The sequence below is a fragment of the Alkalihalobacterium alkalinitrilicum genome, assembly GCF_002019605.1.
In the GTDB taxonomy this organism is placed as follows: domain Bacteria; phylum Bacillota; class Bacilli; order Bacillales; family Bacillaceae_F; genus Alkalihalobacterium; species Alkalihalobacterium alkalinitrilicum.
Genome location: NZ_KV917368.1, coordinates 2887213 through 3348585 on the forward strand (window position 1 = coordinate 2887213; position 461373 = coordinate 3348585).

The following is a 461373-nucleotide window of genomic DNA, read 5'->3' on the forward strand; positions in this document are numbered from 1 at the left end:
CAACAAAATGTACGAGTAGCGGTGTATGATGGACAAAACCCAGTTCACACTGCTCCTCGTATTCTTTTTGCAGTTCTTGACATAATAACAGTACTTGCTCAACTTCGAGTTCTGATAAGTCATTTTCAAGTGCTAATGCATAGAACGGATAAGCCTCTCTATCGACCATTTTTAATAACAACCTATGTTGAAATTGCAACCTTTTTAAATACTCCTCATCATACACCTTCACCACCTACTCCCTCACCTTCCCAATTGTCAATAAAGAAAGAATATTTAATATTTTTGTCATACCTATTGATTTTCTAGCAAAATCGTCGTAAATTATTCAAATAGATTAAGGAGGTGCAATTCACCTTGTTTTGCTGGAAATCTGTTAATATTACTCGTGAATTTGGTAACACTCGATTAAAAATCGTATCCATTACTTCTGCTATTTTATTTTTTCTTATTTATTATTTGTTTTTAAGTTCATTTATTGACGTCACTAACGTTAATCAATACGGGGTGCTCTCATTTATCATTGGACTATTTTTAGTTCCTCTGATACATAAGCTGTTACATTGTGTACCGATTTGGCTTTGTGGTAAAAAGGCTAAATTAACTATAAAAAAGAGAAAGTTCATGCCGATTTTATTTTGCTTCATTCCTAATACTATTTCAAAAAGACTTTGTATTACAGCATCTTTATTTCCTTTAATCATGATCACGACGATCACAACGATTGGTTCGATTGTATCACCAGAACATCTTCCTTATTTTGTTATTTATTCGGCAATTAACTTTGGACTAAGTATTTATGATATTATTTATGTAAATTACTTAATCAGAGCTCCCAAATCATCTTTTATTGAAGACCACTATGATGAGTTTCACATATTACTGAACAGAGCAAGCTAAGTTGTTTGAGGCTGACTCGTAAGATTGTTTACATCCTTTATTGAGTCAGCCTATAGTTTAGTGTACTTTCATTCGTAGTTCAATCTCATTATTAAGTAAATCAAATCGTTCAAAGTAGAATGAAAGATTTTCATCTTCTATAATCTCTGACATAATGACATGTACAATTTGTTCGGCAGAATATACATTTACATACGGTGGAAAAGAAAGATAATCATTTAACAATTGAAGTACGATATGCTGTGGCAATTGAAATTGTCCCATCGATATTGTCGAAATGTGTAACAATAAATCCCCGTTAGGAGCAACTTCAGGAACCATGTTCACTTGAACTCCCATATTCGTAGATAGTACCGGAATCGTAGTTTCAAATTCAATTTGTTCATCTGTTAACACAACACCGTAATTAACAACTTGGTTTGGATTTTCATTAAGCTTTAGCGCGAGAAGTTGATTTAATTCATCCCTTGTTGTTTTAATTGTAAAATGAGCTTCAGGTTTGAAATCATCAATCAATAAGCTTTCTTCGTTATCTCTTGGTTGAAATAATGTGAAGAGTGAAATTAGAGCAGTAATAATAATAATACCATTAATACTTGCCAAAACAAAAAAACTTACTTTCCAATTAATTACTTTTTTCTTCAAACTACACCACCCTACCTTCGTGGAACTATAGAACTTCAAGCTAACAACTATCTTTTTCACTCATCTTTTGTTAAAGTAATTTTATAAGAATATGCTATCTTACGTCTATCTTATTTTTACTAAATATATTGGAGGCTCATTCATGCTTTTTATATTTGCTATATTTGCCTTATTTATCCTTTTTATTTTTAATTCTATGACGAATGCTTTATGTATGCAAAAAGAAATTCCCGAAGAAAGACAACCTATTGTCTTTCGTACGATAAATGTATTAATTACCATTTTATTAACATCAACATATGTAAAGATACTGTTTACCTAAATAGAAAAGTGATAGGCGTTTGCTTAGCCCCGATCAGTAAATGTTCTGGAAGAGAAAGCCGCCTGAAACAAAAGAATAGAAAGTGAAAAGGATGAGGCTGGTCGCCTCATCCTTTTTTGTTTACTTATTAGTAACCGCCGTATCCCCAGCTAGCTCCGATGATTACTAACAAGATGAATAAAACAACAAGTAACGCAAATCCACCAGTGTGTCCGTGTGACATAATACATCCTCCTTTAAATGATTTTAGGATTTAAATAGGCTTTCTTATTCAACTAAAGATGCACCTGTTGATCCAATTAACTAGAAGTTAATGACTGAGGGTTGTTAACGGCATTCTTCTTAGTACCAAGATGCACCAACGATGATTAATAAGATGAACAACACCACAATTAACGCGAAGCCACCGTAATATGCGTGAGACATCTATAACACCTCCTCATTGCTTCGTTACCTTATCCTATGCATAAATCGTCTGAATGTACTGGGCAAATGCCCCAATTGTGTTAAACGATGAAGGCGACCTAATCATTTTTTCATTTCAATAAAGTTTATGTTATAGTAGAGAATGTGCATGAAAATGGTGAAAACTTATTCGGTTGAGGAGTGGACAGGTATATGAAAAAAAGCATTATCGCGCTTAGTTTAACTGGTGCGTTATTATTAGGAGCTTGTGCTAATAACGATACACAAGGTGGAGCGATCGTTGAAGGAACAAATGTTACAGTAACGGAGGAAGAATTCCTTCAAGAATTAAAAGCTAGACATGGTGATGATTTATTAAAAGAAATGGTTGAAAGACAAATTTTGAATCATGTTATTACCGCTGCAGACATTGATTCAGCTAAAGTGGAAGAAGAAGTAAATACCTTTAAGGCAGAATTCGGAGTCGAAACAGATGAAGAATTACTTCAAATCCTTCAAATGCAATTTGGATTACCTGTTGAATCTATTGAGGAATTTAAAGATCAATATATAATCTCGAATCTTGCCATTCAAAGTTTAATGACACAAGATATCGATGAAGCTGATATGGAAAATATCGATGAATCCCAAATTGAAGTCGAGGCTAGTCATATTCTAGTTGAAGATGAGGAAACAGCTAACGAAGTTCTTGACAAAATTAATGCTGGTGAAGATTTTGAGGAACTTGCAACTGAATATTCAACTGATACAGGTTCGGCTCAAAGAGGTGGTCAACTGGGCTACTTTGGACAAGGAAGAATGGTTCCTGAATTTGAAGAAACTGCCTTCAACCTAGAAATTGGTGAAGTTAGTGATCTTGTTGAATCCGAATTCGGTTACCATATTATAAAAGTTACGAATAAGCGTGTCATTGTTAAATCGTATGAGGAAGTAATGGACGAGTTATACAATGAAGCAAGTATAAAAGTAAATGATCCACAATTTAAAGACCTATTTTAAATATCCTACAGGTGAAACGATTGTTTCACCTGTTTTTTTATTTCCACATTCGCCTAGAACAACTTCGAATATATTGCATAGGTTATTGTATAGATATTAAAAAAGTCAGTGAAAGGATGATATAAATGTCTAAAGTTCCAACTCCAAAGCCAGCATTTGGAGGGTTCACATTAATCGTTGTATTGTTCATTTTATTAGTGATTGTCGGTGCGACATACTGCTAATCGCTACAGATTAGAATAAAAAAGAGAGCCATAGGTGAAATCACTTATGGCTCTTCTCTCAATCTTTTTCTTTTTTCACGGTCTTCTTCGATGCGTTCCATAAACACTTGACCTTCTTTTTCAATAAATTCTTCATCAATTTTTTTATCTTCTACGGAATGTTTCATAAAATAATAGGCACTAACAAAAATTCCTAACACGACAAAATACATCCACCACGGGTCCACATTCAATAGCACAACTGAATTAAAGTCAAGTCCAGATACAAAGAAAAGTAAAAGACCGATACATAAGAGGACTATCATTTGTATTTGCTTATTTTTCATGTAAATCTCCCTTCCTAAAACAGTTCTTTCTACTAATCTATGCTTGTCTTTTTTTTGTATGTCTAATTTACTGTTTGGAAAAGAGATTTTATTTATGATATTTTTACCAGTCTTAAAGGAAGTAATACGACTATTTATATCTATATTTTGTTTTCTACCAGTTCATGTACAATAAAAAACTATATATCTAATGGTTTTTCATGAAATGAAGGCTTATAAAGGGAACGATTTTCAAGTGCTTGGATACGATCTGAAAATTCTCCTGGTTGAACTCGTTCAAGTGCTCGATCCATCATATTCATTTTTGCATCAATATTATCAATTTGGTGAAGAATTTCAGCTTCACGAATAAGTGGTGGTTTCGGACTACCCCATTCTCCTTTTCCATGATGACTAAGAACAAGGTGTTGTAGAACTAATACTTCTTCTCCTTCTATATTCAGCTCTTTAGCCGCTTCACCAATTTCATTGACCATGATTGAAATGTGTCCAAGAAGTTTACCTTCAATTGTATACACTGTATCTATCGGCCCAGAAAGTTCCCGAACTTTACCTAAATCATGAAGAATAATACCAGCATAGAGTAAATCTGTATCTATACTAGGGTAAAGCGTCGCAATCGATTTAGCTAAATCTAACATTGACACAACGTGATAGGCTAAACCAGAAACAAACTCATGATGATTTTTCGTTGCTGCAGGCGATTCAAGGAATGCTTCTTGATGTTTTTTTACCAGATGTCTTGTAATCCTTTGAATGTTTGCATTCGTCATTTCAAACACATATTGAGTCACTTTCTCTAGCATTTCCTCTGGTGACACTGGAGCAGATCTAATAAAGTCTGCAATTTTCACATTATCCATTGCCGTTGTAGGTCGGATACTATTTATCTTTAATTGGTTTCTCCCTCGAAACTCGGAAACTTCTCCAATGACATGAATAATTTCTTTACTAATAAATGTTGCTTCATCTTCAGGCGAGCAAGACCAAAGCTTGGCCTCAATCTCTCCAGTATTGTCACTTAATATTAACGTTAGAAATGGCTTCCCATTACTAGCCACTCCTTTTGTAGCTGTTTTAATTAGAAAGTAACTATCTAAAGAATCCCCTGTTCGATAGTGGACAATTCCTTTACCCATACTTCCACCACTTTCAACAATTTTATCTCCTCTAGTATATCACATTGTTCCTTTAAGTTAGATAACGATCATTCGTTAACCAGCTTTCTATTAGTCCTCTTTTTTTACTTTAATTTTTCTTTTCTTCGTATCTTCATATGGTAGTACAACAAAAAAGCAGACACCTGTCTCTTTATTTTCGACGCCAGGATAGCCACCATGCAGTTCAGCAATTCGCTTTACTATGGCTAAACCTAAACCAAACTGTCCTTTATTTCCTTTATGGAATGGCGTAAAAATATTAGGAACATCATTCGCTGGGATCTGTTCACCATCATTTTTAACGGTCAATTTAACAGATTGATCCAATTTTTCAGCTTTAATATATATTTTTTCGTTTGCATAACGCAGCGCATTCTCAATGAAATTTTCTAGCAACACTTGAATCTGTTCCTTATCTCCATTGAACTTAACATCGGCACCCGTAATAATAAAGGCTACATCTTCACGTTGAACACGAAATCGTTCTTCTAAGTGAAACGCAATTGCACCAAATATGATTTCTTCACGAATAGGATCTTCATCTTTTAATGCGTCTAGTTTCGTAAAATACAACATATCCTTTACGCGTCGTTCCATTCGATCCGCTTCTTCAAGAATGACGTTCATCGTACTTTCCATATTCTCTTTCGGCAAGATACCATCCTTGACGCTTTGAGCATAACTTTTTATAACCATAATTGGGGTCTTAAGTTCATGCGATGCATGTTGAATAAATGTCTTTTGTGCCCTGTCATAACGCATCAAGTTTTGTCTCATCCGTTCAAACTGATAGGACAACTTTTGAAAGTCTTTATCTCCATTCCAAATAAACGATTCCTGCCAGTTTCTTTTCGCTATTTGTTCAAAGTGATTACCTAGTACCGTTAAAGGCTGTCTTAAATAGTGATTTAAATAAATAGCAGGCAATAAACTTAGTGCACTCGTAAGTAACAAAATATACAGCAGTCTTTCCCATAACCGATTAACCATTCGATCACGGTACGTATCCCACATATAAGATATTTGGTACGCTTCCTCATTTGTCGTTTTTATTTTCGTAATAACATAAAATAAAGTTGCTCCGCCGTAAGTTAATTCGTATCGACCTCTTGTCGTTTCTTGTGCAAATGCGTTTTCTCCCATTTCTTGGAGTACTTCGTTCGGTACAGAATCTCCTCGACGAGTTCCATATTGATTAATGACAAATAAATGTCCAACCGATCGTTCTGCTTCCCGACGTTCAATAAAATCGACTTCCGATTGTGGTGGTGTGAAATACTCACTATACGGATTGGCAAATCGAGCTTGTTCTTGTTCAATAATTCGATACGTTTCATCAGTAAGTGTTCCTTTAATAGAAATGGGATAAATAATAATAATCGATAGACCTACCAAGACAATTATTGAGATAAATGAAAGCCAAATTCTCTGGGTTAAATTTACTCTAATCATGAGGATAAAACACGGTACCCATAACCATATAATGTTTCTAAATGAACACGAGGCATCTTTTTACGAACGCGTCTTACTACATCATCAACTGCGCGTTCAGATCCATAATAGTTCTCTCCCCATACATACTCAATAATTTCTTCACGTGAAAAGGCTTTTCCAACTTGACCTGTTAGAAGTAAAATTAGATCCATTTCTTTCGTCGTTAAATCTACTGGATCAGTTGGTCCATGCCTATCGATTACAGTTCTTCCAACGGGATCGATAAGATAATCATTTAACTCTATTTTCCGTTGTTCAACTTGACCTGTTCCATAAACTCGCGCTAATAATTTTTTTGTTCGAATAATTAATTCTTGTGGTAAAAATGGTTTTGCTAAATAATCATCACTACCCATTTCCAGGCCTAATACACGGTCTAAGTCTTGATCACGAGCCGAAATAAAAATAACAGGGGTGTCCCCATGCTCTTTAATAGCCTTTAAAACTTGATAACCATCCGTTCCAGGTAACATTATATCAAGTATCCATAAATGTGGCTTCTCTTCTATTGCTTGAACCGCATCATCTCCGTTGTTAAAGGTTTTTACAATCCAGCCTTCTTTCTCTAAATAAGCTTTTAATACTTGAGAAAGATTTTCTTCATCCTCTACTAAATGTACAATATATTGACTCATCCTCTAATCCCTCCTAGGATTTACAAGTTGTCCATTATTAAGCTAGCTTTGATATGAAAAAATCCCACTATTCTTAAGTAGGATTTCCTTGATACCTTTCTAACAGATGTATCACGATAATACATTGATATTTTATCAAATCTATTCTCTTTAATAAAGAAACATGACTACGACAATACCATCGTTGCCTCGAGGTCAAAAAGATCTTTGATCTGTTCGTGACAGGTGAAAAATAATACTTGATGCTTCTTTGCGACCTCTTTGATCACCCGAATTGCACTTACTTTCCTTCCATCATCAAAATTCACCATAATATCATCTAATATGATTGGCATTGGAGAAGGTGCTTGGTACGCTAACGCAAGTGCAAGTCGAAGTGATAAATACAATTGTTCACCTGTTCCTTGACTCAACTCATCTGGTGTAAAGCGCATACCGTCAGATCGCTCAACAATAAAAGAACTTTCCGATACAGGTGCAAATAAATTAACGTATTCTCGATTGGTCATTATTGAAAATAGTTCTTTCGCTTTTTGAATAACAACAGGCTGCCTTTCTGTTTCGTAGATTGATTTCGCTTTATTTAAAATCAAATGACTTATACGGAATGTTGCCCATTCCTTAGCAACTGATTGAAACTCTTCCTTCTTTATTTCATATGTCTGTCTTAATTGAGAATGGTTATTCCCTGTTTCTAGCTGTTCTATTTCTTGTTCAATCCGCCCAATTTGGTTTTCGAGCAATGACTGTTCTGCTTCTGCTTGCTTTAATTGCTTAGTTAATGTTTGAAGTTCTTCTTCAATGCTGACGCTAGCCTGATCTAAATAAATTTTTACCTGCTCTTTGGTTAATGGTTCTAGTGTAAATTGTGCTTGTTGAGAACGGAGGATTAACAACTCCTTTTCAAGTGTTTGCCTTTCAGTTGCTACATCTGCAAAATAGAAAAACTCTTCTTCGTCTTTGGCATGAGCTTTCAATATCCAATTCGATCGTTCCTCTTGCAAATATTGAATTTTTCTTTTTAGTGTCTCAACTTCCGATGCAACCATCTTTATGTTCTTTTGAACTTCATTGAACTGAATCTTCTTTTGTTGTTCTCTCTCGACTGTTTCTGTAATTTTATGAACAAGAACAGATAAACTTCCAATCTGATCAATTTTCAGCTTAGCCGCTAATTGCTGTCCAATCTCATTAATCAGTTCCATTCGTTCATGAATTTCTTCTCGTCTCTTTTTATAGTAATTTTTATTATTCATATTTTGCTTCACTTCAACTAAAACATCAAACAATTCTAGTTGATGTTCACAGCTTCCATAATGCACAAACTGGTGTTTATCACACCACAAAACTAATTGATTAACTATAAGTTGGATTTCATTTTCACATGTTTCAATTTCTCCTACTAATAAATTATATTCCCTTTCCTCTTGCGTCCACTGTTTATTCCATACTTCTAGCTGATGTTCTGTTGCCATATTCTCTTTGAGGTCTCGCTCTATCAAACCTATTTCTCTTTCAAGATCATCTGTTGTTTTTATCCCTTCTAGTTCTTTTTCATATTCTACTAGTTGCTGGTGGTGTTGCTTATTCTCTCTGCCTTTAGGTCTACCACTCACGTACATCATGATAATTGCAAATACAAACGTAAGTATGGAAGGAATCCACTGTTGTATATACAACAACCACCCACTAATTACGAGTAAAGCGATGGCTATAATTTTAAAAACTCTTGTGTTTCCATAATCGAGTGCGTCTTTTGACTGTCCATTGAGCCATTGGATTTTTTGTTCAAGTTCTTGTCTTCTAGACCGATCCGCTTTTGCCTGGTCGATTTGTTGTTGTAATTTCAGTTGATATTCACTAGATAAACATTCTGAAGTTATGTCTTTAAGCGTTTGTTTAGTTTGCTCTAGTTTTAATAATTTAGTTTTAAGCTCAATCTCTATTTGCTCTCTTTCATAGTCTGATTTTCTTTCTCTTTGAGTTAATTTTTTTAACTCTTCCTTTGCCGTTAAACTCGTTTGTGTTTGTAGGATTAAATCGTCATTCCACTCCTTACCTAACCTTCCTTTTTGGTCGATTATCAATTGCTCTAGTTTACGTAACTCCAGTTGTAAACTCGTTAATTCCTCTTTTAACCGTTCATATTCATATAACATTTCTTTTATTAATACAGCTTGCTCTTTTATTTTTCCAAAATCAGGTCTCAATGTCAGTTCCTTTAACTGTTTCTTTAGCTCTGTCATTTTGACCTCTAAATCATTAAACTGTTCTTTAAGGGCTCGTTCTTTAGTAATACTATCTTTTACTTGATCAATCCCATGCAATGGAAAATGGTTTACTGACGGAAGTTGCTCTAATTGAGAAAGAACGCTTTTCTCTTTTCTATATAAAGGGTCCATAAGTATTAGTTTTTCTTGAATTTTCAGTTTATCTTTTAGGCCTGTAACGGTGTTATTCACACCTTGTTGTTGCTTTCTTAAGTTTATTCGTTGCGATAACAACTCATCATATTGTTTTAGTTGTCCTTCCATTTCCTTTAACTCATATCGAGTGACCTCTAACTGTTGAAGTTTTTCATTAAGTATTGGTTTTTTCCCACTTGGCTTAAATAGATCCTGTTGCCCTTTTTCTATCTTTTTTTCAAGTTCATTTAATGATCCTTTTCCCCAAATACTTGCTCCATGTAAATAGCGGTTCAATTCATCTGTTTTCAGCTGCTCCATTTTTTGAAGGTCACTAGCGCTGAAGGAAAAAACACCTGTAAATAAACCTTTATCCATTCCTCCTAACAATTGATTTAATGCCTCTTCTCCCCCTATCGTTCCATCCTCATAATAAATAATTGCTTTTCCACCGTTTTTTCCTTTTTGTCTTTCAATTGTAATTTCACTTAAACCGTTTATGTCTATAATTATCTGCCCACCATACTTCGTTCCTTGCTTCGGTTCATAGTGTGCACCAGCTTGAGCTCTTGTTGGAAATCCAAATAGGATCGTAGTAATAAACGTTTTTATTGTTGACTTTCCTTTTTCATTCTCACCAAAAATAACTTGTAAATTTGAAGAGAGGAGGTCAATTTGAATATCGTAAAATTTTCCGAAACCATAAATATGTAGTTTTTTTATATTCAAGAACCCCACTCCTTTAACAATTCTTTTAAGATCAAATCTCTTCCGTCTTGAAGTAGTTTTTCATACTCATCATCATTCAATGGCTGTAAAAATTGCTTAGCTTTGCGATGTCCATATAATTCCTTTAAGACCTCTTTTATATCTTCTGGAGAACTTTCGGCCAAGTGTTCAGTCACTCTTGTAATATCACCTAAGAAGTCTTCCTGCTGTAATAATTGCTGTATATCCCATTTCTTTTTTGTGTTATTTTCATATGAACTAATCCAAACGAACGTATTATTATAACCTTGATCGCTATTAACGTGTTCAATCCACTCATCCATTTGGACTTTTTCTTCTAATACTTCTGCAGCTGGTCCTTCACCAGAAAAATTCAGATGTAACATGTAGCTACCGTTTTTCATTCGTATTTCGTCGATGCGTTGGTCACAATATGTAAAAAACTGTTCTGCTGATGTAATTTTATTAATAGAAAGTTCAATTGTTTCCCAAATTAACGGTGCTGTCTCAATAAATTCGGTAGAAACTTCTTTTGTATCATTTAATTCAACTAGCAAACACCCTTTTTTTCCTGTTTCTTTTCGATGTCTGCCTAGAATATTTCCAGAATAAAAAATGGTTGGTTTCAGTTTAGTCAACTTGTGAATATGTCCTAATGCCCAATAATCAAACTCTTTTTCTTCCAACTCCGACCAATGAAACGGTGCATATGGATTGTGACCTGTAATGTTCTGTTCTTGGCCATGAAGCAATCCAATATGATAGTCTGCTCCATCGACTTTTTTATAATGATCGATTTTTCGTTCTAATACTTCTCTTTCCTGATAACTAAATCCGTATAAATGAACTGAAGTTCCGTTACGATTCACCCATCGCTTACACTCCAATTCATTTGAAAAAACGTGGACGTTTTTCGGCCAAGTAATAGTCACCCAATCCCCACTAAGGTGATCATGATTCCCGTGAATGATAAACACAGGGATATCTCGTTGATCAAGTCGAGCAAATTCTTTTCGTAAAAAAAGTTGAGCTTTGAGACTTCGGTTTTCATTATCATACAAATCCCCAGAAATAATAATAAAATCAACGTTATGTTCCAAAGCTATATCAATCATTTTTCGAAATGAGTTGAAAGAACTTTCATGTATTTGTTTTAATAACGACTCAGGCAAATGAGCCAAGCCTTTAAATGGACTATCTAGATGTAAATCTGCAGTATGAATAAAAAGCAAGGGTTTCATCCTCTCACCACCTATTACAAATAATGGTTAACATATTAATTATAACAAAAAGTGAACATGTGTTCTATCCATTATTATAAAAGATATACTATTAATATGAAATGACGATCAATTTTTAATATTTCTCCAATAAAAACACCCCAATTTTTAAATGATGTCTAACAATTGGAGTGCATGTATTGTTTATTATTCAAAGTGACGTTCTCCCTCTCATTAACCTTTTCATCGAATTCAGTTATTGGGAGAACGTTTACAAAACAAAAGAGGATGACGTTTTCATGTCACCCTCTTTCATTTACTTTATGCTTTTAATTCGATTGACTTTTCTTTTCCGTATATAAAATAACTTTGTACAATCATAAAGACATTACCAACAACCCAATATAACGATAAAGCTGATGGCATAGCAATTGCAGCCATTAAAATCATGGCAGGCATTATATAAATTGTGACTTGCATATTCTCTGGCAAATTACGCATCGTTAATTTACCTTGTATCCAAGTAGTAAGGGCCGCAACAATCGGTAAGATATAAAGCGGGTCTGGACTACCAAGGTTAAACCATAAAAATGTATGTTTTGAAATTTCTTCTGTTCTCATGATGGCAAAGTAAAAGGCCATCAATACTGGCATTTGGATAAAGAGTGGCAAACATCCTGCCATAGGATTAACACCGTATTTCTTATAAACACTTAACATTTCCTTTTGAAACTTTTGTTGTTCTTTTGGATCCTTCATATTATAGCTACTTTTCAATGCGTCCATTTCAGGTTTAATGACTTGCATCGCTTTACTACTTCGACTTTGTTTTATCGTTAATGGTAAAATACTTAACCGAATAAAGAGTGTAACAAAAATAATGGATAGTCCGAAACTGCCATTAAATAAAGTCGCAACAAAGGTAATTAACCACGATAATGGATACACGAAATAATGATTCCATATTCCTGTAGATTCAACTGTGATTGGTTGCGTTGTCTGTGCTCCACAACTAGAAAGTAGCAACGCACACCCAATTACTAACAGGATGATACTATATTTATACATGATTGTTTTCAATGAACACCCTCCTTATTATTGAACGTATTAGATCAATAATAAGAAAGAGGCTGCCTCATCATCGCACTTTGAATTCCTATCACGAAAGTTCGGTATGTTTCTCTTAATAAAAATAAATGATTGGACGATGAGAAATGGTGAAAAAAAGTTGATCTTGTTTACATCTGGATCATGTTCGTTACCATAATACTTTTGCTGAAACTGCAAATACACTATTTTTTTCGATAATGCTGCTGTTATATAAACCATCGAAAGTCCAAGTAATAACCAAAGAATTGGTATATCAAACGTTATTTCAAACACTCCCATCGCCTCCTTTCACTCTAGTTATATTGTAAAATTATAGCACTTAATGATTTAACTTCAAAATTGTAAGTTGTAATTTAAATGGCTAAACAAACTATTTTACTGCTTTTCCTTTTTGGACAACTGCAATGCTCGTTTAAAGTCTTTTAACGAAGATGACTTTCCGTACATTAAAACTCCTCCTCGGTATACACGGGCACCAGCCCAAGCCATTAAAACAATCGTTGCAAGGAGAATTCCTACACCGAGTAGCACTTCCCATAAAGGAAGAGACAACATACCTACACGTAAAAACATAATCATTGGTGCAAAAAATGGAATAAACGATGTAATCGTAACAATCTTTGCTTCAGGATTAGTTAATCCAAACATCGCAATAAAAAATGCAGCTACGATTAATAAGATCATCGGTGCAACCATCTGATTAACGTCTTCAATTCGACTAACAAGGGAACCTAACATAGCCGAAATCGTTGCATATAGAAAATAACCAAGAATAAAAAATAAAAATGCATAGCCAATTAAATGAAGTGGAAGACCTTGCCCGATTATCATTTCTCCTAGTTCAGGACCAAACGCATCTGTAGACAGCCGTTGCCTTAGAGAAAGGACACCTACTAAGAAAATAAGAGCATACTGAGTGAGACCAAGTAATGCAATTCCAAAAATCTTCCCGAACATTTGTTGAATTGGAGAAGAACTCGAGATTAAGATTTCCATTACTCTTGATGACTTTTCAATGGCGATTTCCGTAGCAATCATATTCCCAAACATGAGGACTGAAAAATAAATGATAAATAGTAAAATATAGACAAAAATTCTCGCTTGATTGAGTTCTGTTTCGGTCTTCGCTGTTTCTGCAATTGCAATTCTTTCAAATTCAATTGGTGCATAAATACTGGCCACTTCTTCTGGTTGTAAATTCAGATTTGATGTAACCCTTTCCTCTTTCACTTGTTGAAGAGCCTGCTCTAATTGCCAAGGAAGCATTTGCTCAACTACTGTCATCGCTTGATATGTTCCTTGTGGTAACCCTGAAGCACTTAAGGAAAGTTCTATCATACCTTCTACTTCCCCATCTTTTATTAACGAAATAGCTTCAGCTGCTGCATCCTGAAACTCTCTTAGCTCAATTGTTGGATTTATAATCGTCATATTAGATTCTAACGCTTCATAGAGTTCCCCTGTTTCATCCAAAACTAAAACAACACTAGTTTCACTTTGTTCCTGGTCAAAAACTGATATAATTCGGTCAAAGTTCATAAACCCTAAAATAAAAAGTAAAGTGATTGCTGTTGAAATTAGAAATGATTTCGACTTTAGTTTCGATAAATATGTATGTACTAAAACGATAAAAAACTTATTCATAATGTGCCCCCACCTTTTCTAGGAAAATATCATGTAAGGATGGGTCTTCAATTTCAAACTTTCGAACAAAACCTTTAGTAGCTAACACTTGAAACAACTGGTGTGCCGTATCTTCATTAGCAATTTGAACTACTGCCCCTTCTTTTGTATGTTTCACCTTAAGAACCCCTGCAAATTGGTCAAGAAAATCTAAAGGAAAATCAGCTCGTATTACGACATTCATTTTGCCGAAAGATTTTTTCACATCCCTCAAACGTCCTTCCACTACTGGAGTACCGTGATGCAAAATACAAAGTTGTTCACATAATTCTTCTACATGCTCCATTCGATGACTTGAAAAAACAATTGTTGTTCCTGATTTATTAAGGTCTAGTACTGCTTCTTTTAATAATTCTACATTTACAGGGTCAAGCCCACTAAAAGGTTCGTCTAGAATAAGAAGTTCGGGTCGGTGTATGACTGAGGCAATAAACTGAATCTTTTGTTGATTACCTTTTGATAATTCTTCTATTAGCTTGTTTGCATTTTCTGGCACTTTAAAACGTTCTAGCCACTCGTGCATCTCTGTTAAAATATCTTTTTTTTCCATACCTCTTAATCTACCTAGATAGACTAATTGCTCAGCCACTTTCAATTTTGGATATAGCCCTCTCTCTTCTGGCAAATACCCTATTAATTGGCTTGTTTTATAGTTAATTTTTTCATTACTCCATGTAATACACCCAGACGTTGGTTCTAGTAGACTTAGTATCATCCGAAATGTTGTTGTTTTACCAGCTCCATTCGCTCCTAACATACCAAACATTTGTCCTTTTTCAATATTTAAGTTTAATTGATTGACAGCTTTAGTTTTTCCAAATTTTTTTGTTAAATTCTCTATGTTTAAACTCATTCTAAACCTCCAATAATACTGATTTATTTTATATACGTTCCAATAAGCGTTTTGTTTCAAATTTTGGGAATTCCGTTCGTTAAATCATGATATTTAATATAAAACTTCTAGTTTATCAAAACAACTTAGCGCTAATAAAGTCAAACAATCCTAAAAAGCACTATTCTCTAGTATGTTACACTTGAATATGTAAGCGTTTGAATTTAAAATATTATTACAAGTCTAATAACGTGTTAGAGGTGGATAACGATGGCAGATTACTATTTAACGGTCTATGACCAGTCAGGTGAACAGTTATTAAATGAAACAATTCAAGCAGCTAATGATGAAGAAGCCAAAAAAGTCGGAGAACAAAAGCTTGCAGAAGGAAATTATAGTGAGCACACACACCGATTAACAAGAGCTGGAAAACTAATTCTATTTCACCGCTAGACCTAAAAAGGCGGAAGGCTCTCGTACAGCCCCGACTAGCAAATGTTCTGGTAGGTAAAAGTTCGCTTTTTGACTTTTGTCCTACCAGGTTATTTGACCTTGAGGGGCTAGAGCCTGTAGCTAGACCTGAAAAGCGGAAGGCTCTCGTACAGCCCCGACTAGCAAATGTTCTGGTAGGTAAAAGTTCGCTTTTTGACTTTTGTCCTACCAGAACATTTGACCTTGAGGGGCTAGAGCCTGTAGCTAGACCACGTAAAAATGAGGCTGATAAATGATCAGCCTCATTTTGCTTTAATTCAAATATATTATTTTTCTAGTTTCAACTGTTTTCGAAACACTTCACGAACCATATACGCTACTCCATGCATATTATTTGAACGGGTCACCCAATCAGCTATTTGTTGAACCGATTTAGGCGCATTTCCCATCGCTACCCCTAAACCTACTTGTGTAATAACATCAATATCCTCTTCAGTTGATCCAATCGCTACCATTTCATCCAACCCAATACCAAGTTCACGTCCTAATCGTTGCAATCCTCTAACCCTTGAAACCCCTTCAGGTACTATACTAATCCGTCCATCTTGAGACTGAATAACATTAATATTAGAAACTTGTTTTTCAATTTCTTCTACCGCCTCAAGCTGCTGTTCTTTATCCAAAAACTGAATTTGGATCTTAGGAGGTGCAATCGGGTTATCTAAGATGTAATCACAAATGGAGTCAACAAAAGTAACTGGATAAAATAACGGATCGCCAATTCCAATTGTCATTTTTGCCATGAGCTGACTTTTATTTCGTAATTTATTACCTATTCCATAACGTTCATGAAGGAGTCGGATATGACAAGTATAGTTTTCCAATATTTCTCCAATTTGAAATACCTTATCCTCATGAATACGTTTTTCAAAAATAGGTTCATCAAGTTCCGAAGCTAAATAAGCGCCGTCATGGGTAATTAAACATGTATCTAACTTTAAAGCTTTTGCAACTCTCTTAGCAGCTGGAAACGGTCGATCAGTTGCTAATGTTATATATACACCTTTACTTTTGACATATTCGATTGCATCTTTAGTTTGTCGGCTAAGTCGAGCGTTGGAACGTAAAAGAACCCCATCAATATTTAGAGCTAATAGACGATAAGCCACAAAAATCCCCCTTCTCATTGTTCTACTACGAACGTGACATACGTTATAGTAAAGACTATGAAAACGGGGGCTAGAATAGAACATCATTAGTTGTTCTTATTGTTCAGGTTTTCCGTACAATTCCTCTAATGGCTCCGTAATAATACGGTTAATATCTGTAATGATGACGCTTAAGCGCTGCTCTGCTTCCATCATCTTTGAAATGATTGGTTGTTGTTGCACTAACTCAAATAACTGTTGGGCCTTTTGAGCTTCCTCTTCAGTTATTTGCATTCCTTGCATTTGTTTTTGTTGAAGATCCATTTGCATGTGACGGAAGTTTTCGAGCATTTGATTAGCTGCTGGATCCTTTTCAATTTCCTCGTGTAACTGCTTTAATACCTTAAACTCATCACTTTCTTTAATCGTATTACCAAGTTCATGTGCTATATCATAAATATTAGCCATAATAACTCCTCCTTCTGTGTAGTCTTCACCGACTCTACCACAATATGAGTTGGATTTCACCTCTTAAGGTATTTATTTAAAAATTAACCAATGAGTTGCTAAAAAAATGAACAAAACTCTTAAATAAAGATAACGATCATACCTTGAATAAAGCCAATCATTCCCCCAAGAAGAGCACCCAAGTATGTTATCATTTTAAATTCCCTTCTTGAGATAGAAAGCACCATTTCTTCTAGACGTTCAACTGCAAAGCCTTCAACTTGTCCTTTTACAACATCCTCTAAATTGAGTTTTTTCATCAATCCTTCAAGTCGTGAAACTAAGGCTTGTCCACCAAACTCTACCATCTTAGGAATCCAACTTTCAACTACTGTGTCGGAATACGATTTTGTCCATTCGTTCATTGGTTGGTCTACCCAGTCGAAGATTGGCACTCGTTTTACTATCATTTTTTTAAGAATAGAGATGACTTCTTCTTTATCTACTTTATTTAAATAGTAAGAAAGTGATTTTTCTTTTAACTTATTCCACTCTTTTCTTAAGACCGATTCAATCATTTTTTCAGAACTTGCATCATTTAAAAACTTAATAATTTCAGGCTGTACTTTATCAACTAAACGTTCATTCCCTAAAAACATCGATACCATATTTCCAAGAGTTCCTTTTCCCATTAAGAAGCGGTCGATCATATGGCTTAGTCGATCTTTCCCCTCTTCACTTTGGAAGTAATCACGACCTCTTTCTAAAATAAACTGAGTCACCATCGGAATCGTTTCGTCTAACTTGCTTGTCCAATTTGAAGGAAGCACTTGCTCGATTGGACGGTGTCCATTTTGAACACGAAACGTTTCAAAACCATTTCTAATCCAATCTTCTGTTTTCCCTTCCAAAGTTTCTCTGACATCTTCGACTCCAAATCGTTCATGCAATAAATCACTTAATGTCGTTTCACTTTCTAAAAAGGACCTTGTTTCTCTTTGCGCCCATGCCTGCATTTCTTGTGTGAACTTTTCGTCTAAAAGCTTTCGTTGAATTCCTTCAGGTGTTAAAAGATGTTGTACAACCATCCTTCCTAATTGTTCAGCTAACTCTCCTCTTCTTTTCGGAATTAACCCAGGTGTAAAAGGGACTCTCTTTTTCGCAATATAAATCGGCTTATAAGGCCTGAATAACATCTTAATAGCTAAAGAGTTCGTGACCCCTCCAATTATCGCACCAATGACGACCATGACTAAAACTAATATGACTTCCTTCACGTTAACCTCCTACTGCACATCTATTCACGAAAATTTGGTTTTCAACATACAATACGCTATCAACAAATGCCTATACTTACACTATTATCCATCATACAGAAAAAATAAAAAAAAGGAAATGGTTGCCTCTATTCTGTTTCTCTAAACTTGATTTTTGCCCATGACGACGAAAGTCGAGGTCTTTCTTATCGTTTCATCTTTTAGTGTGGTTAATTATTATTTTATTAAGTATAAAAGGAGTGCTCCTAATGAAACCAACTTTTCAATTAAAAAGAAGGTTCGAAGATGATAATATAATTCACGTACCCTACTCATTTCTTCGACAAAAGTCACTCATTCCTAATACTTTAGTTGAATTATCATTTGGAAGTAAAGCCGTGGAATGTCATATCAAAATAAACGAGGATTGCGACAAAACAGTCCAACTTTCAGAAAACATTTACAAACAATTTAACATTCCTTTTGAAAGTCCAATTCATCTTTTTTATTCCAATGGATGTTTATCAATCGGCCCTCTGATTGGCATCTTTACAGCTGGTTTTACTTCTTCAACTCAAAATCCATTAGGTCAGCGAACTTCTCAGTATACGAAATTGTTATTCTCCCAAGAAGAAATAGGTGGGTTTTATTTTGTATTTGGTCATCATCATATAGATTGGGAAAATGGTGTAATTGATGGATACTTCTTAAAAGATGGAAACTGGAAATTAGTAACTGTTCCGTTTCCGAATGTAATATATAACCGCATTCCTAATCGACGAACAGAAAATTTAGAAACCATCCAATCCGCAAAAATGAAGTTTGAAACAGAATACGCTATACCTTATTTCAATCCGAGTTTCTTTAACAAATGGGAAATATATAGCCGTTTATCGAAGATAAAGAGTGTGCAAACCTATTTACCAGTTAGTTTAATCGAACCACAATACGATGATATTCAATCCCTTTTAAAGCAGTATAAACATCTCTACCTTAAACCAATTGAAGGAAGTCACGGTGAAGAAATCAAACAATTAATTAAGCTCCCCGACGAACCATACTATTATTGTCGCTTCCATGATGAAAACCAAATTCGTTTAAGAAGATATTCTATTTTAAAAAGACTCCTAAAAGATGAATATCCTTTAGGAGTAAATGACATTATTGTTCAGCAAGGAATCCATCTTTTAAAAATCGGGAAACATCCGACCGACTTTCGAATCCACACGAATAAAAATATCGAAGGACAGTGGGAAGTAAGTGCGATTGCAGCTAAAAAAGCAGGGTGGCAAAGTGTCACTACCCATATTCATCGCGGGGGTGAAGTAATATCTGTTGAAGAACTTTGCAAAAATGGACTTTTTTCTAAGGAACAAGTTGAAAGTTTAAACCAGGCAGCTCTTACCTTAAGTAAGGTCTTAGAACAACAATTAGAAGGCTGCATTGGAGAAATTGGTTTTGATCTTGGTATAGATGAAAATAGTCATGTATGGTTATTTGAAGCCAACTCAAAACCAGGACGTTTAATATTTGAACAAGGAAAACTTAAACGAGAAGATATTATTTCTAGAGAACTTCCATTGGAATACGCTATTTATCTTAGTAGAAAGGCTTTTGAAGAGCCACACCAATTTATGAATAAACTAGTGACACAGTATTAGCTTTCAATATCATAGATACAGACGGGTTCCCTAGCTTTCTTTCGGTCAATACGCTAAAATGAAAGAAAAATGACCGTTGCGCAAGCAATAATTGTAAACAAGTACGTATATCTAGTTAGATTCTTATAATAACGCTGTCATTTTACTTCCTACTCAACGTGCAAAAGAAAGAGGAGAAGCCGATGATTTCACATTTTCAATGGAAAGAACTTCGCAATAACTTAGTCCGTCAAGAATGGGAGTTTTCCTTTTTCTATAAAGGAAACTATTTTCGCGGTATGTATTTTAAGGAAGGTACGATCGAATGGGGTGAACCCACTCCATCAGAAGAAGAAAAAAAACAATTAGAACTACACGTTCATGACTTATTCCTTTACCATGTCTACGAAGAACATTAAGCGTTCTTTAGTATCAGTAAACTTACTTCACTGGAGGCTATTGCAGTAGAGTGACATTCAAAAGATATAGTGCGTTTCAACGTAGCACTATATCCCCGAAGTCGTCTATTTGTTAGCCTCTTTTTTATTATTGGAAATCTCTATAACAAAACCACCAATCATAACAATTTAAATCCTCTTTTTTTGCTTGTTCTATTCTCTTCTGTGCTTGAATTACAGTGGATGGTGGCGCCAAGATTACCTTATCATGTATAATTTCATTTTGTGGCCAGTTAGCAGGCGTTGATACCTTTTGTTTATCGGCAACTTGCAACGCTTTTAAAACTCTAAGGATTTCATGTGTATTTCTCCCAACTTCAGGTGGATATATAATCTTTAATCTAATTTTCCCTCTTGGATCGACAATATAAACCGATCTCACCGTTCGAGTTCCTACCCCTTTAGCTAACATTCCTAGTTGTGAGGCAACTACACCTAATTCATCTGCTATTATTGGAAACGTAATTGGCACCTCTAAGGTTTCATTAATCCATTCGATCCACTTCATATGCGCAAATACCGTATCAATTGATAATCCAATGAGTTCGGTATTTAAGTCTGCAAACTCATTTTGATGAAGAGCATAAGACACAAATTCGGTAGTGCAAACAGGCGTAAAGTCGCCTGGATGACTAAAAAATACAAACCATTTCCCTTCGTAGTCTTGTGGTATTTGCTTTTTTCCAAAAGTCGTATGAACCGTCAAGTTAGGAAAATTGTCTCCAATCGTCGGTACATAGGTTGTTGTAGGTTGATGATCCAAAATGGGTACCTCCTTTTACTTCTTACTAACCAATCCGTTAGTTAGCTAGCGTTTGCAATCTTGCATTTCCTTTTATGTATATTCTCCTTTGTGTAAAAAGATTTGGAAAAATGAATAACCAACTAAGAAACTTCAAAAGTTAAAGCTAAAGGAGGGAAAGCAGATGAGTAAAGACCAAAACAAAGATAAATTCGAAAATGCCAATGAAGATCGTGCAAACTTCTTTATGGATGTGGATCGAATGATTAACGAAGGGCTCGGTGGGGGTACCGTCAGTATGAATTATAATTCAGGTGAAATTGAAGAAGCACGTGACCTTGTCGAAGAGGAACCACCACATCAAACTGAAAATAAGAAATAAAGAGAAAAGTTTTGCCCTTGTTGGGTTGAAAACAAAGAAAAAACATTAAAGAACATATCACTTTGAGGCTAGAATCGTTTCGATTTTTGTCTCTTTTTTATTGATATCACGTATTTGAGATTTCAGAGTGTGAGTATTAACGTTACAGTTTGCAATATTTTTATATTTGAATCAATTTCATAAAGCCTTATCTCAAAAATTACACAAGGACCCAATTTTCATTTTGGTGTTTTTAAAATTGGATTAAACAGCCTGATTTAACTCCTTTTGAGAGAGTGACTTAGCGATACGATCACACGCGAGCTTCGCTCCGTTATAAACTAATTGTGTCAAATCAAAATGCACTTTTGCTCGTTTACCTGTACGAAAACGAACATTGTTTAATTGGAAGAATTCTTTGAGATAAGCAATCACCCGCTCAACTGCACTTCGTTGCTTGTAGATGGTTTTCCACGCTTTTCAACCGCGGGCTGGAGCTGTGTAACGACGTAAATCAGTCGTGATTTTCACTTTATACACCTTTTGACATAACGTATCTTGCGCTAACGGACAGCCTTTACACTCTTTAGGTCGCGTGTATTTTAGCGTCTCGTAAGTAGAGTCATAACTATCGTAGCGATATGAATGTTCTCGAACACAGGTAGGGGCAAAATGCTGATCAAACCCTACTAACTCTGATTCGTTTTTCTTGTTGTAAGCAATGATGGATTGGGCACCCATTCGATAGATTTGTTCGTAAATCGCTGGATAGTCATACCCTGCATCCAGTGTGCTGAAAGTAATCGGAAGCATAGAGAGTCGCTCTTGAATTCCCTTTAATAAAGGGATTGCGGCTTTTCCGACATTTAAGTTTCCAGAGGTAAAGAGCGATTGAAGGATATACTGACTTTTGGTTCCAACCGCAAAGTGGCCTTTGTAACCAAACCAAAATACGTTCTTTCCTTCACTATTTTTCTTGATCCCCCACTTAGGATCTAGAGGAACAGCTGCACGTAATTCAACTAAAGGTGAACCAAGTTGAGTTTCAATCTTTTTCTCGTAAAGTGGCAGTGCCGCTTCGTGTTCAGCCTTTTCTTGAAGCCATTTCTCTTGTTTTTCTTTTGATTTACGCCCACGTTTCTTGGGCTCAATTTTAGGTTTCTCTTCTTTCGCTGGTGCTTGGTCACGTGCTTCAATGTGAGTTGCGTCAAGAGCGACTGTATCATCTGTGATGAAACCTTCTAGAATAGCTTGAGGGATTTGTGTTTCTTGCACACGTTCAAGAATGTCTGATTCAGCTAATTTCGTGAGCATTCTCGAATAAGATGCTTCGGATGGGATAGCATCAGATAAAAGGAATCCACAATCTAGACGGAACATATAGTCGTGTTTAAGTCGTTTGATTAGGTCTTTTATCGTTGGAATACGTTCAAGAATTCTAGCGACAAGAGAATAAATCATCGCAGCGTAGTTGAGCTGAACTGGCGCACCAATAAGGGCTTTTTTCGAAACTACAGCTAGAATAGGATAGATGTCAATGGTCGAAAATACTGCTTCAAAACGGTGGCTAGGTTCTAAATCGTATAAATCTTGCAGGTCAAATAGGCTTCCTTGTCGTATAATAGTCATAAAGGGAGTCTTCCTCCAGTCTGAGAGTTTGTTTGGTCACTTACTCATTCGACTTTTGGGGAGGTACTCCTTTTTTCATGTCTTGAAAACCTTGCCTGACTTGGGATTGAAATTATGAAATTTACTCATTTAATATAATAATCAAAAATCGCATTGGAAGTTGATATCCAACACGATTTTATATTTATTATTTGGAATTAGACCTTTATGCTTTTCTTATTACCACTCACCCACGAGCATGATGGAGTTTGAGCCACAATTTGGACAAGTGAGAGTATGTGGACATTGATTATTACTTATATCAGTATTGAAACCATCAACTTTCTTCGTACCATCAATTTCTAAGTAAGCACTATAATCATCAAAGTAATCCATAAGACGTCCTTTGTCTTCTAATGTACATCCACAACGATCACAAGCCACTCTTATTTCTTCTAAACCATTACAAATGGGGCAGATGTGGTCCATATTTATAGCTCCTTAGAAGTTGTATCGTCTTACTTAAAAAGAAGAGATGGTTTAACCACCTCTTCTTAAGCCAAATATATTATTGTTGTTGAAAACCACTCATTTGTTGCTCAGCCATTTGAACTAAACGTTTTGTAATTTCGCCACCTACTGAACCATTTGCACGTGACGTAGCATCAGGACCAAGTTGAACACCAAACTCTTGAGCAATCTCATACTTCATTTGGTCTAGCGCTTGTTGTACACCAGGTACTACTAGTTGATTTGAGTTGTTGCTTCTGTTTGTTGGCATGTGTGTTCACCTCCTTTTTGTAAGCATAGTATGTTTCAAAAGGACAAGTCTATGTACATTTTTATATTAGAAATTTTAGGTAATTAAATACAAATAAAGCTACCCTAGAATGAGTAGCTTCGTCACTTTAAGCTTCTTTTCCTAACTGACTAATTTCTTTCAATACTTGCGGGTTTTCAAGAGATGAAAGATCACCTGCATCATTGTTTAAATACGCAGCTTTAATTGCTCTTCGCATAACTTTTGCATTTCTCGTCTTCGGTAGGTCATTTACAAAATAAATGGCCTTCGGCTTTAAGGCCTTGCCCATTTTCTCAGCGACCAGTTGTAGCAATTCTTTTTTTAATGTTAACGATTCAACTTCATCTACCTTTTTGTTAAGGACTGCAAAACAAACCGCAGCTTCACCTTTCACTTCATCAGGAACACCAATTGTTCCTGCCTCAACCACATTGGGGTGCTCCACCAAAACTGATTCAATTTCAGCTGGACCTAAACGTTTTCCTGCCACATTTAAAATATCATCAGATCGACCCGTAATAGTCCAGAATCCCTCACTATCTTTTATGACCCAGTCTCCATGGACCCAAACGTCCTGCCACCTACTCCAATATGCCTCTTCAAATCGGCTTGGTTCTTTCCAAAAACCTTTTGTCATTCCAACCCAAGGTTGTTTAATTACGAGTTCACCTACTTGATTTAAAACAGATTTTCCACCTTCATTAAAAACGTCTACATCCATCCCAGGAAGTGGGGAGTTAAATGTGATGGGGCCAATTGGTCTTACTAGAACATTTCCTAATATGCCACCTGAAATTTCCGTTCCGCCAGAATAATTAAAAATAGGAATTCGCGACTGTCCAACTTTTTCGAATAACCATAACCACGGCTCAGGGTTCCATGGTTCACCTGTTGATGCTATAACACGTAACGTCTTTAAGTCGTGTTTTAGCGACCATTCTGTTCCATGCTTCATCATCGAACGGATCAGTGTTGGGGAGATACCTAAATGGGTCACTTGGTGCTTTGCAACCACTTCCCATAAGCGGTCTGGATTAGGGAAATCAGGGGTTCCTTCATATAAAAGGATTGTAGCTCCATTCATTAATCCACCAAAGACTAAAAATGGTCCCATCATCCAGCCCATATCGGTGAACCAAAAAAGTGTATCACCTTTTTTTACGTCCATCCCAATTCCAGCATCAAAAGCAGCTTTAATCGGAAACCCAGCATGAGTATGTACTGCGCCTTTAGGACGTCCTGTCGTTCCTGATGTATAAATAAGCATTAACGGTTCAGCGCTATCCATAGGTACTGTTTCATTTAATGGTTCCTGTTTGATTAAATCATTCCAATCGAGATCTCTTGATTTATTCCATGGAATTTCACGTTCCAGACGCTTGAATACAATGACCTTTTCAATGGAAGGTGACTTTTCAACAGCACGATCTGCTTCTTCTTTCATAGCGACAGGACGTCCTCTTCTTAAAAAGCCATCCGAAGTTACGATCATTTTTGCCTCAGCAGCATTTAATCGAGTAGAAACCGCATCTGTACCATATCCAGAAAAAATTGGCGAATAAATCGCACCGATTTTAGCAGCAGCCATCATTGCGATTACTGTTTCAGGTACCATTGGCATATAAATGGCAAGAACGTCACCTTTTTTTAACCCTTGTTGCTTAAAACCGTTAGCCACTCGAGCTACTTCATCTTTCAATTGGCCGTAAGTATATGTTTGTACAATGCCATCCTCACTTTCCCAAACGATTGCCTTCGCATTAGCTGTTTCCTCTTTTTCGGCCCAAGTTTCAACCGTATTATAGACAGTGTTCAACTTTCCTTCAACATACCACTTTGGCCATTTAACCCCTTCATCAAGGTTTAACGTTTCTTTATAAGGCTCGTACCAGTCGATATTTAATACTTGTTCTGCTTCTTTCCAAAACCATGCAATATCTTTTGTTGAAGCTTTGAGAAACTCTTCATAATTTGAAAACCCAAGCTGTTTCATCCACTGATAAAGACGTGTTGACTTGACCATTTCATCTGTCGGATTCCACGCTACATTCATGCAAACTCCTCCTTTGTATGTAATCGTAATCATTGCAAGAACTGGCCCAAGTGCCAGGCAACGTAGACACAATATAGTCTAGGAATTGAGCCAGGCACTTATGAGAAACAGTATTTTTCTTTTACACTGGGTATACTGGATGTTTACGGTGAGTGAACACTACGTATTTCGACATATACGCTTCAAAACGTCGCGATAATTCATCTCGTAACGAATTGGCAGGTACAATCCCATCAATTACCATTTCTGAAGCTAATCGATAAATATCAATATCTTCTTTATACTCTTCACGTTTTTTCGCCACAAAATCTGGTCTTTCTTCTTCTGGTAGCTGTGCAATTTTATTTGCGTAAACAGCATTTACTGCTGCTTCTGGACCCATAACAGCAATTTGAGCATTCGGAAGTGCTAAGCAACAGTCAGGTTCAAAAGCTGGACCAGCCATAGCATACAATCCGGCTCCATATGCTTTACGGACAATGATTGAAATCTTCGGTACCGTCGCTTCACTCATCGCAGAAATCATTTTTGCCCCATGGCGAATAATTCCTGCACGCTCTACCTTTGTACCAATCATAAATCCTGGAATATCAGCTAAGAATAGTAAAGGAATGTTATATGCATCGCATAAGTTAATAAACTTAGCTGCTTTATCAGCAGAATCGTGGAATAGGACCCCACCCTTCATCCTTGGCTGATTAGCAATGATCCCTACAGGTTGACCGTTTATTCTTGCTAATCCTGTAATCAATTCTTGAGCAAACAGTTTTTTGATTTCAAAAAACGTTCCTTCATCAATCACACGATTGATAAGATCATGCATATTGAATGGCGCGTTTTGGTTTTGTGGAATAATCTCCTCTAATGTTTTATCAAAAGTTTTTGGTGCAACAGGTTCTGTGACAGGCGCGTCTTCACCAAAATTGGCTGGAAAATAAGACAAATACTGTCTAGTCATCTCGATAGCTTCTTGTTCAGTTTTCGCTAAAATATCACCGCAACCAGATACAGAGCAGTGCATTCTCGCTCCACCCATTTCTTCTAATGTCACTTTTTCACCGATTACCATTTCCGCCATACGTGGTGACCCTAAGTACATAGATGCGTTCCCGTCAACCATGATTACAATATCGCAAAAAGCAGGTATATACGCTCCACCTGCTGCGGATGGACCAAATAGTAAACATACTTGAGGAACTCGTCCAGATAGCTTTACTTGATTGTAAAATATTCTTCCAGCTCCACGACGTCCTGGAAACATTTCAACTTGATCGGTAATACGCGCCCCAGCAGAATCTACTAGATATAACATCGGTACATTTAACTTCTCGGCCGTTTCTTGAATGCGAATGATTTTTTCAACCGTTCTTGCTCCCCAAGAACCCGCTTTGATTGTCGAATCATTCGCCATTACACAAACTGTTTCCCCATTAATCTTCCCTATTCCTGTTACAACGCCATCGGCTGGTAGCCCTTCTGCTGTACAGTTAGCAAAAAAACCATCTTCTAGATCTAAACCATCATCAAACAAAAGTTCAAGTCGTTCACGAACGAATAACTTGCCTTTTTCTGCATTACTTTGATGATATTTTTCACCGCCACCTTTTTTTATCGTTTCTATTCGTTCTTGCAACTCTTTTTCAAATGACATTAAAAATTGCCTCCTTTAGTCCTTTATTATTCTCCAGTGTATTTAGGGGTACGTTTTTCTTTAAAAGCAGTTAGCCCCTCTATTCGGTCTTTTGTTGGAATAGTTACCTCATATGCTTTTCGTTCTATCGCTAATCCTGTTTGTAGATCGACCTCTAACCCTTTATCAATGGCATATTTTGCTTGCTGCAAGGCAACAGGTCCGTTTTTTGCAATAAGTGTAGTTATTTCATTCACTTTTTCGTCTAGGTTTTCTAAAGAAACGACATATTCAACTAAGCCAATTTTTTCAGCTTCATACGCATCAACCCGTCTAGCTGTATAGATGAGCTCTTTTGCTTTTCCTTTTCCAATGAGGCGAGGCAGACGCTGTGTTCCTCCAGCCCCTGGGATGATGGCAAGTGAAGTTTCTGTTAGTCCAACCTTAATGTGGTCAGCTGCAATTCGAATATCGCATGCCAAGGCAAGTTCTAGCCCACCACCAAATGCACTTCCATTTAATGCACAAATAACAGGTTGTGGAAGAGCTTCAATATCATTTATATTTCCTTGGATGAGCGATACCGTTCGTTTTACTTGAACAGGTTCCATTCCAGCACGCTCTTTAAGATCAGCTCCAGCACAAAAAACTTTTTCTCCTGAAGCTTTTATGACAACACATCGAACTTCAGGGTTAAATTTCACTTCTTGAATGGCTTCATGTAACTCATATAACATTTGCAGGGAAAGAGCATTTGCTGCTTCAGGACGATCAAGAGTAATGTGAGCTACACCAGTCTCGTCAATCACCAGCACTACTTTTTTTTCCAATGTTAAATCCCCCTTACGATTATGTTCTTGCTCAACAGCTTCCTTTTACAACTTGTAAGTTTCGACTTGGTAACGTTCGCCCCACTTTTTTCTCGATCCACTGTGCGGCTTGAATTAAATGGTCTGGATTTACACCTGACTTTATATTCATTTCATTGAGCATATACAGTAAATCCTCTGTGGCAACATTACCAGATGCACCTGGAGCATAGGGACAACCACCAAGCCCAGCTACGGCTGCATCAAATTTCGTAATACCCATATCTAGTGAAGCTAAAATATTAGCTAATGCCGTTCCTCTCGTATCGTGAAAGTGCATGGCTAGCTGATCAGGATGAAATCGCTTTAACAATTCGTCTAATACTCGTTGGACTTGGACAGGATTACCAACCCCAATCGTATCTCCTAATGACAACTCATCAATGCCCATTTCGAATAAGTGCTCCGATACTTTAATAACTTGTTCAATGGAAACCCTTTGCTCATATGGACAACCAAAGACTGTCGATACATACCCTCTCGTCGTTTTTCCATTTTCTTTCGCTTCTTGCACAACTGGCTTGAGAACCTTAAATGTATCTTCTATGGATTTATTAATATTTTTTTGATTATGTGTTTCGCTTGCAGACATAAATATGGATACCTCATCGATATTGGCCTCTAACGCACGCTGTAACCCTTTTTCATTCGGAACAAGAGCCGCATAGGTGACTCCTTGTTTCCGATTGATTTTTTTTGCAACTTCAACAGCGTCAGCAAGTGCAGGAATCCACTTTGGATGAACAAAGGAAGTAATTTCAATATAGGAAAGACCTGTTTCAGACAACATATTAATCCATTCCACTTTATCTTCTGTAGAAATAAAAGACTTCTCATTCTGGAGTCCATCTCGTGGTCCAACTTCCTTCAAGGTTACATTTTTAGGGAATTTCACGAATTTGCCTCCTTATTAGAAAAACACGATTTATCGCCAATTATGACGATAATTGATATTCAGCCCGCATAAAGTGAAACTTCCATCAGTAAGGGGTTTTCCTCTTCTCTAACTGATGGTTAGTTGAGGCCCACACGATGTGGGTCACACAGACGTTGCCACAGGACGTAGCGCATTTAGTCTGTGTTCATTTATTTATTACTGGCAGTTTATCCCACACTTATCCTTCTTTAATGCCTCGAAGTCTTGACGTGGGTGTATTACTGCCAATTGTTGCGGGATAAATGATCTTATTCAAGAACAATTAGAACTTCACCTTCATCAACAAAGTCACCTTCTTGTTTTAACACTTCTGTAACTGTTCCAGTTACTTCAGCTGCGACTGGAATTTCCATTTTCATCGACTCTAAAATAGCGACGTCCTGCCCTTCTTCCACTTGATCTCCCACTGAAACTAAAAGTTTCCAAAGATTACCTGCCATATTTGTAGTTACTTGACTCATATTAATTCCTCCTAGGGTTATTTATTTATTGGTTTATTTTGTAATTTTTCAGCCACAAAGTTTGTTGTCACATCTCCTACAATAAAAGAAGGATGTTCTACGACTTGTTGTAGCATTGGTATATTTGTTTTAATTCCTTCAACTACGTAACTTTTTAAAGCTTGTTGCAAGTATTCAATCGCTTCTTCACGATCGTCACCTTTTACGATTAACTTTGCAATCATCGGATCGTAAAATGGAGTGACAACTGAGTGTTCGCTCACTGCACATTCATTCCTTACAAATGGCTGATTTGGTAATTGAAAAGCCGTAATTTTCCCTGGAGAAGGAAAAAATGTTTTGGGATCTTCAGCATAAATTCGTACTTCGATCGCATGCCCCTGTTTTTGTACATCTTCTTGCTTCAATTTGAGTAATTGTCCACAAGCAATTTTTAGTTGTTGCTCGACGAGATCTAGTCCTGTAATTTCCTCTGTAACGGGGTGTTCAACTTGTAATCTAGTATTCATTTCAAGAAAGTAGAAGTTTTTATTTTCATCAACTAAAAACTCAATTGTTCCCGCATTTTCGTACCCAATCGCTTTCGCCGCACGAACCGCAGTTTCCCCCATTTTTTTACGTGTTTCTTCATCTAGAAACGGTGAAGGTGCTTCCTCCACTACTTTTTGATGACGCCTTTGAACCGAGCAATCTCTTTCCCATAAATACAAAGTATGTCCAGATTGATCTGCTAAAATTTGAATTTCGATATGGCGCGGATTTTCTACAAACTTCTCAATGTACATTGCTCCATCACCAAAAAAGTCTGTAGCACGTTTTTGATTACCTTCGTATGCTTTCTTAATTTCTTCATCACTTCTAACCACTTGCATTCCAATTCCACCACCACCAGCAGAGGCCTTTAACATAACTGGATAGCCAATTTCATTAGCGATTTGTACAGCTTCTTCTACATCAGCAAGTGGTCTAGTGATCCCAGGTACAACGGGGACTTCTGCTTTTTCCATTGCTTTTCTTGCTTCAATTTTACTTCCCATACTTGCAATCACTTCAGGTGAAGGACCAATAAACGTAATTCCTTCTTCCTCACATCGACGTGCAAACTGACTATTCTCAGATAGCAAACCATAACCAGGATGAATGGCATCTGCTCCAGTTGCTTTTGCTTTTTCAATAATAATTTCCATATTTAAATAACTTTCATTTACTCTCGGTTTTCCAATTAAATACGCTTCATCTGCTTGTTTCACATGTAATGACTCTGCATCTGCTTCAGAATAAACGGCTACAGTTTTAATTCCTAAACGTTGACAAGTACGAATAACTCGTAAAGCAATTTCTCCACGGTTTGCAATTAATACTTTTTGAAACAATCATTTCACCTCTTTTAATTAAATTAGTTTCCGAGAAAAGGAGATTATACTGAAGAACCTAGTTTCGACAAGGTTCTCCAGTATTTGATACCGCTTACAAAACTAAACTTCTGCTGATCCAGATAAATTAAAGCGTTCGACTGCAATTTCACGAAGTTTGAATTTTTGGATTTTTCCAGACGCAGTCATAGGGTACTCTGAAACAAATTCAATGTAGCGTGGAATTTTGTACTTAGAGATTTTCCCTTCGCAATAATTACGTATTTCGTCAGAAGTTGCTATTTCTCCTTCTTTTAATATAATCCAAGCTGAAACTTCTTCTCCATATTTTGGATCAGGTACACCTACTACCTGTACATCTAACACTTTCGGGTGTTGATATAAAAATTCTTCAATTTCCCGCGGATAAACATTTTCTCCTCCACGGATGATCATGTCTTTAAGACGTCCAGTAATTCGACAGTATCCTTCTTCATCCATAACGGCCAAATCACCTGTATGAAGCCAACCATCCTCTGTAATCACAGTAGAAGTAGCTTCTGGATTTTTATAATATCCCTTCATCACATGGTACCCACGTGTACAAAGTTCACCTTGAACACCACGAGGAACTTCTTGATCTGAACCAGGTTGAACAATCTTGACTTCCACATTCGGTAAAGCACGCCCTACCGTTTCAACTCGCCGTTCTAAAGAATCGTTAACACGAGTTTGAGTAATAACAGGAGAAGATTCCGTTTGACCGTAGGCAATTGTAATTTCAGAAGCGCCCATACGATCAATCACAGCTTTCATTACTTCAATAGGGCAATTTGACCCTGCCATGATCCCCGTTCGTAATGAAGATAGATTATATTTTTCAAAATCTTTATCGTTTAATTCTGCAATAAACATCGTCGGTACACCGTGCAATGCCGTACATTTCTCATCCTGAACCGCTTGAAGTACTAGCTTCGGATCGAATTCCTGAACAGGTACCATTGTAGCTCCAACCGTCACACAAGCCATTGTCCCTAGAACACAACCAAAACAATGAAAAAATGGAACTGGGATGCACATTCGGTCTCTTGCTGTTAAATTCATACACTCCGCAATATTAATGGCATTATTAACCAAGTTATTATGAGAGAGCATTACTCCTTTTGGAAACCCCGTCGTCCCTGATGTGTATTGCATATTAATGACATCATCTGGCTCAAGTGAACTCATTCTTTCATTCAGTTCTGTATCCGTTACTTGATCTCCCATCGCTAAAATATCAGACCATATAAACATGCCTGGTTTGCGGTCTTCACCTAGAAAAATTATATTTTTTAAGTGTGGTAACTTTTTAGTTTGTAATTTTCCTGGCTCAGAAGTTGCTAGCTCTGGAATAATTTCATATAACATATCCGTATAAGAAGCTCCACGATAGGATTCCATCAGGATTAAAGTTGTAGAGTCTGATTGCTTCAACAAATACTCAAGTTCAGCCGTTCGATAATTCGTATTAACAGTAACTAAAACAGCTCCCATTTTTCCTGTTGCAAATTGAGAAGTTAACCACTCAGGTTTGTTCGTTGACCAAATGGCAACACTCTCCCCACGTTCAACACCGAGTTTCATTAATCCTTTAGCAACTTGCCTGCATAAATCATCGAACTGTTTATAGGTGTAACGCAAACCTCGATCAGGATAAACGACAGCCTCATGATTAGGTTGTTTTTCTGCTACCTCTTCTAGCAATCTACCAACCGTTACATTCATTAACTCCGCCAATACGAATGCCTCCTTAAAATAAAAATAACTCTTTCTCGAATGGTCTTTCTTATGCTTTCACTCTTGCTTTTTCACCACACCCTAAATAGCGAGCGATGACCATACGCTGTATTTCAGATGTTCCCTCACCAATCTCCATTAATTTTGCATCTCTAAGCATTCTCTCTACCTCATATTCACGCATGTAACCATACCCACCATGAATTTGAAGCGCTTGATTACATACTCGCGTTGCCATTTCAGAAGCAAACAGTTTGGCATAGGCCGCTTCTTTAGCAAATGGTTTTTCTTGATCTTTTAACCATGCTGCTTTCAGAACAATATTTCTCGCAAGTTCAATTTCCATTGCCATATCAGCAAGTTTGAATTGTATCGCTTGGAAGTTAGAAATGGATTGACCGAATTGTTTTCTCTCTTTTGAGTATTTTAACGCCTTATCAAATGCACCTTGCGCAATACCTAAAGCTAATGCTGCAATTGAAATACGTCCACCATCAAGTGTATATAAAAATTGGGAAAAACCAGCTTGTGGATCACCTAAAAGATTTTCTGTTGGTACTCGAACGTCTTCTAAAATTAACTCTGATGTATTAGAGCCACGAACCCCCATCTTTTCATAATTACTATTAATTGTGAAACCTGGAGTTCCTGTTGGTACAATAATTGCTGAGATAATATTTTTGCCTTTTGCATCTTTGCCAGTCACGGCTGTTACAATGACCGTTCTAGCATAACCAGCGTTAGTAATCCAACATTTTTCTCCATTAATAACATATTCGTTTCCTTCTATCACAGCACGCGTTTGTGTACCACCTGCATCTGACCCAGCATTCGGCTCTGTTAACCCAAAGGAACCTAATGCTTCCCCTGAAGCAAGCGGAACAAGATGGTCTTGTTTTTGTTTTTCTGTACCGAAATAATAAATTGGGCTTGCCCCTAAAGAAACAGCTGCTGCATAACTTAACCCTGTACTTCCGCATACACGCCCGATTTCTTCTACAGCTAAAGCATAAGAAATTGTGTCACCACCAGATCCACCGTATTGTTCTGGGAATGGAATACCAAGCATCCCTAATGCCCCCATCTTTTTAAACGTCTCAATAGGGAATTCAGCAGTCTTGTCTACATGCTCAGCCTTTGGAGCTACTTCATTTTGTGCAAAATCTCTCACCATGTCACGGATCATTTGTTGTTCTTTCGTTAATTCAAAATTCATACTATTTCCTCCTTGGTTTTATACATCTATTTTTTTAGAATTATTACTTTGGCTGATTAATTGTTCACAATCTTCCAAAAATTATTATTACAAGTTGTTTCTACTATCAATGTTCCTCATTTGTTTATCACTCTTTTAAGATTTAATACCTCTTAACAATCGTAGTCTCTCTTTGATAAAACGACCTATTATACCCACCGTTTTACTTTTTTATAAGACTTCACTTCTCGAAAGCTTTTCTTTCCTTCTTTGTTCATTCCTAAATAGGATTCGCGAACTCCTTCATTGGAAAGTAATTGATCTACAGCACCTTCCATTACAATCCTTCCATTTTCCATAATGTATCCAAAATCAGCGATTGAAAGAGCTACATTTGCATTTTGTTCGACAACGAGTATTGAAGTTCCTTCTTCTTGATTAATTTGCTTGATGTTTTGAAAAATTTCTTTCACTAGAAGTGGTGCAATACCTAGAGATGGTTCATCAAGCAATAATATTTTTGGCTTTGCCATAATCCCCCTGCCAATAGCTAGCATTTGTTGCTCCCCTCCAGACAATAATCCTGAAGCCCTGCTTCTTAGTGTTTTTAATTTCGGAAAATAATGATAGACCCTATCTAAATCTCCTTGAATATTTTTTCGATCTTTCCTAGTGTAAGCACCTGCTAATAAGTTTTCTTCAACTGTTAAATGTTTAAATACTCTTCTCCCTTCAATGCACTGAAAAACACCCTTTTTCACAATCTTGTCTGGATCAATCCCACTAATCTTTTCCCCTTCAAACTCTATGTAGCCGTCCGTTACTTGACCGCCCTCATTTTTTAATAAACCTGAGACTGCTTTAAGAGTTGTTGATTTACCTGCACCATTACTCCCTAATAAAGCAACGATCTTCCCATCAGGTACTTCAAGTGACATCCCTTTGATCGCTAAAATAATCTTGTTATAGACTACCTCTATATTATTTAGACGGAGCATCGTTTACCCTCCTATATTTCTAATAAAGAAATAAATATTTTTATTGAAGAGGGTACTAAGCGGCAAGTACCCTCTCGAACTCTCAATTAACGAATATCGCTTACACCAAAATAGTCTGTAATGATCTCCCAATTACCATTATTAAGTTGACCTAAGCGGATTTGATCCGTTCCTGCATGGTTGTCAGGAGCGAACGATACATTGGCTCCTAAACCACCTAAATCAAAATTATCAATTGATTCAATAGCTGCACGAATGTCTGGTCCTGTAACATCTCCGTCAGTTTCAGCGATAGCTATTTTTACAGCTTCTGCCATGATGGACGCAGTTGCCCATCCTTGAACAAATTTTTGGTTAATATCTTCAACTGTTCTGCCTTTTGATTCAAGATACTCAATAATAGGCTCCATACCTGGTAGATCTTCAGTCGGGAAGGCATGTGTTACGACACCAATAAACCCATCTAATGCATCAACCCACTGTTGGTTATCACTTCCTGAAGGAACTAACCCTTCTCCCGCTGTCCAGTTAAGACCCATAAATTGTGTATCCCAACCAAGCTGTCTTCCATCACGGACAACATTTCTCGTTTGATTCCATGTATAATTGATAATCGCATAATCTGGAACTTCATTGCTTCTTGCCCAAGATTGAAGTGTTGTTTGTGGATCTGTATCTCCAAGTTCAATTTGAATATCTGGAACAATTTCCACTTCACCTGATAAGTGCTCAGCTGCGTAGTTTTTCATATCTTGAATAGGAGACTCACTAAACGGATGTCCTTCATGATAAACTAAAGCAACTGTTGCTGGTTTTGAACCTTCATGGTTTTCTTGTATCCATTCAAGCATCGCGCGTCCTTGGTCTGAATAACTTGCCGCAACGAGGAAGTTAAACCCACTCTCACTTCCTGTATCTTTTAAATTTTCAGAATATGAAGCCGAAAAAAATGGAATTTCATCGTTAATAATTTGCTGACGTAACGCTTCTGTATCCGCTGTACCCCAACCTAGAACTGCTGCAACTTCATGGCGGTCTCTTAATGATTGGTATACTTGTTGCGCTCGACTCGTATCATAAGCGTAATCTTCACCTACAAAATCAATTTTGTAACCATCGACACCACCTTTTGAATTAAGGTATTCAAAAAATGCCCTTTCTCCTTCGGCATAAGGAGCTCCTACATCCCCAGTAGCGCCTGACTCATCAAAAATTCCTCCTAATTTTATCACTTTCCCTGAATCATTTACGTCGTCATTTGATGTATCACTTGATGCTTCATTTCCCCCACATCCTGCAAGTAAACCTAATGCAAGTACAGAAGTCGCAACGGTTGCCATCGTCTTTCTCCAATGACTCTTTTTCATTTCATTTCCCCCTTTAAATTGATACACCATTTATTGGATGAAGATCTCCTTTTATGTAAGAGACTTCGAAATCCCTTGAGCGGTAGTCAAATAGTTCGAAAAAAACTAGCGATCGGTAGTAAACCTTCGACTTAGGTTCTCACATCTTGTCGAAATAGCAAAGTCACCATATCCTGTTCAAGTACGGTCCGCTAAAACCTCATCTTAATAAGAAAATGGCCATAACCTAAAATAACTTTTTATGTTATTCCAAATGTGAACTAAACCACCAGGTTCAAAGATTAGGAACAAAATAATGACTAGCCCGAAGACAAATTCACGAAACGATGATAGCAAGTGATAGGCATTAGGCAGATATATTGTTAAAAATTCAACCATATATCCTAATCCAACTGGGAGTAATGTAATAAAGATGGCCCCTAAGATAGCTCCAAATACGCTACCTAACCCTCCTACTAAAATCATCGCTAAGTACTGTATAGATACTTGAATACTATAAAGTTCTACTGTTACGACCATTGTGTAATGAGCAAGCAACGCTCCTGCAATCCCCACGATAAATGAACTAATGGCAAACGACATGACTTTGTAACTAAATAAATTAATACCCATAATTTGTGCGGCAACATCTCTATCGCGTACAGCTAAAAACGCACGACCTGTTCGTGTACGAAATAGATTAAGAGCATAGATCGTCGTTAAAACTGCAATCGTTAAACATAAGAAGTAATAACTGTTATGGCTAGAGAATGTATATCCTCCAATTGATGGTCGATTTAGTACCATCCCAGCTCCTCCACCCGTTAAACTACTCCAACGACCAATGATCCAAAGAATAACAACTTGAGCGGCTAATGTAGCAATAGCCAAATACAACCCTTTTAACCTTAAAGAAGGAATTCCGAACAAACCGCCAATGACTGCAGTTACTAATCCAGCAAGAGGTAGTGAAATCCAAAAGCTCCATCCTAATGTCATTGTTAATATCGCTGAAGTGTACCCTCCTACTGCTAAGAATGCGCCAACTCCTACTGATATTTGTCCAGTAAATCCAGTTAAAATATTTAACCCTATTGCACCAATTACAGCGATGGCACATAGTGTAGCTAAACCAACTACATAATTGGAAGCAACAAGTGGAAACAAAAATAGTAATATGACGATGATTAACATTCTCAACTTCACTTGGGGAGTCCGAAACAAATCCATATCCTTACTATAACTCGTCTTGTAGTTTCCACATTCCATAACGAATGGATTTTTCATTTATTCACACCCTTTCTATTCCGCCTTTACCAAAGAGGCCGTTTGGTTTAATCATTAATATTATTGTTACAATGATGAACGGAATGACTTCCTTTAATCCCCCGCCAAAGATCGGCTGTAAATAACCTGCTGCTAGATTTTGTACAACTCCAATAATAAATCCTCCAATGATAGCACCTGGAATACTATCTAATCCCCCTAAAATAACGACAGGGAGTACAGCGAGACCAATCGTGGCCATGGAAGCGTTTACACCATTGATATTACCTAACAGAACACCACCTACTGCAGCAACTAATGCGGCAATCCCCCAAGTGATTGCATATACGGACTTCACACTAATTCCCATTGAAAGTGCAGCCATTTGGTCATCAGCAACTGCTCGCATTGCGAGTCCCATCCTTGAATATTTGAAAAAAAGTGTAAAAATTACAAGTAAAACCATTACAATTATGAACGACCATAAGTATACAGGAGCGATAATGATTTCCCCGATTCGAATAGGTTCTGATGGGAAAATAGGTGGATAAGATTTTGTTTGGTGTCCCCAAATCATATGAACTAATCCAGCTAGTAAACTAGCTAAACCAATTGTTGCCATAATTATTGAGATAACTGGAGCATTTATTAGAGGTCTTAGTACGACTCGTTCAATCGCCATTCCTAGGAGGGCATTGAACACTAGTGTAATAATGAGTGCAATGATAAATGGAATTTTATATACTGCAACAAGAGTAAGGCAAATATAAGAGCCAATTAAGACGAGTTCACCATTTGCTAGATTCAGTGCATCACTTGCTTTATAAATTAGAACAAATCCTAAAGCTACAAGTGCATAAATACTTCCAACAACAACACCAGTGATAAGTAGTTGCAAGAAGAAGCTCATGAATTATGCCACCTCCTTATTCGTATCTAAATCAATAACTTCTAAGTTTGTATTCACATCACTTTGATTTCCGTTATTGTATGTTAGAGTGACTTGACCATTTGATGAGTATAATCCTTCGAGAAGAGATTGATACTTTTCTTCTAAGAAACTACGACGTATTCTTTGTGTTCGTGTTAACTCACCATCATCTGCATCAAGTTCTTTATTGAAGATGACTATTTTTTTAATCTTTGTTTCACATTGGATATCTTTCATAATATGAGCAACTTCTTTTTCAATTAGTTGGAGTACTTCTTTTTTCGTTGATAAATCTGCGTATGTTGTATAAACAATTTGATTTTTTTCTGCCCAACGTCCTACATTAGCCATATCAATGTTGATCATTGAAACTAAATATGGCTTATCTTTTCCATAGACGAGTGCTTCTTTAATAAAGCGACTATTTTTTAGTTTATTTTCATAATAACTTGGTGCTATTGTTTCACCAGTCATTGTAGTAAAAATACTACTTCCTTGGTCTTTAATATATAAATGCCCATCGTCGCTCAACATTCCTTGATCACCTAATGATACCCACCCATCTGAAAGTAGATTTTGTTCAATGGTTTCTTTATAATAGCCGACAAATTGACCTGGACTCTTAATTAAAACTTCATTTTCATCTGAGATTTTCACTTCTGTGTTTGGCAAAGGTAATCCTACACTCGTTTGGTTAATATCGTTATCTCTTTGTACAAACGAAATGCCGCATACTTCTGTAGCCCCGTAGCTCTGCTTCAAGTTAACTCCAATGGAGTGGAAGAAATGTAATGCCTCTTCTCCTAGAGGAGCCCCATTATTATAAGCGCGCTTTATTCTTGATAAGCCTAGATGATCTCGAATGGCACTAAATACAAGAAAATCACCTAAAAAGTACATAAATTTTGTAGAAAGTGAAATCGCTTTATTATTTAAGTTGGCATCCGCCATTTTGTTTCCAAAAGGTTTGAAGAAATTATAGACTTTTCTTTTGAACCAAGTCGTTCCATTAATTCTTAGCATAAATCTAGAAATGATATTTTCATACGTCCTTGGTGGTGCAAATAGGGAATGCGGACCAATCTCTCTCAAGTCGGTGAGTACCGTCGTCGGTTGTTCTGGGAAGTTAATCGCTACTCCTTTACAAAGAGACATTGTTACACTCATCACTTGTTCCCCTATCCAAGCAAGCGGTAAAAATGATAAATAATCATCTTTTTCCTCGATACGATCTACTTCTGCTAAACTAAGAGCAGTTGAAATTAAGTTACTATGACTTAACATCACTCCTTTAGGGTCACTAGTCGAACCAGCTGTATACGATATAAGCGCAACGTCATTTCCGGTCAACCGCTCAGTTTTTTGGCCAAAAAAATTCGGCTCCCTTTCGTCAAATGATTTTCCAACAATTTGTAGATCCTCCATATAGAGCAGTTTCTTGTTCTCGTATTTCCTCATACTTTTATCGTTGTAATAAATAATCTTTTCTACATGAGGGATCAACTCTTCAATTGCAAGTAATTTATCAACTTGTTCTTGATCTTCTGCAACTACAAATCTAGCGTCACAGTGATTTAAGTAATATATTAATTCATCATCAGCTGCCTCTTGATAAATTCCCACTGCAATACCACCTAAACATTGCGCGGACAATTGTGAATAAAGCCAATGAGGTCGATTATCACCTAAGATTGCTAACTTATCACCTTTTTTAAAATTTAATTCAGCGGCAAGTCCTAGACTTAATGTACGGACATTCTCCAAATAATCAGCCCATGTAATTTCATTCCATATACCGAGTTTCTTTTGTCTCAATGCTACCTGATTGCCCATTTTTGTTCCTCGCTCTATTAAAAGATGAGGTAATGTTTTTTCTGACATAGCTTTAAATGCCTCCTTCCTTAAATAGCTTCCTCACCAATATAAGCTTTAATGACATCAGGGTTATTTTGAATTTCTGCAGGTGTACCAAATCCTATTTGTTTCCCAAAATCTAGTACAGCGATCGAATCGGATAAGTCCATAACAACCCCTAAATCATGCTCAATTAACACGACTGTCATATTTTTTAATTCATGCATATCAAGTATAAATCTCGACATGTCTTCTTTTTCGGAGGAGTTCATGCCAGCCATAGGCTCATCTAATAGAATTAATTCGGGTTCTAAGGCCAATGCTCTTCCTACCTCAACTCTTTTTTGTAATCCATAAGAAAGAGTGCCAACAGGTGTATGACGATAATCTTGCAATTGTAAGAAATCAATGACTTCTTCTACCGCTCTTCGGTGCTCTACTTCCTCCTTTTGTGCAGAACCCCAATATAGTCCACCCTTCAATAGACCTGATTTCATTAAAGTGTGCCGTCCTAACTTTAGATTATCAAGTACTGACATATGAGCAAAAAGGGCAATATTTTGGAAGGCTCGAGCAATTCCTAATGTCGTTCTTTTATAAGGCTTCATATTTAGAATTTCTTTACCTTTAAAACGAATTGAACCGTACGAAGGACGGTATAAGCCACTAATGCAATTCAACATACTCGTTTTACCTGCACCATTAGGTCCTATAAGTGAAAATATTTCACCTTCTTTAATATGGTAACTAACATCATTCAGTGCCTTAACACCACCAAATTGGAGTGAGACATTTTCTACCTCCAATATAGCTCCCATGCAGTTTCCCCCTTTTTCTCATTATTTTGGTAATTTGTAAGCGCTATCATGATTATAAAGATGAGCATATGTTCATGTCAACAAAAAATTATAATTTTATGAATATTCAAAATTAGTCAATTTACTACAAATTTCAACGGTTATTCATCCATAATTTTCAACTAATATATATTGTTAGACAATAAATGCTAAGATTGAAAACTCCATACAAACAAAAAAAAGTAAATATATGTAATATACATATTTACTATATTATTCTTTTTTAGAATTATTACTTTGATAAAATTTTGAAACCAATAAATAGGTTCCTTCGTAGTTATAATAAGATACATCGTTAATATTTACTTAGAAATAGACTAGAAAATCTATAAGGAGGAAGCAAAATGGGATTTATAATTTTTGTTGGATTTATTGTTTTACTAGCTTTTTTTTGGATTACAAGTTACAACTCACTAGTAAAGTATCGAAATTGGGTAGAAGAGTCATGGGCCCAGATTGACGTACAATTAAAAAGAAGATTTGATTTAATTCCAAACTTAGTCGAAACTGTGAAGGGTTATGCAAAACATGAACAAGAAACACTTGCAAAAGTTGTAGAACTTCGTAATAAAATTGTCGCACCAGCTAATTCAAGACAAGAGCAAATGGATGCAAATAACCAGTTAACAGGTGCATTAAAAAACCTATTTGCTCTTAGAGAAGCATACCCTGATTTGAAAGCAAACCAAAATTTTATGATGTTGCAAGAAGAACTTACAGGAACGGAAAACAAAATAGCGTATGCAAGACAACTCTATAACAATACAGTCATGAAATATAATACAAAAATACAGTCGATTCCTACTAATTTTGTGGCTTCTGTTCATAACTTCGAAAAAAGAGACATGCTAGAAACACCTACCGAAGAAAGAGAAAACGTGAAAGTATCATTTTAATTAAAGAGGGGATTACTATGCTTCTCTATGAACAAATTGAAAAAAATAAACGAAAAACGATTTTTATTGTAGCTGGTTTTATTTTGTTTGTCATGATGATTGGAGCTGCATTAACTTACATTTCATATGGTGAATTGTATAGCGGGATCATCATGGCGACCGTCATTGGTGGATTATATGCCACCTTTATGGTACTTTCGAGTACAAATGTCGTGATGAGAATGAATCATGCAAAAGAAGTTAGATCTAAGAATGATCATCCATTTTTATGGAACTCAGTAGAAAATTTAGCCATGGTAGCTAGAATTCCTCAACCTAAAATTTATATTATCAATGATCCAAGTCCAAATGCGTTTGCTACTGGTATTACTCCGAAAAAAGGAGCTGTTGCTGTAACCACTGGCTTAATGAACACCTTAAATCGAGAAGAAATTGAAGGTGTATTAGCTCATGAAGTTGCCCACATCCGCAACTACGATATCCGTCTTTCCACCATCGCGATCGCACTTGTTTCAGCCGTTGCTTTATTAAGTGATATTGGAGCGCGTATGATATTTTTTTCTAGACGTGGCAATAATCAAAAGCAACATCCCGCTGTTTTAATAATTGCAATGTTGTTACTCATGCTTTCTCCAGTCATTGCAACTATGATAAAACTCGCAATTTCACGTAATCGTGAATACCTTGCAGATGCTAGCGCTGTTGAATTAACAAGGAACCCAAATGCTTTAGCCTCAGCTTTACAAAAAATAACAGGAGTTCAAACCCCTGTCGAAGAAGCTTCAAGTACTTCAGCTCCACTCTATTTTGCCGATCCCTTAAAGAAGAAAGCGGCTAGTCTTTTTTCTACTCACCCTCCTGCAACTGAACGAATTCGAAGATTACAATCGATGTAAGCCTCCTATATCTGACTCAAAAGTAAGTATGAATTCCCCTTACAATTAAGGTACTTACTTTGAGTTTTCTTTATTTTCTAATAATAATTTCCCTGAAAAAACCTGTCAAACCGTGTCGAATTTTTCTAAATTCTATGTTATATTAGTAAGACTGATTTTTGATCTTTAGCGGTTTAAAGGAGGAAATTTTTTTGAAGAGTCATTTAGGAAATCAACCTAGAGAGCAGTGGACATCACGACTTGGATTTATATTAGCAGCAATGGGATCTGCTGTAGGTTTAGGGAATATTTGGAGGTTCTCTTATGTTACTGGTGAAAATGGCGGGGCTGCATTTTTAATTATTTATTTTCTTTGTATAATATTAATTGGTATTCCAATTATGATGGCTGAATTTACGATTGGGCGACGAGCACAAAGTGATGTTGTTGGTTCATTTCAAACGCTAGCTCCCAATAAACCATGGTTCATTGGTGGATTTTTAGGGGTTGCTTCAGCTTTTATTATTCTTTCCTTTTATGGAGTTATCGCTGGGTGGACCTTATTTTATTTTATAAACTATTTAACGGGCACACTTTGGAGTGCTCCACCTGAAGGATACGGTGCTTATTTTGATAACTTTATCACCCATTCAACACACCCTATCCTATGGCAATTTGCGTTTATGGTACTTACAATCGGGGTTGTATTAGTCGGTGTTAAAAATGGTATTGAAAAAACAAATAAGATCTTAATGCCTATTCTAGCAGTGCTCTTAATTGTGTTAGCTGGCTACAGTTTAACATTAGGGGGCGCTAAAGAAGGACTTGCATTCTTATTTTCACCAGACTGGTCAGCATTTAGACAACCTGAAGTGTATTTAGCTGGACTTGGTCAAGCTTTTTTCTCCCTTAGTCTCGGAATGGGTGCACTTATTACGTATGGTAGTTATTTATCGAAAGAAGAGAAATTACCAGGGGCCGCCTATAGTGTCGCATCACTAGATACGTTATTTGCAGTCATATCTGGAATTATGATATTCCCAGCCGTGTTTGCCTTTGGAATTGAACCTGGTTTCGGAGCTGGCCTTGCCTTTGTTACACTTCCTGACATTTTCGACAGTATTGCATACGGTGGAATTGTTGGATTAGCCTTTTTCTTCTTATTAGCAGCTGCTGGACTTTCATCTGCTGTTTCATTGCTAGAAGTTGCTGTTGCTTACTTTATTAGAAAATTCGGATGGAGCCGAAAGTTTACTGCAATTGTCATCGGTAGTATTATCTTCTTACTTGGCATTCCTTCTTCTTTAGGTTTAGGTGCATGGTCACATATTACCATCTTCGGAAGAGACATTTTAGACAGTATGGATTTTCTTGCCTCCAATATTTTCTTGCCAGTAGGAGGTTTAATCATTGCATTATTCGTAGGATGGGGATGGAGTAAATCCGAAGCTATGAAAGAATCTGACTTCGGTAATACATTCATTGGTCACCTTTGGATATTCATCCTGCGTTTTATTGCTCCAATTGCGATAATCATTATATTCCTAAGTGCTATCGGGGTATTTGATTAGACTCAAAAGAGCGTGTGTGTTACTGAACTGACATACACGCTTTTTGATCTATTCAAGATGTAATGTGACAGTAAATGTCGTGATCTCATCATTAGAAAAGCAGGTAATCTTCCCGTTATGTTTTTCAATAATTTTTTTACTCACATATAACCCAATGCCTGTTCCTAGTTCTTTAGTTGTAAAAAAGGGTTCAAAAATGGTTTTTTGAACATGGTTAGGAATCGCTGGACCATTGTTTGAAACCGTAATGTCTATTTCCTTTTCTGATGCCACATTTGTTTTAATCGTAATTTGTTTTTTTCCTTCATTAGTTCTTAACGCGTCAATAGAATTCATAATTAGATTAATAAATACTTGTCGAATTTCTTCACGATATCCTTTCACTGTTTTACGATCTCCTATTTCCGTCACAACAACGACATCACCATCAGCAATACTTGGATAAACAAATTCAATGATTTCATCAATAAGGACTTTTATATCAAAATCTTCTTTTTGTTGATGTGAATTCGTATCTCTTCTGGAGGCTAGTAAAAATTGTGAGATCCTGAAGTTTAATTGTTCTAATTCATGTGAAATGATGTCTATGTATTTTACCTCTTGATCGTCTTCTTTTAATAATTTTACAAAGCCCATAACAGCTGTTAGCGGGTTTCGAAATTCATGTACAAAACTGGATGACATTTGGCCCAAAAGTGTAAGTCTGTCTTTATGAGATTGTTCTATAAATAAGCTCTTATCCTGTATTTGTAAAGTTGTTAGTTCAGTATACTTAAATACTGCGTAGTAAATAAATTGATCAAAATAAAAATTAATTTTATTAATGATCGGTTGCAAACTTTTCACCGATAAATCTATTTCTTCTAGCGTCTGAAAGATGATGCTTCTCCCTAAGTTCACATTATATATAAATTCACTAATATTAACTTCAGCAGTTGCTCTTTCAATTGCGACTTTATAGGCCAAACTTTTTACTTGCTCATCCTGATAAGGGTTTTTTAAACTACGTACGATGAGTTCAAACATTGCTTTACCATTATCATCTACACTATCGTTATACGGGTCAGAATCAGATATGCGGATATTCTTCCTCCAGTAGGCAAGAAACCGTGCTTCATTTTTCTCTAAGTGATGACAAAATTTATCTTCTACTTCTACCATCTTTAATTCCCCTTCATTCCTATTTAACAACTATCCTACTCTCTACTATACAAAAGAATTTATAATACGACAATTATTTTCAAAATAGTTTGTTATTTTTGTACAAACTTATGTCCAATACTTCCCCATTTTCAACTTCTTCATCCAACAATAACTGTTCAATGACTTTAGCTACCGTTTCTGCTGATCGAAGTTGTCCTGTTTCCTTATAACCAACAAACTTTTCAACCATTGAAAAATCTTCGGCAGATGCTGAGCGGATATTTATTTGCATATTTGTATCAACAACTCCTGGTGCAAATGAAATCATTTTTACAGGAAACTCTACACTTTCCTGTTCTTTTGCAATCGTTTTTGTAAATAAATCAATACCCGCTTTAGAAGCACAATAAATACTCCAACTCGGAACAGGATTTTTCCCAGCACCAGAAGAAATATTAACTATTGTCTTCTTTCCCTTAATTTCCGATGTTGCATGAATAAATGCTTTCGTTAAAATGATCGGTGCTACTAAGTTGACATGGACATTATGAATAATAGCATCATCTTCACATCGTTCTATAGGCTTAATTGGATTTATTACGCCAGCGTTATTAATCAGTGTAATTTCACTTACCTCTTCGGTTTGAATTTGTTCAAACACTTGCATAATATGCTCTGTAACTTCTTCTACGTTTCCTAAATCTATCTCATAATAATAAAGGGAAACTCCAACTTTTTGAGCCTCTTCTATTAATTCCGTATTTTTCGAACGAGATAAACAATACAAGATATTACCTTTCTGCATCAATTGTTGTGCAATTGCTTTGCCTAACCCTGTAGATGTACCTGTAATAATATAATGTTTCAATTTTAGTCCTCCTTATTGAATGAAATAAGGCAGGAGCAAGACTCCCACCTGTGTTTTCTATTATATATATCATAGTTGTCCAATACACTAGAATATAAAAACCGTCAAATTAGGAATGAATAATAATACCTAATATCACCTATTATTCTATAGCACTACTTCCTGTGATGGAGTATGTTCTTTAATCACTTCAGTTAAAATTTTCATACCTTTTTCTAATTTCTCTGGTGTTGAATGTGTATAGTTTAATCGTAGTGTATTTTGCTGACCTTTTCCAACATAAAATGGAGCTCCTGGAACGTAAGCAACGCCTCTTTCAACGGCTAAGTTCAACAACTCTGTTGTGTTAATACCTTTATCTAACTCAATCCAGAAAAACATCCCACCTTTAGGAACAACATAAGACATGTTAGGAAGGTTTGCCTTTTCTAATTCATGCAACATAATGTTCATTCTTGATCGATAAACATCTATTAAATTATGAATATGTCCATCTAGATCAAAATTGCTACATAAATGAAATAAAGATTGTTGTGATAAGGAATTTGAGTGTAAGTCATTTGCCTGCTTTGCTTGAGACATCATTCTTATGATTTGGTGTGGTCCAGCAATCCATCCCGTCCTTAATGCTGGAACCGCTGTTTTAGAAAACGTACTCGTATACAACACGTGAGCCCCTTCTTTATCAAAAGAAGCAATAGGTGAATATGTCTCGTTTTGATCGAATTGAATATCACCATATGGGTCATCTTCAAAAATAACGACATGGTATTTTTGAGCAAGCTGCAACAGCATTTTTCGCCGTTCATTTGACCACACTTTGCCCGCAGGATTTGAAAAAGTAGGGACAACATAAATACACTTAGGTTTATACTTTTTGATTTTGTTAACTAAATCTTCCTCAATCATCCCATGGGTATCAGACTCTACTGGAATGACTTTCGCTTCATACGATTCAAATACTTGTAGTGCTGCTAAGTAAGTTGGGTTTTCTGTTAAAATAAAATCTCCTGGGTTAAAAGTAACCCTAGAAAATAAGTCAATTGCTTGTTGCGACCCTGTTGTTAACAGGATTTCCTCGGAATTGTAGCTCGTAATATCTTTTCGCTTCATACGCTCAATTAATAACTCACGTAATGGGAGAAACCCTTCTGTTTCTATATATTGCAATGATTTTTTACCAGATCTAAACGTCTCCTCAAAAGCTTCTTTTATACCTTCAAGCGGAAATAAATCATCATCAGGAAGTCCTCCTGCAAATGAAATTACATTCCCTTTCGCTACTACTTTTAAAATATCACGAACAGCAGAAGATTGAAGATGACGTACTCGTTTGGCAAAAGCATATTTCATGATTTACACCCCTGGTTTTTTTCCGAATTTTTAATAAATATACCTTATTACGATAGAAAGTCAATAAGTATAAGAAAAATTCAAAAAACTTTTATAAACTTTAAAATGTCTTTAGGATAACTTTTTTTGTATTCTATATGTTTCTTTTAGTTGTAATAACGACTTGGTTGAATATTCTTCTCACTTTGTGATATCCTTTTTCCACAAAAAAACAGTCAAAATCGTAAGTTATGTATCTCATCATAATTGAGGGAGCATAGACTTATTGTTTTGGACTGTTTTTGTAATCTTTGATATTTAAATTGAAGGTAATGTAACTGTAAATGTAGTACCTTTATTTTCTTTACTCGTCACTGTAATTTTCCCGTTATGATTTTCTATAATTCCAAATGAGGTCATTAATCCTAATCCAGTACCATTTTCTTTCAAAGAAAAAAACGGTTGTCCGATCGCATCAAGCTTGTCTTCTGGAATTCCAATGCCTTGGTCCTTTACCGAAATGAACACTTGATCACCATCTCGCCTAACCGCAAGGATAATTCCCCCCCCGTTTGGCATTGCATCAATTGCATTTTTAATGAGGTTAATAAATACTTGTTTTAATTGATTTTCATCACAATTAACAAAGATATTTTCACTTTTATAGTCACATTTAACTTGCACATTTTGAATATTACATTGTGGTTGAAGTATGGCAACAACTTGATCTAAAATAGAAATTATATCATTCTTACATAATGAAGTTGCCTTTGGTTTGGCAAGTAATAACAACTCATTAAGAATTAATTCAATGCGATTAAATTCTTCATTCATAATCTTATAGTATAGTTGTTTCTCAGATTCTCCAGATTTAATCAATTGCAAAAAACCTTTTAATGCAGTTAAGGGGTTCCTTATTTCATGAGCAATCCCCGCTGCCATCTGACCGACTAATGAGAGTTTTTCTGATTTTTGAAGAAATTCCTTTGTCCTTTTGATTTCTGTAATATCTCTAAATGTAACTACTGATCCAATATACTGATCATTCTCTATTATTGGACTCGTTTGATATTCCACATCAAAACTTGACCCATCTTTTCTCCAAAATATATCATCGGAGACATGTATCATTTCACCGCTTATTAACGCTTTATAAATAGGGCAGTTAGAAATGGAAAAACTTTCACCTTCTCTAGTAGTATGGTGTATTAATCCATGTAAGTCATTTTTCATTAAATCTTCCTGACTATAACCAACCATTTCTTCTGCTGCTTTATTTGAGAATATAACCTTTGTACTTAAGTCTATTCCAAAAATACCATCTGAAATTGAATCTAAGATCAATTGATGAATTTGATGGAGTTTTTTTATTTCTTTTTCTTTTTCGATTTGCCTACTAATGTCATAAATATCTACGAGATAATAAGATGTTGATTTGTTTTCTTGAGTCATGTTGAGTAGCGAGAAATGCAGTGCGACCCATAGCTCGTTACCATTTTTATGTATAAACCTTTGATCAATAATTAACTTACCTTCTATGTTAGGAAGAGTACCGTTAAATAGGGATTTTATTTTAATAATATCCTCACAATGAGTGAGTTCCAGCAAACAAAGATTTTGTAATTCCGTTTTAGAATAACCTAAAATGTTACTTAATGTGTTATTAACCATATACAAGCTTCCATCTAACGTAACGATTGCTTTACCATTAGAGGCATACTCAAAGGCATTTTTATATAAAGCCTCTTCTATTTGACTATTAGAAAGTTTAAACACATTAGTATCCTCCGTACTTAGAGTTTTTCCAAGTCTCCTTAGACAATCTTATTATATATTTTACATTAGATTATTAATTTAAGTAACAATTTTCCTTTAATTTGTTAATTTGCTCTAATAAAAACCCAAAAAAAGTATAACCACTACCTGATAGCAAGTGGTTATACTTTTTTTTATTAATTATAAGGTTATCTACAAACGAACCATGCATACTTTTTGTTTATTTTAAACTGCTTATGAGAGAGCCTTGCTTTTCCTTTATAAATACTTTCGATGCATCTTCTTACCATCATACGTAAATACGATTTTCTTTTCATTAATCATTGTTTCCATATGGGTTGATCGTCCCCATAGTTGGTATATATACGGCATAACTTTTTCTAAATACCCTACATCAAGTTCTGTACCTTCATATTGATGGGTGATGTATAATTCACCGTTTTTTAAATAGTCCCCGTCCGTTATCGTTAAATATGGAAATCCTCCATTCACTCTTGATAGGACAAGCTGATCACGAATATGCTCCCATTCCTTATCCACAATTTTATAATCAGAACCTTGTTTTTGGAATAAAAACAAGTCTTCTCGATTAACTAGATCCTTATTTAAATAATTTCTAATAAATGATATGTCTGATTCAATTTCGCGTACCTCATAAATTTTTTCTCTTCCACTTCCTGGTTTAACACCTTGTCGTTCTTGCATTTCCTTTGTTGGATTATTGTACCTTTCCTCAATATCCTCAAAGATTTTGAGACCAAGATAATATGGATTAATGCTCGTCTTTGAGGGTTGAACAACCCCAGAATTAAGTTTTGCATATTCAATTGCTTCATCAGTTGTCAATGATAGTTCACGCATAATTCGAATATGCCAATACGATGCCCAACCTTCATTCATAATCTTTGTTTCTAGTTGCGGCCAAAAATAAAGCATTTCTTCACGCATCATCGTTAAAATATCTCGTTGCCACGGTTCGAGTTCGCGACTATATTCTTCGATAAATAACAGAATGTCTTTTTCTGGTTTAGGCGGAAACTTCTTTTTCTTCTTTTTCCTTTCAACTGGTTTACCATCTTCTAGTTCCCATAAATCATCGTAAGGTGAATTTTTTTTTGGTGCTACATCATCCTCTTCCTCTTCTTCGTCCATAGACCAAGCAAGTTTAGAACGTAAGAGACTTGGATCAATATGTTCTTGAATGGATAAAATAGCGTCTAAGAATTTCTCAACCTCTTCTCTACCGTGAACCATTTCATAACGAGAGATCCGTTCCGCTGTCGCACTCATACTTTCAACCATATCTCTCCTCGTATTCGAGAAGCGGACATTATTTTTAAAGAAATCACAATGTGCCAAGACATGAGCGACGATTAGTTTGTTTTGGACAAGTGTATTGGAATTAAGTAAAAAAGCATAACATGGATCTGAATTAATGACCAACTCATAAATTTTACTTAATCCAAGATCATATTGAAGCTTCATCTTATGAAACTGCTTACCAAAGCTCCAATGTGAAAACCGGGTCGGCATGCCATATGCACCAAACGTATAAATGATATCCGCTGGGCAAATTTCATATCTCATCGGAAAAAAGTCTAATCCAAAGCCTTGAGCGATTTCGGTAATTTCATCAATTGCATATTCTAACTTCTTTTGTTCATGCGGTAACATAGTAGACCCTCCTCTAGTCATCCGTTATTACAATTTATGAAAAAAAGAGACAAATGATGAGAAGGAATTTTATATTATATATTTATTACTATATTTGGATTGTTTTTTATGCTTCCTGCAACTTTCAAAAACTACCCAAATTTGCTTTCATCTATCGAACGTTCCTATTGTTTAAATCAATTTTGTAAGCGTTATGTGGTTCGCACTCTAAACGGCTGGACAACAATTTGTTTTACAACAAGGTAGTTTGGTTGCTGGTCCCTTTTTCTTTGGTAAAAGACTAACTAATAACTTTCTCAATATAAACTCCTCTTTCTGTTGAACTTTACTTTTACGATTTACCTCTTGATACACTTTCTTTATTCTTTCTTGTTTATATTGTACATGAGCTCTATATCCTAATTCGTTCATCACTCATACCCCTCTCAATTTAGTGTTTAATTATAATGATTAAAAGTTCTGTGTAATTTTTCCATTTACTTAATAAAGCTATTTAAATTCGATCATTTCCACCACCAAATATTTAATCAATTTCTATTGATATTTAAATCAAAAAAAATTGATTAATAATCCACCAAAGACAGACGTCAACCTATGATGTCAGCCTCGGAATAAACAACATAATTGTTCAGAAAGGAGATGGTTTACTTGTTGATCATTTAGCGTATAATAACTCCAAGTTCCCTTCGTTTCTTTCGTAATTAAACCTGCATTTAAAAGTATTTTTAAATGGTATGACACTTTCGATTGTGGCATTTGAAAAATTTCACATAAGTCACAAACACAAACCTTTCCTCGCTGTGTTAACTCATACATAATTTCAAGCCTCTTCTTGTCAGCCAACGCCTTAAACTTTGCTTCATACTCTTCAAAGGTTTTTTCCATGTTAAGGTCTAATAATGGAATTTCCTTCATTTTCTCACCACCAATTATTGTAAATCCTTACTTACTATTGTATACCCATATTTTTCTTATTTCAACTGAAAAATCAATTTTTTTTGATGTAACTTTTCGACATAATCTTATAAAAATCGCTCAAGAAAAATAGCTTCCTTCTGAAATAAGTTAAGACCGTAAAGAAAAGGAATGTTGATAGCAACATCCCTTTTTCAATATATTATTATTTTATAACGAATTGATTTATTTTGTTCATTAACTCCTGTTTTAAATTGGCTAGCCATATTTGACTTTCTTCCAGCGTTGTCCTTTTCACACTAAAATAAAATTTAATCTTCGGTTCTGTTCCAGACGGGCGCATGCAAATCCATGATCCGTCCTCTAGTGTATACTTTAATACGTTAGATACGGGTAGCGTAAGCTTTTCTTTACGATTTTCGATTAAATAAGCTCTTTCTTGTGTATGATAGTCTTCTGCTATCGTTACTTTCTTTCCAGCAAGTTCGTGAAGTCGATTTTGACGAAAATGGGAAAGGATCGATTGAATTTGTTCTAGGCCTGCCTTTCCTTTCAATGTTAAAGATTCTAATCCTTCTTGAAAGTAGCCGTATTTAGAAAATACTTCAATAAGTCCATCATATAAGGTCATTCCTCTTGATTTATAGTATGTAGCCATTTCAGCCGCTAATAAACAAGCTTGGACAGCATCTTTATCCCGTACAAAGTCACCAATTAAATAACCATAACTTTCCTCATAACCGAATAAAAATGTTTTAGCGCCTGTTTCTTCATATTCTTTCATTTTCTCACCAATAAACTTAAATCCAGTCAGCGTATCTACTGCTTCAAGCCCATATTGCTCCGCAATCTTTCTACCTAATTCAGAAGTAACAATAGTTTTTAAAACTACACCATTTTTGGGTATTTTCCCTTGTTCACTCTTTTGTGAAAGAATATATTCGAGCATGAGTGCTCCAGTTTGGTTCCCTGTTAAAACCACATATTCTCCTTGTTTATCTCTTGCTGCGATTCCAACACGATCTGCATCTGGATCCGTTGCAATTAACACATCGGCATTATGTTTATTTCCATATTGTATGGCAATTTCAAATGCAGCGTGTTCTTCTGGATTTGGTGATTTTACAGTAGAAAAATTCGGATCTGGTAACTCTTGTTCTTTAACGACAATTACATTTTTAAACCCACTTGTTTCAAGTATACGTCGTACAGGAACATTAGCTGTTCCGTGGAGTGGGGTAAATACAATATTTACTTCACTTCCTTTTTCTAAAACCATTTCTCGATTAACAATAATCGTCTGAAGTTCATTATTATACGCTAAGTCGATTTCTTCACCAATCACCTTTAGCAGTTGTGAAGCTTGTAACTCATTTTCATTACCGACTTCAATTAGCAACTCATCTTCAACTTCATTGACTTTTTTAATCAGTGCATTTGCAGGCCCTGGTGGTAATTGACATCCATCTGGACCGTATACTTTAAAACCGTTGTATTCAGGAGGATTATGACTTGCTGTAATAACGATTCCCCCAAATGCATTTAAGTAGCGAACCGCGAAAGAAAGTTCTGGAGTTGGACGTAGATCACGAAATAGATAGGTTTGAATACCATGCATTCCTAATGTTAAAGCGGCCTCCTTTGCAAACTCAGGAGACTTATGTCTGCAATCATAAGCAATCACGACACCACGTTTTTTTGCTTCTTCCCCAAACTCTGATATATAGCGAGCAAAACCTTCAGATGCTTTACGAATTGTATATGTATTCATACGATTAGGACCAGGCCCAATTTCTCCCCGCATTCCACCTGTTCCAAACTCTAATCCTTTATAGAAACAATCTTCTAAACGGACTTCATCATCCTTTAAATTCTGAAGTATTTCTTTTAATTCTGTTTCTAAACCGCCAAAATTTACCCACCTACTATATGCTTGTTTCCAGACCATAGTACCCTCCTTGTTTCTCTACATGTTCATAACAACTTAACATTTCTAAAATTTGTTAAACTCATATTTTTATTTCCCTAAATACTTTAACATTCCTGCCATTAACTTTCTATTTTTATGTTAAATTTAAGGTCCCTTTTTATATTACTGAGCATCAACTGGTAGAAATGTTATTCTAAATGCTGCTGAACTGCAGGGGGAAGTGGTTGGTCCAGATTAAAATAATCTTTCGGATCGCGAAAATCACTTGACATCACACCCCCGTCAGCACGGAGTAAAAATTGGTTGATATATGTCTCACTGCCTCGATTAGCTTCAATCCACCCTATCCAGGTTCCACCCATCGAAAGAAGTACTTCTGTTTCATATAATCCGTTTTCCACATGATTCATCGGTTTCTTAATATAGTGGACCATTTCTGGCATATCAAGGATTACATTTACATTCGCATCTGTAATAGGGTTCCCTTCTTCGTCATAAAGGAAAATATGGAGATCATTCGTTGTACCTGCTGTAAACATATTGTCATTTCCCACAACCTCCATATACCAGTTGGTTACAAGGTTTTCGCGAATAAAGAGTGCATAACATAGTAGCACAGTAATAAATATAAAAGATACAGTTATAAAAATCGTCATTACAGGTCGCTTCACAACCACTTTTTCTAAATTCACTATTGCTCATCCTTTCTCTCATCACAGCTTTTCCAACGAAAGAATGACTTAAACTAATAATTACAAATCATTAGCTTTCTTAAAGCGTTTATACAGGACATGATTCTTATTTAACTCATGTTGGCCCTTTTATAGAGCCTTATACAAAGCAGAAGGCTGCCATAAGGGAGTTAATCCCTTATGGCAGCCTCACTAATTAAATATAGTTTAAATGATTAATAGTGGAATCAACCATTATTGTTTACAAATACGAATACGATAAAAGTGAAACTTCCATCAGTGAGGGGTTTTCCTCTTCCCCCACTGATGCTTAGTTGAGGCCCACACGATGTGGGTTACATTGCCACAGGACGTGGCGCATTTAGTCCGTGTTCATTTAGTTACTAGCAGTTTATCTCCCACTTATCCTCTTTGATTTCTCGAAGTCTTGAAGTGGGGGTAATACTGCCAGTTGTTGCGGGATAAACACAAAAGCTCCTAAAGTATTAGCTTTGATTGGTTTCGCCGTGCTTATAAATAATTTCGTAAATATCTTTTCTTCGGTCACGCAATTGATTAACACTACCACTGCGACGATGACGACGAAGAATTTCAAGGTCAACATCTCCAACAACAACCGTATCGATATTAGGATGACATTCTCCAACGATACCATCACGTGGAAATTCGAAATCTGAAGGAGTAAATATACCCGATTGTGCATACTGAATATCCATATTTTCTACTTGAGAAAGATTACCTACCGTTCCAGAAATGACTGTATATACTTCATTCTCTACAGCTCTTGCCTGAGCACAATATCGAACTCTTAAATACCCTTGACGTTCATCTGTACAAAATGGGGTAAAAATAATATTTGCTCCCTTATCAACAGCAATCCTTCCTAGTTCTGGGAATTCAAGGTCATAACAAATTTGGATAGCAATTTTGCCACAGTCTGTGTCAAATACCTTAATTTCATTTCCTGGACTTATTCCCCACCATTTTCGTTCATTCGGTGTAATATGGAGTTTGTACTGCTTCTCTATCGTTCCATCTCTTCGAAATAAGTACGCTATATTATATATTTTATTTTCCTCTTCAACAAAGTGGGAGCCACCAATGATATTCACATTGTATTTAACAGCTAAATTAGTAAACAGTTTAATATAGTCTTCTGTATACTCTGTTAAGCGCCGGATTGCCTGACTAGGACTTTTTTCTGGTAAAAATGATAGTAATTGAGTGGTAAAAATCTCTGGAAAAACGGCAAAGTCTGAACCATACCCCGCTGCTACATCTGTATAATATTCACATTGCGTAGCAAACTCCTCAAAAGAATTTATTTTTTTCATCATATATTGTATCGTTGTTATCCGAACAGGAAATGCTGTTCGAAAATGACGTTTACTCTTTGGTTGGAAATCAATATTATTCCACTCCATTAACGTAGCATACTTCATCGAAGCTTTATCATCTTTTAAATAGTTAGGATTAATCCTTTTTAATGAAAAACCATTCAACACTTGAAATGTTAAAACAGGATCATATATATTATGTAGCATAACTTGCTCTACATATTCACGAGGTGTATACTGCATCGCGTGTTTGTAATAATTTGGAATTCTGCCGCCAATTATCATACTTTTCAAATTTAAAGTTCTAACTAACTCTTTTCTTGCTTCATACAATCTCTTGCCGATCTTCATTCTTCGGTAATCTGGATGAACCATCACTTCAATTCCATATAAATTATAACCATCTGGATTATGATTTGTGATATATCCTCTATCTGTAATTTCATCCCATGTATGTTGATCATCATATTCATCAAAGTTGATTATTAAACTTGAACACGATCCTATGATTTTACCATCATATTCTACAACAAACTGACCTTCTGGAAATATTCGAATATGGCTTTCAAGATGCTCTATTTTCCATGGCTCCATATTTGGAAAACAAAATTTTTGTAGAGCAATAATTTCATTAAAATCTTTTTCTGTTATATTTCTAATTTCAATTTTTTTTTCAAATTTTGATACATCAATTCTTGTCATGATTCCACTCCTTTTTAACCTACATTACCTATACTCAATTGTACCCTTTCTTTTTCCATTTCAACAATTTATAGCATACTTTCCCTACCACTAGTATACTTAAACAATTTACCGATTTATGTTTTAATCCAATAAAAAAAGCAGAGAACCATTCCCCTGCCGATTCAAACTATTTACTTATCACTTACAGAAATATGAACTTCAATTAAACCAATTTGACTATCTAGCGGTATCGTTACAAACGTTTTATTAGAATGGTATTTTGAAGCACCTTCATTTACGATTGGAGTCGTAACATCAATAATACATTCTTCTTTAGAAAACTCAGTAGCTGTTGTTCCCGCCACCCAGTTCCCAAATTCTTGTACAGCACTCCATCCTAGGTCATCTAAGGTCTCAATTTCCATTCCCCCCATCATGACACCAACAATACGTTTAGCTGTATCACCAGAAAACGAACAAATAATTTGTCCATTTAATTGTCCACTAATACCTAATATGACTGATACATAATTTGAAGGAACTGGACCTTTTCCTGCAGATGGTTTTAAAGGTGTAATTTCAATTCCAAAGTGACTCTGCAAAATGGTTTGTGTTGCACGACAAACAGCATTGATATGATTTACATTCATTATAGCCCCCACAAACTTTTTAATAGTTTTATTTTAAAATCTATATTAATAGAAATAATTTATAAAAATATAGGATCTAAGAAATTGAGCAGCAAAGTTAAATGAAACTATACTCATATGTAAATTGTATCATATACATAATTATGAAACACTATAATTTCTGTACAGTTTCTTCTGGTTTCCTTATTAAGTACCATTGCTCTCGTGCCATTTCTAGTACTTTTTTCTCCTGATCTTTTTCACGGTGTTGAATCACTCTAGAAAAATACTTGATTGCATTTGCATTCAAACCTATCCTCCTATTTAATTCCCCCAACAAATAAATGATTCTTATTTCAGTTAATTGTGTTCCAATAAAATCAGATTGTTGATATGAATTCTCGTATTCATCTATAGCTAAACGCAGAAAACGTTTTTCTTGCTCGTTATTTTCTTTTATCCGGTATAACCAACCTAGCCTGAGATAAAGTCCTGCCAAAACAATATGTTTCTCTTTTTTCAATATCCCAGAAAACACTGCTAATTTATAGGTTACAATAGCTTCGTTAAGCGATCGTTCCCTTCCAAAGTTTCTCGGTATCCAATGCGCTGACAATTCATTCATCACTTTGTCTTTAGCCCCTGGTGAAAAATAATTAGAGAATTGGTCTGTAGCGGAAAAACCACAGTCAGGACAAACGTGGACCTCATATAAGTACGGATTGTGTTCAAGGTCTTTATACACTGTAAAAAAGTCACTTTCTGTTTTGATTGCTCTAATATACCTAGTCCGTAGTCGTTTAGTAGAATACTTCTTTTCACAACATAAACAAATAATTTCCTTATCGTATAAGGGATCTATTCCATTAATCAATGATTTCACCCGCTCATCTTTTTGCATTCTTCTTTTATTTTAGTATAAAACCACCAAAACTTTCTACCTGGTAAATGTCTTTTTATAAATCTTTCGGACTATATATTCAACTTATTATGACAAATTGATTTGTTTTTCGTTCTTCTGGTGTTTCCGTCCTTCTTTCTTTCGTCAACACAAATAGAATTTTGTTAGATTTTGTAACATAGTCTTTGAAAATTTACATAATTTCAAAAAGGGTTTCTTTTTATTTTGTAGAAAACGTAAATTAAAGAATTTATTTCTAGAAAGGTTGTAGGTGCCACTTGCAAACAGAAAAGCTTAGTGAATACGATCTCTACTTATTTCAACAAGGCAACCTATTTTATAGCTACAAAACACTTGGAGCTCACCTTTGTAAAAAAGATGAGGTAGAAGGGGTACGTTTTGCAATTTGGGCCCCTAATGCTGAAGCCGTATATATTGTAGGCGATTTTAATAATTGGAATGGATTAAACCACTCGATGCATAAAATAAATGAGTCAGGTATTTGGTGGGGCTTTATTCCAAACCTTTCAGAGGGAACGGTCTATAAATACGAAATTCATTCCAAGCAAGGGAAAGTTGTTCTAAAGTCAGACCCCTATGCCTTCTACTCCGAACTCCGTCCACAAACGGCCTCCATTGTAACTGATTTAAACCACTATAGTTGGGGAGATGAAGTATGGCAAAAAGAAAAACAAGCTAGAAATTTATTAAATGAACCGTTGCTCATCTATGAAGTTCACCTTGGATCATGGAAACTTAAAGAAAATGGTGAACTTTATACATATCGAGAATTAGCAACTACACTAATTGATTATGTTAAAGAGATGGGGTATACCCATATTGAAATACTACCTATTACAGAACATCCTTATGATCGTTCTTGGGGATACCAAACAACAGGCTTTTTTTCAGTAACAAGCCGATATGGGACTCCTGAAGATTTCATGTACTTCGTGGATCAATGTCATCAAAACGGAATTGGAGTTTTATTAGATTGGGTTCCAAGCCACTTTTGTAAAGACGATCACGGACTTCGTTTATTCGATGGTGAACCACTCTACGAGTATGCGGATGAACGAAAAGCAGAAAAAAAAGGTTGGGGGACTTTGTCCTTTGATTTTGGTCGTTCTGAAGTACAAAGCTTTTTAATTTCCAATGCATTTTTCTGGCTAGATATGTTCCATATTGATGGTCTTCGAGTAGATGCAGTTTCCAGTATGCTCTATTTAAATTTCGGCAGAGAAGATGAAGAAAAAATTTACAATCAATATGGTGGCGAAGAAAATATAGAAGCTATTCAATTTCTAAGAAAACTAAACGAGTCAATTTTTCAAGTTTTTCCTAACACATACATGATGGCAGAAGAATCTTCCTCTTGGCCATTAGTGAGTGCACCAACATATGTTGGTGGATTAGGGTTTAACTACAAATGGAATATGGGCTGGATGAACGATATGCTCCGCTATATGGAGATCGAACCAGTCCACCGAAAATGGCATCACCAATTAATCACCTTTTCATTTTTTTATGCTTTCTCAGAAAATTTTATCCTTCCCCTATCACATGATGAAGTTGTTCACGGAAAAAAATCGTTACTAAATAAAATGCCAGGAGACTATTGGCAAAAGTTTGCTAACTTACGTACTTTTCTTGGTTATACGATGACACACCCTGGAAAAAAGCTTCTTTTTATGGGTAGTGAATTTGGCCAATTTGATGAATGGAAAGACCTAGAAGATTTAGATTGGGAACTACTAAACTATCCATCTCACCAAGACTTTTCAAACTACACAAAATCACTTCATAATTTTTATAAAACTGAAAGATCGCTATGGGAATTAGACCATCATTCCGATGGATTTGAGTGGATTGATCCGCACGATTATGAACAAAGTATTGTTAGTTTCATGAGAAAAAGTAAAGACTCAAATAATTTTGTTATCGTTGTTTGTAATTTTACTCCTACTGTTCGTTATGACTATCATATCGGCGTCCCTCGTATGGGGTCATACATTGAAATATTCAATAGTGATAGAAAAGAATTTGGTGGCTCTAATCAAGTCTTAGACGAACCACTAATTAGCGAAACAGAATCTTGGCACAACCAACCTTATCGTTTAACGATTAAAGTTCCTCCACTAGCTATGCTAGTTTTAAAGTTATCGGATAGTGAATTAGAAAGAGAGCGAGGCGATCATAATGAAACAAAAGAAAGAATGCGTAGGAATGTTGTTAGCAGGCGGTGAAGGAAAGAGATTAGGTCTCTTAACAAAAAAAATTGCTAAGCCAGCTGTCTACTTCGGTGGAAAATATCGAATTATCGACTTTACGTTAAGTAACTGCACAAATTCAGGGATTGATACAGTTGGTGTTTTAACCCAGTATGAACCACTAGCCTTAAACACACATTTAGGAATTGGTAGCCCGTGGGATCTTGATAGAAGAAATGGTGGCCTTTCTGCTCTCCCTCCTTTTATCGAAAAGAGTGGTGGTTCTTGGTATAAAGGAACAGCAGATGCAATTTTTCAAAATATAAATTTCATTGAACAATACGACCCTGAATATGTTCTTATCATTTCTGGGGATCACATTTATAAAATGAATTATGCTGCTATGTTAGACTTCCACAAGAAAAATAATGCAGATGCAACAATTTCTGTTATTGAAGTTCCATGGGATGAAGCGAGTCGTTTTGGCATTATGAACACTGGTGAAAACTATGCGATCAATGAGTTTGAAGAAAAACCAGAAAATCCGAAAAATAACTTAGCATCAATGGGGATTTACATCTTTAATTGGAAAGTTCTTAAGTCTTATTTAATAGAAGACTCAAATCAACCTTATTCTAGTAACGATTTTGGAAAAGACATTATTCCGAAAATGCTCGATGACGGTAAAAACTTAGTAGCATTCCCGTTTAGAGGTTATTGGAAAGATGTAGGGACCGTTATTAGTTTTTGGGAAGCGAATATGGATTTATTAAAAGATTCTCCATCCTTGCAATTAAATGATCCAAATTGGAAGATTTATTCTGTAAATCCTAATCAACCTCCTCAGTACATAGCGCCTACTGGTTTGGTTGAATGCTCAATGATCAATGAAGGTTGTCTAATATACGGCACTGTTAAACGCTCCATCTTATTTTATGGAGTAGAAATTCAACAAAATAGTCATATCATTGATTCTGTCATTATGCCAAATGTTACAGTTGGCCAAAATGTAATAATAGAAAAAGCGATTATAAATGAAGGAACAGTTATACCAGATAACATGGTAATAAAACCAAGTACACCAAAAGACATCGTCGTAATAGATAAAGATACTATCTTAACTGATATTGCAGTAGTAAACGGATAATGGATGTTTGTAGGAGGGGATTATAAATGGATTCTATGATGGGTGTTATTAATTTAGATAGTGAATTAGATTTACTAAACGAATTAACTTATTTTCGTTGTGGTGCAGCTGTACCATTTGGGGGAAGGTATCGTTTAATTGATTTTGTTTTATCTAACATGACAAATGCTAAGGTCGGTGATATCGCCGTCTTTACTAGAAGAAAATATCGATCGCTAATGGACCATCTTGGTACAGGAGCAGCCTGGGACTTAGACCGAAAACGTGGTGGTTTATTTATCCTTCCACCTGATTGGAATGATCCTTCCGACATATCCCAAGGCGATCTTCAACATTTTCATAATAACCGAGATTTCTTTGATCGAGCCATTTCCCAATATGTATTAATTACAGGTAGTCAAAATGTAGCCAACATTGATTATAACCAAGCTTTTAAATATCATATTGAAACAGGCGCAGATGTAACCGTCATTTACAAGCCTGTTCCAAACCTAGCAGAAGAACATAAACAATGTCACAAGATTGAAATGGATAACACAGGAAGAATAACTGCCATTACAAACGATCATTCTAATCATTATGTATCGTTAGACACGATAATTATCCATAAAAAACTATTAATGGATATCGTTGACCATTGTATTGCTCGTCGAATGGATAATTTCTTTAGAGATGGCATTATCCAAAACTTAGACCAACTCAAAGTGATGGGTTACTCTTATCACGGCTATTTAGCTGTCATTAACTCTATTGAAAGTTATTATAAACATAGTATGTCATTACTTGATCCGAAAATTTATCGTAACTTATTCTTTAAAGAAAACCTCATTTATACGAAAGTAAAAGATGAACCACCAGCAAAGTATTTAAAAAACTCTTCTGTAAAAAATTCATTAATTGCTAATGGATGCGTTATTGAAGGGACAGTCGAAAACAGCATATTATTCCGTGGGGTTCACGTTGAGAAAGGAACAACCATAAGAAACTCCATTGTGATGCAACGTTGTGATATTAAAGAAAATAGCTTACTCGAAAATGTTATTTTAGATAAAGATGTGGTTTTATCCGTTGATCGAACACTCGTCGGTTGTAGCGAACAACCATATGTAGTTGCAAAACGTAAAGTAATATAATTTACATGCGGTACAAAAGAAATTTTAATGTCCTATAAGGAGATGGAAAAATTGAACGTACTCTTCATTGCATCAGAATGCACACCATTTATTAAGACGGGTGGATTAGCCGATGTTATCGGTTCTCTACCCTCCTCCTTAAAAAAAACTGGTGTCAATGTATCCATTATGTTACCCAACTACAGTGATATCCCAGAAGAATATAAGGAACGAATGACACTAGTAAAAACATTAACCGTCCATGTTGGCTGGAGAAAACAATATTGTGGGTTAATGAAAATCGTTCATCAAGATATGACGTATTATTTTATTGATAATGAGTATTATTTTAAGCGCAAAGGTCTTTATGGACATTATGACGACGGTGAACGCTTTGCATTTTTTAATCATGCGGTTATCGATGTGCTTCCTTATTTAGACGAAAAACCACAAGTTATTCATTGTCATGATTGGCAAACAGGTCTAATACCTGCATACATTAAAACTATGTATACATACCAACCGTTTTATCGTGATATAAAGACAGTGTTTACAATTCATAACCTTATGTATCAAGGGATTTATCCTGCAACCATCTTTCAAGATCTTCTTAATTTTTCAGATGAGCACTATTTTGGAATTGAATTCAATGGCTGTATTAATTTTATGAAAGCCGCCCTTTTTCACGCCGATATATTAACAACGGTGAGTGAAACATACTCAAAAGAAATTCAGTATCCTTATTTTGGTGAGAATTTAGATAATATCCTTGGTCATCGAAAAGAAGATTTACACGGAATTGTGAATGGGTTAGATTACGATGAGTATAATCCCCAAACCGACCCGTATATCTTTAAGAATTTCAAACATTCACCCATTGAAAAGTTGGTAAATAAGCTTCTCTTGCAAGAAGAGTTAGGGCTTCCAAAAGCAGAAGACATTCCAATGATTGCGATTGTAAGTCGGTTTGTTGAGCAAAAAGGGTTTCCACTTATTACTCATGTTTTAGAAGAGCTCCTTTCCCTAGATATTCAGTTAGTCATTTTAGGAACGGGAGATGCAGAATTTGAGCATGCATTTAAGGATGCCGCATATCGTTATCCCGAGAAAGTTTCAACACGTGTTACCTTTAGCGAACCTCTAGCTAGGAAAATTTATGCAGCATCTGATTTGTTTTTAATGCCTTCACGCTTTGAACCATGTGGAATTGGTCAGCTGATCGCCTTAAGATATGAAAGTGTTCCAATTGTAAGAGAAACTGGTGGATTGAAAGACACAATTGTACCTTATGATGAGTTTACTAGTAGCGGAAACGGATTTAGCTTTACCCATTACAATGCACACGACATGCTATATACGATTAAACGAGCAATTGAATTTTATCATGACAAAGACCATTGGTTTACATTACTCGAAAATGTTTATCAAGCTAATTATTCATGGGAACATTCGGCCAAACGTTATACAGATCTGTATATGAAAACCTTAAAGGGTTAAGGAGTGGAGAGTATGTTTTCAAGCAAAGAGTCATTTAAACTCGCTTTTATCGATAATTTGGAAACAAAGTTTGGAAAAGTACTAGAAGAAGCCACCCCTATGGAAATTTACCAAACGATTGGAACGCTCGTGAAAGAAAAAATGAATAGAAGTTGGATGGCAACGAATAAACGGTATTTAAAAAATGAAGAAAAACAAGTTTATTATTTTTCAATGGAGTTTTTGTTAGGAAGACTACTAGAAAGTAATTTACTTAATACAGGTACATTAAATATTGTTAAGGAAGCACTATTAGAATTAGGAATTAATCCAGAACATATTTTTGAACAAGAGCATGATGCTGGTTTAGGTAATGGTGGTTTAGGTCGGCTCGCTGCTTGTTTTTTAGATTCCTTAGCTTCTCTCGGACTTCCAGGCCACGGAGTTGGAATTCGATATAAATACGGACTATTTCAACAAAAGTTGATAGACGGACATCAAGTAGAACTACCAGATTATTGGTTAGAAGAAGACTATGTTTGGGAAGTACGTCGCTCTGATAAAGCAATTGGGGTTCGTTTTGGTGGAGAAGTACACCCTGAGGTTGTCGATGGCAAATTGATATTCCATCATACCGATTTCGAAACTGTTATGGCTGTTCCATATGATGTTCCTATTGTTGGTTACGAAAACCAAACCGTTAATACGTTACGTTTATGGAGTGCCGAGTCAACGACTAACGATTTCAACTTCCATTCTTCTAATAGAAATGACTATTATAAATATCTAGAATACAAACGTTCAATTGAATCCATTTCCGAATTTCTTTATCCCGATGATTCATTTTACGAGGGGAAACTACTTCGCCTTAAGCAACAATATTTTCTTGTTTCAGCTGGGATTCAAAGCATCATTAAAATGTTTAAACACAAATATAACAATGACTTAAAAAAGTTGCCCGATAAAATTACATTACAAATTAATGATACTCATCCAAGCTTAGTCGTCCCAGAGTTAATGAGAATCTTAATTGATGAAGAAGGCTTAGGTTGGGATGAAGCCTGGCAGATTACTACTCAAACAGTCGCATATACAAACCATACAACATTGAGTGAAGCACTTGAGAAGTGGCCCGTTTCTTTAGTTCAACAGCTTATTCCACGAATTTATATGATTATTGAAGAAATTAATGAACGGTTCTGTCAAATGCTATGGTTCGATTTCCCTGAATTACGTGATAAAATTCCGCAAATGGCTATCATTGCCTATGATCAAGTTCATATGGCTCATTTAGCCATCGTTGGGAGTTTCAGTGTTAACGGCGTAGCAAAAATTCATACAGATATTTTAAAAGCAAAAGAAATGAAAGACTTCTATACTGTTTATCCAAATAAATATAATAATAAAACAAATGGAATTACTCATAGGCGTTGGCTCATGAATGCGAATCCAAAATTAGCCGATTTAATTAGTGAAACTATCGGTAATAAGTGGATCAGCCAACCAAAAGAACTAATTGGTTTACTAAAGTATGCTTCTGATCCAGCGTTTCAGCAAAAAGTGAGTATGGTCAAACAAGAGAATAAAAGAACACTCGCCAAATTAATTAAAGAGCAATGTAATATTATAGTTGATGAACAGTCCATTTTCGATGTTCAAATTAAACGACTACATGGATATAAACGCCAACTAATGAATATTTTCCATATTATTCATTTATATAATGTACTAAGAGAAAATCCAAACCTAGATATAACACCGCGTACTTTTATTTTTGGTGCCAAAGCAGCACCTAGTTATTACTTTGCAAAAGAGGTCATCAATCTTATTGTCACAGCGGCCAATCTAATTAATAATGACCCGATTGTTAACAATAAACTAAAAATCGTTTTCCTTGAAAACTACAGTGTTTCTCTTGCTGAACAAATTATTCCAGCAGCCGATGTTAGCCAACAAATTTCAACAGCGAGTAAAGAAGCCTCTGGAACAGGTAATATGAAACTCATGATGAATGGTGCACTAACACTCGGAACGTTAGATGGAGCTAATCTAGAGATTAAAGAAATGGTTGGAGACGATAATATTTTCATATTTGGTTTAACAGCTGAAGAAGTGTTAAATTATTATCAATATGGTGGCTATAATGCTAGATATATCTACAATACTGATCATCGTATTCGAACTATACTCGATCAATTAGTCAATGGATTTTTCAATAAAGATGAATATGAATTTAAGGATATTTATTACAATATACTTTCAAACAACGATGAGTTTTTTGTTTTAAAAGACTTCGATAGTTATATTGAAGCTCAAGAAATGGTCGATCAAAATTATCGAAATCAAAAAAATTGGTTAAAGAAAAGTATTACCAACATTGCTCATTCAGGTAAGTTCTCCAGTGACCGTACGATTTCCGAGTATGCTAGTGAAATATGGCAACTAAGCCCTGTTCAAGTTTAATAGATAAACACCTTACGACAAAAAGGCTTTGAGGTAACCTCAAAGCCTTTTTGTTATTTATCCTATTCCTTATTTATAATTAGATAGTTCCTCTCTAATTTTTAGAGCGATATGTGGGTAATCTGTAAATATTCCTTTAACACCCAATTGGTACGAATATTTCATCATTTCTACATCATTGATCGTATAAGGTCTAACTTGGATGCCAGCTCGAAGTAAGGCCTTCGTTTCTTCGTTTAACATCATAGGATAATAATAGTGAAAACCTTCTGTACCAATCGATCGAATATAGGATAACGGCTGGTACATACTTGATGTAACGATAATTGCCGTTTCAATAGTTGGTCCTTCTTTTAATATGTTTGCTATTAACACATGGTCAAAGGAAGATATTAAAACTTGTGTACTCATTTTATATTGATCGATAAGCATTTTTACTTTTTCCCACAAATCTTCACGGTCACAAGCTACCCCTTTCAACTCTAGATTTACTTTCAATGGGTAGTTCCTCGCCCATATTAAAACTTCCTCTAACGTCGGAACTCGCTCCTTACGATATTCCTCACTAAACCAAGCACCTGCACTATACGTTCGTATTTGTTGAAAAGTATGATCACGAACCAATCCTTGCCCTTCTGTCGTACGATCCAACGCTAAATCGTGAATAATAACTGGTACTTTATCTTTTGTTAACTGTACATCCATTTCAATTGCTTCAATCGGTAGCTTTGCCGCTTCTTTAAATGCGAGCATTGTATTTTCAGGATATAGTGCAGATAATCCTCGATGTGCAATAACCTCAGTATGTATATTATTCATTTTTATCACCTACTCTTTTATTTTAGTGTTACGCATGTATTATTGGTTTGAAGCTGAAGAAAGGATAACAATGTATTATTTTATGTATATTAATTGCAACTAATTTATATATTTAGTTTTCACCTTAAAAAAGGAAAAACCCACATGGTTTTTCCTTTTACTTCTATATTAACATTCTAGGGATAACAAATTTAATTAAGCGGTTACTTCAGTGATTACCTCTTCAACAGGGACATATGCCATATCTAATGCTGTTGCAACTGCTTCATACGTAATCGCACCATTTGCAACATTGACTCCTAGTTTCAGTGGACCATTTTCAGAAAGCGCTTTTTGAACACCTTTGTTTGCGATTTGTAACGCATAAGGAACAGTAACATTTGTCAAAGCAATAGTAGATGTACGTGGAACTGCACCTGGCATATTCGCAACTGCATAATGAACAACGCCATGCTTTACATATGTCGGATTATCATGTGTTGTAATTTGGTCGACGGTTTCGATAATTCCGCCTTGATCAATGGCGACATCGACTACTACTGAACCGGGTGACATCGATTGGATCATTTCCTCGGTAACAAGCTTTGGTGCTTTTGCTCCAGGAATTAGAACAGCTCCAATAATGAGATCGCTTTCCTTTACAGCTTCAGCAATATTAAATGGATTTGAAATTAACGTTTGAATTGAATTTCCGAAAATATCATCAAGCTGTCGTAGTCGCTCAGGATTTAAGTCGATAATCGTTACTTCTGCGCCTAAGCCAATTGCAATTTTCGCTGCATTTGTACCAACCACGCCTCCACCAATAATTGTAACTTTACCTCTTTTCACACCTGGAACACCCGAAAGTAGTATTCCTTTACCACCTTTAGGCTTTTCAAGGAACTGTGCACCAATTTGTGCTGCCATTCGTCCTGCTACTTCACTCATTGGAGTAAGTAATGGTAAAGTACGGTTAACTTCAACTGTCTCATAAGCTATTGCAGTTACTTCATTTTCTACTAAAGCTTTTGCTAAGTTAGGTTCAGCTGCTAAATGTAAGTAAGTAAATAAGATTAGTCCTTTACGAAAGTATTCGTATTCTGATGGTAATGGTTCTTTTACCTTCATCACCATTTCCGCTTGAAGCCAAACTTCTTTGGCAGAAGCAACCATTTGCGCTCCAGCTGCTATATAATCTTCGTTAGTAAACCCGCTTCCCACTCCTGCTTTGTCTTCAATTAATACTTTATGACCTGCATTTGTTAATGTAACAACTCCAGCTGGAGTCAAAGCGACACGGTTTTCATTATTTTTTATCTCTGTAGGAACGCCTATAATCATTGGACATGCCTCCCATAATCTAGATACTTTACTAAATTATATAAGGTATACACGATTTTGGCTTTGTGTATTTTTTAAAAAAAGAGCAAGCTTTTTTGTGTAATTTTACAAAGTTACTTTCCCATCCATTTTCTTATTTTAAATTCTAAATATAAGTCGATCTTTACTTTAGGATCTTTATACTTAATACCCGTTAATTCTACAATTCTTTTCATTCGATAATTTAATGTATTTGGATGAACATGTAATTCCTTCGAAGCTTCATTTACATTACCATCCGTATTCAAAAAAACTTCTAGTGTTTCCAACAAATTGGTTTGGTTTTTCTCATCGTAATCTGTTAAAAACCTAATCGGAAAACAATCCATACTTTCTTCTTCCGTTTTTCTATCAATCAAGATATCAAGATACTTAAACACTCCCAACTCCCAATACCCATTCACTGACGTTAACTCACTAGCATATGTTTCTTTTAAATCCACTACAGTTAAAGCTTCATGATAAGCTTTATCAATACGTTCAATTTTCGTAAACAAATGACTACAACCACCGATCACTTTAATAGGCTTTTTTTCTTTTTCACTAAAAGAATGTACGATGTCTTCAATCAAATGTGGTAGCTTTTGTAACGTAATCTGGGAATGTTTCGGTGAAAGTAATAATGTAAAATCATATTGATCGATATGGTAAAATACCATCTCTATGTCATGATTGGCATGAAGATATGTTATAAATTGTTGTTCTTGTCTAGCTGTTATTCTTGTAGAAAAGCGGAAAATCGCAATCGAAAAACGTTCCGGAATGTCAACTTGAAGTTTGTTAAATCCTGAAATAATATCTTCTTTCTTTTGATTACTTTTGTTAAGTAATCGCCAAAAGAAACGCTGTTGACCTTCTGTTTCTTTTCTTTGTTGGAGACGGTGCTTCAGTAAAAACATTCGAAGAGTTTGAGCCGCTTCCGTAAGAATTTCAAAACCAACAGTATCTAACGTATTTTCCATTTCTATGACCCAAATGTATCCTAATACATCATCTTTTTGGCGAATCGAAATGGCCACTCGATTTCCTAAACCAATATCTTGGATCGCTTTTATCCTTATCGGTTGACTACTTTCATTTAACTTTTGAATAATTCCTTGCTTCCACAAACGTTGAGTTACTTTAAACGGAACTTGCCGACTAATAATGGTCTCTAGTCTAGCGGGGTCTGTATGAATATCATGCTTACTATACGTGATTAATCGATGGGTCTCATCTTCTAGCGTAACAGGGCAATGAAGTAGCTCACTTATTTTATCTACTACTTCTTGTAAATTACTGAATGCTACCTTTAATTCATCTTTTTTTGAGTTATATTCACTCATTTTCTATCCCCTTGTTCGTTCGTCATCTCTACCTCTATTGTACCGAATTATTAATCTACTAACTAGGAGTATGTTGGAAACTTTAGGATCAGAGAACATAAAAAAAACGTTCAGTACAATTCAGAACGTTGGTCCATATTGGGAGTATTGTGGGTGAAAGTGAAACTTCCACCAGTGAGGTTTTCCTCTTCCCCCACTGATGGTTAGTTGAGGCTCACACAGACGTTGCCACAGGACGTGGCTCATTTAATCTTGGTTCAATTAGTTGTTACTAGCAGTTTATCCCCTACTATTTATTCCTTCCACATCATACTTTCAGTCTAAGATTTTGAAAGCAATCCTTTCAAAGCAAATGACACGTTTTGAGGACGTTCTGCTAGCCTTCTCATGAAGTACCCAAACCAATCATTTCCATATGGTACATAGACCCTCATCTTATATCCTTCTTTTGCGATTTGTTCTTGTAATTCCGTTCTAAAACCAAATAGCATTTGAAATTCAAATTGGTCCTTACTAATTTTTTCTTCCTTACAAAAACCTTTCACCTTATCTATAATATGATGATCATGAGTTGCAACCGCTGTATAACTTCCACTTCGTAAATGTTGCTTTATCATCACTAAATAATTGGCGTCAATTTCTTCCTTTTTTTGATAAGCAATCTCTGGTGGTTCTTTATACGCCCCTTTGACAAGACGAAGATTTAAACCTTTTAAGTGTTTTACATCATCTAACGCCCGGTACAAATAAGCTTGAATAGCTGTTCCAACTAAACCAACATATTCATTTCTTAATTTTTCTAACAAGTCAATCGTTTGTTGACAATGAGAATAGTCTTCCATATCAATCCGAACGAAAATACGATGTTTTTTTGCACACGACAATATTTTTTTCATATTTTCATAACATAAACGCGAATCGACATCTAGGCCAAGCTGAGTAAGTTTTAAGGAAAGATTACAATTCACACCCGTTTTGGCTATCGCATTCAATGTACGAATACAATAGTCTGCGGATTGTATAGCCTCTTCTTTTGTTGTGACAAACTCACCTAAATGATCAACTGTACAAACTAACCCTTTTTGATTAAGCTGACGAACGACCTTCATGGCTTGAGAGATCGTTTCACCAGCCACAACTTGAGAAGCTCCTAATTTTAAACCCCATTTTCTTGCGCTTTGATTTAATAGTTGGTTTTTTGATAAGAACAAAAAGAAGTTTCTAAGAATTACATGGACCATATGCAAAACCCCTCACTTCTAATGTTCAGTAATGTCACCTCCCTCATACTTATTGCATAATAATTGTCAATATGTATAATTGGTTAAAATCAAACTGATTTTTACTGCATTTTTATTTTTTTATAAGTTGGCTCATCACAGATAACATATAACTTTGCACCATCTGGTACTTCATCGTGCAGTCGACGAATAATGCTAAAATCATTACCATGAGATAATAAATTAGCCCCCATCTGTCTTAGTGCATCAAACGCATCATTGTATGTTTTCCAATCTTGTTTTTTCTCAATTTCCCATACGTTATCAGCATATTCTCTACTCAATAAATGCATAAATACCTTCGTTGAACCTTTATGTAATGCAGACTTCGCCATTAAATCAGAAAACGCCTCGCTAGATAAAACAAATTCATCTACTCGTGCATGTTTAAAAGTGGGAATGTGACTTTCCCGAACAATTTCAACGATCGTATATATCTCTTTTTTCTTCTCACTAGCTAAATGTTCAATAGAAGAAGCAATTAATAATGACCTTCCATCAACAAATAACGGATCATCGACAGTGTCTGGTGCAAAAATAAGCACCGCATCTGCTTGTGTAATGTTTGCTTTTTCAAGAACTGTAGGGTCAGTAGCATCACCTTGAATATAATGAATTTGTTCTTTTGCATAAGGCGTTACTTGGTGAAGGTCAATAATAAGGACATGAGCTGTTTCTTTGGCTAACAAAAGCTCATCAATTGTTTTTTTCGCCTTTTGGGACCATCCGATGATAACATAATGATCCCTTCCTTTATATCGCAATTTCCCTTCCTCCTTGAGTTTTCGGTAAACACCTACTCCTTCAACCATTTTTCCAATAAAAACTCCAATTAACGTAATACCAAAAAGATACAAAAAAAGGGCAAACCATTTTCCAGCAATTGTTTGCGGTACAAAATCACCATATCCTGTCGTTGTAATCGTCGTCATGACATACCAAAAACCTATAAAAAGCGTAGGAAATGTTTCAGGTTCCAAGTAATGAATGATAAAAGAGCTAACGATAATGAAAAGAGTTGTTCCAATAAGTAAAGTAATATTTTTTACTTTCACTACGATCTTCATTAAGTCGAAGATGAATAACACAACTTCTCACTCCTCAACTTACATAGATGCCAAGCACCTTTAAGATGATCAATGTACTCCCTATAAGTTTTCATTTTGTTGTTTAATTTCTTCTCCTGCAATGCCTTCATTAGCTTCTTCTTGCTCTTTATGTTTATTTACCGAGTCACCAGCATAATATGCATTCGTGTTATTTGGTGCATAGCTACTCATATCAGAACGAATCGTATATTCTTCCTTTTGTGGTGTATTGGTTAAGGTTGGGTTATCTTGAGCATAATTTTTCTTTTTCATCTAAGAGCATCTCCTCTAATTTGTAGTGTAGTAATCACTTTAATGCGATATTACTTAGGGTTTCTAACATAGGAAATAATTATGTATCATCTACTTGATCAATAAGAATGATTGCTGAAACAGACTGTAATATCTTCACCTACGATTAGTATCTTGCAACCTTAATAATTGGACATTTCTCAGAATGGCAACTCCTATAGTCCTTCTATTTAAAAAATCACCAGGTTTGCTACCTAGTGATTTTAGATGTAATGTTAGTCCCCTGCACTATAATGCGACTCATTTCAACAGGCTTATGCTATTTGATTAACATTGGAATGTAGGTGAGATGTTCTAATCAGGTTGAGTCGAGACTCCATCTGATTCCCCAATGTTCCAGTTTGCTGAAACGAGCTCGCTTGATCATCTACATCCTTCTACTCATCGTATTTTTCTTAGTAATAGCGTATACTGAGAAGATGAAATGTTTTCTCGAAAGGGTGTAATATTTGGCTAAGACTCATACATTTACGAAGAAAGAAGAAGTTGTTAATGCGATCACTCATGGAATTGGAGTAGTTCTGAGCATTACTGCGCTTGTTTTCCTAATAATATTTTCTGTGAAACACGGAACCGCTTGGCATACCGTCAGCTTTACAATATATGGTGCCACAATGATCCTACTTTATGTTTCATCAACGCTTGTTCATAGTTTTCCTCCAGGAAAAGTAAAAAACTTATTTGAAATATTTGACCACTCAGCAATTTATTTATTTATCGCTGGCACATACACACCATTTACTTTAGTTGTCTTAAATGGTGCTCTCGGATGGACCTTACTTTCAATTGTTTGGGGGATTGCTATCATTGGGGTGGTTTTTAAATCATTTTTCACGAAACGCTTTTTATATTTATCGACGATCCTGTATATTGCCATGGGTTGGATAATCGTTATTGCGTGGAAACCACTTGTAGATACACTTCCATTTGAAGGAATGGTGTTGTTAGTATTAGGCGGTATTTTTTATACTGTAGGCACTATTTTTTATGTGTGGCGAGGCTTTCAATTTCACCATGCAGTTTGGCATTTATTCGTATTAGCAGGCACGGTTGCTCATTTTTTTGCAGTCATTAAATATGTCCTACCCATAAGTATATAAAACTTAGAAGAGGTTGATGAAGTCAACCTCTTTTTTATGTGGACGAAATACATTTCTTCCAATCAAGTCACTCCTTGCTAGCCATCCATGCGCGATTTTAATTAGGCTAATTAGAGTTCCAACTTAATTGTTAACTTTACTATTTTTCCCTCTCATGAAAAAACTGCTGCTTGCTCATAATAGCTTTGTACCAAAAAGAAGGAGGGGATTAAATGGGAATTTTAAGTGGAAATCAAAAAAATGAACCTTTACATTATGGAGAAATATCTAGCTTATGGGCTTATTTATCAGGAGTAAATGCTCACATAGCAGAATATCAAACACTTTTTAACCATACGGGTGATGATGATCTTCGGAAGTTTATTGAAGATAAAATTAACAATGCCATGAAGCCTCAAGCCCAAGAAATTGAAACGATATTAAAAGAGAATGGAATCGCTATTCCTCCAGCTCCGCCTGAGCGAGCAAATGCAAATATTGAAGAAATCCCTGCAGGTGCAAGATTTAATGATCCTGAAATTGCTAATGCAATTAGTATGAATATTGCTACAGGTCTCGTTTCTTTAAGTCAGATTATGGGGCAAAGTACACGAGAAGACATTGCTATGATGGCAGGCAAATTCCACGTTGAAAAAGCTCAATATGGCTTACGCCTTTTGAAAATGCAAAAGGAAAAAGGTTGGTTAATTGTACCACCTTTACACACGAAAATACCTGAGCTTGTTTAACTAAAAATACCCTCTAGTGCAAATGATTTTGACACTAGAGGGTATTCATTATTTTCATTTACCGACTTTATTCACTATTTGCTTTAGTACAATCGATTGCAACGAAAAAGAAGCTACATTATCGGCAGCTCCTTTTAATATCTATTAATGCTGTATTCCTTTACTCATTTCCTCGAACACCTCATCAAGCGATGAAAAACCTCTCAAATCGCCTTCATCTGTTTCAATTACCCACTCTTTTTTTTCTGGTCTCAAAAGCCCTTCCTCATTTCTTACATATGGAGTATGCGTCATAAAAACTGCGCCAGCTTTTCTTATGGTATATCCAATAAAATAATGATTTCCTTCGCCTTGTTCTTCAAATACTCCAATATCATCGACATTGTACTTTTCCATAATTGTTCGTAACGAATGGTTCATTTCGTCTAATATTTCTTCTCGAGATAAATACTCCATCGCTAAACTCCTTTATCGTATCATTTTTATCTTTAATATGTTTCCACCTTCGTCATTTTATTATTTAGCTTCTTTCTTTAAGGGTGTGGCTATTTACTTTTGAGACCATTAGACTCTAATCGTTAGCCAAACGGGTAAAATTATTAGTGGAATACTTAATAAAATTAAGAAAATGATAAACCCTTTTTCTTTTTTGTTTTGTAAAAGAGAATGTGCATACATTAATGTATAATAAGCACAAAAAAAAGAAATTGGTATCATGATCCACTCCATCGTATCAGTCCTTAATTAGTTCTATATTTGGTGGGCGTAATTGCTTACCGTATTCTGTAACCTCTACGTTTACCTTCAAATTCACTTGTGCATCAGGGTACTTTTTCATCCAATCGTACTCCCAGTATTCTTGCAGAGTAAGAAAGTTTTTTCTTGCCATAAGTCCCCAACGGAAGGGATCTCCTTGAAATTGTTGTTGTGTCTTTCTTATAAAATTCCCAGCTACTTCTTTATACTTTTCTTCTATATGACGCTTTAGCTGAGCTTGTTTTTCTAAATCTTCTATATAATCAATATGACTTGTGATTGCCAAAATTTCGAGCATTACAGGTACTTCTACATCAATGATCGGATAGTCTTGATTGGTATTTACATTCACCCTCGTCCTTTTTTCATTTAATACTCTAGCCGTTATATGTTTCCCTTTGGCTATTGGATCTTCATAAGTTACGATCATTTGACTCGCTTCAATATGTGGCCGCAGTAATAGCGCCATTCGAGTTTCTTCTCCATCCATTGTTCCAATCATCGTTCCTTCTTTTATCACTGCAGATCCTATCGTTTGAACTGGATTTCCACCTTCTTTTTCAATCTCACCTGCAACATATCGATCTTCCATTCCTTCTTTTTCCGTAGTTACTTCTTCGGTTGTACTATACGTTGCTAAAAACACACCCGTATCTTCTTCTAATGTATGTAAAAATTCTTGTAAGGTCGAATCGGGGATTAACCCTGTTTCTTCCCAGCGATCCTTCATCAACTCAAAAAACTTATGTGGTCTCGTTTCTAGTGTTGGTTTGTTATTCCGCAAATAATCGGCTGCTTTTTCACGACACACAATGAAAGTAAGTCTACGGTCAAATTCACGTTCTCTTACAGCAGGTTTAATATAATCGATAAACCGCTCTTCTCTTGCTATATCCTCACTAACAATGAGTACTTTCATATGCGTAAAAACAACCTCCCTAGATACAAAGGATACGAGCATATCTCTAGCCGAAAGAAAATCTGGAGCATTTATAGTGATAATATCTGAAGCAGCCTCGTCTGTCCCTCCTTTGGGCTCCCCTGCTTCAGGGTTTGCGATTTGGTACGTGATACTCATGCCATACCCTTCGCTTTGATCTATGCCTATTGCAATAACATATGCTAATTCTTCTAAATCATGGCGATCCCAACACCCCATTAAAGTAATGCAGCTTAAGACTATGAAGAAAAATACGACCCACTTAGCCATTGACTCGCTCCTTCACTTTTATAATCAACCACAATATTAAAGGGAGTACGGTTACAAAGTACCAACTCGTTTGAATGAAGATATCGCGCATTAAAACATTCGTTTCTGTTTGATTTTCAGGAAATAACCCAATTAACAGCGTAATACAAGCTAATGGTAGTAATAGCGGTTTAAACTCATTTACTTGAAACATAGATTGTATAATGAAAACGGAAAACAGAAGGTAAATAGCAAACCGAACGACTGAGGCCATTATCCAAAAAGATAAATAAAACCCTTCATAGCTCTCGACAATCGTACCTAATTCCAACATCTTTGTTAATTGTTGAAATGGAAAAGCGATGTGTTTGACTTGAGGGTAGTCAAACAACATTACAAAGTATGCCATTGTAATTGTCATCTCTGCTACGATAAATCCAAGAGCGATTAAAGTACCTGTCTTATAACTTTTATGATCTCGAACAAAAGGAAAAAATAAAGCAAATAGAATAAACTCAAAAAAAATCGTATGAAAAGACAGCGACTTTTGTACTAAAACGTCTAAACCTGGGCCTGCTATCGGAAAAAGATAATCAAAACGAATTTCAAATAGAATAAACAAAAACAAGAATAACAAAACACCTTTTAAATAAGGAAGAACAATCCAAGCGGTTCTTGCAACTGCTTCTAAACCAAGCCTTGCAATCGCAAAACTTCCCCCCATTAACAAAATGAAAATAATAACAACCGGTGTTGTCGGAAAAAACATCGTACTAATAATGTTTACGGTTGTTCGTTGGTTTAGTGCATTTGCAAAAATGATGGCTAAAAGGATAATCAAACAGAATATAAATCCTATGTATTTACCCGTTACATTAAAAATAAGGTCAACTAAATTTTTATCTTCGTATTTCTTCAAAAGCGATAAAATAATCAAAGTAGGTAATAAAATAAATACACCAGCTAAAATAGGGATAACCCATGTCGCATTTTTTCCAGCTTCTAAAAGGAGCATAGGTGTTCCGTCCGATAATTTAATGCCCACCGTTATGGCAAGTATGGCAAACAATTCTCTCGTTCCTACTTTTCCATCAGCTGGTTGTAGCATGTTATCTCCCCCTTGGTTCACTTCCTCTAACTTTTTCTTTTGGAAATACATAAAAAGGTCGTAACCATAATTTCCACACAGGTGGACGAACGAGCATATCTTTAGAAGAACGCGTATGTGGTGCCATTGGTGAAAAAAATGGAACTCCAAACGACTTAGCGTGATTTGCGTACGTAATGGCAAAGACTAAAAAAATACTAATGCCAAAAAAGCCCAGTGTTGCTGCAAAAAATAAACAAATAAAACGAGAGATTCGGACCGTAAAGTTCATACTCATATCAGGAATCGCAAAAGAGGCTAAACCAGTAATAGCGACGATAATAACAAGGATCGGACTAATAATGCCGGCTTCTACCGCTGCTTGTCCTAATATTAATGCACCCACAATCCCAATTGTTGGCCCTATTGGTGTTGGTATACGAACCCCTGCTTCTCGAATTAACTCAAAGGAAAGTTCCATCATAATTACTTCTACAATTGCAGGAAACGGTACTCGTTCTCTCGTTGCCGATATGGCTAACAATAAATCAGTTGGAAACATTTCAATATGAAAATTTGAAATCGCTATATAAAGCGAAGGTGTCAGTAAAGCAATAAAAAATGAAAGCAAGCGAATTATTCGAATAAAATTACCAAAAGCCCAACGGTGGTAATAATCTTCGGCTGTATGAAAGAGTCCCCAAAATGTAATCGGTACAACTAAACATGCTGGAGAATTATCCATTAATATCACGATATGTCCTTCATTCAAAAAAGCAGTTCCTCGGTCTGGCCGCTCTGTATATAAAGTGGTCGGCAGTAGAGAATATGGGCGCTCCTCAATATATTGTTCAAGTATAGCTAATCCTTGAACAGCATCAACTTCAATTTGTTCTATTCGATCACGAACATTCTCTAACAATTCTTCATTGACGAGAGATTTAATATACATAACGGATACTCTACTAATAGCCTTCTTCCCTACCGTTATTTCTTCTGTCACAAGGTCTTCACTTTTCAACTGCTTTCTAATAAGAGAGCGGTTAACAGAAGCTGATTCTGTAAAACCTTCCATCGGCCCTTTAATAACATTTTCCGTTTGTGGATGTTCAATCCCTCGATGTTCAAATGAAGTAGTCGCAATCGCAATTCCACAATTCATATCCTCAACGAACATCAATGTTTGGCCATTAATTAATACCTCTACTAACTCTTTTGGCTCTGTAACCATTTGAGCTTCTTTTACAGATAATACATTTTTTATTAAATACTGATGGAGATCTTCCCCTTCATACCTTTCTTTATCCATTTGTTGCAAAGCTTTAATGATGTATTGTTGTACTTCATCGTAGTTCACCATTCCATTAACAAAAAACAACGTTGCGGTTTTATTTATTCCTTTTAAACTAACATTTCGAGAGATCAAATCTTTATTCTTAGGATAAGTAAAAACGTCTTTAATATAATCAGCGGCTTCAGCATAGAAATTTTCTTCTTTAAAATGGTTATTTGGATCTTGTCTTGGTCGAATAATCTTTCTCTTCACGAGAAATACCTCCAGTGTAACGCTATATTTAGTAATATTTCCAAAAGGAGGATTATCATGTATTCTTATGTTTAGGTCATAGTTACTTTGCAACTGTAAATTATTTTTTTTACGGACCGCGAAGCCTAATCTCAAAGAAAAAATCACTTTTTGAAACTTTGAAGAATTTGGGTTCCCTTATGTTCTGAATTTTATTATTAAATGTCCTAACCTAAACAACACTAATAGAACTGAATTCCGTTAGCCTCCTAAACTCAAAGCTTATTAACAAAATAGAAGCTCTCTATTGCACTTCAGCTAACAATATCCTTTATAAAAATTGAAAAACACGATATCGCCATGAAAATACACTGGAGAAATCGTGTTTTTTATATTTTATTCACTTACTTGGTACTAGAACATTAAGAATTTCTGAGAATGATCGGATGTAATCATCGGCTAATTGAACCCACTTTTGTTCACTAGGTGACAAGTGATCTTTTACAAAATAAGCATGATCTTGTAGGATCTCTAACCAAAAGAGATGGACTTCTTAAACACAAAACTCGGTTTATCGTATCCCATCTTTTCTTCATAAAACCGATGTGCATCTGTACGTTGTATACCTGATGAAAGTGCAATATTTGAGCAATTCTTTTCTATTGCCCACCTTTCAACAAATTCAAGAAGTATTTTACCGTATCCTTTCGACCTTTCAGTAGCTGTAGACACTAAATCATTGACCCACACATGCTTTCCAGAGTAAAGGTTCGTTAAGACAATAAATCCTGTTACAGCAACAATTTTTTCTGAATCACATAAAGCATATAGCTTGTATCCTTGTGATTGCATTTCTTCCCGCAACTGGAGAAATTCCACTTCACTTAATTCCGTACGTAGTTCTTTCATAATTTCGAAAGCTTCTCTCCATTCATTTTCTGTTGTCAACTCTCTAATCACCGTATCAATCAAGTTTTATTCCCCCTTCATTATTTAAGCGTCCCAACGTGAACTCCCCCCACTTATCATCCTTACGGGTTGCTTAAAGAGCGAGATTTCTTTCGGAAAAGCGTTAAATAAACGTAAATTCCGTATCCTCTTTCATTGATAAGATAAACTCTTTTAATAAACCTTTGGTTGCCTCTAAATCAGCCATATCAATGACTTCTACAGGAGAATGAGCATAACGAGATGGAATAGACAACACACCTGTTGGTATTCCTTTATTCGCTAAACTAACAGCTCCACCATCGGTTCCGATTCCTGGAAACACTTCATATTGAAAATTAATGCTTGTTCTTTTTGCTAGTTCAAGTAATTTTTCTTTTACCATTGGATGAGAAATTAAACTAAAATCAATCACCTTTACCCCTGTACCTCGTCCTAAATGTAGTGTTTGATCCATTGTATCCTCTGGAGTATCGCTGACCGCCGTAGTATCAATCGCTATAGCTACGTCCGCTTCTACATTTCTTGCAGCTACTTGTGCACCACGAAGACCGACCTCCTCTTGGACAGTAAAAATTGCAATTACCTCTCCAGCAAAATGAACTCCTTGAAGGTCTCGTAATGTTTGAATAATTACCGCACAACCTGCTCGATCATCAAACCCTTTACCTACTACCCTTCCTGTTTGTTCGTTTCCTAAAAAGTCCATCGATGGCCACCAAGTAATGAGGTTGCCAATCTCAACTCCCAATGCCACTGCGTTTTCTTTTGATGTTGCACCGATATCTATGTATAACTGCCTATGGTTACGTACTTTGTTAGGATCATCAAATTTAGCAAAATGAGCTGAAATCGTACCGATAACCCCTGCTAATAGCCCTGTCTTTGTTCGAACTTGAACTTTTTGTGCAAGCAATATTCGATCATCATGCCCCCCTAGCTTTTCAAACCGAATTAACCCATTATTTTCAATTTTTTTTACGATAAAACCGATCTCATCCATATGAGCAGTTATAATGGTTTTAGGTCCAGGAGATGTGCCTTTTTTATGAGCAATGACATTTCCTAAACTATCAACCGTTAGTTCGTCTACCAATCCTTCAATCGTATGTTTTATCCAACTTGTTACTGGTTGCTCGTACCCACAAGGACCGTGTAATGATGTTAATGTTTTTAATAGTTCGTACATATCAAACCCTCACTTCAAAAATATTATTTAGCAAATCGAACAAAGTTAAATTATATCATAATGTCTATTTCATTTTTCTGAATAATGTGTATAATATAATTTACATAATGGTTGTTATATTATACTCTTCTAGGTTGGTGTTAAATATGAAAGGTATTTTGATCGGAATATTGGCGGCTTTCTTTTTCTCTTTCACTTTTATTTTTAATCGCTCAATGGAACTTACGGGTGGGAGTTGGCTTTGGAGTGCGTCATTACGTTTTCTCTTCATGATTCCGTTCTTTTTATTGATCGTCTTTTTTAGAAACAATTTAAAAGAATTATTTTTAGAAATGAAACAAAATTTAGGTGCTTGGGTGTTGTGGAGTTTTGTAGGTTTTGTCCTCTTTTATGCACCTATTACATTTGCAGCAGCTTATGGTCCTAGTTGGCTTACTGCAGGAACTTGGCAATTTACGATTATCTCAGGGTTGCTTCTAACTCCTTTGTTTTCTACAATGGTTCAAACAGATAACGGACTAAGAAAAGTAAGGAATACTATCCCAAAAAAGGCCCTTATAATCTCTTCGATTATATTTATAGGTATATTATTCATTCAAAGCACACAGTTTCAACATTCTAACTTACACGTTTTTTTATTAGGATTTCTCCCTGTTATTATTTCAACCTTCGCTTATCCATTAGGTAACCGAAAAATGATGGAATTGTGCGATGGACGATTAGACACATTTCAACGAATACTTGGTATGACGATCGCAAGTACACCTTTCTGGATACTAATGGCTGGTTATGGCTTAGTTACGGTTGGACCTCCTAGTGTAATTCAAGTACAACAAACGTTACTTGTGGCCATTTGTTCTGGTGTAATAGCAACGTCATTATTTTTTTATGCAACTGAGTTAACGAGGCATTCACCAGAGAAATTAGGTGCTGTTGAAGCAACCCAATCTACTCAAATTGTTTTTGTTATGTTAGGAGACGTTTTATGGTTAGCTTCTCCCCTTCCAAACTCGATTGCTTTAGTAGGTGTATTTATTATTATGCTTGGTATACTATCACATAGTCTATTATCAAATATACCGTATCAAAAATTTAAAAAAGCTGTTTAAAACAAACTTCCCTACTAAAACAGGCCTCTCTCCTAATACACTTAGATATAGTGAACCTTCCATCAGTGAGGGGGGTTCCTCTTGGGCGACTGATGGTTAGTTGAGGCCACATGGTGTGGGTCACACATACGTTGCCACAGGATGTGGCGCATTTAGTCTGTGTTCATTTAGTTGTTACTGGCAGTTTATCCACATATCCTTCTTTAATTACTCGAAGTCTTGAAGTGAGGGTATTACTGCCAGTTGTTGCGGGGTAAAGGGAGGGACCTGTTTATGTTTACACCTTTAAAACAGCTTGTGACATTACCTTTCCAATTAGTAAGTTTAGCCTCAAACCAACTCCAAAAGTACAAATATCAATCCAACACCTCTTTCGTTTGGAAGGAAATTGAAATACCTACCACTACTACCGAAACCTTAAAACAGATGTTACAGGAACACTCTTCTTCCATTCTCAAACCTACTATTTTTACTAAAGAACGTCTTATCATAAAAAAAATTCAACAAAGAACAAAACAATTCAATCAAAACAATATCACGCGTACCAAAGCCTACCTGAACTTTTACAAGGACCATCCTGAGGTCCATTGGGCTTTTCTTGCACATCTCGTATCTCGTAATGGTGGCTGGAATATGACCGATTTGAAAGGAAACTTATTAAGCAATTTGCTGTCTAATCAACAGCAAAACGATTATTGTATGTTCTTAGAAACAGCTAATGCACTTATTTTTCATGATGCTTATCCACAACTTTTATTATATGAAGAAAGTAAACGGCAGAACAAAAGTTTATTTCACTTATTACACCATTTCAATATTTCATCATTCATGTACCCAGTATGGGAGCTTTTCTTCAACGAGAAAAACTCGCAGTTCCTTACTATCGCTCTAATTATTAATGAACAACATTACATTGAAAAACGTGTGATACAAAACCACTACTTTCAGGAGACAGTCCTTCACTCTTTTTTATTTCAAGCTCAAGAACTATTACAGTTTACTCAAGTCCAACTACCTTACATTTACCAAAATCAGAAAGTAAGATTAGCAGGGGTTGCCGTGCAAAATTTTTCCTCAATTAACGAAAGAATTGACATCGGAAAACGACTTTACTCGATTTTATTTGGAATCGAACCACTTATTAAAGACATATCAAAATTTGCTCTCACTACCAATCATACTGGATCAAGAAGCGATTATTGGAAGCATATTTTCTCAATAAAAAATAGCCCTAAAATACCGATTTCTACCAAAAATATTTGTAATAGCAAAAACCCTTTTATTTATAGCCCACCTTTAGTAAACGTTTGGGATAACGTTCCTCATTCTTTTTCAGACTTGAGCGATTGGTATAAGGGGCCAAATGTTTTAAACAATTTTTCAACCATACGTACACCAAAAGAATTTGACATTACACATACTTATTGTTTAAAGCTTCAAAAAACACTATTCGCATCTTCCATTCTATAAGTGAAACCTCCACCTGTGAGGGTTAGTTACAGCCCACACGATATGGGGTCACACAGATGGGGTCACAGGACTTGGCGCTGTCTGTGTTCATTTAGTGGTTACTGGCCGTTGATCCTCAACTTAAGCTTCTTTGATTTCTCTATAGTGGGGGTCTTAACATCTGTTAAACAGGATAAAAATAAAAAAAATAGACAAGTTCCCCCCTCTATCATGCATATAGTGTATTAAGCATATTTTTAAGGGGGCAAATTTCATGTTAATCGTTATTAAAAAGAAGTGGTTTTTTCTCGCCATTGCAGTACTATTCATTGGATTTAGTTGGTATATTTTCAACGCAAGAGCGGTAACTGAAGCAGGATCACAGTCAGTCGAAGAGGGATTTGAAATTCATATGGTGACTAGCGAATTAAAGTCAAAAACAGATGATGGCAGAGAAATTGAATCTTACCGGTGGGACCCAGGTACAATTTATTTACCTAAGGACAAAAATGTAAAGTTGACTATTTATGGGGTTAATGGAAAAGAGCATCCTTTTATTATTGAAGGTACTGACATCAAAGGAACTGTAAAAAAAGGTGAGGAAACCGTACTTAATCTTCATTTTACTGAAAAAGGGATTTATCGTCTCATCTGTACGACCCATTCCCATATTGATCATAATGGACCTATGATCGCTTATATTATTGTCGACTAAAATTTAAATCCCACTCATTGGCTGACTCATACTAGTCGAGCTTGTCCGTTTCATGCAAGAGCTATGATACTGAGTCAGCCTTTCTTTTGCTTGATCGTTTAGAAGATTTTATTTTCAATATATATAAGAATATAATTCTTCTACATTTTGATCATTACCGTAATGGGTTATAAAATATAATATGCCGTCTGCTGCATTTCCGTTGAGATAATAATCTAAATCATGCATAATTCGATGAGCTAAAATAACACCTTCAACGTCATGGTCATTTATTGCTTTTTCTATACAAGCGACAACGTTCATAATATCCTGTTCTAAACTAGATTCAGAAACGTTTTCTAATATAGAATTTGTTTTTGCTAAAAGAGATTTTAATTCTTCTTGTCTATTTGTCCATGAAAAGTTTTGATGCCCTTGCCATCCTACAGCTACATTGAGCGTTTTATGAGAGCTAGAAATCACTTGTTTTACTTCTTCTATTTCACTAACGTCTATATTTTCGTTTTTTTCTTCTTCATTTGATACCTCTTCAACTCCTTCAATGGATGGTATAATTTCTTCACTTTCTTCATTTACCTGTACGGTACTATCTTTACTTTGTTGATAAATAACCCCTGTTAGGGCTCCAATGAAAATTAGTAGAACTACAGCAATGCCCCCATAACCCAAGGTTTTTCTAGTCATGAAACCCCTCCTAATAGAATACTTACTTTCCACTATAAGGGAATATAGAATTAGTAACAAGAAAAGAAAATCGTAGTTTACTGGTCATTTCTAACAATATGTCACAAAGTTTCCTTTATTTATTTTTGTTATGACAAATCTTATAACTTTTTTCATTATAATTATTGCTTTTATGCTATTATTTTCTAAAAAGTGTCGAAAAATTTCACCAAATCACCTCCCTTCTTTTTACATTTTTTGTTATTATTTTTATTTATAATTTTTATAACTTTTAAATCTATTAAGAGTTGATGTAAAATCAAAGATAACCATAAAGAAGTCGAATATTCACTTGAAAAGGAGTTTATGGTAACCGAATAATAAGACCATGCATGCCTTGCACTAGCTAATCCTGGTGCAAGGCATCTGTTTCGTATTACAATGAGAGATATATTGTGTTACTTTTTCTCTTATTATGTTTTTAAACCTAGTATTCCTCTTAATTTTACAATAATAGTACTTTTAATTCATTGACTACAACAAAATTAAGGTGTTATATTCAATTTGTGGAATAATTCCAAAAAAACAGATCAAAAGGGCTGATAGAAATGGATGATAATAATCAAGACATCTTAGAATATCTTTCTTCAGCAGATGATATTAAACAAACGATAATTAGTTTAAATCCTGCCACTGCTCTAGCACGAACAGCACTAGAATATGTCATAAACAATAATATGACTGATGTACTAGACCACTTAATAGAGAATTTATCAGCTTCTGAAAATGAAGAAAGTCAGATCTGGGCAGAAGTTTATCGAATTGATCGCGAAGTCGTAAAAGGTCAGTTAAGTTTAATAGAGGCAACTAGTACATTAACATACATACAAACGAACTCCAAAGAAATCAATGCTTTGAGAAAAGTCCTTCAATTATATAATTACTATGACTTAAAAAGTTTCGAAATGATTTCTAGTATGAGTGAGTTAGTACGTGCCGAAATTGAGCATTTAGAAGATGGCTATATGAAAAATTCTTTACTAACAAGATTTGGGTTAATTATGCAGTCAGTTTATGTACACTTAAATCAGTTAGAATTATCAAGAAACTACGGAAACTTTATTTGCAAAAATGAAGTTAATGAACTTGCTATAGGAATAGCTTTTAAGAATTTAGGCAACTCTTTTATTCAATCTAATTTAGATTTTGCTGTTGCCGCTTTTAACAAATCAAAAGAAGTATTTAAAAAATTAGGCCACCATGTTGAACTAACCAATGCACAGAGTAGCCTTAATTTTGCCTATTGTTTCTGGAACAGACCTGAAAAGTATAGTAGAACATCACCTTACAGCGCTCTTGAAGAAAAACAGGGATACGCTTTTTACTTAATCAAAACTAAGAACTTTGAAGAAGCAAAAAAGCTCTTAGATGAAGTAAAACCAAAAATTACAAATAATTTCCAACTAGGCTTCCATTACTATTACAGAGGAATATTAGAAAATAATGAAGATCGATTTTATGAGTCAGTTACACACTTTAAAAAAGCAGGTGATTACTACTATAGAAATTTACCTCTAATCGAGTTAAAAAAACTCGGGGTAAATAACGCAGTACTCGATGCTTTGCGTGTATAACTATAAATATTTCAAAGATAAGGAGAAATTATTGATGAAAAAGTTTCTTTGTGGATTGTTATTAATCTCTGCTTTAGTAATTAGTTCACCATTTGCAGAAACAGCTGACCCTAATGGGAGTCCAAGAATTCAAAGCACACCAATCGAATTAGCTGATCCTAATGGAAGTCCAAGAATTCAAAGTGGAGACCTAATATAAAAAACAGTGGGAAAATCCCACTGTTTTTTATTTTACCTTAAACATATGCATTGAAATTATCGTATAACAATTAAAGAACTTCACAGACTACGCACCGAGTTACTTTAACTCGAAACGTTTCAATCTTATTCTTTGACCTCATACAAATGTTCAGATAACGTTTTTTTAATTTCATTAGGTATGGGTTCTGGTTTTTGCGTTTCAAAGTTAAAATTCACATACGTAGAGTTCCCTTTTGCACAAACTATCCCATCTTGATGAATCTCTTCGTACACTTCAAAACTTGAATTTCCAACTCTTGCAATCCACGTATGAACAGTCACTGGACGTCCGTAGTAAATTTGACTTACATAATCAACATTCATTTTTATGATGACACATCGCCAATTCGAAAACGATAAATCAGGTGTAAACAAGCGAAAGATCTCATCTCTTCCTGACTCAAACCAAATAGGTATTGTTGTATTATTAATATGGCCCGCGCCGTCTGTTTCTGAGACGCGTGGTTCTATAATTTTATGAAACATTTAAAACACCTCGTCCGTCTAATCTCTTTTACCCTATAACGTTTTTCCCTCATAGGCTGAAGAATAAATTTGATAAATATCTTCCCACTGTAACTCAACTGGACTTCGTGCTAGCAGTCTTGTTTGTTTTACTGCATCATCGGATAACATTTTAATATGTTGTTTTTCAATACCATAATCTTTCAAACTCGTTGGTAAATTGAGATTTTGGTTGAGCTTGAAAAGAGTATTGACACAGTCCTTAGACATTTGCTCAACGCTTCCTATTTGTTGAACTTGTTGATTTAATTTTAAATTAACTTCGGCTAACTTATCTTGGCATCCACCCCGAATGTAATCCATAACATAAGGAAGTAGGACAGCATTTGACTCACCATGCGGTAACTTAAACCTATTGCCTAGAGGATACGCAAGTGCGTGAACACCACCAACTCCAGCATTATAGAAGGCCAGTCCTGCCATATAACTTGCCGTACTCATTTGTTCTCTAGCTTCTTCATTATTCCCGTTTGAATAAGCAATTTCCAATGACTTTCCTACGAGTTCAATTGCCTTTACTGCGATACCATCAGTTACATCGTTTGCATTCACTGAAATATAAGCTTCAATTGCATGAGTTAAAGCATCAATACCAGTAGCTGCGGTTATTCTTGGAGGTACTGACATCGTCAACAATGGATCAACAATAGCAATATCAGATAACAAGTACGGATGTGTTACGACATCTTTTGTGCCATCTAAAGAGAGAACAGCAATATCTGTCACTTCTGAACCTGTTCCAGAAGTCGTTGGAATCATAATCTTCGGCAAACCCTTCTGCATGATCTGTTTTGACCCCGTTAAATTTAAGTAATCCTTCACATCACCGTCATTTTTTGCAAGGACTGCACCTAATTTTGCTAAATCGAGAGCGCTTCCACCACCAACACCAATAACCAAATCAAACTTTCCATTTCTTATATGTTGAACTAGTTTCTCAGCCGTATGGAGGGGTGGTTCTGGAACAACATCCGTATAAAGTTCAATCGAGTAGGCAGACATAATCGATTTTAATGCTTTTGAACAAATTCCAAGGTCGACTAGGTTCTTTTCCGTAATTACAATAATTCTACTAACTTTAAGTTTCTTTACCTCATTATAAAGATTATCAATAGCTCCTAAACCGACATAGCTAAGTTCAGGAAAAATTAGCTTTGATTGCATCCGTTCGTTCCTCCTAACCTACTCTAAAATAGTAAGTAATACACTCATTCTCGCTTCCATTTTAAAAATCCTCCTTAACCTATAAAAAACTTCTTTCATTTCATGATTAAAAATACGTCCGTCACCTACCAAAATTATGGATTTACAAAACAGCAAAAAAACATCCGTTATCGCATTGAAGCTAATAATTGATGTTTTTTATACATTTCACTACGTATGGAGAAACAAAACTACGACAACTATGTTCAGTTATGATTGAATAAATAAAAAGCTATCTCATATAATCACTAAGTGCATCTTTTGAGACTGTCTTATTGGGAGTATTCATTGGTTTTCTATTTTGTATTCCCTTTTATATTCACAGTAGAGCAAGTACCATTGCAACCCCCGTGTTCTTTCAAGAGCTAGATTTGCATAGTGAGTTGCGGCAGGTTGATCGCCCTTCTTATTTTGTAATTCAGCTTGCAACGAATATTTTACCCAACCTTCTTTTAACTTGTCGATTTCGATAGCAGCTTTTTCTAACGAACCTGTTTCCATTTCAACACCTATTTTATAATACTCTTTTATTTTTTCAGGTTTTATTCCTTCAAGAGATTCTTTTGCAGCTATGTAATTCTGATTATAAAAATGCAGGATAGTCTGATACAGTGCACGATGATGCTCTGCCTTATTTTTTTCTAGCAATTCAGTAATCGTATCCTTTACATCTTCGTCAAGCTTGTTTGCTAACGCAAAAAATAAATAAACTTGAGGATTTTGTTTGTTTTTTAATATAAACCTCTCAACCCTTTTTTCATTTTTAGATACATAGGCTGGTAAAAGATGCGGAATATATAATACTATAAACAATATAACTAGTATAATGATGAAATAGATAATGATAGGGTTTAATCGTAAAGCTGATAGTAAAACGGTTAGAATTATTCCTAAAACAAATGCAATGATAATTTTTTTAATCATGCAAATTTCCTCTTCCACTTTTAATAGTCTAATACCTGATTATCAATTGGTCCCATGGTCACCTAATTTATTTTCTCTTTGTTTTGAAAAAAGACTGCCTCATTTTTACTGAGTCAGCCTCTTTTTCCTGTATCTAAAATAAGTTGAGATACTTTATTATGCTTTAATTTTATTTAATGTTGTCGTAAGAATTGGCACGATTTGTTTTTTACGTGAGACTACACCTTTTAACGTTGCTGTATTATTCGTTAATTTAACGTTGAAGGCTTGCTCTACAGCATCTGTAGCTTCACCAATTGCTACACCGACCGAGTCGTTATTTAAAATATCTGTTACGACAAACAGGAATAAATCTAACTTTTTGTCAGCTACTACTTGTTTCAAAGCTGCTTCTAGTTCATCTTGGCGAGCTAGTACGTCATTCGTATCGACTACATTGACTTGAGCTATTTCAACTTTCTTAGAGCCCATATCGAACTCTTTTGCATCTAAAGAAATCAGTTCAGCGATTGTTTTTCCACTTAAATCTGCACCCGCTTTTAACATCTCTAAACCGTAACTTTCTAATTCCACCCCAGCAATTGTAGCTAATTCACGTGCTGCAGCAACATCTTGCTCTGTGCATGTCGGTGATTTTAACAATAGCGTGTCTGAAATAATTGCAGACAACATTAATCCAGCCATTTCTTTCGTTACTTCTACTCCGTGTTCTTTATGTAATTTATTTAAAATTGTTGTTGTACATCCAACTGGCTCTGCACGATAATACAAAGGATCACTTGTTTCAAAATTAGCAATTCGATGATGATCAATAACTTCTAATACTCGTACTTCATTAATATCATCTGCACTTTGTTGACGCTCATTATGATCCACTAAGATAACACTTTCTACCTCTTTTGAAACATTTTCGACTAAACGAGGGACCGCTACTTGAAAATGGTCTAACACATATTGTGTTTCACCATTCAGTTGACCTAAACGAATAGGCTCAGCGTTCATTCCAAGTTTATTTTTTAAATTAGCGTAAACAATAGCAGAACAAATCGAATCAGTATCTGGATTCTTATGTCCCAAAACAAAAACTTTCTCCATTTTTACTCCTCCTAGCCGTTAGTAGAAATTGATGGAAATCAACTTTAATATATATCTTTATGATTACCCAAATTATAGTTTATCATATACTTGCTATCTTTCACTCACAAATTTTAAATAAACATATATGGGTTTTACCATTTTTTTATACTTGCCTCCATTTTAATAATTACAATAGTCCCCTTGTCGTTTTTTAGAGGAACATGAAGAATTCCGTCTTATTTTGTAGTATTTTTATATGATCAAAAGATAATTCTATGTTCTTCTTCATAATAGGTCAATTTACCACGATATCCATGAGTATCGTTTTTTTATAATTTACTAGCTTGTGATTAAATAGTATAAGGTATGGATTTTTTCCTTATCAATGACATAGAAACCAAAGGAAGTGTACGATTTGGATAGTAGTGATAGGTCGATTTTTAAAATTTCTGTAGGGATAGCTGCCATTTTTGTATTAATTGGTGTGCTTATACCTAACCAACTAAATACCGCAATGGGAGTAGCTCAAAGCTTTGTACTTGAATCCTTCGGGTGGTTCTACCAGTTAGTAGCCACGTTTTTCCTTGGCTTCACGATTTATATGATCTTTAGTAAATACGGAAAAATCAAGTTAGGAAAGCCAGATTCAAAACCAGAATACAGTCGTCCAACTTGGTTTGCAATGTTATTTTCAGCGGGTATGGGAATTGGACTCTTATTCTACGGAGTTTCAGAACCTATTGCCCACTTTACAAACCCGCCATTCGGTGACGGAAGTACAGAACAATCAGCTATTTTAGGTATGCGATACACATGGCTTCACTGGGGCTTACATGCATGGGCTATTTATGCCATTGTAGCGTTAGCACTTGCTTATCAAAAATTTAACAAAGGTGCACCTGGATTAATGAGTGCCACTCTTTACCCTGTGCTTGGTGAAAAGGTGAAAGGTCCGATCGGTCAAACGGTTGATGTCGTAGCCGTTTTTGCAACATTGTTTGGGGTAGCTGCCTCGCTTGGATTAGGCTCACAACAAATCAATGCTGGCTTAGAATACTTAATTGGTATTCCTAACAACTTCATGGTTCAAATGGTGATTATGGGGATCATCACTGTTCTTTTCATCATCTCAGCAAACACAGGAATTTCACGTGGAATTAAATATTTAAGTAACGCAAATATGTCGATTGCCACGCTATTATTTTTTGCCATGTTAATTCTGGGTCCTACTTTGTTCTTACTTAATATGTTTACTACAAGCTTAGGAGCATACATCCAAAATGTTGCTCTAATGGGATTACGTATTTCTCCATTTGATGCGAATGAAGCAGCATGGACTCAAGGCTGGACGATTTTCTATTGGGCTTGGTGGATTTCATGGACACCGTTTGTCGGTATGTTCATTGCTCGTGTATCAAAAGGGAGAACCATCCGTGAGTTTACAATAGCCGTACTTCTTGTCCCATCTCTCGTATGTGGTCTATGGTTTACTGTCTTTGGCGGAACTGGAATATACTTAGAACTTGTTCAAGGATTAAATGTTTCTAGCCAAGGTCTTGAAACGGCTTTATTCTATGTATATCAACAATTAACATTTGGAATTTTACTTTCAATCTTAACTGTCGCATTAATTACTACGTTTTTCGTTACTTCCGCTGACTCTGCTACTTTCGTCTTAGGGATGCTAACGACAGGAGGAAAGTTAAACCCTTCAAGTCGTGTCAAAGTAACGTGGGGAATTATTTTAGTTTCTGCTACACTTGTATTAATGGCATCTGGTGGTTTAGCTGGATTGCAGACAGCAATTATCGTAAGTGCCCTTCCGTTAACTTTTATTGTTTTGGTCATGTGTTATGGTTTAATTAAAGCACTTAATCAAGAACTTAATGATGATCAGTTAGTTAAACAAAAGAAAAAAGAGAAGCTGTTTTCTAAAAAGACAGCAAGTTAGTAAGTTTAGAGACTCAACCCAAATTTTGGGTTGAGTCTCTTTTGTCATATAATAAATAAACGATTAACCTATATAATCAATTAAAGAGGTGAAATAATGAAAAACAATCCAACTAATACAATTTTTGATTTACATACTCATCACGAGCGTTGTGGACATGCGAAAGGAAAAATAGAAGATTATATTGAATCCGCCATTACAAATGGCTTACATGTGATTGGAATTGCAGATCATGCTCCTTACTTCCATATGAAAGAAGATCACCCTAGCCCAGGTATTACAATGGCCAAAAGTGATTTTTCCAATTATGTAAATGAAGTTTTAACTTTAAAAGAAAAATACCAAGACAAAATTCAAGTATTACTAGGGGTAGAGGCTGATTTTTTCCCTGGAGAAATGGACCATTATGAAAAACAACTTAAAAAGTATCCATTTGATTATATTATCGGCTCCGTTCATTTTGTAGAGAGCTTAAGTATTTTTAAAAAAGGACGCTGGGAAGGATTAACCAAGGAACAAAAACAAAAAACAAAAGAGGAATATTACCGACTCATTGAATTATCGGCTCGCAGTGGAATGTTTCAAGTCCTCGGACATATTGATGCCATGAAAGGCTTTTATCCTGAGTTTTCACAGATTGAAACGGATGTAATCGAAAAAACCCTTCCCATTATTGCAGAACATGGCCTAGCTATTGAAATTAATACCTCTGGAAAAACAAAAGATTCTGGTGGCTGGTATCCATCTGATGAAATATTAGAAAGAGCCCTTTACTACAACTTGTCGGTTACTTTCGGTTCTGATGCTCACGTACCTGATCGTGTAGGCGATGAATTCAATCTTGTACAACAACACTTAAAGGAAATTGGCTTCAAAGAATGGGTATACTTCGATGACAAAAAGAGAATTAGTGTACAATTAGGTAGCAAGGCATAATAAAACGTGTGAAAAGTATGGATTATATGTCAGTTTGCTTTCTCAAAAACAATGCCCGATACCTATACTCTACGGTATAGGTATTGGGCTCTTTTACGCAAAAAACATTAACTAGCTTTGTCTTCTTCGGATGTAGTTTCCTCTTCTTTGTTTGACTTAGGTTTAAACAAGCTTGTTTTTTCAATTAAAAAGTATAAAACGACCCCTGCAATTAAACCATATGTCGCACCATGTATAGCTAGCACAACAGCCATAATACCTGCTACACCACGTTCTGTAGTCGTATGAACTTGTTCTACACCGACACTAATACATACGTATGCTGTAATAATTAATGTCAATGATAAAGCAATCGGTAAAACTGGCTGGAACAAGCTTACCAACGGTAAAATAAATAGAGCAATAAATCCAGCAATCCAAAATGTCCCCATTCCACTATGAATGGAATCCATTGCTTTACGTCCGTGCATATAACGTTCAACCATTGTTGCTTGAACAGGTGTCCACATCGGTCCAGCTAACCCTGGATACGGCGCAAAGAATGCATGAATGAAGTTTCGAATAGCTGTCACAAGATGAACTCTATTAACATTTGTATCGATTAATTCGTCTTTACGAATATGATCCGCACGTTGTAAGAGTGTTTTCCCGACAATAATATCACCAAAAGCAATAATATAAGCAATAACCGCTGTTGGAACTGCCATTAAAAAGATATCGATACCTGGAAAACCAACGGCAAAAGGAAGATAGCTCCACATTTCTACAAATGCTGGTTGTGTAATTCCCCACTCTACATTTGCCAACGGATATTCACTTACAATCCAACCAATGACCATTGCAATTATCATTGCAGGAACTAGTCCAAAGTCGGCAATCGATTTAGCCAACTTGTTTTTTTCTACTAATTTTTTAAATGACAATGAAAATAAGATATAGAAAGCAACTAAACTCCCAATGATAAGTGAAATCGGTGTATTCATTAAACGTCCACCATGTTGAATTTCTCCCATTAAAGCAGCAAGACCTGCCCCAATCAAAATTCCTGCTTTTAATGAATTCGGAACCAGTTCGACTAACTTGCCCCCTAATTTCGTAATTCCCATTATAAAAAAGATAGCAAATACAATAAACTGTAGTGCAAACAATGCTTGAATTGCTTCTGGTCCAGGTTCAAAATTCCCTAAAAATAACAAGACTACAGGAATCGCAGGGGTAATCCAACCTGGTACCATTGCTACCCCTAATAATGTAGGAAGCATAAAGCCAATACCCCCAACAACGACATAAGCTAACGCTACTTGATAAGGTAACCCAAGATATTCTGTCAATAATGGAATCATTCCAAGACTAACAACAAACATGATAAGTGCTTGAATAAATTCGGCTTTCTCCCATCGGTAATGAACAAACGGTAACCTGACTTTAAATGGTCCAACTGGCCAATATGGATGTTCTTGTCCTTCTTTACGTTCATAAATTGGCATACTATTCCCCCCACTGTTTGATCTTACTTCCTACCCTTTTTTAAAACGCTTTCAATTTTGTTTCTTATTCTATTACTTCGAATAAGAAGCTTTAAGTCATTTTTATTTTATAATTTATAATTTTAAGAAAAATTAAGTTGGTATTGTTATAGATTTTTGGGATAATCACTTTCAAATTTTTGCTTGTTTCACTTATTCACGTAATCTCAAAAACATATTACGATATTCACTCGGAGTTAAACCTTCTATCTTTTTAAATGTCGTTGAAAAATAAGCCGCACTTGAAAAACCGTTATTACTGGCAATAACTTCAATTGGTAGCATCGACATTTTCAGTTGAAGTTTAGATTGGTCAACTCGGAATTTCATTAAATACTCTACAAAGTTTAAACCTGTCACTTCTTTAAACAGACGACTAAAGTGAGACGGACTTAAATAAACGAGGTTTGAAACATCTTTTAATGTTATGGCTTCAAAATAATTACCTTCGATAAATTTTATCGCTGTATCAATGGGGTTAGCAAGATCTGTTTCAAAAATACGATTAGCCATTTGTTTATTTTCTATAAATTGTTCCTCTTTACGGATATTTTTTTCTGTTAAAATGCGACCAACAACAGCCAAAAAATCACCTTTCGCAACTGGTTTTAGGAGATACCCCGAAAAACCTGCATTTATACATTTTTGTACTATTTCAAACATCTTTAAATGAGTGAGAACAACAACAGGTAACTGCGGGTACATGTCTAATGCCTTTATCCCAAACTCTAGGCCATCTTCGTCAGGAAGGGAAAGGTCTAATAACAAAATGGTCGGTTGTTTTTGTCTTAATAAATGCATTCCTTTTGTAGCAGTCTCTACTGCATTAATTGTAAAATAGTCATAATGACTGTCTACGAGAATTGCTTCGACTGATTGCCTACTCTCTAGATCATCTACTATTAAAATCTCGGCCATATAGCATCCACCCTTTTGTTATGCATTTCGACTATACCCTCTTTTTTATGAATAAAAGTAAAAATCTAGATAACTATTTCGAATTCAACTAATAACTCATCCTTACTGTATAGTAGGTTAACCCTATTAACAGTTGTGTAATTCTTTTCTTAAAATTTTTCCAGTTGCACTTCTTGGAAGCATTTCTATAAATACATATCTTCGTGGTCGTTGATTACTAGATAAATGATTATGATACTTGCAAAACCGATCCAACTCTTGAAAGCTGAGCGACTGATCGGTTGGTACAATATAAGCTACGACACTCTGCCCCCAGCGTTCATCGTCCTCTCCAACGATAACAGCTTCCTCCACTTTTGGATGCTCAACTAAAATTTTTTCAATCAGTTCAGGATAAATATTCTCCCCACCAGAAATAATCATATCATCTGCTCGTCCTATAACGGTTAAATCTCCATCTTCATCAATAAAACCTAAATCTCCTGTGTAATACCAATCTTCAAATATAATCTCCTTTGTTATTTCAGGACGATTCCAATAGCCTTTAAAAGCTTCAGGAGACTTCATATTTACAATGACTTCACCAACTTCACCTTGAGCAACAACCTTGGTAGATGATCTACTTTTATGATCTGGATTAATGAGCCTTATACTTTGATGAATTCCAGGTTTTCCCGCGCTACCTGGCTTTTTCCGTACATCAGGACAATACGTAAAAGTATAAATTTCGGTACTTCCATATTGATTAACAATCCGTTCAGGTTGTATGAGTTCGTCACATTTCTTAATTAACTCTTTAGACATCGACGCCCCAGAATAAGCGAGCGTATGAAGACTCGAAAAATCGACTTCTTTTGCATAGGGGTGAAAAACTAAATCATGATACATCGTGGGCGTAAGAAATAAACAGCTCACATTTTCTCTATCAATCAGTTGTAATGATTCATAACTATCAAAATCATGCATAGCAATATAAGTACCGTTTAACGCAGTTACAGCCTGTAATGAGCGTAAACCAATTACATGATATAAAGGAGCAACCCCTAATGTTCGATCCAAAATTTGATATTGACATTGGACAATATGAGCCAAAGCTGAAGCATACTCATTGCGATGCGAACGAGGAACTCCTTTTGGTACCCCAGTTGTTCCTGAAGTGTAGTAAATAATTGCAATATCATGTTCTCGAATTTGGACAGGTTTATACGAATTTGTGCTTTGTTCCTCTAATTCTAATAAACTTATATCTGCAAGTTGACTATGCGTATGAATACTAATAAAAATGGGTCTTTCTTTAAACATATCCTTCATAATTAAGTATTCACTTGCATCTTCAAAAATAACGAGTTTAGGTTCGATATCTTGAATACAAAACATGATATCTTCGCGAGACAACCGAAAATTGATGGGCGTAAAAATCGCACCAAGCTTTTGGATAGCCCAAAATAAAACAACCGTTTCAATTCTATTCTTTAATAATACCATGACTCGTTCTTGCTTTCCTAACCCTAATTTTTGTAATGACGATGCAACTCGATTGGCTTTTTCATTAAGTTCATAATAATTTAATCTACTTTTTCGATCAATTACTGCAGTTTGGTTAAGATTTCTCTCCACTGAAAATTCAAAAAAATTTTGTAAGTTCAATTTCTTTCCCTCCTGTTAAAATGTACGTTTTAGTCATCTGTTGTTTCAAGCAACAACTCATACACTTTACGTGGACGTCCGCGATTCCCAACCTGTTCTTCCCTTAATATTTTAGCTAGTCCTAGTTTATCTAGTTCTGTTAAGATCCGCCTAGCATTACGTTCTGTACGATTTAACCATTGAGCAAGTTCACTAGCTGTTACAATGTTGTTCTTATATCGTTGCACAACTGATTCGATTTTTGATACAACTTTAGGACTAAGTTGGGCTGCCTTAAACTTCTGTTCCCAATCCTTTCCCCACTTTTGTTCTGAATAGGAAATTAATTCTAGGTCCTCATTTTTAAAATGTTCTTCTATTTTCTTTTCTTCGTTTACACTCACGATCGTTGGTTCATTGTATTCACGAGCCTGCCTCAAGGCAATACGAACGTTTTGTTCCGCATGATAAGCCGTTAATCCATAACCAATTCCCATTCTAATATGAAGATTACTATGCAAAAACACGTCATCTAACATAGCAAAACGCAAACGCTCACTAAACCGAATATCAACTTCGCCTCTCGTCGTATATATAAAAAATAAACCATCACCAATTTGTACAAATGAACCATGAACATTTTTTGCATGTCGTAACAATATATGTTTTAAATCTAGCTCCTTGTGTTTCATTTCATACGAATAATAATGCTCCTCTAGACTTAAATCAGAATGAATAACTTCAATACCTAAAATTGCAATCTGGGACTGACGATACCGACTAGATTGGCCTCTTTCCTTTAATAAAGTCAATACTCTTTTAACCGATAATTCTGAAGGGATAACTCGATAACATGGGATTCCTAACTTTTTAAGTTGATAGTGTACTTCCTTAATACAAGTAACGGCGACTTGACTACGACCTTGTTCAAATAACTGTTGATGAAATTTTATAATGTCTTCAGCTGGTTCATAACCAGAATAGGAATAAGAATATATGTTTAACGAATTTAATGCATGAGCCTTTTGCACTTGAGCTATTTCTTCTTTTTGTATTGTATCTAAACTTAATTCCTTTACACTATTTCCTTCATGAATTACAATTTCAAGAAATGTCCCTAATAAACTTGATCCGTTTAACGTCAAAAAAGTTGCTTCTTGTGCTTGAATTAACCCTTTGTTTAGCGCGTAATAATAGGGAGCCTGTCCTGAAAACAACCATTGATCAATTTGACCTACATTATCTCGGATAATCTGTTCAGTCTCCTCTGTTTTATCATAAGAAAATGGAAGGAGCTTCACTTTTTCATGCTTTGAGAACTCTTCAGCAAAACTTAAAATTTGTTGCACTGAATCCTCTGGTCCTACGATCGCAATTCGTACTTTCATTTTTTCACCTACTCTACCTAGACAGTCTATTCCATATTAACTAAATTATAATAATTACTGAAAATTAGCAACTTTCCCTAGCACAGATTGAAGTTCAGACTGTTCTACTTCTACCTGAAAATGGTTAAGTGCATCTATGGCAATTTGTGCCATTAATTCCATTCCGATTTGTATTGCACTTTCATTCAACATAAACATGGGATCATGTAATGGGTTTTGCTTTATCACTCCAGGAATCGCTGTTCCTAACCAAAAATAGGCCCCAGGATATTTTAAAAGGAAACGGCTAAAGTCCTCACCCCCTAAGCAAGGCTCTACTACAGGAGTTGAGTTAGGACCTAATAGTTGTTGTGAGGTTCGTTTAATATGGTTAGCCCATTGTTCGTCATTTACTGTTGCAGGATAACCATCATAATACTCAATCTTAGCTTTGGCTCCCATCGAATCAGTCACGCCTTGAACAATGGACTGAAATCGTTCTTTTACCATTTGTTTAGTTTTATTTTTAAATGTTCGTATCGTTCCCTCAAAGGTAACTTTGTCTGCAACCACGTTGTAACGGTATCCACCTTCGATTCTACCTATCGTTAAAACAGCAGAGTCAACAGGGTTTACATTACGACTGACAATGGTTTGTAAGTTTCCAATGACCGAATTAGCGACGATGATCGCATCCACAGTTTGATGTGGCATGCTAGCATGTCCACCAGATCCTTCAATTTCAACTATAAATCGATCGGAAGCTCCCATCATTGGACCAGGTAGAACACCCACTTGTCCAACAGGTAAGTCAGGCCATACGTGTTGGGCAAAAATAACATCTGGGGTATGCTCAGCAAATACTTGATCTTCCAACATTGGACCTGCCCCACCTATTGGTGTAATTTCTTCAGATGGTTGAAAAACAAGGAGTACCTTTCCTGAAAGCTTATCTTTTGTTTCGTTCAATAGGCGAGCTGTCCCTAAAAGCATGGCAACATGAGCATCATGTCCACATGCATGCATAGTCCCTTTTTTCTTTGATGCATAAGGAAGATTTGTTTCTTCTGTAATTGGTAAAGCATCCATATCGGCTCGTAAAGCTACTGTTTTACCTGGACGCCCCCCTTCAATAACACCTAAAATTCCCGTTTTGGCATAGCCAGTTGTAAAAGGAATATTATATTCTCTTAGTTTTTCTTGCACTTTTTTTGAGGTTTCAAATTCCTCACCACTCAATTCTGGATACTGATGAAAATGTCGTCTTAACTTAATTATTTCCTGTATATGTTTCTTACCTTCACCTTTTAAGTTTAATTTCATTTCATCTTCTCCTTTTCTAACTGACACTGATTATAGTAATTCAATAATTATTAAAGGAAACTTTCCTTTATACTTCCATTATTATAACTCATTTGCTTATAAATGCAAAATATTGTCTGAAAATAAAGTAAAACTTCCATCAGTGAGGGGTTTTCCTCTTCCCCCACTGATGGTTAGTTGAGGTCCACACGATGTGGGTCACACAGACGTTGCAACAGGACGTGGCCCATTTAGTTTGTGTTCATTTAGCTGTTACTGTCTATTTATCCTCCACTTATCCTTCTGTATTTCCTCGAAGTCTTGAAGTGGGGGTATTACTGTCAGTTGTTGCGGGATAAACTTGGAATTATGTAGTAGCTTTTGCTTTTTCACTCCAGGCATCGCTGTTCCTATCCAACAAAACGGAAAAGACTACTTTCTCCAGTCCCAGAAGATAAGTAGCCTTATACCCATTATTTTTCGAGCACTTTTCTCGCAATCGACTTAAGCCATTACCCCTGTTTCCTCTTTCCTAAAGAAACTCTTCATCGCATGGAACACATCCGCTTTTTCCTTTAGGATGTAATAACGAAAACTCTCATCTTTAATGTTTTTATACGCTGACATTAAGGTGGAATGACGGCTATACTGGTTTACCTCACCATATCCAAACATACTCGAAACATTCATTAATTCATTCACTAACTTTAAACAACGGGCATTGTCTGATGTTAAATTGTCACCATCTGAAAAGTGGAACGGATAAATGTTATATCGTTTTGGATCATATTTTCCATCAATAAGTTCAAGCGCTTTTCGATATGCTGATGAACAAATGGTCCCACCGCTTTCTCCTTTTGAGAAAAAGTCTTCTTCAGAAACAACTTTAGCTTCAGTATGATGAGCTATAAACTCAATATCGACGGTTTCGTACTTCGACCTTAGAAAACGAGTCATCCAGAAGAAAAAGCTACGAGCCATATATTTTTCCCAACGCCCCATACTTCCACTCGTATCCATCATCGCTAAAACTACTGCTTTAGATTCTGGTTTTACTTTCTCACTCCACGTTTTAAAACGTAAATCATCATTGTATATAGGGACAATGCCTGGCCTTCCTTCTAACGCATTTCTTTTGATTGCAGAAAGGATCGTCCTTCTCTTGTCAATATTACCCATGAGTCCTTTTCTGCGAATGTCATTAAACTCAATTTCCTCTACGATAATCTCATCTTGTTCTTTTCTTTGTAAGTTCGGTAACTCCAGCTCGTTAAACAACATTTCCTGGACTTCCATAATTGACACTTCTGCCTCGTAGTAATCTTCACCTGCTTGATCTCCCGCACCTTGCCCTTTTCCTGGACCTTGTTGACCCGAAGCATTCGGGTCCCTTGCTACTACGTCACCTACTTTACTGTCACCTTTACCTTGCCCAACATGTTTGTTTTTGTCGTAATTGTAACGAATTTTATATTCATCTAGGGACCGAATTGGAATTTTAATAACCTCTCTACCGTTAGACATGATAATATTCTCTTCACTTACTAAGTCAGGTAGGTTTTTACGAATTGCATCTTGGACCTTTTCTTGATGCCTTCTCTGATCTTGGTATCCTTTACGGTGGAGGGACCAATTCTCCTTTGAAACAGCATAATTGATTTTGTTGTTTTTCATTTTATTCCCCTCCTTGATTTTTACTCTCTCTACACTACATTTTCAAATATTAACTTTTTATTCACAAACCCCATCGTCTCCACATATAATGCTTTTGAGACTGCCCTTTTTAGTTATTCTTATAAAACAATAACTAAAACAGATGCTTACTCTATCCTATGCAGCTAGACAAGAGAGTTGACAATAAATTCTGACAAATTAAACTCTTTTTTTATTGGACAAGTACTTCGAATAAATTTCCCTATTAAATTAGATCTTGTTTTTTAGTCTCCTCCTCTTTAGAGATAAGTACATCAATCACAACTTAACTCTTTAAGATATAATCAGTTCGTCTTAATCAAAATGTAGGAATTATAATCTTTTTGAAACTTTTTCGTTTTAAAAGCCGTCTATAGTATAGTGGAAAGATAAGTCTGAAAGCCCTGCATGAATGTGAGTTTTTATGGCTATATATAGTATGAAGGTAAAATTAAAGAATTGGAGGTTTTTATGAAGATATGGTCCTTAACGCTTCTAATTCTCACTTTATACGTTTTATCTATTACAACAGAAGCAAAAGCTCAAACTACCCCCTTATTTAAAGTTGAATATGAGGAAGCCGATCCGAAGAAACCATTCAACGAAGGTAATGTATTTAAACCATTAGGAGTTTATCAAGATGTACCTAATAATAAGACTTGGTCGTTTACTTTTAATGACAACATTAATTCGGCCACTATCGCTCCTAACAGTCTCTATGTTCTCGATGCTACCGGAACTAAAGTCGACAGTTTAATCATTAACGATAATGAACAAACAATCACTGTTTTACCACCGCCTAATCGTTATCTAGAAGGTGAGACATATAGTATTTATTTTACTTCGAAGTTAAAATCCAGCACAGGGGTTCCTTTATTAAATAATTATCAATTAAAGTTTTCAGTAGGCTACTCAGAAAACTTAATTTCAGATCCCGAAGATGAGTTTAAATATAACATTCCAATTGAAACTTCAATTATCAAAACTTATAAAAGTCAATCTAATGAATCCATTAAAGAATTTGATATTGTAAATATAAACGGTAAACAGGAACATTTTGAGAGTCCTATGGTTTCCAGTTTTGATCAAACATTTATTTACACCCCTAATTCTTTCTACGCAAAGATAAAAGAGATGATGATTAGAAAGTATACACCCCCAGTCTACTATTGACTGAGGGTGTTTGTTTGTAACTATCTGTTTAGTAAACTTCCAACGTAGCGAAGTAATTCATTGGCAGATACCGAATTATAACCGTGTTCATCAATTAATCTTGCAATTACTTCATTTACCTTCTTCAATTGTGACTCATCTGGAGTTTTTGTTGATGTCGTAATTTTAACAATATCTTTCAAATCAGCAAAGAGCTTCTTCTGAATCGCTTCTCTTAAACGTTCATGTGAATTGTAATCAAATTTCTTACCTTTTCTCGCATATGCAGAAATACGGATAAGAATTTCTTCACGAAACGCTTTTTTCGCATTTTCTGAAATTCCAATTTGCTCTTCAATCGAACGCATTAATTTCTCATCTGGTGACATTTCATCACCTGTTAATGGATCATGCAACTTATTTTTATTACAATAAGCCTCTACATTATCTAAATAGTTATCCATAAGTGTTTTTGCGGATTCATCATATGAATATACAAATGCCTTTTGGACTTCTTTCTTCGCAATATCATCATATTCTTTTCTAGCAATTGATATAAAATCAATGTATCTCTCACGGTCTTCCTTATTAATCGACGCATGTTGATCTAAACCTTCTTTAATCGACCGAAGGACATCCAAAGCGTTGATTGATGTCATTTCCTTGCGAATAATTGCCGAGGAAATACGGTTAATGACATATCTTGGGTCAATCCCTGTCATACCTTCATCTGGATATTCCTTCTTCAACTCTTCTAAGTCTTGACTATTAAAGCCTTCGACAATTTCCCCATCGTATAACTTCATTTTCTTTACAATGTCTACACTTTGCTTTTTCGGTTCTTTCAACCTTGTTAAAATAGTAAAGATAGCCGCTATTCTTAAAGCGTGGGGTGCAATGTGTACATTTGAAATGTCACTATCTCTTATCATCTTCTTATAGATGCGTTCTTCTTCAGAAACTTTCAGATTATACGGAATTTTCATAACAATCATCCGAGAGTGAAGTGCTTCATTTTTCTTATTTGCTATAAACGATTTGTACTCTGATTCATTCGTATGAGCAACAATCAGTTCATCTGCAGAAATAAGTGCAAAGCGTCCTGCCTTGAAATTACCCTCTTGAGTAAGAGACAACAAGTGCCATAAAAACTTCTCATCACACTTTAACATTTCCTGGAATTCCATGATCCCACGGTTCGCTTTATTTAATTCTCCATCAAATCGATAGGCACGAGGATCTGATTCTGACCCGTACTCTGCAATAGTAGAGAAGTCAATACTACCTGTTAAATCAGCAATATCTTGTGATTTCGGATCTGAAGGACTAAACGTACCAACACCAATACGCTTATCTTCAGATAAGAATATTCTTTCAATTAGAACATCTTCAATGCGTCCTCCATACTCTTTCTCAACTCGCATCATATTCAGTGGCGATAAGTTCCCTTCTATCTTAATCCCATACTCTTCATAGAATTCTTCACGTAAATGCTGTGGAATTAAGTGAAGCGGATCTTCATGCATCGGACATCCTGCAATCGCATATACTGCCCCAGCATCTGTACGCGTATATTGTTCTAATCCGCGCTTTAGCATAGTTACTAGTGTCGATTTACCTCCACTAACTGGCCCCATTAATAACAATATTCGTTTACGTACATCTAAGCGCTTAGCAGCAGAGTGAAAATACTCTTCTACCAATTTTTCAATTGATTCTTCCACCCCATAGATTTGATCACTAAAAAACTTGTATTCTTTCTTGCCATTTACTTCTTCAACACCTGCGTCTTTAATCATATTGTAAACACGTGAATGTGCCGTTTGAGCAACCTGTGGAGTTTCCCTAATGATCTGTAAGTACTCAGCAAATGTACCGCGCCAATGTAGTTTCTCTTCTTCTTCCCGGTGGTATCTAATCCTACCTAAAATATCCATTAATATAGTTCCTCCTTTCGAGTCTAAACATTTGCGCTGTTACTTCATCCTATGCAATCAATAACATAATCATGCCCTCGATTCTAGAAATCTATTTGACAAGTAGAAAAAATTAACAACGTTATATCTTGGTAAAAATTGATTAGGATAGGTAGTTTTGTAACCTTTTATCATATAAAATATGAAAATATACCTAAAAAGAGATGAGTGTTAATCATGCGGATTGGAACAGGTTTTTTTATTATCACCATCCTATTATTTATTTTTTCATATATGCTTATTATCGTTGTTGATGAAATGGGCAAAGTGCATTCGATTGAATCTGTTTTAGATGAACACGTTAATATAAAAGAAATACATTTACCAACTAACAGTTACATTTATGACCGACATGGAAACCTAATTTCAGAGATCTATAACGGTGAAAATCGCATTTACTTATCTTTTGAAGATATTCCACAAACAATAATTGATGCTTTTATTTCAACAGAAGACCGGCGATTTTTTGACCATAAAGGGTATGACCCTTCTGCAATACTTAGAGCTTTTTTAACAAACTATAAGAACAATAGTATTGAAGAGGGTGCTAGTACGGTCACGCAGCAACTCGTCCGGAACATCTTTCTTTCTCATGATCAAACTTATGATCGTAAACTCAGTGAACTATTATATGCCTATAAAATCGAACAAATGTACAGTAAAGAAAAAATTATAGAACTTTATATAAATTCAATTTTTTTCTATAATGGAGTTTATGGTTTTGAAGCAGCCAGCCAATATTATTTTAGTAAATCAAGCAATGAATTAACTTTAGCTGAGATTACGTTTTTAAGTGCTATACCTAATAATCCATCCCACTACAACCCAATACAAAACATTGAAAATACAAAGTTGAGACAAAAATGGATTTTACAAAAAATGTTGGAAAATAATACTATTAATGAAGGGAATTACGCAGAAGCAATACAAGAAGAGATACGTTTAAACCTTTCACAAAAAGTGGATCTTTTTCCTGACTATATAACTTATGTCCATTATGAATTAACTCAGCTAATAGCCGAAAAAGAAGGCTACAATGAGCAATTAGCCAAGGCTTCTCCTGAAAAAAAGCAGGCAGTACAAGAAAATTTAGATCAGCGAGTCAAAACACTCTATGAGAAAGGAATTAAAATAGATACAGCATTAGACCCTCATATTCAGCATAAGTCCATACAAGCAATCCAGAAAAATATATCAAATGCCGACATTCAAAGTTCAGCAGTAGTGATTTATCACCCTACTCATGAAGTTGTGGCGATTACTGGTGGGAAAAACTATAAAAAATTTGATTTTCACCGCGGCTTTCAAGCCTATCGACAACCTGGGTCTGCCATTAAACCCTTACTTGTTTATGCACCATATATAGCTGAATATAACGTTTCAAACCAAAGTTCAGTGAATGCTAATAGTTTTTGTAAAAATAATTATTGTCCAAATAACTTTGGTGGGGCTCAATACGGTAGTGTCACACTTGAAACAGCCTTTAAAAATTCTTACAATACACCTGCTGTCCGTATCCTTGATCAAACAGGAATTGATACATCATTCCGTTATTTGCAAACATTCAATTTCAATCAAGTCCTACCTCAAGATTATGGTTTACCCGCTGCTCTTGGCGGTTTCACACATGGGATGTCACCTTTAGAATTAACCAAAGCTTATACTACTTTTGCAAATAATGGAGTTTATCAAAGTTCATATAGTATTAGAAGAGTAACGGATCTGGAAGGAAATGTACTTTATGAATGGCAAGAGATGTCCCAACATGTCTGGAATCAAAGTGTCAATCAACAGATGAAGGCACTTCTTCATAAAGTAGTATTGGAAGGAACTGGAAAAAGAGCGAATCTACCTAGCTCATATATTGGGGGGAAAACAGGAACAACCAATTCGTTTCACGACATTTGGTTTGTTGGAATTCGTGATGATTACACAGCTGGAGTCTGGGTCGGAAAAGACCGTCCCGCCTCCCTTCAATCTGTATACAACCAAGGACCCCATCTAACTATTTGGCGTGACATCATGCGTTGATATAGAAAAGTGGAAGGCTCTTGTTCAGCCCCGACAAGCAAATGTTCCGTAAGAATCAAAGTCCGCTTTTTGACTTTTTTCTTGCGGGTTATTTGACCTCGAGGGGCTAGAGCCTGAAACTAGACCATAGAAAAGTGGAAGGCTCTCGTTTGGCCCCGACAAGCAAAAATTCACCAAAATAAAAAGGCCTCCATTGTAGTGGCCTTTTTATAAGGGTAAGCTAGCAATAAAACTATTGTAGAGCTTGATGAATGCGTAAGTGACCGCCATAACCAGACTAAACCAAAACAATAAATGGAACATTATTAATCCGAACATACTTAATGGTGTTAAAAAATCACTTAATTTATATAAAAAGAAAACAAAATATAAGAACGTAGCACTAATAAATACTATGATAATTACAACGACAGAATGGAAAAAGAATAAAGCAACAACACTTGATACTAAATAAATCCAAGTGCCAGAGCGAATTTTCTTTAATTCATCTCCTTTTTCATCACGAGAAAAAAACAAAAGCGAAAGTTGGACAACCGTATCTGATAATAATTTTAAAGCTGAAAATAACATGAAGGAAAATAATAATAACAAGAATAATAAAGTCAGTTTAATACCACTTTCCGAAAAAAACTCCATCATCCCATCATATATACCAAGTACTTGCAATTGATCAACAATATACCCTTGAGTAAATAGCGCAAGGGATGTGCTATAAATTAAAATTGAAAACAAAGGGAAATGACTTGTTATATACGTGTTTTTCATACAATATATCTCCTAAAAGCCAAATGTAAAGTGCCAGGTCTCCAGTAACCTGGAGCCTGACACACGGTTAACCTATTCTTTAATCAGAGAATTAGCTTGAAAGATAACAATTTTAGGTATGATGAATCACACGGTAAGCGTTTAGTTCGTTCCCTGTAGATGGTCCCTTTTCTTTTGACTCCCGTTTTTCTTGATGCGCACGTTTAAATGCATCACTATTTAACCATGCCTCATAGTCTTCTTTCGTTTCCCACTTTGTAAATACAACTTGTTTTCCTTCTTCATTCTCATTATCAAGAAACAAGAACTCTAAGCAACCTGGTACATTCTTCATGTTTTCTGAGCTCTTCCCAAAACGCTCAGATAAATGTTCCTTTGCTTGTTTCGGTACATGAAGCTCATTCATTACTACGTACATTATAATTCCTCCTTTATTTTACCATCACTATTATACACAAAAGTTCAATATATATATAAATTATAGCCTGTTCATAGAAAAATCATATTTATAAAAATAAAACTTGGCCACATACATTCACAACGGCAATATGTTACATTATAATAAGGAAATAAGGACTGATTGCATTTAAGGAGGAAAACCAACGATGGGATTAATACTTATTCTTGCTATTTGTGTAGCATTTCTTTCAGCTATCTTTACTGCGGGATACGATGAAAAGCCTCACAAAAATTAATACTTATAAAAATGGACCAACTCTTTTTAGGGTAGGTCCATTTTTTATTATGAAAGACTAACATCCCATCGAACTAAAGCGAAAACAGCCCAATACCGTCATACCGCATTTCTTAAAGTCTTTTTATAATAATCCACGAAAACCCTGTTGACGAATCGCCTCATAAATAACAATAGCCGCGGTATTTGAAAGGTTTAACGAACGAATTTTTTCTGTTTGTGGAATTCGCAAACAATATTTTTTTCGTCCTTCTAATAACTCATTAGGTAACCCAGTCGTTTCCCGACCAAATACAAAGAATATATCCTTTTCTTCATCACTGTAGTCAAACTCGGTATAATTTTTCGTACCGACAGTTTCAATAAAATAAAATAGACCGTTCGGGAATAGATTAAAAAGCTCTTCAATCGAGTCATAATAATTTATTTTAACGTTAGGCCAATAATCACAACCTGCACGTTTTAGCATTTTATCATCTGTTGAAAAGCCTAATGGTCGAATTAAATGTAATGATGTATTAGTCCCTGCACACGTTCTTGCAATATTCCCCGTATTTGCAGGTATTTCAGGTTGATATAAAACAATATGTAATCCCACTTTATGTACACCTCAATCAATTTAATCTGCTACGAATTATTATAACACTTGTTTTTCTGAAGAAAAGCTTCTAACCTCCTGCTATATTCTAATATTAGGCACCAATCTATGTGAAGTATGCAATCAACCATATAAAGGATTGAGATACTATGAGTGGTTGCTTAATTTAGTTGGGATAAAAATTAAAATCTGAAAAAAAGGAACATTTATCCAATTTCCCTTTTTATAAAGAGATTTTATCTTTGTTTGTTATCCTAATAATGCCGATAATACTTCTACATAATAATAGCTTAACAGCTAAACTTATAAACGAGTGATACCATGACCACCCTTTTTTCCAAGTAATTAACTTTGTCTTCTTCGCTGCAATACTCTCTATGATTACTTGAGGTATTACAAAGGGAAAAAGTTTTAAAAAAACACCTGTTGGCTTGCTATTTAGTGTCCATTGATTGTAATAAAGGAGCATTAAAGGGTAAAGACTGAAATCAAAGGGTAATAATATTAATGAAATAAATGTGGCTACAGATAAAAAGGTAACAGAAATTGTTGAATTTATCCTCTTCAAGATAACACCTCCTATTATAGTGTGACACTTTAATGACACTGTTATGTAATGTAAAATATCACTCCAACCTTACACACAACCACAAATAAAAAAGGTACAGCGTTTATAAGAAACTGTACCTTACTTGGATTATGAGTCTGTAATTCGAAAAAATTTATACTTAATGTTTGGAGTCCAAGCGGTTGAGTCCTCATATTTCCAATAGCGCATCCTACTATTTGTTGTTTGTGCATTTACAAGTGGTTCACCATTTTCATCTTTCGCAACAACAATTGTGTTATGTTGCCACCTGCCATCACCTGTAAAATCATAACAAATCACATCACCTGGTATCAATTCACTCGCCGCAGACATTTCTTTTCCTCTCAAACCTGCTTGTGCACCACTTAAATGCCATCGAAGCGAGTGGGCAACTGACCAACTAAAACTCCAGTTCTTGCCTTGATACCACCAACCGTTAGACCGATTTGGAAAACCCGTCATTGGTGCACCTCCCGCTTTCAAACACTGAGATATGAAATTGGTACAGTTATCTCCAAACTTTTTATAAGCAGGATTATAATTGTTCCACCATCTTTCAGCATATCTAACTGCTTCTCTGCGATCATAATGCCAACGTTCTAGTGTCTCTTCACCATTGCTCATCCTCTCAAGGCTAGGTGTTGTTTCTCCCTCCCTATCAACTTGTATTTCCACGTCATCTACTAACTCGTTTTGATTAAACTTAGCTTGACGGTGTTGAATGATTTCTTCTATATAAAAATTGTTATTTTGTTTTATTGAATGTTGAAAATGCAATACATAGTCAATTTTTTCATTGCCATCATAGGTTTGGTTTCCTAGGACTTGAGCATTTACAATAGAATTTACAAGTTCACTCTTTCTTGTTTTCAGGCTACTTAATTTTCGTCCTAAACACTCTCTTTCATCCGTTGTTAAAAAAACTTCATCATTGCGAAAACTGTCCACATACATGCGATTTCTTTTTTCAATTAGACGCTTTAATTGTTCATACCGATCTGTCATAGGAGATGCCCCTCCTTTTAATCATTTTTCCTCACTAAAGATCCATATTCAACAACGAAACCAGTAAGAACAAAGAAAAGCGGAAGGCTCTTGTTTAGCCCCCCAACAAATCGACATAAAAAAAGGTAGGAATTCTTCCTACCCTTTAAGCGATGTTCTATGAAATTTTTTCAATCGCACCTTCCATCTGAAGGAGTATTTCTTTTTTATCTAATCCCCCTCCATACCCTACCATTGCGCCATTACTACCGATTACGCGATGGCACGGGATAATGATTGGAATTGGATTTTGGTTATTGGCTCCCCCGATTGCCCTTACAGCTTTAGGTGCACCAATCGCCTGCGCGATTTGCTTGTATGATCGCGTCTCTCCGTATCCTATGTTTCTAAGTGCTTCCCAAACCTTCTTTTGAAAACCTGTTCCATAAAGATCAATTGGCAGTTGAAAGTGGTTACGCTCACCTAGAAAATACTCTGTTAATTGCTCAATAGCAGGAGATATCTTTTCTTTATTATGTTCAAGTTCTCCTTTAATTCCTTGCTTTTTTAACCATGCCTTAAGGATCGGTAAACTAAATTCTGTTGAACCAAAGTGAATGTGGCAAATTCCTTGATCGGTTGCCGAAATTGTTAAAGTCCCAATTGGGCTATCCATTTCATCATAATACACCGTTGACTGAGCCGACATGTTATCCCTTCCTTCCAACTCCAGTCTTGTACCTATCTTACTGAATAAATAAAATCTTTTCCACGGACGTTATGGCCCTTGAGCGATGATTTCAAGCCCTCTATTTATCTCACCTACAACATCCGTGTCTTTTTCTTGGTCTTTCGCATATTTTAGCTGTTTTTCTACAGATTTGCCACCAATAATTGCTAAGGCCCATGCTGCGGTTCCACGAATAACAGGGCGTGGATCTTTCTTTAGTAGTTCAGTTAAAGGCTCAATTGCTTTTTCTTCTTTAAAGTGGGCTAACGCAATAATCGCATTTCGTTGAATGGGTTTTTTTCCTCTCCATGCTCCTGAAACATGACCAAACCGCTCTTTAAACTCTCGATTACTCAATGATAACAATGGTAAAAGCAGTGGTTTAGCAATTTCGGGATCAGGTTCCATTTCACCATGGAGCCGAAAATCTTTTCCTCTATTCTCTGGACATACTTGTTGACATGTGTCACACCCATATAAACGATTTCCTAATTTTGTTCGAAACTGTTCAGGTAAAAAGCCTTTCGTTTGTGTGAGGTACGCAATGCACTTTTGAGAATTCAACTGGCCACCTTGAACGAGTGCACTTGTAGGGCAAGCATCGATACAGCGCTGACATGAACCGCACTGGTCTTCAAGTGGTTGATCTGGTGGAAATGGAATCGATGTTATCATTTCCCCCAAATATACGTAGCTACCGAACTCAGGTGTAATAATTGCACAATTTTTACCACTCCAACCAATACCTGCTCTTTCAGCTACTGCTCGATCCGAAAGTTCACCTGTATCAACCATCGATTTCATATGAACATTAGGTACTTTCTCTAATATAAAATTTTCTAAGAGCTGTAATTTTTCTTTTAAAATGTGATGATAATCTTCCCCCCAGGATGCTCTACAAAAAGTCCCCCTTCTTTCACCTTTAATACTTTTTGGTGGATTTTGCATTTTAGAAGGATATGCTAAGGCAATTGCAATAATTGATCTTGCTTCAGGAGTGATATATTTCGGATCAACCCGTTTCAGTAAATCTGGTTCCTCAAATCCTGATTCATAACCTAATTCGCGGTGGGTAGTAAGTCTATCCTTTAATGTCAAAAATGGATTAGCACTAGTAAAGCCAATTTTATCTATTTCAATACTTTTACTATATGCAATGATTTCATCTTTTAACTGGGCATATGCCATATAAAAAACCCTTTCTTTCAAAGTTACATTAATTATATGCTACACTAAATGAAAACTAAAAATAAAGAGGTGTTCTTTTGGAAGATATGGTGCAGCTAACAATAGCTGATGAAGTTAAAAAACTTGTACCTCAATTCAAAATCGGTATGATTACGTATCAACCAATTGTCGTTTCAGACTCCCCGCAAATGTTAAAAGGAAGAATTCGTTTTTATCAGGAGGAAATGGTACTGCAACTTGAAGATAATGAACTTCATCAATACCCTTCAATTGCTGAATGGCGAAAAACTTTTAAGATACTTAATATGGACCCTATAAGGTATCGGCCATCATCTGAAGCTCTCTTACGAAGGTTGAAAAAAGGGGAATTTTTACCATCTATAAATTCAGCGGTCGATATAAATAATTTCTTGTCTTTACGTCATCAAATTCCAATCGGTATATATGATTTAGACCAGTTAAATGGACCTATTTCCATTGGAATTGGCACTAATAAAGATTATTACATAGGAATTAACGAAAAAAAAAACAATATGGAGGGAAAACTTTTATCTTCTGATAATAAAGGACCTTTTGGTAGTCCGATCGTGGATTCAAAACGCTCCATCGTAACCGAAGAAACATCTCAAGCCCTTCACCTCATTTATCTTCAACCCTCAATGAAGGAAAGCGAATGTAAACTATTACTTCAGTCTGTTGGTGAAATGTTCACTCAAATTCATGGTGGTAACTTTCAACTTACAATCGTCACATAATTGGAATATATTTCACGAAAAGGTCACTAAAACTGGTTTATTTATAAGCTAACATGGGAATTAGTAAAGTGTGAAGATAATTGAAAGGATGATGATTGAATGAGTCAAGAAAAAGTATCTATAATTCTGAATAAGCAAATCGCAAACTGGAGTGTACTGTTCGTTAAACTTCACAATTACCACTGGTATGTTAAAGGACCACAATTTTTCACTCTTCATGCCAAGTTCGAAGAGTTCTATAATGAAGCAGCACTTCATATTGACGAGCTAGCTGAACGATTGTTAGCTCTAAGAGGACAGCCTGTAGCAACAATGAAAGAATACTTAGAAACTGCTTCTGTTTCTGAAGCAACTGGAAATGAAACAGCTGATGAAATGGTGTCTTCAATTATTCAAGATTTTGATACGTTAATTGAGGAATTAAAAGAAGGTATGGAAGCAGCAGACACACTTGGTGATGAAACGACTGCAGATATGCTTCTTGCGATTCACCAATCATTAGAGAAACACAACTGGATGTTACGTTCTTTCTTAAAATAATATTCTCACCTAGTAAAAATCTGGTCCTCATTTTATAGAAGGACCAGATTTTTTTACATCTTCACATTTTGCTTTTTATCACCAATAATAAAAGGGATATTCATAAATTTGTACAGTTCCCCAGGTAAAATAAACGTACTCATCGCAATATGAGCTTCTTTGATCATTTGACTGTAATTTTTTGCTCAGTTCATCTTCATAAAGGTTACCTAGAGGTAACAAAGTAAAAAAACTAGTCCATCTTTAGTTGTTAGGTAGTGCAACTGGTAATTCAATCGTATACGCATGATACTGATTTTCATATACTAACTTTTCCATCTCCTGCTCCATTACTTCCTCTACTTGATTTTGTAAGGTATCTCCTTGTGTTGTTTCTTGTTCTACTTCAATTGTGAGTAAATCTATTAATTTTCCCATAATTTTATATCATTTTTGTTGGTTATTCAGTTTCGCGTAACAGGTCTTACATATTGGAGTAATTTGTGTAAAGTATTTGTTAACAGCTTGTTCTTTGTCTGACCACTTTTTGTGCTATCATAAAAACCACTTAAAGTATTTACAGAAAAAAATGGAGGTAGCATATGAAGAAAAGTTTCATTTCTTTAATGACTGTAGCTGCAGTTTGCGGAACATTTAGTGGAGGGGCTCATATTTCTGCTAAAGAAGTTACCGTTGAAAAAGGAGATACATTATGGGGAATTGCACAAGAGAATAATATATTAGTAGATGACTTAAAAGAATGGAACAACCTATCAAGTCACCTTATCTACCCTGATGACCAGTTAAAAGTGGCGCTCACAGAGGAATACCTTATTGAAAAAGGGGATACATTGTCATATATTGTTGAAAAATATGAAGGAGTTACTTTAAAAGAGTTACAGGAGTGGAACCAGTTAGAAGATCCAGACCTTATTAAATCAGGCGATACGCTAACGATTTATGTAAAAGGCGCCCCTTATAATAAAAAAATCGTGACTACTTCTCTAGAAACAAATGAAAACCAATCTATAGAAGAGAGTAATGTAAAAGTAAACGAACAAGGTGAAACAAAAAGCACTACCAATGAAAAACCAATTGTTCAAGAACAAGAAGCTTCAGCAGCTGTGGACGAGCCTATTAAAAGTCAAGAAGATACAAAAGAAGATACTGACGTAGCTATGGAGTTGACAATGACTGCTACAGCATACACCGCATCTTGTGATGGGTGTTCAGGTATTACAGCAACGGGGATTAATTTAATCGATAACCCTGATAAAAAAGTCATCTCAGTTGACCCCGATGTCATCCCATTAGGGTCAAAAGTTTACGTTGAGGGTTACGGTAATGCCATCGCAGGTGATACTGGCGGTGCCATTCAAGGAAACAAAATTGATATTTTCATTCCAAACAAGCAAGATGCAATCAATTGGGGAGTACAAGAGGTTAAGGTTAAAGTATTTAACTAAAATAAAACTACCATGTCAACTACGATATGGTAGTTTTTCTTTAGTTTAAACCTCTACTTCAACTGTCCATTTTTCCAAAATATGAAACTCTTGTAAGCTACTGAGCATATAATATCAATATTATAGATGATACTGTTCTTTATTATCAGTTTTGAGCGTACTCATGATTTAAACGAGAGAGGATGGTGGGATAAATAATGATGAGTACACCGTTTTACTGTAACCAGTGCGGGAGAGACTTAATAGCTGAAGATCATAAAAATAGCGGCGATTTTTGTAATCATTGCAAGAACAAAACAGAAACTCAGATTGAAAATAGTACTTATAAAGGACTATTAGGTGAGTCAACATGGTGGAAGGAGCGCAAATAATGCGCTTTTTTTCTGAAATTTTTTTTCCATAAGGATGAACAACCTCCCGTTAAACAAATAATTTAACGAGAGGCCAACCACTACCATTATCCTTCAATGTCACGTTTATTGTACCCCCAGAAACCGAGGAAAACGAAAATGACTGCAATACTTGTTAAGATGAAAATGTTCAAAATTCCAACTTCCTCTATTGGATATTGTGGAATATGACCAAATGGCGATAGCTTCCCCATCCATTCGGGGAATTGAAGTAAGCCACCTAAATAGACTACAAAGAACGAATATCCTAGATACAACCAAGTAATGCTTGTCAGCTGTGGGAAGTAACCAATCAAAAACACAGCTACTCCAATCATGAGCCATATCGCTGGCAAATAAATCAGGCCAGCATTAAATATGGTAGAAAATGATATAGCGCTTTCCATTACAGATTCAGCTGCAAACCATAAACCAACCAATGATAGCAACAACATGAAGGTCCCAAAGATAATGGAAACTAAAAAATAACTCCCAATTAACTTTGTACGAGAAACTGCTCTTGCTACTAAATGTTCTGTCATATTCTTCTTTTCTTCGCTTCTTAGCTTTATCATAAAGAGTAGCGCTGGAACGGTACAAAGCATAGCAATAACAGACATTAACATTGGTAAAAATTGATCAATTAAAGAAAGTCCTTCTACTGGTGTTAAAAATTCAGCTAACATTTCATTACTTGCAAAAAATGACTCTAAATCTCCAAATACAGAACCGTAGGATGCTCCTAAAATAAACATACCAATCGCCCAGGCAATAATAGCTGTACGTTGTAACCGAATAGCTAAGCCAAATGGATTTTTCAGAAAGCGTGATGCGTGTATTTTACCTGGCTTTGCTGTGAAAAATCCTGCTCCTAGATCACGGATCGTATTTAAATATAAAGCAACGATCATTAAAATAAATGCGGCAACCATCGTTAAAACAATCGGCCACCAATAATTATTAACATACACTTCTGTTCCTAAAATCCACCCTAGCGGTGAAAACCAAGAAAGGGTTTCATTACTAACATCTCCTACAGCACGGATTAAATAAGATACACCTAACACCGTAAAGGAATATCCTATCGCTCCTCGCGAATTTTCTGAAGCTTGAGCAAACAATGCTGTGACACTCATGAAGAAAATACCCGTTGCTCCTAAAGCAGCTCCATATAATAAAGAACCTTGAAGATCTATACTTTCTATTTGTAAAGCAAACAATCCAAAACCAACGATGATAGCTAAAAGTATATTCATAATACACATCACGATCATTGATGAACTAACATTCGCTAACCTTCCCACAGGTAAAGAACGAATGAGTTCAATCCGACCTTCTTCTTCATCAGCACGAGTATGACGAGTAACAAGTAAGATATTCATAATCGCCACAGTGATCGCTGTGAATAGCAACATTTGATGAGCCATCATGGCTCCTGCAGTGTAATTATCTAACCCATATCCAGGTCCAACCATAGCAGTCATTGCTGGGTTTCTCATCGTCTCAGCAATCGCTTGTCGTTCTTGTTCCGACTGATATAAACCTGTGAAGGAAGAAGCCGTAATAATAGTTATTAGACTTATCGCCGGTAACCAAATTGAAAGACGAATTCGATCACTTCTTACAATAAATCGAGACAAACTTCCCGTATGATTATAAAGAGGCTTCCACATCATTCGGCCCCTCCTACTCCTGTTTTAGAAGAATGATTCTCTCCTTCATAATGACGCATAAATAATTCTTCTAATGTAGGTGGTGAGCTTTCTAGCTTCACTATTCCAAGCTGACTAACATATCTCATGACTTCATCCAACTCATCTGCATCCACTTGAAATGAAAATGACTCGTCTTTTATTTCTATATCATGAACACCTTTAAATTCACTTAATGCTGTCATCGGTTGTTTCGTCTCCACGAGTAAATTTATTCTTGTTAAATGACGTAGCTCTTGCAATGTACCAGACTCGATTACTTTGCCTTCCCGAATAATTCCAACTTTATCACACAGCTTTTCTACTTCAGATAAAATATGACTAGAAAGCAAGACACTTTTCCCAGCTTGTTTGGCCTCATTCACACAATCTTGAAATATTTTCTCCATTAAAGGATCCAGACCTGAAGTCGGCTCATCAAAAATGTACAGATCGGCATCCGCTAGAAATGCAGCCACTAAGGCAACCTTTTGCCGATTACCTTTAGAATACGTACGGCACTTTTTCGATGGATCTAGTTTAAACATTTCGATTAATTCTTCACGTCGAATAGAATGATGCGTCCCTCGTAGTTTCATAAATAAATCAATAACTTCCCCACCAGTTAAATTGGGCCATAGATTTACATCTCCAGGTACATACGCAATTCGTTTATGAATTTCGACCGCATCTTTCCAAGCATCCTTTCCAAAGATTTCAACTTTCCCCTCAGTCGCCTTCAAAATACCTAGTAGAACACGAATAGCCGTTGACTTCCCTGCCCCATTTGGTCCAATAAAGCCGTATATTTCTCCTTTATTGACCTCCAAATTAACACCGTCTAATGCTTTAAATTTTCCAAACGTTTTTGTTAAATTGGATGCTTTTAGTATAGTCATGACGTCCTCCTCTTATATTCCACCTTACTTTTACCATTCTTTAACTACAAACTTTAAATTTAAATTATGAAATTTTTTCACTTATATATTTCATAATATATATTAATATTAAACTTTACAACTAGTTATGAAATATTTTATTTGTTTTATTACATATCTTTTATTAAACTAACAGTGAGGTGACAGAAATGGACGGATTTCAAAGGCGTAGAGAACAGAAGAAAAAAGATATACTAGAAGCAGCCACAGTTCTATTTATGGAGCACGGAATTCAAAAAGTTTCGATTTCAGAAATTGCGAAAGAAGCAAGCGTTTCACAAGTTACAATATATAATTATTTTGAAAGCAAGCATAACTTAATTCATGATACGTTTCTTTATTATGTTAATAAGGCTGTCACTGATTTTGAAGAAGTAATTCATAGTGATGTTCCTTTCCCTGATAAAATCAAGAAAATTATTTTTAATAAAAAAGAAGTAGCAAATCATATCCATGAAGAATTTTATCAATACTTAATGAAAGAAAACTCAGCTGAGGGGAATTTTATCGAGAAGATTTACGTAGAAAAAGTAATCCCTTACTTCAAACAACTATTCGAAGATGGAAAAAACCAAGGATTTGTTGATCCAAATTTATCAGAAGAAGCGATTTTATTTTATATTAAAATGCTAAAAGATTATATCCAACAAGAAACCGTCTACCAAAAAGTCTTGCCACTAACGGAAGATATAACGAACATTTTCTTCTATGGAATTTGTGGAAAAAAAGATGAATGATCCGTATAAAACATTGTTATATAAAACAATAGAATTACCTAATCTCCCAAATTTTCTTTTTTTAAATCTCAACATAATTTTCATATAACAAAAAAGCATAACCTCTTTATCATAGAGGTTACGCCATAGTGCTTATCTTTTACTATTAGAAAACAACTGAACAAACTTCGTCATGACAGGCTCGATCGTTTCTTGCACATCTGACATCACTGTAGAAAGATGAACGATATCGTTCGTTTCAAAGTATTCTTTTAAATACGATACCGCTGCCATTGATACTTCTGTATTGACATTTATTTTACAAATCCCTCGATTAATCGATTCAGAAATAATTTCGTCTGGAGTTCCAGAGCCACCATGAAGCACAAGTGGGACAGCAACTTCTTCTTGAATTTTCTCTAGTAACTCTAAGTTAATTTTTGGTTCACCTTGAGACATACCGTGAACTGTCCCAATCGCTGCTGCTAAGAAATCTACACCTGTCTCCTCGACAAAGTGTCTTGCAGATTGAGGATCGGTAAGCGTTCCTGAACCTTCCTCCTCATCAGAATAAGCACCTTTGGCAAGCGAGCCAATTTCCGCTTCTACTGATACACCAGCCATATGTGCAATCTCAACAATTTCCTTCGTGTGTTTAATGTTTTCCTCTAAATCGAATTTTGATCCATCATACATAACAGAAGAAAATCCACAACGGATTGCCCGAATAATCGATTCTTTCTCATAAGCATGATCTAAATGAAGTGCTACTGGCACTGGTACTTTTGCTGCTAACGCGTGTACCATCGCAGCAAAGCCTTCGACATCAACGGTTGGAAAATATCTTTCTCCAAGTGCAATAATTACTGGTTTATTTTCCTTAACTGCCACGTTGATAGCGGCTTGAACCGTTTCTAAATTATAAACATTAAAGGCCGCAACAGCATATTTGTCTTTTTGGGCATCTTTCAAAATTTCTAACGTATTTACAAGCATTATGTACACCTCTTCTTCTTTTAGATTAAAGAACGTCTAGAAAGTCACTATTCTAACCAACTTCCTAGACGTTCATCTTGAGTTTTATCCCGTTTAACTGGCGCTAAGACTCCCACTTCAAGACTTTGAGGTAACAAGAAAGACTAAATGGGAGACGGTTTGAACACAGACTAAGGTCGCCACGTCCTGTGGCAACGTCTGTGTGACCCACATCCTGTGGGCCTCAGTAAACAACCCGATTGGTTTAACTAACATTCAGTGGGGATGAAAGAAAACCCCCACTAAACTTTATAGTCCTGGTAAAATTCCAGAGAATAAGCTTAAAATATAAACAGTTGTAAGCGCTGTTAGTCCAGCGATAAATCCACCTACTGTCCATGCTTTCAATGTTTGTGGGATCGTTAATTTACCAAATTTATTAACTACCCAGAAGCCTGAGTCATTTGGTAATGATAAACCGATTGCACCCGCACAAATCGCAAGACCTAATAAAATTGGAGTCACACCTAAATCAATTGCAAGCGGTCCTAAAATACTAGAAGTTGTTACAAGTGCTACCGTCGCAGAACCTAATGAAGCACGTAAAATTTGCGAGAAAATAAAGGCTAGTAATAGAACTGGGATGCTCCAACTTTGCATCGTCGTAATTAAATGATCACCAATTCCACTTTGGTTAATTACAGCCCCAAACGCTCCACCTGCACCAGTAATTAATAAAATAATTCCTGCAGAGTTAATCGCTTCTGTATAAAGAGTTTGCTTAGACTTATTGATATAAGGCGTTAATACAATAATGGCAACAATAACACTGATAAATAACGCTACGTTTTTATCTCCGATAAACCCTAACACTAATGATAATGTTGTATCTGGGAACAATAATTTTGAAAATGTGTTTAATAAAATTAATAGAATTGGTAAAGCTAACATCCATAACGATAAACTAGTACTAATTTCTTTTTTCGGTGTAAATTCTGAAGTTACAACCTCTTCTTCAATCTCACCAGAGTGGTTAAATCTTTTCCCAATAAACATCCCATACAAATATCCACCGACTAATGTTGCTGGAATGGCACAAATAATACCGTATAAAATGAATAACCCTAAATCTGATTGTGTGTTCTCTGCTACAATTAACGGTCCTGGCGTTGGTGCGATCATACTATGTGAAACGATTAAACCAACACCTAAAGCGGTAACAAACGATACAATTGAAATGCCTGTTTTCTTAGATAAGCTTTTAATTAAACCACTTAAAATAACGAATGCTGCATCAAAGAATACTGGAATAGATACAGCTGTACCTGTAATCGCTAAACCTGCAGGTGATTTTTCCTTTCCGAAAGCTTTTAAAACTGCTTGAGCAATCTTTTCGATTGCACCCGAAGCCGCTAAAAATGTTCCGAAAATAACTCCCAAACCAATCAATATACCAACACCTACTAAGGTGTTACCAAATCCACCTGCTACTATTCCAGGCACTTCATTTAATGGAATTCCAATTACAACTGCTGTTCCTAAAGCTACAGCAATTAATGCGAGGAATGGCTCAAGTTTCATTTTTAAAATTAAGAAAAATAGTGCTGCTAACGATAAGATAAAAATGACAATTAATAAGTTTCCTGTCACCATAATTTAAAATTCTCCTCTCATATAATTAACCTTTTATTTCTTCTAGTTCTATTACAACCTCTTTTAACGTTGTATCTGCACCTACATTCCCTGGGAATACTACATATGGAATATACGGGAAGGTACTCTCCTCACCTGTTTTCCAGACTGGAATTCCTGGAGCAATTTGGCCTGCAACTATCGCTCTTTTTACGCATAATCCTTTTGTCCCTACATCACTAGAGGTAATTCCACCTTTAGCGATAATATAATTCGGTCTTACTTCGAAATTTCGAACGATGCTTGTAACTGCTTCTGAGATTTCCACTGATAATTTAAGTTCTTCTTCCTTCATGCCTTCTCCTAAATCAAGCCGCTCACGCTTCGTGAAGATAACAGTCGTAACTCCATTGGACACCTTCTCTTCTGCTTCTTTTCGAACGCGATCCACTTCTTGCTGAAAAGCGTCTTTGTTTAAAACAAGGTGACAATCAAATTCGATAAAATGCAACGAGTTGACAGTTTGTAATGCTTGAAGTTGTGCGGTTGTTTTTTGAACATGGGAGCCAACGATAATGAGTCCACCGTTACTTAAATTCTCTTCAATTAAGTCATCTCTTTTTAATAATGGGCGTGAAGAAATTCCACCAATTACTTTCGTAAAAGTAGCAGCTGTGCGGAACAAGAAGCGCTTTCCTTTATTCATAGCAAGTGTAAGCGCAATGGAAAAGACCATCACATCATCGTCTTCCAATGCATTCACCACAACTTTATTAAATCCAGAAACATTCATTAATTGCTCCGTAATTCCCTCTATGTCTAGCTTACGAATACTTTCTAATGAAATATAAGTGACATCCTCTTTCGTGTAAGTACCGTTTGTTTTCTCTTCAATCCATTCACCAAGATGACTAGCTTTATATCCAAAAGTTCGATCTTTAGCAAATTCGGTTTCACCTGCTGGGACTAACTTTTCACCGTATTGAACATAATGAATATTATCTACCGTCAGGCGTCCTCCCTGTTTAAAAAAAGGTAATAAAATTTCGCCGTCCATTTTTACATTCGCGTGACGTTCTATCGTTTCTTTCATGACCTCTGTCTCTAATGGATAGTGCCCACGTAATGTAGAGTCTCCTCTACTAATGATGAGGTACGGTTTATTCATAGCTTGAGCAACTTGCTCCACTCTCATGGCAATATCTCGGTGAACCTCTTCCGTTTCCTTTGCTGAAAAGGCTCTTGAGTTCGTTAAAATAAAAAAGATTTGGTTTTCTTCTTGAAACCCTTTTTCAATCGTTTCTTTTGTCCAATCCGTATAGACGCTTACACTATGAACCGTTTGTACACCAGTCGGATCATCGTCTAAAACTATGACTTTATGTTGAAAAGAAGGTCGAACTTCATTCCATAACTTCGTCAATTCTTCTTTATTAATTGGTTGATAAGAAGTAAGGACTTCGTCAACGTTTCTCTCATTTATTGTCATTTATCTCACCCTTTTCTTACTTCTGTTTTAGCTAATTTTTCATAGTATTGGACTAAACCACCGTGATCATCTGCTTGCTTTCCATCCACCTGTAATGCATGGAACATTTCTAACACTTGACTTGATAGTGGTAACGGTACTCCAATTTCATGTGCTGTGTCCATAACGTTCGTTAGGTCTTTTAAGTTAATGTCTATACGTCCACCCGCTTGGAAGTTACGCTCTAAAATCATCGGAACCTTAGCATCTAAAACAGCACTTCCAGCTAATCCTCCTCGGATGGCTTGATACATCTTCTCAACATCAATTCCAGCCTTAGCAGCAAGAACAAGAGCTTCTGACATTGCGGCAATATTGACATTAACAATAATTTGATTAGCTAGTTTAGCTGTAGTACCACAACCATGATCACCAACTAGCACAATATCTTTTCCTACTGAAGTTAAAATGGGCTGTACTTTTTCAAAAATATGCTCTTTTCCTCCAACCATAATCGAAAGTGTTCCGTCAATTGCTTTAGGTTCTCCGCCACTTACTGGAGCATCTAGCATATGCATTCCACGTTCAGCTAACTTTGCTGCTATTTCCTTAGAAGCTACTGGTGTAATGGAACTCATATCTATAACGATCGTTCCTTCACTTGCGCCCTCAATGACACCGTTCTCATCCAAAACAACACTTTTGACATGCTCAGACTTTGGAAGCATCGTAATAATTACTTCACTATTTTGTGCAACTTCCTTTGGACATTGTGCTGCTTTAGCACCTTGTTCCATCATTTCCTTTACCGCTGTTTCATTTATATCAAATACTGTAACTTCATAACCATTTTTTAATAAGTTAAAAGCCATTGGCTTACCCATTATGCCAAGTCCGATAAAGCCTAATTTCATGTGTATTTCCTCCTCGTATGTTATAAAGCGTTTTCATGACCTGAGTTTATTGTACACAATTTGTTCATTTTTGTATACAATAATATTAAAATTGTATACATTTTTTATACTTTTAAATGTACGTCATTCCATCTATACTTTAAGTAGAGACCGAAAGTAATGAGTTCGTCCTCTTAGGGCCAAAACAAAAATGGAAAAAAACTTATTCCCTAAGGACATTTCGAACTTTATAAAAAGGAGGATAGGCTGTTGCAATTAGCAGGGTTAGCAGCAGTCGAATCAAAGTGACCAAACAAACAACAGCTTCTATTCAGGCATATGAATTTATACGTGATAAAATATTAAATGGTGAACTTTCAAGTGGAACCAAATTAGTAGAGGAAAAATTAGCTCTTGAATTAGGGATGAGTAGGACGCCTATTCGGGAGTCTATTCGTAAGTTGGAGCAAGAAGGATTAATTAAACAAAAGAAAGTAATTACGCCAACAGAGTCGGACCTCCGCCATATTTTTCAAATTAGAATGTTATTAGAAGGCTTTGCCTGTCGATGTGCCTCATCTTATATGACTGAGGAAACCTTACAAAAATTAGAGAACTGCGTGTCTACCGCAAAAACGGGGTCGGTGGAAGAAACGATGAAGGCAAACAAAGAATTTCACGATCTGATCGTTCAAGCCAGTAATAATCCAGTCATGATTGATATTATTGATCGAATGCAGTCTATTATTTATCTTTTCCGTAAAACCGTTGTCCTTCACAAACGACCGTTTCTTATTGATGAACATCAAGAAATTTACGAGGCAATTCGTGCTCATGACGGAGATCGGGCAGAACAACTAATGAAACAGCATTTACAATCCGATTGGGACTTTTGTTTACATTTATTAAAGCAATAGTAAATACCAAAGCAAAAATAAGGTGCCCAAAGTTATGTGATATGGGCACCTTATTTTACTTTTAATTAATTTATTTTTATAAAGCACATACTCAGTCCCTTTGAAACTCCACTTTTTCCATCTACCCCTTTACTATGTTATGCTTAATGAGTTAGATTTTTTAGGAGTTGAGTTATTTGATTACCTACAAAGGAATCCACCATGTTAGTTTAACGGTTACGAACTTAGATCAAGCTAAAGATTTTTACAGCAACATTTTAGGCTTAAAAGAAATTGAACGGCCTGCTTTTGACTTTCCAGGCGCTTGGTATGAAGTAGCAAACGGTCAACAGCTTCATCTCATCGTTCTACCTAATTCTCAAACCATTAGAAAAGATCAAAGTTTAAATAGCAGAGAAGGCCATTTTGCCATTAGAGTCGCCAACTATACTCACACATTGGACTGGTTGAAACTGCATCAGATTGAAATTTTAGAAAAACCAAAGAGCGTAAGTGGCTTCGCACAAATTTTTTGCGCCGATCCAGATGGTAACTTAATTGAACTTAATGTTGATCAAGCAGATATGAAAAAGTAGTAGAACTACTCACAGAGTGGTGCTACTGCCAGTTGTCGTGATTAAAAAAGGTGACTCAAAAGCGTCTGAGCTCTTCGCTCCTAACCTCACTTTTGAGTCACCCTATTATTGAAGTACGTTTACTTTGATACTTGCGGCTTGATCAGCAATGATGGTCACAGCAGGATGCTGTTTTAATACGGATGCAGGAAAGTTTTCACTTACTTCACCATGTAATAATTTATAGAAAGCTTCACTTTTACTTTCACCCGAAATAAGCAAAAGAATTTCTTTACTTTTCATAATCGTTCCAATCCCCATCGTAATCGCCCTTTTTGGAACTGCTTCTAGGCTATCAAAAAAACGAGCATTCGCTTTTCTTGTTGTTTCAGTTAAATCCACAATATGAGTGGTTGATTGAAACGAAGTTCCAGGTTCATTAAAGCCAATATGGCCATTACTACCGATACCTAGAATTTGAAGATCAATACCTCCATGGTTTTCAATCAATTTTTCATATGCAGATGCTTCTTTTTGTGGATCATTAACATCTCCATTAGGAATAAACGTATTCGCTTGATTTATATCAATATAATTAAATAATTTATCATTCATATAATAACGATAACTGTTCGGATCTCCCGCAGACAATCCAATGTATTCGTCTAAATTAAATGTTGTAATTCCCTCGTAAGATGTCTGGTTTTTTTGATGGTCGTTGATTAAATGTTGATACAGCCCCACAGGCGTTCCCCCTGTTGCCAGTCCAAGATTCAAACGTGGGCTTTTCTGAACTTTCTCTATTACATATGCTGCCGCTTTTTGACTCATTTCTTGATAATCTTTCACTTCAATGATCTTCATTCTGTAAGCCCTCCTCTCTCAAAAGCATGCTTCCCTCTGCAAAATGTCATCGTAACTTCTAAATCTTTATTAACAATAACGATGTCTGCATCTTTTCCTTCAGCTAGACTCCCTTTTTTATCATCTATTTTTAATAACCTGGCAGGGTTACCTGAAGCCATTTCGATCGCATCCTTGAGCGTACAACCTGTATAGGCAACGATATTCTTAAGGGCATCACCTAATTTTAAAATACTCCCCGCAAGTGTACCATCATGCAGGACCGCTTCCCCATTCTTTACAGTAACTTTTTGCCCACCTAAATCGTAAATACCGCTTTTTAAACATTTTGCTCTCATCGCATCGGATATTAAGATCATTCCCGTATTACCCTTATGCTTATAAGCCAGCTTTACCATTTCTGGTCTGACATGAATTCCATCCGCAATAATTTCAGCCATTAATTCCACGTGCAAAAGAGCAGCCCCAACTACACCTGGCTCCCGGTGGTGAAGCCCCCTCATTTGATTATAAAGATGCGTAACACCTCGCGCGCCTGCTTGGATCGCGCAATTTACTTCTTCATAAGTAGCATCAGTATGACCTATGGAAGCGACGATACCATTTTCGACGAGATAACGAATCATCTCAAAGCCCCCAGGCTGCTCAGGAGCTAATGTAACTAGCTTAATATTTCCTTTGGATAATTGTTGCCACTTTTTAAAGGTTTCCAAGTCTGGCTCAATGATATGCTCGAGAGGTTGTGCTCCTGCTCTTTTTGCGTTAATGAATGGTCCTTCTAAATGAATACCTAAGATCTCTGCTTTTCCAGACGCTTGTCCCGCTGTTATTAACTCACCAACATTGGTTACAGCTTGATCAATAGCTTCGACCTTTTGTGTCATCGTAGTTGCTAAAAAGCTCGTTGTCCCTTCTCTCGGAAGGGAACTTACCATTGTTTCTAGCGCGTCCTTTGTGGCATCCATCGTATCGGCACCATTAACCCCATGAATATGAATATCGATAAAACCAGGAATGATCTTGTCATCGGGAGCTACCTCAACAACATCATATTCTGCATCAATCTTTTGATGCTTCCATTCGCCTATTTCAACGATCTTTCCACCTTTAACCTTGATATATCCATTTTCAATTATCGAGTCTTCTGTATAAACTTGCCCGCCTTTAATTAAAAGTGATTTGCCTGTAGCCAACATTGGTAACTTCCTTTCTAGCTCTTGTAACTCCGAGTCTATGCCTTTTTTCATAAGATCTTCCTACAAGACATAAGTTTCTCAAACTTCCACCCAGTCCTTCTGTTTCATTAAAGCTAACCATAAGAAGTTAGTAAAACGGGATAAATCAAAAAGAAGGGCTAGCTTGAAAGCAACTTACATCCACTTATCAGCACAGCCCAACTTACACAGCTTTTTCTATTATTTAAACTGACGTCTTAAAAAGAGTAGATGCTACAAATACTTTTTGGCAATGGCTTGTGCGAAAGCTACCTTTTCTTCTGAGAGTAGTTCCATTGGTTGTCGGCAATATCCAGAGTCTATACCTTTAACTTTTAGAATTTCTTTGATTGTTTGATATAGTCCATTATTTAAAATGTCCGTAATTAAATCATTTGTAATATGTTGAACTTCTCGTGCTTCATCAATTTTTCCTTGTTGAGCGAGTTCAAAAATTTGTCTTGCCCGTTGACCATTTACATTAAATGTGCTACCAATAGCACCATCAATACCTAAAACGGTAGCAGGGAGAAGCATTTCATCAAAACCTGCATAAATTAACTTCTCTGGAAACGCCTTTCTCATTCTTTCTAGTAAATAAAAGTCACCAGCTGTAAATTTAACACCAATAATTTTTTCATTCTCAAAAAGTTCCGCAAATTGATCCAGGCTCATATTAACACCTGTTAAGAAAGGTATTGAATAAATAATCATCTTACTGTCGACAGCGTTTATTATGCTATTATAGTAATGTTTAATTTCATTAAAATTAAACTTGTAGTAAAAAGGAGTAACTGCAGAAAGTGCATCATACCCGAGGTCTGTAGCATATTTTGCGAGCTCAATTGCTTCTTTTAAATTAACCGAACCGACTTGGGCAATTAATGGAACTTGATCCTTTACTTCATCCTTTGTTATACGGAAAATTTCTTTTTTCTCTTCCGTAGAAATCATGAAGTTTTCACCCGTACTTCCATTAACATAAAGTCCATCTACCTTACATACATCCAAGTTATAACGAATAATTTCTCTTAATCCTTTTTCATTGATATTTCCGTCTTTGTCATATGCGACCATTAATGCAGTAATAACACCTTTCATGTTAAACCTCTCCTATACTATTATGTGATTTAATCTTCGTTAGGCTATTTACAAAACGTTTTGTAATTTCCATCGGTCTCGTAATCGCTGATCCTACAATACAAGCGTAAGCTCCAGAATCAACTGCTGACTCTAGATCGTCTGTTGTCCAATAGCCACCTTCAGCCATTACAGGAAGATCTAATTTTGTAGCTAATCTTTTCAAGAGCTCGATATTCGGAAGTTCTACCCCGTTTGTATAGGGTGTATATCCAGAAAGAGTCGTAGCAACAAGGTCAAACCCTAGCTCACTTGCATATACTCCTTCCTCATACGTAGAAACATCTGCCATAAGGAGTATCTCAGGAAATTTTTCTCTAACTTCTTGATAAAAATCTTCTAACATTCTTCCATTCGGCCTAATCCGATTTGTAGCATCGAGTGCGACAATTTCTGCACCTGCACGAGCGACTTCTTCGACTTCTTGTATCGTTGGTGTTATATAAATCTCACTATCGTCATAATCTCTCTTTACAATTCCGATAACAGGAAGATTGACTTCTTTTTTAATCTCAACGATGTCTTCATAACTATTTGCTCTTATGCCTACCGCTCCTCCCCGTTTAGCTGCCACTGCCATTTTAGACATGATGTATGAACTGTGTAGTGGTTCATCAGCTAAAGCTTGGCAAGAAACAATAAGACCTCCTTTCAATTGCTCGAAAACATGCTGTTTATTCATTGTTCCTCTCTCCTAGGACTCAAATTTAGTTTCTATCTCTTTCTAATCGACTTAATAAAGCTTACTTGATATATTCTCTGTAATTTTCATCTTGATGGCTTTAGCGTCTTCAACGTTTTTCATCGTTAAACCTGTACAGATTAAATCAATGAGATAAAGTTGAGAAATCTTTGATATTAATGACCCACTATCAAGCGGGCTTTCTTTCGCTGACGATAATAGTACAATATCTGCATATTTTGTTAATGGAGACTTCACGTAATTCGTCAACGCTATAACAGTTGCATGATTTTCTTTGGCAATCTGGACTGCATCAACAATGTCCTTTGTACTTCCAGTTAGACTTATAGCAATTACCACTGTATTTTCATTCATTGATGAAGCACGCATAATTTGAAGGTGGGAGTCAGTAATCACACTCGTTTGTTTACCAATTCGCATTAAACGATTTTGCATATCTAACCCAGCTATACCCGAAGATCCTATTCCAAATATCACAATGTCATTTGAGGAATCAATGATATTAATCGCTTCTTTTAAGTCATCTTGACGTATCATTTCCGACGAATCCTTAATCGCTTCAATAATATTCTTTTTAATTTTTTCGACGTATGTTTCTTCCCCATCATCTCGTGTTACAACAGATACTTCTTGTGCTAACAAAAATTTAAAGTCCTGGAAACCTTTAAAATTAAGTTTTCTAAAAAAGCGCAAGACCGTGGCTTCTGCTACCCCGCACGCCTCTGACAGTTCAGTCAAAGAATGATATAAAACATATTGACTATTATGACGAATATAATCGTATATCTTATTCTCTGACTTTGTGAAGGTATGCTTATGTTGTTCCATGATAATAGATGGTTTTGTTCCATTCATTTTGTTTAATTGTTGATTTGGCAATTTTAAGTCACTCCTATAGGATTTCAAATTGCATCATGAAGTTCTTTGTTGCACCTAAGAGATTTGCCTTATTTCCATATTCGGCTAATTGAATCTCTAGATTTCTAGCATGGTTCGGCATCACTTTCTGATAAACAGAATTTTTAATGGAATTTAACAAAAATTCTCCTTGTTCTGAAATGCCTCCACCAATAACAATAAGTTTTGGATTTATGATGTGAATTAAAGTTTTTAATCCTGTAGTTAAATCATCAATCCATTGATTATAAATCTGAATACTTTTCGTTTCTCCTGATTTTACATGAACAAAAAAATCAATTAAACTTATGGCGTGTCCATACTTTTTAGATACAAGGTCTTCAAGTGCTGAACTTGAAGCGTACTGTTCATAACAACCGTTACTACCACATGTGCATTTTTCCCCGTGGGGGTAAAGTGTCATATGACCAATCTCCCCTGCAGAAAAGCCTTGCCCAGTATATAGTCGGCCATTTAAAAATAAAGCACCACCGACTCCTGTCCCTAAAGTAATACAGAGAAAATCATCCGTATTTTGCGCAGCTCCCTGCCAATGTTCACCTATGGCTGTACAATTGACATCATTTTCGACTTTAACGGGTAATTTTAGTTGATCATAGATACGTTCTTCAATATTTAATCCTGTATAATTAGGGATGTTATCGGTCGCATAGACAACAATGCCATTATCGGAATCAATTTGTCCAGCTGTACTAATGGAAACTCCATGTATATCCCACTTTTTCATTAACTCTTTCGATAATAAGACTACCTTTTGAATAACAGCTGCTCCACCTAAATATGCATCTGTTGGCACGGATGAACTAAACAATAGTTGTCCTTCTTTATTTGCAACTCCATATTTTATCGAAGTACCGCCAATATCAAATACAGCTATTAACATATTTTTTCTCCTACCTCTTTTTAACCTGTCCACATATCCACCTGATCTTCTTTGGTCATTTACCTATATTCATCATACTACTTTGATAACTAGATGTCAATAATACAATACAAAATGATAACTAACTGTCATTTTGTATTGTATTGATCCTAACTGGCTCGAATAAATTAAAGTCAAAGCAGTTTCTCAAAAGTATTCTAATGATCAAAATGAAAGGCAATACATCCTTCTTTTTCCGAAATGTATAAGCGTTTATTATATTCTGATTTCTCATGAGGGTAATCTTCACGATAATGAGCCCCTCTACTTTCTTTTCTTTCTAGCATTGCTTTTAGTAAAAGTTGCGATAACTTTATAAAATTTCGAAGCTGAACAACTTGCTTTCTAGAAGCTTGATGTTCGAACAACTGCCGTAGATTTACATTCGAATTCATCTTATTAATTTCGTCTATCGCTGCAATGAGTTGTTGTTCTGAACGGACAACATTTCCCGAATACCACATCATTTCCTTTATCTTATCAATCATATGATGAATTGATTCTGCTTGATCAGCTTCCGATTTCGGCGTTACATCTTGTGCCGTTTCCCCACCTTCATTAAAGGTGTACAGTTCTTCTAACTGACTAATAAATTCAGATTCAGTAATGGTATAAAAATCTTTCTTTTGAATATATTCAACACAATCACTCGCCGCTCGCTTTCCAAATACCATACAAGCTCCCGTCGAGTTACCACCAAGTCTATTCGCTCCTTCAATATTACAAGAAAGCTCTCCAATCGCATATAAACCATCAATCCCAGTTCGCCCATACGTATCGATATACACACCACCATTACTCGCATGAGCGAACGGCGCAATCCGAACTTCATTATCTGTAAGATGAATATTTTTTTCTTTTAACCAGTTTAAATAGACGGTATAAAACTCTTCCTTATTAGCATAAAGCTCATTATTAAACAACAACTTAAATCCTTTTTCATTTCGAGTCGCAATGATTTCTTTCATCATCGCAATATCAAAATATTTCGATTCCAATGTATGAGTAAAAGGACCATGTGTACTTCTAATCTCCAAACATTTTTGTTTTGTTAATTCTTTAGGAAGATAGGCGTCAAGCAAACTTTGTCCATGATCGTCAACAATATCATCACAATACATTAAGGTTTGCTCCCCGAATAATGTTTTATATCGGGGAGTTGTAATACCAGGAATAAACTGAATAAATTCCATGTTAACCAATCGAGCGCCAACCTCAAGTGCAAGAATATGACCAGAACCATCCACATCGTTTGGATTTAAGTTGTGTTTATAGATACTTCCAAATCCACCAGAAGCCAAAATAATTGCTTTACACTCAACTAAAACGAATTCGTTGTTTTCATCTAAAAGAATCGCTCCAACAACGGTATTCCTATTTTTGATGATTTTAATAACAACCGATTTTTCTAGAATTTTTAAATCTTCATACTCAGAAAAAATAGTTTGAACATTTTCACGAATTTGATCCCAATCACTTAATAAATAAATATCTCGTGAATGATTAGCAAAGCAAGCTTTACGCTCTCCTTCTAACTTCTTAGCGTGAACACCAATATCTTCGTATTCGGTAACACTTTCTTGAATTTCTTGAACATACACAGCAGCTAAATCAGGTTGATGCATCCCTCTTCCCAAATCTTCAATATCGTCAAGAAAGAGTTGATGATCTTCTTGATCTTTCGTTACTTGTGTTCCTAATGATGCTTTCAATGGATAAAAACTTGAACCTGAGGCTACCTTCATCTTTGTAACCATGATGACGCTATTTCCTTGATCTGCTAATTCTTTGCTCGCTTTAATCCCAGCAAGTCCACTTCCAACGACCAATGCATCTGCTTTCATTTTTCTACTCAATTTCATCATACATTCACCCAGATCTGCGTTTGTATTCATTGTTTTATAATGTTATTACTTGTGATCATAATAAGTGAGCGGCTGATCTTCGGCCTTACTTTTACCAGAAAAAATTAAACTAAAAACGTATCCAAACACAATGGAAGTTACTAGGTTAATGAGAGAATATGCCCACAATGTTGTATCTGTGAAATAAGAAACATAAATGGCAACAATCGCTGTCGCAAAGAAACCGATGAGCGCTCCCTTTGTATTCGCTTTCTTCGTTAACACCCCAAGTGTAAATGTACCACCAATAATTCCTAGAACTAATCCCATTAATCCATTAAACCAAGCATAAGCCGAACTCACATCAGAATGTGCAAGAACAATGGCAAACGCGATTGAAAAAATACCAACAACAACCGATACAATTCTAGCGATGCGAGTACCTTTCTCATCACTTAAATCTGGTTTCAAAACCTTTTGAATATCTAATGTCCAGCTTGTCGCAACACTGTTTAACCCTGTTGAAAGTGTGGATTGACCTGCTGCAAATAAACCAGCAATTAACAGTCCAGAAATTCCAACAGGTAGTTCGTTTACAATAAAGTTCGCAAAAATTAAATCTGACTTTCCAGTTGGTAACGGTCCTGCTTGCTGAGTATAAAATACGTAAAGAGCAGTCCCAATGAAAAAGAATAAAGTTGCAGTACTAATAGAAAGCACACCATTAAAAATCGTCATTTTATTCATTTCTTTTAAATCGTTCGTTGTTAAATAACGTTGGACCATATCCTGACTTGAGATATAAGAAAATGCAGTTGAAAGCCCTGCTCCTAAAAAGATAATGAATAAACTATCTTTTAAAATATTTGGATCAAAAACGACCACATCACTAAAGAATTTGTTATCTTCAATACCCACTTTAAATACTTCTGACATTCCTCCATCGATAGCGAACAGAAGAACAATTAAAGCAAAAACACCGCCACCAATTAACACAACACCTTGGATAAAGTCAGTCCATAAAACAGATTTAATTCCACCGAATGCCGAATATACGGTCGCAATAACACCCATAAAGAGGATAATGAGGATCGGACTTAATCCCGTCACATATGCTAACGCAATCGCAGGCAAATACATAATAATGGACATTCGTCCAATTTGATAAATGATAAATAACAAACTTCCTAGCATTCTTAAATTTTTATCAAATCGTCTTTCTAAATACTCATACGCTGTGTCCAAATTTAAGTTTCTATATACCGGCAGGAAGAATATAATCGCAATCGGTACGGCGATAAAAAGCCCTAACTGCGCCACCCATAACTGCCAAGTGCCTATATAAGAATTTCCAGCAATTGATAAAAATGAAATAGGACTTAAAAGCGTTGCAAATAAACTAACGGATGTTACCCACCAAGGGATGGATCCATCTCCCTTAAAAAATTCTTTCCCTTGTATTTCCTTCTTCGCTACCGCTATTCCAACATACAAAATAAATAACAAATATCCGAATAAGATAATATAATCGATAATTGCAAATTGCCCTTCCATTTGTTTCCTCCTCAAGTTATCTCATGTAGTCAAGAGACTTTTTGTAATTATTTAATTTTTACTACTTGTTTCTAATACATTGAGTCACCAAAAAGACTGCTTATTAATATACACCTCCACTCCTTACGTTTATTTTTTATTTCCCCTTCGCCTGGTGGGAAATAGCTGAAAGCACTTTCAATAATCAGAATATATCATTTTGGTAGTCGATTGTCAATTTCATTTTAGTAAATGACAATTATCTATCAGAGTGTATTACTATTCATTAGACGTTCCCCCTAGAAAATACTTAACTTAACGTCAGGGGCCTGGTTCCTCAAGCTTTAACGGGGAGATTTTGCACAGCAAACTTCTCCTAATGTATGAGGAGTTTAAAGATATTGAAGGACAATTATTTACCAATTACTATGCAAGTAAGTTTTTCCAGCTAACCAAAATAAGTAGGCTTATTAAATATAGTTTGTTACGATATGTTAATTCATGAAGTATCTTCTAGTATATTGAATAAGGGCTAAATAAAAAAAGCTCCTTGGTCTGCCTTTAAACACCAAAGAAACTGTAAAAATCGGACCTTAATAGAAACCAAAGGAGTATACCAAAAACTCTATCACGGGGGGTGTTTAGCAGTACCAAGACTTACACCAAATGGAGAAACGGTAAGTGCCAGTGCGGTTGTCCTCTTGGAGATCGTGGGTTTTATCGTGTCGAGCAAACATCGAGAGCTCTAACTACGGAAGAAGTATATGAAATTATAAATGACTTTGGTGAAGCAACACGCCGTACCATTGAAGCTGGATTTGACGGAGAAGAATTGCACGGTGCAACAGGATATTTATTACAACAGTTTGTTTCACCACATTCGAACTTACGAACAGATGAGTTCCAAAACCGCTATTTATTTGCCATCAAACTGATTGAAGAAGTAAAGCGTGTTATCAAACAATACGCAACACAACCAGAAGAACCTGAAACATCTGGGATAACAATGAAAGAAACATTTGAGTTACTTGATACTTTGATTGAATTCAACATAATGAAGGTGAGTTAATTAGACACCAACTCACAACAACCGATTACCTTCAAGCTGTTATTCCAATGCTTTTGTGAAAGTAAATTTTAGAAGTCACGGGTTGGTTTCCAGATGTACGATAAATTAATTGGTAATACAAGAAAACTACCACATTCGCTCTTCCTTTTGCGAGTGTGGTAGTTTTCTTAATGCTGAAAGTAATTATTTAATAACTTAACATAGTAATTTTTGTAAACCTTCTGTTGGAATATCGATGATTTTTGAGTCTGCTTTTCGCTTTTTATAGTCATCAAGAGGGTGCTTACTTAGTGACACACTTTTTTACAATTAGCTAAACCAACCACTTTACATTTGAATTTAGATAAAAAGAGAAAAGAATGGTTCTGAGTGTATTTTCCTACTATCATCGTTGTTAACTGATTAAAAGAAATTCTCTTGTACGTATAATTAAATTTTTTCGTAACTGCTCGCGCGGGGCAATTATCACCAGAGTAGGTGCAATAATTACTATGTAAGGTGCAATTATTCCCGACCCAGGTGCAATTCCGCCAGGTACGAATGCAATCCACCGCCCCGCCCTGTCACAATTCCCCTCTACCTACCCTACACCATAAAAATACCTCCGTTTATATCTACTGTTGTTCCGGTGATATAACCAGCTTTTTCAGAACAGAGGTAGGATACTAGGGATGCCACCTCTTTTGGGGTCCCAGAGCGGCCAACAGGGATTTCGCTAATAAATTTTTGGTTCATCTCTTCAGTGGACGTCTTGGTCATCGGGGATTCAATTCTGCCTGGGGCGATACAATTTGCAGTAATTCCGTATGAGCCATATTCCGAGGCAACCGTCCGGGTAAAACCGCCCATTCCGCTTTTAGAGGCTGAATAATGAGAGCCGGCAATTCTGCCGCTTGTTCGTCCCGCTAGTGAGGAAATGTTGACAATGCGGCCCCACCCGCCGCGTTGCATATAAGGCAGGCTTTCCCTCGTGCACAAAAATGTACCCGTCAAATTGACATTTAGGACATTTTCCCACTCATCTAGCGGGATTTCGTGCGTGCTGCGGCGCTTTCCATTTACTTTTGGAGAAATTCCGGCATTATTGATAAGAATCTCAATTGTGCCGTACTTTTCACCGATATATTTGAAGGCGTCGATCACTTGTTGCTCATTACCTACGTCAAGCGTAACTCCTTCAACTTTTACATTTTTTCCCTTGAAATCTTCAACCGTTTTTTGTAGTTCATCCTCGATGATATCTGTTAATACTAGTGTTGCACCCTCGGCTGCTAGCTCAGCAGCTATTTCAGCACCAATTCCTCGGGCTCCACCTGTAATCACCGTAATTCGATCTGATAGTTCCATTCCTTTCACATCCTATTATTATTAAATATAAGTTCTTCAATGAAGCGTAAGTTCTCGTCGTATTACATATTCATTCTTGATTGGCCGCCGTCGACATTGATCGTAGCACCGGATACCCAAGAGGCTTTTTCCGAGGCTAAAAAAAGAACAACATTCGCTACTTCTTCAACGGTGCCAAACCTGCCTGCTGGGATCTTTTGTTGAATATATGCTTTAATTATGTCAGGATTTTGGTCTAAACGTTTCTGCCAATTGCCAGTGGGATGCAAGATTGCACCAGGTGCAACGGAATTCACACGAATTCCTTCTTTAATAACCTCGTCTGCTAATGCTTTTGTAAAACTAATCATTGCTGCTTTTGCATTATTATAGGTTGGCTTTCCGCCTGACTCCCTGCCTGTAATCGAGGAGATATTAATAATGCATCCTGACTGTTGTTCTTTCATAATTGGCAGAACCAGTTTGCTAAAATGAACGGCGGTATAATAATTTAAATTGATAGCTTCTTCAAATTGTTCGAGCGGTGTTTCATAAACGGTTGTCCCATTACTTCCACCGACGTTATTTACTAAAATATCAATCGTTCCGAATTTCTCCACATAGTCAGCAAAAGCTCTGGCTCTCTCCGATTGATCCATTGCATCGACTTGAATCGTATACACATCTTTAAGCTCTTTTTTGGCTTGCTCTAACCCTTCATTTGAGCGGGCCATAATCGTTACATTGGCCCCCTCCTCGATAAAAGTCGAAGCGATTGCTTTGCCAATTCCTTTTGACCCTCCCGTAATAAGTACGTTTTTTCCTTTTAGATGTAATTCCATGACTCCATCTCCTCACTTAAGGTTGAAGAAGAATTTTCGGTCCTCCATTATTGAGAAGCGATTCCAAACCCGTTTCCCATTTGTCTAATGGATAGATCTTGTCAATCAGTAGCTGTGCTTTGTCCTCACATTGAACCATTAATTCAATCGCATGGATCCAATCTTCACGTATCGCGGCAATACTGCCCGTAATTCTTAATTCTTTATAAGCTACGGTCATAAAATCGACTTCGATTTTCGATGATTTGGTTCCCACTTGAATGTATTGTCCTTTTGGTACAATCAGTTCGAGCCCCATATTGACGGCACTTTCATGTCCGGCACATTCAAAAACAATTGAAATCTTTTCAGCCCCGATTTCTTCTTTCCATTGATCATTCATGAACACTTTATCCGCTCCAAGAGCTGAAGCAATTTTCAATTTTTTTTCATCCATTTTTGTTCCGCAGACCAATGTTCTGCATCCGTGTTGTTTGGCAACCAACAGGGTGAGTAATCCAATTGTTCCAGGACCCGTAATTAATACTGTATCCGTTGGTTTTATTTCTGCTTTATACACAGCTCTCACTGCTACCGTTAAAGGCTCGATCATTGCTGCTGCTTCGTCACTAATCTGGTCAGGAAGGTGATAGATTTGATCCTTATGTAGAACAATATATTCTGCAAAACTACCATCTGCATCAAATCCAATTCGAGTTCGATCCTTGCACAAATTAAATTGACCTGTGTGGCAATATTGACATGTCCCACATGAACGTATCGTTGGCTGAGCGGTGATACGGTCACCTTTTTTTATATTGTCAACGGAGGCTCCAAGTTCGACTACCATTCCGACAAACTCATGTCCGACAACCACTTTCTCGATATTCTCCCTTAAATGGTATTGGCCCTTTAGTAGTTTAATATCTGTACCGCAAATTCCAGTGCAGATCACTTTGACCAATACCTGCTCATCCCCCACTTGAGGGATGGGTAGTGTTTCGACAACTACTTGATTATCATTTTTACGTAAGACAATTCCCTTCATTGACATTAAAACAATCAACATCCCTTCTTTTCTAGTTATCCGATTTTCAAAATAACTTTACCGATATTTTTATTGTCCTCTAGACACTTATGCGAAGCTTCCGCTTCCGCCCAATCAAAGACAGTGTCAATCACAGGCACTAATCTGCCATCCTCGAAGCGATCAGATGAGAAATTATAAAAGTCTTGAGTGAGTTTTACTTTTTCCTCAATTGTTCGAGACCGGAGTGTCGAACCTTTAATCTGAATTCTTTTCATTAAAATATCTCGTATATTAATTTCCTTTTGATAACCACCTAAAGCAGCAATAATGATCCATCTGCCATCTACTGCAATCGACTTAACATTATCATCCCAATACGATGCCCCAATAAAGTCTAAGATGACTTGAACACCTTTGCCATCTGTAATGTCGAGCACTCGCTCAGAAAACGATTCTTCCTTATAATTGATCGTATAGTCAGCACCAAGAGATATACATGCTTCCAACTTTTCTGCGCTTCCAGCGGTAACAATTGAAGTTGCCCCCTTCTCTTTGGCTAACTGAATTGCTGCCGTTCCAACTCCACTCGCTCCAGCATGAATTAAAACAATCTCACCTTCACTTAATTCTCCAAGTTGGATCATCTTTAAGTAGGCTGTTAAATAGGCTTCTGGAATCGCCGCAGCCTGCTCGAATGAAAAATTGTCCGGCATCCTCATGGCCATACTCGCAGGAATCCTTGCTTTTTCGGCATAACCGCCGCCTGGTAAAAGCGCAAACACACGGTCACCAATTTCCCAATCATTCACTTTGGCACCTACCTTTTCAACAACACCAGCCATTTCTAGTCCTAGAATAGGGGACTCACCTTTTGGAGGTGGATATAGACCTTTTTTCTGAAGTAAATCAGCACGATTCAGTGCAGTTGCCTTAACGGATACTAACAATTCGTCTTCACCACATTGCGGATCTTCAAAATCTCCAAGATACAACTCTTTTGTTTGTTCATCTACTAATACTGCTTTCAATCCTCTCGCCACCTTCGTAAAAGTCTTAAATGGATGAACAGGTATTTTATCAATCGATAAAATACCTGCCCCTTTCACAATTCTTTTTCTTTACTGATTCAATTGCTCAATGAGCTCACCGTAAACGTCATACATTTCTTTCACTACTTCTCCATATTCATCACCAGCCATCCAATCAAGTGGTAAATCCATGTTTTCTGCTACTTCAATAAATTCTGGATCTGCAATTGTCTTTTGAATTACATCGCTCCACACTTCGATAACTTCATCAGGTAACCCTTTTGGACCGCCAATAGCTAACCATGAAGTAATGTCAAAGTCGTATCCAACTTCTCTCGCTGTCGGTGTATCTGGTGATAATTCCCATCTTGCGTCACTTAATGAAAGTAATAAACGCAAATCTCCATTTTCTATAGCACCCTTATAAGCTCCTGGGTTATTGATTCCAAAAGCAGTATGGCCACCAAGTAACGCAGACATTGCTTCTCCACCGCCATCAAAACCAATACTCTTCCATGATGGTACATTATCTTCTGCTTGGTCTAACATCATCATACCTAGAGTCGTAATTCCACCAGGACCAGAATCACTATAAGCCATACCTGGATTTTCACGTGATGCTTCTAAAAATTCGGCATAATCGGCATAAGGTGCATCAGCTTTTACGGCAATACCGTAAAGATATTTACCCCATCCACCAATGTAAGTAAAGTCATCTACTGTATACGCCACTGTTTGATTATGTGGTGTAATCGTTAACGGCTGTAAAGACGTATTTCCTAGTGTATATCCATCTGCCTCCCGTCTAGCTAGCTCTGATAATCCAACCGTACCACCGCCACCAGTGACATTTTCTACAACAACTGTTTCCCCTAAATATTTTTCAGCTACAGCGAAAAATTGTCTATAGGCAAGATCCGTTGCTCCACCCGCTGAGTATTGGACATAGAACGTCACCGGTCCTTCTGGATAACTAGATCCAGACTCAGTTGCTTCCTCTTCAGATGCTCCTCCGTTACTTGCTTCATTGTTTCCATTTTCATTTCCCGATTGAGTCTCCTCAGAACCACATGCTGCTAAGAATAAAACTAAAAATGCTACGGCTAAGAACTTGATGATCTTTTGCATACCATTAACCCTCCTAATTTTTAATAGAAATTGATTACTAGAAACCTTAGTTATATATCTGTGTATCACCACCTTAAATGGATTTAAACTTATACAATTACACTATTGAGACACAGATTTTCCATTATTTTCAGCTCTTGATTTAATAAAATAACTAACAACTGTAACTAACGTAATCGCGATAAAAACTAAAGCAATCGGTCTTTCAAAAAAGAATAAAAGTCCGTTATCTGAAAGTGCTAACGTTTGACGTAAAGAACGTTCAAAGATCGGAGTTAAAATAAAGCCGATCAGAAGCGCTGTTGTTGGAATGCCAAACTTATTTAAGATATAACCAAGCAATCCAAACGCAAACATCACCTTAACATCGAACATATTTTGGTTGTAACCGAATGTACCAGCTATACATAACACCATAATAATTGGCACCATAATTTGAATTGAAATGTTTTTTACTTTGATAACACCTCGTACAAAGTACCAGTTAAACACAAAGTTCATGATAATCGCCATGATCATCCCTGCATAAATCCCATAGACGATCGCACCATTATTCACAAAAATTTGCGGACCAGGCGTGATCCCTTGAATCGTTAATGCCCCTAAAATTAAAGCAGCTTCAACATCGCCTGGAATACCGAGTGCAAGCAGCGGAATTAAATTCGCACTAGCTACAGCACTGTTAGCGGCTTCAGGAGCAGCAACTCCATGAAGTGAGCCTTTTCCGTAATTTGGATCCTTCGATATTTTTTTCCCTGTACGATAACCCATAAAAGCGGCAATGGTCGGCCCAAGTCCAGGAAGGGCACCGATAAATGTTCCAACACCGGCAGAAGTAAACAACACCTTCCTTGTTCCCTTCACTTCTTTCCAAGTCAGTTTTGAATCTCCTAGTTGTACATCCACTTTTTGCTCTGCTTTCTCTTTCTTTCCTTTGTGATCCTTGATTTTTTCGCGAATGACATCTTCAATTTGCCTAAACACTTCTGGAAGGGCCAGAAGTCCAATCAATACAGCAATCAATGAAAAACCAGATGACATTTCCATCGAACCAAATTCAAATCGGGGAACTCCAGTCACTGGATCATATCCCACTGTAGAAATTAAGATCCCAATTCCTAGGGCTAGAAACCCTTTCATCAAGGCTTTATCAGCAACCCCTAAGACCATAGTAAAAGCAAATAAAATAATAGCGACATATTCCGGTGGCCCAAACATCAAAGCTGCCTTGGCAATTAAACCAGCAAGTAAGATTAAGGTAATACAACCGATTAAATCCCCGACGGACGAGCCAATCAGCGCCATCCGTATCGCTTTCCCTGACTTCCCTTGTTTCGTTAATTGATAACCATCAATTCCTGTGGCAGCTGCTGCAGAAGTACCTGGTGCATTAAATAAAATCGAAGCAATACTTCCACCAAATAACCCACCTTTATACATAGCGGTCAACATGGCGATCGCAGCAACTGGGCTTAACGTAAATGTGATAGGAAGCAATAAGGCAATTCCCATCGTTGAAGATAGTCCTGGTATCGCCCCCATCACCGTACCAAGCACTACTCCCAAAAAGACTAATAAGACATGATGGGGCTGGAACATCATTTCCAGTCCAGCTAGAATATCAGCACCCACTATTTCACCTCCCTAGTAAACGTTACATGAGCAAACCATTTGGAAACCGAAGATTTAATAATCCTCCTAATAATAAGTAAATAAATAATGGAACAAGGGTTGAAATGAATAGAATTTTGACCTTTGTTACCTTTAAAATCCACAACACCACTGCAATAAACAACACACTTAATACGAAATAGCCAATGACATCTATCGCAAAAATGTAAATACCGTAAAGAAGGACGATCAGACCAAGTATCGATAGAACCTTCTTCGGGAAAGTAACGATTTTCTCTTCTCCCCGCAAACACCTGACAAAACATACCACTGATGTTAATGCGATAATTCCCAGTGCCATATAGGGGGCAATTCGCGGCCCACCTTCCTGCAGTTGACTAGGGATAATAAACAATAAAACTAAACAAAAAACCATCATGAAAAGATAAATATAACGCTCACGCCACTGTATCATGTTCGAGCCCCCTAGAAATGTGGTGAATTGCTCTTAGTAGTTGTTATTAACCACTACAAGCTTTGTCTCTGCCATTTCCCGCACTGCATATTTAATGCCTTCACGGCCTGTACCACTTTCTTTCACACCACCATACGGCATGTTATCTACACGAAACGTCGGGATATCATTAATCATGACTCCTCCCACTTCTAAGCGGTCAGACACCCACATGGCTTTTTGAATATCTCTTGTATAGATCCCAGCTTGCAGTCCGAATCGAGAATCATTGACCTCTTCAACGGCCTGTTCCACCGAAGACACTGGATTGATCACGACAATCGGAGCAAATACTTCCTGGCACGAAACCTTCAATTGTGATGAAGCGTTTACAATTACAGTCGGTAAAAGAATATTCCCTTCTGCCTTTCCTCCTGTAACTACTGTCGCTCCTTGCTCTTTCGCCTCATTGATCCAGGCTAAAGCACGATCTACATCACCTTTTGAAATCAGCGCGGAAACGTCTGTTTTCTCATCTAGAGGATCGCCAATCGTAAGCTTGTTCGTTTCTTGAATAAACTTTTCTACGAACGCATCATAGATATTCTCGTGAACATAGACCCGCTGTAACGAAATACAAACTTGTCCTTGAAAACTAAATGCTCCTTGCACACAACGACCAATCACTCGATCGATCTCTGTATCCTTATCTACAATCACAGCCGAGTTCGAACCAAGTTCAAGTGTTACTCGCTTCAAACCAGCACGCTCGCGAATTTGCTTGCCAACTTCAGGACTTCCTGTAAACGTGATCATCTTCACCTTCTCGTGAGTGACAATATGATCACCAACAACACGCCCGCTGCCCGTAATGACGTTTAAAGCACCCGCTGGCATTCCTGCTTCGTGTAACAATTCAGCTAAGAAAAAAGACGATAACGGTGTTTGCGAAGCTGGTTTTAGTACGATCGTGTTCCCTGTTGCAATCGCTGGCCCCACTTTATGAGCGACGAGATTCATAGGAAAATTAAACGGTGTAATCGCCCCGATGACACCTAGCGGCTCTAGTTTTGTATACCCTAGACGGTTTTGTCCCCCAGGCGCAGCATCAAGCGGGATCGTTTCGCCAAATAATTGGCCCGCTTCCTGTGCCGCAAATTTGTATGTTTGAATTGTCCTATCAACCTCAGCTTTGGCAGTTCCAATCGGCTTCGCAGCTTCTAGTGCAATAATCTCAGCTGCTCTGTCATAGTTTTGTTTTAATAGATTGACAAGATTATATAGGATCTCACTACGCTCATAGGCTGTTAACTTTCGCATTGCAGCCTGTGCCTGTACCGCAGCTTCAATGGCATCCTCTGTTTCTTGTAACGATGCCATTGGGATCTTCGAAATTTCCTCCCTAGAATAAGGAGAGTATAGGGGAGTATACTCTTTTGCTTTTCTCCACTCCCCATTGATAAATAACTTTTGTTCCGCTTCAACCTTTGCTTGTACCATAAACACCCTCCTATAAGTGAAATCTTGCATCAGTGGGTTTTTTCTTTCTCCCATTGATGGTTAGATGAACCAATTTAGAACGCTCTCCCTTTTCCTTCCCCCAAAATCATGAGTTTGGGGGATTAGCGCCCATTTGAATGGGACAGCATCCTCATGGCTACCAATTATCTATTTTGCATTAGCGATGATTGGGCTTTTTTATAGCTTTCTGTATCGGTTGTGATAACATCGATTACAGTACATTTTTCAGAACGGAAAGCTGTTTCCAATGCTTCGCCAATCTTATCTGGATCGGTGACTCGAATTCCTTCACATCCGAATGATTTCGCCATTGCACTAAAGTCGCAATCATCATACGTTGAAGCAATCACCTTATCTCCTTGGTTATTCTTCACCCAACCTAAACTTGAATTGTTCATAACAAGAACAACGATTTTAAGGTCATACTGAACAGCAGTTAGCAAAGCATTCATCGTCATTGGGAACGATCCATCACCACAGACGGCTAACACTTCATGATCAGGATGAACGAGTTTTGTTGCAAGTGCCGCTGGCATCGAATATCCCATCGCCCCTGATGCAGTCGGAGCAATGATACTACCTGGCGCTTTTGATTTTAATAGATTTGTCATGAACACGCGATTTTCACCTGAATCAAGCGTAATGATTGTTTTTTCATCAATCACCTTTTCAATTTCCTTCACGACTCTTTGCGTTAAAATCGGTCGAACGTCCGACTTGCCTTCCTCAACTTCCATGAAGCCTAATAAGTCCTTTTGATATGTGATCTCAGCGATTCGCTTTTCCACTTCTTTCGGATCCACGTTTTTACCGTTATTATTTAGATTATCTATGATTTGCGTTAAAATCGCCTTGGCATCTCCAATTAACGTCTGATCAACTGGGTATGTCCAGCTCGCATTTTTCTCCTCAATATCAATTTGAATCAGCGTTTGTCTTGCAGGATCAATTAAGTCAAGTGATTCAAACACTGTATCTGTTGGAGTTAATCTAGAACCAACGACTAAGACAACATCTGCTTCTTGTAAAAATTTATTGGCCACATCTTGTCCCCAGTTCCCCATCACACCGACAGCATTCGGATGTGTTTCTTCAATTGAGGTCTTTCCTCCAGCCGTTGTACCGATTGGCGCACCAATTTGTTCTGCAAGCGCTTTAAGTTCTCCGTAAGCTTTTGACCTATGTACACCGCTTCCAGCAATAATGAATGGTTTCGCAGCTTTGGCTAGTTCATCAGCCGCTTTCTGTATTTTATTTGAATCTTCTGTTTTTTCACTAAATTTAAAATAGTGCTGTGTATGATATATTTTTGGTGAGCTTGTTGAATCAACAACTCCATTTATTGAATTACTATGAAACACAACGGAAACTGGTCCAGGGTTACCAGATAACGAATGCTTTAGAGCAATTTGCGTACTTTGAACTGCTTGTTCTGGAGAGTAAACGGCTGTCGTGTACTTCGTTACAGCTTCCATCGCCTTTTTTACATCATAGCCACCATATTCACCTGTACCAATTTGATACGGGGCATGCTGGGAATAAGGAGCATTGTCCGACATATCTGTCAGAATCATCATTGGACTACTGCCTTGCAGCGCCTCAATTGCTCCCATCGTACCATTAGCAATCGCCCATGCACCTTGTGAAGTATAGACACCAGGTTTGCCTGTTAATCGTCCATACACCTCTGACATAATACTTGCAACTTGCTCATGTCTGACTAAAATCGGCTTTATATTTTCATTTCCATACAAGTACGGATACATTTTGCTCATGTTCCCACCAGGTAAACCAAATAAATATTCCACTCCAGCTTCTTCTAGCACCTGACAGATTGCTTTAAGTGTCGGAGTTTCTTGCGTAATCGTAGTTTGGTAATCTTGATTCATACTTTTAACTTCACTCATTGAATAAAACCCTCCAGTATATTTTTTTGATTTATTGTGATTCACTTTTCATTTGACAATTGCTTTTACTCTGTATATAGGACACTCTTTTCGCCTTTGCATAAAATCGAATATAGACTACAAAAGCAAGCAAAGCGACAATAAATAAGATAAAATAAGCATTGCTATAGGCTTGCCCACTCCCAAGCCATAATGGGTTCCATGGCTTTTGACTAGCAATCTTACTATCTAGCATATTTCCAGCTACGGCGACACCAAATGCTCCACCAAAAAATTGAATTAATTGCATTGCCCCATAGCCAGCGGTCAGCCTCTCAGCTGGCATATAACGTGTCATGAACGTAGACATGCCCAAGGTGATACATGAGAAGCCTGTACTAGAAATAAAGAAAAATAATGTAAAAAAAATGCGTTATGACTACCTAATCCTGAATTAAGAAATGTTGCCGTCGCCATGCATACCGTACTAAGTCCAATAATTAACAGTACCCCAATCACATCTACAACTCTTCCAACCCATTTCATCAAAAAACTAGAAGCTAGTGCCCCAAAGAAAAGAATCCAACCAATAAATGACATGTTCCTTTCATGGACGTTCACTAATAACAACGGTGTAATAAATAAAATTGAAAAATGAATAAAGAAGATCGAAAAGGCTAGATACAATGCTTTTTGATAAATGTTATCTTTCAACAGCGAAAGAGATAAAAATGGCTGCTCCTTCGAATGAATATGAATAAAAAATAACGGAAAACAAATCAAGCCTAGCAGAAACCATAGGATTCCTGACGAGACAGTCAACAGCAAAGAAATCACAGCTGTAGAAAACAAGACAAAACCGACTCCGTCAAATTTACCGTTCACTGGCTTCGTATTCGGAATAAAGCGACGGTATACTGGGAGTGTTAACACCCCGATTAAACTAATTGTGAAAAGGTAACGCCACCCTAAATAATCACTCAATAGTCCCCCAACTAACGGACCTAACCCAAAGCCTAATACCGAAGCTGAGGCAATCGTCGCTAACGCCCTATTCCTTGACTCCTTAGGAAAGTACCAGGAAACGATAATAATCCCAAGTCCTGATATTGCAGACATCCCCAATGCTTGGATCACTCTCGCTAACACAAGAAGGAGGTAGCTATCTGTAACCATCCCTAAAACTGAGCCTACCCCTAACAGTCCAAGACCAGTACTTATTAGAATTGGGACAGAAAAAAAAACAGTCATTCTCCCATACAATAAGGTCCCTATCGCAAAGAAGACGGAATAACTTGTTACCATCCACGCAGCCATTGATGGTGAAATTTGATACCCTTGGGCGATCGTCGGAATCGCTACGGTGAACATCGATGTATTCATAACCATAATGAGTCCATTTACAAATAATGAAAATGAAACTAGTTTTTCACGTTTTACGATTGTAGAAGTCACGCTAATCGAAAACCTCTTTTCTGAGATATGATGGAAAGCGGAGTTCTACTGAACCACTTTCCCTTCCCAGCCAAATTCCCTCGATAGTTCCTCGGCAGCGCATGTTAACACTTCAACGATATGCGGCATTCTTTCATCTGAAAAACGATCAACAATCCCCCCAACGCTTAAAGCTCCAATGACATTTCCTTGAAAGTCAAGAATCGGTGCTCCCATCGCCGCTGCAGACCGATAAATCTCCCCCCTGCTTATCGAGTACCCCTTAGCCCTAATCTGGTCTAAACGATCATCAAGCTTTCTCACTTCTTCATTACTCAAATTCAATGCATTAAATACTTCAAATTTCTTTTTATTATCAAGGAAAGCCAACATCGCCAAGGGCCCACCGCCTTGGTTAAGATTATACGTATCACCAAGTTCGGTCGTTGTGTCCCTAACCAGGTAATCCCCTTTTACGGTATCAATACAATGGGCCAGATTATTTTTTTCAATGAACAAGTAGGAGTTATCTCCAGTCAATTCTGTTATTCTCTTTAAATGCGGCTTCGCTCTCGATGTAATATCCAAAGAATGTAAAATTACACTCCCAATTTTAAACAACTCAATTCCGAGTCTGTAATACGGTGTTGAGGATGAATAGACCTTTTCAATAAACCCCACTTTTTCCAACGTATTACACAAACGCAAAGCCGTCGTTTTATTAAACGATGTCCTCTTTGAAATTTCACTAAGAGTCAGTTTGGGATCTTTCTTTGAAAACAACCGTAAAATAGCCGCGGCCTTTTCTACAGACTGAACAACTGATTTATCATGCACTTTGGAACATCTCCTTTTATTATGTAAACCCTACAAACAAATGTTATCGTTATCCTCCTAACCACTAACATTCCCCAATACAAATTGTATCTACATACAAAATTGTTTCCTTTCTTGCGGCCTTCCGTTCCGCATTGCGCAACACAGGAACGCAATATGAAATGGGGTACCCTTATAATAACCACCAAATTTTGAATTGTCAATAAATTTTGAATTATAAAACTACGTATTTTTAGAAAACTTAATAAATTTTTATTGGGTTTTCCTCATACAATTTGGTGGTCATTTTGAATTACATTTTTAATGTTTGCGATAGGTAACGGAACCCGTTAATATGTATCTCAAAAAATATGGTTCTCTGTCAAACGTTATGGTGTAGAATTTTCAATTCTTTCTCTTAGAACCCAAGCGGGTTAACCCACTTGGGTTCTAACCCCTTGTCGCCACAGAACTTTTCGTTCGTAGTCTTTCGAAGCTCTTGATCCCGTAAGACATACGTTTAATGACTTTTGTTGTATTATTGACTCCTTCAATATAGCCGTTATTGTAAGGGTACATAAAGAATTGTAGTATCTCTGCGATCGGTTTCACTTTATGCGCTAAGCATACTGGGCCTTTGACCAAGTTCGAAGAGAAGTTCAGCACAATTTATATAAGGAACAGCGCATTCAACTCAAACGAAATAAAGAGGTTTATGGAAGTCTCCTTTCAAGATCGATGAAACAGGACAAGAAAGAGTGGAGGATATCCTCAGTCATCACCTGCGCTTTCGTGAAGCATATGAGTTAAAGAATGATTTGGATCTTTGGTTTAAAACGAGAAACCATTAAAAAGCAAAAGAAGGTCTAGAAACATGGTTTGAGGCCGTTGGAAATTCAGGGAATCAAGCATTTCAAAAAGTGGTTAAAACCTTTATACGTTGCGATAATCAGTGGGTCTCCTAGTTGTCGTCGAACCGCTTCCTTTACGCATCCTCTTTATATTTCATCAATCGCTATAGCGCGAGGTAGAACTTTGCTTACAGGTACGTTTCTTCATCAAACATGCGTAAAAAACGATTCGCGCTAACTCCAACTAGCTTCCCTGCATGAGTTAAGCACATTTCTGAACTTAGAGATAAAGCTTCTTGGGCTAACATCACCGTATGACGCTGGTATCGATCAATAAAGGAAAGTTTCTCAAAGAAGGTATGAGAACATACTAAACAGCGGTAACGATGTTTTTTTAATTGTAGCTCCACCTTTTTATTAGCTATTCGAACCCCCCTTGTATACCCTCCCACCGATAACCATGGATCCGTTGCGTTTTCACATTACACTTAGGACATTTTTGTTTGCGAACTCTTGTATGAAGTTCAAACCACATTTTTGAATGGGTACTACTCTTTCTCTATATGTTTTAGCGTTCTTTAAATAAATTGAACCCTCCTTGAGTCTCACATCAGCTAGATCAATTCCTACAAGCTCATTTACTCTTATACTAGGCTCTAAGAGTAACAACATAAGTACATAATCCATTAGACCTGTCAATGTTCTTAAGTCTGGCTGTTTTAAAAGATGATCTAATTGTTCTGTGAAAATTTTTGTACTATCGCTTTTCTATCCTTTAGAAGCTTCACATCATCCATTGGATTGTTACGAATATACTTTTGTTTGTAGAGAAAATTGAAGTAAGAACGAATAGCTCTTAAACGTGTATTTATTGTTACAGTTTTTAAGCCTTGCTCCTTCATGTACAAAATAATGTTCTTATTGATATGGTCTCTAGTAACTTTACTTGGAGCTGGCTCAAGATTTTGTTCTTTGAGATAACGCTCATAAACACTTAATTCATTGAGGTAATAACTAATAGTGTGGGGTCTTAAATTTCTTAACTTACAATCATCTGTGAATAAATTTAATGAAGTGTTGAAGTTTAAAGCAAACGACTTGGATTTTTTATGTACCTTAGATAGTTCTGAAGAAAAAAAATTGCTTCGTCTCGTCATTTTTACACCCCTTTTTAACTGTGGAGCGTACGACTTGAGGAATACGACTTTGCGAGGAATAATCGTGTAATGTGAACACAAAAAAAGACCTCTACAATCTGTAGAAATCCTTGAAATTACACTATGTAATGGTACCGGTGGTCGGGGTCGAACCGACACTCCAGTGAAGGAACGGGATTTTGAGTCCCGCGCGTCTGCCAATTCCGCCACACCGGCAAAGCAGATATAACTTGTCTATAAATAAAAATTTAAATGGTGCCGAGGGCCGGACTTGAACCGGCACGATAGTCACCTACCGCAGGATTTTAAGTCCTGTGTGTCTGCCAATTCCACCACCCCGGCTAGGACTTTGTTTCTATGAAAATGGAGGCGGCACCCGGATTCGAACCGGGGGATAAGGGTTTTGCAGACCCGTGCCTTACCACTTGGCTATGCCGCCATTATTATAAGTATTGGAGCGGAAGACGGGACTCGAACCCGCGACCCTCACCTTGGCAAGGTGATGTTCTACCACTGAACTACTTCCGCATAATGGCTGGGCTAGCAGGATTCGAACCTACGCATGACGGAGTCAAAGTCCGTTGCCTTACCGCTTGGCTATAGCCCAATGATTTACTTAATACTTATATGGCAGGGGCAGTAGGAATTGAACCCACACTGACGGTTTTGGAGACCGTAGTTCTACCTTTAAACTATGCCCCTACTATTTATCTTCATGGTGGAGGGGGACGGATTCGAACCGCCGAACCCTCAGGGAGCGGATTTACAGTCCGCCGCGTTTAGCCACTTCGCTACCCCTCCAACACCTTAACGTTAATTATTATATCATATGTCTATAGTGATCTAAAAGTAATTTTTATCAATCTTAAACACTGCTGGTGCCGGCGAGAGGACTTGAACCCCCAACCTACTGATTACAAGTCAGTTGCTCTACCAATTGAGCTACACCGGCAAACCTAAGTGGTAAATAACAGCCTTAATTAATTACAAATGGTGGCTCGGGACGGAATCGAACCGCCGACACATGGATTTTCAGTCCATTGCTCTACCGACTGAGCTACCGAGCCTTAAGTAAATGGCGGTCCCGACGGGAATCGAACCCGCGATCTCCTGCGTGACAGGCAGGCATGTTAACCGCTACACCACGGGACCACACTAATTTTTGGTTGCGGGGATAGGATTTGAACCTATGACCTTCGGGTTATGAGCCCGACGAGCTACCAGACTGCTCCACCCCGCGATAATATGAATGCTTACGGATGGTGTTATTCCACCGAAGCGTCTTGACTGTCTCTTCCTCTACTTGCTTTTTCTTCGAAGTGTATGCGTCGAGACAACTCGATGTAATATCATCGATACTTTGCTCGTTGCTCCACCCCGCGTCGTTATATATAAAGGATAAATATGGTGGAGGATGACGGGCTCGAACCGCCGACCCCCTGCTTGTAAGGCAGGTGCTCTCCCAGCTGAGCTAATCCTCCACTAAATCAGGAATAAAAATATGTTGGTGACCCGTACGGGATTCGAACCCGTGTTACCGCCGTGAAAGGGCGGTGTCTTAACCGCTTGACCAACGGGCCATTTATATAAAATCCTCTGGCGGAGAGCGAGGGATTCGAACCCTCGAGACAGTTTGTCACCGCCTACACGATTTCCAATCGTGCTCCTTCGGCCAGCTCGGACAGCTCTCCAATATGGCTCCACAGGCAGGACTCGAACCTGCGACCGATCGGTTAACAGCCGATTGCTCTACCAACTGAGCTACTGTGGAATGAAATATAAGCCTAGCGACGTCCTACTCTCACAGGGGGAAGCCCCCAACTACCATCGGCGCTGAAGAGCTTAACTTCCGTGTTCGGCATGGGAACGGGTGTGACCTCTTCGCTATCGCCACTAGACTAGACGGATTTTGATAAGCTACGAATTTCTTCGTCAGTTTCAATTCTTGCGGCATTCACGTATGTCTCGATACGCTCCACTCCTCAGAATTTCACTTCCTCGAACTTCTTGCTTCTGAATATCCTTTTAAAATTGTGATAAGCTTCGCATTTCTTCGACGCTTATGATTGAGAGTCATTCTCTCAAAACTGGATAATGTACTAGAAGAATTTCAACACTTTATGTTTTGGATAAGCCCTCGACCGATTAGTATCTCTCAGCTCCACGTGTCACCACGCTGCCACCCGAGACCTATCAACCTCATCATCTCTAAGGGGTCTTACTTACTTAACGTAATGGGAAATCTCATCTTGAGGGGGGCTTCACGCTTAGATGCTTTCAGCGCTTATCCCGTCCACACGTAGCTACCCAGCTATGCTCCTGGCGGAACAACTGGTACACCAGCGGTGTGTCCATCCCGGTCCTCTCGTACTAAGGACAGCTCCTCTCAAATTTCCTACGCCCACGACGGATAGGGACCGAACTGTCTCACGACGTTCTGAACCCAGCTCGCGTACCGCTTTAATGGGCGAACAGCCCAACCCTTGGGACCTACTTCAGCCCCAGGATGCGATGAGCCGACATCGAGGTGCCAAACCTCCCCGTCGATGTGGACTCTTGGGGGAGATAAGCCTGTTATCCCCAGGGTAGCTTTTATCCGTTGAGCGATGGCCCTTCCATGCGGAACCACCGGATCACTAAGCCCGACTTTCGTCCCTGCTCGACTTGTAGGTCTCGCAGTCAAGCTCCCTTATGCCTTTGCACTCTACGAATGATTTCCAACCATTCTGAGGGAACCTTTGGGCGCCTCCGTTACTGTTTAGGAGGCGACCGCCCCAGTCAAACTGCCCACCTGACACTGTCCCTGAACCGGATCACGGTTCGAGGTTAGAACTTCAATACAGCCAGGGTAGTATCCCACCGACGCCTCCACGTAAGCTGGCGCTCACGCTTCCAAGGCTCCTACCTATCCTGTACAAGCTGTACCAAAATCCAATATCAAGCTACAGTAAAGCTCCATGGGGTCTTTCCGTCCTGTCGCGGGTAACCTGCATCTTCACAGGTAATATAATTTCACCGGGTCTCTCGTTGAGACAGTGTCCAAGTCGTTACACCATTCGTGCGGGTCGGAACTTACCCGACAAGGAATTTCGCTACCTTAGGACCGTTATAGTTACGGCCGCCGTTTACTGGGGCTTCGGTTCACAGCTTCGGCTTGCGCCTAACCACTCCCCTTAACCTTCCAGCACCGGGCAGGTGTCAGCCCCTATACTTCGCCTTGCGGCTTCGCAGAGACCTGTGTTTTTGCTAAACAGTCGCTTGGACCTATTCACTGCGGCTCTCTCGGGCCTACACCCTTACAGAGCACCCCTTCTCCCGAAGTTACGGGGTCATTTTGCCGAGTTCCTTAACGAGAGTTCTCCCGAGCGTCTTAGAATTCTCTTCCCGCCTACCTGTGTCGGGTTGCGGTACGGGCACCTCTCACCTCGCTAGAGGCTTCTCTTGGCAGTCTAGGATCAGGAACTTCGGTACTTAATTTCCCTCGCTATCACAGCTCAGCCTTTATGGTAAGCGGATTTGCCTACTTACCAGCCTAACTGCTTAGACGCGCATCCATCAGCGCGCTTACCCTACCTTACTGCGTCCCCCCATTGCTCAAACGGTGAGGAGGTGGTACAGGAATTTCAACCTGTTGTCCATCGCCTACGCCTTTCGGCCTCGGCTTAGGTCCCGACTTACCCTGAGCGGACGAGCCTTCCTCAGGAAACCTTAGGCTTTCGACGGAGGGGATTCTCACCCCTCTTTTCGCTACTCATACCGGCATTCTCCCTTCTAAGCGCTCCACCAGTCCTTCCGGTCTGACTTCGCTGCACTTAGAACGCTCCCCTACCCCTGTCCGTAAGGACAAGCCGTAGCTTCGGTGATACGTTTAGCCCCGGTACATTTTCGGCGCAGAGTCACTCGACCAGTGAGCTATTACGCACTCTTTAAATGGTGGCTGCTTCTAAGCCAACATCCTGGTTGTCTGGGCAACTCCACATCCTTTACCACTTAACGTATACTTGGGGACCTTAGCTGACGGTCTGGGCTGTTTCCCTCTTGACTACGGATCTTAGCACTCGCAGTCTGACTCCCGAGGATAAGTATTTGGCCTTCGGAGTTTGACTGAGTTCGGTAATCCTGTGGGGACCCCTAGCCCAATCAGTGCTCTACCTCCAATACTCTTCCCTCGAGGCTAGCCCTAAAGCTATTTCGGGGAGAACCAGCTATTGCCGAGTTCGATTGGCATTTCACCCCTACCCACACCTCATCCCCGCATTTTTCAACATGCGTGGGTTCGGGCCTCCATTCAGTGTTACCTGAACTTCACCCTGGACATGGGTAGATCACACGGTTTCGGGTCTACGACCACGTACTTATTCGCCCTATTCAGACTCGCTTTCGCTGCGGCTCCGCCTTATCAGCTTAACCTTGCACGGGATCGTAACTCGCCGGTTCATTCTACAAAAGGCACGCCATCACCCGTAAATGGGCTCTGACTACTTGTAGGCACACGGTTTCAGGATCTCTTTCACTCCCCTTCCGGGGTGCTTTTCACCTTTCCCTCACGGTACTGGTTCACTATCGGTCACTAGGGAGTATTTAGCCTTGGGAGATGGTCCTCCCAGCTTCCGACGGGGTTTCACGTGTCCCACCGTACTCAGGATCCGTCTCGGAGAGACGATCATTTTGGCTACAGGGTTGTTACCTTCTCTGACGGGTCTTTCCAGACCGCTTCGCCTATGATCGTCTTTTCTTACTCCATGTGAGACGTCCTACAACCCCAAGAGGCAAGCCTCTTGGTTTGGGCTAATTCCGTTTCGCTCGCCGCTACTCAGGAAATCGCATTTGCTTTCTCTTCCTCTGGGTACTTAGATGTTTCAGTTCCCCAGGTCTGCCTCCTCACACCCTATGTATTCAGGTATGGGTACCATCCCATTACGGATGGTGGGTTCCCCCATTCGGATACCCCCGGATCAAAGCTTACTTACAGCTCCCCGAGGCATTTCGGTGTTCGTCCCGTCCTTCTTCAGCTCCTAGTGCCAAGGCATTCACCGTGCGCCCTTTCTAGCTTAACCTACGTTTTAAAATAAGCTGCGAATTTCTTCGTCAGTTTTGTCCTTCCGGTACTCACGTATGTTAGATACGATCCGTTCCTCAGGACTTCACTTCCTCGAACTTCTTGCTTCTTTTAAAACTTCTAAAGTTTATCAAAAAACTTAAATAACTATAAAGGTTGTTGAATTCTTGACGACTCAAGTTACTCTTGGTTACACCGAAGTGCAACCCAGTGAAATCTTGATGTCATTTCTAGTTATTATCCAGTTTTCAAAGAACGCATTAGACAAATAATAAGCGGTGAATTTCTTCGTCAATTTTGCCCTTGCGGTACTCACGTATTATAGATACGATCCGTTTCCTCAGGACTTCATTTCCTTGAACTTCTTGCTTCTAATTTGTCTTTTAAATTGAAAGAACTAAATCGAATTAAAAGATTAAATTCTTTCAAAACTGAACAAGGCAACTGACTTCAATTACAACTTGAACAGTCATCTAAGTTATACTTCTTGCAGCCTTGCATCGAGGAAGCTTACTTCGAAGCGTTGCTCGTAGACACAGATGCAAAAAGTAAATCAGAGAGTTTTGAGTTCTCTCAAAACTGAACAAAAAAGACCAAAGCGTACATACCGAAGTATGCATCGACTAGAGTAAATACTCCATAGAAAGGAGGTGATCCAGCCGCACCTTCCGATACGGCTACCTTGTTACGACTTCACCCCAATCATCTGTCCCACCTTAGGCGGCTGGCTCCAAAAGGTTACCCCACCGACTTCGGGTGTTACAAACTCTCGTGGTGTGACGGGCGGTGTGTACAAGGCCCGGGAACGTATTCACCGCGGCATGCTGATCCGCGATTACTAGCGATTCCGGCTTCATGTAGGCGAGTTGCAGCCTACAATCCGAACTGAGAATGGTTTTATGGGATTGGCTCGACCTCGCGGTTTCGCTGCCCTTTGTACCATCCATTGTAGCACGTGTGTAGCCCAGGTCATAAGGGGCATGATGATTTGACGTCATCCCCACCTTCCTCCGGTTTGTCACCGGCAGTCACCTTAGAGTGCCCAACTAAATGCTGGCAACTAAGATCAAGGGTTGCGCTCGTTGCGGGACTTAACCCAACATCTCACGACACGAGCTGACGACAACCATGCACCACCTGTCACCTTGTCCCCCGAAGGGGAACGCTCTATCTCTAGAGGTGTCAAGGGATGTCAAGACCTGGTAAGGTTCTTCGCGTTGCTTCGAATTAAACCACATGCTCCACCGCTTGTGCGGGCCCCCGTCAATTCCTTTGAGTTTCAGCCTTGCGGCCGTACTCCCCAGGCGGAGTGCTTAATGTGTTAACTTCGGCACTAAGGGCATCGAAACCCCTAACACCTAGCACTCATCGTTTACGGCGTGGACTACCAGGGTATCTAATCCTGTTTGCTCCCCACGCTTTCGCGCCTCAGCGTCAGTTACAGACCAGAGAGTCGCCTTCGCCACTGGTGTTCCTCCACATCTCTACGCATTTCACCGCTACACGTGGAATTCCACTCTCCTCTTCTGTACTCAAGTCTTCCAGTTTCCAATGACCCTCCACGGTTGAGCCGTGGGCTTTCACATCAGACTTAAAAGACCGCCTGCGCGCGCTTTACGCCCAATAATTCCGGACAACGCTTGCCACCTACGTATTACCGCGGCTGCTGGCACGTAGTTAGCCGTGGCTTTCTGGTTAGGTACCGTCAAGGTACCGCCCTATTCGAACGGTACTTGTTCTTCCCTAACAACAGAGCTTTACGACCCGAAGGCCTTCATCACTCACGCGGCGTTGCTCCGTCAGACTTTCGTCCATTGCGGAAGATTCCCTACTGCTGCCTCCCGTAGGAGTCTGGGCCGTGTCTCAGTCCCAGTGTGGCCGATCACCCTCTCAGGTCGGCTACGCATCGTCGCCTTGGTGAGCCATTACCCCACCAACTAGCTAATGCGCCGCGGGCCCATCCCGTAGTGTTAGGTAAACCCAACTTTTACAATGACACCATGTGGTGCGATTGATTATCCGGTATTAGCTCCGGTTTCCCGAAGTTATCCCAGTCTACAGGGCAGGTTGCCCACGTGTTACTCACCCGTCCGCCGCTAACCTTTCAAGAGCAAGCTCTTGAAAGGTCCGCTCGACTTGCATGTATTAGGCACGCCGCCAGCGTTCGTCCTGAGCCAGGATCAAACTCTCCAATAAATTGAAAATAGCTTGATATAAGCTCACTTGCACAGGATGTGCTGGCTTCGATGTTGCGAACAGGACGTTCGCGTTCTTAATCGAAGGTCATCATCACTGTGACGTTTTTAAAACATTGACGAGATATCATGTATCTCTTTATTCCGCTTGGCTTTTTGTTCAGTTTTCAAAGAACTTTTTTCATGTCGTCGTAATGGCGACTTTTAAATCATAACACCGAGAAAATGTTTTGTCAACACTCTTTTTTAACTCTCTTTATTTAGAATTTAGAAATAAAAACATCGCCGCAACAGCGACGATTAATAATATACCATATCCATTTTTATAGGTCAACACTTTAAAAGAAAGTTTTTAACTATAAGTACACCGATAAAACAGATGAAATATTCCTTTGGCTTTCGTTTCTTTCCTAATTATCTCTATTGCACCTTTTCGAACAAGATATCTAACCAATAACTCTAAATCAACCGAGTACTCTTTCAACTCTCGGTGTTCCATTAATCCAGCAATCGCCCAAGGTTCAGTAGTACTATTCATTATTTTAAGGATATGCATACTACCTAACTGAGCTTTCGATGTAATCGCAAACTCATTTGCAATTAATAATAACTCCACTCTTTTTTCAATAGGTTCTTCACCTTGCAGAAGTTCGTGATAAAGCTTATATGTTTCTGGTTCTATATGTTTGACTTGATCCCAAACCGTAACTTCTGGATAAAACCCCTTTTCTATTACCGATAATCTCGCTTGATGATGAAGAGCATGCAAAATATGATTAAAAGCGTCTAAATAATTTTCTGATTGATACAAGGCCTTCGCCTTTTCAGAGCGTCGTAGCAATTTAGAGAACTCTATCCCTAGCTTCTGTTGTCTTTCTTCAAAAGGAAAATCACTGATCCTTTTCTTCATATTATAAACATATTCATTCCGATCAAAAAGAACTTTCCCATTAAATACCCAATCAATAAACCGACGATTCGTTCCTGTAATCATCCATTGAAAGAGTTGTTCTTCGTCGATGATATTCATTGAAACTACCTTATCTGAATACTCATAATGGCGAACCAACCAAGAACTACTCCCCTTTTGTTTTATAATTAAAAAGATTACATCATGGTCATCAGTATTCGGATATAACCCTCCTTCTTTCTCTACCATTAAGATCCCTAACGTATCAGGTTCACTTGCTTTATCTTGATATAATTGCCTTAACATTACTTCCATTAGGTGTCCCCTCTCTAAAAAACTAACACGATCTATGTAATCATTTTTTATGTTGATAAAGCAAATCTTGTATCAGTGAGGGTTTTCCTCTTCCATCACTGATGGTTAGTTAAGGCCCACACAATGCGGGTCACACAGACGTTGCCACAGACGCAGCAACATCCGCGTCCATTAAGACCAGCAGTTTATTCTCCACTTACCCTTCTTTGATTCCTCGAAATATTGAAGTGGGGGGATTACTGCCAGGTGGTGCGGATAAAACTTTTCGAACCTAATATTAAAAGCCAAATAGTTTCTTCGACAAGAAACATCAAAACCCTTTTCTATTTAATAAAATACAGATAAATAATTTTTTAATATGGTACTCTATGCTATACTAAGCAACAGGAGGGAACTTATCATGCCAACTAAGTATTCTAACAAAATAAATAAAATACGAACATTCGCGTTATCCTTAGTTTTTATCGGAATCATCGTAATGTATGTAGGTATATTTTTCAGAAACTCACCGATCATTATGTCTTTAACAATGCTACTAGGATTTTTATTCGTCATATCCAGTACTGTTGTTTATTTTTGGATCGGAATGATCTCAACAAAGTCCGTTAAAGTTATCTGTCCTAACTGCAATACCCCAACTAAAGTACTCGGTCGAGTTGATGCTTGTATGAACTGCAACGAACCTTTAACATTAGATCCTGATCTCGAAGGTAAAGAATTCGATCTAAAATACAACCGCAAAAAAAGCTGAACGCCTTATTAGTAGGCTTCAGCTTTTTCTAATACCCTAATGAGTTGACTTTTTCTTACACTCGGGACAAATTCCGTATATTTCCATCCTATGATTACTAACATCAAAATTAGTCACATGTTCCGCTAAAGTCTCAACTTCGTCTAGTCCAGGATAGTGAAAATCCACTATTTTCCCACAGTCTGTACAGATCACATGATAATGTTCAGTCGTAACACAATCAAAACGACTTGAGGAATCTCCATACGTTAACTCTTTTACAATACCAACTTCTTTAAACATCCGTAAATTATTATAGACCGTAGCAACACTCATATTCGGAAATCGACCCTCCAACGCTTTATATATATCATCAGCAGTTGGATGAATCATCGATTCATATAAATATTCTAAGATCGCATGACGTTGAGGAGTCATGCGAACCTTCGTTGTTTTTAAAGAGTCGATCGCTTCCTGCAGGCGATGTTTAGCCATCGTCATGCACCTCTCTTTCAGAAAAACAATTCTTTTTTTATAATGTTTATAAATAGTATAGTTAAATTTCGAAGAATTGTCAATGTTTCCACTGTAGCATTAGCAAAAAACAAACTCTTACTTTATTTCCGATCTTGTAATAAAGGAATTAAAACTGGGTTTGTTGGAATAATAAATGAAGTGTATCGATGTGATACCGCTCTTTTTCTTCCTTTTTGCTTTTCTACGTCTAAACAAGCAGCTTGAAGAGATTTCCGCAAATCTTCAATATCTCCTTCTTCAACCCCAAATAAAAATGTAGTATTACCTTTCCTTAAGAAACCACCTGTACTCGCCAATTCCGTCATTCGAAACCCTTTGTTTCTTAATTGCTTTTCAACTTCATTTGCATAATAACTTTCCATGATACAAATCATTAACTTCAAAAGCCGCCCCCCTCTCCCTTAATACCCTTTATAGGATTTCTGCATTGTATAATTCTTCTCCTACTTCATCTATACTAGAAAAAAATTTAATTGCTACAGAAGGAAACCCTTCACTTTACATTTGTTGAATTTCGGGGTTTACTCTCGTAGATGATACAACTTTCACATCAATCACTCTTTCTTTATTTAACTATATTAAATTCTCTCTTATGTATGACAGCGCTTCTTCCACATGACCTTTGACTCTCACTTTTCGCCATTCCTTAACAACTTTCCCTTCTTTATCAATAACAAATGTAGACCGTTCAATTCCCATATATTCTTTACCGAAGTTCTTTTTTAACTTCCATACATCATAAGCTTCAGCGACCTCATGTTTTTCATCAGCTAACAACAAAAACGGAAGTCCATGCTTATCAATAAATTTTGTATGCCGCTCTATAGGGTCCGGGCTCACCCCTATAATAACAGCATCCACATCCGAAAAACTTTCATGATGATCTCTAAAATCACATGCCTGAGTTGTACAACCTGGTGTCATATCTTTTGGGTAAAAGTATAATACGACATTTTTCCCTTGAAAATCATTTAAGGAAACCATTTCTCCATTATTTGCTGGCAATTCGAACTGCGGTGCTGTTTGTCCAATTTCTACAGTCATATCTATCCCTCCAAAATGTATTCTTTCATATAGATTATCGAAACTTCATCAACGTTACAACTATTCTGAACGTTTATCCATATAAACGACCGTTGTAACAACAAATGCAGCTGGAAGAACATAACCAATTAATGCTTGAACCATCGCAATCGGTCTTCCAAAACCAAGGGGGGCGATGTCACCATATCCAACAGACAAAAGCGTCACTGCACTAAAATACATCGTATCTTCCAATAAATGAAGTACACTTCCACCGACATGTCTTTTTCCTTCCGTAAGGACTGTAAAACCAGCCATTTCCAAAGCCATATATAATAAACCAAACCCGACCGTAATCGTAATATATACTGTAAAAAGGACGACGAAATTTCGAAGTGAGAGCGCTTGTCCTCGAAGTGGACGGTTTTTTAATAGTAACAAAATACTCATAAGAACCCCTAGAACTGCAATTGAAATTACTGTTAATATCAATAATTCCCCCATACAATCACCTCTAACCCAATTTATGAGCGCAATTCATAAATTAGGACAACTAGAAAGTCCATCCTGAATAGGAACAATATTTTCCCTGCAAATAAAGGAGACTACATTAGACAAGCACCCACTACTTATTTGTACTCCATGAAGCTCCCATCCTGTACTCATTCCACTACTTTTTTTCATTTCCCCGCTTCTTAACCAGCATACTACTAAGGTATATTTTTTCATCAAAGGTATAACAAACAAAGAGGACGTCGCCAAAAGTTACGCTCTTGGGACACCCTCTTTATTAATTTCCCGCACCGCGGTATTTGGTTACACCGATATTCCATAGAACAACAGCGACCGCGAAGAAAACAACCCCCATTACAGGAGTTAGTGCCGCATAAACAAACCATTCTTGTTTACCAAGGAAATACGCAGATGGATACACACCGACAAAAGCAAACGGTAAAATCCAAGTTAGAATAAAACGAATGACTCCATTATAAATATCTACAGGATATCTACCATAGTTTCCAATGTTATACATCATTGGCATAAAGTCTGTTTTACTATCTGACCAGAAGCTAATACTCGCCAGCATCGTGAAAATACTACCGTAAATTAACGCTCCCCCTAAAACTAACGCTATAAAAATAAACGGATCGTACCAAGACAACGTAAGTTCTAATTTAATTCCTGCATAAATCATAATTGCAAGTCCCGTAATGACTCCAAATAAAGACTCCAACTCCATCCGCTCTAATACAATTTGAAAGAGACTGTGGATCGGCCGCGTTAATACGCGGTCCATTTCTCCTTTTACAATGTACCGATCATTAAAATCCCATATATTAAAAAAGGAAGAGAAAATTGCATACGGGACAAGAAAAAAGCCATAAATGAAAATAATTTCTTCTCGATTCCAGCCACTCAAAAAAGAAGTATGACCAAAGACCACAAGAATAAAGACGAGATTAACCGCCTGAAATAAAAAGTCGGATAATATTTCAACAACTGTATCCACCCGATAAGTAAGCCTTGTTTTCATATATTGAGAGGCATATTGAAAAAACATCGAAATATGAAACATCCTCTACCCCCCTTGTACAACCATTTGTTTTCTAGCAATTACCCACAAAACTTGGATCGGGACAATTAATACAAGCACCCATATGAATTGAGTCGCCAACCCCTGCCAAACTTCACTTCGATTAAACCCCTCCGTAAAAATCATGCTCGGAATATAGCTGATCGCTTGAAAGGGCAAAAACGTCATCACGTTCTGCGCCCAAATTGGGTAAAAGCTAATCGGTAATAACAATCCTGAAAACAAGTCAATCACGACACGTTTTCCTCTAATTAGACCTGTATTATTATATAGGAAGAACGTTAAAATCCCCGTTAGTAAATTAATTTGCGTGTTAATGATAAAGCTAAAGATAAGCGAAACTGAAAAGAGTAACCATGTAGATGAAGCTGCCGAAAATGTGATGGGGAAGACAAGCCAAACGATCACCATGCCAGGCACCGAAAAGAAAAACAACCGAAACAAGCCTTCTCCAAGCCCCTGCATCGTCTTCATCCCTAGATAATTGTAAGGACGAATAAGCTCAATGGCGACCTTCCCTTCTTTAATTTCCTGCGCGATCTCACGGTCAATATTGTTAAAATAAAAGGCCCTTGCCATCCAAGCCACCGCGACATATGTCGTCATTTGCAGAACAGACAGCCCTTGTATTTCATCATTTCCTCCATAGATTGCCATCCACAAAAAGTAATACACACCAATATTAATACTGTAAATTAAAATCCCACTATAATAGTTTGTACGGTAGGCAAGCATCATGAGGAAACGAATACGGATCATTTCCACATATTTACTTACCATGGAAAATACCTTCTTCATAAATGTTACGTATGATTTCCTCTGTTGAAACTTCATTAATCCTCATATCCGATAACTTAATATGGCTAGCCACGAGACTAATAATCTGTGAAACTATCTCTTCTTGAATAACACTTGCCACCCATACATTTTCTTGATCTCCTTGACGCCATTCAACGGGTAATCCATTCGTAGCTTTTAATAGTCGTTCTTCTTCAACCACCTCATCAAACTGAAAATGAACTTCTTTACCTTGCCCCCAATTCCCACGTAGATTAGCTAGGGATCCATCATAAATGATCTTCCCTTCATCAAGCATGATGACTCGCTCACACAAAGCCTCTATATCGCTTAAATCGTGGGTCGTCAACAAAATGGTCGTATTGAATCTTTTATTTATTTTCTTTAGAAACTCACGGATTTTTAATTTCACTAGTACATCAAGTCCTATTGTCGGTTCATCTAAAAATAACAGCGGTGGATTATGAATTAATGCAGCTGCTAATTCACATCGCATCCGCTGACCTAACGAAAGCTTCCGAACAGGCTTATCTAAGAGCGGCTCTAAATCTAACGTTTCAATGATTTCCTTAATATGTGGTTCATATTGTTCATCAGGTATATTGTAGACCTTTTTTAAAAGTCGAAATGATTCTTGTACAGCAATATCCCACCAAAGCTGAGAACGCTGACCAAATACTACACCAATTGTTCGCACAAATCGTTCTCTCTCTTTATGGGGGTTCATCCCATTTACTATAACTTCCCCACCACTCGGAGTTAAGATTCCTGTCAACATCTTAATTGTAGTCGATTTTCCTGCGCCGTTTTCACCGATATAACCAACCATTTCTCCTTTTTTCACTTCAAAAGAGACATTATCAACAGCCGCTAGTATTTTATAATTCCTCGTAAATAAATCACGAAATGCTCCCATCAATCCCGAACGACTAGAAAAGGACTTAAATTCTTTTCGTAGTTCACGCACTTCTATTGCATTCATCATACACCTCTCCTTGGCCAAAACAGTTTATCACCAGCAGTGGTGATAAGCGATGTCTATTCTTATTCTCATTTTAAATAGGTAACTTAAAAGAAAAAAGTCCTCAACTTCATATTTATTAGAGTGAGTCATATCTATAACTCAAATAGTTTACCGTAATCACCGTTTCCACTCAAGAACAGAGCTTGTGGTAAAATAAAGGAGGTAAATTTACGTTAAGAGAGGTAAAGCAATGAATCATAAAAAGTCCGAAACACTTTATACAGAAGCAGTTGAACATATCGTTGGTGGGGTGAATAGCCCCTCTCGTTCCTATAAAGCCGTTGGAGGGGGTGCTCCTGTTTTCATGGAAAGAGGAAAAGGAGCTTACTTTTGGGATGTTGATGGGAATAAGTATATCGATTACCTAGCTGCCTATGGGCCTATTATTACAGGACATGCTCACCCCCATATAACAAAAGCCATCTCTCAAGCAGCTGAAAATGGCGTGTTATATGGTACTCCGACAAAGTTAGAAATCCAATTTGCTAAGATGATAAAAGAAGCAATTCCTTCAATGGAAAAAGTCCGCTTTGTCAATTCAGGTACTGAAGCTGTTATGACAACTATTCGCGTTGCTAGAGCTTACACAGGACGAGACAAAATTATTAAATTTGCTGGTTGTTATCATGGACATTCCGATTTAGTTTTAGTAGCTGCAGGTTCTGGACCTGCTACTTTAGGAACACCAGACTCTGCTGGAGTGCCTCAATCCATCGCAAAAGAAGTCATTACAGTTCCTTTTAACTGTTTGGACAGCTTTAAAGAAGCTTTAGACCAATGGGGCAATGAAGTAGCTGCTATATTAGTCGAACCGATCGTAGGTAATTTCGGAATCGTCGAACCAAAGGAAGGATTTTTAGAAGGTGTTAATGATTTAGCCCACCAGGCTGGAGCTTTAGTCATTTACGATGAAGTCATTACAGCTTTCCGTTTCATGTATGGAGGCGCTCAAAACCTATTAAATGTCGAACCTGATATGACCGCATTAGGCAAAATCATTGGTGGTGGATTGCCGATCGGTGCATATGGTGGTAAGCAAGAAATTATGGAAAAAGTTGCTCCACTTGGTCCAGCATACCAAGCAGGAACAATGGCTGGTAACCCTGCCTCTATCAGCGCAGGTATCGCCTGTTTAGAAATTCTTCAAGAAGAAGGCTTATATGACAAGCTTGACCAATTAGGTAAAACACTTGAAGAAGGTATACTAGCTCATGCAAGAACATACAACATTCCAATCACGATAAATCGACTCAAGGGGGCTTTAACGGTCTACTTTACAGAAGAAAAAATAACCAACTATGAACAAGCTGAAAATAGCGATAGTGAAATGTTTGCTACATTTTTTAAACTTATGTTAGAACAAGGCATTAATCTAGCTCCCTCAAAATACGAGGCATGGTTTATTACAATAACGCATAATGAACAAGATATTACGGATACACTTTCCGCTGTAAAACACTCATTTTCAAAGATGGCAAAATGAATAAATATACATTTAATGCAACCAGAAAAGAATACACTTTTCTGGTTCTTTTGTTATCACACTGAATGAAAACGCTTTCACAATCACGAATCTCTTCACTATTTTATTTTATTTTCATTAACATTTCTGAATGGTAATTACATGAAGATGAATAAAAATAATTGATTTCATTCACCTATCGTGATATACTTTCTATACAATTCTGACAATTAGAACCTGTGTTTGAGGTTCTGTTTTTGATCTGTTAGAAACCTTTACAATGTAAGGTTTTTTATAGTCAAGAAGGCTGTTCGAAAAGTTCACAAACAGAAAATACGCGAACGAGGAACTAGTTTCTTGAACCCACAAAAATTTCTTTCTGTATTTTTTGTAAGGTTTTATCACATTAAGACAAACACTGCTTGCAAATTTTTCGAACATGCACTTTTAACCTTAGGAGGTGAAGGTCAGACATTCTGACCAGTCAAATGAAGAAAACATGGAGTCCAAGTACATTTAAGAACTTTAATACGATTGAACATGATAGCTGTGGAATCGTATCTGTCATGGAAAAAGCAAAGAAGCCAACAAAAAAGAACATTGATGATTGTATCGATGCCTTAGTGAAAATGAATCACCGTGCAGGTTTTATTAACGATGAAGGTGATGGCGTTGGTATTCATATTGATATTCCTAAGAAAGTATGGGAGCAAAAGTTATCGTCAGCTAATTTAGACAGTAGTCTCGTTCAACGCTCTGACTTTGTCGTTGGACATTTATTTATAGATAAAAAAATAGATACCGATGCAGCAAAAGCACGTACACGTCAATTAGCTATTAAACATGAATTTAATCTTATTTTTGAAACAGATCAAGTAACGAATAGTGACGCATTAGGCCCATTAGGTCGTAAAGAAGAGCCTGTATTCTTCCAAATTGCTTTACTACCAAACTTTGATTCTTCTAATCTAAATCTAGCTATCTTTAATTTAATGCTTGAAATCGAAGAAGATACGAATATTCATGTTGCTTCATTAAGTAATTATTATGCGATTTATAAAGTAATGGGAGCTGGGGACGTTTTACCTCGTTATTATGATGACTTGGCGAATCCTCTCGTAGCATCAGCTATGACACTTGGGCATAACCGTTACTCAACAAACACATTATCTACTTTTTTCCGTGTTCAACCATTTAGCATAATTGGACATAATGGAGAAATTAATACGATTGCCAAATTACGTGATGAAGCACGTATGATTGATGTACCACTTGTTGACGGCGCAAGTGACTCTCAAGACTTAAACCGTGTGATTGAGACGATGATTTATAGACATGGGTACAGCTTATTTGAAGTGTTAGATATTTTATTCCCACCAATTGTTAACGAAATCAAAGCCTTACCTGAACATTTACAAGACTTATATGCTTATATTAGAGAAGCATGGGGCCATTTTGCCCAAGGTCCTGCTGGTATTATTTCTCGTTTTGGAAATGAAGCTGCGTTTAGTGTAGATGCGCTTGGATTGCGTCCAGTTTGGATGATTGAAAATGAAACTTCTTATTATTTTGCTTCAGAACAAGGAATTATTTCTTCTGCTGAATTTGTATCTGAACCAAAACCTCTAGCTCCAGGTGAAAAAGTTGGACTAAAGTGGAACGATGATGATACATTATCTGTTTATTTCCAAGATGAATATCAAGAAGAAGTTTTCCAACGGTTAAATAAGAAATTAAATGTAGTAGGAAGCCACAAAAGACTTACTCCTCCTGCATTCGATACAAACAATAAAGTGTCAAGTCTACCATTAAAAGTAACAAACAATCATTACGCTGCCTTTGGATGGGATCGTGAACACATTCAAATGGTTGAACAAATGGCCGAAAAAGGTGTAGAGCCAATCCGCTCACTTGGTCATGATGCTCCTTTAGCAGCGCTACACCAAGGAAGAAAAAACATTGCAGACTTTATTAAAGAAAGTGTCGCTGTTGTTACAAACCCAGCGATTGACCGTGACCGAGAAATGGAACATTTCTCTACTCGTGTTATTTTAGGAAAACGTCCTTCATTATTTGACAAAGAAGAAAGTCATACCAATTTAGAACTTCCTACTCCAATCGTCGTTGAAGGAGAAGCAGGTGCTTATTTAACAGAACAAACTGCTCTTCCATCTTATGATCAAGTTGTAGAATATTATACGAACCTAGGAAGTAGCTATGTTTTATCAGCAACATTTACAGAAGATGAAACGGTTGCCGAAGCGTTAGACCGCTTAATTGAGGAAGCAATCGAAGCCGTTCAAAATGGAAAAGAGCTTATCGTCATTGATGATGCTAAATCACATGTAGATGGAAAGCTATGGCTCGATCCACATCTTGTTACATCGGCACTAGACCAAGGATTAACAGAAAAACAAATTCGTCGTAGCTGTTCATTAGTTGTTCGCTCAGGAGCTATCCGTAGCTTACACGATATTGCAGTCCTCTTCGGTTTGGGAGCAGACGTTGTTAACCCATATTTACTTATTGCAACGGTTTGTGGTGACTCAAATGAACCAGTTGTTAAAGTTACAGAGGCGTTAAATAAAGGATTAGAAAAAGTAATTTCAACAATAGGTATTCATGAACTACGTGGATATGGAAGACTCTTCTCAGCAATTGGATTAAATACTGAGGTGTCAGATGTTCTAAACATCGTCAACTTCCTTGGATCTGAAGAATTGAGTTATAACTTTGAAGAAATGAAAAAAGACGCTTTAGGACGTGTTGAAGATTTCGAAAATGATAAATCACGCCCAGGTAAGTCATTCCATTTCTTCCCTCGGATTTGGAAAGCAATTGGTGATATTGCATCAGGTTCAGGCGAATATAACCAGTACAGTCAAAAGTTAAAAGAGCAAGAAGAAAATAACCCAATTTCCATCCGTCACCTTGCTGACATTAAAGAAACTGGATCAAAAGTGGCAACGGAAAAAGTTAATATTGGTGTTAAAAATCATAGCCTCCCATTCATTATTAGTTCAATGTCATTCGGTTCTCAAAATGAGATTGCGTTTAGAGCATATGCAGAAGCTGCAGACCGTTTGAACATGATTAGCTTTAACGGTGAGGGTGGAGAAATTAAAGATATGCTTGGAAAATACCCTAATACTCGTGGCCAACAAGTAGCATCTGGACGTTTCGGGGTAAATGCAGAATTGGTTAACTCTACGAATTTAATTGAAATTAAAATTGGTCAAGGTGCGAAACCAGGTGAAGGTGGTCACTTACCAGGATCTAAAGTAACTGCGAAAGTTGCTGCCGCTCGTAACGCAACACTAGGTTCTGACTTAATCTCACCTTCTAATAACCATGATATCTATTCCATCGAGGACTTAGCTCAAATGGTTACAGAAATTAAAACAGCCAATGACCAAGCGAAAGTTTGTGTTAAAGTTCCTGTTGTACCAAATATCGGGACAATCGCTGTTGGTATTGCAAAAGCGGGTGCTGATTACATCACACTAAGTGGATTTGACGGTGGTACGGGTGCTGCTCGTGTTCATGCCCTTCAACACGTTGGTCTTCCTGTTGAAATTGGTATTAAAGCCGCACATAATGCTCTAACAGAATCAGGTCTCCGCCATAAAGTGGAGCTTTGGGCAGACGGTGGTATGCGTAGTGCTTTAGATGTTGTCAAAATTATGCTACTAGGTGCAAACCGTGTTGGTTTCGGTACACTTTCGATGATCGCTGTCGGCTGTACAACTTGCCGCGGTTGTCACTTAGACACATGTCACGTTGGTATTGCTACACAAATCGAGTCAGAGTCTCAAGCCAAAGAACATGGTCTACGTCGTTTCGTTCCACGTCAGTTCGATCATGCTGTACAAGGGTTAACGAACCTCTTTACAGCGTTTGGTAAAGAACTTCAAGCTTTAACTGGTTCTCTTGGCTTTGAAAATACACAAGACCTTGTTGGACGTTCTGATTTACTCGTACAAACACGTGGTGAAGATTTGATGGACTTAAGCAATATGCTTCAAGTTATTCCAGCTCAGGAAGTACCAATGTTACCACAGCTTGAAGTTGCTGCTTCTAGTGAAGAAAATCAACTAGCTGTTGCCGCTGGTGCCGAATACCTTGACTATAACGTGGAAGATTTAAACAAGTCTCGCGAATTCTCAGGTGTTACAGCTGAGCAACGTATTCTTGGAAGTCGCGTATCTTGTCATCGTGTCAGAAATCATTTAGATGGTTCTTATCGTAACCTTCCTGAGGTTAAACTTAGCTTTAAAGATGGCTCGATCCCTGGAAACGGTTTAGGTGCATATAATAGTGAAGGTATTGCTATTCATGTTGATGGTGGGGCACAAGACGGAATTGGAAAAACTTCTTTCGGTGGTCAAATGATGATTTTTAAAGCAAAAGGAAAAGATGGGAAATTCTATAATGGTTCTGTCGGTAAAGGGGCAGGATATGGTGCACAAAAAGGTGTATTCATGTTCCAAGGAAATGCCGATGCTCGTGCAGGTATTCGTCTATCTGGTGCTGATATGATCTTTGGTGGCCGAATGACAAAACCATTAAAAGAAAATCATTATGCAAACCTAGGTGTCAATGCCAACCTTAAAGGATTTGCCTTCGAATATATGACGAACGGACGTGGTGTCGTTTTAGGTGACCCTGGTCCATGGATCTGTGCAGGTATGACTGGTGGAGTTGTTTACCTTCGCCATCAACCTGAGCTTGGGTTAACAAAAGAAGCATTAACTGCTCGTATTGCAAAAGGAGCTAAAGTAGAATTGCAGTCCCTTTCTGAAACTGGAAAAGAGGATTTAACTGAATTGTTAGGCCTTTATCAAGATCGTTTAAAAGAATATGGTCAAACAGAAGAAGCTACTTTAATCTCTGAATTAATGAAAGACTTAGAGACAAACTTCATGCAAGTCATTCCCGTTAAACAACAAGCAGACCCTTCTGTATCAACGGAATAAACATTACGAAAATCGTCCTCAAGAAATTGAGGGCGATTTTTTTTGTAAGTTAAAGTACCTTGTACATTATCGGTTAATCTTCTCTTTTATGTTAACAATACAATAAAGTGAAACTTCCATCAGTGATGGGTTTTCCTCTTCCCCCACTGATGGTTAGTTGAACCAATCGAGCACTTACTGGCAGTTTATCCCCCACTTATCCTCCTTTAATTCCTCGAAGCCTTGAAGTGGAGTTTTACTGCCAGTTGTTGCGGGGTAAAGTATAATTTAGAGTTAAAATAAGGTTATGATCCTAAATTCTCTTGATTATTTGAAAATAAAGGTGTATATTACGACATTGTCTTAGTCTTTTATTCTCTATGTATTATTGAAAGGGTAGTTCATCTATGAAGTTAGGTGCAAGAATTTTTAAAACTGGTTTGGCCATTATTTTGTCTTTATATCTCGCTATTTGGCTTGAGCTCGAAAACCCAGGATTTGCAGCCCTTGCTGCAACTTTTGCTATTCAGCCGTCGATTTATCGTTCGTTCCAAACGATCCTTGAACAAATACAAGCGAATATTATCGGGGCCGTCTTAGCGGTTATCTTTGTCCTTACGTTTGGTCCAGATCCATTTGTTGTTGGCTTAGTCACCGTCATTGCCATTGCCATTATTATAAAACTGAAACTTGAAGCCTCAACTATTCCTCTAGCTATAGTAACAATTATTATTATTATGGAAAGTCCAATTGAAAACTTTATTGAGTTTGCTTCTGTTCGGTTTCTTCTTATTATTATTGGGGTATTTTCTGCATTTATTGTTAATTTAGTATTTATACCCCCACGTTATGAAACAAAACTATATCATAAAGTCGTAGAATATACTGAACAAACGATTCAATGGACCATATTGTTTTTACGAAAAGATGCTGACCATAAATCAATGCGTAAAGATATGACGTACCTCCATGAAAAAATGGTCAGGCTAGAAAACCTCTTTCTTTTATATAAGGAAGAACGAAATTATTTTATTAAAAACAAATATAGCAAAGCCCGCAAAGTTGTTTTATTTAAACAAATGATGATAAGTGGGCAAAAAATATCTACCATTTTAAAGAATTTAGAACGACGGGAAAATGAATTGTTCCACATGCCAGAAAATCTGCAAGAGTTAATCAAAGATCAATTAAGACGGTTAACAGATTATCACTTGCGTATCCTTCTTCGGTATGCTGGGAAAGTCCATTCCGAACCAAACCCTGAAGTTTTAGAAGAAATTGACGAAGGAAAAACGAGTTTAATGGAAAGTTATTTAGTCTTATATGAACAAGCTGAAATTAGTAAAGACGAATGGCTTCACATTCTCCCTATCATCTCTCACATTATGGAGTATGAAGAAAAACTAGAGCATTTAGATCACCTGGTAGACAGCTTTTTTACGTATCATAAAAAGGAAAACAAAGTCCTCGTTCAAAATGAAGAAGAGTAAAACTTAAAGAAAACTAAAGGTTTTATGGTTAGAAAAATTCCTACCTAAAAAACAATTGCTTTTCCTAAAAAATAATTATACTTACGCTCAGAGTGTTCTGAGCAGAAGCTTTTAAAGGAGATTGTTTGGTTCTTTCAGTTGATTCAAAAGCGTACGATGAACTTAACTTTAATCAACTTCAGACCAAATACTTTTTTGAGAGTTTAACCAAAAAGTATAATGTAGAATTAATTACTAGAAATACAGATGCTAAAAATATTGCCACAGCTATTTCACAAACGGCATTAGAAAAAAAACGTGATACAAATCGTGTTAGGTCAATCTATTCAAACGAAAGTTGAATTATGGACTAAAGAACCTATTATTAATAATATTTTACTCAAAGTACAAGGAATAGATATTCATATTGTGGAGGTAAATCGAGAATTTTACTATGAATCTTCTTCCTATGAACGAGGAATTACAGCTCAGTTAGTTAAAGAAAATGACCAGGGAATTGCACTTATGGATGAAGCGAGCCTATCGATTAATAATTAAATACTCTGCGTTAAAATTTTCTCCTTAAAACAGAAGTTCAAAGTCATAAAAAAGACTTTGAACTTCTTTGAACTTACCGATATATAGTGAAGCTTCCTTTTCGTCCCGCACTGTATGTTGAGCCTACACGCTGTGGGCCACACAGACGTTGTCACAGGACCCAACGCTCTCATAGTCTCTTGGCACGAGTTAAACGGAATAAAAGGACTACCGTTGTTCTAATGAAGTTGCTGGACTTCGAAAAGTCGTTTATAACTACCCTTCCTATTCATTAGATCTTCGTGCGTACCGATTTCTGAAACCTTTCCGTCTTCTATCACAACGATTCGATCGGCATTCGTGATTGTCGATAGTCGATGTGCAACAATAAATGTCGTTCTACTTTTAGCCAATACTTCTAAGGCCTCTTGAATGTAATGTTCGCTTTCTAAATCAAGGGCTGATGTTGCTTCATCAAAAATAAGAATGGGAGGGTTTTTCAAAAACACTCTCGCAATCGCAATTCTTTGTTTTTGTCCACCAGAGAGCTTGACTCCCCTTTCCCCCACTTCGGTATCATATCCTTTTGGCAAATTCATTATGAAATCATGGGCATTGGCAGCCATAGCTGCAGCAATTACTTCATTATCCGATGCGTTAGGATTTCCCATTAGAATATTCATTTTTATAGTATCGCTAAAAAGAATATTGTCCTGCAACACCATTCCAATTTTATCTCGAATGCTTTGTACTTCATAATTACGGATATCATGTCCGTCAATTTCAATACTTCCTTCTGTTACATCGTAAAAACGAGGAATTAAACTAATGATCGTACTTTTTCCGCCTCCACTCATACCTACGAAGGCGATCGTCTCTCCAGCCTTTACATCTAAGTTAAAGTCTTTGATTACCGTTAAACTATCTTCATCATAACGAAACGTTACATTTTTAAATGTGATATCTCCTTTTACGAACTTCAAAGGTTTCGCATTATCTTTATTTACAATATCGTACTTTTCATCCATAAATTCAAATACCCGATCCATCGAAGCAAGAGATTGCGTTAATGTCGTCGAGGAGTTAATAAGTCTTCTTAATGGGTTATAAAGGCGCTCCATATACATAACAAAAGCAACCATACTTCCTATTTCAATGCGTCCAGTAATTACAAAATAACCTGAAACTGCAATGACTAGAAGCGGCGCAACATCCGTTATCGTATTTACAACAGCAAACGTTTTAGCGTTCCAACGTGTATGATCAAGCGCTCTTTCTAGAAAGTGACCGTTACGTTTAGCGAACTGGTCTTTCTCATAATTTTCTAAAGCAAAACTTTTAATGACATTCATCCCTTGAATTCTTTCATGGAGATGCCCTTGTACTTCAGCTAAAGCTTGAGAACGGACTCTCGTTAAATGTCGCAACCTCGAATAAAAAAATTTAATTGAAAATCCGTAAAACGGAAACATACAAATAGCCACTACTGTTAACCAAGCATTCATTGAAAACATAATCGCTAATGCAATCAATATCGTTATCATATCAAGCCATATGTTCATTAGACCCGTAATTACAAAATTCTTCGTTTGCTCGACGTCATGGATTACTCTAGAAATTATTTCTCCCACTTTTCTATTTGAGTAAAAACGAAGACTCAATTTTTGGATATGAGAAAATAACTTTTTCCTAATATCATATAAAACTTTACTACCAATCCATTGAGCGAAATATTGTCGATAATATTCTATCGGTGGTCGCACAACTACAAAAATGAAGAACATAATCCCCATTAACCAAAGTAATTTTGAAATTTTTTCATCTTGCAATAATGCTTCTGCCAATACAATATCATCAATAACGTATTTTACGATTAGCGGCGTCAACAGGGGTATTCCAAATTTAAAGATACCTATCCCCACCGCAAAAAATACAACTTTCCAATACGGCTTTACAAATTTTAAATATCTTCTAATAGAGGTCAGACCTGATCCCCCCATTTTACATAATATGTATTTTGTTATAATGAAAAAACAAAAGGCAGACTCAAATGCAAAGTATCTGTCACACACTAATTAGAAGTATAGTACCTCCATATAGGTTGCACTATAAATCAGAATTAAGGAGTACAGATACTTATGAGTCAGCCTCTACAGTCGGTATTGTAAAAATCGCTCGTACCACATTTCAACAAACTGCGGAGCAAACGGTCCTTTCCGTTGATGAATCCAAGAAACGAGCTCTTCAACATTTCGTTCAAGAATATGATCAAGTTGTTCAGGATATTTCATCTGTTTTCGATGAACAGCATACTCATCTTCATCCAAAAGCTTATACGTCATATCAGGAAAGACTTTAATATCTAGATCATAGTCAATATACTTTAAAGCTTCTTCATCCCATGTAAAAGGGGAACCTAAATTGCAGTAATAGTAAATTCCGTCGGACCTGATCATACCAATCGTATTAAACCAATGATTTGCATCAAAATAACAGATAGCTGGCTCACGTGTACGCCATTGGCGACCATCTGATTCCTTGACTAGAATACGGTCATTACCACCAATTACTACTTTTGACGTCCCCTTTAGAACAACAGTTTCTTCCCATACACGATGAATGAAGCCATTGTGTTTATAACTCTGGATTTGAATAACACTTCCAGTCTTGGGGAAACCCATGTATTACTCCTTTCTCGCTTAACCATTTGGACGCCGATGTGTAACTAAACGGTCATTGGGATCGATATATAAAGGATAATCTAGCTGCTCATGATGTAAATATTCTTTAATTAGAAAATAACTAATTCGAAATGCTGGATCTCCAGGGATAACTGGCATTTCATTCTTTTCACTTATATATTGATCGACTGCATATTGAACTTTATCAATTGTTCTTGCCTTTTCAGCGTCTTCAAATACTTCAAACGTCTCTTTTGACATATAAAATTTTTGTTTCGGTAAACCTTTCAAGATTTTTTTTAGCAAGTCAAAGTTAATGGAATGATCATCGTTTACTAACGAACGTAATGACACCCCTATCGGCATATTACTCGCACATTGCTTTATTGCCTGCCTGACTTCATGAATCGTTACCTCTATTTCTTGTAGTTCCTCTTCCTCCTTCTTCCGTTTCTTCTTCCAAAACATGATGTTCTCCTTCCCCAACAAACCGTTGAGTTTATCTCCTACTACGCTTCAAAAAAATATTATCTCTATTATTATACAGTTTTCAAATTTATTTTAAAATGAATAAGGTAATTATTTATGTATATAGAAAAAGGCACTTTCTGAACGTCTCTCAGAAAGTGCCTAGCGTCAATAGTAATTATTGACTTTGTTGGTTTGATGAAGCTTGGTTTTTACGAGCTGCCGATTGCTGGTTTTGCTGACGAACTTCTTGTGCGTCAGTTTCACTAGCAAATTCAGTGTTCTGGCTTTGCCCTTGAGCTGAAGCAGCGTTTTGCTGTCTCACTTTTTGAGCATTAGTTTTTGATGCTTGATTTTGTTGGTTGTTATTCATGAGTCTCACCTCCACAAACATTAATTTATCCTGGTGAAGTTCTTTTTATCCAAAAAATTTTTAAGTTAATTTTGTTTTTTTCTTTAAAATAGTTTTAGTAATTTTTTAATAAGCTTCTTTCGTATGACGCATAGGACGAGTGACTCACAGAAACACTATATATACTTAAATGAATAAGGAGGCACAATGATATGTATGTAGGTCGTGATATGACTGAACTTTCCATGATGTCAAAAACGGATTGGTCTGACAAAGAGTTAGCTTATTTTCATAAAAATCTCCAACAAATAGCGCCATACTTAAACTCAGAAGGCGTTACAATCCACCGCGAAATTATTAAGGAAATTGAAAACAGAGGTGGATTTAAACAAGAAGCCGATTACGAACATGGCAGTCAAATTCACTATGATTAGTTTTCTTAGGCTAACTCATAACTGTTCCTCTTTTTTTACGAGCGTAAAAGGGGAATGCTACTTGGGTTAGCTTTTTTTTTTAGATAATACATACTAATAACGAGTAAATAATAGGCATCCGTTTAATTTTCCGATAGAATATTCTATAAAGGGAATGTTTGGGGGAAAAAATATGTTAACACCATCACAAAGGTTAAACCACTTAACGACTAGTATATTTTCTGATATGGCCGAGAGAAAAAAGGAAAAAATCAGTCAAGGAATACAAATGATTGATTTAAGTATTGGCAGTCCAGATTTACCACCACCTCTCAACGTAAGAAAACGTTTTGCCGAGGAAGTACTTGATGACTCTTCGTATCAATATGCAATTAAAAGTACTGAGGTCTTTAATGAGGCTGTCGTTTACTTTTATAAAGAACGCTATAACGTACATATACAATCAACAGATGTTCTTCAACTGATGGGCTCACAAGATGGCCTAGCACATATTGCGTTAGCTTATTTAGATAAAGGTGATGTCATTATTGTTCCTGATCCTGGCTATCCGATATATTCTGCCTCCGCTCATATTGCTGGGGCGGAAATTTACTACCTACCATTAACAGAAGAAAATAAGTTTATGCCAAGTTTAGAATCGATTCCAGAAGATATTCGCAAGCGTGCGAAGTTAATGATAATGAACTATCCAGGTAATCCTACAGCAGCTCTTGCAGATCGAAATTATTTTGAAGATATAGTAGAGTTTGCGTTACGAAATCATATCTTAATCCTACATGATTTCGCATATTCAGAGCTTATTTTTGATAACCAGGAACCATTAAGTATTTTCTCTATACCTGGAGCGGAAAAAACCGCCATTGAATTTAATTCATTGTCGAAAAGCTTTAATATGGCTGGAGCAAGAATTGGTTATGTTATAGGTGACCCAAGCTTTCTTAAACCACTCGCTGTGTTAAAATCACACTTAGACTATGGAGTGTTCTTACCGATACAACAAGCAGCTGTTGAAGCTTTAACTGGAGATTTCGCCTTTTTAGAACAACATTGCCAGATCTATGAACAACGTCGAAACGTTTTTATTCATTCCTTACATGAAATTGGCTGGGATGTTCGTCAACCTGACGGTGGGATGTTTGTCTGGGCTAAAGTGCCTTCCCGCTATACATCGATAACCTTTTCACTCGCTGCATTAGAAGCAGGAGTTGTAGTGACACCAGGAAATGCATTTGGAAACGCTGGAGAAGGTTATGTAAGAATCGCTCTAGTGCAAAGTGAAGAACGCCTAAAAGAAGCTGCTAAAAGATTAAAAACGATTTTATAGGAGGAGAAAAAAATGAAAGCCGTTGCTTATCAAAAATATGGTGGACCTGAAGTTCTGGAAGTTATTGAAGTTGAAAAGCCAGTGCCCAAAGAAGGGGAAGTCCTTATAAAAGTAGGAGCAAGTGGAGTTAACCCTGTAGATACATACTTTAGATCTGGAGTACGACCTGTTGATCATTTTCCATATATCCCCCATTTTGATCTAGGTGGAACAATCGCTGAAGTAGGCCCAAATGTAGAAAAATGGAAAGTTGGTGACCGTGTTTGGGGGACGAATATCAATGGGACATCTGCAGAATATGTAGTAGCTACGGAAAGTAACATTTTTTCACTCGCTGATCATCTAAGTGAAGAAGATGGAGCAGCCTTGTCTATGGCCTTTATGACAGCTTACATCGCATTGTTTCATCGCGCTCGCATTTCAGCAGGCGAAACCATCTTAATTTACGGAGCTGCAGGAGCAGTTGGAAATGCCGCGGTTCAATTAGCAAAAAACCATGGAGCTACCGTAATTGCTACTGCTAGTTCTTCTGGGAAAGCTAAAATCGCACAAGATGCTGGAGCAGATAAAGTGATTCTTTACACTGAAACGAGTCTTGTGGATGCTGTTCAAGAGTTTACCAACAATAACGGGGTTTCAGTTATTCTCGATATGTCCTTAAGCGAAAATATAGAACAGAATTTTGAAGTGTTAACATATGGTGGGAGAATTGTAACGATCGGTTCACCGAAGAATAATACCCCTGTCCTACCGTGGCGCTTACTTAATATGAAAAATGCCTCATTGATTGGCGTACTTTTGTTTACATCTGATCCTAAGGAGTTTAAAGAAGCTGGTGAAGAAGTTTCTCAGCTATTTGCAGAGAAGAAGTTAACTACACATATTGCAAAAGTATTTAATTTTGAAGAGGCGCAAGAAGCTCATCAAGCGTTAGAAAGCAAAAAGTATAGTGGAAATATCTTGATTAAGCCATAATAAATGTTTATAAAAACTCCCTCTTGCAAAACCTAACAAAAATAAGGTAAGGGGGAGTTTTTTTCATGGAAAAAGACATTTATTACGTTAACTTAAATCCAATAAGTATGGACAACATAAGTAGGACACCTGTACACGATGGACAAATGATCGAATATGAAATTGAAGCTTCAGATGAACAATACCGTCAACTACAAGACTTACTAAAAGAAGTACAAGAGCATGACCTAGAATTAGCTGACCTTTTTACATTTAAACATTTTAATGAAGAATTTGCTGAGGCTGACCGCAGGGAAACCCAGCGTGGACTAAACCAAGTGTACCGAAAAATTTATGAACTCGGCACTCCAGAAACGAAAAAAGCACTTGAAGAAATTCATTTAATGGATAATGATGAATAGTCTTAAATGAACAAATACACGACTTATCGATAGTAGTGGCGAGAGTCGAATGTCTAGCTCGGCTTCATAACCTCACAATGGCCATTCTCGTGCAATTTCACCTGGAACGGGAACTAAAACAGTTTTTGAGTTCCCGTTCCTTTTTGGTTTCCTCTGGCTCGGGTATCATAGGCGCCTTGTTCCCGCGCCTACCTCGGTTCCCCCTGCTCGCGGGCATCATAAAAGCTCATAGTGACCGTCCGAGTAGGAAACCAGGCGATCGTGGTCACTATGAAGAGGTCATAGTGACCGTCCGAGCAGGAAATCAGGTGAGAGCGGTCACTATCAAGAGCTCATAGTGACCGTCCGAGCAGGAAATCAGGTGAGAGCGGTCACTATCAAGAGCTCATAGTGACCGCACGAGTAGGAAACCAGGTGAACGCGGTCACTATAAAGAGCTCATAGTGACCGCGCGAGTAGAAAACCAGGTGAACGCGGTCACTATGAAGAGGTCATAGGATTAAATCATTGTAACTTCTTTTACACATAAATATGGACTTGACTCTCGTTTCCCCTGCTCGCGGGCATTATAAGCGTCTCTTAGTCCCGCGCCTACCTCGGTTCCGCTGTTCGCCGACTCCTCACCACTATAATATATAAATTTTCAACCTAAAAAAACTGCACCATAAACAAGCGCACCAGCAATAACCAACGCAGGGTGAACTTTCAACCTTTCTAGAAGAAAAAAGCTGATTACAATTAATAACCCTGTTTGCCATATGCCCGTGGCTTCATAAGAAGAAGCGAAAAAGCGGTATGCCAGTACACCTAATAATACGGCAATCGTTGGTCGAATAAGCATCGTCATTTTTTTGACTTTGGGTGAATGTCGATATTTATATAGAAGACTTAATAAAGCAATCATTAAGACAAGAGACGGAGCTACGGTTGCAAACACACCCACTGTTGCACCAAGCACTCCTGCTTGTTCATATCCTACAAATCCAGCCATCTTCGTTGCAATAGGGCCAGGTAATGCATTTCCTAATGCTAGTACTTCCCCAAATTCATCTACTGTCATCCATCCATACCGATGAACGACTTCATGTTCAATTAAAGGAATTGAAGCTGGGCCTCCACCATATCCAATGATGCCAGGAATAAAGAAGGCGATAAAGATTTCTATATAAATCATGAACTGTCAGCCTCCTTATCACTAGTTGCATTTTTCCTACCTACAAGGGCATACGTTAGGAGAATTGCTATCACAATTCCAGGATGGATCCCCAGAAATTCAATAACTACTAGTGAAAGAATAACTAAAGCCGATGTTTTCCACCAACCGAGTCCTTCTTTTCCCTTATCAAAAAACTGCCAAGTTAACACGGCCATCATTACACCAACTACTGGTAGGACGCCATGTGTCATCCCTTGAACCCAAGCTTGATCCTTATAAGCTGATAATGATGTTAAGAATACGATCATTAGAATGATTGTGGGAACAATTGAAGCAATTAAAGCAGTTAACATTCCCAGATATCCACCAACGCGATAGCCAATATAACCTGCCATCTTCGTTGCAATAGGACCAGGTAATGTATTTCCAATTGCTAAAATATCACCAAATTCCTCATTATTCATCCATCGAAAACGTTCAACAACTTCTTTCTGAACAAGAGGGATGGACGCTGGCCCACCCCCATAACCAAATATCCCTACTCTAAAAAAAGCGATAAAAATTTCCCACTGTAATTTCATTTTGATTTTTCCCCTCTTACCAAACAGCAATTGCTCCATCTGTACGCATCTCAGTTCCGCCAGCTAACACTCCAGTTTTAGGATCTCTCCATATAATCTGTCCTCTACCAAAGCTGCCTGAATGAGACGCAATTTGAACTTGATGTCCCTTAGCTGTTAAGGCTTGTACCAGATGCGCAGGCATTGATTGTTCTACTAAAATCGTTTTATCTTTCATCCATTGCCATCGCGGAGCATCTAGAGCTGCTTGCGGATTTAAATGGAAATCTATAGAATTCATCACTACTTGCATATGACCTTGGGGTTGCATAAACCCACCCATAACTCCAAACGGTCCTACTGGCTCTTCGTCTTTTGTTAAGAACCCTGGAATAATTGTATGGAACGTCTTCTTATTAGGTGCAAGAGCATTATCATGCGTTGGATCCATTGAAAAGTTATGACCACGATTTTGTAAACCAATACCAGTCCCTGGAACAACTAGACCAGAACCGAAGCCCATATAATTACTTTGAATGAAAGAAACCATATTTCCTTCCTCATCAGCTGTTGCTAAATAAACCGTTCCACCTCTAGGTGGGTCTCCTGCTTCAGGCAATAATGCTTCCTCGCCAATAAGGTCTCTTCTTGCTTTCGTATATTCTTTAGAAAGAAGTTCTTTAACTGTCGTTTTCATATCTTTGTGCTCAGTTATATATTTCATACCATCCGCAAATGCTAGCTTCATCGCTTCAATTTGTTTATGTAATGTGTCTACACTATCACGATGAGAAAACTCATAACCTTTTGCTATATTTAACGCCATAAGTGCAACAAGCCCTTGACCATTTGGCGGGATTTCCCACACATCGTAACCCCGATAATTGACACCAATCGGATCAACCCATTCTAATCTATAATTCTCAAGATCTTCTTTACGAAGAAATCCACCATATTCTTTTGAAAATGCATCGATTTTATCGGCAATTTCCCCTTTATAAAAAGCTTCTGCTTTTGTTTCAGCAATCGCTCTTAACGTTTTGGCGTGCCCTTTCGATGACCAAACTTCACCAACTTCTGGTGGTCGACCATCAGGTGCAAAGGTTTCAAACCAATGTTTAAACTCGTCGCCACTTAACTGTTTTTTATAACTGTTATAAGCCCCCTTCCAGAAGTATGCTAAAATCGGTGATAATGGGTAACCATTTTCAGCATAGTCTATCGCTGGTTGCAGCACTTCTTTTAAAGATAATTTACCGAATTTTTCCGATAACTCTGCCCAAGCAGCTGGTACACCAGGAACAGTTACCGGAATCCAACCAAACTTCGGAATTTCCTCATATCCTTTTTCTTTTACAGCATCAATGGAAATCGAACTTGGTGATGGACCACTGGCATTTAATCCATGTAACTTTCCTTTTGTCCATACTAGAGCAAATGCATCTCCACCAATTCCATTTGATGTAGGTTCAACGACAGTTAAACATGCTGCTGTTGCAATCGCAGCATCGATCGCATTACCACCTTTTTTCAATATGTCTATACCAGCTTGGGCAGCTAGTGGTTGAGATGTTGCAACCATTCCTTTTTTACCATACGTCACCATTCGTTGCGATGAATATGGGTACTCGTTTCCTTTATTTAAAAACATATATAAATGCCCCCTTTTTTATCTCTCGTTTGTCTATTTTACTTGGTTCCCCCATTTTTCTGCAAAAATAAGTCCCTCTAACTGACGCCTTTTTTCCCAACCTTCAGCTTCCAAAATTGGTTTTTCAGGATAGTTTGTAGTATACCCGATTGACAAAAGGGCTATAGGATCAATATGGGGTGGGATGTTTAATATATCTTTCACATCATTTTTCTTATAAAAACTAACCCAACCTAACGCTAAACCTTCCACTGTTGCAGCAAGCCACATATTTTGGATCGCACAAGCAGTTGACATTATATCGGTTTCTGGGATAGAGTTTCTTCCTAATACATGGGATCCTCCCCGCGTTGGATCACACGTAACACAAATTGTAATAGGTGCTTCTTTTAATCCCTGTACTTTTAAGCCAAGAAACTTTTGGTGTCTTTCATCTTTATCTTCATAATGAATTGCTAGAGCTCTTTTTTCTTTATTTGCAGCCCAAGCAAGCTTTTCTTTTATTTCTTGTGTTTCAATAATAATAAAGTTCCATGGTTGCATAAACCCCACTGAAGGCCCATCGTGCCCTGCCTGAATAATGTTCATAATTGCTTGTTGAGGAACCTCTTTATTCGTAAAAGTCCTGACATCTCGCCGGCGCTTAATGACATCATATAATGTTTGTTTTTGTTCTTCTGAGTACATCCCATTTCCCCCTTAAAAATTTGAATTTGATTGACCACCATCGACATTCAACGTGGCACCAACTACCCAAGATGCTTTATCGCTCGCGAGGAAGAGGACTGCATTTGCCACTTCTTCTACTGTTCCAAAACGACCAGCAGGTATTTCACTTTCTACAAACTGATTAATTTTTTCAGGATTTTCTTCTAACCGTTTTTGCCAGTTACCCGTTGAATGTAAAATCGATCCAGGTGCAACGCCATTCACTCTTACTCCCTCTTTAATCACTTCATCTGCAAGAGATTTCGTAAAACTAATCATAGCTGCTTTAGCACTATTATAAGTAGGCTTCCCTCCTGATTCTCGGCCAAAGATTGAGGAGATATTGACAATACTTCCACATTTCTTTTCCTTCATGAATGGTAACGCCAGTTTACTAAAATGAACGGCTGAATAGAAATTGAGTTGCATTGCTTCTTCAAACAGAATTAAGTCTGTTTCTGAAGTTGTTGAACCATTACTACCACCAACATTATTCACCAAAATATCAATCGTTCCAAATTCTGAGATAAACTTTTGAAATGCTACCTCTCGTTCAGAAGCATTCATTAAATCTGTAGAAATACAGACTATACTTCCTAACTCCTGCTTCACTTCCTCTAACACAGTAATATCTCGTGCCATAATGGCTACTTTAGCACCTTCTTGAATGAAAGCTTTGGCAATCGCTTTGCCGATTCCTTTAGAGCCACCAGTCACTAAAACTACTTTATTCTCTAAATTTAGCTTCATTTCATCACCTTCTTATTTGTTGTGCAATAATTTTCTGATGCGATACTGGGAACGGAAAGCTTTCAATCGAATTCTCGTTTACCCACCTTATGTTATCATTATCTATTGGTTTTTCTGATAAGATTGTCCCCTCATAGACGCTAATACTCCAAATGAGATGAGAAAAAACATGCTTTACCTTTTGTACAATTTCACCAACTTCAACCGTCATCGCGTACTCAGTTTTTAAATATTCACGTAGACTTTCATGTTGTTGTTTAGCATCTTTTATTGTTTCGATATTAGGGAATTGCCATAGTTTTGCTAACAACCCTGTTTCAGGACGACGCTCAATTAGAACTTCACCAGTGTTATTTCTTAAAACAATTGCAGCCATGTCTTTGGCTTTCACTTTCGTTTTTTTCTCTTTTATAGGTAAGCTTTTTTCTTTTCCTGCATGATAAGCTCGACAATATTCACGAACAGGACATAACAAACAACCTGGTGATTTCGGCGTACAAACAAGGGCTCCTAACTCCATTAATCCTTGATTAAACTCAGAAGGTTTTTGTTTGGAAATCATTTTAGAAAGTGCACGCTCAAAAATCGTTCTTGTCTTAACTTTTCCGATATCTTCTTCAATTAAGAGTACTCTAGAAATAACACGCATCACATTTCCGTCCACTGCAGGTTCAGGTTTATTATAGGCAATACTTAAAACGGCACCAGCGGTATAAGGCCCTACTCCCTTTAGTTGACTGATTTTTTCTTTAGTATCAGGTACCTTACCTCCATATTCTTCAGCAACTTCTCGAACCGCAGCTTGTAAGTTTCTTACTCTCGAATAATAACCTAATCCTTCCCAAGCCTTTAATATTTCCTGTTCTTCAGCAAACGCTAGGTCCTGCAGTGTCGGGAATTTCTGTATGAAATTATTGTAATATGGAATCACTGTATCAACTCGCGTTTGCTGAAGCATAATTTCAGAAACCCAAATCCGATATGGATCTCTTGTTTTTCTCCATGGTAAATCTCGTTTATGTTCTTCAAACCAGTTCACTAATTGTTCTTGAAATCCTTTTGTGTTAAATTCTTGTAGTATTTCAGTCAAACTTAACCCTCCAGCTTTTACACTTCTCTCTTCGCACGAAATGCCCAACAGTGAATTTTTTCTTTTCCACCATCCACCATTGAATGTATTTTACTAAAAAGGTGATGGTCTTCGTCTTGACGTAGTTTTTTTAGAGCGACATAATGGGCTTCTGTCGGAACTTTAAACATTTCAACATATAAATGAGGTTGATCTGTAGCGACGAACCATTGAATTTCAATCGCTTCAAAGCTAGGAAGTTCTGCAATAATATGCTCCATAACTTGTTCGTATTCATGAATGTTTTCTTGTTTTATTCTGTACTCCATAAAAATTTGTAAAGATTGTGTCATAATCTTAGTTCCCCCTTTTTAATAACATCAATTTCGGGTATAAATAAAGTAATGACTTTTTTTAGAGTATATAGGTATTGCTCATACTAAGGTTTTCATAAGAAAGGTTTTCTTATCATTATTCAAGCTTCACCGAAAGGAGGTAATTCAAACTTGGATACAGGAACTCACGTCGTCATGGGAATTGCTCTCGGTGGGCTTGCTACATTAGATCCTGTCGTTGGTAATGATCCAATTATGAGACAAACCGTAATGGTAGCAGCAATTATTGGTTCGCAAGCACCTGATTTTGATACCGTTCTTAAATTTAGAAATAACGCTGTTTACATACGCAACCATCGTGGAATTACACACTCTTTACCCGCTATTTTAATTTGGCCATTTATCATTGCAGGTGGAATTTCGATGTTAGTTCCTGAAGTGAATTATTTACATTTATGGATTTGGACATTTATAGCTGTATTCCTTCATGTTTTTGTCGACATTTTTAATGCATATGGAACACAAGCTCTACGACCAATTAAGCATAAATGGATTGCGCTTGGGTCAATTAACATCTTTGATCCCTTTATTTTCTTAGTACATGTTGCTGGAATTATTTTATGGCGCTATGGATTTAATCCTGGATATACTTTTTTATTTATTTATTTCGTTCTTATACTGTATTACATTTGGAGATTTCAAGCACGCAATAAAGTCATTGCTCATGCTAAGTCTCTCTACCGAAATGCAACTCATGTGTTTATTTCGCCTACATTTCGCTGGAATCAATGGCATTTAGTTATAAGAACAACGGAAAAATTATATGTTGCTGAATCGAGAAATCATAAAATAAATTTCTTTGAACAATTTCCTTTTGAACCCATTCCTGATGACCCTATTATCAATGCGGCTAGAAAGGATGAAAACTTGTCCGCATTCCTTTCATTTTCTCCTACATACCGATGGGAAGTTGAAAGGTTCGATAATTATTATGAAGTCCGTTTTATTGATTTAAGATATCGCAGCAAGGGCCATTACCCATTTGTTGCAATTGTTCAGCTTGATGATGATCTTCAAGTGCTTAGCTCATACACAGGTTGGGTATATAGTGAAGAAACATTGAAACGGAAACTTGAACTCTCCACACAATCATAAGGTTGACTCAAGTGTCGAATTACTTTTTGTATATGTTCACACAGAAAAGTACTCAAAAGACACTAGGTCAACCTTTTGTTTTATAAACATGATTTTGATTGTTAATATTAGAGTTTTTATTATCCAACACTAATTTTTAAAAGGGTCGTCTTCCAATAGAAATTTAAACTTTTCATTTTTGGAAGCATACTCATGTAAATGTGGACCATAATTTTTTAGCCACTGCATGACAATTTGTTCCGTTAGATCTTGTCCTTCATACGTACTTCCAGCTTTAGCACGAGTGGACTCAAAATCTTCCCACAAGCTTTCTACCCATTTTCTTGCCTGTCCATAGGACAACTTCTGATTTCGATCGAGCAACTGTTGAGCTAACCGTTCAAATCGATCATTCACTTAACATACCTCCCCTAACATTTATTGTCTATTATAGAATGGCTTATTATTTCTCATACTAGGAAGGAAGCAAATCAAGCAAGTCAGTTTTGCTTCTAGAGTTTTGGTCTTCACACTAGTTGTATTTCAGAAGGAGGGTTCACCGATGCGTAACAAAGAGAAAGGATTTCCACTGCGAAAATCATTTTCGGGAGAACCAAGAGCGAAAGAGGAATATTCTTCAAAGCGTGCCGATGGTACTATTAGAGATCATCCGCAAGAGCGAATGAAGCAATCCAATCAATCTCGATAATGATGAAATGATATCATTTCTCTAAGCTACTAGGAGGTGTTTTACCTTGCATAAGGTAAGAGGAAAAAACTATGCTGATCCATTTCAATCTCCACGAGCGAATCCAAAGCATGCCTTCCATCAAGTGAACGGTGAAACTGAAAGAGGCCTTCACAACTATGTTTTAAAAGTCCAAACAAGAAAACGTTCATAGGCTTTTGAACGAACAATCTTCACAAACCTTTTCCTTCCTTATTTAAAGGAGAAGCAACTCCTCTGCTTCTCCTTTTTTTCTTTATGAAAAACTAAATTTTTTCGCTTATATTTTGTTCACACTTTATTTATGTTTCAAAACGGAAATAGGAACTCCTTCAAGCTCACTGCCACCATTTCGATAACCCCAAGCAAATCGCCCATTCATATAAGAAATTAAAAATCGCGATAGTTCATCTACCATTTCATATGTTTCTCCTGGTTGATACTCATCTGGGTTGAGTAAGTAAGCTTTTGCCATAATCATTTTTCGTTCATAAACAGCAAATTCACTAGCCATTCCCATTTGTTCAGCTTTTTTCGCTTTTTCATTTAATTGAGCAATTTCATTTTTTAATTCATACTCAGTCATTTCACTATAACGTTTTTCCATATATTACGCCTCCATCGGCTTATTCAAATCATTCTTAATTATAGTCGATTTTAGGAAGTAGGACCAGCGAACTCGTTCCATCAAGCTGGAACATTGGGAAATCATATGGGGTCTGGATTGTCGACTCCACCTAATTAGAACTTCCCATCTACGCTACGCTAAGGGGTAGTAGTCTATACCCTAAAAACTAAACGAGGATGACAAAACTTATAAAATGAGATAGGCAAAAATTAACCCGATTAAGCCTGAGCAAATGATATAATATAGCATTGGTAATAATGTTAACCGAATAATGGGTCCTTCTTTACCTAACAATCCCACAACTGAAGCGGCAGCCACCACATTTAAAACACAGATCATATTCCCACCATTCGCACCAAGTACTTGTAAAGCAAGAATTAATCTTGGTTCAACACCAATTTGGTCTGCAACACTAAACTGAAAAAGAGCAAACATCATATTACTAAACGTTGCACTGCCAGACACAAAAGATCCAAGTGCACCAATAAAAGGTGCAACAAGTGGCCAACTACCCCCTAAAGCAGTAGAAGCTGTGTTCGCCAATTCCATTGGCATGCTAACAAAACCAGATTTATTAACACCAGAATTAATAAATATTCGGACCATTGGAACAGCAGTAAACAAAGTTACCGCACTTCCCACAACAGCTTTTGTAGATGAAAACATCGTTGTCTTGATTTTCTCTCTATTCATTTGGTGTATAAAAAAGGTAATCAAAACAACTAACACAAAGATCGTTCCAGGTAAGTAAAGCGGTTCTAAACTTGTACTAATATTTGTATTTAATATATTCGGCCAGCTTAGTTGCACTGACTGAACCCACGCTTTAAACGGTAAACCATCTAGACGTGTTAAGACGAGAAATAAACCAACGAGAAGATAAGGAATCCACGCTATCACTAGGTTTAAAGATGGTCCTTTTTGTTCCTTTTTATTGGAAGTCAGTGCTTTTCCAATCCACTCAGGTGACCAGTGTTCACTAGGAGCAAAATCCCACACTTGTTCTTGTTTCGGAAGTAAGAATCCTTTTTTAGCAGCTGGGACAACAAGGATAAGCCCTATTAACCCTCCAAAGATAGATGGGAACTCAGGACCTAAAAATAAGGCAACCACTAAAGCTGGGACGGTAAAACATATCCCTGCAAATAAAGCAAACTTCCAGACTTCAAATCCTTCACGCCACGATTTATTTTCACCAAAAAATCGGGTTAACATGAGGACGAGAATAAGTGGAATAAACGTTCCCACAAAAATATCAATTTGCATAACTTGTGCTCCGACACCTTTTACATATTCCCCGATTAGACTACTGTCCTTTATATAAGGCGTAACGACAGCTGCTATTTGAGAACCTTCTTGTAAACCTTGTTCTATACCTACTATTATAGGTGTACCAACCGCACCAAAGGACACAGGACTACTGTCTGCAATCAAGGCTAATACAACTGCGGCTAATGGGGGGAAACCAAGGGCAACGAGTAACGGGGCTCCAATTGCTGCTGGCGTTCCAAAGCCAGCGGCTCCTTCAATGAATGCACCAAACAGCCAAGCAATAATAATAAGTTGAACTCTCCTATCTGCACTAATCCCTAAAAAACTGTTGCGAATAGTGCCTATGGCACCGCTTAACTGAAGGGTATTTAATAATAATATGGCACCAAACACAATATATAATATAGAGGAGCCAATAATAACCCCTTCTATAATTGCAGCTACTATTTGAACAAAGGGAACAGTCCAATATATATATGCTAAGAAACCTGTTGCCACTAAACTAATCGGGATTGCTTTAACTGCAGGCATTCTCAATACGACTAAAAATAATAACACTGAAACAATTGGAGTTAATGCAACGATAGTACTCATGAGAACTACTCCCTTTCTCAAAGCAACATTTCTATCTTAACATTAGATATTGTTCACTAATTCACTATGTCTATGTTATGGTTTTATGAGAATTTACCCGTTTCTTCATCTAAGTATTGCTCGATTAGCTGAATTGGAAACCCTTTTGAATATAGCCATTGCTTCATTTTATAGCGATGTTCATATCCACTTATATGGGCGAATTTACGTTTTGCTTTTTCGCCTTGATACACGATCGCCTCCCATTGTTGAACATCACCAACAAATGATGAACTTAACCTTAACGCTTCTTCAATCACCTCATAGGAAAAACCTTTTGCTAACAACTGTCGGGTCACCCTTTGATGATAGGCTCTCTCGGATTCCTTTAGCGTTTTCTTAGCTTGTTTTTCCATCCACTTATTCACGTGTTCTAATTGTTCAGCGTACGTGTAACCATTTAAGGCCTCTTCTGCTAAGCGTCCTTTAATTCCTTTATTATAGAGTTCTTGTTCAATTAATTTAGGACCTTTTACAGCTGTACTTTTCTTCGTATTGACAAACGCTCTGGCAAAAGCTTCATCATTTAGAAAACTATATTCTTTCAACTTTGCTACTACTTTAGAGATCTCTACCTCTTCGTATTCTTTTCTTCTTAAATAGTCTTCAACTTCCTTTTCCGATCTCATTCGAAACGTTAAATAGGATAAGGCTAAATTGTAAGCTTTCTTCACTTTATCTTCACTGAGTATTTGTTCTAATTCCTCAACATCAATTTGCATCCCTTTTTTTAAACTCCAGGCAAGAAGGACATCTTGGTCAACACTAAACCCATACTCTTCTCCAGCCCCTTGATCAATATAAATATTAAATCGTTCGGTATTGTTTTTTTGTGTTGTAATTTTTGTTATAACAGCCATAGCCACAACTACTTTCTTTCTTAATTAATTTTGGATGAAACAATGAAATTCCTTTTGATCTGCTTATCAATTATTTATACTTTATACTATACTTAAACATTAGTTAAACGATTATGAAAGTTGGTGAACTACTTGAATATTGCAATAGCTGGCGGTACTGGATTAATTGGTACAGCATTAACTCATCATTTCACATCACAAGGTCATCAGGTTTTTATTTTAACTCGAACACCACAAGAACAGAAGGGGAACGTTAACTATATTCAGTGGTTAATGCCTGGCTCTAAACCAGAAGAAAAACTTCCTCCACTCGACGCTCTTATTAATTTAGCTGGAGATTCAATCGGATCAGGACGTTGGACTCAGCAAAAAAAAGAGCGAATATTAAATAGTCGACTTTCAGCAACTAGCGCTGCAATATCATTACTTGAGCAATTAGAGCGAAAGCCTAGCGTATTTATCAACGCTTCTGCAATTGGAGTTTATGGTCATTCATTTACGGAAACTTTCACAGAAGATCATGCAGATGATGGGAAAGGTAACTTTTTAAAAGACGTTGTAATATATTGGGAAAATGAAGCTAAGAAAGCCGAATTACTTGACATCCGGACTGTCTTTCCACGTTTAGGATTGGTGCTAGATCAGCAGGGAGGCGCTTTACCCAAAATGTTACTTCCCTATCGCTTCTTTGCGGGAGGCAATTTAGGAACAGGTAATCAATGGTATTCATGGGTTCACATTGACGATGTTGTACGTATGTTTGAATTTGCGATCCAAAAACAACAAATTCATGGAGCCATGAATGTTACTGCTCCACACCCCGTTAAAATGAAGGAAATGGGACAAGTCATTTCCTCAATTCTAAAACGACCACATTGGTTACCCGTGCCTTCCTTAGCTTTAAAAATAGTACTAGGTGAAATGAGTTCCTTATTATTAGAAGGTCAACGCGTTCTACCTGAAAAAGCACTCCGTCACGGATATCAATTTACCTATCCTACTGTTAATAAAGCTTTAGTACAAATATTAAAGAAACAGTAAATAAAATGAAAGTCAGTATTCTGTTTGAGAAGCATCTCAAACATCGTATAAAAAAACTCACCTAGATAATAGAATATTTTTCCTCCAATTTACTCATACTATATATATTACTTCATTATTAGGAGGAAACACTATGGAGAAGAAGAAACGTCGTGATCAACATGAAAGACAAACCCTGAAAAAAGCACAACAAGTAACATACCAATCAGACTTTAAAGCTGCTGACCGCGCTGCTCGTTCAAGATAAACACCATTTTCTCGAGGTTGATTCATTAGGATCAACCTTTTTTACTTACTCATACCAAAAGTAACTTCGTTTGGAAATTATTTTATTACATGAACAGTATCCCTCTTTCTCAAACTAGGAACAGATGATTGCACTACTTCGCAACATCAACCAATATACTTGGAGGGATATTTGTGGGTAAAAAGAAAAAAAAGCAACAACAAATCGCTAACGTTCAAAACGACGGCATGGATGTTGAATATTCAGCTGAATTAGCTGATGCAAACGACATAGAAGCAAACGAACGTGGAGCCGCTGCTGACCGCCGAGCAAAAAAGAAGAAAAAGAAATAATGATTTACCCTTTACTTATATAGTAGAGACTGATTTGTACCGTTACACTTTCTGTCTTTATTGTAGTTTCTAGGTACAGTAAAGATAGAAAGTAAAGAGCTGTTAAATCAGTCTCTTTTCTATGAAATATCATTTTAATTCCCCGAACCTTTCTTTACCTAACTTTTCTTCATGATAAAGTCGTCACCTTTTGTAAGATTTGCTCACATTTTTTCAAATTGTTCGAAAACATAACGATATGGAAGGAATATGAAAGATACGTGCTCTTAACAAGTGGTAACGTAAGTCACCCTGATTAATCATGGTTTATCCTTAAATAGCTGGTTTGCTTTAATTTCCACATCCCCTTATCATTTATAATAGCAATAAAAAAAATAATAAATCATCCATTAAGGAGGAATACGTTATTATTTACGATAATTTGCGGTTTGTAGGTGAAAAGCGATGATTCAACTAACGAAAATAGTTAAACCATCCATTCCAAATGTCACTTTTGAAAAACCATCCGTTGAAGATGGCGCCGCCATGTGGGAACTTGTAAATAACTCTACACTGGACTTAAATTCTTCTTACAAATACATCATGTTCTGTGAATTTTTCGCTGAAACTTGTGTAGTTGCAAAAGAAAATGACAAACTTGTAGGGTTCGTTACAGCTTTCATCCCTCCAACTAAACCAGATGTCGTTTTTGTATGGCAAATTGGAGTTGATGCTTCTCAACGAGGAAAAGGGCTTGCCTCTTACCTTTTACAAGAGTTGATTGCTCGTGAAGGTTGCCTAAATATTAATTATCTCGAAGCCACTGTTACACCTTCTAATCAGGCCTCTCAATCACTATTCCGACGCCTAGGGCGAGATCTTAATACGAATTGTGAAGTGTTAGAATGTTTCTCAGAAGATTTGTTTCCTGGAGACGATCATGAAGAGGAACACACTTTCCGAATTGGACCATTCAATAAAGATAAATAGTGTTTAGTAGATAGTAGATTAGGGATAAGGATGATTCGATCGTTTCATGTGAAAAGCTTCACAATTATTAAGGTTGATGCTGAATTCCTTTCTTACCAAATAAAAGGAGGATCTATATCAAACATGGAAAACAATAATTTAAGTATATTTAACGAATTAGAATCTGAGGTTCGTAGTTATTGCCGAAGCTTCCCTGCAGTTTTTAATAAAGCAAAAGGACACAAATTGTGGGATGTTGAAGGCAATGAGTATATTGACTTTTTCGCTGGAGCTGGTGCTCTAAATTACGGACATAATGACCCAAAAATGAAAGCAAAACTAGTCGATTATATATTAAATGATGGTATCGCCCATTCATTAGATAAAGCAACGGCTGCAAAAGCTGAATTTTTAGAGAAGTTTAATAACACCATTCTTAAACCTCGTAACATGGAATACAAAATTATGTTTCCTGGGCCAACAGGAACAAATACAGTAGAAAGTGCATTAAAGCTTGCTAGAAAAGTAACTGGACGTACAGATGTCATTAGTTTTACAAATGGCTTTCACGGTATGACAATTGGCTCTTTATCCGTTACTGGTAACTCCTTCAAGCGTAAAGGCGCTGGTATTCCATTACAGCATGTCGTGACAATGCCTTATGATAACTTTGTTAACGACGAACTCGACACTCTGGAGTATCTCGAGCGCTTCTTAGAAGACAACGGAAGTGGAGTCGCAATTCCTGCCGCAATAATCCTCGAGACAGTCCAAGGTGAAGGGGGCATTAACGCTGCCCGTTTCGAGTGGCTGCAAAAAATAGAAAGCATTTGCCGTCGCTTTGGTATTTTACTCATAGTTGACGACGTTCAAGCCGGTGTTGGTAGAACAGGTACATTCTTCTCTTTTGAAAAAGCTGGAATTAAACCAGACATTATCTGTTTATCAAAATCCATTGGTGGATACGGTTTACCACTTGCACTCACATTAATTAATCCTAAATATGATATTTGGGAGCCAGGCGAACATAATGGGACATTCCGTGGAAATAATTTAGCATTTGTTACCGCAACTGAAGCATTGACTTATTGGGAAAATGACTCTTTCGAAAAGAGCATACAAGAAAAATCAGAGAAAATTACTGAATTTCTTATTGGTCTTACAAAGAAATACCCACAAATTAAAGGGCGAGTTCGCGGTCGCGGCTTTATGCAAGGAATTGCATCTGATGTGGAAGGTATGGCTTCAGATATTGCCAAAGCTGCTTTTGAACGAGGTCTAATTATGGAAACCGCTGGTCCAGATGATGAGGTATTTAAACTCTTCCCTGCCCTCACGATAGATCATGAAGGCTTAGAAAAAGGTTTTGCGATCATTGAAGACAGCATTCAAAGCTTAGTTAAAGAGAAAGAAGTTGTATCATCATAAAGGAAAAGCCCAATAGAGTCGGTGGATTAAACAACTACTTTAAATAAGAAACACGTAGAGTTTGGTACGTTGCTGAGTCAAATGCAGAAAATTATAGTCTGCCAACACTGGGAAAATCTTTTATTTAGATTTAAATTTTAAATACAAATAACGGAGGAACTGAATATGAAAGTTGTAAAACTAGAAGATGTCATTGGAACAGAAAATGAAGTAAAAAGTGATAACTGGATTAGCCGCAGATTATTATTGAAAAAAGACGGTATGGGATATTCAGTAAATGATACAATCATAAAAGAAGGTACAGAAACACATATTTGGTACCAAAATCATTTAGAGGCAGTCTATTGTATTGAAGGTGAAGGTGAAGTTGAAACTTTAAGTGATAACAAAATTCATAAAATTACACCAAACACTATTTATGCATTAGATAAAAATGATGAGCATTTACTTCGTGCAACTAAAGGCGATATGCGTATGGTTTGTGTATTCAATCCTCCACTTACTGGAAGAGAAACACATGATGAAAACGGTGTATATCCAGTTATTGAGGATTAATAAGAAGTAACTCCAAAACATGAGTCTCAATATAAAATGACACTCCCTAAAAAGCTGTGCCAAGAATTATTCTTTCTGGCACAGCTTTTTAGTATTTTAGATTTTCCGTATTCAAAACCATTTCCATTACCTTATTTACAACTTCTCTATAGTAGCTCTAGTATTGCAACGCGAATCCTCTATTAATAAATTCCCTATGAAATTCATACAAATGATTAAACTTAAACTACATCAAAAACGAATTATTACATTAGTTGATTCCTACCTAATTACGACACGGGAATAAACTTTGATAATATAGAATAAGAAAAGTATTATCTTATGTAAAGGGGACTATAAAATGGATATTATTGCAGCATTTGGTTTTATCCTAATTTTTATAATTGGAATTTTTCTTTTAAATATATTTACTAGTATTTGGGCCTACCGTGATGCAATTAGTAAAGGAAATAGCAAAGAATACGCCATTATCGTTCTAATCGGAACACTATTTTTCCCTGTATTAGGATTAATCGTTTACTTTATCATTCGTAACGATTAATTAATGTAGCAATATTTTTTGGAATTTTATATGATTTGTATCAATTCCGATTGTTTCTAATAGCTCAATAGCTTCATCTAGTGAAGAAGCGGGATATGCTACCTTACAAATATGGTCGGTTTTGGATAGCTTCTCTGCGGTTATTACTTCTTTCGGAAGAAGGTCTTTCATTGAAGTAATAACCTTAATTACCTCCTCGTCCCTCTCAAACGAAATAAGGCCAGTAACATTATTGTATAAAATGATGAGCGGTACATCTGTCAACGGATGGACAAAATGCGCTTTATAAATAACACTTTCCATATCTACAACTCCCCCTCTCTTACTTACCCATATTCTATCATGAAAAATAGTACGAGGCACCTTTAGGGCGTTAAAGGTGCCTGCTACCATTTATTTGTTCATTTTGTCATCGATCTCGGCTAGGTGTTTAGTTGCTTCTCTAGCGGTAATCCTTTCAATTGCATGAGCTATTTTATTCCCTAATACCATAAAGCCAAAGAAAAGAGAGAAAAAGATAATAACAAAAACGACAACAAAACCTTCAAACAAAGTCATGTTTCCCCTCCTTGTTAACTGCTTTATGAAACTATATGAGGTATGGAGGGGTTATATGCTTAGCAAATCTCTAACATGACTTACTAAATTGAACATCTGATGAACATCAAGTGAAACTTCATAAATTGCGCACAGCCGAACAAGTTCGTATCTTATTAACGAATACTTCGGCCACTGACTCACGACTACAAACTTAACTTTGAGCATTTAAAATTTAAACAGATTTCTTTTTGATCTTTTAACGTTAATAACAGGGTGTATCTCTACCATCATATACACTTTTTCATTTATAATATTTTTATTATTATAATGATATTTCGGAATAAAAGGATGTGTTGTTTTGGATTCTATCACACACACTTTATTCGGGTTAGCTATTTACGGTGGTGTCGATAAACGTGAAATGTCTAAACCCATGAAAAGTGCTACGTTTTTTACAGCTATTGTCGGTAGTCATATTCCAGATATAGATGTTATCTCACAGCTATGGGATACGGAGGGACAATATCAAATGTGGCACCGTGGGATCACCCACTCGTTATTTATGGTCCCCGTTTGGGCGGTTATCTTAATTGCTGTTTGTTACCTCATTTGGGGTGTCAAAGACCGCCGCCTTTTTTACCTTGGGTTATTCGCAGTTTTTATCCATAATACTAGTGATATTTTTAACGCATGGGGAACTGGTTATTTTGAGCCCTTCTCATCTGTTAGACTAACATTTGGAACGATTCCAATTGTAGACTTTGTCATCTGGAGTATTCTACTTTTAGGATTTCTATATAAACGATTGAATAAGATGGCAACTCATCGAGTATACCATATCGTTGGCGCCTGTATTGCTCTTCATGTCATCATTCAATCATTTCAAGGGTATGTTCTCTACCAACAATACAGTGAACGATTTGATCAACATACGCTTTCAGCTAGTTTTATTCCTTGGAACTTTTCTGTAATTGGTAAAACTAAGGAAGAAGTTCAAATTATTGAAACGAATTTATTGGGGCGCGAACACGTATCGTATGTACTAGAGTCCTCTCCAGAAGCTGACTTAGAAAAACTTTTTGATGAAGTACCTGAAGCTGAAACATTGTACGAATGGTCGCCGTTTGTTGTTATTGTTGATGATGAGGAACGACTCGGAATATATGATCCACGTTTTTTCCGTAACGGACAGTCGTTCTTATTTGAATACATCGAAAAGTAAAGCTGACTCTAGATATCCAAACACCTTTGTATTTACGATGAACAGAAGATTTTGTGTATCTTCCTATCGTGATACTGGTGAAGAATATGAGTCAGCTTCTTTTCTTTTATCCATAGCGTTTTTCTTGGTAAAAATAATTAGGCGTTAACATTTCATTGTCATATTCTTTATGAAAAACATGAGTCGTTGCTGGCGATACTGGCGGAATTAACCACGTCCAATCACCAGTTAAAGAGCGCCCGCATCGACTCTCTTTATCCTCAAAATGTTGAAATTGCGTTGCTGCCGTATGATGATCAACGATACTAACACCTTTCTCTTTAAATGAATGAAGAACAGCAACATTTAACTCCACTAATGCTTTATCCTTCCATAATGCCGATGCCCGACTCGTACCTAGTCCCATTAATGAGGCGATTTTAGGAAGCATATTATATCGATCTTCATCTGCCAAATTTCTCGCTCCAATTTCAGTCCCCATATACCAACCGTTAAAAGGAGCCGCCGTGTAATGAAGCCCTCCAATTTCAAGCATCATCTCAGAAACAATCGGGACTCCATACCACTTTAATTGTAAATCTGAAAACCCGTGGTGTTCTGGATGGACGATCGGTACTTCTAACACGATCTCTTTCGGGATGTCAAACCATTGGGGTGCTCCCTTTTGCATTTGTATGACGTACGGTAAAATATCAAAATGAGTTCCTTCCCCTTTCCATCCCCTGTCTGTACAATATTTCGTAAACTGGATCGAAGCAGGATCACCAATAATACCGAACTCTGTTTCATAGCCTGCATAACGGATCAGCTGGTAGTTCCATATTCGAACTTGTTCTTCTCCGCGTACGATAGGTTTAAACACAGTGATTGTCGGTAGAATCTTTCCCCCATTTGTTGCATATTCAATATGTCGGTTTAATGCATTCGCTATTTCTTGAGCTGAATCAGCTTTTCTTTCATCTAAAACGTGCAAACTATCCCAAAATAGTCGACCGATACAGCGATTACTATTTCTCCATGCCATCCTTGCTCCATGCTGTAGTTCTTCAGAAGTATGATCATAATGGCCTGTTGTTTCAATTTCTTGCCTAACTTCTTTTAACCTTGCCTCGATCTGGTCCGTACTTTTGCCTAGTTCTCTGTAACAAATGTATATAAACTTTTCAGCTTCTTTCAATAACTCTTGCTTTGTCTGCAACATTGCCCACCTCATTGTCATAAATAACCTTATTTTAGTATGACCTTTGCTAATTATCATTATTATAGCTAACAATTAGATAACGAAATCTATACAAGACGCTATTTCACCAAAACGACATTTTTATAAAACATGATGAGGTTATTATGTCTAAATTTTTATCAGGTCGGTAAAAATAGTTGCTAAATGATAAGGAGGGATTTCCATTTAAACTTAGATTTTTATCCTTTAATATACGTCATGGACTCGGTACAGATCGTCGTGTCGATCTACATAGAATTGCAAAAATTATTAAACAAAGCGACGCTGACATTATCGGACTGAATGAAGTCGATAAAACCTTTTCAAAACGTAGTCATTTTATTGATCAGACTAGTTGGTTAGCAGAACAATTGCAAATGGAATGTGTTTTTGCCCCTGCTATTTCGTTCCAGTCTCGTAAAGTTGAGCGCCGTGAATACGGGAATGCTTTATTTTCAAGATATCCTATTATCCATTCTAACAATCATATTGTTCGCCTTCGTCCACTCCTATGTGAGCCGAGGTCGATCATCGAAGCTACCATTCAAATTAATCAAACACTAGTAAAGGCACTAGTCACTCACTTTAGCCTAAACCCCTTATTACGAAGGAAACAAATGAGAAAAGTGATAGAACTTTCAACGCAAGAACGACCTAACGTATTAATGGGAGATTTTAATTGTAGACCTTATTCTAAAGATTACTACGAGGTAGCAAAACACTATAATAATACGTGTGCTAAGCGTATTCAAAAAGAACTTGGGACCTTTCCTTCAAGAAAACCCAAATATCAATTAGACTATATTTTTGTAAATGAAAAATTTGAGGTGATCTATTCTGACGTTATTTCAACATATAAAGAAGCGTCCGATCATCTACCAATTACTTCACTTGTAAAAATTAAAAGTGATGTACCTACCCCTTCCGAAAAGCTTCCTACTCTTCAATAAATTGAAGTTAGGAAGCTTTTTTGAAGTGATTTTTAATTCAATTAGACAATTAAATTAAACACTTGGACCATACTTCGAATCCAAGCGTTTTGCGTGAGAATTAATCTGTTTTTTTCTGTTTCTTTCACAATATTGTTGTTTTTATAAGAGGATACTTATTGATATAATTACTACTATAGAAAACTTGTTAATGCCCAAGAGGAGGTTCTCAAACATGTTAGATACACCGCTTAAATGGTTTCGAAATATTGGGATTTTAGAAGGCTGGTCATTTATATTACTTTTAGGAATAGCTATGCCATTAAAGTATATTGCAGATATACCACAGTTTGTTACGGTAATCGGTATGGCACACGGTATTTTATTCATGCTTTACCTCGCAATTGCATTATATGTAACCGTTAAATATAAATGGCCATTAACTCGATTTATTGGCGCTACACTTGCAGCAGTCACTCCATTTGGACCATTTATTTATGATGCTCGTATTTTAAAGCCATACAAAACTGAAGTAAAACAAAGTGTTTAATAAAAAAAACGCTAATCACTATATAGGTTCAGGTTCAGTTATTGAACCAGATAGAGAACATTAAATAACACACTGAAGAGAGGTGCCTAATTACATGATAATTAGCACCTCTTTTTTATTGATATACAGCATTTAACCTATATATTTTAAGAAAATATAGTCTTCTCTGTCCGTAAAAAATAGGTAACCTTAACTTTCAACCATTTCATAATTACTATAGTGGTTATGGATCTATAGCTGTGATAACAATTCACTCAGTTCAACCTCACTTAAGTTTCTCCACTCGCCTACCTCTAGTGAACCGAGAGTGATGTTCATAATTCGAATTCTTTGAAGACGTTCTACTTCATACCCAAACACTTTGCACATTCTTCTAATTTGGCGATTAAGTCCTTGTGTAAGAATGATGCTAAATTCATTGTCATCGATCTGAGACACTGCGCATTGTTTTGTTATCGTATTGAGAATTTCAACTCCATTTGACATTCCCTCTATAAAAGTCTCGGTAACTGGTTTGTCTACTCTTACTATATATTCTTTTTCATGGTTATGTTCGGCATGCATTATTTTATTAACAATATCGCCATCATCGGTTAATAGTATTAAACCTTCTGATGCTTTATCTAGTCTTCCCACTGGAAAAATCCTTTGAGGATAGTTGATAAATTCAATAATATTCTTTTTGACTAGTGGTTGTGCCGTACATGTAATTCCAACTGGTTTATTTAATATGATATAAACAGGTTTAAGCTTTTCTTTAATCTTTATTTGCTCTCCATCAACAGAGACAATGTCGATCAGTTCTACCGTATCTCCTTGCTCGCAAACCTTATCATTAATCATAATTCTCTTTGCACCGATTAAGCGGTCTGTTTCTCTTCTAGAACAATAACCCGTTAAACTCATAAATTTATTAATTCTCATGTGGCTTTCCCTTTCTTTTATGCCAACCTCTACTATTTTACTAAATCATATAAGATTATTAGAAAAAAACAATTGATCGCCAAAAATGGCGAGAATTAGTGTCTATATTATACTTTAATCCTCTAAATAAGTTAAACCTTCCTTTGGAATATGAATAAAGAAAAAGCTACGGTATCAATTTTTTGAACACCGTAGCTTCCATTATTATTCTTACTTAGCTCGACATTTTATCTTTGTCCTTGTTATACTCATTTTCCCAGAAATCAGCGTTCTTAATATTTAACTTCACAGGGTCAAACACTGGGTCAATTCCTTGTTTTTTCTGTTCTTCATAATCTTTAAGAACTCTCAATGCAGGCTTTGCCAAGATCAGAATGGCGATTAAGTTTAACCAAACCATTAATCCTAATCCGACATCACCTAACGCCCAAGCTAAATCTGCTTCACGAACTGCGCCGAAAAACACAGCCGCAAGTAGGACAATCTTTAATAAAAACATTCCCACTTTATTAAACTTTCCTCTGATTAAATAAACGATATTCGTTTCTGCCATATAATAGTAAGCCATAATTGTCGTGAATGCGAAGAAGAATAATGCAACTGCAACGAAGCCAGCACCGAAGCCAGGCAGCACAGATTCAATAGCTGCTTGGGTATAACCTGCTCCTGCAGGAACTTCACCAATAAAGTTTACAATGGTGTTTCCAGCCCCATCGACTACATTGTACATTCCTGTAAAAAGGATCATAAATGCGGTTGCCGAACAAACGAGTAATGTATCAATATAAACCGAGAACGCTTGAACTAACCCCTGTTTAGCTGGGTGAGAAACTTCTGCAGCAGCAGCGGCATGTGGCCCAGTTCCTTGACCAGCTTCATTTGAATAGATTCCACGTTTAACGCCCCACGCAATCGCTAAACCAATGATTCCACCAAACGCAGCATCAACACCAAAAGCACTACTAATAATTAATGATATAACAGCTGGAAGCTGAGATGCATTTGCTCCAATAATAACAACTGCTAGTAATAGATAAGCCACTGCCATAAAAGGAACGACGAGCTGTGCTACGTTTGCAATCCTTTTTACTCCACCAAAAATAATGATACCAATAATAACAATTAACACAGAAGCAGTAACATAAGGATTAATAGAAAACGCATTATCTACAGCAATTGCAATCGAATTCGATTGAATACCTGGCATTAACAAACTCATTGCAAGAAGTGTCGCGATTGCAAAAATAACCGCATACCATTTCCAGCCAATCCCTTTTTCAATATAATAAGCTGGCCCCCCGCGATAAAGTCCATTTTGTTTTTCTTTGTAAACTTGAGCTAAAGTTGACTCAATGAATGCACTCGAAGCCCCTATAAAAGCAATCGTCCACATCCAAAACACTGCACCTGGTCCTCCAAAAGCAATAGCAGTAGCAGTTCCTGCAATATTACCTGTTCCGACTCTTCCTGAAAGCGCAATCGACATTGCTTGGAAAGAGGAAACCCCAGCGGATGAACTTTTTCCTCTAAACATTAAAGAAACCATATCTTTAATATGCCTTACTTGTAAAAAACGAGTAAGAATTGAGAAAAGTAAACCCACTCCTAAACAAAAGTAAATCATGACTTCACTCCATAGGACACCATTAAGCCAGTTCACAAAACCTTCCAAATAAACCCCTCCTATTTTCCCCCGTTAAATTATTTGAACTTTTTTTATATTCGAATTATAATTCAAAAAACACTTTATGGCAATATACTAAAACATTAACTTGTTAGTATACTAAAGTAATATTTTAATATACTTTCGGTTATAAAAAAAGCCTTCGCAAACAATTTGAGAAGGCCGTCTAACATGTAAATATAGGATATGGTGTTTACACAGGATGAATTCTTCTTAATCGCTGTACAAATAATAATACCGATCCTAACAATATTAATCCTATTCCAATACCCATGTAGTTATACATTGGGGTTGCTGTATTTGGTAATTTATTTTTCTTGTCTGCGGGAACAATTGTGTCGTTTTCTTTTTCTTTATCTTTACCTTTCTCTTTCTTTTTATCTTTCTTTTGCTTTTCTTCTGGCTTTTTCACTACTGGTTTTTCTTCTTCAGCGGGAGGTTCTTCTTCTACAGGCGGTTCTTCTTCTGCAGGAGGCTCTTCCTCTACAGGTGGCTCTTCTTCTGCTGGAGGTTCTTCCTCTATTGGTGGCTCTTCTAGTATATTATTGATAGTTATAGAGTTCACTGTTTCGAAACCAAAGACATTCTTAACATAAACTGTATAAGTTCCGTTTTCTGTTACCTCAAACTCTCTATCAATAATGACATTTCCTTCTTCTAGAAAATCACTGACTTCTTTTTCGCCTGGGAGCCATTTCATTTCGATGACTTGTCCAGTCGTCGTAACGCTAATACTTACAGGGTCAGTACTTTGTTCCTCATGTGAAACAGTCAATTCTATATTAGATGGTACTAACAATTGTATTAACAATTGATTTGCTAAATTCGCAAGAACTTGGTGTCCTTCTTGATTTGGATGAACGTCATTAGGAAGCAAATAATTTAACTGTTGATCTGTATACGAAACATAAGCATCTGCTAGTAATGATTTAGATCCAATTGCTGTGGGTTTAATGACTTCATTATTTGTCTTACTAATCATTTGTTCAGCAAAGCCATAAAATGTAGGGCCTAACGGATTTTCTAATGGAATTGGATTATATATCGTATAAAGAATAATAGGTGCCTGAGAATGTTGACGAATAGTAGAGATAATCCCTATTAAATTATTACCAAATGACCCAATTGCTGCTGCTACATTTTGTCCAAGTGCTACAGGATCGAATAATGTAGGGTCTTCGATAAGTCCAGCAAAGTTAGCAGCTTGTAGCAAATCATTACTCCCGATGTTTAACGTAATCACATTTGCACTTTGTAATGCCTGAATAACTGATGAATCGGTTTGTAATGATGATAGTAAATCTCCAGAAGTCCATCCTGGAACACCTAGATTTGTAACATCTAATTTTCCCCCACCTATTAAATGAGGAAAGGCCTCACTTACTGGACTCCCTAAACCATACCCATATGTAATCGAATCACCTAGGGCTACTAGAGATGGCTTTGACTGTTCATTTGCAAAGGCAAATGAGGAAAACAACGTACTTACTAGTAACATGACAAGAAATAAGATACTTAACCGCTTCAGCTTCAAAAAATATTCCTCCCATATTCAATTTTTAATAGCTAATCTTTCACATTATAATTCTATTTTTCAGAATTTTCTATAAAGATTTTTGTCAAAAATCGTTGTAATTTGTAAAATTTATATTACTTTTTGATTACAAAAATAGTACTAGATAATTTTTCATCAATTACCTAGCACTATACTTTTCTGGATTACTTATTTTGGTATTGAATTTTCTGCATTGATATAACCAGCTCCGTAAATATATGGACTGTATTGATCTGGATCGTTCCATAAATCTGTCCCTAGCATTAACCTCTCCTTGACTTGGTCAGGAGATAGTGATGAGTCATGCTCTAACATTAAAGCAACAATTCCTGCACAAATCGGTGTTGCCATTGATGTACCAGATAAGCTAATATAGTCTGTTCCTACTCTATTTCCTTTTTGTAGTTTATCGATGTATGATTTTGGTGAACGAAGTGAAATGATATTTACACCTGGAGCTACTATATCAGGTTTTTTCTTATCATATACTGTTGGTCCCCGACTAGAAAAGCTTGCAACATCATCGTCATCTCTTTCTACAGTATCTCTATCATCCAACGCTCCAACAGTGATTACTTTTTGACTAACTCCAGGACTAGCAATCGTTTGTGGGCTTGGGCCACTATTACCAGCAGCAACACAGACGACAATACCCACATCCCACGCCGCGTTTACTATTTTCACCATCGGGTCTTCTGTTTCACTTTCATATCGCAGAGCAGGAGCACCTAAGGACATATTAATAATATCAATCCTGCTATCAATATTACGTTCATTATAATTAATACAGTACTCTACCCCTTGCATTACTGTTTCCAATGAACCAGAACCTAATTTGTTTAATACCTTTACACCAACAAGGTTAGCTTCTCGAGCTGGACCTCTATATCTTCCTGATGAAGCTGCACCATCTCCTAGTGCATCCCCAGCACAATGAGTGCCATGCCCATTATCATCATAAGGTTCATTTCTTTGATTTATAAAATCGGCAAAGTCAACAATCCTACCCGAAAGGTCTTGATGAGGATGAACGCCCGTATCAATGACGGCAATCGTTACCCCTTTTCCAGTAAGCGTTGTTCCATTTCGTTCAATATCTCTGGCATTTGCAGCAGCAACAGCGGTATCTAACAAAGCCTGAACTTCACCGTTTAAATATATTTTCTTTACTCGGTTACAGCTCGTAAGAATTTTTTCTAAAGCAATCGGAGTCAATTCTGCACTACAGCATGAAACTCTGGCAAACTCATTTCGAATTTTACACCGAGAATGGCTATTAAAGACTTGTTCAACTTGCTGACAGCCTTCACGATAGCAACCTTTTTCAAATTCGATAATTACTGAAAACTTTTTTCTCCTTTTTATGACCCCTTCAAAAAACTTATGAAGAAAGCATGGCGTCCATTTAAACGGTTTATATTGATTTAACACTTGTTCACGTAATGGTTTATCTAACTTGTGAGCATGAGCTCTCACCATTTGAACCATAGAGTATCCAAACAATTTCTATCCCTCCTATTAAATGACTTGCAATACTCTATGGGAATTTAAGAGATTTGACGCGGTCATTGTCCACATTGCTATAAAATATGCTTTTATCTAGGATTGCTTTTTGACCATTTGATTAATTTCTGAATTATCTGTTAAAATAGGAAGGATAGAACTTTATTTATTTAATATCACAGGAACATTAGACATGATTCCAAATCGTATTAATTAATAAGTTAAGAATAAAATAGGCGGAGGAGTAGAACCATGAACAAACTTAATGTGCATTCACATCTGTATGATGAGCAAAATGTAAGGGTTATACCGCTAGAAGGAGCCGTTAATTTTCGCGATATGGGGGGATATCCAACTTTTGACGGTCGAAAGGTAAAATGGGGACATTTTTTTCGCTCAGGTGCTTTAAATGATCTGACAGAAAATGATGTAGAATATTTACAGAGGTTAGGTATCAAAAGGATTTGTGATCTACGCCGTAGTATAGAAACGCAAGCTAAACCTAACCCAAGAATCCCTGGTGTTGATTACATTCATTTACCAGTTATTCCTGAAAACAATGAAAAAGAACAGGTGAGACAAATTGGTGAATTATCCCTCCATGGAGATAAAATTATTCTTGGTGAGCCAGGTGAAATGCTTTTACGTTTAAATCGTGTAATTGCTCATCAAACAGAAGCATACACTCAGTTACTTAAAATGTTATTTGAAGAAGAACGTGTTCCACTCATTATTCACTGCGTCGCTGGAAAAGATCGTACAGGTGTTTGTAGTTCCCTAATATTACTAACATTAGGGGTTCCAGAAGAAATTGTTATCAAAGACTTTACTTATACGAACCAGTTTTTTGACCAATTAAAACAAAGATTAGTCACGAAACGCTTTTTAGAAAAAGCACAAGGTGAAAATCCACAATCAATTGATGCTTTAATAGAAGCAAGACCTGACTACTTAAAAGCATTCTTAAAAGAAATAGAAGAACATTATGGTTCCTTTGATGCATATTTATATGAAAACCTTGGGATAAGTAAGAACGATCGAAAAGATATTCAAAAACGTTATACCGTTTAATCTGACAACTATTACTATGTACTATAAGATAGCTTCTTTTCCTTTTGAATTCCGTAAATGAATAGAATGATGCCAATTAAAACTAGAATGGGTTCAATCAAGTCTGCTTCAGGACCGTTTGTTAATCGGTGTAGATTAAATATCCAGTGAAATACAACGATATCAAAACTTGCAAAAAATCCTGAAGCAGCAATAACTTCATGAAAAAAAGAAATAGGAAAGAACTTTCTGCACAGAATAAAAAAGAGGATGGTTGCACCCCCTCCAATTGCTAATACACCAATACGTTCTAACGTGGTTGTAGCCGTCAACTCTAATGCATAGACATGTCTTGTATGAAAAAGCCAATCCGTATATAAAACACCGATAAGAAAACCTAGTATTCTCCTCATAAAGTGAAACTTCTATTAGTGAGGGGTTTCCTCTTCCCCCACTGATGGTTAGTTGAGGCCCACACGATCTGTGTTCATTTAGCTGTTACTGGCAGTTTATCCTCCACTTATCCTTCTTTGATTCCTCGAAGTCTTGAAATGGGCGTATTACTGCCAGTTGCTGCGGGATAACAACTCACACCTTTTATATTGTTATCTAAACTATTCTCTTTTTTTAGATGCTTTATACTAAAATCATAATAGTATCCTATATTAATAGACCCTTTCTCTTATAATAACAAGTCCTCACATACTTTTATTTATTGAATTTACTAAAGAAAGAATGTATGAGAAAAGAAATTCTCCCTAACCTATTGTAAAATGACTGTGAAACCATTCGACTACCAATCATTAAATACTGAAAACATTTTATTGGAGGACCCACTATATTATGAAAGAACAGAGTACTCACAATCACACTTATTTCTACGGTTTCCATTCGAGAAAGTACTATAAAATATTCATAACAAACGATGGGATTTATGGAGCGAAAATTGCGGGTACAATACCTGATGCAATAATGGCTGATATCATGTTACCTCGAAACCCAGCTGGCTTCTTTCTAGAACCTGTGTACAACAAGAAAATCATGAAACGCCATGAAAAAGAAAACGAAATTGATCAATCAGCTATTGAAAACAAACAAATTTTACAGTTGGATAAAAAGAATTTTTTCTGGAAGAAGGAAGATATTACAGTGGTCAGCATTCAACCGAAGATGAGTAGTTTTACGTGGCCAGCAAAGAATTCAGGTACAATAATTTTTCAATTACAAAACAAAAAAAAGAAACCCTTTATTATTTATCCTGAACAAAACTTAACTGACCTTACGGAAAGCTTCGAGAACATTATACAGAATGTAAAAACAAATAAATGAGAAGAATGAAAGATATAAGTAGTACCTGGTACTTTTAGTGAACTAAAGGGACCAGGCACTATTTTTAATTCCTTATTACTCCTTTAATTCATTTAAAGCGTCTTTTACTGCTTTTACCAAGTATGCCAGATCTTCTTCTTCTGTATTTAAAGGAGGGGCAATGGTTAAAACGTTATTATAGCCTGCTACTGTAGCGCCATTTTTCCCAATAATAACTCCTTTTTGTTTACAAGAAGCGATAACTCTATTGATGATACTTACATCAATTGGAGCCTTTGTTTCTTTATCCGCAACGAGTTCAATTCCAATCAGAAGTCCTTTTCCACGAACATCTCCAACATAAGGGTGGTGTTGCAGAAGGTTCGTTAAATCATTTTTCAATCGATCCCCTAACTGCTTAGAACGTTCGAACAAGTTTTCTTTTTCCATAATTTCAAGGTTTTTCAGTGCTAATGCGCAAGCCGCGGGACTTCCACCAAATGTATTAACATGTCTAAAATAGTCGTATTCCTCTGATCCTTTAAATGCTTCGTAGATCTCTCGTTTGACAGCGGTTGCGGACAACGGTAAATAACCACTCGTAATTCCTTTTGCCATCGTGATAATATCCGGTTTCACTCCATAGTTCATAAACCCGAATGGTTCACCTGTACGACCAAACCCGCAAATAACTTCATCAACGATAAGTAATGCGCCATGTTTTTCACATACTTCTTTTACCGCAGCCATATATCCATCAGGTGGAATGAGGACGCCACCTCCTGTAATGATCGGCTCCATAATTACCCCAGCAATCGTCTCACTTAACTCCCACGTCATCGCACGATCAATATCTCTTACAGATTCTAATTCTGATGGGTGACAATCAGGTGCGTCATTGGATCTATAAAGATCTGGTGGAGGGACATGGATGAAGCCAGGTGCTAATGGCTCGTATTTGTACTTTCTTTGCGCCTGCCCAGTTGCAGCAAGAGCTCCCATTGAATTGCCATGATACGCACGATAACGCGAAATGAATTTATAACGATTGGAATCACCTTTTTGTTGATGGTACTGCCTTACAATTTTAAAAGCCGTTTCATTTGCTTCCGAACCACTATTGGAAAAGAAAATAACATACTCATCACCAAGCATTTCATTTAGTTTTTCACCTAATTGAATCGCTGGTAAATGACTTTGCGTTAATGGAAAGTATGCTAATTCTTTTAACTGTTCATATGCAGCTTCAGCTAATTCTGTACGACCATACCCTACATTGACACACCATAGCCCTGACATCGCATCTAAATACCTTTTCCCATCATGGTCTGTTACCCAAGCACCATTGGCTTTTGTGACAACCATTGTTCCATCAGGATTATAGGGCTTCATTGAATGCCAAATATATTTTTCATCTTTTTCAAGTGCTTTACTATTTTTACTTGTTTCTAACATAGCTATTCCTCCTCCCACATTAAAGAAGTGTTCATACATTTCATTTAAAATTGAAATTGCTTATTAAAAATCATATCTTGATGTAATCATTTTTTTACGTGTAAAGAAATTAACTCCATCTTTTCCATTCACATGAAGGTCACCGTAGAAAGAATCTTTCCACCCTGAGAACGGGAAGAAGGCCATTGTTGCTGGGACACCTACATTAATCCCAAGCATTCCCGCATCTGCTTCTTCACGGAATTTACGAACTGCCTTAGCATCCTTCGTGTAAATAGTCGCTCCATTTCCGTAACGAGATTTACGTATATACTCTAACCCTTCATCTAAATCTTTCGCTCTTAACATACTTATAACTGGTGCGAAAATTTCTTCTTTTGCAATTACCATATCAGGTGTCACGTGGTCAAAAATCGTTGGACCTAAGAAATTTCCGTTTTTCATTTCTTCCATTTCTTTTCTTCCGTCACGAATAAGTGCTGCTCCTTCTTCGACACCTTTTGTTATATAGTCAAGAACTTTTGTACGATGTGAGTCACGAATAACTGGTGTTAACAGAACTTCATCATCTAAACCATTTCCGATAATCAACTCATCTGCTCTTGATTTTAATTCTAGAACAAAGTCCTCTCCATCACCGACTACAACAACAGCACTACATGCCATACAGCGTTGGCCTGCACTACCATAAGCCGAAGCTACAATATGTGTAACCGCTTTTTTTACATCTGCGTCTGGCATGACGATGTGATGGTTTTTTGCACCAGACAGTGCTTGAACTCGTTTTCCATTTGCAGCAGCTCGCTCATAAACATATTTAGCCACTGGTTGTGACCCGACGAAAGAAATCGCCTTCACCTCTTCATGATCAAGTAACCCATTTACAACATCATGTGCACCGTGAACAAGATTGAGTACACCATGTGGAGCTCCAGCTTCTGTAAACAATTCAGCGAGTCGAGTCGCTAGCAACGGTGTTCTTTCAGAAGGCTTTAGGACGAATGTATTTCCGCAAGCAATTGCGAGTGGGAACATCCATAATGGAACCATCATTGGGAAGTTAAATGGTGTAATTCCACCAATTACTCCTAATGGGTAACGAAACATTTCCGAATCAATGTCCTCAGCAATACCTGATAACGTTTCTCCCATCATTAACGTCGGGGCACCAGCAGCGAATTCTACACATTCAATTCCCCTTTGTACTTCACCATGCGCTTCTTTAAATGCTTTTCCGTTCTCTTGAACAATTAGGCGAGCTAATTCGTCATGGTTGTCGGAAAGAAGTGTGTGAAATTTAAATAATATACGAGCGCGTTTTGGCACAGGTGTATTTTTCCATGTTTTAAAAGCTTCACTTGCTGCTTGTACCGCTTGATCCACATCGTCTTTTGTCGATACTGGTACTGTCGCCAACACTTCTCCTGTTGCTGGATTAGGTACTTCTAATGAAGTCGTACTAGTCGAACTTACCCATTGGCCATTAATGTAATTTTTTAACACATTCGTTTGATTTTTTATAAGTGTCATATTGGTCGCCTCCATTTTTTTCTGATAATTCAATTTTCTATCCCTTGTATCCATTATCTCTCATTTCGTAAGGGGCTTCATTAGACACAATGTAAAATGTCTCACTGAGATAATTCTACAAAATGAACAGTCGGATAATGCACAGAATTATGAGTAAAATAATGTGGACAACAAAAGATAATTATTGAAAAAAAGAAAAATTAGGAGGTAATAAAAATGCCAAAAGTAGAAGTTTCTTGCGCGATATCAAACTGTACATTTTATGGGGAAGGAAATATTTGTACGGCAGAAAAAATTATGGTAGAACTAGATAACCATTCTAGATATGATACAGAAATGTCTTCCGAATTGAACGAAAAGAATCATATAGATGAAGCCGATCATTCAGCTGAAACCTGTTGCAAAACCTTTAAACCTAAAAGAAATTAAATATCGGTAAGTTAAAAAAGGCTACAGGTTGTTAAAATAATCCTTAAAGGAATTATTTTATTCTAACCTATAGCCCTTTTACTTAACGCCTATTGTTTTACAAATAGGTCTCTAAATTTCGCCTTCAAATTTCCTACTTTCCTTACCTACCGTTATTTATCACATTTCTTGCACTGATGTATGATAATTATGGTCTGTCATTTTTAAATAATCATAAGCTAGTAACATAAATTCAATTGCTAACCTCTTTTCCGAATTCATAAAGTCCTCACCAAGCAAGGTTTCTAATTTTTCGATCCGGTGATACATCGTTTGCCTTACAACATAAAGTTGTTTGGCCGTTTCTTGCTTTGAGCCATTACATGCTAAATATGCTTTTAAGGTCTCAATTAACTTACCGCTATATTTCTTATCGTATTCCATTACTGGTTGCAAATACTCCATAACAATTTCTTGGAGATCACTATGTCTATTAATCAATGATAGAATTCGATACAAGTGTAAATCATCGTAAAAATAGCTTTTCCCCTCATTTGAAAGCTTACCCTGGAGTAGTAACGTTTCTTTGGCAGTTTGATAGCTCTTATGTATCTCACTTAGCTGTTCAACAAATTTACCTACTCCAAATGAAATTGACGATACTTTTAATTTCTGTGAATAATTTGCAGTTTCAAGACGATTGAATCCTTCTGTCATTCTTGCCTTCCACGTCTTTAACTTTCGTTTATTTCCTAAAATAAAAATGATATGTCCCCTGATTTCAACTGAAAAAACATAAAACCCTTGTTGCTCAAAGATCGTTCGGAAAAGTAACTTAAAATATGTCCCATCGATAGTTGAAGATTGATCATTTATGTTCAGCTTACAAGCACAAACAACTCCACCATGTAACTTAAGATCAGGCTCTACAAAAGCTAGATGTTCTTTTATACTCTCATTGCTGTGATGTCCTTCAAGCCAATCCGTCATCCATTCTGCTTCTTCCATTCTTCGTCTATCTTCAACGTATAAATCGCGTAATAAGTATTGTGCTAGTGCTGTGGTTGTTCGGTCAAGAATGAGGACGTCAAATTCGTTAATTTCTCTATGCTTGGTCATAATGACTAATTCAGCAAATTGATTTCCAAGAATTTGAACAGGCTGACGAGCAATTGTTCCAATTGGATCATCATGGTCAGCTTCTACTTTATCAAGAATAACGCGCCTTTCACTAGCTGTCCGATCTGGAATGAATATGATATCTTCGTTTAAAAATGCGACAACTTGAACATCCAAAAACTTCTGAAAGAACTTCAGAATATCTTTGTAACAATTGATTTCTAAAAGCTTTTTATTAAGTGTTTGTGAGTAACTTTCTAAATCTGAAATCATTTGATATTGTTGATTAATAAGAACTGAGTGGATATCTTGAGTAATTTGTACAAATGCTACTTCTTGGTGAAACAGTATGATTGGAAATTGATGTTTATTAGCAATATCAATTACTTCTTGAGGAATAGTTGAAGTGTGTGTTCCTATTTCAACACACAAACCTGAAGCATTACTTTCAATTAATTGGACGATAAATGAGATAAACAATGATTTATTATCTTTCCAACCTAGCCCTGTTGTCAGAATAAGTTCATGACCATTTAATAATTTTTTTATATTGATTACTTCAACGACATGAACCCACTTTACATTTCTATTCAAGCCGTCTACTCCAGCAATAACCTCAGTATTTTCAAAGTGCTTTCGTTTCAATACTTCACTAATCGTTATATATGATTTCACTGAATCACATCCTCTTTACCTATCTGCCTACTATGAAACATCATATGATTACAATCTATTTCGATTTTAATATCAGAATAACCTCTATTTTCAGATAAATTAAAATGAAAAATATGTAAGTTTTTCTTCCCATCGTCCTTGTACTTCATTATCGTAAAATAGGCAAGAAATACCACATTTATTTTTTCATAATTAAAGACAGGGTTGCCCCTGCCTTTAATTAGCTCCTTAATATTGAATGTCGCGCTTTTATTTATACTGACTTTTTCAAACTTTGTTGAATGAGGATCGAGCTAAAGTACTTTCTAGCATCAGCAGTTAATATGTGCAATTTTTCTAATTGGTTTTTATGTCCAGATGGATCAGGTACCCTCAATTCAAATTCTACAAATGCTCCGCTTAGGTTTTCTGTTACTCCTTTTATCCGATAGCCTTGGTCTATTAAAAAATCGATTTTTTCTTTTTCTGAAATAAACTGTTGATAATCAGACATGTAACCCCTCCTCGTTTACAACTTTAAAATGCTGTACATTTTTTATGGTGCTACTTGCTTTAAATCTTCATTATCCTCACTTATTTCCCAATCTCTTCCGACTGTAATCCCTAAATATTTTTCATCACTCGGATCTTCTATTTCCGCTTGTTTGTATTTCACAAACCACCAATATTTAGCGAGGAAGTAATAGGAAACAAGACCAACACCAAAACCGACAATAAACGAATAGTTCGCTAAAAAGTAAGCCGCAACACCACCTAATACCCACGCAATGAACCCTGCAGCATTAAAGCCACTTGCGTATTGATATTGACCGTCTTCTTTATAGAGGTCAGGCACATTTACACGGCGTTTACGAAGCAAATAATAATCCGATACTAATATACCAACAATGGCTGATAAAATTCCTCCAATAATCAGTAGAGCAGGAATGATAATATCAAACAAGCTCCACGGCTGTACGAGAGCCCCGATTATACCAGCAACTACAACTCCTGACCAGAAAGGAACTTTCGGGCCACCGACGTTTGAGAAAATCGTCGCTGCAGGAATTAAGTTGGCCGATATATTTGTTGACCATTGAGCAAAAACAATCATTAATAAAAGTACGCCAAGTACTAACCCACTGGCAGCCTGTTGCAGTGCAACAACGGGGTCATAATTCGAGACCGCAATATAAGAAACTGCACCAATTACAACCATGAAAGTTTGTACAATGGGTAGCGTAATTAAACTTCCTACAATTTGCGCTTTATTCCTTTTTGCCCAGCTTCTTTCAAATTTTGATCCTTTGATAAAACGGGAAATCGATGGCATATCCGCAGCTAAAGTACCCCAGAAGCCCATATTACTCATAATAACAATCATAAAAGCAGTAACAGCGGCTCCCCCTGTTACTGGACTTTCAACCCAAGCCCACACGTTACGACCTTCTGCCAAAGCTTGGTCTGATAATGTCATATACATCCAACCAGAAATAATAATGATAACTGGTGCAGCTAAGTCAGCAAATCGTTCAACTGCTTTAATCCCTAACGCTGTATTGATTATTTGTAATGTTGCAAAAATTAAAAAGCAGACAAACCAGTTATCGAATCCAAACAAAACAAATAATATACCATTCATGGCCGTTGCACCAAAATACGTATTAATCCCAAACCAACATGCTGCAACAAACCCACGGATAAGAGAAGGAATATGAGTTCCTATCGTTCCAAACGGTGCCCTCATATAAACAGGAAAAGACAAACCATGTTCCACTCCGATGTCACCAGTCAACGTCATACAAAGACCAATCGCAATACTTCCAATAATTGTTGCTAAAATAACCCAACCAAGGGAAAGACTTTGTACACCAGAACCGCCTATGGCAAACGCTGCTAATACGACGGCCATTCCAACCCAAATGAACGAGAACCCAATCGATCCAATCTTCTTTCCACTATGTGGAATTGGTAGAAGATCTGGAGATTTTAAATGGCTTTGTTTTTCCTGCATCTTTTCACCCTACCTTTTTTATTTTATTCGTATCTAGTTACGGATCGATGTCGGGTCTATTGCAGTTTTATAGAACAATTTCTCCACTACATAAAGTCAAACTTCCATCAGTGGGGTTTTCCTCTTCCTCCACTGTTGGTTAGTTGAGGCCCACACGATATGGGTCACAGACGTTGCCACAGAACGTGGCGCATTTAGTCTGTATTCATTTAGCTGTTACCAGCAGTTCCCCCACTTAACCTTTTTTGATCTCTCGAAGTCTTAAAGTGGGGTATTACTGCCAGTTGTTGCGGGATAAACCGCAAGCCGAGCAAATGTTGTTTTATTATTATTGTCAAAGATCTGACTTATGACTTCATCACTTTTTGTGCTAGTGTTGAAGATGAATTGTATCTTTTCCTCTTTAAATACTGACCTTTACCTAACGTACCAACAAACTGCTTATCGCGAATAACAAAATCACCACGTGATAAGACCGATACTGGTTCACCATTTATTTTCATTCCTTCAAATGCGTTATAATCTGCTGCCATATGGTGAGTTTCAGCAGAAATCGTTCTTTCTACACTCGGGTCAAAGATGACAATATCTGCATCTGTACCAACTGCGATTGTTCCTTTTTGAGGATATAATCCAAACAATTTTGCATTCCTGGTTGAAACGATGTCAACAAACTGATTTAACGTGATTCGTCCTTTTTGTACCCCTTCGGAAAAGAGAATACTCACGCGATCTTCAATTATTGGGCCACCATTTGGAATTTTTGAAAAATCACCTTTTCCTAAGTCCTTCTGACCGTTAAAATCAAATGAGCATTGATCCGAACCTAAGGTTTGTAAATCTCCATTCTTTAACGCATTCCAGAGCACGTCTTGGTGCCACTTTTCTCGAAGTGGAGGCGACCATACATACTTCGCTCCTTCAAAATCAGGCTTTTCCAAATACGTTTGATCGAGTACAAGGTATTGAGGGCACGTTTCACCCCACACATCGTAACCTTTTCTCCTTGCTTCAGCGATCTTCTCAGCTGCTTGAGCACAAGATACATGAACAACATATAATTGAGAATTCGCTAACCCTGTTAACTCAGCCGCTCTTCCTGTTGCTTCACCTTCTATCTCAGGTGGTCTAGTTAGTGCATGATAAATTGGTTCCGTGTTCCCTTCTTCTAAAGCTTTAGTTACTAAATAGTCAATCACATCGCCATTTTCGGCGTGAACCATGACTAACCCACCTAGTTCTTTCGCTGCAAGGAGGGTGCGAAACAACGTTCCATCATCCGCTTGAAACACATTTTTATATGCCATAAAAACTTTGAAAGAAGTAATACCTTCCTCCTCCATAATGACTGGGAGTTCTGTTAAGACGTCTTCATTAATTTCTCCAATCATGAGATGGAAGCTATAATCAATTACCGCTTTATCTTTTGATTTCGCGTGCCACGTTTGAATCGAATTTTTCATCGGCTCACCTTTATTTGTTAAGCAAAAGTCAATAACGGTCGTTGTACCTCCAAAAGCGGCCGCAATCGTGCCCGTTTCAAAGTCGTCCTTGGATACCGTTCCTCCAAACGGCATTTCTAGATGTGTATGAGGATCAATACCACCTGGAAAAACATAAGAGCCTTTAGCATCAATCACTTCTGCACCGCCTACAGGAAAATCATGACCAATGGCTGCAATCTTTCCATTTTCTATGAGTAGGTCTGCTTCGTAAGTATCTGTTGCTGTTACTATGGTTCCGTTTTTTATTATTTTCTTCATTCTTACGCCTCCCTATTACTCTATTTCTCCATAACTCTATTACTTTATTACATCGACTTCACAACTTTGTACTGACCCGATTGCAGCTTGACGTTCGTTCCAAGTCATTGGTGGCTGTTCATTTGGTAGTTCAACCATATCGATTGCGCCGTCAACAGGACAAACAATTGAGCAAAGATTACAGCCGACACAATCTTCTTCTCTTACTTGTAAAAAGCTATTTCCGTGACCATCTTTTAACATATCAATACACTGATGCGACGTATCTTCACAGGCGATGTGACACTTATTACAATTAATACAAACATCGTTGTTAATTCTTGCAACAATTTTATAGTTAAGGTCGAGATTACCCCAATCTGAATAACGTTCGACCGATTTCCCTATAATTTCATCTAACGAGGCAATCCCCTTTTCATCTAAATAGTTGGATAACCCCTCGATCATATCTTCTACAATACGGAAACCATGGTGCATCGCTGCTGTACAAATTTGAACTCCTGTTGCACCCATCAGTAAAAATTCAACTGTATCTCTCCAATTGGAAATTCCACCAATGCCTGAGATAGGTACATTAATCCGTGGGTTTCGAGCACATTCGGCTACCATATTAAGGGCAATTGGTTTTACCGCTGGTCCACAATAACCACCGTGGGCTCCTTTCCCTGCAACATGCGGTATGGTATTCCATGTATCAATATCCACACCTGCTAAACTATTAATCGTATTGATCATACTAATAGCATCAGCCCCACCTTGTACCGCTGATTCAGCCGTTACTGTAATGTCAGTGATATTAGGAGTTAGCTTAACGATAACTGGAGTTCGCGCTACTTCTTTCACCCAATACGTTTGCTTTTCTACTAATTCTGGAACTTGACCAGATGCAGCACCCATTCCACGCTCGGCCATCCCATGCGGACAACCAAAGTTCAACTCTAATCCATCCACTCCTACATCTTCTACTCGTTTTACGATTTCATGCCATGCTTCTTGTTTCGGTTCGACCATTAATGAAGCAATAATTGCGTGATCTGGGAATCTTTTTTTCGTTTCATAAATTTCTTTCAAATTCACTTCCAGTGGACGATCTGTAATAAGCTCGATATTATTAAATCCAGCAACTTTTTGACCGTTGAAGCCTACGGCAGCAAAGCGTGAAGAAACATTCAGTATCGGATCTCCTAACGTTTTCCAAACTGCCCCTCCCCAACCAGCTTCAAATGCTCGCTGTACTTGGTAGCCTGAATTCGTTGGAGGAGCCGAAGCGAGCCAAAACGGGTTCGGCGACTTTATACCTGCAAGATTTATTCGTAGATCAGCCATAGTGAAAAAAACCTCCTCGTTTTTTCTTTATGCAGTTTCTGTTACTTGTTTAAATAATTGTTTATGAATTGCATAAGCTGTTTCTTTACCTTGTTGAGCTGCAGAAACAACCATCGCTTCGCCTTGTCCTTTTCCGAAAATTACATCGCCACAGGCAAAGATTTTTTCATTCGAAGTTTGGAATGTTTGTTCATTAATTTTGACCACACCACCATCATGTTCTAGACCGAATTGTTCGATCAATTGTACATAACGTGATTGACCAATCGCTTTAATAACAGCATCTACTTGTAGTGTAAACTCAGATCCATCGACAGGTACAGGACGTCTACGCCCACCTTCATCCGGTTCTCCTAGCTCCATCTTAATACACTCAATTGCCGTTACTTTGTCATTTTCGTCCCCGATAATTCGCTTTGGAGCAGTTAACCAACGGAATTCAACTCCATCTTGTTTTGCGAACTCATATTCAAAATCATAAGCTGTCATCTCAGCTTCTGTTCGACGATAAAGAATTTTTACATTTTCAGCTCCAAGACGAACAGAACAGGTAGCTCCGTCAATCGCTGTGTTCCCTGCACCAATGACGACTGCGCGTTTACCTACTAAATGATTAGATACTTGTTCTTTTGTTTCTTTTACAAAATCAATAGCATCATAAACACCATCAAGATTTTCCCCATCAATGCCAAGGTCTGGTACACTAGACATCCCAACTGCTAGAACAACAGCATCATAGCCTTCTTTTAATTCATTAACAGATACATCTTTTCCAACTCTAGTATTTGTACGGATTTCTACGTCTAGGCTTTTCACTTGATCTACTTCCCAGAAAGAAATTGATTGAGGTAAGCGGAACGAAACAATACCATACGTATTTAATCCACCTGCTTCTTTTTCAGCTTCGAAAATTGTCACTTGATAGCCTAATCGAGCTAACTCACGAGCAGCTGATAAACCAGCAGGACCACCACCAACAATCGCTACTTTTTTTCCATTTTTCTGTCCTGCTTTAAATAATACTTGTTCATTTTTAATTGCCCAATCAGTTGCAAATCTTTGTAAGTTACCGATCATAATTGGTTTTGTAGAATGATTGAGAACACAGGCACCTTCACAAAGTTCCTCAGTTGGACATACACGGGCACAGCTTGCACCGACTGGGTTCGATGTCATAATCGTTTTTGCCGATCCTTTTAAATTTCCAGATGCGATTTTCTTAATAAATGTGGGAATATCAATTCCAGTAGGGCAAGCAGTAATACAGGGAGCATCATAGCAATATAAACAGCGGTTCGCTTCTTCAATTGCTTCTTGATTGGTTAAACCTGGGTGGGCTTCTTGAAAGTTTTTCTCTAAATCAGTTAATGATATATGTGTAGAACTTTTCAAATTCAATAGAATTTCCTCCTTTACAATATAAAGTACAACTTTATTCAGTATGGACTTCCCAACGTTCTTTACAGTTACTCATTCAAACTTGCGGTTTTCCATAACTTTAAGAGTTTTATCTTCTACCATCGGTAAGTTCTATTAACAGTTCATATTTCGCTTTTTTTACTTTGTTTATTGTAAGCGTTTTCATATTTTTTTGGACTATTTTTGTATCACCAACTACTTTTAATTCTTCTATGTACCTCCCTTCTCACCCTATTGATGACTTGTATAACAGAATATTTAGAAGTTTGAGTTAATTTTACTTGCTTTTTTAAACTAATACACTATACAAAGTGTTAAACAGTGATATTCAATTATTTATCATTTTGTAAAATATCCTTTTCTTTATTGCAATAAAACCAGAGCTTAACCGCAATACCTCAAACAACTCTATTAATTATATTATTTATAACATAATGTCTATGACGAAACTTGTAACAATTTGGCTTAAGGTTAATAATGCTCGTTACAAAATCTCACATATTATGAGAACTGGTGATTATTCTACTGCAAAGTTACTGAAAACCCAAAATAGTTCGATCGAAAGCTAAACAGTAAATTTCAAAATTTTATATTTTACCTTCTGTAAAATAGTTAAAATAATTTGACAATGAGACAAAAAGGAATTAAAATATAAATTGTAAGCGTTTACATAAAGGGGGCAACACCTTGTCTTATGTTATTCAAAACACAATCGATAAAGATTATCTGATTGATTCTCTTATAAAGAAACAGTACTTTAAAATGCCCGATGGCCGTCAATTTTATGAAGCGTCTGAACAAGAATTAAAAGATTTACTAAACTCCGACATTCATATTCAGCCCATATTTTTTGGTGTAGATGCATAGGCTTACTTTCATACTAAAAAAACCTATATTGATGCCGAGTTTTGGCATTAATATAGGTTCTCTTATTTTTTTTTGCTAACTTGCTGTTTATCTTTGTGTTTGCTTAATTTGTTTACTCCTCAACTGGCCACACGCAGCGTCAATGTCTGTCCCATGTTCTTGACGAACAACACAGTTAATACCATTCTTTTTCAATGTATCATAAAATCCCATGACCGCTTCTCGTGGACTGCGCTGATACTGACTGTGCTCATCTACTGGATTGTACGGGATTAAATTGACATAAGTTAAACGTTTACGATCTCCAATTAGATCTGCTAACTCTTGAGCATGTTCGCGCTTATCATTAACATCTTTTAACAATATATATTCCAACGTAATTCTTCGATTAGTCTTCTCGATATAATAATCAATTGCTTTCATTAGTTTTTCAATCGGTATCGCACGGTTAATCTTCATAATTCTTGTTCGAAGCTCATTGTTTGGAGCATGTAATGAAATAGCTAAGTTTACTTGCATTTTTAAATCCGCAAACTCATAAATTTTCTCTGATAGACCACTTGTTGATACAGTAATATGTCTTGCACCAATCGCTAGTCCTTTTTGATCTTTCATGATTTCTAAGAAATCAATGAGGTTTTCAAAATTGTCAAATGGCTCACCGATTCCCATAACGACAATATGGCTTACTCTTTCCTCTTGACCTGCTTGGTCGAGATGATGTTGCACATTCATAATTTGCTCCACGATTTCACCACTGGATAAATCACGGCTTTTCGTCAATAATCCGCTGGCACAAAAACTACAACCGATGTTACACCCTACTTGAGTCGTGACACAAACCGATAACCCATATTTATGACGCATCAGAACTGTTTCAATTAAGTTCCCATCTTGTAACTTAAATAAGAACTTAACGGTTCCATCTGCAGCTTCTTGTTTTATATGCTCTCTTAATGTATTAATAACAAACTGATCTTCTAATAATTCCAGACATTCTTTATTAACATTCGTCATTTCTGAAAAATCCGTTACCCGTTTTCGGTATAACCAATCCCAAACTTGCTGAGCCCGAAATTTTTTATGGCCATGCTCCATAAGCCAAGACGTCAGTTGATCTAAAGTCAATCCATAAATGGATGGTTTATTCATTCCTTACCCTCTTTTCAAAACATTTAAATTTAAATCCAACTCTACTCACGTAGTCTAAATTCGTATCCTATTGTCTCAAAAAATCTAAATTAAAACAAGGAAGGTGAAACAACCAATTTTTGTTCATAAACAAAAAAGAGTAACTCATTGAGCCCTAATAGCAGCTCTTGAAAATCACTCTTTTCATTACAGTCCCTTATTCTTTACATACATACAGACTTACAGATATAAAGGGAGACACTTATTTCACTACTAAAATATCACATGAATTACATTAAATTTTCTAGAATTTTTATTAGGTATTTGAGAGTTTACTATGATGTACCACCAATAATAAATAACAGATAAGAAACGTTCCCATGAGACTGAGCATTTATAGCAACTCCCTTCTTCATAAGCTCTTTTGTAAATAATAACAATTGTTCTAACCAAATGTTATCGGGAGAATTACTGAATTTTTTCTTATACAAAACCCTTACACTCTAAACATTATTAGTTAATAAGTGCAGTTAACTTTCAGTACCTTTATACCATTTCAATAATAATCAATGCTTTTAACCTTTTATTTTTAAAGCAATAAAGGTGGCATTTCCTGTACTAACCCTTAGAACTAATAACGACAATGCCTTATCACACATCTTAAGTTTTAAAACAAATAGAAAGAAACCTGTACTTAAAGGAAAGAATCGAAGAAAAAAAAGAAAATGACCACCTGAGGAAAGTAGTCATTTATAATAAAGTTGATCAGGGTATTCCCTAAGGAGGGACTACAACCTTTCATAGTATTAAATTTTTAATATACGGTTAATGATGAAGCCATAATAAAGTGAAACTCCATCAGTGAAGGTTTTCCTCTTCCCCTACTTATCCTTCTTTGACCCTCGAAGTCTTGAAATGGGGGTATTACTGGTTGATGCAGGATAAACGATTGATCATGCTTTAGGTACAACTAAAGTGATTGTCGTACCTTTCCCACATTCAGACTGAACATAGAACTGCCCATTAATACTTTTTGCACGCTCTTCCATACTGAATAGTCCAACACCTTTTCCAAAGTCATCTCTAATGAAGCCATTTCCTTCATCAATAATTGACACTTCAACGGTGTTATCATTCTCTAATACCTTTACATAAGCTTCTGACACACCTGCATATTTGGCAATATTCTTTAAAGCCTCTTGTATAATACGATAAATGGTTGTTTCTTTTTGCATTTCAAGACGATTCCGTAAATTACATTCAAAATGAATTTCTATACCAAAATATTGGGAGAATTTATCAATATGTCGGTTTATTGCTGGAACTACTCCAAGGTCGTCTAACAAAGATGGGCGTAAATCCCAAGCCAAATTTCTAACCTCTTCCATGATACCCGAAACTTCATTCCTAAGTTTACCCATCGTTGAATAATCTTGATCACTCATCATCCGATCCATATGAATAATTAAAGAAAATAGACTTTGACCGATCCCATCATGAAGTTCACGTGAAAACCGTTTTCGTTCTTCTTCTTGGATTTCCATCACACGATTCATCATTACTTTTAACTCTTCTTCTACTTGTTTTAACTGTGTTACTTCATTACGAATAGCTAAGTATTGATATGGCTCTCCACTACTTGATAAAAAGGGAACAATCGTTGTATTCACCCAGTAGTAAGAACCGTCTTTTGCTTTGTTTTTAATTTCTCCTTGCCATACTTTCCCTGAAGAAATCGTATCCCACAAGTTTTTCATAAATGCTTTATCATGGTAACCCGAATTAATAATTCGATGATCTTTCCCGATTAATTCACTATGACTATACTTTGAAATCTTACAAAATTTTCCATTAATATATTTGATTTTTCCTTGAGGGTCTGTTACAGCTACAATTGAAGATTCATCTAACGCAAATCTAAGGTCTGTTAGTTCTTTAAGCGATTGCTTAAGTTCATCACGAAATTCTGAATTATGAATATGATCCTCTAATTTTAATAGTAAATCCTCTTCACTTTCATGACTATCTTTGTTTTTATTAGCTAATATTTCATTCCTAATCAAAGTTAAGCAGTCCTTTCTTCATTGCATACTTGACTAACTCTGGTCTTGTTTTGAAGCTTAACTTCTCCATAATGTTACTTTTATGTGTTTCAACAGTCTTTACGCTAATAATAAGGTTTTCGGCGATTTCTTTGTTAGAATAGCCTTTAGCAACCCACTCAAGCACCTCTTTTTCTCTTTGAGAAAGAGATTCAAAAGTTCTAGAATTACTCCCATTTTTAATATTTCCCATATATTCACTCATCAAGCGTTTTGTAGCCATTGGATTTAAATAAGCATTTCCCGTCGCTACCGATTGAATCGCTGCTACTAATTCTTCATGAGGTGTGCTTTTTAATATATAACCAGAAGCACCTGCATGAATAGCATTAAATAAATACTCATCATCATCATGCATCGTCAATACTAAAACTGCTGTTTTCGGCAACTTTTGTTTGATTTCCGTAGTAGCGGCTAAACCGCCTTTTCCATGCGGCATACTTAAATCCATTAAAATGACGTGCGGTTGTAATTTTTGAGCCTGATGGATGGCTTCGTCACCATCTGCAGCTTCTCCAACTACTTCTATATTGTTTTTTCCATTAAGTAGCATATTTAGCCCAGAACGAACGACAATATGATCATCAACAATTAGGAGTTTGATCATCTAAGACTCCCCTTTCAGCTATTTTCACATATTTCTACTACCATTATAGTTGTAACTATGTTTTTTTTATATAACAAAAGATGGAGATTGCATCAAGAACCGCATTCTATCACTGCATAATTCCTTTTTAAGTACTATAAAAGAACACGCAAAAAAGCGACCACTCTAACGAAGCTCGTTTAAAAGAAGTGGGTCGCAATTTTTTTCTAATTTCTACTTTTGTTTTCATTCTCAATTAATAGTCCCAGCTCTTTTGCCTTTTCTAATACATATTCGATATCCTCAGAAAGGTACGTTCGTTTTGATCGACTTCCTACAAGAAGTCCCCCTATAGCCTCTTGATTGACAACGATAGTTGTAGCAATAGCAGAGTATAAATTTTCAGCCAACATAATTGGTGACTGTAATCGCTTCTCTTCTGCATCAGATACACTTTCATCAATAACAATAAGTCGCCCATGACGGACAACCGCACCAATTATGCCACTCCCATACATTTTCCGCATTCCCTTATACCTTTGATTGATACTTCCTACTGCATCTCTCCAACGAATTTGGTGGTGAATCGGATCTACAATTGCTATAGCTGAAAAGTCACTTGATGTTCTTAAATTTAGGTTTGTTAATATATCTATATTCATATCTGATTTACATCCCCAATAGTTGCTTTTTTATTATTTTATCCTATTCAAAACAAGATGTAATTCAGGAAAAACCCTGATTTTTTTAGTTTTCGATTTTTCTTTTAGGTGTAAGGCTTATATTATTTATACTTTTGATCCATTGAAAAAAACCACTCAACAACATAGTAATCCCAGGACCAGTAGGTAACCCTAATAATCCCCAAACAATATGTAAACAATCCATGCTCCTAAGATAGAATAAAACCGATAATAACAAGTAACCAGTCATATTGACACTTTTTAGTAAAACTGCAAATGATGACGACCAATCGCATAAAAAACCACAGCGGCCAACGATAGAATAATAATATAAGTTGCAAATATTTTTTATAATTACCCAATATAAATAGCCGTCATTACGTATGACAGCTATCCATTAATACGCTTAAAACTTTGCAAATCACAGATTATGTATAATGATAGTAGGTAGGTCCACTTATCATAATGTTTTGTCACAGTTTTCACTTAGAAACGGTTACATCCTCATTTGCCTTCGAGTAAACTTCAACCTAATTCTGTTCTCTCGACTTTGATTTGTATAGAGCATTATCTGCGTCCTTAATTAACTGTTCACATCCTTTTTACTGAATTTCAAGAAATTATTTTCTACCTGTTTATTCCTATTTTTACTACTTTATTTTAGAGACTTTCTTCCACTGCAATTGGCAACCGAATATAAAAATTAGTTCCTTCATTTAGTTTACTAGTTACACTTAGTCTTCCGCTCATCGCTTCAATTATTTTAATCGCTGCCATCATTCCAAGACCTGTTCCTTCTCTACCTTTTGTTGTAAAATAAGGTTCCCCTATACGAGACAGCTGTTCTTTCGTCATTCCTTTACCATTATCAGAAATAACTACTACAAGGTCGCCATTCTCTTCCTTGGTTTCAATAAATAGTTTTCCTCCTTCAGGCATCGCCTCAATACAATTTTTGGTGATATTTATAAGGCATTGCTGAAATACTGGACTCTCGACTGTAATAAAAAAATCATCAATCTTAGTACTAATTTTCACACCATTCATATTAGCTAATGGTGTAATAATTTGAATGGTTCTTTCTAACTCTTCTTTGACACTTATTTTTTCTATATTTTCAGGTGAAGGTTTGGCAAACGTTAAGTAGTTTCGAATAATATCATTAGCTCTATCAATTTCTTCAATAGATATTTTTAAAAATTTCTTTCTTTGTTCTTCAGGAATACTTTCCTTTTCCATTATTTGCAAGAAGCCTTTTACTACAGTTAATGGATTTCGAACTTCATGGGATACAGAAGAAGCAAGATGACTGACTACTTCCATTTTCTCAGCTTTAATTAAGCGTTTTTTTATCAACATGTTTTCTTGAAAAACTTCATAAAGGTAAATAATAAAAGCAGTCGTACAAAAAGTTAACGAAAGATACCAAAAGAAAAGGACGAAAGAGAAATGCGCTCCAAAAATAAGCGTTGAATTTAAGATGGCCAATAAAGCAGCAAATAAAGAGAGGGAACTACCGACAAATATTTTCTTCTGACGTGATGAGTTACGGAAATGGTCGGTGAGAAAAATCATTGATAGTAGTAGAATAGTAACGACTACTACCGTTGCAAACGCCCCAGTTCCTCCAACTAAAAACCGGTAAACAATTGTAATTCCAACCAACAAAATACTAGTCGATACACCCCCGTAAAGGCCTCCTATAGTCAAGGCAACGAGCCGTAAGTCAAAAATATATCCCTCCATTATTGTAATCGGAAATGAAATGCAACTAATAACCGCTATTGCCACTGATAAAATAACGAACCATTTCTTCTGTTCTTTTATAAATTTGTTGTCATTTAAGTCCAATAATAAAGGTATAAATAACAAAAAAACAATTAGAAAAAGGACGTTTAATAACAATTGCTCAAACCCTTCCACACCAGTTCCTCCTCTCATTACTTGTAAATTTTGTAAACTGCCAACCTATTTTAATATATCAACAATATTATAACAATTCACATAAAACCATAGTATTAAAATCTGTTGAAATATACAATTCATTACTAGAGTCTTAGCTACTTTATGTAACAGAAGTTGTACCTTATGAACCGTCCATAGAAGAGGCATTAACACCACACAACACAAAAGGTAGAATGCTTTTCAGCATTCTACCTAGGAGACTGATCCTTATCTGTGAAATAAGGGGCTAAACGGTGCTACTACACTTCATTGAATTACACTTCGTTCGATTTGTTTTAGCTGATAAAAATAACCTTTTTGCTCCATAAGCTCAATGAATGTGCCAGACTCAACAATTTCCCCTTGATCCATAACAATAATTTGATCCATCTTTTCTAATCCCTCAAGTCGATGGCTGACGATAACAACGGTGTCATCTTTAGCCTGGTGATACAACAATTCATAAATCCTGCGTTCTGTCCATAGATCAAGAGATGAAGTCGGCTCGTCAAGAACCCAGAACCTGCCACCTTTAGCCACCGCACGTGCCATTGCTAAACGCTGCTTTTCACCACCTGATAAATTCTGACCTTTTTCCATGACTTCATCCGTTAACAAGAAACCCTCCAAGTAAACATCCGTTAACAACTGATTTAATTGTTTATCTGACCAGATATCAGACGACAATAATAGATTTTCTTTTATCGTACCACTAAAAAAATGGTTTTCTTGAAGAACAACATTCGTCTTTTCCCATAAGCTTTCTTGATCAATTTGGCGAACTGGTACCTTATTAAAGAGAAGCTCTCCTTCACATGGAGGATATAATTTAAGTAAAAGCTTCAACAACGTCGATTTACCAGAACCACTCGGTCCGACAATAGCATTTTTTGAACCAGCAGGAAAGCTCAAATCTATATAATCCAATGATTTACGCTCTTCACCAGGAAAAGTAAAGCTAACACCTTTGAATTCAATAGATGGGGTTTCAATAGGGAAAGGTCGCTTCTCTTCAGATGAAGTTGCCCTTTCTTTATTTCTCATTACCGCTTCAAGTCGTTTGGCGGCTTCCTCACTTTCTTCATAATATACTGGGAAAGCGGCCATCGGAGTCGATTGTTCAAACACGGTCAAACTTACCATGACTAGCATCGCTAAAAAAATACCATCCAAACTTCCACTTGCAACTAAAAATGCGCCAACCGCCAATATAGACCAAACGACAATCAGTGAAATTGCTGTGTTTATCGATTGATTGAAAAGAGATTGTTCACCAGCCCTTTGTTCTTCATAAATATACGCCTTCGATGCGGCCCCAAGTTGTATTTCTTTCTCTTTTAGCTTTTGATGAATTTTCAGCTCGCGAAATCCGTAAAACCACTCCGTTACTTCCGTCGATAAATGTGCCCGCTGGTCACGAATTCTATTACTCACTTTTTTCTGTTTTTGAGCAAACCAAGCTGGAATAACAAATCCCGTCAAAAGAAGACCGATTGTTAGCAAAACTACGACCAAAATCGAATAAAACGATACAAATAGTATTGTGCTTAAGAAAACCGTCACCATAATAATTGGCGGATACACGACACGCAGAAAAAAGTTTTGTAAACTTTCTACATCACCAACAATACGTGCCAAAAGGTCACCACTACGATACTTTTGTAACAAAGAAGGTGCGAGGTTTTCTAACCTATCATAAAAATATACTCGTAAATCACATAACATCGTAAAAGTGGCCTGATGAGAGTAATATCGTTCCCCGTAACGGCTCAGCGCACGCAGTATGCTACCGATTTTAACAACGGCTACCATCACAAGTAATACATATAATGGAGGCTCGAGAGCAGCTTGCGAGATCAAATATCCATTAGCTGCAAATAACGCAACTGCAGTTATCCCCGCGACATAAGCAAATACAATAGATAGAATAATATCTCTTTTTTTCACCATCATGATGCGGATAAGATTCATGAGCTCAGTCATCTCTGCTGCTCCTCCTCTCCATGTCTAGAAAACAGTTCTTGATAAGATAAGACTGAAGCTTTTAACTGATTGTGAGTTCCTTGTGCGACCATTGCACCATCTTCAAGAAATAAAATATGATTCGCTTCTTTAATCGTTTGAATCCGATGAGCTACTGTAATGATCGTCGATGTTTTCGCTAACTTTCTGATCGATTTGTGAAGCAACTGCTCTGTGAACAAATCAAGACCCGTTGTTGGCTCGTCGAACAGAACTACCGCTGGTTTTTTTAAAAAGGCCCGAGCTAATGCAATTCTCTGTTTTTCCCCACCAGAAAAACCTCTACCACCTTCACCAATCGGCGTATCATATCCTTTAGGTAATGATTGAACCAATTCAGAAATACCTGCTTTAACCGCTGCTTTTTCAATTTCCTCATTTGTTGCTGCGATTCCTAAGGCAATGTTTTCCGCAATCGTTCCTGCAAATAAATAAGGGTGTTGAGTAATATAGCTCACGTGAGCAAACCATTGATGCTCCTGATAATCTGAACGCGTTCTTCCATTGATAAGTACTTCTCCTTCCAATGGCTCTAGTAACCCTGCAATGACATGAAGAAGTGTTGTCTTTCCAGATCCACTTTTACCGACAATCGCGACTTGACCCTTTGCTGGAATGTTAGCTTGGATATTTTTTAACACAAACCCTTCCGTATCATATTCAAAGCCAATATTCTTTAGTTCCATTGAAATAGATTCTTTCATCACCGAGATGCTCCCCCACTTGCTTAGACGATCTTCTGAGGCGAGTTCTTGTTCAATTTTAGAAGCTGCTCCAGTACTACTGCGTCCAGCATGAAAGGCACTTCCTAACTCCTTGAGCATATTGTAGAATTCAGGCACTAATAAAAGAATAAAGAAAGCTACAAAAAAACTAATTTCATTGAATACAACAAGTCGTAAGCCCAGCTCTAGGGCAACAAGTCCAATGCTTAACATCGAGATAAACTCAAGCATCAAAGAAGATGTAAATGCTACTTTTAATATCTTCATCGTAGCATTGCGGAAATCGAGACTACTTTGACGGATTTTCTCTTTGTATGGTTTAGAGCGACCGTATAACTTTAAGCTTACAAGTCCTTGTAATGTATCAAGAAAGCGACCTGAAAAAGCGGTTAAACTATCCAGCTTTTCCTCTGATTTTTGTTGTGTGATCTTACCTATGATGATCATAAACAAAGGAATGAACGGAGCTGTTACTAGAATAATAAGCCCCGAATATACATGTTGTGTGAACACGACAACTAAGATCATGAACGGAACTACTGTCGTCATAATTCGTTGCGGAACATACTTACTATAAAAACTGTCTAGTTCATCCACCGCATCCATCATCACACTTACCTTTTGCCCAGTTTGCCCTTTGTAGGAAGTCATTAACGACTGACCTGAATAAACTTGGAGTAAGCTTTTACGATAGTCAGCTTTTACTTGAGCCGCCATTTTAAGACCAATCTTCCCACTCCAAAACGATAAGACTGACCTGACCAAAAAGACGGCCAATAGAAGCAATAAAAACAAAAGAACTTCATCAAACGCACGGTTTTTTAAGAACAAATCATCGACAATCGAAACGATCAAATAGGCTTGAAAAATTACTACGATACCGAAAGCAAAGGCTAGCGCAAAAAGTGTATAATACCGCCCCTTCTGACCCTTAGCTAGCTTTTGAAGTGACTTCATATGTTAATCCTCATACTTTGTGCTTTTAGAAGCAACAAATAAGGAAAGAATTATTGCTATTAGAACAACAAGGAGTGGTGCATAAAACAGCAAGAAGTTGTGCATCAATATTCCTCCTTAAGCTTTACCTTTTTGAATATAAGGCTTATTCATAACAAACAGTTTAAATACTAAATACAGCGACGGAATAAGCAGTAATAATCCTAAAATAAACACCGTGATTAACGCATAAGCCATCGTTTCATTTGTAAAACTATCGTAAATCGTTAAATGTGGATACAATAAGTACGGATATCTTGAGACGCCATAACCGTAGAAAGCACAAGCAAACTGCAAGACGACAAAGATAAATGACCAACCGTATTGCTTTGTTTTTAATAGCCATAAACTGACGAGAAAACAGATAAATGAAATCGTAAATACCCACCAAAGTGATAATAATCCTTCAAAATGAGCAGGATTATGCCATCTCATTTCGATAATAATTCCTAATGCGGTTATAATCGTTGGAAAACTCCAAATCCACGTATATTTTCTAAATAATCGCAAGGCTCCCTCGTCTTCAGCTACTGAAGAATAGTAAGCTAAAAAACTTGCTGAAATGAATAAAACACTTACTAAACTTAAGAGAACAATCGACCAAGCAAACGGACTCGTTAACAAGGCGTTATAATCTAACTCGATGCCTCCCCAAGACGTTTCGCGAATAAACCCACCTTGGGATACAATTAACGCTGTTGACAATGAAGCTGGAATTAGTACACCTGTCACTCCATACATCAATGTGTAGCCCTTATGCCCTTTTGTACCATACGTACCAAAAGCATAATAACTGCCACGTAACGCCAACAGAATAATCGAGATACTAATCGGAATTAATAGTACCGTTCCAAAATAGTATGCCGTCTGCGGAAAAAAGCCGATCATACCGATAAAAAAGAACACAAGAAATACATTTGTGATCTCCCATACAGGAGACAGATAACGTTGGATCACCGTATTCACAATATGATGCTTACCAGTAACTATCGCTGACGCATTGAAAAAACCAGCACCAAAATCAATGGAGGCTACAATGACGTAGCCAAATAGGAACAACCATAATACTGATATTCCTATAATTTCGATCGTCATCTTGCAACACTCCTTTGCTTTTCAGACTGTTTCTCTAACTCACGTTCAACCGGGTTCTTTTTAAATAAACGAATTAATACAACCGCTGTACCAACCATCAAGATAAAATACAGAATTGCAAAGGCAATAAACATCAGCCAAACGTGCGGTGAATCTGTTGCACCTTCTGCTGTTTTCATGAACCCATTCATGATCCATGGCTGTCGTCCTACCTCTGTAAACCACCACCCCGCTTGGATGGCTAGCATCGACAAAGGACCTGCCATGACAAGAAGAAAACGAAACACTCGAGTTTTAATAAAAGACCAATTCCGTGACATCGCCAGCCAATATACCATCGAAAGAACCGTTAACCAAACACCAATAGTGACCATAATGTCAAACATATAATGCACAATATATGGTGGATGTAGCTCTTCAGGAATATCATTTAATCCCGTAACAACACCGCTTGGATGACTATGAACGAGAATACTCAATGCATACGGAATTTCAATACCATACTTGACTTCATTCTCTTCTGTTAAGACCCCGAAAAGAACAAGAGGAGCTTCTCCTTCTGTTTCAAAATGCCACTCTGCCGCTGCTAGCTTTTCAGGTTGATATTCTGCTAGAAACTTACCAGATAAATCGCCTACAAGCGCTGTGGCCACACAAAAAATAAAGCCAACTTTCATCGTTAATGCAAGTGCTTTACGATGGTATTCATGACGATTGCCTCGCCACATATGAAATGCTGCAATGGACGCTAATACGAACGCCGATGTCATGTAGGCCGATGTTAATACGTGCGCTACTTTTGTAGGCATCGCAGGATTAAACATCGCTTGCAATGGCTGAATATTTGTTAATGCACCGTTCACTAACGTGAAACCTTGTGGTGTATTCATAAATCCATTCACAGACGTAATAAATAAAGCTGACATGGCCGCTCCTAATACGACGGGTGCCAGTAAATAAAAATGAAGTTTCGGATTTTTAAAACGATCCCATGTATATAAATAAATGCCAAGAAAGATAGCTTCAAAGAAAAAGGCGAAGGTTTCCATAAACAACGGTAATGCAACGAGCTGACCAGCAAACTCCATAAAGCGTGGCCATAGAAGAGCTAGCTGTAAAGCAATTGCTGTACCTGTTACTACTCCGACCGCTACACTGATCACATAACCTCGTGCCCAACGCTTTGCCAATAACAGATAATGCTCATCGTTTCTTTTTAAACCAATCCAATGAGCAAGCATAATCATGAGCGGAATACCAACACCAACTGTTGCAAAAACAACGTGGACTGAAAGTGTCAACATCGTTAAATAGCGACTAAATTCAACTGACTCCATTTTCTCCCTCCTCTAACCCCTTGCTTTTTCAATATAAGAACTATAAATATAGTGTATACCTCAAATGTTTGTGAAGTATATCACAAATGAAACGATTCTGTTACAAAAGATTGAGAATTTCGTGTCATCCAATAAAGTGAAACTCAATCAGTGGTGTTTTCTTCATCCCCTACTAACATGAACCAATCGGGTTGTTACGGCCGCTTATATAGAAAGTAATACCCTCTTGGTATTCAACTCACGTTTAGCATTGCAAAGGTGAATAGTGCCAAACTTAACTGGTCAACCTATGTTAATGAGAATTATATATACAAGCTAATTATTAGCAAAATAACACCGACTTCATATATAATATATAATTGCAGATTATAACTTAGGGGTGTACAACATGGACAATGTTTTTGATTACGAAGATATTCAATTAGTACCAGCAAAAAGTGTGGTGAATAGCCGTTCTGAATGTGATACATCTATAACATTTGGTGACCAAACCTTTAAATTACCTGTTGTTCCTGCAAATATGCAGACCATTATAGATGAGGAAATAGCTACTTTTTTAGCTGAGAATGGGTATTTTTATATTATGCATCGCTTTCAACCCGAGAAGCGATTGTCTTTTATTAAAGATATGAAATCACGCGGTTTATTCGCATCAATTAGCGTTGGAGTCAAAGAAGAAGAATATGGATTTATACAACAATTAGTAGATGAACAGCTTTCACCAGAATACATAACGATTGATATTGCCCACGGACACTCTAATGCCGTAATAGAAATGATTCAGCACATTAAGAAACTCTTACCTCAAAGTTTTGTTATTGCTGGAAATGTAGGAACACCTGAAGCAGTACGAGAATTAGAACATGCTGGTGCGGATGCAACAAAAGTAGGCATCGGACCAGGAAAAGTATGTATTACTAAGATCAAAACAGGCTTCGGAACGGGCGGTTGGCAATTAGCTGCACTACGTTGGTGCGCAAAAGCAGCCAGTAAGCCAGTCATTGCAGATGGCGGTATTCGAACACATGGTGATATAGCCAAATCCATAAGGTTTGGAGCATCTATGGTTATGATTGGCTCATTATTTGCTGGTCATGAGGAATCTCCAGGCGAAACCATTGAAAAAGATGGAAAGCTTTGCAAAGAATACTTTGGTTCGGCATCAGAATTTCAAAAAGGTGAAAAGAAAAATGTCGAAGGTAAAAAGATGTACGTAGAACATAAAGGATCCTTAAAGGATACACTGAAAGAAATGGAGGAAGATCTTCAATCCTCTATTTCTTATGCAGGTGGAAACAAATTAGACGCCATTCGTCATGTTGATTATGTTGTTGTTAAAAATTCTATCTTCAATGGAGATAAGGTTTATTAAATTCCAAGTTTATAACTGACACATCCCCCTTTTATTAGACCAAATGGAAGGGGGATGTTCGTTTAGTTTAAAGACAAAAAATTACCATTCAGCTATAGAACCATCTTTGTGACGCCAAATTGGATTCTTCCAACTATGGCTTACTTTTGCCATTTCACGCACTTTTTCCTCATTGACTTCAATTCCTAAACCAGGACCATCTGGAATGTTAACATGCCCATCTTTATATTCAAATACAGATACATCGGAAAGATAATCTAATAGATCACTCTCTTGATTATAGTGAATTCCAAGGCTCTGTTCTTGAATATAAGCATTATGGCATGTTGCATCAATTTGTAAACAAGCGGCGAGGGCAATCGGTCCTAATGGACAATGAGTAGCGAGAGCCACATCATAAGCTTCAGCCATAGAAGCAATTTTTTTTCATTCTGTTATCCCTCCAGCATGAGACAAATCTGGTTGAATGATATCAATATACCCATCTGATAAAAGGTCTTTAAAGTCCCATCTTGAATACATTCGCTCTCCAGTAGCAATAGGAATATTGGTATGTCGGGCAATTTCTTTTAACGCTTCATTATTTTCAGGTAACACTGGTTCTTCAATAAACATGGGGCGATAAGGCTCTAATTCCTTGGCAAGTATTTTAGCCATCGGTTTATGTACACGGCCATGGAAGTCGATCCCTATCCCCACATATTCACCAACTGCCTCACGTACTGCAGCAATTCTCGTAATAGCTTGGTCAATCTTCTCATACGAGTCAATATATTGTAACTCCTCGGTTCCATTCATTTTCACTGCTGTAAAACCCGCCTCAACAATCTCTTTAGCTGCCTTTCCTACATCGCTTGGACGATCCCCACCTATCCATGAGTACACCCTTATCGAATCTCGACAAGCACCACCCATTAATTCATATATAGGAGCATTATAAAATTTCCCCTTAATATCCCAAAGTGCTTGATCAATGCCGGCGATAGCACTCATAAGAATGGGCCCCCCACGGTAAAATCCCCCACGATACAACATATTCCATATATCTTCAATTCTTAGGGGGTCTTTACCAATTAATAACCCACCCATTTCTTCCACTGCTGCTTTAACCGTTGCTGCTTTTCCCTCTATAACGGGTTCGCCCCATCCAACTATTCCATCATCCGTTTCAACCTGGATAGGCTACACTTAGTTGGACAATAAAAATAAGGGCTAGTAGAATAATACAGAAAGAGTGAGGAGCGAATCTACTATGTCCCAAAAAAGAAGAACGTTTACCACAGAATTCAAGAAGCAAGTGGTTGCTTTATATGAAGGTGGAAAAAGTCGTCAAGATATTGTCCGTGAATATGTTAACTCCGTCTGCTTTAGACAGGTGGATTACTCAGTTTCAACAGTCTGGTTCCTTCAAAGAGAAAGACAATCGAAGTCCAGAGGAACAAGAATTGATTGAGTTAAGAAAAAGAAATAAACAGCTAGAAATGGAAGTCGATATTTTAAAGCAAGCCGCGCTGATCATGGGGCGAAAATAGAAGTCATTGAGAAAAATCGGCACTTCTATTCGGTATCAGCAATGTGCAAAGTCCTACAAATAGCTCGAAGCACCTTTTATTATGAAACAGAAGTAGCTGCTCAAAAAGAAAAGGAAAAGGCTACAGAAGAACAAGAATTAAAAGAAAAAATACTAAAAATCTTTAATGAAAACCGTAAAGTATATGGAACTCGTAAAATAAAACGAGAGCTTTTAAAAGCGGGTCACAAGGTTTCCAGACGTCGCATAGGAAGGTTGATGAAAGAGCTCGGAATCCAATCGAAGTATGCACAACCTTCCTACAAACCAATGAGCTCTCAGCCAAATGAAGAATCCGTTCGAAACATATTAGATCAGGAATTCCAAGTGAATGAAGAAATGTCCGTACTGGTTAGTGATTTAACGTACGTCAAAGTAGGACATTATTGGAGCTACGTCTGTTTTTTAATTGATTTATATAATAGAGAAATAGTTGGTTATAGCGTTGGAAAACGCAAAGACGCAGCTTTAGTTCAACGCGCCTTCGCAACGGTTAATCGGCCATTAGAGAATGTAAAACTCTTTCATACAGATCGCGGATCTGAGTTTAAAAACGTAGCTATTGATGAATTATTAAGTGAAAATGAGATTGAACGTTCATTGAGCGATAAAGGAAACCCTTATGATAATGCAGTGGCAGAAGCGACATTTAAGATTCTAAAAACAGAACTAATTCATGGGGAGCAGTTCCATTCCCTTAACCACCTAGAACTTGAACTGTTTGATTATATCAATTGGTACAATAACATCCGTTCGCACAGTGCCCTGGGGTATCAAAGTCCAGCAAGTTATCGAAACTTAGCCCCTAAAAAAATTGTTTGATTTAGTGTTGACATACCAACCTTTAAAAAGCACCAGCGTGGGGGTACAATAAAACACTCTAAGCTTTTAATTTTCACTTAACTTCCTCCTATATAACGGTATTAGAGTATTCTACAGATTTTTTGTAATAATTGGTATAACCTATTAAATAGGTTAACCCCCACCAATGTGTTATTATGCATCCCATAACATAAAGTAACTTTTTCATAAAAATTACTGCTTCCTTGTCCGTTAAAAACTATATAAATGGTCACCTAAACAGGTAAGCATTTCTATTATTAAAACAGATCTCACGACACTTGGTTACTAGAAATTCCACCATTCAAGATTTAATTTAAGCTTTGTATATAGTAAATAGGAAATTAATCTATTTCTATCTCTATTATTCTGCCTGTCATTACATCAACATCTACTTCATACTTGATTCCTAATGGTGTTAAGATTTCAACCTCATAAACCAAAAATCCATTTTCCATGTCTAACTCCACCTCAACAACTAGACCTGGTACATGTTGCAATGCAATCTGAATTGCCTCTTCTATTGATATTCTGCGATACCATAAAAGATTATGACCACCCCAATTATTGTTATGCCAGTATACATTCGGGTTGATCCAGTTGTTATATTTCATGATACATTCTCCTTACCTTACCCATTGATTTTAATACCCTTTTCTATTTTATTCATTCACTAATAAGGGGTACCTTGATTTTGAGTAATGACTATGTTGGTTAACCGCCTATTTTTTTAAACAAAATAAAGGACCAGAAAAGCTCTGATCCTTTGATACTTCATTTGAAACCCTTACTATATTAACAACAACTACTAGCACCTAATAACACTAATCCAGCGCCCTCTTGAGGTTCTTCTACATCTATTGTTAATTCTTCTGATGCAGTAATCGCTGGATCCATTGCAACTTTAATGTTATTAATCGTTTTTACATGATCCGATTCTTGTGGTGTATCCAAAGAAATTGCGAATTGTGGTCCACAACACCCAGCAACTGCGTATAATCGAATGCCTTCTGCCCCATTTTGATTTAACACATTTTGTAACAATTCTTTCGCTTTATCGGTGATTTTCATTGATTTCTCCTCCTACACAATTTTCGATTTAATAACTGAGCTCTTTTAGCTTTTCATACCCTAGCTTTTCTTCCTGAAGCCAAGGAATAATCGCGCATTTCTCAGACAGTCTGTCATTCGCCTCATAAATCCAATGCTTTTCTGAAGCGGCTTTCCCACTCAGCACAGGATCTGTCGTATGCGTTGCATATAAACTTTGATTAATCACCCACCAGGTCGGTTGAATGTCTGCTCGTCTTAGATCATCTTGTAATCGAGAGGCTTCCAATACAGGTGTAGCTTCGGCCAAAGTCACAATTACTACCGCTGTTTCTTTAGCATTTCGGATTTGCGGAAGTAGTTTTTTTACACTTTCAGGGACTTCTCCTGTAGCTCTAGCAATTTCTTGACTATACGACTGAGCCGCATCTAATAATAACAACGTATGTCCTGTAGGAGCTGTATCAATGACCACCACTTCGTTTTCTGATTTGGCTACCACTTCAGCAAACGCTCGGAATACTGCAATCTCCTCTGTACAAGGTGAATTTAAATCTTCCTCTAAATATGCCAAACCATCTTGATCTAACTCTTTTCCAGCGTTTGCTAAAACATCCGCCTTATATTTTTCTACTTCTTCTTTTGGGTTAATGCGACTTATCGTTAAGTTTTGATTGAGCTGATCATTTTGGAATTGGTAATCTAAGTGAGCAGCTGGATCTGTCGTCGTCAAATGCACGCGATGTCCTTTTTCTACTAATCCAACTGCAATCGCCGATGCAACCGTTGTTTTCCCTACGCCACCTTTCCCCATTGTAAAGATCAGCTTCTTGTTCGTAGATGAAAAATCATCAATAACGTCATTTAATCTTGGAAGCTTGTTAATTTCATGATCACTTATGAACTCTGGTGCTGGTATCTCGTTTGGTTGGAAAAGATAGCGTAGATTTTCCACTCCAGTTAAGGAGTATGAAACAAATGGCAAAGAATAACTGACCGTCTGTTTTAAATGAATCGGTATTTGTTTTAAGGCATCTCTTTGTCGACGGTAAAACGCAGAAGACACTTCATCATCCTCTTTATAATGTTGAAGGAGTCCATTAACGATTAGGATTTGATTGTTAATATCGATCTCTTTCAGTTCTTCTGATGCTCGATCCGCTTCTAAAAGGGATGAAACGTCAGGTCTAGTTATAAGGGTTAATGTCGTTTGGCTAGGATCTGAAAGAACTTCTACTGTTTGCGAATAAAGATTCTTTTTATCCGCTAACCCCGATAAAGGTCCTAAGCATGAAGCTCCGTGTGTGCTTTCTTCTAAAAATCCATTCCAAGCGGTTGGAAGCTGTAATAAACGTAACGTATGCCCTGTTGGTGCTGTATCAAAAATAATGTGATCAAATTGAGATACAATATCAGCATTCGTAAGCAAACTGCTAAATTCATCAAAAGCGGCAATTTCTACGGAGCAAGCTCCTGATAATTGCTCTTCCATAGTAGCGACTACAGAATCAGGAAGTTTCCCCCGATATGGACCTACGATTTTTTCACGATAAGTCGCGGCAGAGCTCTCAGGATCTAAGTTACTGGCAAATAAATTCTCAACATTCGGAACGGGTTTTGGTGAATTCGTTAATTCTATATTAAAAACATCTTGTAAATTAGAAGCTGGGTCTGTGCTAATTAATAACACTTTCATGCCATTATCCGCTAATGCAACAGCTGTCGCACAAGCTGTTGAGGTTTTTCCAACGCCACCTTTTCCAGTCAAAAAAAGAAATGGTGTATTTATGACCTTTAAGGGATTGAAAGGTTGAAACATGAATTTCCCTTCTTTCTTATTTCAAAGTATTTAAATCAATTGAAAGACGCACTTTTGGTTTTTCCATTAAGTCCTCAGGTTTTACCTCGAACCATTCTGCAAGTTCTCCATTTGTTGGGTAGCTTCCTACTTTTACAAGCTGATCGTTTACTAAAATAGCCGGTAAAGCATCTGGACCTTTTTCATGTAAGACACGGTTGACTTCTTCATTTTCTGCAAATAGGTCTGGATCATTGGTTAATTGGTAGCGTCTGATCTTAAACCCTTTTTTCTCTAATGAATAGACAGCTGATGCTACTCGTGTTAATTCAGGATCCACGCTAGGACCACATACACCCGTAGAACAACACATTGCAGGATCAAAAATTTCAACTTTTTTCATCTTCAAGCCCCCATCTTTAAAATTTTATCCCGTATCGACTAGCAGTAATACCCCCACTTCAAGACTTCGAAGGATCAAAGAAGGATAAGTGGGGATAATGCCAGTAACAACTAAATGAACACAGATTAAATGCGCCACATCGTTGATCTCATCTAACCATCAGTGGGGAAAGAGAAAAACCCACACTGATATCGATCATTTACCTGTTTCACTAAAGTGTTTAATTCTGTCACCAATTTCATCACGAACACGCTGGAAAAACGCCCACTTTTCTTCATCGGTTCCTTCAGCCTTAGCTGGATCATCAAATCCCCAATGTTCTCTTTTTACATGAGATGGTGTTATCGGACATTTGTCAGCTGCATCACCACATAACGTAACAACTAAATCCGCATTATTTAAAATATTAGGGTCAATAATATCTGACGTTTGATTGGTAATGTCAATTTCAGCTTCGTTCATCGCTTTAACAGCATTCGGGTTTAAGCCATGTGCTTCAATTCCAGCACTATAAACGTTCCACTCATCGCCTAAGTATTTCTTTGCCCACCCTTCTGCCATTTGGCTTCTGCAAGAATTTCCTGTACATAAAAAATAAATTGTTTTTTTACTCATTTTTATATCTCCTTTTTCGGAAAGAGGAACGTGGTTTCGGAACGAGTTTCCTTCTACGAAGTTCCTATCACGCCACCTTCAATAGTTTTATATAATTTATATTTATCCTTTATTAACAGTAATCTATTTCGTATTTTTACTTAGCCAATTTCGCATCTGGGAACCAATGTCTTGTTTTGTTTGCTACTTTTACTAAGTAAAGCATTAACGGAACCTCAACGAGAACCCCTACTACGGTAACTAATGTTGCCCCTGAGTTGAGCCCAAATAATGCAATGGCCACCGCAACAGCTAGTTCAAAGAAATTACTCGTTCCAATCATCGCAGCAGGTGCAGCAACGCTATGTTCAAGCCGCCATCTTTTCGCCCAAAAATAGGCGATCACAAAAATAAAAAACGTTTGAATAATTAACGGTACAGCAATCAAACCGATATGAAATGGATTATTTAAAATTACTTCACCTTGGAAAGAGAAAATAATGATTAAAGTTAGTAATAGTCCAACAATCGTAAACTTTCCAGCACGCTTCAAATACACTTGTTCAAACCATTCTTTTCCTTTACTTTTAATTAATAAAACACGAGAAATGTAACCCGCAGCTAACGGTACCACAATAAATAAAACGACGGATAAAATGACCGTTTCATACGGTACCACAACGTTATTAATCCGCAGTAAAAACATCACAATCGGACCATATGCAAAAATTAAAATTAAATCATTTACAGATACTTGAATAAGAGTATAACTCGCATCGCCTTTCGTTAAATAACTCCAAACAAATACCATCGCTGTACAAGGAGCAGCTCCTAATAACACAGCGCCTGCAATATACTCAGTCGCAAGCTCCCCTGAAATAAATGGGGAAAAAATAATTTTAAAAAAGAGCCATGCAAAGAAAAACATTGTAAACGGCTTGATCACCCAGTTAACGACTAGCGTTACAACTAACCCTTTTGGCTTTTTTCCCGCATTCACAATACTGTTGAAATCAATTTGTACCATCATTGGATAAATCATTAACCAAATTAAAATAGCCACTGGAATGGAAACTTGCGCATATTCAAATCGGCTTAATGTTTCGGGAACGGCTGGTAACCACTGCCCGATAGCAAGACCAACAATAATACATAGGGCAACCCAAACGGTTAAATACCGCTCGAAGAAACCAATACCTTTCTTTACATCACTTTCGCTTTCTTTACTCAATTTCTCTCACTCTCCTTAGATTAATGAAGTATTTTATTATTATTCACACGTTATTCGTAAACCTTGCTCTTCTAATTCTTGTAATTTAAAGTCTTGGTTAGGAAGATGTTGAAGCAGGCTTTGAACCAATAGATAATAGCTACTATCTTTGTTTAATGAATAAATAATCCACTGTCCCCTACGCATTTCTCGAACGACTCCTAAGTCTTTCAACTTACGAACATGTTGACTAATCGCAGGTTGGCTAATTTTAAAAATTTCCACAAACTCACAAACACAACAATCATTTGAATCCAAAATTTTTACCATGGTCAATCGTGTTTTATCACCGAGTAACTTTAAAATGGTGGCCGCTTTTTCTATTTCAACCGTTGTTTCTTGCATGAAGTCACCTCCAGAAATTCAAAATATATAAGTATGTACTTATATAATACTTTGCTTATATTCTATTTCCAACTGTCTCAATGTAAAGATTTTGTAAAGGAATAGATATTTATCCTGTTTATTTACAAGCAGCTACCTATTATTACCCTTAAGTACTTTTCAATAAAAAAGCGTCTTACTCATTCTCACACCTACTATTCTAATTTAAATCATTCTCCAGTTACGGATTTAAAGGATATTTCTCATAGAAAAAAAACACAACTATTTCAATTTTTTTAAAAGTTATTCTCCTACATGTGATTAATATCACTACATTGAAATGAACTCCTTGTTATTCTTACAGTATCGAAAAACATTATTAGTTATGTAGTAACCATTTAATTAGTGAAAAAAAGTTACTGGAAAATACAATATCTTTTACTGGAGGATCTAACTATGAGTATGTTTTGTTATCAATGTCAGGAAACAGCAAAAGGAACAGGTTGTACAATCGTTGGAGTATGTGGAAAGAAAGATAATCTTGCGAATATGCAAGACTTGCTCATCTATACAGCCAAAGGCACTTCAATTGTAAACAATGTGGCACGAGAGTTAGGGGTAAATTTAAAAGAAACAGATAAATATATCGTTACATCTCTTTTCATGACGATTACAAATGCAAACTGGAATCAAGAAGACTTTTTTAATCATATAAGAAAAGGGTTAAGTCTTCGTGAAACAACCAAAACGGCGATTGAAAAGGCGGGTCACAAGGTTGAAAATACGAGTGACTTTGTCACTTGGTTTGCTGAAACCAATAATGATTTGGAAATCAAATCAGCTAGTCAAGAAGTGAGTATCCTAGCAACAAGAGATGAAGACATTCGTTCGTTAAGAGAGCTTATCGTTTATGGTTTAAAAGGTTTAGCGGCTTATTTAGAACATGCGAATCACTTAGGATATCAAAAAGATGATCTTTATGCTTTTATGCAAAAGGCACTTGCTGATGTAACAAATGACGACCTATCAATTGATGAGTTAGTCGGTCTCGCAATGGAATGCGGTAAATATGGTGTCCATGCGATGGAACTATTGGATACAGCCAATACAACAACATACGGTAATCCTGAAATTACCAAAGTAAACATTGGGGTTCGTACTAATCCAGGCATTTTAATTAGTGGCCATGACCTAAAAGACATGGAACAACTACTAGCACAAACAGAAGGAACTGGAGTGGACGTTTATACGCATAGTGAAATGTTGCCAGCTAACTATTACCCAGCATTTAATAAGTATAGCCACTTTGTCGGAAACTACGGGAATGCATGGTGGGAGCAAACACGTGAATTTGAAAGTTTTAACGGCCCAATCTTGATGACGACCAACTGTATTGTACCACCGAAAGCATCATATAAGGATCGTATGTATACAACAGGAGCAACAGGTGTTGAAGGTGTCGTGCATATTGAAAAAAATGAAGACGGATTAAAAGATTTCTCTGCGATCATCGAGCATGCGAAAAAGTGTGAGGCTCCAATCGAAATTGAAAATGGTGAAATCATTGGTGGATTTGCACACGATCAAGTTTTAAAACTGGCTGACAATGTTGTTGAAGCTGTTAAGAATGGCGATATTAAACAATTTTTTGTCATGGCAGGATGTGATGGAAGACATAAAAGCAGAGAGTATTATAAAAATTTTGCAGAAGAGTTACCAAAAGAAACCGTTATTTTGACAGCTGGCTGTGCGAAATATCGTTATAACAAATTAGATTTAGGGGATATCAATGGTATCCCAAGGGTTCTAGACGCAGGACAATGTAACGATTCTTATTCATTAGTTATGATTGCATTGAAGTTAAAGGAAGCGTTTGGTTTAGAGAGTGTAAATGATCTACCATTATCATATAACATTGCATGGTATGAGCAAAAAGCGGTAATTGTCTTCTTATCTCTATTGTACCTTGATGTAAAAAACATCCATGTTGGTCCAACGTTACCAGCATTCTTATCTGAAAATGTAAAAAATATGTTGATCGAAAAATTCAACATTGGCGGTATCACAAACACGACAGACGATATCAAGATGTTCATGAATGAAGTCGTTCCAGCTGGCTAATTAAGCACAAATTGAAAGAATACTCAGTAGAGAGGATTCCATGTAATCGAAAATCGGTTACTCGGAATCCTTTTTGCTGCAACTAATAATGCTTCAATTATTGAAAAATACTATTCTTAATACCAAAGAGTCATATTGATAACCATTGTCAATTAAAAGTCCAAAAGTTAATTTTTAAAGAATAAATAGCCTGTTCAGAAATTATCTTAATTAAAGTGGGAGATAATAATTTGTAGAATTTGCTTTTCTCTTAGTGGCAGAACTGTTTATACAATAGTAACTTCTTTGCTAGATCTTCAAGTGATGTATTTACTAGCTGCCTTTGCAACCTTTTTTCGATCATTGTAAAGTCCAATTATGAATCCTAGGTTAAAGCATTTATAATCCTTTAGGTCTAAAATTCTCCTTGGAAAATAAACATTCAAACTTATCACTTGACAAAAAGCATCTATTAGTTGATAATTGTTATCGAATTAGAATTATTATAGATAAGTAAAATTATTCTATAATGAATTCTGTAAAAAATATTTTTAGATATTATAGGAGGAAGATTAATATGTCATTAATTGGAACAGAAGTAAAACCATTCAGTGCAAAAGCTTTTAAAAACGGTGAGTTTATCGATGTAACGAACGAAAGCCTTAAAGGTCAATGGAGCATTTTCTGCTTTTATCCGGCAGATTTCACATTCGTTTGCCCAACTGAGCTTGAAGATTTACAAAACGAATACGCAACGCTAAAGGAACTTGGAGTTGAAGTATATTCCGTTTCAACAGATACTCATTTCACACATAAAGGATGGCATGACAGCTCAGAAACAATTGGAAAAATTACTTACGCAATGATTGGTGACCCTTCACAAACAGTCACTCGTAACTTTGAAGTTCTAGACGAAGAGTCTGGTCTTGCTGACCGTGGTACGTTCATCATTGACCCAGACGGTGTTATCCAAGCTGTTGAAATCAACGCTGGTGGTATCGGTCGTGATGCAAGTATCCTAGTTAACAAAGTTAAGGCCGCACAATATGTTCGTAACAATCCAGGTGAAGTTTGCCCAGCTAAATGGCAAGAAGGTGGAGAAACACTTAAGCCAAGCCTTGACCTAGTAGGTAAAATCTAAGGAGTGCGATAAATGGTACTTGATGCTGAAATTAAGTCACAGTTAAATCAATACCTGCAACTAATGGAAGGCGATATTCTGCTTAAAGTTAGTTTAGGTTCCGGTAATGTTTCAAATGAGATGGAAGCGTTAGTCAATGAACTAACTTCTATGTCAAATAAAATCAGTGTCCGAAAAACTGAATTAACAAGAACACCAAGCTTCAGCGTCAACCGTGTAGGCCAAGAAACTGGCGTCACATTTGCAGGTGTTCCTTTAGGACATGAATTTACTTCATTAGTGCTAGCCCTACTCCAAGTTAGTGGAAGAGCGCCTAAAGTTGATCAAAGCGTCATTGAGCAAGTGAAAAACATTAGCGGTGAATACCACTTTGAAACATATGTCAGCCTTAGCTGCCATAACTGCCCTGACGTTGTACAAGCTCTTAACATGATGAGTGTACTCAACCCTGGCATCACTCACACTATGATTGATGGGGCAGTATTTAAAGATGAAGTAGAAAGTAAAAATGTCATGTCGGTACCAGCTGTTTACTTAAACGGGGAATTCTTCGGTGGCGGTCGTATGACCCTAGAAGAAATTCTTGCTAAAATGGGCAGTGGTCCAGATGCATCTGAGCTTTCAGATAAAGAACCATTCGATGTACTTGTTGTTGGAGGCGGACCAGCTGGGTCAAGTGCCGCGATTTATGCAGCACGTAAAGGTATTCGTACAGGAATTGTCGCTGAACGTTTCGGTGGACAAGTTCTTGATACGATGAGCATTGAGAACTTTATCAGTGTAAAACATACTGAGGGACCTAAGCTCGCAGCAAGCCTTGAAGAACATGTTAAAGAGTATGGCATTGATATTATGAATTTACAGCGTGCTAAGAGTATCGAAAAGAAAGATCTTTTTGAGCTTGAACTCGAAAGTGGTGCTGTACTTAAGAGTAAAAGTGTTATCGTAACAACAGGTGCTCGTTGGCGTAATGTTGGCGTTCCTGGAGAACAAGAGTTTAAAAACAAAGGGGTAGCCTATTGCCCTCACTGTGACGGTCCATTGTTTGAAGGAAAAGATGTTGCAGTTATTGGCGGAGGTAATTCTGGTATTGAAGCAGCGATTGATCTTGCAGGGATTGTCAATCATGTAACGGTTCTTGAATTTATGCCAGAACTAAAAGCTGATGAAGTCCTACAAAAGCGCCTTTACAGCCTTCCAAATGTAACGGTCTTAAAGAATGTTCAAACTAAAGAAATTACGGGTACTGACAGTGTTAACGGAATTTCTTATATTGACCGTGAAACAGAAGAAGTAAAACATGTCGAATTACAAGGTGTATTTGTTCAAATCGGCCTTGTACCTAATACCGATTGGTTAGAAAGCGTTGTTGAACGTAATCGCATCGGTGAAATCATTGTAGATAAACATGGGGCTACAACTGTACCTGGTTTATTTGCCGCAGGTGATTGTACTGATAGTGCCTATAATCAGATTATCATCTCGATGGGATCAGGAGCGACTGCAGCTTTAGGCGCTTTTGATTACCTCATCCGAAATTAATACAAAACATAAGAAAGTCGTTTTACTACTTATTAAGTGGTAAAACGACTTTTTCTATCATGAACGAAAGTACAATTCGTTTGTTTGTTTTCTAGATGGATAAAATGAATAAAAATATAGTTAGCTTAAAAAGATAGCTCCATAACAAACACCACCAAGGATCACAAGTGATGGGTGAACCTTCCATTTCTCAAGGAATAAGTACCCAACCACAATTAAAAAAACTGTATGCCAAGGACTTGTTTCTACAAAAGATAATTGAAGAAAACGGAATGCTAACACCCCTAGTAAAATTGCAATAGTCGGACGAATGAGTCCAGTCATTCTTTTCACCTTTGGAGATTCCTTAAACTTATATAAAATGCCAAGTAATACGATCATTAATATTAATGAAGGAGCAACAGTAGCAACTACCGCAACAACACTCCCAATCACTCCTGCAACTTCAAAACCAATATATCCTGCCATTTTCGTAGCAATAGGACCTGGCAGAGCATTCCCTAAAGCGAGCACTTCACTAAACTGTTCGACACTCATCCATTCATAACGATGAACCACTTCATATTCTACAAGGGGAATGGAAGCAGGACCACCTCCATAGCCAACGATGCCAGGAATGAAGAACGCAAGGAAAATCTCTAAATAAATCAACCTTGTACCTCCTTTTTATTCGAGGAACCGACTTGTTTATTGTTTTTCTTAAGTAAAGCAAAAAGTAATAATAACGCAATAATAATGGCAGGATGAACTCCAAGGATTTCAATAACAATTAAACTTACAAATAGTAATATAAGACTAATAGGCCAACCAAGGCTTTTTTTTGCATTCTTTAAAAAATCCCACGCTAGTACGAAAAGCATAACACTAACAATCGGAATGACACCTTGTGTGATACCCGCAACCCATGGTTGATCCTTATAAACTGAAAGTGAGGTTAACAAGAGGATCATTAAGAAAATCGTTGGTACAATTGAGGCGCTAACCGCTATGATTAATCCGATCAGACCTGCAACCCGATAACCGATATAACCTGCCATTTTTGTATTAATCGGACCAGGCAATGTATTGCCAAGCGCTAGCACATCTGCAAATTCATCTTCATTCATCCAGCCAAACGTGTCCACGACTTCTTTTTTTACGAGGGGAATGGCCGATGGTCCACCTCCAAAGCCAAGCATACCTGAACGAAAAAAAGCAATAAATAAATCAATCTGTGTTTTCATCATAATCCCTCTTTCCAATCGCTAAAGCAGTTGCTGTTTAATAACCCATTGCAGCTCCATCACCACGCGGGTCAGCTCCACCATATTTGACTCGAGAGTTCGGATCAATCTGAATAGCACCTGCATGCCCCATCACATCTGTAAATGCAGGCATTGTTTCAACATGATGCCCAAGCTCAGCTAATGATTGTTGAACTTCACTCGGAATGCGCGACTCTAACTTTAAACTATTCGAGCTCACTCCCCACGTACGACCGTATAACCAACGTGGCGCTTCGATCGCTTCTTGGACACTTCTTCCATAATCTACGATGCGTGTCACGAGCGCGGCCTGTGTTTGCGGTTGTCCTTCGCCTCCCATCGTCCCATAAACGAGAAATGGTTGATCATCAGCTAATAACATCGCTGGATTCAATGTATGGAATGTACGTTTATTCGGCTCAAGATGATTAATATGAGTTGGATCGAGTGAGAAAAAGCTGCCACGATTTTGTAGCAACACTCCTGTTCCTTTAGGAATAATACCAGAACCAAACTCATGATATATACTTTGAATAAAGGAAACCGCATTTCCATCTTTATCAACAACACCGAACCAGACTGTATCTCCCTTAGGATCAAGTTGCTTCTCATTTGTATAAGCACTAGTAAAATTTATTTTGCTAGCAAGTGTTTGCCCGTGCTGTGGCGAAAGCAGTTGATGAATAGGAATATCTAAAAAGTCAGGATCTGTCAGCCACTCGTCTCGATCTGAAAACGCCTGCTTCGTTGCCTCCACTATCAAATGATAATACTCGGCTGAATTTTCTTCGATATGAGTTAAATCAAATTGATTTAAAATGTTTAGAATAGATAGGGATGCCATACCTTGTGTATTCGGTGGTAAATTATAAGCTGTATATCCTCTGTAGTTCATAGAGAGCGGTTCCACCCAGTCCGAAACATGACCTGCAAAGTCTTTATCCGTAAGAACTCCTTCATGTTTCTGTATATCAGCAACCATTTGTTTCGAAATTGATCCATTATAAAAAGCATCTGCTCCGTTCTCCGCAATTCCTTCAAGCGTTAACGCAAGGTCAGTTTGCTTCATCACTTCTCCAGCCTTCCATGGCTCACCACTATTTGTAAAAATACGAGAAAACTCTGGAAATCTCTGGAGGTTACGATACGTTTGATCTTTTCGATCTAGGTTGACTTCTGTCCAATATTGTTGACTGGGGGTAACTGGATATCCCTCTTTCGCGTAAGAAATCGCCGATTGAAGAAGATCTGACCAATTTGCTGTCCCTAGTCCATTTTCTTTAGAGTACTGATACACGGCAGCCCAGCCAGCTACAGCTCCTGGAACAGTATTCGCTGATAAATATCCTCGTACTGGAATTGAAGTGTGGAACCCTCTTTGTTTGTAAAAATCAATTGTTGCTTGGTGACTTGAACGTCCGCTACTGTTAAGTGCTGAAAGTTTTTTCTTTTTTGCATCAAAAATCAACCAAAAATTGTCGCCACCAATCGTATTCATATGCGGATAAACGACGGCAATTGTCGAAGCGGCAGCAATGGCAGCTTCCATTGCATTCCCTCCATTTTGCAAAATTCGAAGTCCTGCTTGAGTGGCTAAATAATGAGGAGTTGTGATCATACCATTGACCGACATCGTTGTCGGTCGATAAGAATTAATGTGTAGTGGACCCATAATTTCTCCTTTCTATCCTTTTACTTCATTAACTAGAGGCGCAAAGCCTGAAATATGACACTCTACTATATCTCCGTTTCGAATGACGACCGAACCTGGAGTACCAGTAATAATAATATCGCCTGGTAGTAAGGTCATCACCTTTGAATGAAAAGCAATTATTTCATGTATATCATAACGCATATGCGAAACGACATTTTGATGGGCCTTTTCCCCATTTAACACAGTAGTCACTACAAGTTCCTTTACATTTTCAACCTCATCTATCACTAAATATGGACCAAAACTAAAAAACGTATCAAAGCTTTTCGCTCGTGTTAAATAACGTTGATTTTCGCTATGAATATCCGCTTCTGTCATATCTAACGTGGTTGTATACCCAAGAATATAGTCGACGGCGTCTTCTTTTGAAATATTCGAACATTTATTTCCAATAACGATCCCAAGTTCAGCCTCGGCCGTTGTGTTTATAGAGCCATGAGGAATGAGAATGGTGTCGTTCATTCCAATGATTGATGTGTCTGGTTTCATAAAACTGACTGGATCTGAATATGTTTCATTTGGGTCTGGCTCGTGTGGCAAATAATTCATCCCAATTCCCCAGATTTTTCGCGGTCTGCGATACAAAGGCGCAAATGGAACACTCGTTTCATCAAGTACATTGCAACGTATAATTTCCTCATGCGGAAGTTGATGAAACCATTGAACCAATTCATAAATTTGACCCGTTTCAATGAGTTCTAATAAATTAGGGCTCCAATTTTTCCCTGAAATTTCATTCAGCGTATTAATCAAAATAAGTCCCTCGTCAATAGCAATCGCTGCGGTTTCCTTTTCGTCGATATATACGGTTGCAAATCTCATCCTACTCCTCCTATTCATATCCTACTAGACTTATCTGGTCCGTACAGAATTTCACTTCATGCAAGAGACGAAGATCCTGTTCTCTTCCTGCAAGCAATGACAAACCAACTGGAAGGCCATCGATTTGTAGAAGTGGTAATGAAATTTGCGGACAACCTACTAAACCACTAATACATGTCATTTGCAGCGTTTTAACGCGCTGTTCTTCAAGTTCTTTCCCTTGTTTTCCTACCTTTGGAGCTATACCTGGAGCAGTTGGCATTAAAATCACTCCATCTTCACCGAGAAGTTCCAAAATTTGTTTGCGATAGTCCTTCTGCTTTTGTTTGGCCAGATGAACATCATCCTCTTTTATAGTGCTTGCCCATTTAAATCGTTGATCAATATCTGGACCAAACGTAGGATTCACTTCTGAAATCCACTCGCCATGCGTCTGCCAAATCTCATAGCCCTGGAGCGTTCGAAATGCATTCAACCATTCTTGAATCCCGTCAGGAGCAATGACTTGCATATTCACATGCTCATACTGATTTTTCCACCATTCTACTTGTTTTAGAAATACATCCTTACATTCAGTAGGCATCATTGAAATAATATCTTGGGGAATAATAAGCTTGGTAAACCGCTTCTTGGTTTCTGGTTGGTCTAGTAACACTTGACCAACCTCATATAAAAGCTCGGCTGATTTCGCCATCCAACCAACAGTATCAAATTGGCTAGCAAGAGGAATTAAACCCTCTGTTGAAACAGCACCATGAGTTGGACGAATTCCATAATTACCACAATAGCTAGACGGAATTCGAACCGATCCACCTGTATCAGTTCCGATCGCAAAGTCTACAAGACTAGCAGCGACACTTACAGCAGATCCACTTGATGAACCTCCTGGGATTCTAGTAGGATCACTCGGATTCACTGGCGTACCATAATGAGCGTTCTCCCCATTTAAGCTAAACATCAATTCATCGGTATGAGTCGTTCCCTTTAACGTAGCGCCTTCCTCTAATAAACGTTGTACAACCTCGGCGTGTTCCGTTGCCCTACCATGTGTTCTCTGCCAATCAGGGTTCCCTGCACCAGCGACGAGGCCTTTGATATCAAACACATCCTTCACAGCAAAAGTTAACTCATTAAGTCGTCCTTCGTTAACTACTTTAATATTTAAATTATCACGATTCATTGCATTCCAATGGAACATAACTCTCCTCCTTAATGGTTCATCCCTTTTGATTAACTAGACAGCATTTGTTCGTTTATTTCGTTTTTCGTATGAACATAGTGCTGCATCTTTCTCAGTTTTAGTGCCAGTTGTATTTCTAATGCAACCTCAGAGTTTTCGAGATCAACTTCTAGTAATTTTGTTATCCTTTCAATACGATAAATGATTGTATTATAGTGGGTAAATAGTTTTTCAGCCGTCATCCGTATATTGCGATTACACTGAAAATAAGCCTCTAATGTTTCTAGATAACTACCACCTTTTTTCTGATCTAATTCAAGAGGACCTAATATTTCATTGATATATCTAATTAACTCATCACTTTCTGGAAGCAAATAAAGGAAACGATACACATGAAGCTGATCAAAATAGATCATCCTGTTCATTTCATCATAATGTCCATAAATGGAATACACCTTTTTGGCTTGATTGTAGCTATATTGGATCCGATTTATTTGATCTACTTCATCACCAATACACAATACAAACTCGCCTTCCAATTGCCTCATTTCAAGGAAACGCTCCGTCTCTTTATCAATTATTGTCATACTAGAACGAAGTAAATCTTTTGTATTTTCTATTAAGAGAAAGACTAATCTTTCATGTATGGTTGCAACTAGCAGCGTGCCGTTAATCATTCTTGTTACATTCTCTGTAAAACCGTGTAACTCATTTAAAAGAAGGTGTTTACTTTTTAAATCTAATATAAATACTTGAAACCATTTCTCTTCAAAATCAACACCGATGGAGTGACGTTGAATCTCAATTTCATTTTTTGTCGGCATATCCCCCAGCATTAAGTTTTTAACAAATTGATTTAAATACTTTCTTTCAATTTTCCTTTGCGTATTCCGATTCGCTATCTCCATGTTAAGCATCGTACTGATTTTTTCAATGGTGAGGTGATCTACTTCTGTAAGTTGATAATTCGTTTCAATACAAGCGATAAAGGGAATATAATTCAAGATCCCTTTGCTAGTGAGTCGGGAGGAAAAACAGTAAAATGACTCTTCACGTATTTTAATCTGACTAAGTCCTATTCCTGTTTTTGCTTCAATTGCTTGAACTGTATGTCGCAACTCTGTTTCATTCAACACATCTGACATTAAAGGGGCGATGATATTTCCATCTAAATCATGAAGAACCACTGGATTTCCAATCATTTGTTCGAGTTCATAAATGATTTCTGGAATCCCTCTTCCTTCAATTATTAAATTTGTAAATTTCTGTATTCTATCATATAAAGTAATAATATGTTCAGACTCCTGGTAAAAAATTTCCTCCATCGCCACACGAATAATATCAGAGAATATAGCGGTTGGAGGTATTTCGACTACAGGAAAGTTCAACTCGTTAGCAATATCAATTAGGCTTTGGGGAATCGCAGGAATAAACCTCTGTATTTTAATTCCGATTCCTGCAACATTTTTATCATGTAATTTCTTTATTAGCTCGGCAAATTCATCAAGTTGATCACGAAATGGGTATCCCGTTGTCATAATAAACTCTTGTGGCCTGACGAAATTTAAAACTTCAGGTGATCCTATGATATTTACCCGACTAATAACATTTGAACAACTTCCATCTCCCGCAATGATCCTTGCACCTGCTAAAGGTTCAAGCTCTAATAAGCCATCAACCGTCAGACCTCGTCGATTGTATTGTTCCGTCATGACAACCACCTTCTATCGTCATAGTGTAGAATTAATAAATTCACTTTCAACTAAGTTAATGAACTTCATACTTTTACTTTAAAGATTGAAAATACCTAAGCCGATGAGACAAATCATTTTGCCTACAATGGCTTATTTATCTTCGTGCACACACTACCAATAAACAACTTTTACCACTTCTCTTTAAGATGAATTGGCCTCATATACTAACCACTCCGCACTTTTCACAACTGCTCCGAAATGTCTCTTAATATTTAGCAAAGACGGTTCATATGCATCTGCCATCACACACGCTGTTGCATCTTCCACTAACACGACGTGATAATCTAAGTGGTGTGCATCTCGTGCGGTTGACTCCACACAAGTATTCGTGTTAATCCCAGTCAACACACATGTCTCCACCCCTAGCTGCTGAAGAAGTTCATGTAATGAAGTATTTACAAATCCACTGTATCTGTGCTTCCAGATGACCTTATCAGATGGAAGCGGCTGCAACATACCATACCATTTGCCCCCCCATGTACCTTGTCTACAGCTATTTGGGTGCTTCATTGCTTTACGTCGGAAAGCCCACGCACCATTACCATCGTTTTCATCAGTATGCTGCATACCGATGAAAATAACTGGAATGTTTTTCAATCTAGCGGTTTTCACCATTCTACATATCGTTTTTTCAATGCGCTGTAATCGTTCCACCTCAAAACCTGCTTGGGCAAAAGCTCCATCTTTCGAAACAAAATCATTTTGCATATCGATGACCAGCAATGCTTGTTTTTTCTGTGTACATAAAAATTGAGGATCGTACACAAACCTTACCTCCTTTTTGGATGAATGACAGAAGGTCTATTTATTTAGACCTCCTCAATGATCACCCTAATTATTCCGCCATAAAGTATTCATTTGTGTAGTACCTCTCTAATTCGTATCTCTCACTAATTAAACTACTTACTTCAAGAATATCAAGTGTGTCGATCATGTTTTGTTCGGACATATAACCATAAGGTACATCATCAAAAGCGGCAATCTCTTCAAATAGTTCAATTTGAAGAAGAACAATTTCTTCATCGACTGCTTCTGGGAATAAATCTTTCACAATGGCAACAGCTTCTTCTTTATTTTCAAATGTATAGGCAAATGCTTCATCTAGGGCAGCTAAGAAACGCTTCGTTGTATTTGGGTTCCCATCTAGAAATCTAGTATTTCCAATGATTGATAAACCAGCTAAATCATAACCAAAGTCTGCTAAGTATAACGGTGTTAGTTCCACACCTAATTCCTTTTCAAAGATTGGATATTCATTTGACGAAAAGATCGCTACAGCATCGACTTCCTTATTTAAAAATAATCCATTTCGCGCTGAACTTTCCACTTGAACTGGGGTCACTGCTGAATCATCGACTCCATTGCTTTCCAAGAAAAATGGATAAATATTTGTAAATGTTGAAGCAATCGACATCGCAATCCTTTTTCCTTCTAAATCTTTCGGAGTTTCTACTGGTGTCTCTGGGTGAGAAGCAATAATAATGGGGGAACGAGTAGTATAAGTTGCAATCATCCGAATAGGCATTCCTTCAGCTATACCTTGAGAAGGCTCAACTGTTGACGTAACTCCAAAATCATCTTGCCCTTGCGCAATGGCTTGCATCGTATTCGTTGATCCATTCCCTTCTAACACTTCAACATTCAAACCGTATTTTTCAAATATACCTTTTTCCACCGCGACATAAAAAGGTGAGAACTCGCCTTTAAAGCGCCAGTTCAGACGCAATGTAATATCAGTGACTTCTGGCTCTCCTAAAATTTCAGTATCACCATTAGTTTCTCCCGATCCTACTTCTTCATCAGGCTCAGTAGCAACAGAACCAGAGCTCGTATCATTAGAAGAACCACATGCAACAAGGAAAAATACAGTAGCTATCATCAAAACAAATAGTTGAATAGATTTTTTCATTTTTGACCCTCCTCGATTAACTCTAGACATTAAGCTTCAGCCAAAATTCCTTGCGTTTTAAAAATACTGCGGATAACTCCTACTTGCTTACTAAATTCAGGATGTAGCCTTGAATCACCATTTCTTGGCACAGGTAATTCAATCGGAATTTCCTTTAAAATGGTTCCAGGTCTTTCTGACATGACAACAACTCGATTCGATAGGAACACGGCCTCTTCAATACTATGGGTAATGAAGATCGTCGTGAATCCGTACTTATTCGAAAGTTTCAACAAATCGTACATCATTTGTTCTCTAGTTAGCGCATCTAATGCTCCGAACGGCTCATCCATTAACAAAAGCTTCGGATCTTGAATTAACGCTCGGCAAATCGAAACTCTTTGCCTCATTCCACCAGATAGCTCATGGGGATATTTATCTTCAAAACCTTTGAGACCAACTGCTTCCAATAAATCCATCGCTTTCGATTTATTCGTTTGACGATTAGGACGATCAAACCATGTTAATCCCTTTACTTCAAGAGGAAATAATACATTTTCTAAGATGGTTCGCCACGCAAGTAATACGTCCTTTTGGAAAACAACAGCAGCACCTTCTGCAATTTTTTTAAGTGGTTTATCATTGATATGGACTTTTCCACTTGTTGGTTTATCTAGGCCGGCGATGATTCGCATGATTGTACTTTTCCCACATCCACTTGGACCAACAACCGATACAAATTCCCCAGGTTCAACAGCTAAATGAATACTACGTAAGGCTTGGACTGATCCAGTTTTCGTGTTAAAAATCTTCTCGACATGTGAGAGGGCTAATTTCGTAGACATTTATTTTCCTCCTCCTGCTTTATTGGCATGGTACCAAGGCATAAATACTTTCTCCATCAGATGCACAAAGAAGAATAATAACATTCCGATTATGGCAAGTGTTAGTAGTGTGGCAAATACGAGTGGCGTATCAAGTCTAGCATTAGCCGTGAGTTGTAAATAACCTAGGCCTCGCTCAGAAGCAACGAACTCTCCAACAATCGCACCAACGACAGCTAGTGTAATCCCTACTTTAAATCCACCAAATAAATGCGGAAGAGCATTCGGTAACCGTAAGTAAAAAAAGATTTTCCATTCAGAAATACCTATTGACTTCCCTAAATCATGCATATCCTTATCCAGTGACCGAAAACCGACGACCGAATTGATGACGATAGGGAAAAATGAAATTAAGCAAGCGAGTATAACCTTTGTTGTTAAACCGTAGCCAAACCAGATCACTAAAATCGGTGCAATGGATACCATCGGAATACATTGAATTCCAATAAGTATAGGGTAAAGTGAGTTTGCTAAATAGCGAGAATACACAATAGAGACCGCTAACGGGACACCGATGACTAAACTTAAACCAAATCCGAGTAGCACCTCTGTTAAAGTAGTGAGAGAGTGATTGAATAACATATGAAAATCCGTTATAAAACGACCAATAATATCGACAGGAGAAGGTAAAATATATCTCGGTATCTCAAGCAAGCTTGTTAGAAATTGCCATATTGAAAGTAGACCCACTAACGTTAACGTTGCCCAAAGCGATTGAGGAAGATGGATCTTTCTTTTTTCCTTTTTATAAGATTGATTTATGACATCTACTTCAGGTTTTGTCTGCATCTTGACCCTCCTTTCAATTTTTCCTCAGAAGAAATGAATTCCTCTCCTCTATAATGGCTTCAGCCAATAGCTCTGTGTTCGTTAACCCTTCTTCTAACTTAAAGTGGTTAGCTACTTGATTGAGCGCTTGTTTAACTCTTGGATGATTCGGTGCTGTTTTTAACCAACTTATAATCTGGTTGATTTCCTGTGGTTCATAGAACCGCGATACATAGGCGAGTAGCTGACCATATTGCAGCATGTTCCCGCTACCGAGTGGATTAAAATAGTCTCTTAAATTATCCGAGCCAAGCTGAATTTTAACACCAGCTGCTGCCAACTCTTTGACTCTCGTTAATGACCTAGTCGCAATCGCGGTTGGACAAGTTGTTACAGTCATGCCCGAGTGGGCCACAGCAGCAATCGTGTCGATTGCGAGATCATCATCGACATTTGCGAGTGAGCAGCAATGAATCGCTGTCACCTTCTCGCCTAATTGTTCTTCTGTCACTCGCTTAGCTAGATACGGTAGATTAAAATCATCTGGTCTTCCCGTTTCATCAGTATGAAATTCGATCCAATCGATATCAGTTGTCTCAGCAAGGCTAAGAATTTTATCAATATGGCCCCTACCACTTTGGTCCATACTCGTGTGGCCACCGATTCCGTTTACGCCCATCGTCAATGCTTCTTTTAATAACACTTCTGTTTCAGGGAAACGATCGAAACCTTCCTGATTAAAGGCAATAAGATCGATAACGATACGATCCTTCCACTCCTGTTGCACTTCAAGTAAAGCCTCAATCGCCCGTAGTTCAAAAAGGGGATCCACATCAACATGGGTTCTAACATAAGCCGTTTGGTATTTATACATTTTTTCTAATGCAAAATTTGCCGCTTGTTTAATTTCATCTTTTGTCATTAACATCTTCGCTTCTCTTGTCCACTCTGCTCGAACTGGAGCAGGTGCATCCTTATACACGTAAGTGGGTGATAAGAAACCCTTGTCAATATGAGCGTGATAGTTCATCCAGCCTGAGAATGTCATCGAATCCCTCCTACGCGAATAATGGGTGCAACAAGATTAGATCCTTGAGGTCCTTGATGTTCTGAACCTGCCGAACATAATATTCTCGTCTCTCCAATTAAACTACCGACTACAGCATTCGCAACTGCTTTTGCTAGAATACCAGAATGCATCGCTAAAGCATCCGAATGCATCGTATGTCGTCTCCCTCTCACTTCTCCAATAGCATCCGCTCCTGCATTGACAAATACTTGAACGATCTGATCTTTTTGTTCCTCTGTTAAAAATGATATACAATCGAGCCCTGCATCCTGAAATGACTCGACTAACCCTTCTAAATCAAGAGCATCTTTCATCACACCAGCACCAATGTAAAGGTCACTCGTTGATGAACTTGAGTTCCCCATAACGATGATCCGCACTGCCACCTGTTCCTGTCCTGCCGATACAGACGTTTTTAAAGAATAGAGAGAATGATCTTCATTAATACTCGCTTCAGTTATCCCTTCTCGATCAATTTCCTTTAAAGCTACAGCTGAACCGAGAGCAGACGCTGCTTTTGCTCGACTTCCTCCAACTCCCCAAGGACATTTCACTTCCACACATTTCACATCTTCAATTGATTCAATTCCAGCTGCTTTCATTGCTTTTTCCACCGCTTCAGTAACAAGATCTAACTGCGTAAGCGTACCTATCTCATCTTTTTCTAGTACTCTTGTATCAGCAACGCCAAATGCAAATCGTTTATCACCCGTACTCGGTTTTTCATCTTCTTTTTCGATAAATAATGTATAATGTGGGGTCATTAACCCTCCTGTTTTTCCAATCATCATCATCGGGATCGTATCAAAAACTTCTTGATAACTAATACCCAATTTTTCAGATAATAATACTTGGAAAGCTAACGTCGCGTATCCTCTTGCATAACCATCTCCTTCAGTTTGAGCAATAACTGCTTTAATATTTTGAGCTTCAATCACATTTTCAGTTAGTAGTTTTTCTAGTTTTGACACATCTCCTGGATGTTCCATATCACAGCGAATTAATTGGTAATTCATGTTATACACCTCTTTTTAAATGTTGTGTTTTCTTGTATTTACATCTTATCAAGTACATAAAGAGGAGTAATTAGCATGAATTCACAAGAAATATGGGTTACTTTTTATAGATTTGTACCAATTATATGAATTGTTGTTATATTATCTCCACAATGTTGTCAGAATTCCTCCCACAATACCTCTTTCTCCCATATGTTTACAGACACAAAACGCCCATATTATTTTCACCTTTCTCCTAAAATGATTTTATATTAAGCCCTTTTTCAAAAATTCTTGTTTTCGCTATTGAACTAATCTATTTCCAAAGAGGAAACCTCACGCTACAAGGTGAAATTTTTCAATGTACTTCAGAAGCAACAGCTGAATATCATACTTAGAAAGAAAAACAAAAAGGCTGCCAATAGTCGAGTTGACTTTTTGACAGCCTTATAAATCTAATAGATATAAAGTTAAACCGTTCCTCTTGAAGGGCATACATTATATTTTCTGGATTAGGTTTATACCAGTAATCAGGACAAAAATTTCTAAAATATTATCAAGGGAAAGAAACCTTCCAAAGTACACCTTTATATATAATGGAGCCACAACGAAATAAAGACGCCAATCGCAGTTACAAACCCTACCGTTGGTCCCCCTTCTTTATAAGCCTCAGGCATCATCGTTGAAGCAAGCATCGCAATAATTGCTCCACCAGCAAGGCAACTGACAATCGCTTTAATGCTATTAGAAGCAGCTTCTAATAGTGTCGCCCCCGCTAAAGCACTTAATGCTGAGAAAAAAACAACGAGACTCCACATGACGATAATTTTTTTCTTTGAAAATCCACTTTGTCGTAAACCAACTGTACTAGAAAGACCTTCAGGAATGTTACTTATAAAAACTGAGACAACGAGAGCTAGGCTAACCGATTCACCACCGATTAAACTCATGCCAATTATCGCTGATTCAGGCAGCGTGTCCATAACACTTCCTATAAATATCCCCATCCCAGAAGTTTTTCCAACCTCCTGCTGCTCTGAATCCTTAATCAACTTTCGATCCACTCTTTTTCGCTCGTGTCCTCCCCCTTTATGAGAAATAAAATAGTCTAGTATAGTAAAGAGTAATGCTCCACCTAAAAAACCAATGGCCACTTCTTTAAAACCGCTTATTTCTAAGGATTCCTCTAATAACTCATAAGTTGTCGCACCAATTAGCGCCCCTGTCCCAAGTGCCATTATATAACCAATGATGCGTTTTGGAATTGAGAATTTCAGTGCTAATATCGCTCCAAACAATGTAGCTGATGCTGCAAGTGTCCCCCAAAAAAGGGCATTCCACATATGGAAACGCCTCCTATAAGTAAACTTGAAATAATCCAATACCATATTGAATGAAATCGTCATATTCCATTTGATACAACTCGTTGCTTCATGCTTTTCAAGAATAGGTAAGCATGCAAATTATTCCATGGCTTTTTTTTATTGTTTATAGTTTGTAAAGATTTTATGCGGGTGGTGTTTATTGCGGTGAGTAAAGCAATATCGAAAGAATGTAGCCGACCTTGCATAAAAAAAAGAAGCAATGAACCTTTATTGGGTTCCTGCTTCTTGTCCTTAATACAACTCAATTTCCGTTACGCATTCCACATGTTTAGACTTTCGTTCACCACATTACTTTTACCAGTAATTATCTATAAAAGGATTTCTTCCCAATTAGGTGGTTGTCCAACTTAAGCTTATTACAAAGTAATGGGTATAATCTAAATAGTTTTATTCTCTCAAAAAGATCTGTTATTCTCTCTATTTTCCTTTTTCAATAATTGACTCCAATCTTTCAATTAGGTCTTTGAGATTAATAAGGTTAACTAACGCTAAAAGCAATTTTAGAAGTCGCTTTCTTTCTAGAGGAACGTGCTTTACTAAATCTTTACGTTGTTTTCGAAGTTGTTCTAATAAACTTACTATTTTTTCTATTAATGCTTCGATTTTTTCTTCTAGTTGTTTACGAATTTTTCTAAGAACATCTAGGTCAATTAAGTGTGGTAAAGTTTGTTCTCTATTGATCTTCAATAAAGATTCTATGTCAAGGTGTTTATCTAGCTTTGGTTTTATTAGATGACCTTTTTTAGAATCTTCCAATAAAGACTCAAGTAAATCTCGCAGTTTTGCTTCAGACTCTACCCCAAGTCGTTTTAATAACTCTTGAAGAGTTAGCTCTGTTTTCTTTTCCATCTTCATATTCTCCTTTCTAAGAAAATCTTTATTTTGTACTAGTATATTCATGGTTACTAACTTTGTTCTGAAAATGATTATCTTGCCTTGTATTACTGGGTATATAGTTGCGGTATATGTATTAAGTATAGTGTAATGTCCGCTAACACTTTCATGGCACGATTATTTATTACAGACAAACGAAACCACCAAAAATTCTATTAAAGTAAATAGAGCCTTTTCAATTGCATTAAAAACTTTTGACGCACTGTTATATCATTTATTTACCTTCAGAAGTTATAAGTGAACAGCATTCAACATAGCTTGGATAGTGATGAGAAACTAAATAGTGTTGCAGTGTTTTACCTTATTTTCTTACTCAAGTTTTACATTTATCAATAGAAAAAGTAATATTTCAATTCATTTATTAATAGGAAAATAGGAACTTCAAGGAATATCCTCGTCATGTCTTGCCTAATATCATTTCTTCTCATGATATTGTTAATACGAGCATATATATATATTGCAATTCTATAAAAGTCTAATTGTCCATGCTGATTTTCCATAAATTCTTAGAAATAATTATTTTTCTATCTAATTTTTTCCTTACATTCTCATTTTCATTTAGTAATTTTCAATTATCATTTCTACTATCCACCGAAAATATCTTAAGTTTCGACTTCTTTTTTTGGGGGTATTACAATTGGTAGAGATCTTCTTTTCCATAAATTCCTCTAATTCAAAATGGTTGAACTTGTTGCTTAAAATATTTTTTTAAAGCAAGTCTTTATTCTTTCAATTTAATTAATAATTTATTATAATGATTACATAATAATAATTATTGTTTCTAACTTGTTATTTTTTTTAGACTAGAGACATAATTATTTGATCCTAATTTTGCCAAAGAGAGGGGAAAAACATATGGACACGAAAAACAATGCTAATACTGGAGGTTGCCCGTTTAGTCACGGTGCTGCTACAACTCCTAAATCTAGTGGTACAACGAATAAAGACTGGTGGCCAAACCAATTGAACCTGAATATTCTACATCAACATGACAGAAAGTCTAACCCTATGGGAGAAGACTTTGATTATACAGAGGAATTCCAAAAATTAGACTACGATGCTCTGAAGAAGGATCTCCACGATTTAATGACTGACAGCCAAGATTGGTGGCCTGCTGATTATGGTCATTATGGTCCATTCTTTATCCGTATGGCTTGGCACGCTGCTGGTACATACCGTACAGGCGACGGCCGTGGTGGTGGTGGAACTGGCGCACAACGTTTCGCTCCACTTAACAGTTGGGCTGACAACGGCAACCTTGATAAAGCACGCAGGCTACTATGGCCGATTAAGCAAAAGTATGGTAATAAGATCTCTTGGGCCGACTTGTTGCTTCTAACTGGTAATGTTGCGATTGAATCAATGGGAGGCAAAACTTTTGGTTTTGGTGGTGGACGCGCAGATATTTGGCATCCAGAAGAAGACATCTACTGGGGTTCTGAGACGGAAATGCTAGGCGATAACCGTTACACAGGTGATCGTGAGCTCGAGAATCCACTTGCTGCCGTTCAAATGGGTTTAATCTATGTTAATCCAGAAGGGCCAAATGGTAAGCCAGATCCGCTTGCAAGTGCTCGCGATATCCGTGAAACATTTGCCCGTATGGGAATGAACGATGAAGAAACGGTTGCCCTAACGGCTGGTGGCCATACTTTTGGTAAAGCACATGGTGCAGGAGATGCTGCTCACGTTGGTCCAGAACCAGAAGCTGCTCCTATTGAAGCACAAGGCTTAGGTTGGTTAAGCACACACGGCAAGGGTATTGGTCGTGACACAATCACCAGCGGAATTGAAGGAGCTTGGACTGCTAACCCAACACAGTGGGATAATGGTTACTTTGATCTATTATTTAAATATGACTGGTGGCTTACAAAGAGTCCTGCAGGTGCATATCAGTGGCTTGCTGTTGATCCTGACGAGGAAGATCTTGCACCAGATGCAGAAGATCCATCCGTTCGTGTTCCGACGATGATGACAACCGCGGATATGGCATTGCGTTATGACCCAGAATACGAAAAGATTTCACGCCGTTTCCATGAGAACCCAGAAGAGTTTGAAGATGCATTTGCTCGTGCATGGTTCAAACTACTTCACCGTGACATGGGTCCTAAAGCAAGATATCTTGGTCCAGAAGTACCTGAGGAAGATCTAATCTGGCAAGATCCTATACCAACTGTTGAATATAATCTAACAGATGTGGAAGTAGCAGAGCTAAAAGTAAAAATCTTAGACTCAGGACTTACAGTTAGCGAGCTAGTTACAACGGCTTGGGCTTCAGCTAGTACGTTCCGTGGCTCAGATTATCGTGGTGGCGCTAACGGTGCCCGTATTCGTCTTGCTCCACAAAAGGAATGGGAAGTCAATCAACCAGAACAACTTACTAAAGTACTAAATGTACTAGAAGACATCCAAAATGGTCTCGATAAAAAAGTCAGCATGGCTGATTTGATTGTACTTGGCGGTAGTGCTGCAGTAGAAAAAGCTGCACAAGATGCAGGCTTTGATGTAACAGTTCCTTTTGCTCCTGGTCGTGGCGATGCAACACAAGAGCAAACGGATGTAGAAGGCTTTGAAGTGCTAGAGCCTGTGGCAGATGGTTTCCGTAACTATCAGAAAAAACAATATAGTGTTACTGCAGCAGAGCTCCTAGTAGACAAAGCACAACTACTAAACCTGACTGCACCAGAAATGACTGCATTAATTGGCGGTATGCGTGTTCTTGGTACAAACTATGGTGGAACTGGGCACGGTGTTTTCACTGATCGTGTAGGTACACTCTCTAACGATTTCTTTGTTAACTTGCTTGACATGGGAGTAGAGTGGAAACCTGTAGACGGTGATGTATTTGAAGGTCGTAATCGCAAGACAGGTGAAGTTGTCCTTACAGCAACTAGTGGTGACCTAGTATTCGGTTCAAACTCAGTACTACGTGCCATTGCTGAAGTTTATGCTCAAGACGATAACAAAGGAAAGTTTGTGAGTGACTTTATAGCTGCCTGGGTCAAGGTAATGAACGCAGATCGTTTCGACCTTAAACTTGGCAAGAAAGCTCAACAAACAAGTAATTAAGTGTAAGAGGTAACCGCCGTCAGTTTATCTACGGCGGTTTTTCTGTGCGACGGGCAGTCGCACCTTGTCACTTACAGGATGTTTATGTTTGGAATTCGTCGTAGCTTTTTATTTATTAACTGTACATGACTTCCAATTATTCTCCGTCATGATCCGTGATACCGTTCGTTCACTTACAATTACACCACGCTTATTTAGCGTCTTGGCGATCTTAATGCTTCCATAGCGTTGCTTAAACTCAAGATGGGTTTGAAGGATTAACTTGCTCATTTTTTCTCGTTTCTTTTGTCTGTTACTTTTGGGACGGTTGATCCATTTAAAGTAGCCACTTTTAGAAACTCCCAAAACTGTGCACATCTTCCCCACTCGGTAACAGGAAAGCAGTTGTTATGAATAAATTCATAATTTTACCGAGGGCTTTTCACGAAGTAGTGCATCGCCTTTTTTAGGATTTCATCTTCCTCTTCTAGATCACGGATTTGCTTTTGTAACGCCTTTAATTCAGCAGCTGAACTAGAAAATTTTTGTACTGCTTTGATTTCAGGTTGTTGGCCATATTTTTTTACCCAACCATGAAGCGTATTTTCATTTACATCTATTTCTCTAGCTACTTGAGCTTTTGCCACTGTCATGCACCTCACAAATTGTCATTTATTTTATTATAACAATCTGTGTCTACTTTCAGTCTAGCATCAGTCCTATTGGATTGTCTGCTTCAGTGTAGGAATTGCACGCCGAGTTCTCATTCTTCTTACTTGTTCAGTCCTTCCTTCATCACTTCGAATTGATGAAGTACTATGACGTCTGCTGACTTCTGACTGTTCAGCTATTTATCACTAAATAGATTACCAATTGTGCTTGGCATTTCATCAGATCTCCCCAGGTAAGAGTACAATCTTTCCTTCCCTCCATCTGCATCATTTACTTTGTATCACCTTCGGCAGAAAGGGCTTTGTTTTGTTGTGCAAACTCATCCAATGATACCTAGCCTTGTATGAAGTTCGTGTTCCTCAGACCGAAAGTTTGCCGCCCGCTTCCTTCAGATTCCACGTCACCATGGACACTCTTGCGTTAGGCTAACTGTTACTTCTACCTTCACAGTTCGGGACTTTCATCCTAGAGATTGCCCCCATGCTGGGCGCACACAAGAGATGGAACAAGAAAAGCCTTGTCCCATCTAACTCGGCGAATGCCGAGAGTCTATTGTTAAAAGGAGAGGATTTAATGGTTATTGAAAAAGATGTAATGGTACCCATGCGAGATGAAATACATTTGGCAGCTGATATTTATCGACCTGATGTGACAGAAAAAGTACCAGCCTTGATTTGTCTTATCCCGTATGGTAAGGAAATTCCAGCACTCTCGCTTACACTGCCTCCACAAGCGCGTCCAAGTTCACTTTGGAACGGTGTTATCGAGGCAGGTGATATCAACGCTGTTGTCACTCACGGCTATGGTCATGTCATTGCCGATGACGCGGGATCGGCGGTTCAGAAGGAGTTCTGAGCGGTAACTATAAAAGTGGTAGTGGTGGTGAAGGTGATGGAAAGGACGTTCACATATCATCGAGTGGATTGCCAAACAGCCTTGGTGTGATGGGAATATTGGAATGATCGGTATCTCGTACTTTGCCACTGTACAACTACTCCCATCGGCTGAAAATCCACCCCATTTGAAGCAGTCTTTACCAACGGAGGACATTTCGACATGTACGAGCTTGGCTATCATGGAGGGATTTTGTGGTTAATGCCACGAGCATCACGCGAAGGACATGGCGGTGACAGTGGTACGCGATAAGTAACGTAAAAAGCAAGAGCAAGATTGACTACACCAAAGAGGTCCTATGTCGATGCCTTTTAGCCAGTAGTCATAACAACGGAACAGCTCCTCGTGATTTCATGAAACGGTTGTTCCTGCATTGGTGGGTATGGCTGCAAGTCTAGTTTCTTTACGCCTTTCACTTTATTGAACGTGTTAATCGTTCCTTCAAACCGTCCAGCCGCGCCCCCACTTGACTTGGAAATAGGCAGGTAAGGTTACCTTGTCGGCTACAGTGAGTGCACTTCCTTCTTTCCAGAATGGCCCGTCATGTTGATTAAGTAGAAAATCATTCCAGCCCGTGTATTATGGATGAGCCTACAGTACAGTATTTCGTTGAACGTGAGAATAAATGGCGCGAGGCAGAGCAATGGCCTCTTCTAGACACTCAATGGAAAGAATTCTACTTGCTTCCTCGCATATGCTCAGTGATAAACCAGAGCCTCTTGCTGCAGACTTTGCACCGCCAGTTGACTTTTGTCAAGCACCACCTACTGTACTTCAAAACAGAGTCGGTGAAATGGAAAAGTGGAAAATTTTTAGACGATATTGAAATGAGTGGTCATGGCGCCCTTTACGTCCTCGTGGCCATCGATACGGATGACACGAATTTAATTGCAAAAATTTACGACATCGATCCAAATGGAAAACGTAAATTCGTAACTTCTGGTTATCTTAAAGCATCGCACCGTGAGTTGGACAATACCAAATCCGAACCTGGAAAGCCTCACCATCCACACACACGGTCAGTCCCAGTTCCTCCAGGGAGGTTATCGAGTACGCCATTTATCTTTACCTATTTTCAAATATATTCAAAACTGGGCACAGACTTGAGCTCGAACTTGGTTTTAACGAAGCGATCAACGATGAAGATACACAGCTACTTCCGCTGGTCAGCTATCACCTACCAAGTGGACCTGCTACATCACTTAAAATCTACCGAGATGCGGCCCATCCTTAACGGTTGATGCTACCGCTTTTTCCTGTTTTTAATAAAAGATAAAAATTTGAAAATTCAATTGGTATTTGTCCAATAACCGATTTTCAAAAACGAACATTGTTTAATTGGAAGAATTCTTTGAGATAAGCAATCACCCGCTCAACTGCACTTCGTTGCTTGTAGATGGTTTTCCACGCTTTTGAACCGCGGGCTGGAGCTGTGTAACGACGTAAATCAGTCGTGATTTTCACTTTATACACCTTTTGACATAACGTATCTTGCGCTAACGGACAGTCTTTACACTCTTTAGGTCGCGTGTATTTTAGCGTCTCGTAAGTAGAGTCATGACTATCGTAGCGATATGAATGTTCTCGAACACAGGTAGGGGCAAAATGCTGGTCAAATCCTACTAACTCTGATTCGTTTTTCTTGTTGTAAGCAATGATGGATTGGGCACCCATTCGATAGATTTGTTCGTAAATCGCAGGATAGTCATACCCTGCATCTAGTGTGCTGAAAGTAATCGGAAGCATAGAGAGTCGCTCTTGAATTCCCTTTAATAAAGGGATTGCGGCTTTTCCGTCATTTAAGTTTCCAGAGGTAAAGAGTGATTGAAGGATGTATTGACTTTTGGTTCCAACCGCAAAGTGTCCTTTGTAACCAAACCAAAATACGTTCTTTCCTTCACTATTTTTCTTGATCCCCCATTTAGGTCTAGAGGAACGGCTGCACGTAATTCAGCTAAAGGTGAACCAAGTTGAGTTTCAATCTTTTTCTCGTAAAGTGGCCGTGCCGCTTCGTGTTCAGCCTTTTCTTGAAGCCATTTCTCTTGTTCTTCTTTTGATTTACGCCCACGTTTCTTGGGCTCAGTTTTAGGCTTCTCTTCTTTCGCTGGTGCTTGGTCACGTGCTTCAATGTGAGTTGCGTCAAGAGCGACTGTATCATCTGTGATGAAACCTTCTAGAATAGCCTGAAGGATTTGTGTTTCTTGCACACGTTCAAGAATGTCTGATTCAGCTAATTTCGTGAGCATTCTCGAATAAGATGCTTCGTATGGGATAGCATCAGATAAAAGGAATCCACAATCTAGACGGAACATATAGTCGTGTTTAAGTCGTTTGATTAGGTCTTTTATCGTTGGAATTCGTTCAAGAATTCTAGCGACAAGAGAATAAATCATCGCAGCATAGTTGAGCTGAACTGGCGCACCATTAAGGGCTTTTTTCGAAACTACAGCTAGAATAGGATAGATGTCAATGGTCGGAAATACTGCTTCAAAACGGTGGGTAGGTTCTAAATTATATAAATCTTGCAGGTCAAATAGGCTTCCTTGTCGTATAATAGTCATAAAGGGAGTCTTCCTCCAGTCTGAGAGTTTGTTTGGTCACTTACTCATTCGACTTTTGGGGAGGTACTCCTTTTTTCATGTCTTGAAAACCTTGCCTGACTTGGGATTGAAATTATGAAATTTATTCAATTATATAAAGACGAAAGAACAGAGAACTTTAACCATACAACAAGTAAATTTACTACATCATTCTCTTATCTATAGCTGCTCTTTGTACCCATCAAATAACCTACCGCCATGGTCTTCCAATACTTTTTCGATTAATGTACTTAGAGGCCTACTATTTCCCGTCTTCATAAAGATTTGAAAAGCTTCTACATATCGTTCACAAAAGTCCTTATCGAAATTAAGTAAAGAACGATACAGCCACTTTCCATATCCAATCCAATGGCCATTTGCTCTTAAAACAAATTCAGAAACAATATCAAACAGTTTATACCCCACAAAGATTTTTTCTTTATGATCCGTATAGCTATTTAAATCCTCTAATAAATCTGTAATCATAAATCGCATAGATTGTTGCTTTTCCTCAGTCCATTCAGAAGGGCCATTTCTTAAATATTCTATGGCTACACCTTGAATTTCTTTAGCTGATCCATCATCTTTTATAATTATCCCCTCAGCACACATTCGCGGTATCGAAGGAATACCTTCTAGACGACTTACTTCAAAAGCAAAGGATAAAGACATACGGTTATAAACAAACGCTTCAAATTTCCAATCGAAACAAAAGAAACATTGTCGAAAAGATAATGACTGTGTTTCATCAATGATAACGATATCTAAATCTGAATGTTTTGTTAGTTCCCCTCTTGCACCACTCCCAGCCAAAAATGCAACGTCACAATGAGGAAACGATTGTTGAAGAAAGTTTCGTGCAGCTGTTTTTTCTGGCATTTTCATTGTTCTTTGCCTCCTAAAATGAATAAAACGCACTCATATGCCATATGTTATTCACCCCAAGATGTACGTGACATAAACTTCCTAATTATGTAACAAACCTTAGCGTGTCTGTTTTTAAGTGAAATGGGGGTAATATAGGGGCTGTCCCATAAGGTCATAAAATGACCTATGGGCAGACCTTTGAGGTTTCCAAACTTCATCTTACCAACGGACAAATGCTGTACCAACAATGATTAGTAGAATAAACAACACGACGATTAACGCGAAGTCACTAACTGGCTTAATTGGTTTGTGAATAAAAGACATATCAAATTCCCCCTTCCACATTTTTTCGTGATGAACACCACACTAATAACGTATGTACTGCTAATCCTATTTGTGTAGGGATATCACCAGAAAAAAGCTCATTTTTCAAAGACAGCGTAATGGAAATAAAGTTGAATTAAATAATACACCGTTTTAATTAGAAAATAATATAGTGCTAAAAAGACCGAAGAAAATTCCTCGGTCTACAGAAAGGAAAGTAATAGTACCTTTTACATTTATTTAATCCAAAGAGGCTACTGTGAATGATTTCTGTTTTTACCTTTATTGCGTTGGACTCTGCAAGTTTGTTATGTGTGAAATCTTATTCATAACATGCTAGTAACATAAGAGTAGAGGCTAATGAATAGATATATTGATTACTCGCCCAAAGAATAAAGTAATTATAAGTTTCATCATCGATTTGAATCGGTTTAGGATATCTAACAATTAACGCCGCTTGCCCTCTCATTTCGGGTGGTTGATCAAATGAGGGGAAAATGAAACACGCTTCCTGGTTTTGAATATTAGTATGAAAAAGCCGCGGCTGTGTGCCATAAGGCATTAATGGATGAAAGGCTTCATCCAAGCAAACCTGACGAATATTTGGACCTGCAGATAAAGCAGAGATTTGGAAGAAACCGTCAACTCCTTCGTACCTTTCAGGACTCACCTCGGTCCAATTCATAGGATATTGAAACCTTACTCTATATAATGGGTTTTCATATGTTCTCCTAGGAAGGGAATTTTTTGAGGTTGGTGACCAGCTTACAGATGTGATCATTCCCCTTCTAACTAATTGGATCGGTACAGGATGATTGAGGTTAAAATACCACATTTCACTAGCAAAAGCTTGACCGTGACAACCAGAAAGGTAAACTATTTTTCTACTATCAGGCGACCAGGAAACAGGTGTAGCGAAACAATCTGAAATGTTCCATGTACGGTCATTTTCCCCTCTATTACCTGTTGTTCTAACAAGAGAAAAATACCCCCGTTCAGAAAAAGCTGTGGCACTATAAGCAATCTTTGATGAGTCAGGAGACCATGTAGGAAAGTAATTCTTAGCTTCAGGACCACCTCTAACTACAAACACTTCACCTGTAGTAAGGTCTACAGTATGAATAATTGAAATACTTACACCAGGGGTCGTATACAGGGCAAAACGGCCATTAGGAGTAAGACGAACATAATTCAATCGCCCCTGTTGATTATTGGTGACTTGCTGTTTCCCTGTACCATCTACTCTGATACGAAATAGTTGACTAATACCATTTGCATCTGGTGCTTGATAAAGAAATTCAGTTCCGTTTGGAAACCATTGAACATCGGTTGCCCCTGGTTCGATTATTCTTTGTGCTCGGTGTGAGACAACGTTATACAAGATCATTTGATTCAGCTTTGTGTACACTAAGCTTTGACTATCTGGGGACCAGTCTAACGTGTGTATTTCCCCTTCTATTAGTTGATCAATCTGCGCGATTTCGCCACTCGGCAGATGTAAGACATAAACAATTCTATCCTTTCCTACAAAAGCAATATAACTACTATCAGGAGACCAATAAGGTACTGAAAAGTAATCCGCCAATCCCTCAGTAAGACGAACTTGAACCCCGTTGCGTGGATTATACACCCAAATATCGTAAGTATCATTAATACTAGATACATAGGCGATTAATCCAGTATCCCCTGGCTTCACGGTATAAAAATACTGTTGGAGTATAGCTGACAATAAATCACTCCTCCCTAATATTAAATAAAAAATCGAGAATAGGATGCTTTTCGGAAAAAATACATTTGCCAACAAAGAAATCGATGAATCAAGATATTCTCTGACTTTATTTTTTATTCAAATAACGCTTAAAAACTTTAATACTGGTTGGAGTCTGCCCCTCACTTCGCTAAAGTTTTAACGCACTGGGGGACAGGCCCCGCTTCACTTAAAGATAGGTTGATAAATGCGTTTCATCGTGATATTTGGAGGTTTAATTTTGTTCATACATGGGAAAGACCAACAACGGCTCCTGTTGATGATTTTATAGAAGAAACGGAAATTTTTTCCCAGTCTTTTATAGATCCACCAAAAGAAATGACTCCTTCTACCCCAGCTGTTCCGAATACCTAACCTATAAGTAATTGTCTTTATTTGATGATTTTTTTGGGGAGTCCGACCGTGAACATTCAAAGTCAAAACATATGAAAGCAGACAATAAGAAAAAGAAAGCAAAGAAGCAGCGGAAAAAAATCGAGGAAAGTAATAGCAGCAAAGCGTGGCGAACTGTGCTTGTAACTGTTCGCCACGCTTTGCATCTCATGGTTATGTAATAAACCTTCTACACAGCTAAAAGCACCTGCACTGCATTTGGTCATTCAATTGTTTTTGAAATAATTCTAGTAATAACTACAATTCAGGTCAATTCCATTATGTATCTTATCTTGATTAAAAAGAGGTGCCTCTACCAAGCTACTCAAGCTCTTAGCCTATGAAATAAGTCCATATTATTTCTTACGAATTCCCTTCAAATAATTTTTTGGTGATTGGATTATAGTAAATAATCTTCTTTTTGCCTGTGCCTCTGAATTCAATATTTAACGTAAACTCTAGTAGAGGAATAAAATACAATATTCCATTATCTAGATTTATTTCCGTTTGCACATTGTACTTATTGTGAATTTCTTGTAGTTGTTTGTCTTTTTCAAGTTCGATTGCAGCTGACTTTGTTGTGATTTCCTTTTTCTTCTCATCGCTTAGACCCTTTCGACTAGCACGCTTTTCATTTTCGTTTAAAAGCTCGGTATAATAGTTTGTGATTCTAGTGACATCTTTTTCAAGCGCAACCAGTTTATGCACTTGGTTATTTTGTTGTTCGCCCTTTTGTTTCACATACTTTGTTGCCACTTCTAATGATTTTGATAGATCAATTTGAATAGGGATTGGATAGTTGTAGAGTGCTTCATGTTTATAGATAATTCGATTTTGGTCCTTTTTCATTGTCGAACTAACTTCGTTTGTTAATAGGTTGATCCAAACTTGATCAGATGTTTCTATCCTTTCATCCGATACATACGTAATTTGATAATTAAAAACAGCCCATATCCCAAGTATAGGTCTTTCCTCTACAATGGTTAACTTGCCGGATTCATTCATAAGATAATCTGATATCTTCTTTAACGGATTGCCCAACTCAAGTCGCTCAACTTCTACAAAACGTAATGTGCTCACTGCTTGTTCTTGGACGATGGCGAGTAATTGCTCCAAAATATAACTTCCAAATGTTACGAATTCAGCTTCTGGATTTTCCTGCGCTACCTCAAAATCAAAGGCTAGACAGATTTCAGCTCTATTCTGAAAATGAGATATATAGTCTTCAGGAATGAGAACATTACATAAGGCATATTCGATTGGTTCCACAAATCCACCGATCTCTTCAATGATTTCAGTGACAAATTGCTGTAATTGCATCATACACCTCCATTTTTGCTATAAATGGTTTAAAACAAGTCTTCATCTAATTGCTTTTGCTTACTCAATTTTTGTTTGTTTTCAAGAAGACTTTGGCCAATTTGATCTAGTTCAGCTTGTACCTCTTCATTCGTTTTTGCATTCACCCAGGCGTTCATTACCAAATCTGAAAAATCTTCCTTTTCCTCAATATCACCGAGTATAGCATCTACCTCTCCGACAACTAATTCAAACATGTTAATTTTACGATCTAATAAGTCCAATATATAATACTCAATTGTGTCTTTAGAAGCGAGGTTGTAAACAAATACATCCTTCTCTTGTCCAATGCGGTGGATTCGTCCAATCCGTTGCTCGATAGCCATTGGATTCCAAGGCAAATCAAAGTTAATCATCCCATTGCAAAATTGTAAGTTTCTTCCTTCACCGCCAACTTCCGTACTTACTAGAACATCCGCTTTTCCTTTAAAGAAAGTGACTTGTTCTTCTTTCTCCTTTCGACGTAATCCTCCGTGAAATTCAGCCACTTGAAACCCGCGCTTCCTTAACACAGTACTTAAATACGCCTGTGTTGAAGCAGACTTAGTGAAGACAATCATCTTATTCTTAAATTCTGTTAATATCGATACAAGTTCTTCAACTTTTGCGTTCGTTTCTGTTTCGTTTTCAGCAATAATCGTGGCTCGAGCAAGAAATCTTTTCAGGGCCTTTCGATCAAACTCAGATAATTTTTCATTCGAATGAAGTCGCTCTAATGAAGGAATAATCGCTATGGTTGAACTACCAATCTGTTCTTGGAGGTTTTTAAGATGAAATCGATTCAAAACAGGATGTTGTTCTTTATAATGATTGCGAATAAACGTACTGATGTCATCATATAAACTCTTTTCCTGTTCTGAAAGCGCAACTGTTCTAGTATAGGCAAATCTTTTCGTAAACGTAACATCGACATTGCTACGTTTGTTGCGAATCATGACATCTGCTAACAAATTCTTGAGTACATCTGCATTTTTAACTTCAATTCCGTCCTTACTTTCAACAAAATTCTTCTTAAAATAGCTATACGTTCTTAATTGCCCTGGCTTTAATAACGTAATTAAATTGTAGAGCTCCTCAAGATGGTTCTGGACAGGAGTAGCAGTTAGTAAGAAGATATACTTTTTATTTATTCCATTGATAAACTGCCATTTTTGTGTAGCCCTATTTTTTAAATGATGGGCTTCATCTACGATCACTAAATCGTAATGCTGTGCAAAAATCGCTTCACGATGATTTTTGCGTTTAGCCATATCAATAGAAGCGATCACTTTCGGATAATGCGCCCAAGCCTCTTCACCCATTTTTTTAAAATCGGAATGATCTGCGCGTATAAAGTCTTGGTTAAACTTCCTTTTCATTTCATTTTCCCATTGCTCTACAAGCGATGGGGGTACAAGAATTAAAATCCTTCTTACCAAACCGCGCATGATGTATTCTAACATCGTCAACCCTGCTTCAACGGTTTTTCCAAGTCCAACTTCATCGCTTAACAAAACTCGTCCTTTAAAACGACTAATCACAGATTCAGCTGTATTGATTTGGTAGTCAAACGGTTCAATTTCTCGTACATAGGGTAAGCAGATTAACCCATTGTGATTTGATCCAACTTTGAATATCTTAGCGATTTGATAGAGTTGAAACCATTTGTCAGAAGTCACTGTAAAGTCGACAATGGAGCTTATCACTTTATTTGTATGTTCTTTATTTCGATGTTTTGAAACTAAAGTGTCTGATGGAGGACTAACTGGAGCCATTACTTTTATTCTATCATCTTCTGTATGCTCAATCGTTAAAAAATCAGATGAATAGCAGGCAAAGAACCCTTTTATTCCTCTACCATGTAGCAACCCTTCATCCCAGTTGATTGAAAACTTCCTCTGCACTCCTTGGTCATTTTCCATTTCAAATACTTGGTCGGAAATATCTATTTTCTTAAAAAAATGGATCAACGCCATATCCATTTCCATTACATTTAAATCAAAAAGTTCTTGATTTAACTTAAATAAAAACCTTTCCAATGTCGATCACCTATCTTTCTATTTGCCTTCCTAATCAAAAGAGGAGACATTGCAACTTTTCACGCTATATTATTACCTTAACATTTACGATAGCTATTGGGCCAAAAAAAATGTCAATTTGTTATACCTAACAAATGGAAAAATTATTAAAAATAGTGGGAAATAAAAAATGTAGTAATATCAGAAACTGATATTCTGGTACATTAGCAAAGCCCTAAGATCATTTATGCAAAAATAGCACTTATTCAATGGTTTTAATCAACTGAACTCTCCTCCATTATATTTTTTCAACAACAACTCTCGAACGAATTGTCGACATTCAGAAGATAAGGTAGACCTTTCTGGATGAATGATATCTCCATACGGCATACCACCAACAAATTTAACTTCCCCTTCAATGTTTTTACCTAAAACGGCGTCAAAGCTAGTGAATTTCACAAAAGTTGTATGATGAACGGTTGTTTCGAAATCAATTGCACTTAAAGTGTGACGATGTTCTTGACGCATTTGGTACCTCCTAATTTCGTGTATAACTACATCAAAAGCTGTTTATGGGAATATGTCAAGTTACTCAGATATGATCTGCTTGTGGACAGCCTCATTTATTATGAACAATGATAATTACATCTGAAATAGTTTTAAATAACAAGATATAAAGAAAGAATAGTATGATAAGGTTAAACGTTAGTTTGTACTTAACAAGTATACCTAAAAGCGAAGGAGAGTGAGACATGTCAGTAACAGATTTCGATGCTATAAGAAAATGGAAAAATGTACCCAAAGAGTATCAAGAGAAACTTCTAGATAATGTTTTCTGTTCCACCTGTGGAGTGACTACGATTGTCAATTATTCAATTCATGATGACTCCTCTGGTATTGTCCTTAAAGGAGAATGTAAAAAGTGTGGTGCGGCTGTTGCAAGATTTATTGAGGACCTTTAATAAAGGCTATAAATTGCATTACTTTTATTGACCTTCGTTTGAAAAAAAGGATGCAGAACGTAGACTCCTAAGAATAAACTAACAAAAAAGGATTGAGGAGGAATACATTCCCCTCAATCCTTTTTTTAAAGACTTAATAACGCAACATTTTCGATATGAGAAGTATGCGGAAACATATCCACAGGTTGCACCAACTTCAACTTAAACCCAGCCCTCATCAACTGGTTCACGTCTTTGGCAAGTGTCGACGGATTACAAGAAACATAGACCATTTTCTTCGGCTTGACCTCGATGATCGTGCGGAGGAGAGCGTCGTCGCATCCTGTTCGGGGTGGATCGACAATGACAACGTCTGGTTTCCATCCTTCTTTGACCCATTTCGGGAGCCACTTCTCGGCTTTGCCGACAACATAGTGGGCGTTGTTGATGTCGTGTTTTTTAGCATTGGCGTTCGCATCATCGATTGCTTCAGCAATGATGTCCATCCCTCGTACTTCACCAGCATCTTTTGCAACCCACATCCCGATTGTGCCCACGCCACAATAAGCATCGACCACTTTTTCCGATCCTGTAAGTTGGGCTGCTTTTTTTACCTCATCGTAGAGCTTGACCGTTTGCAGCGGGTTCAATTGGAAAAAAGCCCGAGCTGAAAGCTCAAAAGACACATCTCCTAATGTTTCTTGAATGACTTCTTCCCCTGCTAAATGAATTGTTTCTTCTCCAAAAATCAAGGATGTCTTCTTCCCATTCACATTTTGTAGGATGGATGTAACCTCAGGCAATCTTCTTTTGATTTCGTCAATGAGCAAGTCCTTTTTCGGAATATCTTGCTGTGTTGTTATTAATACGAGTTGGATTTGTCCTGTTGCAAATGCAACTCGGGTGACGATTGTTCGAATAATTCCCTTATGCTTTTTCTCGTTATAAATCGGAATGTTTAAGTCTTCTAATATGCTCTTTACTTGTTGTGTCACTGTATTCGTCATTGGATGTTGGATCATACATTCAGATATATCGATCAATTCATGGGAATTCATACCATAAAGACCCGCTAATACTTTTTCTTTCTGTTTTCCGACTTGTAATTGACTTTTATTACGGTAATTCCATGGATCTTCCATGCCGATTGTATCTTGCAATGGTAACTTATTGGGATCAAGTCTCGTATGACGTTCAAATGCTTGTCTAACGATATCTTTCTTTTCCCTTAATTGTCCTTCGTAGCTTAAATGCTGTAGTTGACAGCCTCCACATTTATCGTAAACAGGACAAGGTGGATTGACCCGATCAGGCGAAGGTTTCCTAATTTTTTTTACTTTGGCTTCTGCAAATTTCGGATTTACTTTCGTTACTTCTGCAACAACGACTTCTCCTGGTAAGGCACCTGGAACAAAGACGATTTTTCTTTTAAAAAAGCCGACTCCTTCTCCATTTATTCCAAGTCTTTTGATCGTAAGAGGAAATTGTTGGCCCTTTTCTAGCGTTACGATTTCATTTTTTTTATCAGTCATTTGGTTCACTCCGTCATATCAGTAAAATTGTTCTATTATTATAGCATGCCTCTCCAACACTGCCTAAACTTACTAGTTCTTAATTGAATAGAATTTGCTACAATAGGAGGAGTAAAATGTTCTGTGAAGGAGAGATATTTCATGTCGATTGCAACCGATGTAGCATCCCTACAAATTATGGCCCATGTGTATAAAAAAATGAGCCTTCAATCAGTCTTTGAAAAAACTTGTGAAAGCTTAGTGAGTGAAGTCCCATACATAGATTGGGTCGGAATTATAATATTTGACGAGGGATCTAACAAGTTAGTAGCTGCATCAGATGAAGAAGATCTCCAGTGGGAAAGTAATGCTGAATTAAAATTTCCAATCTCCAATTCTACGGGCCAACAAATTGGTGTTATGATTGTCCGCAGCATGCAGGCGATTGCCTTTGACGTTACCGATGTAAGCACATTAGAAACGATTGCAGAAGCAATTGGTCAAGAAAGCTTTGCCAACTAGAGACCTAGAAGAGGTGAGAGGCTAACATTTTTTGTCAGCCTCTTTTTGTTTTTTAAATTAAACCCGTTTTTGTTGATATAACAAAGTAATACAAATTTAAAACATACTCGTCACTCATGATTTACCATTATAATTATTTTACCTTGTATCTTCCATCATCAATCTGTCTAACAATAGTTCGTCTAAGCTTCTAAATTTATACCCTTGTTTACGGCAGTCGTCAATAACTCTTTCTAAAGCTTCAGCATTGTCTTTGGACACGGAATGAAGCAACATAATGGAACCAGGATGAATTCTCTTCATTATTTGATTGTAAGCATAATCGGCCCCTTTTTGTTTATCGACTTCCCAATCTTTATAAGCCATGGACCAAAAAACATTTGTATATCCTAATTCATTGGAAAGAGCTAATGATTTTTCACTAAACGTTCCTCGCGGCGGCCTCAGATAATTCATATCGCGCCGTCCAGTAATCGCTGTGTATTCTTCTTTTACTTTTTCTAATTCTTCCTTCAGTCTCGCCTCACTCACTTCTGGCAAGCTTGGATGATGCCATGAGTGATTACCAACAATGTGTCCCTCATTTACCATTCGTTTTATAAGATCAGGCTCATTTTTAAGATAGTGCCCTGTTACGAAGAAGGTAGCAGGTACCTTTTTATTCTTTAGTACATCCAAAACCTTTGCTGTGTAGCCATTTTCATATCCATTATCAAACGTTAAATACAATTCTTTTTTATTTGTATCACCAATAAAATAACCACCGTACTTTTCAAGTAATTGTAAATAGTGTGGTTCTGTCGTTACTGGTTTATTATCCTTTTCAGGTTTGTAATTCCAATGGTGTACCTTAGTATCATAGGCATGAGCCGAACCTAACCCTGTAAAAATGAACGCAATGATAGCTATAATCGTAAGTAGTTTTTTCATTTTACATCTAACTCCCCTTAGTTTTTTATTAGTTTTTCACACAAATAAAAAACTATCCATACAGAAAAGCGGAAGGGCCTCGTTTAGCCCCGACAAGCAAATGTTCTGTCAGTTAAAAGTTCGCTTATTAAGTTTTACCGTCGGGGTTATTTGACCTCAGTGGCAAGCAGCTATCTAGCCATCGTATATTTCATAATAAGTGGTGTTGCGATAAGCTGTAAAAATTCATTCTCAGTTAAATGGTCACGATGAATATCGACAATATCGCCTTCGATCGTACCAAACAATTCCATTGCTTCAGTTGGGACACCAGAAATTCGTATAAACATATATTCTTTTCCATCATTTGATTTCACCGAATACCCTGACTGTGAACCGTCATCCTTTACTACTGCAATACTCTTTCCAGTCCCATCAAAAATGTTCAACGTATAACGTGCTAATATTTTTTTACCCAGTTCATACTTGGATAGGAGCTTGCGGTTTTCATCGTACACGTAATATGGGCGAAAAATTCCTCCTTGCTTTTCTATCGATACCGTTCGATTTCCTGCTTTAAACTGTAAAACGAGTGGGAAGACATTTAAAGGTATAATAATACCAAAAGTAAACCTCAGCAATTGTTGTACGGTCGTTATGTCCTCCTGAAATGTCGCAATGATTTTACCATCCAGTGAATAAAAGGTAAAAGGTTCTCTTAGACTTACACTTGAAACGAACATCATTCTTCGTGTTGTGAAAAAGATATCAGTATCGTTTACTAGTGGTTTATGTGATACAACATCGTTCATTTGTTTCATCCGCCAATAGGAGATAAGAAATAAACATGTGCCTAAACCAAAGGTGATGAAATAAATCAATATTCTCTCTACAGAAATATCTCGAGGGCCACTGCCTACATCATAAAAAAACATAACGAACCCGATAAAGTACAAAATAAGACCTATCCAAAATAAAAACACTGCGATACGCTTATGATGTTTTTGAAGTGCCATCAATGACTTCCTTTCTGCTCTTTTTTTTAGTTTCATAAAGTGAATTTCCATCAGTGAGTTTTTCCTCTCCCCCCACCAGTGATTAGTTAGGGCCCACACGATGTTGATCACATTTAGTCTGTGTTCAAGTTATTACTGGCAGTTTATCCCCCACTTATCCTTCTTTAATTCCTTGAAAGCTTAAAGTGGGGTATTACTGTCAATTTTTGCGGGATAATACACTTATTTTCAGTTACGATTGAGCAGGAATAATGCTCCAGCCCCAAACAAGCAAAAAGACTGTACAACGAGTACATGAAGCAACTAGTTGTACAGTCTATCTATTTTTACTTACTATTTAAAAGATCAGAATAACCTCGATAAAGTTGCCTACTATCGATTAAAATACACGGTCAGCAAATTGTGAAAGCTTTTCTAATGAAGATTTATCGACATCTGCATGTAAACTATTTCCGTGTGAGTCCATCGTTACGATCGCTGCAAAACCTTCAACTTCAAGGTGCCACATCGCTTCTGGAATACCAAATTCCATTAAGTCTACACCTTTTACTTTTTTAATACATTCAGCATAATATTGAGCGGCTCCACCGATCGCATTTAAATATACCCCACCGTGCTCTTCTAACGCTTTTAACGTTTTCGGCCCCATACCGCCTTTACCAATAACAGCACGAATACCAAATTTCTTCATAATGTCACCTTGGTAAGGCTCCTCACGAATACTTGTTGTTGGTCCAGCTGCTTTAACGTGCCATTCGCCTTGTTCGTCTTTTAGCATAACTGGCCCACAGTGATAAATGACTTCACCATTTAAATCGATCGGTGCATCATGATCCATTAAATGATGGTGAATTGCATCGCGCCCTGTATGCATCATTCCGTTAAGAATAACAACGTCTCCAACTTTTAGTTCACGAATTTGCTCTTCTGTAATTGGTGCTTGTAGAACTACTTCACGTACATCAGATGTAACCTCAGCTGTTGCCGCTGCTTCTTCTTCTGCAAGTGCACCAAAGTCAACTTTTTCTCCATCTTTATAAAGCCACTCGTTAATTTCACCTGTTTCTGCGTCAACAACTACACCTAGGCGACGGAATGCCCAACAGTTATAAGCTACAGATACGAAGAAACTTGCAGGTAGACGGTGCATAACACCTACTTTACAGCCAAGTAGTGTCGCTTCTCCACCAAAGCCCATGGTTCCAATTCCTAACGTATTTGCATTTTCCATGACATAGTCTTCTAGTTTACGAAGGTCTTCGTTTGGATTTATATCATCTACCGTACGGAACAGTTGCTCTTTCGCTAATAGATAACTAGCTGAACGATCTCCACCGATTCCTACACCGATAAATCCTGCACTACAGCCTTGTCCTTGCGCCTGGTACACGGAGTGCATGATACATTTACGAATTCCATCAAGATCACGACCCGCTCGTCCTAAACCTTCTAGTTCACATGGTAGGCTATACTGAATGTTTTTATTCTCACAGCCACCGCCTTTTAAAATTAAACGAACATCAATGTAATCTTCTTCCCACTGTTCAAAATGGAATACTGGTGTTCCTTCACCAATGTTATTTCCACTGTTTTCACCCGTTAGTGAATCTACAGAGTTCGGACGTAACTTTCCGTCTTTTGTCGCTTCTTCAATTGCTTCTTTAATCGCTTTTTTCATCTTGATTTGGTTAGCGCCAACTGGAACTTTAATTTCAAATGTTGGCATCCCTGTATCTTGACAAATCGGTGAAATCTTCTCGTCTGCCATTTGAATATTTTCAGTAATCGTTGATAGAGATAACGCTGCTCTTGTCCCTGCATTTTCTTTTTCTTTTGCCGCCTTAACCGCATGACGTACATCGTATGGTAGGTTCGTAGATGTTTCTACAATTAGCTTGTACATACTATCTTTAAATTTTTCCATCCTGCTCTCTCCCCTCGGAATTACAGATACGAATTTTTTACACAGGTTCTATTATACGCCTTGTCAAAACATTTCGAAAGGGGTATGAAAGCGCATCAATTAATTTCCTGTTTTTTTAACAATGAATGACTAACTTTTAAGGGTGATCGTAATTTCGTTGTGAGAAGTACTCCGATTATGACAAAAACTCCACCTAATAATTGTTCAATATAGATTCTCTCATTTAATATCAGCACCGCTTGAATTGTAGTAAATACAGGAATTAAGTTCAAACATACTGCTGCCTTCGATGCTCCAACGGTCTCAACCCCTTTATTCCAACAAATAATCGCAATGATGGATGGAAAAATGCCGAGATAGAGTACAGATATGATCGTTGAGGTATCCCAATTAATCGCAATATCTAAAACAATCCATTCTACTACAACAAAAGGAAGTAACGTGATACATGCCATTCCTAGCATTACCATCAAACTCCCCTTCGTCGGTAATCGTCCCATATGTTTTTTTACGAGAATGGAATATACACACCAAGCCAAAACAGCAAAAATCATTAATAAATCACCAACATTAAATTGTAAAGAAAACAATTGTTGCACCGAACCGCTCGTAACAATCCATAAAACGCCGATAAAAGAAATAATAATTCCAACATACTGTAAAAAGAGAAGACGTTCCTTTAATAAGATCAACCCAAGAATAGAAGCAAATATCGGTGTCGAAGCTTCTACAATAGAAGCATTAATCGTTGTTGTGTAATGTAATGAAAAATAAACAAGACCGATGAAAAAGACGATTCCCGTCAGTGATAACGCATAGATCGGTTTCCAGTTTCGTAATAAAACACCTCTATGATTCTTCCAATCTTTTTGTGCTAACATCACCATAATTAGAAAAGCAATGCTACAACGTAAAAACGATAGTGTAAATGCAGGGATATTATCGACCATTAATTTACCAACAATAAAATTCCCTGAGAAAAACAATATCGCAACAATAATAAATATATAAGCCTTCAATGCATTTCCCTTTCTTAGATCCTACGCTTCTTTATTTAATAATGACGCGTTTTGTTGAAGTTCTTCTAGCTCTAAATGGATTGTCTTATTTATATAATGAATACTTGGTTTTCTATCACTCTTAAACTCTACTAACGTAATACTTGTATTATCAATTTGAAATGGACGATGGTGTAAATGCCACTCATCTCCTAATAGTATGTACATGAGCATAATACTAATTAATCCACCGTGAGCTACTAAAGCAACGTGTTTCCCATCATGGGCATGCTTCATTTGATCTAGTAGGTATTTGCATCTTGACGTAATTTCAGACACGCTCTCTGTACCAACTACACCAGAAGTGAGCAGTGAACGTTCTTTTATCTCAGGATATTGAGCCTCAATGTCTTGGCGGGTTTTCCCTTCGAGTGGACCTAAGTTGATTTCTCTCAACTTCTCCCATTTGTGAGCGGTTAAGTGTTTACGCTCAGCAACGGCACTAGCCGTCTCATAAGCCCTTGTTAAGTCGCTAGTATAGATAAAATCGAGTGGCTTATTCTCTAAATATTTGGCTAATTGCTCAGCTTGCATCATACCCGTTACAGATAAAGAGAAATCTTGCCACCCTTGAATAATGCCTAGTTTATTTCCCTCAGATTCACCGTGTCGAATGAAATATAAATACAACTCACTCCACTCCTTTAGTTTCCCATGAATGGCGGAACACTTTACATTTACCTTCTAATTGATCGAGCATATCTAAAATACGATCAATATCCTCAATAGTTGTATCTTCAGGATCAATGGCATCAAGCAAATCACCGATCATTTGTATTTTTTGATTTAAATAATTTAGTTGCTCGTTTTTGTCGTTTACTGCTCCACCCATCGAAATCTCTCCTTTAATTCATATCATCGTAACTGTAACAAAAATAACAAGGACACTCAAGAAATGTTGTAACTTTACAATTTTCTTCATCCTACTTATATTAGTATGGGCAATTCGACCTAATTTCAATATAGATCTTTTTCAATTTGTTTAATCCAGTTATGATAAAAGAATGAAACAACTACTAAAAAGAGTTATTTGGATTAAATCTTATGTTTAGTAGCATTATCTGTACTTGTCCTTATATATCCTATCATTCTGCTCATTTAGTATGGTATGTCAACACTAAATCAAACAATTTTTTTAGGGGCTAAGTTTCGATAACTTGCCGGACTTTGATACCCCAGGGCACTGTGCGAACGGATGTTATTGTACCAATTGATATAATCAAACAGTTCAAGTTCTAGGTGGTTAAGGGAATGGAACTGCTCCCCATGAATTAGTTCTGTTTTTAGAATCTTAAATGTCGCTTCTGCCACTGCATTATCATAAGGGTTTCCTTTATCGCTCAATGAACGTTCAATCTCATTTTCACTTAATAATTCATCAATAGCTACGTTTTTAAACTCAGATCCGCGATCTGTATGAAAGAGTTTTACATTCTCTAATGGCCGATTAACCGTTGCGAAGGCGCGTTGAACTAAAGCTGCGTCTTTGCGTTTTCCAACGCTATAACCAACTATTTCTCTATTATATAAATCAATTAAAAAACAGACGTAGCTCCAATAATGTCCTACTTTGACGTACGTTAAATCACTAACCAGTACGGACATTTCTTCATTCACTTGGAATTCCTGATCTAATACGTTTCGAACGGATTCTGTATTTGCTGAGAGCTCATTGGTTTGTAGGAAGGTTGTGCATACTTCGATTGGATTCCGAGCTCTTTCATCAACCTTCCTATGCGACGTCTAGAAACCTTGTGACCCGCTTTTAAAAGCTCTCGTTTTATTTTACGAGTTCCATATACTTTACGGTTTTCATTAAAGATTTTTAGTATTTTTTCTTTTAATTCTTGTTCTTCTGTAGCCTTTTCCTTTTCTTTTTGAGCAGCTACTTCTGTTTCATAATAAAAGGTGCTTCGAGCTATTTGTAGGACTTTGCACATTGCTGATACCGAATAGAAGTGCCGATTTTTCTCAATGACTTCTATTTTCGCCCCATGATCAGCGCGGCTTGCTTTAAAATATCGACTTCCATTTCTAGCTGTTTATTTCTTTTTCTTAACTCAATCAATTCTTGTTCCTCTGGACTTCGATTGTCTTTCTCTTTGAAGGAACCAGACTGTTGAAACTGAGTAATCCACCTGTCTAAAGCAGACGGAGTTAATTCATATTCACGGACAATATCTTGACGACTTTTTCCACCTTCATATAAAGCAACCACTTGCTTCTTGAATTCTGTGGTAAACGTTCTTCTTTTTTTGGACATAGTAGATTCGCTCCTCACTCGTTATATGTTATTCTACTAGCCCTTATTTTTATTGTCCAACTAAGTGTAGCCTATCCAGTACCTCTCCTTACTTGTATTCTACTTTTATCTCAAAAGGCTTTTCTCCTCCTACATCATTTAGCTCTTTCCAGTAGTAAACCTTATCTATAACATCATGTAATAGCTTATTGACCTTAGTAGGATTCTCCTCTACATCCATAGACAATAGCTGTTCTATTTTAACCTTAGCTTTCTTATGTTTATCTACCTCAGACTTGGCATCTGCTCCCTCTAATGACTCTAACAGCTCAGTTATTGACTGTTGTTGCTCTCTAATCTTTTTAATTTCCTCAGTAGCCTCTTCCTGCTCATAAATACCTGCTTTAAATCCATCCTGTACCCTTTTCTTTTGAACATCTAGCTTGTTATATTGCAGAGTTAGCTCCTGCTGTTCCTGAGCTACCTTACTTAAAAAGCTATTATCTCCTGCTACAATAGCCTCTATTACTGCATCTAGCTCTGAGAGATGCTGTCTAAGCTCCTCAAGTATAGCCTCCTGTACTCTAGATGCTTTAATACCATTATTTTTACATCTAGGCTTATCTTTAGACTCCTGCTTAGCCTTATGACCTTTAGAGGCATGACAGTTAAGTACATAAAGGTCTCTACTGTCCTTATCTAACTTATTCCTACCTTTTCTGTTCCCGTATTTCATACAGAAAGATAAGGTCTGATTACATTTAGGACATACTAACAGCCTAGAAAGTGTATATACTCCTCTCTGAGATGCTTGAGGTACTTTCCTATGCTTTTCTTTTAGCTTTTGAGCCTTGTTGTAGGTATCTGCATCTATTAAAGCAGGATGAGCCTCCTCTACATTAATAACATCCTCTCCCTCTAACTCATAATGTACTACTCCTCTATAAGCTACATTAGTAAGGATTAAAGAGAGACCTCTAACAGAAAAAGGCTGACCTGCTCTAGTTGTAATACCTCTAAGCCTTAGCTGTTCTACAATCTCTGTCTGATTGTATCCCTGATTTACATACATATCATAAATAGTCTCAACTACTTTAGACTCCTCAGGATGAGGTAGGAGATGCTTACTGTCATCTTTTGTATAGCCATAAGGAGCAATCCCAAAATATACTCCCTTTTTAATAGCCTGTATTCTACCTCTCCTGAGCTTTCTTTTAGTCATCCTCATAAAGTGATTATCCATCTCAGACTGAATACCTGAGGTAAAGATGTCATCATCATTCATAAAGTTATATGTCTTGTTTAGAGTAAAGAGCAATAAGCCCTCACTTTTCATAAACCTCACAAACATCCCAAAATCTGTTCTATCCCTTGTTAATCTGTCTTGGTCAGTAACAAGGACTCCATCATAGATATTCCTTTTAAGCTCCATTAGCATCCTCTGTAGTTCAGGTCTGCCATCCCAATCCTCTGAGCTTCCTTCCTCAGAAAATACCTCATATTCCATATTGTTAGCCTCTACATAGTCAGTAAGTAGCTCTAGCTGTCTGTCTATCTCTAGAGCATCAGCATCCTTTAACCTAGACTTTCTGACATAAATAGCTACTAGCTTTTTACCTGCTTTTACTGGTTTCATTGCCTGTTTATTCCCCTCTCTGACTATCTACTGTGCTGAATTTCATCAGACCTGGATAATTCCATTGTAACAGTTATACACATAGGCGCAAGATGTTTTACATTCGATGTCCATATGTACTTTGCATTGACATGAGTTATATAATAAAGAGAGGTATTAGAACTAAGATAGGAGTAGTTGAAATGACTGAATTAAGAACCAAACCCAAAAGCACACCTCAGAATGATGCTTGGGAGGCTTACCTAGATGTAGATAAATATGGACATACAACATTATCAAGCATAGAATTTACTACCACTAACCTCTGTAATATGAGATGCAGACATTGTGCTGTAGGTCATACTCTTACACATAAAGACCCTAAAGCACTCCCTTTAGAGCTATTGCTAAAAAGATTAGAGGAAGTTCCAACCCTAAGAACCATGAGCATTACAGGGGGAGAACCTATGATGTCCTTAAAGTCAGTAGAAAATTATGTATTACCTTTATTGAAATATGCTCACGAGAGAGGCATGTACACTCAAATAAACTCTAACCTAACATTAGACCTAGAGAGATATAAGCTCATAGCTCCTTACCTAGATGTATTACATATCTCTCATAATTGGGGAACAGTAGAGGAGTTTATAGATACTGGCTTTGCTATGATGGAAAGAAAGCCCTCTAGAGAACAAAGAAAAACATTATTTGACAGGATGATAACTAACTCTAAGGCTTTATCTGAAATGGGAGTTTTAGTATCTGCTGAGACAATGATTAATAAAAATACCTTACCTCACTTAGAAAAAATTCATAAGCAAGTAGTAGAGGAGATGGGCTGTCAAAGGCATGAAATTCACCCTATGTATGATAGTGGATTTGTTGGTATGACTGAGCCTACAGAGATACAAAATTCTTTACATTCCATGTACCCAAGTGACTTCGCTAATAGCCTACAAGTAGCTACACTAGAAGAAATTCGTTCTGCGATCCATAGACTACTCGACTACCGTCAAAATAATACTTGGATGCTGTTTGGCACATTACCATTCTATGCTTGTAGTAACCATGAAGAAGACTTACAATTACTCAAACGTTTGTATGAGGAAAAAAATGTAACAGTACGAAATGACCCAGATGGACGTTCAAGATTAAATGTTAATATATTTGATGGGAGTATTATTGTCACTGATTTCGGTGATGCCCCGTCACTCGGTAATATTCAAACGACTTCATTAGAACATGCGTATAAAACGTGGAACGCTTCTACCTTAGCAGATGAGCTCAATTGTCATTGCCCTGCTGTGAAATGCTTAGGACCAAATATACTCGTTAAAGATACGTATTATCAAAATGTTTCCTTCAAGAATAAGAAATCGAAACTTTAATAAAGAATAAAGTAAGAATTCCACTAAACACTTTGCGCTGAAACTAAAAATCAACTCTTATCTTTCAAAAAAGGAGTACCATTGCGGGGTACTCCTTTTTCTTGTCCAGTATTATATGCTTGCTTAAATTCAACCTTTTCTAATCAACCTTAACGAGGTTGATTAGCTGTATAAAACTTAAAACTTAAGTGATCTTGAACAGGAATCCACGCACCAATTCCTTGCTGTGTCACATTTTTAACTTCAATTTTTCGCTTTCCATTCTTAATGGTTAAATAGACTTCTCCATATGTTACTTTTCCTTTTTCATTTGCTGCTGGTACATAGGCGTAAAGGTATCCTACATTTTTGGGAGCAATTTTATACACTTGTCCTTTTTTTGTACCGTATCCAATCACCGTGTCAAAAGCAAGTGGTAACCCTGTTTTTTCAGCTGCTTTTATCATCATCATTTTTTTCACTTCTTCACTATTTGGAACTTCAGCAGTAAGGCCACCTGAAATTTTCTTTTGTTGATCTTGTGTATAAGTCAACTTTTGTGGAGAGCGCCCGCCCCGATTATCCACATAATTGGTATTCACTTTATTATATTCCCAGTTAACGTTCGTCTCACCTGATTCATAATTAAGAGGCCATTGCCCTAAATAAATGGATGCCTTAAAAAGCAGTGCCGTTTTCGAATTGTTAATCGAAGACTCATTTAATAAGCGAATGAGTTCAGGGTTGGCAATTGTAACCTCAGCTGAATTTAATAATTCTTGAGTCAACTCACTTGGCTGTAAATAGGGTAGGTCTTGTGTTGGATTAGGATATGTGTTGTCTTTAGAAATATCTAAAACGTAATCAGGAATTTTCGCTTTCTTCTCTTCCCCTTTATTCTCTTCAGCCAATCCATTTAACGGTAACGAAAACAAAAATAATATAAGAATACATAGCGACACCTTTCGCATCGACTTTTCCTCCTTCTTTCTATAACTGTCCGATTGACCTTAGTTTTTTCAATCTATAAAAATTTATCCATCTAAAAAAGACTTCGTTCCGAAGCCTTTTTCTTGTTATATACTAACAATTTTTTTTACGCGTCTATAGAACACTTGGATTAATGGCCCGATACTTAAGGTAACCACTATCGTTCCAATTCCAATCGGACCTCCTACAATTAAAGCAACAATTAAAGCCGTAATTTCGGCTATTGTTTTCGCCACCATCAAGGGCAATCGTAAGAGATCTTTTAAATTCAACATCAACCGATCGATTGGTATGATCGCAAAGTCTGCTTGTAAATAGGTCGATATTCCAAGCCCCATTAAGATAACTCCTAATAAAAGAACAGCAGCTTGTATTGGCAACTCCGTCAAGCGAATGTTTTGAAATACAATCAACAACCAAAAATCAATAAAATAACCTAAGACAATAACCGTTAGTAATGAGTGAATTTCTGGGCGGGCCCGTGCTATTAGAGCATTCACAATGATTAAAATAACTCCAATTAGAATAACCCATGTACCTACTGTTAAACCAACTCGATTGGATAAGCCTACATTTAACGCATCCCAAGCTCCTGCTCCAAGGTTAGCAATGATCGTAAATGTGATCCCTATCGATAAAATTAATAAACCTATTAAATAACATAAAGTTCTTCGCATTTTAGATGACATTTTTTCTCACCTCTTATTGAGTAGAATTTACATATATTACATAAACTATCCATATTACCCTTTGTAGATAAAGGAGGCAGTATTTTGGATTTTCACTGGGTATGGAAAGCCATTATAATTGTATTTGTAGGGGTTATGATATTACGGCTTGGTGGTAGAAAATCAATCTCCCAATTAACCGTCTCCCAAACCGTTATTATGATTTCCATTGGGAACTTAATGATACAGCCAGTAAGTGAGCGAAACATTTGGATTACATTTCTCATTGCACTTTTACTTATTCTTACTTTAATTTTTATTGAATTTCTTCAAGTTAAGTTTGACAAAGTTGAAAGTTTTTTTACTGGAAAATCAATTATTGTAATCGAAGATGGTGTAATCAATATTAAAAACTTAAAAAAATTAAGACTTACAGTCGATCAATTAGAAATGCGCTTACGTCAAGCCAATGTGCAACACATTAGTCAAGTTAAGTGGGCAACTGTTGAAGTTAGCGGCCAACTTGGCATTATATTAGATGAACAAAGTCAATTAGCTACCAAAAAAGACATACAAACATTATTAGATTATATTCACACTAAATTTCCTTCAGGCCAAGCTCCACCAATTATTACTGAGCAAAAAAAATATCCTACGCTGTTTACAGAATCAATAACTAAGAAACACCAAAATGGCGCTCCACCAAGACAATTGGACTGAATCAACGTTATCAGTCCTCTTTAGTCTGCTAAAGGTACCTGGCGCTAAAAAGGGAATTACCTATAAACGGTAATTCCCTTACATATGTATATTCTCTTTATTTATGAATAGAATGGTGCGGGTGAAGGGACTCGAACCCCCACGTCAAAGACACTAGATCCTAAGTCTAGCGCGTCTGCCAATTCCGCCACACCCGCAAAAACAAAAAATGGTGAGCCATGAAGGACTCGAACCTTCGACCCTCTGATTAAAAGTCAGATGCTCTACCAACTGAGCTAATGGCTCCCGAATTAAATGTAGCTTATTCACTTTGATTTTTGAACGAATATCTTCCTAACACAAAAATGAGTATTAACTTATTACTCATTTTAATAAACTTTTTTTAAGTTTATAGTGGTGCCGGCGAGAGGACTTGAACCCCCAACCTACTGATTACAAGTCAGTTGCTCTACCAATTGAGCTACACCGGCATGGTGGAGGATGACGGGCTCGAACCGCCGACCCCCTGCTTGTAAGGCAGGTGCTCTCCCAGCTGAGCTAATCCTCCATGAAAACTGGAACAAAAAAATTTAAATTGGTGACCCGTACGGGATTCGAACCCGTGTTACCGCCGTGAAAGGGCGGTGTCTTAACCGCTTGACCAACGGGCCAGTAAGTGGCTCCACAGGCAGGACTCGAACCTGCGACCGATCGGTTAACAGCCGATTGCTCTACCAACTGAGCTACTGTGGAATAATATATGGTGGGCCTAAGTGGACTCGAACCACCGACCTCACGCTTATCAGGCGTGCGCTCTAACCAGCTGAGCTATAGGCCCTATTGAATTTAAATTCGTCATGGTCGGGAAGACAGGATTTGAACCTGCGACCCCCTGGTCCCAAACCAGGTGCTCTACCAAGCTGAGCCACTTCCCGTATTAAATTGGCGCGCCCTGAGAGATTCGAACTCCCGACCTTTTGATTCGTAGTCAAACACTCTATCCAGCTGAGCTAAGGGCGCATATGGTGCCGAGGGCCGGACTTGAACCGGCACGGTAGTCACCTACCGCAGGATTTTAAGTCCTGTGTGTCTGCCAATTCCACCACCCCGGCTAGACAGACTATTTTCTTGGAGCGGAAGACGGGACTCGAACCCGCGACCCTCACCTTGGCAAGGTGATGTTCTACCACTGAACTACTTCCGCATAATGGCTGGGCTAGCAGGATTCGAACCTACGCATGACGGAGTCAAAGTCCGTTGCCTTACCGCTTGGCTATAGCCCATAAATTTTTATACTATTAAAATGGGGCGGCTGATGGGAATTGAACCCACGAATGCCGGAATCACAATCCGGTGCGTTAACCACTTCGCCACAACCGCCACAATATAATGGTCTCTCTGGCAGGGGCAGTAGGAATTGAACCCACACTGACGGTTTTGGAGACCGTAGTTCTACCTTTAAACTATGCCCCTAGAGTAAAAAATGGTGGAGGGGGACGGATTCGAACCGCCGAACCCTCAGGGAGCGGATTTACAGTCCGCCGCGTTTAGCCACTTCGCTACCCCTCCAACATTAAATGGTGGCTCGGGACGGAATCGAACCGCCGACACATGGATTTTCAGTCCATTGCTCTACCGACTGAGCTACCGAGCCTTATTCAACTTGCGATAAGCATTGAATTTCTTGCTTCTCTAAACTCTAATATTTTATGGCGGTCCCGACGGGAATCGAACCCGCGATCTCCTGCGTGACAGGCAGGCATGTTAACCGCTACACCACGGGACCACACTAAAAGTTATTTTGGTTGCGGGGATAGGATTTGAACCTATGACCTTCGGGTTATGAGCCCGACGAGCTACCAGACTGCTCCACCCCGCGACGTTATATAGCTTACGGATGATGTTTTTTCTAAGAGGTCATCGTTTCCTCTTCTCGTAACGCTTTGTAGCTTGATGCGTCACGACATGTCGATGTGAATTCATGAAGTATAGCTCCATGCTCCACCCCGCGATAATATGAATGCTTATGGATGATGTTACTCATCGAAGCAATTGGCTTTCTTTTTCTCTACTTGCGTTTCCTCGAAATGGATTCGATGATATACAGTAAATAGATGGTCTAAGTTATTAAATAAATATGGGGGAGGAAGAGGGATTCGAACCCCCGCGCGGTTTAACCCGCCTGTCGGTTTTCAAGACCGATCCCTTCAGCCGGACTTGGGTATTCCTCCGAATGAAAAATCCTGGTGGAGCCTAGCGGGGTCGAACCGCTGACCTCCTGCGTGCAAGGCAGGCGCTCTCCCAGCTGAGCTAAGGCCCCAGATAATATTTATTTAATAGCCTAGCGACGTCCTACTCTCACAGGGGGAAGCCCCCAACTACCATCGGCGCTGAAGAGCTTAACTTCCGTGTTCGGCATGGGAACGGGTGTGACCTCTTCGCTATCGCCACTAGACTTATAAAATTGTGATAAGCTTCGCATTTCTTCGTTGGCTGCGCTCCCTGCGTTGCTCATGTACCCTTCAAACGTACATTCCGCTACTCGTGAACTTGCCGCCTCGAACTACTCGCTTCTAACAATTTTCTATTAGGATTTTTGATAAGCTGCGAATTTCTTCGTCAGTTTCAATTCTTGCGGTGCTCCGACGTACAGGATGTACTAGTGCCGACGTTGTCACAGGACGTGACGAACTTAGTCGGTTACCTTTCCGATACGCTCCACTCCTCAGAATTTCACTTCCTCGAACTTCTTGCTTCTGAAAATCCTTTTTTAAGTTGTGATAAGCTTCGAAGTGATTCGATGCTTATGATTGAGAGTCATTCTCTCAAAACTGGATAATGTACTAGAAGAATATCAACGCTTTATGTTTTGGATAAGCCCTCGACCGATTAGTATCTCTCAGCTCCACGTGTCACCACGCTTCCACCCGAGACCTATCAACCTCATCATCTCTAAGGGGTCTTACTTACTTAACGTAATGGGAAATCTCATCTTGAGGGGGGCTTCACGCTTAGATGCTTTCAGCGCTTATCCCGTCCACACGTAGCTACCCAGCTATGCTCCTGGCGGAACAACTGGTACACCAGCGGTGTGTCCATCCCGGTCCTCTCGTACTAAGGACAGCTCCTCTCAAATTTCCTACGCCCACGACGGATAGGGACCGAACTGTCTCACGACGTTCTGAACCCAGCTCGCGTACCGCTTTAATGGGCGAACAGCCCAACCCTTGGGACCTACTTCAGCCCCAGGATGCGATGAGCCGACATCGAGGTGCCAAACCTCCCCGTCGATGTGGACTCTTGGGGGAGATAAGCCTGTTATCCCCAGGGTAGCTTTTATCCGTTGAGCGATGGCCCTTCCATGCGGAACCACCGGATCACTAAGCCCGACTTTCGTCCCTGCTCGACTTGTAGGTCTCGCAGTCAAGCTCCCTTATGCCTTTGCACTCTACGAATGATTTCCAACCATTCTGAGGGAACCTTTGGGCGCCTCCGTTACTGTTTAGGAGGCGACCGCCCCAGTCAAACTGCCCACCTGACACTGTCCCTGAACCGGATCACGGTTCGAGGTTAGAACTTCAATACAGCCAGGGTAGTATCCCACCGACGCCTCCACGTAAGCTGGCGCTCACGCTTCCAAGGCTCCTACCTATCCTGTACAAGCTGTACCAAAATCCAATATCAAGCTACAGTAAAGCTCCATGGGGTCTTTCCGTCCTGTCGCGGGTAACCTGCATCTTCACAGGTAATATAATTTCACCGGGTCTCTCGTTGAGACAGTGTCCAAGTCGTTACACCATTCGTGCGGGTCGGAACTTACCCGACAAGGAATTTCGCTACCTTAGGACCGTTATAGTTACGGCCGCCGTTTACTGGGGCTTCGGTTCACAGCTTCGGCTTGCGCCTAACCACTCCCCTTAACCTTCCAGCACCGGGCAGGTGTCAGCCCCTATACTTCGCCTTGCGGCTTCGCAGAGACCTGTGTTTTTGCTAAACAGTCGCTTGGACCTATTCACTGCGGCTCTCTCGGGCATACACCCTAACAGAGCACCCCTTCTCCCGAAGTTACGGGGTCATTTTGCCGAGTTCCTTAACGAGAGTTCTCCCGAGCGTCTTAGAATTCTCTTCCCGCCTACCTGTGTCGGTTTGCGGTACGGGCACCTCTCACCTCGCTAGAGGCTTTTCTTGGCAGTGTAGGATCAGGAACTTCGGTACTTAATTTCCCTCGCTATCACAGCTCAGCCTTTATGGTAAGCGGATTTGCCTACTTACCAGCCTAACTGCTTAGACGCGCATCCATCAGCGCGCTTACCCTACCTTACTGCGTCCCCCCATTGCTCAAACGGTGAGGAGGTGGTACAGGAATTTCAACCTGTTGTCCATCGCCTACGCCTTTCGGCCTCGGCTTAGGTCCCGACTTACCCTGAGCGGACGAGCCTTCCTCAGGAAACCTTAGGCTTTCGACGGAGGGGATTCTCACCCCTCTTTTCGCTACTCATACCGGCATTCTCACTTCTAAGCGCTCCACCAGTCCTTCCGGTCTGACTTCGCTGCACTTAGAACGCTCCCCTACCCCTGTCCGTAAGGACAAGCCGTAGCTTCGGTGATACGTTTAGCCCCGGTACATTTTCGGCGCAGAGTCACTCGACCAGTGAGCTATTACGCACTCTTTAAATGGTGGCTGCTTCTAAGCCAACATCCTGGTTGTCTGGGCAACTCCACATCCTTTACCACTTAACGTATACTTGGGGACCTTAGCTGACGGTCTGGGCTGTTTCCCTCTTGACTACGGATCTTAGCACTCGCAGTCTGACTCCCGAGGATAAGTATTTGGCATTCGGAGTTTGACTGAGTTCGGTAATCCTGTGGGGACCCCTAGCCCAATCAGTGCTCTACCTCCAATACTCTTCCCTCGAGGCTAGCCCTAAAGCTATTTCGGGGAGAACCAGCTATTTCCGAGTTCGATTGGCATTTCACCCCTACCCACACCTCATCCCCGCATTTTTCAACATGCGTGGGTTCGGGCCTCCATTCAGTGTTACCTGAACTTCACCCTGGACATGGGTAGATCACACGGTTTCGGGTCTACGACCACGTACTTATTCGCCCTATTCAGACTCGCTTTCGCTGCGGCTCCGCCTTATCAGCTTAACCTTGCACGGGATCGTAACTCGCCGGTTCATTCTACAAAAGGCACGCCATCACCCGTAAATGGGCTCTGACTACTTGTAGGCACACGGTTTCAGGATCTCTTTCACTCCCCTTCCGGGGTGCTTTTCACCTTTCCCTCACGGTACTGGTTCACTATCGGTCACTAGGGAGTATTTAGCCTTGGGAGATGGTCCTCCCTGCTTCCGACGGGGTTTCACGTGTCCCGCCGTACTCAGGATCCGTCTCGGAGAGACGATCATTTTGGCTACAGGGTTGTTACCTTCTCTGACGGGTCTTTCCAGACCGCTTCGCCTATGATCGTCTTTTCTTACTCCATGTGAGACGTCCTACAACCCCAAGAGGCAAGCCTCTTGGTTTGGGCTAATTCCGTTTCGCTCGCCGCTACTCAGGAAATCGCATTTGCTTTCTCTTCCTCTGGGTACTTAGATGTTTCAGTTCCCCAGGTCTGCCTCCTCATACCCTATGTATTCAGGTATGGGTACCATCCCATTACGGATGGTGGGTTCCCCCATTCGGATATCCCCGGATCAAAGCTTACTTACAGCTCCCCGAGGCATTTCGCTGTTCGTCGCGTCCTTCTTCGGCTCCTAGTGCCAAGGCATTCACCGTGCGCCCTTTCTAGCTTAACCTACGTTTTAAAATAAGCTGCGAATTTCTTCGTCAGTTTTGTCCTTCCGGTACTCACGTATGTTAGATACGATCCGTTCCTCAGGACTTCACTTCCTCGAACTTCTTGTTTCTTTTAAAACTTCTAAAGTTTATCAAAAAACTTAAATAACTATAAAGGTTGTTGAATTCTTGACGACTCAAGTTACTCTTGGTTACACAAAGTGCAACCCAGTGAAATCTTGATGTCATTTCTAGTCATTATCCAGTTTTCAAAGAACGCATTAGACAAATAATAAGCGGCGAATTTCTTCGTCAATTTTGCCCTTGCGGTACTCACGTATTATAGATACGATCCGTTTCCTCAGGACTTCATTTCCTTGAACTTCTTGCTTCTAATTTGTCTTTTAAATTGAAAGAACTAAATCGAATTAAAAGATTAAATTCTTTCAAAACTGAACAAGGCTACTGTCTTGAATCACACCTTGAACAATCATCTTAGATATAACTTCATGCAGCCTTGCATCGAGGAAGCTTACTTCGAAGCGTTACTCGTAGACGCAGATGCAAAAAGCTAATAGAGAGTTTTGAGTTCTCTCAAAACTGAACAAAAAAGACCAAAGCGTACATACTCGAAGTATGCATCGACTAGAGTAAATACTCCATAGAAAGGAGGTGATCCAGCCGCACCTTCCGATACGGCTACCTTGTGACGACTTCACCCCAATCATCTGTCCCACCTTAGGCGGCTGGCTCCAAACGGTTCCCCCACCGACTTCGGGTGTTACAAACTCTCGTGGTGTGACGGGCGGTGTGTACAAGGCCCGGGAACGTATTCACCGCGGCATGCTGATCCGCGATTACTAGCGATTCCGGCTTCATGTAGGCGAGTTGCAGCCTACAATCCGAACTGTGAATGGTTTTATGGGATTGGCTCGACCTCGCGGTTTCGCTGCCCTTTGTACCATCCATTGTAGCACGTGTGTAGCCCAGGTCATAAGGGGCATGATGATTTGACGTCATCCCCACCTTCCTCCGGTTTGTCACCGGCAGTCACCTTAGAGTGCCCAACTAAATGCTGGCAACTAAGATCAAGGGTTGCGCTCGTTGCGGGACTTAACCCAACATCTCACGACACGAGCTGACGACAACCATGCACCACCTGTCACCTTGTCCCCCGAAGGGGAACGCTCTGTCTCCAGAGGTGTCAAGGGATGCCAAGACCTGGTAAGGTTCTTCGCGTTGCTTCGAATTAAACCACATGCTCCACCGCTTGTGCGGGCCCCCGTCAATTCCTTTGAGTTTCAGCCTTGCGGCCGTACTCCCCAGGCGGAGTGCTTAATGTGTTAACTTCGGCACTAAGGGCATCGAAACCCCTAACACCTAGCACTCATCGTTTACGGCGTGGACTACCAGGGTATCTAATCCTGTTTGCTCCCCACGCTTTCGCGCCTCAGCGTCAGTTACAGACCAGAGAGTCGCCTTCGCCACTGGTGTTCCTCCACATCTCTACGCATTTCACCGCTACACGTGGAATTCCACTCTCCTCTTCTGTACTCAAGTCTTCCAGGTTCCAATGACCCTCCACGGTTGAGCCGTGGGCTTTCACATCAGACTTAAAAGCCCGCCTGCGCGCGCTTTACGCCCAATAATTCCGGACAACGCTTGCCACCTACGTATTACCGCGGCTGCTGGCACGTAGTTAGCCGTGGCTTTCTGGTTAGGTACCGTCAAGGTACCGCCCTATTCGAACGGTACTTGTTCTTCCCTAACAACAGAGCTTTACGACCCGAAGGCCTTCATCACTCAGGCGGCGATGCTCCGTCAGACTTTCGTCCATTTCGGAAGATTCCCTACTGCTGCCTCCCGTAGGAGTCTGGGCCGTGTCTCAGTCCCAGTGTGGCCGATCCCCCTCTCCGGTCGGCTACGCATCGTCGCCTTGGTGAGCCATTACCTCACCAACTAGCTAATGCGCCGCGGGCCCATCCCGTAGTGTTAGGTAAACCCAACTTTTACAACAACACCATGTGGTGTCATTGATTATCCGGTATTAGCTCCGGTTTCCCGAAGTTATCCCAGTCTACAGGGCAGGTTGCCCACGTGTTACTCACCCGTCCGCCGCTAACCTTTCAAGAGCAAGCTCTTGAAAGGTCCGCTCGACTTGCATGTATTAGGCACGCCGCCAGCGTTCGTCCTGAGCCAGGATCAAACTCTCCAATAAATTGAAAATAGCTTGATATAAGCTCATTGTCACAAACGTGACGTTTTTAAAACATTGACGAGATATCATGTATCTCTTTATTTCGCTTGGCTTTTTGTTCAGTTTTCAAAGAACTTTTTTAACTGCCGTTTCAGCAGCGACAAGATTTATCTTACCAAATCCTGAATTCAAAATCAAGTCTTTTTTAAAACTTTTTTTGAACTGAATTTGGAAGTCGTTATTGCGTTGGCGACAAAAGTTATTATATGACGAATCGACTGAACCGTCAACTATAAATTATAGAAAAATAATTTTATCGTCAATTACTTAGAAACAGCAGTTTGTCCATTCATTAAATTATGATGAAGCAACTTATAAAAAAGGTCAATAATCTTTGATGAAATATATTGAGTTATAAGAGCGTAGAGTAATATCACCCAATCGATTGTAACTGCCAGTGATAAAAAAATAACCGAATTAAAAATAAACAGCAATTTTCCTGGCATTAAATTTAACTGTTTATGAAGCACATGCACAATAATAGCTACCCCACCTGACGAAGCACCACTAATGAACAAAAGACTGACTCCAAAACCAAAAAGAAACGCACCCAACATCATATCTATATAAACATAGGATATAGGATCATTCACAGAAGCACTAACTAAGCTTATCGTTATTGAAGTTATCGTTACAGAATACAATGTTTTTACTACACTAAAAAAACCGATCCATTTAAAAGCAACCGAAAGTAAAAGAAAGTTGAATATCCATAATGACAACTCATATCTAATAGAAAAAAGATGTTCCAACAATATAGCGATGCCCGCAGCACCACCTGATGGAATTGCATGAGGAAATAAAAAAAGGGACATCGCTAATCCTTGTAGTAAAGATCCAACGGTTAAAGATATCCCAACTGTACATTTATTCACCCTTCTACTATTTCAAACGATTCAGTAATTTCAATGCTATCTTTTACCGACTGAACCATAGAACAATTCTTTTTAGTTACAACTAACGACTTTTCAATTTTCTCTTCACTTAGGTTAGACCCTATAATCGTAAAATGCATGTGTATCTTTTGAATTTCTTGTGCTCCCTCAGGGTTTCTCGTAACTTCAGCAGATACTTTAATATCTTTATATTCAAGTCTCTTTTTCGCCAATACTTTGCGTAATACCCCTCCACTGCAGACTGCAACTGAAGATACTAATAGTTGGTACGGTCTAAAACCAAACTCCTCATTACCTGAAACATGTAGAGTTCCATATTCAAAGTCTGCTTTGAAACCATTTTCCTTCATTGTAAATTCCATTCAAACACTTCCTTCATCTTTATTATTTATATTTTACAAAGGTTTAAACAATACGTCATCCATTATGCAAAAAAAATTTAATTCTACTTTAAAATAATTTCCTTGAATATCTATTACTAGACATTACAATATGTATGTTAGATATGTATTTCAACTTCAATATTTACGGAGGACGATAATGAGTTCAGGCATTGAAATTAAACAAAATAATCCTAGCTACCGTTTTTCAGTATTACTCCTCTTGGTTTTAATTGCTGGATTTTCACAAGGTATGTTACTCCCCTTATTAGCAATCATGCTAGAACAAGCAGGGACTTCTTCATCATTAAATGGTTTAAATGCTGCAGCTTTGTATATTGGTATACTTTTAGCCTCTCCATTTATTGAGAAACCTGTTCGTAAGTATGGATACAAACCTGTAATTACAGTTGGGCTTATATTAATTATTTTATCTTTATTATTATTTCCTTTTTGGCAAGTCTTTTGGTTTTGGTTTATTTTACGGATGATCGTCGGAATAGGGGATAATATGGTCCATTTCGCAACACAAGTATGGATTACATCCACAAGTCACAGAACCAAAAGAGGAAGAAACATTTCCTTATACGGGTTAGCCTTTGGGTTCGGTTTTAGTGCTGGCCCCTTTATGACAAGATTATTATCTATTAATGAGTTTTTACCGTTTATTATCGCTGGACTCTTTAGCTTATTTTCTTATGGTTTTGTATTGTTTTTAAGAAATGAGTGGCCTGAAAGTGATATAGAAACAGCAAAACAAACAGGAACACTAGATAGATATAAGCAAGTCATTAAGTTAGCCTGGTTTGCATTATTGCCAGGGTTTTGTTATGGGTTTCTTGAAGCATCCATTCACGGAAACTACCCTGTATACGCACTCCGTTCTGGAATTACAATTGAGTGGGTTTCGATTCTTCTACCTGCTTTTGTAGTTGGTGGACTTATTACCCAATTACCTCTTGGCTTATTAAGTGATAAATGGGGGAGAAAAAAAATTCTACTTACTGTTACCTTTTTAGGGTCAATGTCTTTTTTCAGTATGATCTTTGTTGAACAATCATATCCCGTACTTCTAGTAATTTTTACGTTAGCGGGTGCACTGGTTGGTTCTTTATATTCGCTTGGCGTCATGTATTTGGCCGATTTACTCCCCAAAAATTTATTGCCAACAGGCAATGTTATGACAGCAGTAAGCTTTGGGTTAGGGAGTATTTTAGGACCATTAACTGGAGGTATTTTAATAGATCTTATGGATCGGGGAAGTATTTATTTTGCCGTTGGGGGAATTTTATTGATTATCTTTATTTTAGGAATTATTTATAAAGAAGCTGAACCTACATCTATTAAAACAGCAGCAACCGCATAACAAAGAGGCTGACTATCATAAGTCAGCCTCTTATGTTATCCGATTACTTCTCCAACGACCTTATGACTTGGTAACGATGATAAATTTTTGGGAACAACTTTAATGATTTTTGTTTGTAAGTATTTACCTAATTCTTTTGCTAAATCTTGTGAACCCACAATATAAACTCCCACCCATTGACATTCCCGCGATTTTCGATCAATTAACGGGGCAAGTCTTCTTAGCCAACGTTGTTGATTCACTTCTATTCGTTCTTGATACTGATCTTTGTGATTAGCACTTGATGCTATTCGTTCTGCCGTTGCTACTCCTTCGTATTTTCTCCAATTGTCACTTTCTACATTTAACGTATAACGTATTTCTTCATTCACTTCACCAAGCCGCGTATCCAAAGCAAGCAAATCGGTTTGTTGAAGTAATAACACTCCACTCGCTGGATATTGTTGTTGGATACGTTCTAACTGTTCAATTTCTGGATGTTTTTCCCAACAAAAACTATTTTCAACTGAAAGTTGCAAATGATGAAATTCCCATATATTCGCATCTAGTGACGCATATACAACAACAGCCTTTAACATGTCATGCTGACTTTCCAATAGCTGTTTTTCAACTTTCTTTTTTACATTACGGTAATTCTTTAATTCCTCATTGTCTTTCCTTGCTTTTACATACTGTTCTAACTTTTTCAATCCATTTTTCAACTGTAATTTCCAATCGTCTTGACCACTGCGAAGTGTGTTTAGATAAATGGTTAATACTCCCTTGTCACAATGGGATTCCCTTAATTCATCTAAGCGTTTTGAAAAAACCAATAAAATCATTCCCCCTTTAGGACAAGATATAACACTATTACCATATATATTCATTGTTAAACAAAAAAAAGAAGCACTTTTTAGTGCTTCTCAGAAATTTAGTGATAACCATTGGATTTATTTGCTGAACTACTTGTCTTATGATTATTGGAGTGCTTATGGCTCGTATTGTTTTTATTTTTATGGTTATGCTTTTTATTACTCATTTCAATCACCTCTCCAATTAGTAGAAGAAGGCGACCAACGTTAGTGGCCACCTTCTTTTCCAAGTTCCACATTGTTCATTTCAAAAAATTACATTCTGGGGTCGTAACGATTTTTGTCTTTCACAGACACCTCTTTCAACGAATTTGTATTTAACAAATTACACTTTCGGCATAATTGTTCAACGCAATTCACCTCTTGAGGTATTTACTGACAAAATGTTATTACCGTAATTTTAATCATTGATGTGGACTTGTTGGTTGAGGATAGCTAACCGCCGTCCTCGTTTATTATGATGTCCCGCTTATCAAAAAGTATGTACGTTTTTTATATTTTTTTTATTTCCCTCATCAGAAAAGATTATCTCACTATAAGATGAAGATTTCTCCTAAAAAATAACGTTTTATAAACCATTAAAAAGAAGAAAAAGAAAAGGTGACCACCGTTAAAGGGTCACCTTTTCCTCAAGTGCCTCACCATTCATTCAACTGCTTCTGGGGTCGTAACGATATTTGTTTTTCGGTAACACCTCTTTCAATGAAATCGCCTAACAATTTACATTTCTGCATAATTGTACAATGCAACCACCTCTTGAGGTTCTGATCAACAATCGTTATTTCCTTCAGCTTGATGGTGAAAACTTATTTCGAGGAAAGTTATTGCCTTCCTCCTCCATTATATTGTCTCAATTTCAAAAAGATATACTAAATTATTTTAAAAAAAATTAAATTCCTTCAAAAGGGTCTTCTTTGTTTGGTTCCTTTATTTTTTTAATATCTTCAACGACGTCCTTTGCGGCATTAATAACTTCCATGGAGCTTGTTTTAATATGCTGTGCACTTTCAGATATTTGTTTTACATCATCACTAACAGATCGAATTGCATCAGAAATTTGCGTACTAGTATCTTTAATTTTTCCAAATATCTCTTCGCGATTTTCCTTGATATAGGTTGTTGCATCTTGAGCTGCATGTTTCATTTCTTCCGCCCCCTTCACGATTTTCTTTCTCGTTTTAGGGTACGATAATAACGCAGTTACAACTACCGCGCTACCAATAATAAGCCCTTTACAAACAGAATTGCACTGTTTTTGTTCCATTGGTGTCCCTCCTCTGGAAATACTTTCTTTGTTCTAGTTTAACAATAATTCTACAAGGAAAAAAGGACAACATACTGAATGAACAACCAGTCAGGTTGCTTTGTAAAAAATAAACCCATCTTTATTTTCACATGTCACTTGTCCAGTCCACTCAAGTAAGTCTAAATGACCTAACGTTTCAGAAAACGTTAAATCAGGTTGCTTTTTATACACTTTTGGAAAAAGACGTTGAGTAATTTGATCGCATGATAAAGTGTCCTTTCCAATAAGTTGTTTTATATGCGCAGCTCGTTGATCTTGTTCTTTAACTCGCTCATCGACTAGATAAGGAATATCAACAATAGGCTCCCCGTGTCCAGGGTAAGCAATGTTTAATTTATAGTCTTTCAACATCATAAGTGAGTCTCGGTACTGTAATAATGACTTCGATCGCTCTTTTTGTTCTCCATATGGGGCCTCAATGATCGCATTAGATGAGATATGTTTTATAAGGTGATCTCCAGAAATGGACATTTGTTCACCTTCATTTATTAACATAATGTGAGATTGAGCATGTCCTGGCGTTTCAAGGACCTTCCATCCATTTAGGCCTGGAATACGGTCTCCACTTTGGACCACCTGATGAACCACAGCTTTACACGTAAACTGAAGGAAGGACATATTGCGAATGGATATGTCCTGTATTATTTTCGCGTTCATTCCGTGTTCAGTGAATAATTTCTCGAGAAACTCACTTGTTCTTTTTATAAAGGAAACATCTTGTTCAATCCAAGGTTTCACTTTACGATGGCCTGTAAGGTTCGCATTCGGAAATCGGTCAAGTAAACCAACATGATCAGGGTGGTGATGTGTAATAACAATTTGATCAATGTCATTTGCTGAATACCCTCGTACCTTTAACTCATCGCTTAATAAATGCCATCCTTCTTCTGTTTTCGGTCCAGTATCCACAAGGGTCAATGCTTCATGGCCTTCAATTAGATACACATTAACAGGGCCAACCAAAAAAGGCGTCGGCAGCGTAATTGTACTAACCTTTTGCTTGTATTTCGTATACGCCATGACTAACTCCTTTGGTTTTAACCACTTTTTTTGTTGTTAATGTAGCAATTTGTTCCTGATCATATTGTAAAACTTCCGCTAATACAGCTTCTGTATGTTCTCCTAATTCTGGAGATGGGTATAACTCTGCAAATGTTCCCTTTTCTTTATCGTATGTAGTTGCTACTTCAGGGTATCCGTCAAGTGGAGTAAAGATCAAGCGACGTTCTTCAACATATTTTGATGATGTTAATTCACCCGGTTCAAGCACTGGTGCCATACAACAGTCAACTTTTTGTGCGAAGCTCATCCACTCATGCATCGAATACGATAGGAACAGTTCTTTCATTTCACGGTAAATTGGGTTACTGTCTATCGTTTCAGACATATGTGCAGGTACCCACTCATCTTTACCAACAGCATTACAAAAATTAATCCAAAACTTTGGTTCTAATGCTCCTAAACTCATATAACGGTTATCTTTGGTTTTATAAACATGATATGAAATCATCGCACCCGTTAATTCAGCCACACCTTGTTGGCGGCCCTTTTCACTTGCTATTAAAACATGATTATTCATAAGTGATACCATAACATCCGTTAACGATAAATCGATATAGCTACCTTCTTTTTTAATAGACCGTTGAACGAGTGCTGCTAAGATAGCTTCGGATGCTGCCATCCCCCCAGCTAAATCGGCTAAAGTTATGGTTGGATGTACAGGTTCGCCATTTGTATCTTTTAATTGACTAAGCATTCCACTAAGAGCTATATAGTTAATATCATGGCTACCAAAATGACTTAATGCAGTATCTTGTCCATACCCAGTAAGTGAACAGTAAATGATATCTTTATTGTGTTTATTGACTTCTTCGTAGCCTAATCCTAGTCTCTCCATTACACCTGGTCGAAAACTTTCGATAACAACATCAGACTTTTTCATTAAATCAAGAGCAATCTGCTTGCCCTCTTTTTCCTTAAGGTTAAGAGCTATACTCTTCTTGTTACGGTTATTAGCTAAAAAAATTAAACCCGTGCCATCACGTTTATCTCCTAGCGCTCTTGCTGGGTCACCAGACAACGGCTCTACTTTAATAACTTCTGCTCCCATATCACTTAGTCGCAAACTCGCGTAAGGACCCGGTAAATACTGCGAAAAATCTAATATTCGGATTCCATCTAACATATTATTCTCTCCTAGTCTATTACTATTTCTGCATCTCACTTTCAAGAAAAAAGACTGACTTATTAGTGCTCTACACCATAACTTGTGGATAAAGTGCTTCTAACCCCTTTAGCATCTATATCGATAGTTGAGGTGTCTGACACTTACTATAAGTCAGCCTCGAAAGAATTTGTATTCAGTAGTATCGTTTAATTAATTATATACTTCTGTTAAAAATAGATCGGTTTCTAATGGCTCAAATCCATTCTCACTTTTGCGCAACTCACGAATTTCCATCGTCAATCTTTCAATTTTCTTTTCCATTTCTTCCAATACTTTCATCTCGACTGTCACCGTCATAGCTAACTCCCCCTAAATAATAATTTAATGAATATTCTGATAATTAAAGATGTTAATAATTACTTCATGTTGTCTTTTGACAACAATCACATGTCACTTGGGTACGATTATTCTTTTTATCCTGTATCGCTTTAAATCGTTTTAAATTTATGAATATTCTATCAACGTATTTAATGTTTGTAAACCTCTTTTTAAAATGTAATCGCTTACAGATTAAAACTTTTTTTTACCATCTTTTCCCCAGGTTTATCCACAGGTTGTGGATAGTGTGGGTAAGTATCTTTATATCTCTTTAAAAGTTCTAGCTTGTTTGTTTAATATGTGGATAGTTTTGTGGACAACATTTTTATCTGTTTTTTTGATCTAAATATACAAGAACATCTTGTACCCATTTCTCTTTCACTAGAATATTTTCAACGACCCGTCGAAACGAATTCACTGTTACTTCCCTATATAATCTTGATAAAAGGTTTACTCTCCTTTGTTGACGCTCTAATTTTCTTTTAATGCCTTTTTTATATGTCTCTGGTCTTTCAAAAATATCCTGATCAACAGCGACCATTTCTCCTGCTAACTGATAATAAAGCCACTTAAGCTGCTCGTCATTCTCTCTTCTAACTTGAATAATTTGTGCTAACAATTGTTTACTGTCTTCTGTTTCAGCAATGACCATTAAGAAATCAAAAGTTATGACCGCTGTGCTTTCCCTTGTTAAGAGTTGTTTTATTATATTTAGAGATGCATTATTCCTATAAACGTACTGATAATAATTCACTTTCTTCCCCTACTTTCTTTGTTGTTCATCTTTTAAACATATGAGTCAGGAGCTTGCTCTATACGAGAGTGTTAATTCGATAAACTTTTACATATTTCGCCAAATTATATTATTATTCGAAAAATTGTAACAATTTCTTCATACTATTTTTACAAACTACGTTTACAATGAACATATAAAAATATAAATAAAAAGGTATGATGAGAGATGAGAAAACATGCACCATCATTTGAGGATTTGGTTCTTGAAAACAAAAAACAATTACTTCAAGACCCAGTCGCTTTAAATAAAATTGAAAAAAGAATTGAAGAACGAAAAGCAAAAGAATTCGAAAGCTTAACCATTGTGGAAAAAAATAAAAAAAGAGCATAAAATTACTCTGTTCAAAGCAAGTACATGTCTATATTAGTGAGAGAACTCAAAAAAAAGCTAGAAGATCCTTAAGTAGTTCCGTTTTTGTGGAGAAACATTAGAAATAAGGTTCGAATTAGCATATCAATTAGCATACAAATTGATATGCTTTTTTCGGTGATATAAATTTATATAATTATTCTATTAAAAAGGGGTTTAAATAGGTGTTAAATGAGGATGAAATCATTACTCTTATAGAAGAAGATGAATGGATGATGGAAATATTAAAAACTGCTAGATCATTAAACTTACCCGATTGGTGGATTTGTGCAGGCTTTATTAGGTCAAAAATTTGGGATGTTTTACATGGATTTAGTAAAAGGACAACGATTCCAGATATTGATGTAATCTATTTTGATACAACAAAACTTAATGAATTAGAAGAAAAGAAGGTAGAAGAAAAACTCAAATCTCTTTTACCGAATTTTCCTTGGTCTGTTAAGAATGAAGCTAGAATGCACCTTAGAAATAATGTTGAACCTTACTTTTCTTCTGTTGATGCAATTTCAAAGTTTCCAGAAACAGCAACAGCATTAGGAGCAAAGTTAGATGAAAGAGGCAAGGTTTTTTTAACTGCTCCTTGTGGAATTAGTGATGTTGTCAATTTAGTAGTTAAACCGACGCCGTATTTTATGGAAAACAAAAACCTTGCATCTATCTACAATGAGCGTATCCTTAAAAAAAATTGGAAAGCTACATGGGATAAGGTAAGCGTTCATAAAATATAAGTAAATAGAGGGGTATATGTTCTCAGCGCTCGGATTGATAACCAAGCGTTTTTTTGCGTATCTAAATAATAGGGTACTTCAACATAACTATTGTTCCATTTGAAATATTTATGGTCTTTTCAGCACCTTACTGTTTTATGTTATTGATAGTTCTTTAACACATTTTGAAGTTTTAACGCTAAGCCCACGTCACCTTTGATTTTTAACTTTCCACCCATAAAAGCCATCGTTGGATTTAGTTTTCCTTCCACCAATTTTAAAAAATTAGAATCGGCTAACGCAAGAGTGCATTTTGGCTCAAAGACCTCTCCGACAACATATTCTACGTGCCCGTTTTCAAATTTAATTTGGTACGTCCCTTCATCTTCACCAGTCAAATCAAATTGATATGTTGTTTGTAGACTTTGAATTCCTTCAGGTTCATTGTTCATTTTCTCCTGTAATTTCTCTAACGTTTCTTTTACCGCCATTATACTCGCCCCTTTGTTATTCATAAACAAAGTGTACCATAAAATGAATAGTCATTCATTATTTGTTTTTAAAACTCCCTTACTATTTGACCCTTGTATTTCTTGGATAATTTTATTAAAAACATTCTCTCGAATCTCTTTCTTTTCATTAAGTAAATGGTGTTTTCCTTCGTCATACAAGAGAATTTCACTATTATGAAATTGTTTAGCAACAAAACGACAATTATACTTCCAGTCCACTGTTTCATCATCGACTCCTTGGAGTACAAGAACTCGATGATCGTTGCCTTTCACTGTATGAATTCGATCATTCCAATCGATTAACGCCTTTAACCAATTAAGCGGAACAGTCTTCGGCTGACATGGATCTCGTTGTATAAATTGAGTAAATCGTTTATCAGAACTACTTTCGCGAATGACCCTCTTTACTTTTTTTACAATAGGCTTCGCCAAATAATACCCTAACTTTGTAATTGTCCACAGGTTTGAACGTATAAGCGGAGCAACTAAGATGATAGAAGCCAAACTCTGTTGATATCGTGTGAGTAAATCATTCACCACTACAGCCGCTCCCGTGCTATGGGCGATAACATGAAGTCGAGAGCTATACTGTTTTGTTACTTCCTTTACTAAAGCCTCATAAACCCGTTGATATTCTTCAAAATGAGTAATGTCAGCTCGTTCTCCACTAGATAAACCATGTCCTGGCCAGTCAAAAGTAATGACCGAATAACCTTCATCTGTTAAAAAGTGGATCGTCGCACTTAATATCCCTACGTGATCAAGATAGCCATGCAACAGTAAGACCACTTCACCACTTTTCCCGTGAATTGGGGAGAACACCTGAACTTTTATGCTATAGTTATCCACAGGAAGATTTCCTATATGATACCTTATATACTCCTGTGGTAATTTGTAGTGCTCAAGATATTGACAAATATCCTTTGTTTGCCTTGAAGGATTTCTAAAGTCAATGCTTTCCATCACTTTCTGTAATTGATTTATAACTCTTTGTATTTCGTTTCGATTTTTGTTCAACGTAGGTTTCTCCTAATAATTTATTAGTGAACTATACAACTTATTGGATATCGTCTAATTTCTATATTATATTATCACTTCGGTACTAAGGGATTACGAAAAATAGACTTTGGTTTTTCTTAAAATCAGTCAAAGCCAAAACTTTCTGGAGAATTTTTTTAAGCTATCACCACAATTTGCAGTCAATCTCCCAAAAAAAAGTTTGAAAAAATTTTTTCTTTTCTTTTAACCGAATTTATATGTACCTCTTTTCTAAAAGATTAAGTGGTTTATTGCTAATCGATAGTAATCCAAGCGAAAATTTGGCTTACTGTCCAATAGTAACAAAGTATTTTATATTATTATCTATGAAGTGGATATTTACAATCAACATTTCTAACCTTTCCTTGTCAATACCATGGTAAACATGTTCATCACTTTTGATTGGACTTTCTTTTGACAGTCATGTGACCAGTATGTTGATAATTATTAGATTAGATGCGGTCAAATGATGAAACTTACTATATTAATAAAAAAATAGGAACATAAAGTTAATTCTTTATACCTCAACTTCTTTCCCCCTACCCACCTAATAAATTCAACATTGATGTTTTGTTAAGTTCGAAATAAAAGCTTTCTTCTTTGTCCTTTTGGCCTTTTCAGAAAAACTAGAAACGGAACTAACGTTAATACGACCGACAGTAAACCTACTGGACCAATGATCGTTAATAAGAAAATAGATCCAATCATACTGTTATAGAAGAAATGACAGAAGATGGCCGTTACAAATCCATATCTTTTATATACAAAGTAGAAAAATGGCCCTACGATCAGTACAAATTCAAAGATGCGAATATGCCAAGGAACCATATGATATCCAATATGTCCAATCCCCCATAAAAAGGACGTAGCTAATACAGAAACCACAACTCCAAAACGATCAAAAGCTGGAATTAAATAGCGTCGGAAAATGGTTTCCTCACTTATGGATGCACATATTCCAAGTGATAACGCAAAGACAGGTACAGCCCAAAGAGGAGTATTTAAGAAAACTGCATAATCCATTACGGGTGAAGACCAAGCCCCGAAGTAAGCGGATAAACCATAAAAAATGGTCGTTAAACTAGTCGACACAATCATGAGTAAAAAGCCATTCCAAACCGCTGGTTGTAATTTTTCAGCTATTTGGCTAAACGGTTGAACATAGTCTGTTTTTTGGGCTGTAATTAGCAAAATGGCAAAAGTCGCATAAGTAAGGACTCCTGAAAAGAGAAGGCTAAACATATCGACGGTCCCCATCGCCAAATACAGTCCACAAAACCACCCAACACCAGCTAATAATGATATAAGGGTTGGTCCTAGAAAAGCCTCGATTTGATTATTATTTAACTTTTTGATCAATTGAACTGTTGCTACAATTGCAACTACAACAATCGTTACCATAAAAACTAAGGCCAGTATCATTTCCCATAAATTAAAGATTTCTGTAGAAAAAGGGTATTGATCTACTTCACCATACTTATGAAACGCTAAAATCGTATTGTCGTAGACGGAAATCCGTACTTTTCCCTCAATTTCTCCAGCCACTTCACCGCGACTATAAATATAATCGATATCACCAAATACACCCTTATGTTCCTCTACTTTTACGAATCCGCTTCCAAATAAGTTCTCCAGGAAATTGTTTATTTCTTGATCATTTTCTACATGGATGTACAGGTTATTAGCTCTTACGATATCAGAAGTAAACGGATCGACTTCGAAAAGATAGTTATCAAGTACGATAGAAATCGTATAAATTGGAATTTCATTTGTTAAACGTTCTATTTCTTCATTGGTCCACTTTTCCTCTGTGATGTATTGGCCAATACTTTCGTTTGCTCGCGTTTCAATTGTCGGCGATCTGTCTCCTACATCAATGTTGAGATCCATTTTTTTACTAAATACCTCAATGGCTTCAATCGCTTCCTCTTTAGACACCTTTTGGATCGGATATGAAGGTTCTGAAACAATTGAATAATAGACTGCTAGGAAAAGAACGGAGAGGATGGAAAGGGTAACAAGTGGTCTTAATGTAGTCAATGACGTTCATCCTTTCACCTATCGAAATTAGTAATTAAAATATATACGATTGATTATTTAGATAGTTTCATTTTAACTATGATTTGCCGAAAAGCCCTTAAAAATTATAAAAAAACCACCCATCAATATCTTGAACATGATAGGGTGGATATACTATTAAGTTAATTTCCTTCTAGCAAAATCGACGAACCTAAATTTATCAGGTCTATGACGAGACTCTGTGTATTGAAATAGACTTGCATCATCTAAATATACAAAGTTTTTTACAACAACAATATTAACGAATCCATCCAAATTAAGAAACCGTCGGTCTTCTTCTGTCGGTTCTTCAATCGTAATTTCTTTTTTCGCAAAACTAATCGTTAAACCTAATTCTTGTTCAATATGCTCATAGATCGAATCTTCACATATGGATTTTGTTAGGTCAGGAACATATTTTATCAATAAAAAATCTTTATCTAAAATAATTTTTTCCTTTGCAATTTCTCGAATACGAATAACCTTCCAAATCCTATCATCGTCAGTTGCCTGCAATTGTTCTTTTAGAAAGGTATCTGGCTTTATTTCACTAAACTCTTCCACTGTCGTGCGGGCTCTATTACCCATTTTTTTAGCCAGTTCTTTAAAACTGACGAGCCCTGAAATCGGGAAATTTAATTTTTGGACGTCTAGGACAATTGATCCTTTTCCTTGTACTTTTTGAATAAACCCATGTTCGGATAAAAGCTTTAACGCTTTTCGAATCGTCTCTCTCGACGTCGAGTATAGTTCGACAAGATCATTTTCTGAAGGAAGGAGACTATTCACTGGATAGTCTCCTTCTTGTATTTTAGTTGCAATCTCTTCATATATTTTTACATATTTATTTTTCACAAATATCACCAATTATAATTGTATCATTTTTTCTTTATATGATAAACGATCGATTCATAAGGGCGAACGCTTATCTGCTCAGTTAGTGATGTTGATTCATTGTAATTCGAAATAAGCAATTGGTGTTCAAATAAATCTAAATCAATGAAATTGGGGATCTTATACGTTAGTTGGTTGTCGTAAAAATTACTAATAACTAGCAGCTTTTCATCTTTAAAAGAACGAACAAAAGCAAATATCTCCTGATGATCTCGATCGATCAGATGATAGTCCCCGTACGTAACAATATCATGGCATTTTCGTAATTGTATTAACTTTTGGTAGTGATAGAAAACAGAATTAGGATCTTGTAGTGCTTTTTCTGCATTAATATCCTCGAAATTACTAGCAACATTAATCCAAGGAGTTCCTGTTGTAAAACCAGCGTTTTCTTCGCTTTTCCATTGAACTGGTGTTCTTGAATTGTCACGGGATTTACGTTTAATGATCTCCATGATATCTTCTTCTGCCATGCCTTTATGCTTCATAATTTCATAATAATTTAACGTTTCAACATCGCGATATTCACTAATGCGGTCGAATTTCGGATCCGTCATCCCAAACTCTTCACCTTGATAGATATACGGCGTTCCTTGCATCATATGGATCGTTGTTGCCAGCATTTTCGCCGATTCATTGTGAAACTTCCCGTCATTTCCGTAACGAGTTACAACACGGGGTTGATCATGGTTACACCAAAATAGTGCATTCCACCCTCCACCTTTATGCATTTCGACTTGCCATTTCGAAAGAATATCTTTTAACGAAAGAAAGTCCATCTCTCCAATCGCCCATTTTTCCCCGTTCGGATAATCGACTTTTAGATGATGAAAGTTAAACGTCATGCTTAATTCGTTTCGATCTGGATTTGTATATTGAATGCAGTGATCAATCGTCGTTGAAGACATTTCGCCGACGGTCATAATGTCATATTTAGAAAACACTTCTTTGTTCATTTCTTGCATATATTCATGAACACGTGGTCCATCGGTATAAAATTTTCGTCCGTCTCCTGGAGGAACAGAACCATCATCAATAGGAAATTGCTGATCTTTTGAAATTAAATTGATAACATCTAAGCGGAAACCATCGACCCCTTTTTTAAACCAGAAATGCATCATATCGTAAACTTGTTTTCGCATCTCTTCGTTTTCCCAATTAAGGTCCGCTTGAGTTACATCAAAAAGATGGAAATAATATTGTCCTGTTTGGTCATCGTACTTCCAAGCTGACCCACCGAACTTTGAAACCCAATTTGTAGGCTCCGTGTTATCAACTGGATCTTTCCATATATAAAAGTCACGATATTTATTGTCTTTAGACTGTTGTGACTGCTGAAACCATTCATGCTCAGTTGAAGTGTGGTTTACGACAATATCCATAATGACCTTAATGTTTCGATCATGTGCTTCAGATAATAATCGGTCAAAGTCTTCCATTGTTCCGTATTCTTCATGTATTGAAAAATAATCACTAATATCATACCCATTATCTCGTTGTGGTGATTTGTAAATCGGTGTTAACCAAATAACATCAATACCTAGCTTCTTTAAGTAATCAAGCTTATTAATAATTCCTTGAAGATCACCAACACCATTACCTGTTGTATCGTTAAAACTCTTTGGATAAATTTGGTATACTGTGGATTTTCTCCACCATTCGTTCATTGCTTTCATGTGCTGCACCGCCCCTTGAAGTTATTTTTCAACTAAATAGACTCTCGCTTCATATGGTTTGAACGTTTGTTTCTGAAGCTCGTTCTGGTCATAATTACTAATTAGTAACGTTGCCTCACCTAAATTCTCTATGAGTTGAACTGTAGTTGTTTCATCATAAAAGTTACATATCACGTATATTCTTTTATTTTCTAGCTCTCGTTGATAAGCAAAAACGGTAGGATGGTCTTCTAACAATAATTGATATGATCCATATACAATCACGTCGTATGTTTTTCTCAGTTGTATTAATTTTTTATAGTAATGGAAAATGGACATTGGGTCTTCAAGCGCTCGTTTTGCATTAATTTTCATATAATTAGGATTGACATTAATCCACGGTTTCCCTGTAGTAAAACCCGCATTGAGATGATCATCCCATTGAACAGGTGTTCTTGCGTTATCTCTACTTTTTGCATGTATACTCGCCATGATTAGCTCTTCTGCTACACCTTGCTCTTTCTCTTCGTTATAAAAGTTTAGTGTTTCGATATCTCGGTAATCTTCAATTGATGAGAACGCAACATTCGTCATTCCAAATTCTTCACCTTGGTATACATAAGGCGTTCCTTTCATCATATGTAATAACGTAGCAAGCATCGTTGCTGAAGCACGGTGGTACTCTCCGTCATGACCAAATCGAGAAACAGAACGTGGCTGATCATGATTGTTAAAATATAAACTGTTCCAACCTTCACGTTCCAATTCAATTTGCCACTTGGATAAATTGTTTTTCAAATCTTGTAACTCTAGTTCTTTTAAATCCCATTTTCCATTTGGTCCATTATCAAGCCCCATATGTTCAAATTGAAAAACCATATTTAGTTCATCTCTAGCTTCAGCTGTATACAATTTTGCCAAATCTGGTGAGACCCCTGGCATTTCGCCAACTGTCATAACATTATAATTTGAGAGGACTTTTTGATTCATTTCTTGTAGGTATTTATGAATTTTCGGTCCATTTCGATAATACTTACTACCTGATGCGTATTTTTTCCCTGGCTTTACTTCATCATCAGGAAGCCCTTCCACTTTACTAATAAAATTAATTACATCCATCCGGAATCCATCTATTCCCTTTTCTAACCACCACGTCATCATCTTATAAATATCTTCACGTAAGTCGGGGGTTTCCCAATTCAAATCTGGTTGTTTTTTAGAAAAAAGGTGTAAATAGTATTCATCCGTCTGTTCATCATACTGCCAAGCGGACCCGCCAAAGTTCGAACCCCAATTATTAGGTTCCTTCCCCTCTTTTGCTGGTCTCCATATGTAATAGTCCCGGTACTTGTTAGTTTTCGAGGAACTGGATTCAATAAACCACGGATGCTCATCTGAACTATGATTTACGACGAGATCCATAATCAGTTTCATTTCTCGGTTGTGCACTTCTTTCAACAGTTGTTCCCAATCTGCCATTGTCCCAAATTCACCCATAATATCTTGATAGTCACTAATATCATAACCATTATCATCATTCGGTGATGAGTAAACAGGTGAAAGCCAAATAACATCAATTCCTAATTCTTTTAGATAATCTAGCTTTGAAATGATACCTTGGAGATCTCCTATACCATCTCCATTTGAATCCTTAAAGCTACGTGGATATATTTGGTAAACAACACTCTCTTTCCACCACGCCTTTTTCATACTGACCACTCCACACTCTTCATATTTTGAAAAAAACCATTGGTTGCGAAAAAGCATACCAATGGTATTTGTTTGTAATTTTCTACTTTAATTTTTTAAATTTGGCATAAAAGTATGTTAATGTAAACGGAATAATAATCGCAATCCCCATACCAATAAAGTACGGGACCCACTTATCTGCAACAATGGAGAAAAAGGCTGGCAATCCCCCAACACCAATTGAAGGAGCAATAACATTACTAATCGTAATAAACATAGCAGCAATAGACGATCCAATGATAGCGCAAATGAACGGATATCTAAAACGTAAATTGACTCCAAACATGGCTGGTTCCGTTATTCCTAAATAAGCCGAAATGGATGAGGACAATGATAAACCTTTTAATTTTTCTTCTCTTGTTGCAAAATACATAGCTAATGCAGCAGAACCTTGTGCAATATTAGACAATGCAACAATTGGCCATAAAAATGTCCCACCAATACTTCCGATTAATTGTAAGTCAACAGCTAAGAATGTATGATGCATACCTGTAATTACGAGTGGTGCGTAAATTGCTCCGTATAGCAACCCCCCAATAGCTGCAAAGTTACCAAATATCCCGACAAACAAAGCAGTAATCCAGTTACCGATCGTAAATGTGATTGGTCCAATTGCAACGAAGGCAATGAAACCTGTTACGAGTAAAGCAATTGGGGCTACAACTAATAACTTGATCGTATCTGGTACACGTTTATTAAGAAAAATTTCCATTTTCGCTAATACATACGATGCAAAAAGGATTGGAAGGACTTGTCCTTGATACCCTAATTTTGCGATCTCCAAGCCGAATAAATTCCAATACGGAATTTCACCTGCTTCTAATGCAGCCCCATAAGCCCATGCATTCAGAAGGTCAGGATGCACGAGCATCAGTCCCAGGACGATACCGAGTAGAGGATTTCCTCCAAACCGTTTTACGGCTGACCAACCTATTAATGCAGGAAGAAAGACGAAGGCGGTATTTGCAATTAGATTAATAATTCCAGCAAAATCAGCCCATTGCTCATGTACGTCTACTATCCCTTGTCCAGGGTAAAAAATATCAGGTGCAGTTAATACGTTATTAATCCCCATTAACAAACCAGCGGTAACGATTGCTGGTAAAATCGGGATAAAGATATCAGCTAATGTTTTAATCGCACGTTGAAGCGGATTTAAATTTTTCTCCGCTGCACTTTTCGTATCTTCTTTTGATGCTTCCCCTATTCCTGTTAGCGCTACCAGTTCTTTATAAACTTTATCGACTAATCCTTGTCCAATGATGACTTGGAATTGTCCATTTGTAGAAAATGATCCTTTAACCATTTCTAGATTATTCAATTGTTCTTGATCGACTTTACTTTCATCATGTAACGCAAAACGTAAACGGGTTACACAATGACTCGCAGACGATATATTATCTTTGCCGCCGATGGCTTCGATAACTTGCTCAACTGACTTTTTATTCACGTCGGCCATTTCTAACTCCCCTTTGATATCGTTTTCATTTCACCGTAAAAATTGAAACTTCATTCAGTCAAAGGTGTCCTCTTCCCTACTGAATGTTAGTTGAAACCCAAACAATGTGACTCATAAGACGATTGCCACAGGATACGGTGTTTTTAATCTTTTTCTTGTTCACACAAAGCCTGACAGCCTTTCCACCAATTAAACGGGATAAATGAGTGTCTTTAATCTCTACCGTTTAATGTTTCTTTACATTAGGTTCTTATTCGCGATAAATCAATCAACATACTATTTTTCATACTTGTATATACAAGGAAACTATACTCAGGATTTTAACTTGTATATACAACCTTGTCAATAAGTAAAAATACAAAGAAAACACTAGAAGATTTTTATACTTCTAGTGTTTCTCTAAAATAAATATATTTTTCTATGTTTCTTTGATTATTTTTGCCCTAAAATTATAATCGACAGTTAAGTCATTGTTCCAACACAGCTATAATAAACTTATGGAATTAGCAAAATCTGCTTAGAGATAAAGGTAGTAACAAATTTCAATTGAAGGAAGAATATTTATAAATACTCCTCATGCTCATTTAATATTTGGAAATATCGCTAATAGTGTTCTTTCATAACCCTTTTCAATTATTAATCCAATTGTTATAGTATTTCAAAATCAAAGTTTTCTTTTTCAAGTTCATTAGCTATTACCATATAACCTTATCCACCCACTTTGGAGTGCATAATTTACTCTTGCTAAAAAAATGAAAATTAATTTATTACAACAAGATCAACAAATTTATGCTTTAACAGAAATAACTTCGATTTGTTTTTCTACTTGTTTAATTAAACGGTTAAATACTATATCATCACAGTATATTGACACTTTAATAAACAAAAACTTTGCGTTTTCAATAGCTTTAACCATTAATTTTTCTATCATCACTCCAAAACGTGAGAAGATATTAGTCAAGCTAGGAAGTACTGTCAACTGATTATCAGTTAATATTTTTATGGATTTAGTCATAAATTCCCTCACTTTGCGCAATCTTGTTATAAAATAAAATTATTAATAAATCTTCGTATCTGAACCATAACTTTCTATTTTTTGTTTAACACTATCTAGGAAACGGCCACAAACAAGTCCATCTAAAATTCGGTGATCTAAGGAGAGGCAAATATTCATCATATCCCTAACAGCAATCATATCATTAATAACTACTGGTCGTTTGACAATAGCTTCAACACTTAGTATCGCCGCTTGCGGTTGGTTAATAATTGGGTTTGAAAGAACGGATCCAAAAGAACCTGTATTATTCACCGTAAATGTGCCGCCACTCATATCTTCCATCGTTAACTTCTTTTCTTTTGTTTTTGTAGCTAATTGATTTATCGTTTTTGCTAAACCGTATATACTTTTTTGATCTGCATCCTTAATGACAGGTACAAACAGCTCTTGATCTGTAGCTACAGCTAATGAAATATTAATCTCCTTTTTGATTACAATTTGTTGACCTGTCCACTGTGAGTTTAGAATAGGGAACTCTTTAAGTGATTCAACAACAGCTTTAATAAAGAAAGGTAAGTAAGTTAGATTAAATCCTTCTTTCTTCTTAAAATCTTCCTTTATGCTACTTCTGTACTTTACTAGATTAGTAACATCACATTCAACCATTATCCAAGCATGTGGAGATGTATGTTTACTCTCAACCATTCTGTTTGCAATAGTCTTCCGAATATTAGTTACTGGTATGACTTGATCCCCACTACTGACATCCGCGCTAGTTGTGGTTGAAATATTCTCTTGTACAGTTGTTTTCAAATTATCTCGTTTCTGTTTTGGAGGAAGGACTGTAGAAGGATCTATCGTTGGCACTTCTTCTACCACTGTAGCTGCTACTTGTTTATTTCCTTGTTCTTTTACAAATTCTAAGATATCTTTTCTTGTAATTCTTCCTCCGGCTCCAGATCCCTTAATCATTGATAATTCTAAGTTATGTTCTTGTGCTAATTTTAATACCAATGGCGAAAAACGCGGCTTCTCCTCTTCTTGATTAATACTAACAACTCCTTCAGAAGGGTTTCCAATAGATGTAGTAGTTTCAGAAGAGCTTGCCTTTTCACTATTAGTCATTAAACATATTAAATCTCCCACAGCAACAGTTTCATCTTCTTGCACCAAGATTTCAGAAATCGTTCCATTAAATGAAGATGGAACTTCAGCTGTTACTTTATCAGTGATTACCTCACAAATAGGTTCATACTTTTTGACTTGATCTCCTACATTAACTAACCATTTAGCTACAGTGCCTTCGGTAACACTTTCGCCGAGCTGGGGCATTAGGATTTTTTCTGGCACAATTATCACCTCATTTACTAATATTCTGCTATTTCTTTCATTGCTTTATAAACTTTGTCTGCATTTAACATAAAAAACTTTTCCATTCCACCGTTATAAGGTGTAGCAGGAACATCAGGTCCACCAAGACGTTTAATTGGAGTATCTAGGTCATACAAACACTCTTCTGAAATGATTGCAGATACTTCTCCTCCAATTCCTCCTTCTTTATTATCTTCATGAATAATTAGCACTTTTCCAGTCTTTTTGGCGGCCTCTACAATGGACTCCTTATCGAGTGGATATAGTGTACGTAAATCTAAAATATGAGCACTGTATCCCTCTTTCTCTATTCTTTCAGCAGCTTGGAGAGCGAGATGTAAAGTTAATCCATATGTAATAACTGTAAAATCTTCTCCTTCTCGCTTCACTTCCGCTTTTCCAATGGGAACTGTATATTCTGTTTCTGGTACTTCACCTTTAATTAGTCGATAACATTTCTTATGTTCTAGATATAGAACTGGATCCTCATCACGAATTGCAGAAATTAGCATTCCTTTTGCATCATACGGTGTTGCTGGAGCAATCACCTTTAATCCAGGAATATTACAAAACATAGCTTCAATACATTGAGAATGATAAGGTCCCCCATGTATCCCTCCACCATAAGGTGCACGGATGACCAGTGGACAATTCCAGTCCCCGTTTGACCGATATCTCATTTTCGCAGCTTCACTGACAATTTGGTTAACAGCTGGCATAATAAAATCCGCAAATTGCATTTCAGCAATAGGCTTAAGCCCATAAGCTGCCGCTCCAACAGCTACACCTACAATAGCCGATTCTGCAAGTGGGGTATCTAAAACTCGCTCTTCACCAAATTGATCATAGAGTCCTTGTGTAGTCTTAAATACTCCTCCTTTATAACCAACATCTTCTCCAAGTACAAAAACTTTTTCATCACGGTCCATCTCTTCACGCATTGCCTGATTTATTGCTTCAATATACGAAACTGTTGCCATTTCTTATTCCTCCTTTTCTGCATATACATGTTTTAATGTATCTTCTGGGTTAGGTGCTGGTGCGTTCTCAGCATATTCTGTAGCCTCATCAACTTCCTTAGAGACCCAATCATTTATTTCCTTCTCAACCTCTTCAGTTAATACTCCAACTTCTTTTAAATATTGATTAAAAAGCGGAAGGGGATCTTTTTTCTTTTCTTCTTCAACCTCTCCTTCAGGACGATAAGCTCGATCATCATCATCTGATGAATGAGGAGTAAAGCGAAAACAATTAGCTTCTATTAATGTAGGACCTTCTCCACTTCTTGCCCTTTCTACTGCTTTTTTCATTACCTTATAAACTTCTAGAGGGTCTGCCCCATCAACACTAACACCTGGAAATCCATATCCTTGGGCACGATCAGCTATGCTATTACATGCTACTTGTTTGGAATATGGTACTGAGATTGCATACTTATTATTTTCACAGAAGAAAATAACAGGAAGTTTGTGTACACCTGCAAAATTTGCCCCTTCATGAAAATCTCCTTGGTTACTCGAACCTTCGCCAAAAGAAACAAACGCTACAAGATCTTTTCCTTCCATTCTCCCTGCTAAGGCCAATCCAACTGCATGTGGTACCTGTGTTGTTACTGGGCTAGACCCCGAAAGAATTCGGTACTTTTTCCCACCGAAATGTCCAGGCATCTGTCGCCCTCCACTATTTGGGTCTTCTGCTTTCGCAAATGCATTTAGCATTAAATCCTTGGCTGTCATACCGAAAACAATAACTACCCCTGCATCTCGATAATATGGACATAGATAATCTTTATTTCTGTCTAAGGCGTAAGCAGCTCCTACCTGAGCAGCTTCTTGGCCCTGACATGATAGAACAAATGGAATTTTTCCTGCACGGTTAAGTAGCCAAGTTCTCTCATCAACCTTACGAGCTAATAGCATATCCCTGTACATTGCAAGGACTTGATCATCTGATAAACCCAATTCTTTGTGTTTGTTTTTTACTAGTGGCGTAGTAACATTATTCATAATGAAACCTCCTTGATATTTCAAAGATTTATTTTTGTGAATTTATACTAGATTTCTAGAAAAACAACTTACAAAACTCACCTATGAATGTATAGCAAGTTTGTCTACTGCAAGAGCTGCTTCTCCTAGAACTTCTCCTAAAGATGGATGAGGGTGAATAGTTTGAGAGATCTCCCATGGTGTTGCATCAAGAACTTTCGCTAGAGCCCCCTCAGCAATTAGATCTGAAACATGAGGACCGATCATGTGAACACCTAATAAATCATCTGTCTTTTCATCAACTACTAATTTTACAAATCCGTCAGATTCTCCATAGATTAAAGCCTTACCAATAGCTTTGAATGGAAATACCCCCGTTTTAAGAGTAAATCCTTTTGATTTGGCTTCCTCTTCAGTTATACCTAAACTAGCAACCTCTGGACGGCTATAAGTAACTTTTGGAACCTTTGTGTAATCAATTGGATTAGTTTTTAATCCTGCCATATATTCAACCGCTGTTATACCTTCGTGAGATGCAACATGGGCCAATTGTAAACCACCAATAACATCACCAATTGCATATATATGACTTTCATCCGTTTGGAATTGTTCATTCACTTTGATAACCCCATGATCGATTACTACTTCGGTATTCTCAATTCCAATATTTTCAATGTTTGCAGCACGACCAACAGATAAAAGAACCTTCTCAGCTTGTAATGTAATTACATCTCCAGCTTTTTCTGCATGAATAGTGACCGTTTCACCTTCTTTAGAAATCGTTTTATCCATTACTTTAGTACCCGTATGAATTTTAATATTTCTTTTTTTCAATAATCGTGTCATCTCTTTACTAATCTCTATATCTTCTGATGGGAGAATCCGTTCTGAAAATTCAACAATATCTACTTCAACGCCCAAATCATTCATCAAGGAAGCCCATTCAATTCCTATTACACCACCACCAACAATAATTATTGACCGAGGTAGAGATCCTAATTCAAGGGCTTCATTACTTGTCAGAATGTACTCTCCATCTATTTCTAGCCCAGGAAGAGTTCTTGGTGCTGAACCAGTGGCAATTAATAAGTTTTTAGGGACTAAAATTTCAGAATCTCTATCTTTGTATGAAACTGCAACTGCCCCAGCTTGTGGTGAAAAAATCGATGGTCCCATAATTCTTCCTTCACCATTGAAGACTGTGATGTTACTTTTTTTCATGAGATATTTAACACCGTTATGCAGTTGATCAACTATCTTTTGTTTCCTCTCCTGCATTTTATGAAAGTTAATAGAAATATCTGAAGTCTCAACACCGTACTCTGTACTTTTAGAAACAGTATGATATACTTCAGCAGATCGAAGGAGTGATTTACTAGGTATACAACCACGATGAAGACACGTTCCCCCAAGATTTTCTTTTTCGACAATAGCTACTTTCATACCAATCTGACTTGCTCGAATGGCAGCCACGTAACCTCCTGTTCCACCTCCAAGGACAACTAAGTCAAATTCATTAATGGACATGATTAAGCCCCTCCTTTATTGATTATTGTTTCCATAAAGAGAAACCCCTACGTAGGCTCCTACAGTTTTATAGTGACTTTCAAATTTTTAAAACATTAAAGTTAAAGTATCACAGCCTTAATTTCTATAAATATACTCAATATACAAAATATACCTCCTGAAGTTTAAGAAATATATATCTTTGAGTTCGGCCACTATACTTTTGTTGTTTTACAATGAATAACTTCCAAGTAATAACTACCTTATTTTTATACTAGCACCTTATCAGATATATTTGAAATATCGGAATTATTTGTTTTATATATCATTTAGGTATACATTTTTCTAAAACTGCCCTAATCTTTTTTTAGTGAGCAAATTTTCTTACAATAGATAGGGATCGTATTTAAAAGTTAATTTGTAGAGAACGAAACACGAATTTAGCCAAAGCTTTCAAATACTAACTTGGAGAACAATAAATTTGTAAATTAAGGAGTGAATTATAGAAGACACACGTATTTTATGAGATGATGCCAGTATGAAAAATCACGAGGTAAATGTTGAGTATCAAAAGATTGAGGGAATTACTTTATTCTTGAGGCGTTTTCGAAGATATTATTACTTTATGGGGCTTCTTCTTGCGTGAGGAAGCCCATATAGTAGTACTGCCTGTAAAGAGCTATTTTTTTGACAATCTGTAACTAGAAGTAAACTTTAAGATAAGGTTGTTCAATAGAATTTCATTTTGAAATAAATCTTCATTTACAACGAGTTAATTTTAGCACCCGTATTCAAAAAACGTATATTATCAGCGACTTAATTTAAGTTTATAGAAAAATAGCTTGAAAGGCTTTTAAAGAAACTACAATGTAAATTTGGAAATATTCCTCTGTAAATCTTCTGCCATCCCCGCCAAAATCTCGGCTGCAGACACGATTTCTTGCATTGAGCTACTTTGCCCGACCGCAGATTTCGCAACTACTTGTGTATGTTCTACTGATTTTTCTGTAATATGCCTAGTTTCATCAATCGTCGCCGACATTACTTCTGCACCAGAAGCAACGTTCTCAACTAACTTTGTAACATCTTCTGTTTGCTGTAAAACATTACCGATATCTTTTGTTATGTCAGCAAAAGTATTTTCCGCCTCATTTATAAGCTTAATTCCTTGTTCAACAGATGTATGTCCCTCTTTCATAGAAGAAACTGAGCTTTTAACATCCTCTTGTATAGCATAAATTAAATCACTTATTTGCTTAGCCGCATTCTTGGATTGGTTAGCAAGCTTTCGTACTTCATCTGCAACAACGGCAAATCCATTACCATGTTTACCAGCTCTTACGGCCTCGATTGCTGCATTTATGGCAAGAAGGTTGGTCCTGTCAGATACCTCTGTAATCAAGGATAAGATCTGATTAATTTCGTTTGATTTATTTTCTAATTGACCAAGGATAATACCTGTCGCATTGGCTTTTTCAGAGATTACTTTCATTTGGTCGACTGTACTCTTCATTGTTTTATTTCCTTTTTCGGCATGGTTAACTGTTTTATCTGATGATTTAAAAACAGTTTGTACGCTATTATTTATTTCGTTAATGTACTTATTCATATCCTCGGCAATAATATTTGCATTAGTAGCACTATTGAGTTGTTCTGTAGCTCCTACTGAAATTTGTTGAATGGATGCTGAAATTTGCAGTAATGCTTTTCCAGTCTCGTTTGAACTAGCAGTTAATTCCTCAGAAGAAGCTGCCACTTGTTCAGACGTTAATAAGATTTTTTGAACCAATGAACGAAGACTGTCGACCATATGATTCATAGAGTAGCTAAGTCTACCAATTTCGTCCTTTGAACGTACTGAAATTTTGTCAACTGTTAAATCGCCTTTACTAATTCTTTCTGAAATATTAACTACTTGTTTTAATGATTTTGTTAAAGTGTTGCTGAATAATACAATTAAAATAGTTCCTCCAATAACAGACACTATTAAAGAACTTACTAATATCAACTTTGTCTTTTGAATGGCAGATTGAGCATTAGTTTTTGCATCTTGAAGTTGGTTTGATAAAAGGTTATTAAAATCTTGTAAATGTAAATACATCGAATTTTTTAACATGCTCAAATCAGATATTTCATTTAACCTGTGAAAGTATTCACGATCTGTTGAAGGTGCTGGAGAGTTTACAATAGTTTCAGTTATAAATTGAAAAAATTCGTGAAGAGTAATGTATTCTTCAAATAACTGTTGTTGTTTTTCGGTAACCATTTCGTTGTCGATCAAGTTTAAAATATAGTCTAGCCTTTCATTTCTTTCATTATATTGTTCCATATTAATTCGTCTATTTTGATCAAAGTCCATAATAGCAATAAACTTATTATCAATATTTGACATTAACTCCATTACTAATAGATTAGTTTCACTGTTTGTTTCAAGATTATTAATTTCACTATTTACTGAGTTGATTTGAAAAAAGACTAAATAAAAGCCGACAATAAAAAAAATTAGCACTATCGAAAACAAAATAAATAGTTTATTTTTAATCTTTAAGTTTCTCCATAAGTACATTGTTCTAACCACTTTCTATCTTTTTTTATCAAACTAAATGGTATAGACATTATATAAAATAGGCTTTGACCATTCTTATCGAGCTTTATTATTCATGTTATTCTTATTTAAATATTTCTTTTAGTGGCTCTAAATATTGATCGAGTTGTTTTCTTTGTTCATGGTCAAAAATGTACTTCGGTGACCGGCAATATGGGCTCGAAATAATCCCTCTTCTATATAAAATTTCTTTTTCCGCTTGAATAATTAGTTCTACATTTTGCATTAATAGATTCAATAAAGGTAATAGTTTCTGATGAGAACTTACAGCCTTTTCCCGTTCACCAGATTGATAGAGGTTATAAATATTAATATATGCTTCTACAAATGAACACCCAGGCTGAACACCAGCAGCCCCCCGGTCTAAGGCATCTATCATTTGTAGACCTGCATACCCTACTAAACTTGATATTTTATCTGTTTTTTTACTTATTTCTGTAATCATTGGACCAGGAGGGACACATTCGACCTTAACATATTGAATATTCGACGCCATTTCATTTAAGTTGGCAAAGAAGTCTGGTTCAAGTACCATACCGCTTTGATTAGGGGCATATTGGACAATAATGGGAATTTGTACAGCTTTGGCAACTTTTAAAATATGATTTTCAATTTCTTTCTTAGAAGGTGATAGGAAATACGGTGGGAAAACCATTAAGGCCTTTCCCCCTACGGCTTCTACCCTTTTCGCTCTTTTAATAGCTACTTCCCAACTTTGATCTGTAATCGAAATAATTAACGTCTTTTTACTTTCCAAACATTTTATTGCTATTTCAACCATCTTATCTTTTTCACAATCTGATAGCTTATGAAATTCACTTGCAATACCAAACATGGTAACACCGTGAACTTCTGAATTCGCCAAATACTTTACAAGTTTTTTAAAACTTTTGTAATCCACCTCTCCAGTACTTGTAAATGGCGTGGCCAATATCGGATATATGCCTTCCAGCTTTTCCATGTAAATTCCCTCCTCTTTTTTCCTGTTCACAATAGAAGATATTACTACTTCATACACAATTAACTTATATAGTATCACCCAAGAATATTTGTTTGAAATATCTGAATTGTATATTATATATACCTTATTGGTATTTATTCTATTTAAATAAAACTCTCTCTTTTTACAATAATAACTCTAAAATCTTTAATTAAACTAAACTTACATTGCTTCATAGTCATTTCTAGTTGTTCTAATTCACTAAATGTAAAGATTATTTTAAATACAACATAAAATTTTCTAACATACTAATTATAAAAAATTCTAACAATTTTTATGGTATAATAATATCAGAAAAATACGAATTGTCGGTTTTTTTATACAATCTTGGTATGCGATATGGGGGATATTAATGGATATTCGACAAATGCGTTATTTTATATCTATCGCTAAAGAAGGTCAGGTTACTCGAGCTGCCAAAAAACTTAATATGGAGCAACCACCTTTGAGTCGTCAATTAAAGTTAATGGAACAGGAGCTTGGTGTAACTTTATTTGAACGGAATGGAAAAGAAATGAAATTAACCGAATCTGGAATGATTTTACAAGAAAAAGCAGCGGAGATACTACACCAAATCAATGAAATGATTACAGAAATAAAAGAAGTTAATGATGGAGTTCGAGGTTCATTATCTATCGGGTCAGTTTTTTCTTGTATTTCCTTATTACCAGAAAAAATAGCAGAGTTCCACAATCACTTTCCGCTCGTAACCTTTAAAATATTAGAGGGAGATCATTATACATTGAGTGAACACTTGGATAACCGCACGATTGAACTGGTGATCACAAGGTTACCTTTTGAATCTAACTATAACAACAATAATTATTCTATTGTGGAATTACCTGCGGACCCATTTATATTAGTAATGCCAGAAAAATGGAGTAGAGAAATTCCAGGAAATACAATTCAGATGAAGGAGATTTCAGATATACCGCTATTAGCTTTGAAAAGTGATAAAACGATAGTATTAAATAAAAAAATAATAAATGAATGTCGACGTTTTGGCTTTGAACCAAACATTATCTGTGAATGTTCAAGCGTTGCAATCATTATTGCCTTAGTAGGTTCTGGAATTGGCGCAACAATTTTACCGAAATCTGTTATGGATTCATTTCCAATTCCTGAAATAAAACAACTTGAAATTTCAGATACCTCATTTGAGTCCGATGTTGGTATTCTGTGGCTTAAAGATCGATATCTTTCTAATAGTGCACGTGCATTTATTGATACATTTTTGTATTAATAATTTTAAGGTAGTAAAGAATTACCTTGTTCATGTATTTATTGTTTTTTCAAAATAGAAATTAATTCTCATACTTCCAACATAAGAATGAGAAAAAATACGAGAAAATAACAATGAGAAAATCGTTAAAGGTTATTAACATTCTCTTTTCTCAATTTCTCAGTGAGATTTCTTAACAAATTAGACAACATTACTTGAAGTGAATTTTCTTAAATTATATAATATTCTAAACAATAAAAATAATAGTTACTTACTACTACGAAAGGAGGAGTTGCATGTTAAACCTTAACGATTCTAGAAAACAAATTAATCGTTTATTAACTCCCTTAGCTGAAAGCGCTAACATAACTATAGGTGTCTATAATTACACTGGAAAAATTGTATCCAGTGCAGGGGATCACGCAGATCGTTTAATGAAACTTCACGGGAATAGTACCCCAGTCCATTATGTACTTAGCAATGCCCATAACTTAATTATTAAAGGCGTAGGAGAGCACCTATTGTGTAAGGAGTGCACTTTGGCAAACCAATGTGACTTAGGTGTAGAAATACTAACTCCCATCGTCGATGGACAGGAATGTATTGGTGTTTTAACAATTGTAGATTGGAATCCTCAGAGTTCAAAACAAATTTTAGAAAGGCAATCTCTTTTTACAGAAATGCTACAACAGCTTAGCTTAAGTATAATACTTCGTCAAAAGTGGCCAAACATAAACAACAAAGTTCGACAATTGGATACTTACTTGAATAGTGCCCTTGACTTGAATAATGAAGCTACGCTAGTGGTTGATGGAGATGAACGGATTGTCGGTGTAAATGGAACTGCGGCTCTTTTACTAAATAAACCTAAGGAGAGCTTACAAAATCTTATGCTTTATGAGGTTGTACCTCAGAAGGTGGCCGAAGCTATCCGCAAGGAACGTTCATTCAAAAACTTAGATATCGAGGGATTTCGTTGGGAAGGTCGTTGTATTCGTGAAGGGAACAATTGGCAAGGGATGGTACTACTCTTAGGTAAAACAACAAAGGGAAATAAACGGAACCCTCAACTGACACCACGCTTTGGATTAATGGATATCCGAGGAACAAGTAAAGCTATTTCATTAATAAAGGAAAAGGTAAAGCGTGTAGCTCCCACGGAGCTTAGTGTTCTCATTCGCGGTGAAAGCGGAACAGGAAAAGAACTTTTTGCAGGAGCAATTCACTCTGAAAGTGATCGCAATAGTGGCCCTTTTGTAGCCGTTAACTGTGCAGCACTACCAGAAAACCTTATGGAAAGTGAGCTCTTTGGATATGAAGAAGGTGCTTTCACAGGCGCCAAAAAGGGAGGCAAACCAGGAAAGTTCGAACTCGCTCATGGTGGTACCCTATTCCTTGATGAAATAGGAGATATGCCTTTGTTTTTACAGGCAAAATTATTACGAGCTCTTCAGTTTAAAGAGGTTGAGCGAGTAGGTGGAACCCGACCAATCCAAGTGGATATCCGTCTCACTGCTGCGACTAATCAGCCTCTAGAGGACATGATTGAAGCAGGAACATTTCGTGAAGACCTTTACTATCGATTAAACGTAATACCAATAGAAATTCCACCGCTTAGGGAACGGGTTGAGGACATTACAGTTTTGTTGGAACTATTCACCAAAAGACTTACATACAATAAGAAACTTGGAGCAAAACGTTGGAGTGCAGAAGCACTTAACGCAATCTACTCTTATCATTGGCCAGGTAATGTTCGAGAACTAGAGAATGCAGTAGAACATGCAGTTAGTATTGATGTTTCGGACAGAATTCAAATTTCAAGTCTACCTGAACGGATTATTAGGTCATCACAATCTTCGGTTCAAAGTATAACAGCAACTCTAAAAACAACAGAAAATGCGTCTGATCTTACTTTTCTTCAAAAAGACAATCTTAAAATGCCAATTTCCGATATGACCTCGTCCGAAAGTGAGATAGTATCCAAGACTGATATAGTTCCAGATACTCCCAAACAAAATATGACTCTACCATCGAAAAGTTTACAAGATCATTCAATAACTGAAAGTGAAATTCAATCGATTCGTGAAGCCTTATCCCGTTTTGGAACTACAACAAAAGGTAAAGAGCAAGCTGCCAAAACTTTGGGGATAAGCCGAGCAACTCTGTATCGCCGTCTTAAATTACTAACCTCGAACGGGTACATTTAGAAGAAAATTAAGCCATTCTCCTCACTTATGGGGGTGAAGTTGTATCTTCAATAGTAAAGTAATCATTAGGACAGGAGATGATGGAGGATGCCAAAAAGGAAAAAGGTGCAAAACTTTTTAAAACCATTAGGAGAAGGAAGCCCAATCAAATTAGAAAGTGAAATAACAATCTTTAAATGTCTAGACTGTAAAAAAGAAGATGAAATACCTAATTTTATTATAGAAAACTTTCATGATGATGATTTAGAAGGGACAATAGAAGTAGAAATAGAAGTAACCTGCCCTTATTGTGAAGGGACAATGCAGGTTTCAAGTGACTAACCTTCTATTATTATGGAGTTAGTCGTGGTTCACCAATATTTCACTCCCCCTTCTCGTTGATCAACGAGCTTCATACGATTGAAGAGGGAGTATTACTCTGTAATCACTATCCATTTTTTTACTTTGTATTTTTTCATTCTAAAGATTAGTTTATAACTATTAAAATATTATTCTCTACTTTACTTTAAAAAGAAACACCATAATACAAAACAATACTAATTATAAATTTAACATAAATTTTGCTATTTTTCCTGGGTCATGAATTAAAGTCTCAAAACAAGCACTTCCATTCTCTAGCGCTTCATTTTGAATCCATTTTTCCATGTTTACTTTCCTACTACTAATCCAGTTTAATGCAAGTTCAAAATCAATGGGGTTGTAACCAAATGATCCATATAATGAAAGTTCATTTCTTATGGCTAAATTAATAGGTAACTCACTATTCTCAGCATGTAACCCTGTAAAAACAACCCTACCACCAGGCTTTGTCATATTAAGACATAATTGCCTTGTGCTATCTAATCCTACTGCATCAACCGAAACATTAAATCCTCTATCCGTAACATAATTTTTTAGCTGTTCTTCAGAACTCACAGGAATGCCACCTAATTCTTTAACAATTTCTAACCTTTTAGGATTAATTTCAAGGACCACAACATCATTTATCCCTAGAACTTTTGCGGTTTGTAAGACAAATAAACCAATAGGTCCAGCGCCCACAATTAATAATTTATCAAAAGCAGTTAATTGAACTATTCTACTTATTCTCACAGCACAAGCAAAAGGTTCAACTAATGCTCCTTCTTCATAGGAAAGATGATCAGGAAGATGATAGACATTTCCCTCAGGTACAGTTACATATTTTGCAAAAGCACCTGGCACATGTGCTCCTATCAATTTCCGATGTACACACAAATTTGGTGAACCTGCTTTACAATCTGAACAATTTCCACAAGAGATTAACGGATTAACTGTAACTCTATCTCCTACTTTAAATTTACTATCTTCGCTAGCTTCAATAATTTCTCCTGAAAATTCATGACCCATAACTAATGGAGGAACTCTGAGAGAGTTATGTCCAAGATATCCACCTAATTCAGAGCCACAAATCCCAACCCTCTCTACCTGAATTAAAACTTCACCAATATTTGCTTCAGGTATAGGTATTTCTCTCATGTTCATTTCTTTAGGTCCTTCATATACTAAAGCTTTCATCAAATTATCATTCATCATGTACACCCGCTTTCCATCATCGTTTAATTAACTATTATTTGAATCATTTTTATCAATAAATTTTATAACTGATTTTATCGCTCGGTTCCCTTCATTAACATGTCCTTCCAATTCAAAGCACGCTCGCTCGGCATCACCCATCTTAATAGCTTCAAAAATTTCTCTATGCATTACAATTTGTTTTTGATTATCATAATTATTAGCGATAAGCTCAAGCATTGTTGCCAATGTTCCAGATAAAGTATCCCATAGTTTCCCTAACGTTCTATTTTCTGAAAAAGCAATAATTTCTCTATGGAATAACAAATCCAAATAAATATGAGTTTCTAAATTATCTACTTTTTCCATTTCCTTTATTATTGCGTCCAGTTCTATTAGTTTTATATCGTTTAATGGATCTTTATTAAGTCCCTCTTTAATAGCAAATGATTCTAAATAGAGACGAACCTTACTCCAATCATTAAAGTTTTTTTCGTTAAATCCAATAACAATTGTCCTTCCGTTACTTGGGGTTTCTATAACTCCTTCTTTTCCTAATAACATTAATGCATCTCGTACTGGACCCCGACTTATAGAAAATTCTTCGGCAATTTTTTTTTCGTTTAGATGTGCTCCATACTCCCAGCGTCCTAACATAATATCCTTACGTATAATATTCGCTATTTTCTCATACGAAGATTGTTTCACTTTTAGTGGATGATAACTAACCATATTTTTGTCCTTTCTAACAACTCGTAATTTTTTCGTTAGGTAATTATTTTTATAACAGGATTGTCTATTTTATAATTCTCTTAAATATATTTCCACCATCATAAACCCCGTTATCTTGAAGGTCTTCTTCAATACGAATAACCTCATTCCATTTTGCCGTTCTTTCTGAACGAGCTACAGAACCAACTTTCAATTGGCCAGCATTAGTAGCAATAGCTAAATGGACAATCGTAGTATCCTCAGTTTCTCCCGACCTTGCAGAAACAACAGGAAGATAACCTGCATTCTTTGTAAAATCGATGGCATCGAGAGTTTCTGTTATTGTACCAATTTGATTCATTTTGATAAGTACAGAATTATTTACCCCTATCTTAACCCCTTTTTGAATCCTAGAGATATTAGTTGTAAATAAGTCATCGCCAACTAGTTGAATTTTCGAACCTACTTTTTCGGTTAATAACTTTGATCCTTCCCAATCCGTTTCCGCCATCGCATCTTCAATTGAAACGATCGGATACCTTTCTATCAATTGGCATAAATAATCGACATATTCAATTCGATTCATATTACGATTTTCTAATGAAAGCCTATACATCCCGTCTTCTTCATAAAATTCACTCGAAGCAATGTCAAGTGCAATCGCAATGTCCTTCCCAGGTTCATAACCTGATTCTTCGATCCCTTCAAGTAATAATTTTAAGCCTTCTTCATTTGTATTAAATTTAGTAGGCCAGAACCCTCCTTCATCCGCAGTTGCTAAAGGTTTTTTGTATTTTGAAAATATCTTTTTCGTAGCATTATATACATTTACTACCATTTCATATCCCTCTGAAAAGCTTTTCGAACCAACAGGAACAACTAAATAGTCTTGAAAATCTGTTGTATTGTTAGCGTGAGCTCCACCGCCAATAATTTGAATCATTGGGATTGGTAAAACCTTTGCATTAGCTCCGCCTAAATGCCGATAAAGCGGAATTTTATTCGCATTAGCCCCTGCCCAAGCTACAGCCATTGAAACAGCAAGGATACTATTTGCGCCTAAATTAGATTTGTTTTCACTTCCGTCGAGTTCAATTAACTTCCTATCAACAGCAACTTGATTTGTAGCATCCATGCCAATGATAGCTGGAGCAATGATTTGTTTAATATTTTCAATCGCCTTATAAACACTTTTCCCATTTAACTTTTTCATGTCATTGTCCCTAAGTTCCAATGCTTCAAACTTTCCAGTAGACGCTCCAGAAGGTACTGTACCTCTACCATAGACACCACACTCTAAGACAACTTCTACTTCTACAGTAGGAACAGACCTAGAGTCAAATACTTGCCTCGCTTTAACTTCTTTGATATTAAATTTGTTCATTTATTCTCCTTTCAAATCATAGCTTATTAAGAGACTATTTCTTATTCTCTTTTTCGATCTTCAGTTTCAATTATTCATATAAAAAACTGGGAAAGATTTATTTGTAAGATTCTTGACAATAATTCGAGCAACATCTATATATGATGTTGCTAATTCTAGTATTTGTAAGCTAATACTTCTAATAAGATCTTGATCATGCTCGTCGGTAATATACTCTGCTGGTGATTTGCCATCCACCCTTGCCAATAATAAAAGCGCTAACACTCTAATTGTTTCTCTCTCTAACTGATTTCTATCCATAAAATCAATTGAAGAAAGATACTGTTCAACAAAGCATAGCATCAAATTCATATATCCATTAGCCCACTTTTTATTTTTTATTGATTTTAATAAAAAATGATTCGTTATAAAGGCCAAATCAAAGGCAGGATGGCCAGTATGAGCTACTTCATGATCTAATAGAAAGATTTTCTGATCTACAATTAGAATGTTTTTAGGGCTGAAATCACCGTGAACAAGTGTGGTTTTATCTTTTAACAACATATTAATAATTCTATCTATATCATTACTTAACGATTTATACTTCTCTCGAATAGTCTCTAAATATGGACTAATTCTTAGCTCTTTAAAAAATTCCTTATTATTAAATTGTTGTTTTAACTGTTCGTCCTGTGCTGCCTTTGAATGAATAATAGCTAGTGTAACTGCAATCTTCTCAGTAACTTTAAAATCTAGTTTCCCAATCATTAATTGTTGTTTCCAACTTAGAGCATTTGCAGGAGCGGCCTCCATGACAATCAAATAGTTATCGTCATCATGGTATAACAGTTTAGGAGCATCTTCTGGAATAATTTCATTAAACACGTTTAGGCAGTCTCTTTCGATGTAAATCCTCCTGATATCCGAATACCAGTCGTTCTCCACCTGTAATTTACTTCTCGCTTGCTTTATTACAAAACTTGTTGATTCGGTCGTTATTTTAACAACCTTACAAGAAATACCTCCACTAAGAACTTCACAAATTAGGTTGTCTTTATTTAAAACTAGTCCTCTTTTGTATAAGTATTCGTATAAACTTTTTTGATCGTTTATATCAATCATAGTAAGTTATTCAACTCCTTTTTTTAACTTTCCAAGGTATTTCTATATCAATATCATTCCTTAAAGTAGCTAACTGTACAAAAGTATGCATCATCAATACTTTTGTACAGTCAGTATTTTCAACCATACTTTATAGATCATCAATAACACTATTATCTAAATAAAATAGTTTGTTAACTGACCAATTTTATCAATTTCAACTTTCACTTGATCCCCAGACTTTAGCCATTCTCGTTGTTCCTCTGGATACCCAGCAATAACCCCCTCAGGTGTTCCTGTTAGGATTAGATCCCCTGGCTCAAGTGTTATATAAGTAGAGATAAAACTAACAATTTCATCAACTTTAAAAATCATGTCACTAGTGTTAGAGTTTTGGCGAAGTTCCCCATTCAAGAAACATCTGATACCTAACTCATTTGGATTACCAACTTCATCAGCTGTTACAACGTATGGACCCACAGGGCAAAAGCCATCTAAACTTTTCCCTAAAAGCCATTGTGGTGTTCTTAATTGTAAATCACGCGCCGAAATGTCATTAACAGCACAATATCCAAACACATAATCTAAAGCATTTTCACGAGAAATTTGTTTTGCCTGTTTACCGATTACAATTCCTAGCTCTGCTTCATAGTCATATTGCTTAGCAACATTTGGAAGTGTCACCTCTTTGTCTTGGGCAGTTAAGGCATTTTCAAATTTATTAAACAACACAGGAACTTCTGGAATTGGCATTCCAGCTTCTTCTGCATGACGTCGATAGTTAAGGCCAACACAAATTATTTTCTTTCCCGGTGGAACACACGGCAAAAATTCAATTTCTTCTTCAGATAAAACCCCTGAGGTTAAATCGATCAGATTTTCTATATCATTTCCATTATTAAGGCCATTGGAGATGATTTCTTTAAGTGATTTTTCTATTGGATAAATCCCTTCCTCTGTCTTGATACCTACACGTTCTTTATTCTCTTCCCTAAACACTACTAATTTCATTTTTCTACCTCCGTTTATTTATAAAAGTTTATAAAGACTTGAAATATCAGAAAATGTCATTTGTTAAATGTTAACACTTTGATAATAGTATTTTATTTCTGATAATTCAATCAACTTATCGTAACTTTTTGCATTAAAATTTTACTAAGTTCTCTATTTTTCATACCGAATAAATAATAATAGTTTATGTGTACATTTCCCATGTTTTACTTGGGTTAAAAGAAAACTTGCTTGGCTAATATTAACTGATCTATTCATCAAACTATCTTTCGATTATGGAAGTTTAAGATCATAAGAAACGCACTTCTTCAATTGATTAACATTTCCACTTGAAGAGTTTCTATTGTCAGGTTTTCTAGAAGAATAAATATTGGAAATAATACTGAAAAGATTTTGGGGTAATTGTTTTTTCTCAAATAACAAAAGTAACTAGATTTTCAACAAACGCAACTATACCTCCCTTAACTTTTTTTACGTTCACATACAAGAAATGACATTGACTTTAGACAAATTGTTGTTTCCCCACAATAAGAACAAAGTGATTTTTGCGTTTCATTTATGTTAGTATTCTGCTTTTCTACTTCTGACCATGCAGAGTAGTCTTTCATCACTTCATTTACTAATTCATAGATGTACTCATTATCCCCCTTCTCAACGGCTTCACTTATTTCATCTAGTATCTCTTTAATTCTGTGCGCAGTCACACGTACATTTCTCACTAAAATTATCCCCTCCTTATTAATTGTTTCTTACTACTGATAATTTTCTATATTTATACAAAACATTACTACTCTTTTAAAGTAGCTTGATTTGCATTATTAAGTTTTAAATTACTGAGGATGACCCCTAAGTGTTGCTCTCCCTACCTTGCAGAAAATATAATTCTCACTATTGAGTCCGTAACCACTTTGTAAATAAGGAATGCAAATATCTTTTGAGCCACCCTCATATAGGGTCAAAAAGAATTTATAAAAACCATAGCGAAATACTTTGAAAGAATTCAATTTCTAGCCTTTTCGATGTTCGAGAATTAAATTCATTTCACTACCAGTTTCTACAAAAGTATTAAGGTCGTTTAATATTCGTATATCCATTCCATCAACAATAATGTTTAATGCTGGATGTGCAACGTCAGCCTCTAGTAACTGGCCCTGCAAATCTGGATATAACGACTCTAATTCCTGAAGGAGTGAACGTACTTTTCCTTCCTTCATAGCCACAGTGGCATTCCCCCCAAAATATTTACGCCAGGCAATAGGAATGCGAACCTCAATCAACATGTAGACCCCTCCTCAATTTTGTAAGACATATGGATCCTTCCCTACACATGAGTCAAAATATTCTTTCTATCATGCTGTCTACTATCATCTTCATCATCGTTGAACTGTTCAATTAATTCAATAAGAAGATCATTGGTTTCAATATTATCTCCACTTTTAACATAAATAGCTTTAACCATAGCAGAATAAGGGGCTTGAACGGTAGTTTCCATTTACATTGCTTCTGTAATCATTAAATGATCCCCTTTTTTTACTTGGTCCCCTTCAATAACTAGTGTTTTTAGTACTGTACCAGGCATCGATGCTCCTATATGGTTTGGGTTCCCTTGATCGACTTTTTCACGAGTTGAGAGATTTGTTTTTATGTTTTGATCTTTTATGAGAATTTCACGAGATTGCCATTTAATTCGAAGTAAACAATCCTCATACCATTATCTTGCGGTTTAGAAACAGAAACTAACTTTACAATTAATGTTTTTCCTTGTTCAATTTTCTACTTCAATTTCTTCGCCTAACCTAAGTCCATAAAAGAATGTCGGTGTGTCGACTTTGGACCAATAAAAGTTATTTCCTCTTCCTCACAACGTTTAGCAAATTCAATATTCTCTGATAAAAAACCATACCCAGGATGAATCGCATCGACCTCGTTACGTTTTGCGATTTCAATAATTCCCTCGATATCAAGATAAGCATCGATTGGCTTTTTTTCTTCGCCAACTAAATAGGCTTCATCTGCTTTATACCTATGATAAGAACCAGAATCTTCTTTTGAATAAATAGCTACAGTTCTAATATTCAGTTCAGTACAAGTCCGAAAAATCCTGATTGCAATTTCCCCTCGATTTGCCACTAAAATTTTTTTAAAGCGGGTTTTTTGTTTCATATTGCCTCCTATTCACACTAATTAAATAAATATTCGGTAAACTTATATCATTCAGAACCTATAAACATGTTAAGTTGCGGTAGGACTTAAGCTTCTAAAGTCAAGGAAATTTGAGCTACCCCAGTCTCTATTGCTGCTTTCGAAACAGCTGCAGCTACATTAGAAGCTACTCTCAAATCAAATGGGCTAGGAATAACATAATCAGGGTGCAATTCTTCAGGTAAGATTATCTCTGCAATTGCATAAACTGCAGCGATCATCATTGTTTCGTTAATCTCTTTTGCACGTGCATCCAAAGCTCCACGGAAAATCCCTGGAAAAGCTAAGACATTGTTTACTTGATTTGCAAAATCAGATCTTCCCGTCCCGATAACTTTCGCTCCTGCTTTTTTTGCTTCTTCAGGCATAATTTCAGGTACTGGATTGGCCATTGCAAAGATGATTGCATCCTTATTCATGGAATTTACCATTTCTGGTGAAACTGCCCCAGCCGAAGAAACCCCTATGAATACATCAGTATTCTTCATTGCATCGGCTAAATTTCCAGATACTCTTTCTTTATTGGTGACTAACGCAATTTCTTCTTTGATAGGATTCATACCTAGTTGTCTTCCTTCGTAAATAATTCCTTTCGTATCACACATAACGATGTCTTTAACACCTAAATGAAGCAATAACTTAGTGGTTGCAATTCCAGCTGCACCAGCCCCATTAATTACAACACGAACTTGATCTATTGACTTATCAACTAACTTTAAAGCATTAATTAACCCTGCAGCTGTAACAACAGCCGTACCATGTTGATCATCATGGAAAATAGGGATTTGACATTCCTTTTTCAGACGGTCCTCGATTTCAAAACATTGTGGAGCAGCGATATCTTCTAGATTAATCCCACCAAATGTAGGTTCTAACAACTTCACAGTTTCAACGATTTTATCTACATCCACTGTATCTAAGCAAATTGGAAAAGCATCTACATCAGCAAATTCTTTAAATAACACAGCTTTCCCTTCCATTACTGGCATAGCTGCATGTGGCCCGATATTACCTAAACCTAGTACGGCTGTTCCATTAGAAATTACCCCAACTAGATTTCCTTTAATAGTATAATCAAATACTAGTTTTGGGTCCTTTTGAATCTCAATACAAGGTTCGGCAACTCCTGGAGAATAAGCAAGACTTAAATCATCTGCATTTGTGACTGGAACTTTGGAAGTGATATTTAACTTTCCTTTACTTTCTTTGTGTAATTTAAGAGCACGTTCACGTAAATTTGACATACACAGTTCACTCCTTATAAAATTTTATTAGTTTATTTAAAATTAACGTACCAACTATCAACTTAGAAAGAAGACTCCTTCTTTAATAATCAAGAAGAAGTCATTTGCTATTGGTAGAAAGATAAAGTTGTGTCCTATAACTTGGTTACCTTACAAAATTGAATTGTCGGGTCTAAGCATTAAAAATATATTTGTAGGAATTGTTATTTTCTATTTAATACACTAACTGGATTGATCAAAAACTTAGAGCGTAAACCTCGTCGTGCTTTTTCGATTCTTTCTTCTGCCATCCTATCTGCAGCGTGATACGTAGGAATGAGATCTCTTTGGCTGATTTCAAAGACTTTCATCACATTATCAAAAATCGTTTCCACTTTCTTCATAGCTCTATTTTGATTGTATCCTCCCTGTAGTTCATCAGCTATATTAATAACCCCACCCGCGTTAATTACATAGTCTGGGACATAAAGAATACCCTTTTCATGAAGAAGGTCCCCATGGTATTCTTCTTTTAATTGGTTGTTAGCTGCCCCTGCAATTATTTTAGCTTTAAGCCGTGAAATGGTTTCGTCGTTTAAAACAGCTCCCAAAGCACATGGCGCAAAGACATCACACTGTTGATCATAAATTTCGTTCGGATCTACAGACTTTGCCCCAAATTCCACTACCGCTTTTTCAACAGCTTCTTTATTAATATCAGTAACAATAAGGTTAGCGCCCTCTTGGTGGAGATACTTCAATAAGTGATAAGAAACACTCCCTACTCCTTGTACTGCAACAGTCAATCCTTCTACACTACTAGTACCGAATGCTTCTTGTACAGCTGCTTTCATGCCACAATAGACTCCGTAAGCAGTAACTGGAGAAGGGTTCCCTGAACTACCAAATGATTGGGAAATACCTGTAACAAAATCAGTTTCCATATGAATTAAGTCCATATCATTTTCTGTAGTTCCCACATCTTCAGCGGTAATATACCGTCCATTTAACCCCTGAATATACCTTCCGAGAGCCCTGAACATTTCTTCACTTTTATCTTTTCGTGGATCACCTATTATAACAGTCTTTCCTCCACCTAAGTTTAAGCCAGCAGCTGCATTTTTGTAGGTCATACCTCGCGCTAACCGAAGGGCATCATTGATTGCCGATGCTTCATTATCATACTTCCACATTCTCGAACCACCTAGAGCTGGTCCAAGGGTCGTATCATGTATGGCAATAATTGCTTTTAAGCCTGATGTTTGATCCTGACAAAGGATCATCTGTTCATAATCATAATTCTCTAGATATTGAAAAAGTTTCATGTCCATTTGTTTCTCGTCAAGTATAGTAGTGTTTTGAACTCCATTCATGATATAGTCATCTACCCTTTCTTTCTATTATTATTTTAGTATTTGTGATGAAGCTCCTTATACATTAGTAAAATCAACGCCAATACTTTTTTTCTTATATCGAATGTTCATCCCAATAACAAGAGCGGTAATTCTTTCAAGAGTAGAAGATACCTTTAATGGACCTGCATTTAATCCACGTAGTCCTATTTTATTTGCTAACTCTATTACCACTTCCTTAGCAGGTGCATCGTCACCTGCTACCAAAGTATCTCCTTTAAGTTCTTTTTCCATATCTTCAAGCATGTGAGCAGAAATAGTGTGAAATGCCGAAACTACTTTAACATCAGAACCTAAAATAACTTGTAACTTTTCTGCAGCGGATCCCTCTGGTACATTTTCAGTAGTTGGAGGTTTTCCAGGAATAAGAGCTACTGTCGTATCAACTACGATTTTTCCACTTAATTTTTCTTTTAATGGGTCAAGAATATCGTTTTGAGACTTAAATGGGATAGTGAGTATTACAACATCTCCTCTTTCAGCTGCAGTTCCATTGTCCACACCTTCAATATTAATATTACCGTGCTGTTCTTTAATTTCATTTGCAACCTTGATAGCTTTTTCTGAACTACGTGACCCTAGGACAATTGGGTATCCAGCTGCTCCTAATCGAAGTGCAAGACCCTTACCTTGATTTCCTGTTCCACCAATAATACTAATCGTTTTCATAACTTCACCCTCCATAAAATAATAATTTAAGATAATGCTTTGATTAACCTACATATTAGAATTTGTACTTATACTCTCATGCTCCACTAACATGTAGACATGTCTTAGGCTATAAATACTATTAATCTTTTAAATACAAAAGTGTGGAGAGTTTTCATATTTCTTCAATTCATTAGGAGTGTCTATGTCTACTCCCCACATTAGATTTTCAACATCGATTAATTTTAATTTCTGAGAATGTTTCTTAATGATAGACCGACCACCTTCATCACCCTTTAGACCTTGGAATTCGGTAAACAAATCTGCATCAAACAAAACAGGGTGGCCAGGTAAACTACTATACCGTGGTCGCACAATCCGAGTTCCTTCTGACCGACTATGCAAATAAGTTTGCACTATTCTTTCAATTAACATAGGAGGTAAAAAAGGTTGATCTGCCAATAAAACCATGATGGCGTCTACTTTATCTCCTATAGCTTCGACACCTAGCTTAAAAGATGTAGCCATGCCCTCCTCGTAATTTGGGTTGCTTATAACTTCTACAGGCAAATCTCTTGTATAATGCTGTAGAGACTGAATATGTTTTCCCCCAACAATGAGTATAGGACTTAGTTTAGAACTAATTGCACATTCTACTGAGTGAAGGAATAGCGGTTTTCCATGAAAATTTAATAATAATTTAGGAGCTCCCATGCGCTTTGACATTCCAGCGGCTAATATAACTGCACCAATCTTAAGCATGAATTTTGGTTCGTCCGTGCAATGGACTTCCACTACTTCCACTCCGGATCATCATTAGTTCAGATATAATACTAATTGCCACTTCCTCAATTGTCTCAGCCCCTAGATCTAACCCAATTGGCGCATGCAGAGGACCACTCGATAAAGAGGCACCGATGTTCGTAAGCATTTCTTCGGTCCGAGATAAAGGTCCTAAGACACCAATAAAACGAGGGTTGCTTTTTAAAGCAAGTTCTATAGTTGCTTCATCGCGATTTTGTTGATGATTCATTATGACCCATGAACAGTCACTTAATAACATCGAATCAGCTTCGTTAGGTTCAGCGACCATATGTGATACATCTGGAAATCGAAAGTTATTGTTAAAGTCTTTCCTTGGGTCTAATATTGTTACATCGTAACCTACTCCTTTAGCAACAGAAGCAAGTGGAATTGCATCGTGACCCGCCCCCGCTATTATGAGACGTTCACTAGGTTTCATCGTATCAATTACAAACCGCCGACTCCCATGGGAAATAACTTCTGCACGTGTTCGTTGTTTACGTTCCCGTGCAATTCTATGAATCTCCTTGGGTACCTCATCTATATCACCCCAACTATCCCCGTTCTGATCTACAAGAACCCTGACACCACTTGGAATTTCCAAAACCATAGAAAGAGGTTCATTTTTGGGGATTAGACTAAATGCTCTTTGCCAAAAGCCATCCTGAGGATCAATAGGCATAATCATTACTTCCAATGATCCTTTACAACCGATACCCAAAGACCATAGATCATTTTCACTCAGATCGTACTGTCTTGTAATTGGAGTGTTATTACGAATTGCTTCTTTAGACCACTCAAACAAATCATTCTCTAAACAACCACCGCTCAAAGTTCCAAACATCTGCCCATCATCTGCTATCATCATCTTTGCACCAGGTTGACGATAAGCTGACCCACGTACCTCAGTAATCATCAATAACGATGTTTTTTTATTGTGCTCCCAAGCCTTTTTGATATTTTTGATAACCTCTCGTGCCTCTTGTATACGCGACAAGATTTTCCCTCCTAGTAATTATGGATTATCGTGAAACAGCAACTCTGCCTGAAATAAAACTCTCTACTTCTTCAAGGGTGGGAAGTCCCTCCCAATCTCCCCTATACTGGGTGACCATTGCCCCTATTGCATTAGCTCTTTGTAAGCAGTCAAACATATTTTCTTGATCTAGATAAGCAGATAAAAATCCAGCTGCAAATCCATCACCAGCCCCGACTGTATCTACAACCTGGTGAACAGGAAATCCTGGGGCCTTTACTTTATATAAGTTTCCTTCTTCCTTTGTATAAGCAATAGATCCCTCTGGTCCTACCTTAATTACGACAATCTTTGCTCCTAACGCCAATATGTCTATTGCAATAGAATCTGGATCTTGCTTACCAGTTATAAGTTCACCCTCATCAATACCAGGTAAAATGATATCGGATAATTTAATTAGTTCAATAAATGTCTGCCTAGCCTCTGCAGCACTCCAAAGTTTGTATCTCATATTTGGATCAAAAGAAATCATTGCGCCCGCTTGTTTAGCTAGCCGAATAGCCTCAAATGAAGTTTCCTTACACTCTGAACTTAACGCAGGAGTAATTCCAGTTAAATGCAAGGTCTTTACGCCTTCGAACATTTCCTGTGATAACTCTTTTGATTTCCATACACTTGCTGCTGAACTTTTTCGATAATAGTAAACTCCTGGATCGATTGCTCCCTTAATTTCTTTAAACATTACACCAGTAGGATATTGTTTATCTCTTCTTACATAAGAGAGATCAACTCCCTCACCTAATAGAGTGGAATAAATATAATCGCCGAAGGGATCATTTCCTAACCGACTTAGCCAACCTACTCTTTTCCCTAAGCGAGTAAGACCTATCGAGACATTAGACTCGGCTCCTGCAAGTGATTTTGCTAAAGATGATGCATATTGCAATCGACTATCTTGAACCGTTTGAAATAATACCATTGTTTCTCCTAGAGTCAAAATTTCTGGATTTATCCCCTTATGAGTCACAGCTGTCACAACCTTTAATTGTTTGCATAAACGCATTTGCAGACTGAGTTAATAGATCAAAATTACCTTGAGTAATAGCTTCTTTCTTAATTAAACTGCTACCAACACCAACAGCAACGGCACCTGCCTTAAAAAAACTTTTAACATTGTCGATATTGACTCCGCCGACAGCTACCATTGGAATGTGACCAAGCGGTCCTTGTAGTTCTTTAAGATGGCTGACTCCAAGACTGCTTGAAGGAAAAACTTTTACCATTTTTGCACCTGCATTGTACGCTTTCACAATTTCAGTTGGTGTCATTACACCAGGCAGGACATCTATTCCTCTTTCCAATCCAAACTTAATAACATCTTCATCAACATTAGGGGTAATGAGATATTGAGCCCCAGCTGCAATCGCTTCTTTAGCCATCTCTTTATTTAGAACGGTACCAGCACCGATATACATTTTTCCATTAGAGGAGTCAACCAATTTTGATATCATTTGAGGTGCATCATCTGTATTCATAGTTACTTCTATTAGATGAACACCTCCCGCATGTATTGCATCTGCCACTGGAACTGCACTTGAGGTTTCAATGCCGCGAATAATTGCGACCAAACGATACTCCTTCAACCATTCATAAAATCCCATTTAAAGTTCTCCTCCTTTATTCTCACACCAACTTTTAACGGTCGTTGTATGGGACAAAGATATTATGTAACCCCGCTGTCTTTACAAAAGAGTGAACTTGACCACCATTTTTCCTGTACTGATCTAAGTGAATTACAGGCCAAGCTTGATCGATTTTTAAGGTAAGGTCTTTTGTATAATCTTCCTCTTCAAAGGAAACTACCTTAACGTCACCTAATATCAATGTATGGTCACCCACGTCTACTTCTTTAAAGAGGCGGCACTCCAAACTAGCCCTACATTCAGCAATTCCTGGAGTTTGGATGACACGCGATTCCAGACGTTGAAACCCGATTACCGAGAATTTACTTACGTCGCTAGGATGTTGGTACGACGCCTGGACTAGCTTATCAGCGACCTGCATAGTGGGGATGTTTAACACAAACTCCTTCTCCCTACGAATATTGGTCAGTGTACGATTCGGTGGAGAGTTTACCAATGCAACGCTTACCCGAGGTGGATTGGCTGATACTGGCATATTCCAGCCAAAAGGGGCAACATTAATGGTGCCATCCTTATTAAGGGTAGTTAGCATTGCTGGTCGACTAGGCTGGAGAAATGACCAATATTCGTCTATCTGTTCTTCGGATAATATAACTTTTGCCATGGTAACACCATCCTTCCTTTATGCTTCAACGTCGCGAACCAAGTTTGCGGTCTTGTGTCGAATCATAGACACGAGCTCTTTCATAATTTGTTCGCCATACGGTTCTGATAAAGCTAACTCTTCCCACTTGTCTAGTGAACCGAAACTGTCAACACCCGTCAGTAACCACAGAGAGCGTTCACCAAACCCTAATTCAGATTGCATAACGTGGGCCGTAAACCCCCGTTCTCTCCAATAGGGAAGGCATTTCTCAATTAGATGTTTTTCTAGTTCTCCTGCTGGTCGATTTGAATCAAACCCTTCGATGTGCCACATAGGATGAGCATGCCAATTTAGAGGGGTTGCACCCGCTCCAATCTCCTTTAACATTTTAGCTTGCGGCGTTCCATCAGCTAAATTTATTAATTGGCTTAATAGCTCTACACCCTTTGGATCTGCCCCAACTCTTTCTGGCCAACGATCAAGATCTGCAAATGAATTTGCTTCAGTTGTGAAAAAAAATTCTCCTTGCCCCAACTCGTGCTGAGTCACAAAAAATTTAACATTGAATCCACAACTACGGAAATACGGAAGTAGCTCATCACGCATTAACGCCTCGATTTCACCAGGGGCACCCAAGCTTGCTTGTATTTTTTCAAAATGCCACATTCTTTACTACCACCTCTCTAACAGACAACTTAAGAACGACTGTACTCCTTAGATACGAAACTATTAATACGTTCAAGCGCTTGTTGAAGAAGCTCATCGCTTTTAGCGTAACAAATTCGAATATATCCTTCTCCAGCCTCACCAAACCCTGAACCTGGTACAGTCATAACCCCAGTCTGTTTTAATAATTCAGTCGCAAACTCTTGTGAACTTTTCCCAAGCTCTTTGATATTCACAAATAAGTAGAAGGCTCCTCCAGGCTTAATCACTGAGATACCAGGAATTTTATTTAACCCTTCAACCATGAGGTCGCGACGCTCCTTGTAACGCTTAACCATCTCGTCAACCGCATCTTGAGGTCCTTCTAAAGCAGCGACGGCAGCCATTTGTGCCATTGTATTAGCACACGACGCCATCCCTTCCTGTAACTTTAAGAGTGGAGCAATGACATTTTCACTAGCAGCAACATATCCTACCCTCCAGCCACACATAGCGTAGGACTTAGAGAAACTGTTAACAGTAATAACAACTTCCTTGGCCCCAGGTAAAGAAGCAGGGCTGAAGTGCTCATTTTCATCATAAATAATTTTTTCATATACTTCGTCACTGATTAGATAAACCTCGTGTTTCTTTGCTAATTCAACAAACTCTTGAACAGACTTTTTTTCTAGTAAGGCTCCAGTAGGGTTATTAGGTGTATTAATTAGAATAGCTCTTGTTTTTTCTGTGATAGCCGCTTCTACCGCTTCTACTTGAAGAGAGAAACCGTCTTCTTCATAAGTAGGAACACGTACTGGTACACCACCTGCCATTAAGATTTGTGTAATATAGTTAGGCCATGTTGGATCAGCTAAAATCACTTCATCCCCTGGGTTTAATAGAGTCATCATCAACAATCCTAATGCCTCAGTTGCACCAATCGTAACGTCAATTTCAGTTTCAGGATCATAGCTAATACCATTATCGCGCTCAAATTTTGCTGCAATGGCCTTACGTAAGGACATGATTCCTGCGTTACTTGAATAGTAGTGGTGCCCTTCTAATGAAGCTTTTACATTGGCATTTACGATATTTTCTGGTGTCGTAAAATCTGGTGCCCCAATAGTAAGGTCGATGACATCATCTAGACCTTGAGCAAGGTTAAAGAATTGCCGAATTGCTGATTTAGGCATTGACAAAGCACGTTCTGCGATCATTGTATATTCCTCCCTTTGTTTTCACTTAAAATAAAGTAGATCACTTAACTTCTAACATTTTTACACTCTCAGTTTCTTCAACTAGATGACACGCTACATCGTGTCCACCAGGAAGGGTTCGAGTTTCTGGATACTTTTCAGCACAACGCGGCTCTGCCAATGGACAACGATCTACTAAAGAACATCCTTTTGGTAAAGACACTGGACTCGGTGTATCCCCTTCTAGACGCATTCGCTCTTTCTTAGCATCTGGATCGGCAACAGGTATAGCAGAAAGTAAAGCTCGAGTATATGGGTGTTGTGGGTTTGAGAAGACCTCTGAAACTGGCCCTGCTTCAACAATACGTCCTAAATACATGACCATTACGCGACTACACAAATGCTTTACCGTGTTCATATCATGCGTAATCAACAAGTATGTGGCATTTAGATCCTTTTGTAATTTACGTAATAAATTAACTACCGAAAGCTTTACCGACATATCTAAAGCCGAAGTTGGCTCATCCAATACCACTAGTTCAGGTTGGGTAATTAATGCTCGCGCAATTCCAACCCGCTGACGCTGACCACCAGAGAGCTGGCGAGGATAACGGTCTAAATGCTGTGCACCTAATTGCACCTTTTCAAGTATTTCTATGATACGTTTCTCTAACTCTGGGCCTTTAGCAAGGCCTTGTAACTTCAACGGTTCAGCTAATGTTCGTCTAACAGTAAAAAGAGGGTTTAAAGACATAGTTGGATCCTGGAAAACCATCTGAATCTGGCGTCGATACGCCCGGAATTTTTTTTCAGGCATTTGACTAATATCTGTTCCATTAAAGATGATTTGTCCTTCAGTAGGATCTGTTAACTTTAATACGCAACGAGCTGTAGTCGATTTACCGCAACCACTTTCCCCTACCAAAGCGACCACTTCACCAGGTTCAATGTCAAGTGAAATCCCGTTTACGGCGTGTACGGTATCTTGACCAGATCGGAACCACTTTTTTAAATTTTTAATTTCCAGTAATGGAGCCATATCAGTTCTCCTCCCCATAAAGATGACACATCACAGTGTGACCATCACCTACATTTGTAACGACAGGCTTTGTACTAAAGCAAACCTCAGTTGCCACTGGACATCTGTTTGCATACCTGCAGCCTTGCGTATTATAGTCAATGCCTGGTGTAATATCCTCAATTTCTATCTCAGCACTCGAATTTTGATCTAATCGTAGTAGGGAACCAATCAAGTGTTGAGAGTATGGATGCTTTTGTTCTTTAAAAATTGTCTGTACATCGGCCATTTCAACGATGTTCCCCCCATACATTACCGCTACACGATCACAGGTTTCCGCTACTATACCAAGGTCATGAGTAATTAATAATACTGACATCCCCAACTTTTTCTGTAGTTCCTTGATTAAATCAAATATTTGTGCTTCTATCGTCACGTCTAGCCCAGTGGTTGGTTCATCAGCGATCAGTAAGTCTGGGTTACAGGCAAGAGCCATCGCAATCATAATTCGCTGACACATACCTCCTGAAAGCTCATGGGGATAGGCATCATACCTAGCATTGGGATCCGGTATCCCTACTAGTTTCAGCATCTTTAAAGACTCGGCTTTAGCTTCGGCATTATTATATTTAGAGTGAATTTTGTAGGCCCGCGCAATTTGTTCTCCCACTTTCATTAAGGGGTTTAAGCTAGTACGTGGGTTTTGGAAGATCATCGAGATTTGACTTCCGCGTATCTTCTGTAACTCTGTTTCTTTCTTTGCTAGAAGGTCTTCTTCTTGAAAGATTATTTGGCCAGTTTCAATTTTGGCTGGTTGTCGTGTCAAACTTAAAACTGCAGTAGCAGTTACGGTTTTCCCCGATCCACTCTCGCCTACTAGTCCAATCACTTCGTTGCGTCGAATAGAAAAAGAGATGTCGTCAACCACTCGGTTAATTTTCTGCTGTTGTGGAAATGTGACAGTAAGACCTTTGACGTCTAATAACTCTTCCATATTAATCCTCCTTCATCTTCCGCATACCGTTTGCAATGAGGTTAAAAGTAAGGACGGCCAATATTACCGCCATGCCAGGGAAGAACGATGTCCACCATTCACCAGAAAATATATCTCTAACCCCATTTCCAATCATTACACCCCATTCTGCAGTTGGTGCTTTTACACCTAGTCCTAAAAAGCTTAATCCCGCCGTGTCTAAGATTGCCCACCCCATCGTGAGTGTACATTGAGTTAAAGCAGGCCCAATTGCATTAGGCATAAGATGAACTAGCATAATCTTAAATTTTGGTGTACCAATACAGCGAGCAGCATCTGCAAATTCTGCATTACGGAGTTTGAGCATTTCCCCGCGGGTTAGACGTATAAAATAAGGCATATAGGCAATACTTAATGCAAGAATTACGTTTTGTATACTATTTCCTAGCATCGCCGTAACACCTAGGGCAAGAATAAAGGCTGGAAATGATAGCATAATGTCAACGATTCTAGAGATAATAAGATCGACCCAGCCACCATAATATCCTGCCACTGCACCTATTAATGCACCAACAACCAAAGCTAATGCAGTTACCGACAATGCAATGAACAGATCTAATTGTGCAGCGTAAATTACCCTGGTCATAATGTCTCGGCCAAATTCGTCAGTGCCAAAAGGGTTACTTAATGATGGCGCCTCGTACTGATTACCTGGACTCGTTTCATAAGGTGAGTATGGTGTCAGTAATGGGCCAACGATCGCTACAAACAACAAAAAGATTAGAAGAATTAAACCAGTAGTTAAACTTAAATTGTGCCTAAAAATCTGGTTTAAGCTATACCACTTCTCTTTCCGCGGAGACGTTACCTCAGCTGTTTCAGTCGAAGGATTCATATACAAATCCCCCTCCTTTCGTTAATGAAGTCGAATTCTTGGATCAACAATACTATAAAGAATGTCAACCACTAGATTGATAAATACATAGGAGACAGCGATTACTAGGACAACCCCTTGGATAGAATTAAAGTCGTTTGACATTAAGGCTTGCCAAACATAGATACCAATTCCAGGCCAAGAGAATATCATCTCAATTAGGACACTGCCTGCAATTAGGTAACCAAGCACAATACCTAATGTTGTTAGTACTGGAATCATGGCGTTGCGCAAAGCATCCTTAAACACATATTCGTTCCCAGAAACACCTAAAGCCCGAGCTGATTGGATATAATCTGCCTGAAGTACCTTTATCATTGAATCACGGGACATCTTTGCAATAGGAGCGATAATAACAAATGCCAATGTAATTGCTGGTAATATTAATTGCAAAATTGCAGCTTTCAGTGTTGCAAAATTCCCTGTAAGAAGACTATCAATGATATATAACCCTGTAATATTCGTTGGTGGCATAGTTAAATCATCTAATCGTCCTGTTGGAGGTGGTGCAATGTTTAGTTGGTAATAGAAAATATAAATTAACATTAAACCGAGCCAAAACACTGGAGTTGAAACCCCTAGAATACTTATACCTTGCATCAGCCGGTCAATCCATCCACCTTTTACTGCAGCAAATATTCCTAAAGGTAAGCCAATTATTACCGCTATGAACAAGCTGATAAGAGCAAGTTCGACCGTTGCTGGAATACGCTGTGCAAGGTCTTTATTAACGGGCTGTCCTGTTGTCCAACTATTACCTAAGTTTCCTTGTAACACTTGTCCAAGGTAGTTACCATACTGCACTATCAAAGGTTTATCGAGTCCCATTTCTTTTTCCATTGCTTTAATAGTGGCTTCATCTGCAAACTGGCCTACTTTTACAAGCGCTGGGTTTCCAGGAAGTATGTGAGTCAGGATGAAAACGATTGTGAGTACTCCAAATATAGTAATAACAGCTAGTAATAATCGTTTTGATAAATATCTAAAGAAATTCATACGCAAATCCCCCTTTGTTGAGTAAGGAAAAGACAGGTGGCTATCGCCACCTGACTTTCCTACTCCTTCCTACTTGTGAAGAGTATGGAAACGGATATGTTGGTCAGGCCAACGATTCATTCCCTTAATTTCACTGTTAGCTGCTACTACATAGTTTCGCTGGTAAAGTAAAGCGATCGGCGCATCTTCTACAATCATCTGTTGAAGCTTATGTGATAGTTCCTCGCGCTTGGTTTCATCCAACTCATACATACCTTGAGCGATTAGTTCGTCTACTTCAGGGTTTTTGTACTTTGCCGCGTTAGTAGCTGCATCGGATGTAAACATCCAGAACATTTGGAAGAAAGGATCGTTTACCCAAGAGAACCAGTACTCAATAAACATTGGCATTACACCAGATTGTTGATTTTCACGATATGCAGCGTCAGAAACTGTGTTAATTTCTACATTTATTCCTATTTGTTCTAATGCATCTTTAATCCAAACTGCTACCTGCTGATCTTCTGTACGACTTGTATTTACATACAGCTCTGTACTAAATCCAGACACTCCAGCTTCCTCTAGTAATTCCTTAGCCTTTTCAATGTTATAAGCATTATCGCCAACAACGTCTAGATGAGTAGGCATCCCTTCAGGAACAACACTATTTAGTGGTCGAGCAAATCCATATAGGACATTATTAATTAAATTGTCGCTATCAATAGCTAGGTTAACAGCCTGTCTCACTAACGGATCATCAAAAGGCGCAACATCGTTGTTCATTACAAGGTAGTTCGTGTTAGTTGAGGGAAAATCATAAACTGTAATTTCTGGGTCTTCTTTCAATTCAGCAAGGTTTCTAGGTGGTAGACCTAGAGCCACATCTACTGCTCCCTGCTTTAAAAGCGCCAAGCGTTGCTGTGCATCTTGTACTACTCTCACGATAACACCATCATTTTTTAACTTATCTTCGTTCCAATAATTTGGAGCTGGACTTAAACGGTACTCTACTCCTGGTGTCCAATCAGATAGTAAATAAGGTCCAGTACCAAGGATATTATTTCTATACCAATCATTTGCCCATGGATCTGCATCTGTTGCATTCTCTTGAGTAACACTTGGACTCACAGGGACATTTAAAGCAAGTGGTAGAACTTTCTCAGTCATCGGGCTTCCCTGTTCTAAAGTGATCACAACGCTGTCGTCAACTACCTCCACTTGATCCATACTGCTCACAGTGATGATCCCCCATAGTAATGCAGAATAACCACCACCAGTTAATGCACGTTCAATAGAAAAAGCTACAGCTTCAGCGTCAACAGGATCACCGTTAGTAAAAGTTGCACCAGAATTAACTTTCAAAGTAACTACTGTGCCGTCTTCTGAAATCTCATAATCTGTCAGATTAGGAACTACTTCATCAGTATTAGCAATAATCGTTCCTTCACTATCTTCAGAAGAGCCAAAGTCGACGAATGTTTCATACGTCGCATCCACGACGATCTGTGCTGCATCGGATTTAAATGCATAAGGATCGAGGTTGTCAATGTCAGAATCCATCGTTACTCGGATAACATTCTGTTCAGTAGAACTATCCTCTTGATTTGCTTCAGGATCTTCATTGCTATTACTAGTCGGCTCATTGCTACATGCTACAAATAACAAACCAACAAGAAGAACGATTAGAAGACTACCCCACTTGCTTAAATAATTTTTCATTCACCTTTTCCTCCTCTAAATTATCTTTTATTTTTATTTCTAAATTTCAAAAATATCTGATATTTAGAAAGTTTAAAAAACTACTATCCTTAACTACTTAGTATACCTGCAGCTTTTGCCCTTATGCGGAGCGCATGGTTTGATAGATACGCTAAAGGAACTTCTTCAAAATCTACAATAGATACTGAGTTAGCTTCAGCACCTGCATTCATCGCCATACGAATTGCCGTTGCTTTAGCTTCTTCTACAGCCTGAGCACGAGTAGTTTTTTCTAGACTCCACATACGGTCTACCTCACCAGAAACCTGTGCGATAGCAGCTCCAATGGCATTCGCGTATTGATAGTGAAGAGGACGAATAACCTCAGAGGTACCAGCTAACTTATCAGGCATTAAAATGCTACCACCTCCAACTAGTACTGCAGGAAGATCAACATTACTAGTTTTCATCTTATCAATCGAAGCCTCTGTTATTTCGCGTATTTGCTGTGACACTTGAGATACGACAGTATCTGGTATGTGGCTTGTACGTTCAACCAAAAATGCAGGATGATTGATTTTCTCAGGATCCATTCGAGCTATAATATCAGTCGTAGTAAGGGTATCTCCACCAAATCCAATCCCTTTCTCTAACAACTGGTAACCAACGCTATCTGGGCCAATCTTTACTGCTCCATTTTCCAAACGAACTACGCTACCGCCACCTAGTCCAACAGCTAAGATATCTGGCATTCGAAAGTTTGTCCTAACCCCGCCAATTTCCACTGCAATACCTGATGTCCTAGGGAAACCTTTCGTCAAAACACCTACATCAGTTGTAGTGCCGCCAACATCAACCACAAGGCAATCATCGAGACCACTAAGGAAAGCTGCGCCTCGAATACTGTTAGTCGGACCAGAACCAATTGTAAGTATCGGGAAGCGACGGACATATTCTAAATCCATTAAGGTTCCATCGTTCTGGGCAAAAAGTATTCTAGGAGACATCCCCCGTTCAATTAAAGCTTTTTCCAGTCCACCAGCAGCTTTAGCAGCTACTTTTACTAGGGCTGCATTCAACCCTGCCGAGTTCTCACGCTCTAATAAACCGATGCTACCAATCTCATGAGACATTGTAATTGGAACTTCAGGTCCTAACGCAGCCTGTAACCGCTTGGCTAATTGTTTCTCTTGATCAGAGCGAACAGGGGAAAATATACCACAAATGGCTACAGCCTCCACGCATTCTGATTTCAGTTTTCGTATAACCTCATCTACTTCATAATCATCAAGATCTTTACTAATTAACGTCCCATCGTATTCGTAACCACCCTGAATTTCAAAATACAGATCACCAACGACCTCACGTAAGTCTTCCGGCCATGTAAACATAGGGTTGATGGAACTAGCAGCAGGACGAGAGATACGAATTAACCCGATGCGAGCGAGGCTCTTACGTTCTACTAACGCATTCGTACAAGCTGTAGTACCTAACATTGTGTAATCAACTTTTGCTGGGTCGACATTTGCTTGTGACATTACCTCATCGATTGCATTAAAAATACCTGTACCAATATCCTCAGTAGTCGGTGTTTTTATACCACCTAAGAGGTTATTTCGATTATCAAGGAGAACCGCATCAGTATTCGTCCCCCCTACATCAATTCCAATCTTATAACTCAAGGTGATCCACCTCCTTTAAAACTTTAAATTTTTCCTTATAGTATTCTGAATGAATTTCTTCCATCAGTTGATAATCTACATCGTAGCCAAAATAACGAGGCCCCCACACTTCAAGAGCTTGTGGCGTGCGCATGATCTCAGGTGTAGGAATACCAAGAGCAGTGACGCGGTACCCATATCTCACACCTTCTGTAGTGATCGGCATCCCAGTTTCTGCGTCGAGTAATGTGATTAAATCTGGTACCATCGCAACAATCTCTCCATCTTTTCGTGCGATTAGGTTTTCATTCTGGAAATCTACCTCTAGGGTACTTCCTTGAAACTTATCAAACCCTTCGATCTGAATCATTCCTCTTACAAAACCATCTTTTGTTTGACGATCAACACCAGTAACTTTCCCTTGGAAAAGTACCATACCTGGACCGTAAATCGAATTAGCAGTAACCCCAATAATTGCCTCAATAGGGTCTTCCTTACGAATACGTGCCTCTCGTATCGCTCGACCAATTCGAATGGCTAATGAAACTGTACCTGTAATAGCTACCTCTTTAACCTGTTGACCACTCATTGGGTATTCAGCTAAATGAGAGGTAGCTCCCATTTTAACCGTGATTGCTCGAGCAAAACGTTCTAAGCTAAGATTGTCTTTTGTGTTCAATATACAGTGGTCACCCTGCTCGTTATGAAGAACCATCGGTGAACCACTTATACCGTATATATGAAACGTTTCCATTTGAAGCTCTGGGAAAGCTCTCCCCATGCCATCAGCATCTACAACTGGTATTCCAGCCTGAGCTGCAACTACAAAAGGTATCGTTGAATTTCCACCACCACATTCAATAGGCATGGTAGCAAAAGCACGCTTTCCTAAATACTTTTCCAAAGCTCGAAGTGCGTTATAGCCCTCCTCTCCATTTGGAATTTTCTCAATACTAACTGTAGGTGCACCCATTGCTGCAGTTGGAATTACTAATGCGTCATCTGGAAGCTCGTGGGGTGCAAGTAAAGTTATTGGACCTGTTTCACGAATTGCACGTTGTGCCATTAACTTACCTACATATGGATCTCCCCCGCCTCCAGTACCGAGTACTGCTGCACCGATGGCTAAATCTTCTATTTCTTGTTCTCCAATTAATGTAGCCAATATTAAAAACTCCCCTCTCCTTTTATCTGATTATTTTTAACCTTTTGTAAACTATATTGCAAGATATGTGCCAACTTAGATAGTCGATAGACAAAATTTTACAAAAAGTAATAAAAAAATAGGTTTTTATTAGTGTTTTTAGTAAATAATTACAAATATTTGGTGAAAAACAATAGCTTTTTTGCAGGGAAAGAAGTTTATTAATTAACATTTTTTACTTCAAATGGTTGAAATAACTTAATTTTGAGAACAACAGTTTAAAGAATAAAAATGTAGTAATCTATTATAAATAATCTTTAAAATATTCTATAAAAAATATGCAAAATGTTAGAAAAAGAAATAATAGTTCTATATAAAAATATCTAAGTCGATTTTTTCAATATTTAAGAAAAAAAAATGAGAAAAGAAGATAATTCTCATCCTCTTTTCTCATGATTTTCTCACCTTTTTTTCTCAAGAAAATTCTCAACGAAAGTTAGGAATTACCTTTTCAGCAAACAATTCAATGGCACCTTCCGATGTCATCTCTTCAAATGCCCATGGGTGAATAGCAACCTGGTGAATTCCCATCTCATGCTGCTCTTTAATCTGTTCGGTAATTTCTTCAGGCGATCCCGCTAGAGAAAACTTTCTTACCAACTCATCAGGAACTAACTTTCCAACCTCGCCAGCCGCCTCTGGAGATAAGTGATAACTGAGATTACCCAAACTCTCTTCTAATTCCTTAGGCAACTCAATTCCTAACTTATCATGGAAACCTTTAGTTCCCCAAAGTACAAAGGCAACCATCCATCGAGCGTTATCGCGAGCTACTTTACCATCTGGATGAATAAAAGTCTGTAACCACAATGTTTTTTGTAAATCATCTAATGACCTACCTGCATCCTTAGCCCCTTTTTCGACTTGTTGTAACCCCCATTCCACTACATCTGTGGATGCATAGTCACCTAGAATTACTCCATCAGCAACTCGTCCAGCTGTTTTTAATACCAAAGGTGCAGCACCTGCGATTAGAATTGGAATATCAGGTCGTAAAGGTGTGAAATCCAATTTCGCCTCTTTAACCTGGATAACATCTCCCTCTACAGTTACTCTTTCTCCTTGTAGTAGAGGGCGAATTACATTCACTGCCTCTCGTAATGCTCGAGCTGGTTTTTCACGTTTAATACCCATTTCAGCGAAACCACTGACTCCAGCGCCATACCCTAAAGTCATTCGTCCTTCGGAGATTTCATCAACACTTGCTAGTGCCGCTGCAGTCATAGCAGGGTGGCGGGAATATGGGTCTGTTACCGCAGTTCCCAATTTTACCTTTGTTGTGTTTTGAGCTATAACAGCAAGTTGTGAATAACATTCCCTATAAAAACGTTCATCAGGCATCCATATTTGATCGAATCCAATTTCTTCACATTTTTGCGCTAACGATATTAAAGTTTTGTATGGGTATTTACCTAAAAGTCCGATACCAAATTCCATTGACATTTTTTCTCCTCCTTGTTTCTTGCTTCCTTAACCCCCACCAATTGCAAGGATAATTAAAACTTCGTCCGTTGCACTAATAGGTGTATCAAGTCCTTGTAATATCCGAATGTCCTGACCATTGACCAAAACATTCATCCATTCTGCCAAATCTCCATGTTCATTTAAGATCCACTCTTTTAACGATGGAAAACGATTGCGTAAACCAACCATTATCTCCGAAACATTCGCCGCCTCTAATTGAACCTCTTTCACCCCAGTATGAGGAAGCCACATCGGCGGGATACGGACGGTAACCATTTTTACGCTACCCTCTCAGTCAGAATACAAAACCAATCTGACACCCAGCTACCCCACTCCTCACTAAAGCCTGCCATCTCTGGAGCAGTAATATCTTTTTTATACTGATCAACATCAGAAATAACTATTTCTTCGATGATTTGATATGCTGGTTTACTACCATCTAATGTAGCCACTGTTTTATAATCGTGGAATTCTCTAATTGACTCAACTGATTTAGCAGCAGGATGATTAACCTCTACAGACCAACGTTCGTACTCCTCGACTGTCTTCCCTTGAGCAAGGTTAAAAAGAAAATAAGCCTTGTATTCCATCTTTAATCGCCTCCATCTATATTATAAATTTCTCTTTCAGTTCAGGATGAGGTTAGCATTATCCTAGATTAGTAGATACTTTACTTTCTTTTTCTTTTATTGCCCTTAATACTTTTTCTGCAGTGATAGGTAAGTCATGAATGTGAACACCTATTGCATCAGCAACTGCATTGGAAATTGCTGCTGCTGGAAGAATAATTGGCGCTTCCCCAACACCTTTAGCACCATAAGGACCAGCCGTAGACGGGCTTTCTACTAAGATAGTTTCAATTCGAGGAACGTCCATAATTGTCGGCATCTTGAAATCGGTCATATTCGGATTTAATACAACACCATCTTTATAGACAATCTCTTCAGATAAAGCATAACCAATTCCCTGAACTACACCACCAGTCATTTGTCCTTCGGCCCCATCTGGGTTAATCGCATAACCCACATCCTGAGCCACCACATAACGTTTTACAGTAACTTCTCCAGTATCTGGATCTATCTCTACTTCTGCTGCTTGTGTATGGAATGATGGGAAATTATAGACTGGATACAAACTTCCCTTAACTGTATTAACATCATACTCTGTAGGTTCAATAATATATGAACCTCGACCAATAATAGGACCGCCATTCCACATTCGATCAGCAGCTATTTCGGCTAAGTTAATACTGTTCGTTGGATTTTGAGAATCGTAAACTTGCTTATCTTTGAGTTCTAATCGTTCCACTGGCACATTTAACTTTTCAGAGGCCGTAACAAATAGTTGACGCTTCGCATCCTGAGCAGCAATTCGAGAGGCATTCCCTACATTAAATGTAGTGCGTCCTCCTTGAGCACCAAAATCGTACGGAGTTGAATGTGTATCCCCAGTAATCAGACGTACATCGGTAATGTCTATTCCAAGCTCTTCTGCAACAATTTGCGCAACTCCCATTGTTATAGCACCTGTACCAATTTCTTTTCCACCAGTTATAAGAACTACAGTACCGTCATCATTTAATTGGACGTAGGCGCAAGAAGAACCACCAGCAGATGTCCAAATGGCAGTAGCGATACCACGACCTGTATACTTTGGACGCGGTTGATCCATTCCAATCTGCTCAGATACTTTAGTTATAGTTTCTTGCAGACTTACTGTTTCAATGACTTGCCCAGTTGGCCCCAAATCACCATCTTTCAATCCATTTTTTTGTCGTATTTCAACCTTATCTATATTTAATTCATTAGCTATCTTATCTAAATGTGTTTCAATAGCATAATAGGTTTGAGGAGCCGATGGTCCACGGTAAGCACCACAATTTGCCTTATTTGTATAAACTGCCAATGAATCTACTTTATAATTCGGGATATTATACGCACCACGAGCTAGCATAGCACCTACCGAGCAAATCACACTACTATCTCCAGTATAAGCGCCTGCACCAAATAGAATTTTAGCTTGACGAGCAGTAATCGTACCGTCCTTCATAACCCCAGTTTTTACATAGAGAACTGCTTCTTGACGAGGTGCTGCAGCCTTCATTTCTTCCTCTCTATCCCAGAGGTATTTTACTGGACGTCCCGTTTTACGAGCGAGTAATGCTACAAAATGTTCAACACCCAAATCTAATTTCCCACCAAAACCTCCACCTACTCCTGTTGAACTTACTCGGATTTTACTTGTAGGTAATTGGAGAATATCAGAAAGATTTCCTAGAATACCAAAAGGAAATTGAGTGCTTGATGCAATTACAACAGTTCCATCTGCTTCAACATGAGCCATTCCAGCACGTGCTTCTAGGTATCCTTGGTGGACCATATGGGTTGTAAAACGGTCTTCAAACACATAATCTGCCTCAGCGAAGGCTTTTTCTACATCACCAGTGTTAATGGTCGTATGTCCACAAACATTGTCGTATCGAACCACATCAGGATTACCATTATAGCTTTCCCAATCAGGATGCAGTAATGGTGCATCTGGCTTCAAAGCCTCTTCTGGACCATTTATCACTGGTAATTCCTCAAATTCGATCTCGATTAATTTTAATGCTTCCTCACCAATCTCCCTTGTATCAGCAGCAATAGCAGCAATAGGTTCACCGTAATAACGTACATAGTCTCTAGCAAAAACAACTTCATCTTTCACAGTATGACCATGTCTAATATTTGAAGGTATGTCATCTGCCGTCATTATTGTACGAACACCTGGATAAGCCAATGCCTTACTAATGTCTAATCGTTTAATTCTCCCGTGAGGAATCGAACTACGAAAGACTTTACAGTGTAGAAGGCCTGGAGCATCTAAGTCTGCCCCATAGATAAATTTTCCAGTAACTTTCTCTGGACCATCTAGCCTATTTAAACGTTTACCTACGACTGTTGTTTCCTTTTCTTTAGTAATCATTTTTTAACCTCCTCACACTTTGTTTAGTTTTCTTAATTCAGAGGCCGCCTGTTGTACCGCATCTACTATGCCATTGTATCCCGTACAGCGGCACAAGTTTCCAGCTAGGTAATTACGGATCTCCTCTTCTGTTGGATCGTCATTCTCTTCTAATAAAGACTTTGTAGACATAATAAAACCAGGTGTACAGAATCCACACTGTAACCCGTGACAGTCTACAAATGCTTTCTGTATTGGGTGAAGTTTGTCACCTTCTGCAACGGACTCAACAGTTGTAATTTCCTTTCCACCTGCTGCAACAGCTGGTAACAAACAAGAATTTACTGACTTGTTATCTAGTGTAACAGTACATACACCACATTCACCTTCTCTACAGCATTCCTTAGTACCAGAAAAGCCAAGTTCTTCTCTCAGAACATCCAATAGAATGCGATGAGGTTCAACCTCAATATGATAATCACTTCCATTAATCTTTAGTGTTAGTGGAACCTTAGCCATTCTAACCCTCCTCTTTTTTTAGGATATTTTTGTACCAGTCTCTGTATCCTGTAATATCTCTAAGCATTGACTTAATGCCCGGCGCACCATTGACTCAACTAACATACGTCGGTATTCAGCAGATCCACGCACATCAGAAATTGGGTTACAATCATTTACTGCGGCTGTACCAGCAGCTCTAATCAAATCTTGAGTAATTACTTTTCCTTGCAGTAACGCCTCAGCACTATGAGCTCGAACTGCTGTAGGTGCTACAGACCCTAAGCCAATTCTCACATCAGCAATACCATTTTCGTCTAGAGTGACTCGAGCAGAAACCGCACACAATGAAATTTCCATAGCTTTACGTCTACCAGCCTTCAAAAATACCGTAGCTGTATTGGAAGCTTGTTTAGGCACTTCAATTTCTGTTAGAAATTCCCCTGGTTCAAGTGCAACTTTACGAGGACCTAATAAAAATTCTTGCAACGGTAAACTTCTAGTACCTTTTGGTCCCACTATTGTCACCGATGCGTCTAAGGCTAGTAAAACTGGAGGAGTATCAGCAGCTGGCGAGGCATTACATAGATTACCTCCAACAGTCCCCATATTTCTAACTTGTATTCCACCAACTGTGGAACACGCTTGCCTTAAAGCCTCAGTAGCTTGAGTAATTAATGATGATTTTTCAACTTCTCGATGAGTCACTTGAGCACCAAGTACTAGATTTCCTTGTTCATTTTCACGAATTCCTTTTAGCTCTCTAACTCCATCAAGACTAATTACATGCTTAGGATCTACCTTAAATCGAGTGATAAGAACCATCAAATCAGTTCCACCTGCTAGAAGTTTGGCATCATCGCCATATTCAACTAGAAGTTTATTAACCTCTTGAACCGTCTTAGGTTCATGATAAACAAAAGACATGTTACACCTCCTAGAATAATTAACTTTTGAATATTCAATCTCTTCATAACATTCCCTTGCAATTTCCATGCCAACTTGATCACCCCTACCTTTCTTTTTTTAGAATTTACTAACAAAACATGTCATTATGGCCACATACAAAAATACAAAAAAAGAGTGAAGTAATTTTATTTACTTCACCCAACATTTATTTCTCATATTTTTCTCATTCTCATCTCATTTCTCACCACGCATTGAGAATTTTAGTTTATATATATTAAGAAATTTTTAAGTGATACCACATGGATAACCACCTTTATGAGCTTAATCTTTATAAACGATTTAATTAATTGGTTACCATTGGTCAGCCTATCCCCCAATATGAGACATTTCGACTTTTTTTCGTTTTTTTAATTCTGCAGTATTACTTAGTCTTTCCTCTGAATAGCGATCATGCCTATCATTCCAAACCTTTGAAATTAATTTTATTATGTCTTCATCACTTTTCCCTTCCTTAACTGGACCACGCAAGTCAGTTCCACTTGAAGCAAACAAGCAAGTATAAAGCTTACCTTCTACTGAAAGGCGGGCTCTAGAACAAGTTGAGCAAAACGCTTGAGTTACTGAAGAAATCATTCCAATTTCCTTATTTGTTCCTTTGTAACGATAACGAGTAGCTACTTCGCCGTAATAATTTGAATCTACAGGTTCTAAAGACCATTCATTATCAATCATTTTTACAATTTCTTGACTTGGTACAACCTGATCCAGTTTCCACCCATTTGTGTTTCCAACATCCATATATTCAATAAACCGTAGAATGTGCCCTTTCTCAGAGAAGTAGCGTGCCATAGGAAGAATATCCTGATCATTACCACCCTTTTTTACCACCATATTAATTTTGACGGTAAGTCCAACACTTGCGGCTACCTCAATCCCTTCAAGAATTTTATCTACCTTAAACCCTCTTCCGTTTATTTTTCCAAACCGGTCATCATTCAAGCTGTCTAAGCTCACTGTAACTCGGTTTAACCCTGCATCTTTAAGAGCTTGTGCATACTTGGCCAGGAAGACACCATTTGTTGTCATGGCAATTTCCGAAATCCCATCAACATCCTTAATCATTTTGATAAGTAAGGGTAAATCTTTACGCATCAATGGCTCTCCCCCCGTAATGCGGACTTTTTTTACTCCTAACAAAGCGAAAATTCGAGTTAATCGGGTCAGTTCTTCAAAGCTTAACAACCGTTCTTTAGGTAAGAATTCATAATCAGGACCGAATATTTCTGCAGGCATACAGTATTGGCAACGGAAATTACATTGGTCAGTTACCGAGATACGTATATCCCTAAGTGGTCGTCCAAACAAATCGACAATTTTCTTCAAGTTGCCATCCATCTCTTCACCTGCTTTCTTCAATAGTATGTTATTTGAGAATTTCTTTCTCAACTTGGTGCAAATTTCGGTGAAAACATTCTAAACCATTTTTATAAAAAACTTCTTACTTTGAGTTCTAATAATATGAACTCATTCTACATACCAACATATTTTGCATATAACGATCGGGCTAATCCGATTTCTTCCGTCCCTTGGATGAGCACCCTGCCATCGGTGAAGAACACCATAATATAAGCGCCTATATGAAAACGTAGTAAAAATTTATTTTTTTCAACCTTACCCAATGATTTGTATCGTTGTACTAATTCATCAAGGTCTAGTTTTCTTTCAGTAGTAGGTACAATTTGCACTGTATCACGACCACACATAACCGTAAAATGCTCTTCTATGTTTGTCGGATATAGAAATTCGAAATTTTGCTGCGCACAAGCGGGACATTTTGGGTTATGCGTCTGAGTAATAGTAAAACTAGAATGTTTATTTTTCCAAATTTCCAAATACTCAATATTTTGGTTTAGACTTTCCGTATCTTCAACTAGGTATTTTATTGCTTCAGTAGCTTGGTAGGAAGCAACAATATGTACAAGTGGGCCGAGCACCCCTACCATATCACAAGTTTCCGTTCCTCCTGGTGGGGGAGGTTCATGAAATAGGCAACGAAAACAAGGTGTTTCATACGGGCGAATCATAGCGAACATCCCTTTAGCACTTACTGCCCCACCATAAATCCATGGTATTCTGTGTTTCACGCTTACATCATTAATTAGAAATCTAATTTGAAAGTTATCAGTTGCATCCAAGATAAGATCCGTTCCAGTCAACAGTTTCTCCGCATTTACTGCATGGATATCAGCAAGTACAGGTTCAATTCGTACTTGTGAATTAATCCGGGATAACTTTTCAGCAGCTGCCATTACTTTGGGCATATGATTAGAGGCGTCATTTTCATCATATAACATCTGCCTCTGTAGGTTACTTTCTTCAACAAAATCTCGATCAATTATCCTTAGATCACCAACCCCGGCTCGAACCATATGATTGGCAAGCACAGTACCTAAAGCCCCTACTCCAACAATTGTAACATGACTATTCAAGATTTTTTCCTGACCGCTACGCCCTATTGGACCGTATAAGATTTGTCTAGAATATCTTTTATTAATCTCATTATCGATACCTATATTATCTACCATACGTATTTCCCTCCTATTCTTTTAAAACAGGCCTTTTATGGAGAGATTCACACTTTTGTTGTTATTTTCTAATTTTGAATTATCATGTCCCACAAGCTAGGAAGGAATTAGATACTATCAAAGGAACAAAATCTAAATATGAGTCATTTAAAGAACACAGGAAATTCACCTTTTAAGAATTTAATTTTAATTTTCTGCGTATTTTCAAAAGGATTCCTTAGTTTCTATTAAACTAGATTCCTTAAACAAGTGTCTGGTATTATTAACAACTCGAACTAAAAATAACATTAAAGGTACTTCATCCAATACCCCTACAATTGTAAATTTACCAGCTTTTTTTAAATATACATTCTCAAACCAATCTAAACCCCTTAGCTGTTCTTTACGTCCTTCTTTAATAAACTTTTTCTATAAACCAAGCTCTACATTATTTTATTTATTACTTTGGATATTCTAAAATTTCATAGAGCGTGTTTCGAACAGCAGGGGTTCTACCTAAGTCCCTAATCAAACGATCAAATTCTTTAGGATCCATATTTTCTCCAAACGGAGCACCAGCAGAACGAGAAATAGTTTCATCCATTAAGGTACCACCAAAGTCATTTGCACCTGCATTCAAAATTATTTGACACGACTTAGGACCATTTTTAACCCATGAAACTTGAATATTGTCAATCCATTTATAAAGCATAATACGAGATACCGCGGTAACCATGATATCCTCTATACCCGTTGAGCCAGCCCTAGATCCTAGCTCATTAAATAATTTTGTATTATAGTGTACAAAACCTAAAGGAACAAATTCAGTAAAACCTCCTGTTTCTTTTTGAATCTCTCTAAGAATTCCAATATGATTTGCCCAATGTTCGGGGCCGTCTATATGTCCATACATCATTGTAGAAGTGGAACGAATTCCTAGTTTATGTGCAGTTTTTACTATATGAACCCATTCTTCAGCAGAAAGTTTATCTTTTGTTAACTGTTGGCGAATTTCAGTATCAAGTATTTCCGCAGCAGTACCAGGTATTGTGTCTAAACCTGCATCCTTTAAACTCTTAAGATGCTCTTCTATCGTAACGCCTTGTTTCCAGGCACCAAATTTAATTTCAAACGGTGAGTAAGCATGAATATGCATGTGTGGAACGACATTTTTTATTGAACGAAGTATCTCATGATAATAGGTGCCGTCTATCTTTGGATGAAGCCCTCCTTGAATACATACTTCTGTAGCTCCGATATCCCACGCATCTTTTGCACGTTGAGAAATTTCTCCAAGAGGAACGAAGTACGCATCCTCATCCTTTTCAGAAGCCGCAAACGCACAGAATTTACAACCTGTATAACATACATTTGAAAAATTGATGTTTCTTGTTTTAACATAAGTGATAGTATCACCCACAGCTCTGCGTCTTAACTCATTCGCTGTTAACATGATCGCATTCAGATCTTTTGCAGGATTCGCTTTAAAAAGTTCTATGCCTTCTTCTACAGTAATTTCCTTCTCTTCCAATGCCTTGTCTAAAATTCGGCTAATATTTAGACTAGTTGAACTTAATAGTTGTTCAACACTTTTGACGTTTATTATTTTCTCTTCTTGATTCACTAGATTTTCAATTGCTTTCGTCATATCTGTACCCTCCATAGATTTTAATTTCTCTTGATCGCAATTACTAACGGAAAAGGTCCATCTCTCTAGGTCTTACTAAATCTTTACTTGTCCCATCTCCCTCAGGATAAGAATATCCTCTAACTACAGCTACTGGAATACCATCACTTTTTCCCATTACCAATTCAGCCGCAGATGCAACCTGATCAGCCACAGCGATTTCAGTAGCTTTTAATTCATAGCCAAATTGGTCAAACTCACCTTTATAATCTCTGATAGCAAGCATACCGCTGACTCCAATAGCAACGTTAGTTTGTCCCATGCGCCATGGTCGTCCAAAAGTATCCGAGATAATAACTGCCAATTCCACATTATAGTGATTTTCTAGGGATTCCTTTATTTTCTTTGCCGTAAAATCAGGGTCTTTGGGTAAAAGTAAAGCCGTTTCTTGATTCTCAATATTTGAACGGTCAATCCCTGCATTAGCGCAAATAAATCCGTGCTTTGTTTCCATTATCATGACACGGTCTGTTATTTTCACTGGACTAGAGGACTCCCGAAAGATCATTTCTATTTCATTTGGAGTTTTACCCGTAGATTTTGAAAGCTCTATTGCAAGAGGTGAAGGTTGAATATCTTTCTCCTCTACTAATCGCCCTTCAGCCTTTGATACTATTTTTGAGGTGACAATAACAATATCCTTATGCTCTAATTTTTTTCCTTGCTTGTCGAGAGAACGGATAATAAGTCTTGTCAGATCATCTCCTTCTTGTATTTTTGGCAATTCTTCTACTCCAAACACTGTCAATTCATTCATGAAACCACTTCTTTCATTTTTAATTTTTCAATAATTCCCTGACTATAGATATAGTCGTAAGTTTTTGTTCCTTTTCCAAATTTTTCGATATAGTATAAATCCATTGTGGTATCGATATCATACGATAATAATGGAGCAGTACCCAAAAGGTATTCACAACCCACTTTCATTGCATTCAATCGATGTTTTTCAATACTATTAGTACCGAAGGCAGTGTCGATTACCTTTGGTGGCGATAAAATAAGTCCATTAGTTCCTGTTCGGTCTTTACACGGAAAGATTGTGACGGGTACCCGCCTTTTTTGTTTCATGATAAAATCTACTTCATTTACTGTGATTAGAGGTATATCTCCAGGCAAAATTAATAGTTCTTTTACACGATGGTCTAATGAATCAACTACTGTTTTAATGGCTTGATTCATCCCAGCTACACTCTGCTCAAAATATAGTTTAGCCCCAAATTTTTTGGCTAGTTGTATTGCGTCAGGGTCACTAGTCACAATAGAAAGTTCGTCTATAGATGGGACTTTAGAAAGAACTTTAAGGACGTCATACAGCATAGAATAAGCAAGACCAATCCTTTGGTCAGAAGAGAGTAAGCCATTCAGTCGAGTCTTTGATTTATGCATAGGTTTTTGTAAGACAATAACGGAATTCATAGGAATGTTCTCCTTTTTATAAGGCTTTAACTTTGACATCGGCAGCGAATTCTACAACTTGATTTGATAACCGTTCCTTTTTTTCATCCGAATCCATTATGGTATCTGTGACTAAAACTCCTAATCCTCTTTTTTGCAATTTATCTGAATACTGCTCATCTAAGAAATCGATAACAATACCATCCAATAAACCTTCGTAAAAGTCAGCAATTCCGATAGGAGACACTTCTATATTCATATCTCTCATCATTCGATCGGCAGGTCCTTTGATTACCCCTCCATTCACAATGGGACTTACCGCAATGACCTTGGCTTTACTTTTTTTAATCCCTTCCTTTATTCCTGGTACTGACAAAATTGGACCGATACTGACCAAAGGATTACTTGGAGCAACCAAAATTATTTCTGCTTCCGCAATTGAGTCAAGCACTCCAGGTGAAGGAGATGCATTGGTAGATCCCCGATAATCAATATTTAATACTTTGTCTGACATTCTTCGTTGAATCAAGTACTCTTGAAAATGGAAGCAACCATCTGGAGTATCAATATACGAAGAAATACGATCATTAGACATTGGGAGTAATCTCATCGAAACTCCTAATTTGTTGCATAGATTTCTAGTAATTTCCGTCAACGTAATGTTTTTACGCAATAAATTGGTTCGATAAATATGAGTAGCTAAATCTTTATCTCCTAGATTAAACCAGCAATCTTGACCAAAAAGGTCTGTTAGTACACTTTGTGTGGTATAGGTTTCATCTTTAAACCCCCACCCTTGCTCGTGAATTAGCCCCGCCAGTGTATACATATTAATATCAATGTCGGGCGAGATATAAAGCCCAAATCTTTCAAAATCATCTGCCGTATTAATAACCACTGTAACATCTTCTTTATATCGAGAAGACGCTAAGCCTTTAACGAACTTAGAGCCTCCAACTCCTCCAGCTAACGTTAATATCATCGTTTACAACACCCTTCTTCAAGAAGATTACCTAGATTATATAGTTTACAAAGGGATAACGTCTGCCCTATAACCTTGACTATCAGTAAGTTTCAGAACATAAGGAAATAGCTTCTCATCTATAAAATCTGGTTTTATATAATCTGGATATATAGGTAATCTTTGTTTTGGTACATACCCAGCTTTACGTGTAATTTCTAGCAACTGCTCTCTATGAGGCCAAGGAGATTCGGGATTAATATAATCTATTGTTAATGGTGAGATCCCTCCCCAATCATCAATGCCTGACTTTAATAATTCCTGCAAGTGTGCTGAATTTAAATTTGGAGGTACTTGTAGGTGAATTGAACCTTGAAAAATAAAATTTGCAACACAAACAGTATGAATTAAATCTTCAAATGTTGGCTCTGGATAATTAGCCATAGGTGTGTCTGGTTTCGCCTTAAAATTCTGAATAATAACTTCTGATATATGTCCATATTTTTCATGTAATTCCTTGATTTTGAACAAAGAATCAATACGCTCTTCCCATGTTTCTCCTATTCCAATTAAAATTCCAGTGGTAAAAGGTATTTTCAATTTTCCAGCTTCTTCAATGTATCGTATCCGTCTAGATGGTTTTTTGTCAGGGGCATTCCCATGTACTTCCCCTTTAGCATAGAGTCGTTCACTCACGGTCTCAAGCATCATCCCCATACTAGGGTTATATCTCCTCATACGAGCTAAATGATATCTATCCAAGACTCCGACATTGGTATGGGGCAACAACCCTGTTTCCTCTATAACCATTTTGCACATATCTTCGAGGTATTCAGGCATATTTCTATACCCGCGGCGATTTAACCATTCTCTTACTTCTGGAAAATAATCGGATTTATCACCAAGACTAAACAACACTTCTGTACAACCAAGGTCCTTTCCCTTTTTTACAATGGATAAGACCTCTTCTGGTGACATAATATTAGCCTCTGGATGATGAGGGTCCTTACGAAACGTACAGTAGGAACAATAATCCTTACATATATTTGTAAGAGGAATAAATACATTCTGTGTGTAAGACATTTCCGTACCAAAGGAACGCCTTCTTATTTTACTTGAAACATTCTGCATTTCTTTAAGAACTGAATCTGTAATACTCCCAAGTTGATAAGCTTCTTTTCTTGAAATAACTAGTCCTTGTTCTGCTTTAAACAAGATATTATCAAGATCTTTTTTTTCTATCATTTAATACCTCCCCTTCCGAATGTCTATAGTAGAAAGAATATAAAAATTCAGAAAAAACATTATATTTTCTCATAATATATTAAAATATTTATTTTGTAAAATTGCTTTATAAAATAGTAATATACTATTGTCCCGAAAGACTAAATAACCTTTCACTTAAGAGAACTTTTTTACTCATCAAACCATTTTTGAAGTGAATATACAAAATTAATTAAGAAGTTTGTATTACCTTATAGTTTATAGATTTTTCACTCATTTGGTTTTCAATTCGATTAATTTTTTGAGCCATAACTAAGTCCTTCCCTGTAACACCTTCAACATCATAAGTAGTAAGTGATATCTGAACATTAAAATCGGTTATAGATATTTGAGGATAGTGTTTTTCCTGATCCATGATTTTAGTTACTAAATAAACAAATTGCCCTGTTTTTTCAAAACTTGGAAATGAAAAGTTTTTTATAATGGCATGATTGCCTACATGTGTCCAACCAGTAATTTTAGTTATATGAGTTACTATCGTTTCAATAGGTAACTTCGTCATTTGTATTCCTCCTAAAGTATGATAATGATTAGTTAGCCTTTTTCATTTAATCTCTACTTCATTTGAAATCAGTTCTTCATACTTCTATTTTGCTAAAAAGTTTTAATTTGAACCCGTGGATTACCACCTTTGCAATATGCCTGTTCCGCTTTCTATTCGACTATTCAAGTCTCATTACAAAATCGCATTCTACTTTCCCATTAATTAAACTATTTTTCTGTCCTGCTGGAAATTCTCAACTTTCTCATCCTTTCCTCCGTTGTTTGCATTTTTAATAATTTATGCAAGATACGTGCCAAAAGTTGATTTTGCCGAGTAATTTTTCAGAACAAAAAACTCACCATCTTATAGAGAGGCCACTGAAAAAGTACCTGAAATAATAAAAGATATAGCACCTCAATTATTTGAGAGTGCTATATCTTTTTTGCTGTATAATTAAAATATCAAATTTGAGTGGGTGGATACGATGATTCAACATCAACAAGTAAACTTAAGTCCTTATATGGCGATTTATGACATAGTAGTACCGAAGGATAATGTTTTAAGAAAAATCAATGACTTAGTCGATTTTTCTTTTGTATATGAAGAATTAGTAGATAAATATTGCCTAGATAATGGACGTAATGCGATCCATCCTATTCGCATGTTCAAATACTTATTATTAAAATGTATCCACAACGTATCAGATATTGATATTGTCGAACGCTCAAAATATGATATGTCATTCAAATATTTTTTAGATATGGCGCCAGAAGATCCAGTGATTGATCCAAGTTCCTTAACGAAGTTTCGAAAACTGCGATTAAAGGATGTAAATTTATTAGACATGCTAATCAATAAAACTGTTGAGATCGCAATCGAAAAAGAAATTATAAAAAGTAAATCTATCATTGTAGATGCTACCCATACTAAGTCTCGTTACAACCAAAAATCAGCTAAAGAAGTGCTGATTGATCGCTCTAAAAATCTAAGAAAGACCATTTATCAAATAGATGAAACAATGAAAAGTAAATTCCCAACCAAAACAACATCAGATGTATTAGAAGATCAAATTGAGTATTGTGAAAAGCTAATTAAAGTCATTGAAAAAGAAGAGACTATCTGTGAATTCCCCAAGGTGAAAGAAACATTAAACCTACTTAAAGAAACGATAGCTGATGATATTGAACATCTACAATTATCCAAAGATGAAGATGCTAAAACAGGACATAAAACATCGGACTCAGCATTTTTTGGTTATAAAACACACATTTCCTTAAGTGAAGAAAGAATTATTACTGCAGCAGTTATCACAACAGGAGAAAAGAATGACGGAAAGCAACTAGAAACCTTAATTGAAAAAAGTATGGAAGCAGGTATGGAAGTTGATACTGTGATTGGTGATGCAGCTTATTCGGAAAAAGGAAATATTGAATATACAAAAACAAACGAAATGAAGTTAGTAGCTAAACTCAACCCTGTTGTCACTCAAGGTAATCGAAAAAAAGAAGATGAATTTGAGTTTAATAAAGATGCTGGTATGTATGTTTGTAAGGCTGGACACATGGCTATCAGGAAAGCACGAACTGGAAAAAAAGGTGTAGCGAAAAACCAAAAACACACATATTACTTTGATATAGAAAAATGTAAGGTGTGTCCATTAAAAGATGGCTGTTATAAGGAAGGAGCAAAAGCCAAAACATATTCTGTTACAATTAAATCGGATGTACACACAGAACAAATAGCTTTTCAAGAAAGTGATTACTTTAAAGAAAAATCCTCAGAGCGTTATAAAATAGAAGCAAAAAATAGTGAATTAAAACACCGGCACGGGTATGATGTAGCGTCATCTTCGGGTCTCGTTGGCATGGAGATTCAGGGAGCCATGGCTATGTTTACGGTGAATTTGAAAAGAATTCTGAAGTTAATTGGATAACTATAGTATGGGATTGACTTAAATTATAAGCAAAAAGAGACACCCTTATCCATTTAATGGATATAGGAACGTCTCTTTTTTGTGTGTTTATTCTTTCATCTTGAAAAACGGAAGTTTTTCAGTGGCCTCTCTTATAGATGGTGAGTTTTTTGTTCTGAAAAGTTCAACTGAGATTTCGTAAATTAAACATAAACGAGGTTTCTTTCTACCCTCCACTGACAGGTGGAATAATTGCTATTACATCGTTCTCTTTAAGGACCCTATTTTCTTCTACAAATTCCTCATTTACAGCAATCATTACATTGTCAAGTGATGGTAACGAGTATTCTTTTGATAACTTTTCTTTTAGTTCTACTAAAGTTAAATCTCTTCCTTCAATACAAAGTTCTCTTTGTCCTATCGCTTCTTCAAAAGCCGCAAAAAGTAGTATTTTAATCATTATAAATGCTCCTGTTCTGGTTTTCCTGTTGGATATTTTGTACGTTCTAACTGGTCACCTATCCATTGTTCACCATTCTCCCAATGTTCTTTTTTCCATATCGGGACAATTTCCTTAATGCGCTCAATTGCATAACGGCATGCATCAAAGGAATCTGTACGGTGAGGAGTAGAGATAGCAATGACAACTGCAATATCTGTAATGTCTAATCGTCCAATTCGATGGGTAATAGCGACATTTGAGCCGCTCCATTTATGGTTAATTTCTTTTCCAATTTGTATTAATTTCTTTTCTGCCATCGGTATATAGGCATCGTACTCTAAATACAATGTTTTCTTTCCCTTTGTTATTTCACGAACCGTCCCGATAAATGTATTTATTGCTCCTGAATGACGATGAACAACCTTATCAACTACATTTTGTATTGATATAGGCTCTTTAGTAATTAAAAAGTCTTTATTATTTTCCACTTTTTCACACACCTAATTTCTAAGTTATTTACTCTGGAAATAAACTTAATATGCTAACAAGATGTCCTACATATGTAGATTAGCTTTACGTATGTGAACCTTACTACTATTACTATATTCTTTTATTCATTACTTTCTTAAGCACATTTATTTGTCCCAAGACCAATTACTACCTTCTTCATTCAAAAGAAGAATATCTACCATAGTTCCTTTCTCATAACCTTTTTCCCCTCCTGGGAGAATTATGAGGGCATCAGCATTAGCTAATATAGTAACATTACTAGATTTATCTATTCCAGTACTCGAAACTACTAAACTTCCATTTTGATATGATTTCTTACCACGAACAAAACGTGTAAACGAGTTTGGTTTCGTAAAATTTTCCATTAAGGTTGCCTGGATTTTTTGTAAATGTGGTTTTTCAGATTTAAAATAACTTTTTAACCAAGGCCGAGCATAAAGTTCGAATCCAACATAACATGCAGAAGGATTTCCAGACAATCCGAATAAGAGTTTTCCATTCAATTCAGCCACAGTAGTTACACTCCCAGGCCTCATTGAAATTTTATTAAATAAAACATTGGCTCCTAGCTTTTCATAAATAGCTGGTAAAAAATCATAATCCCCGACCGAAACACCCCCAGTGGTAATTAAAAGATCTGCTTTTTCCAACGCTTTTGTAATAGCTTCATAGCATCGTTCAAAATCATCATCCAATTTTCCAAAATAATAAGGTTCTGCACCTACTTTTTTTACTTGTGAAGTAACCATATAAGAATTACTATTGCGAATTTTACCTAATTGAAGTTCTTCTTGCACATCTAATAACTCCGTTCCAGTTGCATAAATACCAACAACTGGCTTTTTAATAACAGGTACTTTGGCATAACCAAATGTAGCCAGCAATGCTATTATACCTGGATTTATCCTTCTCCCTCTTTCAATAAGTTGCGTTCCCTTTTGGGCATCTTCTCCTTGAAAGTTAATGTTATCACCTTTTTTAAAAGATTGATTAATTACAACATATTTCTTTTGGTCTCGACTTATTTCTTTAGTTAGCTCTAGCATAACAATGACGTCCGTTCCTTCAGGCATTTTTGCACCAGTCATTATTCGAATAGCTTGTCCTTCTTTTATTTCTTTCTTTGCAACTGTACCTGCACCAACCTCTTCAATAATCTCTAACTCAACTGGCTTTTCTAAAGTAGCGTTCCTTGTATCTATTGCTCTAATAGCAAACCCATCTAATGGTGAACGATCAAAAGGTGGCACATCATGATCTGCTACTATTGGCTCTGCTAAATATCTACCATCACTTTCTTCTATTGATATGTATTCTATTTCCCCGTGCTTTTTGTATTCTAAAACTTTTTTTACTGCTTCTCTTACCGTAATGATTTCTCGCTTTGTTAACATCCTTTTCACACCTTTCTAAATCTTATTCTTTCATTCTAACAAACAGTTGTAATTATTTATTGAATTTTACAAATTTTTTTTGCTGGATAAAGGTTATTTCATTATATATATATCTATAAACTGTTTACCTCTAATATAGGGTATGTAATGATTCTTACTTCCACATTCACTGTTTCCTAATTATATATGTTTGTAAATTAGAGGTACAATAATGAATATTGAAAAAAATAAAATAAAAATTTCTAAAGTTAAAAAAATTTCAATTTATAAAATAATTTATTGGAAATTTTTATTAACAACCTGTTCAACTTTTATTAGGTAAAAATTGTAAGTAATCTGCAGTTTTTTGCACCTTATTTAAGCCATTTTTAATTTATTCTATATCCTGTTCTTAACTTTTAAATCTTTGTATTTTTCATCAGCTACACAATATACCTTAATTGCTTACTTAATCTTTATCCACATCCAATGCTTTTCCCTGATCGCCCACTGATTTAAATGTTCTATTTTTTTATTTATCATGATGCCTTCTCAATTCCATTTATCTTCTTCTCCGCTTTAGCACTACTAGGTTCGTCCCTTTTACTTTTACATATGGTCGAACATAACTCCTGTAGCTGATCGCTGCTAAAACATACACAATCGTAATTACAGGAATAGGGAGAATTAAAGCCTCTAATAGAACACGTAAAATTCCACCATGGTCTTTAAATGTTGATATCGAACTATAAAGTGCTAACTGAGAAGTACTATAAAACATTAGCATGACTAGAACATTTATTATATGAAAAAAAAGTGATAGTCGACGTTCTTTTGTTTCACGTTCAATGTTCCACTGAATTAATAAAACAAGGATCATAGAAATTAGGGCTGCGATTATTGAAATCGTATTAATTACACCATTTGTAAGTGACATATACTTATCCCTCGTTATAAAAAGATTTCTTTTATTATGTGCAATTTTTAATTTCTATTTGCAAAAATTAGAAAAACATGAAAAATATTTTTAAATAAACGTTTAATTAATTTGAATAAGAAACACAACGGTTCCAATCAGAACAGTGACTACACCAAAAATGTTCAACCATATTCTTTTCATAAACGACCTTTCCCCGAGATCGGTGCGTAATTGTTACACAATATCCTCTCTTAAGACTTCTGTATAAGGGAACCTCCAAGCTCTTTTAAATTTCACCTTAACCTTTAAATAAAGTTCGTATTACTTGTATTTTACCAACTTGGAATTATTGGTGAGGACTGGAAATAAATTATTCTACACAAAAAAGAGGTAAACTCCATAAAATATGTGTACCCTCAACACGTCTAGATGCTTAACATCTTACGTTAATGAAGGGTACACAGACATTTAAGAGTCTTCCTCTTAATTCCTACTTACAACTATCTTTACAGTAGTTTACTGAATTTGAAAATGCTCATTTAACTGATCACGTAACGCTCTTTTCAAGAATTTACCAACCGATGTTTTTGGAATTTCATCTAAAAAGACAACATCATCTGGTAACCACCATTTTGCAAATAGTGGTGTTAAAAACTCGATAATATCTTCTTTCGTTACTTTTCCTTTATATTGTTCATGTAAAACAACGCATGCTAATGGTCTTTCTTGCCATTGTGGATGAGGGATGGCAATAACGGCAGCTTCAAATACCGCATCATGAGCCATTAATCCATTTTCTAAATCAACAGATGAAATCCACTCGCCACCACTCTTAATGAGATCCTTTGTGCGGTCTACAAGTTTAATGACTCCCTCATCGTCAACTGTTGCCACATCTCCAGTATGAAGCCAACCATCACGGAACGCCTCTTTACTTCTTTCATCCTTATAGTACTCGTTGGCAATCCAAGGTCCACGGATAAGTAATTCTCCCATTTCTTCTCCATCCCAGTTCACTTCACCATTTTGACCGACTACTTTAATCTCAAGTCCAGGAACAACTAACCCTTGTTTTGCTCGAATCGCAAGCTTTTCTTCTTCTGGTAAATCTGTTTGATAGCTTTTTAGTGTGGATGCGGTAACGATTGGGCATGTTTCCGTCATTCCATATGCATGAAGGAAAGGAATTCCGTATTTCACTTCAAATGCTTTAATCATTGCAGCTGGAGCAGCGGATCCACCACATAATACAGCTCTTAAACTACTTGTATCGTAGTTATTTTCCTCAAGTTCTTTTAATAGTCCTAACCAAATCGTTGGAACTCCTGCAGTAAGTGTTATTTTTTCGCTTTCAATAAGCTCAGCCAAAATTGTTGGAGTAAACTGGGCTCCTGGCATAACTTGTGAAGAACCAAACCACGTTGCTGCAAATGGCATCCCCCATGCATTAGCATGGAACATCGGAACAACAGCCATACAACGATCTCCCTCTGAAATCGCTGCTGTATCTACTAATCCAAGCGCCATACTATGTAAGAATATGCCACGGTGTGTATACACAACCCCTTTTGGATTCCCTGTTGTAGCAGATGTATAACAAATCCCTGCTGCTGAGTTCTCATCTATATCTTTAATAAACTCAAACTCTGGGTTTCCTTCAGCCAATAATTCTTCATAGGAATAAACAGGTGACAAACTTGTTTCTGGTACTTCACCATCTGTCATGACAACATAGGCTTTAACTGTTTTCAACTCGTCTTTTACATTTTCAAGTAATGGTAAGAGGTCACTATCTACTAGCATAACTTTGTCTTCAGCATGGTTGACAATGTAGGAAATATGCTCAGACGATAAACGAATGTTAACCGTATGTAGGACAGCCCCCAACCCTGGAATACCAAAGTAAGCTTCTAGATGTCGATGTGAGTTCCAAGCAAACGTAGCCACTCTATCACCTTGTTCAACACCTAATTTTTGTAACGCACTAGCTAACCGTCTTGTTCTCTCTCCAATTTCACGGTACGTATGTCGTTTTACCCCAGCTGGTGTTCTTGTGATAACTTCTTTTTTCGGAAAATACTTTTCTGCTCTTTCCATCATAGAAGAAATATTTAATGGTACATTCATCATAAGAGAAACTCCTCCTCAAACTCATTTAATATTTATAATGTCAGCTTAAAAAGCTGTATTACACATTTTTATGACACCATCACCTTAGTATCACATTCCAGATAGCTTACAATTAAGGTAGAAAAGCTGAGCATTCGCTCTCCCGCTTACATTTTTCACTAAGCACCTAGTTGTAAGCGCTTCCTATTTTATGTTTTTTATCAGCTGTCTCTATTGAGTTAAACAATGTTTCGCTATTCAAATGGTAGTTTAAAACTCATTCAATTATATAGTATTGGTCCATTCACACACTTTAAAATCATATGTTGGAAAGTGCTCTACCATTCTATTTTTTTGTTAAATGTTCAAGTAGGTGAGGTTGCTCAACACTAAGCCATAAATACAGACTTGCATAACTTGAATATGGCTTCCAATCTTTTGCCATTTCTATAACTTCCTCAGCTTTTGGTTTGGTGTCCAATTGGTATAAGCGTTTTAAAGCATTTTGGATCCCAACGTCTGCAGCTGGCAATAAGTTAGGTCGCCCTAAACCAAATAATAGGAAGCTTTCTGCTGTCCACTTTCCTATCCCACGAATCTGTACTAATGTCTCCATTACTTCTTCATCTCGCTGATCGCGGAAGGCTTCCAGATTGACTTCGCCACTCATAATTCGTTTAGAAGTATCAATGATATATTCCGCTTTTCGTTGACTAAACTGTAATTTACGAAGTTGTTCGACTCTCAGTTCACAGACCTGCTCTGGGCGTGGGTAAAATAACACACCCTCTATTTCGTAACCAAACTCATTAACAAATCGAGAGGTCAGTTCGTGTGCAAACTTCATATTTAACTGTTGATGTATAATTGTTTTCATTAAACACCCATATAAATCAAAATCACAAACAATGGGTGCACCATGAAATATTTCAAATAAAGCTGCTAGCTTCGTATGCTGGAAATGTTCTTTAATCGGTTGAAGATCAACGTTCCATAGAAAAATAGTCTCTAATTTTTCAAGTGTCTTTTCTTTGTCAGAAATATTTCCACTAATGATTACTTTCGTTGTATCGTCTGTTTGAGAAAATGAGAGCGTTACAACTTCATTTTCAGCATATATTGGAACTTTAACTTCTTGATTTATGAGATCAACAACATGGAGTGGATCATTCGATAACCTTTTAAGCATATGTGAAACGGAATAAGGTGTTTTGATTTCAAGTATCATTTCATTCATATAGAAAACTCCTTACTGGTTTCATTAAAAAAATTATCATAAATTACACTAGTTATATAATACGCTACGATTTCCTTTTTTCCTCCTTTAATTTACAAAAAATTTAGTATTTTAAATATTTAATTGTATTTTAAAGTCAAAATGCAATCATACTTACTCAAAAACCAAAAGGCTGTCCCATTTTAGTTATGCCGCTCTAACTCTACCAATATAGTTTCATTAAAATAATGAAACCTTATCACCATTAGAAACTGACATAGACAGCCTATTATATTGGAAACTTATTTTATTAATCGCCTTAATATACTCAATCCACCTTTAGTATTGTGATACCTAAAGGGGATATCCATTTTCGTTGACTGGTGTAACACACCTTTATCGTGTGAAAATGCGTCAAAGCTATATTTACCATGATATGCACCCATTCCACTCGAACCTACACCACCGAAAGGTAGTTGAGAGGAGCCTACATGGTAGACAACATCATTAATACAACCCCCACCAAACGATATATGGGTAATAATATGTTGCTCTGTCTTTTTATTCTCTGTAAATAAATACAGTGCTAATGGATTAGGACGTTTTCGAACCATTTCGATTACTTCTTTTTCAGTTTCATATTCAAAAACGGGAAGAATTGGTCCAAAAATTTCCTCCTGCATAACAGCGGAATCCAAAGAAACATTTTCTAAAATTGTCGGCTCGATAAAGCGACGTTCTTTAATAGAACGTCCACCGAAAATAATTGTTCCATCTTTCATATAATTGGTTAAACGGTCAAAATGTCGTTCATTAACGACCATCGGGAAATCAGAGTTTCGTGAAACATCCTCACCAAACTGCTCCTTAATTTGTTGAGTTAATTTGTCTAAAAATTGTTCTTTGATACTTCTATGCACGAGTAAATAATCAGGAGCGACACATGTTTGTCCTGCATTGGTGAATTTCCCCCAGACGATACGTTTGGCAGCCACATCTAACTTTGCATCTTTATGAACAATCGTCGGACTCTTTCCGCCAAGTTCAAGCGTAATTGGCGTTAAGTTCTTCGCTGCAGCTTCCATGACAACCTTTCCAACCGCAACACTGCCTGTAAAAAAGATATGGTCAAACTTCAAAGCTAGAAGTGCTTTACTTGTTTCTACATCGCCTTCAACAACTGCAATATACCGTTCCTCAAACGTCTTTTGTAAAATATGAGTAAGTATGGCTGATGTATGTGGTGTTAATTCAGATGGCTTAATTACTGCACAACAGCCTGCGGCCATTGCTCCAATTAACGGAGCAATTGTTAGGTTTACGGGGTAATTCCACGGAGAAATGATTAATGAAACACCATACGGCTCGGGATAAATATAACTACCAGAGCCGACATGCGTCATTGGCGTCTTGACTTTCCTGGGCTTCGCCCAGCTTTTTACATGTTTCACTGTTTCAGAAATTTCATTATAAAGGACACCAAGTTCAGTAAGATAGGCTTCAAAATCAGACTTATTTAAATCTTTTCGTAACGCTTCACCAATTTGCTTTTCATTAGCTTTTAAAGCTTTTTTTAGTTTCTTAAGTTGTTTAATACGAAAATGAATATCCTTTGTCTCTCCACTATAGAAATAATCTTTTTGCATCTGAAGAAGTGTTTCATACGATTCGCTCATAACAATTCCCCCATCTCAACTTGTTAAAAGTCTTTCATGTAACCTTAGACCTTGTTTGATGTGTTTATTTTCTCCCTTTACAACTCCACATAGAGCACAAAGGCTAACTTCTATCAGTAAAGGGATTGTTATTTACGCCCATAATCGGCCTTAATTTCTCCCCATAATTCAGTATGCCACTTGAGAATTGGATTTTTGTATGTGTTCGTCTTTAACCACTTTTCTGCTCGTTCCACTAACGACCATATATACTCAGTCTCTTTATCACGTTTTAAATTTGAATTTACTTTTTTATCTTTTACCCATTTCATCGCTGTTTTTGAATCCGAGTAAACTGGTGTCTCTTCTTTTCCTTGTTGTTTTAACCATGCTAATCCATGAACGATCGCTAAAAATTCACCCATATTATTCGTACCAATATGTATTTCGGGATGTGAGAATAAAATTTCTCCTGTTTTAGTATGAACTCCTTTATATTCAACGATTCCAGGGTTTCCTCTACAACCAACATCGACCGATACACTGTCCCAAATGACATCACCTACTGGCGCTTTAACTTTTGATTGAACTGACTTTTTTGCAAACGAATTCTTTATTGGGGCTTTGCCATTTGAAAAAGCAGCTTCCGCTTCTGCTTTACTTTCGAACGATTTAAATCGTGCTCCTTGAAATCCTTTAACTTGCTTTTCACATTCGGCCCATGTGTTAAATATTCCTGTTTTTCTTCCACTCCAAACCACATAATATTTCTTTTTAGCCAATCCTCTCACCCCAATTTAAATTTATAATACAATTTATTTCCTCTAAAGTTTTGTGTCTACGACGAACTTTCTTTGAACTACAATTAATCGATACAATAATGCGATAGCACAACATGCAAGTCCTGTTATTAAACCAACCCAATATCCATATGGTCCAAGCGGTGTAAAATTGGCGGTTATATAACCCGTAGGAAGTCCAATAATCCAAAAAGAAACAAGTGCCATGACGAACGGTATATTAACGTCTTTATAACCCCTCAATGCTCCTTGAATTGGTGTTGCTAGAGCATCAGAAATTTGGAAGAAAATGGCATACAAAAGAAAGTGTTGAATTAAGAGTAACACGATCGGATCATTGGAATAAAGTTCAGCTACTGGTCCTCTTGTGACATATAAAATTAATGAAGCAACAATGGAAAATAAAACAGCAAACCCGATCCCTAAATAGCTATATTGCTTTGCATCTTGCAAACGTTTTGCTCCAACTTCATATCCAACCGCAATCGTTAACGCAAATGCAATGCTCATGGGTATCATATAAAGTAAAGAAGCAAAATTAATAGCAGCTTGGTGTGCTGCGATCGTTTCTGTGTTAAATTGACTCATCAGTAAAGTAACTGCTGCAAAAATACTCGTTTCAAAAAAGATAGTAAACCCAATCGGTAGGCCTAGTAACAATAGCTCTTTCCAGGCTGAAAAGGAAAAACGAAAAAAAGTTTTAAAAATTAGATATTCTGAAAATGGACGAACTTTTATAACAACAAAAAGAGCAATACCGAATATAAACCAATAAGTAATAGAAGAGGCGTATCCTGCTCCGATCCCCCCCAACCTCGGAAAACCAAAGTAACCAAAAATAAGAATATAGTTAAAAAAGATGTTAATCGGTAAGGCAAGGAGCGTAATAACCATCGTTACACGCGTTTGCCCAAGTGAATCAAAAAAACATCGAAGAACAGTATATAAAAATAACGGTAAAATACCAAATGACAATCCAATTAAATAATGTTTAGCAATATGCCTTACTTCATCTGTTAAACTCATTACGTTAAGGAGGGGATTAAGAACGAAAACACCAGCTATGATAATGACAGCGACAATCGCCAAAGATAAGTATATCGCTTGAATTACAGAAAAAGCCACGTTATCATACTTTTCAGCCCCTATTTCTTGCGCTAATATCGGCGTTAGTGCCATTAATATTCCAACAAGACCTGTAAAAATAGGTAACCAAATACTTGATCCAATCGCTACACCCGCTAAATCATCGGCACCCGCTTGTCCTGACATTGTTGTATCAAAAAAATTCATTCCATAAAGTCCTAGTTGTGTAATTAGAATGGGGACGAGGATATACATTAACAATCGTAACTTTTCCCGCCACGTTTTAGTTTGTTTCATGGTGCGACCCACTTTCTTTTCTCGAACATTATCTTCAAATACTATTACAACGAATTTATATATTAATGTCTAGTAATTGCTAGATAATTATTTATACAATTAAAGAAAAGGCGCCAGACACCATTAACGATTCCAAAAGTTAAGGGTGTTAGCACCTTTTCAACCACTTTATTTTTTTATTTAAGTCTAAACTTATCCACATGGTTTGCTAACTTATTGGACATTGCCGTAATCGCACCAACATTATTGACCATATTCTTTAGTGCTTCACATTGCTCTTCAGAAGAAGCTGCCACTCCTCAGCTACTATAGGCTTGATATCATAACAGGAGGCAGCACAAAACAGTCATCCACAAAACTTTCTTTATTCATTAATTGATACACAGTTTTGGGTTTGAACAAAATAAATATTCATTTCTCCTACTGGTTCATTCGTCATTTCTTCCCAAGCTTGTTTATACAAATTAATTTGCTTTGCATAATGCATTTTAAGCTTTTCAATATCTTCTTTTTTAGTAAAACGATCCGTCTTATAATCAACAATAATCCACTGGTCATTTTCTTTGAATATCAAGTCGATGATACCCGTTAATAACGTCTCACCCTTTTCTTCTCGGAACAGTGGATGACCTTCTTGGATTGACACTGTAAACGGTATTTCTGCATACCATTCGTCAGATTGCTTACACCTTTCCCAAAGCGCCGATTGTAGAAATGCTTCAATGGCATCATTTACTTCTTTTGCACGCTCTATTGGGAATTCATATTTTACAAGAAGTTCTTCAATAACCTCGTTTCTGTCCCCTTTTCCCTGTAACACAGCTTCAAAAGCTTCATGAATGACACTCCCCCAATCCTTTCCACCGCCAGTCTCTCGTGCTATCCCAAGCAATGAAATGTCATCTTCTGTACGATCGGTCGGTCGCTCCATTTCATATGTCTTTTGTATTAATCGATCAGCCCAGTGCAATACTTGTTCTTTAATTCCTTTCCATTCTTCTAAGTCAATTACTTTTCTATTCGATACTTCGGGCTTAACAATATCTTCAGGTACCTGAAAATCTTCTAATTTTATGCCTACAATTAAATCATGCCATGGATTATTTTTTTCATTTCCCTTATCCATGTTACTAATTACGAGTGTTGTTTCTGCACGAGTCGCTGCCACATAAACGAGACGCATTTCCTCGGCTCTTAAATATTCATACTCTTCCGCCTGTAATTGTCTCCAGTTTGGCGGCTGAGCCATCAACTCATCTTTTTCATTATTAAAACAGAAGTATCCAATCGATTGTTCTTGCTCACGTTGAATGTGTCGGCCAATTTTACCTTTTTGATCAACAAACTTCTTTGGATGTGCTAGAAATACAATCGGTGCCTCTAGTCCTTTTGATTTATGAACATTCATCACACGAACTGCATTTTCTTCTTCTGGTAATGTCATTTCCTCCATGGATTCATCGACAATAAGTTGTTCTAATCGTTCAACTACTGAATGAAATTCAGATTGTCCGCCCGCTTCATAAGCCCTTATTTTTTCAAGTACTTGGTATACTCTTGTATAGTCGCGTTTATTTTTTTCTAAATTCATATACAATGGCAATAAACCTACATCCATCATAATCTTTTCTATTGAAGTTGAAGGCATATCCCTCCTACGCCATAAGAAATACTGTCTTAATTTGTCAAAAGCAATCGTTAAAATTTCTCGATCCGCTGTTTCTAATGACTCGGGAATGTTTGCAAATAACGAGAGTCTTCCCCCATTAGTTGTAAAATGATACAAAAGCTTATCACTCACTCCAAAGAAAGGGCCTCTTAATACTGCGGCAGCGTAAAGAGAGTTTGTTGGTTCCGCTAAAAACTTTAATACGTATAATAAAGCACGCAGCTCTTCATCCTCAGCTAAACTTACCTCTCCTGTTGTCATCACAGGAATACTATACTCTTCTAACTTTTTCGCATAATCATCAATTCCACCGTTATAACGAGTAAGAACCATGAAATCTCGAGGTTGTGCTTCATTGTTCATAAGTTTGGATCGAATATACCTCGCAATTCCATCCGCATCGGCTTCAATAACTTCCGCTGTTTTCCTAGCATTTGGAACGGTCCATTTATATATGCCCATTTGTTGATCTTCGTCGGGCTCATTTCTTTTAACGGAATTTAACGGTCGATAGGCAGCTTGATAACTTGTCTCTTGTTCAGGAAGGTGTTGAATAAACACTTGATTTAAAGGCTCAGTAACAAGACTTGTTGTTCGGAAATTCATCGTTAAGTTAAGAGCCTCCCCACCTGTACTTGCAATCATTTCTTTCACTCGCTGATAAATATCGATATCCGCACGTCGGAAACGGTAAATCGACTGCTTCGGATCACCTACTACAAATAGGGATCCTTGACGTGGTGTTAACTTTGTCCAATTTTTTTCTTCCGCTTCTTCACCTGTCAAATACATCATGAGTTCTGCTTGGATCGGATCAGTGTCTTGAAACTCATCCACTAGAAGACATCTGTACTTTTTTTGAAAATATCGTCGAACTTCACTATTTTCTTTTAATAGTTTCGCCGATTCCGAAAGGAGGTCTTGAAAGTTTAGGGAAGAACGCTTCTTTTTAAGGTCTTGATAGTACACTAATGCTGGATTTAGGAACGGAATTAGTTGACTATGACAATACTCAAACCAACTTTCTAATACAGGTGCCACTGATTCTGAAAGTATAATTTGTCGTTCATCCCTTATTTCTTTAGCTACATCATTATCTTTCCAGCGGTTTAACGTCACTGTTGTTTTCTTTTGATATGGTCTTAACATTGAAACTTTTGTTTTATCTTTGCTTATATCAAAATATTTCAATTCTCGAATCGTCCGAACAATTTTCTTTTGTAGAGAGTCGTACCCTTTATCAGGTTCTTCATCAGGAAGATTCGTTTTCACATACTCAATAAACGCTTTTAGTTCTGAAAAAACTTCATCCAAAGTTGGTCTATCTGTTTCTTCATAAAACCATATAACATCCGCATATTCGCGTAACTCATGCAAGTTTTCTCTTAATGAAGCGACATCAATCCCTAACTCCGCTAGTTCATTAAGTTTTTCAGGCGATTTTATACGAACATCATTAATATATCGTTCCCACGCTTCATCAGCGATCATCTTGTCCTCACGCTCATCTAACTCTTTAAAGTCAAAGTCTAGCCCCGCTTCGACTGGACGTTCACGTAATAACCTAGCACAAAAGGAATGAACGGTTCCTAAATAACACTGATCAAAGTCTGCCAATGCCCGTTCGATTCTATCTTTAATCACGGAATCTGTTATTTCTTTTCTTCTTTTCTCTAATTCCGTCTGAAAGCGTTCCTTCAGTTCATCTGCAGCTTTTCTTGTGAAAGTAATCGCAACAATCTCACGAATTTCATACGTGCCTGTGGTTACTAAGTTTGCCATTCTTTGAACAAGACTGTATGTTTTCCCTGACCCTGCTCCTGCTTCCACAAGAAAGTTCGTATCCAAGTCCTGCATAATTTTATCTCTTTCATTCTTGTCCATTAAAACGACATCAGTCATACGAGCGCACCTCCTTTAGTCGCAGTGCTCCGAATGCATTTTCTTCTTTTTGTTTCTTCTCAATTACCTCTTCTTGATACGTATGACGCTGACATACCATCTTAAAATCACAGTATTTACAATCCTCTACTGAATCGGTGTATGGAAAATGGCCTTTGGCTAACAATTCACATAAATGTTCAACGATCGTTAGAAATTGTTCCCTTTCTTGAGCACTATGCTTTCGCTCAATTCTCTCCCCTTGCCCTTTAAGTGTTGGAAAGAAATACGTGCTCGAACTAACCTGAGCATTTTTATGAGCAAACAGCTTCTCAAACGCTAGAGCATAAAGACTATGTTGAAGTTTGCGTCCACCATTAAAATAAGCCTTATCTGAGTAGCCGTAAGAACTACCTGTTTTATAATCGATAATTGCATAAAGTCCGTTTGCAAGACGATCAACTCTATCTATCTTTCCACTTAAACGGATCGATTCCCCATTTGATAAATCAATAGTCGCTGGATCTTGTCCACCGATACCGAAATGATATTCAAAAAATAGCGGTTCCCCGTCATCACTCGCCTCTTCTTCTGCTTTAAGAAAAACAGAACAGGATTCTAATATTTCTTGGCGCTCTAGCAAATAGATAATTTCACTTGGAGGTGGATTACTTTCACGCTCTTTTTGTAACACTTGATCCGCTATGTCTATTATAACGTCTATGTGTTCCTCTACTTTTGGCTTTTGTTTGGACGCTTTGATCTGTTCATAAAAGCGCTCAAAAACTTCATGTAATAAGCTCCCTCTTGTTGGAGGTGTTAACCATTTGTACATATCAAATTCTTCTACTTGTTCTTCTTCAACATATAAAATATGCTTTAAAAAGTATTTATAAGGACACGTCCCAAGCATTTCTAGCTTACTTGTTGTAATCTTCATGTTTTCATTCTTTCTAGGATCATGTGAACCATGATCATATTCAATTCGGCCATCAAACTCAGTAAATAGATCGTTACGACGCGCATATCTAGCAACTTGCGCTTGCATTAAGTGCCTATATGGCTCTTGGCGATACAATTCTACGTCCATTTGGTGATTACTCCATAACTGAGTTGCCCACCATTCACTTTCATGTAACACATTCTCAGCTTCTTTTTGAATAAAATGAACATCACTTTGCAGAACTTTAGCTAGCTCTTCACCCGTTACACCAGGTTGTTTGGTTTTCAAACGATAAGCTTGTAAAAATAAATGAGAAGGCGCCGTTCTTCGATTTTCTACCGTATCTAAAAATGGATAACTCATTTGAACATGACCTTTTGTCGTCAATAATAACTGTACAAACAAATAAAAATTCCGCTTCACAAACTCGCGACCTAGCGTCATTTCAGGGTGAATAGCCTTTCTTTCCACATCAAGAAGAATAGGGTCTTCTTTTTGTCGACCAGGGAATCTTCCATTATCTAAACCAACAATAAAGACATGAGGACGGTCTAAATACAAACCAATACGATGCGGCGATACATGAAGATGTCCAGGCTTAGGCATTGATGCACCAACAGTTAGCTTCATAAGCCATTGTTCTGTATCGCTCATCACCTCACCTAATGTCATTTCACCTACTGCTAGGTGTTCAACTTCGGTGATGACTTCTAGTAGTTGGTTTTTAGCAGACGTATTTAACCCATTATTAGAGTGATCCTCGATTAACAGTAAATCTTTTAAGGCTGTTAACCAACCCTTATAAGAAACCTTACTATACGTCTTATCTCCATCGAACCGGCGCATCCATGGATTTAACCACTTCAGTAATTGTTTATACTCTCCTAACTTCCTAAGAACGCGTTGATTTCCCTCATCCTCACTCACTGTCTGAGCCAAATCTGCGATTTTTTCATTTACCTTTTGTAAGTACCTTTCTTTTCCCCATTGAATTTCAGCATCTTGTAGAAGGGAAATGACCTTCTCACCAGAAATTTCAATAGAATCAAAGGAAATACACCCTTCTCGGATGAGCTTTGCAAGGACGTTCACACTATAATTTTCCCGTATCCATTGAAATACTCCCTTAATAAGCTTCCCTGGCTTTGTTAGATTTAGAGGAACTCCTTCAGCAAAAGTGACGGGGACATCTTGTTTTTGAACAAAACGAAGGACACTCTCTACGTATGGACGAGCGTTTGTATAGAAAATGACCGACTGATCAAAGGACAATTTTTGATTTTTTAATTGTCTAAAGACATTTTGAACTTCTTCATCTTCACTAATGGCCGCCTTTAAAGTTACATCAGGGACTTCAAGTGATTGTTCAATTTGGTATAAATAGCTGAATGGATGTTGTGTTTCAATTTGCATATTTGGTTGAACCATTGTTGAAAGTGACTCTAACCCTGCAATAGTGGGAAGTCCTAAGGCAATGACATTTGCACCTTTGGTGTAGTGTAGAAAAAAATCTTTTTCAATTCGGTAATAGGCTTCATGAGGGAAAAATAAATACAATACTTTGCGGCGTGGTTCTACTTCTCGTTGTAGCGCTAACTCAAAAATATCTCCATCATCAAGCAACTGGTTTTCTTGCCGTTTTAGTTCATAAGCTTGAAATAACTTAAGCAAATCTTCTCCTTTCTCAGTCTTAAGAAAGGCCTGCTTCGGAAACGAATTAACTGCTACTCGAGCCTGCTTTAAATCTAATATAGCTTGATAGATCGCTTGACTAAATGCGGAAGTCAACTGAACAGAATGAAAGTAGGATAATTGCTTATTTCTTTTTAAATTTTGAAGTTCTGAAAATATGTATTGTTTACCGATCTGGTAAGGCATCCGTTCATAACCCGCTTTTTTCATAATGGGTTTGGAAAGCTCTAGCGCTAAATCCATAAACGTTTTCACTTTAACATTGAGTACAGGTTGACCTGCTCTTGCTAACGCTTGAATGGCTAATTGCCCATCTCTGTGGGAAGGGACAACAAAGATCTTTTCCGTTATCATATGACTGGAAATAATCTCCTTTAACTGTTCAATAATAGGATGAGGATTCATAGTTACGTTACCTCCTAGCTTATAGTAAATTACACTTCATTATACAGGAATTTCTAATTGCAAACGATCTTGTCCAACTCAGATTAAACACGAACGCAAGTTCTTATTTTTAGTATATCAAACTCTCCATCTATTTGACTAGTATTATTCAGTATATATTTCATTTCTATATTTAACTATTTTTCAACATTTAAGACTAGATTTGAAAAAATAATTGAACTTTTTACTTTTGCTCCGAAAACATTTACAATAATAGGTAAGGAGTATTCAGATGCCAAAATCTCACTTCAACGAAAGGAAGGTTATTTTATGACGTTACCTGCTTGCCTGCTCGGTAAAACTGTAAGTTTAAATAACAATTCCAAATATATCATTAAATATCAAGAACCTACTGATACGGATAATCATGTCATTTTATTTGAAGATGACCGCCCGAAAATTTATGCGCTTATTTCGCACATTGGGCAATTTAAAAAATCTTTTTTCTTAAATAAAACTCAAGATGAAGATGCAATTCGTTGTCTTGAACAATGTAAAAAAATTGAGAGTGCTCGAACAAACAGTCCTCTTACGCAAGCCGATATTAAAGATGCATTAAACGAACAAGAAGATGCAAAATTTAATAATAAAAATCTAGAAAAACTTCTTATGGACGAACACCTACAAGACATTAAAAATCGCTGGCCTTCTCGTTTACTATCTTCTCAATCGAACAATAAAAAATCACCTAATTCACTCATCCATTCCACATTAATAAGAGCACTTGCCACAGCAAACACCAAAAAAGCAATCGACTTTTTACTACTTCATCGTTATGATCCATTTTTAGTGTATCTTCATCATCAATTGGAACAATCCCCATCGTTAATGACCGATATTCTTACTTACTACAACGAACATCAAGCTCATGATGAAGCGACACTTCTTCTTACCAACCTAGCAAAAAATTGTACCCTTTCAAATTCTACTTTTTTAAATGTCCTGTTAGATGAAAGTCGAAAATTGAATAAAACCAGCACGACCTCGACCATATTTAAACAAGTGTTCTTAACTCTATATCAACGGGGTAAAAGGGAATACGGAAAAGATGTCACCTCTTGGCTCAGTTCTATTACAAACGAGAAAAAAAATAATTTAAAAAGAGATATCATGCAGTTAATTAAAGACAAAAAGAATAAGAAGAGCAGTTAATGCTCGAACTCTGTAGCTTTCAAATCGAGATAAGTTCTCATAAAGAGAAACTTTCATCGCGGCGCATTTAGTCTTAGTTCATTTAGTTGTTACTGACAGTTTATCCCACTTATTCTTCTTGATTCCTCGAAGTCTTGAAGTGGGGGTATACTACCAGTTGATACGGGATAAACGCAAGAAAAGGAAAAAGGCTGACTCAATCAATCAAGTCAGCCTCCTACCTTTGCTGTTACCAATCGTTTCCCCAGACTTGTTTTAACGTTCGTAGAAAATAAGCATCCAGTTCTCCTTGGTAAAGTCCTTTATCATATTCTATTGTTTGAGCAAAATTGTCTAGATGCTTAATTCCATCAAAAATATATTGCTGGATTTTACCGACCTGTTTTATATCTATTACTTGAGTTCCTCTTTGCTTTTCTAGTAAGAGTTGGTCGAGTTCCTTATTAAGTTGTGGATCAGTGACCATATCATCGAGTAACAATTCCATTTCATTAGGCGGCATCGAATGATGGTTTGCTATCCATCTACAAGCAAGTAACGGTTTAACAACATTTAAAAGGAGTTTGACTTTAATTTCTTGACTTTGAAAACTCCCTTTTGCATTTCGTTTCGCCATGTTTAAATAATGAAACAAACATGCTTTAGCTGAAAAAGTTGTTTGAGCTAAAGCCTTTAAGTCGCTAATCGCTGGGTGTTCATAATAAGTAGTACGAGATTGTAACCACTCCAATAATGGAGGATTCGATTTCTTTAAGAGAAATAATGCTTTCTTTAAATCCCATCCAACAATATCTAAATTCTCACCCATTGGTGCATCTATAACATCTCGTTTTTGGTCAATTGATATATACCAGTCGACGGGATGAACATATAGAAACCGAACATCATAATCACTTTCCTCTGAAGCCAATCCCCATGCCCTACTACCTGCTTCACAAGCATATAAAATCTTTACTTGCTGTACTTCTTCAATTTCTGAAAGTATTTGTAGGATTTTCTCTTTCACAACATCACCCGTTATTTTTGCTCTTCAATTTCCTCAATTAATAGAGATAACTCAGTCCAACGTTCCATCGCTTGTTCTAGCTTTTCTTCGTTTTGCTTTTGAGTTTCCATCAACTCTTGTATTTTTCCAAAATCACTTCCAGCAGCGACAATCTCCGCCTCAACGTTTTCGATCTTCAATTCGAGTTGAGTAATTCGATCTTCGATTTCATTCCATTCTTGTTGATCTTTATAGGAAAGTTTTTTTCTTGGTTCTCTTTTCTTTTTCTGTTCCGTTTTATCTTGAACGCTCGTTTTACGTTCTTGTATTTCTGCTTCTTTTTCGAGTCTTCTATCTTCCATATATTCTGAATAAGACCCTTGATAGCGACTAACCGAGCCGTTCCCTTCAAACACAAGTAAATGATCAACAACACGATCTAAAAAGTAACGATCATGGGAAACCGTTAAAACGACACCTGGAAATTGATCTAAATAATCTTCTAAAACACTAAGTGTTTGCGTGTCCAAATCATTTGTTGGCTCATCAAGAAACAATACGTTCGGCTCTTCCATTAAGACACGTAATAAATAAAGACGTCTCCGTTCCCCTCCCGAGAGCCGACGAATATACGTCCACTGCATGGCACGTGAAAATAAAAAACGTTCTAACATTTGCTCAGCAGTTATGATTTGATTGTCTACTGTTCGAACAATTTCAGCACCTTCTTTAATATAATCAATTACTCGTAAGTCTCCATCAATTTCTTCATCATCTTGTGTATAGTATGCAATTTTTACAGTTTCACCGACTTCAATCTCACCTGTAGTGGGTTTAATCCTTCCGGCTAATATATTTAACAGTGTCGACTTTCCTGTTCCATTTGGTCCGATAATGCCTAATCGTTCACCTGGAACGATTAAATAATCTAAATGATCAAAAAGAAGATGCTCACCAAACGATTTAGACATGTCATGGACTTCAATTACTTTTTTCCCAAGGCGCGTCGATCCGATCGCAAAATCAACATCCGCTTTTTGCGTTGGCCCTTTTTGATCTTTTAAATTCTCGACGCGTTGAATTCGCGCTTTTTGTTTGGTTGTCCTTGCTTTAGCCCCTCTTTGTAACCAAGCTAATTCACGACGTAGTAAATTTTGCCTTTTTGACTCGCTTTGTTCAGCAAGTGCTTCTCTCTCGGTCTTTTTTTCTAGATATACTTCATAATTTCCTTCATACGTATAAAGTTTCCCTTGATCTAATTCATAGATCCGATTAGTTACACGATTTAGAAAATAACGATCATGCGTGACCATGATAAGAGATCCTTTGTACTGGGCTAAATAACTTTCTAGCCATTCAATTGTTTCATTGTCTAAATGGTTTGTCGGCTCATCTAATATAAGTAAATCAGCAGGTTGGATGAGCGCTTTAGCAATCGCAACACGTTTTTTTTGACCACCCGATAAATATTTTACTTTTTTTGTGAAATCGGTAATACCAAGACGTGTCAGTACTGTTTTTGCTACAGTATTTGCCTCCCACGCCTCACATTCATCCATCTTTACTTGAACTTTTAATAAACGTTCTTGGAGCTTTATGTTTTCTGAGTCAAGCTGAAGCTCTTGTAAGGCTTGCTCATACTCTCGCATTACTTTCATAATTAATGAATCCCCGTAATAAATCTGCTCTAATGTTGTAAGGTTATCATCAAGTTCAGGCTGTTGTGGTAAATATTCAATATGAAGTTGATTGGAATGCGTGACCTTGCCTTCCTCCATCCCTTCTACAGCTGCAAGTACTTTGAGCAACGTTGATTTTCCCGTTCCATTAATGCCAATTAATCCAATTCGCTCACGTTCTCCAATTGCAAATGATATATGATCAAATAATACCTTTTCACCAAATGATTTATACAAATGTTCAACTGTAAATATACTCATCTTCTCAACCCTTAGTTTTCAATTTGTTTTCTCTATTTTAAATGAAAAACACGCAAAGTGCGAAAAAATAAGCGACGATACTATAATATATCCTAGTTTGATTCCTCGAAGTCTTGAAGTGGGGATATTACTGCCAGTTGATGCGTGATAAATAAACTCATCAAATACGGAAGACCTTTCTGTTAGAAAAACAAAGAAAAACCGCCCTGAATGAACACATTCATCTGCGGTTTTTCTCTTTTATAATTGATGATTTTAGGCTTATACTACGAGTTCCCCAACTCGTAGTTCTTTATCTCTTTTTTATCCCCTCGTCCGATATCTCTTAACCAACGATGTTTATTACTCCTTGACACTAAATATACCATTGTTTGCAGGAAAAGCCCATCGGTGAATTCCCTGATCTTGAACTGCCCGCCACTTTTCGACCTTGCGATCCGATTGAAATGGGTGATTCCTAAGAACACCAGCGTAACCGCCAGTTTGGATTAGGCTACCGCCAACTGACATTCATCTCCCCTTATCGCTGGGCTAAATCCCTTCTAGAGATTGAAAAGGGAGTCTTCTGTCAGAAATGGTAAACCCCACTACTTCTAGACTATTACTACATTTATCTCCTGATCTATTTTTACTATTTTTCAGTTTAATAGTTTAGTATTTTATAAATTGGAAATAATTTTATAAACAATACTAAATTCTTGTTATTTTTAAAAAGGGAGGAATACAAGATGAGTTTATATGAGTATATTGAAAGCATTAATCAAATGTTAGACGACGCAAAAAAAGAAACAAATGAGAGTATTAGTAAATAAAGTGAAACTTCATTCATCGGGTCATGCCCTGAATAGTAATTGAATTAATCAGGTTGTTACTGCGCTTCTCTTCCACTTCTTCGGCTTTCTTGTTTTCTCAACACTTTGAAGTGGGGATCTTATCACTTGTTAAACGGAATAAAACAACTCAGCATTAAACAGTTTTCATAAGTATGACAAGAGACAAGAGCTCCCCTTTCATAAGTTCGAACTCTTGTCTTTCTGAATTCTCCTATTGCGGTTGCAACGTTCTCTAACAACTACGTGAAAAATAGTTAGTCTTCAATTCGGTTCGCCACTCGAATTTCTCCAAATAACTCCTGAGCTAACTCACTTTGATAGTGGATTTGGATCATTCCCTTGCCTTTTGCAAAAACATATTTTTCATCGCCATCTTTTATTTCTACTTCTATTGCTTCCCACTCTTGATCATTCCAAGTGACCGTAGTTGTTTCTGGTGGAACTTTTGAAGTGAAAAAGAGTTCATTGAAATTACTTTCTTGGTTTTGCATCCACTCAAATGCTGCTTGCTCTCCTTCTTCTTCAACCATTCTTTGGAGCTCTTCATATTTCTCAAACTGTTCCTCAGAAAATTGATGGGTAATGACTACTTTTTGTTCTTCATGATTAACTTGTAATAAACGATAATGACCAAGTGCATGTCCTTGGTGACCCGAAACGAAAGCAACATCTTCAGATTGGTAGAGAATGTTCATTCCTAAACCTAGCCCCGTCCCTGGACCATCTGTCTCAAAACTTGATAAAACCTCGTATTCCTCAATGACATCGGAAAATGTATGCGGATCTTCTTCGACAGCTGGTTCTTCTATTTCTACCTCAACCTCTTCCTCTACTTTTTCTTCTTCCGTTGGCGCTTCTACTTCTGGAGCTTCTTCATTAGTACCACATCCTGCGATAAGTACGGTTAAACTTAAACCGATGAAAATAAATAACCTTTTCATGAAATCCCTCCTTCCTTGCTACAGGTATTGCCTAAAAAAGGGTAAGGAAAACCTGAAACTCCACACGAATAAATTCGGTGGGTTCTAAGGTACTTGAGGTACTTCTTCTATACCTATGAAAGCTTGATATAGAAACTCATTCCGTTCCCTTAGACTTTCATGGACAAGGCTTGTTCTAATGAACTACCTTAACGTCCTGTCGGCTCGTTTCAAAACCGTTTATTTGAACTGAATGCCCTACAAGCCCATGCTTGCTAGGGTTTTCGTTTGCTTTAAACGTTTGATTTCTATATCGTGCAATTCCTTAAATATCGCCCAATACTTCACACATTGTTCTAGATCAAGTCGCTCTTTAGTTGGGGAAACTTTTCTCTTAAAACTCGGCTACTTCTACCTTTAAAATCTTTAATGATCTTATGAAGCAATAGTCTAGGCTCAAATTCGATAAAAAGATGAATATGGTCTAGCATAACTTCTATGGATTTAATGGTTACATCTTTTTCTTTCTCTACTTCGTATAACACTTTCTTCAACTCGAAGATAAACGATACCATCTTTATGAATAATCCACTCAACATAATAACCTCTATTAAACTATACCTAATTATTCCATATCATTAGTTTATTATCTAATTAATTACTACAGCTTAAGGTTTTTAGTATATTCACAGAGGGTGCAATTCATCCCCATCAATAAATTACAGGGGCTTTCTTGCGCTAATGTTGTAAATTAATACTTAAAGTTAGAGGGTGCTCTTAGCAACAAGGTGGAACCAATTTTATTACAAATGGTTAGATAATGCATAAGTGTTAGCAGAACGACCCCTGTATTCATTCCAATAATAACACCTTTCATTTGGAATTGTTCCATTGAACCTAATACAAACATTAATGTAAATGAAACGATCGTTGACCAAACCGCATGGAGAAATGCATCTTTGACTAATCCAAGACCAATTAAGTAGGCTTGCATTGGCATAACAAAATAGTGGAATAAAAAGTAAAGACATAATAATTGAAGGTAGCCAGCTGCACGAGATGATTCAAAAAATAACGTAGTTAGCGGTTCAGCATACACGTAAAAAATGGTTACCGCAACTAAACCGTAAAAGAAAGTAAACAGCATCACTTTCTGTAACAACTTTTGCAGCTTTAAATAGTCTCTCTTTGCATAAGCTTCTGAAACGGTTGGAATGAGAACAATGAGCAGCGAATGTGCTATAAACGCTGGAAAAAAACCTATTGTAAAAGCGACCCCCGCTAACTTTCCATACTGGGCTAATGCAACTGCTTCGGTTAGTCCTGAGCGAAGCAACGCCTCTTTAATTAAAAATGGTTTAATCGCAAATGTGACAGCGTGGAAAATCCTTACTCCTGTCGTCGGAATTGATATTGCCAATAGCTGTTGTCTGACAGTCTTTCCACTTATCTTTTCACTTGGTTCTTTTTTCATAGAGTTTATTTGTAAAAAATAAACAGTAAGTAAATATACAAATACAATAAATTCACTACCAATTAACGTACATATCGCAATAAGAATAGCTAGTTCATGTTCAAAGTTAAACCACTGATATAGGATAACTAATAATATGAGTTGAGCTGCCCGACGTAAAAAGTTCGATAATGCAATTTTCCCCATTCGATGCGACCCCATAAAGTACCCTCTAGCGACAGAAGACAAGGAGATAATAGGGATTAACAAGATAATCAACCACCGTATCATGGGATGGTAGCGGTCAAAAATTGGAATAAAAGGCAGAATAACGACCACTACTATTAGAAAAATGAGCATGAAAACTAGGGTAAACCGTAATGTATGCTGAAGCATATTGAGGTGATATTTTTTGTCTTGCTCAGCGATAAATTTAGAAATAGAAATTGGCAACTCTATACTGGCAAGAACAACGAGCAATATAATGGTCGGCAGGATAGACATATACCGTCCTAATCCTTCATCACCTAATTCTCTAGCTAATACCATATTAATTATAAATTCAAGGCACTCGCTTAAAAATGCCGCAACGACTAACAATAGTGCACCTTTAAAAAATGTTTTCATGAGTCTCTCCTTATCTATACATACTTCTTCTATATAGATATGAGACAAGTCTACAGAATATTTTAATCTAGTTATTATTTTATCTCTTATTTTAAATTCTATAGACAAATCATTTACATTTATTATATATTTATTGAACAACACCTAGTTCGATTAACCTAGAAAGGGTGATCTTGATGTTTTTCCAACTGAAAAAAAAGCCTGACTTTCAACCTCGTATCGAATTAAATGCAGGAGAACATTTTATATTAAGTGATAAAGAAAAAGAATTACGTCTCGAATACATGAATTTTCAAAAAGAACACGCTCTTCTATTAAAGGAGTTACAACCTTTTGTTTTACAAATTTCAGACCAAGTTCTTGGAAAAATACTAGATCATGTTTTCAAATTTCAAATGCTAGAAGAAATTGCTACAAAACACTCCTCTCGTGAACGATTGTACGAGGTGTTTCAATATTATTTAAAGTCTTTATTTTCTGGAGAAATTAATGATGCATACTTACTGCAACGTCAAAAAATTGGAGGCTCTCACAATAAAGGACGGCTACCGATCGGTTGGTTTCTAGCAACGTATCAACTTTTTCAAACCCTACTTATCCCTCAACTTGTCAAATATTATGAAGGTGAACCTGAAAAGTTAGGGAAAGCCATCATCGCTGTTACACATGCTATTAATTTTGACTCTCAACTGATCGTAGAAACCTATATTCAAAGTCGTATCGATGAAATTGAAGCTTTAAATGCTGCAAACCATCAACTTCAACAGGAACTTACAGGAATAAGCCAAGAACTTGCTTCCACGATTGAACAAACGGAAGCTACAACAACAAACACGGCTGAAAAAGCAGTTCGAATAGGAATGGACACTGAAAATACGGTCAAGAGTAGCCAAAATCTTAATCAATTAATGAGCAAAAGTGAAGGTGACATGGTTGAGATGGAAATTTCTTTTTCATCCTTGATGAAAGAAGTTAATCTTTCTCTAGAAAAAATTGATCAAATGAAGGAGATATCCAATCAAATCAATACGATGACAGCTGAAATAGAGAAAATCGCTGATCAAACGAACTTATTAGCTTTGAACGCATCTATTGAAGCTGCACGTGCGGGTGAACACGGGAAAGGCTTTTCTGTCGTTGCAACCGAAGTACGAAAGCTTGCTGAGTCGTCCAAACAATTAAGTAATGACATTATTACACTCGTCATTGAAAGTAACCAAAATATTTCAAGCCTTATTAATACGATGAACTTAATGACTCAATCGACTGAAACTTCAAATAAGAGCTTAAAGACTGTAAAAAATGGCTTAGTTACTGTACGAATGGAAATGGAACAATACTCATCCATGTTCCAAAGCAACAAAAAAGATATTGATGACATTATTTCTGCTATTCAAGAGATTAATACAGCAACAGGAAATTTAGCCTTTTTATCCACTTCATTAACTGAAAAAGCTGAAAATCTTAAAACGAATGATTAAAGTATTTAAAAGCGATTGCTTAATTAATAGGAAAAGACCAGAATGAGTCGTCATTCTGGTCTTTTCCTTTCTTAAACTTTTAACAATGCTTTTTTAATCGTATCAATAATAAATTTGACGTCTTCAACCTCAATTGTTAAAGGTGGTGAAATCGCTAACACATTATTGAACCCTGCGACGGTTGCACCGTTTTTTCCGATGATTAAACCATTCTCTTTACAAGCATTTAAAACTTTGTTAACTCGTTCTACACCAAGAGGATCTTTTGACTCTTTATTTGCTACTAATTCAATACCAATTAATAGTCCTTTCCCACGGACGTCACCTACGTGAGGATGGTGTTGTATCGCAGCTGTTAGTTCGTTAATCAACTGTTCGCCTACTTGTTTAGAACGTTCAAACAAATTTTCCTTCTCCATAATCTCTAAATTTTTCAAAGCGACTGCACATGCTGCTGGACTACCACCAAATGTGTTGACGTGACGAAAATAATCATACTCGCCAGACCCATTAAATGCCTCATAAATCTCACGTTTTACTGCCGTTGCCGATAAAGGCAAATAAGCACTCGTAATCCCTTTTGCCATCGTAATAACATCAGGTTTCACCCCGTAGTTCATAAACCCAAACGGCTTACCCGTTCGTCCAAAGCCGCAAATCACTTCATCAGCAATTAAAAGTGCTCCATGCTGTTCACAAACTTCTTTAACGCCTGCCATATACTTATCTGGTGGAATTAAAATACCGCCACCTGTAATAATCGGCTCCATAATGACAGCGGCAACCGTTTCACTTAGTTCCCATGTCATCGCTTGGTCAATGGCCTCAACTGACTTTAACTTTCTCGGAGGGACACTGGGGTCTTCAGGGGTTCGGTATGAGTCGGGAGGCGGGACATGGACGAAGCCTGTCGCTAATGGTTCATACTTATACTTCCGCTGGGCTTGACCCGTTGCTGCAAGAGTCGCAATCGTATTTCCGTGGTAGCTACGGTATCTAGAAATTATTTTATAACGGTGATGCTCTCCTTTTTGCAAATGATATTGCCGAGCGATTTTAAAGGCCGTTTCATTTGCCTCTGACCCACTATTGGAAAAGAAAATAACATAGCCGCCACCTAGCATATCATTAAGTTTTTCAGCCAACTCAATTGCTGGTCGGTGACTTTGGGTTAACGGATAATAAGCAAGTTGTTTCATCTGTTCATAAGCAACATCTGCAAATTCAGTTCTTCCATAGCCTGCATTGACACACCATAACCCAGCCATTGCATCTAAATATCTTTTGCCGTCAGTATCAGTGATCCATGCACCTTTCGCTTCTTTTATGACCATCGTTTCCTTTGGACTATAAGGCTTCATCGCATGCCACACATACTTCTCATCTTTCGCTAACAGTTCATCCTTCTCTCTCATCTTAACGTCCTCCTCCATTTTGTTAAGTCAAACTCGCCAGGGGTGTCGTTGTTCGTCGGGATGAAAAACAGATGATACTCGATCCTATATTAGAAGCTATGAGTAACCGAACATGAGAATGCATGAAGCGTTATAAATTTGAATATATAAAAAAACAGTTCACTCTCAAAATGAATGAACTGCATGATTTTACTATTGCACGGAAAGTTTTACAAATGTTTGTAACTTTGTAAGTGTAATTTCACTTGTTTGATATACATGCCAATTTGCTGCTTTTACTGCCGCATGGGAACCGACTCCGATCGAGAACATTTCTGTTTGTTTTATTGCTTTGATCCCAGCTTCACTATCTTCAATGGCAATACAATTTTGCGGTGGGACTTTAAGCGCATCTGCTGCTTTCAGAAAAATTTCAGGATGAGGTTTCATGTTTTTCACTTCACCGATATCAACTACATGTTCGAAAAAAGAGTTTATCCCTAAATTCCCCAAAACGGTTCTTGCATTAGAGCTTGCAGACGCAATGGCCATTTTTATCCGATGTTCTTTTAGTTCCATTAGAAACTTATACATTCCTGGTAAAACATCATCTTTCGTTAATTTTTGTATAAGCTGTCGATAATACTCATTCTTTCGGTTTCCTAATGCTTGTTTTTGATCTGAAGTGAAGGAAATATCACTGTTTTTTACAAGCTCATCAATCAGCGCTGCCCGACTCATCCCTTGCATTTTTTGATTTAATTCTCTTTCAAAAGGAATCCCCAGCTCATCGGCGACTTGTTTTGTAGCTAAATAATGATACTCAACCGTATCAGCGAGGACACCGTCTAAATCAAAGATCACGGCATTATATGTTTGTTTCATAACGTTTTGTTCAACCCAATTCAACCTTTTATTTTTTGGATAAAAACGACCTTTAAATAATTTCCTTCTGGAAATTCTTTAGCCGTCTTAAAGTCACTTGGAAGTGTATATTCCTCTAAATACTTGAATTTTCCACTCATTTCTTTAAATGCTCTTTCAATCATCCCTTTGAACTTCTTCATGCCAAAGGAACTTGCATTCGTTGAAGCGACAATCACTCCATCATCTTCTGTGATCGCGATCGTTTCTTTAAGTAAGTTTGTATAATCTTTAGCCGCACTAAACGTATGCTTCTTCGACCTGGCAAAGCTCGGTGGGTCTAAAATCACCATACCAAATTTCAAATTCTTCTTTCCTGCATATTTAAAATAGTGAAAGACATCCTCAACAATAATGTCTTGCGCCTCATAATCAATATGGTTAATACTAAATTGTTCGATTGTTTTACTTAAACTTCGATTAGCTAAGTCGACACTCGTCGTTTTCTTCGCTCCACCTAACGCGGCAAACACGGAAAAAGCTCCCGTATAGGAAAATGTGTTCAATACCGTTTTCCCTTTTGCATACTTATCTCGGATTGTTTTTCTAACTTCACGTTGGTCTAAAAAGACACCAACCATTGCCCCCTCATTTAAGTAGATGGCAAATTGAACGCCATTTTCCTTTACAATAATAGGAAATTCCCCTTGTTCTCCAGTAACAAAATCATCTTCTTCAATGTACTTTCCGTCTGTAGCGAACCGCTTTTTCTGATAAATTGCTTTATAATCTGTTGTGGCTTTCAGAGCATTAATAATCTCATTTCTATATTTATAAATTCCTTGATTATACCAGTGTATTAAGTAATAACCATCGAAATATTCAATCGTTAAGCCGCCAATTCCATCTCCTTCACCATTAAAAACTCGAAATGCAGTTGTATCAGGGTCATTAAAAAATTCCGCTCGCCCTTTTAAAGCAGTCGCTATTTTATCTTCAAAAAAATCTTGTTCAAATTTTTCCAATTCGTTTTTTGTCAAAACCCAGCCATACCCTTTATTTTGCCTTCCATAATAGCCTTTAGCTATAAAACGGTGCTTCGTATCCACCAGTTTGACAACTTCGCCTTCATCCTTCACATCATTCCAGTTTGAAATGGCCTCTTTCGTTAATATAGGAAAGCCATTTTTATACTCATTAATAAACTTGGGCTTCACGTATAAAATCATTTCTTCGCTCATCGTTTCATCCTTTACCACTATTAAGTCTCTAGTACTGCAACACGTTCAATATGTATCAACATAAAATCGCAAACATAAAAAAAGATGTTGTAGTGTTTTACCATGATAAATGAAAACAGGTGTCCAATGCAACGGATGGTAGTTCTCATGTTACTTTATTAGTAATCTAAGCCATAACCAAAAAATGCAAAAAGGCTGTGGTACCTGACTAAAGGTGATTACATCAGGCAACACAACCCTTATTATAGCGGATTAACGAGGTGTTTAGTTTTTTGTGTAATTTTTAAAGCCCATTCAGGTTTTTTAGTCAGAGTTCGGGATCATTTCCCTTGATATCTCTTTAATCAACGGCTAATTTTAGTTATCTTGCTGAATGTGAACTTCTTTTTATAATCTCCTTTAGTTGTTGTGAAGTTTCTGTTCGAAGTTATCCTCATCCTCTATTGGATCTTCAACAATACCGTAGGACTCTTCACCATGATCCGTATGGTCACTGTGTATATTACCGCTCTCCAAAGGATTTGCCCCAGTTATCAAAGTGTAGCCCCCTATGACAAGGGCCAAATAAAGAATGCCTGCAAACAACCACCATTTTTTATTACTCATTAAGCCGCCTCCTTGTTCACGAGCTTTACCTTCTGCAGTCGTAAAGCGTTTAATACAACGGATACAGAACTAAAAGCCATGGCAGCTCCTGCAACCCATGGTGCAAGCAACCCAATCGCTGCAATTGGAATCGCAGAAGTGTTGTAAACAAAAGCAAAGAACAAGTTTTGTTTAATGTTTTTCATCGTTTTACGACTCATAATAATCGCATCAACCACACTATTTAAATCTCCACGCATAAGTGTAATATCTGCTGCTTCAATGGCAACATCAGTCCCAGTGCCAATCGCCATTCCGATATCGGCTATTGCCAGTGCTGGTGCATCATTAATACCATCACCAACCATGGCAACTTTTTTTCCTTCTTTCTGCAATTTTTCAATTTCATCACTTTTCTGTTCTGGTATTACTTCAGCAATTACATGTTTAATCCCAACCTGCTTCGCGATGGCGTTCGCTGTTCGTTCATTGTCACCTGTTAACATAATGACTTCCAGACCAAGGTCTACCATTCGCTTAATGGCTTCTTTTGACGTTTCTTTGACGGTATCTGCCACCGCTATAACCCCAGCAAGGCGGTAATCAATGGCGATTAACATAGCTGTTTTTCCTTGATTTTCTAAAGACTCCATTTGTGATAGAACGCTGTCTTCTAGAGCAATGTTGTTTTTATTCATAAGATTGCGCGTTCCTACATAAATCGTCTTCTGATCTACTGTCGCTTTAATACCAAAGCCTGGTATAGCTTCAAAGTCAGATGGATTTCCTAATTTGATATCCTTCCCTATTACACCTTTTACGATGGCTTGTGCCAAAGGATGCTCTGAGTTATGTTCGGCGGAACCAACATAATATAGAACTTCTTCTTCAGAAAAACCATTTCCAACCGTCAAATCGGTGAGTTCTGGCTCACCTTTTGTTACGGTCCCTGTTTTATCTAACACGACCGTTTGAATGAATTTTGTGTTTTCTAAATGTTCTCCACCCTTAAACAAGATCCCCATTTCTGCCGATCGTCCTGATCCAGCCATAATCGATGTCGGAGTAGCAAGTCCTAGCGCACAAGGACAAGCAATCACCAAGATCGAGATCATTGGAATTAACGCAGCACGCAAATCTCCAGGTGTAACGATGAAATACCATATGAAGAAGGTAGCAATCGCAATGACTACGACAACTGGAACAAAAATGCCAGATACTTTATCTACCATTCGCTGAATATCCGCTTTTGATCCCTGGGCTTCTTCAACCACTTTTACAATTTGTGCTAAGGCCGTATCTTTTCCAACCTTTGTTGCTTTCACTTTCAGAGAGCCATTCTTGTTAATCGTAGCGCCGATCACGGGATCTCCAATAGATTTGTCTATTGGAATACTCTCCCCTGTAATCATAGACTCATCTAATGCTGAACGGCCTTCAATAATCTCTCCATCGACAGGTACTTTCTCACCTGGTTTAATGATTAAAATGTCCCCAGTCATCACTTCTTCTATTGAAATCTCTTTTTCTTCCCCATCTCGAATCACTCGTGCTGTTTTAGCCTGCAAACCTAACAGTTTTTGAATGGCCTGACTTGTTCTCCCTTTCGCTCGAACTTCAAATAACTTACCAAGTACAATGAGGGTAATAATGACTGCTGCAGCTTCGAAATATAACTCAGGCATTCCCTGACTTCCTGCACTCATCCATTCCCATCCTAAATAAATGCTGTAGAAGTAGGCAGCACTTGTACCCATAGCAACAAGAACATCCATATTGGCACTCTTATTCTTCAACGCATGATATGCGCCTCTGTAGAACTGAGCCCCAACCACAAACTGTACTGGGGTAGCTAAAGCCAATTGAACCCATGGATTCATAAACATATCGGGCATATATAGAAATGACGTTATTTCAAAATGCGTCACCATCGTCCATAAAAGTGGAAGAGTAAGTATTGTCGAAAATAGAAATTTACCATACTGTTTTTCTATTTCTTTCTCTTTATGATCCACTTTTTCTTCAGTATCTTGTTTAGGAATCAAAGTATATCCAAGTTTATGAACAACTTCCACCATGTCAGTCGGTCTAACTTTTTCCGCGTCATACTCAACGGAAATCGTTTCTAAAGCAAAATTAACATTCGCTCGAGAAACACCTTCTATTTTATTGACTCTCTTTTCAATCCTTGTTGCACATGCAGCACACGTCATACCAGAAACATCGAATTCCGTTTTTTCATGAAGAACATGATATCCTAGTTTTTCAATTTTATCTTCAAAATCTTTTGGACTTGTATATGTGGAATCATATATTACTTTAGTAGTTTCAAGTGCGAAGTTTACATTCGCTTCTTGCACACCTTCAATTCTAGACAGCCCTTTTTCTATTTTGTTAGCGCAAGCTGCACAAGTCATTCCTGCAATTTTCAGCGTTGCTTCTTTTTGGGTCATGTCAACCACTCCCTCCTATATACTATACAGGGGTATATTTTTTTCAAAAGTAAACGTGCCATATAATAGCACGATCTCTTTTTTTATTTTAGGCTGTTTTCGTAAAATTTGTTGCTATTGGACCGTTTTTTGAACATCAATCAGCCAGATGGACAAATTCATTTGTCCATCTGGCTGATTGATGTTCAAATGCTTCACGCTTAAGCGTGAAGAACCAAGCTTAAGCGTGAAGAACCAAGCTTTAGCTTGGTTGACGGTCCAATAGCTTACAGCAACAACCTTTTAGAAAAGAACCTTATTTTATTACTTCTTTATGTCATACCCTTGATCTTCAATTTCATTTTCAATATCTTTTACGCTTAACGCGTTAGGATCAAAAGAAACATCCACTTTCCCTGTTTTAAGGTGTACCTTGACAGATTCAACACCATTTAATTTACCGACATTGCCTTCAATGGAATTAACACAATGTCCACAAGACATTCCTTGTACATTTAGTGTTATTTGTTGCATAGCTTAATTCCTCCTTTAATTTCTTTTTGTTCATTATCTTTAATATCTACTACTCAAACTTACTATACCCTTGTTAGGTATGTCAACATTTACGTAAATAGCAGAATCACCTTACTGACAGTTATTATTAAGATTTAGAAAAACGAGCAAAAACTTCCATTAATTCTTTAATCGCGTCATCCCCATCTCCAGCTTTTATAGCATCTGATACACAATGATGGGTGTGTTTTTCTAATAATTGAAGACTTACTTTCTTCATTGCTGCATTGATCGCAGAAATTTGCGTAATAATATCTACACAATAGCGGTCATTTTCAACCATATTTTGAATTCCTCGAACTTGGCCTTCAATTCGTTTTAACCGATTCATTATTTGTTCTTTTTCTTTTACTGATCTATGTGTGATTTTGGTTTCTTCCGAATGATTCATAACGTTCACCCTCTTTTTATAAAGTTCAAAATACGTAACCAGGGTATTCTATATTCATTGTACCATAAACTAACGGTTGGCGAAATGTCCGAATAATTATAAAAAATGTCTTCTTTGTTACGCTTCATTTTGATTCGTCTATGAAAAACGCTTACCAATCATTTTCCTCATTAGTTTGCAGAATGTGTCCCAGTCGTCAGGATACTGGTTTTTACCGTATTTTTTGATGTTTCTACCTTCTCTAATAATTTCTAAACTCCAACTTGTACCATCAAGTACACCTGGTTCTATGTATTCCCTTTTCCAATTCAGAAGGTTGATTTTCTTCAGCTCATCTAGAAATTGATTACATGTAGCTACTGTAACAGTCTTAAATTCCGTAGCTACTTCTTCCTCTCTATCCCAATGACTCCACGTTATGTTACCAGTAGTTAAATCAACATCAACATGATGTATGCTAAGTTAGATAACCCGTTATACTATCCGATATTCCTGACGGCTGTAGGAACAGGAATGAGACGAGGGGATCCCATTTATCCGAGGACGCTAGCGATTATCTTTAATCGCATCGTAAAAAAGCAAATGTGCCTCAGATCAGAATACACGACCAAAGGCACACTTATGCAACGCTATTATTAGAATTAGGTGTCAATCCCAAAATCGTTGCGGTACGATTAGGGCATACTTCAGTAAAAATTACGTTAGATGTCTATCCTCATGCTACCACTGATATGCAAAAAGATACAGTTAAGAAGCTAGAAAAATTCATTTACTAAAAAGTGAGCGTTTCGTGGTCATGTGGTCTTATCGACACTCAGAAACCTTGATACTAAAGCGTTAATAAGACCACTGACTCAACATGGCTTGACGAATGATCGCAGACATATTGATGTAGTATTGTTTACCTTACATTTTATTAATCATTCTCTAATACAAAGTTATCAAGCAATGCACGCACTTCATCTGTTGATTTCGTGTTCATCAATTGATTTCTTAATTCACCAGCTCCACGGAATCCTTTGACATAAATTTTGAAAAAGCGATGAAGCCCTGTGATTGAACGTGGCAGTGCTTCCGCATATTGATCTTGAAGATCAAGCTGCAGTCTTAAAAGATCAAGGTATTCTTTACTGTTATGCTCTTTTGGGTCTTTTTCAAAAGCAAAAGGATTTTTAAAAATACCTCGCCCGATCATAACGCCATCAATACCATATTGTTCAGCAAGCTGCAGCCCAGTTTGACGGTCAGGAATGTCTCCATTGATTGTTAATAGCGTATTTGGTGCGATACGGTCACGTAATTTTTTAATTTCCGGAATTAGCTCCCAATGCGCATCTACTTGACTCATTTCCTTTCTTGTACGTAAATGAATAGAAAGGTTCGCAATATCCCGTTTTAAAATATGCGTTAGCCACTCCTCCCACTCATTTACATCCTTATAGCCAAGTCGTGTTTTCACGCTGACAGGCAGCCCGCCCGCTTTAGCTGCTTGAATAAGTTCTGCCGCAACGTCTGGGCGCAGAATAAGGCCACTACCTTTCCCTCTCGATACCACATTCGGTACAGGGCAGCCCATATTAATATCGATGCCTTTAAATCCTAGCTCTGCCATGCCAATACTCATTTGGCGGAAATATTCGGGATTATCCCCCCAAATATGTGCCACCATTGGCTGTTCATCTTCTGTAAAAATCAAACGACCACGCACACTTTTCATGCCCTCTGGATGACAATAGCTATCTGAGTTTGTAAACTCTGTGAAAAATACATCTGGTCGACCAGCTTTACTTACCACGTGACGAAAAACAACATCTGTCACATCCTCCATTGGTGCAAGTACAAAAAATGGTCGTGGTAAATCACGCCAAAAATTATCTATCATTTCAAACTCAAATCCTCTCACTATGGATACAACTTCAAATTCTCGGTCAAAAAATATAAAGCCAAATGTGCCACTTCTTTTACACTTATATAATGCTTAATTATTTATTATCAAACACAAGTACATTGGGACATTTATAATTTGTGAAAATCGGCAATGTTTATTTTAACGAAAATCGGTCCTGAATGGTTTTTTTAAAAATAAAAAAAGCAGATGGTATTATCTAGTGGTGCCTGGCACGACCCGGTTTTTCTTGTTTCACATTAATGTTCCACAAAATGATTTCATAGAAAAAACTCCATCCTTTTTTGATGGAGCTTCTCTCACAACACAATCTTTGCTATACACTGAGGGTCAGGCAAGACAATGTATTTTTTCAATAGTAAATGTTTATTGGAGTTTACACTTTTAAAATAAGTTGAGCTAAACACTCCACATCTAAATACGCATTAATGCACCATTAGGCTTTGGTAACTCTTGATCTGTTATCTGATTCATTTTACAAAAATGTTCAAAAAATTGTTGTGCCAACTCTCGTTCCTTTGGGTCACTTTTCAACGAAACTATATCAAGCAAAATTTGAGCTATCCATGAATTTTCAAAATAACGGTATTTACCTGTATTCCATGTCATTTTGTGGGGGAATTTTTCATTTACATAATATTCCCAGAAAAGCATCTGATCCGATTCCTGTTCTGTAAGTTGGAGTCTGTATTTTGAATGAGCAGGAATATATCCATCTTCACAAATCTTACCGATAAAATCTTCATTCACCATATAGACACCTAAGATACGTCTGTCTTTTTCAGGCATGCTAGAATCTATTGCTGTTAACAGGACAGCGCTATTTTGGTGCAAGCGGATGGGTTTGTTTGGCTTCCCCTTGTTATTACCACTTTTTATTACGCCTGAAAAAACCTTCCACTCTGAAAAAGAACTATTCTGTTCTTCTGTGTCACACCAAAAAACCATTTGTGATTCGGGATGTAGTTTATGATTTTTCATAAGTTTTTCATGTTCCAAGCGAAGTTCCTGGTTTTTTCGTTGTAGTTTTTTTTCCTCTTCCTTCTTCCATTCTTCCTCCTTTCGTTCCATTTCCTTTTTTTGTATAATCTTTTCAAGTGAATTAGCAACACTTTTATCATGTAGTTTTAGGTGCTTTCCAAATACATCAGGGAAAACAAACTTTTTATTTTCCGATGCGAAATGTATTTCAATACTAGAATCATTATGTTTAACTATACTACCTATGCCAAAACGCTTGTGTGTAACTTTCTTATTGATTAGATTCATTATTCTAGTCCTCCTTGTAGAATTAAAACTCGGTTACTATTAGATAGTAAATTGATAATTTCATTCAACTAACTTACCTTTAAAGCTCACACAATTGTTTGAGTTTCTCTTCGGCTTAAAAAAAGATATTAAAAAAACGTATCCATAATTCTATCTGCAAAAAAATACAGTGGAATTCGGAATACGATTAAAAAAACAATTGTAAGACTATTATAACACTTTTTTGAAAATATTACAAATTTCTTATTGACAACACATTTTATCGTGAGGTAAAATGTGGTTTTATTCTCTGCACTTCTTTGAAATAGTTATGAAATAAAGGCTCCAAAAAGTCGCGAAACCTCTGGAAAGCTCCTATCAAATAACCACTTGATTACCGGTGAAAAGTGGAATGATTCCACGATTAAACTAACCCTCATTACGTTGGAGACTTATCTAGTGGTGCATGGCACGACCCGGTTTTTCTTGTTTCACATTAATGTTCCACAAACTGATTTCATAGAGAAAACTCCATCCTTTCTTGATGAAGCTTCTCTCACAAACACAATCTTTGCTACACACTCAGGGTCAGGCAAGACGATGTATTTTTTCAATAGTAAATGTTTATTGAAGTTTACACTTTTAAAATAAGTTGAGCTACACACTCAACATGTGTTTTGATAGAGTGATGATACTGAAACGCGTTTATATTGATTTTGCGTAAAGGTACCCCCCTAATATGCCAATAAAAAAGTGCTTTTATGAACGAATGTTTGTTGAATGTAAAAAAGCCATTCTATATTTGTATCCTTAAATTATCTCTTCTGAATAGTATCGATGTACTTCTCAGTAAAGGATTTATAGTTTTTTCGTCTTTCTTCTTCAACATTAGTTACCCGTTCTTAATATAATGTTAACCTAATTATTGAGTATTTACCTTTTTGGCTCTAACCAGGAAGAAGTATAAAACTGAAAATTCATTAGTATTTATACAAAACTAGTGATGTAACATAAATATACGCATTTAAGGTTTTCGAATAGTAATACCTTACCTTACTCATCATCTTCAAAATCACTGGATAGGCTAAACTGAATCTTCTTTAATCTAAAGAAGCGGAATGTACCAACAATTTCCCAGGGTTTGATACAGCCAATAAACGTTATCCCAATGTTGCAAAAATGAGAAAGCAAGCAACAAAATTTTCAACGTTACTCTAGGATCAATTAGCAAAGATTTAAAACTTCATCTCCTTTCAATATGTAAAAACAATAACTTTCCAAATAAAAAAGAGTATCCCTTTAACAAAATACTCTCTTCACCAATTTCATTCAAAGTTTTCAAAAAAACTATACAGATTCTCATTTTTTGTAAAAATGCTACTTTACATTGCATTTTAGAAAGCAACAAGTGACCTTTATGATTTTAATTTAAGCGACTCTAAATATTGCTCGAGATCATCAGCCGGTAAAGGTCGACTGTAGTAATACCCTTGACCAATAACTCCTTTAGATAGTAAAAAATCTACTTGGTCTTTGGTTTCAATCCCTTCTACGACAACATTAGAACCTAGATCCGCCCCCATCCGTATAATGGCTTCTAATAACCCTGCTGACCTTTTATTCTTCATTACATCATGTAAAAAAGCCCGATCAATCTTTAAACTATCAATAACTATACTCTGAAGCATATTTAATGAAGAATAACCGACTCCAAAGTCATCAATCGCAACTCGCACCCCTAACATCCTTAACTGATTCACAATGTTTACTGCCTCGTTTACATCAATCATAACCCTTTCGGTAATTTCAATCTCCAAGTTACTCGGTGGAAGACCCGTTTCTTTTAACACATTTTTTACTGTTTCTATAAATGAGCGTTCCTTAAATTGACGTGCAGATACATTAACAGAAACAGGTGTTTTTAATACACCTTTATCATTCCATTCTTTACCATGCTTACATGCTTCTCTTAATACCCATTCTCCAATTTCAACTATTAGACCCGTTTCTTCTGCTATTGGGATGAATTCTGCCGGTGAAACAAATCCAAACTCTGGATTCCAACGTAATAAGGCCTCTATTCCCTTTACTCTATTTGTACTTAATTCAAATTGTGGTTGATAATGTAAAGTAAACTCCCCGTTGCCAAGTGCTTTCCGTAAAGCATTTGTGACTCGACTCTTTCGTAAGACCTGGTCATTTAAGTTATCCGAGAAAAATTGATAATTATTCTTACCGATATCTTTTGCCATGTACATAGCCAAATCGGCATTTTTTATTAGAATTTCTGCATCAAATTCGTACTCAGGGAACATACAAACACCTATGCTTGGTGTGATAAAAACCTCGTGCCCGTGCAACTCTATAGGACTTGTTAATCTTTTGATGAGTCTTTCACAAATTATACCTGTTTTCTCTTTGTCAGTGTTTTCAACCAAAATTAGAAACTCATCTCCACCTTGTCGAGATATTAGATTATCTTTCCCTAATTGACTTTCCATGATCTTAACGAGTTTTTTTAGAACTTGGTCACCGAAATGATGTCCTAAAGTATCGTTAACATTTTTAAAATTATCGAAATCTATAAATAATATACCTAGTGAATATTTATATTCTTTTGCACTTTTAATCGCTTTATCTAACTCGATACTAAAAAGTTCACGAGTTGGAAGGCCTGTTAGAGAGTCCTTATACGCTAATTCTCTTAGTTCCTCTTCAGCACGTTTTCTCCCTGTAATATCTTGGACAAATGCGATTACATTAACAGTTCCATCATCCCTAAATACTGGTACCCCATTAACATCTATATTCACATAGTGTCCTTTTTTATGTCTAAGAGTAAGTTCCACTCTAAGTGATTCACCATTTTTTATCCTTGTAAAAATATTGTTTACTTTTTCTAATTCAATAATCAAATCATTGATCCCTAACTTTACTAGTTCCTCTTTTTGATAACCAGTTATTTTTTCTGCAACGCTATTTACACGGTAATATTTACCCTCACTGTCTATTTCAAATATGGCATCAAGTGAATTATTATATAACGAATCAAATTTTTGTTGTGTTTGTTCTAAATCATGAACCACTATTTTAAGTTGTTCCTCTGCACGTTTTTGCTCTGTTATATCTCTTGCCATATAAACCAATCTGCTTCCTAGTCCATCTTCCTCTTGAATCGGTGTTCCTTTACCCTCAAGGTATATCCACTGCCCGTTTTTATGTTTGTAACGGAAGATTAATTTTTGTGGAGCCCCGATTTTTACTTGTTTCTCAAATACCCATATGGCATTATTAACGTCATCAGGGTGCACGAAATCAAGCCAGTTCTTTCCCACAAGTTCAAAAGAGGAGTATCCTAAGTATTTTTCATGTGATGGAGATACATATTCATAAACCCCTTGTTGATTTAATAAACCAACGAAGTCAGATACGTTTTCTGCTAAAAGACGATACTGTTGTTCACTTTGTTGGAGTTTCTCATTTGTTTTTTTGTGTTCAATGGCAACAGATGCTAAATGAGTAAAGTCCTCAAGAATTCCCAATTCTCGAATATTTGGTACTTTAGGTTCACCATAATATAAACCAAATGTGCCTAACACTGTTCCGTCCGAGGATAAAATAGGTTGCGACCAATATGCTTTTAGTCCATAAGATAAGGCTAATGATTTATATTCTTTCCATAATATGTATTTTTCAATATCTTTTACAATTACCCTTTCCCTCCTATAAGCCGCTGTTCCACAAGAACCTACACTTGGACCAATTTGGGTTCCATTTAAAATCTCATTATATGATTCATCGAGGCTCGGTCCTATCCCGTTTTCCAATGTTTGCTTTTCATCATTCAACAATAAAATGGAACAATAAGTTTTTGGGATTAGTGTTTCTATTTCTAGTGCTAGAGTTGTCAATATTTCAGTAAGAGAGCTTCCAGTAGCAGTCATTCTCAAAACTTTGTTTTGTGCCTTTAAGGTTTGTTTATCTATTGTAATTCTACTCATATCCATATCCCTTTCTTATTTCAATATAAATAAAATACACACCCCGTTAATAAGGATATGTTTCCCTAAAACGGCACCTGGCTGGCTTAACAAAAGTTTTAGCCCCTATAGTTTAGCGTCCCCCCATTACTGAAGGTTTGTCCAGGTCATTTTTTTTTGATAAATATCAAAATAATACTTATAATATTAGCACTATTAACAACTTATTTCGTCAAATATCTTTTTAATTTTTCGGATAACTACCATTTCCAAAAAAAGGGAGTAAATAGGTTGTTACCCTTTTTTTACATATTTAATTTCTTAAGCATTTTTTCCTTTATGGATTTGTGTACATAAGCATGTATTTATCGATTGATGTCCAGCCATTGCTGCAACTTTATGTACGTCAATCCTGCTTCCAATGCAGAAGTACAGAAATAACGTCGTAAGCCATGTGGTGACAAGGGTTCATTACTAGTATTTCTACTATTTTCTAAATAATTTATTTACTGTCTTACTTGAAAGGAATGACTAATAAAGTTTTAGTCATACTCTTACCTAATTTAAATCTAAATATTAACCCAATAACAATTAACTCTGTTCAATACAAAGAGATCATCTTTTACAAGGTGCTTAGGCTTTTTAAAATGTCCTTTACAAAGGGTGCACTTTAAAGCGCAACTCATTTTTTTTAAGAAAAGAGAGGAACGCCATATTTCAGCGCATATTACATTTGAATGGCTTATACTAAGACGCTCTGGGTTCAAAAGTGAAACAGTATAGCCTAGACTTTCAAGCCTTCGTAGTGAATGTCAAACAATGGATTGTTGTTTTCGCCTATCGGGGGAATCTTCTCCTAAATCGACGTACATTTCTTTACTGGTCAATAAGTAATCTCTGGCTTTTAAATACATGAATGACTGTGCAGTAAATGACAAACAATGGGTAAAAAGTGCTATAATAAAAACTAAAAGCCCATACTTCTTGTGGAACCCTTGACACATATAAAATAAACTTAGCCAAACGTAACCGGAGGACCCCAATTTGACCAAAAATGGTGATATTCTTACAATCTTTCCTTTGGTTTACATAGTTATAGACGATTCTATGACTATTAAGACGATTAGTGGTCGAAGCAATACTATGTTATCAAAGGATACTGAGTTTTTTGAGGGTAAGAGTCTTAGTCTAATACTTGACACCCCCTCTTTGTACAAATTAAAAGAGCTTTTGCAAAATGAAGAAAGTGATGAGATTACGACAGAGTTGAATTTTCAAATCGCTTTTGAAATTCATTCTTTCCAAGCTTTTATTCGAAAAATAGACAGCTTAACTATGATTCTATTGACCCCCTTATCCCAAGAGTATTTAGACACGGTTGAAACTATAATGAAAATTAGTTCTGACCTATCACAGTTAAACTCAGAATTAATGAGGAAAAATAAGATTATTAACGAACAAAAGAAGGAACTAGAAAAATTAAGCTTTACGGATAGTTTGACAGGATTATATAATCGTAGACAGTTTAATCAAGCGATTCAAACAGAGCTTATAAAGGCTAAGCGAAAGAAGTATCCTATAACGATCCTTATGATTGATCTTAACAATTTTAAAGAGATAAACGATACCTTTGGCCATGACAAAGGAGACCATTTATTACAGGGGTTTGCAACCATAACAAAAAGACATATCCGCCATGGCCTTGACTTTGCCTTCCGAACAGGAGGAGACGAGTTCCTCCTAATATTAACAGACTGTGATGAAAAAGAAGCGATTGACATTGGAGCTAGACTTAATAAAGAATTCCAAAAAATCACGGATATTTCGTCAATCTCTTATGGTGCTGTATCAATCCCTTATGATGATGATACAAAAGTTGAAGCTTTTATCCAGGCCGCAGATCAAAAAATGTATGAGTTCAAAAAGGAGCTAAAAAGAGATGGGGCAAGGTAGAATAACAGAAAATTTTTCAACTGAATATTTATCCTACTTGTTAGAGTCAAACCGGACAGAAGCACGTCGTTTAATCCTAGATCAATTTAAACACAATATCCCAATAGAACATACGTATTTCGGAATTGAAAAGACAATGTATAAAATCGGACAAATGTGGCAACGAAATGAAATTACAGTAGCTAATGAACACCTTGCATCTGCGATTGTTCACCAAAATGTAATGGAATGTTATCAATATGTTATTAACCAGAAGCCCAAGAAAGGTCGCGTCATCACTTGTACAACACAAGAAGAATTACATGATTTGGGGATAAAATTGGTCAACCATATTCTAGAATACCAAGGTTATGATGTAATCTATTTAGGTAATAAGTTACCCATTAAAGATGCGATTCCTTTTTTCAAAAAAGAAAATCCAGATTATATTGCAATCTCTGTCACAATCTATACTCACGTTCATCATGCCAAGGAATTAATTGATAAAATTAAAAATGAACCTCAATTGAAGGATAGCAAAATCATCATTGGTGGTTACTGTTTCAAACAAAATCCCTCCTTATTAAAACTATTAAACTATGACTGCTACATTGAAGACATAACTGATTTGGTTACGAAAATTTAGTGACAACGGGACGGTGCCTGCCTCTTTTTGGTTAAAGTTAAAAAATACCTGATTTTAGCTTGATCAACTAGGGCGACTCTCACGGTCCAACACAAATAAATGGTGAATAAATACTTAGAATCCACTTCAATATCGGAGGGACCGCTCTCGTGGAAAAAACTTTGGCAAGAAGGAGCTACTGAATCATGTATATTGTACATTCGATTGTTACTGTACCAACTGAAAAATTAGATGAGGTCATTTCTCTATATCAAAACCGCTCACGGTTAGTTGATCAAGCACCCGGATTCATTTCCTTTAAGCTTTTGCAAAATGATATTAAGCCAGAAGAATTGACAGTAATGATGGAATGGGATCAAAAAGAAGACTATTTTGCATGGGTTAAAAGTTCCGACTTTAAACGTATTCATGAATTAGAAAAAAATTATCCTGATCAAGATTTAGCAGCAATTAAGCCCGTTGTAAAACGATATGAGGTGAGAGCATTTTAATGGAAGAAGCACAAAATAAATTGGTCGAAGAAATAGTTGTGAAAATCTATGAGAAATATCCTGATTTAGTTGAAAAATTTGGAGAACACGGTAAAAGGAAGACCTTTGAGGACAACATTCACCATTTTAATTCTTTGAATCTAGCTTATGAGGCAAATCATGTAGAGATATTTGTTAACTACACTATGTGGTTAAACGATGTACTTACAACTCGCGGTGTTTCTACTGAAATTATTATTGAAAATTATAATATTATTGTAGATGTTATTGAAGGAAAGCTGACTAAGGAAAGAGTAGCATTTTATAATAAAGCCATTGAGCAGGCAGTGTGGAGTTTATTGTAATTCTCTTTTACCTGGGGGGATATACCACATATCATGGTACGGTTCTAGGCCAATAGGAAATAGTCATTATTCAATGAATGTTTTTTTTAGAGGGTGCAAACAAGAAATGCTCACGCTATTTCAGCACCCACTTGCTCATTTATTTTATTATTTAATAACTCAACTTTCGCACCTTGAAAATTGATCTTTGAGTGGGTCTATCAAAGCTTTAAGAACTATTAAGTATGTTACTTGACGAGTGCTTTTAAACAGAAAAAGCACCTGCTTCTTTGGTATAGTGGAATTGACTAGAAACCATTACCACAAAGAAGAAGTGCCTTCTCTATGATAAATGAAAAACACTCGAATGAGCAACTGCCAAATGAACTTGAATCTGTATTTTCTGAGTTACAAGTAAGGAAACACTTGCGTCAAGCAGGTATTCAAAAAAACTTTGGGTTTTCATGTGCCTATTTGTTTCGGCTTGTTTTTTGCCTAATTTTCCATCAAAAAAATTGGTTTACCCTTGTCACATCCAAAAAGAGTGATTCTTTTCCAGGCAAAGATACCGTCTATCGATTTTTAAATCATTCCAAGTTTGCTTGGAGGAAATTTCTTTTACACTTTAGTGCGGCTACCATTCAAAAAGTCAGCATACTTACATCAAAGGACCGTCCAAAAGTGCTCATCATAGACGACTCTACGTTTGATCGTAATCGTAGTAAAAATGTTGAGTTACTTGCCCGTTGTTTTGATCACGCTTCTTTGAAAATGCGATTTTATAAAGGATTTCGAATGCTTACATTAGGCTGGTCAGACGGGCATACTTTCATACCAATTGACTTCTCTTTACTAAGCTCAAATACATCTTCCATTAACGGAATCAATGAAGAAGTTGATAAGCGATGTTCTGGTTATAAACGCCGTACAGAAGCGTTACAGTCTGCACCTGATCAAATTCCGGCGATGATTGAACGAGCGTTATCCAAGGGAATTGAAGCGTCTTACGTATTAATGGACACATGGTTCACTCAACAACCTCTTATTAAAGCTATCGTTGAACAAGGGCTTGATGTGATTGGGATGGTGAAGAACGGCAAGCAGCGATACAACGTGAATGGACAAATGCTTTCCTTAAAACAACTCTATCGATCTGCGACGCTACTTCAAGGAAAGAAAGGGCTTCTTCGTTCAATCACGACAACGATGGCTAATGGCGTATCCGTTAAAGTCGTGTTCGTTCAAAATCGTAATAAAAAGAGTGAATGGCTTGCCATTTTAAGCACCGATTGCACACTTTCTGAACAAGAAATTGTCCGTATTTACGGCATTCGTTGGGATATTGAAGTGTTCTTTAAAACGACAAAGTCACTTCTTCGCTTACAAAAAGAGTTTCAAGGACGCTCGTATGACTTACTCATCAGCCATACAACGATCGTCTTCACTAGATACATTGTTCTCTCGTGGCAAAATCGTTGCCACACAAATGAGCGTACATTAGGCGGTTTATTCTATGACCTTTGTGACGAAGTGAATGAACTTGATTGGGCTGTTGCATTGCAGTAATTAATCGAGCTTCTTCAAGATGTACTGAAGAAAACGAACAAACAAACACAACAGTTACTCAAAAATCAACTGTCACAATGGATTGCAGGTCTACCAAGTTACATCAGGGCTTACCTGCCTAATTTGGTCTGCGAAAGTTGAGTTAATAAGCAACCTGCTCATTTAACTTTAACTACATCTTTCACAAAGTAATCTAGCATAGAAGCTTCTTCTTGCGTAGTATAACGCCTACTACACATTAAAGAACGACGATTTTCTTATTCCGCCTTACTGACTCGTGAATACAATGAGCACATCTTTGAAAATAATTGAGTGTTTATGTAAATTCACAAAAGACGGTCAAGGTAAAATCACCCCCAACTAGTAGATTAAGACTTCTATTAAACCTCGCATTCAATTTCCGTACCGTCCAACAAAGTCACAATAATTTTTTCTCCTTTAAATACCGTCATCTTTTCAATTAGCTTAAAGTATAAATCTATATCAAACTCTGTTAATGTTGTAGCTTCCTTGAAAATTTCAATAAACTGTTCTGTTTTATATTTTTTTAGAAGATTGTCGCTTCCTTGCTGTCTCCACTTATTTATAAAGTGATCTTTATTTTCTAGTATGACGTTAAATACATTTATAAAGGCTTGGTATAAAGTTCTATCATCTGTATGCTTATTCTCACAGCTCTTTTCACCTTTAATAGTGTATTTTCTGTTGCATCTCCAGATTTTCCTTCTTAGCGTTTCGTTTGTAGAGTTCCAAACCTTTCTGCCAAATGGACTGTCGCAATGGCCACATAAAACTCTTCCTGCAAAAGGATTATCAATCGTAGCATAATCAACTTTTACAATCCCATGTTTCTCAGCAAAGGCTCGCCTTCTCTCCATTTCTAGCTGAACCGCTTCCCACATGTCTTTTGGGATAATCGCTGGATGGCTTTCTTCGACATAGTACCTTGGAATTTGGCCGGTATTTTGTACTCTCTTTTTTGTCAGATAGTCGACTGTATAAGTCTTTTGCAGGAGAGCATCACCTTTATACTTTTCATTACTAAGCATTTTCCTTATGCTGCTTTCATACCATTTGGCTTTGCCGTTCCAGTTTGGAACACCATCTTCCTCAAGCTCTCTTGCTATCCTGTTCGGTCCCTTTCCATCCAGATAGTCTTTATAAATTCTTCTTACTATCTTAGCTTGCTTTTGATTAACGATAAGGTTGCCATCCTCATCTTTGTCATAACCCAGGAATTTTGTATGGTTAACTGCTACTTTTCCCTGTTCAAACCGCCGCCTAATTCCCCAGGTTGAATTTTCCGAAATTGATCTACTCTCATCTTGGGCTAGACTGGAAAGGATACTTAACAAAACTTCACCCTTGGCATCTAATGTGTTAATGTTTTCTTTCTGAAAAATAACGCCAATTCCTAAGTCCTTCAGTTGCCTGACAAAATTCAAGCAATCTAGGGTGTTTCTTGCAAATCTTGATATTGATTTTGTAATGATCATGTCTATCTTTTTTTCCTTGCAGTCCTTAATCATTTTATTGAACTGCTCTCGCTTTTTCGTATTAGTTCCTGATATTCCTTCATCTGCGTAAATTCCTGCTAGTTCATAGTCGGGGTGGCTTGAAATGTAACTTGTATAATACTCAACTTGGGCTTCATAACTTGATAACTGTTCTAATTGGTCTGTCGACACTCGGCAATAAGCCGCCATCTTCTTTTTCTGTGGCTCTAACTGTTCTGAGTTGTTCAGGCAGGTTGCTCTTGCTGGTATAACTGTAATGTTTCTTGCCATCCTTTATAACCTCCTTCACAATGGTTTCTTCTTTTATATTGAGCCTGCCAACAACTTCATCATCGATTCTATTCCCTGAGCAAGCGTTTTTTCCATTTTTGATATAGTTGCTGCATTGCCATACAATTTTTCTACAGGGAAGCTTACTGTTCCAAGTTCGTCTTTTTAATGTTGAACCACATTTTCCACAGAATAACTTTCCTGTGAGGGGATATCTTGTTTGGTACTTTGTTCGATCTCCCACGTTCCCCTTAGCTTGAGCCCTAGATTCCCTCTCTTTTTGAACCTCATCCCACATTTTTTCTGGAATAATCGGTGGATGGTTATCTTCAATGTAATAGCTATCCACTTTACCATTATTTCGAATGGTTCCTTTCCTCAAATGGTCTGGTGTATAGTATTTTTGCAATATGGCAGCTCCTTTATATTTTTCGTTTTTAAGAACATTCAAGATTGTACTTTCCTGCCATTTTCCACCTGCTACTGTAGGAGTGTAAGCTGCATTTAATTCTTTAGCTATCGTAAAGGCCCCTTTCCCCTTTAGATAATCCTTAAAAATCCTCCTGACTATCTCTGGATAGGCTACACTTAGTTGGACAATAAAAATAAGGGCTAGTAGAATAACATATAACGAGTGAGGAGCGAATCTACTATGTCCAAAAAAAGAAGAACGTTTACCACAGAATTCAAGAAGCAAGTGGTTGCTTTATATGAAGGTGGAAAAAGTCGTCAAGATATTGTCCGTGAATATGAATTAACTCCGTCTGCTTTAGACAGGTGGATTACTCAGTTTCAACAGTCTGGTTCCTTCAAAGAGAAAGACAATCGAAGTCCAGAGGAACAAGAATTGATTGAGTTAAGAAAAAGAAATAAACAGCTAGAAATGGAAGTCGATATTTTAAAGCAAGCCGCGCTGATCATGGGGCGAAAATAGAAGTCATTGAGAAAAATCGGCACTTCTATTCGGTATCAGCAATGTGCAAAGTCCTACAAATAGCTCGAAGCACCTTTTATTATGAAACAGAAGTAGCTGCTCAAAAAGAAAAGGAAAAGGCTACAGAAGAACAAGAATTAAAAGAAAAAATACTAAAAATCTTTAATGAAAACCGTAAAGTATATGGAACTCGTAAAATAAAACGAGAGCTTTTAAAAGCGGGTCACAAGGTTTCCAGACGTCGCATAGGAAGGTTGATGAAAGAGCTCGGAATCCAATCGAAGTATGCACAACCTTCCTACAAACCAATGAGCTCTCAGCCAAATGAAGAATCCGTTCGAAACATATTAGATCAGGAATTCCAAGTGAATGAAGAAATGTCCGTACTGGTTAGTGATTTAACGTACGTCAAAGTAGGACATTATTGGAGCTACGTCTGTTTTTTAATTGATTTATATAATAGAGAAATAGTTGGTTATAGCGTTGGAAAACGCAAAGACGCAGCTTTAGTTCAACGCGCCTTCGCAACGGTTAATCGGCCATTAGAGAATGTAAAACTCTTTCATACAGATCGCGGATCTGAGTTTAAAAACGTAGCTATTGATGAATTATTAAGTGAAAATGAGATTGAACGTTCATTGAGCGATAAAGGAAACCCTTATGATAATGCAGTGGCAGAAGCGACATTTAAGATTCTAAAAACAGAACTAATTCATGGGGAGCAGTTCCATTCCCTTAACCACCTAGAACTTGAACTGTTTGATTATATCAATTGGTACAATAACATCCGTTCGCACAGTGCCCTGGGGTATCAAAGTCCAGCAAGTTATCGAAACTTAGCCCCTAAAAAAATTGTTTGATTTAGTGTTGACATACCACCACAAACAATAAAAAGAAAGGGTTCCCTATTATGAGTACCCCCAGCAAAACAGCCGAGGGAAAAGCTCATTGTAAGGAAACCCTTATTTTATAGGCTTATGCAGTTATTCTATTTATCCACTCTTGACATCATGACTACACACTCAACATGCATTGTATGAGGAAACATATCGACTGGTTGAACTTGCGTCGTCTTATATCCACCGTCTTCGAGTACCCGTAAATCTCGTGCTAGTGTCGCTGGATTACAGCTCACATAGACGACCCGTTTCGGCTTCATCTGAATAATCGTATCAAGTAATGCTTCATCACAGCCTTTTCTTGGCGGGTCTACAACTATAACATCGGCACTTATGCCTTGTGCATACCACCATGGAATTACTTTTTCAGCTTCTCCAACTGCAAAGTCGACGTTTTCTATGTTATTTAATTTAGCATTCCTTTTCGCATCATCAATCGCTTGCGGAACAATTTCTACTCCATAGACATGTTTGGCTTTTTGTGCTAAAAATAATGAGATTGTTCCAATTCCACAATACGCATCAATGACGATATCAACACTTGACAAATCTGCAAATTCTAACGCTTTATCATATAACACTTTCGTTTGCTCGGGGTTGACCTGATAAAAGGACCGAGCCGAAATAGCAAATTTCACATGACCAATATAGTCGTGAATGTACTCTTCTCCCCAAAGGACGTTCGTTTGATCCCCGAATATTACATTCGTTTTCTTACTGTTGATGTTATGTACGATCGACTTCACTTCTGGAAGGCGTACCTGAATTTGTTTTATGAGCTGTTCTTTATGAGGTAGATCTGAAGTTCTAGTAACGAGTACAACCATTACTTCTTTCGTAATTAGACCATATCTTGCCACAACATGGCGAAGCGTCCCTCTATGCTTTTCTTCATCATATCCTTTAATGTTCAGTTTATTAGCAATATCTTTCACAACTTGAACAACTTGATCATTGGCCTCTTGTTGAATCAAACATTCCTCTATATCTATAATATGATGCGTCCTCTCTTGGTAAAAACCTGCAACCAAACCACCTTCACGTGTTGCGACAGGAACTTGTGCTTTGTTTCGGTAACGCCAAGGGTCTGACATCCCAAGAGTCGAGTGGATAGGAATTTCTGAAATTTTTCCAATTCGCTCTAGTACATCTTTTACCATTTTTTGTTTTTGTAAAAGCTGTGCTTCATAACTTAAATGCTGCAATTGACAGCCTCCACACTGATGATAGACTGGACACGGTGGCTCCACTCGATGTTCACTCGTTTCTAACCGTTCTATCAAACGGCCAAATCCGTAACCTTTATTAACTTTTGTGACTTTAATAATTCCTCGCTCGCCAGGAAGAGCCTTCGGTACAAAAAGAGTATATCCGTTGATTTTTGCAACTGCAGCTCCTTCATGCGTTAAATCTTCGAAAACGACTTCGTATTGTTGATTTTTTTGAACAGGTACATTCTGTTTACTCATCTTTTCTCTCTTCCTTTACGTTCCAAAATATGCTCCCATGATTGTAGCATAATTGACTGGTTATAAAAACTTTGACAAAAGATAAAGTGAAACTTTATTCAGTAAGGGTCCTTCACCCTCACTGAATATTAGTTGAACCAATCGGGTTGTTACTAGCGCACTTCTCCCACTTAGCCTTTTCCTTCCTCAAAACCTTGAAGTGGGAATCTTAGCGCTAGTTATAACGGGATAAACTCTTTTAACGCACAAAAAAAAGAGCACGTTCGGTGGTTACCCCCAAATGTTAGAGTTTTTATTATGCAGCTGATTGGTTGGAGTGAGTTCGGTATTCAACTGGACTCATCCCAGCCAATTTTTCTTTTGATCGTTCATGGTTATACCAGTAGATATATTCTTCAATTCGTCTTTTTAATTCTTCATAGCTTACCAATTCTTCCCCATAATACATTTCTTGCTTTAAAATCCCAAAGAAGTTCTCCATCGAAGCGTTGTCTGCGCAGGTTGCTTTACGTGACATGCTTTGAAAAATTTTGTTTTCTTTTAACACCTTTACCCATTTGTTGTGCTGATAATGCCAGCCTTGATCGGAATGGATGGTGGTTCGATAGGTTGCATGACTTTTTATTACTTCTATAGTTTCTTTTAAAGGTTCCATGACAAGATCTAACGTTGGACGTTTCTTGATTCCATACGCAGTAATTTCTCCATTATAAAGGTCAAGAATTGGATTTAAATATAACTTATCATCGCCAAGACACTTGAATTCTGTAATGTCGGTTACTAACTTTTGAAGAGGAATAGGTGTACTAAAACGGCGTGATAATCGATTCTTCGCTACGTTTCCAACGTTCCCCTTATAGGAATTGTATTTACGCGATTTCCGCATAAATTTCACACATTTTAATCCCAATTCTCGCATGATGCGATACACTTTTTTATGGTTGATGGAATGACCTAATTTCTTTAATTCATTAGTGATTCGTTTATAACCATAACGTTCATTAAACTTTTTAAATAGATCTGTAATGATTTCTTTTAAGTTTGCGTCCGAATCTTCTTTGCCAGAATTTTTCACTTGGTAATGGTAAGTTGCTTCTGGGATGCCCACGACAAGGAGAACATCTTTTAATCGGAACCCTTCTTCTTTGAGTTCGAATGCGACCTTTGCTTGTGCTTTTCGTGGAAGGCACTCGGATTTTCCCGAAAAGCTCTCAACTTTTTTAAGTATGCTACTTCTAGCCTTAGTAATTCATTCTCTCGTTCTAATTCTTCTTCACGCGTCAGTTTTTTATTTTCGTTTTTCTTTTTGTTTGGTTTTTTAGACATAGAAGGTCGCCCCTTTGACTTTAGGTTCAGGCCTTCTATTCCTTGTTCATTAAATGTTTTCATCCAGCGGTGAATTAATGAAGGATTGTTCAATCTAAATTGATCAGCAGTTTCCTGATAAGAAGCACCTGTCTCTAGCATAAATTGTATCGTATCTAATTTAAATTGAATAGAATAAGCTTCCTTCACCTTTTTTCGCTTTAATCCCTCAATTCCTTGGGTCTTAAAGGCTCTTACCCAATCTTGTAATGGTGTTTGAGAGGGCATATTGTATTTTTTCGCCAATAATTTATATCCAAGATCTCCATGTAAATACTCAGTAACAAGCTTTATTTTAAATTCCTCACTATATTTAGCCATAAAAACACCCCCAAAAGTTAGTTTTCTACTCTAACTTTTAGGGGTAACCACCGTTCACATGCTCTTTCTTGTTGACCCTACCTTTTGGGAGGACATAAAATTTGAAAATGTTGATATAAATTGACAAACTCAGCTGGTAGCATTCCACCATATTCGCCGTCGAGATTTAATTGCATTTTGCCATCAACATGTACTTTAATTCGATTGGCTTGAGTATAAATGACCTTCGAATGGTTGATATGTTCTCCTCGCACCGCCAAGCCGCCAATACGAACGAATTCAGGAAACGAAGTCTTTTTTACAATAATTAAATCGAATAACCCATCTCGAATTGAGGCATCTGGCGCTAATTTTTCAAACCCACCGACGGAGTTTGTGTTCGAAACGAGGAACATCATAATTTCACCTTCAAAAAGCTTTCCATCATATTCAATCGTTACAGAAGTTGGAGAAATAGATGGTAACTTTTCAAGTCCTTTAACATAATAAGCAAGTTGTCCCATCAGCGTTTTCAACTTACTCGGCACTTCATACGTTAATTCGGTTAATGTTCCCCCTGCTGCAATATTGATGAAATATTGACTTCCTACTTTCCCAATATCAATTGGCTGCTGATGTTCGCCACATAATACATCACAAGCATCAACAATATCTCTTGGGATGTGAAGGGCTCTGGCAAAATCATTTGTTGTTCCACCAGGTAGTAGTCCTAATAACGGGCGGTTATCTAACTCTGCTAACCCATTAACAACTTCAAAGATTGTCCCATCCCCACCAGCTGCAATGACTAAATCAAATCCTCTTTCACCAGCTAATTTAGCCGCCTTTGTTGCACACCCCTCACCAGTAGTGGCATGTGCGGATGCTTCATAACCAACTTTTTCTAGACGCTCCAGGACATACGGCAAATTCTTCCGCATTTGCTCTCTACCCGAAGTCGGATTATAAATTACACGGGCTCTTTTCATTCTATCTCCCACTTTTACAAAGAATATCCATCTTATTACAATCTATTAATTTGTATGATAAGGGATACATTGACCTGATACAAGTCTTATCTATTACACAATATCACATAATGTTTATTTTTCTTCTTTTTGGTAGACAATTTCCCCGTCCACAAAAGTTACCCATGCATAACTATTTTGTCTAAGTGGGTGCGCATCCCAAATAACAATATCAGCATCTTTACCTATCTCAAGCGTCCCCGTTTGATCTTGGATTCCTAGTACGTCAGCAGCATATTTTGTTACCGAATTTAAGGCGGTTTGCTCAGACAATCCCTCTTTTACTGCAAGGTTTACTGATGTTTGTAAATACTGAATTGGAATAACAGGATGATCGGTTGTAATTGCAAATGGAACGTTCGCTTCTTCTAATGCTTTATACGTCTGCCATCCTTTATCTCGTAACTCTACTTTACTTCGACTAGAGATCGTTGGGCCTACTGTAAACTTTGCGCCACTTTCAGCTAACAAGTGAGCAATTTGATGGCCTTCTGTTGTATGTTCCACACTTAAATCAAGATCAAACTCTTTGGCGATGCGAATTACCGTCATTATATCATCGGCTCGATGAGCATGTGCTCGAACTGGAATTTTTCTCTCCAATGCTAACTGCAACGCTTCCAGTTCAAAATCAAATACATTTTCGCCCTTTTTCTTCTTTTCCATATAATGCTTTGCTTTTGAGAACTGTTCACGAAGAATTGCAGCCACAGCCATACGTGTCTTGGGAGCTCGTCCGTTATTACCGTGAGCAGATTTCGGGTTTTCTCCGAGTGCAATTTTTAAACCCGATGGTTCACGAAGAATCATTTCATCAACAGACTTTCCAAGCCTAATTTTGATACAAACCGTTAAGCCACCAATGACATTTGCACTCCCTGGTAAAACTTGAGCTGTTGTGACTCCTGCAGCCACCGCATCATTAAACCCTCCATCATAAGGGTAAATACCATCCAATGCTCGTAAGTGTGGCGTTACAGCTGAAGTTGTTTCGTTATAGTCTTGCCCTTCCCAACGTACACCTTCTTCATCAATTCCTAAATGCGTATGTGCGTCAATAAATCCAGCGGTAACATATTTCCCATTTGCATCAATCACCTGTGCTGTCGCTGGTATTTCTATATCTGCTTCATTACCTATATTTATAATCTTTCCATCTTCAAAAAGAATAGTTCCTTTCGTTATTTCTGTTTCACCTAAAATATGTGCGTTAATAATGGCCTTCATTTTAATCCCATCTCCTTAAATGAAAAATCGATACCTTTATTTTATTACGGGTATCGAAATATATCAAAGACAAACTATTCCATTTTTAAAATTAACTTGTATACGACCTCGCATCATCTTCTTGCTTGCTACCAAAGAACATATTTTTCAAGAAAAATCCAACCACTGCTATTACAAACACTAGAATTGATACAAGATAAATATTATGCTGTTGAAGACTTTCAATTCCTGAAACAACGATATATTTTCCAAAACTAAAGAAAATGGTACACCATATGAAACAACTAGTATACGAAACTAGTGCAAATGTTAAAAATGAAAGTTTTCGAGTACCACATAAAAAAGGGATAGCATGTCGGATCCCAGCAAAAAAACAACAGAAAAGAAGGGCATATGTGCCATGATTATCAATCATCTTTTTCCCTTTTTTTATTGCCGTTCTATTTACTAACTTACTAAGAAGTGGAGCACCTGCAAACCGACCAATTAAAAACATAGTGGTTGTACTAGCAATTATTCCAAAATAAGCAGCTATAAATGCAGGAACCATTTGTAAATAATCGTTCGACAACCAACCAACACTTATCATAATAATTTCATTGGGCACGGGAAAGATAAACATACCTAACCACAGCCATAGAAATAATCCCCCATAACCGAACTCATATAATACTGCTACATACGTTTCCCATTCCATTCTTGCACCCTCTCCCTGTTTATTCGGAAAAAGACATGCTGTGTTTGCTCTTTTTACGTTCACATATTTAATACCAATTTACACCATTATTATCAATAATCCAATTAAAGTGACTTTTAATCCTTTAAGCAGATCAATGTACTTAAAGTATAAAAAATGTCTTAATCGAAATCCTATGAAAAAAGGAGCGTGGACTAAATGGAGAAAGTTACGAAGGTTTTTTGGGTTTCTATTGTATTGGCAATTGTATTCGTACTTTGGGGTGTCCTATTACCTAATCAATTGACCAATATCATGGACGTTACATTAGGATTCTTTTTGCAAAACTTTGGTTGGTTTTACCAACTTTCAGCTACCTTTTTTCTCATCTTTGCCTTATTTCTTATTTTCAGTCGATACGGTAAAGTGAAACTCGGAAAAGATGAAGATAAACCAGAATTCAAACGTCCCACTTGGTTTGCGATGCTGTTCAGTGCTGGAATGGGAATTGGGTTACTTTTTTTCGGTGTGTCTGAGCCCATCTCACATTTTGCTAGCCCACCATTAGGAGAAGCTGGGACTAGTGCCGCTGCAACTCAAGCCTTACGTTATACATACCTTCACTGGGGGTTTCACGCATGGGCAATTTATGCAACGATTGCATTAGGCTTGGCTTACTTTAAATTTAGAAAAGGGTACCCTGGATTAATGAGTGCTACCTTATATCCTATTTTAGGTGAAAAAACAAAAGGACCCATCGGCGGAATTATTGATGTTGTTGCTGTCTTTGCTACAATCTTTGGCGTTGCCGCTTCATTAGGGTTAGGCTCTGCTCAAATAAACGGTGGCTTAAGTTATGTCACTGGTATCCCAAATACATTCGGTATTCAATTACTAATTATTGGTATTATTACTGTTCTCTTCCTCATTTCAGCTGGAACAGGGATCAAAAAAGGTATAAAGTACTTAAGCAATACGAATATGATATTAGCAGTTCTTTTATTTTTTGGAGTGCTTTTCTTAGGTCCGACCGTCTTTTTATTAGAACTATTTACGACGACCTTTGGTTCATACATTCAAAACTTACCCGCTATGGGTTTACGACTAGCCCCATTTAATGCAAATGACGCAGCTTGGATTCAAGGATGGACAATTTTTTACTGGGCATGGTGGATTGCTTGGGCTCCTTTTGTCGGAACATTTATTGCACGAGTTTCAAAAGGACGAACCGTTAGAGAGTTTTTAGTAGCCGTTCTGTTCATCCCAACCATTGTTTGTAGTTTATGGTTTGCAGTATTCGGCGGAACTGGCATTCATCTTGAATATAATTTAGGAATTCCAGTTTCTGAACAAACCCTTGAGACAGCACTCTTTTTAGTATTTCAACAGCTGCCATTTAGTGCTTTGTTAATTCTCATTACTTTATTTTTAATTACTGTATTCTTCATTACATCGGCAGACTCTGCGACATTTGTCCTCGGTATGCAAACAACCAACGGAAGTTTAGAGCCGCCAAACATCGTCAAGTATGCTTGGGGAATATTATTATCCGCTTCAGCCGCAATTTTAATGTACACAGGCGGATTGGCTGGTATACAGACGGCGATTATCGTTAGTGCCTTTCCACTTACCTTTGTTCTTATAGCCATGTCATTTGCAATGGTTAAATCTCTAAAAGAGGAAGTCGGACCGAAGAAGCAAACAGATCCAGAAAAGAGCAAGAAAAAAACTAAGATTAAAGAACAGATTAATCCAACGTAATTCTTTACAAGAAGAGCTGACACGAGGAGTCAGCTCTTTTCCATGAAGACCATATTAAAAGCAAAATAACGTATAAAACCCAATGGTTTTATACGCTATTTTTATCATGGTTTTACGCCTGAGGAACTTAGCGCTTTCCAATTTCTTCGACGATAATTTTATTAACCATCGGTGGATTAGCTTTTCCTTTGGTTTCTTTCATTACTTGTCCTACAAGGAAACCAATCGCTTTTTGCTTTCCAGCTTTAAAGTCATCGACCGATTGTTGATTATTATCAAGAATCGCAACAACGATGTTCCTCAATTCACCTTCATCTGAAATTTGCACGAGACCTTTTTCTTTAACAATAGTTTCAGGGTCTCCACCATTTTCTATCATTTCTTTAAATACGGTTTTGGCAATCTTAGATGAGATCGTTCCTTTTTCAATTAATGCAATCATTTTCGTTAAATTCTCAGGTGTTAGCGGTACATCTGTAATCTCTTTATCATTCGAATTTAAGTACGCCGATACATCTCCCATGAGCCAGTTGGCAACAAGCTTAGCATCGCCATCATGGACTAAGGCTTGCTCAAAGAAATCAGACATTGCCTTAGACGCAGTCAAGACTTGTGCATCATATTCTGAAAGGCCAAGATCAGCAATATATCGTGTTTGGCGTTCATAAGGTAGCTCTGGAATTTGGCTACGAACACGATTTTTCCACTCCTCATCGATAAAAATCGAAACGAGGTCTGGGTCTGGGAAGTAACGATAATCATCTGAACCTTCTTTAACACGCATTAAGATGGTCTCTTTTTTTCCATCATCCCACCGACGTGTTTCTTGATGAATAACATTACCTTCTAGTAATTCTTTTTCTTGGCGAATTTCTTCATAAGCTAGCCCTTTTTGAACGTTAGCAAATGAGTTTAAGTTTTTTAATTCCGTTTTTGTACCGAATTCGACTTGTCCTACAGGCCGTAGCGAAATATTAGCATCGCAACGAAGTGAACCTTCCTCCATCTTACAATCAGAAACTTCTGTATATTCCAAGATGGCTTTGAGCTTTTCTAAGTAAGCATATGCTTCTTCTGGTGTACGAATATCGGGTTCAGACACGATTTCAATCAATGGTGTACCAACACGGTTAAAGTCGACTAACGAATAATCCCCGTACTCCGAGTGTGTTAGTTTCCCCGCATCTTCTTCCAAATGAATACGTGTAATTCCGATTGTTTTCTTTTCACCATTCACTTCTATTTCTATTGATCCATGCTCTCCAATCGGCTTATCAAATTGCGAGATTTGGTAAGCTTTTGGACTGTCTGGATAAAAATAATTTTTTCGATCAAATTTTGTTTCTTCAGCAATTTCACAATTCAAGGCCAATGCTGCTCTCATCGCATATTCAACAGCTTGTTTATTTAAGACTGGTAGTACGCCTGGATGTCCTAAACATATTGGACATGTATGTGTATTCGGCGGGGCACCAAACTCAGTCGAACAGCCACAGAATATTTTTGAGTTGGTCTTTAACTCAGCATGAACTTCTAATCCAACTACCGTTTCGAATTTCATTTGTTCTCCCCCCTTATAGTTCTGGTTTCGCTTTATGATGATCGGTCGCTTGTTCAAAAGCGTGGGCTACACGGTAAACTGTGTTTTCATCAAAATGTTTACCGATAACTTGTAATCCAATAGGTAACCCATTCTCTCCTAACCCACATGGAATGGAGATCGCTGGTACACCAGCCAAATTAACTGGAATGGTTAAAATATCATTTGCATACATCGTCAATGGATCATTGACCTTTTCACCAATTTTAAACGCTGTTGTCGGTGCGGTTGGGCCAATTATGACATCATAGTTTTCAAATACGTCTTCAAAGTCTTTTTTAATTAATGTACGAACTTTTTGAGCTTTTTTATAGTAAGCATCGTAATAACCTGAGCTAAGTGCATACGTTCCGAGCATAATGCGGCGCTTTACTTCATCACCGAATCCATTACTTCTTGTTTCTTTATACATTTCAATTAAATTAGCAGCATTATCCGAACGCACGCCATAACGAACGCCATCAAATCGAGCTAAGTTGGCTGAAGCCTCTGAAGAAGCTAGTAAATAGTACGTTGCAACTGCATATTTTGAGTGTGGTAACGATACTTCTTCCCATGTAGCGCCTAATCCTTCTAACACTTTTAAAGATTCTAAGATGCGATTCTTAACATCTTCATGAACCCCTTCAGCTAGATATTCTTTTGGCACTGCAATCTTTAAGCCTTTAACATCTTCAGTTAAAGCTGATAGATAATCAGAAGTATCAATATTAGCAGAGGTTGAGTCCATTTTGTCGTATCCAGCTAATACTTGAAGTACTAGCGCATTGTCTTCAACCGTACGTGTAATCGGACCAATCTGGTCTAAAGATGATGCAAATGCGACTAATCCAAATCGAGAAACACGACCATAAGTCGGCTTTAATCCCACAACCCCACAATAGGAGGCAGGTTGACGAATTGATCCTCCAGTATCTGAACCTAACGAAAACACAACTTCTCCTGCTGCTACAGATGCTGCAGAACCTCCACTTGACCCTCCTGGTACATAATCGGTATTCCATGGGTTTCTAGTATTAAAAAAACCTGAGTTTTCCGTTGATGATCCCATCGCAAACTCGTCCATATTAAGTTTACCGATTGTCACAGATTGTGCCCCTTGTAAATTTTCGATGACGGTTGCATTATGCATAGGTTCAAAGTTAGCTAATAACTTACTCGAACAAGTTGTCGTTAAACCTCTAGTTACAATGTTATCTTTGATTCCTGCTGGAATCCCGAAAAGCAGTCCCCGTTCAGCATTTGAATTAAGTGCTTCATCTAGCTTTTTGGCATAACCTCGTGCTCTTTCTTCATCTAATGTTACAAATGCCTTAACCTTTTCATCAACAGCATTAATTCTTTCATATGATGCGTTTACTAATTCTGAAACAGACACTTCTTTGTTATGTAAGCGATTATGTAAATCAGAAATACTTCCACCTAATACTGACATTAATACTCCTCCTCTACTCAAGGATCGACGGAACTTTTACTTGTCCATCCTGCTCATCTGGTGCGTTCTTTAATACCTCTTCTCTCGGTAACGATGGTTTTACTTCATCTTCACGCAATACATTACGTACATCAAGTACATGTGTAGTCGCCTCAATACCATCCGTATCTAGCTCATTTAGTTGCTCAGCAAATGAGATGATTGCATCTAGTTGTTGTGTAAACATCTCCGCCTCTTCTTCTGTAACAGATAAACGTGCTAAATGAGCGACATGTTTCACCTGATCTTTTGTGATACGTGCCATTTTTCCACCTCCAAAAAGCGTTCATTTTCACAATAAATAGATCATACCAAATTACGTACTAATAGGCAATAAACCCCATTATAACAACACTTGTCAAATAATCGAAATATTACAAGAAAAAAATGCGCCATATAAACAAATAGACGAATTCACATAGGAATTCGCCCTCACCATTACTGTTAATAAGTACTCTACTTGTTAAACGTTAATTGTTACTTATTTTCTCCTAACGATAAACGTGAATAAACGGTTCTTCATTAGGGTTTCTAACAATAATTGCTTCTTGGCCAACAACAGAAGTAATATAAACTTGAATTTTTAAGTTGCTAGGAAAACGTTGAGCAATTCGATCTGCCGAAAACTGCGTTAATGCAATAATCTCAGCCTTCCCTTGAAAACGAATTGGAATTTCAATCGTTAATTCCCTTAGTTGTTCATCTTTATAAGACCCCATTCCAACTACACCAACATAGTTATCAAAGAAATCATTGATCTCATCTTTAAACTTTAAAAAACGTTCAGCGTCATTTCGCTGTTCATTATTTGCAAGAGTAGAAGGGTAAAAATAATACTTTTGATTAATTCCTTGCCACCTATCAATTTGACGTTGTGGCTCAGCAAGACCCTTCATAATAAAATTACCAGGTACGATGGCTTCTCGTTTTTCCTCTTGAAACAGAGCAACAATGATTGGGACATCTTCTAATATTCCACCTTCACGATTTGGGGAACGCAAACGCGCCACCACTTCTTCGGCCATACGTTTGCCTTCTGACTCTAACTTGGACTGATTGATGTCCACCTCGTACCTGTATATCCGACCTTGCTCGTCATAAATTCGATAATTATAAATTGTATTCATGGATAGCCCGATGACAACTCCACCTAATTCAAGCTGTCCATTTGCATTTTCTACGAGATAATTATGTTCTAGTATATGAGAAAGGTAGCGCGGTTGGTTCTCTTCTTGTTCCCTTAATGTATCACCAGATCCTAGTGCAGGATTTAGACCATTTGGATTATCCGATTCATCATATCGCATTAACCAATTATTCAATTCAGTTCTAGAAATATATTGTCCTTCTCTAAAAAAATACTTATCTGGATCGAACCTTTCATTTGCCAGTTCCATTAAACCCAATTCCAAATGTTCTAAATCCAATCGATTGTGTACGACGGCAGTACTAAAGCCTCTAGCTTCTCCATGAGTATAAGAACCATCATATAAGACACTTCGATAATAATTTTCAGGTGTATATACTTCTGGACTCAATTCAACAGTTTGATCTTCCCCATACTCTTCCTCTTCTACTAACTGTTCTTCTGGTTGTAAAAAAGGAAAACAACCTGATAAAAAGATGACACTACAGAGTACAAGCGGTATCGCTCGTTTTATCATCTTCACCACTCCTCATCTATATTTCTAAAATGTTTGTTCATAAAGGAAATCGGTGAATTCCGTCTTAAACAAACGTTTATTTAAGAGGAGAAAATATCCATTTTCGCAACTTAGTTAGCAGTTTCTTGAATGAACTGTTCTTCACTCCATACGGTAATACCTAACTGTTCTGCTTTGGCTAACTTGGAACCTGCATCTTCTCCAGCCACTACTAAATCAGTTTTTTTACTAACACTTCCCGTAACTTTTCCGCCTAAAGCTTCAATCTTTTGCTTCGCTTCATCTCTCGTTAACTGGGTTAATTTCCCAGTAAGTACGATGGTTTTATTTAAGAATGGACTTTCCTTAACATCTTCAGTTGAAGGTAATTTAGGTCCTGTGTAAGTCATATTAACTCCAAGTTCACGAAGTTCACCAATTAAATCTTGTACCTCAACTTGTTCAAAGTAATTAACAATTGAATTGGCCATTTTTTCACCAATTTCATTTACTGATTTCAATGTCTCGAAATCCGCTTCTTGTATCGCTTCTATCGTTTCAAAATGCATCGCTAACGTTTTGGCTGCTTTAGCTCCAACAAACCGTATCCCTAAACCAAATAATAATTTCTCTAGCGAATTTATCTTAGTGGTCTCTATTGCGTTTAGTAGATTTTCAACAGACTTCTCGCCCATTCTCTCTAGTTCTATTAGTTGTTCTCGTTTCAACTTATAAAGATCCGCTACATCTTCGACGAGACCTTCTGCAAATAATTGAGCAATCACTCTCTCTCCTAAGCCATCGATATTCATCGCGTTACGGGAAACAAAGTGTGTTAAACCTTCACGAATTTGAGCTGGGCATTTCGGGTTAATACATCGTAATGCCACTTCCTCTTCAAGTCGAACAAGCTCACTTTCACATTCTGGACAGTGAGTTGGCATATGAAAATCTTGCTCTTCGCCCGTACGTAATTCAAGTAGTACGTTAACAACTTCTGGAATAATGTCTCCAGCTTTCTTTACGACAACCGAATCACCAATCTTTATATCCTTTTCACGAATTAAATCTTCATTGTGTAAAGAAGCGCGTTTCACAGTAGTCCCAGCAACCGTTACAGGCTCGAGGATCGCTGTTGGTGTCACTACCCCTGTACGACCAACATTTAAATCAATACCAGTCAATTTTGTTACAACTTCTTCTGCTGGAAACTTATATGCAATCGCCCATCGTGGACTTTTCGCAGTAAAGCCTAGTGTTTTTTGTTGCTCGAGGGCGTCAACTTTAATTACGATCCCATCGATTTCATACGGTAAGTTAGCACGCTTTTCAACCCAACTTTGGACATACTCAATTACTTCATCAATTCTTTTACAATAACGGCTTTCTTGGTTAATTTTTAGCCCTAACTGTTTTATATAATTCAATGCTTGATGGTGTGAGGTGATTGTTTCGTTTTCAATTCTACTAATTGAATAGAGAAAGATATCAAGATTCCGTTTGGCTGCAACCTTTGGATTTAACTGACGTAAGGAGCCGGCAGCTGCATTTCTAGGATTCGCAAATTTTTCTTCTCCCACAGCTTCTTTTGCCTCATTCAATGTCGTGAATGAGCTTTTCGGCATGAATGCTTCGCCACGAACTTCTATCGTGACTTCTTCTTTTAAGCGCAAAGGAATAGAACGAATCGTTTTTAGATTTTGAGTAATGTCTTCACCTATCGTGCCATCCCCACGTGTCGCCCCACGAACAAATTTTCCTTGTTCATATTTCAATGAAACTGCTAGTCCATCTATTTTCAATTCACAACTATACGTCGGTTCCCCGTTAGTTAAACCTTGCCTTACGCGACGGTCAAAGTCTCTTAAGTCGTCTTCATTGAATGCATTTCCTAAGCTTAACATAGGAACATCATGCTGTACCTTATCAAAAAATGGGAGAGGTTCTCCGCCAACTCGAACCGTCGGAGAATCACTCGTTATAAATTCAGGAAATTGCTCTTCTAGTGAGATCAGTTCCTGCATTAATTGATCATATTCGGCATCCGAAACAATCGGTTTGTCTAATCCATAGTAATGGTGACCATATTCATTTAGAAGCTCTCTAAGCTTTTCAATTCGAGATTTCGCTTCATGTTTTTCCATGTTATCGCCCCTTTCATTACACCTTTTTAATCGGCGCAAATTTTGCCACTAACCGTTTTACACCTATAGGCTTCGGAAAGGCAATATCGAGTTCAATATGTTCTCCTTCACCTTTCTTACTCACGACCGTACCAATTCCCCATTTTCCATGCTCTGCTTTATCCCCAACAGCCCATTCAAACCCTTCTCCACCTGAAGTCGATGCTACAGGTCTTGAAAATGTTACATTTCGTTTAGGCATACTAGGAGAATTAAGACGAGAGGTTTTAGCCCACATTGGCTCAGGCTTTTCCACTTCTTCTAAACAATATTCAGGAATTTCTTTGAGGAAGCGAGAAGGTGCATTCGCATTTGTACGACCAAACAATGTACGACTTCTTGCATTAGTTAGGTATAGCTGTTGCTCTGCTCGAGTAATTCCTACGTACGCTAGACGACGTTCTTCTTCCATTTCTTCCTCTTCAAAAAGAGACCGACTATGCGGAAAAACCCCTTCTTCCATTCCAATAATAAAGACAATTGGGAACTCTAAGCCTTTAGCAGAGTGCATTGTCATTAATGTAACCACTTCTGTTGGCTTTTCCTTATCTTCATCGAGTTGATCAATATCAGCAACAAGCGCAAGGTCCGTTAAAAATGCAATTAACGATTTATCCTCACTGCTTTTTTCAAATTCAACAGTAACGGATAAAAACTCATCAATATTTTCTAGTCGACTTTGTGCTTCTATTGTTTTTTCATTTTTCAACATGTCACGGTATCCTGATTTCTCCAAAACTTCCTCAACAAGTTCAGTGACAGATAAATACTCTTGCATATTAATCCAGTTATTCATTTGCTTCGAGAAATCATCAAGTTTACTAACAACCCTTGCACTGAGTCCAACTTGTTCAATTTCTTGAAGTACTTGAAACATAGAAATTCCTTGATTAGCTCCATATTCTAAAATACGGTCAACCGTTGCAGCTCCAATTCCACGTTTCGGAACGTTAATAATACGTTGCAAACTTATATCATCATCAGGGTTTGAAATTAAACGTAAGTAGGCCAAAACATCTTTAATTTCTTTACGATCATAGAATTTCGTCCCGCCGACAATGTTATATTCAATATTCGATTTAACAAGTAATTCCTCCATCACACGGGATTGAGCATTCGTACGGTAAAGTATCGCTACATCAGAGTTACTACTGCCGCTACGCGTCGCTTCTTTAATTTTTCCAATAACGTAATATGCCTCATCTTGCTCAGTATCAGCTTCATAACGAACAATTTTACATCCTTCTTCATTTTCAGTCCAAAGCTTTTTTGGCTTTCTTTTAGAGTTCTTTTCGATCACCTTGTTTGCTGCTTCTAAGATTGTTTTTGTCGATCGGTAATTTTGCTCTAACAAAATAACAGTTGCGCTTGGATAGTCTTTTTCAAATGAAAGGATATTAGCAATATCCGCACCACGCCAACGATAAATAGATTGATCCGAGTCTCCAACAACACAAATATTTTTATACTTTTCAGCAAGCATATTCACTAGTACGTATTGAGCTTTATTTGTATCCTGATACTCATCGACGTGAATATATTGAAATTTTCGTTGATAATATTCCAGAACTTCAGGTACAAGTTTAAACAGCCTAATCGTTGTCATGATAAGATCATCAAAGTCTAATGATTGATTTTTCCTTAACTGCTTCTCATACTCCACATAAACTTCCGCTGCAGTTTGTTCATACAGACTACTTGCTGTTTTGGAGAATTCTTCCGCTCTTTTCAATTCATTTTTGGCAGAACTAATCGTACCTAAAATACTTCTGGGCTCAAATTTTTTCGGATCAATATTTTTTGTTTTTAAAATTTGTTTAATCACGGACAATTGATCGGACCCATCTAATATAGTAAAATTGCGGCTAAACCCAATTCGGTCGATATCTCTTCTTAATATTCGGACACACATCGAGTGGAACGTCGAAATCCATATATTTTCGGCAGTTCCACCTACAATTTGAGCTACACGATCTTTCATTTCTCGTGCTGCCTTATTTGTAAATGTAATTGCGAGAATATTGTACGGCGCTACTCCCTTTTCACGAATGATATAGGCAATTCGGTGCGTTAAAACTCTCGTTTTACCACTTCCAGCTCCAGCCATTAGTAATAAAGGTCCTTCTGTATGTTGAACGGCTTTTCTTTGTTCTGGATTTAACCCTGATAACATCTTTTCCATTAATTTACTTTGCACATCCACACCACCAAACATATGTTCTTATCTCGTTTATTTTACTGTATCTTTTTATTTTCAACAACCTATTTTCATACTGCATTTACTGTAGCTAGTGCAGCTTCTATATTATCATAGATGATGTTACCTACGATGATTGTATCAGCAAACTGCGCCATTTCTTTTGCTTGTGCTAGATTTGTAATTCCACCACCATAAAACAATCGAGTATGTTTCAATACCTCTTTTACAGCTTGTACGACAGATGGATTGCCGTATGCCCCACTATATTCTATATAAAATATGGGTAAGCGATACATATGCTCTGCCATTCTTGCGTATGCAACCACATCGTCCTCTTGTAGTTTTGTATCTGCCTCTGTTACTTGCGCTACTTTTGCATCTGGGTTGAGTATACAATACCCTTCCATAACAATTTCATCCCAATTCATAATCGGCCCAAATTCTTTTACAGCTTGGTGATGAAGCTTTGTCACCCACTGTAGATCATTACTATTTAAAATCGTAGGAATAAAATAATAATCAAATCCTGGGGTTAAAGCTTCGATATTTGAAACTTCTAGCACACACGAAACCGAAAATCGACGTATTCTCGCTAATAAACTAAGCGTATTATCGAGCGTGACCCCGTCAGTACCTCCAACGATTATTCCATCTGTCCCAGATTCACAAATTGCCTCTAAATCTCGATCGCTAATTTCTTTATTCGGGTCTAATTTAAAGGCATGCTTCCAATCTTTATATTCAAGCATGACTGTTATCCTCCATCATCGTAACATTTATCTTCACTGAATGATTATATCAAAAATAGCTCGTCATTCTAAGAGCTGACCCCTTTAAAAAATATTGGAACATTTTTATACCAACAACTAACATTTTCTAAGCAACGTTGTTATACTATACAAAATGATTTTAAAAGTTAGAAAAAGATCCATAAGGGGGCTTTCATGATCAATAACATCTATTATTACATTCATACTGCAGCTCGAACGGAACAAGCAGATCTTGTCATCAAAAACGGAAAAATCATCGATGTTTTTAACGGCGAAATCATTGAAGAAGATGTTGCTATTACGAATGGAAAAATTGTTGGGATAGGTTCTTATAGAGGAAATACTTATTTTGATGCAAAAGGGTGTTATATTTGTCCTACTTTTATCGATGGGCACGTTCATATTGAGTCGTCTATGCTTATTCCACAACAACTTGAAAAAGTTCTTGTTCCTCATGGTGTTACGACGCTAATTGCTGATCCTCATGAGATTGCAAATGTTTCTGGCACAGAAGGAATACAATATTTAATTGATAATAGTAAACAATCGTTACTTGATATTTATTTCATGATCCCATCCTGCGTCCCTGCAACTCCATTTGAAAATGCAGGAGCTGTTCTAGAAGCGGAAGATATTACCCCATTTTATAATGACCCAAATGTACTTGGGCTAGCGGAAGTCATGGATTTTCCATCTGTTCTTAATGGCAACGAAAAAATGGTTAATAAACTAACTTCTGCGTTGCAGAGCGGAAAGCTGATCGATGGACACGCAGCTGGTTTAAATAAATACGGGATTAATACGTACCGTGCAGCAGGTATTCAATCGGATCACGAAGCTGTTTCTGCCGAAGAAGCGAAAATCAGACTGCAACGTGGGATGTATTTAATGATACGTCAAGGTTCCGTGGCAAAAGATTTAGAAGCTCTCCTACCTGTAGTGACAGAACGAAATGCAAGACGCTGTTTATTCGTGACTGACGATAAACATCTTGATGATTTAGTGGAAGAAGGCAGTATCGATCATAATGTTCGGTTGGCTATTGCGAACGGGATGGATCCGATACAAGCGATTTCAATGGCGACCCTTAATACTGCTGAATGCTTTCAATTAAAAAACAAAGGAGCTATTGCTCCAGGGTTTGATGCTGATTTACTTATTATTTCAGATCTTCATCAAGTTACAATTGAGGATGTATTTTTAAAAGGAAAACATGTTGTTCAAAAAGGAATACTCCAGGCTAAGCTTACAACTACTGAGCCAAAACCAACACCTGTTGCACTTACGAACAGTGTCAACATTAACCCTGTGACACAAGACGATCTAAAAATCATTCTTTCAAAAAAAACAGCCAATATTATTGAAGTCATTCCAAATTCCTTAATCACAAATCATTTACAAGAAGAGGTAGACATCGAAGAGAAACTATTTGTCTCCTCCATTGAAAAAGATCAATTGAAGTTAGCCGTAATTGAGCGCCATAAACAAACCGGAAATATCGGATTAGGAATAGTTAAAGGGATGAAATTAAAAGAGGGAGCAATTGCAACCACAGTGGCTCATGACTCGCACAACATCATTGTTTGCGGAACTAATGATAGCGATATTGTAAAAGCCATTTCAGAAATAGAAGATATGCAAGGCGGTATAGCAATTGTTAAAGAGGGGAAGTTACTGAACGCCCTTCCTTTACCTATCTCTGGATTGTTAACTGACCAAGACTATAAAATTACCCTCGAACAAATGAAGAGTTTAAATACATCACTTTCACTGCTCGGCTTTTCTGGGGATTTCAATCCTTTTTTAACATTATCATTCCTCGCGCTTCCTGTAATCCCTGATCTTAAACTAACGGATACTGGGCTGTTTCACGTGAAAAAATTCAAGCATATATCCGTATAAAACCGAAAACATCGTATAGCTTTTTGAGAAACCCTACTCGTAACTGTAAAGGTAGGGTTTTTTGATGGCCATTTTTTATAATACAAATCGTCATATTGATTTAGCTGTTTCGTTCCTAAACTTGAGGGACATGCTTTAGACTCTTTCGTTCCTGCTTTCTCCTAATTTTTTCCTCAGGCGGGCATGTAGGCGACTCTTTCGTTCCTGCTTTCTCCTAATTTTTCCCTCAAGAGGGCACGCAGATGACTCTTTTGTTCCCAATTCCCCCTAATTTTTTCCTCAAGCAGGCACGTTGATGACTCTCTCGTTCCCTCTTTCTCCTATATTTTTCCTCCAGCGGACACGTAGACGACTCTAGCAGGCATAATTACTTCACAAAAACAAAAAAACAGGCGGTTGAGAAATATAAATTACTCAATCGCCTGTTTTTTTATTCATTTGTTTCTTTATCGTCGTTATGGACACGATCTAGTGTCATCTTATAGCCATCATTCCCATAATTTAAACAACGTTTCACGCGTGAAATAGTAGCTGTACTTGCGCCTGTCTCTGTTTCGATTTTATGATACGTGTAACCTAATTGAAGCATTCGAGCGACTTCAAGCCGTTGCGCTAATGATTGTATTTCATTAATCGTACATAAATCATCAAAAAATTGATAACATTCCTCTAAATCTTGCAGCGATAATATTGCATTAAATAGTTGGTCTAATTCTTTCCCACGTAACTTATTAATTTGCAATTTATTCACCTCTTCCTATTCTTCAATTACAACTCTTTGTTCAATGCTCGTTGGAATAATATTAATCCAAGTTTGACCTTGTAGTAATTTTATGATTTCACCATTTTTAGCAGGTAAAATTCTACCATCTTCATTTACCCATTCTAACTCAATCGAAACGCCGTTTTGTAGTAATATGGCTTTTCCACCAGATGTTAAGTTGATTTGGCGTCGCCCCTGATCGTCAACGACTTTATGCTCTGCTTCGACAATAAAAATATTATGAAGGTTTAAAGGTACTTCAGTTTCATAATCGATGGATTGAGAAGAACCATTATAACGAGAATACGCTTTCCGAGCCTCATCATACTTATATGTCACGTCATAAAGGTTATTATAAAGGACCTTAACTTCACTTGCAGGAAAGCCATCAATTGCGACCTCAATATCTTCATAAAAAGATAGCGGTTTTGCTTCTCCACTCAAGTTATAACCTTTACTTTCTAATCCCTTCTCGATATTCGCAAATGAAATATACGAGTTATGAGGAGCTTTCCGTTCAGACGATCGCTTAAATAGAGCTCCATCATTATTCCCTTCCATACCATTAATGTGTTCTGTTTCATTTTGAATCAGTAATCTATCTTTGGCTTCAGGGCTCCAGCCATGACTGACAAAAAACGCATCATAACCTTTTGACAAATCAATGTGATAACCTCGCGCACTTCGTACTGGTCCTATATTACTGGGCTGGTGACTATGATAGATGGCGACTAATCGTGTCAGCTCATACTCAGCTAAAACTTCATAAACAATATCTGCATCTACTAACCCTGATTGTGGCCTAGCTTGGCGATGATTATTAATCGTAACAGCAACTGGATGGTGGTCAATTGATGCGTTTGTTGATATACCAGTTAACGGAAATACGTTATCGAATTCAATAACCTCTTCCTCGGTTTCCTCAGTTTCAACAGGATCGACACTGTCTTGAACTGTTTCCTTTTCTTTGCTACATCCTGTACTAATTACTATCGCTAGTACTGTTGCTAATAGAATTTTCGATGATTTCTTCAATTATTACACGACCTTTGACCACAATTATTAATTTGGTACCCTTTAATAGTTTAACGCATAATTGAAGGAAAGAGTACTTTTTTATTATAAACATCATATATTCCATGTTGCGTTACACGAATGTACGGCAAATGCGTAGACGAGATGAATAACAAACTGTAAATTGGATCTTCGTATGGATAACCACGGCGCTTTAATTCACCCACAAGGTGTTTCTCACTTTCAATCACTTCATTCATTGGTTGGTCTGACATTGTTCCCATTAACCTTAAAGGAATATTACTAATGACGTTTTCATCTTCAACGAGAACGATGCCGCCCCCTTGTTGTTTCAATTGTTCAAATGCAATCATCATATCCTTTTTATTCTTACCAATTAAAACAATATCTCCAGTATGAGAAAACGAACTAGCAAATCCAGAAATCTCATTTCCAAAACCTTTAATAATCGTATTTATACGCCATTTTCCTTTGCGATCTAGTAAGACAAAGAAACTTTCACAATGTTTTTTAGACAAGTGTTCTCCTGTACCTTCAACTGATATTTGAAATGGTTTAAGAATAACAGAATTCACAAGTTCAATACCCATTGGCATCGAAAAATGTAGATCTTCTTCCGTTATATCCCATTCTAGTTGTAATGGCTCCATACCATATTTAGCCCATGGAAAGCTCTCATATTCTTCGACAACCGTTTCATCGCGTACAATCCACTGCCCTTTAGCCATAACAGAAGTCGGGACTGGATTATCCTTAGCTGATAAGAAATTAAGGTGTGCAATCCGTCCAGGTGCAATCATTCCGACTTTATAATCTAAATTGTAATATTTCGCTACATTATACGTTGCCATATTAAACGCTTCGACTATAGGGACACCACATTCAATAGCAATACTAATTAAGTGATCCACTACTCCCTGCTCATAAAATGTAGGGGTCGAGCCATCCGTTGTTAATAAACAATTCGAAAATTCATCAACACCTAATCCAATCATTTCTTTTAACAATCTTGGTAAATCAGGACGAATGGATGAATGACGGAGAGAAGTTGTGTATCCTAGATTTAATCGCGTCACTACATCTTCGCCTGTCATCGCTTCATGATCAGATGTCACTCCTAACAACGCCATCTGAGTAAGCGTTCGTTCAGAAGCCCCAGGAAAATGTCCTTCAATCGGCTTTCGTAACCGCCTTGTTTCCTGCATCCAATGTAAAATCGAGTCATCACCTGCTAAAACCTTTGGCCAAGAAGTAAGTTCTCCACCTTGAACGACAAGGTGATGTTCAAGCCAGGACTTCATACGTGAATTTGAAAAGTACTCTTCTTCCTCTCCAATTTCCGTTTGTGCATCATATCGGGCCCACCAATACATTGAAGTTGGTAGCTCATCCAATTCCTCTATTAAAGAAAGCGCTTTCTTTTTTTCGAGATGTAAAAAGATCATTAAATTATCATTAATCAATGTTGTTGTCCCTCTAGTCGATGCATATTTAGCAAAGCTGTGGGGATTATATAACTGGAACGGATGTGAATGCGGCTCAATATAACCTGGTACGATATACTGACCACTACAATCATAAACCGTAGTTCCTTTTGTCATCCCTGGCATTTGATCGCCCACATATACGATCCGGTCTTGATAAATCCATATATTAGCTTTCAGCCACTTTTTTCTTACACTATTTAAATATGTGGTATTTTTTAAAACAACAGTAGGGGCTAACTCTCCACGAATGACCGCTAGTTGTTGTCTTAATAATTTTTTTGTCCAACGATAGATAGTTTCAGCCATTTCCTTCACCCATTTCTTATTTGAGGATGTTTATATTATCGTACCATATTTTCACCGTTTAACACATTAAAGTTATATAACTTTATTTGAATTTTTTAAAAACATTTTTTATGTGAGGGGGTTTTCTACGATGAAACCAAATATTGGATTAATAAATGCATTCGTTCGTATCAGTTGCGGATTTTCCTTACTAGCATGGGCTACTGCAAAATTGGTCCGAAAACCAAACCAAAATATGCCACTGTTCATTGCTATGATGGGTGGAATGAAGGTAGCAGAAGGAATAACTCGGTTCTGCCCCATAACTTATATGTTTGAAGAGCAAATTGTGCAAATAAAAAGACAAAATAATGAACAACAGACGACACCTCAAGCTGAAAAGTTTGAAGAACGAATTAACAGCTAGTCTTGTTCCTTACTTTATGAAATTAAGGCTTGAATCATGTTAAAAAAAAGAGGCTAACTCATTAAATCGTTTCTGTGCACTCGTACTACAAAACATACAGTACTATGCTAAACACCACAAGGTGCATAGATACGATTGAGTAGCCCCTTAATTACAAGGAGATGATTTATCATGTTAACAGAATTTGCAATCGATTCTTTATTTATTTACGCTTCAGTCATTGGTTCGATTATTGTTATTGTTTATTTTTTTATGAAGAAAAAGCGCGCCCGATAGCCTTGTTTCCGATGTCTTTTCGGAAAAATAGCCCATCACTTTGTACTTTTTCAATCTCTTGATACACTTGGTCTTGAGCTTCTTTTAAGGTTTGAGCCTTTCTTGCGACAAGTAAAACTCTACCGCCATTGGTTACAAATTTTTCTCCTTCTAATTTCGTTCCTGCATGAAAAACAAGCGTTTCTTTTTCTACCGTCTGCAATCCATCAATTACAGCACCTTTTTCATATTCTAGTGGATATCCTTTAGAGGCCATAACGACACCAACAACAGCTTCATCAGACCATTTTAGTTCAACAGCTTCTCCATCTAACAGTTTGTCAATTACGTCAACCATATCTGAAGCTAAGCGCGGCAAAACAACTTGTGTTTCAGGGTCACCAAAGCGAGCATTAAACTCAATAACTTTAGGTCCTTGATCAGTCATCATTAAACCGGCGTATAAAATACCTGTAAAGTGGCGTCCTTCTGCAATCATTGCATTCGCCATCGGTTGTAAAACCTTTTCAACCGCTTCTTGTACGGATGCATCATCAAATTGGGGAACTGGAGAATAAGCTCCCATGCCACCTGTATTTGGACCTTCATCATTGTCATATGCTCGCTTATGGTCTTGAGCTCCAACCATCGGAAGTACAATGTCCCCATGAACAAATGCCATTAAAGAAAGCTCTTCACCTGCTAAATATTCCTCGATAACGACCTTAGCACTTGCTTTACCAAACCGACTATTTTCTAGCATTTCATAAAGAGCAGTCGTTGCCTCTTCAATAGTCATCGCAACAACAACACCTTTTCCAGCCGCTAAACCATCCGCTTTAATAACGATCGGTGCTCCTTTTTCTTCTACATAAGCTTTTGCTTCCTCATACGAAGTAAATGTTTCATAATAACCAGTAGGGATGTTGTACTTATGCATAATTTCTTTAGCAAATGATTTACTGCCTTCAATTAATGCAGCTTCTTTTTGTGGGCCGAAAATCTTCAACCCTGCCTCTTGAAATTGATTAACAATTCCATCTAGCAAAGGTACCTCTGGCCCTACAATCGTTAAATCAATTTGCTCCTTTTTAGCAAATTCGATCAATTGTTTGTGATCATTTTCTGAGATCTCTACAATCGTCGAAACATCTTTCATTCCAGGATTACCTGGCGCAACGAAGACTTGTTTAACTTTTGAACTTTGTGCTGCTTTCCAAGCTATCGTATGCTCTCGTCCACCACTACCGACAATTAGTACTTTCATGGTTCTTATCCCCCTTCATTTTAGTGTTTAAAATGACGAACTCCTGTAAATACCATCGCGATACCTAACTCATTAGCCTTCGCAATCGAATCCTCATCTCGGATTGAACCACCTGGTTGAATAATTGCTGTAATTCCAGCCTTTCCTGCTTCCTCGACTGTATCATTCATTGGGAAAAAGGCATCTGATCCCATTACAGCTCCTTTTGCTTCCTGACCAGCTTGTTCGATTGCAATTTTTGCAGCACCAACTCTGTTCATTTGACCTGCGCCTACTCCGATCGTCATCTCATTCTTAGCTAAAACAATGGCATTCGATTTCACATGTTTTACAACTTTCCAGGCTAACTTCAAAGCTTTCCACTCTTCTTCAGACGGTTCACGTTTTGTTGCTACACTAATTGTAGCTTCATCTAATCCAAACGTATCTTCCTCTTGTACGAGTGCACCACCGTGGATTGTTGTAAGTTTTAGTTCAGCTTTATTAGCTTTTTCAATTGGTAATGTTAATAGTCGTAAATTTTTCTTCGTTGTTAAAATTTCTAAAGCTTCCGCTGTAAATGAAGGAGCGATAATAATTTCTAAGAAAATTTCTTTCATCTTTAACGCCGTTTCCCGATCTATTTCTTGATTAGCTGCAATAATTCCACCGAAAATCGATACTGGGTCAGCGTCATACGCTTTATCATACGCTTGCTCAATCGTCTCACCAACACCAACACCACAAGGATTCATATGCTTAATCGCAACTACTGCTGGCTCTTGAAATTCTTTCACGATGGCTACTGCCGCGTCAGCATCATTAATGTTGTTGTAAGACAACTCTTTACCATGAAGTTGTTCAGCTTGTGCAATCGATGTCGTCGGACCAAGTGGTTTACGGTAAAAAGCAGCTTTTTGGTGAGGATTTTCTCCGTAACGAAGATCTTGTTTCTTTTCGAATGTAACCGTTAATGATTCAGGGTTTTCTTCATTTACTTCTTTTGTTAAGTATTCAGCAATTACCGCATCATAAGCAGCTGTATGACGGAAAACCTTTGCAGCTAATTTTTTACGAGTATCTTCTGCAACCTTACTTTCTTCTTTCAGTTGCGCGATAACAGTTTCGTAATCAGTTGGATCTACAACAACCGTCACATGTGCATGGTTTTTTGCTGCTGCACGTAACATGCTCGGGCCACCAATGTCGATATTTTCAATTGCATCAGCAAATGTAACGTCAGGTTTAGCAATCGTTTGTTGGAATGGGTATAAGTTAACAACTACTAAGTCAATCGGAGTAATATTATGTTCTTGAAGTTGCGAAAGATGATCCTCACTTTCACGCATTGCTAATAGTCCACCGTGAATATTCGGGTGTAATGTTTTCACACGTCCATCTAAAATCTCTGGAAAGCCAGTTACTTCAGAAATTCCAATGACGTTAACCCCAGCCTCTTCTAGTGCCTTTCTTGTTCCTCCAGTAGAAACGACTTCTACACCTAACTCTACTAATTGTTGAACGAAAGGAACGATCCCTTCTTTATTTGATACACTAACTAATGCACGTTTGATTGACATCTTAGTGGCCTCCTTATTTAGATAAAAGATCTTTTAAAGTTTTATAATACAGGCGATGCTCTACCTGTTGGATTTTTGTCGTTAATGTTTCTCTTGTTTCATCTTCATCTACAGAAACTGCTTCTTGAGCGATGATTTGTCCTGTATCCATTCCTTCATCCACATAATGAATTGTAACACCTGTCACTTTTACACCTGCAAGAAGAGCTTGTCCAATTGCATCTTTACCAGGAAAGGATGGTAATAAAGAAGGGTGAATATTGACAATCTTTCCTTCAAAGGAACGCAATAATGTTGTTCCAATTAGTCGCATATACCCAGCTAGAACAATGAACTCAATATTTCTTGTTTGTAATTCATCGACAATCTCTTGTTCGAACTCTTCCTTACTCACATAGGCATTTGGGTTAAATACAAACGTGTCAATCTCGTGTGATTTTGCCCTTTCGATCGCCTTAGCTTCTGATTTATCACAAACGAGAAGAGCGATGTGAGCACTTAGCTCGCCTCGCTCAATCTCATTAATAATCGCTTGAAAATTAGAACCACTTCCAGAAGCGAAAACAGCTATATTTTTCATTACTCGAGTCCTCCAATAGACACGCCTGCTTCTTTGGTCACGCGACCGATAATATAAGCTTTTTCACCACTCTCACTTAACTTTTGGAGAACAGGTTGCAACTCATCTTCAGAGACGACGACTGCCATGCCAATCCCCATATTAAATGTAGAAAACATATCTTTACTTGAAATGTCACCTTTATTTTGAATAAGTTCAAAGATGGCGTGTATTGGCCAAGATCCAAAGTCAATATGCGCGCCTACACCGTCTGGTAACATTCTCGGAATATTTTCATAAAACCCGCCACCCGTGATGTGTGCAAGCCCTTTAACCTTGAATTCTTTCATAATTTGTAGTAATGGCTTCACATATATTCTCGTAGGTTGAAGTAACTCATCACCTAATGCTCGACCTAAACTTGGGATCTCTTCTTGAAGTGATAATTTGGCTTGATCAAGCAAAACTTTACGTACTAACGAAAATCCGTTGGAATGAAGTCCATTTGAAGCAATTCCGATAATTACATCGCCCTCTTCAATATCATTTCCTGTAATAAGTTCTGACTTTTCTCCTATTCCAACGGCAAATCCAGCTAAATCATATTCCTCTTCAGAATACATGCCTGGCATTTCCGCAGTTTCACCGCCAACAATCGCACACCCTGCTTGTTCACATCCATCGGCAATTCCTTTAACAATCGCTTCAATTCGTTCAGGCACCGCTTTTCCACACGCTATATAATCAAGGAAGTACAATGGTTCTGCCCCTTGAACAACAATATCATTAACACACATCGCAACGGCATCAATACCTATAGTGTCGTGTTTATCCATCATAAAAGCGAGCATTAACTTTGTACCAACACCGTCCGTTCCAGAAACAAGGACTGGCTCTTTAAGATTAAACTGAGAAAGATCGAACATGCCTCCAAATGACCCAAGTCCACCTAGTACTTCGGGACGTTTCGTTCTGGCTACATGTTTTTTCATACGTTCTACTGCTTCATAGCCAGCTTCTATATCGACTCCAGCTTTTTTATATGCTTCAGACATCGTTTTTCCTCCCATCCACGTACTCTAGCACTTATCGTGAGGGTGCATTGTATGAGGATAAATTTCTGTTGGATAATTCCCTGTAAAACATGCAACACATTGTCCGCAATTAGTATCTTCATTCGATCTACCAATTCCTTCGAGCATACCTTCAACGCTTAAAAACTCCAAACTATCAGCGCCCATCATTTCTCTCATTTCTTCAATACTATTACTTGCAGCAATTAATTCTTCTTTTGTAGATGTATCTATACCATAAAAGCAAGGGTTCGTAATTGGCGGTGAACTAATACGCACGTGTACTTCTGTTGCCCCAGCTTCTCTTAACATTTTTACAATTCGACGGCTAGTTGTACCGCGTACGATCGAATCATCGATCATAACGACTCGCTTACCTTCAACTACACCACGGACTGCTGAAAGTTTCATTTTTACACCCTGTTCACGTAATTCTTGTGAAGGCTGAATAAATGTACGACCGACGTAACGATTTTTGATTAATCCTAATTCGTAGGGAATTCCTGTTTGTTCTGCATAACCAATGGCTGCAGAAATACTTGAATCAGGTACTCCTGTCACAACATCTGCTTCGATTGGTGCTTGTAAAGCAAGTTGTTTTCCTAAATTTTTTCGCGCTTTATGAACATTGATTTCATCAACATTACTATCAGGGCGAGCAAAATAAATATATTCCATACTGCAAATGGCTCTTCCAGAAGATTGCGCAAACATTTCACTTCTAATTCCTTCATCGTCAATGACGATTAGTTCACCTGGTTTTACTTCTCGCTCAAATTTTGCTCCAACTACGTCAAAAGCACAAGTTTCAGATGCAACAACATATGCCTCTCCCAGTTTTCCTAAAGAAAGTGGTCTTAACCCATGAGGATCTAATGCGACCATTAGTTTATTTTCCGTTAACACGACAAAAGCATAAGCTCCTTTTATCATGGTTAAAGAGTTCATCATTTTATCTTCTAAACGAGGATACGTACTTCTTTTAATAAGGTGAGCTAATACTTCAGTATCAGAAGTAGACTGAAAAATACTTCCCATGCTCTCGAGTTGGTGCTTCAATTGATTGGCATTCACTAGATTTCCGTTATGGGCAATCGCAAGACTACTTGTCTGTGAACGGAAAAGAAGAGGCTGAACATTGGCTAAACCGCCTCCTCCTGCCGTTGCATAACGAACGTGACCAATAGCTGCTTTACCATATAGTGTTTCAAAGTCGTTTGAAGCAAACACTTCATTAACAAGACCTAACCCTCTATGAGCTGTTAATTTTTCTCCATCCGTAACGACAATACCTGCCCCTTCTTGTCCGCGGTGTTGCAGACTGTGCAAACCGTAGTACGTGATTTGGGCTGCATCTTTGTGTCCCCAGACGGCAAATACCCCACACTCTTCATTTAAGCCTTTGATTTCAGCAAGCATGGAATAGCTCCTTTCCAAGCTGTAGCAAGTTCTTCTTGTGTTGCAGTAAACAAAACTTGATTATTTGAATTAATGGTAAGTACTTTATCGTTTGTGACTTCACCGATTACTTTAGCGTCTACAATCTGTTCAAATTGTGCTTGGTTTTCTTTTTTCACAGTAACAACAAAGCGTGATTGAGATTCAGCATAAAGTTCAGTAATGACATCTTCGCCAATCTTCACAGAAGCTCCTACTTCACCGTCAATCATACTTTCAGCAACAGCGACCCCTAATCCACCTTCAGCGATGTCATGAGCAGATTGGACAAGTCCTGAACGGATGGCTTGTAATAATTGTTGTTGACGTTGTTTCTCTTCCTCTAAATCAATAACAGGTGCTTTACCTGAAATACGTCCTTCGACTAACTTTTGAAGCTCACTACCGCCAAATTCCTTCTTTGTATCCCCGAGAAGATAAATTACGTCTCCAGCTTCTTTAAAATTCTGTGTTGTAATATATTCTGTTTTCTCGATTAAACCGACCATCCCAATTGTAGGTGTTGGATACACAGCTTCTCCACTTCTTTCGTTATAAAGAGAAACGTTACCACCAATAACTGGAACACCAAACGTGCGACATGCTTCACTCATACCATCTGTTGATTTCTCTAATTGCCAGAAGATTTCTGGACGTTCTGGATTACCGTAGTTAAGGCAGTCTGTAATTCCTAGTGGTTCTGCACCAGAACAAACGATATTGCGTGCCGCCTCAGCAATCGCAATCTTTCCGCCAACTTCTGGGTCTAGGTATAAGTAGCGAGAGTTACAATCTGTTGTCATTGCTAATGCTTTTTCTGTTCCACGGATACGAACTACCGCTGCATCAGATCCAGGTGAAACAACTGTATTGGTTTGAACCATATAATCATATTGATCATACACCCACTCTTTACTAGCGATCGTAGGTTGGGAAAGTAAGTTAATGAGTGCTTCTTTTGCATCTTCAATTTCAGGAGCAACGTTTTCTTGTGATTGGAACTCACTATAGTAAGCTGGTTCTTTAGATGGTTTGTGATAAACAGGTGCATCTTCAGCAAGTGCATCTACTGGAACATCAGCTACAACTTCACCTTTGTGAAGAAGGTGTAACTTTTTATCATCTGTAACGTATCCAATCTCACGACACATTAAACCCCATTTCTCAACGATCTCACGGATTTCTGCTTCTCTTCCTTTTTGAACAACGATCAGCATACGTTCCTGTGACTCGGAAAGCATCATTTCATAAGGTGTCATATTCTTTTCCCGTTGTGGAACTTCATCTAAGTTCATTACGATACCTGAACCCGCTTTACTCGCCATCTCTGCCGAAGAAGATGTAAGACCTGCAGCACCCATATCTTGAATTCCAACTAATGCATCTGATTGGATAATTTCAAGACTTGCTTCAAGTAAAAGTTTTTCCATAAATGGATCTCCAACTTGAACTGCTGGACGCTTCTCTTCAGAGGCTTCGCTTAACTCTTCAGAAGCAAATGTGGCTCCGTGAATACCGTCACGACCAGTAGAAGCACCAACGTACATTACCGTATTACCTACACCTTTTGCTTGTCCTTTTTTAATATCCTTATGATCAATTAAACCAACACACATAGCGTTCACAAGCGGGTTTCCTTCATAACAAGGGTCAAATTGAATTTCTCCACCTACTGTTGGGACACCTACGCAGTTTCCGTATCCCGCAATCCCTGCAACGACTTCTTCAAATAAATATTTCACTTTCGGCGAAGTTAGTTCACCAAATCGTAGTGAGTTTAAAATAGAAATCGGACGGGCCCCCATTGAAAATACATCACGTAAAATTCCGCCTACACCTGTTGCCGCACCTTGGTATGGCTCAATAGCAGATGGGTGGTTGTGACTTTCAATTTTGAATACAACCGCTTGGTCATCGCCAATATCAATAATTCCAGCTCCTTCTCCAGGACCTTGAAGTACTTTTTCCCCATCAACTGGGAATTTCTTTAGAAGAACTTTTGAATTCTTATAACTACAATGCTCTGACCACATAACAGAAAATAAACCAAGCTCTGTATAATTAGGTAAGCGACCTAAAATCGACTCGACCATACCAAATTCTTCATCTGTTAAGCCCATTTCTGCATATATCTTTTGTTCTTTAATCATTTCAGGAGTTGGTTCACGATGTAGCGACATGGGTTTCCCTCCAGTTTCGCAAAATTGATTTAAATAGTTTCAGTCCATCTTCACTGCCTATTAGCGGCTCTACCGCACGCTCTGGGTGAGGCATCATCCCAAGTACATTTCCTCGTTCATTCATAATACCAGCAATTTGCTCAAGCGAACCGTTAACATTCGTCTTATAAGTGAAGACGATTTGCTTGTTTTCTTTTAACGATACGAGTGTTTCCTCATCACAATAATAGTTTCCTTCACCGTGAGCGACAGGAATTGAGATCACTTGACCTTGCTCATATTCTGAGGTAAATAATGTTTCATTGTTTTCAACAACTAAATCAACAGGACGGCAAATGAATTTTAAGTTTTCGTTACGCTTCATCGCCCCTGGTAATAATCCAGCTTCAAGAAGAATTTGGAATCCATTACATACGCCAAGTACAGGCTTTCCAGCTTCTGCAGCTTCAATTACAGACTCCATGATGTTCGCAAAGCGGGCGATTGCCCCTGAACGTAAGTAGTCTCCATAAGAAAAGCCCCCTGGTATCAAAATACCATCAAATTTGTCCAAATCTGTCTCCGCATGCCATACATATTCTACTTCTTCACCAAGTGCATCTGAGATAGCATGAAACATATCCGCATCACAGTTGGAACCTGGAAAGACAATAACTGCATATTTCATAGAGTTTATGCCTCCTCTACTTCAAAGCGGTAATCTTCAATAACTGTATTAGCTAGAAGTTTTTCACACATTTCTTTCACTCTTGCATCGAGGTCTTGTTCACTTTTATTAATTAATAACTCCATGTATTTACCAATACGTACATCTTCTACTTCGTTATACGTTAATGCATGTAGAGAACCTTTCACTGCAGTTCCTTGTGGGTCTAATACACTTTCTTTTAATGTAACGAATACTTTTACTTTGTACATGATGATCCTCCTAAGCGATTTAAAATTTCTTGATATCCATCTTGTAAGTTTCCTAAATTCCGACGATAGACGTCTTTATCAAATTTTTGGTTTGTATCTTTATCCCAAAGACGGCATGTGTCAGGTGACACTTCATCTGCGAGAAGTAGCTCACCATCATTGGTCATCCCAAATTCAAGCTTGAAATCTACTAAAAGTACATTGATTTTTGCAAAAACTTCTTTTAGAACTTCATTCACTTGTAAACATTTTTCACGCATAATCTCTTGTTGTTCTTTCGTTGCGATATTTAACACTCGAATATGGTCTTCTGTCACGAGTGGATCTCCCAAATCATCATCTTTGTAGTAAAATTCAACAATCGGATCCTCCATCACTGTGCCTTCATCGATACCTAGTCGCTTAGATAAGCTCCCAGCGATAATGTTACGAACAACCACTTCAAGTGGGATGATCGTTACTTTCTTTACAAGTTGTTCTGTTTCTGATAGTCGATTGACCCAATGATTTTCAATTCCCTTTTCCTGAAGCTTCTCAAAAATAATGGAAGTGATTTCATTGTTTAAACGTCCCTTACCAATGATCGTGTCCTTCTTCTCACCGTTAAATGCTGTGGCTTCATCTTTATATTCAATCCACAGAATATCTTTTTCGTCTGTTTCAAATATTCTCTTTGCTTTACCTTCGTATAACATGCCTCTTTTTTCCACAGCGAAGCCCTCCACATAATTTAGAAAATTTGAATGGATAAGGGGAGAACAAACTCCCCATTGATTTTTTTATACTAAACCTAAACGATCAAAAATTGTATCGACATGCTTTAAGTGATGATTATAATCAAAACAATCGTTTATTTCTTCAGGTGAAAGCATCGATGTAATTTTTTCTTCCTGCTCGACTAACTCACGGAACTGAATGCCTTTTTCCCACGCTTCCATTGCTTTCGGTTGTACTAAATCATAAGCTTCTTCTCGAACCATACCTTTATCAATTAATGAAAGAAGCACACGTTGAGAATAGATCAGTCCATAAGTTCTTTCCATATTTCGTTTCATATTTTCAGGGAACACCGTTAAGTTTTTCACAATGTTACCAAAGCGATTTAACATATAGTTAAGTGCGATTGTTGCATCTGGAAGAATCACACGCTCCGCTGATGAGTGAGAAATATCGCGTTCATGCCACAATGGAACATTCTCATAAGATGTCAGCATATAGCCACGAATTAATCTTGCTAGCCCCGTCATATTTTCAGATCCGATTGGGTTACGTTTATGTGGCATTGCTGAAGATCCTTTTTGTCCTTTTGCAAAAGCTTCTTCCACTTCACGCGTTTCACTTTTTTGTAATCCGCGAATTTCCACTGCAAATTTCTCAATCGATGTCGCAATTAACGCTAATGTTGCCATATATTCTGCATGACGGTCACGTTGAAGTGTTTGTGTAGAAATTGGTGCCGCTTGAAGCCCTAATTTTTCACATACAAACTGCTCAACTGCTGGGTCAATATTTGCATAAGTTCCAACAGCTCCTGAAAGTTTCCCAAAGCGAACACCTTCAGCCGCTAATTTAAATCTTTCTAAGTTTCGTTTCATTTCTTCATGCCAAAGTGCTAGTTTTAAACCAAATGTTGTCGGTTCCGCGTGTACACCGTGAGTACGGCCCATCATAACCGTATATTTATGTTCAATCGCTTTATTTTTCAATATTTCAATGAAGTTCGTAATGTCTTTTTCGATGATTTCGTTTGCTTGTCGGAGTAAATAAGAAACTGCTGTATCAACAACGTCTGTTGATGTTAATCCGTAGTGAACCCATTTACGTTCTTCACCTAAAGTTTCTGAAACTGCTCGAGTAAATGCAACCACATCATGGCGTGTTTCTTCTTCAATTTCTAAAATTCGGTTAACGTCAAACCCAGCATTCTCTCTAATTTTCTGAACATCTTCTTTAGGGATAATTCCTAATTCAGCCCATGCTTCACAAGCAACAATCTCTACTTCTAACCATGCTTGATAACGATTTTCTTCTGTCCAGATTGAACCCATTTCAGGTCGTGTATAACGTTCGATCATTTATTTTCCTCCATCAACAGTTAAAATTATTTTTCGTTGTTATTCTAGCACATTTACCAAATTTCAAGTGCATTTACTTTTTCAATAGCCTCTTCTGTGGAGTTGGCTACTATATTAATATGGCCCATTTTCCGACCTTTTTTCGCCTCAGCTTTCCCATAAAGATGTAGCTTTATTTCTTGGAACTGATCAACCTTTTGCATCAATTGTGGAAGATGTTCCCCAAGGATGTTCACCATTACAACTGGTTTAAGCAATGTCGTTTTTCCAAGGGGCCAATTACAAATCGCTCGTATATGCTGTTCAAATTGGGAGGTCTCACAAGCATTTATTGTGTAATGGCCTGAATTATGCGGTCTCGGTGCAAGTTCATTAATATAAAGCGTACCCTCACTGGTATAGAACATTTCTACAGCAAGTGTTCCAACCATGTCTAAACCACTCGCTAAACGAAGGGCCATTTCTTTTGCTTTCCCTTGTACACCCTCATCTATTCTTGCTGGAACAATCGATTGGTGCAAAATATTATTCACATGAATATTTTCAGCAACTGGAAACGTCTCAGCCTGTCCCCTTACATTACGAGAAACAATCACTGATAATTCTTTTTCAAAGGTAATCCATTGTTCTAAAACTAGTTCACCACTAGGCTTTAATAGTTCAAATGCTTCTTGAATTTGATCTCTTTCCTTTATGACGTACTGACCTTTTCCGTCGTATCCACCTCGACACGTTTTTAAAACGGCGGGTAATCCAAGATCTCGTATCCCTTGTTCTAAATCTACTAACTCATTTACAGAAACGTAAGGAGCTACCGGTAAACCTAACTTTAGGATCGCTTCCTTCTCGCTTATACGATGTTGTGTTGTTTCTAATAATTTATATCCTTGTGGTAAAAATAAATTTTCATCAAGCCATCTTGCTGTCTTTCTATCAATGTTTTCAAATTCATACGTTAATACATCACATTTTGCAGCTAATTTTTGGGCGCCTTGTAAATCATTATAATTTGCAACGACTTCAACATCGGCAATTTGTCCACACGGTGAATTTTCTTGAGGTTCTAAAACGGCAATCTTAAATCCCATTTCTCTCGCTGAAAGAGCCATCATTCTTCCTAGTTGTCCACCGCCAAGTATACCAATCGTTTTCCCAGGCTCTACTAATCTGTTACTCATAGTTGATCACTGCTTTCTAGTACTTGCTTTCTTGTGTCTTCTCTTCTTTTTTCAAGCCGTATGCTAATTTCTTCATCATAAGCACCAATGAACTGCGCAGCAAGTAAACCTGCATTCGTAGCTCCTGCTTTACCGATTGCCACCGTTGCTACCGGAACCCCACCTGGCATTTGGACGATAGACAAAAGAGAGTCTAGACCATTTAATGCTTTAGACTGAACAGGAACACCAATGACTGGAAGCACTGTTTTAGCTGCCACCATCCCTGGGAGATGCGCTGCTCCACCAGCACCAGCAATAATCACTTTTAGTCCTTTTTCTTTAGCTGTTTCTGCATACTCAAACATTAAGTCTGGTGTCCTATGCGCTGATACTACTTGTTTCTCATAAACAATCCCTAATTCATCTAGAACAACACAGGCATGTTTCATCGTTTCCCAATCTGAAATACTTCCCATTATGACACCGACCAAAGGTTTCACACTAAGTCCCTCCATCATAGACTTTTTTATTTATATCTTTATTTTTAGTAACACTCAATTTACTGCCATAAACGGCAAGAGTTAATATCAATTTTATTTTTACTTAATAAAAATAAGCCTATACTTGGTTTCTACTTTAGAGAGAAAGTAAACCATAGTAAGGCTTAAATAAAAGTTACCTGGAAGCCCCATAATAACTAAGGGCCTTAGATGCTACTTTCCCTCATAGTCCGACAATTTACGGTCGTCAGGTAGAAACTTTTGAGCCTTATTCTCAAATTTATATGAGGTACGTTCATATTCAATTGCTACATTTATCTTAGCAGTATGTAAGATTACTTGTCAACTGAAAATCGAACAATAATTTTATTTATAAAAATAATGTTCGTGTTTTACTTAGTTATTTACAAGTATCGTGAAAATACGACTAATTTTCTTCCTTTAGAGTGCCCTCAAATACAATCTTTTGACGGATTGGTTTAACTTCTTTTTTACCGTTTTTTGTAATCTCTTGAAACACAGGCTCTTCCATTCTACGGGTAGGCTGGTAGCCTTCTTGGTCCATTCTTTCTAAACACTGAGCAATGGTTTCATTTTCTCCTACTTCAAATCGTAACTTCTTTTTTTGTTTACTCATAACTACCTCCGAATTCCTTTCACCCAGAACCCACCGTAAAACGTTTTCGGTTCATGCGAGATAATAAACGCTTTAGGATCTAACGCTTTGATCGTTTTGTATAAATGGTCTTCTGATTTGCGTGATGTTAAGATCTCCATCATAAGTCGCTCTCCTTCACGACCATAAGCGACCCAGTTTGTTACGCCGTAACCTTTATCACGGAGTGCATTCGGTATATCAGGTTCGTATTCTTTTGTAATTACGTTAACAGTGATATAACCTAGAGCTAATTTCTCCTCTACCTTCATCCCAATTAGCACACCAATCG

Annotated in this window: 410 protein-coding genes, 35 tRNA genes, 6 rRNA genes, 9 pseudogenes and 2 riboswitches (2 of these 462 cut by a window edge); of the genes and pseudogenes, 96 read left to right on the forward strand and 364 right to left on the reverse strand. The window is 37.2% G+C overall.

All coding sequences use genetic code 11. The annotated features are described in order from the left end of the window. Nucleotides 1–235 carry the 5' portion of a DUF1878 family protein gene (locus tag BK574_RS13865; protein ID WP_142247968.1) on the reverse strand. The gene continues 131 nt to the left of window position 1, outside the view, so only the first 235 of its 366 coding nucleotides appear in the window; the start codon lies at nucleotides 233–235; its stop codon lies off the left edge, out of view. Nucleotides 236–357: 122 nt separating this feature from the next. Between BK574_RS13865 and BK574_RS13870 the strand changes: the two genes are divergently transcribed. Then, nucleotides 358–900 (forward strand): DUF3267 domain-containing protein, encoded by a 543-nt coding sequence (locus tag BK574_RS13870; protein WP_075387560.1) that lies wholly within the window; start codon nucleotides 358–360, stop codon nucleotides 898–900. Nucleotides 901–957: 57 nt separating this feature from the next. Here the strand turns inward: BK574_RS13870 and BK574_RS13875 are convergent, their stop codons facing one another. After that, nucleotides 958–1545 (reverse strand): YpmS family protein, encoded by a 588-nt coding sequence (locus BK574_RS13875; protein ID WP_158211660.1) that lies wholly within the window; start codon nucleotides 1543–1545, stop codon nucleotides 958–960. A gap of 142 nt (nucleotides 1546–1687) precedes the next feature. Between BK574_RS13875 and BK574_RS13880 the strand changes: the two genes are divergently transcribed. Then, nucleotides 1688–1867 carry a hypothetical protein gene (locus BK574_RS13880; RefSeq protein WP_075387558.1) on the forward strand — a complete coding sequence of 60 codons (180 nt, stop codon included), beginning with the start codon at nucleotides 1688–1690 and terminating at the stop codon, nucleotides 1865–1867. Between the two features lie 127 nt (nucleotides 1868–1994). On the opposite strand, the gene BK574_RS13885 is transcribed toward BK574_RS13880, so the two are convergent. Together BK574_RS13885 and BK574_RS13890 are read right to left on the reverse strand one after the other, a co-directional pair. Further along, nucleotides 1995–2090 (reverse strand): YjcZ family sporulation protein, encoded by a 96-nt coding sequence (locus tag BK574_RS13885; protein WP_075387557.1) that lies wholly within the window; start codon nucleotides 2088–2090, stop codon nucleotides 1995–1997. A 119-nt stretch (nucleotides 2091–2209) separates the two neighbouring features. Beyond that, complete coding sequence (locus BK574_RS13890; protein ID WP_075387556.1) at nucleotides 2210–2293, reverse strand: YjcZ family sporulation protein; 84 nt, start codon at nucleotides 2291–2293, stop codon at nucleotides 2210–2212. A 192-nt stretch (nucleotides 2294–2485) separates the two neighbouring features. Here BK574_RS13890 and BK574_RS13895 point away from each other — a divergent pair, with 192 nt between their 5' ends. Next, complete coding sequence (locus tag BK574_RS13895) at nucleotides 2486–3292, forward strand: peptidylprolyl isomerase (RefSeq protein ID WP_078429018.1); 807 nt, start codon at nucleotides 2486–2488, stop codon at nucleotides 3290–3292. A 125-nt stretch (nucleotides 3293–3417) separates the two neighbouring features. Beyond that, nucleotides 3418–3516, forward strand: coding sequence for a YjcZ family sporulation protein (locus tag BK574_RS13900; RefSeq protein WP_078429019.1), 99 nt, complete (start codon nucleotides 3418–3420; stop codon nucleotides 3514–3516). 44 nt (nucleotides 3517–3560) lie between these two features. Here the strand turns inward: BK574_RS13900 and BK574_RS13905 are convergent, their stop codons facing one another. The 10 genes from BK574_RS13905 to BK574_RS13950 form a co-directional block, all read right to left on the reverse strand. Next, a complete protein-coding gene (locus tag BK574_RS13905) occupies nucleotides 3561–3842 on the reverse strand; it encodes a sporulation YhaL family protein (protein WP_238457572.1) in 282 nt (93 codons plus the stop codon). Between the two features lie 179 nt (nucleotides 3843–4021). After that, nucleotides 4022–4981: a 3'-5' exoribonuclease YhaM gene (gene yhaM / locus BK574_RS13910; protein ID WP_078429020.1), complete on the reverse strand. Its 960-nt coding sequence runs from the start codon at nucleotides 4979–4981 to the stop codon at nucleotides 4022–4024. Between the two features lie 90 nt (nucleotides 4982–5071). Beyond that, on the reverse strand, nucleotides 5072–6454 hold the full coding sequence (locus BK574_RS13915; RefSeq protein ID WP_078429021.1) for a sensor histidine kinase: 1383 nt from the start codon (nucleotides 6452–6454) through the stop codon (nucleotides 5072–5074). Next, nucleotides 6451–7131 carry a response regulator transcription factor gene (locus tag BK574_RS13920; RefSeq protein ID WP_075387552.1) on the reverse strand — a complete coding sequence of 227 codons (681 nt, stop codon included), beginning with the start codon at nucleotides 7129–7131 and terminating at the stop codon, nucleotides 6451–6453. Before BK574_RS13920 ends, BK574_RS13915 begins: the two co-directional genes overlap by 4 nt. Nucleotides 7132–7298: 167 nt before the next feature. Then, the gene (locus BK574_RS13925; RefSeq protein ID WP_158211661.1) at nucleotides 7299–10265 is read right to left on the reverse strand and encodes an ATP-binding protein; all 2967 of its coding nucleotides are present in this window, start codon (nucleotides 10263–10265) and stop codon (nucleotides 7299–7301) included. Continuing rightward, a complete protein-coding gene (locus BK574_RS13930; RefSeq protein WP_078429023.1) occupies nucleotides 10262–11506 on the reverse strand; it encodes a metallophosphoesterase family protein in 1245 nt (414 codons plus the stop codon). The genes BK574_RS13925 and BK574_RS13930 overlap by 4 nt, the downstream gene beginning before the upstream one ends. 300 nt (nucleotides 11507–11806) lie before the next feature. Then, nucleotides 11807–12553, reverse strand: a complete 747-nt coding sequence (yidC, locus tag BK574_RS13935; RefSeq protein ID WP_075387615.1) for a membrane protein insertase YidC — start codon at nucleotides 12551–12553, stop codon at nucleotides 11807–11809. A 39-nt stretch (nucleotides 12554–12592) separates the two neighbouring features. Next, a complete protein-coding gene (locus BK574_RS13940; protein WP_075387549.1) occupies nucleotides 12593–12868 on the reverse strand; it encodes a hypothetical protein in 276 nt (91 codons plus the stop codon). A gap of 102 nt (nucleotides 12869–12970) precedes the next feature. Further along, nucleotides 12971–14239: an ABC transporter permease gene (locus tag BK574_RS13945; RefSeq protein ID WP_078429024.1), complete on the reverse strand. Its 1269-nt coding sequence runs from the start codon at nucleotides 14237–14239 to the stop codon at nucleotides 12971–12973. Beyond that, nucleotides 14232–15131 carry an ABC transporter ATP-binding protein gene (locus BK574_RS13950; protein WP_078429025.1) on the reverse strand — a complete coding sequence of 300 codons (900 nt, stop codon included), beginning with the start codon at nucleotides 15129–15131 and terminating at the stop codon, nucleotides 14232–14234. The genes BK574_RS13945 and BK574_RS13950 overlap by 8 nt, the downstream gene beginning before the upstream one ends. Before the next feature lie 249 nt (nucleotides 15132–15380). Here BK574_RS13950 and BK574_RS13955 point away from each other — a divergent pair, with 249 nt between their 5' ends. Beyond that, nucleotides 15381–15563, forward strand: coding sequence for a YhzD family protein (locus BK574_RS13955; protein ID WP_075387546.1), 183 nt, complete (start codon nucleotides 15381–15383; stop codon nucleotides 15561–15563). Between the two features lie 305 nt (nucleotides 15564–15868). Here BK574_RS13955 and BK574_RS13960 read toward each other — a convergent pair whose 3' ends face one another. The 3 genes from BK574_RS13960 to BK574_RS13970 form a co-directional block, all read right to left on the reverse strand. Further along, complete coding sequence (locus BK574_RS13960; protein WP_075387545.1) at nucleotides 15869–16711, reverse strand: HAD family hydrolase; 843 nt, start codon at nucleotides 16709–16711, stop codon at nucleotides 15869–15871. A 96-nt stretch (nucleotides 16712–16807) separates the two neighbouring features. Beyond that, nucleotides 16808–17158: a YlbF/YmcA family competence regulator gene (locus tag BK574_RS13965; protein ID WP_075387544.1), complete on the reverse strand. Its 351-nt coding sequence runs from the start codon at nucleotides 17156–17158 to the stop codon at nucleotides 16808–16810. Between the two features lie 119 nt (nucleotides 17159–17277). Beyond that, nucleotides 17278–18414 carry a DUF445 domain-containing protein gene (locus BK574_RS13970; protein ID WP_238458022.1) on the reverse strand — a complete coding sequence of 379 codons (1137 nt, stop codon included), beginning with the start codon at nucleotides 18412–18414 and terminating at the stop codon, nucleotides 17278–17280. Nucleotides 18415–18662: 248 nt separating this feature from the next. Here BK574_RS13970 and BK574_RS13975 point away from each other — a divergent pair, with 248 nt between their 5' ends. Further along, nucleotides 18663–20054 carry a YheC/YheD family endospore coat-associated protein gene (locus BK574_RS13975; protein ID WP_078429026.1) on the forward strand — a complete coding sequence of 464 codons (1392 nt, stop codon included), beginning with the start codon at nucleotides 18663–18665 and terminating at the stop codon, nucleotides 20052–20054. A 182-nt stretch (nucleotides 20055–20236) separates the two neighbouring features. After that, nucleotides 20237–20452, forward strand: a complete 216-nt coding sequence (locus BK574_RS13980) for a DUF5342 family protein (protein ID WP_078429027.1) — start codon at nucleotides 20237–20239, stop codon at nucleotides 20450–20452. Between the two features lie 127 nt (nucleotides 20453–20579). Here the strand turns inward: BK574_RS13980 and BK574_RS13985 are convergent, their stop codons facing one another. Then, complete coding sequence (locus BK574_RS13985; protein WP_142247969.1) at nucleotides 20580–21254, reverse strand: peroxiredoxin; 675 nt, start codon at nucleotides 21252–21254, stop codon at nucleotides 20580–20582. Between the two features lie 163 nt (nucleotides 21255–21417). On the opposite strand from BK574_RS13985, the gene BK574_RS13990 reads away from it, so the two are divergent. Next, a complete protein-coding gene (locus BK574_RS13990; protein WP_075387540.1) occupies nucleotides 21418–21615 on the forward strand; it encodes a hypothetical protein in 198 nt (65 codons plus the stop codon). Between the two features lie 243 nt (nucleotides 21616–21858). On the opposite strand, the pseudogene BK574_RS13995 reads toward BK574_RS13990, so the two are convergent. The 17 genes and pseudogenes from BK574_RS13995 to BK574_RS14075 all read right to left on the reverse strand — a co-directional run bounded on the left by BK574_RS13995 (nucleotide 21859) and on the right by BK574_RS14075 (nucleotide 41493). Continuing rightward, a pseudogene (locus BK574_RS13995) lies at nucleotides 21859–23223 on the reverse strand (IS1182 family transposase). 219 nt (nucleotides 23224–23442) lie between these two features. Beyond that, a complete protein-coding gene (locus tag BK574_RS14000; RefSeq protein WP_075387539.1) occupies nucleotides 23443–23691 on the reverse strand; it encodes a hypothetical protein in 249 nt (82 codons plus the stop codon). 79 nt (nucleotides 23692–23770) lie between these two features. Continuing rightward, nucleotides 23771–23983, reverse strand: coding sequence for an alpha/beta-type small acid-soluble spore protein (locus BK574_RS14005; protein ID WP_075387538.1), 213 nt, complete (start codon nucleotides 23981–23983; stop codon nucleotides 23771–23773). A 127-nt stretch (nucleotides 23984–24110) separates the two neighbouring features. Then, nucleotides 24111–26057, reverse strand: a complete 1947-nt coding sequence (locus BK574_RS14010) for an AMP-binding protein (protein WP_078429029.1) — start codon at nucleotides 26055–26057, stop codon at nucleotides 24111–24113. A 121-nt stretch (nucleotides 26058–26178) separates the two neighbouring features. Then, on the reverse strand, nucleotides 26179–27708 hold the full coding sequence (locus tag BK574_RS14015) for an acyl-CoA carboxylase subunit beta (protein ID WP_078429030.1): 1530 nt from the start codon (nucleotides 27706–27708) through the stop codon (nucleotides 26179–26181). Between the two features lie 26 nt (nucleotides 27709–27734). Continuing rightward, entirely contained in the window at nucleotides 27735–28517 is a 783-nt protein-coding gene (locus BK574_RS14020) for an enoyl-CoA hydratase (RefSeq protein WP_078429031.1), read from the reverse strand. Between the two features lie 31 nt (nucleotides 28518–28548). Then, nucleotides 28549–29451: a hydroxymethylglutaryl-CoA lyase gene (locus BK574_RS14025; protein ID WP_078429032.1), complete on the reverse strand. Its 903-nt coding sequence runs from the start codon at nucleotides 29449–29451 to the stop codon at nucleotides 28549–28551. Between the two features lie 290 nt (nucleotides 29452–29741). Beyond that, a complete protein-coding gene (locus BK574_RS14030) occupies nucleotides 29742–29954 on the reverse strand; it encodes an acetyl-CoA carboxylase biotin carboxyl carrier protein subunit (RefSeq protein WP_078429033.1) in 213 nt (70 codons plus the stop codon). A 17-nt stretch (nucleotides 29955–29971) separates the two neighbouring features. Continuing rightward, the gene (gene accC / locus BK574_RS14035) at nucleotides 29972–31327 is read right to left on the reverse strand and encodes an acetyl-CoA carboxylase biotin carboxylase subunit (protein WP_078429034.1); all 1356 of its coding nucleotides are present in this window, start codon (nucleotides 31325–31327) and stop codon (nucleotides 29972–29974) included. 102 nt (nucleotides 31328–31429) lie between these two features. After that, on the reverse strand, nucleotides 31430–33073 hold the full coding sequence (locus BK574_RS14040) for an AMP-binding protein (protein ID WP_078430868.1): 1644 nt from the start codon (nucleotides 33071–33073) through the stop codon (nucleotides 31430–31432). A gap of 61 nt (nucleotides 33074–33134) precedes the next feature. Then, nucleotides 33135–34301, reverse strand: a complete 1167-nt coding sequence (locus tag BK574_RS14045) for an acyl-CoA dehydrogenase family protein (protein WP_078429035.1) — start codon at nucleotides 34299–34301, stop codon at nucleotides 33135–33137. Between the two features lie 188 nt (nucleotides 34302–34489). After that, a complete protein-coding gene (locus tag BK574_RS14050) occupies nucleotides 34490–35278 on the reverse strand; it encodes an ABC transporter ATP-binding protein (RefSeq protein ID WP_078429036.1) in 789 nt (262 codons plus the stop codon). Between the two features lie 86 nt (nucleotides 35279–35364). Next, nucleotides 35365–36645, reverse strand: coding sequence for an ABC transporter substrate-binding protein (locus tag BK574_RS14055; RefSeq protein ID WP_078429037.1), 1281 nt, complete (start codon nucleotides 36643–36645; stop codon nucleotides 35365–35367). Between the two features lie 204 nt (nucleotides 36646–36849). Further along, entirely contained in the window at nucleotides 36850–37911 is a 1062-nt protein-coding gene (locus tag BK574_RS14060) for a branched-chain amino acid ABC transporter permease (RefSeq protein WP_078429038.1), read from the reverse strand. Between the two features lie 4 nt (nucleotides 37912–37915). Continuing rightward, nucleotides 37916–38800, reverse strand: coding sequence for a branched-chain amino acid ABC transporter permease (locus tag BK574_RS14065; protein ID WP_078429039.1), 885 nt, complete (start codon nucleotides 38798–38800; stop codon nucleotides 37916–37918). 3 nt (nucleotides 38801–38803) lie between these two features. After that, entirely contained in the window at nucleotides 38804–40702 is a 1899-nt protein-coding gene (locus BK574_RS14070; RefSeq protein ID WP_078429040.1) for an AMP-binding protein, read from the reverse strand. Between the two features lie 20 nt (nucleotides 40703–40722). After that, nucleotides 40723–41493 (reverse strand): ABC transporter ATP-binding protein, encoded by a 771-nt coding sequence (locus BK574_RS14075; protein WP_078429041.1) that lies wholly within the window; start codon nucleotides 41491–41493, stop codon nucleotides 40723–40725. A gap of 383 nt (nucleotides 41494–41876) precedes the next feature. Between BK574_RS14075 and BK574_RS14080 the strand changes: the two genes are divergently transcribed. From BK574_RS14080 to BK574_RS14090, 3 genes are all read left to right on the forward strand, one after another. Continuing rightward, nucleotides 41877–42428: a LemA family protein gene (locus tag BK574_RS14080; RefSeq protein WP_075387525.1), complete on the forward strand. Its 552-nt coding sequence runs from the start codon at nucleotides 41877–41879 to the stop codon at nucleotides 42426–42428. Nucleotides 42429–42445: 17 nt separating this feature from the next. Next, a complete protein-coding gene (gene htpX / locus BK574_RS14085; RefSeq protein WP_078429042.1) occupies nucleotides 42446–43324 on the forward strand; it encodes a zinc metalloprotease HtpX in 879 nt (292 codons plus the stop codon). A gap of 185 nt (nucleotides 43325–43509) precedes the next feature. Further along, entirely contained in the window at nucleotides 43510–44874 is a 1365-nt protein-coding gene (locus tag BK574_RS14090) for a sodium-dependent transporter (RefSeq protein ID WP_075387611.1), read from the forward strand. Nucleotides 44875–44922: 48 nt separating this feature from the next. On the opposite strand, the gene BK574_RS14095 is transcribed toward BK574_RS14090, so the two are convergent. The 12 genes from BK574_RS14095 to BK574_RS14150 all read right to left on the reverse strand — a co-directional run bounded on the left by BK574_RS14095 (nucleotide 44923) and on the right by BK574_RS14150 (nucleotide 58755). Next, nucleotides 44923–46035, reverse strand: coding sequence for a histidine kinase N-terminal domain-containing protein (locus BK574_RS14095; protein WP_078429043.1), 1113 nt, complete (start codon nucleotides 46033–46035; stop codon nucleotides 44923–44925). 79 nt (nucleotides 46036–46114) lie between these two features. Further along, entirely contained in the window at nucleotides 46115–46885 is a 771-nt protein-coding gene (locus BK574_RS14100; RefSeq protein WP_075387522.1) for a (S)-benzoin forming benzil reductase, read from the reverse strand. A 147-nt stretch (nucleotides 46886–47032) separates the two neighbouring features. Next, complete coding sequence (locus BK574_RS14105; protein WP_078429044.1) at nucleotides 47033–48238, reverse strand: aminotransferase-like domain-containing protein; 1206 nt, start codon at nucleotides 48236–48238, stop codon at nucleotides 47033–47035. 297 nt (nucleotides 48239–48535) lie between these two features. Continuing rightward, the gene (locus tag BK574_RS14110) at nucleotides 48536–49993 is read right to left on the reverse strand and encodes a PAS domain S-box protein (protein WP_078429045.1); all 1458 of its coding nucleotides are present in this window, start codon (nucleotides 49991–49993) and stop codon (nucleotides 48536–48538) included. Nucleotides 49994–50251: 258 nt separating this feature from the next. Then, nucleotides 50252–51667, reverse strand: a complete 1416-nt coding sequence (locus BK574_RS14115; RefSeq protein WP_078429046.1) for a SpoVR family protein — start codon at nucleotides 51665–51667, stop codon at nucleotides 50252–50254. 207 nt (nucleotides 51668–51874) lie between these two features. Next, a complete protein-coding gene (locus tag BK574_RS14120) occupies nucleotides 51875–52078 on the reverse strand; it encodes a hypothetical protein (RefSeq protein ID WP_078429047.1) in 204 nt (67 codons plus the stop codon). 189 nt (nucleotides 52079–52267) lie between these two features. After that, nucleotides 52268–52552 (reverse strand): ArsR/SmtB family transcription factor, encoded by a 285-nt coding sequence (locus tag BK574_RS14125; RefSeq protein ID WP_075389393.1) that lies wholly within the window; start codon nucleotides 52550–52552, stop codon nucleotides 52268–52270. Nucleotides 52553–52787: 235 nt separating this feature from the next. Beyond that, nucleotides 52788–54530, reverse strand: coding sequence for a phospho-sugar mutase (locus BK574_RS14130; protein WP_078429048.1), 1743 nt, complete (start codon nucleotides 54528–54530; stop codon nucleotides 52788–52790). Nucleotides 54531–54700: 170 nt separating this feature from the next. Then, nucleotides 54701–55204: a FixH family protein gene (locus tag BK574_RS14135; protein WP_078429049.1), complete on the reverse strand. Its 504-nt coding sequence runs from the start codon at nucleotides 55202–55204 to the stop codon at nucleotides 54701–54703. A gap of 485 nt (nucleotides 55205–55689) precedes the next feature. After that, nucleotides 55690–57243 (reverse strand): GNAT family N-acetyltransferase, encoded by a 1554-nt coding sequence (locus tag BK574_RS14140; protein ID WP_078429050.1) that lies wholly within the window; start codon nucleotides 57241–57243, stop codon nucleotides 55690–55692. Between the two features lie 173 nt (nucleotides 57244–57416). Next, nucleotides 57417–57875: a chemotaxis protein CheX gene (locus BK574_RS14145; protein ID WP_078429051.1), complete on the reverse strand. Its 459-nt coding sequence runs from the start codon at nucleotides 57873–57875 to the stop codon at nucleotides 57417–57419. Between the two features lie 151 nt (nucleotides 57876–58026). Continuing rightward, complete coding sequence (locus BK574_RS14150) at nucleotides 58027–58755, reverse strand: DUF2225 domain-containing protein (RefSeq protein ID WP_078429052.1); 729 nt, start codon at nucleotides 58753–58755, stop codon at nucleotides 58027–58029. Between the two features lie 278 nt (nucleotides 58756–59033). On the opposite strand from BK574_RS14150, the gene glgB reads away from it, so the two are divergent. From glgB to BK574_RS14175, 5 genes are read left to right on the forward strand one after another with little or no spacing between them, the layout of a single operon-like run. Next, nucleotides 59034–61001: a 1,4-alpha-glucan branching protein GlgB gene (gene glgB, locus BK574_RS14155; protein ID WP_078429053.1), complete on the forward strand. Its 1968-nt coding sequence runs from the start codon at nucleotides 59034–59036 to the stop codon at nucleotides 60999–61001. Next, nucleotides 60955–62112 (forward strand): glucose-1-phosphate adenylyltransferase, encoded by a 1158-nt coding sequence (locus tag BK574_RS14160; protein ID WP_078429054.1) that lies wholly within the window; start codon nucleotides 60955–60957, stop codon nucleotides 62110–62112. Before glgB ends, BK574_RS14160 begins: the two co-directional genes overlap by 47 nt. 26 nt (nucleotides 62113–62138) lie before the next feature. Then, nucleotides 62139–63245, forward strand: coding sequence for a glucose-1-phosphate adenylyltransferase subunit GlgD (gene glgD, locus BK574_RS14165; protein ID WP_078429055.1), 1107 nt, complete (start codon nucleotides 62139–62141; stop codon nucleotides 63243–63245). Nucleotides 63246–63296: 51 nt separating this feature from the next. After that, on the forward strand, nucleotides 63297–64721 hold the full coding sequence (gene glgA / locus BK574_RS14170; RefSeq protein WP_142247971.1) for a glycogen synthase GlgA: 1425 nt from the start codon (nucleotides 63297–63299) through the stop codon (nucleotides 64719–64721). A gap of 12 nt (nucleotides 64722–64733) precedes the next feature. Continuing rightward, on the forward strand, nucleotides 64734–67163 hold the full coding sequence (locus BK574_RS14175) for a glycogen/starch/alpha-glucan phosphorylase (RefSeq protein WP_078429056.1): 2430 nt from the start codon (nucleotides 64734–64736) through the stop codon (nucleotides 67161–67163). A gap of 69 nt (nucleotides 67164–67232) precedes the next feature. On the opposite strand, the gene BK574_RS14180 is transcribed toward BK574_RS14175, so the two are convergent. The 6 genes from BK574_RS14180 to BK574_RS14205 all read right to left on the reverse strand — a co-directional run bounded on the left by BK574_RS14180 (nucleotide 67233) and on the right by BK574_RS14205 (nucleotide 73310). After that, nucleotides 67233–67982, reverse strand: coding sequence for a glycerophosphodiester phosphodiesterase family protein (locus BK574_RS14180; protein ID WP_078429057.1), 750 nt, complete (start codon nucleotides 67980–67982; stop codon nucleotides 67233–67235). A 195-nt stretch (nucleotides 67983–68177) separates the two neighbouring features. Next, the gene (ald, locus tag BK574_RS14185; RefSeq protein WP_078429058.1) at nucleotides 68178–69305 is read right to left on the reverse strand and encodes an alanine dehydrogenase; all 1128 of its coding nucleotides are present in this window, start codon (nucleotides 69303–69305) and stop codon (nucleotides 68178–68180) included. 113 nt (nucleotides 69306–69418) lie between these two features. After that, nucleotides 69419–70669, reverse strand: a complete 1251-nt coding sequence (locus BK574_RS14190; protein WP_078429059.1) for a PucR family transcriptional regulator — start codon at nucleotides 70667–70669, stop codon at nucleotides 69419–69421. A gap of 320 nt (nucleotides 70670–70989) precedes the next feature. Next, nucleotides 70990–71910, reverse strand: coding sequence for a proline dehydrogenase family protein (locus BK574_RS14195; RefSeq protein WP_075388400.1), 921 nt, complete (start codon nucleotides 71908–71910; stop codon nucleotides 70990–70992). A gap of 101 nt (nucleotides 71911–72011) precedes the next feature. Beyond that, on the reverse strand, nucleotides 72012–73037 hold the full coding sequence (locus BK574_RS14200) for a potassium channel family protein (protein WP_078429060.1): 1026 nt from the start codon (nucleotides 73035–73037) through the stop codon (nucleotides 72012–72014). 60 nt (nucleotides 73038–73097) lie between these two features. Then, nucleotides 73098–73310, reverse strand: a complete 213-nt coding sequence (locus BK574_RS14205) for a hypothetical protein (protein ID WP_075388401.1) — start codon at nucleotides 73308–73310, stop codon at nucleotides 73098–73100. Between the two features lie 488 nt (nucleotides 73311–73798). Between BK574_RS14205 and trhA the strand changes: the two genes are divergently transcribed. Next, on the forward strand, nucleotides 73799–74449 hold the full coding sequence (trhA, locus tag BK574_RS14210) for a PAQR family membrane homeostasis protein TrhA (RefSeq protein ID WP_078429061.1): 651 nt from the start codon (nucleotides 73799–73801) through the stop codon (nucleotides 74447–74449). 212 nt (nucleotides 74450–74661) lie between these two features. Continuing rightward, the gene (locus tag BK574_RS14215; protein WP_078429062.1) at nucleotides 74662–75177 is read left to right on the forward strand and encodes a DUF3231 family protein; all 516 of its coding nucleotides are present in this window, start codon (nucleotides 74662–74664) and stop codon (nucleotides 75175–75177) included. Between the two features lie 144 nt (nucleotides 75178–75321). Here the strand turns inward: BK574_RS14215 and BK574_RS14220 are convergent, their stop codons facing one another. From BK574_RS14220 to BK574_RS14250, 7 genes are all read right to left on the reverse strand, one after another. Next, on the reverse strand, nucleotides 75322–75633 hold the full coding sequence (locus BK574_RS14220; protein WP_078429063.1) for a DUF5634 family protein: 312 nt from the start codon (nucleotides 75631–75633) through the stop codon (nucleotides 75322–75324). A gap of 277 nt (nucleotides 75634–75910) precedes the next feature. After that, entirely contained in the window at nucleotides 75911–77143 is a 1233-nt protein-coding gene (locus BK574_RS14225) for a Ger(x)C family spore germination protein (RefSeq protein ID WP_078429064.1), read from the reverse strand. Next, nucleotides 77136–78230 carry a GerAB/ArcD/ProY family transporter gene (locus BK574_RS14230; protein WP_158211662.1) on the reverse strand — a complete coding sequence of 365 codons (1095 nt, stop codon included), beginning with the start codon at nucleotides 78228–78230 and terminating at the stop codon, nucleotides 77136–77138. Before BK574_RS14230 ends, BK574_RS14225 begins: the two co-directional genes overlap by 8 nt. Nucleotide 78231: 1 nt before the next feature. Further along, nucleotides 78232–79755 (reverse strand): spore germination protein, encoded by a 1524-nt coding sequence (locus tag BK574_RS14235; RefSeq protein ID WP_218970579.1) that lies wholly within the window; start codon nucleotides 79753–79755, stop codon nucleotides 78232–78234. Between the two features lie 379 nt (nucleotides 79756–80134). Continuing rightward, nucleotides 80135–80227, reverse strand: coding sequence for a hypothetical protein (locus BK574_RS14240; RefSeq protein WP_238458023.1), 93 nt, complete (start codon nucleotides 80225–80227; stop codon nucleotides 80135–80137). 38 nt (nucleotides 80228–80265) lie between these two features. Further along, nucleotides 80266–80706 carry a GNAT family N-acetyltransferase gene (locus BK574_RS14245; protein ID WP_338020597.1) on the reverse strand — a complete coding sequence of 147 codons (441 nt, stop codon included), beginning with the start codon at nucleotides 80704–80706 and terminating at the stop codon, nucleotides 80266–80268. A gap of 100 nt (nucleotides 80707–80806) precedes the next feature. Then, nucleotides 80807–81871, reverse strand: a complete 1065-nt coding sequence (locus tag BK574_RS14250; protein WP_078429067.1) for a M42 family metallopeptidase — start codon at nucleotides 81869–81871, stop codon at nucleotides 80807–80809. Nucleotides 81872–82017: 146 nt separating this feature from the next. Between BK574_RS14250 and BK574_RS14255 the strand changes: the two genes are divergently transcribed. The 3 genes from BK574_RS14255 to BK574_RS14265 all read left to right on the forward strand — a co-directional run bounded on the left by BK574_RS14255 (nucleotide 82018) and on the right by BK574_RS14265 (nucleotide 85144). After that, nucleotides 82018–82980: a DMT family transporter gene (locus BK574_RS14255; protein WP_078429068.1), complete on the forward strand. Its 963-nt coding sequence runs from the start codon at nucleotides 82018–82020 to the stop codon at nucleotides 82978–82980. Between the two features lie 273 nt (nucleotides 82981–83253). Next, nucleotides 83254–84450 (forward strand): DUF2515 family protein, encoded by a 1197-nt coding sequence (locus tag BK574_RS14260; protein WP_078429069.1) that lies wholly within the window; start codon nucleotides 83254–83256, stop codon nucleotides 84448–84450. Nucleotides 84451–84703: 253 nt separating this feature from the next. Continuing rightward, nucleotides 84704–85144 carry a cupredoxin domain-containing protein gene (locus BK574_RS14265; RefSeq protein ID WP_078429070.1) on the forward strand — a complete coding sequence of 147 codons (441 nt, stop codon included), beginning with the start codon at nucleotides 84704–84706 and terminating at the stop codon, nucleotides 85142–85144. A 114-nt stretch (nucleotides 85145–85258) separates the two neighbouring features. Here BK574_RS14265 and BK574_RS14270 read toward each other — a convergent pair whose 3' ends face one another. After that, nucleotides 85259–85828, reverse strand: a complete 570-nt coding sequence (locus tag BK574_RS14270; RefSeq protein WP_078429071.1) for a hypothetical protein — start codon at nucleotides 85826–85828, stop codon at nucleotides 85259–85261. A gap of 587 nt (nucleotides 85829–86415) precedes the next feature. On the opposite strand from BK574_RS14270, the gene BK574_RS14275 reads away from it, so the two are divergent. Together BK574_RS14275 and BK574_RS27565 are read left to right on the forward strand one after the other, a co-directional pair. After that, on the forward strand, nucleotides 86416–87441 hold the full coding sequence (locus tag BK574_RS14275) for an AimR family lysis-lysogeny pheromone receptor (protein WP_078429072.1): 1026 nt from the start codon (nucleotides 86416–86418) through the stop codon (nucleotides 87439–87441). A gap of 34 nt (nucleotides 87442–87475) precedes the next feature. Then, nucleotides 87476–87640: a hypothetical protein gene (locus tag BK574_RS27565; RefSeq protein WP_158211664.1), complete on the forward strand. Its 165-nt coding sequence runs from the start codon at nucleotides 87476–87478 to the stop codon at nucleotides 87638–87640. A gap of 125 nt (nucleotides 87641–87765) precedes the next feature. Here the strand turns inward: BK574_RS27565 and BK574_RS14280 are convergent, their stop codons facing one another. The 4 genes from BK574_RS14280 to BK574_RS14295 form a co-directional block, all read right to left on the reverse strand. Then, nucleotides 87766–88167: an acyl-CoA thioesterase gene (locus BK574_RS14280; protein ID WP_078429073.1), complete on the reverse strand. Its 402-nt coding sequence runs from the start codon at nucleotides 88165–88167 to the stop codon at nucleotides 87766–87768. Between the two features lie 33 nt (nucleotides 88168–88200). Next, complete coding sequence (locus BK574_RS14285) at nucleotides 88201–89370, reverse strand: iron-containing alcohol dehydrogenase (protein WP_078429074.1); 1170 nt, start codon at nucleotides 89368–89370, stop codon at nucleotides 88201–88203. Nucleotides 89371–89694: 324 nt separating this feature from the next. Further along, the gene (locus tag BK574_RS14290) at nucleotides 89695–90333 is read right to left on the reverse strand and encodes a hypothetical protein (protein ID WP_078429075.1); all 639 of its coding nucleotides are present in this window, start codon (nucleotides 90331–90333) and stop codon (nucleotides 89695–89697) included. Between the two features lie 156 nt (nucleotides 90334–90489). After that, nucleotides 90490–91428 (reverse strand): manganese-dependent inorganic pyrophosphatase, encoded by a 939-nt coding sequence (locus BK574_RS14295; RefSeq protein WP_078429076.1) that lies wholly within the window; start codon nucleotides 91426–91428, stop codon nucleotides 90490–90492. A gap of 397 nt (nucleotides 91429–91825) precedes the next feature. Between BK574_RS14295 and BK574_RS14300 the strand changes: the two genes are divergently transcribed. Continuing rightward, nucleotides 91826–93361, forward strand: a complete 1536-nt coding sequence (locus BK574_RS14300; protein WP_238458024.1) for a glycine betaine uptake BCCT transporter — start codon at nucleotides 91826–91828, stop codon at nucleotides 93359–93361. Between the two features lie 96 nt (nucleotides 93362–93457). Then, entirely contained in the window at nucleotides 93458–94297 is an 840-nt protein-coding gene (locus tag BK574_RS14305; RefSeq protein ID WP_078429077.1) for a histidinol-phosphatase, read from the forward strand. 107 nt (nucleotides 94298–94404) lie between these two features. Here BK574_RS14305 and BK574_RS14310 read toward each other — a convergent pair whose 3' ends face one another. The 6 genes from BK574_RS14310 to yhbH form a co-directional block, all read right to left on the reverse strand. Beyond that, nucleotides 94405–95784: a solute carrier family 23 protein gene (locus tag BK574_RS14310; RefSeq protein WP_078429078.1), complete on the reverse strand. Its 1380-nt coding sequence runs from the start codon at nucleotides 95782–95784 to the stop codon at nucleotides 94405–94407. A gap of 192 nt (nucleotides 95785–95976) precedes the next feature. Next, nucleotides 95977–96741, reverse strand: a complete 765-nt coding sequence (locus BK574_RS14315) for a helix-turn-helix domain-containing protein (RefSeq protein ID WP_078429079.1) — start codon at nucleotides 96739–96741, stop codon at nucleotides 95977–95979. Nucleotides 96742–96867: 126 nt separating this feature from the next. Further along, a complete protein-coding gene (locus tag BK574_RS14320) occupies nucleotides 96868–98388 on the reverse strand; it encodes a class I adenylate-forming enzyme family protein (protein WP_078429080.1) in 1521 nt (506 codons plus the stop codon). Nucleotides 98389–98417: 29 nt separating this feature from the next. Next, nucleotides 98418–99755: a helix-turn-helix domain-containing protein gene (locus BK574_RS14325; RefSeq protein ID WP_078429081.1), complete on the reverse strand. Its 1338-nt coding sequence runs from the start codon at nucleotides 99753–99755 to the stop codon at nucleotides 98418–98420. A gap of 54 nt (nucleotides 99756–99809) precedes the next feature. Beyond that, nucleotides 99810–101057 carry a M20 metallopeptidase family protein gene (locus tag BK574_RS14330; protein WP_078429082.1) on the reverse strand — a complete coding sequence of 416 codons (1248 nt, stop codon included), beginning with the start codon at nucleotides 101055–101057 and terminating at the stop codon, nucleotides 99810–99812. Between the two features lie 483 nt (nucleotides 101058–101540). Then, nucleotides 101541–102710, reverse strand: coding sequence for a sporulation protein YhbH (gene yhbH, locus BK574_RS14335; protein ID WP_075388426.1), 1170 nt, complete (start codon nucleotides 102708–102710; stop codon nucleotides 101541–101543). Between the two features lie 489 nt (nucleotides 102711–103199). Between yhbH and BK574_RS14340 the strand changes: the two genes are divergently transcribed. Further along, nucleotides 103200–103901, forward strand: a complete 702-nt coding sequence (locus tag BK574_RS14340) for an Ig-like domain-containing domain (protein WP_075388427.1) — start codon at nucleotides 103200–103202, stop codon at nucleotides 103899–103901. 20 nt (nucleotides 103902–103921) lie between these two features. Here the strand turns inward: BK574_RS14340 and BK574_RS14345 are convergent, their stop codons facing one another. Next, a complete protein-coding gene (locus BK574_RS14345) occupies nucleotides 103922–105817 on the reverse strand; it encodes a PrkA family serine protein kinase (protein WP_075388428.1) in 1896 nt (631 codons plus the stop codon). A 216-nt stretch (nucleotides 105818–106033) separates the two neighbouring features. On the opposite strand from BK574_RS14345, the gene BK574_RS14350 reads away from it, so the two are divergent. Continuing rightward, on the forward strand, nucleotides 106034–107887 hold the full coding sequence (locus tag BK574_RS14350) for a transglycosylase domain-containing protein (RefSeq protein WP_078429083.1): 1854 nt from the start codon (nucleotides 106034–106036) through the stop codon (nucleotides 107885–107887). Nucleotides 107888–108094: 207 nt separating this feature from the next. Here the strand turns inward: BK574_RS14350 and BK574_RS14355 are convergent, their stop codons facing one another. From BK574_RS14355 to queG, 7 genes are all read right to left on the reverse strand, one after another. Further along, entirely contained in the window at nucleotides 108095–108652 is a 558-nt protein-coding gene (locus BK574_RS14355; RefSeq protein WP_078429084.1) for a DUF5366 family protein, read from the reverse strand. 112 nt (nucleotides 108653–108764) lie between these two features. Further along, a complete protein-coding gene (locus BK574_RS14360) occupies nucleotides 108765–109070 on the reverse strand; it encodes an antibiotic biosynthesis monooxygenase family protein (protein ID WP_075388431.1) in 306 nt (101 codons plus the stop codon). 400 nt (nucleotides 109071–109470) lie between these two features. Beyond that, nucleotides 109471–109944, reverse strand: a complete 474-nt coding sequence (gene trmL / locus BK574_RS14365; protein ID WP_078429085.1) for a tRNA (uridine(34)/cytosine(34)/5-carboxymethylaminomethyluridine(34)-2'-O)-methyltransferase TrmL — start codon at nucleotides 109942–109944, stop codon at nucleotides 109471–109473. 223 nt (nucleotides 109945–110167) lie between these two features. Next, nucleotides 110168–110512 carry a CBO0543 family protein gene (locus BK574_RS14370; protein WP_078429086.1) on the reverse strand — a complete coding sequence of 115 codons (345 nt, stop codon included), beginning with the start codon at nucleotides 110510–110512 and terminating at the stop codon, nucleotides 110168–110170. Between the two features lie 129 nt (nucleotides 110513–110641). After that, complete coding sequence (locus BK574_RS14375) at nucleotides 110642–111538, reverse strand: amidase domain-containing protein (RefSeq protein WP_078429087.1); 897 nt, start codon at nucleotides 111536–111538, stop codon at nucleotides 110642–110644. A gap of 157 nt (nucleotides 111539–111695) precedes the next feature. Continuing rightward, nucleotides 111696–112226, reverse strand: coding sequence for a methylated-DNA--[protein]-cysteine S-methyltransferase (locus BK574_RS14380; RefSeq protein ID WP_078429088.1), 531 nt, complete (start codon nucleotides 112224–112226; stop codon nucleotides 111696–111698). A gap of 69 nt (nucleotides 112227–112295) precedes the next feature. Further along, nucleotides 112296–113435, reverse strand: coding sequence for a tRNA epoxyqueuosine(34) reductase QueG (gene queG, locus BK574_RS14385; RefSeq protein WP_078429089.1), 1140 nt, complete (start codon nucleotides 113433–113435; stop codon nucleotides 112296–112298). Nucleotides 113436–113521: 86 nt separating this feature from the next. Here queG and BK574_RS14390 point away from each other — a divergent pair, with 86 nt between their 5' ends. Together BK574_RS14390 and BK574_RS14395 are read left to right on the forward strand one after the other, a co-directional pair. Next, nucleotides 113522–114190, forward strand: a complete 669-nt coding sequence (locus BK574_RS14390) for a B3/B4 domain-containing protein (protein WP_180320615.1) — start codon at nucleotides 113522–113524, stop codon at nucleotides 114188–114190. A 99-nt stretch (nucleotides 114191–114289) separates the two neighbouring features. Continuing rightward, nucleotides 114290–114730: a Dps family protein gene (locus tag BK574_RS14395; RefSeq protein WP_075388153.1), complete on the forward strand. Its 441-nt coding sequence runs from the start codon at nucleotides 114290–114292 to the stop codon at nucleotides 114728–114730. Between the two features lie 243 nt (nucleotides 114731–114973). Here BK574_RS14395 and BK574_RS27570 read toward each other — a convergent pair whose 3' ends face one another. Beyond that, nucleotides 114974–115147: a hypothetical protein gene (locus tag BK574_RS27570; RefSeq protein ID WP_158211665.1), complete on the reverse strand. Its 174-nt coding sequence runs from the start codon at nucleotides 115145–115147 to the stop codon at nucleotides 114974–114976. A 164-nt stretch (nucleotides 115148–115311) separates the two neighbouring features. Here BK574_RS27570 and BK574_RS14400 point away from each other — a divergent pair, with 164 nt between their 5' ends. Then, a complete protein-coding gene (locus BK574_RS14400) occupies nucleotides 115312–116175 on the forward strand; it encodes a LysM peptidoglycan-binding and 3D domain-containing protein (protein ID WP_078429090.1) in 864 nt (287 codons plus the stop codon). A gap of 457 nt (nucleotides 116176–116632) precedes the next feature. Here the strand turns inward: BK574_RS14400 and BK574_RS14405 are convergent, their stop codons facing one another. Then, complete coding sequence (locus BK574_RS14405; protein ID WP_078430874.1) at nucleotides 116633–118237, reverse strand: ABC transporter permease; 1605 nt, start codon at nucleotides 118235–118237, stop codon at nucleotides 116633–116635. Beyond that, nucleotides 118237–119154 (reverse strand): ABC transporter ATP-binding protein, encoded by a 918-nt coding sequence (locus BK574_RS14410; RefSeq protein ID WP_078429091.1) that lies wholly within the window; start codon nucleotides 119152–119154, stop codon nucleotides 118237–118239. The genes BK574_RS14405 and BK574_RS14410 overlap by 1 nt, the downstream gene beginning before the upstream one ends. A gap of 188 nt (nucleotides 119155–119342) precedes the next feature. Here BK574_RS14410 and BK574_RS14415 point away from each other — a divergent pair, with 188 nt between their 5' ends. Next, the gene (locus BK574_RS14415) at nucleotides 119343–119930 is read left to right on the forward strand and encodes a TetR/AcrR family transcriptional regulator (protein ID WP_078429092.1); all 588 of its coding nucleotides are present in this window, start codon (nucleotides 119343–119345) and stop codon (nucleotides 119928–119930) included. A gap of 132 nt (nucleotides 119931–120062) precedes the next feature. On the opposite strand, the gene BK574_RS14420 is transcribed toward BK574_RS14415, so the two are convergent. The 4 genes from BK574_RS14420 to garR all read right to left on the reverse strand — a co-directional run bounded on the left by BK574_RS14420 (nucleotide 120063) and on the right by garR (nucleotide 124898). Next, nucleotides 120063–120905 (reverse strand): class II fructose-bisphosphate aldolase, encoded by an 843-nt coding sequence (locus BK574_RS14420; RefSeq protein ID WP_078429093.1) that lies wholly within the window; start codon nucleotides 120903–120905, stop codon nucleotides 120063–120065. A gap of 288 nt (nucleotides 120906–121193) precedes the next feature. After that, entirely contained in the window at nucleotides 121194–122537 is a 1344-nt protein-coding gene (locus tag BK574_RS14425) for a GntP family permease (RefSeq protein ID WP_075388158.1), read from the reverse strand. A 25-nt stretch (nucleotides 122538–122562) separates the two neighbouring features. Next, nucleotides 122563–124005, reverse strand: a complete 1443-nt coding sequence (locus tag BK574_RS14430; protein ID WP_078429094.1) for a four-carbon acid sugar kinase family protein — start codon at nucleotides 124003–124005, stop codon at nucleotides 122563–122565. Nucleotides 124006–124010: 5 nt separating this feature from the next. After that, on the reverse strand, nucleotides 124011–124898 hold the full coding sequence (gene garR, locus BK574_RS14435) for a 2-hydroxy-3-oxopropionate reductase (RefSeq protein WP_078429095.1): 888 nt from the start codon (nucleotides 124896–124898) through the stop codon (nucleotides 124011–124013). Nucleotides 124899–125182: 284 nt separating this feature from the next. On the opposite strand from garR, the gene BK574_RS14440 reads away from it, so the two are divergent. Together BK574_RS14440 and BK574_RS14445 are read left to right on the forward strand one after the other, a co-directional pair. Next, complete coding sequence (locus BK574_RS14440; RefSeq protein WP_075388161.1) at nucleotides 125183–125794, forward strand: GntR family transcriptional regulator; 612 nt, start codon at nucleotides 125183–125185, stop codon at nucleotides 125792–125794. Nucleotides 125795–125970: 176 nt separating this feature from the next. Further along, entirely contained in the window at nucleotides 125971–126369 is a 399-nt protein-coding gene (locus BK574_RS14445; protein ID WP_075388162.1) for a VOC family protein, read from the forward strand. Nucleotides 126370–126474: 105 nt separating this feature from the next. Here the strand turns inward: BK574_RS14445 and nagB are convergent, their stop codons facing one another. The 8 genes from nagB to BK574_RS14485 all read right to left on the reverse strand — a co-directional run bounded on the left by nagB (nucleotide 126475) and on the right by BK574_RS14485 (nucleotide 135507). Continuing rightward, nucleotides 126475–127212, reverse strand: a complete 738-nt coding sequence (nagB, locus tag BK574_RS14450) for a glucosamine-6-phosphate deaminase (RefSeq protein ID WP_078429096.1) — start codon at nucleotides 127210–127212, stop codon at nucleotides 126475–126477. Continuing rightward, nucleotides 127209–128408, reverse strand: a complete 1200-nt coding sequence (gene nagA / locus BK574_RS14455) for an N-acetylglucosamine-6-phosphate deacetylase (protein ID WP_078430875.1) — start codon at nucleotides 128406–128408, stop codon at nucleotides 127209–127211. Before nagA ends, nagB begins: the two co-directional genes overlap by 4 nt. A gap of 252 nt (nucleotides 128409–128660) precedes the next feature. Further along, the gene (locus tag BK574_RS14460) at nucleotides 128661–129527 is read right to left on the reverse strand and encodes an N-acetylneuraminate lyase (protein ID WP_078429097.1); all 867 of its coding nucleotides are present in this window, start codon (nucleotides 129525–129527) and stop codon (nucleotides 128661–128663) included. Nucleotide 129528: 1 nt separating this feature from the next. After that, nucleotides 129529–130248: an N-acetylmannosamine-6-phosphate 2-epimerase gene (locus BK574_RS14465; protein WP_078429098.1), complete on the reverse strand. Its 720-nt coding sequence runs from the start codon at nucleotides 130246–130248 to the stop codon at nucleotides 129529–129531. Nucleotides 130249–130299: 51 nt separating this feature from the next. Next, complete coding sequence (locus BK574_RS14470) at nucleotides 130300–131148, reverse strand: MurR/RpiR family transcriptional regulator (protein ID WP_338020598.1); 849 nt, start codon at nucleotides 131146–131148, stop codon at nucleotides 130300–130302. A 13-nt stretch (nucleotides 131149–131161) separates the two neighbouring features. Further along, nucleotides 131162–132070 (reverse strand): ROK family protein, encoded by a 909-nt coding sequence (locus tag BK574_RS14475; RefSeq protein WP_078429099.1) that lies wholly within the window; start codon nucleotides 132068–132070, stop codon nucleotides 131162–131164. Between the two features lie 197 nt (nucleotides 132071–132267). Next, the gene (locus BK574_RS14480; protein ID WP_238458025.1) at nucleotides 132268–133971 is read right to left on the reverse strand and encodes an FAD-binding protein; all 1704 of its coding nucleotides are present in this window, start codon (nucleotides 133969–133971) and stop codon (nucleotides 132268–132270) included. 48 nt (nucleotides 133972–134019) lie between these two features. Next, nucleotides 134020–135507, reverse strand: a complete 1488-nt coding sequence (locus BK574_RS14485; RefSeq protein WP_078429101.1) for a sodium:solute symporter family protein — start codon at nucleotides 135505–135507, stop codon at nucleotides 134020–134022. 616 nt (nucleotides 135508–136123) lie between these two features. On the opposite strand from BK574_RS14485, the gene BK574_RS14490 reads away from it, so the two are divergent. Beyond that, nucleotides 136124–136555 (forward strand): oxidoreductase, encoded by a 432-nt coding sequence (locus BK574_RS14490; RefSeq protein ID WP_158211666.1) that lies wholly within the window; start codon nucleotides 136124–136126, stop codon nucleotides 136553–136555. Nucleotides 136556–137140: 585 nt separating this feature from the next. Here BK574_RS14490 and BK574_RS14495 read toward each other — a convergent pair. From BK574_RS14495 to BK574_RS14665, 35 genes and pseudogenes are all read right to left on the reverse strand, one after another. Beyond that, nucleotides 137141–137902, reverse strand: a complete 762-nt coding sequence (locus tag BK574_RS14495; RefSeq protein WP_078429103.1) for an SDR family oxidoreductase — start codon at nucleotides 137900–137902, stop codon at nucleotides 137141–137143. A 62-nt stretch (nucleotides 137903–137964) separates the two neighbouring features. Further along, a complete protein-coding gene (locus BK574_RS14500) occupies nucleotides 137965–138723 on the reverse strand; it encodes an SDR family NAD(P)-dependent oxidoreductase (RefSeq protein ID WP_078429104.1) in 759 nt (252 codons plus the stop codon). Between the two features lie 16 nt (nucleotides 138724–138739). Then, nucleotides 138740–139750, reverse strand: a complete 1011-nt coding sequence (locus tag BK574_RS14505) for a zinc-dependent alcohol dehydrogenase (RefSeq protein WP_158211667.1) — start codon at nucleotides 139748–139750, stop codon at nucleotides 138740–138742. 35 nt (nucleotides 139751–139785) lie between these two features. Next, nucleotides 139786–140760: an NAD(P)H-quinone oxidoreductase gene (locus BK574_RS14510; protein ID WP_078430877.1), complete on the reverse strand. Its 975-nt coding sequence runs from the start codon at nucleotides 140758–140760 to the stop codon at nucleotides 139786–139788. Between the two features lie 90 nt (nucleotides 140761–140850). Further along, entirely contained in the window at nucleotides 140851–141888 is a 1038-nt protein-coding gene (locus tag BK574_RS14515) for a tripartite tricarboxylate transporter substrate binding protein (protein WP_078429106.1), read from the reverse strand. Nucleotides 141889–141990: 102 nt separating this feature from the next. Then, a complete protein-coding gene (locus BK574_RS14520) occupies nucleotides 141991–143520 on the reverse strand; it encodes a tripartite tricarboxylate transporter permease (protein WP_078429107.1) in 1530 nt (509 codons plus the stop codon). A 22-nt stretch (nucleotides 143521–143542) separates the two neighbouring features. Further along, the gene (locus BK574_RS14525) at nucleotides 143543–143974 is read right to left on the reverse strand and encodes a tripartite tricarboxylate transporter TctB family protein (RefSeq protein ID WP_078429108.1); all 432 of its coding nucleotides are present in this window, start codon (nucleotides 143972–143974) and stop codon (nucleotides 143543–143545) included. Nucleotides 143975–144007: 33 nt separating this feature from the next. Continuing rightward, complete coding sequence (locus BK574_RS14530; RefSeq protein WP_078429109.1) at nucleotides 144008–145453, reverse strand: aldehyde dehydrogenase family protein; 1446 nt, start codon at nucleotides 145451–145453, stop codon at nucleotides 144008–144010. 164 nt (nucleotides 145454–145617) lie between these two features. Continuing rightward, nucleotides 145618–147381, reverse strand: a complete 1764-nt coding sequence (locus BK574_RS14535) for a thiamine pyrophosphate-binding protein (RefSeq protein ID WP_078429110.1) — start codon at nucleotides 147379–147381, stop codon at nucleotides 145618–145620. A gap of 31 nt (nucleotides 147382–147412) precedes the next feature. Then, entirely contained in the window at nucleotides 147413–147730 is a 318-nt protein-coding gene (locus BK574_RS14540) for an MFS transporter (protein WP_218970580.1), read from the reverse strand. Next, nucleotides 147715–148815 carry an MFS transporter gene (locus tag BK574_RS14545; RefSeq protein WP_078429112.1) on the reverse strand — a complete coding sequence of 367 codons (1101 nt, stop codon included), beginning with the start codon at nucleotides 148813–148815 and terminating at the stop codon, nucleotides 147715–147717. The genes BK574_RS14540 and BK574_RS14545 overlap by 16 nt, the downstream gene beginning before the upstream one ends. Before the next feature lie 45 nt (nucleotides 148816–148860). Continuing rightward, complete coding sequence (locus BK574_RS14550) at nucleotides 148861–149631, reverse strand: IclR family transcriptional regulator (protein WP_078429113.1); 771 nt, start codon at nucleotides 149629–149631, stop codon at nucleotides 148861–148863. Nucleotides 149632–150044: 413 nt separating this feature from the next. Next, nucleotides 150045–150207, reverse strand: a pseudogene (locus BK574_RS14555) (transposase); the annotation flags it as partial. 442 nt (nucleotides 150208–150649) lie between these two features. Next, nucleotides 150650–150871, reverse strand: coding sequence for a helix-turn-helix domain-containing protein (locus BK574_RS27575; protein WP_078429114.1), 222 nt, complete (start codon nucleotides 150869–150871; stop codon nucleotides 150650–150652). Nucleotides 150872–150938: 67 nt separating this feature from the next. Continuing rightward, the gene (locus BK574_RS29230) at nucleotides 150939–151148 is read right to left on the reverse strand and encodes a tyrosine-type recombinase/integrase (RefSeq protein WP_420796942.1); all 210 of its coding nucleotides are present in this window, start codon (nucleotides 151146–151148) and stop codon (nucleotides 150939–150941) included. A gap of 44 nt (nucleotides 151149–151192) precedes the next feature. Continuing rightward, nucleotides 151193–151618: a tyrosine-type recombinase/integrase gene (locus BK574_RS14570; protein WP_078429116.1), complete on the reverse strand. Its 426-nt coding sequence runs from the start codon at nucleotides 151616–151618 to the stop codon at nucleotides 151193–151195. A gap of 129 nt (nucleotides 151619–151747) precedes the next feature. Next, nucleotides 151748–151834 (reverse strand) — tRNA-Leu (locus tag BK574_RS14575). Between the two features lie 37 nt (nucleotides 151835–151871). Continuing rightward, nucleotides 151872–151960, reverse strand: a tRNA-Leu gene (locus BK574_RS14580). A 22-nt stretch (nucleotides 151961–151982) separates the two neighbouring features. Continuing rightward, a tRNA-Cys gene (locus BK574_RS14585) sits at nucleotides 151983–152057 on the reverse strand. A gap of 14 nt (nucleotides 152058–152071) precedes the next feature. After that, nucleotides 152072–152146: transfer RNA gene (locus BK574_RS14590), tRNA-Gly, on the reverse strand. Nucleotides 152147–152150: 4 nt separating this feature from the next. Continuing rightward, a tRNA-Gln gene (locus BK574_RS14595) sits at nucleotides 152151–152225 on the reverse strand. Nucleotides 152226–152246: 21 nt separating this feature from the next. Further along, nucleotides 152247–152320, reverse strand: a tRNA-Trp gene (locus BK574_RS14600). 14 nt (nucleotides 152321–152334) lie between these two features. Then, nucleotides 152335–152419, reverse strand: a tRNA-Tyr gene (locus BK574_RS14605). Between the two features lie 75 nt (nucleotides 152420–152494). Further along, a tRNA-Thr gene (locus BK574_RS14610) sits at nucleotides 152495–152570 on the reverse strand. Between the two features lie 39 nt (nucleotides 152571–152609). Beyond that, nucleotides 152610–152685, reverse strand: a tRNA-Phe gene (locus BK574_RS14615). Nucleotides 152686–152694: 9 nt separating this feature from the next. Continuing rightward, nucleotides 152695–152770 (reverse strand) — tRNA-Asp (locus BK574_RS14620). Nucleotides 152771–152781: 11 nt separating this feature from the next. Continuing rightward, nucleotides 152782–152858: transfer RNA gene (locus BK574_RS14625), tRNA-Met, on the reverse strand. Nucleotides 152859–153023: 165 nt separating this feature from the next. Further along, nucleotides 153024–153099 (reverse strand) — tRNA-Val (locus BK574_RS14630). A gap of 24 nt (nucleotides 153100–153123) precedes the next feature. Next, nucleotides 153124–153198: transfer RNA gene (locus tag BK574_RS14635), tRNA-Glu, on the reverse strand. 17 nt (nucleotides 153199–153215) lie between these two features. After that, nucleotides 153216–153309, reverse strand: a tRNA-Ser gene (locus BK574_RS14640). A 4-nt stretch (nucleotides 153310–153313) separates the two neighbouring features. Next, a tRNA-Asn gene (locus tag BK574_RS14645) sits at nucleotides 153314–153389 on the reverse strand. An 11-nt stretch (nucleotides 153390–153400) separates the two neighbouring features. Continuing rightward, nucleotides 153401–153516: ribosomal RNA gene (gene rrf, locus BK574_RS14650) — 5S ribosomal RNA — on the reverse strand. Nucleotides 153517–153743: 227 nt separating this feature from the next. Further along, nucleotides 153744–156675: ribosomal RNA gene (locus tag BK574_RS14655) — 23S ribosomal RNA — on the reverse strand. Between the two features lie 645 nt (nucleotides 156676–157320). Then, nucleotides 157321–158873: ribosomal RNA gene (locus BK574_RS14660) — 16S ribosomal RNA — on the reverse strand. The 16S, 23S and 5S rRNA genes sit together here with 15 tRNA genes alongside, the layout of an rRNA operon. Before the next feature lie 351 nt (nucleotides 158874–159224). Next, nucleotides 159225–160097 (reverse strand): nucleotidyltransferase-like protein, encoded by an 873-nt coding sequence (locus BK574_RS14665; protein ID WP_078429117.1) that lies wholly within the window; start codon nucleotides 160095–160097, stop codon nucleotides 159225–159227. Between the two features lie 400 nt (nucleotides 160098–160497). Between BK574_RS14665 and BK574_RS14670 the strand changes: the two genes are divergently transcribed. After that, entirely contained in the window at nucleotides 160498–160848 is a 351-nt protein-coding gene (locus BK574_RS14670; protein ID WP_075388140.1) for a YgzB family protein, read from the forward strand. A 36-nt stretch (nucleotides 160849–160884) separates the two neighbouring features. On the opposite strand, the gene perR is transcribed toward BK574_RS14670, so the two are convergent. The 7 genes from perR to BK574_RS14705 all read right to left on the reverse strand — a co-directional run bounded on the left by perR (nucleotide 160885) and on the right by BK574_RS14705 (nucleotide 165761). Then, nucleotides 160885–161322, reverse strand: coding sequence for a peroxide-responsive transcriptional repressor PerR (perR, locus tag BK574_RS14675; protein ID WP_078430878.1), 438 nt, complete (start codon nucleotides 161320–161322; stop codon nucleotides 160885–160887). 122 nt (nucleotides 161323–161444) lie between these two features. After that, entirely contained in the window at nucleotides 161445–161738 is a 294-nt protein-coding gene (locus BK574_RS14680; protein ID WP_338020628.1) for a cyclic-di-AMP receptor, read from the reverse strand. Between the two features lie 199 nt (nucleotides 161739–161937). Continuing rightward, the gene (gene bcp / locus BK574_RS14685) at nucleotides 161938–162408 is read right to left on the reverse strand and encodes a thioredoxin-dependent thiol peroxidase (protein WP_075388138.1); all 471 of its coding nucleotides are present in this window, start codon (nucleotides 162406–162408) and stop codon (nucleotides 161938–161940) included. 60 nt (nucleotides 162409–162468) lie between these two features. Then, entirely contained in the window at nucleotides 162469–162891 is a 423-nt protein-coding gene (locus BK574_RS14690; RefSeq protein ID WP_075388137.1) for a potassium channel family protein, read from the reverse strand. 286 nt (nucleotides 162892–163177) lie between these two features. Beyond that, the gene (locus BK574_RS14695) at nucleotides 163178–163963 is read right to left on the reverse strand and encodes an ABC transporter permease (protein ID WP_078429118.1); all 786 of its coding nucleotides are present in this window, start codon (nucleotides 163961–163963) and stop codon (nucleotides 163178–163180) included. Nucleotides 163964–163966: 3 nt separating this feature from the next. Continuing rightward, complete coding sequence (locus BK574_RS14700; RefSeq protein WP_078429119.1) at nucleotides 163967–164761, reverse strand: ABC transporter permease; 795 nt, start codon at nucleotides 164759–164761, stop codon at nucleotides 163967–163969. Beyond that, the gene (locus BK574_RS14705) at nucleotides 164751–165761 is read right to left on the reverse strand and encodes an ABC transporter ATP-binding protein (protein ID WP_075388134.1); all 1011 of its coding nucleotides are present in this window, start codon (nucleotides 165759–165761) and stop codon (nucleotides 164751–164753) included. Before BK574_RS14705 ends, BK574_RS14700 begins: the two co-directional genes overlap by 11 nt. 232 nt (nucleotides 165762–165993) lie before the next feature. Between BK574_RS14705 and BK574_RS14710 the strand changes: the two genes are divergently transcribed. The 5 genes from BK574_RS14710 (at nucleotide 165994) to BK574_RS14735 (ending at nucleotide 174247) form a co-directional block, all read left to right on the forward strand. After that, complete coding sequence (locus BK574_RS14710; RefSeq protein WP_078429120.1) at nucleotides 165994–167286, forward strand: glutamate-1-semialdehyde 2,1-aminomutase; 1293 nt, start codon at nucleotides 165994–165996, stop codon at nucleotides 167284–167286. A gap of 467 nt (nucleotides 167287–167753) precedes the next feature. After that, on the forward strand, nucleotides 167754–172241 hold the full coding sequence (locus BK574_RS14720) for a glutamate synthase-related protein (protein WP_078429122.1): 4488 nt from the start codon (nucleotides 167754–167756) through the stop codon (nucleotides 172239–172241). 386 nt (nucleotides 172242–172627) lie between these two features. Further along, a complete protein-coding gene (locus BK574_RS14725; protein WP_078429123.1) occupies nucleotides 172628–173710 on the forward strand; it encodes an FUSC family protein in 1083 nt (360 codons plus the stop codon). 125 nt (nucleotides 173711–173835) lie between these two features. Further along, complete coding sequence (locus BK574_RS27580; protein WP_078429124.1) at nucleotides 173836–174051, forward strand: hypothetical protein; 216 nt, start codon at nucleotides 173836–173838, stop codon at nucleotides 174049–174051. After that, entirely contained in the window at nucleotides 174008–174247 is a 240-nt protein-coding gene (locus BK574_RS14735) for an adenine nucleotide alpha hydrolase family protein (protein WP_142247973.1), read from the forward strand. The genes BK574_RS27580 and BK574_RS14735 overlap by 44 nt, the downstream gene beginning before the upstream one ends. A 218-nt stretch (nucleotides 174248–174465) precedes the next feature. Here BK574_RS14735 and BK574_RS14740 read toward each other — a convergent pair whose 3' ends face one another. The 4 genes from BK574_RS14740 to BK574_RS14755 form a co-directional block, all read right to left on the reverse strand. After that, nucleotides 174466–176211, reverse strand: a complete 1746-nt coding sequence (locus BK574_RS14740; RefSeq protein WP_075388147.1) for an ABC transporter ATP-binding protein — start codon at nucleotides 176209–176211, stop codon at nucleotides 174466–174468. Nucleotides 176212–176376: 165 nt separating this feature from the next. After that, nucleotides 176377–176907, reverse strand: coding sequence for a nucleoside tri-diphosphate phosphatase (ntdP, locus tag BK574_RS14745; RefSeq protein WP_075388129.1), 531 nt, complete (start codon nucleotides 176905–176907; stop codon nucleotides 176377–176379). A gap of 18 nt (nucleotides 176908–176925) precedes the next feature. Next, nucleotides 176926–177375: a DUF3939 domain-containing protein gene (locus tag BK574_RS14750; protein WP_078429126.1), complete on the reverse strand. Its 450-nt coding sequence runs from the start codon at nucleotides 177373–177375 to the stop codon at nucleotides 176926–176928. Between the two features lie 178 nt (nucleotides 177376–177553). Continuing rightward, nucleotides 177554–177748: a gamma-type small acid-soluble spore protein gene (locus BK574_RS14755; protein ID WP_075388127.1), complete on the reverse strand. Its 195-nt coding sequence runs from the start codon at nucleotides 177746–177748 to the stop codon at nucleotides 177554–177556. Between the two features lie 191 nt (nucleotides 177749–177939). Between BK574_RS14755 and BK574_RS14760 the strand changes: the two genes are divergently transcribed. The 4 genes from BK574_RS14760 (at nucleotide 177940) to BK574_RS14775 (ending at nucleotide 180861) form a co-directional block, all read left to right on the forward strand. Further along, a complete protein-coding gene (locus BK574_RS14760) occupies nucleotides 177940–178161 on the forward strand; it encodes a cytosolic protein (RefSeq protein ID WP_075388126.1) in 222 nt (73 codons plus the stop codon). A gap of 172 nt (nucleotides 178162–178333) precedes the next feature. Further along, nucleotides 178334–179485 (forward strand): LL-diaminopimelate aminotransferase, encoded by a 1152-nt coding sequence (locus BK574_RS14765; RefSeq protein ID WP_078429127.1) that lies wholly within the window; start codon nucleotides 178334–178336, stop codon nucleotides 179483–179485. Nucleotides 179486–179497: 12 nt separating this feature from the next. Continuing rightward, entirely contained in the window at nucleotides 179498–180460 is a 963-nt protein-coding gene (locus tag BK574_RS14770) for an NADPH:quinone reductase (protein WP_078429128.1), read from the forward strand. A gap of 65 nt (nucleotides 180461–180525) precedes the next feature. Then, nucleotides 180526–180861, forward strand: a complete 336-nt coding sequence (locus tag BK574_RS14775) for a hypothetical protein (protein ID WP_075388123.1) — start codon at nucleotides 180526–180528, stop codon at nucleotides 180859–180861. Nucleotides 180862–181504: 643 nt separating this feature from the next. On the opposite strand, the gene BK574_RS14780 is transcribed toward BK574_RS14775, so the two are convergent. From BK574_RS14780 to BK574_RS14810, 7 genes are read right to left on the reverse strand one after another with little or no spacing between them, the layout of a single operon-like run. Next, nucleotides 181505–182035: a chromate transporter gene (locus BK574_RS14780; protein WP_078429129.1), complete on the reverse strand. Its 531-nt coding sequence runs from the start codon at nucleotides 182033–182035 to the stop codon at nucleotides 181505–181507. Beyond that, entirely contained in the window at nucleotides 182032–182598 is a 567-nt protein-coding gene (locus tag BK574_RS14785) for a chromate transporter (protein ID WP_075388121.1), read from the reverse strand. Before BK574_RS14785 ends, BK574_RS14780 begins: the two co-directional genes overlap by 4 nt. Before the next feature lie 16 nt (nucleotides 182599–182614). After that, on the reverse strand, nucleotides 182615–184228 hold the full coding sequence (locus tag BK574_RS14790) for a gamma-glutamyltransferase family protein (protein WP_078429130.1): 1614 nt from the start codon (nucleotides 184226–184228) through the stop codon (nucleotides 182615–182617). Between the two features lie 33 nt (nucleotides 184229–184261). Continuing rightward, nucleotides 184262–184915, reverse strand: a complete 654-nt coding sequence (bluB, locus tag BK574_RS14795) for a 5,6-dimethylbenzimidazole synthase (RefSeq protein ID WP_078429131.1) — start codon at nucleotides 184913–184915, stop codon at nucleotides 184262–184264. Nucleotides 184916–184927: 12 nt separating this feature from the next. Continuing rightward, entirely contained in the window at nucleotides 184928–185686 is a 759-nt protein-coding gene (locus tag BK574_RS14800) for an SDR family NAD(P)-dependent oxidoreductase (protein WP_078429132.1), read from the reverse strand. Nucleotides 185687–185690: 4 nt separating this feature from the next. Further along, nucleotides 185691–186776 carry an A/G-specific adenine glycosylase gene (gene mutY / locus BK574_RS14805; protein ID WP_078429133.1) on the reverse strand — a complete coding sequence of 362 codons (1086 nt, stop codon included), beginning with the start codon at nucleotides 186774–186776 and terminating at the stop codon, nucleotides 185691–185693. Nucleotides 186777–186793: 17 nt separating this feature from the next. Next, a complete protein-coding gene (locus BK574_RS14810) occupies nucleotides 186794–187108 on the reverse strand; it encodes a hypothetical protein (RefSeq protein ID WP_075388116.1) in 315 nt (104 codons plus the stop codon). 153 nt (nucleotides 187109–187261) lie between these two features. Between BK574_RS14810 and BK574_RS14815 the strand changes: the two genes are divergently transcribed. Next, a complete protein-coding gene (locus tag BK574_RS14815; protein WP_078429134.1) occupies nucleotides 187262–188245 on the forward strand; it encodes a metal-dependent hydrolase in 984 nt (327 codons plus the stop codon). A 129-nt stretch (nucleotides 188246–188374) separates the two neighbouring features. Here BK574_RS14815 and BK574_RS14820 read toward each other — a convergent pair whose 3' ends face one another. Continuing rightward, entirely contained in the window at nucleotides 188375–188641 is a 267-nt protein-coding gene (locus tag BK574_RS14820) for a YfhJ family protein (RefSeq protein WP_078429135.1), read from the reverse strand. Nucleotides 188642–188786: 145 nt separating this feature from the next. Here BK574_RS14820 and sspK point away from each other — a divergent pair, with 145 nt between their 5' ends. Together sspK and BK574_RS14830 are read left to right on the forward strand one after the other, a co-directional pair. After that, nucleotides 188787–188933, forward strand: coding sequence for a small, acid-soluble spore protein K (sspK, locus tag BK574_RS14825; RefSeq protein ID WP_075388113.1), 147 nt, complete (start codon nucleotides 188787–188789; stop codon nucleotides 188931–188933). 46 nt (nucleotides 188934–188979) lie between these two features. Then, a complete protein-coding gene (locus tag BK574_RS14830) occupies nucleotides 188980–189126 on the forward strand; it encodes a YpzG family protein (RefSeq protein WP_075388112.1) in 147 nt (48 codons plus the stop codon). Between the two features lie 123 nt (nucleotides 189127–189249). Here BK574_RS14830 and BK574_RS14835 read toward each other — a convergent pair whose 3' ends face one another. The 3 genes from BK574_RS14835 to recX form a co-directional block, all read right to left on the reverse strand. Then, the gene (locus BK574_RS14835; RefSeq protein ID WP_078429136.1) at nucleotides 189250–189558 is read right to left on the reverse strand and encodes a YfhH family protein; all 309 of its coding nucleotides are present in this window, start codon (nucleotides 189556–189558) and stop codon (nucleotides 189250–189252) included. 207 nt (nucleotides 189559–189765) lie between these two features. After that, nucleotides 189766–191445 (reverse strand): L-lactate permease, encoded by a 1680-nt coding sequence (locus tag BK574_RS14840; RefSeq protein ID WP_078429137.1) that lies wholly within the window; start codon nucleotides 191443–191445, stop codon nucleotides 189766–189768. 83 nt (nucleotides 191446–191528) lie between these two features. Beyond that, nucleotides 191529–192344: a recombination regulator RecX gene (gene recX / locus BK574_RS14845; RefSeq protein ID WP_075388109.1), complete on the reverse strand. Its 816-nt coding sequence runs from the start codon at nucleotides 192342–192344 to the stop codon at nucleotides 191529–191531. A gap of 132 nt (nucleotides 192345–192476) precedes the next feature. On the opposite strand from recX, the gene BK574_RS14850 reads away from it, so the two are divergent. The 7 genes from BK574_RS14850 (at nucleotide 192477) to BK574_RS14880 (ending at nucleotide 197436) form a co-directional block, all read left to right on the forward strand. Beyond that, nucleotides 192477–193385: a TIGR01777 family oxidoreductase gene (locus tag BK574_RS14850; RefSeq protein ID WP_078429138.1), complete on the forward strand. Its 909-nt coding sequence runs from the start codon at nucleotides 192477–192479 to the stop codon at nucleotides 193383–193385. Between the two features lie 133 nt (nucleotides 193386–193518). Next, a complete protein-coding gene (locus BK574_RS14855; protein ID WP_075388107.1) occupies nucleotides 193519–193632 on the forward strand; it encodes a YfhE family protein in 114 nt (37 codons plus the stop codon). A 173-nt stretch (nucleotides 193633–193805) separates the two neighbouring features. Then, complete coding sequence (locus BK574_RS14860; protein WP_078429139.1) at nucleotides 193806–193964, forward strand: YfhD family protein; 159 nt, start codon at nucleotides 193806–193808, stop codon at nucleotides 193962–193964. 444 nt (nucleotides 193965–194408) lie between these two features. Beyond that, nucleotides 194409–194933, forward strand: a complete 525-nt coding sequence (ectA, locus tag BK574_RS14865; protein WP_078429140.1) for a diaminobutyrate acetyltransferase — start codon at nucleotides 194409–194411, stop codon at nucleotides 194931–194933. A gap of 123 nt (nucleotides 194934–195056) precedes the next feature. Beyond that, nucleotides 195057–196340: a diaminobutyrate--2-oxoglutarate transaminase gene (gene ectB / locus BK574_RS14870; protein WP_078429141.1), complete on the forward strand. Its 1284-nt coding sequence runs from the start codon at nucleotides 195057–195059 to the stop codon at nucleotides 196338–196340. Between the two features lie 165 nt (nucleotides 196341–196505). Further along, nucleotides 196506–196895 carry an ectoine synthase gene (locus BK574_RS14875; protein WP_075388104.1) on the forward strand — a complete coding sequence of 130 codons (390 nt, stop codon included), beginning with the start codon at nucleotides 196506–196508 and terminating at the stop codon, nucleotides 196893–196895. 340 nt (nucleotides 196896–197235) lie between these two features. Next, nucleotides 197236–197436, forward strand: a complete 201-nt coding sequence (locus tag BK574_RS14880; RefSeq protein WP_078429142.1) for a PLDc N-terminal domain-containing protein — start codon at nucleotides 197236–197238, stop codon at nucleotides 197434–197436. On the opposite strand, the gene BK574_RS14885 is transcribed toward BK574_RS14880, so the two are convergent. Next, nucleotides 197437–197739 (reverse strand): hypothetical protein, encoded by a 303-nt coding sequence (locus tag BK574_RS14885; RefSeq protein WP_075388145.1) that lies wholly within the window; start codon nucleotides 197737–197739, stop codon nucleotides 197437–197439. A 90-nt stretch (nucleotides 197740–197829) separates the two neighbouring features. Further along, nucleotides 197830–197994: a hypothetical protein gene (locus BK574_RS27585; RefSeq protein WP_158211668.1), complete on the reverse strand. Its 165-nt coding sequence runs from the start codon at nucleotides 197992–197994 to the stop codon at nucleotides 197830–197832. A 340-nt stretch (nucleotides 197995–198334) separates the two neighbouring features. Here BK574_RS27585 and BK574_RS14890 point away from each other — a divergent pair, with 340 nt between their 5' ends. After that, complete coding sequence (locus BK574_RS14890) at nucleotides 198335–199198, forward strand: metal-dependent hydrolase (RefSeq protein ID WP_078429143.1); 864 nt, start codon at nucleotides 198335–198337, stop codon at nucleotides 199196–199198. A gap of 106 nt (nucleotides 199199–199304) precedes the next feature. Here BK574_RS14890 and BK574_RS14895 read toward each other — a convergent pair whose 3' ends face one another. Next, nucleotides 199305–200399 carry a nitric oxide synthase oxygenase gene (locus tag BK574_RS14895; RefSeq protein ID WP_078429144.1) on the reverse strand — a complete coding sequence of 365 codons (1095 nt, stop codon included), beginning with the start codon at nucleotides 200397–200399 and terminating at the stop codon, nucleotides 199305–199307. A 176-nt stretch (nucleotides 200400–200575) separates the two neighbouring features. Between BK574_RS14895 and BK574_RS14900 the strand changes: the two genes are divergently transcribed. Together BK574_RS14900 and BK574_RS14905 are read left to right on the forward strand one after the other, a co-directional pair. Next, nucleotides 200576–201367, forward strand: a complete 792-nt coding sequence (locus BK574_RS14900) for an endonuclease/exonuclease/phosphatase family protein (RefSeq protein WP_078429145.1) — start codon at nucleotides 200576–200578, stop codon at nucleotides 201365–201367. A 214-nt stretch (nucleotides 201368–201581) separates the two neighbouring features. Then, nucleotides 201582–201896, forward strand: coding sequence for a DUF3817 domain-containing protein (locus BK574_RS14905; RefSeq protein WP_078429146.1), 315 nt, complete (start codon nucleotides 201582–201584; stop codon nucleotides 201894–201896). Nucleotides 201897–202127: 231 nt separating this feature from the next. Here the strand turns inward: BK574_RS14905 and BK574_RS14910 are convergent, their stop codons facing one another. The 4 genes from BK574_RS14910 to BK574_RS14925 all read right to left on the reverse strand — a co-directional run bounded on the left by BK574_RS14910 (nucleotide 202128) and on the right by BK574_RS14925 (nucleotide 207562). Then, the gene (locus BK574_RS14910) at nucleotides 202128–202820 is read right to left on the reverse strand and encodes a pseudouridine synthase (protein ID WP_078429147.1); all 693 of its coding nucleotides are present in this window, start codon (nucleotides 202818–202820) and stop codon (nucleotides 202128–202130) included. Between the two features lie 214 nt (nucleotides 202821–203034). Then, nucleotides 203035–204492 carry an alanine/glycine:cation symporter family protein gene (locus tag BK574_RS14915; RefSeq protein WP_078429148.1) on the reverse strand — a complete coding sequence of 486 codons (1458 nt, stop codon included), beginning with the start codon at nucleotides 204490–204492 and terminating at the stop codon, nucleotides 203035–203037. Between the two features lie 205 nt (nucleotides 204493–204697). Next, entirely contained in the window at nucleotides 204698–206038 is a 1341-nt protein-coding gene (locus BK574_RS14920; RefSeq protein ID WP_078429149.1) for an SGNH/GDSL hydrolase family protein, read from the reverse strand. Between the two features lie 189 nt (nucleotides 206039–206227). After that, nucleotides 206228–207562: a S8 family peptidase gene (locus BK574_RS14925; RefSeq protein ID WP_078429150.1), complete on the reverse strand. Its 1335-nt coding sequence runs from the start codon at nucleotides 207560–207562 to the stop codon at nucleotides 206228–206230. Nucleotides 207563–207814: 252 nt separating this feature from the next. Between BK574_RS14925 and BK574_RS14930 the strand changes: the two genes are divergently transcribed. Then, nucleotides 207815–208633 (forward strand): tyrosine-protein phosphatase, encoded by an 819-nt coding sequence (locus BK574_RS14930; protein ID WP_078429151.1) that lies wholly within the window; start codon nucleotides 207815–207817, stop codon nucleotides 208631–208633. A gap of 14 nt (nucleotides 208634–208647) precedes the next feature. Here BK574_RS14930 and BK574_RS14935 read toward each other — a convergent pair whose 3' ends face one another. After that, nucleotides 208648–209025, reverse strand: a complete 378-nt coding sequence (locus BK574_RS14935) for a hypothetical protein (protein ID WP_078429152.1) — start codon at nucleotides 209023–209025, stop codon at nucleotides 208648–208650. Nucleotides 209026–209455: 430 nt separating this feature from the next. On the opposite strand from BK574_RS14935, the gene BK574_RS14940 reads away from it, so the two are divergent. Beyond that, nucleotides 209456–209941, forward strand: coding sequence for a hypothetical protein (locus tag BK574_RS14940; protein WP_078429153.1), 486 nt, complete (start codon nucleotides 209456–209458; stop codon nucleotides 209939–209941). Between the two features lie 75 nt (nucleotides 209942–210016). Here BK574_RS14940 and BK574_RS14945 read toward each other — a convergent pair whose 3' ends face one another. After that, complete coding sequence (locus BK574_RS14945) at nucleotides 210017–211375, reverse strand: aspartate aminotransferase family protein (RefSeq protein ID WP_078429154.1); 1359 nt, start codon at nucleotides 211373–211375, stop codon at nucleotides 210017–210019. Between the two features lie 63 nt (nucleotides 211376–211438). Continuing rightward, complete coding sequence (locus BK574_RS14950) at nucleotides 211439–212905, reverse strand: CoA-acylating methylmalonate-semialdehyde dehydrogenase (RefSeq protein WP_078429155.1); 1467 nt, start codon at nucleotides 212903–212905, stop codon at nucleotides 211439–211441. Nucleotides 212906–213121: 216 nt separating this feature from the next. On the opposite strand from BK574_RS14950, the gene BK574_RS14955 reads away from it, so the two are divergent. Then, nucleotides 213122–213334 (forward strand): DUF1540 domain-containing protein, encoded by a 213-nt coding sequence (locus BK574_RS14955; RefSeq protein ID WP_078429156.1) that lies wholly within the window; start codon nucleotides 213122–213124, stop codon nucleotides 213332–213334. A 159-nt stretch (nucleotides 213335–213493) separates the two neighbouring features. Here BK574_RS14955 and BK574_RS14960 read toward each other — a convergent pair whose 3' ends face one another. From BK574_RS14960 to BK574_RS14990, 6 genes are all read right to left on the reverse strand, one after another. Further along, nucleotides 213494–215107 carry a PucR family transcriptional regulator gene (locus BK574_RS14960; protein WP_078429157.1) on the reverse strand — a complete coding sequence of 538 codons (1614 nt, stop codon included), beginning with the start codon at nucleotides 215105–215107 and terminating at the stop codon, nucleotides 213494–213496. 253 nt (nucleotides 215108–215360) lie between these two features. Further along, nucleotides 215361–215600 carry a hypothetical protein gene (locus tag BK574_RS14970; RefSeq protein ID WP_078429159.1) on the reverse strand — a complete coding sequence of 80 codons (240 nt, stop codon included), beginning with the start codon at nucleotides 215598–215600 and terminating at the stop codon, nucleotides 215361–215363. Between the two features lie 42 nt (nucleotides 215601–215642). Continuing rightward, complete coding sequence (locus BK574_RS14975) at nucleotides 215643–217100, reverse strand: NCS1 family transporter (protein WP_078429160.1); 1458 nt, start codon at nucleotides 217098–217100, stop codon at nucleotides 215643–215645. Between the two features lie 347 nt (nucleotides 217101–217447). Then, nucleotides 217448–218863, reverse strand: coding sequence for a dihydropyrimidinase (gene hydA, locus BK574_RS14980; protein ID WP_078429161.1), 1416 nt, complete (start codon nucleotides 218861–218863; stop codon nucleotides 217448–217450). A gap of 39 nt (nucleotides 218864–218902) precedes the next feature. Beyond that, nucleotides 218903–220189 carry an NAD-dependent dihydropyrimidine dehydrogenase subunit PreA gene (gene preA / locus BK574_RS14985; RefSeq protein WP_078429162.1) on the reverse strand — a complete coding sequence of 429 codons (1287 nt, stop codon included), beginning with the start codon at nucleotides 220187–220189 and terminating at the stop codon, nucleotides 218903–218905. Nucleotides 220190–220216: 27 nt separating this feature from the next. Beyond that, complete coding sequence (locus BK574_RS14990) at nucleotides 220217–221587, reverse strand: NAD(P)-dependent oxidoreductase (protein ID WP_420796947.1); 1371 nt, start codon at nucleotides 221585–221587, stop codon at nucleotides 220217–220219. A gap of 708 nt (nucleotides 221588–222295) precedes the next feature. On the opposite strand from BK574_RS14990, the gene fbpA reads away from it, so the two are divergent. Further along, a complete protein-coding gene (gene fbpA, locus BK574_RS14995) occupies nucleotides 222296–222475 on the forward strand; it encodes a Fur-regulated basic protein FbpA (RefSeq protein WP_075388080.1) in 180 nt (59 codons plus the stop codon). Nucleotides 222476–222562: 87 nt separating this feature from the next. On the opposite strand, the gene rlmN is transcribed toward fbpA, so the two are convergent. From rlmN to BK574_RS15040, 10 genes are all read right to left on the reverse strand, one after another. Further along, complete coding sequence (rlmN, locus tag BK574_RS15000) at nucleotides 222563–223627, reverse strand: dual-specificity RNA methyltransferase RlmN (RefSeq protein ID WP_078429163.1); 1065 nt, start codon at nucleotides 223625–223627, stop codon at nucleotides 222563–222565. A gap of 932 nt (nucleotides 223628–224559) precedes the next feature. Beyond that, complete coding sequence (locus BK574_RS15005) at nucleotides 224560–225666, reverse strand: PAS domain-containing sensor histidine kinase (RefSeq protein WP_238458135.1); 1107 nt, start codon at nucleotides 225664–225666, stop codon at nucleotides 224560–224562. Continuing rightward, nucleotides 225662–226315, reverse strand: coding sequence for a response regulator transcription factor (locus tag BK574_RS15010; RefSeq protein WP_078429164.1), 654 nt, complete (start codon nucleotides 226313–226315; stop codon nucleotides 225662–225664). The genes BK574_RS15005 and BK574_RS15010 overlap by 5 nt, the downstream gene beginning before the upstream one ends. A gap of 206 nt (nucleotides 226316–226521) precedes the next feature. After that, nucleotides 226522–226956, reverse strand: coding sequence for a GAF domain-containing protein (locus BK574_RS15015; RefSeq protein WP_078429165.1), 435 nt, complete (start codon nucleotides 226954–226956; stop codon nucleotides 226522–226524). A gap of 681 nt (nucleotides 226957–227637) precedes the next feature. Beyond that, nucleotides 227638–228900 carry an ATP-binding protein gene (locus BK574_RS15020; protein ID WP_158211669.1) on the reverse strand — a complete coding sequence of 421 codons (1263 nt, stop codon included), beginning with the start codon at nucleotides 228898–228900 and terminating at the stop codon, nucleotides 227638–227640. A gap of 288 nt (nucleotides 228901–229188) precedes the next feature. Next, nucleotides 229189–230904, reverse strand: a complete 1716-nt coding sequence (cydC, locus tag BK574_RS15025) for a thiol reductant ABC exporter subunit CydC (protein ID WP_078429167.1) — start codon at nucleotides 230902–230904, stop codon at nucleotides 229189–229191. Further along, nucleotides 230901–232625 (reverse strand): thiol reductant ABC exporter subunit CydD, encoded by a 1725-nt coding sequence (gene cydD / locus BK574_RS15030; RefSeq protein WP_078429168.1) that lies wholly within the window; start codon nucleotides 232623–232625, stop codon nucleotides 230901–230903. The genes cydC and cydD overlap by 4 nt, the downstream gene beginning before the upstream one ends. A 3-nt stretch (nucleotides 232626–232628) precedes the next feature. Further along, on the reverse strand, nucleotides 232629–232730 hold the full coding sequence (gene cydS / locus BK574_RS29235; RefSeq protein ID WP_420796948.1) for a cytochrome bd oxidase small subunit CydS family protein: 102 nt from the start codon (nucleotides 232728–232730) through the stop codon (nucleotides 232629–232631). Between the two features lie 12 nt (nucleotides 232731–232742). Beyond that, complete coding sequence (locus tag BK574_RS15035) at nucleotides 232743–233759, reverse strand: cytochrome d ubiquinol oxidase subunit II (protein ID WP_078429169.1); 1017 nt, start codon at nucleotides 233757–233759, stop codon at nucleotides 232743–232745. Further along, entirely contained in the window at nucleotides 233756–235096 is a 1341-nt protein-coding gene (locus tag BK574_RS15040; protein WP_078429170.1) for a cytochrome ubiquinol oxidase subunit I, read from the reverse strand. Before BK574_RS15040 ends, BK574_RS15035 begins: the two co-directional genes overlap by 4 nt. A gap of 388 nt (nucleotides 235097–235484) precedes the next feature. Between BK574_RS15040 and guaC the strand changes: the two genes are divergently transcribed. Beyond that, on the forward strand, nucleotides 235485–236468 hold the full coding sequence (gene guaC, locus BK574_RS15045; protein WP_078429171.1) for a GMP reductase: 984 nt from the start codon (nucleotides 235485–235487) through the stop codon (nucleotides 236466–236468). 81 nt (nucleotides 236469–236549) lie between these two features. Here guaC and dgoD read toward each other — a convergent pair. Continuing rightward, a pseudogene (dgoD, locus tag BK574_RS15050) lies at nucleotides 236550–237647 on the reverse strand (galactonate dehydratase). A gap of 73 nt (nucleotides 237648–237720) precedes the next feature. On the opposite strand from dgoD, the pseudogene BK574_RS15055 reads away from it, so the two are divergent. Further along, nucleotides 237721–238860 (forward strand): annotated as a pseudogene (locus BK574_RS15055) (IS3 family transposase). Nucleotides 238861–239222: 362 nt separating this feature from the next. Here BK574_RS15055 and BK574_RS15060 read toward each other — a convergent pair. The 7 genes from BK574_RS15060 to BK574_RS15090 all read right to left on the reverse strand — a co-directional run bounded on the left by BK574_RS15060 (nucleotide 239223) and on the right by BK574_RS15090 (nucleotide 244338). Continuing rightward, nucleotides 239223–239492 carry a PepSY domain-containing protein gene (locus BK574_RS15060; RefSeq protein WP_078429172.1) on the reverse strand — a complete coding sequence of 90 codons (270 nt, stop codon included), beginning with the start codon at nucleotides 239490–239492 and terminating at the stop codon, nucleotides 239223–239225. Between the two features lie 181 nt (nucleotides 239493–239673). Next, a complete protein-coding gene (locus tag BK574_RS15065; protein ID WP_078429173.1) occupies nucleotides 239674–239949 on the reverse strand; it encodes an adhesin in 276 nt (91 codons plus the stop codon). 28 nt (nucleotides 239950–239977) lie between these two features. After that, a complete protein-coding gene (gene arsA / locus BK574_RS15070; RefSeq protein WP_078429174.1) occupies nucleotides 239978–241747 on the reverse strand; it encodes an arsenical pump-driving ATPase in 1770 nt (589 codons plus the stop codon). Between the two features lie 16 nt (nucleotides 241748–241763). Further along, nucleotides 241764–242129: an arsenite efflux transporter metallochaperone ArsD gene (gene arsD / locus BK574_RS15075; RefSeq protein ID WP_078429175.1), complete on the reverse strand. Its 366-nt coding sequence runs from the start codon at nucleotides 242127–242129 to the stop codon at nucleotides 241764–241766. Nucleotides 242130–242324: 195 nt separating this feature from the next. After that, nucleotides 242325–242744, reverse strand: coding sequence for an arsenate reductase (thioredoxin) (gene arsC, locus BK574_RS15080; RefSeq protein WP_078429176.1), 420 nt, complete (start codon nucleotides 242742–242744; stop codon nucleotides 242325–242327). 136 nt (nucleotides 242745–242880) lie between these two features. Next, nucleotides 242881–243954, reverse strand: a complete 1074-nt coding sequence (arsB, locus tag BK574_RS15085) for an ACR3 family arsenite efflux transporter (RefSeq protein ID WP_078429177.1) — start codon at nucleotides 243952–243954, stop codon at nucleotides 242881–242883. A gap of 39 nt (nucleotides 243955–243993) precedes the next feature. After that, nucleotides 243994–244338, reverse strand: coding sequence for an ArsR/SmtB family transcription factor (locus BK574_RS15090; protein WP_078429178.1), 345 nt, complete (start codon nucleotides 244336–244338; stop codon nucleotides 243994–243996). A gap of 441 nt (nucleotides 244339–244779) precedes the next feature. On the opposite strand from BK574_RS15090, the gene hcp reads away from it, so the two are divergent. From hcp to ahpF, 3 genes are all read left to right on the forward strand, one after another. Beyond that, nucleotides 244780–246438 carry a hydroxylamine reductase gene (gene hcp / locus BK574_RS15095; RefSeq protein WP_218970640.1) on the forward strand — a complete coding sequence of 553 codons (1659 nt, stop codon included), beginning with the start codon at nucleotides 244780–244782 and terminating at the stop codon, nucleotides 246436–246438. Nucleotides 246439–246994: 556 nt separating this feature from the next. Then, on the forward strand, nucleotides 246995–247558 hold the full coding sequence (gene ahpC, locus BK574_RS15100; protein ID WP_078429180.1) for an alkyl hydroperoxide reductase subunit C: 564 nt from the start codon (nucleotides 246995–246997) through the stop codon (nucleotides 247556–247558). 12 nt (nucleotides 247559–247570) lie between these two features. Further along, nucleotides 247571–249100, forward strand: coding sequence for an alkyl hydroperoxide reductase subunit F (ahpF, locus tag BK574_RS15105; protein ID WP_078429181.1), 1530 nt, complete (start codon nucleotides 247571–247573; stop codon nucleotides 249098–249100). A gap of 120 nt (nucleotides 249101–249220) precedes the next feature. Here ahpF and BK574_RS15110 read toward each other — a convergent pair whose 3' ends face one another. From BK574_RS15110 to BK574_RS15175, 14 genes are all read right to left on the reverse strand, one after another. Then, the gene (locus BK574_RS15110; RefSeq protein ID WP_075388057.1) at nucleotides 249221–249751 is read right to left on the reverse strand and encodes a chromate transporter; all 531 of its coding nucleotides are present in this window, start codon (nucleotides 249749–249751) and stop codon (nucleotides 249221–249223) included. Continuing rightward, nucleotides 249748–250323, reverse strand: a complete 576-nt coding sequence (locus tag BK574_RS15115; RefSeq protein ID WP_078429182.1) for a chromate transporter — start codon at nucleotides 250321–250323, stop codon at nucleotides 249748–249750. The genes BK574_RS15110 and BK574_RS15115 overlap by 4 nt, the downstream gene beginning before the upstream one ends. A 37-nt stretch (nucleotides 250324–250360) precedes the next feature. After that, entirely contained in the window at nucleotides 250361–252016 is a 1656-nt protein-coding gene (ggt, locus tag BK574_RS15120; RefSeq protein WP_078429183.1) for a gamma-glutamyltransferase, read from the reverse strand. A gap of 12 nt (nucleotides 252017–252028) precedes the next feature. Then, nucleotides 252029–252880, reverse strand: a complete 852-nt coding sequence (locus BK574_RS15125) for a fumarylacetoacetate hydrolase family protein (RefSeq protein WP_078429184.1) — start codon at nucleotides 252878–252880, stop codon at nucleotides 252029–252031. A gap of 10 nt (nucleotides 252881–252890) precedes the next feature. Further along, entirely contained in the window at nucleotides 252891–254078 is a 1188-nt protein-coding gene (locus BK574_RS15130; RefSeq protein WP_078429185.1) for an amidase, read from the reverse strand. A 32-nt stretch (nucleotides 254079–254110) separates the two neighbouring features. After that, complete coding sequence (locus BK574_RS15135) at nucleotides 254111–255772, reverse strand: PucR family transcriptional regulator (RefSeq protein WP_078429186.1); 1662 nt, start codon at nucleotides 255770–255772, stop codon at nucleotides 254111–254113. Between the two features lie 183 nt (nucleotides 255773–255955). After that, on the reverse strand, nucleotides 255956–256579 hold the full coding sequence (locus BK574_RS15140) for a cysteine hydrolase family protein (RefSeq protein ID WP_078429187.1): 624 nt from the start codon (nucleotides 256577–256579) through the stop codon (nucleotides 255956–255958). A 70-nt stretch (nucleotides 256580–256649) separates the two neighbouring features. Next, nucleotides 256650–257723, reverse strand: coding sequence for an ABC transporter substrate-binding protein (locus BK574_RS15145; protein ID WP_078429188.1), 1074 nt, complete (start codon nucleotides 257721–257723; stop codon nucleotides 256650–256652). Nucleotides 257724–257752: 29 nt separating this feature from the next. Further along, entirely contained in the window at nucleotides 257753–258547 is a 795-nt protein-coding gene (locus BK574_RS15150; protein WP_075388049.1) for an ABC transporter ATP-binding protein, read from the reverse strand. After that, nucleotides 258548–259375 (reverse strand): ABC transporter permease, encoded by an 828-nt coding sequence (locus BK574_RS15155; RefSeq protein WP_075388048.1) that lies wholly within the window; start codon nucleotides 259373–259375, stop codon nucleotides 258548–258550. Between the two features lie 13 nt (nucleotides 259376–259388). Next, nucleotides 259389–260402, reverse strand: a complete 1014-nt coding sequence (locus tag BK574_RS15160) for an amidohydrolase family protein (RefSeq protein WP_078429189.1) — start codon at nucleotides 260400–260402, stop codon at nucleotides 259389–259391. After that, nucleotides 260399–261439 carry a ring-opening amidohydrolase gene (locus BK574_RS15165; RefSeq protein WP_078429190.1) on the reverse strand — a complete coding sequence of 347 codons (1041 nt, stop codon included), beginning with the start codon at nucleotides 261437–261439 and terminating at the stop codon, nucleotides 260399–260401. Before BK574_RS15165 ends, BK574_RS15160 begins: the two co-directional genes overlap by 4 nt. A 566-nt stretch (nucleotides 261440–262005) precedes the next feature. Next, nucleotides 262006–262761, reverse strand: a complete 756-nt coding sequence (locus BK574_RS15170) for a ZIP family metal transporter (RefSeq protein ID WP_078429191.1) — start codon at nucleotides 262759–262761, stop codon at nucleotides 262006–262008. A 459-nt stretch (nucleotides 262762–263220) separates the two neighbouring features. Then, nucleotides 263221–263652 carry a hypothetical protein gene (locus tag BK574_RS15175; RefSeq protein ID WP_078429192.1) on the reverse strand — a complete coding sequence of 144 codons (432 nt, stop codon included), beginning with the start codon at nucleotides 263650–263652 and terminating at the stop codon, nucleotides 263221–263223. 900 nt (nucleotides 263653–264552) lie between these two features. On the opposite strand from BK574_RS15175, the gene katG reads away from it, so the two are divergent. Further along, entirely contained in the window at nucleotides 264553–266766 is a 2214-nt protein-coding gene (katG, locus tag BK574_RS15180; protein ID WP_078429193.1) for a catalase/peroxidase HPI, read from the forward strand. Between the two features lie 108 nt (nucleotides 266767–266874). Here katG and BK574_RS29240 read toward each other — a convergent pair whose 3' ends face one another. After that, nucleotides 266875–267123 (reverse strand): IS3 family transposase, encoded by a 249-nt coding sequence (locus BK574_RS29240; RefSeq protein ID WP_078429194.1) that lies wholly within the window; start codon nucleotides 267121–267123, stop codon nucleotides 266875–266877. Nucleotides 267124–267173: 50 nt separating this feature from the next. Further along, nucleotides 267174–267392 carry a transposase gene (locus tag BK574_RS15190; protein ID WP_158211671.1) on the reverse strand — a complete coding sequence of 73 codons (219 nt, stop codon included), beginning with the start codon at nucleotides 267390–267392 and terminating at the stop codon, nucleotides 267174–267176. A gap of 577 nt (nucleotides 267393–267969) precedes the next feature. On the opposite strand from BK574_RS15190, the gene BK574_RS28840 reads away from it, so the two are divergent. The 3 genes from BK574_RS28840 to BK574_RS29245 all read left to right on the forward strand — a co-directional run bounded on the left by BK574_RS28840 (nucleotide 267970) and on the right by BK574_RS29245 (nucleotide 269552). Continuing rightward, nucleotides 267970–268272, forward strand: a complete 303-nt coding sequence (locus BK574_RS28840) for a CocE/NonD family hydrolase (protein ID WP_218970581.1) — start codon at nucleotides 267970–267972, stop codon at nucleotides 268270–268272. 103 nt (nucleotides 268273–268375) lie between these two features. Next, entirely contained in the window at nucleotides 268376–268513 is a 138-nt protein-coding gene (locus tag BK574_RS28845) for a hypothetical protein (protein WP_274379427.1), read from the forward strand. A gap of 379 nt (nucleotides 268514–268892) precedes the next feature. Continuing rightward, nucleotides 268893–269552: a CocE/NonD family hydrolase C-terminal non-catalytic domain-containing protein gene (locus tag BK574_RS29245; RefSeq protein WP_078429196.1), complete on the forward strand. Its 660-nt coding sequence runs from the start codon at nucleotides 268893–268895 to the stop codon at nucleotides 269550–269552. Between the two features lie 79 nt (nucleotides 269553–269631). On the opposite strand, the pseudogene BK574_RS15205 reads toward BK574_RS29245, so the two are convergent. The 4 genes and pseudogenes from BK574_RS15205 to BK574_RS15220 form a co-directional block, all read right to left on the reverse strand. Continuing rightward, nucleotides 269632–270872, reverse strand: a pseudogene (locus BK574_RS15205) (transposase); the annotation flags it as partial. A gap of 198 nt (nucleotides 270873–271070) precedes the next feature. Then, entirely contained in the window at nucleotides 271071–271775 is a 705-nt protein-coding gene (locus BK574_RS15210; RefSeq protein ID WP_078429197.1) for a nucleotidyltransferase domain-containing protein, read from the reverse strand. 201 nt (nucleotides 271776–271976) lie between these two features. Then, on the reverse strand, nucleotides 271977–272081 hold the full coding sequence (locus tag BK574_RS15215; RefSeq protein WP_142247974.1) for a YjcZ family sporulation protein: 105 nt from the start codon (nucleotides 272079–272081) through the stop codon (nucleotides 271977–271979). Between the two features lie 322 nt (nucleotides 272082–272403). Further along, complete coding sequence (locus BK574_RS15220; RefSeq protein ID WP_238458028.1) at nucleotides 272404–273810, reverse strand: TolB family protein; 1407 nt, start codon at nucleotides 273808–273810, stop codon at nucleotides 272404–272406. Nucleotides 273811–274029: 219 nt separating this feature from the next. Between BK574_RS15220 and BK574_RS27590 the strand changes: the two genes are divergently transcribed. Continuing rightward, a complete protein-coding gene (locus BK574_RS27590) occupies nucleotides 274030–274203 on the forward strand; it encodes a hypothetical protein (protein ID WP_158211672.1) in 174 nt (57 codons plus the stop codon). A gap of 71 nt (nucleotides 274204–274274) precedes the next feature. Next, on the forward strand, nucleotides 274275–274403 hold the full coding sequence (locus BK574_RS28850) for a hypothetical protein (protein ID WP_274379428.1): 129 nt from the start codon (nucleotides 274275–274277) through the stop codon (nucleotides 274401–274403). Between the two features lie 181 nt (nucleotides 274404–274584). Here the strand turns inward: BK574_RS28850 and BK574_RS15225 are convergent, their stop codons facing one another. The 3 genes from BK574_RS15225 to BK574_RS15235 all read right to left on the reverse strand — a co-directional run bounded on the left by BK574_RS15225 (nucleotide 274585) and on the right by BK574_RS15235 (nucleotide 278105). After that, nucleotides 274585–275541 (reverse strand): hypothetical protein, encoded by a 957-nt coding sequence (locus tag BK574_RS15225; protein WP_078429199.1) that lies wholly within the window; start codon nucleotides 275539–275541, stop codon nucleotides 274585–274587. Between the two features lie 29 nt (nucleotides 275542–275570). Next, on the reverse strand, nucleotides 275571–277598 hold the full coding sequence (locus BK574_RS15230; protein ID WP_238458029.1) for a DEAD/DEAH box helicase: 2028 nt from the start codon (nucleotides 277596–277598) through the stop codon (nucleotides 275571–275573). Nucleotides 277599–277856: 258 nt separating this feature from the next. Beyond that, entirely contained in the window at nucleotides 277857–278105 is a 249-nt protein-coding gene (locus BK574_RS15235) for a hypothetical protein (RefSeq protein ID WP_078429200.1), read from the reverse strand. A gap of 224 nt (nucleotides 278106–278329) precedes the next feature. Between BK574_RS15235 and BK574_RS15240 the strand changes: the two genes are divergently transcribed. Continuing rightward, entirely contained in the window at nucleotides 278330–278539 is a 210-nt protein-coding gene (locus BK574_RS15240; protein WP_075389242.1) for a hypothetical protein, read from the forward strand. 125 nt (nucleotides 278540–278664) lie between these two features. Here BK574_RS15240 and rlmD (BK574_RS15245) read toward each other — a convergent pair whose 3' ends face one another. After that, the gene (rlmD, locus tag BK574_RS15245; protein ID WP_078429201.1) at nucleotides 278665–280050 is read right to left on the reverse strand and encodes a 23S rRNA (uracil(1939)-C(5))-methyltransferase RlmD; all 1386 of its coding nucleotides are present in this window, start codon (nucleotides 280048–280050) and stop codon (nucleotides 278665–278667) included. Nucleotides 280051–280191: 141 nt separating this feature from the next. Here rlmD (BK574_RS15245) and BK574_RS15250 point away from each other — a divergent pair, with 141 nt between their 5' ends. Then, a complete protein-coding gene (locus BK574_RS15250) occupies nucleotides 280192–280551 on the forward strand; it encodes a GAF domain-containing protein (protein ID WP_075389240.1) in 360 nt (119 codons plus the stop codon). 138 nt (nucleotides 280552–280689) lie between these two features. Here BK574_RS15250 and pdaA read toward each other — a convergent pair whose 3' ends face one another. The 8 genes and pseudogenes from pdaA to BK574_RS15290 all read right to left on the reverse strand — a co-directional run bounded on the left by pdaA (nucleotide 280690) and on the right by BK574_RS15290 (nucleotide 289336). Beyond that, nucleotides 280690–281481 carry a delta-lactam-biosynthetic de-N-acetylase gene (pdaA, locus tag BK574_RS15255; protein WP_075389239.1) on the reverse strand — a complete coding sequence of 264 codons (792 nt, stop codon included), beginning with the start codon at nucleotides 281479–281481 and terminating at the stop codon, nucleotides 280690–280692. A gap of 170 nt (nucleotides 281482–281651) precedes the next feature. Next, nucleotides 281652–282512, reverse strand: a complete 861-nt coding sequence (locus BK574_RS15260; protein WP_142247976.1) for a hypothetical protein — start codon at nucleotides 282510–282512, stop codon at nucleotides 281652–281654. A gap of 343 nt (nucleotides 282513–282855) precedes the next feature. Further along, complete coding sequence (locus tag BK574_RS15265; RefSeq protein WP_078429203.1) at nucleotides 282856–284400, reverse strand: fumarate hydratase; 1545 nt, start codon at nucleotides 284398–284400, stop codon at nucleotides 282856–282858. Nucleotides 284401–284495: 95 nt separating this feature from the next. Then, nucleotides 284496–285419: a DMT family transporter gene (locus BK574_RS15270; RefSeq protein ID WP_078429204.1), complete on the reverse strand. Its 924-nt coding sequence runs from the start codon at nucleotides 285417–285419 to the stop codon at nucleotides 284496–284498. Nucleotides 285420–285440: 21 nt separating this feature from the next. After that, nucleotides 285441–286088, reverse strand: coding sequence for a histidine phosphatase family protein (locus BK574_RS15275; RefSeq protein WP_078429205.1), 648 nt, complete (start codon nucleotides 286086–286088; stop codon nucleotides 285441–285443). A gap of 1 nt (nucleotide 286089) precedes the next feature. Continuing rightward, the gene (locus BK574_RS15280; protein WP_078429206.1) at nucleotides 286090–286290 is read right to left on the reverse strand and encodes an SE1561 family protein; all 201 of its coding nucleotides are present in this window, start codon (nucleotides 286288–286290) and stop codon (nucleotides 286090–286092) included. A 290-nt stretch (nucleotides 286291–286580) separates the two neighbouring features. After that, a pseudogene (locus tag BK574_RS15285) lies at nucleotides 286581–287721 on the reverse strand (IS3 family transposase). Between the two features lie 88 nt (nucleotides 287722–287809). Beyond that, the gene (locus tag BK574_RS15290; RefSeq protein WP_078429207.1) at nucleotides 287810–289336 is read right to left on the reverse strand and encodes a recombinase family protein; all 1527 of its coding nucleotides are present in this window, start codon (nucleotides 289334–289336) and stop codon (nucleotides 287810–287812) included. Nucleotides 289337–289518: 182 nt separating this feature from the next. Between BK574_RS15290 and yfkAB the strand changes: the two genes are divergently transcribed. Continuing rightward, nucleotides 289519–290703, forward strand: coding sequence for a radical SAM/CxCxxxxC motif protein YfkAB (gene yfkAB / locus BK574_RS15295; RefSeq protein WP_078429208.1), 1185 nt, complete (start codon nucleotides 289519–289521; stop codon nucleotides 290701–290703). A 149-nt stretch (nucleotides 290704–290852) separates the two neighbouring features. Here yfkAB and BK574_RS15300 read toward each other — a convergent pair whose 3' ends face one another. Beyond that, complete coding sequence (locus BK574_RS15300) at nucleotides 290853–291653, reverse strand: YfkD famly protein (protein ID WP_078429209.1); 801 nt, start codon at nucleotides 291651–291653, stop codon at nucleotides 290853–290855. Between the two features lie 105 nt (nucleotides 291654–291758). Beyond that, a complete protein-coding gene (locus BK574_RS15305) occupies nucleotides 291759–292361 on the reverse strand; it encodes a YczE/YyaS/YitT family protein (protein WP_078429210.1) in 603 nt (200 codons plus the stop codon). Nucleotides 292362–292445: 84 nt separating this feature from the next. On the opposite strand from BK574_RS15305, the gene BK574_RS15310 reads away from it, so the two are divergent. Continuing rightward, a complete protein-coding gene (locus tag BK574_RS15310; protein WP_075389231.1) occupies nucleotides 292446–293060 on the forward strand; it encodes a DUF421 domain-containing protein in 615 nt (204 codons plus the stop codon). 113 nt (nucleotides 293061–293173) lie between these two features. Here the strand turns inward: BK574_RS15310 and BK574_RS15315 are convergent. From BK574_RS15315 to BK574_RS15435, 26 genes are all read right to left on the reverse strand, one after another. Continuing rightward, nucleotides 293174–293257: transfer RNA gene (locus tag BK574_RS15315), tRNA-Leu, on the reverse strand. Nucleotides 293258–293269: 12 nt separating this feature from the next. Beyond that, nucleotides 293270–293345 (reverse strand) — tRNA-Lys (locus tag BK574_RS15320). Nucleotides 293346–293454: 109 nt separating this feature from the next. Beyond that, nucleotides 293455–293530, reverse strand: a tRNA-Thr gene (locus BK574_RS15325). 1 nt (nucleotide 293531) lies between these two features. Next, nucleotides 293532–293607: transfer RNA gene (locus BK574_RS15330), tRNA-Val, on the reverse strand. A 28-nt stretch (nucleotides 293608–293635) separates the two neighbouring features. Then, a tRNA-Glu gene (locus BK574_RS15335) sits at nucleotides 293636–293710 on the reverse strand. A gap of 6 nt (nucleotides 293711–293716) precedes the next feature. Continuing rightward, nucleotides 293717–293792 (reverse strand) — tRNA-Asn (locus BK574_RS15340). Nucleotides 293793–293800: 8 nt separating this feature from the next. Then, a tRNA-Ile gene (locus tag BK574_RS15345) sits at nucleotides 293801–293877 on the reverse strand. A 20-nt stretch (nucleotides 293878–293897) separates the two neighbouring features. Next, nucleotides 293898–293974, reverse strand: a tRNA-Pro gene (locus BK574_RS15350). 8 nt (nucleotides 293975–293982) lie between these two features. Beyond that, a tRNA-Arg gene (locus BK574_RS15355) sits at nucleotides 293983–294059 on the reverse strand. A 3-nt stretch (nucleotides 294060–294062) separates the two neighbouring features. Continuing rightward, nucleotides 294063–294151 (reverse strand) — tRNA-Leu (locus BK574_RS15360). Between the two features lie 17 nt (nucleotides 294152–294168). Continuing rightward, nucleotides 294169–294243 (reverse strand) — tRNA-Gly (locus BK574_RS15365). 4 nt (nucleotides 294244–294247) lie between these two features. Further along, a tRNA-Gln gene (locus tag BK574_RS15370) sits at nucleotides 294248–294322 on the reverse strand. A gap of 21 nt (nucleotides 294323–294343) precedes the next feature. Further along, a tRNA-His gene (locus BK574_RS15375) sits at nucleotides 294344–294419 on the reverse strand. A 19-nt stretch (nucleotides 294420–294438) separates the two neighbouring features. After that, nucleotides 294439–294512: transfer RNA gene (locus BK574_RS15380), tRNA-Trp, on the reverse strand. An 11-nt stretch (nucleotides 294513–294523) separates the two neighbouring features. Beyond that, nucleotides 294524–294608 (reverse strand) — tRNA-Tyr (locus tag BK574_RS15385). Nucleotides 294609–294617: 9 nt separating this feature from the next. Then, a tRNA-Phe gene (locus tag BK574_RS15390) sits at nucleotides 294618–294693 on the reverse strand. Nucleotides 294694–294749: 56 nt separating this feature from the next. Next, nucleotides 294750–294825, reverse strand: a tRNA-Asp gene (locus tag BK574_RS15395). Nucleotides 294826–294841: 16 nt separating this feature from the next. Then, nucleotides 294842–294918, reverse strand: a tRNA-Met gene (locus tag BK574_RS15400). 30 nt (nucleotides 294919–294948) lie between these two features. Then, nucleotides 294949–295083 carry a hypothetical protein gene (locus tag BK574_RS28855; RefSeq protein WP_274379232.1) on the reverse strand — a complete coding sequence of 45 codons (135 nt, stop codon included), beginning with the start codon at nucleotides 295081–295083 and terminating at the stop codon, nucleotides 294949–294951. Between the two features lie 94 nt (nucleotides 295084–295177). Next, nucleotides 295178–295270 (reverse strand) — tRNA-Ser (locus BK574_RS15405). A 13-nt stretch (nucleotides 295271–295283) separates the two neighbouring features. Next, a tRNA-Ala gene (locus BK574_RS15410) sits at nucleotides 295284–295359 on the reverse strand. A 19-nt stretch (nucleotides 295360–295378) separates the two neighbouring features. Further along, nucleotides 295379–295494, reverse strand: a 5S ribosomal RNA gene (gene rrf, locus BK574_RS15415). A gap of 414 nt (nucleotides 295495–295908) precedes the next feature. Continuing rightward, nucleotides 295909–298840, reverse strand: a 23S ribosomal RNA gene (locus BK574_RS15420). 645 nt (nucleotides 298841–299485) lie between these two features. Next, nucleotides 299486–301038 (reverse strand): 16S ribosomal RNA (locus tag BK574_RS15425). A gap of 302 nt (nucleotides 301039–301340) precedes the next feature. After that, nucleotides 301341–301952, reverse strand: coding sequence for a YitT family protein (locus tag BK574_RS15430; protein ID WP_075389362.1), 612 nt, complete (start codon nucleotides 301950–301952; stop codon nucleotides 301341–301343). After that, on the reverse strand, nucleotides 301949–302335 hold the full coding sequence (locus BK574_RS15435; RefSeq protein WP_075389363.1) for an OsmC family protein: 387 nt from the start codon (nucleotides 302333–302335) through the stop codon (nucleotides 301949–301951). Before BK574_RS15435 ends, BK574_RS15430 begins: the two co-directional genes overlap by 4 nt. Nucleotides 302336–302513: 178 nt before the next feature. Between BK574_RS15435 and BK574_RS15440 the strand changes: the two genes are divergently transcribed. Continuing rightward, the gene (locus tag BK574_RS15440; RefSeq protein WP_078429211.1) at nucleotides 302514–303719 is read left to right on the forward strand and encodes an MFS transporter; all 1206 of its coding nucleotides are present in this window, start codon (nucleotides 302514–302516) and stop codon (nucleotides 303717–303719) included. A gap of 35 nt (nucleotides 303720–303754) precedes the next feature. Here BK574_RS15440 and BK574_RS15445 read toward each other — a convergent pair whose 3' ends face one another. The 6 genes from BK574_RS15445 to BK574_RS15465 all read right to left on the reverse strand — a co-directional run bounded on the left by BK574_RS15445 (nucleotide 303755) and on the right by BK574_RS15465 (nucleotide 309175). Next, on the reverse strand, nucleotides 303755–304531 hold the full coding sequence (locus tag BK574_RS15445; RefSeq protein WP_078429212.1) for a VLRF1 family aeRF1-type release factor: 777 nt from the start codon (nucleotides 304529–304531) through the stop codon (nucleotides 303755–303757). A gap of 928 nt (nucleotides 304532–305459) precedes the next feature. After that, entirely contained in the window at nucleotides 305460–305834 is a 375-nt protein-coding gene (locus tag BK574_RS15450; RefSeq protein ID WP_075389366.1) for a YtxH domain-containing protein, read from the reverse strand. A 90-nt stretch (nucleotides 305835–305924) separates the two neighbouring features. Next, a complete protein-coding gene (locus tag BK574_RS15455; protein ID WP_078429213.1) occupies nucleotides 305925–306896 on the reverse strand; it encodes an MBL fold metallo-hydrolase in 972 nt (323 codons plus the stop codon). Further along, nucleotides 306865–308061, reverse strand: coding sequence for a CaiB/BaiF CoA transferase family protein (locus tag BK574_RS15460; RefSeq protein WP_075389368.1), 1197 nt, complete (start codon nucleotides 308059–308061; stop codon nucleotides 306865–306867). Before BK574_RS15460 ends, BK574_RS15455 begins: the two co-directional genes overlap by 32 nt. Nucleotides 308062–308253: 192 nt before the next feature. Then, the gene (locus BK574_RS27905) at nucleotides 308254–308400 is read right to left on the reverse strand and encodes a hypothetical protein (protein ID WP_169917351.1); all 147 of its coding nucleotides are present in this window, start codon (nucleotides 308398–308400) and stop codon (nucleotides 308254–308256) included. 346 nt (nucleotides 308401–308746) lie between these two features. Next, entirely contained in the window at nucleotides 308747–309175 is a 429-nt protein-coding gene (locus tag BK574_RS15465) for a hypothetical protein (protein WP_078429214.1), read from the reverse strand. Between the two features lie 207 nt (nucleotides 309176–309382). Here BK574_RS15465 and BK574_RS15470 point away from each other — a divergent pair, with 207 nt between their 5' ends. Further along, complete coding sequence (locus BK574_RS15470; protein WP_075389370.1) at nucleotides 309383–309547, forward strand: FbpB family small basic protein; 165 nt, start codon at nucleotides 309383–309385, stop codon at nucleotides 309545–309547. Between the two features lie 251 nt (nucleotides 309548–309798). Then, on the forward strand, nucleotides 309799–310314 hold the full coding sequence (locus tag BK574_RS15475; protein WP_078430883.1) for a nucleotidyltransferase family protein: 516 nt from the start codon (nucleotides 309799–309801) through the stop codon (nucleotides 310312–310314). Nucleotides 310315–310454: 140 nt separating this feature from the next. Here the strand turns inward: BK574_RS15475 and BK574_RS15480 are convergent, their stop codons facing one another. The 14 genes from BK574_RS15480 to BK574_RS15545 form a co-directional block, all read right to left on the reverse strand. Continuing rightward, the gene (locus BK574_RS15480; RefSeq protein WP_078429215.1) at nucleotides 310455–310784 is read right to left on the reverse strand and encodes an SCP2 sterol-binding domain-containing protein; all 330 of its coding nucleotides are present in this window, start codon (nucleotides 310782–310784) and stop codon (nucleotides 310455–310457) included. A gap of 51 nt (nucleotides 310785–310835) precedes the next feature. Beyond that, a complete protein-coding gene (locus BK574_RS15485) occupies nucleotides 310836–311822 on the reverse strand; it encodes an alpha/beta hydrolase (RefSeq protein ID WP_078429216.1) in 987 nt (328 codons plus the stop codon). Nucleotides 311823–312416: 594 nt separating this feature from the next. Next, nucleotides 312417–313883: a CPBP family intramembrane glutamic endopeptidase gene (locus tag BK574_RS15490; protein WP_078429217.1), complete on the reverse strand. Its 1467-nt coding sequence runs from the start codon at nucleotides 313881–313883 to the stop codon at nucleotides 312417–312419. 156 nt (nucleotides 313884–314039) lie between these two features. Then, nucleotides 314040–314756, reverse strand: a complete 717-nt coding sequence (gene treR, locus BK574_RS15495; RefSeq protein ID WP_142247977.1) for a trehalose operon repressor — start codon at nucleotides 314754–314756, stop codon at nucleotides 314040–314042. Between the two features lie 23 nt (nucleotides 314757–314779). Further along, entirely contained in the window at nucleotides 314780–316462 is a 1683-nt protein-coding gene (gene treC / locus BK574_RS15500; protein ID WP_078430884.1) for an alpha,alpha-phosphotrehalase, read from the reverse strand. Nucleotides 316463–316492: 30 nt separating this feature from the next. Beyond that, a complete protein-coding gene (locus tag BK574_RS15505; RefSeq protein WP_078429218.1) occupies nucleotides 316493–318160 on the reverse strand; it encodes a glycoside hydrolase family 13 protein in 1668 nt (555 codons plus the stop codon). Nucleotides 318161–318242: 82 nt separating this feature from the next. Beyond that, a complete protein-coding gene (gene treP, locus BK574_RS15510; protein ID WP_078429219.1) occupies nucleotides 318243–319658 on the reverse strand; it encodes a PTS system trehalose-specific EIIBC component in 1416 nt (471 codons plus the stop codon). A gap of 787 nt (nucleotides 319659–320445) precedes the next feature. Beyond that, nucleotides 320446–320673, reverse strand: coding sequence for an ACT domain-containing protein (locus tag BK574_RS15515; protein ID WP_078429220.1), 228 nt, complete (start codon nucleotides 320671–320673; stop codon nucleotides 320446–320448). A gap of 42 nt (nucleotides 320674–320715) precedes the next feature. Beyond that, nucleotides 320716–322005 (reverse strand): dihydrolipoamide acetyltransferase family protein, encoded by a 1290-nt coding sequence (locus BK574_RS15520; RefSeq protein WP_142247978.1) that lies wholly within the window; start codon nucleotides 322003–322005, stop codon nucleotides 320716–320718. A gap of 17 nt (nucleotides 322006–322022) precedes the next feature. After that, on the reverse strand, nucleotides 322023–323006 hold the full coding sequence (locus BK574_RS15525) for an alpha-ketoacid dehydrogenase subunit beta (RefSeq protein ID WP_078429221.1): 984 nt from the start codon (nucleotides 323004–323006) through the stop codon (nucleotides 322023–322025). Between the two features lie 3 nt (nucleotides 323007–323009). Further along, the gene (locus tag BK574_RS15530; RefSeq protein WP_078429222.1) at nucleotides 323010–324032 is read right to left on the reverse strand and encodes a thiamine pyrophosphate-dependent dehydrogenase E1 component subunit alpha; all 1023 of its coding nucleotides are present in this window, start codon (nucleotides 324030–324032) and stop codon (nucleotides 323010–323012) included. Between the two features lie 81 nt (nucleotides 324033–324113). After that, nucleotides 324114–325538: a dihydrolipoyl dehydrogenase gene (gene lpdA / locus BK574_RS15535; RefSeq protein ID WP_078429223.1), complete on the reverse strand. Its 1425-nt coding sequence runs from the start codon at nucleotides 325536–325538 to the stop codon at nucleotides 324114–324116. An 841-nt stretch (nucleotides 325539–326379) separates the two neighbouring features. Then, nucleotides 326380–328083, reverse strand: a complete 1704-nt coding sequence (locus tag BK574_RS15540) for a methyl-accepting chemotaxis protein (RefSeq protein WP_078429224.1) — start codon at nucleotides 328081–328083, stop codon at nucleotides 326380–326382. Nucleotides 328084–328186: 103 nt separating this feature from the next. Beyond that, nucleotides 328187–329083 carry a dihydrodipicolinate synthase family protein gene (locus tag BK574_RS15545; RefSeq protein WP_078429225.1) on the reverse strand — a complete coding sequence of 299 codons (897 nt, stop codon included), beginning with the start codon at nucleotides 329081–329083 and terminating at the stop codon, nucleotides 328187–328189. A gap of 391 nt (nucleotides 329084–329474) precedes the next feature. Here BK574_RS15545 and BK574_RS15550 point away from each other — a divergent pair, with 391 nt between their 5' ends. From BK574_RS15550 to BK574_RS15560, 3 genes are all read left to right on the forward strand, one after another. After that, nucleotides 329475–330365, forward strand: coding sequence for a LysR family transcriptional regulator (locus BK574_RS15550; protein ID WP_078429226.1), 891 nt, complete (start codon nucleotides 329475–329477; stop codon nucleotides 330363–330365). 275 nt (nucleotides 330366–330640) lie between these two features. Then, nucleotides 330641–332551: a sigma-54 interaction domain-containing protein gene (locus BK574_RS15555; protein WP_078429227.1), complete on the forward strand. Its 1911-nt coding sequence runs from the start codon at nucleotides 330641–330643 to the stop codon at nucleotides 332549–332551. Between the two features lie 87 nt (nucleotides 332552–332638). Then, nucleotides 332639–332872 (forward strand): hypothetical protein, encoded by a 234-nt coding sequence (locus BK574_RS15560; protein ID WP_078429228.1) that lies wholly within the window; start codon nucleotides 332639–332641, stop codon nucleotides 332870–332872. A 219-nt stretch (nucleotides 332873–333091) separates the two neighbouring features. On the opposite strand, the gene BK574_RS15565 is transcribed toward BK574_RS15560, so the two are convergent. The 40 genes and pseudogenes from BK574_RS15565 to BK574_RS15760 form a co-directional block, all read right to left on the reverse strand. Next, on the reverse strand, nucleotides 333092–334102 hold the full coding sequence (locus tag BK574_RS15565; RefSeq protein WP_238458030.1) for a zinc-dependent alcohol dehydrogenase: 1011 nt from the start codon (nucleotides 334100–334102) through the stop codon (nucleotides 333092–333094). Between the two features lie 30 nt (nucleotides 334103–334132). After that, a complete protein-coding gene (locus tag BK574_RS15570) occupies nucleotides 334133–334816 on the reverse strand; it encodes a GntR family transcriptional regulator (RefSeq protein WP_078429230.1) in 684 nt (227 codons plus the stop codon). Nucleotides 334817–334880: 64 nt separating this feature from the next. Further along, nucleotides 334881–336179, reverse strand: a complete 1299-nt coding sequence (gene eno, locus BK574_RS15575; RefSeq protein ID WP_078429231.1) for a phosphopyruvate hydratase — start codon at nucleotides 336177–336179, stop codon at nucleotides 334881–334883. A 66-nt stretch (nucleotides 336180–336245) separates the two neighbouring features. Then, a complete protein-coding gene (locus tag BK574_RS15580; RefSeq protein WP_078429232.1) occupies nucleotides 336246–337280 on the reverse strand; it encodes a phosphotransferase in 1035 nt (344 codons plus the stop codon). A 156-nt stretch (nucleotides 337281–337436) separates the two neighbouring features. Further along, a complete protein-coding gene (locus BK574_RS15585; protein WP_078429233.1) occupies nucleotides 337437–338270 on the reverse strand; it encodes a fumarylacetoacetate hydrolase family protein in 834 nt (277 codons plus the stop codon). Nucleotides 338271–338731: 461 nt separating this feature from the next. Continuing rightward, a complete protein-coding gene (locus BK574_RS15590; RefSeq protein ID WP_078429234.1) occupies nucleotides 338732–338989 on the reverse strand; it encodes a hypothetical protein in 258 nt (85 codons plus the stop codon). A 288-nt stretch (nucleotides 338990–339277) separates the two neighbouring features. Further along, nucleotides 339278–339550, reverse strand: coding sequence for a ubiquitin family protein (locus tag BK574_RS15595; protein WP_078429235.1), 273 nt, complete (start codon nucleotides 339548–339550; stop codon nucleotides 339278–339280). 107 nt (nucleotides 339551–339657) lie between these two features. Then, a pseudogene (locus BK574_RS29250) lies at nucleotides 339658–340104 on the reverse strand (biotin/lipoyl-containing protein); the annotation flags it as partial. Continuing rightward, nucleotides 340071–340433 (reverse strand): annotated as a pseudogene (locus BK574_RS15605) (biotin carboxylase N-terminal domain-containing protein); the annotation flags it as partial. The pseudogenes BK574_RS29250 and BK574_RS15605, both read right to left, overlap by 34 nt. 86 nt (nucleotides 340434–340519) lie before the next feature. After that, nucleotides 340520–341716, reverse strand: a complete 1197-nt coding sequence (ystJ, locus tag BK574_RS15610) for an NADP-dependent malic enzyme (RefSeq protein ID WP_078429236.1) — start codon at nucleotides 341714–341716, stop codon at nucleotides 340520–340522. Between the two features lie 203 nt (nucleotides 341717–341919). Next, nucleotides 341920–343020, reverse strand: coding sequence for a Leu/Phe/Val dehydrogenase (locus BK574_RS15615; RefSeq protein WP_078430886.1), 1101 nt, complete (start codon nucleotides 343018–343020; stop codon nucleotides 341920–341922). Between the two features lie 105 nt (nucleotides 343021–343125). Then, nucleotides 343126–343776, reverse strand: coding sequence for an NADPH-dependent F420 reductase (gene npdG, locus BK574_RS15620; RefSeq protein WP_158211673.1), 651 nt, complete (start codon nucleotides 343774–343776; stop codon nucleotides 343126–343128). 129 nt (nucleotides 343777–343905) lie between these two features. Beyond that, the gene (locus BK574_RS15625; protein ID WP_078429238.1) at nucleotides 343906–344517 is read right to left on the reverse strand and encodes a nucleotidyltransferase family protein; all 612 of its coding nucleotides are present in this window, start codon (nucleotides 344515–344517) and stop codon (nucleotides 343906–343908) included. Further along, nucleotides 344510–345556 carry an XdhC family protein gene (locus BK574_RS15630; RefSeq protein ID WP_078429239.1) on the reverse strand — a complete coding sequence of 349 codons (1047 nt, stop codon included), beginning with the start codon at nucleotides 345554–345556 and terminating at the stop codon, nucleotides 344510–344512. Before BK574_RS15630 ends, BK574_RS15625 begins: the two co-directional genes overlap by 8 nt. 25 nt (nucleotides 345557–345581) lie before the next feature. Then, nucleotides 345582–346598: a sugar kinase gene (locus BK574_RS15635; RefSeq protein WP_078429240.1), complete on the reverse strand. Its 1017-nt coding sequence runs from the start codon at nucleotides 346596–346598 to the stop codon at nucleotides 345582–345584. Then, nucleotides 346552–347196 (reverse strand): bifunctional 4-hydroxy-2-oxoglutarate aldolase/2-dehydro-3-deoxy-phosphogluconate aldolase, encoded by a 645-nt coding sequence (locus tag BK574_RS15640; protein ID WP_078429241.1) that lies wholly within the window; start codon nucleotides 347194–347196, stop codon nucleotides 346552–346554. The genes BK574_RS15635 and BK574_RS15640 overlap by 47 nt, the downstream gene beginning before the upstream one ends. 34 nt (nucleotides 347197–347230) lie before the next feature. Next, nucleotides 347231–347842, reverse strand: coding sequence for a flavin reductase family protein (locus BK574_RS15645; protein ID WP_078429242.1), 612 nt, complete (start codon nucleotides 347840–347842; stop codon nucleotides 347231–347233). A gap of 18 nt (nucleotides 347843–347860) precedes the next feature. Continuing rightward, nucleotides 347861–348490 carry a hypothetical protein gene (locus BK574_RS15650; protein WP_078429243.1) on the reverse strand — a complete coding sequence of 210 codons (630 nt, stop codon included), beginning with the start codon at nucleotides 348488–348490 and terminating at the stop codon, nucleotides 347861–347863. A 29-nt stretch (nucleotides 348491–348519) separates the two neighbouring features. After that, the gene (locus BK574_RS15655; RefSeq protein WP_218970582.1) at nucleotides 348520–349686 is read right to left on the reverse strand and encodes a pyridoxal phosphate-dependent aminotransferase; all 1167 of its coding nucleotides are present in this window, start codon (nucleotides 349684–349686) and stop codon (nucleotides 348520–348522) included. A 40-nt stretch (nucleotides 349687–349726) separates the two neighbouring features. Next, on the reverse strand, nucleotides 349727–350704 hold the full coding sequence (locus BK574_RS15660) for an ABC transporter ATP-binding protein (RefSeq protein WP_238458032.1): 978 nt from the start codon (nucleotides 350702–350704) through the stop codon (nucleotides 349727–349729). 1 nt (nucleotide 350705) lies between these two features. Then, the gene (locus BK574_RS15665) at nucleotides 350706–351677 is read right to left on the reverse strand and encodes an ABC transporter ATP-binding protein (RefSeq protein ID WP_078429245.1); all 972 of its coding nucleotides are present in this window, start codon (nucleotides 351675–351677) and stop codon (nucleotides 350706–350708) included. A 1-nt stretch (nucleotide 351678) separates the two neighbouring features. Next, the gene (locus BK574_RS15670) at nucleotides 351679–352551 is read right to left on the reverse strand and encodes an ABC transporter permease (protein ID WP_078429246.1); all 873 of its coding nucleotides are present in this window, start codon (nucleotides 352549–352551) and stop codon (nucleotides 351679–351681) included. 21 nt (nucleotides 352552–352572) lie between these two features. Beyond that, on the reverse strand, nucleotides 352573–353586 hold the full coding sequence (locus tag BK574_RS15675) for an ABC transporter permease (RefSeq protein ID WP_078429247.1): 1014 nt from the start codon (nucleotides 353584–353586) through the stop codon (nucleotides 352573–352575). 69 nt (nucleotides 353587–353655) lie between these two features. Continuing rightward, nucleotides 353656–355284: an ABC transporter substrate-binding protein gene (locus tag BK574_RS15680; RefSeq protein WP_078429248.1), complete on the reverse strand. Its 1629-nt coding sequence runs from the start codon at nucleotides 355282–355284 to the stop codon at nucleotides 353656–353658. A gap of 89 nt (nucleotides 355285–355373) precedes the next feature. Beyond that, nucleotides 355374–356945: a hydantoinase/oxoprolinase N-terminal domain-containing protein gene (locus BK574_RS15685; RefSeq protein ID WP_078429249.1), complete on the reverse strand. Its 1572-nt coding sequence runs from the start codon at nucleotides 356943–356945 to the stop codon at nucleotides 355374–355376. Next, nucleotides 356935–358089 carry a DUF917 domain-containing protein gene (locus BK574_RS15690; RefSeq protein WP_078429250.1) on the reverse strand — a complete coding sequence of 385 codons (1155 nt, stop codon included), beginning with the start codon at nucleotides 358087–358089 and terminating at the stop codon, nucleotides 356935–356937. The genes BK574_RS15685 and BK574_RS15690 overlap by 11 nt, the downstream gene beginning before the upstream one ends. Before the next feature lie 465 nt (nucleotides 358090–358554). Further along, nucleotides 358555–359571 carry an LLM class flavin-dependent oxidoreductase gene (locus BK574_RS15695; protein WP_078429251.1) on the reverse strand — a complete coding sequence of 339 codons (1017 nt, stop codon included), beginning with the start codon at nucleotides 359569–359571 and terminating at the stop codon, nucleotides 358555–358557. A 27-nt stretch (nucleotides 359572–359598) separates the two neighbouring features. Further along, on the reverse strand, nucleotides 359599–359868 hold the full coding sequence (locus tag BK574_RS15700) for a MoaD/ThiS family protein (RefSeq protein WP_078429252.1): 270 nt from the start codon (nucleotides 359866–359868) through the stop codon (nucleotides 359599–359601). Between the two features lie 2 nt (nucleotides 359869–359870). Beyond that, nucleotides 359871–360182, reverse strand: coding sequence for a hypothetical protein (locus BK574_RS15705; RefSeq protein ID WP_078429253.1), 312 nt, complete (start codon nucleotides 360180–360182; stop codon nucleotides 359871–359873). A gap of 58 nt (nucleotides 360183–360240) precedes the next feature. Continuing rightward, nucleotides 360241–362556, reverse strand: coding sequence for a xanthine dehydrogenase family protein molybdopterin-binding subunit (locus tag BK574_RS15710; RefSeq protein ID WP_078429254.1), 2316 nt, complete (start codon nucleotides 362554–362556; stop codon nucleotides 360241–360243). Nucleotides 362557–362568: 12 nt separating this feature from the next. Then, nucleotides 362569–363054 carry a (2Fe-2S)-binding protein gene (locus BK574_RS15715; RefSeq protein WP_078429255.1) on the reverse strand — a complete coding sequence of 162 codons (486 nt, stop codon included), beginning with the start codon at nucleotides 363052–363054 and terminating at the stop codon, nucleotides 362569–362571. Nucleotides 363055–363072: 18 nt separating this feature from the next. After that, nucleotides 363073–363960 (reverse strand): FAD binding domain-containing protein, encoded by an 888-nt coding sequence (locus BK574_RS15720; protein WP_158211674.1) that lies wholly within the window; start codon nucleotides 363958–363960, stop codon nucleotides 363073–363075. 348 nt (nucleotides 363961–364308) lie between these two features. Beyond that, on the reverse strand, nucleotides 364309–365337 hold the full coding sequence (moaA, locus tag BK574_RS15725; protein WP_078429257.1) for a GTP 3',8-cyclase MoaA: 1029 nt from the start codon (nucleotides 365335–365337) through the stop codon (nucleotides 364309–364311). A 134-nt stretch (nucleotides 365338–365471) separates the two neighbouring features. Further along, complete coding sequence (locus tag BK574_RS15730; RefSeq protein ID WP_420796951.1) at nucleotides 365472–366527, reverse strand: ThiF family adenylyltransferase; 1056 nt, start codon at nucleotides 366525–366527, stop codon at nucleotides 365472–365474. A 439-nt stretch (nucleotides 366528–366966) separates the two neighbouring features. Further along, nucleotides 366967–368154 (reverse strand): 5-amino-6-(D-ribitylamino)uracil--L-tyrosine 4-hydroxyphenyl transferase CofH, encoded by a 1188-nt coding sequence (cofH, locus tag BK574_RS15735; protein WP_158211675.1) that lies wholly within the window; start codon nucleotides 368152–368154, stop codon nucleotides 366967–366969. 43 nt (nucleotides 368155–368197) lie between these two features. Further along, complete coding sequence (gene cofE / locus BK574_RS15740; RefSeq protein ID WP_078429259.1) at nucleotides 368198–368950, reverse strand: coenzyme F420-0:L-glutamate ligase; 753 nt, start codon at nucleotides 368948–368950, stop codon at nucleotides 368198–368200. Beyond that, nucleotides 368947–369609, reverse strand: a complete 663-nt coding sequence (gene cofC / locus BK574_RS15745) for a 2-phospho-L-lactate guanylyltransferase (RefSeq protein WP_158211676.1) — start codon at nucleotides 369607–369609, stop codon at nucleotides 368947–368949. The genes cofE and cofC overlap by 4 nt, the downstream gene beginning before the upstream one ends. Before the next feature lie 16 nt (nucleotides 369610–369625). Next, nucleotides 369626–370570 carry a 2-phospho-L-lactate transferase gene (gene cofD / locus BK574_RS15750; RefSeq protein WP_078429261.1) on the reverse strand — a complete coding sequence of 315 codons (945 nt, stop codon included), beginning with the start codon at nucleotides 370568–370570 and terminating at the stop codon, nucleotides 369626–369628. A 45-nt stretch (nucleotides 370571–370615) separates the two neighbouring features. After that, nucleotides 370616–371794, reverse strand: a complete 1179-nt coding sequence (gene cofG / locus BK574_RS15755) for a 7,8-didemethyl-8-hydroxy-5-deazariboflavin synthase CofG (RefSeq protein ID WP_078429262.1) — start codon at nucleotides 371792–371794, stop codon at nucleotides 370616–370618. A 211-nt stretch (nucleotides 371795–372005) separates the two neighbouring features. Continuing rightward, on the reverse strand, nucleotides 372006–372335 hold the full coding sequence (locus BK574_RS15760; RefSeq protein WP_078429263.1) for a 4a-hydroxytetrahydrobiopterin dehydratase: 330 nt from the start codon (nucleotides 372333–372335) through the stop codon (nucleotides 372006–372008). Between the two features lie 466 nt (nucleotides 372336–372801). Between BK574_RS15760 and BK574_RS15765 the strand changes: the two genes are divergently transcribed. Continuing rightward, complete coding sequence (locus BK574_RS15765) at nucleotides 372802–374250, forward strand: IS1182 family transposase (protein WP_078427101.1); 1449 nt, start codon at nucleotides 372802–372804, stop codon at nucleotides 374248–374250. A 205-nt stretch (nucleotides 374251–374455) separates the two neighbouring features. On the opposite strand, the gene moaD is transcribed toward BK574_RS15765, so the two are convergent. The 11 genes from moaD to BK574_RS15820 form a co-directional block, all read right to left on the reverse strand. Beyond that, the gene (moaD, locus tag BK574_RS15770) at nucleotides 374456–374689 is read right to left on the reverse strand and encodes a molybdopterin converting factor subunit 1 (RefSeq protein ID WP_078429264.1); all 234 of its coding nucleotides are present in this window, start codon (nucleotides 374687–374689) and stop codon (nucleotides 374456–374458) included. Beyond that, nucleotides 374689–375159, reverse strand: coding sequence for a molybdenum cofactor biosynthesis protein MoaE (locus BK574_RS15775; RefSeq protein ID WP_078429265.1), 471 nt, complete (start codon nucleotides 375157–375159; stop codon nucleotides 374689–374691). Before BK574_RS15775 ends, moaD begins: the two co-directional genes overlap by 1 nt. A gap of 147 nt (nucleotides 375160–375306) precedes the next feature. Then, on the reverse strand, nucleotides 375307–376575 hold the full coding sequence (locus tag BK574_RS15780; RefSeq protein ID WP_078429266.1) for a molybdopterin molybdotransferase MoeA: 1269 nt from the start codon (nucleotides 376573–376575) through the stop codon (nucleotides 375307–375309). A 541-nt stretch (nucleotides 376576–377116) separates the two neighbouring features. After that, nucleotides 377117–377491: a hypothetical protein gene (locus BK574_RS15785; protein WP_078429267.1), complete on the reverse strand. Its 375-nt coding sequence runs from the start codon at nucleotides 377489–377491 to the stop codon at nucleotides 377117–377119. A 498-nt stretch (nucleotides 377492–377989) separates the two neighbouring features. After that, nucleotides 377990–379603 (reverse strand): long-chain fatty acid--CoA ligase, encoded by a 1614-nt coding sequence (locus BK574_RS15790; RefSeq protein WP_078429268.1) that lies wholly within the window; start codon nucleotides 379601–379603, stop codon nucleotides 377990–377992. A 325-nt stretch (nucleotides 379604–379928) separates the two neighbouring features. Then, a complete protein-coding gene (locus tag BK574_RS15795) occupies nucleotides 379929–380819 on the reverse strand; it encodes a DNA-3-methyladenine glycosylase family protein (RefSeq protein ID WP_078429269.1) in 891 nt (296 codons plus the stop codon). A gap of 281 nt (nucleotides 380820–381100) precedes the next feature. Beyond that, the gene (locus tag BK574_RS15800; RefSeq protein WP_078429270.1) at nucleotides 381101–382474 is read right to left on the reverse strand and encodes an aldehyde dehydrogenase; all 1374 of its coding nucleotides are present in this window, start codon (nucleotides 382472–382474) and stop codon (nucleotides 381101–381103) included. A gap of 128 nt (nucleotides 382475–382602) precedes the next feature. Next, the gene (rnhA, locus tag BK574_RS15805; RefSeq protein WP_078429271.1) at nucleotides 382603–383235 is read right to left on the reverse strand and encodes a ribonuclease H; all 633 of its coding nucleotides are present in this window, start codon (nucleotides 383233–383235) and stop codon (nucleotides 382603–382605) included. Nucleotides 383236–383277: 42 nt separating this feature from the next. Next, on the reverse strand, nucleotides 383278–384636 hold the full coding sequence (locus BK574_RS15810; RefSeq protein ID WP_075389260.1) for an MATE family efflux transporter: 1359 nt from the start codon (nucleotides 384634–384636) through the stop codon (nucleotides 383278–383280). A 364-nt stretch (nucleotides 384637–385000) separates the two neighbouring features. Beyond that, complete coding sequence (locus BK574_RS15815) at nucleotides 385001–388207, reverse strand: UvrD-helicase domain-containing protein (protein WP_078429272.1); 3207 nt, start codon at nucleotides 388205–388207, stop codon at nucleotides 385001–385003. Further along, entirely contained in the window at nucleotides 388200–391226 is a 3027-nt protein-coding gene (locus tag BK574_RS15820; RefSeq protein ID WP_078429273.1) for a PD-(D/E)XK nuclease family protein, read from the reverse strand. Before BK574_RS15820 ends, BK574_RS15815 begins: the two co-directional genes overlap by 8 nt. A gap of 309 nt (nucleotides 391227–391535) precedes the next feature. On the opposite strand from BK574_RS15820, the gene BK574_RS15825 reads away from it, so the two are divergent. Further along, nucleotides 391536–392417 carry a hypothetical protein gene (locus BK574_RS15825; RefSeq protein WP_075389257.1) on the forward strand — a complete coding sequence of 294 codons (882 nt, stop codon included), beginning with the start codon at nucleotides 391536–391538 and terminating at the stop codon, nucleotides 392415–392417. 229 nt (nucleotides 392418–392646) lie between these two features. On the opposite strand, the gene BK574_RS15830 is transcribed toward BK574_RS15825, so the two are convergent. The 6 genes from BK574_RS15830 to BK574_RS15850 form a co-directional block, all read right to left on the reverse strand. After that, the gene (locus tag BK574_RS15830; protein WP_158211677.1) at nucleotides 392647–393423 is read right to left on the reverse strand and encodes a nucleotidyltransferase domain-containing protein; all 777 of its coding nucleotides are present in this window, start codon (nucleotides 393421–393423) and stop codon (nucleotides 392647–392649) included. A gap of 11 nt (nucleotides 393424–393434) precedes the next feature. After that, on the reverse strand, nucleotides 393435–395342 hold the full coding sequence (locus BK574_RS15835) for an ABC-F family ATP-binding cassette domain-containing protein (RefSeq protein ID WP_078429274.1): 1908 nt from the start codon (nucleotides 395340–395342) through the stop codon (nucleotides 393435–393437). A 342-nt stretch (nucleotides 395343–395684) separates the two neighbouring features. Then, complete coding sequence (locus BK574_RS27595; RefSeq protein WP_158211678.1) at nucleotides 395685–395852, reverse strand: hypothetical protein; 168 nt, start codon at nucleotides 395850–395852, stop codon at nucleotides 395685–395687. Nucleotides 395853–396429: 577 nt separating this feature from the next. Beyond that, nucleotides 396430–397116, reverse strand: a complete 687-nt coding sequence (locus BK574_RS15840) for a hypothetical protein (protein ID WP_078429275.1) — start codon at nucleotides 397114–397116, stop codon at nucleotides 396430–396432. 335 nt (nucleotides 397117–397451) lie between these two features. After that, nucleotides 397452–397691 (reverse strand): IS200/IS605 family transposase, encoded by a 240-nt coding sequence (tnpA, locus tag BK574_RS15845; RefSeq protein ID WP_218970583.1) that lies wholly within the window; start codon nucleotides 397689–397691, stop codon nucleotides 397452–397454. 155 nt (nucleotides 397692–397846) lie between these two features. Beyond that, on the reverse strand, nucleotides 397847–399175 hold the full coding sequence (locus BK574_RS15850; protein ID WP_075389252.1) for a polysaccharide biosynthesis protein: 1329 nt from the start codon (nucleotides 399173–399175) through the stop codon (nucleotides 397847–397849). 176 nt (nucleotides 399176–399351) lie between these two features. On the opposite strand from BK574_RS15850, the gene BK574_RS15855 reads away from it, so the two are divergent. Then, nucleotides 399352–400656 carry a methyl-accepting chemotaxis protein gene (locus BK574_RS15855; protein WP_078429277.1) on the forward strand — a complete coding sequence of 435 codons (1305 nt, stop codon included), beginning with the start codon at nucleotides 399352–399354 and terminating at the stop codon, nucleotides 400654–400656. A 71-nt stretch (nucleotides 400657–400727) separates the two neighbouring features. On the opposite strand, the gene BK574_RS15860 is transcribed toward BK574_RS15855, so the two are convergent. From BK574_RS15860 to BK574_RS15890, 7 genes are all read right to left on the reverse strand, one after another. After that, nucleotides 400728–402071, reverse strand: coding sequence for an aspartate aminotransferase family protein (locus BK574_RS15860; RefSeq protein ID WP_238458033.1), 1344 nt, complete (start codon nucleotides 402069–402071; stop codon nucleotides 400728–400730). 192 nt (nucleotides 402072–402263) lie between these two features. Continuing rightward, a complete protein-coding gene (pgmB, locus tag BK574_RS15865; protein WP_078430889.1) occupies nucleotides 402264–402935 on the reverse strand; it encodes a beta-phosphoglucomutase in 672 nt (223 codons plus the stop codon). A gap of 20 nt (nucleotides 402936–402955) precedes the next feature. Further along, nucleotides 402956–404155, reverse strand: a complete 1200-nt coding sequence (locus BK574_RS15870; protein ID WP_078430890.1) for a class I SAM-dependent rRNA methyltransferase — start codon at nucleotides 404153–404155, stop codon at nucleotides 402956–402958. A gap of 399 nt (nucleotides 404156–404554) precedes the next feature. Continuing rightward, nucleotides 404555–404761, reverse strand: coding sequence for a hypothetical protein (locus BK574_RS15875; RefSeq protein WP_078429279.1), 207 nt, complete (start codon nucleotides 404759–404761; stop codon nucleotides 404555–404557). After that, nucleotides 404761–407193, reverse strand: a complete 2433-nt coding sequence (locus tag BK574_RS15880) for a heavy metal translocating P-type ATPase (protein ID WP_078429280.1) — start codon at nucleotides 407191–407193, stop codon at nucleotides 404761–404763. The genes BK574_RS15875 and BK574_RS15880 overlap by 1 nt, the downstream gene beginning before the upstream one ends. A gap of 303 nt (nucleotides 407194–407496) precedes the next feature. Next, on the reverse strand, nucleotides 407497–407706 hold the full coding sequence (copZ, locus tag BK574_RS15885) for a copper chaperone CopZ (RefSeq protein WP_075389003.1): 210 nt from the start codon (nucleotides 407704–407706) through the stop codon (nucleotides 407497–407499). Nucleotides 407707–407833: 127 nt separating this feature from the next. Continuing rightward, complete coding sequence (locus tag BK574_RS15890) at nucleotides 407834–408136, reverse strand: metal-sensing transcriptional repressor (protein WP_075389002.1); 303 nt, start codon at nucleotides 408134–408136, stop codon at nucleotides 407834–407836. 584 nt (nucleotides 408137–408720) lie between these two features. On the opposite strand from BK574_RS15890, the gene BK574_RS27060 reads away from it, so the two are divergent. After that, on the forward strand, nucleotides 408721–408912 hold the full coding sequence (locus tag BK574_RS27060; RefSeq protein WP_075389001.1) for a tyrosine-type recombinase/integrase: 192 nt from the start codon (nucleotides 408721–408723) through the stop codon (nucleotides 408910–408912). Nucleotides 408913–409052: 140 nt separating this feature from the next. On the opposite strand, the gene BK574_RS15900 is transcribed toward BK574_RS27060, so the two are convergent. The 3 genes from BK574_RS15900 to BK574_RS15910 form a co-directional block, all read right to left on the reverse strand. Then, complete coding sequence (locus BK574_RS15900; protein WP_078430891.1) at nucleotides 409053–410018, reverse strand: tRNA dihydrouridine synthase; 966 nt, start codon at nucleotides 410016–410018, stop codon at nucleotides 409053–409055. A gap of 438 nt (nucleotides 410019–410456) precedes the next feature. After that, nucleotides 410457–411311 (reverse strand): malate synthase, encoded by an 855-nt coding sequence (locus BK574_RS15905; RefSeq protein WP_078429281.1) that lies wholly within the window; start codon nucleotides 411309–411311, stop codon nucleotides 410457–410459. A gap of 1394 nt (nucleotides 411312–412705) precedes the next feature. Continuing rightward, nucleotides 412706–415291 carry a bifunctional diguanylate cyclase/phosphodiesterase gene (locus BK574_RS15910; RefSeq protein WP_158211679.1) on the reverse strand — a complete coding sequence of 862 codons (2586 nt, stop codon included), beginning with the start codon at nucleotides 415289–415291 and terminating at the stop codon, nucleotides 412706–412708. A 69-nt stretch (nucleotides 415292–415360) separates the two neighbouring features. Further along, nucleotides 415361–415443, reverse strand: a riboswitch (cyclic di-GMP riboswitch). A gap of 871 nt (nucleotides 415444–416314) precedes the next feature. Here BK574_RS15910 and BK574_RS15915 point away from each other — a divergent pair. The 5 genes and pseudogenes from BK574_RS15915 (at nucleotide 416315) to BK574_RS15935 (ending at nucleotide 420369) form a co-directional block, all read left to right on the forward strand. Continuing rightward, nucleotides 416315–417223, forward strand: a complete 909-nt coding sequence (locus BK574_RS15915) for a GGDEF domain-containing protein (protein WP_078429283.1) — start codon at nucleotides 416315–416317, stop codon at nucleotides 417221–417223. Further along, entirely contained in the window at nucleotides 417210–417848 is a 639-nt protein-coding gene (locus BK574_RS15920) for a cobalamin B12-binding domain-containing protein (protein WP_078429284.1), read from the forward strand. Before BK574_RS15915 ends, BK574_RS15920 begins: the two co-directional genes overlap by 14 nt. Before the next feature lie 185 nt (nucleotides 417849–418033). Continuing rightward, complete coding sequence (locus BK574_RS15925) at nucleotides 418034–418339, forward strand: antibiotic biosynthesis monooxygenase family protein (protein ID WP_078429285.1); 306 nt, start codon at nucleotides 418034–418036, stop codon at nucleotides 418337–418339. Beyond that, the gene (locus tag BK574_RS15930; RefSeq protein ID WP_078429286.1) at nucleotides 418339–418683 is read left to right on the forward strand and encodes a hypothetical protein; all 345 of its coding nucleotides are present in this window, start codon (nucleotides 418339–418341) and stop codon (nucleotides 418681–418683) included. The genes BK574_RS15925 and BK574_RS15930 overlap by 1 nt, the downstream gene beginning before the upstream one ends. Nucleotides 418684–419007: 324 nt before the next feature. Continuing rightward, a pseudogene (locus tag BK574_RS15935) lies at nucleotides 419008–420369 on the forward strand (IS4 family transposase). Between the two features lie 239 nt (nucleotides 420370–420608). On the opposite strand, the gene BK574_RS28460 reads toward BK574_RS15935, so the two are convergent. Together BK574_RS28460 and BK574_RS15945 are read right to left on the reverse strand one after the other, a co-directional pair. Beyond that, on the reverse strand, nucleotides 420609–421934 hold the full coding sequence (locus tag BK574_RS28460; RefSeq protein ID WP_142248079.1) for a recombinase family protein: 1326 nt from the start codon (nucleotides 421932–421934) through the stop codon (nucleotides 420609–420611). Beyond that, the gene (locus BK574_RS15945) at nucleotides 421879–422712 is read right to left on the reverse strand and encodes a recombinase family protein (RefSeq protein ID WP_142247979.1); all 834 of its coding nucleotides are present in this window, start codon (nucleotides 422710–422712) and stop codon (nucleotides 421879–421881) included. Before BK574_RS15945 ends, BK574_RS28460 begins: the two co-directional genes overlap by 56 nt. Between BK574_RS15945 and BK574_RS15950 the strand changes: the two genes are divergently transcribed. Continuing rightward, nucleotides 422668–423809, forward strand: a protein-coding gene (locus BK574_RS15950) for an IS3 family transposase (protein WP_142247980.1) whose coding sequence is annotated in 2 segments (ribosomal slippage) — nucleotides 422668–422914 and nucleotides 422914–423809 — 1143 coding nt in all. Because the reading frame shifts where the segments join, the coding sequence is not laid out codon by codon here. The genes BK574_RS15945 and BK574_RS15950 overlap by 45 nt on opposite strands. Before the next feature lie 128 nt (nucleotides 423810–423937). On the opposite strand, the gene rlmD (BK574_RS15955) is transcribed toward BK574_RS15950, so the two are convergent. From rlmD (BK574_RS15955) to BK574_RS15980, 6 genes are all read right to left on the reverse strand, one after another. After that, nucleotides 423938–425317, reverse strand: coding sequence for a 23S rRNA (uracil(1939)-C(5))-methyltransferase RlmD (gene rlmD, locus BK574_RS15955; protein WP_078429288.1), 1380 nt, complete (start codon nucleotides 425315–425317; stop codon nucleotides 423938–423940). 295 nt (nucleotides 425318–425612) lie between these two features. Beyond that, a complete protein-coding gene (locus BK574_RS15960; RefSeq protein WP_238458136.1) occupies nucleotides 425613–426545 on the reverse strand; it encodes an IS3 family transposase in 933 nt (310 codons plus the stop codon). Then, complete coding sequence (locus tag BK574_RS15965) at nucleotides 426443–427003, reverse strand: helix-turn-helix domain-containing protein (RefSeq protein WP_078428007.1); 561 nt, start codon at nucleotides 427001–427003, stop codon at nucleotides 426443–426445. Before BK574_RS15965 ends, BK574_RS15960 begins: the two co-directional genes overlap by 103 nt. 77 nt (nucleotides 427004–427080) lie before the next feature. After that, nucleotides 427081–427971, reverse strand: coding sequence for a diacylglycerol kinase (locus tag BK574_RS15970; RefSeq protein WP_075388997.1), 891 nt, complete (start codon nucleotides 427969–427971; stop codon nucleotides 427081–427083). Between the two features lie 114 nt (nucleotides 427972–428085). Next, nucleotides 428086–429237, reverse strand: a complete 1152-nt coding sequence (locus BK574_RS15975) for an amidohydrolase (RefSeq protein WP_075388996.1) — start codon at nucleotides 429235–429237, stop codon at nucleotides 428086–428088. A gap of 91 nt (nucleotides 429238–429328) precedes the next feature. After that, nucleotides 429329–429934, reverse strand: a complete 606-nt coding sequence (locus BK574_RS15980; RefSeq protein WP_078429290.1) for a DedA family protein — start codon at nucleotides 429932–429934, stop codon at nucleotides 429329–429331. A gap of 198 nt (nucleotides 429935–430132) precedes the next feature. On the opposite strand from BK574_RS15980, the gene BK574_RS15985 reads away from it, so the two are divergent. Further along, nucleotides 430133–431674 (forward strand): glycine betaine uptake BCCT transporter, encoded by a 1542-nt coding sequence (locus tag BK574_RS15985; RefSeq protein WP_078429291.1) that lies wholly within the window; start codon nucleotides 430133–430135, stop codon nucleotides 431672–431674. Nucleotides 431675–431801: 127 nt separating this feature from the next. On the opposite strand, the gene gatB is transcribed toward BK574_RS15985, so the two are convergent. The 7 genes from gatB to pcrB form a co-directional block, all read right to left on the reverse strand. Then, nucleotides 431802–433235 carry an Asp-tRNA(Asn)/Glu-tRNA(Gln) amidotransferase subunit GatB gene (gatB, locus tag BK574_RS15990; protein WP_075388993.1) on the reverse strand — a complete coding sequence of 478 codons (1434 nt, stop codon included), beginning with the start codon at nucleotides 433233–433235 and terminating at the stop codon, nucleotides 431802–431804. Between the two features lie 13 nt (nucleotides 433236–433248). Next, the gene (gatA, locus tag BK574_RS15995) at nucleotides 433249–434709 is read right to left on the reverse strand and encodes an Asp-tRNA(Asn)/Glu-tRNA(Gln) amidotransferase subunit GatA (RefSeq protein ID WP_078429292.1); all 1461 of its coding nucleotides are present in this window, start codon (nucleotides 434707–434709) and stop codon (nucleotides 433249–433251) included. A gap of 13 nt (nucleotides 434710–434722) precedes the next feature. After that, complete coding sequence (gene gatC / locus BK574_RS16000; RefSeq protein ID WP_075388991.1) at nucleotides 434723–435013, reverse strand: Asp-tRNA(Asn)/Glu-tRNA(Gln) amidotransferase subunit GatC; 291 nt, start codon at nucleotides 435011–435013, stop codon at nucleotides 434723–434725. A 226-nt stretch (nucleotides 435014–435239) separates the two neighbouring features. Next, nucleotides 435240–436412, reverse strand: coding sequence for a CamS family sex pheromone protein (locus BK574_RS16005; RefSeq protein ID WP_078429293.1), 1173 nt, complete (start codon nucleotides 436410–436412; stop codon nucleotides 435240–435242). A 110-nt stretch (nucleotides 436413–436522) separates the two neighbouring features. Then, nucleotides 436523–438535: an NAD-dependent DNA ligase LigA gene (ligA, locus tag BK574_RS16010; RefSeq protein WP_078429294.1), complete on the reverse strand. Its 2013-nt coding sequence runs from the start codon at nucleotides 438533–438535 to the stop codon at nucleotides 436523–436525. A gap of 16 nt (nucleotides 438536–438551) precedes the next feature. Further along, nucleotides 438552–440756 carry a DNA helicase PcrA gene (pcrA, locus tag BK574_RS16015; protein ID WP_476559215.1) on the reverse strand — a complete coding sequence of 735 codons (2205 nt, stop codon included), beginning with the start codon at nucleotides 440754–440756 and terminating at the stop codon, nucleotides 438552–438554. Nucleotides 440757–440842: 86 nt separating this feature from the next. Beyond that, nucleotides 440843–441523 carry a heptaprenylglyceryl phosphate synthase gene (gene pcrB, locus BK574_RS16020; RefSeq protein ID WP_078429296.1) on the reverse strand — a complete coding sequence of 227 codons (681 nt, stop codon included), beginning with the start codon at nucleotides 441521–441523 and terminating at the stop codon, nucleotides 440843–440845. 195 nt (nucleotides 441524–441718) lie between these two features. On the opposite strand from pcrB, the gene ade reads away from it, so the two are divergent. Next, nucleotides 441719–443446: an adenine deaminase gene (ade, locus tag BK574_RS16025; RefSeq protein WP_078429297.1), complete on the forward strand. Its 1728-nt coding sequence runs from the start codon at nucleotides 441719–441721 to the stop codon at nucleotides 443444–443446. Nucleotides 443447–443876: 430 nt separating this feature from the next. Here ade and BK574_RS16030 read toward each other — a convergent pair whose 3' ends face one another. From BK574_RS16030 to BK574_RS16040, 3 genes are read right to left on the reverse strand one after another with little or no spacing between them, the layout of a single operon-like run. Continuing rightward, on the reverse strand, nucleotides 443877–444188 hold the full coding sequence (locus BK574_RS16030) for a YerC/YecD family TrpR-related protein (protein ID WP_075388986.1): 312 nt from the start codon (nucleotides 444186–444188) through the stop codon (nucleotides 443877–443879). 15 nt (nucleotides 444189–444203) lie between these two features. Then, nucleotides 444204–445244, reverse strand: a complete 1041-nt coding sequence (locus tag BK574_RS16035) for a DUF3048 domain-containing protein (protein ID WP_142247982.1) — start codon at nucleotides 445242–445244, stop codon at nucleotides 444204–444206. Nucleotides 445245–445294: 50 nt separating this feature from the next. Next, a complete protein-coding gene (locus BK574_RS16040; protein ID WP_078429298.1) occupies nucleotides 445295–447037 on the reverse strand; it encodes an adenine deaminase C-terminal domain-containing protein in 1743 nt (580 codons plus the stop codon). Nucleotides 447038–447167: 130 nt separating this feature from the next. Between BK574_RS16040 and BK574_RS16045 the strand changes: the two genes are divergently transcribed. Both BK574_RS16045 and BK574_RS29065 read left to right on the forward strand, forming a co-directional pair. Beyond that, nucleotides 447168–447443, forward strand: a complete 276-nt coding sequence (locus tag BK574_RS16045) for a YgaP family membrane protein (RefSeq protein ID WP_075388983.1) — start codon at nucleotides 447168–447170, stop codon at nucleotides 447441–447443. A gap of 171 nt (nucleotides 447444–447614) precedes the next feature. Beyond that, nucleotides 447615–447719 carry an EYxxD motif small membrane protein gene (locus BK574_RS29065; RefSeq protein ID WP_338020599.1) on the forward strand — a complete coding sequence of 35 codons (105 nt, stop codon included), beginning with the start codon at nucleotides 447615–447617 and terminating at the stop codon, nucleotides 447717–447719. Here BK574_RS29065 and purD read toward each other — a convergent pair. From purD to BK574_RS16115, 14 genes are all read right to left on the reverse strand, one after another. Then, entirely contained in the window at nucleotides 447694–448965 is a 1272-nt protein-coding gene (gene purD / locus BK574_RS16050; RefSeq protein ID WP_075388982.1) for a phosphoribosylamine--glycine ligase, read from the reverse strand. The two genes, BK574_RS29065 and purD, sit on opposite strands and share 26 nt — an antisense overlap. A gap of 20 nt (nucleotides 448966–448985) precedes the next feature. Continuing rightward, nucleotides 448986–450524 (reverse strand): bifunctional phosphoribosylaminoimidazolecarboxamide formyltransferase/IMP cyclohydrolase, encoded by a 1539-nt coding sequence (gene purH, locus BK574_RS16055; RefSeq protein WP_078429299.1) that lies wholly within the window; start codon nucleotides 450522–450524, stop codon nucleotides 448986–448988. Nucleotides 450525–450537: 13 nt separating this feature from the next. Beyond that, nucleotides 450538–451104: a phosphoribosylglycinamide formyltransferase gene (purN, locus tag BK574_RS16060; protein WP_078429300.1), complete on the reverse strand. Its 567-nt coding sequence runs from the start codon at nucleotides 451102–451104 to the stop codon at nucleotides 450538–450540. Next, a complete protein-coding gene (gene purM / locus BK574_RS16065) occupies nucleotides 451104–452138 on the reverse strand; it encodes a phosphoribosylformylglycinamidine cyclo-ligase (protein ID WP_078429301.1) in 1035 nt (344 codons plus the stop codon). Before purM ends, purN begins: the two co-directional genes overlap by 1 nt. A 24-nt stretch (nucleotides 452139–452162) precedes the next feature. Continuing rightward, nucleotides 452163–453575 carry an amidophosphoribosyltransferase gene (gene purF, locus BK574_RS16070; RefSeq protein ID WP_078429302.1) on the reverse strand — a complete coding sequence of 471 codons (1413 nt, stop codon included), beginning with the start codon at nucleotides 453573–453575 and terminating at the stop codon, nucleotides 452163–452165. Beyond that, complete coding sequence (gene purL / locus BK574_RS16075) at nucleotides 453551–455773, reverse strand: phosphoribosylformylglycinamidine synthase subunit PurL (protein ID WP_078429303.1); 2223 nt, start codon at nucleotides 455771–455773, stop codon at nucleotides 453551–453553. Before purL ends, purF begins: the two co-directional genes overlap by 25 nt. Beyond that, nucleotides 455757–456440, reverse strand: coding sequence for a phosphoribosylformylglycinamidine synthase subunit PurQ (gene purQ / locus BK574_RS16080; protein WP_078429304.1), 684 nt, complete (start codon nucleotides 456438–456440; stop codon nucleotides 455757–455759). Before purQ ends, purL begins: the two co-directional genes overlap by 17 nt. A 5-nt stretch (nucleotides 456441–456445) precedes the next feature. Then, complete coding sequence (gene purS, locus BK574_RS16085; RefSeq protein WP_075388976.1) at nucleotides 456446–456691, reverse strand: phosphoribosylformylglycinamidine synthase subunit PurS; 246 nt, start codon at nucleotides 456689–456691, stop codon at nucleotides 456446–456448. Next, nucleotides 456679–457386 (reverse strand): phosphoribosylaminoimidazolesuccinocarboxamide synthase, encoded by a 708-nt coding sequence (gene purC, locus BK574_RS16090; RefSeq protein ID WP_420796994.1) that lies wholly within the window; start codon nucleotides 457384–457386, stop codon nucleotides 456679–456681. Before purC ends, purS begins: the two co-directional genes overlap by 13 nt. An 84-nt stretch (nucleotides 457387–457470) precedes the next feature. After that, nucleotides 457471–458766, reverse strand: a complete 1296-nt coding sequence (purB, locus tag BK574_RS16095; RefSeq protein ID WP_078429306.1) for an adenylosuccinate lyase — start codon at nucleotides 458764–458766, stop codon at nucleotides 457471–457473. Between the two features lie 53 nt (nucleotides 458767–458819). After that, nucleotides 458820–459944 carry a 5-(carboxyamino)imidazole ribonucleotide synthase gene (purK, locus tag BK574_RS16100; protein WP_078429307.1) on the reverse strand — a complete coding sequence of 375 codons (1125 nt, stop codon included), beginning with the start codon at nucleotides 459942–459944 and terminating at the stop codon, nucleotides 458820–458822. Then, nucleotides 459941–460426: a 5-(carboxyamino)imidazole ribonucleotide mutase gene (gene purE, locus BK574_RS16105; RefSeq protein ID WP_075388972.1), complete on the reverse strand. Its 486-nt coding sequence runs from the start codon at nucleotides 460424–460426 to the stop codon at nucleotides 459941–459943. The genes purK and purE overlap by 4 nt, the downstream gene beginning before the upstream one ends. Before the next feature lie 206 nt (nucleotides 460427–460632). Beyond that, nucleotides 460633–460734: riboswitch (purine riboswitch) on the reverse strand. A gap of 119 nt (nucleotides 460735–460853) precedes the next feature. Next, nucleotides 460854–461063 (reverse strand): NETI motif-containing protein, encoded by a 210-nt coding sequence (locus BK574_RS16110; protein WP_078429308.1) that lies wholly within the window; start codon nucleotides 461061–461063, stop codon nucleotides 460854–460856. Nucleotides 461064–461065: 2 nt separating this feature from the next. Next, on the reverse strand, nucleotides 461066–461373 hold the 3' portion of the coding sequence (locus tag BK574_RS16115; protein ID WP_075388970.1) for a DUF2179 domain-containing protein. 232 nt of this gene lie beyond the right edge of the window; the window shows 308 of its 540 coding nt (coding positions 233–540); the start codon falls outside the window, past its right edge; the stop codon is at nucleotides 461066–461068.

Bases quoted from the DNA above. Each gene is read 5' to 3' on its own strand.
- BK574_RS13880 (WP_075387558.1), top strand. From the start codon at position 1,688: ATGCTTTTTATATTTGCTATATTTGCCTTATTTATCCTTTTTATTTTT.
- BK574_RS13885 (WP_075387557.1), bottom strand. From the start codon at position 2,090: ATGTCACACGGACACACTGGTGGATTTGCGTTACTTGTTGTTTTATTC.
- BK574_RS13890 (WP_075387556.1), bottom strand. From the start codon at position 2,293: ATGTCTCACGCATATTACGGTGGCTTCGCGTTAATTGTGGTGTTGTTC.
- BK574_RS13895 (WP_078429018.1), top strand. From the start codon at position 2,486: ATGAAAAAAAGCATTATCGCGCTTAGTTTAACTGGTGCGTTATTATTA.
- BK574_RS13900 (WP_078429019.1), top strand. From the start codon at position 3,418: ATGTCTAAAGTTCCAACTCCAAAGCCAGCATTTGGAGGGTTCACATTA.
- BK574_RS13905 (WP_238457572.1), bottom strand. From the start codon at position 3,842: ATGAAAAATAAGCAAATACAAATGATAGTCCTCTTATGTATCGGTCTT.
- yhaM (WP_078429020.1), bottom strand. From the start codon at position 4,981: ATGGGTAAAGGAATTGTCCACTATCGAACAGGGGATTCTTTAGATAGT.
- BK574_RS13915 (WP_078429021.1), bottom strand. From the start codon at position 6,454: ATGATTAGAGTAAATTTAACCCAGAGAATTTGGCTTTCATTTATCTCA.
- BK574_RS13920 (WP_075387552.1), bottom strand. From the start codon at position 7,131: ATGAGTCAATATATTGTACATTTAGTAGAGGATGAAGAAAATCTTTCT.
- BK574_RS13930 (WP_078429023.1), bottom strand. From the start codon at position 11,506: ATGAAACCCTTGCTTTTTATTCATACTGCAGATTTACATCTAGATAGT.
- yidC (WP_075387615.1), bottom strand. From the start codon at position 12,553: ATGTATAAATATAGTATCATCCTGTTAGTAATTGGGTGTGCGTTGCTA.
- BK574_RS13945 (WP_078429024.1), bottom strand. From the start codon at position 14,239: ATGAATAAGTTTTTTATCGTTTTAGTACATACATATTTATCGAAACTA.
- BK574_RS13950 (WP_078429025.1), bottom strand. From the start codon at position 15,131: ATGAGTTTAAACATAGAGAATTTAACAAAAAAATTTGGAAAAACTAAA.
- BK574_RS13955 (WP_075387546.1), top strand. From the start codon at position 15,381: ATGGCAGATTACTATTTAACGGTCTATGACCAGTCAGGTGAACAGTTA.
- BK574_RS13965 (WP_075387544.1), bottom strand. From the start codon at position 17,158: ATGGCTAATATTTATGATATAGCACATGAACTTGGTAATACGATTAAA.
- BK574_RS13975 (WP_078429026.1), top strand. From the start codon at position 18,663: ATGAAACCAACTTTTCAATTAAAAAGAAGGTTCGAAGATGATAATATA.
- BK574_RS13980 (WP_078429027.1), top strand. From the start codon at position 20,237: ATGATTTCACATTTTCAATGGAAAGAACTTCGCAATAACTTAGTCCGT.
- BK574_RS13990 (WP_075387540.1), top strand. From the start codon at position 21,418: ATGAGTAAAGACCAAAACAAAGATAAATTCGAAAATGCCAATGAAGAT.
- BK574_RS14000 (WP_075387539.1), bottom strand. From the start codon at position 23,691: ATGGACCACATCTGCCCCATTTGTAATGGTTTAGAAGAAATAAGAGTG.
- BK574_RS14005 (WP_075387538.1), bottom strand. From the start codon at position 23,983: ATGCCAACAAACAGAAGCAACAACTCAAATCAACTAGTAGTACCTGGT.
- BK574_RS14010 (WP_078429029.1), bottom strand. From the start codon at position 26,057: ATGAATGTAGCGTGGAATCCGACAGATGAAATGGTCAAGTCAACACGT.
- BK574_RS14015 (WP_078429030.1), bottom strand. From the start codon at position 27,708: ATGTCATTTGAAAAAGAGTTGCAAGAACGAATAGAAACGATAAAAAAA.
- BK574_RS14030 (WP_078429033.1), bottom strand. From the start codon at position 29,954: ATGAGTCAAGTAACTACAAATATGGCAGGTAATCTTTGGAAACTTTTA.
- BK574_RS14040 (WP_078430868.1), bottom strand. From the start codon at position 33,073: ATGAATGTAACGGTTGGTAGATTGCTAGAAGAGGTAGCAGAAAAACAA.
- BK574_RS14045 (WP_078429035.1), bottom strand. From the start codon at position 34,301: ATGAATTTTGAATTAACGAAAGAACAACAAATGATCCGTGACATGGTG.
- BK574_RS14050 (WP_078429036.1), bottom strand. From the start codon at position 35,278: ATGCTCCGTCTAAATAATATAGAGGTAGTCTATAACAAGATTATTTTA.
- BK574_RS14055 (WP_078429037.1), bottom strand. From the start codon at position 36,645: ATGAAAAAGAGTCATTGGAGAAAGACGATGGCAACCGTTGCGACTTCT.
- BK574_RS14060 (WP_078429038.1), bottom strand. From the start codon at position 37,911: ATGAAAAATCCATTCGTTATGGAATGTGGAAACTACAAGACGAGTTAT.
- BK574_RS14065 (WP_078429039.1), bottom strand. From the start codon at position 38,800: ATGAGCTTCTTCTTGCAACTACTTATCACTGGTGTTGTTGTTGGAAGT.
- BK574_RS14070 (WP_078429040.1), bottom strand. From the start codon at position 40,702: ATGTCAGAAAAAACATTACCTCATCTTTTAATAGAGCGAGGAACAAAA.
- BK574_RS14075 (WP_078429041.1), bottom strand. From the start codon at position 41,493: ATGGGAGCTATATTGGAGGTAGAAAATGTCTCACTCCAATTTGGTGGT.
- BK574_RS14080 (WP_075387525.1), top strand. From the start codon at position 41,877: ATGGGATTTATAATTTTTGTTGGATTTATTGTTTTACTAGCTTTTTTT.
- htpX (WP_078429042.1), top strand. From the start codon at position 42,446: ATGCTTCTCTATGAACAAATTGAAAAAAATAAACGAAAAACGATTTTT.
- BK574_RS14095 (WP_078429043.1), bottom strand. From the start codon at position 46,035: ATGGTAGAAGTAGAAGATAAATTTTGTCATCACTTAGAGAAAAATGAA.
- BK574_RS14105 (WP_078429044.1), bottom strand. From the start codon at position 48,238: ATGAAATATGCTTTTGCCAAACGAGTACGTCATCTTCAATCTTCTGCT.
- BK574_RS14115 (WP_078429046.1), bottom strand. From the start codon at position 51,667: ATGTTACCGCATGAACAAAAGAAGTTAGAATATGCAATTGATGAAATT.
- BK574_RS14120 (WP_078429047.1), bottom strand. From the start codon at position 52,078: ATGAACGAATTAGGATATAGAGCTCATGTACAATATAAACAAGAAAGA.
- BK574_RS14125 (WP_075389393.1), bottom strand. From the start codon at position 52,552: ATGGAAAAAACCTTTGAAGAGTATGAAGCAAAGTTTAAGGCGTTGGCT.
- BK574_RS14130 (WP_078429048.1), bottom strand. From the start codon at position 54,530: ATGGTCTGGAAACAAGCATATAGTAGGTGGGTAAATTTTGGCGGTTTA.
- BK574_RS14140 (WP_078429050.1), bottom strand. From the start codon at position 57,243: ATGACAAGAATTGATGTATCAAAATTTGAAAAAAAAATTGAAATTAGA.
- BK574_RS14145 (WP_078429051.1), bottom strand. From the start codon at position 57,875: ATGAATGTAAATCATATCAATGCTGTTTGTCGTGCAACACAAACCATT.
- BK574_RS14150 (WP_078429052.1), bottom strand. From the start codon at position 58,755: ATGCAAAAAGATGAGCGGGTGAAATCATTGATTAATGGAATAGATCCC.
- BK574_RS14160 (WP_078429054.1), top strand. From the start codon at position 60,955: ATGAAACAAAAGAAAGAATGCGTAGGAATGTTGTTAGCAGGCGGTGAA.
- glgD (WP_078429055.1), top strand. From the start codon at position 62,139: ATGGATTCTATGATGGGTGTTATTAATTTAGATAGTGAATTAGATTTA.
- BK574_RS14175 (WP_078429056.1), top strand. From the start codon at position 64,734: ATGTTTTCAAGCAAAGAGTCATTTAAACTCGCTTTTATCGATAATTTG.
- BK574_RS14180 (WP_078429057.1), bottom strand. From the start codon at position 67,982: ATGAATAATATACATACTGAGGTTATTGCACATCGAGGATTATCTGCA.
- ald (WP_078429058.1), bottom strand. From the start codon at position 69,305: ATGATTATAGGCGTTCCTACAGAGATAAAAAATAATGAAAACCGTGTC.
- BK574_RS14190 (WP_078429059.1), bottom strand. From the start codon at position 70,669: ATGAGTGAATATAACTCAAAAAAAGATGAATTAAAGGTAGCATTCAGT.
- BK574_RS14195 (WP_075388400.1), bottom strand. From the start codon at position 71,910: ATGGTCCATGTAATTCTTAGAAACTTCTTTTTGTTCTTATCAAAAAAC.
- BK574_RS14205 (WP_075388401.1), bottom strand. From the start codon at position 73,310: ATGAAAAAGAAAAATTATGCTCAAGATAACCCAACCTTAACCAATACA.
- BK574_RS14215 (WP_078429062.1), top strand. From the start codon at position 74,662: ATGGGAATTTTAAGTGGAAATCAAAAAAATGAACCTTTACATTATGGA.
- BK574_RS14220 (WP_078429063.1), bottom strand. From the start codon at position 75,633: ATGGAGTATTTATCTCGAGAAGAAATATTAGACGAAATGAACCATTCG.
- BK574_RS14225 (WP_078429064.1), bottom strand. From the start codon at position 77,143: ATGGCTAAGTGGGTCGTATTTTTCTTCATAGTCTTAAGCTGCATTACT.
- BK574_RS14230 (WP_158211662.1), bottom strand. From the start codon at position 78,230: ATGCTACAACCAGCTGATGGAAAAGTAGGAACGAGAGAATTGTTTGCC.
- BK574_RS14250 (WP_078429067.1), bottom strand. From the start codon at position 81,871: ATGTACGAACTATTAAAAACATTAACATCATTACACGGTCCTTGTGGG.
- BK574_RS14255 (WP_078429068.1), top strand. From the start codon at position 82,018: ATGAAAGGTATTTTGATCGGAATATTGGCGGCTTTCTTTTTCTCTTTC.
- BK574_RS14260 (WP_078429069.1), top strand. From the start codon at position 83,254: ATGTTTACACCTTTAAAACAGCTTGTGACATTACCTTTCCAATTAGTA.
- BK574_RS14265 (WP_078429070.1), top strand. From the start codon at position 84,704: ATGTTAATCGTTATTAAAAAGAAGTGGTTTTTTCTCGCCATTGCAGTA.
- BK574_RS14270 (WP_078429071.1), bottom strand. From the start codon at position 85,828: ATGACTAGAAAAACCTTGGGTTATGGGGGCATTGCTGTAGTTCTACTA.
- BK574_RS14275 (WP_078429072.1), top strand. From the start codon at position 86,416: ATGGATGATAATAATCAAGACATCTTAGAATATCTTTCTTCAGCAGAT.
- BK574_RS27565 (WP_158211664.1), top strand. From the start codon at position 87,476: ATGAAAAAGTTTCTTTGTGGATTGTTATTAATCTCTGCTTTAGTAATT.
- BK574_RS14280 (WP_078429073.1), bottom strand. From the start codon at position 88,167: ATGTTTCATAAAATTATAGAACCACGCGTCTCAGAAACAGACGGCGCG.
- BK574_RS14285 (WP_078429074.1), bottom strand. From the start codon at position 89,370: ATGCAATCAAAGCTAATTTTTCCTGAACTTAGCTATGTCGGTTTAGGA.
- BK574_RS14290 (WP_078429075.1), bottom strand. From the start codon at position 90,333: ATGATTAAAAAAATTATCATTGCATTTGTTTTAGGAATAATTCTAACC.
- BK574_RS14295 (WP_078429076.1), bottom strand. From the start codon at position 91,428: ATGGAGAAAGTTTTTGTTTTGGGACATAAGAATCCAGATACTGATTCG.
- BK574_RS14305 (WP_078429077.1), top strand. From the start codon at position 93,458: ATGAAAAACAATCCAACTAATACAATTTTTGATTTACATACTCATCAC.
- BK574_RS14310 (WP_078429078.1), bottom strand. From the start codon at position 95,784: ATGCCAATTTATGAACGTAAAGAAGGACAAGAACATCCATATTGGCCA.
- BK574_RS14315 (WP_078429079.1), bottom strand. From the start codon at position 96,741: ATGGCCGAGATTTTAATAGTAGATGATCTAGAGAGTAGGCAATCAGTC.
- BK574_RS14325 (WP_078429081.1), bottom strand. From the start codon at position 99,755: ATGAAAGTACGAATTGCGATCGTAGGACCAGAGGATTCAGTGCAACAA.
- BK574_RS14330 (WP_078429082.1), bottom strand. From the start codon at position 101,057: ATGAAATTAAACTTAAAAGGTGAAGGTAAGAAACATATACAGGAAATA.
- yhbH (WP_075388426.1), bottom strand. From the start codon at position 102,710: ATGAAAAACAACAAAATCAATTATGCTGTTTCAAAGGAGAATTGGTCC.
- BK574_RS14340 (WP_075388427.1), top strand. From the start codon at position 103,200: ATGAAGATATGGTCCTTAACGCTTCTAATTCTCACTTTATACGTTTTA.
- BK574_RS14345 (WP_075388428.1), bottom strand. From the start codon at position 105,817: ATGGATATTTTAGGTAGGATTAGATACCACCGGGAAGAAGAAGAGAAA.
- BK574_RS14350 (WP_078429083.1), top strand. From the start codon at position 106,034: ATGCGGATTGGAACAGGTTTTTTTATTATCACCATCCTATTATTTATT.
- BK574_RS14355 (WP_078429084.1), bottom strand. From the start codon at position 108,652: ATGAAAAACACGTATATAACAAGTCATTTCCCTTTGTTTTCAATTTTA.
- BK574_RS14360 (WP_075388431.1), bottom strand. From the start codon at position 109,070: ATGTACGTAGTAATGAATGAGCTTCATGTACCGAAACAAGCAAAGGAA.
- BK574_RS14375 (WP_078429087.1), bottom strand. From the start codon at position 111,538: ATGACAGATCGGTATGAACAATTAAAGCGTCTAATTGAAAAAAGAAAT.
- BK574_RS14380 (WP_078429088.1), bottom strand. From the start codon at position 112,226: ATGTCGGCTCAGTCAACGGTGTATTATGATGAAATGGATAGCCCAATT.
- queG (WP_078429089.1), bottom strand. From the start codon at position 113,435: ATGGCATATGCCCAGTTAAAAGATGAAATCATTGCATATAGTAAAAGT.
- BK574_RS14390 (WP_180320615.1), top strand. From the start codon at position 113,522: ATGGTGCAGCTAACAATAGCTGATGAAGTTAAAAAACTTGTACCTCAA.
- BK574_RS14395 (WP_075388153.1), top strand. From the start codon at position 114,290: ATGAGTCAAGAAAAAGTATCTATAATTCTGAATAAGCAAATCGCAAAC.
- BK574_RS27570 (WP_158211665.1), bottom strand. From the start codon at position 115,147: ATGGGAAAATTAATAGATTTACTCACAATTGAAGTAGAACAAGAAACA.
- BK574_RS14400 (WP_078429090.1), top strand. From the start codon at position 115,312: ATGAAGAAAAGTTTCATTTCTTTAATGACTGTAGCTGCAGTTTGCGGA.
- BK574_RS14405 (WP_078430874.1), bottom strand. From the start codon at position 118,237: ATGTGGAAGCCTCTTTATAATCATACGGGAAGTTTGTCTCGATTTATT.
- BK574_RS14410 (WP_078429091.1), bottom strand. From the start codon at position 119,154: ATGACTATACTAAAAGCATCCAATTTAACAAAAACGTTTGGAAAATTT.
- BK574_RS14415 (WP_078429092.1), top strand. From the start codon at position 119,343: ATGGACGGATTTCAAAGGCGTAGAGAACAGAAGAAAAAAGATATACTA.
- BK574_RS14420 (WP_078429093.1), bottom strand. From the start codon at position 120,905: ATGCTTGTAAATACGTTAGAAATTTTGAAAGATGCCCAAAAAGACAAA.
- BK574_RS14425 (WP_075388158.1), bottom strand. From the start codon at position 122,537: ATGGTGACAGGAAACTTATTAATTGTCATTTTTATCTTATCGTTAGCA.
- BK574_RS14430 (WP_078429094.1), bottom strand. From the start codon at position 124,005: ATGACAATAAATGAGAGAAACGTTGACGAAGTCCTTACTTCTTATCAA.
- garR (WP_078429095.1), bottom strand. From the start codon at position 124,898: ATGAAATTAGGCTTTATCGGACTTGGCATAATGGGTAAGCCAATGGCT.
- nagB (WP_078429096.1), bottom strand. From the start codon at position 127,212: ATGAAGATCATTGAAGTGAAAGATTATCAAGAAATGAGTCAAAAAGCG.
- nagA (WP_078430875.1), bottom strand. From the start codon at position 128,408: ATGTTGGCTACAGGCAAATCACTTTTAATTAAAGGCGGGCAAGTTTAT.
- BK574_RS14460 (WP_078429097.1), bottom strand. From the start codon at position 129,527: ATGAAAGGTGTTATTACTGCATTAATGGTCGCATATGACAAAGACGGA.
- BK574_RS14465 (WP_078429098.1), bottom strand. From the start codon at position 130,248: ATGAATAAACAGCATGTTTTCGAGCAATTGAAAGGAGGTCTTATTGTT.
- BK574_RS14475 (WP_078429099.1), bottom strand. From the start codon at position 132,070: ATGTTAATAGCTGTATTTGATATTGGCGGTACTTCGATAAAATATGGA.
- BK574_RS14480 (WP_238458025.1), bottom strand. From the start codon at position 133,971: ATGAAATTGAGTAGAAAAATGAAAGCAGATGCATTGGTCGTTGGAAGT.
- BK574_RS14485 (WP_078429101.1), bottom strand. From the start codon at position 135,507: ATGGAAGGGCAATTTGCAATTATCGATTATATTATCTTATTCGGATAT.
- BK574_RS14495 (WP_078429103.1), bottom strand. From the start codon at position 137,902: ATGGAACTATCAGATCGAATTACGGTGATTACAGGTGGAGCCCGAGGA.
- BK574_RS14500 (WP_078429104.1), bottom strand. From the start codon at position 138,723: ATGGAATTACATCTAAAAGGAAAAAACGTACTTATTACGGGAGGGTCA.
- BK574_RS14505 (WP_158211667.1), bottom strand. From the start codon at position 139,750: ATGAAGGGAATTGTCTTACGTAAAAATGATAATCAAGTAGTTGTCGAA.
- BK574_RS14515 (WP_078429106.1), bottom strand. From the start codon at position 141,888: ATGCAAAAGATCATCAAGTTCTTAGCCGTAGCATTTTTAGTTTTATTC.
- BK574_RS14525 (WP_078429108.1), bottom strand. From the start codon at position 143,974: ATGATACAGTGGCGTGAGCGTTATATTTATCTTTTCATGATGGTTTTT.
- BK574_RS14530 (WP_078429109.1), bottom strand. From the start codon at position 145,453: ATGGTACAAGCAAAGGTTGAAGCGGAACAAAAGTTATTTATCAATGGG.
- BK574_RS14535 (WP_078429110.1), bottom strand. From the start codon at position 147,381: ATGAGTGAAGTTAAAAGTATGAATCAAGATTACCAAACTACGATTACG.
- BK574_RS14540 (WP_218970580.1), bottom strand. From the start codon at position 147,730: ATGTCTACGTTCATGACACGTTATATGCCAGCTGAGAGGCTGACCGCT.
- BK574_RS29230 (WP_420796942.1), bottom strand. From the start codon at position 151,148: ATGGATTATGTACTTATGTTGTTACTCTTAGAGCCTAGTATAAGAGTA.
- BK574_RS14570 (WP_078429116.1), bottom strand. From the start codon at position 151,618: ATGACGAGACGAAGCAATTTTTTTTCTTCAGAACTATCTAAGGTACAT.
- BK574_RS14665 (WP_078429117.1), bottom strand. From the start codon at position 160,097: ATGGAAGTAATGTTAAGGCAATTATATCAAGATAAAGCAAGTGAACCT.
- BK574_RS14670 (WP_075388140.1), top strand. From the start codon at position 160,498: ATGCCAACTAAGTATTCTAACAAAATAAATAAAATACGAACATTCGCG.
- perR (WP_078430878.1), bottom strand. From the start codon at position 161,322: ATGGCTAAACATCGCCTGCAGGAAGCGATCGACTCTTTAAAAACAACG.
- BK574_RS14680 (WP_338020628.1), bottom strand. From the start codon at position 161,738: ATGATTTGTATCATGGAAAGTTATTATGCAAATGAAGTTGAAAAGCAA.
- bcp (WP_075388138.1), bottom strand. From the start codon at position 162,408: ATGACTGTAGAAATTGGACAAACAGCACCGCAGTTCGAATTGCCAGCA.
- BK574_RS14690 (WP_075388137.1), bottom strand. From the start codon at position 162,891: ATGGGGGAATTATTGATATTAACAGTAATTTCAATTGCAGTTCTAGGG.
- BK574_RS14695 (WP_078429118.1), bottom strand. From the start codon at position 163,963: ATGTTTCATATTTCGATGTTTTTTCAATATGCCTCTCAATATATGAAA.
- BK574_RS14700 (WP_078429119.1), bottom strand. From the start codon at position 164,761: ATGGTAAGTAAATATGTGGAAATGATCCGTATTCGTTTCCTCATGATG.
- BK574_RS14705 (WP_075388134.1), bottom strand. From the start codon at position 165,761: ATGAATGCAATAGAAGTGCGTGAACTACGAAAAGAATTTAAGTCCTTT.
- BK574_RS14710 (WP_078429120.1), top strand. From the start codon at position 165,994: ATGAATCATAAAAAGTCCGAAACACTTTATACAGAAGCAGTTGAACAT.
- BK574_RS14720 (WP_078429122.1), top strand. From the start codon at position 167,754: ATGAAGAAAACATGGAGTCCAAGTACATTTAAGAACTTTAATACGATT.
- BK574_RS14725 (WP_078429123.1), top strand. From the start codon at position 172,628: ATGAAGTTAGGTGCAAGAATTTTTAAAACTGGTTTGGCCATTATTTTG.
- ntdP (WP_075388129.1), bottom strand. From the start codon at position 176,907: ATGGGTTTCCCCAAGACTGGAAGTGTTATTCAAATCCAGAGTTATAAA.
- BK574_RS14750 (WP_078429126.1), bottom strand. From the start codon at position 177,375: ATGTTTTGGAAGAAGAAACGGAAGAAGGAGGAAGAGGAACTACAAGAA.
- BK574_RS14755 (WP_075388127.1), bottom strand. From the start codon at position 177,748: ATGAATAACAACCAACAAAATCAAGCATCAAAAACTAATGCTCAAAAA.
- BK574_RS14760 (WP_075388126.1), top strand. From the start codon at position 177,940: ATGTATGTAGGTCGTGATATGACTGAACTTTCCATGATGTCAAAAACG.
- BK574_RS14765 (WP_078429127.1), top strand. From the start codon at position 178,334: ATGTTAACACCATCACAAAGGTTAAACCACTTAACGACTAGTATATTT.
- BK574_RS14770 (WP_078429128.1), top strand. From the start codon at position 179,498: ATGAAAGCCGTTGCTTATCAAAAATATGGTGGACCTGAAGTTCTGGAA.
- BK574_RS14775 (WP_075388123.1), top strand. From the start codon at position 180,526: ATGGAAAAAGACATTTATTACGTTAACTTAAATCCAATAAGTATGGAC.
- BK574_RS14780 (WP_078429129.1), bottom strand. From the start codon at position 182,035: ATGATTTATATAGAAATCTTTATCGCCTTCTTTATTCCTGGCATCATT.
- BK574_RS14785 (WP_075388121.1), bottom strand. From the start codon at position 182,598: ATGAAATTACAGTGGGAAATTTTTATCGCTTTTTTTAGAGTAGGGATA.
- BK574_RS14790 (WP_078429130.1), bottom strand. From the start codon at position 184,228: ATGTTTTTAAATAAAGGAAACGAGTACCCATATTCATCGCAACGAATG.
- bluB (WP_078429131.1), bottom strand. From the start codon at position 184,915: ATGTACTCAGAAGAACAAAAACAAACATTATATGATGTCATTAAGCGC.
- BK574_RS14800 (WP_078429132.1), bottom strand. From the start codon at position 185,686: ATGAAGCTAAATTTAGAGAATAAAGTAGTTTTAGTGACTGGTGGCTCT.
- BK574_RS14810 (WP_075388116.1), bottom strand. From the start codon at position 187,108: ATGACACAATCTTTACAAATTTTTATGGAGTACAGAATAAAACAAGAA.
- sspK (WP_075388113.1), top strand. From the start codon at position 188,787: ATGCGTAACAAAGAGAAAGGATTTCCACTGCGAAAATCATTTTCGGGA.
- BK574_RS14835 (WP_078429136.1), bottom strand. From the start codon at position 189,558: ATGGAAAAACGTTATAGTGAAATGACTGAGTATGAATTAAAAAATGAA.
- BK574_RS14840 (WP_078429137.1), bottom strand. From the start codon at position 191,445: ATGAGTACTATCGTTGCATTAACTCCAATTGTTTCAGTGTTATTATTT.
- recX (WP_075388109.1), bottom strand. From the start codon at position 192,344: ATGGCTGTTATAACAAAAATTACAACACAAAAAAACAATACCGAACGA.
- BK574_RS14855 (WP_075388107.1), top strand. From the start codon at position 193,519: ATGGAGAAGAAGAAACGTCGTGATCAACATGAAAGACAAACCCTGAAA.
- ectA (WP_078429140.1), top strand. From the start codon at position 194,409: ATGATTCAACTAACGAAAATAGTTAAACCATCCATTCCAAATGTCACT.
- ectB (WP_078429141.1), top strand. From the start codon at position 195,057: ATGGAAAACAATAATTTAAGTATATTTAACGAATTAGAATCTGAGGTT.
- BK574_RS14875 (WP_075388104.1), top strand. From the start codon at position 196,506: ATGAAAGTTGTAAAACTAGAAGATGTCATTGGAACAGAAAATGAAGTA.
- BK574_RS14880 (WP_078429142.1), top strand. From the start codon at position 197,236: ATGGATATTATTGCAGCATTTGGTTTTATCCTAATTTTTATAATTGGA.
- BK574_RS14885 (WP_075388145.1), bottom strand. From the start codon at position 197,739: ATGGAAAGTGTTATTTATAAAGCGCATTTTGTCCATCCGTTGACAGAT.
- BK574_RS27585 (WP_158211668.1), bottom strand. From the start codon at position 197,994: ATGACTTTGTTTGAAGGTTTTGTTGTCGTTTTTGTTATTATCTTTTTC.
- BK574_RS14895 (WP_078429144.1), bottom strand. From the start codon at position 200,399: ATGTTGCAGACAAAGCAAGAGTTATTGAAAGAAGCTGAAAAGTTTATA.
- BK574_RS14905 (WP_078429146.1), top strand. From the start codon at position 201,582: ATGTTAGATACACCGCTTAAATGGTTTCGAAATATTGGGATTTTAGAA.
- BK574_RS14910 (WP_078429147.1), bottom strand. From the start codon at position 202,820: ATGAGAATTAATAAATTTATGAGTTTAACGGGTTATTGTTCTAGAAGA.
- BK574_RS14930 (WP_078429151.1), top strand. From the start codon at position 207,815: ATGAACAAACTTAATGTGCATTCACATCTGTATGATGAGCAAAATGTA.
- BK574_RS14935 (WP_078429152.1), bottom strand. From the start codon at position 209,025: ATGAGGAGAATACTAGGTTTTCTTATCGGTGTTTTATATACGGATTGG.
- BK574_RS14940 (WP_078429153.1), top strand. From the start codon at position 209,456: ATGAAAGAACAGAGTACTCACAATCACACTTATTTCTACGGTTTCCAT.
- BK574_RS14945 (WP_078429154.1), bottom strand. From the start codon at position 211,375: ATGTTAGAAACAAGTAAAAATAGTAAAGCACTTGAAAAAGATGAAAAA.
- BK574_RS14950 (WP_078429155.1), bottom strand. From the start codon at position 212,905: ATGACACTTATAAAAAATCAAACGAATGTGTTAAAAAATTACATTAAT.
- BK574_RS14955 (WP_078429156.1), top strand. From the start codon at position 213,122: ATGCCAAAAGTAGAAGTTTCTTGCGCGATATCAAACTGTACATTTTAT.
- BK574_RS14970 (WP_078429159.1), bottom strand. From the start codon at position 215,600: ATGTCTGATTATCAACAGTTTATTTCAGAAAAAGAAAAAATCGATTTT.
- BK574_RS14975 (WP_078429160.1), bottom strand. From the start codon at position 217,100: ATGCAGGAAAAACAAAGCCATTTAAAATCTCCAGATCTTCTACCAATT.
- hydA (WP_078429161.1), bottom strand. From the start codon at position 218,863: ATGAAGAAAATAATAAAAAACGGAACCATAGTAACAGCAACAGATACT.
- preA (WP_078429162.1), bottom strand. From the start codon at position 220,189: ATGGCTGATCTACGAATAAATCTTGCAGGTATAAAGTCGCCGAACCCG.
- rlmN (WP_078429163.1), bottom strand. From the start codon at position 223,627: ATGAATAAACCATCCATTTATGGATTGACTTTAGATCAACTGACGTCT.
- BK574_RS15010 (WP_078429164.1), bottom strand. From the start codon at position 226,315: ATGATCAAACTCCTAATTGTTGATGATCATATTGTCGTTCGTTCTGGG.
- BK574_RS15015 (WP_078429165.1), bottom strand. From the start codon at position 226,956: ATGAATATAGATATATTAACAAACCTAAATTTAAGAACATCAAGTGAC.
- cydC (WP_078429167.1), bottom strand. From the start codon at position 230,904: ATGACTGAGCTCATGAATCTTATCCGCATCATGATGGTGAAAAAAAGA.
- cydD (WP_078429168.1), bottom strand. From the start codon at position 232,625: ATGAAGTCACTTCAAAAGCTAGCTAAGGGTCAGAAGGGGCGGTATTAT.
- cydS (WP_420796948.1), bottom strand. From the start codon at position 232,730: ATGCACAACTTCTTGCTGTTTTATGCACCACTCCTTGTTGTTCTAATA.
- BK574_RS15035 (WP_078429169.1), bottom strand. From the start codon at position 233,759: ATGACGATCGAAATTATAGGAATATCAGTATTATGGTTGTTCCTATTT.
- BK574_RS15040 (WP_078429170.1), bottom strand. From the start codon at position 235,096: ATGGAGTCAGTTGAATTTAGTCGCTATTTAACGATGTTGACACTTTCA.
- guaC (WP_078429171.1), top strand. From the start codon at position 235,485: ATGGACAATGTTTTTGATTACGAAGATATTCAATTAGTACCAGCAAAA.
- BK574_RS15060 (WP_078429172.1), bottom strand. From the start codon at position 239,492: ATGAAATATAACAACTGGATCAACCCGAATGTATACTGGCATAACAAT.
- BK574_RS15065 (WP_078429173.1), bottom strand. From the start codon at position 239,949: ATGAAAATCACCGATAAAGCGAAAGAATTGTTACAAAATGTGTTAAAT.
- arsA (WP_078429174.1), bottom strand. From the start codon at position 241,747: ATGTTTCAACCTTTCAATCCCTTAAAGGTCATAAATACACCATTTCTT.
- arsD (WP_078429175.1), bottom strand. From the start codon at position 242,129: ATGAAAAAAGTTGAAATTTTTGATCCTGCAATGTGTTGTTCTACGGGT.
- arsC (WP_078429176.1), bottom strand. From the start codon at position 242,744: ATGAGTAAAAAAACAATTTATTTTTTATGTACAGGAAATTCTTGCAGA.
- BK574_RS15090 (WP_078429178.1), bottom strand. From the start codon at position 244,338: ATGCAAGAAACAACGGTTGAAATAGAAAAAGCGGCCACCATTTTAAAG.
- hcp (WP_218970640.1), top strand. From the start codon at position 244,780: ATGTTTTGTTATCAATGTCAGGAAACAGCAAAAGGAACAGGTTGTACA.
- ahpC (WP_078429180.1), top strand. From the start codon at position 246,995: ATGTCATTAATTGGAACAGAAGTAAAACCATTCAGTGCAAAAGCTTTT.
- ahpF (WP_078429181.1), top strand. From the start codon at position 247,571: ATGGTACTTGATGCTGAAATTAAGTCACAGTTAAATCAATACCTGCAA.
- BK574_RS15115 (WP_078429182.1), bottom strand. From the start codon at position 250,323: ATGAAAACACAGATTGATTTATTTATTGCTTTTTTTCGTTCAGGTATG.
- ggt (WP_078429183.1), bottom strand. From the start codon at position 252,016: ATGGGTCCACTACACATTAATTCTTATCGACCGACAACGATGTCGGTC.
- BK574_RS15125 (WP_078429184.1), bottom strand. From the start codon at position 252,880: ATGAGATTTGCAACCGTATATATCGACGAAAAGGAAACCGCAGCGATT.
- BK574_RS15130 (WP_078429185.1), bottom strand. From the start codon at position 254,078: ATGTTCCATTGGAATGCAATGAATCGTGATAATTTAAATATTAAAGTA.
- BK574_RS15135 (WP_078429186.1), bottom strand. From the start codon at position 255,772: ATGACGGAACAATACAATCGACGAGGTCTGACGGTTGATGGCTTATTA.
- BK574_RS15145 (WP_078429188.1), bottom strand. From the start codon at position 257,723: ATGAAAAAATCTATTCAACTATTTGTTTTGATGATAGCTACTGTATTT.
- BK574_RS15150 (WP_075388049.1), bottom strand. From the start codon at position 258,547: ATGTCTACGAAATTAGCCCTCTCACATGTCGAGAAGATTTTTAACACG.
- BK574_RS15155 (WP_075388048.1), bottom strand. From the start codon at position 259,375: ATGCAGACAAAACCTGAAGTAGATGTCATAAATCAATCTTATAAAAAG.
- BK574_RS15160 (WP_078429189.1), bottom strand. From the start codon at position 260,402: ATGACATTCTCAGGCTGGATGAACTATCACGCTCATATTGACAAGGGT.
- BK574_RS15165 (WP_078429190.1), bottom strand. From the start codon at position 261,439: ATGAATTACCAATTAATTCGCTGTGATATGGAACATCCAGGAGATGTG.
- BK574_RS15170 (WP_078429191.1), bottom strand. From the start codon at position 262,761: ATGTGGAATGCCCTTTTTTGGGGGACACTTGCAGCATCAGCTACATTG.
- BK574_RS15175 (WP_078429192.1), bottom strand. From the start codon at position 263,652: ATGGAAAAGAAAACAGAGCTAACTCTTCAAGAGTTATTAAAACGACTT.
- katG (WP_078429193.1), top strand. From the start codon at position 264,553: ATGGACACGAAAAACAATGCTAATACTGGAGGTTGCCCGTTTAGTCAC.
- BK574_RS29240 (WP_078429194.1), bottom strand. From the start codon at position 267,123: ATGTGCACAGTTTTGGGAGTTTCTAAAAGTGGCTACTTTAAATGGATC.
- BK574_RS28845 (WP_274379427.1), top strand. From the start codon at position 268,376: ATGATCGGTATCTCGTACTTTGCCACTGTACAACTACTCCCATCGGCT.
- BK574_RS29245 (WP_078429196.1), top strand. From the start codon at position 268,893: ATGGATGAGCCTACAGTACAGTATTTCGTTGAACGTGAGAATAAATGG.
- BK574_RS15210 (WP_078429197.1), bottom strand. From the start codon at position 271,775: ATGAAAATGCCAGAAAAAACAGCTGCACGAAACTTTCTTCAACAATCG.
- BK574_RS15215 (WP_142247974.1), bottom strand. From the start codon at position 272,081: ATGTCTTTTATTCACAAACCAATTAAGCCAGTTAGTGACTTCGCGTTA.
- BK574_RS28850 (WP_274379428.1), top strand. From the start codon at position 274,275: ATGAAAGCAGACAATAAGAAAAAGAAAGCAAAGAAGCAGCGGAAAAAA.
- BK574_RS15225 (WP_078429199.1), bottom strand. From the start codon at position 275,541: ATGCAATTACAGCAATTTGTCACTGAAATCATTGAAGAGATCGGTGGA.
- BK574_RS15235 (WP_078429200.1), bottom strand. From the start codon at position 278,105: ATGCGTCAAGAACATCGTCACACTTTAAGTGCAATTGATTTCGAAACA.
- BK574_RS15240 (WP_075389242.1), top strand. From the start codon at position 278,330: ATGTCAGTAACAGATTTCGATGCTATAAGAAAATGGAAAAATGTACCC.
- rlmD (WP_078429201.1), bottom strand. From the start codon at position 280,050: ATGACTGATAAAAAAAATGAAATCGTAACGCTAGAAAAGGGCCAACAA.
- BK574_RS15250 (WP_075389240.1), top strand. From the start codon at position 280,192: ATGTCGATTGCAACCGATGTAGCATCCCTACAAATTATGGCCCATGTG.
- pdaA (WP_075389239.1), bottom strand. From the start codon at position 281,481: ATGAAAAAACTACTTACGATTATAGCTATCATTGCGTTCATTTTTACA.
- BK574_RS15260 (WP_142247976.1), bottom strand. From the start codon at position 282,512: ATGAAACTAAAAAAAAGAGCAGAAAGGAAGTCATTGATGGCACTTCAA.
- BK574_RS15265 (WP_078429203.1), bottom strand. From the start codon at position 284,400: ATGGAAAAATTTAAAGATAGTATGTACAAGCTAATTGTAGAAACATCT.
- BK574_RS15280 (WP_078429206.1), bottom strand. From the start codon at position 286,290: ATGGGTGGAGCAGTAAACGACAAAAACGAGCAACTAAATTATTTAAAT.
- BK574_RS15290 (WP_078429207.1), bottom strand. From the start codon at position 289,336: ATGAAACCAGTAAAAGCAGGTAAAAAGCTAGTAGCTATTTATGTCAGA.
- yfkAB (WP_078429208.1), top strand. From the start codon at position 289,519: ATGACTGAATTAAGAACCAAACCCAAAAGCACACCTCAGAATGATGCT.
- BK574_RS15300 (WP_078429209.1), bottom strand. From the start codon at position 291,653: ATGCGAAAGGTGTCGCTATGTATTCTTATATTATTTTTGTTTTCGTTA.
- BK574_RS15305 (WP_078429210.1), bottom strand. From the start codon at position 292,361: ATGTCATCTAAAATGCGAAGAACTTTATGTTATTTAATAGGTTTATTA.
- BK574_RS28855 (WP_274379232.1), bottom strand. From the start codon at position 295,083: ATGAGTAACATCATCCATAAGCATTCATATTATCGCGGGGTGGAGCAT.
- BK574_RS15435 (WP_075389363.1), bottom strand. From the start codon at position 302,335: ATGGAATTTACAATGAAGGAAAATGGTTTCAAAGCAGACTTTGAATAT.
- BK574_RS15440 (WP_078429211.1), top strand. From the start codon at position 302,514: ATGAGTTCAGGCATTGAAATTAAACAAAATAATCCTAGCTACCGTTTT.
- BK574_RS15450 (WP_075389366.1), bottom strand. From the start codon at position 305,834: ATGGAACAAAAACAGTGCAATTCTGTTTGTAAAGGGCTTATTATTGGT.
- BK574_RS15455 (WP_078429213.1), bottom strand. From the start codon at position 306,896: ATGGCGTATACGAAATACAAGCAAAAGGTTAGTACAATTACGCTGCCG.
- BK574_RS15460 (WP_075389368.1), bottom strand. From the start codon at position 308,061: ATGTTAGATGGAATCCGAATATTAGATTTTTCGCAGTATTTACCGGGT.
- BK574_RS27905 (WP_169917351.1), bottom strand. From the start codon at position 308,400: ATGACGGTGACAGTCGAGATGAAAGTATTGGAAGAAATGGAAAAGAAA.
- BK574_RS15470 (WP_075389370.1), top strand. From the start codon at position 309,383: ATGAGAAAACATGCACCATCATTTGAGGATTTGGTTCTTGAAAACAAA.
- BK574_RS15475 (WP_078430883.1), top strand. From the start codon at position 309,799: ATGATGGAAATATTAAAAACTGCTAGATCATTAAACTTACCCGATTGG.
- BK574_RS15480 (WP_078429215.1), bottom strand. From the start codon at position 310,784: ATGGCGGTAAAAGAAACGTTAGAGAAATTACAGGAGAAAATGAACAAT.
- treC (WP_078430884.1), bottom strand. From the start codon at position 316,462: ATGAACGAATGGTGGAGAAAATCCACAGTATACCAAATTTATCCAAAG.
- BK574_RS15505 (WP_078429218.1), bottom strand. From the start codon at position 318,160: ATGAAAAAGGCGTGGTGGAAAGAGAGTGTTGTTTACCAAATATATCCA.
- treP (WP_078429219.1), bottom strand. From the start codon at position 319,658: ATGGCCGACGTGAATAAAAAGTCAGTTGAGCAAGTTATCGAAGCCATC.
- BK574_RS15515 (WP_078429220.1), bottom strand. From the start codon at position 320,673: ATGACTAAATCCATAAAAATATTAACTGATAATCAGTTGACAGTACTT.
- BK574_RS15525 (WP_078429221.1), bottom strand. From the start codon at position 323,006: ATGGCAACAGTTTCGTATATTGAAGCAATAAATCAGGCAATGCGTGAA.
- BK574_RS15530 (WP_078429222.1), bottom strand. From the start codon at position 324,032: ATGAATAATGTTACTACGCCACTAGTAAAAAACAAACACAAAGAATTG.
- lpdA (WP_078429223.1), bottom strand. From the start codon at position 325,538: ATGTCCATTAATGAATTTGACTTAGTTGTCCTTGGAGGTGGAACAGGA.
- BK574_RS15540 (WP_078429224.1), bottom strand. From the start codon at position 328,083: ATGTACTTATGGAGAAACTTAAAGATTAAAAATAAACTATTTATTTTG.
- BK574_RS15545 (WP_078429225.1), bottom strand. From the start codon at position 329,083: ATGGAAAAGCTGGAAGGCATATATCCGATATTGGCCACGCCATTTACA.
- BK574_RS15550 (WP_078429226.1), top strand. From the start codon at position 329,475: ATGGATATTCGACAAATGCGTTATTTTATATCTATCGCTAAAGAAGGT.
- BK574_RS15555 (WP_078429227.1), top strand. From the start codon at position 330,641: ATGTTAAACCTTAACGATTCTAGAAAACAAATTAATCGTTTATTAACT.
- BK574_RS15560 (WP_078429228.1), top strand. From the start codon at position 332,639: ATGCCAAAAAGGAAAAAGGTGCAAAACTTTTTAAAACCATTAGGAGAA.
- BK574_RS15565 (WP_238458030.1), bottom strand. From the start codon at position 334,102: ATGAATGATAATTTGATGAAAGCTTTAGTATATGAAGGACCTAAAGAA.
- BK574_RS15570 (WP_078429230.1), bottom strand. From the start codon at position 334,816: ATGGTTAGTTATCATCCACTAAAAGTGAAACAATCTTCGTATGAGAAA.
- eno (WP_078429231.1), bottom strand. From the start codon at position 336,179: ATGAACAAATTTAATATCAAAGAAGTTAAAGCGAGGCAAGTATTTGAC.
- BK574_RS15580 (WP_078429232.1), bottom strand. From the start codon at position 337,280: ATGATTGATATAAACGATCAAAAAAGTTTATACGAATACTTATACAAA.
- BK574_RS15585 (WP_078429233.1), bottom strand. From the start codon at position 338,270: ATGAAATTAGTAGTGTTTAGGGAAGAGAATAAAGAACGTGTAGGTATC.
- BK574_RS15595 (WP_078429235.1), bottom strand. From the start codon at position 339,550: ATGTTGATTGAGGTTCGCATTCCTATTGCCTGGCGTAAATATTTTGGG.
- ystJ (WP_078429236.1), bottom strand. From the start codon at position 341,716: ATGTCAAATTTACGTGAACGTGCTCTTAAATTACACAAAGAAAGTAAA.
- BK574_RS15615 (WP_078430886.1), bottom strand. From the start codon at position 343,020: ATGAAACTTTTTCAATATCTAGAGAATTATGATTATGAACAGATGATC.
- npdG (WP_158211673.1), bottom strand. From the start codon at position 343,776: ATGAAAACGATTAGTATTATTGGTGGAACAGGAAATCAAGGTAAGGGT.
- BK574_RS15625 (WP_078429238.1), bottom strand. From the start codon at position 344,517: ATGCTTAAGATTGGTGCAGTTATATTAGCCGCTGGAATGTCAAAGCGC.
- BK574_RS15635 (WP_078429240.1), bottom strand. From the start codon at position 346,598: ATGCGTTTATGCAAACAATTAAAGGTTGTGACAGCTGTGACTCATAAG.
- BK574_RS15640 (WP_078429241.1), bottom strand. From the start codon at position 347,196: ATGGGATTTTATGAATGGTTGAAGGAGTATCGTTTGGTCGCAATTATT.
- BK574_RS15645 (WP_078429242.1), bottom strand. From the start codon at position 347,842: ATGGCAAAAGTTATATTATCCGAAGAACAGATAGACGAATATTGGTCA.
- BK574_RS15650 (WP_078429243.1), bottom strand. From the start codon at position 348,490: ATGTGGCATTTTGAAAAAATACAAGCAAGCTTGGGTGCCCCTGGTGAA.
- BK574_RS15655 (WP_218970582.1), bottom strand. From the start codon at position 349,686: ATGATCGCAGAACGTGCTTTGTCAATGCCTAAATCAGCAATTCGGCAA.
- BK574_RS15660 (WP_238458032.1), bottom strand. From the start codon at position 350,704: ATGGCTCCATTACTGGAAATTAAAAATTTAAAAAAGTGGTTCCGATCT.
- BK574_RS15665 (WP_078429245.1), bottom strand. From the start codon at position 351,677: ATGGAAGAGTTATTAGACGTCAAAGGTCTTACTGTCACATTTCCACAA.
- BK574_RS15670 (WP_078429246.1), bottom strand. From the start codon at position 352,551: ATGAATCCTTCGACTGAAACAGCTGAGGTAACGTCTCCGCGGAAAGAG.
- BK574_RS15675 (WP_078429247.1), bottom strand. From the start codon at position 353,586: ATGAATTTCTTTAGATATTTATCAAAACGATTATTACTAGCTGTTATT.
- BK574_RS15680 (WP_078429248.1), bottom strand. From the start codon at position 355,284: ATGAAAAATTATTTAAGCAAGTGGGGTAGTCTTCTAATCGTTCTTCTT.
- BK574_RS15695 (WP_078429251.1), bottom strand. From the start codon at position 359,571: ATGTCAATGGAATTTGGTATCGGACTTTTAGGTAAATACCCATACAAA.
- BK574_RS15700 (WP_078429252.1), bottom strand. From the start codon at position 359,868: ATGGTTACCGTCCGTATCCCGCCGATGTGGCTTCCTCATACTGGGGTG.
- BK574_RS15705 (WP_078429253.1), bottom strand. From the start codon at position 360,182: ATGGAATACAAGGCTTATTTTCTTTTTAACCTTGCTCAAGGGAAGACA.
- BK574_RS15710 (WP_078429254.1), bottom strand. From the start codon at position 362,556: ATGATTACTAAAGAAAAGGAAACAACAGTCGTAGGTAAACGTTTAAAT.
- BK574_RS15715 (WP_078429255.1), bottom strand. From the start codon at position 363,054: ATGGCTAAGGTTCCACTAACACTAAAGATTAATGGAAGTGATTATCAT.
- BK574_RS15720 (WP_158211674.1), bottom strand. From the start codon at position 363,960: ATGTCTTTTGTTTATCATGAACCTAAGACGGTTCAAGAGGTTAATAAA.
- moaA (WP_078429257.1), bottom strand. From the start codon at position 365,337: ATGGATGGCAACTTGAAGAAAATTGTCGATTTGTTTGGACGACCACTT.
- BK574_RS15730 (WP_420796951.1), bottom strand. From the start codon at position 366,527: ATGGTAGATAATATAGGTATCGATAATGAGATTAATAAAAGATATTCT.
- cofH (WP_158211675.1), bottom strand. From the start codon at position 368,154: ATGACGAAAGCAATTGAAAATCTAGTGAATCAAGAAGAGAAAATAATA.
- cofE (WP_078429259.1), bottom strand. From the start codon at position 368,950: ATGAATGAATTGACAGTGTTTGGAGTAGAAGAATTGCCAAAAATACAA.
- cofC (WP_158211676.1), bottom strand. From the start codon at position 369,609: ATGAATTCCGTTATTGTCTTACAAAAACCTATGCATAAATCAAAGACT.
- cofD (WP_078429261.1), bottom strand. From the start codon at position 370,570: ATGATATTAACGTTAGCTGGAGGAGTTGGAGGCTCTAAGTTCGTTAAA.
- cofG (WP_078429262.1), bottom strand. From the start codon at position 371,794: ATGATAGAAAAAAAAGATCTTGATAATATCTTGTTTAAAGCAGAACAA.
- BK574_RS15760 (WP_078429263.1), bottom strand. From the start codon at position 372,335: ATGACGAAGTTACCTATTGAAACGATAGTAACTCATATAACTAAAATT.
- BK574_RS15765 (WP_078427101.1), top strand. From the start codon at position 372,802: ATGATTCAACATCAACAAGTAAACTTAAGTCCTTATATGGCGATTTAT.
- moaD (WP_078429264.1), bottom strand. From the start codon at position 374,689: ATGATTAAAATACTACTTTTTGCGGCTTTTGAAGAAGCGATAGGACAA.
- BK574_RS15780 (WP_078429266.1), bottom strand. From the start codon at position 376,575: ATGTTAACAAAGCGAGAAATCATTACGGTAAGAGAAGCAGTAAAAAAA.
- BK574_RS15785 (WP_078429267.1), bottom strand. From the start codon at position 377,491: ATGTCACTTACAAATGGTGTAATTAATACGATTTCAATAATCGCAGCC.
- BK574_RS15790 (WP_078429268.1), bottom strand. From the start codon at position 379,603: ATGATGAATGTACCATTAAATATTTCTTCTATGATGGAAAGAGCAGAA.
- BK574_RS15795 (WP_078429269.1), bottom strand. From the start codon at position 380,819: ATGAATGAAATGATACTTGAAATCAAAACACCTTATTCCGTTTCACAT.
- BK574_RS15800 (WP_078429270.1), bottom strand. From the start codon at position 382,474: ATGAGCGAATCGTATGAAACACTTCTTCAGATGCAAAAAGATTATTTC.
- BK574_RS15810 (WP_075389260.1), bottom strand. From the start codon at position 384,636: ATGAAACAAACTAAAACGTGGCGGGAAAAGTTACGATTGTTAATGTAT.
- BK574_RS15815 (WP_078429272.1), bottom strand. From the start codon at position 388,207: ATGACTGATGTCGTTTTAATGGACAAGAATGAAAGAGATAAAATTATG.
- BK574_RS15820 (WP_078429273.1), bottom strand. From the start codon at position 391,226: ATGAATCCTCATCCTATTATTGAACAGTTAAAGGAGATTATTTCCAGT.
- BK574_RS15825 (WP_075389257.1), top strand. From the start codon at position 391,536: ATGACGTTACCTGCTTGCCTGCTCGGTAAAACTGTAAGTTTAAATAAC.
- BK574_RS15835 (WP_078429274.1), bottom strand. From the start codon at position 395,342: ATGAGTATATTTACAGTTGAACATTTGTATAAATCATTTGGTGAAAAG.
- BK574_RS27595 (WP_158211678.1), bottom strand. From the start codon at position 395,852: ATGTCAGTTGGCGGTAGCCTAATCCAAACTGGCGGTTACGCTGGTGTT.
- BK574_RS15840 (WP_078429275.1), bottom strand. From the start codon at position 397,116: ATGAAAAGGTTATTTATTTTCATCGGTTTAAGTTTAACCGTACTTATC.
- BK574_RS15850 (WP_075389252.1), bottom strand. From the start codon at position 399,175: ATGAAAACATTTTTTAAAGGTGCACTATTGTTAGTCGTTGCGGCATTT.
- BK574_RS15855 (WP_078429277.1), top strand. From the start codon at position 399,352: ATGTTTTTCCAACTGAAAAAAAAGCCTGACTTTCAACCTCGTATCGAA.
- BK574_RS15860 (WP_238458033.1), bottom strand. From the start codon at position 402,071: ATGAGAGAGAAGGATGAACTGTTAGCGAAAGATGAGAAGTATGTGTGG.
- pgmB (WP_078430889.1), bottom strand. From the start codon at position 402,935: ATGAAACAAACATATAATGCCGTGATCTTTGATTTAGACGGTGTCCTC.
- BK574_RS15870 (WP_078430890.1), bottom strand. From the start codon at position 404,155: ATGAGCGAAGAAATGATTTTATACGTGAAGCCCAAGTTTATTAATGAG.
- BK574_RS15875 (WP_078429279.1), bottom strand. From the start codon at position 404,761: ATGAGTAATAAAAAATGGTGGTTGTTTGCAGGCATTCTTTATTTGGCC.
- BK574_RS15880 (WP_078429280.1), bottom strand. From the start codon at position 407,193: ATGACCCAAAAAGAAGCAACGCTGAAAATTGCAGGAATGACTTGTGCA.
- copZ (WP_075389003.1), bottom strand. From the start codon at position 407,706: ATGCAACAAATAACACTAAATGTACAAGGAATGTCTTGTGGACATTGT.
- BK574_RS15890 (WP_075389002.1), bottom strand. From the start codon at position 408,136: ATGAATCATTCGGAAGAAACCAAAATCACACATAGATCAGTAAAAGAA.
- BK574_RS15900 (WP_078430891.1), bottom strand. From the start codon at position 410,018: ATGATAGATAATTTTTGGCGTGATTTACCACGACCATTTTTTGTACTT.
- BK574_RS15905 (WP_078429281.1), bottom strand. From the start codon at position 411,311: ATGAATCTAATCAATAAGAAAGTTACACACAAGCGTTTTGGCATAGGT.
- BK574_RS15910 (WP_158211679.1), bottom strand. From the start codon at position 415,291: ATGAGTAGAATTACAATAGATAAACAAACCTTAAAGGCACAAAACAAA.
- BK574_RS15920 (WP_078429284.1), top strand. From the start codon at position 417,210: ATGGGGCAAGGTAGAATAACAGAAAATTTTTCAACTGAATATTTATCC.
- BK574_RS15925 (WP_078429285.1), top strand. From the start codon at position 418,034: ATGTATATTGTACATTCGATTGTTACTGTACCAACTGAAAAATTAGAT.
- BK574_RS15930 (WP_078429286.1), top strand. From the start codon at position 418,339: ATGGAAGAAGCACAAAATAAATTGGTCGAAGAAATAGTTGTGAAAATC.
- BK574_RS28460 (WP_142248079.1), bottom strand. From the start codon at position 421,934: ATGGCGGCTTATTGCCGAGTGTCGACAGACCAATTAGAACAGTTATCA.
- rlmD (WP_078429288.1), bottom strand. From the start codon at position 425,317: ATGAGTAAACAGAATGTACCTGTTCAAAAAAATCAACAATACGAAGTC.
- BK574_RS15965 (WP_078428007.1), bottom strand. From the start codon at position 427,003: ATGGCTAAATATAGTGAGGAATTTAAAATAAAGCTTGTTACTGAGTAT.
- BK574_RS15970 (WP_075388997.1), bottom strand. From the start codon at position 427,971: ATGAAAAGAGCCCGTGTAATTTATAATCCGACTTCGGGTAGAGAGCAA.
- BK574_RS15975 (WP_075388996.1), bottom strand. From the start codon at position 429,237: ATGAAGGCCATTATTAACGCACATATTTTAGGTGAAACAGAAATAACG.
- BK574_RS15980 (WP_078429290.1), bottom strand. From the start codon at position 429,934: ATGGAATGGGAAACGTATGTAGCAGTATTATATGAGTTCGGTTATGGG.
- BK574_RS15985 (WP_078429291.1), top strand. From the start codon at position 430,133: ATGGAGAAAGTTACGAAGGTTTTTTGGGTTTCTATTGTATTGGCAATT.
- gatB (WP_075388993.1), bottom strand. From the start codon at position 433,235: ATGAAATTCGAAACGGTAGTTGGATTAGAAGTTCATGCTGAGTTAAAG.
- gatA (WP_078429292.1), bottom strand. From the start codon at position 434,709: ATGTCAGTATTAGGTGGAAGTATTTCTGATTTACATAATCGCTTACAT.
- gatC (WP_075388991.1), bottom strand. From the start codon at position 435,013: ATGGCACGTATCACAAAAGATCAGGTGAAACATGTCGCTCATTTAGCA.
- BK574_RS16005 (WP_078429293.1), bottom strand. From the start codon at position 436,412: ATGATAAAACGAGCGATACCGCTTGTACTCTGTAGTGTCATCTTTTTA.
- ligA (WP_078429294.1), bottom strand. From the start codon at position 438,535: ATGGAAAAACATGAAGCGAAATCTCGAATTGAAAAGCTTAGAGAGCTT.
- pcrA (WP_476559215.1), bottom strand. From the start codon at position 440,756: ATGGAAAAGATGTTATCAGGGTTAAATCCAGAACAAAGAAAAGCCGTT.
- pcrB (WP_078429296.1), bottom strand. From the start codon at position 441,523: ATGCTTGAATATAAAGATTGGAAGCATGCCTTTAAATTAGACCCGAAT.
- ade (WP_078429297.1), top strand. From the start codon at position 441,719: ATGATCAATAACATCTATTATTACATTCATACTGCAGCTCGAACGGAA.
- BK574_RS16040 (WP_078429298.1), bottom strand. From the start codon at position 447,037: ATGGCTGAAACTATCTATCGTTGGACAAAAAAATTATTAAGACAACAA.
- BK574_RS16045 (WP_075388983.1), top strand. From the start codon at position 447,168: ATGAAACCAAATATTGGATTAATAAATGCATTCGTTCGTATCAGTTGC.
- BK574_RS29065 (WP_338020599.1), top strand. From the start codon at position 447,615: ATGTTAACAGAATTTGCAATCGATTCTTTATTTATTTACGCTTCAGTC.
- purD (WP_075388982.1), bottom strand. From the start codon at position 448,965: ATGAAAGTACTAATTGTCGGTAGTGGTGGACGAGAGCATACGATAGCT.
- purH (WP_078429299.1), bottom strand. From the start codon at position 450,524: ATGTCAATCAAACGTGCATTAGTTAGTGTATCAAATAAAGAAGGGATC.
- purN (WP_078429300.1), bottom strand. From the start codon at position 451,104: ATGAAAAATATAGCTGTTTTCGCTTCTGGAAGTGGTTCTAATTTTCAA.
- purM (WP_078429301.1), bottom strand. From the start codon at position 452,138: ATGTCTGAAGCATATAAAAAAGCTGGAGTCGATATAGAAGCTGGCTAT.
- purF (WP_078429302.1), bottom strand. From the start codon at position 453,575: ATGCTTGCTGAAATCAAAGGCTTAAATGAAGAGTGTGGGGTATTTGCC.
- purL (WP_078429303.1), bottom strand. From the start codon at position 455,773: ATGTCGCTACATCGTGAACCAACTCCTGAAATGATTAAAGAACAAAAG.
- purQ (WP_078429304.1), bottom strand. From the start codon at position 456,440: ATGAAATATGCAGTTATTGTCTTTCCAGGTTCCAACTGTGATGCGGAT.
- purS (WP_075388976.1), bottom strand. From the start codon at position 456,691: ATGTACAAAGTAAAAGTATTCGTTACATTAAAAGAAAGTGTATTAGAC.
- purC (WP_420796994.1), bottom strand. From the start codon at position 457,386: ATGTTATACGAAGGTAAAGCAAAGAGAATATTTGAAACAGACGAAAAA.
- purB (WP_078429306.1), bottom strand. From the start codon at position 458,766: ATGATCGAACGTTATACACGACCTGAAATGGGTTCAATCTGGACAGAA.
- purK (WP_078429307.1), bottom strand. From the start codon at position 459,944: ATGAGTAACAGATTAGTAGAGCCTGGGAAAACGATTGGTATACTTGGC.
- BK574_RS16110 (WP_078429308.1), bottom strand. From the start codon at position 461,063: ATGAGTAAACAAAAAAAGAAGTTACGATTTGAAGTAGGAGAAAATGAA.